The 461,373-nt window shown below is 40.6% G+C and carries 397 protein-coding genes, 35 tRNA genes, 1 other RNA gene, 1 pseudogene and 2 riboswitches (2 of these 436 only partly in view); of the genes and pseudogenes, 264 read left to right on the top strand and 170 right to left on the bottom strand.

Translation table 11 applies throughout. The annotated features are described in order from the left end of the window. The 20 genes from nusA to purF form a co-directional block, all read left to right on the top strand. Window positions 1-858, top strand: the 3' portion of a protein-coding gene (nusA, locus tag L3Q70_RS11250; RefSeq protein WP_062569822.1) for a transcription termination factor NusA. The gene continues 642 nt to the left of window position 1, outside the view; the window shows 858 of its 1,500 coding nt (coding positions 643-1,500); its start codon lies off the left edge, out of view; the stop codon is at window positions 856-858. Window positions 859-883: 25 nt separating this feature from the next. After that, entirely contained in the window at window positions 884-3,538 is a 2,655-nt protein-coding gene (gene infB / locus L3Q70_RS11245) for a translation initiation factor IF-2 (protein WP_062569823.1), read from the top strand. A 110-nt stretch (window positions 3,539-3,648) separates the two neighbouring features. Further along, a complete protein-coding gene (gene rbfA / locus L3Q70_RS11240; protein ID WP_054553174.1) occupies window positions 3,649-4,053 on the top strand; it encodes a 30S ribosome-binding factor RbfA in 405 nt (134 codons plus the stop codon). Beyond that, on the top strand, window positions 4,053-4,997 hold the full coding sequence (gene truB / locus L3Q70_RS11235; RefSeq protein WP_062569824.1) for a tRNA pseudouridine(55) synthase TruB: 945 nt from the start codon (window positions 4,053-4,055) through the stop codon (window positions 4,995-4,997). The genes rbfA and truB overlap by 1 nt, the downstream gene beginning before the upstream one ends. A 109-nt stretch (window positions 4,998-5,106) precedes the next feature. Continuing rightward, on the top strand, window positions 5,107-5,376 hold the full coding sequence (gene rpsO, locus L3Q70_RS11230; protein ID WP_054553172.1) for a 30S ribosomal protein S15: 270 nt from the start codon (window positions 5,107-5,109) through the stop codon (window positions 5,374-5,376). A gap of 240 nt (window positions 5,377-5,616) precedes the next feature. Then, a complete protein-coding gene (gene pnp / locus L3Q70_RS11225; protein WP_062569825.1) occupies window positions 5,617-7,749 on the top strand; it encodes a polyribonucleotide nucleotidyltransferase in 2,133 nt (710 codons plus the stop codon). A 128-nt stretch (window positions 7,750-7,877) separates the two neighbouring features. Beyond that, on the top strand, window positions 7,878-8,756 hold the full coding sequence (gene nlpI, locus L3Q70_RS11220; protein WP_062569826.1) for a lipoprotein NlpI: 879 nt from the start codon (window positions 7,878-7,880) through the stop codon (window positions 8,754-8,756). Further along, entirely contained in the window at window positions 8,740-9,942 is a 1,203-nt protein-coding gene (locus L3Q70_RS11215) for a hypothetical protein (RefSeq protein ID WP_237114282.1), read from the top strand. The genes nlpI and L3Q70_RS11215 overlap by 17 nt, the downstream gene beginning before the upstream one ends. Before the next feature lie 212 nt (window positions 9,943-10,154). Beyond that, window positions 10,155-12,947 (top strand): monovalent cation/H+ antiporter subunit A, encoded by a 2,793-nt coding sequence (locus L3Q70_RS11210; protein WP_062569828.1) that lies wholly within the window; start codon window positions 10,155-10,157, stop codon window positions 12,945-12,947. After that, a complete protein-coding gene (locus L3Q70_RS11205) occupies window positions 12,947-13,291 on the top strand; it encodes a Na+/H+ antiporter subunit C (RefSeq protein ID WP_062569829.1) in 345 nt (114 codons plus the stop codon). The genes L3Q70_RS11210 and L3Q70_RS11205 overlap by 1 nt, the downstream gene beginning before the upstream one ends. Beyond that, on the top strand, window positions 13,288-14,805 hold the full coding sequence (locus L3Q70_RS11200; protein ID WP_062569830.1) for a monovalent cation/H+ antiporter subunit D: 1,518 nt from the start codon (window positions 13,288-13,290) through the stop codon (window positions 14,803-14,805). Before L3Q70_RS11205 ends, L3Q70_RS11200 begins: the two co-directional genes overlap by 4 nt. Then, the gene (locus L3Q70_RS11195) at window positions 14,806-15,342 is read left to right on the top strand and encodes a Na+/H+ antiporter subunit E (protein WP_237114281.1); all 537 of its coding nucleotides are present in this window, start codon (window positions 14,806-14,808) and stop codon (window positions 15,340-15,342) included. It begins immediately after the preceding gene. Then, window positions 15,336-15,605 carry a K+/H+ antiporter subunit F gene (locus L3Q70_RS11190; RefSeq protein ID WP_062569832.1) on the top strand — a complete coding sequence of 90 codons (270 nt, stop codon included), beginning with the start codon at window positions 15,336-15,338 and terminating at the stop codon, window positions 15,603-15,605. The genes L3Q70_RS11195 and L3Q70_RS11190 overlap by 7 nt, the downstream gene beginning before the upstream one ends. 8 nt (window positions 15,606-15,613) lie before the next feature. Continuing rightward, a complete protein-coding gene (locus L3Q70_RS11185; protein ID WP_062569833.1) occupies window positions 15,614-15,946 on the top strand; it encodes a Na+/H+ antiporter subunit G in 333 nt (110 codons plus the stop codon). 103 nt (window positions 15,947-16,049) lie between these two features. Continuing rightward, a complete protein-coding gene (gene truA, locus L3Q70_RS11180; protein ID WP_062569834.1) occupies window positions 16,050-16,844 on the top strand; it encodes a tRNA pseudouridine(38-40) synthase TruA in 795 nt (264 codons plus the stop codon). Window positions 16,845-17,002: 158 nt separating this feature from the next. Then, complete coding sequence (accD, locus tag L3Q70_RS11175; RefSeq protein WP_062569835.1) at window positions 17,003-17,878, top strand: acetyl-CoA carboxylase, carboxyltransferase subunit beta; 876 nt, start codon at window positions 17,003-17,005, stop codon at window positions 17,876-17,878. Window positions 17,879-17,903: 25 nt separating this feature from the next. Then, window positions 17,904-19,169, top strand: coding sequence for a bifunctional tetrahydrofolate synthase/dihydrofolate synthase (gene folC, locus L3Q70_RS11170; protein WP_237114280.1), 1,266 nt, complete (start codon window positions 17,904-17,906; stop codon window positions 19,167-19,169). An 11-nt stretch (window positions 19,170-19,180) separates the two neighbouring features. Next, a complete protein-coding gene (locus tag L3Q70_RS11165) occupies window positions 19,181-19,810 on the top strand; it encodes an SPOR domain-containing protein (RefSeq protein ID WP_237114279.1) in 630 nt (209 codons plus the stop codon). Window positions 19,811-19,871: 61 nt separating this feature from the next. After that, window positions 19,872-20,366, top strand: a complete 495-nt coding sequence (locus L3Q70_RS11160; protein WP_036969851.1) for a CvpA family protein — start codon at window positions 19,872-19,874, stop codon at window positions 20,364-20,366. Between the two features lie 18 nt (window positions 20,367-20,384). Continuing rightward, window positions 20,385-21,911, top strand: a complete 1,527-nt coding sequence (gene purF / locus L3Q70_RS11155) for an amidophosphoribosyltransferase (RefSeq protein WP_062569838.1) — start codon at window positions 20,385-20,387, stop codon at window positions 21,909-21,911. Between the two features lie 73 nt (window positions 21,912-21,984). On the opposite strand, the gene L3Q70_RS11150 is transcribed toward purF, so the two are convergent. Continuing rightward, on the bottom strand, window positions 21,985-22,584 hold the full coding sequence (locus L3Q70_RS11150) for a Yip1 family protein (RefSeq protein ID WP_062569839.1): 600 nt from the start codon (window positions 22,582-22,584) through the stop codon (window positions 21,985-21,987). 229 nt (window positions 22,585-22,813) lie between these two features. Between L3Q70_RS11150 and miaE the strand changes: the two genes are divergently transcribed. Beyond that, the gene (gene miaE / locus L3Q70_RS11145; RefSeq protein WP_062570042.1) at window positions 22,814-23,572 is read left to right on the top strand and encodes a tRNA isopentenyl-2-thiomethyl-A-37 hydroxylase MiaE; all 759 of its coding nucleotides are present in this window, start codon (window positions 22,814-22,816) and stop codon (window positions 23,570-23,572) included. A gap of 245 nt (window positions 23,573-23,817) precedes the next feature. After that, window positions 23,818-24,942 (top strand): hypothetical protein, encoded by a 1,125-nt coding sequence (locus L3Q70_RS11140; RefSeq protein WP_237114278.1) that lies wholly within the window; start codon window positions 23,818-23,820, stop codon window positions 24,940-24,942. Window positions 24,943-25,006: 64 nt separating this feature from the next. Here L3Q70_RS11140 and L3Q70_RS11135 read toward each other — a convergent pair whose 3' ends face one another. The 3 genes from L3Q70_RS11135 to L3Q70_RS11125 all read right to left on the bottom strand — a co-directional run bounded on the left by L3Q70_RS11135 (window position 25,007) and on the right by L3Q70_RS11125 (window position 27,132). Then, window positions 25,007-25,765, bottom strand: coding sequence for a transporter substrate-binding domain-containing protein (locus L3Q70_RS11135; RefSeq protein ID WP_167346346.1), 759 nt, complete (start codon window positions 25,763-25,765; stop codon window positions 25,007-25,009). A 90-nt stretch (window positions 25,766-25,855) separates the two neighbouring features. Then, complete coding sequence (locus tag L3Q70_RS11130; RefSeq protein ID WP_237114277.1) at window positions 25,856-26,587, bottom strand: UDP-2,3-diacylglucosamine diphosphatase; 732 nt, start codon at window positions 26,585-26,587, stop codon at window positions 25,856-25,858. Between the two features lie 53 nt (window positions 26,588-26,640). Next, complete coding sequence (locus tag L3Q70_RS11125) at window positions 26,641-27,132, bottom strand: peptidylprolyl isomerase (RefSeq protein ID WP_062569843.1); 492 nt, start codon at window positions 27,130-27,132, stop codon at window positions 26,641-26,643. Between the two features lie 177 nt (window positions 27,133-27,309). Between L3Q70_RS11125 and cysS the strand changes: the two genes are divergently transcribed. Beyond that, window positions 27,310-28,689 (top strand): cysteine--tRNA ligase, encoded by a 1,380-nt coding sequence (gene cysS, locus L3Q70_RS11120; RefSeq protein ID WP_237114276.1) that lies wholly within the window; start codon window positions 27,310-27,312, stop codon window positions 28,687-28,689. A 137-nt stretch (window positions 28,690-28,826) separates the two neighbouring features. Next, window positions 28,827-29,711 (top strand): EamA family transporter, encoded by an 885-nt coding sequence (locus L3Q70_RS11115; protein ID WP_237114275.1) that lies wholly within the window; start codon window positions 28,827-28,829, stop codon window positions 29,709-29,711. Window positions 29,712-29,756: 45 nt separating this feature from the next. Here L3Q70_RS11115 and folD read toward each other — a convergent pair whose 3' ends face one another. Beyond that, window positions 29,757-30,611 (bottom strand): bifunctional methylenetetrahydrofolate dehydrogenase/methenyltetrahydrofolate cyclohydrolase FolD, encoded by an 855-nt coding sequence (gene folD, locus L3Q70_RS11110; protein WP_062569846.1) that lies wholly within the window; start codon window positions 30,609-30,611, stop codon window positions 29,757-29,759. A 327-nt stretch (window positions 30,612-30,938) separates the two neighbouring features. Between folD and L3Q70_RS11105 the strand changes: the two genes are divergently transcribed. The 13 genes from L3Q70_RS11105 to L3Q70_RS11045 all read left to right on the top strand — a co-directional run bounded on the left by L3Q70_RS11105 (window position 30,939) and on the right by L3Q70_RS11045 (window position 41,484). Then, window positions 30,939-31,015: transfer RNA gene (locus L3Q70_RS11105), tRNA-Pro, on the top strand. A gap of 50 nt (window positions 31,016-31,065) precedes the next feature. Beyond that, window positions 31,066-31,142 (top strand) — tRNA-Arg (locus L3Q70_RS11100). Window positions 31,143-31,165: 23 nt separating this feature from the next. Then, window positions 31,166-31,241, top strand: a tRNA-His gene (locus L3Q70_RS11095). Between the two features lie 16 nt (window positions 31,242-31,257). Further along, window positions 31,258-31,334: transfer RNA gene (locus tag L3Q70_RS11090), tRNA-Pro, on the top strand. A gap of 124 nt (window positions 31,335-31,458) precedes the next feature. Further along, window positions 31,459-31,535: transfer RNA gene (locus L3Q70_RS11085), tRNA-Pro, on the top strand. 440 nt (window positions 31,536-31,975) lie between these two features. Then, on the top strand, window positions 31,976-33,280 hold the full coding sequence (tig, locus tag L3Q70_RS11080; protein ID WP_062569848.1) for a trigger factor: 1,305 nt from the start codon (window positions 31,976-31,978) through the stop codon (window positions 33,278-33,280). Between the two features lie 274 nt (window positions 33,281-33,554). Further along, complete coding sequence (gene clpP, locus L3Q70_RS11075; protein WP_062569849.1) at window positions 33,555-34,172, top strand: ATP-dependent Clp endopeptidase proteolytic subunit ClpP; 618 nt, start codon at window positions 33,555-33,557, stop codon at window positions 34,170-34,172. A gap of 134 nt (window positions 34,173-34,306) precedes the next feature. After that, entirely contained in the window at window positions 34,307-35,590 is a 1,284-nt protein-coding gene (clpX, locus tag L3Q70_RS11070) for an ATP-dependent protease ATP-binding subunit ClpX (protein ID WP_062569850.1), read from the top strand. Between the two features lie 143 nt (window positions 35,591-35,733). Next, a complete protein-coding gene (lon, locus tag L3Q70_RS11065; protein ID WP_237114274.1) occupies window positions 35,734-38,094 on the top strand; it encodes an endopeptidase La in 2,361 nt (786 codons plus the stop codon). Between the two features lie 193 nt (window positions 38,095-38,287). Then, window positions 38,288-38,578, top strand: a complete 291-nt coding sequence (locus tag L3Q70_RS11060; protein WP_175580427.1) for an HU family DNA-binding protein — start codon at window positions 38,288-38,290, stop codon at window positions 38,576-38,578. Between the two features lie 200 nt (window positions 38,579-38,778). Continuing rightward, complete coding sequence (ppiD, locus tag L3Q70_RS11055) at window positions 38,779-40,680, top strand: peptidylprolyl isomerase (protein ID WP_062569852.1); 1,902 nt, start codon at window positions 38,779-38,781, stop codon at window positions 40,678-40,680. A 67-nt stretch (window positions 40,681-40,747) separates the two neighbouring features. After that, window positions 40,748-41,146, top strand: coding sequence for a GNAT family N-acetyltransferase (locus tag L3Q70_RS11050; protein WP_237114273.1), 399 nt, complete (start codon window positions 40,748-40,750; stop codon window positions 41,144-41,146). After that, entirely contained in the window at window positions 41,143-41,484 is a 342-nt protein-coding gene (locus L3Q70_RS11045) for a cupin domain-containing protein (protein ID WP_237114272.1), read from the top strand. The genes L3Q70_RS11050 and L3Q70_RS11045 overlap by 4 nt, the downstream gene beginning before the upstream one ends. A gap of 96 nt (window positions 41,485-41,580) precedes the next feature. Here L3Q70_RS11045 and L3Q70_RS11040 read toward each other — a convergent pair whose 3' ends face one another. Genes L3Q70_RS11040 through pspF form a run of 6 tightly spaced genes read right to left on the bottom strand, consistent with a single transcriptional unit; the run spans window position 41,581 to window position 47,947 of the window. Continuing rightward, entirely contained in the window at window positions 41,581-42,342 is a 762-nt protein-coding gene (locus L3Q70_RS11040; protein ID WP_062569855.1) for an ATP-binding cassette domain-containing protein, read from the bottom strand. Then, window positions 42,342-43,334 carry an oligopeptide/dipeptide ABC transporter ATP-binding protein gene (locus tag L3Q70_RS11035; RefSeq protein ID WP_193987566.1) on the bottom strand — a complete coding sequence of 331 codons (993 nt, stop codon included), beginning with the start codon at window positions 43,332-43,334 and terminating at the stop codon, window positions 42,342-42,344. The genes L3Q70_RS11040 and L3Q70_RS11035 overlap by 1 nt, the downstream gene beginning before the upstream one ends. A 2-nt stretch (window positions 43,335-43,336) precedes the next feature. Further along, on the bottom strand, window positions 43,337-44,230 hold the full coding sequence (locus L3Q70_RS11030) for an ABC transporter permease subunit (protein ID WP_062569857.1): 894 nt from the start codon (window positions 44,228-44,230) through the stop codon (window positions 43,337-43,339). After that, the gene (locus tag L3Q70_RS11025) at window positions 44,217-45,251 is read right to left on the bottom strand and encodes an ABC transporter permease (RefSeq protein WP_193987564.1); all 1,035 of its coding nucleotides are present in this window, start codon (window positions 45,249-45,251) and stop codon (window positions 44,217-44,219) included. The genes L3Q70_RS11030 and L3Q70_RS11025 overlap by 14 nt, the downstream gene beginning before the upstream one ends. Beyond that, window positions 45,251-46,828, bottom strand: coding sequence for an ABC transporter substrate-binding protein (locus tag L3Q70_RS11020; protein WP_228074486.1), 1,578 nt, complete (start codon window positions 46,826-46,828; stop codon window positions 45,251-45,253). The genes L3Q70_RS11025 and L3Q70_RS11020 overlap by 1 nt, the downstream gene beginning before the upstream one ends. Window positions 46,829-46,873: 45 nt before the next feature. Continuing rightward, window positions 46,874-47,947 (bottom strand): phage shock protein operon transcriptional activator, encoded by a 1,074-nt coding sequence (gene pspF, locus L3Q70_RS11015; RefSeq protein ID WP_237114271.1) that lies wholly within the window; start codon window positions 47,945-47,947, stop codon window positions 46,874-46,876. Between the two features lie 188 nt (window positions 47,948-48,135). Here pspF and pspA point away from each other — a divergent pair, with 188 nt between their 5' ends. The 10 genes from pspA to L3Q70_RS10965 all read left to right on the top strand — a co-directional run bounded on the left by pspA (window position 48,136) and on the right by L3Q70_RS10965 (window position 57,463). Then, window positions 48,136-48,798: a phage shock protein PspA gene (gene pspA, locus L3Q70_RS11010; protein ID WP_062569861.1), complete on the top strand. Its 663-nt coding sequence runs from the start codon at window positions 48,136-48,138 to the stop codon at window positions 48,796-48,798. 58 nt (window positions 48,799-48,856) lie between these two features. Continuing rightward, on the top strand, window positions 48,857-49,090 hold the full coding sequence (pspB, locus tag L3Q70_RS11005; protein WP_036969793.1) for an envelope stress response membrane protein PspB: 234 nt from the start codon (window positions 48,857-48,859) through the stop codon (window positions 49,088-49,090). Next, on the top strand, window positions 49,087-49,488 hold the full coding sequence (gene pspC / locus L3Q70_RS11000) for an envelope stress response membrane protein PspC (RefSeq protein WP_062569862.1): 402 nt from the start codon (window positions 49,087-49,089) through the stop codon (window positions 49,486-49,488). Before pspB ends, pspC begins: the two co-directional genes overlap by 4 nt. A gap of 62 nt (window positions 49,489-49,550) precedes the next feature. Next, a complete protein-coding gene (locus tag L3Q70_RS10995) occupies window positions 49,551-50,963 on the top strand; it encodes a YcjX family protein (RefSeq protein WP_237114270.1) in 1,413 nt (470 codons plus the stop codon). Then, entirely contained in the window at window positions 50,960-51,994 is a 1,035-nt protein-coding gene (locus L3Q70_RS10990) for a YcjF family protein (protein WP_062569864.1), read from the top strand. Before L3Q70_RS10995 ends, L3Q70_RS10990 begins: the two co-directional genes overlap by 4 nt. A gap of 134 nt (window positions 51,995-52,128) precedes the next feature. Then, window positions 52,129-53,310, top strand: a complete 1,182-nt coding sequence (gene megL / locus L3Q70_RS10985) for a methionine gamma-lyase (protein WP_062569865.1) — start codon at window positions 52,129-52,131, stop codon at window positions 53,308-53,310. 189 nt (window positions 53,311-53,499) lie between these two features. Beyond that, window positions 53,500-54,333 carry a phenylalanine 4-monooxygenase gene (phhA, locus tag L3Q70_RS10980; protein ID WP_267145290.1) on the top strand — a complete coding sequence of 278 codons (834 nt, stop codon included), beginning with the start codon at window positions 53,500-53,502 and terminating at the stop codon, window positions 54,331-54,333. Between the two features lie 9 nt (window positions 54,334-54,342). Next, window positions 54,343-54,687: a 4a-hydroxytetrahydrobiopterin dehydratase gene (locus L3Q70_RS10975; RefSeq protein ID WP_036969771.1), complete on the top strand. Its 345-nt coding sequence runs from the start codon at window positions 54,343-54,345 to the stop codon at window positions 54,685-54,687. 99 nt (window positions 54,688-54,786) lie between these two features. After that, entirely contained in the window at window positions 54,787-55,353 is a 567-nt protein-coding gene (locus L3Q70_RS10970; RefSeq protein WP_062569867.1) for a hypothetical protein, read from the top strand. 154 nt (window positions 55,354-55,507) lie between these two features. Further along, entirely contained in the window at window positions 55,508-57,463 is a 1,956-nt protein-coding gene (locus L3Q70_RS10965) for a methyl-accepting chemotaxis protein (RefSeq protein ID WP_237114268.1), read from the top strand. A gap of 82 nt (window positions 57,464-57,545) precedes the next feature. Here the strand turns inward: L3Q70_RS10965 and L3Q70_RS10960 are convergent, their stop codons facing one another. The 4 genes from L3Q70_RS10960 to map all read right to left on the bottom strand — a co-directional run bounded on the left by L3Q70_RS10960 (window position 57,546) and on the right by map (window position 64,407). Further along, a complete protein-coding gene (locus L3Q70_RS10960) occupies window positions 57,546-59,576 on the bottom strand; it encodes a BCCT family transporter (RefSeq protein ID WP_237114267.1) in 2,031 nt (676 codons plus the stop codon). Window positions 59,577-60,129: 553 nt separating this feature from the next. After that, window positions 60,130-60,957 (bottom strand): 2,3,4,5-tetrahydropyridine-2,6-dicarboxylate N-succinyltransferase, encoded by an 828-nt coding sequence (gene dapD / locus L3Q70_RS10955; RefSeq protein WP_062569870.1) that lies wholly within the window; start codon window positions 60,955-60,957, stop codon window positions 60,130-60,132. 9 nt (window positions 60,958-60,966) lie between these two features. Next, complete coding sequence (gene glnD, locus L3Q70_RS10950; protein ID WP_237114266.1) at window positions 60,967-63,585, bottom strand: [protein-PII] uridylyltransferase; 2,619 nt, start codon at window positions 63,583-63,585, stop codon at window positions 60,967-60,969. Between the two features lie 12 nt (window positions 63,586-63,597). Next, the gene (gene map / locus L3Q70_RS10945; protein WP_228074483.1) at window positions 63,598-64,407 is read right to left on the bottom strand and encodes a type I methionyl aminopeptidase; all 810 of its coding nucleotides are present in this window, start codon (window positions 64,405-64,407) and stop codon (window positions 63,598-63,600) included. 248 nt (window positions 64,408-64,655) lie between these two features. On the opposite strand from map, the gene rpsB reads away from it, so the two are divergent. The 14 genes from rpsB (at window position 64,656) to L3Q70_RS10875 (ending at window position 78,020) form a co-directional block, all read left to right on the top strand. Further along, window positions 64,656-65,384, top strand: a complete 729-nt coding sequence (gene rpsB / locus L3Q70_RS10940; protein WP_062569873.1) for a 30S ribosomal protein S2 — start codon at window positions 64,656-64,658, stop codon at window positions 65,382-65,384. 105 nt (window positions 65,385-65,489) lie between these two features. After that, window positions 65,490-66,341 (top strand): translation elongation factor Ts, encoded by an 852-nt coding sequence (tsf, locus tag L3Q70_RS10935; protein ID WP_062569874.1) that lies wholly within the window; start codon window positions 65,490-65,492, stop codon window positions 66,339-66,341. A gap of 152 nt (window positions 66,342-66,493) precedes the next feature. Then, the gene (gene pyrH, locus L3Q70_RS10930; RefSeq protein ID WP_062570043.1) at window positions 66,494-67,243 is read left to right on the top strand and encodes a UMP kinase; all 750 of its coding nucleotides are present in this window, start codon (window positions 66,494-66,496) and stop codon (window positions 67,241-67,243) included. Between the two features lie 17 nt (window positions 67,244-67,260). Further along, window positions 67,261-67,818 carry a ribosome recycling factor gene (gene frr, locus L3Q70_RS10925; RefSeq protein ID WP_062569875.1) on the top strand — a complete coding sequence of 186 codons (558 nt, stop codon included), beginning with the start codon at window positions 67,261-67,263 and terminating at the stop codon, window positions 67,816-67,818. A 105-nt stretch (window positions 67,819-67,923) separates the two neighbouring features. Continuing rightward, on the top strand, window positions 67,924-68,703 hold the full coding sequence (locus L3Q70_RS10920) for an isoprenyl transferase (protein ID WP_237114265.1): 780 nt from the start codon (window positions 67,924-67,926) through the stop codon (window positions 68,701-68,703). A 22-nt stretch (window positions 68,704-68,725) separates the two neighbouring features. Continuing rightward, a complete protein-coding gene (locus tag L3Q70_RS10915) occupies window positions 68,726-69,592 on the top strand; it encodes a phosphatidate cytidylyltransferase (protein ID WP_062569877.1) in 867 nt (288 codons plus the stop codon). Continuing rightward, entirely contained in the window at window positions 69,589-70,788 is a 1,200-nt protein-coding gene (ispC, locus tag L3Q70_RS10910; protein ID WP_062569878.1) for a 1-deoxy-D-xylulose-5-phosphate reductoisomerase, read from the top strand. The genes L3Q70_RS10915 and ispC overlap by 4 nt, the downstream gene beginning before the upstream one ends. 1 nt (window position 70,789) lies before the next feature. Then, window positions 70,790-72,142, top strand: a complete 1,353-nt coding sequence (gene rseP / locus L3Q70_RS10905; RefSeq protein WP_237114264.1) for a sigma E protease regulator RseP — start codon at window positions 70,790-70,792, stop codon at window positions 72,140-72,142. Between the two features lie 107 nt (window positions 72,143-72,249). Beyond that, window positions 72,250-74,721 carry an outer membrane protein assembly factor BamA gene (gene bamA / locus L3Q70_RS10900; protein ID WP_237114263.1) on the top strand — a complete coding sequence of 824 codons (2,472 nt, stop codon included), beginning with the start codon at window positions 72,250-72,252 and terminating at the stop codon, window positions 74,719-74,721. A gap of 11 nt (window positions 74,722-74,732) precedes the next feature. Then, window positions 74,733-75,251 (top strand): OmpH family outer membrane protein, encoded by a 519-nt coding sequence (locus tag L3Q70_RS10895; RefSeq protein ID WP_062569881.1) that lies wholly within the window; start codon window positions 74,733-74,735, stop codon window positions 75,249-75,251. A 9-nt stretch (window positions 75,252-75,260) separates the two neighbouring features. Continuing rightward, window positions 75,261-76,301 (top strand): UDP-3-O-(3-hydroxymyristoyl)glucosamine N-acyltransferase, encoded by a 1,041-nt coding sequence (lpxD, locus tag L3Q70_RS10890; protein WP_062569882.1) that lies wholly within the window; start codon window positions 75,261-75,263, stop codon window positions 76,299-76,301. Window positions 76,302-76,311: 10 nt separating this feature from the next. Further along, complete coding sequence (gene fabZ / locus L3Q70_RS10885; protein WP_062569883.1) at window positions 76,312-76,764, top strand: 3-hydroxyacyl-ACP dehydratase FabZ; 453 nt, start codon at window positions 76,312-76,314, stop codon at window positions 76,762-76,764. Between the two features lie 2 nt (window positions 76,765-76,766). Beyond that, a complete protein-coding gene (gene lpxA, locus L3Q70_RS10880; protein ID WP_062569884.1) occupies window positions 76,767-77,537 on the top strand; it encodes an acyl-ACP--UDP-N-acetylglucosamine O-acyltransferase in 771 nt (256 codons plus the stop codon). 111 nt (window positions 77,538-77,648) lie between these two features. Beyond that, window positions 77,649-78,020, top strand: coding sequence for a septal ring lytic transglycosylase RlpA family protein (locus L3Q70_RS10875; protein WP_237114262.1), 372 nt, complete (start codon window positions 77,649-77,651; stop codon window positions 78,018-78,020). On the opposite strand, the gene cydC is transcribed toward L3Q70_RS10875, so the two are convergent. The 5 genes from cydC to L3Q70_RS10850 are packed head-to-tail and all read right to left on the bottom strand — an operon-like array spanning window position 78,017 to window position 84,377. Next, window positions 78,017-79,756: a thiol reductant ABC exporter subunit CydC gene (gene cydC, locus L3Q70_RS10870; protein ID WP_237114261.1), complete on the bottom strand. Its 1,740-nt coding sequence runs from the start codon at window positions 79,754-79,756 to the stop codon at window positions 78,017-78,019. The two genes, L3Q70_RS10875 and cydC, sit on opposite strands and share 4 nt — an antisense overlap. Continuing rightward, entirely contained in the window at window positions 79,749-81,509 is a 1,761-nt protein-coding gene (cydD, locus tag L3Q70_RS10865; RefSeq protein WP_237114260.1) for a thiol reductant ABC exporter subunit CydD, read from the bottom strand. The genes cydC and cydD overlap by 8 nt, the downstream gene beginning before the upstream one ends. Continuing rightward, window positions 81,499-81,651 carry a cytochrome bd-I oxidase subunit CydX gene (cydX, locus tag L3Q70_RS10860; protein ID WP_036969707.1) on the bottom strand — a complete coding sequence of 51 codons (153 nt, stop codon included), beginning with the start codon at window positions 81,649-81,651 and terminating at the stop codon, window positions 81,499-81,501. Before cydX ends, cydD begins: the two co-directional genes overlap by 11 nt. A 12-nt stretch (window positions 81,652-81,663) precedes the next feature. Next, complete coding sequence (gene cydB / locus L3Q70_RS10855; protein WP_346657785.1) at window positions 81,664-82,803, bottom strand: cytochrome d ubiquinol oxidase subunit II; 1,140 nt, start codon at window positions 82,801-82,803, stop codon at window positions 81,664-81,666. Further along, window positions 82,800-84,377, bottom strand: coding sequence for a cytochrome ubiquinol oxidase subunit I (locus L3Q70_RS10850; protein ID WP_062569889.1), 1,578 nt, complete (start codon window positions 84,375-84,377; stop codon window positions 82,800-82,802). Before L3Q70_RS10850 ends, cydB begins: the two co-directional genes overlap by 4 nt. A gap of 422 nt (window positions 84,378-84,799) precedes the next feature. Here L3Q70_RS10850 and lpxB point away from each other — a divergent pair, with 422 nt between their 5' ends. From lpxB to L3Q70_RS10820, 6 genes are all read left to right on the top strand, one after another. Continuing rightward, a complete protein-coding gene (gene lpxB / locus L3Q70_RS10845; RefSeq protein ID WP_062569890.1) occupies window positions 84,800-85,957 on the top strand; it encodes a lipid-A-disaccharide synthase in 1,158 nt (385 codons plus the stop codon). Beyond that, window positions 85,947-86,552 (top strand): ribonuclease HII, encoded by a 606-nt coding sequence (rnhB, locus tag L3Q70_RS10840; protein WP_062569891.1) that lies wholly within the window; start codon window positions 85,947-85,949, stop codon window positions 86,550-86,552. The genes lpxB and rnhB overlap by 11 nt, the downstream gene beginning before the upstream one ends. Further along, window positions 86,552-90,043: a DNA polymerase III subunit alpha gene (gene dnaE / locus L3Q70_RS10835; protein ID WP_237114259.1), complete on the top strand. Its 3,492-nt coding sequence runs from the start codon at window positions 86,552-86,554 to the stop codon at window positions 90,041-90,043. The genes rnhB and dnaE overlap by 1 nt, the downstream gene beginning before the upstream one ends. A 16-nt stretch (window positions 90,044-90,059) precedes the next feature. Beyond that, a complete protein-coding gene (gene accA / locus L3Q70_RS10830) occupies window positions 90,060-91,016 on the top strand; it encodes an acetyl-CoA carboxylase carboxyl transferase subunit alpha (protein ID WP_054553102.1) in 957 nt (318 codons plus the stop codon). 91 nt (window positions 91,017-91,107) lie between these two features. Further along, window positions 91,108-92,415 carry a tRNA lysidine(34) synthetase TilS gene (tilS, locus tag L3Q70_RS10825; RefSeq protein ID WP_237114258.1) on the top strand — a complete coding sequence of 436 codons (1,308 nt, stop codon included), beginning with the start codon at window positions 91,108-91,110 and terminating at the stop codon, window positions 92,413-92,415. Further along, window positions 92,412-92,756 carry a hypothetical protein gene (locus L3Q70_RS10820; RefSeq protein WP_237114257.1) on the top strand — a complete coding sequence of 115 codons (345 nt, stop codon included), beginning with the start codon at window positions 92,412-92,414 and terminating at the stop codon, window positions 92,754-92,756. The genes tilS and L3Q70_RS10820 overlap by 4 nt, the downstream gene beginning before the upstream one ends. Before the next feature lie 26 nt (window positions 92,757-92,782). On the opposite strand, the gene L3Q70_RS10815 is transcribed toward L3Q70_RS10820, so the two are convergent. Next, window positions 92,783-93,679 carry a GGDEF domain-containing protein gene (locus L3Q70_RS10815; protein ID WP_237114256.1) on the bottom strand — a complete coding sequence of 299 codons (897 nt, stop codon included), beginning with the start codon at window positions 93,677-93,679 and terminating at the stop codon, window positions 92,783-92,785. 138 nt (window positions 93,680-93,817) lie between these two features. Between L3Q70_RS10815 and L3Q70_RS10810 the strand changes: the two genes are divergently transcribed. Then, complete coding sequence (locus L3Q70_RS10810; protein WP_193987553.1) at window positions 93,818-95,791, top strand: monovalent cation:proton antiporter family protein; 1,974 nt, start codon at window positions 93,818-93,820, stop codon at window positions 95,789-95,791. On the opposite strand, the gene L3Q70_RS10805 is transcribed toward L3Q70_RS10810, so the two are convergent. Continuing rightward, window positions 95,792-96,937, bottom strand: a complete 1,146-nt coding sequence (locus L3Q70_RS10805) for a patatin-like phospholipase family protein (RefSeq protein WP_237114255.1) — start codon at window positions 96,935-96,937, stop codon at window positions 95,792-95,794. 132 nt (window positions 96,938-97,069) lie between these two features. On the opposite strand from L3Q70_RS10805, the gene L3Q70_RS10800 reads away from it, so the two are divergent. The 6 genes from L3Q70_RS10800 (at window position 97,070) to L3Q70_RS10775 (ending at window position 103,640) form a co-directional block, all read left to right on the top strand. Then, a complete protein-coding gene (locus L3Q70_RS10800; RefSeq protein WP_062569898.1) occupies window positions 97,070-97,942 on the top strand; it encodes a DUF3014 domain-containing protein in 873 nt (290 codons plus the stop codon). 136 nt (window positions 97,943-98,078) lie between these two features. Then, window positions 98,079-98,175, top strand: an RNA gene (gene ffs, locus L3Q70_RS10795) — signal recognition particle sRNA small type. An 807-nt stretch (window positions 98,176-98,982) separates the two neighbouring features. Then, window positions 98,983-101,136, top strand: a complete 2,154-nt coding sequence (locus L3Q70_RS10790; RefSeq protein WP_237114254.1) for a TonB-dependent siderophore receptor — start codon at window positions 98,983-98,985, stop codon at window positions 101,134-101,136. Window positions 101,137-101,380: 244 nt separating this feature from the next. After that, window positions 101,381-102,226 (top strand): HDOD domain-containing protein, encoded by an 846-nt coding sequence (locus L3Q70_RS10785; RefSeq protein WP_237114253.1) that lies wholly within the window; start codon window positions 101,381-101,383, stop codon window positions 102,224-102,226. A 363-nt stretch (window positions 102,227-102,589) separates the two neighbouring features. After that, window positions 102,590-103,342 (top strand): hypothetical protein, encoded by a 753-nt coding sequence (locus tag L3Q70_RS10780; RefSeq protein ID WP_237114252.1) that lies wholly within the window; start codon window positions 102,590-102,592, stop codon window positions 103,340-103,342. Window positions 103,343-103,406: 64 nt separating this feature from the next. Next, window positions 103,407-103,640 (top strand): hypothetical protein, encoded by a 234-nt coding sequence (locus L3Q70_RS10775; protein ID WP_062569916.1) that lies wholly within the window; start codon window positions 103,407-103,409, stop codon window positions 103,638-103,640. Here L3Q70_RS10775 and L3Q70_RS10770 read toward each other — a convergent pair. Genes L3Q70_RS10770 through L3Q70_RS10760 form a run of 3 tightly spaced genes read right to left on the bottom strand, consistent with a single transcriptional unit; the run spans window position 103,637 to window position 107,622 of the window. Next, window positions 103,637-104,017: a diacylglycerol kinase gene (locus L3Q70_RS10770; protein WP_062569917.1), complete on the bottom strand. Its 381-nt coding sequence runs from the start codon at window positions 104,015-104,017 to the stop codon at window positions 103,637-103,639. The genes L3Q70_RS10775 and L3Q70_RS10770 overlap by 4 nt on opposite strands. A 20-nt stretch (window positions 104,018-104,037) precedes the next feature. Continuing rightward, window positions 104,038-105,663, bottom strand: coding sequence for a phosphoethanolamine--lipid A transferase (locus tag L3Q70_RS10765; RefSeq protein WP_346657784.1), 1,626 nt, complete (start codon window positions 105,661-105,663; stop codon window positions 104,038-104,040). 15 nt (window positions 105,664-105,678) lie between these two features. Beyond that, window positions 105,679-107,622 (bottom strand): LTA synthase family protein, encoded by a 1,944-nt coding sequence (locus L3Q70_RS10760; RefSeq protein ID WP_237114250.1) that lies wholly within the window; start codon window positions 107,620-107,622, stop codon window positions 105,679-105,681. Window positions 107,623-107,789: 167 nt separating this feature from the next. On the opposite strand from L3Q70_RS10760, the gene L3Q70_RS10755 reads away from it, so the two are divergent. From L3Q70_RS10755 to L3Q70_RS10740, 4 genes are all read left to right on the top strand, one after another. Continuing rightward, window positions 107,790-108,464 carry a response regulator transcription factor gene (locus L3Q70_RS10755; RefSeq protein WP_062569919.1) on the top strand — a complete coding sequence of 225 codons (675 nt, stop codon included), beginning with the start codon at window positions 107,790-107,792 and terminating at the stop codon, window positions 108,462-108,464. Continuing rightward, on the top strand, window positions 108,464-109,870 hold the full coding sequence (locus L3Q70_RS10750) for an ATP-binding protein (protein ID WP_237114249.1): 1,407 nt from the start codon (window positions 108,464-108,466) through the stop codon (window positions 109,868-109,870). The genes L3Q70_RS10755 and L3Q70_RS10750 overlap by 1 nt, the downstream gene beginning before the upstream one ends. A gap of 63 nt (window positions 109,871-109,933) precedes the next feature. Beyond that, on the top strand, window positions 109,934-110,122 hold the full coding sequence (locus L3Q70_RS10745) for a DUF3185 family protein (RefSeq protein ID WP_062569921.1): 189 nt from the start codon (window positions 109,934-109,936) through the stop codon (window positions 110,120-110,122). A gap of 64 nt (window positions 110,123-110,186) precedes the next feature. After that, complete coding sequence (locus L3Q70_RS10740; RefSeq protein ID WP_237114248.1) at window positions 110,187-112,361, top strand: exonuclease domain-containing protein; 2,175 nt, start codon at window positions 110,187-110,189, stop codon at window positions 112,359-112,361. Between the two features lie 40 nt (window positions 112,362-112,401). Here the strand turns inward: L3Q70_RS10740 and queC are convergent, their stop codons facing one another. Continuing rightward, complete coding sequence (gene queC / locus L3Q70_RS10735) at window positions 112,402-113,082, bottom strand: 7-cyano-7-deazaguanine synthase QueC (RefSeq protein ID WP_228074481.1); 681 nt, start codon at window positions 113,080-113,082, stop codon at window positions 112,402-112,404. Window positions 113,083-113,203: 121 nt separating this feature from the next. Here queC and queE point away from each other — a divergent pair, with 121 nt between their 5' ends. Further along, window positions 113,204-113,869: a 7-carboxy-7-deazaguanine synthase QueE gene (gene queE, locus L3Q70_RS10730; RefSeq protein WP_062569923.1), complete on the top strand. Its 666-nt coding sequence runs from the start codon at window positions 113,204-113,206 to the stop codon at window positions 113,867-113,869. A gap of 71 nt (window positions 113,870-113,940) precedes the next feature. On the opposite strand, the gene bcp is transcribed toward queE, so the two are convergent. Further along, window positions 113,941-114,420, bottom strand: a complete 480-nt coding sequence (bcp, locus tag L3Q70_RS10725) for a thioredoxin-dependent thiol peroxidase (RefSeq protein WP_062569924.1) — start codon at window positions 114,418-114,420, stop codon at window positions 113,941-113,943. A gap of 10 nt (window positions 114,421-114,430) precedes the next feature. Next, window positions 114,431-114,964: an ACT domain-containing protein gene (locus L3Q70_RS10720; protein ID WP_062569925.1), complete on the bottom strand. Its 534-nt coding sequence runs from the start codon at window positions 114,962-114,964 to the stop codon at window positions 114,431-114,433. Between the two features lie 371 nt (window positions 114,965-115,335). Here L3Q70_RS10720 and bamC point away from each other — a divergent pair, with 371 nt between their 5' ends. Together bamC and L3Q70_RS10710 are read left to right on the top strand one after the other, a co-directional pair. Next, window positions 115,336-116,397, top strand: a complete 1,062-nt coding sequence (bamC, locus tag L3Q70_RS10715; protein WP_237114247.1) for an outer membrane protein assembly factor BamC — start codon at window positions 115,336-115,338, stop codon at window positions 116,395-116,397. A gap of 71 nt (window positions 116,398-116,468) precedes the next feature. Beyond that, entirely contained in the window at window positions 116,469-117,836 is a 1,368-nt protein-coding gene (locus L3Q70_RS10710; RefSeq protein WP_193987545.1) for a YjiH family protein, read from the top strand. 35 nt (window positions 117,837-117,871) lie between these two features. Here L3Q70_RS10710 and L3Q70_RS10705 read toward each other — a convergent pair whose 3' ends face one another. Together L3Q70_RS10705 and L3Q70_RS10700 are read right to left on the bottom strand one after the other, a co-directional pair. After that, window positions 117,872-118,015 carry a DUF2897 family protein gene (locus tag L3Q70_RS10705; protein WP_237114246.1) on the bottom strand — a complete coding sequence of 48 codons (144 nt, stop codon included), beginning with the start codon at window positions 118,013-118,015 and terminating at the stop codon, window positions 117,872-117,874. Window positions 118,016-118,054: 39 nt separating this feature from the next. Beyond that, a complete protein-coding gene (locus L3Q70_RS10700; RefSeq protein WP_193987543.1) occupies window positions 118,055-118,591 on the bottom strand; it encodes an acyloxyacyl hydrolase in 537 nt (178 codons plus the stop codon). Between the two features lie 235 nt (window positions 118,592-118,826). Here L3Q70_RS10700 and L3Q70_RS10695 point away from each other — a divergent pair, with 235 nt between their 5' ends. Next, window positions 118,827-119,420 carry an ABC transporter substrate-binding protein gene (locus L3Q70_RS10695; RefSeq protein ID WP_193988973.1) on the top strand — a complete coding sequence of 198 codons (594 nt, stop codon included), beginning with the start codon at window positions 118,827-118,829 and terminating at the stop codon, window positions 119,418-119,420. Window positions 119,421-119,718: 298 nt separating this feature from the next. After that, on the top strand, window positions 119,719-121,056 hold the full coding sequence (locus tag L3Q70_RS10690) for an ankyrin repeat domain-containing protein (protein ID WP_237114245.1): 1,338 nt from the start codon (window positions 119,719-119,721) through the stop codon (window positions 121,054-121,056). Window positions 121,057-121,117: 61 nt separating this feature from the next. Here L3Q70_RS10690 and L3Q70_RS10685 read toward each other — a convergent pair whose 3' ends face one another. The 5 genes from L3Q70_RS10685 to L3Q70_RS10665 are packed head-to-tail and all read right to left on the bottom strand — an operon-like array spanning window position 121,118 to window position 124,653. After that, a complete protein-coding gene (locus tag L3Q70_RS10685; protein WP_062569931.1) occupies window positions 121,118-121,573 on the bottom strand; it encodes a DUF2069 domain-containing protein in 456 nt (151 codons plus the stop codon). Next, on the bottom strand, window positions 121,570-122,124 hold the full coding sequence (wrbA, locus tag L3Q70_RS10680; RefSeq protein WP_193987542.1) for an NAD(P)H:quinone oxidoreductase: 555 nt from the start codon (window positions 122,122-122,124) through the stop codon (window positions 121,570-121,572). The genes L3Q70_RS10685 and wrbA overlap by 4 nt, the downstream gene beginning before the upstream one ends. Next, window positions 122,124-122,471, bottom strand: coding sequence for an arsenate reductase (glutaredoxin) (gene arsC, locus L3Q70_RS10675; protein ID WP_062569933.1), 348 nt, complete (start codon window positions 122,469-122,471; stop codon window positions 122,124-122,126). The genes wrbA and arsC overlap by 1 nt, the downstream gene beginning before the upstream one ends. A gap of 54 nt (window positions 122,472-122,525) precedes the next feature. After that, a complete protein-coding gene (locus L3Q70_RS10670) occupies window positions 122,526-123,986 on the bottom strand; it encodes a M48 family metalloprotease (RefSeq protein WP_062569934.1) in 1,461 nt (486 codons plus the stop codon). Window position 123,987: 1 nt separating this feature from the next. After that, window positions 123,988-124,653 (bottom strand): hypothetical protein, encoded by a 666-nt coding sequence (locus tag L3Q70_RS10665; RefSeq protein ID WP_193987541.1) that lies wholly within the window; start codon window positions 124,651-124,653, stop codon window positions 123,988-123,990. Between the two features lie 366 nt (window positions 124,654-125,019). On the opposite strand from L3Q70_RS10665, the gene L3Q70_RS10660 reads away from it, so the two are divergent. Both L3Q70_RS10660 and L3Q70_RS10655 read left to right on the top strand, forming a co-directional pair. Beyond that, a complete protein-coding gene (locus tag L3Q70_RS10660) occupies window positions 125,020-126,090 on the top strand; it encodes an AI-2E family transporter (RefSeq protein ID WP_062569937.1) in 1,071 nt (356 codons plus the stop codon). A gap of 129 nt (window positions 126,091-126,219) precedes the next feature. Next, window positions 126,220-128,475, top strand: coding sequence for an aminotransferase class V-fold PLP-dependent enzyme (locus tag L3Q70_RS10655; protein ID WP_237114244.1), 2,256 nt, complete (start codon window positions 126,220-126,222; stop codon window positions 128,473-128,475). A 101-nt stretch (window positions 128,476-128,576) separates the two neighbouring features. Here L3Q70_RS10655 and L3Q70_RS10650 read toward each other — a convergent pair whose 3' ends face one another. Further along, entirely contained in the window at window positions 128,577-129,605 is a 1,029-nt protein-coding gene (locus L3Q70_RS10650) for a LacI family DNA-binding transcriptional regulator (RefSeq protein ID WP_062569939.1), read from the bottom strand. 352 nt (window positions 129,606-129,957) lie between these two features. On the opposite strand from L3Q70_RS10650, the gene pgi reads away from it, so the two are divergent. The 5 genes from pgi (at window position 129,958) to L3Q70_RS10625 (ending at window position 138,849) form a co-directional block, all read left to right on the top strand. Beyond that, window positions 129,958-131,604: a glucose-6-phosphate isomerase gene (pgi, locus tag L3Q70_RS10645; RefSeq protein ID WP_237114243.1), complete on the top strand. Its 1,647-nt coding sequence runs from the start codon at window positions 129,958-129,960 to the stop codon at window positions 131,602-131,604. Between the two features lie 263 nt (window positions 131,605-131,867). Next, the gene (gene zwf / locus L3Q70_RS10640) at window positions 131,868-133,340 is read left to right on the top strand and encodes a glucose-6-phosphate dehydrogenase (RefSeq protein WP_062569941.1); all 1,473 of its coding nucleotides are present in this window, start codon (window positions 131,868-131,870) and stop codon (window positions 133,338-133,340) included. A 5-nt stretch (window positions 133,341-133,345) separates the two neighbouring features. Then, window positions 133,346-134,056 (top strand): 6-phosphogluconolactonase, encoded by a 711-nt coding sequence (gene pgl / locus L3Q70_RS10635; RefSeq protein WP_062569942.1) that lies wholly within the window; start codon window positions 133,346-133,348, stop codon window positions 134,054-134,056. 607 nt (window positions 134,057-134,663) lie between these two features. Next, the gene (locus L3Q70_RS10630) at window positions 134,664-137,258 is read left to right on the top strand and encodes a TonB-dependent receptor (RefSeq protein WP_157066218.1); all 2,595 of its coding nucleotides are present in this window, start codon (window positions 134,664-134,666) and stop codon (window positions 137,256-137,258) included. A gap of 76 nt (window positions 137,259-137,334) precedes the next feature. Then, window positions 137,335-138,849 (top strand): tryptophan halogenase family protein, encoded by a 1,515-nt coding sequence (locus L3Q70_RS10625; RefSeq protein ID WP_346657783.1) that lies wholly within the window; start codon window positions 137,335-137,337, stop codon window positions 138,847-138,849. Between the two features lie 34 nt (window positions 138,850-138,883). On the opposite strand, the gene L3Q70_RS10620 is transcribed toward L3Q70_RS10625, so the two are convergent. Then, on the bottom strand, window positions 138,884-139,594 hold the full coding sequence (locus L3Q70_RS10620) for a DUF6445 family protein (protein WP_193987535.1): 711 nt from the start codon (window positions 139,592-139,594) through the stop codon (window positions 138,884-138,886). Window positions 139,595-139,840: 246 nt separating this feature from the next. Here L3Q70_RS10620 and L3Q70_RS10615 point away from each other — a divergent pair, with 246 nt between their 5' ends. Together L3Q70_RS10615 and L3Q70_RS10610 are read left to right on the top strand one after the other, a co-directional pair. After that, window positions 139,841-140,545 carry a SapC family protein gene (locus L3Q70_RS10615; RefSeq protein WP_062569945.1) on the top strand — a complete coding sequence of 235 codons (705 nt, stop codon included), beginning with the start codon at window positions 139,841-139,843 and terminating at the stop codon, window positions 140,543-140,545. A 124-nt stretch (window positions 140,546-140,669) separates the two neighbouring features. Then, window positions 140,670-141,704 (top strand): isoaspartyl peptidase/L-asparaginase, encoded by a 1,035-nt coding sequence (locus L3Q70_RS10610; RefSeq protein ID WP_237114242.1) that lies wholly within the window; start codon window positions 140,670-140,672, stop codon window positions 141,702-141,704. 56 nt (window positions 141,705-141,760) lie between these two features. On the opposite strand, the gene queF is transcribed toward L3Q70_RS10610, so the two are convergent. Beyond that, window positions 141,761-142,606, bottom strand: coding sequence for an NADPH-dependent 7-cyano-7-deazaguanine reductase QueF (queF, locus tag L3Q70_RS10605; RefSeq protein ID WP_237114241.1), 846 nt, complete (start codon window positions 142,604-142,606; stop codon window positions 141,761-141,763). A gap of 59 nt (window positions 142,607-142,665) precedes the next feature. On the opposite strand from queF, the gene syd reads away from it, so the two are divergent. Continuing rightward, the gene (syd, locus tag L3Q70_RS10600; protein WP_062569948.1) at window positions 142,666-143,205 is read left to right on the top strand and encodes a SecY-interacting protein; all 540 of its coding nucleotides are present in this window, start codon (window positions 142,666-142,668) and stop codon (window positions 143,203-143,205) included. A 61-nt stretch (window positions 143,206-143,266) separates the two neighbouring features. Here syd and L3Q70_RS10595 read toward each other — a convergent pair whose 3' ends face one another. From L3Q70_RS10595 to L3Q70_RS10585, 3 genes are all read right to left on the bottom strand, one after another. After that, window positions 143,267-144,040: a Zn-ribbon-containing protein gene (locus tag L3Q70_RS10595; protein ID WP_062569949.1), complete on the bottom strand. Its 774-nt coding sequence runs from the start codon at window positions 144,038-144,040 to the stop codon at window positions 143,267-143,269. Then, the gene (locus L3Q70_RS10590; RefSeq protein WP_062569950.1) at window positions 144,040-144,306 is read right to left on the bottom strand and encodes a hypothetical protein; all 267 of its coding nucleotides are present in this window, start codon (window positions 144,304-144,306) and stop codon (window positions 144,040-144,042) included. Before L3Q70_RS10590 ends, L3Q70_RS10595 begins: the two co-directional genes overlap by 1 nt. A 153-nt stretch (window positions 144,307-144,459) precedes the next feature. Continuing rightward, window positions 144,460-144,690 carry a DUF2789 domain-containing protein gene (locus tag L3Q70_RS10585; protein ID WP_062569951.1) on the bottom strand — a complete coding sequence of 77 codons (231 nt, stop codon included), beginning with the start codon at window positions 144,688-144,690 and terminating at the stop codon, window positions 144,460-144,462. 152 nt (window positions 144,691-144,842) lie between these two features. On the opposite strand from L3Q70_RS10585, the gene L3Q70_RS10580 reads away from it, so the two are divergent. Beyond that, window positions 144,843-145,484, top strand: a complete 642-nt coding sequence (locus L3Q70_RS10580) for a GNAT family N-acetyltransferase (protein ID WP_062569952.1) — start codon at window positions 144,843-144,845, stop codon at window positions 145,482-145,484. Window positions 145,485-146,140: 656 nt separating this feature from the next. Here the strand turns inward: L3Q70_RS10580 and L3Q70_RS10575 are convergent. After that, a complete protein-coding gene (locus L3Q70_RS10575; protein WP_237114240.1) occupies window positions 146,141-146,440 on the bottom strand; it encodes a DUF3301 domain-containing protein in 300 nt (99 codons plus the stop codon). Beyond that, window positions 146,441-147,469 carry a DUF3549 family protein gene (locus L3Q70_RS10570; protein ID WP_062569954.1) on the bottom strand — a complete coding sequence of 343 codons (1,029 nt, stop codon included), beginning with the start codon at window positions 147,467-147,469 and terminating at the stop codon, window positions 146,441-146,443. Between the two features lie 106 nt (window positions 147,470-147,575). On the opposite strand from L3Q70_RS10570, the gene L3Q70_RS10565 reads away from it, so the two are divergent. The 11 genes from L3Q70_RS10565 (at window position 147,576) to msrB (ending at window position 158,084) form a co-directional block, all read left to right on the top strand. Then, a complete protein-coding gene (locus L3Q70_RS10565) occupies window positions 147,576-147,890 on the top strand; it encodes a YqcC family protein (RefSeq protein ID WP_237114239.1) in 315 nt (104 codons plus the stop codon). Window position 147,891: 1 nt separating this feature from the next. Beyond that, window positions 147,892-148,665 (top strand): tRNA pseudouridine(65) synthase TruC, encoded by a 774-nt coding sequence (gene truC, locus L3Q70_RS10560; RefSeq protein WP_062569956.1) that lies wholly within the window; start codon window positions 147,892-147,894, stop codon window positions 148,663-148,665. Next, window positions 148,652-149,098, top strand: coding sequence for a flavodoxin (locus L3Q70_RS10555; RefSeq protein ID WP_237114238.1), 447 nt, complete (start codon window positions 148,652-148,654; stop codon window positions 149,096-149,098). The genes truC and L3Q70_RS10555 overlap by 14 nt, the downstream gene beginning before the upstream one ends. A gap of 128 nt (window positions 149,099-149,226) precedes the next feature. After that, window positions 149,227-149,958, top strand: coding sequence for an RNA methyltransferase (locus L3Q70_RS10550; protein ID WP_062569958.1), 732 nt, complete (start codon window positions 149,227-149,229; stop codon window positions 149,956-149,958). A gap of 60 nt (window positions 149,959-150,018) precedes the next feature. Beyond that, entirely contained in the window at window positions 150,019-153,420 is a 3,402-nt protein-coding gene (locus tag L3Q70_RS10545) for an AAA family ATPase (RefSeq protein WP_237114237.1), read from the top strand. A 36-nt stretch (window positions 153,421-153,456) separates the two neighbouring features. After that, the gene (zipA, locus tag L3Q70_RS10540; RefSeq protein WP_237114236.1) at window positions 153,457-154,197 is read left to right on the top strand and encodes a cell division protein ZipA; all 741 of its coding nucleotides are present in this window, start codon (window positions 153,457-153,459) and stop codon (window positions 154,195-154,197) included. A gap of 84 nt (window positions 154,198-154,281) precedes the next feature. Further along, on the top strand, window positions 154,282-156,303 hold the full coding sequence (gene ligA / locus L3Q70_RS10535; RefSeq protein ID WP_062569961.1) for an NAD-dependent DNA ligase LigA: 2,022 nt from the start codon (window positions 154,282-154,284) through the stop codon (window positions 156,301-156,303). Continuing rightward, window positions 156,296-156,640 (top strand): DUF3392 family protein, encoded by a 345-nt coding sequence (locus L3Q70_RS10530; RefSeq protein WP_062569962.1) that lies wholly within the window; start codon window positions 156,296-156,298, stop codon window positions 156,638-156,640. Before ligA ends, L3Q70_RS10530 begins: the two co-directional genes overlap by 8 nt. Further along, window positions 156,640-157,131: a DUF2919 domain-containing protein gene (locus L3Q70_RS10525; protein WP_062569963.1), complete on the top strand. Its 492-nt coding sequence runs from the start codon at window positions 156,640-156,642 to the stop codon at window positions 157,129-157,131. Before L3Q70_RS10530 ends, L3Q70_RS10525 begins: the two co-directional genes overlap by 1 nt. Before the next feature lies 1 nt (window position 157,132). Next, window positions 157,133-157,576 carry a hypothetical protein gene (locus L3Q70_RS10520; protein ID WP_237114235.1) on the top strand — a complete coding sequence of 148 codons (444 nt, stop codon included), beginning with the start codon at window positions 157,133-157,135 and terminating at the stop codon, window positions 157,574-157,576. Window positions 157,577-157,640: 64 nt separating this feature from the next. Continuing rightward, the gene (msrB, locus tag L3Q70_RS10515; RefSeq protein WP_062569965.1) at window positions 157,641-158,084 is read left to right on the top strand and encodes a peptide-methionine (R)-S-oxide reductase MsrB; all 444 of its coding nucleotides are present in this window, start codon (window positions 157,641-157,643) and stop codon (window positions 158,082-158,084) included. Here msrB and L3Q70_RS10510 read toward each other — a convergent pair. The 10 genes from L3Q70_RS10510 to L3Q70_RS10465 form a co-directional block, all read right to left on the bottom strand. After that, entirely contained in the window at window positions 158,081-159,952 is a 1,872-nt protein-coding gene (locus L3Q70_RS10510; RefSeq protein WP_167346347.1) for an ATP-binding protein, read from the bottom strand. The two genes, msrB and L3Q70_RS10510, sit on opposite strands and share 4 nt — an antisense overlap. A gap of 74 nt (window positions 159,953-160,026) precedes the next feature. Next, entirely contained in the window at window positions 160,027-161,391 is a 1,365-nt protein-coding gene (locus tag L3Q70_RS10505; RefSeq protein ID WP_193987521.1) for a sugar ABC transporter substrate-binding protein, read from the bottom strand. A gap of 23 nt (window positions 161,392-161,414) precedes the next feature. After that, on the bottom strand, window positions 161,415-163,049 hold the full coding sequence (locus L3Q70_RS10500) for a tetratricopeptide repeat-containing response regulator (RefSeq protein WP_062569968.1): 1,635 nt from the start codon (window positions 163,047-163,049) through the stop codon (window positions 161,415-161,417). Window positions 163,050-163,537: 488 nt separating this feature from the next. Beyond that, window positions 163,538-163,613: transfer RNA gene (locus tag L3Q70_RS10495), tRNA-Val, on the bottom strand. A 100-nt stretch (window positions 163,614-163,713) separates the two neighbouring features. Continuing rightward, window positions 163,714-163,789 (bottom strand) — tRNA-Val (locus tag L3Q70_RS10490). Between the two features lie 113 nt (window positions 163,790-163,902). After that, window positions 163,903-163,978, bottom strand: a tRNA-Val gene (locus L3Q70_RS10485). A 39-nt stretch (window positions 163,979-164,017) separates the two neighbouring features. Beyond that, a tRNA-Val gene (locus L3Q70_RS10480) sits at window positions 164,018-164,093 on the bottom strand. A 38-nt stretch (window positions 164,094-164,131) separates the two neighbouring features. Beyond that, window positions 164,132-164,207, bottom strand: a tRNA-Val gene (locus L3Q70_RS10475). Between the two features lie 67 nt (window positions 164,208-164,274). Continuing rightward, a tRNA-Val gene (locus L3Q70_RS10470) sits at window positions 164,275-164,350 on the bottom strand. 36 nt (window positions 164,351-164,386) lie between these two features. Next, window positions 164,387-164,462: transfer RNA gene (locus L3Q70_RS10465), tRNA-Val, on the bottom strand. 651 nt (window positions 164,463-165,113) lie between these two features. Here L3Q70_RS10465 and L3Q70_RS10460 point away from each other — a divergent pair. From L3Q70_RS10460 to L3Q70_RS10400, 13 genes are all read left to right on the top strand, one after another. Beyond that, window positions 165,114-165,189: transfer RNA gene (locus L3Q70_RS10460), tRNA-Ala, on the top strand. A gap of 39 nt (window positions 165,190-165,228) precedes the next feature. Then, a tRNA-Glu gene (locus L3Q70_RS10455) sits at window positions 165,229-165,304 on the top strand. A 129-nt stretch (window positions 165,305-165,433) separates the two neighbouring features. Next, window positions 165,434-165,509: transfer RNA gene (locus L3Q70_RS10450), tRNA-Glu, on the top strand. A 167-nt stretch (window positions 165,510-165,676) separates the two neighbouring features. After that, window positions 165,677-165,752 (top strand) — tRNA-Glu (locus L3Q70_RS10445). A 167-nt stretch (window positions 165,753-165,919) separates the two neighbouring features. Next, window positions 165,920-165,995 (top strand) — tRNA-Glu (locus tag L3Q70_RS10440). Between the two features lie 256 nt (window positions 165,996-166,251). Continuing rightward, window positions 166,252-166,327 (top strand) — tRNA-Glu (locus L3Q70_RS10435). A gap of 167 nt (window positions 166,328-166,494) precedes the next feature. Continuing rightward, window positions 166,495-166,570, top strand: a tRNA-Glu gene (locus tag L3Q70_RS10430). Between the two features lie 167 nt (window positions 166,571-166,737). Next, window positions 166,738-166,813: transfer RNA gene (locus L3Q70_RS10425), tRNA-Glu, on the top strand. Window positions 166,814-167,034: 221 nt separating this feature from the next. Then, complete coding sequence (locus tag L3Q70_RS10420; protein ID WP_062569970.1) at window positions 167,035-167,982, top strand: HlyD family efflux transporter periplasmic adaptor subunit; 948 nt, start codon at window positions 167,035-167,037, stop codon at window positions 167,980-167,982. Further along, window positions 167,979-168,905, top strand: coding sequence for an ABC transporter ATP-binding protein (locus L3Q70_RS10415; protein WP_193987520.1), 927 nt, complete (start codon window positions 167,979-167,981; stop codon window positions 168,903-168,905). The genes L3Q70_RS10420 and L3Q70_RS10415 overlap by 4 nt, the downstream gene beginning before the upstream one ends. 5 nt (window positions 168,906-168,910) lie before the next feature. After that, entirely contained in the window at window positions 168,911-170,056 is a 1,146-nt protein-coding gene (locus tag L3Q70_RS10410) for an ABC transporter permease (RefSeq protein WP_062570047.1), read from the top strand. A 67-nt stretch (window positions 170,057-170,123) separates the two neighbouring features. Further along, a complete protein-coding gene (locus L3Q70_RS10405) occupies window positions 170,124-171,287 on the top strand; it encodes an extracellular solute-binding protein (RefSeq protein WP_062569972.1) in 1,164 nt (387 codons plus the stop codon). Beyond that, window positions 171,284-173,515 (top strand): ATP-binding protein, encoded by a 2,232-nt coding sequence (locus tag L3Q70_RS10400; RefSeq protein ID WP_237114234.1) that lies wholly within the window; start codon window positions 171,284-171,286, stop codon window positions 173,513-173,515. Before L3Q70_RS10405 ends, L3Q70_RS10400 begins: the two co-directional genes overlap by 4 nt. A 21-nt stretch (window positions 173,516-173,536) precedes the next feature. Here L3Q70_RS10400 and gloA read toward each other — a convergent pair whose 3' ends face one another. After that, window positions 173,537-173,935 carry a lactoylglutathione lyase gene (gene gloA / locus L3Q70_RS10395; RefSeq protein WP_062569974.1) on the bottom strand — a complete coding sequence of 133 codons (399 nt, stop codon included), beginning with the start codon at window positions 173,933-173,935 and terminating at the stop codon, window positions 173,537-173,539. Window positions 173,936-174,173: 238 nt separating this feature from the next. Continuing rightward, window positions 174,174-176,081 (bottom strand): aminotransferase class V-fold PLP-dependent enzyme, encoded by a 1,908-nt coding sequence (locus tag L3Q70_RS10390; RefSeq protein ID WP_237114233.1) that lies wholly within the window; start codon window positions 176,079-176,081, stop codon window positions 174,174-174,176. Between the two features lie 404 nt (window positions 176,082-176,485). On the opposite strand from L3Q70_RS10390, the gene L3Q70_RS10385 reads away from it, so the two are divergent. Together L3Q70_RS10385 and L3Q70_RS10380 are read left to right on the top strand one after the other, a co-directional pair. Next, on the top strand, window positions 176,486-178,024 hold the full coding sequence (locus L3Q70_RS10385) for a serine carboxypeptidase (protein WP_237114232.1): 1,539 nt from the start codon (window positions 176,486-176,488) through the stop codon (window positions 178,022-178,024). Window positions 178,025-178,220: 196 nt separating this feature from the next. Then, window positions 178,221-178,445, top strand: a complete 225-nt coding sequence (locus L3Q70_RS10380; RefSeq protein WP_237114231.1) for a type II toxin-antitoxin system ParD family antitoxin — start codon at window positions 178,221-178,223, stop codon at window positions 178,443-178,445. A gap of 325 nt (window positions 178,446-178,770) precedes the next feature. On the opposite strand, the gene nth is transcribed toward L3Q70_RS10380, so the two are convergent. The 12 genes from nth to L3Q70_RS10320 all read right to left on the bottom strand — a co-directional run bounded on the left by nth (window position 178,771) and on the right by L3Q70_RS10320 (window position 188,146). Then, on the bottom strand, window positions 178,771-179,403 hold the full coding sequence (gene nth, locus L3Q70_RS10375) for an endonuclease III (protein ID WP_237114230.1): 633 nt from the start codon (window positions 179,401-179,403) through the stop codon (window positions 178,771-178,773). A 39-nt stretch (window positions 179,404-179,442) separates the two neighbouring features. Next, the gene (locus L3Q70_RS10370) at window positions 179,443-180,141 is read right to left on the bottom strand and encodes an electron transport complex subunit E (protein WP_237114229.1); all 699 of its coding nucleotides are present in this window, start codon (window positions 180,139-180,141) and stop codon (window positions 179,443-179,445) included. Beyond that, the gene (gene rsxG / locus L3Q70_RS10365; RefSeq protein ID WP_193987512.1) at window positions 180,138-180,776 is read right to left on the bottom strand and encodes an electron transport complex subunit RsxG; all 639 of its coding nucleotides are present in this window, start codon (window positions 180,774-180,776) and stop codon (window positions 180,138-180,140) included. Before rsxG ends, L3Q70_RS10370 begins: the two co-directional genes overlap by 4 nt. After that, the gene (gene rsxD / locus L3Q70_RS10360) at window positions 180,776-181,831 is read right to left on the bottom strand and encodes an electron transport complex subunit RsxD (RefSeq protein ID WP_193987511.1); all 1,056 of its coding nucleotides are present in this window, start codon (window positions 181,829-181,831) and stop codon (window positions 180,776-180,778) included. Before rsxD ends, rsxG begins: the two co-directional genes overlap by 1 nt. Further along, window positions 181,828-184,344 carry an electron transport complex subunit RsxC gene (rsxC, locus tag L3Q70_RS10355; RefSeq protein ID WP_193987510.1) on the bottom strand — a complete coding sequence of 839 codons (2,517 nt, stop codon included), beginning with the start codon at window positions 184,342-184,344 and terminating at the stop codon, window positions 181,828-181,830. Before rsxC ends, rsxD begins: the two co-directional genes overlap by 4 nt. A gap of 8 nt (window positions 184,345-184,352) precedes the next feature. After that, window positions 184,353-184,907, bottom strand: a complete 555-nt coding sequence (gene rsxB, locus L3Q70_RS10350; RefSeq protein WP_062569984.1) for an electron transport complex subunit RsxB — start codon at window positions 184,905-184,907, stop codon at window positions 184,353-184,355. A 1-nt stretch (window position 184,908) separates the two neighbouring features. Next, a complete protein-coding gene (rsxA, locus tag L3Q70_RS10345; protein WP_062569985.1) occupies window positions 184,909-185,490 on the bottom strand; it encodes an electron transport complex subunit RsxA in 582 nt (193 codons plus the stop codon). 166 nt (window positions 185,491-185,656) lie between these two features. Continuing rightward, the gene (locus tag L3Q70_RS10340; protein WP_237114228.1) at window positions 185,657-187,600 is read right to left on the bottom strand and encodes a GGDEF domain-containing protein; all 1,944 of its coding nucleotides are present in this window, start codon (window positions 187,598-187,600) and stop codon (window positions 185,657-185,659) included. Window positions 187,601-187,786: 186 nt separating this feature from the next. Further along, window positions 187,787-187,863 (bottom strand) — tRNA-Asn (locus L3Q70_RS10335). 19 nt (window positions 187,864-187,882) lie between these two features. Then, window positions 187,883-187,959, bottom strand: a tRNA-Asn gene (locus L3Q70_RS10330). 19 nt (window positions 187,960-187,978) lie between these two features. After that, window positions 187,979-188,055: transfer RNA gene (locus L3Q70_RS10325), tRNA-Asn, on the bottom strand. A gap of 14 nt (window positions 188,056-188,069) precedes the next feature. Further along, a tRNA-Asn gene (locus tag L3Q70_RS10320) sits at window positions 188,070-188,146 on the bottom strand. Between the two features lie 1,206 nt (window positions 188,147-189,352). Between L3Q70_RS10320 and L3Q70_RS10315 the strand changes: the two genes are divergently transcribed. The 4 genes from L3Q70_RS10315 to L3Q70_RS10300 are packed head-to-tail and all read left to right on the top strand — an operon-like array spanning window position 189,353 to window position 194,314. Beyond that, window positions 189,353-190,732 (top strand): MATE family efflux transporter, encoded by a 1,380-nt coding sequence (locus tag L3Q70_RS10315; RefSeq protein WP_193987508.1) that lies wholly within the window; start codon window positions 189,353-189,355, stop codon window positions 190,730-190,732. Further along, complete coding sequence (uvrB, locus tag L3Q70_RS10310; protein ID WP_062569988.1) at window positions 190,729-192,723, top strand: excinuclease ABC subunit UvrB; 1,995 nt, start codon at window positions 190,729-190,731, stop codon at window positions 192,721-192,723. Before L3Q70_RS10315 ends, uvrB begins: the two co-directional genes overlap by 4 nt. A gap of 5 nt (window positions 192,724-192,728) precedes the next feature. Then, entirely contained in the window at window positions 192,729-193,655 is a 927-nt protein-coding gene (locus tag L3Q70_RS10305; RefSeq protein WP_193987507.1) for a class I SAM-dependent methyltransferase, read from the top strand. Window positions 193,656-193,657: 2 nt separating this feature from the next. After that, complete coding sequence (locus L3Q70_RS10300) at window positions 193,658-194,314, top strand: tRNA (adenine(22)-N(1))-methyltransferase TrmK (RefSeq protein WP_062569990.1); 657 nt, start codon at window positions 193,658-193,660, stop codon at window positions 194,312-194,314. Here L3Q70_RS10300 and L3Q70_RS10295 read toward each other — a convergent pair whose 3' ends face one another. The 7 genes from L3Q70_RS10295 to dinG form a co-directional block, all read right to left on the bottom strand. After that, the gene (locus L3Q70_RS10295; RefSeq protein WP_062569991.1) at window positions 194,315-194,557 is read right to left on the bottom strand and encodes a hypothetical protein; all 243 of its coding nucleotides are present in this window, start codon (window positions 194,555-194,557) and stop codon (window positions 194,315-194,317) included. 174 nt (window positions 194,558-194,731) lie between these two features. Next, complete coding sequence (locus L3Q70_RS10290; protein WP_083515333.1) at window positions 194,732-194,890, bottom strand: YbaM family protein; 159 nt, start codon at window positions 194,888-194,890, stop codon at window positions 194,732-194,734. Next, complete coding sequence (locus L3Q70_RS10285; protein WP_062569992.1) at window positions 194,880-195,158, bottom strand: late competence development ComFB family protein; 279 nt, start codon at window positions 195,156-195,158, stop codon at window positions 194,880-194,882. The genes L3Q70_RS10290 and L3Q70_RS10285 overlap by 11 nt, the downstream gene beginning before the upstream one ends. Window positions 195,159-195,203: 45 nt before the next feature. Continuing rightward, window positions 195,204-196,097 (bottom strand): histone deacetylase, encoded by an 894-nt coding sequence (locus tag L3Q70_RS10280; protein ID WP_193988970.1) that lies wholly within the window; start codon window positions 196,095-196,097, stop codon window positions 195,204-195,206. Continuing rightward, on the bottom strand, window positions 196,094-196,702 hold the full coding sequence (locus tag L3Q70_RS10275; protein WP_193987505.1) for a primosomal replication protein: 609 nt from the start codon (window positions 196,700-196,702) through the stop codon (window positions 196,094-196,096). The genes L3Q70_RS10280 and L3Q70_RS10275 overlap by 4 nt, the downstream gene beginning before the upstream one ends. Then, on the bottom strand, window positions 196,703-197,479 hold the full coding sequence (locus L3Q70_RS10270; protein WP_062569995.1) for a TSUP family transporter: 777 nt from the start codon (window positions 197,477-197,479) through the stop codon (window positions 196,703-196,705). It abuts the gene before it with no gap. Further along, complete coding sequence (gene dinG, locus L3Q70_RS10265; RefSeq protein ID WP_062569996.1) at window positions 197,479-199,554, bottom strand: ATP-dependent DNA helicase DinG; 2,076 nt, start codon at window positions 199,552-199,554, stop codon at window positions 197,479-197,481. Before dinG ends, L3Q70_RS10270 begins: the two co-directional genes overlap by 1 nt. A 133-nt stretch (window positions 199,555-199,687) precedes the next feature. Between dinG and L3Q70_RS10260 the strand changes: the two genes are divergently transcribed. The 5 genes from L3Q70_RS10260 to L3Q70_RS10240 all read left to right on the top strand — a co-directional run bounded on the left by L3Q70_RS10260 (window position 199,688) and on the right by L3Q70_RS10240 (window position 211,844). Further along, window positions 199,688-202,036: a DNA polymerase II gene (locus L3Q70_RS10260; protein ID WP_193987504.1), complete on the top strand. Its 2,349-nt coding sequence runs from the start codon at window positions 199,688-199,690 to the stop codon at window positions 202,034-202,036. Window positions 202,037-202,281: 245 nt separating this feature from the next. After that, the gene (locus L3Q70_RS10255) at window positions 202,282-205,128 is read left to right on the top strand and encodes a TonB-dependent receptor (RefSeq protein WP_237114227.1); all 2,847 of its coding nucleotides are present in this window, start codon (window positions 202,282-202,284) and stop codon (window positions 205,126-205,128) included. Window positions 205,129-205,421: 293 nt separating this feature from the next. After that, window positions 205,422-209,627 carry a transporter substrate-binding domain-containing protein gene (locus tag L3Q70_RS10250; RefSeq protein WP_237114226.1) on the top strand — a complete coding sequence of 1,402 codons (4,206 nt, stop codon included), beginning with the start codon at window positions 205,422-205,424 and terminating at the stop codon, window positions 209,625-209,627. 102 nt (window positions 209,628-209,729) lie between these two features. Further along, window positions 209,730-210,035 (top strand): H-NS histone family protein, encoded by a 306-nt coding sequence (locus L3Q70_RS10245; protein WP_062570000.1) that lies wholly within the window; start codon window positions 209,730-209,732, stop codon window positions 210,033-210,035. A 63-nt stretch (window positions 210,036-210,098) separates the two neighbouring features. After that, entirely contained in the window at window positions 210,099-211,844 is a 1,746-nt protein-coding gene (locus tag L3Q70_RS10240; RefSeq protein ID WP_193987501.1) for a DEAD/DEAH box helicase, read from the top strand. Between the two features lie 40 nt (window positions 211,845-211,884). On the opposite strand, the gene L3Q70_RS10235 is transcribed toward L3Q70_RS10240, so the two are convergent. Continuing rightward, entirely contained in the window at window positions 211,885-212,214 is a 330-nt protein-coding gene (locus tag L3Q70_RS10235) for a ribonuclease E inhibitor RraB (protein ID WP_237114225.1), read from the bottom strand. Window positions 212,215-212,420: 206 nt separating this feature from the next. Between L3Q70_RS10235 and L3Q70_RS10230 the strand changes: the two genes are divergently transcribed. The 6 genes from L3Q70_RS10230 to L3Q70_RS10205 all read left to right on the top strand — a co-directional run bounded on the left by L3Q70_RS10230 (window position 212,421) and on the right by L3Q70_RS10205 (window position 223,574). Then, the gene (locus L3Q70_RS10230; RefSeq protein WP_237115263.1) at window positions 212,421-214,112 is read left to right on the top strand and encodes an autotransporter assembly complex family protein; all 1,692 of its coding nucleotides are present in this window, start codon (window positions 212,421-212,423) and stop codon (window positions 214,110-214,112) included. A gap of 1 nt (window position 214,113) precedes the next feature. Continuing rightward, complete coding sequence (locus L3Q70_RS10225; RefSeq protein ID WP_237114224.1) at window positions 214,114-217,815, top strand: translocation/assembly module TamB domain-containing protein; 3,702 nt, start codon at window positions 214,114-214,116, stop codon at window positions 217,813-217,815. Between the two features lie 88 nt (window positions 217,816-217,903). After that, window positions 217,904-218,776 (top strand): peptidylprolyl isomerase, encoded by an 873-nt coding sequence (locus tag L3Q70_RS10220; protein ID WP_237114223.1) that lies wholly within the window; start codon window positions 217,904-217,906, stop codon window positions 218,774-218,776. Window positions 218,777-218,889: 113 nt separating this feature from the next. Beyond that, on the top strand, window positions 218,890-222,780 hold the full coding sequence (gene hrpA / locus L3Q70_RS10215) for an ATP-dependent RNA helicase HrpA (RefSeq protein WP_237114222.1): 3,891 nt from the start codon (window positions 218,890-218,892) through the stop codon (window positions 222,778-222,780). Window positions 222,781-222,863: 83 nt separating this feature from the next. Further along, window positions 222,864-223,271, top strand: coding sequence for a response regulator (locus L3Q70_RS10210; protein WP_267145289.1), 408 nt, complete (start codon window positions 222,864-222,866; stop codon window positions 223,269-223,271). A gap of 12 nt (window positions 223,272-223,283) precedes the next feature. After that, complete coding sequence (locus L3Q70_RS10205) at window positions 223,284-223,574, top strand: PilZ domain-containing protein (RefSeq protein ID WP_193987498.1); 291 nt, start codon at window positions 223,284-223,286, stop codon at window positions 223,572-223,574. Window positions 223,575-223,577: 3 nt separating this feature from the next. Here the strand turns inward: L3Q70_RS10205 and L3Q70_RS10200 are convergent, their stop codons facing one another. Further along, the gene (locus tag L3Q70_RS10200; RefSeq protein WP_237114221.1) at window positions 223,578-224,768 is read right to left on the bottom strand and encodes a class I SAM-dependent methyltransferase; all 1,191 of its coding nucleotides are present in this window, start codon (window positions 224,766-224,768) and stop codon (window positions 223,578-223,580) included. A gap of 135 nt (window positions 224,769-224,903) precedes the next feature. Between L3Q70_RS10200 and L3Q70_RS10195 the strand changes: the two genes are divergently transcribed. After that, window positions 224,904-225,551 carry an HD domain-containing protein gene (locus L3Q70_RS10195; RefSeq protein WP_193987496.1) on the top strand — a complete coding sequence of 216 codons (648 nt, stop codon included), beginning with the start codon at window positions 224,904-224,906 and terminating at the stop codon, window positions 225,549-225,551. A 2-nt stretch (window positions 225,552-225,553) separates the two neighbouring features. After that, window positions 225,554-225,946, top strand: coding sequence for a VOC family protein (locus L3Q70_RS10190; RefSeq protein ID WP_237114220.1), 393 nt, complete (start codon window positions 225,554-225,556; stop codon window positions 225,944-225,946). A 17-nt stretch (window positions 225,947-225,963) separates the two neighbouring features. Here L3Q70_RS10190 and L3Q70_RS10185 read toward each other — a convergent pair whose 3' ends face one another. Both L3Q70_RS10185 and L3Q70_RS10180 read right to left on the bottom strand, forming a co-directional pair. Continuing rightward, window positions 225,964-226,953 carry a two-component system response regulator gene (locus tag L3Q70_RS10185; RefSeq protein WP_237114219.1) on the bottom strand — a complete coding sequence of 330 codons (990 nt, stop codon included), beginning with the start codon at window positions 226,951-226,953 and terminating at the stop codon, window positions 225,964-225,966. Continuing rightward, window positions 226,950-230,279 (bottom strand): PAS domain S-box protein, encoded by a 3,330-nt coding sequence (locus tag L3Q70_RS10180; protein ID WP_237114218.1) that lies wholly within the window; start codon window positions 230,277-230,279, stop codon window positions 226,950-226,952. The genes L3Q70_RS10185 and L3Q70_RS10180 overlap by 4 nt, the downstream gene beginning before the upstream one ends. 137 nt (window positions 230,280-230,416) lie before the next feature. On the opposite strand from L3Q70_RS10180, the gene L3Q70_RS10175 reads away from it, so the two are divergent. Next, window positions 230,417-231,487 (top strand): GGDEF domain-containing protein, encoded by a 1,071-nt coding sequence (locus L3Q70_RS10175; protein WP_237114217.1) that lies wholly within the window; start codon window positions 230,417-230,419, stop codon window positions 231,485-231,487. Here the strand turns inward: L3Q70_RS10175 and L3Q70_RS10170 are convergent. After that, a complete protein-coding gene (locus tag L3Q70_RS10170; protein WP_062570013.1) occupies window positions 231,484-232,464 on the bottom strand; it encodes an ion channel in 981 nt (326 codons plus the stop codon). The genes L3Q70_RS10175 and L3Q70_RS10170 overlap by 4 nt on opposite strands. A 103-nt stretch (window positions 232,465-232,567) precedes the next feature. Between L3Q70_RS10170 and L3Q70_RS10165 the strand changes: the two genes are divergently transcribed. Next, window positions 232,568-233,254 carry a SprT family zinc-dependent metalloprotease gene (locus L3Q70_RS10165; RefSeq protein ID WP_237115261.1) on the top strand — a complete coding sequence of 229 codons (687 nt, stop codon included), beginning with the start codon at window positions 232,568-232,570 and terminating at the stop codon, window positions 233,252-233,254. Between the two features lie 41 nt (window positions 233,255-233,295). Here the strand turns inward: L3Q70_RS10165 and L3Q70_RS10160 are convergent. Beyond that, a tRNA-Tyr gene (locus tag L3Q70_RS10160) sits at window positions 233,296-233,380 on the bottom strand. A gap of 48 nt (window positions 233,381-233,428) precedes the next feature. After that, a tRNA-Tyr gene (locus tag L3Q70_RS10155) sits at window positions 233,429-233,513 on the bottom strand. A gap of 112 nt (window positions 233,514-233,625) precedes the next feature. On the opposite strand from L3Q70_RS10155, the gene L3Q70_RS10150 reads away from it, so the two are divergent. The 4 genes from L3Q70_RS10150 (at window position 233,626) to L3Q70_RS10135 (ending at window position 236,128) form a co-directional block, all read left to right on the top strand. After that, complete coding sequence (locus L3Q70_RS10150; protein ID WP_237114216.1) at window positions 233,626-234,141, top strand: VC2046/SO_2500 family protein; 516 nt, start codon at window positions 233,626-233,628, stop codon at window positions 234,139-234,141. Window positions 234,142-234,302: 161 nt separating this feature from the next. Next, window positions 234,303-234,602 (top strand): DUF6172 family protein, encoded by a 300-nt coding sequence (locus tag L3Q70_RS10145; protein WP_062570016.1) that lies wholly within the window; start codon window positions 234,303-234,305, stop codon window positions 234,600-234,602. A gap of 66 nt (window positions 234,603-234,668) precedes the next feature. Then, window positions 234,669-235,310, top strand: coding sequence for an alpha/beta hydrolase (locus L3Q70_RS10140; RefSeq protein WP_237114215.1), 642 nt, complete (start codon window positions 234,669-234,671; stop codon window positions 235,308-235,310). Between the two features lie 2 nt (window positions 235,311-235,312). After that, entirely contained in the window at window positions 235,313-236,128 is an 816-nt protein-coding gene (locus L3Q70_RS10135; protein ID WP_237114214.1) for an alpha/beta hydrolase-fold protein, read from the top strand. An 11-nt stretch (window positions 236,129-236,139) separates the two neighbouring features. Here the strand turns inward: L3Q70_RS10135 and L3Q70_RS10130 are convergent, their stop codons facing one another. From L3Q70_RS10130 to L3Q70_RS10120, 3 genes are all read right to left on the bottom strand, one after another. Further along, on the bottom strand, window positions 236,140-236,619 hold the full coding sequence (locus tag L3Q70_RS10130; protein ID WP_237114213.1) for a YchJ family protein: 480 nt from the start codon (window positions 236,617-236,619) through the stop codon (window positions 236,140-236,142). Window positions 236,620-236,659: 40 nt separating this feature from the next. Continuing rightward, entirely contained in the window at window positions 236,660-237,097 is a 438-nt protein-coding gene (locus L3Q70_RS10125) for a SulA-like leucine-rich domain-containing protein (protein WP_062570020.1), read from the bottom strand. A 302-nt stretch (window positions 237,098-237,399) separates the two neighbouring features. After that, on the bottom strand, window positions 237,400-239,325 hold the full coding sequence (locus tag L3Q70_RS10120) for a S9 family peptidase (protein ID WP_062569389.1): 1,926 nt from the start codon (window positions 239,323-239,325) through the stop codon (window positions 237,400-237,402). Window positions 239,326-239,474: 149 nt separating this feature from the next. Between L3Q70_RS10120 and L3Q70_RS10115 the strand changes: the two genes are divergently transcribed. Both L3Q70_RS10115 and L3Q70_RS10110 read left to right on the top strand, forming a co-directional pair. Next, window positions 239,475-240,065 carry an ATP-binding cassette domain-containing protein gene (locus L3Q70_RS10115; protein ID WP_237114212.1) on the top strand — a complete coding sequence of 197 codons (591 nt, stop codon included), beginning with the start codon at window positions 239,475-239,477 and terminating at the stop codon, window positions 240,063-240,065. Beyond that, window positions 240,062-241,156 carry a DUF6136 family protein gene (locus L3Q70_RS10110; protein ID WP_267145281.1) on the top strand — a complete coding sequence of 365 codons (1,095 nt, stop codon included), beginning with the start codon at window positions 240,062-240,064 and terminating at the stop codon, window positions 241,154-241,156. Before L3Q70_RS10115 ends, L3Q70_RS10110 begins: the two co-directional genes overlap by 4 nt. On the opposite strand, the gene fadE is transcribed toward L3Q70_RS10110, so the two are convergent. Beyond that, complete coding sequence (gene fadE / locus L3Q70_RS10105; RefSeq protein ID WP_237114210.1) at window positions 241,153-243,609, bottom strand: acyl-CoA dehydrogenase FadE; 2,457 nt, start codon at window positions 243,607-243,609, stop codon at window positions 241,153-241,155. The genes L3Q70_RS10110 and fadE overlap by 4 nt on opposite strands. Before the next feature lie 310 nt (window positions 243,610-243,919). Between fadE and L3Q70_RS10100 the strand changes: the two genes are divergently transcribed. After that, window positions 243,920-244,684 carry a class II glutamine amidotransferase gene (locus L3Q70_RS10100; protein ID WP_130150165.1) on the top strand — a complete coding sequence of 255 codons (765 nt, stop codon included), beginning with the start codon at window positions 243,920-243,922 and terminating at the stop codon, window positions 244,682-244,684. A 98-nt stretch (window positions 244,685-244,782) separates the two neighbouring features. On the opposite strand, the gene L3Q70_RS10095 is transcribed toward L3Q70_RS10100, so the two are convergent. The 5 genes from L3Q70_RS10095 to cmoA form a co-directional block, all read right to left on the bottom strand. Further along, on the bottom strand, window positions 244,783-245,568 hold the full coding sequence (locus tag L3Q70_RS10095; RefSeq protein ID WP_237114209.1) for a DUF3108 domain-containing protein: 786 nt from the start codon (window positions 245,566-245,568) through the stop codon (window positions 244,783-244,785). Then, window positions 245,513-246,160 (bottom strand): phosphoribosylglycinamide formyltransferase, encoded by a 648-nt coding sequence (purN, locus tag L3Q70_RS10090; RefSeq protein WP_062569381.1) that lies wholly within the window; start codon window positions 246,158-246,160, stop codon window positions 245,513-245,515. Before purN ends, L3Q70_RS10095 begins: the two co-directional genes overlap by 56 nt. Then, a complete protein-coding gene (gene purM, locus L3Q70_RS10085; protein ID WP_054551593.1) occupies window positions 246,160-247,212 on the bottom strand; it encodes a phosphoribosylformylglycinamidine cyclo-ligase in 1,053 nt (350 codons plus the stop codon). The genes purN and purM overlap by 1 nt, the downstream gene beginning before the upstream one ends. Before the next feature lie 193 nt (window positions 247,213-247,405). After that, a complete protein-coding gene (gene cmoB / locus L3Q70_RS10080; RefSeq protein WP_237114208.1) occupies window positions 247,406-248,374 on the bottom strand; it encodes a tRNA 5-methoxyuridine(34)/uridine 5-oxyacetic acid(34) synthase CmoB in 969 nt (322 codons plus the stop codon). A 28-nt stretch (window positions 248,375-248,402) separates the two neighbouring features. Next, window positions 248,403-249,128 (bottom strand): carboxy-S-adenosyl-L-methionine synthase CmoA, encoded by a 726-nt coding sequence (gene cmoA / locus L3Q70_RS10075; protein ID WP_062569419.1) that lies wholly within the window; start codon window positions 249,126-249,128, stop codon window positions 248,403-248,405. Between the two features lie 118 nt (window positions 249,129-249,246). Here cmoA and L3Q70_RS10070 point away from each other — a divergent pair, with 118 nt between their 5' ends. Further along, a complete protein-coding gene (locus L3Q70_RS10070) occupies window positions 249,247-249,927 on the top strand; it encodes a DUF3334 family protein (protein WP_062569379.1) in 681 nt (226 codons plus the stop codon). 46 nt (window positions 249,928-249,973) lie between these two features. On the opposite strand, the gene L3Q70_RS10065 is transcribed toward L3Q70_RS10070, so the two are convergent. Next, window positions 249,974-250,447, bottom strand: coding sequence for a hypothetical protein (locus L3Q70_RS10065; protein WP_237114207.1), 474 nt, complete (start codon window positions 250,445-250,447; stop codon window positions 249,974-249,976). A gap of 169 nt (window positions 250,448-250,616) precedes the next feature. Between L3Q70_RS10065 and L3Q70_RS10060 the strand changes: the two genes are divergently transcribed. Next, window positions 250,617-251,627, top strand: a complete 1,011-nt coding sequence (locus tag L3Q70_RS10060) for a DUF5924 family protein (protein WP_062569376.1) — start codon at window positions 250,617-250,619, stop codon at window positions 251,625-251,627. A gap of 31 nt (window positions 251,628-251,658) precedes the next feature. Here the strand turns inward: L3Q70_RS10060 and L3Q70_RS10055 are convergent, their stop codons facing one another. Together L3Q70_RS10055 and L3Q70_RS10050 are read right to left on the bottom strand one after the other, a co-directional pair. Beyond that, window positions 251,659-252,153 (bottom strand): YgjP-like metallopeptidase domain-containing protein, encoded by a 495-nt coding sequence (locus tag L3Q70_RS10055; RefSeq protein ID WP_062569375.1) that lies wholly within the window; start codon window positions 252,151-252,153, stop codon window positions 251,659-251,661. A 13-nt stretch (window positions 252,154-252,166) separates the two neighbouring features. Next, the gene (locus tag L3Q70_RS10050; protein WP_062569374.1) at window positions 252,167-253,015 is read right to left on the bottom strand and encodes a DUF72 domain-containing protein; all 849 of its coding nucleotides are present in this window, start codon (window positions 253,013-253,015) and stop codon (window positions 252,167-252,169) included. A gap of 227 nt (window positions 253,016-253,242) precedes the next feature. On the opposite strand from L3Q70_RS10050, the gene aspS reads away from it, so the two are divergent. The 5 genes from aspS (at window position 253,243) to L3Q70_RS10025 (ending at window position 257,252) form a co-directional block, all read left to right on the top strand. After that, window positions 253,243-255,009, top strand: coding sequence for an aspartate--tRNA ligase (gene aspS / locus L3Q70_RS10045; protein ID WP_237114206.1), 1,767 nt, complete (start codon window positions 253,243-253,245; stop codon window positions 255,007-255,009). A 104-nt stretch (window positions 255,010-255,113) separates the two neighbouring features. Next, entirely contained in the window at window positions 255,114-255,320 is a 207-nt protein-coding gene (locus L3Q70_RS10040; RefSeq protein WP_237114205.1) for a hypothetical protein, read from the top strand. Next, complete coding sequence (locus L3Q70_RS10035; RefSeq protein WP_237115260.1) at window positions 255,320-255,907, top strand: pentapeptide repeat-containing protein; 588 nt, start codon at window positions 255,320-255,322, stop codon at window positions 255,905-255,907. The genes L3Q70_RS10040 and L3Q70_RS10035 overlap by 1 nt, the downstream gene beginning before the upstream one ends. A gap of 27 nt (window positions 255,908-255,934) precedes the next feature. Next, on the top strand, window positions 255,935-256,525 hold the full coding sequence (locus L3Q70_RS10030) for a GNAT family protein (protein ID WP_237114204.1): 591 nt from the start codon (window positions 255,935-255,937) through the stop codon (window positions 256,523-256,525). Between the two features lies 1 nt (window position 256,526). Beyond that, on the top strand, window positions 256,527-257,252 hold the full coding sequence (locus L3Q70_RS10025; RefSeq protein WP_193987475.1) for an alpha/beta hydrolase: 726 nt from the start codon (window positions 256,527-256,529) through the stop codon (window positions 257,250-257,252). Window positions 257,253-257,297: 45 nt separating this feature from the next. Here L3Q70_RS10025 and L3Q70_RS10020 read toward each other — a convergent pair whose 3' ends face one another. Beyond that, window positions 257,298-258,503, bottom strand: coding sequence for a bifunctional alpha/beta hydrolase/OsmC family protein (locus L3Q70_RS10020; protein ID WP_193987474.1), 1,206 nt, complete (start codon window positions 258,501-258,503; stop codon window positions 257,298-257,300). A 240-nt stretch (window positions 258,504-258,743) separates the two neighbouring features. On the opposite strand from L3Q70_RS10020, the gene L3Q70_RS10015 reads away from it, so the two are divergent. Further along, window positions 258,744-259,586, top strand: a complete 843-nt coding sequence (locus L3Q70_RS10015) for an isopenicillin N synthase family oxygenase (protein WP_193987473.1) — start codon at window positions 258,744-258,746, stop codon at window positions 259,584-259,586. A gap of 58 nt (window positions 259,587-259,644) precedes the next feature. Here L3Q70_RS10015 and L3Q70_RS10010 read toward each other — a convergent pair whose 3' ends face one another. The 6 genes from L3Q70_RS10010 to L3Q70_RS09985 form a co-directional block, all read right to left on the bottom strand. Beyond that, entirely contained in the window at window positions 259,645-261,705 is a 2,061-nt protein-coding gene (locus L3Q70_RS10010; RefSeq protein WP_237114203.1) for a TonB-dependent receptor, read from the bottom strand. Between the two features lie 43 nt (window positions 261,706-261,748). Then, window positions 261,749-262,897 (bottom strand): alpha-hydroxy acid oxidase, encoded by a 1,149-nt coding sequence (locus tag L3Q70_RS10005; protein WP_237114202.1) that lies wholly within the window; start codon window positions 262,895-262,897, stop codon window positions 261,749-261,751. 16 nt (window positions 262,898-262,913) lie between these two features. Then, window positions 262,914-266,210, bottom strand: coding sequence for an FG-GAP-like repeat-containing protein (locus L3Q70_RS10000; RefSeq protein ID WP_237114201.1), 3,297 nt, complete (start codon window positions 266,208-266,210; stop codon window positions 262,914-262,916). A 3-nt stretch (window positions 266,211-266,213) separates the two neighbouring features. After that, a complete protein-coding gene (locus L3Q70_RS09995) occupies window positions 266,214-266,675 on the bottom strand; it encodes a hypothetical protein (protein ID WP_237114200.1) in 462 nt (153 codons plus the stop codon). A gap of 12 nt (window positions 266,676-266,687) precedes the next feature. Then, window positions 266,688-267,347 carry a Rieske (2Fe-2S) protein gene (locus L3Q70_RS09990; protein WP_062569363.1) on the bottom strand — a complete coding sequence of 220 codons (660 nt, stop codon included), beginning with the start codon at window positions 267,345-267,347 and terminating at the stop codon, window positions 266,688-266,690. A gap of 85 nt (window positions 267,348-267,432) precedes the next feature. After that, the gene (locus L3Q70_RS09985; protein ID WP_228074304.1) at window positions 267,433-269,229 is read right to left on the bottom strand and encodes a PQQ-dependent dehydrogenase, methanol/ethanol family; all 1,797 of its coding nucleotides are present in this window, start codon (window positions 269,227-269,229) and stop codon (window positions 267,433-267,435) included. Between the two features lie 457 nt (window positions 269,230-269,686). Here L3Q70_RS09985 and L3Q70_RS09980 point away from each other — a divergent pair, with 457 nt between their 5' ends. Further along, entirely contained in the window at window positions 269,687-271,666 is a 1,980-nt protein-coding gene (locus tag L3Q70_RS09980; RefSeq protein ID WP_237115259.1) for a sigma-54-dependent Fis family transcriptional regulator, read from the top strand. 210 nt (window positions 271,667-271,876) lie between these two features. Then, window positions 271,877-273,079 carry a hypothetical protein gene (locus tag L3Q70_RS09975; protein WP_237114199.1) on the top strand — a complete coding sequence of 401 codons (1,203 nt, stop codon included), beginning with the start codon at window positions 271,877-271,879 and terminating at the stop codon, window positions 273,077-273,079. Window positions 273,080-273,158: 79 nt separating this feature from the next. Here L3Q70_RS09975 and aldA read toward each other — a convergent pair whose 3' ends face one another. Continuing rightward, a complete protein-coding gene (aldA, locus tag L3Q70_RS09970; protein ID WP_237114198.1) occupies window positions 273,159-274,598 on the bottom strand; it encodes an aldehyde dehydrogenase in 1,440 nt (479 codons plus the stop codon). Window positions 274,599-275,005: 407 nt separating this feature from the next. On the opposite strand from aldA, the gene L3Q70_RS09965 reads away from it, so the two are divergent. Next, on the top strand, window positions 275,006-276,409 hold the full coding sequence (locus L3Q70_RS09965; protein ID WP_237114197.1) for a DEAD/DEAH box helicase: 1,404 nt from the start codon (window positions 275,006-275,008) through the stop codon (window positions 276,407-276,409). Window positions 276,410-276,478: 69 nt separating this feature from the next. Here L3Q70_RS09965 and L3Q70_RS09960 read toward each other — a convergent pair whose 3' ends face one another. Then, window positions 276,479-277,135 carry a nitroreductase family protein gene (locus L3Q70_RS09960; RefSeq protein WP_237114196.1) on the bottom strand — a complete coding sequence of 219 codons (657 nt, stop codon included), beginning with the start codon at window positions 277,133-277,135 and terminating at the stop codon, window positions 276,479-276,481. A gap of 102 nt (window positions 277,136-277,237) precedes the next feature. Between L3Q70_RS09960 and L3Q70_RS09955 the strand changes: the two genes are divergently transcribed. Both L3Q70_RS09955 and ribB read left to right on the top strand, forming a co-directional pair. Continuing rightward, window positions 277,238-278,176 (top strand): LysR family transcriptional regulator, encoded by a 939-nt coding sequence (locus L3Q70_RS09955; RefSeq protein ID WP_237114195.1) that lies wholly within the window; start codon window positions 277,238-277,240, stop codon window positions 278,174-278,176. 47 nt (window positions 278,177-278,223) lie between these two features. Next, window positions 278,224-278,374: riboswitch (FMN riboswitch) on the top strand. 106 nt (window positions 278,375-278,480) lie between these two features. Next, on the top strand, window positions 278,481-279,134 hold the full coding sequence (gene ribB, locus L3Q70_RS09950) for a 3,4-dihydroxy-2-butanone-4-phosphate synthase (RefSeq protein ID WP_167346342.1): 654 nt from the start codon (window positions 278,481-278,483) through the stop codon (window positions 279,132-279,134). Between the two features lie 33 nt (window positions 279,135-279,167). Here the strand turns inward: ribB and L3Q70_RS09945 are convergent, their stop codons facing one another. From L3Q70_RS09945 to L3Q70_RS09935, 3 genes are all read right to left on the bottom strand, one after another. Continuing rightward, complete coding sequence (locus tag L3Q70_RS09945) at window positions 279,168-280,610, bottom strand: serine hydrolase domain-containing protein (protein WP_237114194.1); 1,443 nt, start codon at window positions 280,608-280,610, stop codon at window positions 279,168-279,170. A gap of 206 nt (window positions 280,611-280,816) precedes the next feature. Further along, complete coding sequence (locus L3Q70_RS09940; RefSeq protein ID WP_237114193.1) at window positions 280,817-283,969, bottom strand: efflux RND transporter permease subunit; 3,153 nt, start codon at window positions 283,967-283,969, stop codon at window positions 280,817-280,819. A gap of 4 nt (window positions 283,970-283,973) precedes the next feature. Beyond that, window positions 283,974-285,146, bottom strand: coding sequence for an efflux RND transporter periplasmic adaptor subunit (locus tag L3Q70_RS09935; RefSeq protein WP_062569354.1), 1,173 nt, complete (start codon window positions 285,144-285,146; stop codon window positions 283,974-283,976). 157 nt (window positions 285,147-285,303) lie between these two features. On the opposite strand from L3Q70_RS09935, the gene L3Q70_RS09930 reads away from it, so the two are divergent. Beyond that, entirely contained in the window at window positions 285,304-285,552 is a 249-nt protein-coding gene (locus tag L3Q70_RS09930) for a YkgJ family cysteine cluster protein (RefSeq protein ID WP_237115258.1), read from the top strand. An 88-nt stretch (window positions 285,553-285,640) separates the two neighbouring features. Continuing rightward, window positions 285,641-286,336, top strand: coding sequence for a CPBP family intramembrane glutamic endopeptidase (locus L3Q70_RS09925; protein WP_237114192.1), 696 nt, complete (start codon window positions 285,641-285,643; stop codon window positions 286,334-286,336). A 41-nt stretch (window positions 286,337-286,377) separates the two neighbouring features. Here L3Q70_RS09925 and L3Q70_RS09920 read toward each other — a convergent pair whose 3' ends face one another. The 6 genes from L3Q70_RS09920 to L3Q70_RS09895 form a co-directional block, all read right to left on the bottom strand. After that, window positions 286,378-288,216, bottom strand: a complete 1,839-nt coding sequence (locus tag L3Q70_RS09920) for a TonB-dependent receptor (protein ID WP_237114191.1) — start codon at window positions 288,214-288,216, stop codon at window positions 286,378-286,380. Between the two features lie 169 nt (window positions 288,217-288,385). Continuing rightward, window positions 288,386-288,751, bottom strand: a complete 366-nt coding sequence (locus L3Q70_RS09915) for a hypothetical protein (RefSeq protein ID WP_237114190.1) — start codon at window positions 288,749-288,751, stop codon at window positions 288,386-288,388. Window positions 288,752-288,821: 70 nt separating this feature from the next. Next, window positions 288,822-289,370 carry a DUF4136 domain-containing protein gene (locus L3Q70_RS09910; protein ID WP_130150137.1) on the bottom strand — a complete coding sequence of 183 codons (549 nt, stop codon included), beginning with the start codon at window positions 289,368-289,370 and terminating at the stop codon, window positions 288,822-288,824. Window positions 289,371-289,517: 147 nt separating this feature from the next. Next, window positions 289,518-292,304 carry an ATPase gene (locus tag L3Q70_RS09905; RefSeq protein ID WP_237114189.1) on the bottom strand — a complete coding sequence of 929 codons (2,787 nt, stop codon included), beginning with the start codon at window positions 292,302-292,304 and terminating at the stop codon, window positions 289,518-289,520. Beyond that, window positions 292,304-292,849 (bottom strand): hypothetical protein, encoded by a 546-nt coding sequence (locus L3Q70_RS09900; protein WP_062569347.1) that lies wholly within the window; start codon window positions 292,847-292,849, stop codon window positions 292,304-292,306. Before L3Q70_RS09900 ends, L3Q70_RS09905 begins: the two co-directional genes overlap by 1 nt. 2 nt (window positions 292,850-292,851) lie before the next feature. Then, a complete protein-coding gene (locus L3Q70_RS09895; protein ID WP_062569346.1) occupies window positions 292,852-294,126 on the bottom strand; it encodes a hypothetical protein in 1,275 nt (424 codons plus the stop codon). A 148-nt stretch (window positions 294,127-294,274) separates the two neighbouring features. Here L3Q70_RS09895 and nhaD point away from each other — a divergent pair, with 148 nt between their 5' ends. Together nhaD and lysC are read left to right on the top strand one after the other, a co-directional pair. After that, window positions 294,275-295,522 carry a sodium:proton antiporter NhaD gene (gene nhaD / locus L3Q70_RS09890; RefSeq protein ID WP_237114188.1) on the top strand — a complete coding sequence of 416 codons (1,248 nt, stop codon included), beginning with the start codon at window positions 294,275-294,277 and terminating at the stop codon, window positions 295,520-295,522. Window positions 295,523-295,607: 85 nt separating this feature from the next. Continuing rightward, window positions 295,608-295,780, top strand: a riboswitch (Lysine riboswitch). An 81-nt stretch (window positions 295,781-295,861) separates the two neighbouring features. After that, window positions 295,862-297,241: a lysine-sensitive aspartokinase 3 gene (gene lysC / locus L3Q70_RS09885; RefSeq protein ID WP_237114187.1), complete on the top strand. Its 1,380-nt coding sequence runs from the start codon at window positions 295,862-295,864 to the stop codon at window positions 297,239-297,241. On the opposite strand, the gene L3Q70_RS09880 is transcribed toward lysC, so the two are convergent. After that, on the bottom strand, window positions 297,218-297,958 hold the full coding sequence (locus L3Q70_RS09880; RefSeq protein WP_237114186.1) for a 4'-phosphopantetheinyl transferase superfamily protein: 741 nt from the start codon (window positions 297,956-297,958) through the stop codon (window positions 297,218-297,220). The two genes, lysC and L3Q70_RS09880, sit on opposite strands and share 24 nt — an antisense overlap. Before the next feature lie 148 nt (window positions 297,959-298,106). Here L3Q70_RS09880 and L3Q70_RS09875 point away from each other — a divergent pair, with 148 nt between their 5' ends. Further along, complete coding sequence (locus L3Q70_RS09875) at window positions 298,107-299,432, top strand: sodium-dependent transporter (protein ID WP_237114185.1); 1,326 nt, start codon at window positions 298,107-298,109, stop codon at window positions 299,430-299,432. A gap of 79 nt (window positions 299,433-299,511) precedes the next feature. Here the strand turns inward: L3Q70_RS09875 and L3Q70_RS09870 are convergent, their stop codons facing one another. Together L3Q70_RS09870 and L3Q70_RS09865 are read right to left on the bottom strand one after the other, a co-directional pair. Beyond that, window positions 299,512-300,495, bottom strand: a complete 984-nt coding sequence (locus L3Q70_RS09870) for a 2-hydroxyacid dehydrogenase (protein ID WP_237115257.1) — start codon at window positions 300,493-300,495, stop codon at window positions 299,512-299,514. After that, window positions 300,461-300,976 carry a redoxin domain-containing protein gene (locus tag L3Q70_RS09865; protein WP_193987456.1) on the bottom strand — a complete coding sequence of 172 codons (516 nt, stop codon included), beginning with the start codon at window positions 300,974-300,976 and terminating at the stop codon, window positions 300,461-300,463. Before L3Q70_RS09865 ends, L3Q70_RS09870 begins: the two co-directional genes overlap by 35 nt. Before the next feature lie 114 nt (window positions 300,977-301,090). On the opposite strand from L3Q70_RS09865, the gene L3Q70_RS09860 reads away from it, so the two are divergent. After that, on the top strand, window positions 301,091-301,972 hold the full coding sequence (locus L3Q70_RS09860; protein WP_193987455.1) for an NAD(P)-dependent oxidoreductase: 882 nt from the start codon (window positions 301,091-301,093) through the stop codon (window positions 301,970-301,972). Between the two features lie 45 nt (window positions 301,973-302,017). Here the strand turns inward: L3Q70_RS09860 and sbcB are convergent, their stop codons facing one another. Together sbcB and L3Q70_RS09850 are read right to left on the bottom strand one after the other, a co-directional pair. Next, window positions 302,018-303,469, bottom strand: a complete 1,452-nt coding sequence (gene sbcB, locus L3Q70_RS09855; protein ID WP_237114184.1) for an exodeoxyribonuclease I — start codon at window positions 303,467-303,469, stop codon at window positions 302,018-302,020. Window positions 303,470-303,900: 431 nt separating this feature from the next. Beyond that, window positions 303,901-304,317 carry a type II toxin-antitoxin system HicB family antitoxin gene (locus L3Q70_RS09850; RefSeq protein WP_237114183.1) on the bottom strand — a complete coding sequence of 139 codons (417 nt, stop codon included), beginning with the start codon at window positions 304,315-304,317 and terminating at the stop codon, window positions 303,901-303,903. A 595-nt stretch (window positions 304,318-304,912) separates the two neighbouring features. On the opposite strand from L3Q70_RS09850, the gene L3Q70_RS09840 reads away from it, so the two are divergent. The 8 genes from L3Q70_RS09840 to L3Q70_RS09805 all read left to right on the top strand — a co-directional run bounded on the left by L3Q70_RS09840 (window position 304,913) and on the right by L3Q70_RS09805 (window position 310,998). After that, complete coding sequence (locus L3Q70_RS09840) at window positions 304,913-305,494, top strand: hypothetical protein (RefSeq protein ID WP_237114182.1); 582 nt, start codon at window positions 304,913-304,915, stop codon at window positions 305,492-305,494. Window positions 305,495-305,613: 119 nt separating this feature from the next. After that, window positions 305,614-306,288 carry a hypothetical protein gene (locus L3Q70_RS09835; protein WP_237114181.1) on the top strand — a complete coding sequence of 225 codons (675 nt, stop codon included), beginning with the start codon at window positions 305,614-305,616 and terminating at the stop codon, window positions 306,286-306,288. Window positions 306,289-306,324: 36 nt separating this feature from the next. Further along, a complete protein-coding gene (locus L3Q70_RS09830) occupies window positions 306,325-306,498 on the top strand; it encodes a hypothetical protein (RefSeq protein WP_165381462.1) in 174 nt (57 codons plus the stop codon). Between the two features lie 406 nt (window positions 306,499-306,904). Further along, window positions 306,905-307,807 (top strand): potassium channel family protein, encoded by a 903-nt coding sequence (locus tag L3Q70_RS09825; protein WP_237114180.1) that lies wholly within the window; start codon window positions 306,905-306,907, stop codon window positions 307,805-307,807. Window positions 307,808-307,942: 135 nt separating this feature from the next. After that, a complete protein-coding gene (locus L3Q70_RS09820) occupies window positions 307,943-308,734 on the top strand; it encodes an MBL fold metallo-hydrolase (RefSeq protein WP_237114179.1) in 792 nt (263 codons plus the stop codon). A gap of 920 nt (window positions 308,735-309,654) precedes the next feature. Beyond that, on the top strand, window positions 309,655-309,837 hold the full coding sequence (locus tag L3Q70_RS09815) for a hypothetical protein (RefSeq protein ID WP_237114178.1): 183 nt from the start codon (window positions 309,655-309,657) through the stop codon (window positions 309,835-309,837). Window positions 309,838-309,912: 75 nt separating this feature from the next. Continuing rightward, on the top strand, window positions 309,913-310,485 hold the full coding sequence (locus L3Q70_RS09810; RefSeq protein WP_237114177.1) for a hypothetical protein: 573 nt from the start codon (window positions 309,913-309,915) through the stop codon (window positions 310,483-310,485). Between the two features lie 129 nt (window positions 310,486-310,614). Beyond that, on the top strand, window positions 310,615-310,998 hold the full coding sequence (locus L3Q70_RS09805; RefSeq protein ID WP_062569334.1) for a hypothetical protein: 384 nt from the start codon (window positions 310,615-310,617) through the stop codon (window positions 310,996-310,998). Window positions 310,999-311,006: 8 nt separating this feature from the next. Here the strand turns inward: L3Q70_RS09805 and L3Q70_RS09800 are convergent, their stop codons facing one another. Together L3Q70_RS09800 and L3Q70_RS09795 are read right to left on the bottom strand one after the other, a co-directional pair. Next, the gene (locus L3Q70_RS09800) at window positions 311,007-311,426 is read right to left on the bottom strand and encodes a hypothetical protein (protein ID WP_062569333.1); all 420 of its coding nucleotides are present in this window, start codon (window positions 311,424-311,426) and stop codon (window positions 311,007-311,009) included. 82 nt (window positions 311,427-311,508) lie between these two features. After that, window positions 311,509-312,450 carry a sodium-dependent bicarbonate transport family permease gene (locus L3Q70_RS09795; RefSeq protein WP_237114176.1) on the bottom strand — a complete coding sequence of 314 codons (942 nt, stop codon included), beginning with the start codon at window positions 312,448-312,450 and terminating at the stop codon, window positions 311,509-311,511. Between the two features lie 105 nt (window positions 312,451-312,555). Between L3Q70_RS09795 and L3Q70_RS09790 the strand changes: the two genes are divergently transcribed. Then, on the top strand, window positions 312,556-313,509 hold the full coding sequence (locus tag L3Q70_RS09790; RefSeq protein ID WP_062569331.1) for a LysR family transcriptional regulator: 954 nt from the start codon (window positions 312,556-312,558) through the stop codon (window positions 313,507-313,509). A 5-nt stretch (window positions 313,510-313,514) separates the two neighbouring features. Here the strand turns inward: L3Q70_RS09790 and L3Q70_RS09785 are convergent, their stop codons facing one another. The 3 genes from L3Q70_RS09785 to L3Q70_RS09775 all read right to left on the bottom strand — a co-directional run bounded on the left by L3Q70_RS09785 (window position 313,515) and on the right by L3Q70_RS09775 (window position 317,020). Continuing rightward, window positions 313,515-314,657: a GGDEF domain-containing protein gene (locus L3Q70_RS09785; protein ID WP_193987443.1), complete on the bottom strand. Its 1,143-nt coding sequence runs from the start codon at window positions 314,655-314,657 to the stop codon at window positions 313,515-313,517. Between the two features lie 81 nt (window positions 314,658-314,738). After that, window positions 314,739-315,632 (bottom strand): TIGR01777 family oxidoreductase, encoded by an 894-nt coding sequence (locus L3Q70_RS09780; RefSeq protein ID WP_193987442.1) that lies wholly within the window; start codon window positions 315,630-315,632, stop codon window positions 314,739-314,741. Between the two features lie 92 nt (window positions 315,633-315,724). Next, window positions 315,725-317,020: a diguanylate cyclase gene (locus L3Q70_RS09775; RefSeq protein ID WP_193987441.1), complete on the bottom strand. Its 1,296-nt coding sequence runs from the start codon at window positions 317,018-317,020 to the stop codon at window positions 315,725-315,727. A 240-nt stretch (window positions 317,021-317,260) separates the two neighbouring features. On the opposite strand from L3Q70_RS09775, the gene L3Q70_RS09770 reads away from it, so the two are divergent. From L3Q70_RS09770 to L3Q70_RS09760, 3 genes are all read left to right on the top strand, one after another. Beyond that, window positions 317,261-319,279, top strand: a complete 2,019-nt coding sequence (locus L3Q70_RS09770; protein WP_193987440.1) for an ATP-binding protein — start codon at window positions 317,261-317,263, stop codon at window positions 319,277-319,279. A gap of 99 nt (window positions 319,280-319,378) precedes the next feature. Next, the gene (gene umuD, locus L3Q70_RS09765; protein ID WP_062569325.1) at window positions 319,379-319,795 is read left to right on the top strand and encodes a translesion error-prone DNA polymerase V autoproteolytic subunit; all 417 of its coding nucleotides are present in this window, start codon (window positions 319,379-319,381) and stop codon (window positions 319,793-319,795) included. Next, entirely contained in the window at window positions 319,783-321,042 is a 1,260-nt protein-coding gene (locus tag L3Q70_RS09760) for a Y-family DNA polymerase (protein WP_193987439.1), read from the top strand. The genes umuD and L3Q70_RS09760 overlap by 13 nt, the downstream gene beginning before the upstream one ends. Window positions 321,043-321,077: 35 nt before the next feature. Here the strand turns inward: L3Q70_RS09760 and L3Q70_RS09755 are convergent, their stop codons facing one another. Next, window positions 321,078-321,485: a hypothetical protein gene (locus L3Q70_RS09755; RefSeq protein ID WP_193987438.1), complete on the bottom strand. Its 408-nt coding sequence runs from the start codon at window positions 321,483-321,485 to the stop codon at window positions 321,078-321,080. Between the two features lies 1 nt (window position 321,486). Then, a complete protein-coding gene (locus L3Q70_RS09750) occupies window positions 321,487-322,401 on the bottom strand; it encodes a zinc dependent phospholipase C family protein (protein ID WP_193987437.1) in 915 nt (304 codons plus the stop codon). 1,063 nt (window positions 322,402-323,464) lie between these two features. Between L3Q70_RS09750 and L3Q70_RS09745 the strand changes: the two genes are divergently transcribed. From L3Q70_RS09745 to L3Q70_RS09735, 3 genes are all read left to right on the top strand, one after another. Then, window positions 323,465-323,914, top strand: coding sequence for a hypothetical protein (locus L3Q70_RS09745; RefSeq protein WP_193987436.1), 450 nt, complete (start codon window positions 323,465-323,467; stop codon window positions 323,912-323,914). A 94-nt stretch (window positions 323,915-324,008) separates the two neighbouring features. Further along, the gene (locus L3Q70_RS09740; RefSeq protein WP_193987435.1) at window positions 324,009-324,371 is read left to right on the top strand and encodes a hypothetical protein; all 363 of its coding nucleotides are present in this window, start codon (window positions 324,009-324,011) and stop codon (window positions 324,369-324,371) included. A gap of 110 nt (window positions 324,372-324,481) precedes the next feature. After that, window positions 324,482-325,192: a polysaccharide deacetylase family protein gene (locus L3Q70_RS09735; RefSeq protein ID WP_193987434.1), complete on the top strand. Its 711-nt coding sequence runs from the start codon at window positions 324,482-324,484 to the stop codon at window positions 325,190-325,192. A gap of 398 nt (window positions 325,193-325,590) precedes the next feature. Here L3Q70_RS09735 and L3Q70_RS09730 read toward each other — a convergent pair. Continuing rightward, a tRNA-Pro gene (locus L3Q70_RS09730) sits at window positions 325,591-325,667 on the bottom strand. A gap of 162 nt (window positions 325,668-325,829) precedes the next feature. Further along, window positions 325,830-326,447 (bottom strand): arylesterase, encoded by a 618-nt coding sequence (locus tag L3Q70_RS09725; protein WP_193987433.1) that lies wholly within the window; start codon window positions 326,445-326,447, stop codon window positions 325,830-325,832. Between L3Q70_RS09725 and L3Q70_RS09720 the strand changes: the two genes are divergently transcribed. The 20 genes from L3Q70_RS09720 (at window position 326,448) to L3Q70_RS09625 (ending at window position 340,043) form a co-directional block, all read left to right on the top strand. Beyond that, window positions 326,448-327,167, top strand: coding sequence for an ABC transporter ATP-binding protein (locus L3Q70_RS09720; protein WP_193987432.1), 720 nt, complete (start codon window positions 326,448-326,450; stop codon window positions 327,165-327,167). Then, on the top strand, window positions 327,157-329,658 hold the full coding sequence (locus tag L3Q70_RS09715) for an FtsX-like permease family protein (RefSeq protein ID WP_193987431.1): 2,502 nt from the start codon (window positions 327,157-327,159) through the stop codon (window positions 329,656-329,658). Before L3Q70_RS09720 ends, L3Q70_RS09715 begins: the two co-directional genes overlap by 11 nt. A gap of 135 nt (window positions 329,659-329,793) precedes the next feature. Beyond that, the gene (gene ruvC / locus L3Q70_RS09710; RefSeq protein ID WP_062569308.1) at window positions 329,794-330,318 is read left to right on the top strand and encodes a crossover junction endodeoxyribonuclease RuvC; all 525 of its coding nucleotides are present in this window, start codon (window positions 329,794-329,796) and stop codon (window positions 330,316-330,318) included. A gap of 1 nt (window position 330,319) precedes the next feature. Next, entirely contained in the window at window positions 330,320-330,940 is a 621-nt protein-coding gene (gene ruvA, locus L3Q70_RS09705; protein WP_062569307.1) for a Holliday junction branch migration protein RuvA, read from the top strand. Between the two features lie 7 nt (window positions 330,941-330,947). Then, window positions 330,948-331,952, top strand: coding sequence for a Holliday junction branch migration DNA helicase RuvB (ruvB, locus tag L3Q70_RS09700; protein ID WP_062569306.1), 1,005 nt, complete (start codon window positions 330,948-330,950; stop codon window positions 331,950-331,952). An 895-nt stretch (window positions 331,953-332,847) separates the two neighbouring features. Continuing rightward, window positions 332,848-333,552, top strand: a complete 705-nt coding sequence (gene tolQ / locus L3Q70_RS09695; protein ID WP_062569305.1) for a protein TolQ — start codon at window positions 332,848-332,850, stop codon at window positions 333,550-333,552. After that, window positions 333,539-333,964, top strand: a complete 426-nt coding sequence (tolR, locus tag L3Q70_RS09690; RefSeq protein ID WP_062569304.1) for a protein TolR — start codon at window positions 333,539-333,541, stop codon at window positions 333,962-333,964. The genes tolQ and tolR overlap by 14 nt, the downstream gene beginning before the upstream one ends. A gap of 1 nt (window position 333,965) precedes the next feature. Next, window positions 333,966-334,904 carry a cell envelope integrity protein TolA gene (tolA, locus tag L3Q70_RS09685; RefSeq protein ID WP_062569303.1) on the top strand — a complete coding sequence of 313 codons (939 nt, stop codon included), beginning with the start codon at window positions 333,966-333,968 and terminating at the stop codon, window positions 334,902-334,904. Window positions 334,905-334,913: 9 nt separating this feature from the next. After that, window positions 334,914-336,272 carry a Tol-Pal system beta propeller repeat protein TolB gene (tolB, locus tag L3Q70_RS09680; RefSeq protein WP_062569302.1) on the top strand — a complete coding sequence of 453 codons (1,359 nt, stop codon included), beginning with the start codon at window positions 334,914-334,916 and terminating at the stop codon, window positions 336,270-336,272. A gap of 34 nt (window positions 336,273-336,306) precedes the next feature. Next, window positions 336,307-336,849 (top strand): peptidoglycan-associated lipoprotein Pal, encoded by a 543-nt coding sequence (gene pal / locus L3Q70_RS09675; protein WP_062569301.1) that lies wholly within the window; start codon window positions 336,307-336,309, stop codon window positions 336,847-336,849. 12 nt (window positions 336,850-336,861) lie between these two features. Then, window positions 336,862-337,611: a tol-pal system protein YbgF gene (gene ybgF, locus L3Q70_RS09670; protein ID WP_062569300.1), complete on the top strand. Its 750-nt coding sequence runs from the start codon at window positions 336,862-336,864 to the stop codon at window positions 337,609-337,611. Window positions 337,612-337,779: 168 nt separating this feature from the next. Continuing rightward, window positions 337,780-337,855: transfer RNA gene (locus L3Q70_RS09665), tRNA-Lys, on the top strand. A gap of 64 nt (window positions 337,856-337,919) precedes the next feature. Continuing rightward, window positions 337,920-337,995, top strand: a tRNA-Lys gene (locus L3Q70_RS09660). A 57-nt stretch (window positions 337,996-338,052) separates the two neighbouring features. Next, window positions 338,053-338,128, top strand: a tRNA-Lys gene (locus L3Q70_RS09655). Window positions 338,129-338,182: 54 nt separating this feature from the next. Then, window positions 338,183-338,258: transfer RNA gene (locus L3Q70_RS09650), tRNA-Lys, on the top strand. A gap of 54 nt (window positions 338,259-338,312) precedes the next feature. Further along, window positions 338,313-338,388: transfer RNA gene (locus tag L3Q70_RS09645), tRNA-Lys, on the top strand. Window positions 338,389-338,437: 49 nt separating this feature from the next. Then, a tRNA-Lys gene (locus L3Q70_RS09640) sits at window positions 338,438-338,513 on the top strand. Between the two features lie 48 nt (window positions 338,514-338,561). After that, a tRNA-Lys gene (locus L3Q70_RS09635) sits at window positions 338,562-338,637 on the top strand. 129 nt (window positions 338,638-338,766) lie between these two features. Continuing rightward, on the top strand, window positions 338,767-339,807 hold the full coding sequence (nadA, locus tag L3Q70_RS09630) for a quinolinate synthase NadA (RefSeq protein WP_193987430.1): 1,041 nt from the start codon (window positions 338,767-338,769) through the stop codon (window positions 339,805-339,807). 148 nt (window positions 339,808-339,955) lie between these two features. Next, a tRNA-Ser gene (locus tag L3Q70_RS09625) sits at window positions 339,956-340,043 on the top strand. A gap of 10 nt (window positions 340,044-340,053) precedes the next feature. On the opposite strand, the gene L3Q70_RS09620 is transcribed toward L3Q70_RS09625, so the two are convergent. After that, entirely contained in the window at window positions 340,054-340,578 is a 525-nt protein-coding gene (locus L3Q70_RS09620; protein WP_193987429.1) for a hypothetical protein, read from the bottom strand. Window positions 340,579-340,807: 229 nt separating this feature from the next. Here L3Q70_RS09620 and L3Q70_RS09615 point away from each other — a divergent pair, with 229 nt between their 5' ends. After that, the gene (locus tag L3Q70_RS09615; protein WP_237114175.1) at window positions 340,808-341,692 is read left to right on the top strand and encodes an AraC family transcriptional regulator; all 885 of its coding nucleotides are present in this window, start codon (window positions 340,808-340,810) and stop codon (window positions 341,690-341,692) included. A gap of 26 nt (window positions 341,693-341,718) precedes the next feature. Here L3Q70_RS09615 and L3Q70_RS09610 read toward each other — a convergent pair whose 3' ends face one another. Both L3Q70_RS09610 and L3Q70_RS09605 read right to left on the bottom strand, forming a co-directional pair. After that, the gene (locus L3Q70_RS09610; RefSeq protein ID WP_237114174.1) at window positions 341,719-342,117 is read right to left on the bottom strand and encodes a DUF2750 domain-containing protein; all 399 of its coding nucleotides are present in this window, start codon (window positions 342,115-342,117) and stop codon (window positions 341,719-341,721) included. 85 nt (window positions 342,118-342,202) lie between these two features. Continuing rightward, window positions 342,203-342,784, bottom strand: a complete 582-nt coding sequence (locus tag L3Q70_RS09605; RefSeq protein WP_193987427.1) for a TetR/AcrR family transcriptional regulator — start codon at window positions 342,782-342,784, stop codon at window positions 342,203-342,205. A gap of 121 nt (window positions 342,785-342,905) precedes the next feature. Here L3Q70_RS09605 and L3Q70_RS09600 point away from each other — a divergent pair, with 121 nt between their 5' ends. From L3Q70_RS09600 to L3Q70_RS09580, 5 genes are all read left to right on the top strand, one after another. Then, complete coding sequence (locus tag L3Q70_RS09600) at window positions 342,906-343,949, top strand: alkene reductase (RefSeq protein WP_193987426.1); 1,044 nt, start codon at window positions 342,906-342,908, stop codon at window positions 343,947-343,949. A gap of 121 nt (window positions 343,950-344,070) precedes the next feature. After that, complete coding sequence (gene recC, locus L3Q70_RS09595) at window positions 344,071-347,415, top strand: exodeoxyribonuclease V subunit gamma (RefSeq protein WP_193987425.1); 3,345 nt, start codon at window positions 344,071-344,073, stop codon at window positions 347,413-347,415. After that, complete coding sequence (gene recB / locus L3Q70_RS09590) at window positions 347,402-350,977, top strand: exodeoxyribonuclease V subunit beta (protein ID WP_193987424.1); 3,576 nt, start codon at window positions 347,402-347,404, stop codon at window positions 350,975-350,977. Before recC ends, recB begins: the two co-directional genes overlap by 14 nt. Beyond that, entirely contained in the window at window positions 350,974-353,058 is a 2,085-nt protein-coding gene (gene recD, locus L3Q70_RS09585) for an exodeoxyribonuclease V subunit alpha (protein ID WP_237114173.1), read from the top strand. The genes recB and recD overlap by 4 nt, the downstream gene beginning before the upstream one ends. Next, window positions 353,045-353,500 carry a GNAT family N-acetyltransferase gene (locus L3Q70_RS09580; protein WP_193987422.1) on the top strand — a complete coding sequence of 152 codons (456 nt, stop codon included), beginning with the start codon at window positions 353,045-353,047 and terminating at the stop codon, window positions 353,498-353,500. Before recD ends, L3Q70_RS09580 begins: the two co-directional genes overlap by 14 nt. Here the strand turns inward: L3Q70_RS09580 and L3Q70_RS09575 are convergent. Continuing rightward, window positions 353,497-354,126, bottom strand: a complete 630-nt coding sequence (locus tag L3Q70_RS09575) for a trimeric intracellular cation channel family protein (protein ID WP_062569289.1) — start codon at window positions 354,124-354,126, stop codon at window positions 353,497-353,499. The genes L3Q70_RS09580 and L3Q70_RS09575 overlap by 4 nt on opposite strands. A gap of 113 nt (window positions 354,127-354,239) precedes the next feature. Next, window positions 354,240-355,529 carry an amidohydrolase gene (locus L3Q70_RS09570; RefSeq protein WP_062569288.1) on the bottom strand — a complete coding sequence of 430 codons (1,290 nt, stop codon included), beginning with the start codon at window positions 355,527-355,529 and terminating at the stop codon, window positions 354,240-354,242. 50 nt (window positions 355,530-355,579) lie between these two features. Between L3Q70_RS09570 and L3Q70_RS09565 the strand changes: the two genes are divergently transcribed. From L3Q70_RS09565 to L3Q70_RS09540, 6 genes and pseudogenes are all read left to right on the top strand, one after another. Next, window positions 355,580-356,242 (top strand): Crp/Fnr family transcriptional regulator, encoded by a 663-nt coding sequence (locus L3Q70_RS09565; RefSeq protein WP_193987421.1) that lies wholly within the window; start codon window positions 355,580-355,582, stop codon window positions 356,240-356,242. Between the two features lie 54 nt (window positions 356,243-356,296). After that, complete coding sequence (locus tag L3Q70_RS09560) at window positions 356,297-356,701, top strand: hypothetical protein (protein ID WP_062569286.1); 405 nt, start codon at window positions 356,297-356,299, stop codon at window positions 356,699-356,701. 103 nt (window positions 356,702-356,804) lie between these two features. Then, the gene (locus tag L3Q70_RS09555) at window positions 356,805-357,308 is read left to right on the top strand and encodes an Mpo1-like protein (RefSeq protein ID WP_062569285.1); all 504 of its coding nucleotides are present in this window, start codon (window positions 356,805-356,807) and stop codon (window positions 357,306-357,308) included. A 21-nt stretch (window positions 357,309-357,329) separates the two neighbouring features. After that, on the top strand, window positions 357,330-358,118 hold the full coding sequence (locus tag L3Q70_RS09550) for an SDR family oxidoreductase (RefSeq protein ID WP_193987420.1): 789 nt from the start codon (window positions 357,330-357,332) through the stop codon (window positions 358,116-358,118). Between the two features lie 178 nt (window positions 358,119-358,296). Then, window positions 358,297-359,298: pseudogene (locus L3Q70_RS09545) on the top strand (branched-chain amino acid aminotransferase); the annotation flags it as partial. Window positions 359,299-359,454: 156 nt separating this feature from the next. Beyond that, window positions 359,455-361,608 (top strand): prolyl oligopeptidase family serine peptidase, encoded by a 2,154-nt coding sequence (locus L3Q70_RS09540; RefSeq protein WP_193987419.1) that lies wholly within the window; start codon window positions 359,455-359,457, stop codon window positions 361,606-361,608. A 259-nt stretch (window positions 361,609-361,867) separates the two neighbouring features. Here the strand turns inward: L3Q70_RS09540 and L3Q70_RS09535 are convergent, their stop codons facing one another. Further along, entirely contained in the window at window positions 361,868-363,163 is a 1,296-nt protein-coding gene (locus L3Q70_RS09535) for an anti-phage deoxyguanosine triphosphatase (RefSeq protein ID WP_193987418.1), read from the bottom strand. A 211-nt stretch (window positions 363,164-363,374) separates the two neighbouring features. Here L3Q70_RS09535 and L3Q70_RS09530 point away from each other — a divergent pair, with 211 nt between their 5' ends. The 4 genes from L3Q70_RS09530 (at window position 363,375) to L3Q70_RS09515 (ending at window position 366,020) form a co-directional block, all read left to right on the top strand. Beyond that, on the top strand, window positions 363,375-364,193 hold the full coding sequence (locus L3Q70_RS09530; RefSeq protein WP_062569280.1) for a glucosaminidase domain-containing protein: 819 nt from the start codon (window positions 363,375-363,377) through the stop codon (window positions 364,191-364,193). Continuing rightward, window positions 364,186-364,854, top strand: a complete 669-nt coding sequence (locus L3Q70_RS09525; RefSeq protein WP_193987417.1) for a DUF2987 domain-containing protein — start codon at window positions 364,186-364,188, stop codon at window positions 364,852-364,854. Before L3Q70_RS09530 ends, L3Q70_RS09525 begins: the two co-directional genes overlap by 8 nt. A gap of 184 nt (window positions 364,855-365,038) precedes the next feature. Continuing rightward, entirely contained in the window at window positions 365,039-365,398 is a 360-nt protein-coding gene (locus L3Q70_RS09520; protein WP_237114172.1) for a MerR family transcriptional regulator, read from the top strand. A 46-nt stretch (window positions 365,399-365,444) separates the two neighbouring features. Then, window positions 365,445-366,020 carry an NAD(P)H-dependent oxidoreductase gene (locus L3Q70_RS09515; RefSeq protein WP_193987416.1) on the top strand — a complete coding sequence of 192 codons (576 nt, stop codon included), beginning with the start codon at window positions 365,445-365,447 and terminating at the stop codon, window positions 366,018-366,020. A 69-nt stretch (window positions 366,021-366,089) separates the two neighbouring features. Here L3Q70_RS09515 and ttcA read toward each other — a convergent pair whose 3' ends face one another. From ttcA to ccoN, 11 genes are all read right to left on the bottom strand, one after another. Further along, entirely contained in the window at window positions 366,090-366,998 is a 909-nt protein-coding gene (gene ttcA, locus L3Q70_RS09510) for a tRNA 2-thiocytidine(32) synthetase TtcA (RefSeq protein WP_062569276.1), read from the bottom strand. A gap of 95 nt (window positions 366,999-367,093) precedes the next feature. Then, the gene (gene uspE / locus L3Q70_RS09505) at window positions 367,094-368,017 is read right to left on the bottom strand and encodes a universal stress protein UspE (RefSeq protein ID WP_062569275.1); all 924 of its coding nucleotides are present in this window, start codon (window positions 368,015-368,017) and stop codon (window positions 367,094-367,096) included. 101 nt (window positions 368,018-368,118) lie between these two features. Next, window positions 368,119-368,853, bottom strand: coding sequence for an FNR family transcription factor (locus tag L3Q70_RS09500; RefSeq protein WP_062569274.1), 735 nt, complete (start codon window positions 368,851-368,853; stop codon window positions 368,119-368,121). Between the two features lie 37 nt (window positions 368,854-368,890). Further along, window positions 368,891-369,562: a sulfite exporter TauE/SafE family protein gene (locus L3Q70_RS09495; RefSeq protein ID WP_062569273.1), complete on the bottom strand. Its 672-nt coding sequence runs from the start codon at window positions 369,560-369,562 to the stop codon at window positions 368,891-368,893. Continuing rightward, complete coding sequence (gene ccoS, locus L3Q70_RS09490; RefSeq protein ID WP_036967866.1) at window positions 369,555-369,722, bottom strand: cbb3-type cytochrome oxidase assembly protein CcoS; 168 nt, start codon at window positions 369,720-369,722, stop codon at window positions 369,555-369,557. The genes L3Q70_RS09495 and ccoS overlap by 8 nt, the downstream gene beginning before the upstream one ends. Continuing rightward, window positions 369,719-372,094, bottom strand: coding sequence for a heavy metal translocating P-type ATPase (locus L3Q70_RS09485; RefSeq protein ID WP_237114171.1), 2,376 nt, complete (start codon window positions 372,092-372,094; stop codon window positions 369,719-369,721). The genes ccoS and L3Q70_RS09485 overlap by 4 nt, the downstream gene beginning before the upstream one ends. A gap of 9 nt (window positions 372,095-372,103) precedes the next feature. After that, window positions 372,104-372,595: a FixH family protein gene (locus tag L3Q70_RS09480; protein WP_062569271.1), complete on the bottom strand. Its 492-nt coding sequence runs from the start codon at window positions 372,593-372,595 to the stop codon at window positions 372,104-372,106. Window positions 372,596-372,745: 150 nt separating this feature from the next. Next, complete coding sequence (gene ccoP, locus L3Q70_RS09475; protein WP_062569270.1) at window positions 372,746-373,711, bottom strand: cytochrome-c oxidase, cbb3-type subunit III; 966 nt, start codon at window positions 373,709-373,711, stop codon at window positions 372,746-372,748. Further along, window positions 373,708-373,893, bottom strand: a complete 186-nt coding sequence (locus tag L3Q70_RS09470; RefSeq protein ID WP_062569269.1) for a cbb3-type cytochrome c oxidase subunit 3 — start codon at window positions 373,891-373,893, stop codon at window positions 373,708-373,710. Before L3Q70_RS09470 ends, ccoP begins: the two co-directional genes overlap by 4 nt. 5 nt (window positions 373,894-373,898) lie before the next feature. Beyond that, a complete protein-coding gene (ccoO, locus tag L3Q70_RS09465; protein WP_062569268.1) occupies window positions 373,899-374,573 on the bottom strand; it encodes a cytochrome-c oxidase, cbb3-type subunit II in 675 nt (224 codons plus the stop codon). Window positions 374,574-374,585: 12 nt separating this feature from the next. Next, on the bottom strand, window positions 374,586-376,019 hold the full coding sequence (gene ccoN / locus L3Q70_RS09460) for a cytochrome-c oxidase, cbb3-type subunit I (protein ID WP_062569267.1): 1,434 nt from the start codon (window positions 376,017-376,019) through the stop codon (window positions 374,586-374,588). A gap of 345 nt (window positions 376,020-376,364) precedes the next feature. Here ccoN and L3Q70_RS09455 point away from each other — a divergent pair, with 345 nt between their 5' ends. The 3 genes from L3Q70_RS09455 to L3Q70_RS09445 all read left to right on the top strand — a co-directional run bounded on the left by L3Q70_RS09455 (window position 376,365) and on the right by L3Q70_RS09445 (window position 381,513). Next, on the top strand, window positions 376,365-376,775 hold the full coding sequence (locus tag L3Q70_RS09455) for a hypothetical protein (RefSeq protein ID WP_237114170.1): 411 nt from the start codon (window positions 376,365-376,367) through the stop codon (window positions 376,773-376,775). Window positions 376,776-377,334: 559 nt separating this feature from the next. Next, on the top strand, window positions 377,335-380,037 hold the full coding sequence (locus tag L3Q70_RS09450) for a TonB-dependent receptor (RefSeq protein WP_237114169.1): 2,703 nt from the start codon (window positions 377,335-377,337) through the stop codon (window positions 380,035-380,037). 108 nt (window positions 380,038-380,145) lie between these two features. Next, complete coding sequence (locus L3Q70_RS09445; RefSeq protein WP_193987411.1) at window positions 380,146-381,513, top strand: hypothetical protein; 1,368 nt, start codon at window positions 380,146-380,148, stop codon at window positions 381,511-381,513. Window positions 381,514-381,540: 27 nt separating this feature from the next. Here L3Q70_RS09445 and L3Q70_RS09440 read toward each other — a convergent pair whose 3' ends face one another. The 10 genes from L3Q70_RS09440 to L3Q70_RS09395 form a co-directional block, all read right to left on the bottom strand. Further along, window positions 381,541-381,798 (bottom strand): hypothetical protein, encoded by a 258-nt coding sequence (locus tag L3Q70_RS09440; RefSeq protein ID WP_062569263.1) that lies wholly within the window; start codon window positions 381,796-381,798, stop codon window positions 381,541-381,543. An 11-nt stretch (window positions 381,799-381,809) separates the two neighbouring features. Further along, the gene (locus L3Q70_RS09435) at window positions 381,810-382,643 is read right to left on the bottom strand and encodes a peptidoglycan binding protein CsiV (protein ID WP_237114168.1); all 834 of its coding nucleotides are present in this window, start codon (window positions 382,641-382,643) and stop codon (window positions 381,810-381,812) included. Next, complete coding sequence (gene mfd, locus L3Q70_RS09430) at window positions 382,643-386,116, bottom strand: transcription-repair coupling factor (protein WP_062569261.1); 3,474 nt, start codon at window positions 386,114-386,116, stop codon at window positions 382,643-382,645. The genes L3Q70_RS09435 and mfd overlap by 1 nt, the downstream gene beginning before the upstream one ends. 29 nt (window positions 386,117-386,145) lie before the next feature. Further along, window positions 386,146-387,039 (bottom strand): carbon-nitrogen hydrolase, encoded by an 894-nt coding sequence (locus L3Q70_RS09425; protein ID WP_237114167.1) that lies wholly within the window; start codon window positions 387,037-387,039, stop codon window positions 386,146-386,148. After that, the gene (locus L3Q70_RS09420; protein ID WP_237114166.1) at window positions 387,032-388,090 is read right to left on the bottom strand and encodes an agmatine deiminase family protein; all 1,059 of its coding nucleotides are present in this window, start codon (window positions 388,088-388,090) and stop codon (window positions 387,032-387,034) included. Before L3Q70_RS09420 ends, L3Q70_RS09425 begins: the two co-directional genes overlap by 8 nt. An 84-nt stretch (window positions 388,091-388,174) precedes the next feature. Continuing rightward, a complete protein-coding gene (locus L3Q70_RS09415; RefSeq protein WP_237114165.1) occupies window positions 388,175-388,768 on the bottom strand; it encodes a PilZ domain-containing protein in 594 nt (197 codons plus the stop codon). Window positions 388,769-388,872: 104 nt separating this feature from the next. Further along, window positions 388,873-392,046, bottom strand: a complete 3,174-nt coding sequence (locus tag L3Q70_RS09410) for a multidrug efflux RND transporter permease subunit (RefSeq protein ID WP_062569258.1) — start codon at window positions 392,044-392,046, stop codon at window positions 388,873-388,875. 14 nt (window positions 392,047-392,060) lie between these two features. Continuing rightward, the gene (locus L3Q70_RS09405; protein WP_237114164.1) at window positions 392,061-393,263 is read right to left on the bottom strand and encodes an efflux RND transporter periplasmic adaptor subunit; all 1,203 of its coding nucleotides are present in this window, start codon (window positions 393,261-393,263) and stop codon (window positions 392,061-392,063) included. A gap of 255 nt (window positions 393,264-393,518) precedes the next feature. Beyond that, a complete protein-coding gene (locus L3Q70_RS09400; RefSeq protein ID WP_237114163.1) occupies window positions 393,519-394,211 on the bottom strand; it encodes a haloacid dehalogenase type II in 693 nt (230 codons plus the stop codon). Window positions 394,212-394,281: 70 nt separating this feature from the next. After that, a complete protein-coding gene (locus tag L3Q70_RS09395) occupies window positions 394,282-394,935 on the bottom strand; it encodes a peroxiredoxin-like family protein (protein ID WP_237114162.1) in 654 nt (217 codons plus the stop codon). A 106-nt stretch (window positions 394,936-395,041) separates the two neighbouring features. Here L3Q70_RS09395 and L3Q70_RS09390 point away from each other — a divergent pair, with 106 nt between their 5' ends. The 4 genes from L3Q70_RS09390 to L3Q70_RS09375 all read left to right on the top strand — a co-directional run bounded on the left by L3Q70_RS09390 (window position 395,042) and on the right by L3Q70_RS09375 (window position 400,647). Then, window positions 395,042-395,917, top strand: coding sequence for a LysR family transcriptional regulator (locus tag L3Q70_RS09390; protein ID WP_193987402.1), 876 nt, complete (start codon window positions 395,042-395,044; stop codon window positions 395,915-395,917). An 82-nt stretch (window positions 395,918-395,999) separates the two neighbouring features. Continuing rightward, window positions 396,000-396,560, top strand: coding sequence for an RNA polymerase sigma factor (locus L3Q70_RS09385; protein ID WP_062569255.1), 561 nt, complete (start codon window positions 396,000-396,002; stop codon window positions 396,558-396,560). Then, window positions 396,557-397,627 (top strand): FecR domain-containing protein, encoded by a 1,071-nt coding sequence (locus tag L3Q70_RS09380; protein WP_237114161.1) that lies wholly within the window; start codon window positions 396,557-396,559, stop codon window positions 397,625-397,627. The genes L3Q70_RS09385 and L3Q70_RS09380 overlap by 4 nt, the downstream gene beginning before the upstream one ends. 8 nt (window positions 397,628-397,635) lie before the next feature. Next, on the top strand, window positions 397,636-400,647 hold the full coding sequence (locus L3Q70_RS09375) for a TonB-dependent receptor (protein ID WP_237114160.1): 3,012 nt from the start codon (window positions 397,636-397,638) through the stop codon (window positions 400,645-400,647). A gap of 60 nt (window positions 400,648-400,707) precedes the next feature. Here L3Q70_RS09375 and L3Q70_RS09370 read toward each other — a convergent pair whose 3' ends face one another. Then, window positions 400,708-401,106 (bottom strand): biopolymer transporter ExbD, encoded by a 399-nt coding sequence (locus L3Q70_RS09370; RefSeq protein WP_237114159.1) that lies wholly within the window; start codon window positions 401,104-401,106, stop codon window positions 400,708-400,710. Between the two features lie 289 nt (window positions 401,107-401,395). Between L3Q70_RS09370 and L3Q70_RS09365 the strand changes: the two genes are divergently transcribed. Next, on the top strand, window positions 401,396-402,373 hold the full coding sequence (locus tag L3Q70_RS09365; RefSeq protein WP_237114158.1) for a catalase family peroxidase: 978 nt from the start codon (window positions 401,396-401,398) through the stop codon (window positions 402,371-402,373). A gap of 282 nt (window positions 402,374-402,655) precedes the next feature. Here L3Q70_RS09365 and L3Q70_RS09360 read toward each other — a convergent pair whose 3' ends face one another. The 3 genes from L3Q70_RS09360 to L3Q70_RS09350 all read right to left on the bottom strand — a co-directional run bounded on the left by L3Q70_RS09360 (window position 402,656) and on the right by L3Q70_RS09350 (window position 405,070). Further along, window positions 402,656-403,477: an alpha/beta fold hydrolase gene (locus L3Q70_RS09360; protein ID WP_237114157.1), complete on the bottom strand. Its 822-nt coding sequence runs from the start codon at window positions 403,475-403,477 to the stop codon at window positions 402,656-402,658. 106 nt (window positions 403,478-403,583) lie between these two features. Continuing rightward, the gene (locus L3Q70_RS09355; RefSeq protein ID WP_193987398.1) at window positions 403,584-404,414 is read right to left on the bottom strand and encodes a hypothetical protein; all 831 of its coding nucleotides are present in this window, start codon (window positions 404,412-404,414) and stop codon (window positions 403,584-403,586) included. Window positions 404,415-404,560: 146 nt separating this feature from the next. Continuing rightward, the gene (locus L3Q70_RS09350; protein ID WP_193987397.1) at window positions 404,561-405,070 is read right to left on the bottom strand and encodes a hypothetical protein; all 510 of its coding nucleotides are present in this window, start codon (window positions 405,068-405,070) and stop codon (window positions 404,561-404,563) included. Window positions 405,071-405,313: 243 nt separating this feature from the next. Here L3Q70_RS09350 and L3Q70_RS09345 point away from each other — a divergent pair, with 243 nt between their 5' ends. Then, window positions 405,314-406,150, top strand: coding sequence for an integron integrase (locus L3Q70_RS09345; RefSeq protein ID WP_237114156.1), 837 nt, complete (start codon window positions 405,314-405,316; stop codon window positions 406,148-406,150). Window positions 406,151-406,480: 330 nt separating this feature from the next. Here L3Q70_RS09345 and L3Q70_RS09340 read toward each other — a convergent pair whose 3' ends face one another. From L3Q70_RS09340 to L3Q70_RS09315, 6 genes are all read right to left on the bottom strand, one after another. After that, window positions 406,481-406,924, bottom strand: coding sequence for a PA2169 family four-helix-bundle protein (locus L3Q70_RS09340; protein ID WP_062569411.1), 444 nt, complete (start codon window positions 406,922-406,924; stop codon window positions 406,481-406,483). Window positions 406,925-407,122: 198 nt separating this feature from the next. Beyond that, window positions 407,123-408,061, bottom strand: a complete 939-nt coding sequence (locus L3Q70_RS09335) for a LysR family transcriptional regulator (RefSeq protein ID WP_062569248.1) — start codon at window positions 408,059-408,061, stop codon at window positions 407,123-407,125. A gap of 16 nt (window positions 408,062-408,077) precedes the next feature. Continuing rightward, window positions 408,078-409,802, bottom strand: coding sequence for a bifunctional isocitrate dehydrogenase kinase/phosphatase (gene aceK, locus L3Q70_RS09330; RefSeq protein WP_237114155.1), 1,725 nt, complete (start codon window positions 409,800-409,802; stop codon window positions 408,078-408,080). A gap of 101 nt (window positions 409,803-409,903) precedes the next feature. Continuing rightward, on the bottom strand, window positions 409,904-410,377 hold the full coding sequence (locus L3Q70_RS09325) for a DUF4124 domain-containing protein (RefSeq protein ID WP_193987395.1): 474 nt from the start codon (window positions 410,375-410,377) through the stop codon (window positions 409,904-409,906). Window positions 410,378-410,441: 64 nt separating this feature from the next. Then, window positions 410,442-411,935 carry a DUF3413 domain-containing protein gene (locus L3Q70_RS09320; RefSeq protein WP_237114154.1) on the bottom strand — a complete coding sequence of 498 codons (1,494 nt, stop codon included), beginning with the start codon at window positions 411,933-411,935 and terminating at the stop codon, window positions 410,442-410,444. A gap of 5 nt (window positions 411,936-411,940) precedes the next feature. Then, entirely contained in the window at window positions 411,941-412,153 is a 213-nt protein-coding gene (locus tag L3Q70_RS09315; protein WP_054554702.1) for a DUF1414 domain-containing protein, read from the bottom strand. A 63-nt stretch (window positions 412,154-412,216) separates the two neighbouring features. Here L3Q70_RS09315 and yejK point away from each other — a divergent pair, with 63 nt between their 5' ends. The 4 genes from yejK (at window position 412,217) to L3Q70_RS09295 (ending at window position 415,418) form a co-directional block, all read left to right on the top strand. After that, window positions 412,217-413,233, top strand: coding sequence for a nucleoid-associated protein YejK (gene yejK / locus L3Q70_RS09310; protein WP_193988910.1), 1,017 nt, complete (start codon window positions 412,217-412,219; stop codon window positions 413,231-413,233). 202 nt (window positions 413,234-413,435) lie between these two features. After that, on the top strand, window positions 413,436-413,801 hold the full coding sequence (locus L3Q70_RS09305; RefSeq protein WP_237114153.1) for a cupin domain-containing protein: 366 nt from the start codon (window positions 413,436-413,438) through the stop codon (window positions 413,799-413,801). A gap of 211 nt (window positions 413,802-414,012) precedes the next feature. Further along, window positions 414,013-414,882, top strand: a complete 870-nt coding sequence (locus L3Q70_RS09300) for a PhzF family phenazine biosynthesis protein (protein ID WP_237114152.1) — start codon at window positions 414,013-414,015, stop codon at window positions 414,880-414,882. A gap of 224 nt (window positions 414,883-415,106) precedes the next feature. Beyond that, window positions 415,107-415,418 (top strand): EthD family reductase, encoded by a 312-nt coding sequence (locus L3Q70_RS09295; protein WP_062569241.1) that lies wholly within the window; start codon window positions 415,107-415,109, stop codon window positions 415,416-415,418. Between the two features lie 109 nt (window positions 415,419-415,527). Here the strand turns inward: L3Q70_RS09295 and rne are convergent, their stop codons facing one another. After that, on the bottom strand, window positions 415,528-418,674 hold the full coding sequence (rne, locus tag L3Q70_RS09290) for a ribonuclease E (RefSeq protein WP_237114151.1): 3,147 nt from the start codon (window positions 418,672-418,674) through the stop codon (window positions 415,528-415,530). Window positions 418,675-419,291: 617 nt separating this feature from the next. Between rne and rluC the strand changes: the two genes are divergently transcribed. Next, the gene (gene rluC, locus L3Q70_RS09285) at window positions 419,292-420,260 is read left to right on the top strand and encodes a 23S rRNA pseudouridine(955/2504/2580) synthase RluC (RefSeq protein WP_237114150.1); all 969 of its coding nucleotides are present in this window, start codon (window positions 419,292-419,294) and stop codon (window positions 420,258-420,260) included. Further along, a complete protein-coding gene (locus tag L3Q70_RS09280) occupies window positions 420,247-420,939 on the top strand; it encodes an HAD-IA family hydrolase (protein ID WP_237114149.1) in 693 nt (230 codons plus the stop codon). The genes rluC and L3Q70_RS09280 overlap by 14 nt, the downstream gene beginning before the upstream one ends. Here L3Q70_RS09280 and L3Q70_RS09275 read toward each other — a convergent pair. Next, window positions 420,887-421,483: a nucleoside triphosphate pyrophosphatase gene (locus L3Q70_RS09275; protein ID WP_062569237.1), complete on the bottom strand. Its 597-nt coding sequence runs from the start codon at window positions 421,481-421,483 to the stop codon at window positions 420,887-420,889. The two genes, L3Q70_RS09280 and L3Q70_RS09275, sit on opposite strands and share 53 nt — an antisense overlap. Before the next feature lie 141 nt (window positions 421,484-421,624). Between L3Q70_RS09275 and yceD the strand changes: the two genes are divergently transcribed. The 14 genes from yceD (at window position 421,625) to L3Q70_RS09205 (ending at window position 433,324) form a co-directional block, all read left to right on the top strand. Beyond that, window positions 421,625-422,149, top strand: a complete 525-nt coding sequence (gene yceD, locus L3Q70_RS09270) for a 23S rRNA accumulation protein YceD (RefSeq protein ID WP_062569236.1) — start codon at window positions 421,625-421,627, stop codon at window positions 422,147-422,149. A gap of 10 nt (window positions 422,150-422,159) precedes the next feature. Continuing rightward, complete coding sequence (rpmF, locus tag L3Q70_RS09265) at window positions 422,160-422,330, top strand: 50S ribosomal protein L32 (protein WP_062569235.1); 171 nt, start codon at window positions 422,160-422,162, stop codon at window positions 422,328-422,330. Between the two features lie 11 nt (window positions 422,331-422,341). Further along, the gene (gene plsX, locus L3Q70_RS09260; RefSeq protein ID WP_237114148.1) at window positions 422,342-423,370 is read left to right on the top strand and encodes a phosphate acyltransferase PlsX; all 1,029 of its coding nucleotides are present in this window, start codon (window positions 422,342-422,344) and stop codon (window positions 423,368-423,370) included. Between the two features lie 70 nt (window positions 423,371-423,440). Further along, window positions 423,441-424,367 carry an ACP S-malonyltransferase gene (gene fabD, locus L3Q70_RS09255; protein ID WP_193988904.1) on the top strand — a complete coding sequence of 309 codons (927 nt, stop codon included), beginning with the start codon at window positions 423,441-423,443 and terminating at the stop codon, window positions 424,365-424,367. 11 nt (window positions 424,368-424,378) lie between these two features. After that, window positions 424,379-425,125, top strand: a complete 747-nt coding sequence (fabG, locus tag L3Q70_RS09250; RefSeq protein ID WP_062569232.1) for a 3-oxoacyl-ACP reductase FabG — start codon at window positions 424,379-424,381, stop codon at window positions 425,123-425,125. Window positions 425,126-425,363: 238 nt separating this feature from the next. Next, window positions 425,364-425,600 carry an acyl carrier protein gene (gene acpP, locus L3Q70_RS09245; RefSeq protein ID WP_016707440.1) on the top strand — a complete coding sequence of 79 codons (237 nt, stop codon included), beginning with the start codon at window positions 425,364-425,366 and terminating at the stop codon, window positions 425,598-425,600. A 117-nt stretch (window positions 425,601-425,717) separates the two neighbouring features. After that, window positions 425,718-426,956 carry a beta-ketoacyl-ACP synthase II gene (fabF, locus tag L3Q70_RS09240; protein ID WP_054554715.1) on the top strand — a complete coding sequence of 413 codons (1,239 nt, stop codon included), beginning with the start codon at window positions 425,718-425,720 and terminating at the stop codon, window positions 426,954-426,956. A 57-nt stretch (window positions 426,957-427,013) separates the two neighbouring features. After that, window positions 427,014-427,826 carry an aminodeoxychorismate lyase gene (gene pabC, locus L3Q70_RS09235; protein ID WP_237114147.1) on the top strand — a complete coding sequence of 271 codons (813 nt, stop codon included), beginning with the start codon at window positions 427,014-427,016 and terminating at the stop codon, window positions 427,824-427,826. Then, entirely contained in the window at window positions 427,823-428,803 is a 981-nt protein-coding gene (mltG, locus tag L3Q70_RS09230; protein ID WP_237114146.1) for an endolytic transglycosylase MltG, read from the top strand. The genes pabC and mltG overlap by 4 nt, the downstream gene beginning before the upstream one ends. Window positions 428,804-428,818: 15 nt before the next feature. Next, window positions 428,819-429,445 carry a dTMP kinase gene (tmk, locus tag L3Q70_RS09225; protein WP_237114145.1) on the top strand — a complete coding sequence of 209 codons (627 nt, stop codon included), beginning with the start codon at window positions 428,819-428,821 and terminating at the stop codon, window positions 429,443-429,445. Window position 429,446: 1 nt separating this feature from the next. Next, on the top strand, window positions 429,447-430,340 hold the full coding sequence (locus L3Q70_RS09220) for a DNA polymerase III subunit (RefSeq protein ID WP_237114144.1): 894 nt from the start codon (window positions 429,447-429,449) through the stop codon (window positions 430,338-430,340). 8 nt (window positions 430,341-430,348) lie between these two features. Then, window positions 430,349-430,675 carry a PilZ domain-containing protein gene (locus L3Q70_RS09215; RefSeq protein ID WP_062569227.1) on the top strand — a complete coding sequence of 109 codons (327 nt, stop codon included), beginning with the start codon at window positions 430,349-430,351 and terminating at the stop codon, window positions 430,673-430,675. A gap of 13 nt (window positions 430,676-430,688) precedes the next feature. Next, complete coding sequence (locus tag L3Q70_RS09210) at window positions 430,689-431,468, top strand: YchF/TatD family DNA exonuclease (RefSeq protein ID WP_193988899.1); 780 nt, start codon at window positions 430,689-430,691, stop codon at window positions 431,466-431,468. Next, the gene (locus tag L3Q70_RS09205; protein ID WP_237115256.1) at window positions 431,468-433,324 is read left to right on the top strand and encodes an alkaline phosphatase D family protein; all 1,857 of its coding nucleotides are present in this window, start codon (window positions 431,468-431,470) and stop codon (window positions 433,322-433,324) included. The genes L3Q70_RS09210 and L3Q70_RS09205 overlap by 1 nt, the downstream gene beginning before the upstream one ends. Before the next feature lie 62 nt (window positions 433,325-433,386). Here the strand turns inward: L3Q70_RS09205 and L3Q70_RS09200 are convergent, their stop codons facing one another. The 4 genes from L3Q70_RS09200 to L3Q70_RS09185 all read right to left on the bottom strand — a co-directional run bounded on the left by L3Q70_RS09200 (window position 433,387) and on the right by L3Q70_RS09185 (window position 438,017). After that, on the bottom strand, window positions 433,387-434,697 hold the full coding sequence (locus L3Q70_RS09200) for an O-antigen ligase family protein (protein ID WP_193988898.1): 1,311 nt from the start codon (window positions 434,695-434,697) through the stop codon (window positions 433,387-433,389). Between the two features lie 64 nt (window positions 434,698-434,761). After that, entirely contained in the window at window positions 434,762-435,307 is a 546-nt protein-coding gene (locus L3Q70_RS09195) for a hypothetical protein (RefSeq protein ID WP_062569225.1), read from the bottom strand. A 21-nt stretch (window positions 435,308-435,328) separates the two neighbouring features. Further along, entirely contained in the window at window positions 435,329-437,335 is a 2,007-nt protein-coding gene (locus tag L3Q70_RS09190) for an EAL domain-containing protein (RefSeq protein ID WP_237114143.1), read from the bottom strand. Further along, complete coding sequence (locus L3Q70_RS09185) at window positions 437,319-438,017, bottom strand: transglutaminase-like cysteine peptidase (protein WP_193988895.1); 699 nt, start codon at window positions 438,015-438,017, stop codon at window positions 437,319-437,321. Before L3Q70_RS09185 ends, L3Q70_RS09190 begins: the two co-directional genes overlap by 17 nt. 259 nt (window positions 438,018-438,276) lie before the next feature. Here L3Q70_RS09185 and L3Q70_RS09180 point away from each other — a divergent pair, with 259 nt between their 5' ends. The 18 genes from L3Q70_RS09180 (at window position 438,277) to L3Q70_RS09095 (ending at window position 458,462) form a co-directional block, all read left to right on the top strand. Next, entirely contained in the window at window positions 438,277-438,996 is a 720-nt protein-coding gene (locus tag L3Q70_RS09180; RefSeq protein WP_346657782.1) for a sugar phosphate nucleotidyltransferase, read from the top strand. Window positions 438,997-439,078: 82 nt separating this feature from the next. Then, entirely contained in the window at window positions 439,079-440,422 is a 1,344-nt protein-coding gene (locus L3Q70_RS09175) for a UDP-glucose/GDP-mannose dehydrogenase family protein (protein WP_237114142.1), read from the top strand. A gap of 15 nt (window positions 440,423-440,437) precedes the next feature. Further along, window positions 440,438-441,265 (top strand): glycosyltransferase family 2 protein, encoded by an 828-nt coding sequence (locus tag L3Q70_RS09170; RefSeq protein WP_237114141.1) that lies wholly within the window; start codon window positions 440,438-440,440, stop codon window positions 441,263-441,265. A gap of 104 nt (window positions 441,266-441,369) precedes the next feature. Continuing rightward, the gene (locus tag L3Q70_RS09165; protein ID WP_228074465.1) at window positions 441,370-441,687 is read left to right on the top strand and encodes a DapH/DapD/GlmU-related protein; all 318 of its coding nucleotides are present in this window, start codon (window positions 441,370-441,372) and stop codon (window positions 441,685-441,687) included. Further along, entirely contained in the window at window positions 441,680-442,132 is a 453-nt protein-coding gene (locus tag L3Q70_RS09160) for a hypothetical protein (protein WP_062569218.1), read from the top strand. Before L3Q70_RS09165 ends, L3Q70_RS09160 begins: the two co-directional genes overlap by 8 nt. Continuing rightward, window positions 442,132-442,638: a glycosyltransferase gene (locus tag L3Q70_RS09155; protein WP_193988892.1), complete on the top strand. Its 507-nt coding sequence runs from the start codon at window positions 442,132-442,134 to the stop codon at window positions 442,636-442,638. Before L3Q70_RS09160 ends, L3Q70_RS09155 begins: the two co-directional genes overlap by 1 nt. A 94-nt stretch (window positions 442,639-442,732) precedes the next feature. Continuing rightward, on the top strand, window positions 442,733-443,806 hold the full coding sequence (locus L3Q70_RS09150) for a hypothetical protein (protein ID WP_157066197.1): 1,074 nt from the start codon (window positions 442,733-442,735) through the stop codon (window positions 443,804-443,806). Then, entirely contained in the window at window positions 443,799-444,971 is a 1,173-nt protein-coding gene (locus L3Q70_RS09145) for an O-antigen ligase family protein (RefSeq protein ID WP_237114140.1), read from the top strand. The genes L3Q70_RS09150 and L3Q70_RS09145 overlap by 8 nt, the downstream gene beginning before the upstream one ends. Further along, on the top strand, window positions 444,968-446,875 hold the full coding sequence (locus L3Q70_RS09140; RefSeq protein ID WP_062569214.1) for a sialate O-acetylesterase: 1,908 nt from the start codon (window positions 444,968-444,970) through the stop codon (window positions 446,873-446,875). Before L3Q70_RS09145 ends, L3Q70_RS09140 begins: the two co-directional genes overlap by 4 nt. An 11-nt stretch (window positions 446,876-446,886) precedes the next feature. Next, window positions 446,887-447,933 carry an acyltransferase gene (locus L3Q70_RS09135; protein WP_237114139.1) on the top strand — a complete coding sequence of 349 codons (1,047 nt, stop codon included), beginning with the start codon at window positions 446,887-446,889 and terminating at the stop codon, window positions 447,931-447,933. 456 nt (window positions 447,934-448,389) lie between these two features. Continuing rightward, complete coding sequence (locus L3Q70_RS09130) at window positions 448,390-450,618, top strand: choice-of-anchor A family protein (RefSeq protein ID WP_237114138.1); 2,229 nt, start codon at window positions 448,390-448,392, stop codon at window positions 450,616-450,618. 88 nt (window positions 450,619-450,706) lie between these two features. Then, window positions 450,707-451,105: a 3-phosphoshikimate 1-carboxyvinyltransferase gene (locus tag L3Q70_RS09125; RefSeq protein ID WP_237114137.1), complete on the top strand. Its 399-nt coding sequence runs from the start codon at window positions 450,707-450,709 to the stop codon at window positions 451,103-451,105. A 529-nt stretch (window positions 451,106-451,634) separates the two neighbouring features. Beyond that, the gene (locus tag L3Q70_RS09120) at window positions 451,635-453,038 is read left to right on the top strand and encodes an undecaprenyl-phosphate glucose phosphotransferase (RefSeq protein ID WP_062569210.1); all 1,404 of its coding nucleotides are present in this window, start codon (window positions 451,635-451,637) and stop codon (window positions 453,036-453,038) included. Beyond that, window positions 453,022-454,236, top strand: coding sequence for an outer membrane beta-barrel protein (locus L3Q70_RS09115; RefSeq protein WP_237114136.1), 1,215 nt, complete (start codon window positions 453,022-453,024; stop codon window positions 454,234-454,236). Before L3Q70_RS09120 ends, L3Q70_RS09115 begins: the two co-directional genes overlap by 17 nt. After that, a complete protein-coding gene (locus tag L3Q70_RS09110) occupies window positions 454,233-454,754 on the top strand; it encodes a polysaccharide biosynthesis/export family protein (protein WP_062569208.1) in 522 nt (173 codons plus the stop codon). The genes L3Q70_RS09115 and L3Q70_RS09110 overlap by 4 nt, the downstream gene beginning before the upstream one ends. Window positions 454,755-454,777: 23 nt before the next feature. Beyond that, window positions 454,778-456,985 carry a polysaccharide biosynthesis tyrosine autokinase gene (locus tag L3Q70_RS09105; protein ID WP_062569207.1) on the top strand — a complete coding sequence of 736 codons (2,208 nt, stop codon included), beginning with the start codon at window positions 454,778-454,780 and terminating at the stop codon, window positions 456,983-456,985. Between the two features lie 12 nt (window positions 456,986-456,997). Beyond that, a complete protein-coding gene (locus L3Q70_RS09100; RefSeq protein ID WP_062569206.1) occupies window positions 456,998-457,726 on the top strand; it encodes a CpsB/CapC family capsule biosynthesis tyrosine phosphatase in 729 nt (242 codons plus the stop codon). Then, window positions 457,719-458,462 (top strand): VpsP family polysaccharide biosynthesis protein, encoded by a 744-nt coding sequence (locus L3Q70_RS09095; RefSeq protein WP_237114135.1) that lies wholly within the window; start codon window positions 457,719-457,721, stop codon window positions 458,460-458,462. Before L3Q70_RS09100 ends, L3Q70_RS09095 begins: the two co-directional genes overlap by 8 nt. Window positions 458,463-458,496: 34 nt before the next feature. Here L3Q70_RS09095 and L3Q70_RS09090 read toward each other — a convergent pair whose 3' ends face one another. After that, window positions 458,497-459,312 (bottom strand): polysaccharide deacetylase family protein, encoded by an 816-nt coding sequence (locus L3Q70_RS09090; protein WP_193988883.1) that lies wholly within the window; start codon window positions 459,310-459,312, stop codon window positions 458,497-458,499. Between the two features lie 312 nt (window positions 459,313-459,624). After that, complete coding sequence (rsmF, locus tag L3Q70_RS09085) at window positions 459,625-461,064, bottom strand: 16S rRNA (cytosine(1407)-C(5))-methyltransferase RsmF (RefSeq protein WP_237114134.1); 1,440 nt, start codon at window positions 461,062-461,064, stop codon at window positions 459,625-459,627. 281 nt (window positions 461,065-461,345) lie between these two features. On the opposite strand from rsmF, the gene L3Q70_RS09080 reads away from it, so the two are divergent. Next, window positions 461,346-461,373 carry the 5' end (the start) of a GntR family transcriptional regulator gene (locus L3Q70_RS09080; RefSeq protein ID WP_054554723.1) on the top strand. 677 nt of this gene lie beyond the right edge of the window, so the window shows 28 of its 705 coding nt (coding positions 1-28); its start codon is at window positions 461,346-461,348; the stop codon falls past the right edge of the window.

Here is a 461,373-nt window from a genome sequence, read left to right as displayed (position 1 = left end):
CGCATTGAGGTGCCAGAGATTGGCGAAGAAATGATTGAATTACGTGCCGCAGCACGTGATCCAGGTTCGCGTGCAAAGATTGCAGTAAAATCTAACGACAAACGTATCGACCCTGTAGGTGCGTGTGTTGGTATGCGTGGCGCACGTGTTCAAGCTGTGTCAACTGAGCTTGGCGGTGAGCGTGTTGATATCGTTCTTTATGATGATAACCCTGCGCAATTTGTTATCAATGCAATGGCGCCAGCTGAAGTGGCATCTATCGTGATGGACGAAGATACACATTCAATGGATATCGCTGTAGAAGCCGATAACCTAGCACAAGCGATTGGTCGTAACGGTCAAAACGTGCGTCTTGCTAGTCAATTGACTGGTTGGGAATTAAACGTCATGACTGTTGATGACATGCGTGCGAAGAACGAAGCTGAATCAGACAAATTAATCAACTTATTCACTGAGTACCTAGACATCGATGATGAGTTTGCAACATTGCTTATCAACGAAGGTTTCTCAACACTTGAAGAAGTTGCTTATGTTCCTGCATCTGAATTCTTAGAAATTGACGGTTTAGATGAAGAAACAGTTGATATTTTACGTTCTCGTGCAAAAGACGCATTAACAACAAAAGCGCTTAAGACAGAAGAAAGCCTTGATGGTGCAGAGCCTGCAGAGGATTTACTAGCACTTGAAGGTCTAGAACGTCACCTTGCATTTGTTATGGCAAGTAAAGGTGTAATAACACTTGAAGACTTAGCTGAGCAAGGTATTGATGAGTTAGTGGATATCACTGACCTTTCAGAAGAAGAAGCTGGCAAGCTTATTATGGCTGCGCGTAACATTTGTTGGTTCGCAGACGAGTAATTTATTAACGGAGGTATTACACACTATGGCAGAAGTAAATGTTGAAAAACTAGCCGGAGATATTGGTACAACTGTTGATAAATTATTACAGCAGCTTGAACAAGCCGGTATCAAAAAACAAGCAGGTGATATGGTAACAGAAACTGAGAAGTCAACGTTACTTGATCACCTGAGTAAGCAGCATGGTGGCACGGGCTCGGAAGGCCCTGCTCGCATGACTTTGCAACGTAAAAGCAAGAGCACGTTAAGTGTAACTGGCTCTACAGGTAAAGCGAAGTCAGTCCAAGTAGAAGTACGTAAAACGCGTACCTACGTAAAGAAAAGCGCCGTTGAGCAACAGCAAGAAGAAGAGCGTTTAGCTGCAGAAGAAGCTGCCCGTAAGGCAGCAGAGCTTAAAGCCCAGCAAGAAGCTGAAGAGCTTAAAGCGAAACAAGAGGCAGAACGTAAAGCTAAAGAAGAAGCTGAGCGTAAAGCCAAAGAAGAGGCTAAACGCAAAGCTGAAGCTGAGCGTAAAGCGAAACAAAAGCAGATGACCCCAGAGCAAAGTGCTAAGTCTGAAAAAGATCGTGCCGAAGCTGAGCGTCTGCAAAAAGAAGCAGAAGAGGCCGCATTGAGAAAAGCTGAAGAAGAAGCGAAACGTCAAGCAGAAGAGGCAAGAAAGCTAGCTGAAGAAAATGAAGCTCGCTGGAAGAAAGAAGAAGAAGAGCGTAAGCAGCGTGAAGAAAACGCTGATCACCATCTTACGACTTCAACTTACGCGCGTGAAGCAGAAGATGAATCTGATGCACGTGAAGAGCAAAGTGCTCGTCGTAAGAAAAAGAAAAAAGGACCTCAAAAAGAGAAGGCTCCTTTACCTAAGGGTAAAAAAGGCAAATTAAAAGCACCAACTTCACTACAGCATGGTTTCCAAAAGCCAACTGCAGATGTTAAAAACGAAGTACGCATTAGTGAAACAATCACAGTTGCTGAACTTGCATCTCGTATGGCTGTTAAAGGTGCTGAAGTTGTTAAAACAATGATGAAGATGGGTGACATGGTTACCATCAACCAAGTGATTGACCAAGAAACAGCACAACTTGTTGCTGAAGAAATGGGCCACAAGGTTATTATCGTTAAAGAAAATGAATTAGAAGAGAAAGTACTCAACGACCGTAGTGAAGAAGGTACAGCTGTACCTCGTGCTCCAGTTGTAACCGTAATGGGTCACGTTGACCACGGTAAAACGTCAACACTTGACTACATTCGTTCAGCAAAAGTTGCATCTGGTGAGGCGGGCGGTATTACCCAGCATATTGGTGCATACCACGTTGAAACTAACGGTAACATGATTACCTTCTTAGATACGCCAGGTCACGCCGCGTTTACATCAATGCGTGCACGTGGTGCAAAAGCAACGGATATCGTAATCCTTGTTGTTGCTGCGGATGATGGTGTAATGCCACAAACTAAAGAAGCGGTTCAGCACGCCCGTGCTGCTGGCGTTCCTTTAATTATCGCAGTAAATAAGATGGATAAAGAAGGTATCGACCCAGATCGCGTTAAGAATGAGCTAGCTCAACTTGATGTAATCCCTGAAGAGTGGGGCGGTGATACGCAGTTTGTACATATCTCTGCAAAAACAGGTTTAGGTATTGATGACCTACTTGAAGCAGTCCTAATGCAAGCAGAGCTTCTTGAGCTTACTGCGCCTGCAGAAGGTATGGCGGCGGGCGTTGTAATCGAATCACGTCTTGATAAAGGTCGTGGTCCAGTTGCATCAGTTCTTGTACAATCAGGTACACTGAATCAAGGTGATATCGTACTGTGTGGTCTTGAATATGGCCGTGTACGTGCGATGAAAGATGAGAACGGTAAAGACATCAAGTCTGCGGGTCCATCTATCCCAGTTGAGATTTTAGGTCTCTCTGGTATCCCTGCTGCGGGTGACGAAGCAACAGTAGTTAAAGATGAGCGTAAAGCGCGTGAAGTCGCACTTTACCGTCAAGGTAAGTTCCGTGAAGTGAAGCTTGCTCGTCAACAAAAAGCGAAGCTTGAAAACATGTTTACGAACATGGCTGAAGGCGATGTATCTGAAGTTAATATCGTTCTTAAAGCTGACGTACAAGGTTCAATCGAAGCAATCGCTGATTCATTAACTAAGCTTTCTACTGATGAAGTTAAAGTGAAGATTGTTGGTTCAGGTGTAGGTGGTATCACTGAAACTGATGCAACGCTTGCAGCGGCGTCAAACGCAATCGTTGTTGGCTTTAACGTACGTGCTGATGCATCAGCTCGTAAAGTAATTGAGTCAGAAAACCTAGACTTACGTTACTACAGCGTAATCTACAGCCTGATTGAAGAAGTTAAACAAGCGATGTCAGGTATGCTTGCACCAGAATTCAAGCAAGAGATCATTGGTCTTGCTGAAGTTCGTGACGTGTTCAAGTCACCTAAGATTGGTGCAATCGCAGGTTGTATGGTTACTGAAGGTATCGTTAAGCGTAGCGCGCCTATCCGTGTACTTCGTGATAACGTGGTTATCTATGAAGGTGAACTTGAGTCACTGCGTCGCTTTAAAGACGACGTTGCTGAGGTTCGTAACGGTATGGAATGTGGTATCGGCGTTAAGAACTACAACGATGTTAAAGTTGGCGACCAAATCGAGGTATTCGAGACGGTTGAAGTACAACGTTCACTTTAATTTCGTTTAAGTTATTGCTTTAAATGGGGGCCTAGCCCCCATTTGTGTATTCGTAATTAAATTAACTTATTCTTTAACATCAATAAGTTATTATTTTAGAGTGAAATGAAATGAGAGAATTTTCTCGCACAGATCGTGTTGCTCAGCAAATTCAAAAAGAGATTGCTGTTATTCTTCAACGCGAAATCAAAGATCCTCGCCTAGGCATGGTGACAGTGTCTGCGGTTGAGGTATCTCGCGACTTATCTTACGCAAAAGTATTTATCACAGTGTTTAATACTGATGATGAAGATAAAGCCAAGCAAAGTGCTAAAATCTTAAATGAAGCAACGGGTTATATTCGTTCTTTATTAGGTAAACGCATTCGTGCGCGCATCATGCCTGAGTTACGGTTTGTAATCGATAACTCGCTTATGGAAGGTATGCGTATTTCAAACTTGGTTGATTCTGTTATTCGTGAAGACAATGCCAAGCATGTAGACGAAGATGACAGCGAAGAAGGCACTAAAGACTAATGGCTAGACGCACTAAAGGTCGTGCTATTGACGGCATTTTATTACTTAATAAGCCGCAAGGTATTTCATCAAACAAAGCGTTGCAGCAAGCAAAGGGAATTTACTTTGCTCAAAAAGCGGGCCATACCGGTGCGCTTGATCCGCTCGCGACGGGGATGCTGCCTATTTGTTTTGGTGAAGCGACTAAGTTTACCCAGTTTTTGCTAGATACCGATAAAACTTATGTCGTTCGTGCCAAGCTAGGTGAGCGAACTACAACGTCTGATTCAGATGGTGAAGTGGTTGAAACGCGTGAAGTCTCGGTAACACCTGAGCAATTAGCTGAGCAAATTGCCAGTTTCTTAGGTGAGTCGGATCAATATCCTTCGATGTACTCTGCGCTTAAATACCAAGGTCAGCCTTTGTATAAATATGCCCGCGAAGGCATTGAAGTGCCGCGAAAGTGTCGAAAAATTAATGTATTTAGTTTAACGCTTGATGAGTTCGATGAAGCGAATAACGAAGTACAAATGACGGCACATGTGTCTAAAGGCACTTATATTCGTACTATTGTTGACGACTTAGGTGAAAAGCTTGGCTGTGGTGCGCATGTGATCATGTTACATCGCAGTGCAGTTGGCCATTATCCAAGTGAGAAAATGGTCACTCTTGAACAACTTGAAGAAAAGTTACAACAAGCAAAAGCAGATGATGTTGCGCCTTCAAGCTACCTCGATGAACTCCTACTGCCAATGGATACTGCTTTGGTTGACCTACCTGTGATTGAAATTACACACGAGCAGGGCGTGGCATTTAGTCATGGTCAAACTGTAGTGATTGGTAAGCCTGTACCAGATGGTGCGGTAAAAGTAATGGCTGATGGGGTATTCATTGGTACCGGTGAGCGCCATAAAGATGGTCACTTAAAATCAAAGCGCGGTTTATCAAATCAACTGCCTGAGTAAAGATTACCTTGTAGTTATTAGCAAAGCTGGGTAGAATACGCCCGCTCAATCGTTTTGGCTGAATTAGTGATCGGCTAAAACACAATTTAAATTAATTTTTGGAGTTACTATGTCACTAAGCAATCAAGAAAAAGTTGAAATCATCGCTAAATTTGCACGCGCTGAAGGCGACACTGGTTCACCTGAAGTACAAGTTGCACTTCTTACTTTCGATATCAACAAGCTTCAAGGTCACTTTGCTAGCCACAAGCACGACTTCCACTCACGTCGTGGTCTTCTTCGCAAAGTAAGCCAACGCCGTAAACTGCTTGATTACCTTAAAGGTAAAGACATTGCACGTTACACTGCGTTAATCCAAGAGCTTGGCCTACGTCGCTAAGAACTAGATTACGAGAAAAGGGGCTATTTAGCCCCTTTTTTTGTGCGCGTATGAAAGGTATACTAGCGCACACCTAGGGAGTGGATGCTTCCTAGATATCAAAAACATCATTGCCAATTGTAGTACTTAATTGATTTTGCACAAGTTCAATTAAGTACTGTAATTGGTACTTTGATGGACTATTTTTACCAATTCGGAGCGCTGCTCTGAGTTGCTTTTACATTTAAAGGATATTTTTAAGTGCAAGCAATTATTAAAGAATTTCAACTAGGTCAACATACTGTGACTCTAGAAACAGGTGCTATAGCACGTCAAGCTGACGGCGCAGTACTAGCAAGCATTGGCGATACTTCAGTATTAGTTACTGTAGTTGGTAAGCGTGATGCACAACCAGGTCAAGACTTCTTCCCACTAACAGTTAACTACCAAGAGCGTATGTACGCTGCGGGTCGTATCCCTGGTGGTTTCCTTAAGCGTGAAGGTCGTCCTAACGATGGCGAAACGCTTATTGCTCGTCTAATCGACCGTCCAATCCGTCCTCTTTTCCCTGACGGTTTTGTAAACGAAGTACAAGTAATCGCGACAGTTGTTTCTGTTAACCCAGAAATCCAACCTGATATGGTTGCTATGATTGGTACGTCAGCAGCACTTGCTATCTCTGGTATTCCATTCAATGGTCCTATCGGTGCATCACGTGTTGGTTTTATCAACGGTGAATACGTACTTAACCCAACACTTGCTGAACTTGAAGAAAGCCAATTAGACCTAGTTGTTGCTGGTACTGATAACGCAGTACTTATGGTTGAATCAGAAGCTGAAACACTATCTGAAGACGTCATGCTAGGTGCGGTTGTTTATGGTCATGAGCAATCTCAAGCTATCATCAACGCAATCAACGAATTCAAAGCAGAAGCAGGTAAACCTGCTTGGGATTGGACAGCACCAGAGAAAAACATCACTCTTGCTGAGAAAATCTCTGCAATCGCTGCTGACAAAGTAGGTGAAGCATACCGCATCACTGACAAAGTAGCGCGTAAAGAAGCATTAGGTGTAGCGAAAGAAGAAGTAGTTGCTACATTAACTGCTAACCTTGCTGAAGGCGAAGAGCTAGATACGCAAGAAGTTGGCAAGCTATTCGGTTCTTTAGAGAAAGAAATCGTTCGTGGCCGTATCATCGCTGGTGAAAAACGTATCGATGGTCGTGAACCAGATATGGTTCGTGCACTAGACGTAATGACAGGTGTGTTACCGCGTACTCACGGTTCAGCAATCTTCACCCGTGGTGAGACACAAGCACTTGTGACTGCAACATTGGGTACAGAGCGTGATTCACAGTTAATCGACGATTTAACTGGTACTAACAAAAATCACTTCATGCTTCACTACAACTTTCCTCCGTTCTGCGTAGGTGAAACTGGTTTTGTAGGCTCACCTAAGCGTCGTGAAATTGGTCACGGTAACCTAGCTAAGCGTGGTATCTCAGCGGTACTACCTACGCTTACTGACTTCCCATACTCAATCCGTGTTGTTTCAGAAATCACTGAATCAAATGGTTCATCGTCTATGGCATCAGTATGTGGTACGTCATTAGCGCTTATGAATGCCGGTGTACCAATTAAAGCATCTGTTGCTGGTATTGCGATGGGTCTAGTTAAAGAAGGCGAAGATTTCGTTGTTCTTTCTGATATATTAGGTGATGAAGATCACTTAGGTGACATGGACTTTAAAGTAGCGGGTACTTCAAACGGTATCACAGCACTACAAATGGATATCAAAATTGAAGGTATCACTAAAGAAATCATGCAAATCGCGCTTAAACAAGCGAAAGCAGCACGTCTACACATATTAGGTGTTATGGACGAAGCGATTTCAGCTCCTTCTGAAGAGTTATCTCAGTTCGCACCACGCATCTACACAATGCAAATTCCTGCGAAGAAAATTGCTGAAGTTATTGGTAAGGGTGGCGCAACTATTCGTCAACTTACTGAAGAAACTGGCACGACGATTGAAATCGAAGATGACGGTACAATCAAAATCGCTGCAACTGACGGCATAAGCGCAAACGATGCTATCAAGCGTATCGAGCAATTAACTGCAGAGCTAGAAGTAGGGACCATCTACACAGGTAAAGTGGTACGTATTGTTGATTTTGGTGCGTTCGTTAATATCCTTCCGGGTAAAGACGGTCTAGTGCACATTTCACAAATCAGCACAGAGCGTGTTAACAACGTAACTGATCACCTAAGCGAAGGCCAAGAAGTACAAGTAAAAGTTCTTGAAGTTGATCGCCAAGGTCGTGTACGTTTAAGCATTAAAGAAGCGATGGAACCAGCTGCTGAAGAAAAAGCAGAAGAGCCAAAAGACGCTGAATAATGATTGATTGACCAGTAATTTACTGGATATCAGAAAAAGGGGCTGTTTAGCCCCTTTTTTTATGCTTTAATGAAACCTATTAGCTTCGACTTTGTCTACAGAGCATTCTTCAGGTATTAAGGATTTTAATGAATTTTAAACACTTAGCATTGACCGCCGTGGCTCTTTTTTCTTTAAGTGCATGTCAAACAACGTCACAACCTGAGTCTTTGCCTATTGTTAATGTGCCATTCACAGCGCCGTTGGCTTCTGATTTTCGCAATGAAATTACGATTGCACGCTATTCAGAGTTATTAAATAGAACGGATCTAAGCCCAGAGCAGCAAGCAAAACTATATTACGATCGCGGTGTGCTATTTGATAGCTTAGGGATGTCAACATTGGCACGAATAGACTTTAATCGTGCTATAAAGCTTAAACCAGATCTTGCTGAAGTCTATAATTTTTTAGGTATTCATCACACACTTATGCAGCAATACGAACAAGCGTATGAGTTTTTCGATTCAGCCTTAGAGTTAGATGAGCAGCATGAATATGCCTATTTAAACCGCGGTATTGCGCTTTATTATGGCGAACGTCCATTACTGGCTGCGGATGATTTACAACAGTTTCTAAATCGAGCGCCGAGTGATCCTTATCGTGTGCTTTGGTTGTATCTCGCTCAAGCAGAAGCAAATAAAGAGCAAGCGTTGCTTGATCTTAAAGCGAATGCACAAGGGGTTGATGAATCACAATGGGGTTATCAACTTCTAGCACTTTATTTGGGCGATATTAGCGAATTTGAGTTTTTATCTGGCATTATCGAAGGCGTAACGTCAGAACAAGAGTATGCTCATCGTTTATGTGAAGCCTACTTTTATTTAGCTAAATTACATCAAGCTGCTGGTGATAGCTACCTCGCTGCTGATTACTTTAGATTAGCCCTTTCTACAAATGTGCATGAGTTTGTTGAATATAAATACGCACGTTTAGAGCTTGAGTTAATGGCTGGTGAAGACGCGAGCTAATCAGTACCTGTTAGTAGGGTTATTACTGAGTTTGTCTGGACTCTCAAGCTCAGTATCCTACTTTTCACCGTCTTATCTTTATTATATTGGCAAAACACCTTCCCAAACTGCTGCTATTTACTATTTAGCACCTCATGTTGTTAATACGCAATTAGCTAGACTCAGTACTTCACAACTTCGTCATTTGGCTGAGCTTGATAATACCGATGCCAAATATCAGCTAGCTTTGCGTTTTTTACAGCAAGGTAATGTTTCTGCGGCGCAATTGTGGTGGCAAACCCAGTTTGACTTCTTTGACTTGCAACAGCAGCAAAACCTCGCTAAGCAATTAGTAATAAACGAGCAGTGGAATGCTCTGGAGTCATTATGGAAGACAAATCGATTACCCGATGGTGACGCTAAGCAAACATGGCTTTTACAACAAAGCATGCCTACTATTAAAATAACAAGCGAGTATGCCAATTTACATAATTTTGCCTTGTCGTTAGACGCTGTTACAACAAATCCAACATGCCATTTTAATGTGTTAATGATGGCGGATCATAAAAGTGGTATTGCTGCTTTACAATCTTTTAAAGGCCAATATCAGTCTAATCCAGAGCCTGCCATGAATAGCTTTTGTTTTAGCGATGTTGTTTATGTAGGCAACCAATATCGCTGCGAGGAAAATAATAACGCATTGCAATGTGACTGGAGAGAAGCAAAGAACCACACATGGCCAGCTGGTTTTGACTTTATTGTCATGATGTCGAAAGAGGGGAGTGCAAACGTACAAGGTGGTATTATGCATATTAATTCATCCCAATCATATGCAGTATTTCTACATGAGCTAATGCACTTTAATGGTTTTGAGGATGAATACCCATTGCCAGAACAAAAACAGCAATGGTTGTGCCAGCAAGAAGGGCTAGTGGCGCCTAATTTATTTATTGCAAGTAACAGTTTGCCGCCAAAAGGATGGCAGAAAAGTGTGGCTTGCAAAAACCAAATGGCTTATAAACCCAGTCTTCATTGGTCAATAATGCAATACCAAAAGGTGGGATTATCTGAACAATATCGCCAACTTTGGTTAAAACAAATTAACTCCCCCTTAACAAAGCTAGTAAGGTACACTGATTATTTTGCCTTTATTGGTGTAAAGCCTGTAATAACAACAGCTTTAAGCTCTAAAGAATTTTCTGACTAATCGCTTATTTATTGCTATTTTAATACGTAAAGTGGTTAAAAGTTGGCCGAATAGGTGTGTCTCCTATAGACAAAATAGCACCCAATCAGTATAACTATACGCATTGTAAGCTTTTTTTGAAGCCAACTTTTAACCATCCAAATGAACAGTACGCAACTAATTATAACTAGCAGCGGTATTGATATTCTTATGACACTAAAAGGCTCCTTATTATGACTTTGCTCTGGATACCCCTGTTATCCTTGATTGGCAGTGTTATTTCATCCTGCACTTCAAAACTAACACGTAATCAAAGCACTGCTTTGACCATGTTAGCGCCTTTGATTGCTCTTGGAATCGTATTTTCCTATACACCAGCCGTTTTTTCTGGTGAAACTATCCGCTATACAGCAGATTGGATCCCACTGTTGAATATGCAAGTCTCATTTCGACTTGACGGGTTAAGTTTATTATTCCTTTATATGATTTTGGGTATTGGTACTCTAGTCATTTTCTATGCACGCTATTACTTAAGTAATAACGACTCACTGCCCAAGTTATATTGTTACCTTATGCTATTTATGACGGCCATGGTTGGCATTGTGATGTCTAACAATGTCATTCAACTATGGCTATTTTGGGAATTAACAAGTATTAGCTCGTTTTTATTAATTAGTTATTGGTGGCATAAGTCAGAAGCACGAAAAGGTGCAAGAATGGCGCTAGCAATTACGGGGGCGGGCGGTCTTGCGTTATTAGCGGGTTTACTTTTAATTGGTGATATTGTTGGTAGCTATAACCTTGATGTCATTCTTGCTAGTAAAGCATTAATTCAATCACACGACTTATATGAAGTGGGTCTGGTACTTATATTATTAGGTGCATTTACTAAGTCTGCGCAGTTTCCTTTTCATTTCTGGCTACCTCATGCTATGGCTGCACCGACACCCGTTAGTGCATACTTACACTCAGCAACCATGGTTAAAGCCGGTATATTTTTACTTGCGCGATTCTATCCTGCACTATCAGGTACTGATACGTGGTTTATTTTAGTCGCGATGACAGGTTTATCGACTTTACTTGTTGGTGCTTACATTGCGTTATTTAAACATGACTTAAAGGGACTGCTTGCTTACTCTACTATCAGTCACTTAGGTCTAATCACATTGCTGTTAGGTTTAGATACCGAACTTGCAACTGTGGCAGCTATTTTCCACATTATTAATCACGCGATATTTAAAGCGTCATTGTTTATGGCGACGGGTATTATTGACCATGAAACTGGCACCCGTGATATGCGTAAGTTAAATGGTATGTGGCGTTTTATGCCATATACAGCAACTCTTGCTATGGTGGCCGCCGCTTCTATGGCAGGGGTGCCTCTGTTAAATGGTTTCTTATCAAAAGAAATGTTTTTTGCTGAAACCTTGCACCAGCAGGTACTGGGTTCTATGTCTTGGCTTATTCCTGTATTAGCGACTTTAGCGGGTGCCTTGTCTGTAGCGTACTCAGCACGCTTTATACATGATGTTTTCTTCAATGGTGACCCGATTGATTTACCAAAAGAGCCCCATGAACCGCCGCGCTACATGCGCGTACCTATCGAAATTTTAGTGGTATTGTGTTTATTGGTCGGTATGTTCCCTCACTTTGCCGTCAGTGATATTTTGGCCTCAGCATCCTACGCTGTGCTGGGGGATGCTGCACCCGATTATAAATTATCTGTTTGGCATGGATTTAACTTACCTCTATTAATGAGCTTTATTGCAACCTGCTGCGGAATACTGATTTATGTACAGCGTAAGTATTTGTTCCAGTTCCAAGCATCATTGCCAACAATCAGTGCGAAAAAAGGTTTTGAGGGGGGGTTATACCGTGTGATCAAGTGGTCACAAGAGAAGATAAATCATATCGAAAATGGCTCGTTGCAACGCTACGCTTTTGTCATGATTACGGTTGTTTTACTGTGCGCTGGATGGCCTTTGTTTGAAATGCGTCAACTTGCTGGTGCCAGTGAGCTAACGCCTATTGATTTTCATAATGCCATTGGTGCTGGTTTGTTGATTATTGGTGCATTAGCAACCGTATTTTGGCATCGTTCACGGATGATATCTTTAATCATGATTTCAATCGTAGGCCTGATGGTGTCCGTTGCCTTTACTCGCTTTTCTGCGCCAGATTTAGCACTGACACAGCTTACGGTTGAAGTAGTCACTGTGATGCTACTGATGCTAGCACTATTCTTCTTACCACAGCGTACTCCAAAAGAGTCAAGCTCATTACGTATTTTACGTGATCTGGGGATTTCGTCGGCTATAGGTGTGGTTGTGGCGAGTATTTGTTATGCGCTATTAACAAGACCACTTGAGTCAATTTCTGACTTCTTTGTTGCCAATGCTAAAACTGGCGGTGGTGGTACAAACGTGGTGAACGTTATTCTAGTCGACTTTAGGGGCTTTGATACCTTAGGTGAAATCACCGTTTTAGGTATAGCCGCGTTAGGTATTTATAAATTGCTTATCAATTTACCTTTATTTATGCCTGCAAGTGATAGTGAAGGGCGTCCGTGGGCGCGGGAGCGTTATCCAATTCTTCTTGCAAGTATTTCACAAAGCTTATTACCTTTGGCATTGTTAGTTTCTGCATATATCTTTTTACGAGGCCACAATTTACCAGGCGGTGGATTTATCGCAGGCTTAGTCACAGCCATTGCATTTATACTACAGTACATGGCGAATGGCTCTAATTGGATAGCAGAGCGGTTTGATGTGAATTACCGTAAGATTATCGCATCGGGCATTGCTATCGCTTTATTCACAGGTGTTGGAAGCTGGGCATTTGGTCGTCCATTCTTAACAACGTGGTTTGATTATTTTGATATACCGTTAGTTGGCAAAACAGAACTTGCCAGTGCTATCGTATTTGATTTAGGTGTGTATTTAACTGTTGTAGGTGCAACGCTGATGATTTTAGCTAGTTTAGGAAAACTAACGGCTAATACACCCAAGCAAGAGGTAAATATTTAATGGAAGTATTGTACGCATCATGCGTGGGCGTGCTGGTTGCATGCGGCATTTATTTAATTTTAAGAGCGCGAACCTTTCCGGTCGTGTTAGGTTTAACCATGCTGTCTTATGCGGTAAACCTATTCTTGTTTTCATCAGGGCGATTAACAATTAATAAAGCAGCGGTTTTGGGCAGTGCCAGTGAGTATGCAGATCCACTCCCTCAAGCTTTAGTGTTAACGGCTATTGTAATCGGTTTTGCAATGACCGCTTTTGTCGTTATTTTGTCAATTCGTGGTCGTGCCGATTTGGGTAATGATCATGTTGATGGACATTTAGTTAAGTCTTCAAAGGAGCGAAAATGATTCAGCATTTGGCTTCTTTACCTATCTTAATTCCCATGCTGACAGGCATTATTTTACTCATGCCTCCATGCGGTAAGAATCTTCATATTCGCCGTGTGATGTCGGTATTAATGTCGATTATAACCCTTGCCGTTAGTGCATTTTTACTACTTCATGTAAATAGTACGGCACCCATGGTATATGCCATCGGTGACTGGTCGGCTCCTTTTGGTATTGTATTGGTTGCAGATAGACTAGCGACTTTGCTGGTAGTGCTGACCAGCTTACTTGGTGCGGTTGTTGTGCTATATAGCTGCGCAGGTGATGATAAAAAAGGAAGCTTCTTTCATCCTCTTGTTCATTTCTTAATTTTAGGTGTGAACGGTGCATTTTTAACTGGGGATGTATTTAACCTATTCGTATTTTTTGAAGTGCTGCTAATCGCATCTTATTCATTATTGATGCATGGCGGGGACAAGCACAGCACCCGTGCAGCTCTACAGTATGTGATTCTTAACCTGATTGGCTCGAGTGTATTTCTTATTGCGCTTGGTGTTTTATATGGCGTAGTGGGTACCTTAAATATTGCTGATTTAGCCCAGAAAGTACCTCAGTTAACAGGTGATGATGTTTATTTAGCTAAAATAGGGGGGTTACTACTCATTGTAGTTTTCGCCCTTAAAGGAGCGTTGTTACCGCTACATTTGTGGTTGCCTAATACCTACGCAAGTGCCACCCCAGTTGTAGCCGCTTTATTTGCGATCATGACTAAGGTGGGTGTGTATGCCATGCTTCGTGTGTACACCGTCATCTTTGGTGATAACGCGGGTGAGCTTGCACACATGGCACAACCTTGGTTATGGGGGCTTGCATTAGCGACCATCATTCTGGGGTCGATAGGCGTTCTTGCAAGCCAAGATTTTAGAAAGCTCATTGCAAACTTAGTGATCGTATCAGTGGGTACATTGGTTGCGTTAGTCGCTATTCAGAATGTAGCGGCGACTGCGGCGTTACTTTACTACTTAGTTCATTCAACGATTGTTTGTGCTGTGCTCTTTTTACTGGCTGATTTGATTGCGCATCAGCGTGGAAAAGTGGCCGATCGCCTTGTTGCAGGGCGTGCTGTGGCACAACCTTTTTTATTAGGAATTAGCTTTGTAATTGCTGCCTTAACAGTAGTAGGCATGCCTCCACTGTCTGGTTTTGTAGGTAAAATTTGGATTCTAAAAAGTACCTTAGATAGTGAGAAGGGCATGGTGTTTTGGCCAATTTACTTACTTTCAAGTTTAGCCTTATTGGTTGCTATTTCTCGTGCTGGCACAAGCCTTTTTTGGGACCGAAAATTCAAAGAAAGTGAAGCTGTTGAAGGTATAAAGGCACACCCATTAAAAGTCACGGCGATGTTACTATTGTTAGTTTGCTCTCCTTTGATGGTTATTTTTGCCGGTCCAATTTCAGATTTTATGCTTGCGACATCTGAGCAATTGTTCGATATCAACACCAGTATTAATAATGTACTACAGGGAGGCCGCTAAATGCGTTTAGAAGCCCGTTTTCGTTGGCTACCCACTCCGTTTCGCAGTGTTTTACTCTTCGTCGTGTGGTTGTTGCTCAACAATAGTGTGTCGCCTGGGCATCTACTGCTTGCAGCCCTTTTTGCGATCACAATTCCATGGATCACCTTTCCATTTCGGGATCCACAGCCGTTAATTGTTCGACCTGGCCTTGCAATTAGGCATTTACTGTTAGTCTTGTACGATATTGTAACGGCTAACTTGCAGGTTGCCTTACTGATCCTTGGGCCAACTAAAAGGCTACGCCCTGGCTTTGTTAAGGTGCCACTTGATTTAAGTCATGATATGCCCATTACGATATTAGCAAGTACAGTATCTTTAACGCCGGGTACGGTCAGTGCTGAGGTGTATCCCATTCCAGAGTCGCTTGCAGAAGGTGAAGAAATTGAGCAACGTTATTTGCTAATTCATGTGCTGGATTTAGCAGATGAAGCTGAACTTATTAATAAGATTAAACAGCGTTACGAAGCCCCGCTTAAGGAGATTTTCCGATGTTAGATACGGTATTCCTCATTGTGTATGGGATGATTGCCATTTCACTTTTATTGAATTTATGGCGTCTTATTATTGGGCCTTCAGTGCCAGATCGCATTTTAGCGCTTGATACCATGTTTATAAATACCATTGCATTAATCATTCTTTACGGTATGAGCATGGATACAGATTTATATTTTGAAGCGGCTTTATTAATTGCGATGCTTGGCTTTGTGAGTACGGTAGCAGTATGTAAATACTTGCTACGCGGCGATATTATTGAATAAGGTAACAAATGATGAGTGAATGGGTTGTTTCAATCTTATTGTTAATTGGTGGTTGCTTTATTCTGATAGGCTCAATCGGTTTGGTTAAAATGCCTGATTTTTTTATGCGCCTGCATGGGCCCACCAAAGCGACGACACTGGGTATGGCTTCACTGTTAATAGCGGCGATGGTTTATTTTACTTTCACACACGATGGTGTAAGTGTAAAAGAAATTCTTATTTCTATCTTTTTGCTCATTACAGCACCTATCAGTGGTTACATGCTGATTAAATCGGCTATTCACCATAAATTGCGTGCAAAAGAGGGCACCAAAGGCCAAGACAACATCGAAGAAGATTAGTCTGTAGTATTTATCAATATGTGATCTGCGCTCTTGGCTTTTATTGCACGGGCAGATCGCATAGAATGCCCCGTCATTTAGCACACTAGGTAAATAGATCATTATGCGAGTAGCACTTGGAGTAGAATACAACGGCGCCCGTTACAGTGGTTGGCAACGTCAATCACACGTCAACAGCGTACAGCAAGAAGTAGAAACAGCGTTGTCGCGTATTTGTAATCATCCTGTTGAGATTGTTTGTGCGGGTCGCACGGACGCAGGCGTTCATGGTACAGGCCAAGTTGTGCACTTTGATACTCATGCTGAACGCGAAATGGTGGCGTTTACGATGGGAATGAATACCCTATTACCAAAAGATATTTCTATTCGTTTTGCTAAGCCTGTTTCTGAAGATTTTCACGCACGTTTTAGTGCGACAGCACGCCGTTATCGTTATGTAATCTATAATTATACCTATCGCGGTGCCATTATGAGTGAAGGCGTTACTCATTTTCATCACCCATTAGACGAAACTAAAATGCAACAAGCCTGTCAGTATTTAATAGGTGAACACGACTTTACATCGTTCAGAGCACTGCATTGCCAAGCAAATACAGCAAATCGTACTATTCACCATTTGTCGGTAAAACGCCAAGGTGATTATGTGATCATTGATATTAAAGCCAATGCGTTTTTACATCACATGGTACGTAATATTACTGGTTGCTTGATGGACATTGGTTTACATAAGCATGAACCTGTTTGGTTAAAAGAGTTACTTGATTTAAAAGAGAGAGCCAAAGCCAGTGCGACAGCTAAAGCTGCGGGTCTTTATCTAGTGGATGTGGATTACCCTGAGCAGTTTGAGATCCCTAAAACACCATTAGGGCCTTTGTTTTTACCTGATTCAGACAGTTAACACTTGGTAGTACACTACTAAGACCAGTTTTTTATATCGTCTGCGGGTAATTCATGTTTTAATTGAAAAAATCTGTCTGTTTATTGGTTGTCAGAAATACCAATCAGTATTTCCAATTAAGCAGACTGCGACACAGAACAGTATTAAGAGAGTTGCAAATGAGTTGGTTAGAAAAAATCTTACCTAAAACGACTAAATCGTCAGGCCGAAAAGAAATCCCAGAAGGGGTTTGGGCAAAGTGTACAGACTGTGATTCAATTTTATATAAAGCAGAATTAGAAAAGTCACTTAACGTATGTCCAAAATGTGATCACCATATGCGTTTAAGTGGCCGTAAACGTCTTGAAAACTTTTTAGATGACGCTGATCGTCAAGAAATTGGTGCAGAGCACGAACCAAAAGACGTATTAAAGTTTAAAGATTCTAAAAAATACTCTGACCGTATTACCCAAGCACAAAAAGCAAGCGGCGAAAAAGACGCACTTGTGGCAATGAAAGGTCGCCTAAAAGGTATTCCTGTTGCTGCTGTTGCTTTTGAGTTCTCGTTCATGGGTGGCTCTATGGCGTCAGTAGTCGGAGCTCGTTTTGTTGAAGCTGTAGATCAATGTTTAGAGCATAATATGCCACTTATTTGTTTTTCAGCATCAGGCGGTGCCCGTATGCAAGAAGCACTTATGTCATTGATGCAAATGGCAAAAACAAGTGCTGCACTGGCGAAAATGAGCGAAAAAGGCTTACCGTTTATCTCAGTATTAACCGACCCAACAATGGGTGGTGTATCTGCGTCACTGGCAATGCTTGGTGATGTAAACGTTGCTGAACCAAAAGCACTTATTGGCTTTGCCGGCCCTCGTGTAATCGAGCAAACAGTCCGTGAAACTCTGCCTGAAGGTTTCCAACGCAGTGAGTTTTTGCTAGAGCACGGTGCAATCGACATGATTGTTGACCGTCGTGAAATGCGTGACACCCTTGCGCGTATCTTAGCGAAATTTATGAACTTGCCTTCTACTGAACAAGAGCATAGAGTAGCGTAAATTTCAGCTTAACTGATTAATCGCTATGACAGAAATCCTTCCTAGCCAATCATCAAGCCTTGATGATTGGCTTTGTTATTTAGAAAGTGTTCACCCTGCCAATATCGAGATGGGTCTAGAGCGCGTTGCTCGCGTTGCAAACCAAATTGGCTTACTCGATACACCGAGCAAAATAATCTTAATTGCAGGTACCAATGGTAAAGGCACCACAGCGCGTTGCCTAGAAAGCCTATTACTAGCACAAGGTTTTAGTGTGGGTACATATGCTTCTCCACACCTAATTCGTTACAACGAACGCGTACGTATTAATGGCCAAGAGCTTGATGACCAATTCCATGTTGATGCTTTCGATATGCTGGAAAAGGGCCGTGGTGAGACGCCACTGACGTATTTTGAGTACGGTACGTTAGGTGCACTGGCAATTTTTAAACGACACGCTGTTGATTATGTATTGTTAGAAGTGGGTTTAGGTGGCCGCTATGATGCGACGAATATTGTCACACCACATGCGTGTGTGATCACAACTATCGATCTAGACCATAAAGAATACCTAGGTGATACACGCGAGCTTGTTGGCTACGATAAAGCAGGTATTTTCCGACCTCACATCCCCGCAATTGTGGGTGACTTAGAGATTCCGCATACAGTAACTGATTACGGTAATGAAATTGATGCTGATATGGTGTTATCTGGCCGTGATTTTAAATTCACTGAAGACAGTGAAGGTTTTAATTGGCAGTACAAAGGTAAAGATTGGCGCTTAGCTAAACCTGCGATCCCTTGTCAAAATGCTGCCACTGCGTTGACCTTATTGGCTAAACTTGACTTACTACCTAGTGAGCAACAAGTACGTGATTGTTTAGCTAATTTAACAGTTGAAGGACGTTTTCAGCAGCTAAATGAACAGCCACTTATTTTTACCGATGTGGCACATAACCCTGAATCGGCCCGTTATTTGGCGCGTAAATTAAGCGTGTATAAAGATCAAGGGTTTAAAATTCATGCATTAGTCGCTATGCTTGCAGATAAAGATAAAGTAGCAGCAATGTCAGCCGTGGCGGATGTTGTTCATGAGTGGTCGTTAGCCAGTTTAGATTGTTTTCGCGGCGATAAGGTTGAAAACCTTGCAAAGGCATTGGCTGAAACGACATCAACAGCGCCTAGTACGCAATATGACAGTGTTGAAACTGCGCTAGACACACTATTACCAAATGTAGACAATAACACCTTAGTAATTGTGTTTGGCTCATTTATAACCGTGGCTGCAGCAATCAGCTATTTTAAAAAATAGAGAGGAATTCGGTGAACGCAGGGTTTATTAATCGCTTAGTAGGGACCACCATAGTGGTTGTGGCGGCTATTGTCTTTATTCCAAATATTTTGGATGGAGAGAAAGTTCACTATACAGAAGGTTTTAAAGCAATTCCTGAACGCCCTGAGTTCACAACGATTGACTTACAAGATGAAATTGATAGTAAAGTTGCCTCTGCAGAGCAGCCTGCTGAAATACCTGTCGAAAGTGCACAAGCGAATGATGCTGAGCTTACAGCAGAGCAAACTGAGCAATTTGATGATGCACCTAAAATGGTTGAAGCATCAACTCAAGATTCTGTTGAAGTTGTTAAAGCAGCCAAGCCAGTAGTAAAAACATCGGAGCCTGCCCGTAAGCCAGAAGAAAACCTCACGCAAATGGCTTATGTAATCCAATTAGGTAGTTTCTCACATGCGCCTAATGTAAAGTCGTTACTTGAAAAGCTCAAAGCGAATGGCTTTAAAACCTTTACTCGTCCAATCAAAACCCCGAACGGAACACTGACAAAAGTCTTTGTAGGTCCTTCACTTAGCAAGAAAGAGTTAGAAAGTAAGCTTGTTGAGTTAAAGCAGTTAACCAAGTTAAACGGCAAAGTTACTCAGTTTGAAATTACAAAATGATCTGGCAATTCCTCCGCTTGTCTTATAGAATGCGCCCCAAATTAACGACTAGTTGGTTCTTATGATCTGGGTTGATTACGCCATACTTGGCATTATTGCACTATCCACTATCATCGGCTTAATACGTGGCTTCGTAAAAGAAGCAATGTCATTAGCTGTATGGGCTGGCGCATTTATCATCTCTAGTTTGTTTTACCAATATTTAGCTTCCTTCCTAACAAGTATTTCAGAACCCCTTTTAAGAAATGCAGCCGCAATAGCCATATTATTCTTTGCGACACTCCTGTTGGGTGGATTACTAAACTATATTTTAGGTGAGCTTGTACAACGTACTGGTTTATCTGGCACCGACCGTGTATTCGGCATAGTGTTTGGTGCTCTTCGTGGCGTGTTGGTCGTAAGCGCGTTACTCTTCTTTCTTGATGCTTTTACCGGTGCACCTAATACGCACTGGTGGGGTAACTCTATTTTGATTCCAGAATTTGGCTTTGTTGTTGAGTGGTTTTTTTCGTACCTCGAAAACAACTCGAGCTTTTTAAATTCGGTAAACCGTTAATCGGCGAGGATAAATTTAATGTGTGGTATCGTTGGCATAGTCGGAACTTCTCCTGTTAATCAGGCGCTGTATGATGGCTTAACTGTTTTGCAACACCGCGGTCAAGATGCAGCTGGCATCATTACCATTGAAAATAATACGTTTAGCTTACGTAAAGCCAACGGCCTTGTGAAAGATGTGTTTCATACCCGTCACATGAAACGCCTTCAAGGTACGATTGGTATTGGTCATGTTCGCTATCCGACAGCTGGATCTTCTAGCTCGTCGGAAGCGCAACCTTTCTATGTTAACTCACCGTTTGGTATTGCACTTGCGCACAATGGTAATTTAACAAACGCAGAAGCATTAAAAGAGCAATTATTTTCAGAAGCTCGCCGTCATGTTAATACAACATCTGACTCTGAAATATTACTTAATATCATGGCGCATGAGTTAAGTAAGTCTAATAAACTTAAACTCGATGCTGAAGATATATTTACAGCAGTAACACAAGTAAATAACAAAGTAACGGGTGGTTACGCAACAATAGCAATGATTATCGGCCACGGTATTGTTGCCTTTCGTGACCCGAACGGTATTCGTCCGCTTGTATTTGGTAAGCGTGAAACAGCGAACGGTACTGAGTACATGTTTGCATCAGAAAGCGTTGCATTAAAAACAGATGGCTTTGAGTTTGTCCGCGATGTAGCGCCAGGTGAAGCTATTTACGTAACTGAAGAAGGTCAGCTTTTCTCACAAGCGTGTGCAGAAAAAGCAACGTATTCGCCGTGTATTTTTGAGTTCGTTTATTTTGCGCGACCAGATTCAACCATTGATCGTATGTCTGTTTATGCAACGCGTGTAAACATGGGGACTAAGTTAGGTGAAAAGATAGCACGTGAATGGGCTGATAAAGACATCGACGTGGTTATTCCAATCCCTGAAACATCATGTGATGTGGCGCTTGAGATTGCATCAGCGCTTAACCTGCCATACCGTCAAGGTTTCGTTAAAAACCGCTACATTGGCCGTACCTTCATCATGCCAGGTCAAGAAATGCGTAAGAAGTCAGTTCGTCAAAAACTGAATGCCATTGACCGTGAGTTCAAGGGCAAAAACGTATTGCTTGTCGATGACTCAATTGTTCGTGGTACTACGTCAGCGCAAATCGTTGAGATGGCTCGTGAGTCGGGTGCAAAGAATGTTTATTTTGCATCAGCTGCACCAGAAATTCGTTTCCCGAATGTCTATGGAATTGACATGCCTTCGGCTGCTGAGTTAATTGCTCATGGTCGTGAAGTGGAAGATATTAATGCAAGCATTGGTGCTGATGGTCTCATTTTCCAGTCTCTTGATGATTTAATCTCAGCGGTGAGCCAAGAAAACCCTGAAATCACGCGTTTTGAAACCTCGGTATTCGATGGACAATATATAACGGGTGATATCGATCAAGAATATCTTAACCATATCGATCGTCTACGTAATGATTCTGCAAAATCAACGCGTGAAAACGCAATGTCTTCAGGTTTAGAATTACATAACCAAGAAGAAAACAGTGCAGACTAATTAGTTTTTAGACTAATACATGAAAAAGGAGCTAGATAGCTCCTTTTTTGCTTGTGGAAAGAAAGGAAATAATTTAGGTAAACATCGGGTGGACAATACCGTTTGTCCACAGAATTGCTGTCGCAGCAAGGATTATGACCAGTAGAATTAATCCGCAAGTGACCACTGAACTGGCATAAATAAAGCCTCGTTCTTCAGGAATGTGCATTAAAATTGGCACCCCAGTGTAGAGCAGGTAAACAGAGTAGGCGAGGGCTACAAGGCCTACACACACCACAAACCAAAGCTCTGGTAGAAACGCCGCAAATGAAGACATAAACACCGGCGTTGCTGTGTAAGCAGCAAGTTCTAGGGTTTGAGTAAAGGTAGGTTTTGCACCAAAGGTCACGGCCATCCAATGCGCCAAGTAAGCCAGTGCAAATACGCCAACTATAAGCGCAAAGTACATGGCTATCGCAATCAGAAGCGCGCTATCATGCGTTAAAAATACTGCCTCGCCAGAGCCAATGCTCCAACCTAGATGGACTGATGAATAATAGCCCATGATGGATGGAATACATGCAATGAGTAAGATGTGCGATAAGCTATAACGCAAGCTTTCATGGCGGTTATCAATTGTTTGCCATTCTTCGAGTGGGTGGGCGTATAAGCCCCATAAGTGGTTCAAAATCATAATTGTTGCCCCTGTAAATAGGAATATGAGCTGTTTTATTTTTGTACAGCTTTGATTAAGTTATGGTCCACTTATTAAATATTGTCAAGAACCTGAAATACTGGAAGTGACGGGCCATGTATAAGTCTTTAGTACATATAGAAATTAGTTTTGCACTGATATGGGTCATAGAATGGCGGTGTATTTATATGGTAAAATCTAACCACGTTTATTGATGAGAATTTATTTAGTGCCTTACTCTGCTTTACTCGCTCCTATCCATTCTTTTTTAAAGTGTGAAACGCCAGATGAGTGGATTGCTGCGGCAATCAAACAAGAAAACTTAGATGTGGTATTAATTGATCACCTTATTTGTGAATTGAAAGCTGCTCAGTCAGCGATGTTTTTAATTCGTAAGTATGCAGTTGATAAAGAAAGTGGTGATGCATTACTTGCATGGCTAAAACCTTTTGAAACACTTATTTATAAACGAGAAGGGGATTGGCGAGAGCTTGCAGATAAAAACAAGCTAACTAAATCAATGATTCCAAAATCGAACTCGCCTTACGGGCAAGATCTGATTGATAAAATGGTCATGCTTATAAAAGAAGAGCTGCATCACTTTTATCAAGTGCTTGAGATCATGGATGAGTATGGTATTGAATATAAAAGCATTACGCCATGTCGCTACGCAAAGGGTATGCTGCGCCATGTAAAAACCTATGAGCCAGATGCGCTAGTCGATAAACTCATTATCGGTGCTTACATCGAAGCCCGCTCGTGTGAACGGTTTGCTAAGCTCGCTCCTCATGTTGATAAGCGGTTAGGGGATTTTTATATTTCATTACTGCGCTCAGAAGCCCGTCATTACCAAGATTACTTGACCCTTGCACAGGAAATCAGTGAATTTGATATTACCGAGCGTGTTGATTTTTTTGGTCAAATTGAGGCTGAGCTGATTGCAACGCCTGATGACGATTTTAAGTTTCACAGTGGCGTGCCAGTTTAAAAAGCGATGTAATCCAACAGCAAGGAGCGATTATTAATAAGCTCTTTGCTATCATTTTACTTTCTTATTTTATAAACCCTACCCCCAGCTATTTTCAAGAGCCTTATTCTTTATAAAAAAATAAATATTGACAATGCTGTAAATCTAAAGTACCCATAAATGGTCCAAAGTATTGACGTATGTATTTTATAACCTTGATTAAAACAAAATGGATGACCCCTTGATATTGAGGGTAAGGAAATAAGATGAAATATAAGTTGATATTAATGTTGGCTGTAAGCGCTTTGTTTATTGCAAATGATGCTGCAGCAGCACTTACAGAAGCAAAAGCGTGTGATACATGTGACTATAGAGAGGCACTGCGTATTGCAAAATTATATTATGAGAGGCCTAACTGTGAAGTTAGGAATTTAAATGATGGTAAGCCAGAGTTTGGGGTAACGACCTATCTTTGTAATATAACTTCAAAAGAGGTTATTGTTGCTAATGCACTGCAGCGAGTGGCGTTTAAATTTATAATTACTACAGAGCAACAAACCCAGTATAGTAAAGCGGTAAAAGTCAAAGCAATAGATACTACACTCAATAGCGCTGAAGCCGCTGCACTTGATGACTTTTATGAGATAGATAGTGAATTTAGGCGGGCTGTGAATGAAGCCGGTACTGTTACAACTAACTCAACAGTGACTGTACATGCAGGAAACTGGGGGGATGATTCAACACGTTCCACGCTTGCTAGTTCTGATGAAAGTTGTGCCAATCACCCATCTTTTTATTTAACGAGCATTGATGCAAGTAGAAGTATTAAAAAAGAAATGCATGCTCAAATAGCCACTCGCCTTGGTAAAGGTAGCTGGAATGAGTTTATTACTGATACTCAAGTGAAAGTTTCGGGGATTCATATTGGTAAAAATAGTGCAGGGATTTCACTTTCATTAAGCCACGATAAAGTCGGTGTGTATGCAACGCGTTCTTATGGTAATTCAAGTAATAAATTAGTGTTTAAAGTGGGTTATCATGGTCAATCAATAACTAATGGGGCAAGAGATCTGAATCTTACTTTCACTCTAGATAGAGGGGCTTCACTCGTTGATGGCATTGAAATTGGCACTTTTATGAGTGGCATCAATGTTACTTTAACAGATACACTTGTTTCTAATTGTTTAATCGAAAATTTAGAAAGTATTGAAGGTGCAACAACGCAAATGAGTTCGCCTGGAGGTGGTGGAATTGGCGGGATTGTTACAGGCCCAGGAGGGGGGACGCTTATTAGAGGGGGTGGCTGTACTCGAGAAATAAATTATACAACCTGTTCGACCTCGGGTGGGGTGACAACTTGCACAAATAATTCCGTGAGCACTGGCTGTTAGGTTATTTTAGTATAGAGGCGTTATAGCCTCTATACTAAGCAAAATAAATGACTTACGAACTTGGCTAATTAAAATTTTTGCTAAGCAACGCTAAAACTTTGTCAGTTTGATTCGTGTCAAAATCATAACGTTTTAATATTTTTTCGGCGTCTCCATTTGCCACAATAGTTTGTAACCCTGTATATAAATCTTGCTGAAAATAGTCAGATTGAGGGTGATCTTTGGCCGTAATAACGTGTAACATTTGAGTTGATAGGAAAGGGGTGATGACCTTTATTTCCGAGTGTTTGAAATTTTGCAAGGTTTCGTTATTTTCTAACCAGTATAATGCGACTTCTTTTGTGCCGGCAACGAGGTCTACACGGCCATGTATTAAAAGGGTTAAGCTTTCTATTAGACTATGTGTTGTCGTAACCGCAAGTTGAGGGTGGTGTTCAAACTCCTCACTTATAACATAGTCTTCTCCTTTGCTGATTGTGTAAGGAGTCAGAGAGTATAAGGAACCTGAATAGGTAATCTCACTATCAGCACGTTTCAAAAGCACAATATCAGCTGTCGCAAGAGGTAGAGAATAGGTAAATATTTTCGCCCTTTTTAGGGTATAAAAAGCACCAATAACCGCGACACGTTTATGTCGCTGCGCAAGCTTTAATGCGCGAGCCCAATGAGTATACTCAATCTCTACATTTTTATTTTGACTTTTTAGTGCGCTAACAACGAGTTCATGAACCCAGCCCGGCTTTTCGTTGTTGTCGATAAGGAAAGGTGGGAATGGTTCTGTGACTAATCGCCAAGTTTGGCTATAAGGAGAAAAACTTAGCATTAAACAACAAAACAAACAGGTTAACCGAACAATCATGACACACGCTTTTTAGTAAAAACTCTATTCAAGCATAGTCAAAGTTTCTATTATTTAAAGTGGCGAGCTGATTAGCTCTTGATTAGCAGGTGTAACCCTTAGGTACGACCCTTGCTCATACCAATCACCGAGTACAGTGCGAGTCAATGTCTTATTATTTACCCTGTAGTGATGTACGTTGGGTCTGTGTGTATGACCGTGGATCATATTAGCAACCTGATGCTTTTCAAACATTGCTAATACCGCATCTTCAGTTACATCAAGGATTTCTAACGCTTTGCCAGCTTGGCTTTGTTTAGATTTTTCACGAGCGTTGCGGGCAATCTTTTTGCGATACCAAAGCGGCATAGCAAGCATTAGTTTAGGCCACCACCAACCACGACTTTTTTTGCGGAACTTTTGATATTCAACATCTTGGGTGCACATTTCATCGCCGTGCAAGATAACTGTTGGAGTGCCATATAAATCAATAACGACCTGCTCAGGCAATAAAGTCATACTCGCGCTTTTTGCATAGCCTTCTCGCATAATAAAATCGCGATTGCCATGAATAAAAAACACCTCTGTACCACTTTCACTTACTAGGCCTAAACGTGCGGCAACACTCTTTGAAAGATCAGTCTGATAGTCATCACCTACCCATACTTCAAAAAAGTCACCCAAAATGTACAGTGCATCAACATCATCATTAATAATCTTGTTATCAAGAAAATCAAAAAATGCTGTGGTGATGTCAGGGCGGTTTTCTGTTAAATGGAGATCGGCAATAAAATAGCTTTGTTTCATGGTTACTCGCAAAAAAGCGGGCAAAGGCCCGCTTAAAAAACTTAACGGTTAAATTAGCTAACCGTTACTTTTTCGATGATTACATCTTCAAGTGGTACGTCTTGGTGGAAACCAGCGCTGCCAGTTGCAACACCTTTGATTTTGTTTACCACGTCCATACCTTCAACAACTTCTGCAAACACGCAGTAGCCCCAGCCTTGTGATGTTTCACTGCTGAAGTTTAAGAAGTCATTGTCGTTAACGTTAATGAAGAACTGCGCAGTCGCTGAATGTGGATCCGGCGTACGTGCCATTGCCAATGTACCTACTTTATTCGCAAGGCCATTATTAGCTTCGTTTTCGATAGGGTTGTTTACTTCTTTTTGAACCATACCTGGCTCAAAACCACCGCCTTGTACCATAAAACCATCAATTACACGGTGAAAAATAGTACCGTTGTAAAAGCCAGAGTTTGCATACTCTAAAAAGTTTTTAACTGTGTTTGGTGCATCGCTTTCGTGCATCTTGATAGTGATGTCACCAAAGTTTGTGTGTAGTACAACCATGAGGTTTCCTATATCTGGTTTAATAATGGGTCTATTTTATAGTAGTTGACTTGGATTAACAAAGAGCTTGTTGAGATAGATTAACAAAGTGCTTATTCAATTGATAAAGCGCTAGAGCAGCGGCTTTGCAAGTGTTACCATAAAGAATCTCAAAACACCGTTAAGGACATTTTATAAATGGTACAAATTTACAACACACTTACGCGACAAAAAGAGCAGTTTAAACCCCTTGTTGATGGCAAAATCGACATGTACGTGTGTGGTATCACCATTTATGATTACTGTCACATCGGTCATGCCCGTACATTCGTCGGTTTTGACGTCATTGTTCGTTACCTTCGCCACATTGGTTATGACTTAAAATATGTCCGTAACATTACTGATGTTGACGATAAAATTATCAAGCGTGCTAATGAAAATGGCGAATCAATCAATGATTTAACCTTGCGTATGACCAAGGCGATGCATGAAGACTTTGATAGCTTAAATATGCTGCGTCCAGATGTTGAGCCAACAGTGACAAACCATATGGATGAAATCATCGCGATGGTTGAGCGTTTAATTACTAAAGGCCATGCGTATGTTGCAGCAGATGGCGACGTATTGTTTGATGTATCAACCTTTGAGCAATACGGTGCTTTATCGCAACAAGACCTAACCATGCTACAGGCTGGTTCTCGCGTTGAAGTTGCACAAGATAAGCAAGATCCACTTGATTTCGTACTTTGGAAAAAAGCCAAGCCTGGCGAGCCATCATGGTCATCACCATGGGGAGAAGGGCGTCCTGGTTGGCACATCGAATGTTCGGCAATGAGCTCTAAACACCTAGGTGAGCACTTTGATATTCACGGTGGTGGTTCAGATCTACAGTTCCCGCACCATGAAAACGAAATTGCTCAGTCATGCTGTGCAAATAACGGTAAATACGTGAATACGTGGATCCACACAGGTATGGTACAGGTTAATAAAGAGAAGATGTCTAAGTCATTAAACAACTTCTTTACCGTGCGTGATGTATTAAAAGAGTACGATGCTGAATCAGTTCGATACTTCTTAATTTCAGGTCATTACCGTAGCCAGCTTAACTATTCGCAAGAAAACCTTGAGCAAGCGCGCTCTTCTCTTGAGCGAATTTACACTGCACTGCGCGGCGTAACGCCAATTAAATGCGATTTAGCAGGCAATGAATATGTGGCTAAATTCAGAAAGGCGATGGATGATGACTTCAACACCCCAGAAGCGCTACCTGTGTTATTTGAGTTAGCAAAAGAGCTAAACCGTGTTAAAGACAGCGATGCAGAGCAAGCAGGTAAACTTGCTTATGTATTGCGCAGTGTTGCAGAGGTATTAGGTGTAGCACAACAAGACCCAGAAGCTTTTTTACAAGGTGGCCAAGCTGATGACGAAGTTGCACATATCGAAGCGTTAATCGCAAAACGTAATGAAGCCCGTGCTAGTAAAGATTGGGCGGCGGCTGATGAAGCCCGTGATGCATTGAATGCACTTGGTGTGGTACTGGAAGATTCTGCTGGCAAAACAACATGGCGTAAAGCATAAGTATCAATCTAAAATTGCACATCAAAAGGTTGCCAATGTCGGCAACCTTTTTTGTTTTAAAAATTTATTCTTAATATTGACCTCAACTAAAGTTGAGGTTTTACCTTGGCGTTACTTTGCTTTAACAAGGACTGACTTTGAATATCTTACTTGCCATGATCCCTGCCTTTTTATGGGGTACCACTTACGCAGTAACTAAATATGCCACACCAGATTGGCCACCATTGTTATTAGGCGCAGTGCGTGCATTACCTGCAGGGTTATTACTTTTATTGCTTAAACCTAGTTTACCGACCCGCTCTCAGTGGCCAAGTTTATTGACCTTAGGCGCTGTGAATATTGCGCTGTTTTTTGCGTTTATTTTTATTATGGCAGTGAATCTTCCTGCTGCCATTGCTGGGGTAGGGATGGTGTCTGTGCCTGTTGTGGCTTTGTTATATGCTTGGCTTACGAAAGGGCAGCGCCCTGCAAAAATTCAAGCATTCTGCGCTATGACGCTGGTGGTATTGGCGTGGTTGTTGTTTGACCCAGCACACGTAGCATTGAATGTATTGGGAGTGGCTGCTTTATTTGGGGCCTTACTTACTATTGTGATTGGTAGCACCTTAGTACAAAGTTTGTCGGTGCATATACATTGGTGGGTTGTACTTACCTGGCAGTTAATCATTGGCGGCACTATTTTATTATTGGCTGCGTTTATTGATGGCAGTTTACTTCACTCAGAGCAATACCAAGTGGTATTTGAGCCTATCTCAACGCTGCAATATTCTGCATTCTTTTGGTTAATCGTGCCCAATACCGCCATCGCCTATATACTGTATGTGTGGTTATTAGGGCGTATGACTGTTGCTGAGTTTTCATTCGGGACTATTGCAAACCCAATTGCGGGTATCGTATGTGCTGTTATTTTACTTAGCGAGCAATACCAAGATTGGCAATACTTGATTATGGCCATGATGATCGTATTTTCAGTACTGCCACAGATGTTGAAGGTTATTCGTTCTAGTAGACAAAAAGCATAAACAAAAAGGGCTGCCAATTGGCAGCCCTTTTACAAAACTTAGCGTTTAGCTGTGATATTTTTCACAAGCTTCAAGCGTATTTTCGATTAAGCTTGCCACAGTCATCGGGCCAACACCACCAGGTACAGGCGTGATAAAATGTGCTTTTTGTTCTGCTACATCGTATTCAACGTCACCAACAAGCTTACCCGAATCAAGACGATTAATGCCCACATCAATCACAATGGCACCTTCTTTAACCCAGTCACCCGGAATAAACTCAGGCTTTCCAACCGCAACAACTAATAAATCAGCGCGGCGAACATGCGTTTCTAAATCTTGAGTAAACTTGTGACACACCGTTGTTGTACAGCCTGCAAGTAAAAGTTCAAGTGACATAGGGCGACCAACAATGTTTGATGCGCCAACAACCACAGCATGCATGCCTTTGTAACGAACACCTGTAGAGTCGAGTAGGGTGATGATCCCCTTTGGCGTACAAGGACGAAGTGCAGGCATACGCTGCGCTAAGCGACCAATATTATACGGGTGGAAACCATCAACGTCTTTATGAGGAGTGATACGCTCAAGAATTTTTTCAGCATCAAGGCCTTGCGGTAAAGGTAATTGAACTAAAATACCGTCTACTTCTTTGTCTTCGTTTAGTTGATCTATTAATGCAAGTAAATCTTGTTCAGTGGTGTCGCCAGGTAAATCATAAGACTTAGATACAAAGCCGACTTCTTCACATGCTTTACGTTTAGAACCAACATACACTTGGCTTGCTGGATCTTGACCTACTAACACGACTGCGAGTCCTGGAGCACGTAATCCGTTCGCTACACGCTCTGCAACGCGTTCTGCTACATTGCTGCGTACTTGTTTAGCTATTGCCTTACCATCGATGATGTTTGCCGTCATGGGTGACCTTTCATTGGGGTTAGTTAACTTGATACTGATACATTTAAATATGATTATCCGATAAAGGGGTGTGGATAAATAAATCATATTTATTTTATGTTGCGTATTTTCGCAGAAAAGCATCATAGCGCCAAGATGCAATCTTATATAAAGCGCCGATTTATAAAAAAGAGTCCAAATTTTAGCTTATATTTGCAATATTTAACCATTATGAACTAAAAGTGACCGATTGAATTATTTTCTTAAAAAAATGTTTGACCTAACCCAGCCAAATCACTATTATGCACCCCGTTGTTAACGAGGTCACTCGCAAACAATAGTAAGCATCGGCGATTAGCGCAGTTTGGTAGCGCACTTGGTTTGGGTCCAAGGGGTCGCAGGTTCAAATCCTGCATCGCCGACCACTTCTTCTTTAAGAAGCGGTGCTTACAGGCAAACTTTTGAAGTTTTCGATGCGCCCGTAGCTCAGCTGGATAGAGCAACGCCCTTCTAAGGCGTTGGTCGAAGGTTCGAATCCTTCCGGGTGCGCCATTTGAAAATATGTAAATGCCGTGGTGATTGTAGCTCAGTTGGTAGAGCCCCGGATTGTGATTCCGGTTGTCGTGGGTTCGAGCCCCATCAGTCACCCCAATTTACTCAAAGATATCGGCGATTAGCGCAGTTTGGTAGCGCACTTGGTTTGGGTCCAAGGGGTCGCAGGTTCAAATCCTGCATCGCCGACCACTTTTAGAAAGTTAAAGGTCGAAGAACGATTGGTTTGGGTATATCCAATTCAGTCGAAGGTACAAATCCTGCATCGCCGACCACTTTAAATTGTGGTATTTATTTTCAAAACTTCTCTCAGTATCGGCGATTAGCGCAGTTTGGTAGCGCACTTGGTTTGGGTCCAAGGGGTCGCAGGTTCAAATCCTGCATCGCCGACCACTTTTAGAAAGTTCAAGGTCAAAGAACGATTGGTTTGGGTATATCCAATTCAGTCGAAGGTGTAAATTTTTCATCGCCGACCACTTTTAAGCTTTAATTCCTCACTAAAAGCTTCTTAAATTCATATTACATACCTTCAAACCAGCTTAATTCATCGTTGTTATTTTACTGCGTTCGTTTTTTACGCATTTGAACGCTGATTGCTGCTATATACGCCAAATAATTGCCCCCTAGACTCGACTATCATAAATATTAGGTTATAATGCCGCGTCTATTGTTTAACATAGTGCCCATAGAGGCAAAGCAGCAATGGTATCTCATGGTTACAATGCGCCGTTTTAAGTTGAAATTTTCAGCGTTAAAACTTGCTATCACTCATAGAGATCACCTTGTTTGTAAGGAAGGCGAACAGTCGCCAAAATTGAAGATTGAGGTAAATCATGCAAGTTTCTGTTGAGACGACTCAAGGCCTTGAGCGCCGTCTGACCATCACCGTTCCTGCAGAGAACGTTGAGACTGAAGTAAAAAAACGCTTACAACAACTGTCTAAAACCCAGCGTATCGATGGTTTCCGTCCTGGTAAAGTACCAGCGTCTATCATCAACAAGCGTTACGGTGCAGCAGTACGTCAAGAAGTTGCTGGCGAATTAATGCAACGCAACTACATTGAAGCAATCGTTTCAGAGAAAATTAACCCAGCAGGTGCACCTACTTTCGCGCCAAAAGCGTTAGAAGCTGGTAAAGATTTAGAATTCGATGCAACTTTCGAAGTTTACCCAGAAGTTGAAATCCAAGGTTTAGATAAAATCGCTGTTGAAAAACCAGCTGTTTCTGTCACTGATGAAGACTTAGCTAACATGCTAGAAACGTTACGTAAGCAACATGCTTCGTGGACTGAAGTTGACGCAGCTGCAGGTGAGAATGACCGTGTAACTATCGATTTCGTTGGTTCTATCGACGGTGAAGAGTTTGAAGGTGGTAAAGCTGAAGACTTCCCTCTAGAACTTGGTCAAGGTCGTATGATCCCAGGTTTTGAAGACAACATCGTTGGCAAAAAAGCGGGCGAAGAAGTTGTTGCTGAAGTAACTTTCCCTGAAGAGTACCACGCTGAAAACCTGAAAGGTAAAGCGGCTTCTTTCACAATTACTGTGAAAAAAGTTGAAACGCAAGAGCTTCCTGAGCTTAATGATGAGTTCGCAACTAAATTCGGTGTAGCTGAAGGCGGTGTTGACGCTCTTAAAGAAGAAGTTAAAAAGAACATGACGCGTGAGCTTGACCAAGCGGTTAAAGCTAACGTTAAAGATCAAGCAATCAAAGGTCTTTTAGAAAATAACGAAATCGAAGTGCCAAAAGCGCTAGTAGATCAAGAAATTGATGCTCTACGTCAGCAAGCTGCACAACGTTTCGGTGGTGACGCTAAAAACATGCCTGAGCTTCCAGCTGAGCTTTTCCACGAGCAAGCTATTACTCGCGTTAAAACTGGCCTATTATTAGGTGAAGTTATCAAGGCGAACGAGCTTAAAGTTGATGATGCTAAAGTTGAAGAGCTAATTGCAACGGTTGCATCTGCATATGAAGATCCAACTGAAGTTGTAGAATATTACAAAGCAAACGATCAGCTTATGCAACAAATGCGCAACGTTGCTATGGAAGAGCAAGCAGTTGAAGCAATTCTAGCTAAAGCAAACGTGACTGACGTTGAAAAAGCATTCGACGACATCATGAATCCACAGCAAGGTGCTTAATAAGTCATTGACTTAAGCTCTCGCTAGCGATTAAATGGCTCGTGTTACTCTGTATTTATACAGCGTACCCGGGCCATTTTAGTTTGTGGATATTAGTTTCACAAAAACCAACAATGCTGATGTTATTGCAGAACTTTGTTCGACGAGGATTGAATTTGTTCTGATAAGTTCCTATATAGTTTAAAAGATTAAATAGATAGCTTTATTAATATTAGTATAAATGTGCTTTCCTTATTGTAAGGATGAGTCGCAGCGGATAAGGAATTAAACAAGAATGAACAGCGGTATGATAGACCCTCTAAACGCATTAGTCCCTATGGTTGTTGAGCAAACAGCGAAAGGTGAGCGCTCATATGATATATACTCTCGTCTTTTAAAAGAGCGCATTATTTTCTTAACTGGCCAAGTTGAAGATAACATGGCAAACCTGATTCTTGCGCAAATGCTATTTTTAGAATCAGAAAACCCAGAAAAAGATATTTATCTTTACATTAATTCGCCTGGTGGTTCAGTGACTGCTGGTATGGCAATTTACGATACAATGAATTTTATCAAACCGGATGTAAGCACAATTTGTGTCGGTCAAGCGGCAAGCATGGGTGCATTTTTGCTATCAGGTGGTGCTAAAGGTAAGCGTTTCTGTTTACCAAATTCACGTGTCATGATCCACCAACCATTAGGTGGTTTCCAAGGTCAGGCATCTGATTTTGAAATCCATGCGCGTGAAATTCTGTCAATTAAAGATAAGCTAAACCGTTTAATGGCTGAGCATACGGGTCAACCGTTAGATGTTGTATCGCGCGATACTGACCGCGATAACTTCATGACTGCTAGTGAAGCAGTTGAATATGGCTTAGTCGACTCGGTATTCACGAATCGTGAAACTAAGTAACCTGAATAGCTAGTAATTACGTATTATTAGCTATCACCTTTACTATGCGAAAACTAAAAATCTTTGATATAGTTACACATAGTGAATTAGCAGCAGATAGATGCTGCTACCAACGTAATAAAAGAGGTAGCTGAATGTCTGACACTCCTACAGACGGCGACAAAAGTAATAAATTGTTATACTGCTCTTTTTGTGGCAAAAGCCAGCATGAAGTACGTAAGTTAATTGCCGGTCCTTCAGTATACATTTGTGATGAATGTGTTGAGCTGTGTAACGATATTATCAGGGAAGAAATCAAAGACATTGCGCCTAAGCACAACGCGTCTGATAAACTGCCTGTACCAAAAGAGATTCGTAATCACTTAGATGACTATGTAATTGGCCAAGATCACGCGAAGAAAGTGTTATCTGTTGCAGTTTACAATCATTACAAGCGTCTACGTAATCAAACTATCAACCCAGATATCGAATTGGGTAAAAGTAATATCTTGCTAATTGGTCCTACGGGCAGTGGTAAAACACTTCTAGCTGAGACAATGGCACGTTTACTTGATGTACCATTTACTATGGCTGATGCGACTACGCTAACTGAAGCCGGTTATGTAGGTGAAGACGTTGAAAATATCATTCAAAAGCTACTGCAAAAGTGTGATTACGACGTAGAAAAAGCACAACGTGGTATCGTTTATATTGATGAAATTGATAAAATTTCACGTAAATCAGATAACCCGTCAATCACCCGAGATGTGTCTGGTGAAGGTGTTCAACAAGCTTTACTTAAATTAATCGAAGGTACGGTTGCATCAGTACCACCACAAGGCGGTCGTAAGCATCCGCAGCAAGAGTTTTTACAAGTTGACACATCTAAGATCTTATTTATCTGTGGCGGTGCATTTGCAGGCTTAGATAAAGTGATTGAACAGCGTAGTCATAAGAACACAGGTATTGGTTTTGGTGCTGAGGTTAAAAACTCATCAGGAAGCCGCAGCTTAAGTGAGACATTTAAAGATGTTGAGCCAGAAGATCTTGTAAAATATGGTTTAATCCCAGAGTTTATTGGTCGTCTACCTGTTGTTGCAACATTGACTGAACTTGATGAAGCCGCGCTTATTCAAATCCTTAGCGAGCCTAAAAATGCGTTAACAAAACAGTTTTCAGCACTTTTCGCGATGGAAGATGTTGAGCTTGAGTTCCGCGAAGATGCTTTATCAGCGATTGCACATAAAGCAATGGAGCGTAAAACAGGTGCACGTGGCTTACGCTCGATAGTTGAAGGTGTGTTACTCGATACTATGTATGAGCTGCCATCAATGGATGAAGTAAGCAAAGTTGTTATCGATGAAACAGTGATAAAAGGTGAGTCTGATCCAATTTTGATTTACCAAAGTGGTAATCAAGATAAAGCAGCATCAGAGTAATCTCCTGATAGTTCAAATATTAAGCAGTTAAGCATTAAAAAGGAGCCAAAGGCTCCTTTTTTTATAAATTTGTTGAACTTTCCCTTACATATCCCCATATACTTGAGTAATCTTTAAAATAAATGAAGTGCGAAGAGAATATAATGACGCTTGAGAGAACAGATCGAGTCGAAATCCCCGTGTTGGCACTGCGCGATGTCGTGGTTTATCCACACATGGTGATCCCGCTTTTTGTTGGTCGTGAAAAATCAATAAAATGCCTAGAAGCGGCGATGGACAAGGACAAACAAATTTTCCTAGTGGCGCAAAAAGACGCCTCAGTTGATGATCCGCAGCAAGATGATATTTACCGTGTGGGTACTATTGCCACAGTACTTCAGTTATTAAAGCTACCTGATGGCACCGTTAAAGTGCTTGTCGAAGGAACACAACGCGCAAGTGTAGAGAAGTTTCTAGATAATGATGATTTCTTTGTTGCAGAAGCGCAGTTCATTGAATCAAGCCATATCGACGAGCAAGAACAAGATATCTTCATCCGCAGCGCAATTAGCCAGTTTGAAGGCTATGTAAAGCTAAATAAGAAAATTCCACCAGAAGTACTTACTTCTGTGTCAGGTATCGATGAAGCTGCACGTCTGGCTGATACTATGGCGTCACATATGCCACTTAAGGTACCTGAAAAGCAAAAAGTGCTTGAGATTGCCGATGTAACAGAGCGTCTTGAGTACTTAATGGCGTTGATGGAAGGCGAGATAGATTTATTGCAAGTTGAGAAGAAAATTCGTACCCGCGTGAAAAAGCAGATGGAAAAATCGCAGCGCGAGTATTACCTCAACGAGCAAATGAAAGCCATCCAAAAAGAACTCGGTGAGCTTGATGATGTACCGGATGAATTCGAAGCGCTGAAAAAGCGTATTGAAGAGTCGGGCATGCCAAAAGAAGCACAAGAAAAAGCGAACGCTGAGCTTGCTAAGTTAAAAATGATGTCGCCAATGTCGGCAGAAGCGACTGTTGTGCGCTCGTACATTGATACATTAATCAATGTGCCTTGGAAAAAACGCTCAAAAGTGAAAAAAGACTTAGCGGGTGCGCAAAAGATTCTAGATACCGACCATTACGGCTTAGATAAAGTGAAAGAACGCATTATTGAGTATCTTGCTGTGCAGCAACGTACCAATAAGTTAAAAGGCCCTATTTTATGTTTAGTAGGACCTCCAGGTGTGGGTAAAACCTCATTGGGTCAGTCAATCGCGCGTTCTACAGGCCGTAAATATGTGCGTATGGCATTAGGCGGCGTACGTGATGAAGCTGAAATCCGTGGTCACCGCCGTACTTACATTGGCTCTATGCCTGGCAAGTTAATCCAGAATATGACCAAAGTGGGTGTGAAGAATCCATTATTCTTATTAGATGAAATTGATAAGATGTCATCGGATATGCGCGGAGACCCTGCTTCAGCATTACTTGAGGTGCTCGATCCAGAGCAAAATAGCCATTTTGCTGATCATTACCTTGAAGTGGATTATGACTTATCAGATGTCATGTTTGTTGCCACCTCAAACAGCTTTAATATCCCAGGTCCATTACTGGATCGTATGGAAGTGATTCGTTTATCGGGTTATACCGAAGATGAAAAGCTGAATATCGCAAAACAACACTTAATTCCAAAACAAGTGAAGCGTAACGGTTTAAAAGAGTCTGAGGTTGAGATAGCAGACAGTGCGATTATTGGTATTATTCGTTATTACACACGCGAAGCGGGCGTTCGTAACTTAGAACGTGAAGTATCAAAACTATGCCGTAAAGCGGTTAAGAATATCTTGCTTGATAAAGGCACCAAAAAGGTACTTATCGACGATAACAACCTTGAAGAATTCTTAGGTGTACAACGCTTTGACTATGGTAAAGCAGAAGATGGTGACCGCATTGGCCAAGTAACGGGCCTTGCGTGGACTGAGGTAGGTGGTGATTTACTGACTATCGAATCTGCTGCCGTACCGGGTAAAGGCAAACTAACTTATACCGGTTCTTTGGGCGATGTAATGCAAGAGTCAATTCAGGCAGCGATGACGGTCGTTCGTAATCGTGCTGAGAAACTACGCATTAATAGCGACTTTTACGAAAAGCGTGATATTCATGTGCATGTACCTGAAGGCGCAACACCAAAAGATGGCCCAAGTGCGGGTATTGCCATGGTGACAGGCTTAGTATCGAGCTTAACTGGGAACCCTGTACGCTCTGATGTCGCCATGACTGGTGAAATTACACTTCGCGGTGAAGTATTACCAATTGGCGGCCTTAAAGAAAAGCTACTTGCAGCACATCGTGGTGGAATTAAAACTGTTATTATTCCAAAAATTAACGAACGTGACTTAAAAGAGATCCCTGATAACGTATTAGAGGGCCTTGAAATTCACCCAGTTACTTGGATTGATGACGTTTTAAAACTGGCTTTAAAGCACCCAGTTGAGAGTTTTTCTGTCGAAACTGAAAAAAACCAGTAAAAAACCGCAAAAAAGTGCATTTAGGGGCTTTTCAAATACCAAAGGTATGATAAGTTAAGCACTAGTTTTCAAGCCTAGGCCTTATGTGGCCTAGGGTTGAGAAAAATATAATAAACTGAGCATAAACTTAATTTGCTCATAAATTTTCAAAACAGTGATGTTAATTTAAAAACAATCGCTCTTGATAATAACAATGAAAGAGGATGATATTGTGAATAAATCTCAATTAATCGATCAAATCGCAGCTGATGCTGACATTTCTAAAGCGGCTGCTGGTCGTGCACTAGATTCATTCATCGAGGCTGTTTCAGGCGCTCTTAAAGATGGCGATTCAGTAGCGCTAGTTGGCTTTGGTACTTTCTCTGTACGTGAGCGCGCAGCACGTTCAGGCCGTAACCCGCAAACTGGTGAAACTATCCAGATTGCTGCAGCAAATATTCCTTCTTTCAAAGCAGGTAAAGCGCTGAAAGACGCAGTAAACTAATCAACACACGATTAGTTAGGTGAAAGATACTTAATTGCACTTAGATCAAATTAAGTATCTTAGCGCCAGTTACTTCAAGTGGAAAAGCGTATCTGGTAAGATACGCTTTTTTTACATGAGCAGGGTTGATACCAAGCCGCAATGATACTTCATTAAGCTAATTGGTATAATTTTTACCTGATCAGAATAGAGATAAATAAATGCTTGAGAAAATCAGAGAAGGTTCGCAGGGACCTGCAGCCAAAATTATTTTAGGCGCGGTGATTTTATCTTTTGCTTTAGCTGGGATTGGTGGTTATTTAGGACAAACCACAGAGCAGCCCGTTGCAGAAGTAAATGGAGTTAAAATTAGCCAAACCGAGTTCAGCCGTGCGTACCAAAACGAACGCAGCCGTTTAGAGCAACAATTTGGTGAATACTTCGCACAAATCGCTGCCGATCCAAATTACATGGCGCAAATTCGTCAAGGTGTCATCGACCGTTTAGTACAACAAGAATTGCAAACTCAACTAGCGGCAGAATTGGGTCTTCGCGTCAGTGATGAAAGTATTCGTAAAGCTATTTTAGAAATGCCTTACTTCCAAGTTGGCGGCCAATTTAGCAATGACCGTTACTTACAAGTTATTCGTCAAATGAACTTCCAACCAGACGCTTTTCGTGAGTATTTACGTGAAGATATGACACGCAGCCAATTGGTTGGTGCAGTGGCGGGCAGTGATTTTGTTTTAGAAAACGAATTAAATAATACTGTAGCGCTGCAACAACAAACACGTAGCATTGATTATGTGGTTGTTGATAAAGAGTCTTTGCAAGAGGGTATTGAAGTCACTGAGCAAGAGATTGCGGATTACTACGACTTAAACCAACCGCAGTTTTTGTCACCAGAGCAAGTATCGGTAAGCTATATTGACCTAAATGCAGCAAATCTTGAATTAGATTCAAGTGTCTCTGAAGATGACGTAAAAGCATACTATGACCAAAACAGCGCACAATACGTTGAGCCTGAAAAACGTCGTGTTTCGCATATCTTAATTGATAACAGTGAAGATGATGATGCCGCAAAAGCGAAAGCTGAAGAGCTATTAACACAGCTTAATAACGGTGCCGATTTTGCTGAATTAGCTGAATCATCATCTGATGATGTTGTTAGCGCTGAAATGGGCGGTGACTTAGATTGGATTGAACGCGACATGATGGACCCCGCGTTTGAAGACGCAACTTATGCTCTTGAAAATAAAGGTGACATATCAGGCGTTGTAGAATCAGAATTTGGTTATCACATCATTAAGCTTACTGACATCCAAACACAGCAAGTAAAACCGTATGCAGACGTAAAAGATGAACTTCGCGCTGAACTTGAACGCTCTAAGAAAGTTAATGCGTTTTATGAGAAGCAAACTCAAATGGGTGAACTTGCGTTTGAAATTTCAGATACTTTAACAGATGCTGCAGATGTAGCTGGCGTAGAAGTACAAAAAACGGAACTTGTTACACGTAATGCGTTACCTGAACCGCTAAACAACCCTCAAGTAGTTGCTGCCATTTTCTCACCTGAAGTGTTAGAAGATCGCATGAACTCAGAAGTGATTGAAGTCGGTGATGAGCATGCTATCGTTGTGCGTGTAAACGATCATAAAGCGGCTACAACTAAACCGCTAGAAGACGTTTCTGAGCAAATCAAAGCAACATTAGTAGCACAAAAAGCATCGGAACTTGCTAAAGAAAAAGCACGTACTCTGTATGCTGATATTGAAGCTGGAAAGAGCTTAAATGATGTAGCAACGGCTGAAGGACTAACTGTTCGTCAAGAAGCTGCGCTTGCTCGTCAAGCTTATACGGTGTCGCCTGCAATTGTTCAACAAGCATTTAAAATGGCACACCCTGAAGATAAGCCAGTTGTTGATGTTGTTGACCTAAGCAATGGTGATACAGCAATCGTTGCATTAAAAGCTGTTAATGAAGCACCTAAAGCTGAAATTAATGAGCAACAAAAGCAAAATATCACCATGGCTCAAGTGAATAAAAACTACATGGTATTTATTGCTGCACTTAAAGCGCAAGCTGATATTCAGGTACCAAAAGTGGTTCAAGCTGCTGAATAAGTAGCAAAACGACTTAAGTAAAAGGCGCCTCTGGCGCCTTTTTTGTTACCACAGAGAAGGAGTAATTATGCAATATAGTTTTATTGAGCAACTGCCGATTGCCGAAGAATACTGTGAAATGCGCCGCAAAGCGGGTTTGTCGGCTCGTTCACTCGCGGCGGCTAGAGCAGGTTTACCAAATTCTCTTTATGCTATTTGTATCCGCAAAGACCAAGAGCTGATTGGTATGGGGCGTGTAATTGGCGATGGTGGTTGTAATTTTGAAGTGGTTGATATTGCTGTGGCACCTGACTACCAAGGGCAAGGCTTAGGCAGAGTGATTATGAAACATGTTGACCGTTACATTGAATCGGCAGCCTTTGAGGGCAGCTATGTCACAATGGTGGCTGATAAACCAGGTTTTTACGAAAAGCTTGGCTACAAGTTTGTCGCGCCACAAAGCCAAGGGATGTATAAAAAGTTTTGAGTATCGTAGACAAACACAGCGCAGAGCATTACACATGGGGTAACAATTGCGACGGTTGGCATTTGGTAAAGTCTAATGCACTGAGTGTAATTCAAGAACATGTTCCTGTGGGTGGAGCTGAAGTAAAGCACTACCACAAGCATGCAGAGCAATTTTTCTTCGTGCTTAGTGGTTGTGCCACTATCGAGCTTGATGGGCAAATACACCAACTGACTGCGCAACAAGGTTTGCATGTAACTGCTGGCCGAGTTCATCAGCTAACTAATCAAGGTACTGAACCATTACATTTTATCGTTACATCAACACCATCAAGCCATGGTGACAGAATTGATGTGTAAAAGCCGAGGGGAAAGAGTAAGGTTAATTGAGTGATCAAATCACCCGCATAGGAGGCGTTTTAACGCCGAACCAAACTGATAGCTGACAGCTCACTATCAGCAATTCAACAGCTTCTGTGTTACTTTTGATTGTGGATCTTGGAAGATTGCCTCAGTTTGCCCGTACTCAACAATTTCACCATGATCGAGTACCACGAGTTGGTCGCTAATATGGCGGACTAAACTTAAATGATGCGTAATCAGTACATAGCTCAAGCCCGTATCTTTTTGTAAACGTAGTAATAAGTTTACCGTTTGTGCGCGTACAGATGGGTCTAGAGACGACAAAGCCTCATCGAGCACCACAACCTTAGGATCTAGAATTAAAGCGCGTGCAAGCGCTATGCGTTGCAACTGGCCACTACTAAACATGTGTGGGTAATAATGCTGATGATCTAATAGCAAGCCCACTTTTGCGAGAGTCTGCTTTATTTTTTCTTCACGTTCATCTTTGTTTAAATCAGTGTTGTACTGTAAGCAGTCATTGAGCATATCGCCAATAGTCAAACCAGGATTGAGTGAAGCTTCAGAGTCTTGGAATATCAATCTTATATGACGACAGTCGTTATCACGTAAGCCATCATTTTCAATAATATTACCGTCCAGTAAAATTTGCCCTTTGTCGGCATTGTCGGCTCCAGCAAGTAGCTTAGCAAGGGTGCTTTTGCCTGAACCTGTTTCACCAATAATCGCAATGGTTTCGCCTTGACTTAAGCAGAACGAAATATTTTTTAGTACTGAAAAGCGTTTACGTGAGAATAACCCTGCACGTAAATTAAAACTCTTTGATAACGCTTGAACTTTTAACAGAGGTTGCATTATTTCATCGCCTTAATGAGGGGGAAATGGCAAGCATAACTGTGGCTATGATGTTTAGTCAGCTTAGGTGTTACAACACATGCTTTTTGTGCTTGTGGACAACGTGGCCCCAAACGGCAACCTATAGGTAAGTGCTGCAAGGTCGGAATAGTGCCTTTTAATGCATAAAACGGCTCTTTGTGGGCAAGGCCTTGCTCATAATCAGGTAAGCTCTTCAAAAGTGCTTGAGTATACGGGTGGTGAGGCTGACTAAAAATACGATTAGTCGGGCCTGCTTCAACCATCTGTCCGCAATATAGAACGTGCATACCATGCGACCACTCGAAGATCTCTTCCAGTTCATGAGAGATCATTAGTATCGACATGTTTTTTAGCTGGTTTAAGCTCTTTAGTAACCTGAATACCTGTGCACGGGTGGTGCTTTCAAGTGCAGTTGTCGGCTCATCAGCGATAAGTAATTTAGGAGTACGGGCAATCGCCATCGCTATCATCACTTTTTGGCAGATCCCCTCAGAAAGTTCATGAGGGTAGCTGTCGAGCACCTTTTTATGATCTTTGATACCCACTTTGTGGATCAATGCTTTTACTCTGTCTCTACGTTGTCTATTACGCTTTAAAAAAAAGCCACTGGTCGCTTGTGCGGGCAGGGTTTCAGCTATTTGATCAAATATTTTGGCTGTAGGGTCAAGACAGCGGCTGGGGTCTTGGTAGATCATCGCAATATCTTGACCGACTAGCTTCCTGCGTTGTTCTGTCGACAAGCGCATTAAATCAACGCCGCGCCAATGCATTCTATCTGCTGTGATATGCCAGCGCTTATTTAAAACTCCAACAATCGCTTTTGCAATTAAGCTTTTTCCTGAGCCAGATTCACCGACAAGAGCATGAACTTCGCCTTCTTTTAATGTTAAGCTGACCTTATCAACTGCACGAATTACTGTGTCAGAAGTGCGTAACTCTATCGTGAGATTGCGAATATCGAGTAATTGCATAGTTATTCAGCCTTACGTTCTTTAAGCACTTGGCGCAGACCATCACCTACTAAATTGGTAGACAGGACCGCTAGAAATAATAATACGCCTGGCAGGCCAACAGTCCAAGGGGCAAGATAAATTAAACCTAGGTTTTCAGCTAAAATTGCTCCCCATTCTGTAGTCGGAGGTTGTGCACCTAGCTTTAAAAAACCTAGCGCTGAAATATCGAGTATTGCTGTCGACAAAGCCATGGTAAAAATAACCACGATATGTTCGTAAATATTTGGAAAAATACCGCGTGCTAAAATATGCCAATTAGATGCGCCGTCGAGTTTAAAAGCGGTAATGTAGTCTTTGCTTAGCTCTTCAACAATTAAATTCCTTACCGAATGAATAAATTGTGGTAATAAGGCTAAGATAATCGCCCAAACTGTATTCATTAAACCAGGGCCAAGAATTGCGATGATAATTATCGCCAGTAACAGTGATGGGATAGATAACGTGATATCGAGTAAGTGATTCAAAAAGCTTGAGCGAATACCATGACTAATACCAGCAAATGTACCGACTAATACACCTATAACAGTGGTAATTAGTGCAGCAACAACAGATAGGCCAAAGGTATAAGTTGCCCCGTTCATTAAACGTGACAATACATCTCGGCCTAAATCGTCAGTACCTAACAAAAACCTAACATCGCCAGCATCATGCCAAGAAGGAGGTAGTAATAAAGCATCGCTATGCTGCTGATTCACGCCGTAAGGCGCAAGGAGTGGAGCGGATGCAGCAAGTAATGCAAGTGCTATAAACAGCCACAAACCAACTAGTGCAGGGTGATTTGTTTTAAACTTTCGCCAAAACCGCGCTAGTGGCGATTTATTCGACTCTTCAGAGAATAAATTAAACTTTGCCATGTGCTTGGTTCCGCGATAATGGATCGAATAACGTATATGTTAGCTCGGCGACTATGGTAGCCAAAATAACAAACATAGACACAGCGAGTAAGCCACCTTGAATAGCTGGGTAGTCACGTTGATAAATACTGTCGATTAGCCAGCGACCAATACCTGGCCAAGAGAAAATAACTTCCGTTATCATTGCCAGCGTTATCAAGGTACTAAACTGTAGACCAATTTGCTTGATTACAGGCAGTAATGCATTACGTAGTGCATGGTGAATAATTAATTGCGCACGGTTTAAGCCTTTTGCACGGGCTGTTTTAATATAGCTTTGATCGAGCACTTTGAGCATTGAATCACGGGTAAAGCGAACCAATACTGTTGTTGGATACATGGCTAACACGATGGTTGGTAAGGTCAAGTGATGCAGCGCATCTAAAAATGCCATGCCATGATAAGGGAAATCATCGGCAATAATGTCAATGAGGATAAAGCCCGTAACGGGCTCTACTTCGTAGAGTAACCCCATTCGGCCTGACATTGGAAACCAGCCTAATTGTAGTGAAAACACCATAATTAGTAATAGAGCTAGCCAAAATACAGGCATAGAATAGCCAACTAAGGTTCCTGAGTTAATTAATTTATCGGGCCAACGTTTATAATAAGCCGCCGCTAATATTCCGCCAGGTACACCCACTAACACAGACACAATAAGTGCGTAGGTGCTTAGTTCAAGAGTAGCAGGAAACAAATCTATAATATGCGCAAAGACACTTTCTCCCGATGCAAAAGAGATGCCCCAGTCACCCTGCATAATCCGTTCTAAAAATGCAAAATATTGTATTACATAATTTTCGCTAAAATGAAACTTCGCTTCAAGTGCATTTGTTTGAGAAAAAGTACTATTAGTAACGCCACTCAAGTTGGTCAGTGCATCACCTGGGAATAAAAAGCTTAACGAAAAAGTGAAGACACTCAATGTTAACATCATGAATAATAATAGCGCTAAACGGCGAAGAATATAGTCCAGAATCATTACTCTTTCCTCGCGTTAGCCAGTGAGATGCCTCCAAAGGGGCTTAGGCTAATACCTTTAACGTCACTACTTGCCGCTTGAAAGCGCATTCCATGTGCAATCGGCAATATCGGCATTTCTTGAACAATTATTCGCTGTGCTTGGTTATAAAACTGTTTTCGTTTTTCTAAGTCAGTGGTATCAAGAGCCTGAGTAAGTAGTAAATCGAATTCAGGATTACACCAGTTAGCGGGGTTTTTACCACTAAAAGTGGCCGTACAGCTTAGTAACGGGCTCATAAAGTTATCAGGGTCAGGCGTATCGGCTGCCCATCCCAGTAGTACACTGTCGTGACGATGCTCACCAATACGTTGTAAAAAAGTGTTCCACTCGTATTCTACAATGCTGACATTAACGCCAATTTTACGTAAATCACTTTGCATTAATTCAGCCATTTTACGTGCATTTGGGTTGTAAATTCGGCTTACTGGCATGGCCCAAATATTCATATCAAAGCCATCTTTATAGCCCGCTTCGGCAAGTAAAGTTTTAGCAAGCTCAGGGTTAAACTCGGGCATCGCTTTTTGTGCTTCAAAGGCCCACGATGCTGGAGGCAATAATGATTGTGCTTTTATGCCGTTACCGTAATACACAGCTTGCATAATTTTGTCGACATCAATGGCGCTTGCGAGGGCTTGTCGAACACGCACATCATCAAACGGCGGACGTTCCGTATTGAAGGCCCAGTAACCAATGTTGAGGTTTTGCTCTTTTTGAACTTTGATATCTTCACGTTGTGACAAAATACTGAGTTGTGCACTACTTGGGTGCGCAGTCACATCGCATTCTTTAGTGAGCATTTTCGCAACCCTTGTTGTCCCATTTGGTGTAATGTCATACACCAATTGTTCAAGCACAACGGGATGTTTCCAATAATCAGGGTTACGATAGTAACGAATTAAGCGGTCACGACGGTATTCTTTATATACATAGGGACCTGTACCAACAGGGTATTGATCAAACAGGTTCTCTTGTTTGCGATCTTTGAGCTGCATAGCATATTCTTTCGATAGCACAACAGCAAAATCCGTGGCCAAATTTGCTAAAAAGCTACTTTCAGCGTTGTATAATTCAAACCGAACTTGGTAATCAGAAACGCGTACAATACGGCGAATTAATTGATCAATACCGACACTTTGAAAATATGGGTAGTTAGCATCACCAACAAAATGGTAAGGATTGTAAACATCGAATAGGCGACTGAAGGTAAAAATAACATCATCAGCATTAAAGTCTCGGGTCGGTGTAAAGTACCGAGTAGTATGAAATTTTACCCCTTTACGGAGCATAAATGTGATGGCTTTACCATCAGGACTTATTTTCCAATCAGTGGCAAGCTCTGCCTGAAACTCAGCAGAGACAGGGTCGATGCTGAGCAAGCGGTCGTATAGCTGATTAGCAATAATATCGATAGTCGAACCAGTGGTTGTCACTTGCGGATTAAACGACACGGGGTTAGCTTCAGCGCAATACACTAAGCCTTGGTTTTTTTGTTCTGTGGTTTTTTCTTCGCTATCTAGGCAGCCTACTAAGCACACCAAAGACAAAGCAAGTAACGGTTTAAACACCTGATTAGCCTCTAACTATTGCTGCTGATCTAATAAATTGTATTTTTTCAAATAGCCACGTAATTGATGATACGTCAATTCTAAGTGTTCTGCAGTTTTCTTTTGATTAAATTGACTATATTCCAGTGCCTTTTTTATCACATCAATTTCAAAGTCATTTGATAGCTGTTTTAAATTACAAGGAAATTGAATGTCGGGCTTATTGAGTGTCACAGCATCTTGATTTTGTGATGTGGCAATAGGCGCTGCTTCAACGTTTGTAACGGGGGCACTACTCACTGCTGCTTTGACACGTTGCTTGGGTCTAAATTTACTTGCAAATGGATCTAAAATAATCTGGTGAACGGGAATATGCTCATTGCCATGACGGTATAAGCTTCGTTCAACTACATTTTTTAATTCGCGAATGTTACCTGGCCATTCATAGGATTGCAGCGTTTCGATGGCGTTACGCGTAAAGCCACTGAATAATTCCCACTCGAGGTCGCGGGCCATATTTATTGCAAATTGCTCTGCAAGCAGCATGATATCCTCTTGGCGTTCGCGCAGTGGGGGCAGGGTAATAACATCAAAAGCAAGACGGTCGAGTAAATCGCTTCTGAATTCGCCTTGTTCAGCAAGGGTCGGCAAGTCTTCATTGGTTGCGCAAACTAGGCGAGTATCGACTTTAACAGTTTGCTTACCACCAACGCGTTCAAATTCGCCATATTCAATTACGCGCAGGAGTTTTTCTTGTACCATGGCTGAGGTATTGGCTAATTCATCAAGGAATAATGTGCCGCTATTGGCGCGTTCAAATCGGCCTTCATGACGTTTGCTGGCACCGGTGAATGCGCCGCTTTCATGACCAAACAGTTCACTTTCAAGCAGGTTTTCATTCAGTGCTGCACAATTAAGCTTTATATAGTTTTGTTCCCAACGTTTAGATAAGAAATGTAAACGCGCAGCAATCAGTTCTTTACCTGTACCGCGCTCACCAATAATAAGTACAGGCTTATCAAGACTTGCCAATTGTGAAACTTGATCAAGTACGCTTAAAAAGCTGTCAGATTGGCCGAGTAAATTATCCTGTTGGCGAAATTGGCTCATATTCCCTAACTCTTAGTCATTTTTACTAAGATCTAGTGTATTTCATTATTTGTGAGAACTAAAGGAATTTATAAATTTAGTTTAACTGTTTGAATGTATTGAGTTATTCTACATCTATAAAAGTTGGCAAGCATATTGATACTAGAGATACCAACTGATTAAGTTAAAACACCAAAGAGGTAAATGTTATGGGAATTTTTTCACGTTTTGCAGACATCGTTAATTCTAATATCAATGCCATCTTAGATAAAGCAGAAGATCCAGAAAAAATGGTTCGCCTGATCATCCAAGAGATGGAAGATACATTAGTAGAAGTTCGCTCTACTTCAGCAAAAACACTTGCTGAGAAAAAGGAGCTAGTACGTCGCGTTGAAACTTTGAAAGTTCAAGTTGCAGACTGGCAAGAAAAAGCTGAATTAGCGCTCAGTAAAGACCGTGATGATTTAGCACGTGCAGCACTGATTGAAAAGCAAAAATCAGCAGATGCAGTGGCAGCAGTTGAAACAGAGCTTGAGCATGTAGAGTCTCACATCGAAAAACTACAGCAAGAAGTAAGTACGTTACAAGAGAAGCTAGCAGATGCGAAAGCGCGTCAAAAAGCAATCATCTTACGTCAACGTTCTGCTGAGTCACGTCTTGAAGTGAAAAAAGCACTCGACAGCTCAAAAGTTGAAGATGCTTTAAACCGCTTTGAGCGTTACGAAAACAAGATCGATGGTCTAGAATCACAAATAGAGTCTTATGATCTTGGTAAAAAATCATTATCAGACGAAATTGCTGGCCTTCAGCAAGACGAAAAGATTGATGATGAGCTAGCTGAGCTTAAGAAAAAATTAGCAGATAAAAAATAATAAAATGGGGGCGTGTCCCCCAATGCTTAAACACATAACGGATTGACAGGAGAGAATTATGTTCGATGCAGAAGTTTTGATGGCACCCATTATTGTATTTATGGTGGTTGTTGCCCCACTTTGGCTTATTTTACATTACCGTAGTAAAAAACAAGTGAGCCAAGGTTTAAGTGAACACGAACATCGCCAGCTGTTAGAGCTTGCACAAAAAGCAGATAAAATGGCCGAGCGTGTTGAAACATTAGAAGCCTTACTTGATCAAGAGGCTCCACAGTGGAGACGTAAAGTATGAGTACTAAACGCGAATTATTCAGAGACGCAGAGCGTGGTAAAATAGCCGGCGTGTGCGCGGGTATCAGCGACTACTTTAACATGGAGCTTTGGCTGGTACGTATTTTAGTTGTGACGGCAGTATTATTATCTGGCGGTCCATTTATTGTGGTTGCTTACATTGCTGCGTGGTTTATTTTAGATAAAAAACCAGCCGAAAAAACAGTTAAAAACGCAGATAGCATTCACCAGGACCCGCTTGAAGTAAAATTTAAGGTATGGCAAAAAGGGGAGCCACCTCGCCGTGCATTACAAGACTTAAAAGATCGTCTTGCTCGAGTTGATGGTCGTTTACAAGAGATGGAACGCTATGTCACATCAACAGAGTTTACGGTTAGCCGTGAAATCAACAAACTTTAAAGGATATAAACGCACCTTGTTTGCATCGTGAAATCAAGTGCAAATGAGGTGCCAGACATTGTATGAGCCAATCATTTGCAAAGAACACCTTCAATTCGTTAAAAAATAAAGCACAAAAAGCGCTTCATCGTAGTTTAGATCAACACGTGAAGTTAGCCGTCACAGGGTTAAGTGGCAGCGGCAAAACTGCATTTATTACCGCCTTGGTTAAACATTTAACCAGCCAAGCTGACGATAAAAACTTACCCTTTTTTGATGTGATGCGCGAAAAGCGCCATATCGCTACAAAAATAGTGCCACAGCAAGCACTGACAATTCCGACATTTGAGTACACGAATGCATTATCGGCGTTGTTACCTGTTGAAGGTGAGCCATCATGGCCTGCATCCACAGAGCGTATAAATACCTTACGTTTGGCAATTAAATACCAAAGTAACTCAGGGCTGCGTGGTCATTTTGCACCGCAATCAACACTCTATTTAGACATTATTGATTACCCCGGTGAGTGGTTACTTGATTTGCCAATGCTGGAGCAATCATTTGCTGATTGGTGTGAGTCACAATACTCTCTCTTGCAGCAAACAGCCCGTAACGAGAAGGCTAAGCCATTTTTAACCGCCCTTGCTGAACTTGATTTATCAGCCAATGTTGATGAAAGCAAGCTGGCTGATATCGCAGCGCTTTATCAAAAGCTATTGGTTGGCCTTAAAAAAGACACCAAACTTGCCATGTTGCAACCTGGTCGCATGCTGATGCCCGGTGAGCTAAAAGGAGCGCCGTTACTGCAGTTTTTCCCAGTTGCGAATGTACCTGACGACATAACCGAAGGGTCAAACTTAGCGCATCTTAAAAAGCGCTATAAAGCCTATATAAAAGAGGTTGTAAAACCTTTTTACGAGCAGCATTTCCGTCATTTTGACCGACAAATTGTGCTGGTGGATGTGCTCAGCGCATTGAATGAAGGCAGCGAAACGCTGCATGAGCAAAGCCGCGTTATTAACCAGTTGCTGGCGCATTTTAATTATGGTGAAGCCAGCTTCTTTAAACGTTTGTTTAAACCAAACATCGATAAGTTACTGTTTGCAGCGAATAAGTCGGACCATATTAGCGCTCAATATCATAAAGATTTAGCACTATTGCTCGATTCAATCGTGCATGACCAAACGAATCATTTGAAGTTCGAAGGCGTGCAAATTGAAACCATGGCTATGTCATCTATCTGCGCTACAGAGCCGCGCCAAGTAGCAGAAAAAGACCAGCAGTTAGCCTGTATTTATGGCAAGCCTTTAGGCGAGCAAGAATGGCTGACGTATTTACCACCACAGCCACCATCACGCCTTCTCAACAAACAAGAGTGGCCAAAACAGGGATTTGAGTTCTTATCGTTCTCGCCACTTCCATGCCCTGATAAACGGTTAAGGCATATTCGTTTAGATCATGTCATGCAGTACCTGATAGGAGACAAACTAACATGAGCGAGCATACAAAAGAGATGAACTTTCAGGCAGGTCGCCGTATTTCAAGCTCTGCGAGCAATGAAGAGCCTAAAAATGAGCTAACCATTGCGAAAGTAATAGAGAATGCTGAGTTCGTCGAAGATGCCGAAGTATTGCAAGACGACATTGAGTTAGAACCCGTGTATAAAAAGTCGAAATGGCAAACCCTAAAAGGGGTATTTGTTGTTAGCTTTTTAGTTTTAGTGTTACTTGAGTTTGCAATGTCGCTGTTTGTGACGTTTCAGCAATCAATTATTCTTGGTTCGGTGTATTTAACGGCTGTTCTCAGTGGTGTGCTATTAATTGCCCGTGTTATCTGGCGTGAGTACCGCATGCTGAGAAGCCTGAAGCGCAACCAATTACACCGCAGCGAGGCCGACCGCTTACTTAATAGCGAGCAAGTAGGTGAAGCACTGCCGTGGCTTGAAAAGCTTAATAAACATCAAGCGTTAACAGGCTTTGAAAACTTCAAGCAGCAAATTGCGAGTCATCATACCGATAAAGAAATCATGACCTTATACGCCGATAGTTTATTGGTGAGCCAAGATCAGCAAGCAAAAAAACTGATTAACCGTTTTGCGACTGAGTCAGCTTTGTTAGTTGCCCTCAGTCCACTGGCTCTAGTGGATATGATGGCCGTGTTATGGCGTGGAACTAAGCTCATTGAGCAAATTGGCCGTATTTACGGTATTGGTTTTGGTTACGCAAGCCGTATTAAATTGTATCGCTTATTGGTGAAGCAAGTGTTGTTTGTTGGCAGTGCAGAGTTGGTATCTGATCTAGCTGCCACGGCACTAAGTGCTGAATTGCTGGGGAAATTGTCGGGCCGTGCAGCACAAGGGTTAAGTGCAGGTATTTTTACTGCGCGCATAGGCTATAAAGCGATGGAACTAAGCCGTCCGTTACCTCGCTTGGAACATAAACGCAGCTTGCTAAAAGAAACCGCCAATAGTATTGCCCGTAAAATTGCTTCACGCACCAGTGATAAAGAGACCGAAAACACAAAATGACAACTTTTGTGTACAGTTAATAAAAATGGCTGAGTGATATTTAGCCATCTGAGCATCCGGCATGCTTGTGCATTGTGGGTATCTACGTTTTATTTATGAGTATGAAGTACTGATAATAAAAACGAGAACACACAATGACTAAGCATCACTTACATACACAATGTATTCATGGTCCAGAAAAACCAAATGACCCACATGGCGCACTCAGTGCGCCGCTTTACCAAACCTCTACCTTCGCATTTGCTAATGCCGCTCAAGGTGCAGCCCGATTTGCTGGCGAAGAGCAGGGCTTTATTTATACCCGTTTAGGTAATCCGACAACGCAAGAGCTTGAGCAAAAAGTAGCTCAGTTAGAAAACTGTGAAGCAGCGGCTGCAACAGCGACAGGTATGGGAGCCGTCTCTGCGTCTGTACTTAGCTTTTTACAACAAGGTGACCATCTAGTGGCATCTAGCGCGCTATACGGTTGTACCTTTGCATTTTTTGCTCACATGTTGCCGCGCTTTGGGATCGAAGTCACTTTTGTTGATATGACTAACGAAGCTGAACTACGTGGCGCGGTTAAAGCAAATTCAAAAATGATTTTTGCAGAAACACCAATCAATCCGACCATGGCAGTGCTTGATTTAAGTTTAATTGCCGACGTTGCCAAGCAGCATCAACTGATAAGCGTTATCGACAATACCTTCTTAACACCTTTGCTACAGCAACCTACTTCGTTTGGCATTGATATTGTGGTGCACAGTGCAACTAAATATCTTAATGGCCACGGTGATGTGGTGGCAGGGCTTGTGTGTGGTACAGAGGAACATATCAACCTGATAAAAATGACGGTATTAAAAGATATTGGTGCAACGATTAGCCCTCATGATGCATGGTTAATTAATCGCGGTTTAAAAACTCTCGCTGTACGAATGGAGCGCCACTGCGCGAGCGCCCAAGTCGTCGCTGAATATTTAGAGCAACACCCGTTAGTGAGCCAAGTATATTACCCAGGGCTTAAATCACACCCGGGTCATAAATTTATTGGCTCACAGATGAAAGCGCCCGGTGGTGTAATTGCCTTTGAAATAAAGGGCAGTCTAGAAGATGGTGAAACATTTATAAATAATACGCAACTTTGCACCCTTGCGGTCAGTTTAGGGGATGCTGAAACCCTCATTCAACACCCTGCATCAATGACCCATTCGCCTTATACACCTGAAGAAAGAGCAGCCGCAGGTATTAGTGATGGCCTAATTCGCTTATCAGTTGGTTTAGAAGATGTTAACGATGTAATTAACGATCTTAAAACTGCATTTACATTCATTGGTTAGTGTGTAATTTAAAGTTTACAGAAATTTGGCTCTAAACCCCTTTGTTTTCTGGTTATGTAAACTTATTGATTTTTTGTTGTATTTTTAAGTTTACATATGGGTTGTTTTTGAAAGTCTCGAAAACAACCCTAGCTATTAAACTTTTGCTTACTTTTAAATAGTATCAACCAACAAGTTAATGAAACTCTGATCGATGCTGATCACGATTTAACGAAGAAGGTTATTATGGCTAAAGCAAGTAATTACACCTCCAAGCAACCTGATGAAAATGGGGTTATCCATTGGAGCGAAGAAGAAAATAAAATATGGTCTGAGCTCGTTGCTCGCCAACTCGCTTGCATCGAAGGTAAAGCCTGTGATGAATATTTAGCAGGTCTCAAGAAAATCAATTTACCAACAGATCGTATTCCACAACTTAGCGAACTCAACGAAGTGCTACTCGAAACTACGGGCTGGCAAGTTGCGCCTGTTCCGGCACTGATTGATTTTGATGAGTTCTTTCGTTTATTAGCAAACAAGCAGTTCCCAGTTGCGACGTTTATTCGTAGTCGTGAAGAGTTTGAATACTTACAAGAGCCAGATATCTTCCATGAGATTTTTGGTCACTGCGCCATGCTAACTAACCCTGCATTTGCTGAGTTTACTCACAAATACGGCCAGTTAGGCTATGCCGCTGAAAAGAAAGATCGTGTTTATTTAGCGCGTCTTTACTGGTTTACTGTTGAGTTTGGTTTGATGCAAACTGAGCAAGGCCTGCGTATCTATGGTGGCGGTATTTTATCGAGCCCTGGCGAAACACAGTATGTATATTCAGATAAGCCAGAAATCAATGCAATGGATGTATTAGATGTGCTTCGTACACCTTATCGTATTGATATAATGCAACCTGTGTACTACACCATAAGCTCAATCAATGACTTATTCGATATTTCACAAATGGATATCATGTCGCTGGTGAGTAAAGCAAAAGAATTAGGGCTACATGAGCCAAAGTTTCCACCTAAAGAAAAATTAGCAAGTTAAGGATTTACAATGTCTTCATTAAGCACACAAAAGTGTGAAGCGTGTCGTGCGGATGCGCCGAAAGTATCTGATGCTGAATTAGCAGAATTGATTAAAATGATTCCTGATTGGGTTCCTGAAGTGCGCGACGGCATTATGCAATTAGAGCGTGTTTACAAGTTTAAAAACTTCAAGCAAGCACTTGAGTTCACAAATAAAGTGGGTGATATGGCCGAAGAGGAAGGTCACCACCCAGGTCTTTTAACCGAGTGGGGTAAAGTAACCGTTACTTGGTGGAGTCATTCAATTAAAGGCTTACACAAAAACGATTTTATTTGTGCTGCTAAAACAGATGACGTATTTGCTGCATTATAAAAAGTATCTCTAAAACTTTTAAAGGCGTAATCGCAAGATTACGCCTTTTTGCTTTTGCAAAGGGGAAAAAGTAACATGATGAGAGTTTTAAGGAATACGATGAAAAATAAAAATTTATTAATTTCTACTCTGTTTATTTTTTTACCGCTTATCGATAGTTTGTTTGTTCCTCAAGTGTTTGGTATTCAATGGCATAGCCCCAAAATGATGTATCAGATAGGGGTTTATCTGATGTTTATAAAATTACTTATGGTGATAGTGGGTATTTTTATCCTTCTTAAACATGAAAGATTACTCTATCAAGATACAAAACCTATTCGTTTGATTCGGCTGTTATCTTTTATCTTCGCAGGGTTGCAAGTGGTGATAATGGCATCTGTTTGTTTTTGGTATTTAGTGGCAGGCACTCAGGCAAAGCATTTTAAGCAGCAACAACATATTAATGTTTTTACCGCAGATTATGGTGTTTTTGCTGATGTTTACCATCACTTTACTTATCTTTGTTATGACAAACAGGGTTTTTATCATCAAGAACCAATAGCTTCTTTACAATGGCTAGGGGAATTTAGTTTTACTGTGAATCAAGATGAATTAATTATTCATCATGAAGATAGCTTGGGTGAGCACAGCAAACATATTTCACTGCAAGGTTTTAATTGCTCTTAATACAATTAACACCTTTGCTCTTATCAGATATTTCGTAAATTAATCTTTTTTCGTATTAAACATTTCATTTACATACATTGTTTCTATACTTTGTTTAAGCATCCTATCAAGGACTCTTAATGCAGTGGACGCAACGTTAAACAGAGAGAACGTTATGTTTACTAAGTTAAAGTTAAATACCCAGCTGTACCTAGCCTTTGGTGCAATGGTCCTTCTTCTTGGTGTTGTTAGTGTTGTTGCACTTATCGCACTTAATTCTGGATACGAAAATTTTGTAGATTATCGTGCAAATGCACGTGATAGTAATATTTCAGGTCGAATCCAATCAAATGTTTTAAGTCTTCGCTTAAGTGCTCTTAAGTACTTAAAGGATCAGAACCAAGCGAGTATTAATGAATTTACTAATCGCTATCAATTACTAAATGATCTCATCCAATCTGGAAAGCGGCAGTTTAATGATGCAAACAAAGTTAAAGCGATCACAACCATAGAGCAAGAGGCGTTAACTTATAAATCAGCCTTTGAAAAAATTGTTAACCTCATTAATAAGCGAAATGAAATCGTATCCAACATGCTTGATGCCAATGGTAAATATATGCGAGAGGGGATCAGTGAAATAATTCAATTAAGTATGCAAAAAAATGATGTTTCAGCTTTGTTTTACAGCTCACAAGTACAAGAGTCACTTTTATTAGGTCGTTTATATGCCGCTAAGTTTCTTGTCAATAACACGCAAGAAGAACTTAATAGGGCGAAACAAGAGTTTACAGTTTTATTGGACAAACTAGAGAGTTTGGCAAAAACAGTGAATGGCAATAAAGAGCAAACGTTACTCGCAGATATAAAACTCAGAAACAATGAATACATTGAAGGCTTAGTGCTCGTTAACGAAGCAATTAGCGAACGTAATAAAGTGATATCAGGTACCTTAGATAAAATAGGCCCTGCAATTGCCGAGCAAATAGAGCAAATAAAATTAGCAAGTCAAAATCGTCAAGATGAAATCGGTCCGATGCTACAAGCTAGCAGCAAAAATGCGATTAATACGATTTTAGTGTTTTCGCTAATTATTATTGCTGTAGGGATTTTCTTAAGTATTTTTATATCTCGGCTCATAAAAGCACCTATTGGTGGCGAGCCAAGCGAAATAGCTCGTATTGTTCAATCAATAGCACAAGGAGATTTAACCTATCGTTTTAGTCAGCAGGGTAATGAAACGGGTATCTATTTAGCGATGCGGGACATGGTGGCTAAACTTAATGAAATGGTCACTCAAATCAGTGACTCAACGACTCAAGTTTCGCAAACTTCGCAAGAGTTAACTACCATCACAACAAATTCTAAGACAGGTGCTGAACACCAATCAGACCAACTGATGCAAACAGCCACAGCAATGCATGAAATGTCTGCAACAATCAATGAAATAACCCAAAGTGCGCAATTAGCGGCAGAGGCAGCTACAAAAGCAGATAACGAGGTTTTAACAGGCACACAAGTGGTCTCGCAAACGCATGCTGCGATGGGAGAACTTGTAGAAACCATGCTTCATGTTAGTAAAACTATTGCTAATTTAGAGGCTGAGACAGAGTCTGTTGGCTCAATACTGGATGTGATCAGAGGGATAGCGGATCAAACTAATCTACTTGCTTTGAATGCAGCAATTGAAGCTGCAAGAGCAGGAGAGCAAGGGCGCGGGTTCGCAGTTGTTGCTGATGAGGTTAGATCATTAGCTAGTCGTACTCAACAGAGCACCGAAGAAATACAAGTAATGATTTCAAACTTACAAAATGAAGCGAAGAAATCAGTAGACTCAATGAAAGAAAATATGGTCAGTGTTGAGCAAACAGCAGAAAAAACAGAGCAAACAGGCAGCGTGCTTGAACAAATATCGCAATCAGTAGGGACCATTAAAGATATGAATGTACAAATAGCGAGTGCTTCTGAAGAGCAAAATGTTGTCAGTCAGCAAATTAGTGAAAGTGTGCAGCATGTGAATGAGAAAGCTCATGAAACAATGGATGGAGCAGAGCAAGCTGCTGCTATTGCTGATGGGCTGGCGCAAACAGCGCTGGAACTTGATCAGATTGTGAAGCAATTTAAAGTTGCTTAAAAGCACTTATTCAAGCCAGCTATTGCTGGCTTGAATAATGCCACATCGATTAAATCACAGAGATACAAGCTAGCTTTACTTGTTAATCTTTACGTGTGTCTAACATATCATCATGTTTTTCTAAATCCCAAGGAAGATCGCCTGGACTGTTATCTAAAAAGTGTAAATAGTTTTCAAATTGGTCGAGAATATCTTTCACAACATCATTTTCTTCAAAGCCATAAATATCGTATGACAACCCACCGCGACGTAAAAACACTTCCGCACGATAATACAGTTGCGATTCACTATCTGCAGCGGCGGGCTCGGCATATGCGAAGCCCGGTTTAACATGTTCGGTAAGCCTAATATCATATACAAAGTCGACATGGTGATGGCGTGTTACTGTTAGATATGCTCGGCCAATATCACTGTCAATATCAACAGTGGCTTGCCAATTACGGTTAATTAGCTCGCTTTGCACTTCTTTCATAGCAGTTACAACAATCTCGTTTATAAATGCATGCACCTCTTGCTTATTAGGGTAATCAATCATTGCTTTTAAGCGATGTTTCCACAGAGAAAGGTCTAAATTTTTATTAATGAGCGTATGAGCTTGTAAACTCATATCTCGGTGGCCCTCAATACGAAGAGCACGCCATAGCCCCGCACAGGCTAGTAGCATAATAATAGCAAAGGGCAGGGCAGTGGCTATGGTCATTGTTTGAAGTGCTTTAAGGCCACCTGCTAAAAGTAATACCGCAGCAACAGCACCTTCGAGTACAGCCCAAAAAACTCGCTGCCAAGCAGGGGTATGAATACTGCCGCCTGATGCTAATGAATCAATAACTAATGAACCCGAATCAGATGACGTCACGAAGAACGTGATAATCAAAATAACAGTTAAGAAAGAGGCAAATGATGAAAGCGGTAACGCATTGAATAATTGAAATAAAGCAACAGCGTGATTTGCTTCAACATCAGTAATAAGTGAATTTAACCCTTCGTTCATTATCAAGTTTAATGCTGTGTCACCAAAAATGGAAAACCATAAAAAAGTAAATAAACTAGGCACTAACATGACACCCACAACAAATTGCCTGATTGTTCTACCACGGCTTATTTTTGCTATAAACATGCCAACAAAAGGGGCCCAAGCGATAGTCCAGCCAAAGATAAATAGTGTCCAATTTCCTATCCAGTCACTGCGGGTATATGCTTGTAAGTTAAAGGTTCTTTCTACAATTCCACTTAAGTAGCTACCTGTATTTTGTAAAAATGATTCTAAGATATGGATACTTGAACCAACAAAAAATACAAACAACATTAACGTTATAGCGATAGCCATATTGAGTATAGATAGGCGTTTTACTCCCTTATCTAACCCCGCTACTACCGATAAAGTTGCAGCACCGGTTATGACGGCTATGGTGACAATTTGCACTGTAGTACTAATGGGAATACCTTCCCACAAATAATGTAAGCCAGCATTAATTTGCGTAACAGATAAGCCTAATGTGGTTGCAATCCCGAACAAGGTTCCCAAAATTGCAAATATATCGACGCAATGACCAATAGGGCCATGGATCTTATCACCAATTAGCGGGTATAAGGCTGAGCGAATGGATAATGGTAGACCATGGCGAAATGCAAAGTAGGCAAGAACAAGACCGACGACGCCATAAATTGCCCAAATGTGAAAGCCCCAGTGAAAAAATGCGATTTGCATCGCTTGCTTTGCTGCATCAATAGTTTCTGCTGCGCCACTAGGCGGTGAGGAATAGTGAAGCACAGGCTCTGCAACACCGAAGTAAAGAAGTGCCACACCATAGCCTGCCGAGAAGAGCATAGCAAACCACTCTAAAGAGCTATATTCGGGTTCTGCGTGAGCGGGGCCTAACTTTATATTACCCCAGCTAGAGGCTGCTATGGACACTATAAATACTAAGAATACCGCAACAGATAACATATAAAACCAGCCGAAGGTTTCTGTTATCCAAGATAGCGTTACTGAAAATGCTTTACCTGCTTGTTCAGGATCACTGATTGTACCAAGCACAAGTAAAAAGATAATAGAGACTGCCGGTAAAAATACGGGTAGTAAAATAGTTGAGCGTAAGGTTTTTCTTGCCATAAATAAATCCTTTATTTTAAAGCTAACTTTAAGCGTACTTACCAACTACCTTATTGGATCAAACCATTAATAGCTAGTTATAAAGGATTGTTTTTAAATATATTGATTGCTTTTCCAATATTAAGGGGGAGTTAATAAAGATGTACTAAGCGCATCAAAAATAAGTGCATTAACGTTAACTGGTAGACTCTAATTTAGGAGTACACAACTCGTACTAGATAGTATAAATAAAGTAGCTCCTAATTTACTATTTTAAGCCTTCTTTTAAGGGGAGAATTTAAAGTTTACCTTGCACCTCAACTTCTTAACCTGTTTGTAATTGTTCGGCACCTCGGATAATAACTATATCGCCAGCACTAAAAATCACTTCAGTGAGGTAAACAGTGGGTCAGAAGTAACGCCAAATAATAGCAAAGCAGATACACGATGAAACATATATGTGAAATAAGGTGTCACAATTTAAGCAAATTAAGCAAAAACTTAAATAGACGAGTATAAAAAAGCGCCAACCATTATGGCTAGCGCTGTTATGAAAACCTGCTATTGCAAGCAGTTACTCGTCAATTGAACGAAGGAGGGCATTAATACCCACTTTTTCGCGAGTTTGTTGATCTACTTTTTTTACGATGATGGCAGCGTAAAGGCTGTGTGAACCATCTTTTGAAGGCAATGAGCCTGGCACAACAACTGCACCGGCAGGTACGCGACCGTAATGGATCTCACCTGTTTCACGGTCATAAATGCGCGTACTTTGGCTGATATATACACCCATTGAGATAACGGCGCCTTCTTCAACAACAACACCTTCAACAATCTCAGAGCGTGCGCCAATAAAGCAGTTGTCTTCGATAATCGTAGGGTTTGCTTGCAGTGGTTCAAGTACGCCACCTATGCCTACACCACCAGATAAGTGTACGTTTTTACCAATTTGAGCACACGAGCCAACGGTTGCCCATGTATCAACCATGGTGCCTTCATCAACGTAAGCGCCGATGTTAACATAAGATGGCATGAGTACCACGTTTTTGCCTACGAAACTCCCTTTACGAGCAACCGCATTTGGCACAACACGCATGCCACCTTGTTGGAATTGCTCTGGTGTGTAGTCGCTAAATTTAAGTGGTACTTTGTCGTAGAATTGATTAACACCATCGTTCATTGGCTGGTTATCACGAATACGAAAAGACAATAGCACCGCTTTTTTCAACCATTGATGTACAACCCACTCACCACTGATTTTTTCAGCAACACGCGCAGCGCCGCTATCAAGTAGTTCAAGTGCGTCGACAATAGCTTGTTTCACGTCGCTTGATACCGTGCTTGGGCTGATGCTATCGCGGTTGTCCCAAGCGTTTTCGATCATGGTTTTTAAATCTGACATAAGGTCCTCTTATTCGGTTTCTGCGTTGAGTTTTTTACGCAATGCTTGATGAATTTTTGCTTGTTCTTCGTCTGTTAATGCTTGGTATTCGTTATTTGATACCACGAAGAAATCTTCTGCACGTTCACCGACAGTGGTGATCCGTGCGGCATGAATATGTAATAAGTGTGCTTGAAACACTTCGGCAATTTTCGTGAGTAACCCAGGAATATCCACTGCCTGAATTTCGATTAAACTGCGATCTTTTCGGGCATGCGGTCTAAGCACAATTTTGGGTTTAATATTAAAGTCTTTAAAACGCTGTGAGCGGTTCTTTTTAAAACGAATTTTCTTTTTAGGATCACTAATTGCGGCATCAAGTGCGCGTTTAATACCTTGCGCACGATTACTGGCAATTGGGTCGCCATTCACTTCCAGAATAACAAAACTAAATAGCACATAACCGTCTTTTGTCGTGAGGACTTGTGCATGTTGAATTTGTGCTTTTTTAGAGCCGATGACACTGACTAAACGAGCGAACAGCCCGCCTGAGTATGGACTATAAGCAAATACTTGCGTTCCCCCATGCATGGCGGTATCAGACACCATCACACTGGGCTGGCTTAAGTCCTCACAATTGAGTAAATGTTCGGTGTGCCATGAAATTTGTTGTTCACTAAAGGCAGTAAAGTAATTGGCTTTAAAGCGACTCCAAATTAAATCAATTTGGTCTTCGTTACAGCCGTGATTCAATAGACGTTGTTTAGCTTGTTGTTTTTTATCACGAATCTGATCACGTTGATCCATCGGGTTTTCTAGCCCTAGACGAAGTGCGCGCTGGGTGTGTAAATAAAGCTCTCGTAGTAGTGTGTTCTTCCAATCATTCCACAAGTTATCATTGGTGGCACGGATATCAGCCAGTGTTAAGCAATATAAGTAATCGAGCTGACGCTCAGTTTTTACTTTGCTGGCAAAGTCTTTAATGACATCAGGGTCGTTAATGTCTTTGCGTTGCGCTGTGACCGACATCAGTAAATGATTAGCAACAAGCCACGAAATGAGTTTTCCATCGGATGCTGGAAAGCGGTGAAGCTTGGCAAAAGCAAGGGCGTCTACAGAGCCAAGCTCTGAGTGATCGCCACCACGACCTTTGGCAATATCATGGAAAATACCTGCTAAATAAAGTAACTCAGGCTTATCCATGCGCGTGACTATTTCACTACAGAGCGGAAACTCGCTGACTTTTGACTTATCAAAATATTTGTAAATATTGTTGATTAATTTATGCGTGTGCTCATCCACGGTGTAAGCGTGAAAGAGGTCAAACTGCATTTGTCCAAAAATATTTCGCCATTGCGGTAAATAGGCTGCAATCATGCCGTGCTTATGCATAAGCGTGAATGCACGACCCATGCCGTTTGGATGCTTTACAAGTCGTAAAAATGCTTCGCGGCAGGCGGCGTAATCTTGTAAATCACCGAGTAAACGGCGTCGTACTTGGCGCATTGTACGAATGGTACTTGGGTAAATATGGGTGATTTCAGGGTTATCAGCTATGTGCTCGAACAACACAAATAGCTGATCACGGCGGAAAAACACAGAGGGGTTTTTTACCCGAATTTGATGACCAATACGCTCAAAGTTACGGTCGAGCTCAACGACAGGTAACTCTCCGGCACCCGGTAAAATGCTTTGCTCAAAGTATGAAAGCAACATTTGATTAAGCTCTCGTACGCGGCTCATAATTCGGAATAAGCGTTTCATCATACGCTCGACAGAGGCTTTACCATCACTACCAAAGCCAAGTATTTCAGCGGCGTTAGGTTGATGATCGAACAATAAGCGATTTTCGGAACGTCCTGCAGCTATATGCAATGCAAATCGAATATTCCACAAGTTCTCTAAGCATTCAGAGAGCTCTTGATATTCCTCGTGAGTCAGATAGCCGTGATTGATAAGCTCTTGTAATGTCTCCGCTCTAAAGTGTTTTTTAGCCACCCATATAATAGTTTGTAAATCACGTAAACCACCAGGGTTTTCTTTAATATTAGGCTCAAGGTTATAGGCTGTGCCATGGCACTTTTTATGACGTAAATTCTGTTCTTGTACTTTTGCCAAAAAGAATTCATCAGAGCGCCAAATGGGCGTATCGATTAAATGCCTTTTGAGTTTTTCAAACTCAATATGATTACCGAAAATGAGTCGGCTCTCGAGTAAGCTGGTGGCAAATGTCACGTCTTCGCGCTTTTGTTCTAATGCTTGTTCTATGGTGCGAACGCTGTGACCAATTTCTAAGTTGAGATCCCAAAGCATAGTGACGAACTGACCAATCTTTTCACACACCGCATCACTTGGTTGCTCACTAACTAGCAACATAAAGTCGATGTCGGAGTAGGGGTGTAATTCGCCACGGCCATAACCACCTACCGCGATAAGGGCTAAATCACTTTCGTGTGCAAGGTCGTAATCATGGAACAGTTTAATCAATAAGCGATCGATAAACTCAGCGCGGGCATTGATTAAGTTGCTGACGGGTTGTTTAGAAAATTCGTTCTGAAGCCATTTGTAAAAATAACTTGAACAGTCGCGATAGTCGCTAAGTTGCTCAGCTTGGCTAAGCAACTTCTTTACTTTATTGGGTAATGCCACAGGGGCTGGCTCCTAGTGTTCGATGATCCTGTCAATAGTATCATCTGATCGGAGCGTTAAAATTTCAACACCATTTTCAGTCACTAACAGCGTATGTTCCCACTGCGCAGACAATGAACGGTCTTTTGTTACTACGGTCCAGTCATCTTTAAGCAACTTACATTGGCGTTTACCCGCATTAACCATAGGTTCGATTGTTAAGCACATGCCCGCTTTTAATACTTCACCAGTACCTGCTTTGCCGTAGTGCATAACTTGTGGCTCTTCGTGGAACTCTGCACCAATACCGTGACCACAGTATTCACGTACAATCGAATAGCTAAAGCTTTCAGCGTATTTTTGAATCGCAGCACCAATGTCACCTAAGCGAACGCCAGGTTTCACCATTTTAATGGCAAGATACAGGCTCTCTTGTGTTACTTCAGCAAGGCGCTTACCTTGGATATTTGGTGTACCAACATGGAACATTTTAGATGTATCGCCATGGTAACCGTCTTTGATTACAGTTACATCAATATTGACGCTGTCACCTTCTTTAAGTGGTTTGTCATTTGGGATACCGTGACAAATTACATGGTTCACTGAGGTGCAAATTGATTTTGGGAAACCGTGATAGTTAAGCGGTGCTGGAATAGCATCTTGAACGTTAACAATATAATCGTGACAAATTGTATTTAGTTCATCTGTGGTTACACCTGGCACCACATGCGGTTCAATCATTTCAAGTACCTCGGCGGCTAAGCGCCCGGCAACACGCATTTTTTCGATTTCTTCAGGGGTCTTGATCACAGCACTCATTGAGGCTCCAAAGTTGTTTTTCAGGTCATTTTCCAGTGCACAAATTTTGCACTGAATGTTGAGTTTTCAATTTTAATATGGTATAAAGCGCGCCGTCTTTTTACAAATAAATTCTTAACTGATTTTTTGTATTTAAGGCAAACACAATTTTATTTTAACACACACACGTATCGTCACATACACTTGGGTGCACATAAGTTACAAATTAACTTAGGTGTTGGTGCTATGGGATATGTGGAGGCCTAACCCTAAACTATTAGAGGAATTTACAAATGGCAAACGTTTCAATGCGCGATATGCTTCAAGCTGGTGTTCACTTTGGTCACCAAGCACGTTACTGGAATCCTAAGATGAAGCCTTTCATCTTCGGCGCTCGTAACCGTGTTCATATCATCAACCTAGAGCAAACTGTACCAATGTTCAACGAAGCACTTAAGTTCTTATCGAACGCAGCTTCTAACAAAGGTAAAGTACTTTTCGTTGGTACTAAGCGCGCAGCAAGCGAAGCAGTTAAAGAAGCAGCTCTTCAAAGCGAGCAGTTCTACGTAAACCACCGTTGGTTAGGTGGTATGTTGACTAACTGGAAAACAGTTCGTCAATCAATCAAGCGTCTTAAAGATCTTGAAGCGCAAAGCCAAGACGGTACTTTCGAGAAGTTAACTAAGAAAGAAGCGTTAATGCTAACTCGTGAAATGGAAAAGCTTGAAAAGAGCCTTGGTGGTATCAAAGACATGGGTGGTCTTCCTGACGCACTTTTCGTTATCGATGCAGACCACGAGCACATCGCTATCCGTGAAGCTAACAACCTAGGTATTCCAGTTGTTGCTATCGTTGATACTAACTCTAACCCAGACGGCGTTGATTACGTTGTTCCTGGTAACGATGATGCGATCCGTGCTATCCAACTTTACACTGGCGCTGTATCAGCTGCGATCACTGAAGGTCGTGAGAACAACATCGTTGCTCAAGCTGAGAAAGACGATTTCGTAGAAGCTGAGTAATTAGCTGTCATCAAGTCTTCATCTTAATTAAGGTGAAGACTTGTTATTCTTGTTAAGCGGCCCATACCGCTTCCCTAATAACAGAATTCAATTGAGGATATTCTAATGGCTGTAACTGCTGCCCTAGTTAAAGAATTACGCGAGCGTACTGGCGCTGGCATGATGGATTGTAAAAAAGCGTTAACTGAAACGAACGGTGACATCGAGTTAGCGATCGAAAACATGCGTAAGAGCGGTGCTGCAAAGGCTGCTAAAAAAGCAGGTAACATCGCTGCTGAAGGTACAATCTTAATCAAAGAAGGTAACGGTTTCGCTGCGCTTCTTGAAGTTAACTGTCAAACTGACTTCGTTGCTAAAGACGGTAACTTCCTTGGTTTCGCTAACCAAGTTCTTGACGCTGCTGCAGAATCTAAAGCAGACATCGATGCGCTTAAAGCACAGTTCGAAGAAACGCGTGTTGCACTAGTTGCTAAAATTGGTGAAAACATCAATGTTCGTCGCGTTGAGTACATCGATGGTGACAAACTTTCTTCATACCGTCACGGCGACCGTATCGGTGTTGTTGTAGTTGGTGAAGCTGACGAAGAAACACTTAAGCAAGTTGCTATGCACGTAGCTGCGTCTAAGCCTGAGTTCGTTAACCCAGAAGACGTACCAGCAGACGTTGTTGAGAAAGAAAAAGCAGTTCAAATCGATATCGCGATGAACGAAGGCAAGCCTGCTGAAATCGCTGAGAAGATGGTTGTTGGCCGTATGAAGAAATTCACTGGTGAGATCTCGCTTACTGGTCAAGCTTTCATCATGGAGCCTAAGAAGACTGTTGGCGAAATTCTTAAAGAGAAAGGCGCAACTGTTTCTAACTTCATCCGTTTAGAAGTTGGTGAAGGTATCGAGCGTAAAGAAGAAGATTTCGCTGCTGAAGTAGCTGCACAAATTGCTGCTGCAAAAGGCGAGTAATTTTCTGCTTGAGTGATGTGGGCGAAATTAGATGAAATTAATCTGCTATTAGCTTTTGCGTCACTGATGAAAATTCTTTAAAATAACCGCGTTTTATGTGTAACCATAGCGCGGTTATTTTTTATCTCATTACTAAGGCTGGCCCAAATATTATGACTATCAATCGTAAACCTATTTTTAGACGTGTTCTTCTTAAACTTAGCGGTGAAGCATTAATGGGAGACGAAGGCTTCGGCATCGACCCGAAAGTACTTGACCGTATGGCTCAAGAAATTAAAGAACTTGTAGAGCTCGACGTAGAAGTAGGTTTGGTTATCGGTGGCGGTAACTTCTTACGTGGTGGTTCATTAGCAGAAGCTGGCATGAACCGCGTAGTGGGTGACCACATGGGAATGCTAGCAACAGTAATGAATGGCTTGGCAATGCGCGATGCACTACACCGCGCATTTGTAAATTGCCGCTTAATGTCAGCTATCCCACTAAATGGCGTGTGTGATGCTTATAACTGGGCTGAAGCAATCAGCTTATTAAAATCTGGCCGTGTAGTGATTTTCTCAGCGGGTACGGGTAATCCGTTCTTTACTACAGATTCTGCCGCGTGTTTACGTGGTATCGAAATTGAAGCTGACACAGTTATCAAAGCGACAAAAGTGGACGGTGTTTATTCTGATGACCCAGTTAAAAATCCAGAAGCTACACTATATCGCCACTTGAGCTACAATGAAATCATTGAAAAAGAATTAAAGGTTATGGACTTAGCTGCATTCACACTTGCACGAGATCATAAAATGCCTTTAAGCGTATTTAATATGAACAAATCTGGCGCGCTGAAACGTGTTATTATGGGTGAAGATGAAGGAACACTTATTTCTTCACAAGCCTCAGATGAAATAAATAAATAGATTATTAGGATTGAACCGTGATTAACGATATCAAAAAAGATGCGTCAGAGCGCATGCAAAAAAGTGTTGCGGCACTAGGCAGCCAATTATCTAAAATTCGCACAGGCCGTGCTCACCCTGCGTTACTTGATGGTATTCAAGTATCTTACTATGGTGCTGATACGCCGTTAAACCAAGTTGCAAACGTCACAATTGAAGACTCGCGTACACTGGCTATTAGCGTGTTTGACAAGTCATTAGCACAAGCTGTAGAAAAAGCGATCATGGCTTCAGACTTAGGTTTAAACCCTATGTCTGCAGGTACGGTTATTCGTGTTCCACTTCCTCCACTTACTGAAGAGCGTCGTAAAGACCTTATTAAAATTGTACGTGGTGAAGTTGAAAGTGGTCGTGTTGCGGTACGTAACATCCGTCGTGATGCGAATGGCGACATTAAGAGCTTATTGAAAGATAAAGACATTTCGGAAGATGAAGCACGTCAAGCTGAAGATGAAATTCAAAAGCTTACTGATAAGTTCATTAAAGAAATGGATACACAATTAACAGCGAAAGAAGCTGAATTGATGGAAATCTAATACGTCCTGTTTATCTTTCAGGCATTCATCCTGAATAGGTAATTGGCATAACTAAATTTATTAGTTTTGAAACGCCGTCTAGGGTATACTAGACGGCGTTTTTTTATGGAATACTCGATATTTATGGTTCTTAACGCTGATAAAATTTCCCAGCAAAGTTTGCCTAAGCATGTCGCTATAATCATGGATGGTAACGGTCGATGGGCGCAAGCTAAAAATCGCCCACGTGTTTACGGGCACAAAAAGGGCGTTGATGCGGTGCGTCAATCAGTGCAATTTTGTACTCGCTTAGGTATTCAGTCATTAACACTATTTGCGTTTAGTAGTGAAAATTGGCGCCGCCCAGAGGACGAAGTAAATACACTTATGGAGTTGTTTTTATTCGTACTGGGCAAAGAAGTAAAAAAACTTCATAAAAATAATGTAAAACTAAATATCATTGGTGATTTATCACGTTTTTCTGAAGGTTTACGACACAAAGTAGATGCTGCGCACGAACTTACTCGCAACAACACTGGGTTAGAATTAAATGTCGCGGCTAATTATGGTGGTCGTTGGGATATTACCAATGCCGCAACACAGCTTGCTAAGAAAGTCGCTGCGGGTGAGTTAGACGCAGATGAAATCACTGAGCAGCATATGAACGACCACATGAGTATGGCAGGACAGGTGGAACTTGATTTGATGATCCGTACCGGTGGTGATTTACGCATTAGTAACTTTCTTTTGTGGCAAGCTGCTTATGCTGAGCTTTACTTTACAGATACGCTTTGGCCAGATTTTAATGAAGCTGCTTTTGCTGACGCTATCGCATGTTACGTTGCCAGAGAGCGACGATTTGGTTGTACCGGTGAACAAATAAAACAATTACTCGCCGAAACCTAATTACTAGTTGAAGGTACACACATTGCTTAAACAACGAATTTTAACCTCACTTGTACTTGCGCCACTTGCACTTGTATTGGTTTTTTATACCCCACTTACTTTATTTAGTTATATCGCTGCCGGTATTGTTTTACTCGGTGCGTGGGAATGGTCTGCTTTTATGGGCCTATGCGATAAATTCAAACGGCTAGGCTTTGTCGCTGCGACCGCTGTCATTCTTGCTCTTCTAAATTGGCACTGGCCGATAGAGTCGCTTTGGCAAAATGGTAAGCTGGTGGGCGATGCTAATTATTTGTTTACCTTGTCGTTCGCGTGGTGGATTGTTGCCACTTATTTAGTATGGCGCTACCCCGCCATGGCGAAAGCTTGGAATGAAGGCCTTGTGATGCGAGCGATAGCAGGCTTTCTAACCCTCGTGCCATTATGGTTGGCGTTAAATACCTTAAGAAGTGCGGGCTATAACGAATCGACTCACTTTGGTTCAATGCTGATTTTAGTGGTTTTAGGTATTGTTTGGAGTGCAGACATCGGCGCTTATTTCACAGGTAAGAACTTAGGTAAACGTAAATTAATGCCTAAAGTCAGCCCTAATAAAACCATTGAAGGGTTACTTGGTGGGGTCGTCGCATCGGTTATCTTCGTGTTGGCTTTTTGTCACTTTAGCGACGTTGATATGGCTGTTTGGCCTGTTTATGCCATTATGACTGCATTTATAGCACTGTTTTCTGCGGTGGGTGACTTACTTGAAAGTATGTTTAAACGTGAAGCGGGTTTAAAAGACAGCGGTTCATGTTTACCAGGTCATGGCGGTATCTTAGACCGTATTGACAGTCTCACTGCAGCAGCACCTATTTTCGTGCTTTGTTATGCATGGACATTAAGTTTATGAGCAAGACTGAACAACTGGTAGTGCTTGGTGCAACGGGGTCAATCGGCCTAAGTACGTTAGATGTTGTCGCTCGAAATACGGATCGCTTCGCTATTTTTGCGTTAACCGCAGGGCAGAACGCTGAAAAAATGGCTGAACTTTGTTTAGCGCATCAACCGAAATTTGCTGTTATGGCTAATAGTGCGGCAGCAAAGGCGTTATCAAGCTTACTTGCAAATACACCCTGTACGACCGAAGTGCTTGCAGGCGTAGAAGCAATGAGCGAGCTTGCGGCTCACCCCGACGTTAATACAGTGATGTCGGCTATTGTGGGAGCAGCAGGCTTACTACCCACCTTGAGTGCCGTTGAAGCCGGTAAGAAAGTACTGCTTGCTAATAAAGAATCGTTGGTGATGTCAGGTCAGTTGTTTATTGACAAAGTAAAGCAACATGGCGCAACACTACTGCCAATTGATAGCGAACATAATGCTATTTTTCAATGCATGCCTGCATCATTACAGAACACATCAGGGTTACTTGGTGATAACGGCGTGAGCAAAATCTTGTTAACAGGCTCTGGTGGGCCATTTTTAACCCGTGATTTAGCCACATTATCATCTGTTACAGTCGCTGAGGCGGTGGCTCACCCTAACTGGTCTATGGGACAAAAGATTTCTGTTGATTCAGCGACCATGATGAACAAAGGCCTCGAATTCATTGAAGCGAAATGGTTATTTAACTGTCACGCCAGTGATATTGAAGTGGTCATTCATCCGCAAAGTATTATTCACTCAATGGTACAGTATCAAGATGGCTCTGTGCTTGCGCAAATGGGAAATCCAGATATGCGCACACCTATCGCACATGCACTTGCTTTTCCAGATCGTGTTGATGCAGGTGTGAAGCCCCTCGACTTTTCAGAGCTAGCTGATTTTACGTTTACTAAACCTGATTATGCACGTTATCCAAATTTAAAATTAGCAATCGACGCCAGTGAAATGGGGCAAGGTGCAACAACGACAGTCAACGCTGCCAATGAAGTCGCTGTTGCGGCATTTTTAAATGGGCAAATTGGCTTTACAGATATTTTCCGTGTTAATGCGCAGACATTAGAGTCAACCTTGAATGTTAATGTACAAACACTTGAAGAAATATTAGCGTGCGATAAAGCTGCACGTATTAAAGCGCTTGAACTTGTTAAAAAGGGCATGAATTAAGATGTTTGATTTTTTCTGGAATTTAGGCTCATTCATTCTTGCACTGGGAATTTTAGTGACCGTGCATGAATATGGTCATTTTTGGGTGGCGCGTAAAGCCGGTGTACAGGTTTTACGCTTTTCAATTGGCTTTGGCAAACCACTTATAAAATGGTACGACAAGCATAAAACAGAATACGTCATTGCTGCTATCCCATTGGGTGGCTATGTTAAAATGCTGGATGAACGAGTTGACGAAGTCCCTCCGGAGCAGCGCCATCTATCATTTAATGCCAAGTCTGTAAAAGCCCGTATTGCCATTGTTGCAGCGGGTCCCATGGCGAACTTCTTATTTGCTATTTTTGCCCTTGCGGTAATGTATATGGTGGGCGTCCAGTCATTAAAACCTGTCGTTGGTGAGGTCACGCAAGGTAGCCGTGCAGAGTCAGCAAATATCGAAGCAAACCAACAAATTATCAAAATAGGTGAAGATGATATTAGCACTTGGCAAGATGCTACTTTCTCATTAATGAGTCGTTTAGGTGAGCAAAGTGTTGTGGTGACATTACGCGACCAAAATTACCAAAAGCATGTTCGTACATTGAACCTAGATGGGTGGAAGTTAGATCAACAAGATGTGCCTCCGCTAACGTCGATTGGTATTGTTCCATTTAGACCTCAAGCGACATTAACGGTCGCGCAAATCAATAAAGGTTCTGCAGCTGAGCGGGCTGGTCTTCAGGTAAATGATACAATCGCAGCAGTAAATGGCGAAAATATCAGCGATTGGACCCAGTTAGTCTCTATAATTCAACAATCACCTAACAAATCCTTACAATTTAGTGTAAAAAGACAAGGTAGCATTGAGTCACTTACTGTCACACCCGATGGCCGTGATAACGATGCTGGCGTGTTGCAAGGGTTTTTAGGAGTTGCACCAAAGGTCGAGCCTTGGCCAGAAAACTACATTGAAACTAGACATTATGGCCCTGTCGATAGTATTGTGCTGGGCATAAAAGAAACATGGCGTTTAATAACCTTAAGTTTTGATATGATTGGCAACCTCATTACGGGTCAAGTGTCAGTTAAAAACTTAAGTGGGCCCGTAGGCATTGCAGTGGGGGCGGGGACTAGCGTAAGCTATGGCTTGGTTGCATTTTTAAGCTTTTTAGCATTAATCAGTGTTAACCTTGGCGTATTTAACTTATTGCCGTTGCCAGTGCTTGATGGTGGGCACTTAATGTATTACATAATTGAACTTTTTCGTAAGAAGCCTGTCTCTGAAAAGACACAAGAGTTTGGTTTTAAATTGGGCGCCTTACTGCTCATATTTTTAACATGTTTCGCTTTGTTCAATGATGTATCACGTTTATAACAAGTAAGCGGAAAATTCCAATTTGAACACGATTGTAAAACACTGCAAAAAGTTAAATTTACAAGGTGTTGAGCGGTAATACAGTTGTAAAGGATAAAGATAACAAAATGGCTATAAAAAAACATTTGGCAGTTTCAAGTTTATTAGGTGCAAGCTTTGCAGCCCTAGGCCAAAACTCCTTTATTGTAGAAGATTTAAAAGTTGAAGGTTTACAACGTGTTGCATTAGGTGCTGCACTGACGCATATTCCGATCAACGTGGGCGATAATATTGATGAGTACACAATTTCAAGAACCATAAAGTCACTCTATCGTTCAGGTCACTTTGATAATATTAAAGCGTTGCGTGACGGCAATAATGTTATTTTCCGTGTCACTGAGCGCCCAACAATCAGTTTGATTGAATTCGACGGCAATAAAGATATTAAAGATGAGCAGCTAAACGAATCACTTGATCAACAAGATATTCGTACCGGTGAGCCTCTTGATAAAACCGTCCTTGATAATATTGAAAAAGGGCTTGTTGAGTTCTTCCATAGTATTGGTAAATACAATGCTAAAGTTGAAGTAAGCATCACCAAGCTACCTCGTAACCGTGTAAAGTTATTATTTAAGTTTGATGAAGGTGACGCTGCGTCAATTCGTCAAATAAACCTTGTTGGTAATGAACTTTTCTCAGATGAAGAGCTGCTCAAATTGGCTGAATCTCAACAAGATTTGCCATGGTGGAAGTTCATGTCAAGTGACCGCTATCAGAAACAAACGATTGAAGGCGATCTTGAAAAAATCCGCAGTTACTATCTAGACCGTGGTTACTTACGCTTTAGTATTGATTCCACACAAGTGTCTGTGAGCCCTGAGCGAGATTCAGTATATGTGACTGCAAACATGACTGAGGGTGTTAAATACACTGTAAAAGGGTTTGACTTTATCGGTGACTTACTTGGCCGCGAAGAGCTTATTAAAAGTGTTATTCCACTTAAAGCGGGTGAATTGTATAACGGTTCTGTGGTTACCTCATCAGAAGAGTTTATTAAGAGCTACCTAGCCCGATTTGGCTATGCGAATGCTGAAGTACGCACGATTCCTGAAATCGATGATGAAAATAAAGAAGTGCAGTTAACGCTGTCGGTAGACCCTGGCAAGCGTGTATATGTGCGTCGTATTATCGTTGGCGGTAACCAAAATACTTCAGACGAAGTTGTTCGTCGTGAAATGACCCAGCTTGAAGGTGCGTGGCTTTCTAATCAAAACCTTGAACGCTCTAAATTGCAAATCCAACGTTTGCCGTATATGGAAAGCGTTGACTTCAATGTTGTTCCTGTCCCTGGTGTTGATGACCAAGTAGACGTTGATTTTACCGTGAAAGAACAGTCAGCAGGTAGCTTTAATGCAGGTCTTGCCTATGGTTCTTACTTAGGTCTGCAATTTAACATTGGTGTCAGTGAGTCGAACTTCTTAGGTACTGGTAACCAAATTGGTTTTAATATCAATACGTCACGCGGTTCAGAGCGTATTAGCTTATCGTATACTGACCCGTACTTCACCCCAGATGGTGTTTCGCAGGGCAGTAGCATTTTCTATAGTAACTATGATGCAAGTAAATTTAGCCTCATCGACTATAAATCGAAAAGCTATGGTATCGGTACCAATATTGGTTTCCCAATTGATGCTGTAAACCGTATAAATTTCGGTATCCGTTGGATTGAAGAAGAGTTATCGGATATCGCAGAATACGAGCAAACACGCGTAATGCGAGAAACCTTCTTAGACCCTGAAAACCCAGATGCTGGCTTTAACTTTACTAAATACGAGTTGAGCACAGGTTGGTCGCGAGTGACAGTAAACCGTGGTTTATTCCCATCAGCGGGTTCGCGTCAATCACTTAATCTAACGGCAACAACACCGAACTCAGATTTAACTTACTTTAAGTTAAATTATGACTCACGTTTTTACTGGCCGATTAGCAATGACCATCGTTGGGTATTCTCAACACGTGCAGCGCTTGCTTATGGTAATGGTTACGGTTCAACCAATGGGTTTGATCAAACATTACCGTTCCAAGAGTACTTCCGTATTACTGAGATGGAATTACGTGGTTTTGATAGAAATACCATTTTACCACGTGCTGTATCACGTACACCGCAAACAATCCCAGGTACGCCACAAGACGATGGTACAACAACCGGCAGTATTGGTGGGGCGTCAGAATTTGACGTATTAAGATTGCAAGGCCGAATTGGTGGTAACGCTAAAGCGGTTGCAGGTATGGAGCTGATTGTACCAACTCCATTCTTGGATGAAGAAAACACGAGTTCTGTACGTACAAGCTTCTTCGTAGATGCTGCGAACGTATGGGACACAGAGTTTAACGTTGACCGTTACCAAAACTTAGCCCCTGATCAACGCGCAAAACTAGAGGATTATTCAGATCCGATGCGCTTTAGGGTATCAACCGGTCTTTCACTACAATGGATCTCTCCAATGGGTCCGATGCTGATCAGTTTTGCGTATCCATTGCAAAAAGAAGAAGATGACGATACGAAGACCATCAGCTTTAATATTAGTAATACATTCTAAAGGAGTTTTTTGTGAAAAAATCAATTAAATCAACAGCGTTTGCACTACTTGCTACTTTATCAATGGGTCTGTCTACCAGTGCATTTGCACATAAAGTCGCTATTGTTGACATGCAAGAAATCTATAAACAAATCCCTCAAATGGCAAAAGTAGAGCAAACACTTGAAGCTGAGTTTGCTGAACGCCGTCAAGAGCTTGAAAAATTGCAGGGTGATATCCGTTTTGAAGCTGAAAAGTTCAAGCGTGAAGCAACAACAATGAGTGACAAACAAAAAGAAGAATTACGTACTAAGATTCAAGGTATGCAACAACAGCTGGCTGAAAAGGGTCGTCCGTTAGAGCAAGAAATCAAAATGCGTCAAAACCAAGAGTTAGCAAAAGTTCAAAAGCTAATTCTCGATGCGATTGAAGAAGTGGCTAAAGCTGGTAAGTACGACGAAGTAAAAGTTAAAGAAACAACAATCTACGTTAACCCGAAAACAGTGTCTGACTTATCAGATAAAGTTGTTGAAAAAGTAAGTAAGCAATAGAAATTACATATGCAAAACTACACGCTTTCGCAGATTGCGGATCTTTTGGGTGCTGAGCTACACGGCGATGGCACTCAAGAGATTAAAAAAATATCAACACTTGCAAATGCCCAATCTGGGCATATTGCATTTTTGGCGAACAAAAAATATCGTTCTCAGTTAGAGAGCACCAATGCCAGTGCGGTGATTTTATCACCGGCAGACGCCGACTATTTTAGTGGCAATAAGCTCATTATTGCTAATCCTTATGTATGCTACGCCAAGCTTGCCCAGTTAATGGATACAACACCCCGCAGCGCATCAGTAGGGATACACCCTAGTGCAGTCATCCATGATTCAGCATCAATTGGAGATAATGTCTCGATCGCTGCCAATGTGGTGATAGAAGCTAATGCGGTCATTGCAAACGATGTGCAGATTGGTCCAGGTTGCTTTATTGGTGAGCAGGTAAAAATAGGCCAAGGAACAAAGCTTTGGGCTAATGTCAGTATTTACCATGAAGTTGAAATTGGCAGTGACTGTCTGTTTCAAGCAAATACAGTCGTAGGAAGCGATGGGTTTGGTTACGCCAATGAGCGTGGTGAATGGATTAAAATACCGCAATTAGGGCGTGTAATTATTGGTGATAAAGTTGAAGTCGGTGCCTCAACAACGATTGATCGTGGCGCACTCGATGACACACTTATCCATAGTAACGTAATTATCGATAATCAATGTCAAATAGCGCATAATGTCGAGATCGGTTCGGGAACAGCTGTTGCTGGTTGCACTGTTTTTGCTGGCAGTGTTGTTGTTGGTAAACATTGTCAAATTGGCGGCATGGTTGCAATTAATGGTCACATCAGTGTCTGTGATGGTGCTATAATCACGGGCATGAGTATGGTGACAAAAGCAATCACTGAACCTGGGATTTACTCATCAGGTTTGCCTCATCAAAACAACAAAGAATGGCGTCGTAGTATTGCCCATATCCGAAACCTTGGTGATATGAAAGACCGCTTAAAAGCACTTGAGTCACTGACTAAGTCACTCAATATTGAAGACAAATAAGGATGCTATTTTGGCAAATGAATTAAATAGTCTTGATATTCAAGATATCTTGAATTTACTTCCGCATCGTTATCCGATGTTACTTGTTGACCGTGTTTTAGATTACACGCCAGGCAAGTCGTTACATGCTATTAAAAATGTAACAGTGAATGAACCTATTTTTACAGGCCACTTTCCAAATCAACCAATTTTTCCAGGTGTGTTGATATTAGAAGCAATGGCTCAAGCAACTGGCTTATTAGGTTTTAAAACAGTTGAAAATCGTAGCGATAATGAGCTTTACTTATTTGCTGCCATTGACAATGCACGATTTAAGCAACCAGTATTACCTGGCGATACGATGCATTTGCATGTAGAGTTTGTTAAAGAGCGCCGCAATATATGGAAGTTTGCAGCAGAAGCAAAAGTTGACGGCAAAGTTGTGTGTACTGCCGAAATCATGTGTGCGAGAAGAGAGTTTTAATAGTGATCCATCCTACGGCAATAATCGAACCAGGTGCGAAGCTTGGAAAAAATGTCTCAGTTGGCCCTTATAGCTATATTGGCAACGATGTAACGATTGGTGATAACTGTATCATTGAGTCTCATGTGGTTGTCAAAGGCCCATCGACAATTGGTTCTGGTAACCATATTTTTCAGTTTGCATCGGTTGGTGAAGCTTGCCAAGACAAAAAATACGCGAATGAGCCAACTACCTTGATTATGGGTGACAACAATGTCATTCGTGAATGTGCAACAATTCACCGTGGCACGATTCAAGATCAAGGTGTGACTAAAATTGGTAGTAACAACTTGTTTATGGCTTACACGCACGTTGCTCATGATGCAGTCGTGGGTGATAACGTGATTTTTGCTAACAACGCCTCTGTTGCTGGTCATGTACACGTCGGTGACTGGGTGATCCTTGCGGGTAACTCGGGTGTTCACCAGTTTTGTAAGATTGGTGCACATGCTTTTGTTGGTATGTACTCAGGCGTTAATAAAGACGTACCGCCGTTTGTTACAACCATTGGTACGCCAGCAGGCCCAGTCGCAATCAATACTGAAGGTATGAAACGTCGTGGCTTTGAAAGTGATGAAGTAATGGCGACTCGACGCGCTTACAAAACACTTTATCGTAAGAGCTTAGGTGTTGAGGAAGCAATTGCTGAGCTGAGCGAAGACGCAGCGAAATACCCAGCTGTTCAGCTGATGATCGACTTTGTGAAAAGCTCTGAGCGCGGAATTATTCGCTAATCATAAGCGAACTCCTACATAAGCCACCGTAAGGTGGCTTTGTTGTTTTTATAGTTCAGGTTTTGCTAAGTCAGTGCTTGCTATCTTCACAGCAAAAAAGGATCTAGTAATATGAACAAACTCATCGTCTTTGCATTGTTAAGCTTAATTTTAAGTGGCTGCAGTAGCTCGCCTACAATAAACTCAAGTGCCGAGGTACACAGAGGTAAAGCCAGCTTTTATGCGGACAAATACCATGGTCGTACAACGGCCAGCGGTACAGTGTTTAATCAACAAGCATTGAGTGCAGCTCACCTAGATCTCGCTTTTGGTACCCGCGTAAAAGTGACGAATATCGCAAATAATAAAAGTGTGATTGTTAGCATTAACGACCGTGGTCCGTTTGTTCACGGTCGAATTATTGATTTGTCTAAAAAGGCATTTTCACAAATAGCTTCTTTGCAGCAAGGCGTTATTGACGTTACCGTTGAGCAACTTGATTAAAAACGAGTGATGAGCTCGACATAATCTGGCTGATTCTCAACCAGCTCAGCATGGCTTGCCATTGCTCTTATTTGCCCCTGTTCTAACCAAATGACTTTATCAACACGATTCAACATAACAGGATCATGACTGATTGTTAGCACGGTTTTTTCAGCCCAGACCTTTTCGAGTGTATTAAGTAAACTGTGCTTAGTGTGATTATCTAAGCTTTCCGTTGGTTCATCAAGAACCACAAAATGACCTTGTCTTAATAATGCTTGCGCAATAGCAATACGACGTGACTGACCATGGGAGAGTTTTCTTCCTGCGGTGCCTAAACGGGTATTGAGGCCGTTTTTTAAGTTATTCAGCCATGAGCCAAGTTCTGCCTGTTTGCAAGCTTGTAATAGCATTTCATCCGTTGCATCCGGTGCCGCATAGCGTAGGTTTTCCCTTAGTGTGCCATCAAAAATATGATGCTGTTGGGCGACAATCGTGAGCTGCATAAAGCGTTCGTTAGCGTCTAGGCTACTAAGTTCAATACTGTGTTCTGCCGCTAACAGTTTTAATGAGCCAGACTGTAAAGGCCAAAGTCCGGTGAGTAAATTTACTAATGTTGTTTTACCGCTGCCACTTGCACCAACCAGTGCTACTTTGTTGCCAGCTGCAATGGATAGATTAATATCCCTCAAAGCGTAATTATGCGCCCCAGAGTATTGATAACTCACATTAGTTAATTCTAAGCCGAGCGCGTGTTGATTATTTACTTGGTCGTGCTTTTTGTAAGGCGCTGGTGTTTGTTTGTCCGCTAGCGAAAATAGCCGCTCTGCTGCACTTAAAGCGACAGGGAGCTCGATAAAAGCTGCGGGCAGGGTAAGTACAGTTTCAAAACTAGCCAAGACGAATAGTGCGAGCATTGCCAATTCAACATTTTTCGTAGCGCCCGTTGCAACCAAAGGAATAATCACAAAAACGCTTGCAAGCATGGTTAATTGTATAACAAAAATGCTTAAACCATTGCTGTTCGCGATGGCTTTATGGCGAGTATAAAGTTGCGAATTATATTGCTGACTAAGTGTATCGCAGCGTGTTAACTGAGCATCATGCGCTTGATAAATTGCAAGTTCACGGTTTCCTTTTAACGTATCGGCAAGCTCAGCTCTTAGCTCAGCTGAAAGTCTGGTCTCGGTATCTGCTTGTTTGTGTAGTTTATGACTTAATAAGACTGGTAGCAGTACACCAATTATCATCAACGATATAAAACAAATCAAAGCTACCTTCGCGTTGTATGCGCTCATAAATGCCATGACAATTGGAATAGTGAATAAGGCTATTATGATGGGAAGTAAGATATTTAAGTAAAATTTATCAAGGGCATCCACATCATTTTGCAAACGATTCACAAGGTCGGCACTGCGACTCATTGCCAAATCAACGTTGTTGAGTCGGCTCAGTGTTGCAAACATTTTTACACGAACTTCGCTTAACAATAAAAATGTAGCATTGTGAGTGATCATTCGTTCGCCGTACCGTGATGCAGTTCTTACAATGGCTAAAAAGCGAATAACTCCTGCAGGTGTAAAATAATTCATATGTACACCTGCAATGCCAGCGGCTGCCATTGCGGCTAAAAACCAGCCAGATATTGCAAGCAAGCCAACATTAGCAAGCACAGTCAAGCTTGCTAAAAAAGCGCCCAGTAGCAACATGCCAGCATGAGGTTTGCACAGTTTTAATAAGCGAATGAAGTTATACATGCGCTTCACCTCGACTCACAAGTTTAGCAAACAGACCCGCTTGTTCAGTGAGTTGCTGATAATGACCCGACTCGATAATTTTACCTTGCTGCATAACGTAAATATTGTCCGCGTGTTTTACCGTATTAAGCCTATGAGCAATAACCAGCACTAAATGATCGTTTGCATAATATCGGATTGCTTGATTGATTAGCTGCTCTGTTTGGCTGTCTAAGTGTGCTGTTGGCTCATCAAGCATTAGAATTGGTGCATTCTTTAAAAATGCACGAGCAAGAGCAATACGCTGCTTTTGGCCGCCAGAGAGGCCTTCCCCTTGTTCACCCAGCATAGTATCAAAGCCATTTGGTAAGGCGTTAATAAACTCAAGTGCGCCTGCTTTTCGAGTGGCCGCAATAAGTTCATCATGGCTTGCATCTGGTTTGGCAAGGCGTAGATTGTCGGCAACACTTCGATAAAATAGTGTGGCTTGTTGTGGGATCCACGCAAGTTGCGCCTGCCAATTATGTAGTGCGATATCACTGAGTGCTTGTCCGTTAATATTGATGGCACTGTTAGCTTGATGGTGAAAACCTAAAAGGCAATCAAAGAGGGTACTTTTACCTGAGCCACTCTCTCCAACAAATGCAATTAACCCTTTATTCGGCAGACTTAAACTAATGTCGGTGACCCCTTCGTTTGTGTCAGGGTAATGATAAGTGAGTCTATGCACATGTATGTCTTTTAGCGGTGTTGATAATTGTGATGAACCCGTATGCTCATGTGCTTCGCTGTGATTAATTATATCAACCATATCAGCAGCGGCGCTGATCCCTTCTAACTTTGCATGATAGTGAGTGCCCATTTGTCGAAGTGGTAAGTAAAACTCAGGGGCCAGTAGTAACACCACAAATCCAGTGGCAAAATCGAGGGTACCAAAAAACAGTCTAAAGCCGATAATTACTGCAACAAGCGCAACACTAATGGTAGCTAAAAACTCCAAGGCGAAAGAGGATAAAAAGGCGACTTTCAACACCCCCATGGTTGCACCACGGTAGTCATCAGAAATCTGGCTAATATTATTTAGCTCGCGTTTGGTCGCATTAAACAGCTTAAGCTGAGTCAGTCCTTGCAAACGATCAAAAAAGTAATTGCCAAGTACCGCGAGCTGTTGCCAGCGTTCTTGGTTGAGTTGCTCCGCTTTGTGACCAACTAAAATCATAAAAAATGGAATAAGCGGGGCAGTTAATAGGAAAATAAGCCCTGCTTTGTAATCGGTTGGAAAAATAACCACTAAAATAGCGAGTGGAATAAGTGCGCTGTACGCCACGCTTGGAATGTAGTTTGCGTAATATTGATGAAGTGTTTCAACACCATTATGTAAGGTATTAAGTGTTGCGCCGTACCCTTTGTGTTCACTGTAAGCAGGGCCTAATTTAGTTAACTTCGCAAGTAATGTATTGCGCATCACCGTTTTTATTTTTAATGCGGCAAGGCTACTCACTCGCTCACTCAATGCAACTAATAGGGCGCGAAGCACAATAAGGCTTGCAAGGGGCCATAGTAAAGGAGTGACAGTTTGCAAACTTGCTTCTTCAAACATAACTTGATGAACTGCGTTTGCCAGTAAATAGCAAGAGGCAATCATTAACAGGGCATTGAGTGTGCCCAGACTAATGCTTAGTTTCAGAAGCCCTGAAGCGGACTGGCTATACTGCTTTAAGAACGCGCGCAGCGTTTGCTGCTGCGCGCGATTTGGTCGGGGTTTAGTTGTCATCGTTGTTTTTGAGTCTCGCGTACAGCTCTAGCTCATCATCAGCGATGGAATCTTTATGTTGGTGAAATTCGTACCACATGACGTTGATAACCCCAAGTGTACAGGCTAATAGAACACCTAATATCCAGGCGAAATACCACATAATTAAACCTCCTTAATAGCTACCGTGCGTGTTGTTTTCAATTTCACTAATCGTTACTTTGCGCCACATCTTCACATAACACCAGGTGGTGTAAATAAGAATGAGTGGTACAAAAATGACTGCAGCAACAAACATCACATTTAATGTCATATGGCTCGAAACCGCATCCCACATCGTTAAACTAATATTAGGGTTATTGCTCGATGGCATCACAAACGGGAACATTGACATACCTGCTGTAAGAATAACCCCTGCAAGCATTAGACTTGAGGACACAAGTGCTAGTGCAGGCTTGTGTAATTTTGAAAACACCAGCGCCAGAATAGCCATTACAAATGCAAGAGCAGGGAACAACATGGTTAGTGGCATTTTGCTGTAATTATCAAGCCATGCTCCAGGCGCTTGAGTTACGGTTTTTGCAAGTGGGTTTGCATAACCTTGTGTATCACCCATGCTAACAATTCGATAGCCTTCAATTTGTGATATCCACACACCAGCAATAGCGAATAACACAATAAATGCCATGAGTGCGTATCGTCCATACTGTGCTGAGCGTTTTGCAACCTCAGCATCTGTTCGAAGTTGTAACCACATACCAGCATGTCCAACTAACATCAATACACTGATCAAGCCTGCAACAATCGCAAAAGGATTGAGTAAGGCAAAGAATGAGCCTTGATAGCTTACACGCAATAGCTCATCAATATGGTAAGGCACACCTAGTAATAAGTTACCAAATGCGACCCCAAAAACGAGCGCAGGAATAAAGCTGCCAGCAAAAAGCCCCCAATCCCAATTGTTACGCCAACGGGTTGACTCAATTTTAGAGCGGTAATCGAAACCTAGCGGTCTAAAAAAGAGTGCGAATAACACCAGCATCATGGCAAAGTAAAAGCCTGAGAAGGCCGCAGCATAGACCATTGGCCATGCTGCAAATAGTGCGCCGCCAGCGGTGATAAACCACACTTGGTTACCATCCCAGTGAGCACCAATGGTGTTAATAACTGTTCTGCGTTCTACATCTGTTTTACCTACTAGGCGAAGCAAAATTGCTACACCCATATCCATGCCGTCGGTCACGGCAAAACCAATCAGTAATACACCGATTAGTAGCCACCAGATAAATTTAAGTGTTTCGTAATCAAAAATCATGACTGAGCTCCTTGGCTATCTACTTTAGCAAGTTCATGATGATATTTACCTGTATGAAGCGAGCTTGGGCCTTGCTTAATAAAGCGCAGCATTAACCAGCCTTCTACCGCAGCAAGCCCAGTATAAAATACGATAAAGCCTGTGATACTAATTAAAAGATCATTAACGGTCAGTGACGATGTTGCTAAAAAGGTTGGTAAAATTTCTGATATAGCCCAAGGTTGACGGCCGTATTCAGCGACAATCCAACCAAACTCAATGGCAATCCAAGGAAGTGGAATACTCCATACCGCAGCCCATAGTAACCAGCGTTTTTGTTCAATCACACGGTGTGCATTGTAATAAAATGCCAGAACAAATACCCCAAGCATAAGTACACCGCAGCCCACCATGATTCTAAATGACCAAAACATTGGGCCTACTTTAGGGAAGGAGTCTTTAACTGCTTTTTGAATATGTTCTTCTGTAGCATCAACGACATTTGGCGTATAACGCTTCAGAAGTAAACCGTAGCCTAAATCATCTTTTAGCGTGTCAAACTTGGCAATATTTTCAGCTGTATCATTACCGCTACGAAGCTTTTCAAGGTATTCATAGGCAAGCATACCATTGCGAATACGTACTTCATGTTGTTCTTCAAGCTCTTTGATACCGGTTACTTGCTCATCTATTGAGCGTGTTGCAATAATACCCATAACATAAGGGATTTTAACCGCAGCATGCGTGACTTGTTCTTCCGAGTCAGGAATACCGACTAAGGTGAATGCCGCAGGCGCTTCTTCGGTATGCCACTCAGCTTCAATGGTGGCGAGTTTTACCTTTTGAACTTCACCCACTTCATAGCCAGATTCATCCCCAAGTAAAATAACACACAAAATAGAGGCAAGACCAAAACCGGAAGCCACCGAGAATGAGCGCTTAGCAAAAGCGAGGTCACGACCTTTTAAGATGTACCAGCTACTAATGCCTAATACAAACATCGAGGCAGCAACATAACCTGCAGATACCGTATGAATAAATTTAACCTGTGCAACAGGGTTGAACACAAGCTCAGCAAAGCTGGTCATTTCCATACGCATGGTTTGATAGTTAAATTCTGCGCCCACAGGGTTTTGCATCCAACCGTTAGCAATTAAAATCCACAGTGCAGATAGGTTTGTTCCCAGTGCCATTAAAAAGGTTGCAGCAAGGTGCTGGCGCTTTGTTAGTCGTTCCCAGCCTAAAAAGAACATACCTACGAACGTCGATTCGAGGAAAAAGGCCATCAGACCTTCAATGGCAAGAGGTGCGCCGAAAATATCGCCCACATAGTGAGAGTAATAAGACCAATTGGTACCAAACTCAAACTCCATGGTTAGACCTGTAGCCACACCAATAGCAAAGTTTATACCAAACAACTTACCCCAAAACTTAGTCATATCACGATAAATTTCGCGACCAGTCATCACATAAACGGACTCCATGATCACTAAAATCCACGTCATACCTAAGGTAAGAGGAACAAATAGGAAGTGAAATAGGGCAGTGATTGCAAATTGCAATCGCGATAGATCCACAAACGTTTCATCTATCATTGGTTAGCTCCTTGTAAACGGTGCGGTAGACACGACAAATTTAAATTATCAAAGTTTCAGTATTTATTGAAACTTCGTAAATAGTAACCTTGTATTCATTTTAGTCAATAGTTAAATAAGAAAATAAGGTGAAATCACTGCTCACCATTTCTACAGGTTAGAGATAAAGCTCTAAAGTTTCAAATGATTAATTACTTTAAAGAATAAGATATTCAGTTATTACTTAATGGGTAGCGATTACTTCATTTGAGGTATCAGCCTTTAGTATGCTGAACTTTGAAGTGATGTAGAGTGACCTAAATGATTAACCTTTGAGCGTTATTTCAATTTCTAGTATTTATTCAGCGCGTGACATTTATCCTGTTGCTAAAACACGGTAAACTAATTTTTATATGTGCCTTTGAGTTGCGAATTATCAACGAATGAAAGAACAAAAAACGCCGTTACGTATTGCCTTGGTGGCAGGGGAGTTATCGGGTGATATTTTAGGTGAAGGGCTGGTAAAAGCACTTAAAGTCCGTTTTCCAGATGCCATATTTGAAGGCATTGCAGGCCCACGTATGCAAGCGGCTGGCTGCAAAACACTATTTGATATGGATGAATTATCGGTTATGGGGCTCGTCGAAGTTTTAGGCCGCTTACCGCGTTTACTTAAAATTCGTAAACAGCTTGTACAGCATTTTATCGAGAACCCGCCTGATGTATTTATTGGTATTGATGCACCAGACTTTAACTTGCGTGTTGAAAAACCTTTAAAAGAGGCAGGTATTAAAACGGTTCAATATGTTAGTCCGTCGGTGTGGGCATGGCGTGAAAAACGTATTCACAAAATTAGTGCTGCAACTAACTTAGTGTTAGCACTGTTACCGTTCGAAAAAGCATTTTATGATAAGCATAATGTCCCTTGTACATTTGTTGGGCATACGCTTGCAGATGATATTGCGCTTGAACATGACCAAAATGATGCACGCCATCAGTTAGGTTTAGCTCAAATGGATAAGGTGCTTGCGTTATTACCAGGCAGTCGTGGCTCAGAGGTTGGCCTGTTAAGCGAAACTTATATTCAAACTGCTGCAAAGCTACAAGCTGCGAACCCTGAGCTGAAAATTGTGGTGCCGTTAGTTAATGAAAAACGAAAAGCTCAATTTTGCGATGTGTTGGAAAAAACAGCACCCACGTTAAAGTTAAAGTTACTAGACGGTAAATCAAACCTCGCTATGCAAGCGGCGGATGCTATTTTGCTGGCATCAGGTACGGCAACACTTGAAGGCATGCTTTACAAAAAGCCCATGGTTGTTGGATATAAAATAAAGCCAATGAGTTATTGGATTTTCAAAACATTATTCACTTTCAATATTAAATATTTTTCATTGCCAAATTTATTGGCAGATGAAGAACTGGTACCTGAATATTTGCAAACAGAGTGTAATGTTGAGAACTTAGTTGCTGCATTAACCCCCATGTTAAATTCCGATAATGCAAAACTCAAAGCACGCTTTTTAGCTATTCACAAAGAAATTAGATTAAATGCCAATGAACAAGCTGCGGCTGCAGTTGCGGAGTTACTAGATGCAGATTGAACGACCCAATGTTAACTTTATTGCGGGTGTCGACGAAGTTGGCCGTGGTCCATTAGTCGGTGATGTAGTCACAGCCGCGGTTATTTTAGACCCTGCAAAACCTATTGCAGGCTTAACCGACTCAAAAAAGCTTTCCGATAAAAAGCGTCAATTGCTTGCAACCGAAATAAAAGAAAAAGCACTTTGCTATGCTATTGGCCGTTGTAGCCCAAGTGAAATTGACGAATTAAATATTTTACATGCCACTATGCTGGCAATGAGTCGTGCTGTTGAAGGCTTGAGTGTAAAGCCTGAGTTTGTATTTATTGATGGTAATCGTGTGCCAACTCAATTAACGGTCCCCGCTCAAGCTGTTGTAAAAGGTGATAGTTTAGTGGCTGAAATTTCAGCCGCGTCCATTTTGGCTAAAGTTGCCCGCGATGATGAAATGATCGAGCTTGATAAACGTTATCCAGATTATGGTTTTGCAGGCCATAAGGGGTACCCGACGAAAGCACATTTTGCGGCACTTGAACAATATGGTGCAATTGCAGAGCATCGTAAAAGCTTTAAACCTGTGCAGCGCATTTTGGCGTTAAAAGGAGAGCAACGCTAATGCCAACGCCGCAATTTGTCCACTTACGTGTTCACTCCGACTTCTCAATGGTGGATGGTCTTGCTAAAACTAAACCAATAGTTGCAAAGGCTGAAGAGTTACAAATGCCTGCGCTGGCAATCACCGATCAAATGAACTTATGTGGTTTGGTGCGTTTTTATGGTGCTGCCCATGGCGCGGGTATTAAACCTATTGTTGGCGCTGATTTTTGGCTAAGAAGCCCTGAGTTTGAAGATGAACCATGTCGTATAACCATATTAGCGAAAGATAATGATGGCTATAAAAATCTCACATTATTGATTTCTAAGGCGTATCAACGCGGGCATTTATTTCATCGCCCAGTTATTGATCGTGAATGGTTAGTTGAACTAAAAGACGGCTTGATTATTCTCTCTGGCGCGAAAGACGGCGATTTAGGTAAAGCACTGCTTAAAGGTAATGCAGGGCTTATTGAGTCAGTAGTAAGCTTTTATAAACAGCATTTCAGCGATCATTACTACCTTGAATTAATTCGAACAGAGCGCCCATTAGAAGAAGATTATTTACACCTAGCCGTAGAGCTTGCCGCACAAGAGCAGTTACCTGTGGTGGCAACGAACGAAGTGGTGTTTTTAAAACCAGAAAACTTTGAAGCTCACGAAATTCGCGTAGCAATTCATGATGGTTACACGCTTGAAGATAAGCGCAGACCTAAACGCTTTTCAGATCAGCAATATCTAAAAACAGCGGAGCAAATGGCTGAGCTATTTAGTGATATTCCTGAAGCGTTGGAAAACACTGTGGAAATTGCCAAACGCTGTAATGTAACCGTGCAGCTAGGAACTTACTTCTTACCAGATTACCCAACCGGTTCGCTGAAAATTGAAGACTTCTTGGTTAAGGTCTCTGAAGATGGTCTTGAAGAGCGTTTACAGTTTTTATTCCCAGATGAGCAAGAGCGAAAAGAAAAACGTGGCGAGTATGACGAGCGTCTGAAAATAGAGCTCGACGTAATCAACCAAATGGGTTTCCCTGGTTACTTCTTGATCGTAATGGAGTTCATTCAATGGAGTAAAGATAACAATATTCCGGTAGGTCCTGGGCGTGGTTCAGGTGCCGGCTCATTGGTGGCTTACGCGCTGAAAATTACCGACCTTGATCCGCTCGAATTTGACTTACTATTCGAACGTTTCTTGAACCCTGAACGTATTTCAATGCCCGATTTCGACGTTGATTTCTGTATGGATAGGCGCGATGAGGTAATAGATCACGTAGCGGCGCTTTATGGTCGTGACGCGGTATCTCAGATTATTACCTTTGGTACCATGGCTGCAAAAGCGGTTATCCGTGACGTAGGCCGTGTACTTGGTCACCCTTACGGCTTTGTTGATCGTATTTCGAAATTAGTACCGGGCGATCCGGGTATGACCTTGGCTAAAGCCTTTGATGTTGAGCCGCGGTTACAAGAAGCCTACGACGGTGATGAGGAAGTAAAAGAACTTATTGATATGTGTCGCATCCTTGAAGGGTGTACACGTAATGCCGGTAAGCACGCTGGTGGTGTTGTAATATCACCAACAACGATTACTGATTTTGCCGCCCTTTATTGTGATGATGAGGGTAAATTCCCAGTCACTCAATTTGATAAAAATGACGTTGAGACGGCGGGTTTAGTTAAGTTTGACTTCTTAGGTCTAAGAACACTTACTATCTTGCAGTGGGCGCTTGATATGACCAACGAGCGTCTCGCCCGTGAGGGTAAAGAGCCAGTTGATATCAACGCCATTCCACTTGATGATAAGCCAAGTATTGAGTTACTGCTACGCGCCGAAACGACCGCGGTATTCCAGTTAGAATCTCGTGGTATGAAAGATCTTATTCGTCGTCTAAAGCCCGACTGCTTCGAAGATATGATCGCACTGGTAGCACTATTCCGCCCAGGTCCATTGCAATCAGGCATGGTAGATAACTTTATCGACCGTAAGCATGGTCGAGAAGAGTTATCTTATCCAGATGTGCAGTGGCAACACGATAGCTTGATACCGATTCTAGAACCGACCTACGGTATCATTCTTTATCAAGAGCAGGTAATGCAGATTGCTCAGGTACTGGCTGGCTATACACTAGGTGGCGCTGACATGCTGCGTCGTGCGATGGGTAAGAAAAAGCCAGAGGAGATGGCAAAGCAACGTTCAACCTTCGAAGAAGGAGCTGTTAATAACGGAGTTGACGGCGAACTTGCAATGAAAATCTTCGACTTGGTAGAGAAGTTCGCAGGTTACGGTTTCAACAAATCTCACTCTGCTGCATATGCTTTAGTGTCGTATCAAACGCTGTGGATGAAAACTCATTACCCAGCAGAGTTTATGGCTGCGGTAATGTCGGCGGATATGGATAACACCGATAAAATCGTTACCTTGGTTGATGAATGTGAAAACATGAAACTAACCTTGTTACCGCCTGATGTGAATGCGGGTGAGTACAAGTTTACGGTTAACCGACAAGGTGAGATTGTATACGGTATTGGCGCCATTAAAGGAGTAGGTGAAGCGCCTGTTGAAGCCATTTTAGAAGCGCGAAGTGAAGGTGGGGCTTTCAAAGACTTATTTGATTTTTGTGCGCGAGTAGATTTAAAACGCTTAAATAAACGCGTGGTTGAAAAACTTATTTATGCCGGTGCACTTGACCAATTAGGACCAGATAAAACCCAGCCAGGTCGTGCGACTTTATTAGCCAGCTTAAAAGATGCCATGCGAGCGGCGGATCAGCATCATAAGGCTGAGTCACTAGGGCAGGCCGATTTATTTGGGTTATTAGCCACAGAGCCTGATGAAGTTGAACAAGCATTTATAAAAGCAACAGGTTTAACTGATAACGAATGGCTTGATGGCGAAAAAGAAACATTGGGACTTTATTTAACTGGTCATCCTATAAATCAGTATAGAAAAGAGCTAAGACACTACACATCGGGCCGTCTGGTTGACTTACAACCAACAAACCGCGATGTGCAGTCAACGGCTGCTGGCCTTGTTATTAATGCACGAACCCTTATTAATAAAAAAGGAAATCGGTGGGGTCTTGTAACTTTAGATGACAAGAGTGCCCGTATTGATGTACGCTTATTCCCAGAACAGTTTGAAATGTACCAAGATATGCTACAAGTTAATAATATCTTGGTGATATCTGGACAGGTCAGCTTTGATAACTTCTCCGGTGGCATTACAATGACCGCTAGAGACATATGCACCATTGCTCAAGCGCGAGAAAAACGTATTAAAGCGATTAAAATGACGTTGAATATGGTGCAAATCGAGGCGAACTTCTTCGATAATTTACAAAAAGTACTGGAACCTTATAAGTTTGGTACTTGTCCTATAAAAGTATTCTATCAACGTCCGGATGCGTTGGCTGAGATTACCTTAGGAACCGAATGGTGTGTTACGCCTAGTGATGACTTAATTCATAAGTTATCACTGATGGCGGCGCAAGATGTAGAACTAGAATTTAATTAATTAGGTAGTTTAGAGCATGAGCCTCAATTATCTTGATTTTGAGCTTCCAATCGCAGAATTAGAAGCAAAAATTGAAGAATTACAAAATGTAAGCCGCGCTGGCGAATTAGACCTTGGATTAGAAGAGGAAGTCAGTCGATTAAAAGAGAAAAGCGCTGAAATGAAAGAGAAAATTTTCTCTGAATTAGGTGCTTGGCAGGTTTCTCAGTTAGCCCGTCATCCGTTGCGTCCTTATACTCGTGATTACATCGAGCGCATTTTCACGGAATTTGACGAACTAGCAGGCGACCGTACTTTTGCTAACGACCCTGCTATTTTAGGTGGTGTTGCACGCTTTGAAGGTCAACCAGTTATGGTTATTGGCCAGCAAAAAGGGCGTGACACGGCTGAAAAAATCAAACGCAACTTTGGTATGCCAAAGCCTGAAGGTTACCGTAAAGCATTGCGCTTAATGGAAATGGCTGAGCGTTTCAAAATGCCAATCATGACTTTTATCGACACCCCTGGTGCGTACCCAGGAGTTGGTGCTGAAGAGCGTGGTCAAAGTGAAGCGATTGCACGTAACCTAAAAGTAATGGCGGCGTTAAAAGTACCAACCATCTGTACCGTAATCGGTGAAGGTGGTTCAGGTGGCGCATTAGCCATTGGTGTGGGCGACCGTGTAAACATGCTGCAATACAGTACTTACTCTGTAATTTCACCAGAAGGTTGTGCATCAATCCTTTGGAAAAGCGCAGATAAAGCACCATTAGCTGCAGAAGCAATGGGCGTAACTGCTGCACGTGTTAAAGAGCTTGATTTAATCAACAACGTTATTGATGAGCCACTAGGTGGCGCACACCGTAATTACGATGCGATGGCACGTAACCTTAAAAACCAACTTAAGCGTGACCTTGCTGACCTACAAGGCCTTTCACTTGATGAAATGCTTGATCAGCGTTACAAACGTTTAATGTCGTTTGGTTATTGCTAAACACAGCTTATAATCGAAAAAGCCGCTTTTTGCGGCTTTTTTTGTTTTATAATGCCTGTAACTACTAAGCTTGTATATTGATTGGTTTTTAATGCAAACATCAGATTTATATCATCATTTTTTAGCTCAATTACAGCCTTTACTGAATAATCAGCAAAGGCGCTTTAGTGTGGCTTTATCAGGTGGTGTTGATTCGGTTGTGTTATTACATTTAATGACGACTGTGCGAAAACAGTATCCTGAACTTGAAATCGAAGCGGTGTATGTCAATCATGGTTTGAGTCAACATGCTGGTGAGTGGCAAAGGTTTTGCCAATCGCTATGTGAAGAGCTTGATGTAGCATTTAAAGCAGTGCACGTTGAAATTGTTGAGCGTTCGCGCACCTCACTTGAAGCACAAGCCCGAGAGGCAAGATACCAAGCACTTGATGAAAACTGTTTAGCAGGCAGTGTGTTACTGCTTGGTCAGCATTTAAATGATCAGCTTGAAACCTTTTTGTTGCGACTCAAACGTGGCTCAGGCTTGCAAGGCTTGGCATCAATGCAACAGCAGCGATTACTCGCGTCAGAACGGGTATGTTTTAGACCACTCATTAATATTACTCGTGAGCAAATTGAACAGTTTGCCGATGAATTTGCCATTACTCATATCACCGATGATTCAAATAGCGATGAGCGTTTTGATCGTAACTTTTTACGTCATCAAGTGATGCCGTTATTAACGATGCGCTTTCAAGGCTTTGAAAAAAGTGCAGCGCGTAGTATTCGGTTGCTACAGAAGCAACAGTCGCTACTCGATGAATACACTCAAAGTGACTTAGAACAGTGTCAAAATCTGCGCGGGGGCTTAAGTTGTGAGTCTGTTGCAAAGTTTAGTGAAGCTCGTCAAGCCAACCTTGTGCGTGCGTGGCTTAATCAATTTACTCACCAATTGCCTTCTGAAAATCAGCTACATCAAATTATTGAACAAGGCTTAACAGCAAAAGCCGATGCGCAGTTAAAAATTTGTTTGCAAAGCGGCGATGTTCGTCGACATCAGCAGCATTGGTACTTTGTGAAGGAGCAGGCAATACCTGAGGCGATGGAAATTGCTTTGCAGAGTATTGAACTGACAGATGGCCGAAAGCTAACAGTGAAATTGGGCAAGGGTATTAGAAAACCAAAGCCGAATGAGCAAGTAAGGGTTGAATTTAATAAGCCACAAGCGCAAATAAAGCCTTTGCATAAACCAGGTTCAAATACCTTAAAGCATTGGTTTAAAGATGCCAAAGTAGCTCCTTGGTTACGTGCGCAAGTGCCGCTTATTTACTATAACGATGAGCTAGTGCAGGTGGTTGGCTATTTTGTTAGTGCCCAGCACAGTGCTGATGATGGAATTTTTTGGGAGATAGATGTATGAGTGAACAACCACATGCTGGTTTATCACTAGTTAACAAGGCACCGCTTGGATTTGTGTTGTCGGTGTTAGTTGCAGTAATTGCGAGTTTTGTTTTCACACAGTTGACTTTAAATACGCTCTTTTATGCGCTAGTGGGCGGAGTCGTGTGCTCGTTATTGCTATTGGCTTATTGGTCAGGTAAAGGCGGTATTTTCTTTATTTTAGGCGTGCTTACACCACTGGCGTTAGTAGTGATATCGCCCCTTACTACGATGGCTGCATTACTTTATTTATTGAGTGGTTTCTTCTCTGGCTTTTGGTTGCTATTACTAGGCTATAAGCTGATGGTTAAAAAAGCCTAACGGGGGATGTTAGGCTTTCTTTTTAATTAGTAGGCTCTGGCACAATTTCTGCCTGCTGCTTTAGCCTTATAAAGACCTTTGTCAGCACGGGCAAATACTTCGTTTTCGCAATCTTGGTTATTAGCAAGTGTAAAACCTATGCTAGATGTAACCTTGTATTGTGCCATTAAATCAGACTGAGCAACTAAGTGCATAATGCGATCGGCAATGACTTTGTTGGTTGTAAACTTAGGGTCATCGATAAGCAAAGCAAACTCATCACCACCAAAACGAAAGATTGAATCAGTGCCGCGTACACTTTTGCCCAGCACCTTAGAAAACTCTTGCAGTACATCATCGCCAATTTTGTGACCAAAATTATCGTTAACTTGTTTGAAGTTATCTAAATCCAGCAACATCAAGCTAAATGGGCGGTGCTGCCTGCGACAGCGCTCAAGCCTTTGTGCCAAGCTGTCATTAAATTGACTGCGATTATTGAGACCGGTTAAGGCATCTTTAGTTGCAAGTCGTAATACACGGTTATACATAACCGCATTACGTAATGGGTAAATAAGTGCGCCGTGCAGCTGTTGTAGTTTGCTTTTTATAGCTTGTCCCATAGGAAACTTACTAAAGTATATTAGCTGGCCAAGGCGCTCATTTTCGATATCTAAATCAAATGAATAAGGCGTCTGACTGGTATCGCTTTCTGCACTTTGGCAAACACCAAGGGAAGACTGAAATTGCAAACCTGATAAATTGATTAACTGTTTAGCATGCTCAGCAAAAATTGTAAGAATTTCCTCAATTGATAACGTTGTCTGTAATTTCGCTACAAGGCTATGCGCATTGTTTAATTCATTATTTCGGTAATATTCTGCCGAAAATGGCATGAATTCGCCACGTGCAGACACTCGCTGCGTCAAAATATGGACATTTTCCACGATAATTCTCCCCCCGGAGTGTTTAGATACTGTGAGTAAGCGAGATTTGTGCCATTTTTTTAAACTGGCTGAAAAACAAATGGTTGCTATATTTAAAGAAAGATATAGCTGGTCATCAAGTTGAAAGGAGTTTATTGCTTGCAAAATGTACTGATTCAAGTGTTCGGCTTGCTTGTTGCTGCCGTTGTGTTCGTTTGGTTCTTCAAACGAATTGGTTTACCTCCTATTCTTGCCTACTTGGCAACGGGCGTGTTGGCGGGCAGTCACGGTATTGGCTGGATGGCACAAAGTCATGAAATGCACTTTGTCGCAGAACTCGGTATTGTATTTTTGCTCTTTAGCCTTGGGCTTGAGTTTTCGATTCCACGCTTGATGGCAATGCGCAATATCGTATTTGGGCTGGGATCATTGCAAGTCGTTGTCACTAGCGTTGTCTTTATCATTATTTTGCTATTGCTTGAGCATAGCCTGTTAAACAGCTTTACGATTGCAACACTTATGGCGCTATCTTCTACAGCCGTTGTGGTTAAGCTGTTAAAGGAGTCTGGTGAGCTGAATCAACGGCGCGGTCAGCTGGCTGTGGGTGTATTACTGTTTCAAGATATTGCCGTTGTGCCGTTGTTAATTGTTTACCCGCTTTTAGCGCAAAGTGGCTCAGATGCCATTGCCGGCGCACTGGCTTTTGCATTAACTAAAGGGGCATTTGTATGCGCTTTATTGTGGGCAATTGGGAAATGGATCTTACCTAAGGTATTCAGTGAGATAGCACTGGTTCGTACCGATGAGTTATTTGTTTTAACAACCTTATTGGTCGCGCTATTTGCAGCAGGCCTTACGTATTTATTTGGCCTTTCTATGGCACTGGGTGCATTTTTAGCAGGGATGATGCTAGGCGAGAGCCAGTATCGTCATCAATTAGAAGCTGATATTAGACCGTTTCGCGATATTTTAATGGGGCTATTTTTTGTTACGGTCGGCATGCAGCTTGATGTGTTATATGTGCTAAATAGTTGGTATTGGATTTTAGCCGTATTAGTTGGGCTGCTCTTTTTTAAAATTGCCGTATTAGCAATTTCAGCGCAAGTGATTGGTGAGCGTAAACAAGATGCCGTGGCCGCTGGTATTATGCTATGGCAAATGGGGGAGTTTGGTTTTGTATTAATCGCACTGGCATCGCAGCATTTGCTGATCAGCACAGAGCAAGCATCATTTCTTATTGCCGTGGGCGTCTTATCAATGGCACTCACTCCTTATTTGATAGAGAAAACTCCCGTACTTTTAAAGCGCTTTGGTTTACTTTCCCATGCAGGTCAGTACTGGCAACAGCCTGCAACAAGTAGTCCCCTTTATCATAATCATGTGGTGATTTGTGGTTTTTCGCGTGTAGGGCAAACTGTTGCTCGCTTTCTTAAGCCTGAGGCCATTGAGTACGTGGCTATTGAAAGTAACCCTATTTTATTGCAAGAAGCAAAAGCTGCGGGTGAACCGATTATTTTTGGTCATGTAAAACAAAAAGATATTTTAAAATCAGCAGGGGTAGAGCGAGCACGGCTTGTTATTATTACATTCGCAGACTTTGAACAAACGCAAGTCGTTGTTGATGCTATAAAACAAATAGCGCCCAAAGTAAAAATTTTAGTCCGAATGCGAGATGATTCTGAGCTGGAAACACTCAAAGAGTTAGGCGTTACAGAAGTTGTGCCAGAGACCCTAGAAGCGAGTTTAATGCTAGTCTCGCATGTGCTTTATATGTCTGGTGTACCCATGACACGAATTATTCGCAGAGTGAGTAAAGAGCGCCGTAACCGCTATCAATTTTTAAATGGCTTTTTTACAGGGGATAAGCTTGATAGCGAAGAAACCAGTTCTGATCGATTAGAATATTTACATGTTATTGCATTGCCTGAATATGCGTTTGCTGTGAATCAAAAAATCAGTGAGCTAAAGCTTGAACAGCGCCGAGTATCGGTTAGAGCGCTGCGCCGACAAGACAGGGAAATAGAAGCCCCATCATCGCAAACAGTATTAATGGCTGGCGATATTCTTGTTTTACAAGGTAAACCGCGTCGAGTAGAGCGTGTAGAGCATTACTTACTCGACGGAACAGAGTAATCAGTCAAGCTCTAGGAATTTACGAATTTCGGGTAGTTTATTGAGCCCGTCTTGGTAACCTATTTCAATCAGCTTTTGGGTATAGCGTTTTTCGAACAGTAAGTAACTGGTTAAACTCGATTGTGAGCGTTTTTTTATACCTATCATACGCAGTAGCACTTTAATCGCGATTGGCATATCGTCATAAAATTGTGCTGCAATCATATTAAAATTTTGTGAGGGGTTAATTATACAGGTATCAATCTGTTTAAGTTCTTGATGTTTGTCACGCGCAGGTAACAAGCCAAGTGTTCTGTTTATGCGTTCTAATCGCTCTAAATCAGATTGCAGCGTGTCGGTAAAAACACTATCAAGCAGGTGACCTGCAATATTTGAAAGCCCAGGGTAATGGGGTTGATACCCAGGTGGATGCATTTCTTTAGGTTCATCAACACCAATAATAAAGATTTTTTCAGCGCCTAAATGCACAGAAGGGCTCAATGGTGACAACTGATGTATAGACCCATCGCCAAAATAATGGTTATGTACATTAACACTTGGAAACACCATGGGAATAGCACTTGATGCCATTAAATGTTCTACATTAATACGCGCTGCTTGACCTTCGCGTTTCGCCCGTTGCCATGGTTTTTGCGTAAGCGATTGAAAAAAAGCCACAGAATCACCGGTTGTGTAACTTGACGCAGTAATAGACACAGCATCTAGGTAGTTTTTATGTAGGTTACGTTCTATGCGTGATAAATCTAAAATCTCGTTGAGGAGTTTTCTCAGCGGTTTATTATTTAGCAAGCTTGCTGGTGGGTGATTAATGTGTTCAGACTGGAAGCTCGTTAAAATATTGCGTGTTAGATGTAAAAACACGCTTAAAAAATCACTTTTGTACACTTGAGAGGTGGAAAAGTTTTTCCAGACCCATTCGAGCTTTTTACTCGCCAAATGGGCGCACGACGCATAACATGCAAGTGCGGCGGAATTAATTGCCCCCGCTGATGTCCCATTAATAATAGTAAAAGGTAATGGGGCAGTGCGAGGCATACTTTGTGTTATTGCTTTCAACACGCCGACTTGATAAGCGGCACGCGCGCCACCACCTGTTAATAATAAGGCGATTTTAGAGTGCTGTGTTTTTTTTAACTTACTGCTCATAGTTGCATTTAAATTGTTGTGCGTCTTTACTTTATTTATCAACTGTAAGTCTTTAAGCTAGAAGAAGCAAAGTTTACCTAATTGCTCACGTTATTTTGTCGAGTTTTATGTCTGTTTTTTAAAGGAGTCTGTATGTCAGAGCATTCGTCAGAGACCGAAGTACAAAAGCGTCCAGTTAATAACAACCTTATTTTTGGTGTTGTTATTTTAATTATTGTTGCCTGTGTTGCAGCGTATATTTTACTCCAACCAGACGATAAGCCGACGCAAACCGTAGAGGATATTGTAACTGAAGAAGTACCTATGGCGGAGTTTCAAGAGCCCGAACCAGAGCCTGAACCCGAACCAGTTGCAGAGCCAGAACCAGAGCCCGTTGTTGTTGAGCAGCCTGTAGCACGTGAAGAAGAGCCAGTGCCAGAGGTAGAACCATTACCTACATTAAACGAAAGCGATGAGGTGGTTGTTGCTCGCATGGACGAAGTGTTGAGCGATCAGGTTATGAGTTTAATGGTGACCGATGATCTTATTCGTCGCGGTGTCGTGTATGTAGATAACATTGCAAAAGGCAAAGTAGCAGCTAGCCATGCACCTGTTGAACGTCCAAAAGAGTCATTTAAAGTTATTGAAGGTGATATTTTAACGATTGATCCGAACAGTTACGAGCGTTACACCCCTTATGTGAAACTATTTACTAGTTTAAGTGCTGCTCAGGCTATTCGCATTTATGATGAATATAAACCACTGATAAACGAAGCATACGCTGAGATTGGCTACGAAGGCGATGCCTTTAATCAAACTCTTGAAGAAGCGATTGACGTTTTACTTGATACACCAGAACCAAAAGGTGACATGCCATTAGTGCGCAACTCAGTGACTTATCAATATGCTTATTCAGAGTGGGAAAACCTCCCACAAGCACAAAAGCAGCTTTTACGTATGGGTCCTGAGAATATGAAAAAGGTAAAAGCGGCATTACGTAACATAAAAGCTGAACTAGAAAAGTAAGCTTTTAAACCATTAAATACAGTGCGATTGTACAGCAAGTATGCAATCGCACTTTCTTTTTCGAATACCCCTTGAATAACAGGCCAAAACTAGAGATAATCCCTCCCGCGCCAAACAAGGCCCTCAATGGTAGTCTTATTGGTCCTCTCGCAACACTAGCAGGTGAACCTGGTCAGGCCCGGAAGGGAGCAGCCACAGCGTGTGACGTGTGTGCCGAGATGTGGCTGGTAAGACTGCCACCCAAATTCTTTTTGGGTTGTCGTTTGAAGTATAAGTTGGCATTTCTTCCAAAAGACAAATCAACCTATTTCCACTCAAAGCTAAACACTCTCTTATAAACCTTCCATAAATCTGTAAGCTAAGAATAGATCTACTTGTTTAATCAGCTTTTTATGTGCATGAAAATGCCAAGCTTACTCTGTGTTAATTACTGCGGTGCAGTATCAATAAGAAAAAGTTTCTTGGGTGATTAAAATGACGATATCATTAAAATTTTAAACGGCACTTTTCAAAGCATATGGCGAGAAAAATATTCCGAACTATGTAACTCACCCAAGGTATGGCAGTGCTCCATTGGTTTCCAAAGATGAAGTGCCAGCATGCACAATAGACAGTGCACACTGCACTAGATGTGTTGAATGCAGAAAAAAAGATCAAGGCACTCGCCTTATGCACAAACGATATCAAGAACTTATCGTTTTAAAGGAGCGAACGAATCCACAGAGTAAAGAACTCAAGCAAATAGCAATAAAGCTTTATAAATTGGGGTATATACGAAATCCAAATAAGCTGAATATTGACATCGGAATCTAACGAGTTAAGTCACTAATTTGTCGTCTAGACCTAAGAGGTATGGAATTGAAAGTGGTGAGTTACCGCTAAACTCAATATTTTCAAATTAATAGAATTAGCTTTTTAAATTAGCATTAGGGTGAATAGTTATTATTTAGTGTGAATTGTACTATATTAACATTAAATGTAATGCAAATAGGAATTGTTCGTGATAGCATCTTTGTGCTATTTCAATAACAAGGGTTATTATGAATTTTTCTCTACTTCCTACAGCCACAGCGGTGAGCTTAGCGCTTCTGTCAAACAGTGCTTTTGCAGCAGAACAAACTAATAAAAAAGACACAGACCCCATAGAAAAAATTACTGTAAATGGTAAGTACATCGTTAACGAAAATATCGATACAGCGACAGGCCTTGGTTTATCTATTCGTGAGACTCCACAGTCTGTAACGGTCTTTACTGCTGAGCGTATTCGAGATCAAGATTTAGACACGATTATTGACGCAGTTGATAATACGGTTGGTTTGTCATCTTCAAAAATGGATAACGTTCGTAACACCATGCAATCACGCGGGTTTAATGTGTCTAACTATCAAATTGATGGTGTGCCTTTATCGTGGAGTTTGGCAGGGGATTCTGGTGAAACGTCAGCGGATGTTGCGATTTATGAACGAGTAGAGTTTGTACGAGGCGCCACGGGTTTATTAACAGGGGCGGGCGACCCATCTGCATCAATTAATCTTGTTCGCAAACGCGCGCGTAATACCGACTTAACTGGTTATGTTGATGCTTCAATAGGAAGTTGGAATAAAAAAGAGTTAACCCTTGATATCGCGAATGGCTTAAATGATAGCGGTACAGTGCGCGGTCGGGTGGTTACAAAAGTGGTTGATAGTGAATCATATATCGACTTATACGAAGAGAATAAAAATATCTTCTACGGTGTATTAGAGACTGACCTAACACCTGATACTACACTGCGTGTAGGAGCGAGTTACCAGAACAGTGATCCGCATGGTCCTGTGTGGGGCGCTTTACCTGCATACTATACAGACGGCACAGCAGCTGAGTGGGATGATTCTAAAACCACGGCCCTTGACTGGACTCGTTGGGAAACAACGCACAAAAACTATTTTGCAACCGTTGAGCATTTATTTTCGAATGGTTGGCAGTTAACAGCAAATTATAATCACTCAAAATATGATAAAGAAAGCCGCTTATTTTATGTTTCTGGTGCATTAGATAAAGACACAGGGGCAGGCTTAACAGGGCAACGTTATTTTGCGTTTGGCTCAACAGAGCAAGACAGTGTCGATGTGCAGCTTAAAGGTCAATACACTTTGTTTGAACAGAGTCATGACTTTGTGGTGGGTGCGCTTTACTCTAAGCAAACTGGTGAAACAAGTACTCGCGATCCCGATCCTATCATTGGTGGTAGCGCATGGGATGCGGTTCCTATTGATAACTTTTTTGATTTCCAAGGGGATGATATTACAGAACCTAATTGGACTGAAGAAGTGACACTACAAGATGATAACGACACAGTACAAAAAGGCTTTTACGCAGCTACCCGATTTTCGTTAACTGATGCGTTTAAAGTGATTGCTGGTGGGCGTGTTTCGTCATGGGAGCGAGAGCGTTACTATTATGGCGATCAACAAGATTACGGCGATTCAGGTGTTTTTGTGCCTTACTTTGGCGCACTCTTTGATTTAAATGATCAGCACCGCATGTATGCCAGCTACACAGAAATTTTTCGTCCGCAAAATAGCTTAGATGCGAACGGGGAGTATTTAGATCCTGTTGATGGTAAAGCAAGTGAAATTGGCTTAAAGAGTGCTTATTTTGATGAGCGTTTGCAAACATCTTTGGCTATTTTTGATATTCAACAAGACAATTTAGCCACAGAAGACCCCAACTTTGTGCCAACAGCTGAACAAATGTCAGCATATTATGGCGCTGAAGGAACACAAAGTCGCGGCTTTGAGTTTGAAGTGATGGGGGAGCCTGTGGATGGTTGGAATATCTCTGCCGGCTACTCACAGTTTAAAGCTGAGGATGCCGATAACAACAAGGTAAATACAGATTCACCACGTAAGCAATTTAAGTTATTTACGACCTACCAATTTGTAAAACAATTACCAGCGCTTACAGTTGGTGGTGGTCTTAACTGGCAAAGCAAGTCATATGCGCAAGGCACAACACGTAATGTAGAGCAAGATGCTTATACAATTGTAAACTTGATGGCACGTTATAATATTAATGAATCAATGGATTTACAGTTAAATGTTAATAATCTATTCGATAAGAAATACTATAACTACATGACAGCAGGCTACTATGACCTTTACCGCTATGGTGCGCCACGTAATGCATCACTGAGCTTTAGCTATAACTTTTAATTGATTGCTCGGGATAGGCTCATATCGAGTTGCAACTAAAGGTGCATTTGCACCTTTAGTTTTATGATTATCAGGGCTTCTTCGTTATTCTAGCTTTAAACAGCGACGAGCTGTTTCATTTTATGACAACTCATTTCCTTCTTTAATATTATTGATCTTAAATAATACCCTTTTAAATAAACTGGCTTACTCTGTTGCCAAATTAAGTAACGAGCTACTCGCTTGTTTGAGGGATTTTAGATAAATGATTACGTTAGATGAGCAGCGTTTAACATCGTTAAAACGTGGTTTTCATATACCACCTAAGCCTGAACTGCTCGATGAAATTGCAAGTGAAATGGAATTAGACGATGCTTGCTTAGATAGAATTGCCAGCATGATCTCTAAAGATATTAGCCTCTCTGCTTTATTATTAAAAACCATCAACAGCCCTTTTTTTGGCTTACAAAGAACGATCAGTGATATAAAACAAGCGGCTATGTTTTTGGGTTTAGAGCAACTAAATCGCTTAGTTACATTCGCATTACTTAAGAACAACTTTGTTGGTGATGCCTGCATCAGTTTAGAGCGATTCTGGGATGAGTCTGTTGAAGTGGCAAACGCTTGTGTTTGGCTTGGGCACAGTTACAAGTCGCTGATGCCAGTTGATGAGCTTTACTCGTTAGGTCTTTTCCACAATGTTGGCATTGCAGCAATGGCCCTAAAATACCGTGACTATATTGACGTATTACAACACGCAAATCATGCAAAAGAGCAAGTAATAACCGAACTTGAACAAGCTCGTTATCAGTGCGACCATGCTGTTATAGGTTATTTTATTGCCACATCGTGGCACTTACCTAAGCCGTTATGTAATGTTATTTTGAACCATCATAATAGTCATTTTTTACAGCTAAGTGATAATGACCACCAGCGAATGGCCTTTGCTATTTTAAAATGTGCAGAAAGCATGATTGACTATGCCAGACACAGGCAACATTCAAGCGAGTGGCTAAAAATTAAAGAGCAGTGCTTTATCGAGTTAGGAGTTATTGAGCAGGAATACGCCGATCTTCTAGAAGATTACCTCGACAATTCAATGGCGAGTTAAAGTTAATAAAAACCTTCGATAAGCAAGCGGGTGGTGTTAATTCACTGCTCGCTTTTATCTAAGTTCACGAGCTCCGGTAAGTGCTCATTAGTACGTAGGTTTTATCTTGAAACCGTGAGTAAATTGAACCTTAAAATAGATATAAAAGCAGTTTGATAAACTGTAGTCGCGTTATTTATATGAAACTAATGACGTGTGGTTCAACGCAAATTATGAAGCAAGTACATAACCATCTCTAATAGAAAATAGCGTGTTTATATCGATCTTTAGAGCTCAATTTTTACAAAAATTTAAATAGGTAAAGATATGCGCATTACACATACATTTGTTACGCTTCACTCAGTCTATTAAATAGGTATTAAAGTGAAAGTAATTAAATATTTACTGGTATTGTTTTTTAGCAGTATTTTCTCGATTTCAGCTTTTGCCGCAACAAAGCACATAAATATCGTCAAACCTGTGGTTGCGGCGTTTAAGGCAGGTGATAAAGCCGCCATTGCTGGGCGAGTGCATTACCCGTTAAAGCGTAAAGCGCCGCTGCAAGCAATTGAAAACGAGCAAATGTTTATAGAAAACTTTGAGCAAATTTTTGATAAAGAATTTATTGAACAAATAGCTAGCTCAAACATTCGCTATGACTGGGAAATGATGGGCTGGCGCGGCATTATGTTTGATTCAGGCAAATTGTGGTTAGACTTTGATGGCTCTATTTGGGCTGTGCCTTATGAATCAGAGGCAGAAAAAACACGACGCGAAGCGCTGATTGATGAGCAAAAACAAGCGTTACACAAAAGCCTTCGTGAATTTAGAAAACCGATACTAACGTGGCAAACAAAAAAGCATTTAATTCGTATCGATGAACTGGCTGATAATCAGTACCGTTATGCAGCATGGGAAATTGATCAATCTATGCAAGATGAGCCAAGCCTTGTGATCACAGGGGGCACATTAAGTTTTGATGGCAGTGGGGGTAATCATTTTTATACCTTTACTAATAACGGTTATCGTTATGTATGTCATGTAATAGTGCTGGGTACTGAACAGTCACCACCAGGGCTTTTAGAGGTATTTAAAAATAACGTACAGATATTATCTGAGCCTGTTTTAAGTTTGTAAGGTGTTTTTCTTATTTTGAACTACACTTACTTTTTCAAAGGAGTCTCTTTTAAAGGAGTAAGTTATGGGCACAAAATTTTGGGTATTAAGAGCCACTAAAGTTTTTACGCTGGTGGCTATTTTATTATTTATGGTAGAAATCTTGAAAGGCCATGAGCCATCAAGCGCATTGGCTTTTGCGTTACTTTGGTCTTTTATTGTTACAGCAATTTTTATCGCAACCCGTTTATACCATTCATCAAAAGGGCGCCATTGTTCACTGTGTAACGACACCCCAGATGATAAAAAAGCAAGTTAGCTTAGGTTGTTAACAAATACGCCGCCCCATACCAATGTACAAATCGTTAGAGCAATCAGTACGGCTGCTGAGCCTAAGTCTTTAGCTAGGCCTGAGAGTGGATGAATTTCAAGGCCTATACGGTCTATTGTGGCTTCAATTGCTGTATTGACGACTTCAGCAAATATCACAAATAGCACAGAGACAAGCAGCATAACTTTCTCATAAAGACTAATTTGCCACACAAAAACCACGGCTATGGAAAGGGCCAACAGTATCAGCTCTTGCTTAAAAGCAGACTCATGTTTTGCTAACCACGAAAATGCACGTTGGGAATTTTTAAATGCTAGGCGAATACGTTTAATGCCGATGGGCTTGTTAGTGCTATCAAATTGCATAGTATAAAGTCTCTTTTACGTTAGCTTTGTGTTGAGCAAGTATTAAAGATATCTTGCTCTGGGTGGTATTCAGTGCTTTGTACATGGGTTAAGCCAAGTAGGGTGTCAAATATATTATCGTGAGAAAAAGCCTGATTACGCTGTTGTTCGATACATTGATTAAAACCGGTATCGGCCAGTTTGTTACTCCAAAACAGCATAGGCACTTGGGTTTGCTCTTTAGGCGCTAATGCGTATGGGAAGCCATGTAAGTACAAGCCTTTTTCACCTAATGATTCACCATGATCAGAGACATACAGCAGAGCTTTGTCATCCGCCTGACTGTTTTGCAGTAAATTAATAAGTTTACTCAGCACTAAGTCGGTATAAGCAATGGTATTGTCATAGGTGTTTGTCAGTTGCTCACTGCTACAATTTTGGATATCGCTCCGTGGGCAGTCAGGCAAAAACTTACTGTCTTTTTCTGGATAGCGGCGATAGTAGGTTGGCCCATGTGAACCAATCATATGTAGCACCACTAGTTGGTGTTTCGCATGACTCTTGGCAAGTTTGGCAGTTAACTCTGCAACCAGTACTTCATCAAAACAATAACGTCCGTCACAAAGTGGGTTTGTCTTTGTTGGTTCTATTGTCTGGGAGTTTACTCGCACGCAAACCCCTTTACAGCTGCTATTATTATCAATCCACGTTACTTCGACACCACTTCGTTGAATAATATCTAGAGCATTTTCTTGGCTTTGCGCTATGCGCGAATCATAGTGATTGCGGTCCAAGCGCGAAAACATGCAAGGCACAGAAATGGCAGTCGCCGTGCCACATGAACTGACATCACTGAAATATTTAACGCCAAGCTTAGGGGTATATTGATTAGTCGGCTTGTTGTAACCTTGCAGCGAAAAGTTTGCTGCACGCGCTGTTTCACCTACCACCATAATTGTCAGTGAACTTTGTTGTTGTGCTATTAAGTGCGGTGTTTTATCTAATACTTTAAATGGTAAAGGAGGATAAAAATAATTATCGCGTAGGTACTTATAGCCCGCAGTGTAAAATGCAAAAGGGGTAATATAGCTGGTTAGTTGACGATTATTACGTCCTACGGAGGCGTAATCTTTATAAAATGGGACGGCAATAACAGCTACAGCAATAAACGCTGTAACGTTAAGAAACGCAAAGCTTTTAAGGCGAACACGAAAGTTTCCGACAATATTAAAACGAGAAAATACGTAAGCAGGCAGTACACCAAGCACACTAATGAAGGCGACAACCTGTACATTGAGGTATGAAAATGCCTCCCCTGAATTTGTCTCTAAGATATTTTGCAGCATGCTTTTATCAAAGATAACACCGTAATTTAAGGTTGCATAAAACAACAATGATGAAACCACGATGCTTGTTAAAAGCACGGGTTTTACAAAGGTGATTAACGATAACCAACTTAATACCATTGCCGTCATTGCTAATAAGAAAAACGGTACGCTTGCTATAAATAACCAATCGACATGTTCAGGTTTGCTGGCTGCTTCAAGCATGTTAAATAAAAACAGGCCATTAAATGCAATAACCAAGTACAACGACACCAGCCAGACAAATTGGCTGTAGCTAACGTGCCATTTTTTAGCAAAGAGTTGTTTAATTTGCATGCTCATAATCATTCCTCATCGCTACGATTTATTTGGTAAGCGATACAACTGTTCGGTATACGCTAAATTGCTAAATAAGACGTGCGCCAAGGCTTTTTTGGCAAGTTCAAGGTTGCTGCCAGCTTTATCAACGGCAACTTGGGTTTTACTTGCAGGGTCATAGCGCCAATAACTCACTTTTTGATTTGGCATGAGTATTACGGCTTCACCATTTTCTACGTAAGCAAAGTTGTCGTAGTACTGCATCATGGCGCGCTCAACGGGGTAGTGTTTCGTTAAATCATAACCAAGCATCGGGGTTGCTTGCTCAACACCTAATAACGACAACAAAGTAACTGGTAAATCAATTTGGCTGACTAAGCGAGTATCGCGCTTTGCATTTATATCGCTATTTAGGATCACAGCAGGGATGTGGAAAGATTTAAGCGGCACGGGTTCAGAGCCAAACACGCGCACATCATGATCTGCAACCACTAAAAAAACGGTGTCTTGCCAGTAATCTTGCATTTTTGCCTTGGCGATGAATTTACCGAGTGCGTAGTCAGCATATTTAATTGCTAGATCGCGTTTGACGTTTTCTGGGTCGTGGTCTTTAGGTAGTGTTACTTTACCTTCTGGAATATCGAATGGGTCGTGGTTACTTGACGTAAACACCAAGCTGAAAAAAGGTTTGCCTGATTTATTTAACTCGCTCAGCTCGTTATCAGCTTGATTGAACAAGTCTTCGTCGCTTACTCCCCACGACGAAATAAACTCAGGGTTTTGCATGTCATTAATATCTACAATATCGCTAAAGCCATTCCCTAAGAAAAAGCTTTTCATATTATCGAAATGACTTTCACCGCCGTAAATAAACTGGGTGGTATAGCCTGTACGGGCTAATACATCAGCCAGCGAGAAAAAGTTACGCTGAGATTTAGAAAGTTTGACCACCGAGCGAGAAGGAGACGGGGGAAACCCAGTTGTAACCGCTTCAATACCTCGAACAGAGCGCGTGCCCGTTGCGTATAAGTTATCAAAGCTCCAGCCTTGTTGATAAAGCTTATCAAGCTCAGGAGTCACACCAATGCCACCCAGTTCACCAACAAAGCGAGCACCTAAGCTTTCTTCTAAAATAATCACTAAATTCTTTTGTTTGCCTGTGTTAAAAGGTGTGTTGTTGGCTAGAGTAGGAATACGCTCAGTTAAAAACTGCGGCTTGTAGGCTGCTTGCTTTACTGTTTGTAAAATCTCATTACGTGGCATGGTGCCGTATAAACTACTGGCATTTTTTTCATTGCCCATATTTTTAATAGCAAACGCAACACTGTAAGTTGAATTTAGGGCCAAGGAGTTAACCAGTGAGTCACTTGAAAAGTACACTAACGCAGGGTTTAAAGGGCGGTGGCTTACAGTGCCCCTTGCGCTAATTAAGCAAACGAATAAGGTGGTAACGAGTATCACCACTTGGCTAACCATTTTAACGTTTTGCTGTTTGCTAAATGCTGCATTGATATAGCGATATGCAATTACACAACTAAGCGTTGCAATAATTAAGGTGCTTATTATGGCAAGTAGGTGGCCATGTATTAACATAGAAAAGACTTCTTGAGGGTAATCAAGATATTCAACAAATAAGCGATTTGGTCGCACATCGTACTGAGTAATAAACGCGGGGGTCGAAGCCTCAACAACCACGATTAAAGTCACAACTACGCTGCTATAAAGAGTAAACGCACGGCGAAATAAATCAGTCTTACTGTGTAAAAATACATGAGCGAGTAACACTAAAACAGCCAAGGCTGACAAGTAGCCTAAGCTGCTCAAGTCGACTCTTAAGCCGCCAAATAAAACCGCAAGGCTGTCGCCATCAGCTAACCTTTGTTGTTGCCATACTAGCAAGCCCACTCTCGACAATATAAAAACTGACATAATGAGTAGCGTAAAACGAAATAGTGGCTTTAGAACGGATGTGATTGCTTGCATAGTTGTACTTATTTAATTGAAAAGTACCGCAATACTAGGAAGCAAAGCTTAAGAAATACTTATGGAAAACTTAATGTTTACTGGGTTAGCTAAAATTCAGTAAACCTTAAGTAAATCTTAAGTTTTACAGCGTAAGCTGCGCTTAGAATGTTTTATAAGAGAGAGCTATGAAGCTATTACTCATTGAAGATTCGGCGTCTTTGCGACGCAGTTTACGAATAGGTCTTGAAAACTTAGGTTTTACCATTGATGAAACAGGAGATGGTGCCGAAGGGCTCAGTATGGCTATGTCAGGAGAGTATGAATTGATTGTTCTTGACTTAATGCTGCCTAGTATTGATGGCATTACTTTATTGCAAACCATCAGAGCAAAGCAGCTTGATGTGCGAGTACTTATTTTATCGGCTAAACAAGAGCCAGAAGATAGAGTTAAAGGGCTGCTTACAGGCGCTGATGATTACTTAACAAAGCCTTTTTCGTTTGATGAATTACATGCACGGTTATTAAACTTAACGCGTCGTGGGCATTTGAAAGCAAAAAGTGATGTGATTTATATAAATAGTTTGGCGCTTAACTTGCAGCTTAAATTATTACAAGTGGGCGATACCGTCATCGACTTAACACCTAACGAGTATAAAATAGTCGAGTGCTTGTTTAGTAATCAAAATAAAGTCATCACTGCAGAAAAACTGAGTAGTTATATTGCAGGTCAATACGATTTAGTATCAAAGAATTCAATCGAAGCACATTTATCATCTGCCCGTAAAAAAGTAAGAGCGGCTGGTGGAGAACTTCCCATTCAAACTAAACGTGGTTTTGGTTACATAGTACAAGGTAAGTGATGAAATCAATTCGAAGTAAGCTGGTTGTCACTTTATCAATTGCTATTACTGGGCTTGTTTTAAGTATTTTATTAGCCACCGATATTGCTGTTGATAGTTGGATTGATAACGAATTCAATCGCGGCCTGCAGTCAAAAGCAGGGATGTTAATGACCTTGGTACATGAAGATGAGCAAGGACTGGCGTTTAACTTCTCAAGTGAATTTATGCCAGAGTTTGATGGTAAAGTTGAACCTGAATATTTTCAAATCTGGACAGAAGCAGGCGTATTTACACGCTCTAAAAGCCTTAATTTATTTAAAGTAAAGACCCTTACATTGCAGAGTTTAGACGTTGGTGAATCGAAGATTATTGCTGCTAAACTGCCCGATGGCCGTGACGGTAGAATCATTTATACTCGCTTTTTTCCTCAGGCTGAATCGCATGTAAGAGCCGGTAACTACGAAAGCAATAAGTCTGCTGTGCAAATGCCTCTTACCCTAGCGTACGCAGCTTCATCAGAGGAAGTGGATTTTATTCTTTGGCTCATTGATATTATTTTTGTTGTCACGACCGTCACCGTCATTGTATTTATTCGACTTTTTGTCCGTAAGTCAGTTGATTCATCGCTTGCGCCATTAAATCAACTCAATAAAGATATTAGCCTACTCAGCATTGCCGATAAAAGTGCTCAAATTGTAATTAAAGAGCCTGTAAAAGAGTTGCAGCCTATTGTTGAGAGTCTTAATGCGTTCATACAAGAAAACAGGCAGCTTTATTTTCGTGAGAAACGGTTAACGTCAGATATTGCCCATGAACTTAAAACACCCATAGCAGAGTTAATTAATATGGCAGAAGTGGCCATTCGTTTTCCCAAAGAACAACAACTCAATGAAGACTTTAAGCCGGAAGTGCTAAACATTGGCCAGCGTCTAAAAAGCATTGTTTCTAACTTGTTGCTACTGCATAAATACAGTGATCAGGTTTTGCCAAAAAATGAGGCGTGTGATTTAAATCAGGTGACTATGCGAGTGTTGGAAAACGGTGATAAATCAAGACTCGAATTTGAACTCGATAAAACCCTGCCGGCTCTAGTCAGTAATATATTTGCCCTTGAGTCTATTATTACCAACTTGGTGAATAATGCTAAGCAATATAGCCCTGAAGGCACGCATGTGTTGATTAAAACTAAAAGAAAAGGGCGTTTAATCATTTTAACTGTTAGAAATACGCTTGCAACGGCTTTAAGTAAAGAAGAAATGAGCCAGTTATTTCACCCTCTTTGGCAAAAAGACACCGCGCGAACGTCAAATGATAACTTTGGACTGGGGTTATCGATAGCAAATGCATTAACGAAAGCTATTGATGCAGAACTATTGGTTGAGCAAAGTGAGCAAACAATTACCTTTAGTTTGATATTAAAGTGAAATTTTGCAGCCTTCGTGTTTATGTGCAACACTGATTATGAACAACAATAAGGAATAAAAACTATGGGTAAAATAATTGGCATTGCACTTATCGTCATTGGTGTTGCACTTGCTGTGTGGGGATATAACGTATATGACTCTGCCAGTGCGCAAGTAAGTCGTACGCTAAGTGGTGATACACCGATTGAAGCGTGGTTAGGTATGGTAGGTGGTGCAATCTGTGCGGTTGTAGGCATATTAAAAGTTAAGTAATCAAACATTGAAATTAGCAAGCTAATACCTGATACTGTATGTATATACAGTTTTGGTGTTAGCTATGCAGAAACAATTACCAGCAAAATACTATTTAAGTCACTTTTTTGAACTTGCAGAGTTTATCCAAACTCAGTGTACATGCCTGTTAACGGCTAAGCAGCAGTTATTTCTATCAAGGTTAATTCAACTTGATGAGCAAAGCTTGTGTACCTTATTGCGCATTTACTCGCGTAAGCCTAGGCTTGTAGCAATATCTTCACTTAATTATGAAGAGATCCCCAATCTCCATGGTGCTATTTTTAAGCTTAAGCAACAAGCGCTGGTGGCACACCCCACAGGTGAAGATTTAGATTTAGTACTTGAACATTTAACTAAGCCGGAGTTGGTGACCCTTTTAGCGAATGATGAGCTAATGTCATCTACTGTTGTTTTTAAAAAGTCAGCAAGCAAAGGGGCATTAATTCAACTATGCAAAGATCACATCGATCGTACGAGTAACCAGTTAGAAACGCTTTTTAGTCAATTTGTGGTGAATAGCCGAAGCCAGTATTACGAGTACTTTGAGTTTTTATATAGTGGTCGCTTGAGTGGTGGTGATATAAACCACCAAAATCGCTTTGTGATGCGTGATTTAGGAATAGCCAAAGTACGTGGTGATGTCAGCGGAGCGCTGTCGCGCTTTCAAACCTTGGCTGAAGCACAAACACATTATCAATTAAACCAATTGCGCATGCAGTTTAAGCAAAGCGAGTCAGCAGCGCAGTATCAAAACTTAGCAAAGGCACTTTTAGCCATTAGCTGTGAGGATGAATTAGCCCAGAGTATCAAAAACAAATTACTTATTCGCTTATATAAGCAGCTGAAGGAGCATGACTTAGCGTTTGCATGTGAGTTACTCGAACACTGTGAAGGCAGCAGTGAAGCGCAAGAGCTAGCAATTCGCCAGCGCTATAAAGAGGGGGATAAAGAGTGGGTTGAGCAAAAGCTTGAGCAAATAATTCACGATCCACTTGATGATGGCATTTTGTATTTTGCTGAGGATTTCTTACAACGCAAATACAATAAACAACAACGCTCGCGTCTAACGCAAATGCTTGTTGATACAGAGCATCAATTAAACATTGATGACATTTATCGTGGTGACGTAGAGCAAGGAGTGAGCGAGCATTACCAGCAACAGGAATGCACTGTCTTTTTTAGTGAAAATAACCTTTGGTTGAGCTTATTTACACTGACATTTTGGCAAGAGCTTTTTATTGATACGCCACACCCACCATGCAACGAATTTGATATTTATCCCAAAGTTCTGCTTGCTGATAACTTTTACGACTCACAGCAAAAACAAATAGAACAAAAGTTAGCATTTTTAACATCAAGTGATGCTTGGTTTAAGCATGTGTGTAAAGCGGCAGGGCAGTTTTACGATACACCGACAGGTTTATTTCAATGGCACAGTGATATTTTAGAACCGTTAAAGTTGCTTATAAAATACAGCGAGTTACAAAGTTTAAAGTCACATGTTTTGCAAATGACAAAAACATTTAAGCAGCTAAAAGATGGTTACCCAGATTTAATGGTGCTCAAAGAGGGCGAGCTCACCTTTGAAGAAGTAAAAGCCCCAGGCGACAAACTCAGACGCAACCAACTTGTCAGTATTGATGTGTTAAAACAGCATGGCTTTACTGTGAATATTGTTGCGGTAAATTGGTTTAATGATCCGAATCGCATTTACAGCGTGGTTGATATAGAAACCACAGGTGGCTTACAAGGTAATAACAAAATTACGGAAATAGCCGTTGTGCAAGTGCAAGCCGGCGAGGTGATAAATCAATGGGCAAGCTTAATTAACCCTGAGCGCAGCATTCCACCGTTTATTACTAAACTTACCGGTATCAATGCTGCCATGGTTCGTGATGCCCCACGCTTTGAGGAGATAGCTGCTACACTGCGCTCACTATTAAAAGGCAGTGTGTTTGTTGCTCACAATGTGAATTTTGACTATGGCTTTATTCGTAAAGAATACGCTGCACTTGGGCAAGGCTTTAAAATGCCCAAGCTATGTACTGTTGTTGAATCACGAAGAGCATTTCCAAAGCTCAAGTCTTATTCGCTCGGTAACTTAGCGGCTCATTTTGAACTGAATTTAACTAACCACCATAGAGCATTAGCTGATGCAACTGCCACAGCCGAGCTGTTAAATTTGATTCAACAAACACAATCAAAAAAGGCGAGTTAAACTCGCCTTTTAAACTTAATCTTTCCCATCCAAAATAAGGTTATTCGTATTCGATAGGGTCGGTAACGTTATTTAATGCAAAAGCTTCTAAACGCTCTTGGCAGGCACCACATTTGCCACAAGCTTTGTCACGGCCGTTATAACATGTCCACGTTTGGCTATAATCAAGACCCATTTTTAAACCGTCTGTCAAAATATCGATTTTGGTATTATTTAAATACGGGCTGAAAATTTCCACAGCGTCATAGTTGGCAATACGGCAAACATCATCCATTTTTTGTACGAACTCTGGACGACAGTCAGGGTAAATTGCATGGTCACCTGAATGCGCGCCGTAATAGACTTTGCTTGCTTTTAAAGACACCGCATAACCCACTGCAAGTGAAAGTAAGATCATATTACGGTTAGGCACAATTGTGCTCTTCATGCTTTCTTCTTCGTAGTGACCTTCTGGTACTTCGATATCATCAGTTAAAGATGAGCCACCAATTAACTGGTTAATAGCTGAAATATCAACAATCTTGTGAGAAACACCTAAATTTTCACACACTTGAGCAGCTACTTTAAGCTCTTTAACATGACGCTGGCCGTAGTCGAACGACAGGGCATATACTTCATGGCCTTGTTGCAGGGCTTTATTTAATACGGTAAATGAGTCCATACCGCCGGAATAAATCACAACTACTTTTTGCGTCATATCTGTTTTGCTCTTACTTTTGATAGAGGTTTACTTCAGGGCGCGATATACTACACGGCTCGGGCCTAAATAACAATTTTTGCGCGTGTTTTTGGTTTTTTGATGGTATATATTTTATACCGTTGCGTCGTAAGTGAGATGTCTTTTGTACAAAATTAACGAAGTGTTTGAAACAATTCAAGGTGAAGCAAGTTTTACAGGCACACCTTCAATCTTTTTACGTTTACAAGGCTGCCCAGTGGGTTGTGCTTGGTGTGATACAAAGCAAACATGGGATGTTGATAATGTATATAAAGTGTCCTTAGATGACACGGTTGAGAAAAAAGCCGACTCAGATCATTGGGCAGAAGCAACGGCTGAGCAAGTTTTCGCATTATTTAAAGAGCGTGGTTATAACGCAAAACATGTGGTGATCACAGGTGGTGAGCCTTGCATGTACGACTTAAACCCAGTGTGTGAATTATTACACGCAAATGGCTATTCGACTCAAATTGAAACCAGCGGTACATTTGAAGTGCTAGCACCCGAGCAAACATGGGTTACTGTATCACCAAAAATTAATATGCGCGGCGGTTACACAGTACTGCGCAGCGCCATGCAACGTGCAGACGAAATTAAACACCCAGTTGCGATGCAAAAGCACGTTGAAGAACTTGAAGACTTATTCTTGAAAACAGGTGTGAACCCACGTTTAGTGTACCTGCAACCAATTAGCCAAAAAACCTCAGCGACCAAACTGGCTATTGAGACCTGTATCGCTAAAAACTGGCGCCTGTCAGTGCAAGTGCACAAGTATTTGGGAATTAGTTAGTTTATTACTCTGTAGAACAAAAAAGCGTTGCCCATTGGCAACGCTTTTATATTTCATACTCAGTTCAATTATTAGTTCTGAGCTAAATAATCAAGCACGACTTGATGATGGTCTTTAGTTTTAAACTTATCAAATACGTGTTTGATTTTACCGTCTTGGCCTACAAGGAAGCTAATTCGGTGAATACCCTCATACTCTTTACCCATAAACTTCTTGTAACCCCAAATACCAAATGCATCAGCAATTGCGTGATCTTCGTCGGCTAATAAATCAAAGTTAAGCTCTTTTTTGGTTTCAAAGTTCTTTAAACGTTTAATAGGGTCGGGGCTAATACCAACAACACGTGTATTGAATTTAGCAAGCTCAGCTTTTTCATCACGTAAGTTTTCAGCTTGTACTGTACATCCTGGGGTTGATGCTTTTGGGTAAAAGTAAACAAGCACTTGCTGCTCTTTTAATAGCTCAGCGAGTACGACTGTTTCATCGTTTTGGTTTTGTAAACTAAAAGCTGGGGCTGTATCACCTGCTTGAAGAGGATTAATTTTGTTCATGCTTAGCTCCTTAGCGAATGCGTCTGAAAATATAGTCTACGTTCAAACTACGAGAAAGATCTTCAAAACTAACTTTAAATTTATCAATATCAACTTCTACTGGAATATTAAACTCTAGCTCACAACGCATTTTCACATCTTCATCTTCATCAAATGTATCTGATTTTAATGAGCAAATACTGATATTGTTATCAGCAAAAAAGCGTGTCACTTTACTGAGTGTTCCTGGTGTGTCGATACCTGTGTATTCGAGTGTATAACCTGCACAAAACTCGCTTGCTACATGGCTTGCTGTGCGCTTCATCATGGTTAATAAGCCTAGCTCCATCCCTTTAGTTGGCAGTGTATGTTCAATTCGGCTAATGGCCGACATGTCACCAGCTAATAACATGATGAAGGTAAATTCGTTGCCTAAAATAGCAATTCGACTGTCGATTATATTGCAATGACAATCACTCACTAATTGAGTTAGTTCGCTAACGATACCGGGTCTATCTTCACCGATCGCAGTGAGCACTATCTGATGATTCGTAAAAGCAGTCATGGAATTTTAAGTACCTAGTAATTAATAAATACCAACGGATATAAGCCAGAATAAGCTTTGATCTCACGTGAGTTTAATACCGCACGGCGGCGAAGTTTAACATAATTAACCTAATAGAGGATAGCGGTGATTAATTAAGCCATTAATAAAGTGCGCTCTTTCTTGTTTTTAGGGGCATCTGAAAGTACCATAGTTAAAATTTTGCAAGGCGATAAGCAAACATAGTGGTTACGCGCTAACCCATATTATTAGGGTTTTTTGCATAAAAACAAAAAATGTAAAGTCAAAAGTGATTTTACAGTGAACCAAATCGGCATTACCCACTCATACATTTGTTAAAAAAATTAAGGGTTTGCTAAGGAGAAATATCTGTGCAGTATTGGATCTCAAAGGCGCTTGCAGTAAGCGTAATGGTTAGTTTAACAGGGTGCGGTGTTTTTACCGACGAGGCACATCATAAACGTAATTATCGTGCTAACGAACCGGTTAAAGCGCCTGAAGGACTTGCGCAGCCAGCTCAAGATCTGACTTATAAAATGGATGTTGCTCAATATGACAACGATCCTGAAGCAAAAAATTATCGTCCACCCGCACAAGTTATCACTATTGCTCAAGGTAGCTGGGTAGAAGAAGGTGATAAAGATGCTCGCGTATACTTTGACAAAAACGACGGCATTGTTGATTTAGACGAGTTTATTTGGGACTCAATTAACGCTGTATTACATGAAGAAAATGCCAGCGCAACAAAGGAAGATAAGTTGCTTGGCAAGATAGAAACGGGTTGGTATAGCATCATAAAACCAGAAGATGTTTGGTTTTGGGAAGACGAAGCGGATGTTTCACAGCAGCGATTCTTGTTTACAATTGAAGAAAAGTCTCACCAGCGCACAGCATCATTAAGCAGCAAATTGATTGATTTTAAAAGTGATTCGCAAGAACTGACACCACTTTTAAAGCAACAGCTTGAAGTGCGAGCACTTAATCAAGTGATTGCTGAGTTTGATTACCGTTACCGCCAGCTTGAAGTCGAAATGCGTAAGCAACAAGGTATTATTTCTCTTGAGATGGGTTTTGATAACAAAGGCAATGCTGCATTAGTGACTGAACAAGATTACTTTGTGGTGTTCGACCGTTTTTCTGGCTTCTTAGAGCGTTTATCTTTCACTATAGTTGAAATTGACCAAGAAAGAGGTTTGATTACGGCTGATTATAAGAAGCCTGAGTCAAGCGTTTGGGATTCAATTTGGGGTGAAGAATTAGCAGAGCTACCAATCGAGGATGGCCAATACCAAATACTTGTAAGCCGCACAAATGAAGGTGGTACGAGTTTGACATGGATGGACTCTGAAGGGACTACATTAGAGCCAGGTACAATGAATGACCTACAACAAGCACTAGAAAATGCGCTGCGCCAGCGCGGTATCAATATTTAATAATTATAAAAGTTAAAACCACCACAGAAAGAGCCTTACCGCTCTTTTTGTGGTTTTTACAGGTTGAAAATATGTCTAACTTAAACACTGCAAATCGCAGTAACTTGCGAACTTTGTTTACCTTTTTCGTTCCTTCACTTATCGGTGTCTTTTTGTTTATGACGCCAGTGCCTATAGGTGAAGCAATGACTATTCCTATTGCTGTAATGGCAAAGGGAGTTCAGCAATGGATAGCACCATTCGCATTAGGTTTAATAACCACCATTGTATGTATAACGGGTGTGCTTTCTTTAACTATTAAACTATTTCAGCCTAAAGTGCTTTTAAAGGTGTTTGTAATCAAGCATTTGTTTGATGTGAGTTGGCTGTGGCTCAGTGTGCGTCTATTCGGAATGGTGTTCATTCTACTGACCTATACCCAGTATGGGCCCGAAATGATTACTTCTAAAAATACAGGGGCTTTAGTTTTAAATGATCTACTTCCTGTGTTGTTTTCTGTGTTCATATTGGCAGGATTGTTACTTCCTTTGTTATTAAATTTTGGTCTGTTAGAGCTTGTCGGCACGTTATTGACGAAAGTGATGCGACCATTATTTGGCGTGCCAGGACGCAGTGCGGTTAATTGTGTAGCATCTTGGCTAGGCGATGGTAGCGTGGGGATTTTGATGACCGCACGCCAATATGAAGATAAACATTACACCCAACGTGAAGCGGCGATTATCGGCACCACCTTTTCTGCCGTATCAATCACTTTTTGTTTAGTTGTTATTGGTCAAGTTAAATTAGAGCATTTATTTGCCCCGTTCTATTTGACTGTGTGTTTAGCAGGTTTTGTTGCTGCACTTATCGTGCCTCGCTTGCCGCCTTTGCGTTTTAAGAAAGATTTATATGTTGATGGTACTCAACCTGATGAGCACGCAGAAGCAGTGCCAGAAGGAAAAACACTGATAACTCACTCGCTTGATGTTGCACTCGCAAAGGCTAGAACTGCGCCAGGTTTCGTTGGTACTTTAAAAGAGGGGATTCATAATGCCCTTGACATGGTCTTTGCTGTGTTACCTGTGGTGATGGCAGTAGGTACATTTGCGCTTATTATTGCGGAATATACGCCAATTTTTGAGTATATGGGTAAACCATTTGTGCCATTTTTAGAGTTATTGCAAGTGCCAGAGGCAGAAGCCGCTGCACAGACTATCATGGTGGGGTTTGCTGATATGTTTATTCCGTCTATTTTAGCCGCGGGTAGTATTGAAAGTGATGTAACGCGTTTCATTATTGCGGCAATGAGTGTGACACAATTAATCTATATGTCTGAAGTAGGTGCCTTACTACTAGGTAGCAAAATTCCTGTGAATATCGTTGAGCTGTTCTTAATATTTATTTTAAGAACCTTAGTGACACTGCCTGTTATCGTTTTAATGGCTCATTGGTTAGTCTGATTGAGTCTTTAGGTATTATTATAAAGCCCTGATAGTTAATCAGGGCTTTTTTGATCTGAATCATCATCGTTTTGTGGTTTTTTAAAGTCCATTTTTGCAGCGCGTCTTAGTAACGCTAGATTACCAATTACGACGCCGAAAACCGCAACAACAATTGCAATTTTTTGCCATGTTTCCATACTCAAACTCAACTAGTCAATTTTGATCAATATTAGCACTTAAAAGCGTCGAGCATAAGATAGAGATATAAAATCAAGGCCAGGGTTCGGGCTTTTGAATCCTGCATTAGAATAATGTAAGTACCTTAATGCTAAACTAGTATCATTACCTAAGTCTGCGACGAGTCCTAATCTATCTTCAAATTGATAGTGAGTGCTAACGTTCTTACCTGCAAAATGGGTGTCATCTAATATAGAGACGCCAATCCCGAACTCCACTGAAACAGGAATATTTTTAACACTAAAAATAGGATATTGAATAACAGGAGACATGGCTAAAACAAGGTTGGTTTGATGATTGTTTTCTTTGCCATACTGCCAAATATTAAAGCTCGATTCGAAGTAGAGGCGTGCATGTTGAAAAGGAAGTTTCTCTTGGGGAATATGATATTGATAGGCGAGTTTAACCCCTTTAACATCCCCTTCACCTTGAATATAGTCAATGGCATAACCATGACTTGAACTTGCAAAAGCAGGCGTTGTTAAAGTAGCGGCAATAGCAAATGTTAGCGCTTTTAAAATGTGTGTAGTTTTCATATAGGGACTTCTCATAGTTACTATGAGCAAGTAGATAAGGGTGACTATGGGCCCTTTTCAATGTGCAAAAATACACAGTACTTGTGCATTTGCTTAATTTTTTCAGCAATTAACTGAAAACTAAAATAAAAATCTATTGGTGCGATTTTGGCATTAAAACGTTGTCGGATTGTTTCTTTTTATTTGGGGCTAATATCGGTATATTGGCTCAAATTTTCAACGGTAAATGCATATGATGACTAAATTAATGAACGCCTTTTTACTTGTTACCGCGCTATTTGCTTCAAACGTATTTGCTAGCCAACTGAATTCTCCAAAACAATTGTTAGAGTCAGTGACAGCAGATTTATTTGTAGACATTGCAAGTGTAAATGCTAAAGGTGATGCAAGCTCACAAGCCATGGCTGACATTGTTGAGAAACGTTTATTACCGCATATGGATATTAAGTTTGTCTCATATAAGTTACTAGGAAAGCACATTAAAGGCTTACGCCGTGAACAAGCGGTTAGCTTTATTTCAGCGGTTGAGCACTACTTAACAATTACTTATGCTGGCGCGTTAATGAAATATACAGGCCAAAAAGTTATCTTTGATCAAGCCCAATTAGTAGATGGTGACTACGCGACCGTTAAAACACAAATTGTGGATGAAAATGCGCCAACAATAGACCTTCATTTTAAGCTACGCCAAGGTAAAAATAAGCAATGGAAGGTGTACGATATCGTTGCTGAAGGGATTTCTTTACTGAGTGCTAAGCAAAAAGAGGTTTTGCAACGTATTAGCCAAGTTGGCATTGACGAAGTTACTCAAGAATTAGCCAGTAAATAGGCTTAGACCTAGACTTACATTCAAGGCATATGTTAGTAAGTCTAGGTTTATTTAGTCTCCAACCAAGCAGTCAGTATATCCATGTGCTGCTGCTTTTCTATTTTCTTTAAAAATCACTGACTTTACGCTAGCACCTGTTAACCTCTGTGGTAGAATTAAGACACTTTTCTTCTTACCTTAGTATCATTAGATACTGTTTTTATTGGTCGTGATATTAAGCGCAGTGTCAGTTAAATTTTGGCATAATTTGCAGCTTAATAAGACATCTAATAATGTGCAGCGGAGTTGTGTTTTTTTAATGGAAAATGTACTGATTTGGCCAAAGGAATACCCGTTACTGATCAAAGGATTAGTTGAACAAAATGGGGCCTATATTTTAGATGCTTTAGAAGCTTGGCCTGCATGCCATTCTACCAATGAAGACGATGGTGTATGCACCACTGTATTACCTCCTATTTATTATCTCTCTTGGCTTACACCTCTTGAGCCATTTGAGGAGTGTTATTTTCAGCATATTTCTGAGTTTGATGAAGCTGCGCAGCATTATATTAATGCGATGAAGTCGCACTTTTATGAAAACGATTACACCCCTGAAACGCTTGTATTGATGCTTTGCCAACGTTTAGAACAGTATGCGAGTGCATTTGCGCAATCTGCGGTTAAAACCCCAATTACACTCATTCGCCAATTATTTAACCGTCGCTATTTTACTGTTATTGAACATGTTTTAAGTCAAGGTGCGAAAATGTCCGCGGACGATGTATTAGTTCTGTGGACGGAAGTTGATTTCAGAGAGCGTTTCAGTGGTTTTATACCTGATTCAGTCACTGATCTTGAACAGTTAACAGAGCTTGCCGCAGAAAAAGTCGCCCTAGGTGAAGATTATTTCACGTTATTAAAATTAGTCTCGCCAGATGTCGATTCAGCTTCGCTTCTTGAACAAGCATTGTTAGCTCACTTAAGCCATGAGAATGCTAAGCAAACAATGGCGAAACGCTTTATTGAGCAAGGAGCAACGGGCACTTTAGCAGATGACAACGGCAAAACAGCATTTATGTGGGCTACAGAGAAGGGTTATGTCAATGTTGTTGAGACTTTGCTGGAGCATCAAGATAAAACGATTCAGGATATAAAAGGTAATACAGCATTACACTATGCCGTGTTTGCTGAAAATGAACCATTATTGGTCTTACTCCTCAAACAAGGCTTTGATTATCGCGTACGCAATAACGATGGTTTAAGCTGTTATCGTCTCGCGGTGAGTATAAAAGCAGATAGTCTTGTAAAATGTCTTGAGCGTGAATTTGGCATTAAAGAACTATCACCTGAGGGGCAATTTGATCGTGTTAAGAAAGTGCACTTACTCCACGCAATTGTTACCTTGTTGCTGCCAATGCAGTTATTCTTCTTTTTTGACGACAGTATTGCAATAAAAAGTGAATTAACACTGAGCTTTACTTTGGTGGCTATTTTGTGTTTCTTTTTTGCAACTAGTTTAAAGCGTTGTGCGCTTTATCCACATTTACGTCACCCTTGGGGCTTATTCTTACTGAGGTTATTCTCATTGTTTAGCTTGATTGCTCAAGTGGGCTTAGCCAGTATCGTTGCGTTAGCAACTTTATCCGAACTGGTTTAAATAAAAACGGCAACTTATAGTTGCCGTTTTTATTTGTAACTGTGTTAAACACATAGTGTGATTATTTGTCGTGCTCGTGGGCTGCTTTTTCCTCAGCAAGCTCTTCTTTGAGTTTACGTATTTTTAACCCTAACTCCTGCCCACGATGGCGTGCATAATATGTGCAACCAATAAACATGAGGCTAGCAAAAGTTAACTCTAACAGCACCCAAATGAGCTGATCTTGGGCGACCCACAGTAGTGTAAAGCCATGAATAAAATAGAACATGACAATAAAATTAGCCCACGCATATGTGTAGGGTTTGTCTTGAATAATCCCTTTTAATGGTAGGAGTAATGGCACTATATAAACAACAAATATAAAGGCATTACTATGGCCTTCCCTAGGAGCAATTAGAAATAACCAAATAGGCATTAAAATTAATAAGCCAATGTAACCTGTTAATGCAAATCGCTGAAAACGTTTTGTAATCGGTTTTTTGGCAATAGGGGGGTTTACTTCTGAGTTTGTGCTCATTGTAGTTTACTCGCAATCTGCGCCAAACGTTTTCCAACACTGTGGCAAATTTTCATTTCATCTTTACTGAGAACATTACTATTGTTAGTGCCAGCAACATGTGTTGCACCGTATGGGGTTCCGCCTGTCTCTGTGCTCAGTAATTCGGGCACATCATATGGAACGCCTAGTAACATCATGCCATGGTGTAATAAAGGTAATGATAAGTTAAGTAAGGTTGCTTCGTTACCACCATGCATACTGCTTGATGACGAAAAAACGCAGGCTGGTTTATCGATCAGTTGTCCTTTTAGCCACAGATCACTGGTGGTTTCCCAGAAGCTTTTCGCTTGCGATGCCATCATACCAAAACGGGTAGGGGTGCCAAAGGCGAGACCATCACAATGAATAAGGTCGTCTTTGCTTATGACAATATCGTGAGCTTGGCGTTTAACAAAGGTGCGCAGTAAGGCTGTTACACCTTGCTGTTCAATTGACTCTGCAATTTCGTGGGCCATGGCTTCTACAGAGCCATGACTTGAGTGGTATAACACAACAATGTTAAGTGACATTAAAGTACGCTTAATACGTTTTCAGGTGGACGACCAAGCGCAGCTTTATTATTGTGCTCTACAATAGGACGCTCGATTAATTTAGGGTTTGCCGCCATCGCCGCAATTAGCTTGCCTTCGTCTTGTTCGTTTTTAAGCTCAAGCTCTTTGTAGATGTCTTCTTTTGTGCGCATTAATTCACGTGCAGAGGTGAAACCAAGTTGCGTTACTAACGTGGCAATCTGTTGCTCATCAAGAGGTGTTTTTAAATACTCAACCACATTAGGTTGGACGTTATTACTTTCTAAAAGGGCAAGCGTTTCACGTGATTTTGAACAACGCGGATTATGATAAATAGTCACAGACATGGAGTGTTCTCTAATTTAATAATTTAGCTTATTTTAGGGTAAGCAAGGCGAGACTTAAAGTCTCGCTAGCTCTTTTTGTAGTTGACGATATTGTGTAAGCAATGCTTTTAAACGTTGCTGCTTCACTAGCTCTTCTGGCTCGACGAAATTTAATGCTTTTTGAATTTCGTCAGCAGCTTTTAAGTAGGCACCATATTGCGCCAAAACATCAGCATGTGCTTCATGATACGCCGCTAAGTTTTTTTGCTTTTTATAAACGTTAGCAATCAATTCTTTACCTAAATTATGGTCAGGCTTAGCAAGTAAAAAAGTCTTTAAAACTTGCTCCGCAACATCGTATTGCTCAGCCTCAATAGCCGCATTTGCATAGTTGAGGGTTATAACTTGATTATTTGGTCTATCAATATTTAATTTTGCTAAATAGTCTACGGCTTCATCAGCTTTGCCTTGCGCAATAAGCAGATCAGTGTGGGTATCGATATAAAATAAGTTTTTAGGATCTTTTTTGCGTAATGGCTCAAGTACACTGGCAGCTTCGTCGAGTTTTTTCTGATCTAATAAGCTAATCCCTAAACCATATTTTAGAGCAGTATCGCCATACGCGGTGTTTTCACGCATTAATTTTCGAAAGAGGTCCTCAGCAGCTTCAGACTTTTGATAATAGCGAGCAATAACACGACTTTTTGCTAAATTGAATTCTAAGCTATCTGAGAAATGCTTTTTAGGGTATTGCTCAGCTCTTAAGCGTACATCAGAGACACGGCTTTCGGGTAATGGGTGAGTAAGCAAAAAAGCAGGGGGCTTGTATTTGTAACGGATTTGCGCAGCTAGTTTAGTTAAAAACTCGCTTGATTGGCGTGGATCAAAGCCGGCATTGTTAAGGGTCTGCATGCCAATGCGGTCAGCTTCTTGCTCTGCAGCACGACTGTGAGTGAGTTGGCTAAATGCGGCTTGTGTTTGGTTTGCCGAAATAATCGCAATACCTGCATCAGGTGAGACAACCGTTGCCAGAATACCAGCAATCATACCTGCAATTGTTAAAGCGCTATTGTCTTGTTGTTGTTGGAGTCGACGCGCTAAATGACGTTGTGTTACGTGCGCTATCTCATGGCCCAACACTGACGCAAATTGGCTTTCGTTATCAGCTTGCGCAATAAGTCCAGTGTGAACACCAACATGGCCACCATAGAATGCAAATGCATTAATCTCAGAGTTATTAATCCAGAAAAAAGAAAACGGAAAACGTACATCGTTGGCATTTGCAACTAAGCGACGACCTAAAGTTGTGAGATACTCGTCAAGTACAGGATCATTAACAACAGGTGATGATCCTCGAATTTGCATCATCATTACTTCACCAATTGCTTGCTCTTTTTCAATCGGAAGTGCTTGCAGTGCCGAGGTGCCTAAATCGGGAAGTTTAAAATTTGTTTGTGCCTTTAACGGCTCACTGTGCAAAACCACGAGTGTGAGTAACGCACTGCACAGTGTTATAAAGGCTGATTTAAATCGCATTTTATTCCTTTTTGATCTGCTCACCAAGCATGATTTTAGCAAGGTCTATTTCGTCGCTACATGCACGGCTATCTTTTTCACATAATTGATAGAAATCTTTTATTGTGACTCCACCTAGCTTAACAACGTTCAACTCTCGTTGTAAAAAAGTTATGATTTTATGCACAACCTTATGCGCGTGAAGAATAAGGGCTTTGTCGGCTTTATCGCCACGCTCAAAATAAAAGGCAATAAATTTGTGTAGCTGATTTATGCGAATAAGGTTTTTCATTGTGATCGGGTCCCATACCTTAAACTCCATAAAGCGGTTACCTTTGACATATTGATCAACAAGTGAATCTTTGGCATATGGCGAAGCCCATAACTCAAAACCACGCTCAGTAAAGCTTTGATGTAACGCTATTCTAGGTTTGTTTTCGCAAACAATTTCACCTAAATTGGTTACGTGCCCATCAAGTGTATCAAGATTCCAATTGCTTGTATCAATAAGGCGCTTCACTGCATTATCAAAACCATGGTTTAAAATCCCCTCAGATTCACTCACAGAGGATGCAACCATGTGATAAAACGGAGGTAGCTCCCCCCAGTTAATCTGCTTTTTATACCAATTTATTTCTTTAAGAGTTGGATTAGCAGGTAATTGCGCTTTATTATGCGTGCCAGGCATTAGGTTTCCTTTACTACCAGTTATTAAATAAGGATAAACTATTGTTTTGCGTGTTTTAAGAAAAAAATGAATTTAGATTCATTCTATTGATCTGATTTTGGTATATGCATAGGGCTTATACCAATTGTTCATAGTTATTACGGGATAGTCTCGTTATGTTGAGATGTGATTTGAGGCCGTTTAAGTGCCCGCAACAATTTGTTCAGTTTAAATTAGGACTAAAAAAGGCACAATTAGCGAAACAAACAGTCATTTTTGCATTTGATGTTGCCCATTCAAATCATGATATGCTGCGTTTTTTAGATAAACATCATTATCAATATAGACTTGACCTAAATTTAGGCGAATTAACAGTGGAGCCTGTTTGTGTTTGAATACGTTAAAGCTTGGTACGAAAATAAGTTTTCTGATCCTCACTCAGTGACGCTGTTATTACTTTTAATAGCAACAGTTGCACTGTTTTATTTCTTTGGTTCATTAATTGTTCCTGTACTCGTAGCATTGGTGATTGCATATTTGCTTGATTGGCCTGTTGTGCATTTAGAAAAGTTCGGCTTAAAACGTTTTACGGCCACTGTGCTGGTGATGCTGGTGTTTAGTGGTTTAATGTTGATGATCATTATTGGTATGGGCCCTGTTTTATGGCAGCAAACAAGTAATTTAGTGCAAGAAGCCCCGTACATGGTCGAGCAAGGAAAGGCCTTCTTAATGCATTTACCTGATGACTACCCCAATTTGATTACAACAGATCAAGTTAAGTCTATTGTCAGTAGTGTAGAGACCAAGGTGATTGAATTTGGCCAAGTTGTTTTATCTGCCTCGCTTACTTCTTTAAAAGATGTGGCGGCATGGTTGATCTATCTTATTTTAGTACCACTGCTAGTTTTCTTTATGCTTAAAGATAAACAAGATCTTATCAAAAGTGCTGAGCGTTTAATCCCTAAGCAACGTCGTTTAATCCTGCAAGTATGGCAAGAGATGAATCAGCAGATTATGAATTATATTCGTGGAAAAGTGTTCGAAATTCTAATTGTAGGTACGGCCTCCTTTATTGCTTTTGCTGTGCTTGATTTACGCTACGCGGCATTACTCAGTGTATTAGTTGGTCTATCGGTGCTTATTCCGTTTGTGGGCGCTGCATTGGTAACCATTCCTGTGGCGGCTGTGGCCTTGTTTCAATTTGGATTAGAGACCCAATTTTGGACCATATTGATAATCTACGGCATTATTCAAGCGCTCGATGGCAATGTGCTGGTCCCTTTATTGTTCTCTGAAGCCGTTGACTTAAACCCTGTGTTTATCATTGTTGCAGTGCTGTTCTTTGGTGGGCTTTGGGGGTTTTGGGGAGTATTCTTTGCTATTCCTTTAGCATCACTTGTTAAAGCTCTGATAAATGCTTGGTCGAGCAAGCAAGAGAATTTGATCGAAAGCCAATAGCTCAGCCAATTCTTTAGCATTAAAAAGTATAGAAAACGCACTTTACTGCTTAATTGATTATTACTCTTATACACGGTAAAAATGTAAAATACGTTATAAGATATATCTTTTAGTAATATGGTGCGTTTAATGGCTAACTTTTTTTTCTCCGATGATATAAATCAGCAAATCTATTTAGATGCAAATGCAACGACACCTGTACTTCCTGAAATTGCTGATGTTGTCTCTCATACAATGCAAGTTTGCTTTGGAAATCCGTCAAGTTCTCACATTACTGGTATTCAAGCTAAGCATTTGTTGGAACAGACTCGCCGTAAAGCCCGTGATGTAATTGGGGCGACTGATGGCGACATTTTGTTTACTTCAGGTGCAACAGAAGGTATTCAGACGGCTGTCGTATCGACTTTAATTGCCGCAAAACATCATAAAATAGATAACCCTGTATTGCTCTATGGTGCAACAGAGCATAAAGCAGTTCCTAATACGCTTAAGCACTGGAATACAGTGCTAGATATCAATGCTGAAGTTCTTGCTATCCCCGTTGATAAAAATGGCATTTTAGATCATGAGTTTATTGCTAGTCATGCCTCGCGCGCGTTAATGATTTGCACTATGGCAGTGAATAATGAAACCGGTGTGTTCCAAGACCTAACAGCAATTGAAAAAGTGATCCGCAGTAAAAATACGGATGTTGCTTGGATGGTAGATTGTGTACAAGCACTAGGAAAAACGGATTTATCACTCAGTAAAACGACAATTGATTACGCACCATTCTCAGGTCACAAGCTATATGCACCAAAAGGGATAGGTGTTTTGTATATTCGCAAGGGCAGTGCATATACGCCATTTATTGCTGGAGGTGGCCAAGAAAGTGGCATGCGCTCAGGCACAGAAAACTTACCAGGTATTGCAGGATTAAATAAACTTTTTTCATTGTTGTTAGATAAAGAAGACGATGTTTTTAAACCTATTGAGCTGCTAGATGCTTATCGTAAGCAGTTACATGCAGCATTAGTGGATACTTTTGGTGACATTACATTTAACCATCGCTTTTCATGCTCAGTACCCACAACACTAAACTTTGCAGTTAATGAGTTAACAAGCAAAGAGGTGATGGATTTATTTGATGCTGCGGGTATTCGTGTCAGTGGTGGGTCTGCATGTAGCTCGGGAGCGAATCGTAGTTTTGTTCTTGATGCTATGGGTGCATCTGATTGGCAAAGTGAGAATGCCATTCGTATGTCGTTTGGTCCAGCAGCAAGCCAGCAAGAAATTGATTATGCATGCGAGAAAATTCGTTCATTAAAACCGATTCTTGAAGCAAACTGTTTAGTTGTTTCAGACAGTACAACACCCCAACATGAGGTGTGTGCGATTGGTCTAACTCAATTAAGACATCAAGCTGCGTGCTGCTGGTTATATGTTGATAGTAACAAGCATGCGGTGATTATCGATCCTATTATTGAACTTATTCCGCGTTTAGCAAAAATGGTTGCGACACAAGGATTAACAGTTCTCGCTATTTTAGACACCCATCAACATCAAGAACGACTTTCTGCACGATGTTTATTAAGTAAAGAATTGGCTGAACACTGTATTGCTGGTGAAGTCGATGAACTAGGCTGGCCGATTAAGGCGGAACAGATTGAACTAACCGATATGTGTTTGAGCAAAGTTGCAACACCAGGGCACAGCCAAGACAGTGTTAGTTATTTGCTCAAAGATAACAAAACTAAGGCCATTAGTTATTGTTTTTGTGGAGACTTAATTTTACCCGGTGGGTTAGGTAATACTTCACTTGAAGGTGGTGATGCCGCTCAGATGGCTCAGTCATTAAAGTATATTGCAAATACCATAGATGATAAAACAGTGATTTGCTCTGGCCATGATTATCAGCAGTGCTTTGCAATGGATTGGCATGCACAGCAGGCGACAAATCCGCTATTAAGCCGGTTGCTCAATGAGCAGATTTCTGACGCCGAGTTTATTGAACTAAAGCAACAAAACGATCAGCAAAAACAAGCTGTAAATCATAGCTTGTGCGGCTATGTAGATACATTAGAAAGCCCGCCCACGAAGCAGTTAACATCAACAGAAGCAAAAGCAATGCTTTGCCAAAAGGACACCTATCTAATCGATACGCGCGAGCCTTATGAGCATAGTGTGGTTGATATCGCAGAGCAGTTTAAGATTGATGATTCTCACGTTATTAATATTCCACTTAGCCGCATGGCTAATGAGATTATGCAGGGGCATCTAAATAAATGTAATTGTTATATCTTAATATGTCGTAGTGGGAATCGCTCAAAACAAGCTGCTAAGAACCTATCTCAGTTAGGTTTTGAGAATGTCTATAACCTTGATGGTGGGTTAGCTTTATTGTAGCGAACAATACCAACTTCCAATAATACTTAATCATTTAATTAAGCAAGTTGGTATAAGAAAGCCGCATGTTAATGCGGCTTTTTCGTAACAGTATTGAATCGTTAGGTTTTTGGCCCTGAACTTTCACGAACAACTAATGACGGGGTAAATGTCGTGATGATCTCTTTGTCTTGGTTCCGTGCTCCTCGTGTCTTTCTAAATAATAGGCGAGCAGCGTGCTGAGATATAACATCATTGGCTTGATGAGCTGTTGTCAGCTTTGGCCATGTTTGACGCGAGAAAGGCGAGTCTTCGAATCCTGTAATAGACAATTGCTCAGGGATTTCAATTCCCATTAAACGTGAAGCAAATAAAGCACCAGCTGCCATTTCATCGTTTCCGCCTAAAAGAGCCGTTATTTGTAGCGGGTTATCGGTTCCCAAGAGTGCTTTCGCACCTTCAACACCTGACTCGAACGAATATTGGCCTTCGTAGATTAACTCATCATTTAGGGCAATATTGTGATCTTTTAATGCTGCTTGATACCCTTCTAAACGTTCAGTTGTTGATTTATGCTCTTTGTCACCACATAAAAAGCCAATATGAGTATGGCCTAGTGATAATAGGTGAGAGGTAATTTCGTAAGCGGCCTCGTAGTCATTAACAAAGATGCAGGTATCTTGCTCTTCATCAGTAGGACGGCCAGATAACACACGAACATAATGAATCCCCATTTCATCGAGCATATCAATAATACTACTTTGTTCAGATAAAGGAGGGGTCAAGACTAAACCAGCCAAGCGAGAACGCTTAATCATGGTTTTAAAATCATCTTCCATGTTGCTGTCTAGGTAATTACATGGATGGATAACCAGCTCGTAGCCTTCTTCCTTGCAGCGTGATAAAACACCATTTTGCATATCGATAACATAATATGCATTAGGGTTGTCATAGACTAAGCCTACAGTGAAAGAAGATGTTCCGGCAAGGTTACGAGCTGCTAAGTTCGGTTGGTAGTTAAGCGTATTAACAGCGTCCATGACGATATCGTAGGTTTTTTTTCTAACCGATGGCTCTTTATTTATGACTCGCGACACGGTTTTCATGGAAACCCCCGCAAGCTTAGCTACATCATTTATTGTTACTTTCATACTGTTACTTTATAGTTAGTTTAAATTGTATTATAATAATACTGAAAGATGGTTAGCCCATGCACTTTAATTCTTAATAAATACATTAATATTTAATATAAGTTGTTTAGTGTATCGAATGTTCAAACAAATTAGCAGTAAAATAATTGAGATAATTTTTATGATACCGGTGTCAAAAGAGAAAAATTGCGCTATTATCTCGACTATAAAATGTAAAAGTAGGACATTGACAGCGTTGTCATTTTAACTTAGTGTTAACCAACTTCGTGTTTTTAATTGCTGTCTTTATTCATTTTAATTAAAAAGATAGTTACATATCAAATTGTTGCAAGTTTTTTAGGGGATTTCATTTATGAGCAACCGTTCGCAGTTAGCTAGTTGGCAAGCATTGAGTGACAGTGCAAAAAAGATGAAACAAATTCATCTTAAAGATTTATTCGCCAATGACAGCTCGCGCTTCGAGCAGTTTTCCGCTCAAATCCCAGGCGTTTTATTTGATTATTCAAAGCAACATATAGATAAAACAGTATTTGAGCAGCTAATTGCACTAGCGAATGAATGTGATATCAGCTCATGGCGTGAAAAAATGTTCATCGGTGAAAAAATTAATATCACCGAAGATCGCGCCGTACTTCACACTGCACTTCGTAACCGCGCTAATTCGCCCGTTATGGTTGATGGCGACAATGTAACGAATGACGTGAACAACGAACTTGCTAAAATGAAGCAGTTCGTTAATAAGGTTCGCAGTGGCGAGTGGTTAGGTTATACCGGTAAGGCCGTAAAAGATGTTGTGGCGATTGGTGTTGGTGGCTCAAACTTAGGCCCACAAATGGCCACTGAGGCACTTGCAGCCTATGCCGATGACACATTGAAAGTGCATTATGTTTCAAATGTTGATGGCGTACAGATTGCCTCTGTATTAAAAGAGTTAAATGCTGAAACAACGCTTTTTGTTATTTCATCAAAAACATTTACAACATCTGAAACCATGACCAATGCAAAGTCAGCGGTTGAATGGTTTTTACAATCGGCGCAAGCACAAGAGCACATTGCCAAACATTTTGTAGCTGTGAGCACTAATTTAGAAAAAACAGCTGCGTTTGGAATTGCAGATGAAAACGTATTCACAATGTGGGATTGGGTCGGTGGTCGCTTTTCGCTATGGAGTGCGATAGGATTACCAATCGCATTGTATTTAGGCTTCGAAGCGTTTGAAGAGATCCTTGAAGGTGCGTTTGAAGTTGATGAACATTTCAAGACGGCTAAATTTGAACAAAACGTACCGCTATTAATGGCGCTATTAAGTGTCTGGAATACAAGCTTTTTAGGTCATACATCGCAAGCAATATTGCCGTACGACCAAGCATTGCATATGTTACCTGCTTACTTACAGCAAGGTGAAATGGAAAGCAACGGTAAACATGTAAACTTTGCTGGCGAAACAGTGCCTTATACGACAGTACCTATTATTTGGGGTATGACTGGTATAAATGGTCAGCACGCATTTTATCAATGCTTGCACCAAGGCAATGTAATTGTGCCCGCTGATTTTATTGCGTCTATTGAGCCGCAAGTGAATGTTGGCAAGCATCATGATATTTTATTATCAAACTTTTTTGCTCAAACAGAAGCCATGATGGCAGGCGTTGATGCAGAGCAAGTAACGGCTGATTTAACCGCGAAAGGTAAATCGGAAGCCGAAATTGCAGAATTACTGAATCATAAGATTCACCAAGGCAACCGCCCAACCACGTCAATGCTACTGGACAAAGTGGATGCAAAAACAGTGGGTCGTTTAATTGCACTTTATGAGCACAAGATTTTCTGCCAAGGGATTATCTTAGAGATTTGCTCATTCGACCAATGGGGTGTTGAACTAGGTAAAGGACTTGCCTCTAAAATTGAAGCTGAACTATTTGATGACGCAGTGAGTCACCCACACGATAGCTCAACCAATGGACTGATCGCTTACTATAAAGCACATCGTAAGCAGTAAAAGATTCGCAGCATTAGCTGTAAACCAAATACCTTTGAACGGGTAGCGCTGGAGTTCTTAGGGCCTGTATTTTTGTGAGAGGATTTACAGAGCCCCTAAGACTCATTTACTTCAGCCAAAATAAGAACAATGAGTAAGCTACTTACATAAATTCAATAGGCTTTGTTAAGTGTTTTTAAACATCGCCAATCATCCAAACAACAATTCGCATTGCCACACTGCATGAAGTGAAGACATGGCATTGCCAATGTAGAGAGTGATATATGCTAAATCCATTTGATATCGTAATTTTTGGGGGCGGTGGCGATCTTGCGTTACGCAAATTACTACCTGCAATGTATCGCGCTTATCAAGAAGGCAACCTGCCTCAAGGTTCTCGCATTCTCCCTACGGTACGTGACCAAAGTAAGCGAGAAGAGTACATCGAAACAGCAGATAAAGCGTTGCAAGAGTTTCTTGGCAAGGGTGAATATAACGCCAAAGACTGGAAAGCGTTTTCTGCTTACTTAGTGCCTGTTGTGACTAATGTTACAGAAGCGGATGCTGATTGGGATAAGTTAAAAGACATTTTAGATGAGCATGAAGCGGACAAGTCTCGTGTATTTTACCTGTCATTACCGCCAGCAGTGTACGGTAGTTGTTGTGAGATTTTATCATCGAAAGGCCTGATCACAGACACATCGCGTGTGGTTGTTGAAAAGCCGATTGGTTACTGTGGAAAATCCGCAGAAGAAATTAATGCAAAAATTGCCGAGTATTTTACTGAGGAACAGATTTTCCGAATCGACCATTACCTTGGTAAAGAGACGGTACAAAACTTAATGGCACTGCGTTTTTCAAACTCATTGTTTGAAAATCTTTGGGATGCTAAGTCGATTGATAATATCCAAATCAGTCTATCAGAGACAGTGGGCCTTGAAAGCCGTGCTGGCTTCTACGATAAAGCGGGTGCACTTCGTGATATGGTGCAAAACCACTTATTACAGCTGCTTTGTCTTGTTGCAATGGAGTCGCCAAACAAATTAACAGCCAATAGTATTCGCACAGAAAAACTAAAAGTGCTTGAATCACTGCGTCCGCTTGTGGCGGAAGATGTTGATGCAAATATTGTTCGAGGCCAATATGTACCTGGTAATTTAGATGGCAAAATCGTGCCAGGCTACTTAGAAGAATTAAACGAAGGCGCAAGTAAAACAGAAACATTTGTTGCTATTCGTGCGCACATTGATAACTGGCGTTGGGCAGGTGTTCCTTTCTATCTTCGTACTGGTAAGCGTATGAAAAAGCGTTGTGCTGAAATTGTTGTTGAGTATAAAAAAGTTTCTCACAATGTATACAGCGATAACGTTGGCAATATTGAGCCAAACCGCTTAGTGATCCGCCTGCAACCAGAAGAAACAATTCAATTAACGCTTATGTCAAAGCGTCTTGATAATTTAGAAATGCAGTTAGAGCCTGTGACAATGAATATTGAGTTGTCTCAAGCATACAGTAATGGTTTCCATTCTGATGCATACAAACGTTTAATGCTTGATGCGGCTGCTAATAACCCTTCACTATTTATCCACCGCGATGAAGTTCGCCAAGCTTGGAAGTGGATTGATCCAATTATCGAACGTTGGCAAGAAAAAGGCGCTCCCTCGTTATACCGTGCAGGTAGCTGGGGTCCCGAAGATGCTGATGAATTACTAGATGAAAATAACCATGTATGGTTTAACACTGGCGATAAGGCGTAAATACGATGGCAACAATTGTTGAAAAATTCTTTGCGACTAAAGATGAGTTAACAGCTGAGCTTTCTTCAAGTTTAGAGCAAAGTTTAGTATCAGGCATTAAACAAGATGGCCGTGCAGTATTAATGGTATCTGGTGGTTCGTCACCGGCACCTGCGTATGAACACTTATCTAACCTTGAGCTTGATTGGGCAAATATTGATGTTGCTATGGTAGATGAGCGTTGGGTTGATGCGTCACATGAAAAAAGTAATGAAGCATTTATTAAAAGCACGTTATTACAAAACCAAGGCGCAGCAGCTAACTTCATTACGATGAAAAATAGCGCAGCGACTGCAAAAAAGGGCGTTGCTGAATGTGAAGCAGCATACCAATCTTTAAAGCGTCCTTTTGATGTAACAATTTTAGGTATGGGGCCAGATGGTCATACTGCTTCTCTTTTCCCACATGCTGAAGGTTTAGAGCATGGTTTAGCTACAAATGATTTAGTTTGCGCTATTAATGCTATTGAAAGTGATGTTACAGGTAAGATAACTGAGCGTATGACATTAACACTTGCTGCCATTGCTGATTCTAAAGTGGTCAAGTTATTAATCAGTGGCGAAGAAAAGCTTGAAGTGTATAAACAAGCAAAGCAGGGCGGGGCTGTTGCAGACATGCCTTTACGCGCTGTTTTGAATCACCCAACAATTAATATTGAAGTTTATTGGGCTCCATAATTACTTGTTTTAAAAACATTAAACGAAAGCGAGCTTGAGGCTCGCTTTTTTATTTAAATAAGGAACAAAAAGCATTAGACATTAAATAATATGCTCGTTATAATTTAAAAATGACAACGCTGTCATTAGTATTGATTTTTATTCTCAATCCCCTTGACGCTTTCTGCCCTGAAAAAGTTAAATAAAATTTATCAATGTTGGCGTGGTTATAAAAATACACCTTAATTCAAAACTAATTGATTGTTAGTTAAGCCTTTTTTTATAACTTTTGGTTGTGGCTAATAATTAACCTCTGGAAAGTAAAGCTTACAAAAATTGCTTAAAATAGGTGCTTTGTACCTAAAAACTCTCAACTATGCTTTTCATATACTTTAAATCTCATGTTATATTTGCGCCGTTTAAATGTAACAATTCTTAAATGCTCAATATTAAATTTCATTAATTTCAATATCTTAATTATTTTGTTGTAAATTTTTTGCACAAAACAGCCAAAAAGATGTAGCACAAATGTAATTTAGAGTGTATGGTTTGTTACTAGATGACAGCGTTGTCATCATCACTGGGCAGAAGTGATATAAAACCAACAAAATGATTCAAGGGGAATCCTGTGTTAGCTAAAAATTTTAAGAAGAGCTTATTAGCAGTTAATATCGGTCTTGTAATGAGTGCCGGATTCACTGGTGCTGCCTATGCAGCAGATGAAACAAAAGTTCAAGAGGACGTTGAAGTTATTGAAGTTCGCGGTATTCGCCGTTCACTTGAAGCGTCAATGAATACTAAACGCTTTGCTGACAGCGTTGTCGATGCTGTTTCTGCAGAAGATGTAGGTAAGTTTCCTGATGGTGACGTAGGTGAAGCGCTTGGCCGTATTTCGGGCGTTGCAGTTAACCGTCAGTTTGGTCAAGGCCAGCAAGTATCGATCCGTGGTGCATCTAGCCAACTTACACGTACTCTTTTAAACGGTCAAACAGTGGCATCAACTGGTTGGTACGACCAACAGTCTATCGACCGTAGCTTTAACTACACTCTATTACCACCTGAGCTTGTAGGTGAAATCCAGGTTTATAAATCGTCACAAGCTGACATCGTTGAAGGTGGTGTAGGTGGTACTGTTATTGTTAATACACGCAAACCACTAGACCTTGATGCTGGTACGACTTTCTTAAGTGCTAAAGCAGATTACGGTACGATTTCTGAAGAAACTGACCCGCAAATTTCAGGTTTATTTAGCTGGAAAAATGACGAAGAAACATTTGGTGTTCTAGGTTCAGTTTCATGGGCAGAAACGAACTATCAACGTAATGGTATTGAGTCACTAATTGGTTGGGGTGACATTGTTCCTACCACTTTCCAACAAGAGCGTGAGCGTACGGCATTAAATGCTACATTCCAGTATCGTCCAACTGAAAATCTAGAATTAGGCTTGAATATCATGAGCCTAGAGTTAGATGCAAACAACGCAAATACCTCAAACTTCGTGATGTTCCCTGACGATAAAGATGCAGCATGTGAGCAAACGAATGCATCAGGAACGTGTACTTTCTACCGTCGTACTGGCGAAGGTGCAAATCCAGGTTGGGTACAAACATGGGCGCGTATTGCGAGCATGACATCAGATACAGCTGATTTTAGCCTTAAATATGAAGGTGAAAACTTCACATTAAAAGGTCGTTTCGGTACTACTGAATCAGAAGGTGGTACAGACTTAACAGCGAACTACGGTAACTTCATTGGTTTACCCTCTGATTATGCGGGTACGTATGATGCAACTGGCGAAGTAATTAAAATTGATATCAATAATAAATACTTTGAACCATCAGATTTTACAGGTCCACTTTCTCCAGCTGGTTGGTCACTTAAGAAACAGCCTAATACAGATGAAGAAACATACGCACAGTTAGATCTTACCTTCCCAGTAGATTTTGGTGCGATTACAGCTATTAAAACAGGTTTCCGCTGGGCTGATCACGAAGTTAAACAAGAAACTTACTCAACGACACTAACTGATGTATTACCTACGGGTGATGGTGAAACATACTTCTCAGGTACTATGTCTTCAGGTGCAGGTTTTACTCTACCTGAGCCAGACTTTGATAGAATGATTACAGATGCTCGTGCCGCAATTGTAAGCTTTGATAACGACTCAGATGTGTATCGTTCAGGCTATGGTACAATTGAAGAAGAAAACTTTGCTGTGTATGCAATGGCAGAATTCTCTGCAGAATCTATTCGTGGTAACTTTGGCTTACGCTATATTTCTACAGATGCTGAATCTGACTACTATGGCTTTGCCAACGGTACTTATGAAAGCACATTAAGCACAGATAAAGCGAGCTACAACGATATTTTACCAAGCATTAACATTGCTTTTGATATCGCTGAAGATGTGATTCTACGTACTTCTGCAGCACAGGTTATTGCACGTCCTAACTATACCGATATGTTCTCTGCGTCTTCATTTGCAGGTTATTCAGATGGCACAGCAGGTAACGAAGTATTAACAAAAGGTAATGTGGGTCTTAACCCATTCAAAGCAACTCAGGCCGATTTAGGCATCGAGTGGTACTTTGATGGTGATGGCATGGTAAGTGCGACGTACTTCTTTAAAGACATCACTTCATTTGTTACATCTAGTCAAATCTTAAACCAACAGATTGGTGTATTTGACCCTGATACGCAAGGTGATAACTGGACTCTTTCAACTAAGTTGAATGCAACAGGCGGTCAAATTGAAGGTATCGAGCTACAAATTCAAGATGGTTTTGACAGTGGTTTTGGTTACTCAGTTAACTATACGTTTGTAGATGCACCGTCTGAGGCTGAAAATTACCCAGATCAAATTCCTCTATTCTCTGATTCATCTGAGCATACAGTAAACTTAGTGGGTTACTATGAAACAGATACTTACTCAGCGCGTTTAGCTTATAACTGGCGTTCAGAGTACATGATTCGTGAGCTTCCTGGTTTCTATGGTAACCGTGAGCACCAATCATACGGTACATTAGATTTCAGCGCGAACTACAGTGTAACTGAGAATATTGATGTAACATTTGAAGCTGTTAACTTAACTGAAGAAGACAGCATTCAAATTGGTGTTGCACCAAGCGATGCTGAAGTGGTTCCAGAGCTTCGTAATGGCTACCCAGCATGGAGCTTTGAAGGTGAAGCACGCTACAAGCTAGGTGTTACGCTTCGTTTCTAATTTTAATTAGATAACGAATCTATTAAAGCCCAGTTTGTACTGGGCTTTTTTGTGAGTAAATGAAAGCGAGTTAATAATGATAAAGAAAATCGCAATTGTTGGTGGCGGAACCGCAGGCTGGTTAGCTGCTAACCATTTAGGACAGTCTCTGCAAGGAAGTAACATTGAGATTACTTTAATAGAATCACCGACTATTCCTACAATCGGTGTTGGCGAAGGTACAGTGCCTTCAATGCGTAACTCATTACAAAAGTTTGGTATTAGCGAAAGCGATTTTATTAATGAATGTGATGTGACATTTAAGCAATCAATTAAGTTTGTTAATTGGTTGGATAAAACAAAACATGGCAGTAATTTTTATCATCATTTGTTTGATCATCCTCATATTTTCGGTGAGCAACTAACAGATGCTTGGCTTGCTGCAAATGAGTCGTCTGACTATGCTTCGTTTGTTTCAAAGCAGCACTTATGTTGTGAAAAAAAATTAGCACCCAAGACGATTACTACCCCAGAATTTATGGGTGTTAATGGCTATGCTTATCATTTTGACGCCAAAAAATTTGCTGCATTTTTAAGTCGTCATGCAGAGCAATCTTTTTCTGTAAAACATCATTTTGCAGATATAAAAGATGTTGTAGTAGATGATGCAGACTACATAACACACTTAGTTGATGAACATGATGTGGCAATGGCATTTGACTTTGTTATTGATTGCACCGGTTTTTCTGCAGCAATTCTTGGCAACAAGCTGGGAGTTGAGTTTTTAGATAAGTCAGCGTGCTTACTAACAGACACTGCGATCACTCTACAAGTTCCTACCTCGCCAGATGATGAAATTCCTCCCTATACAATTGCAACCGCGCACCAAGCAGGCTGGATTTGGGATATTGCCCTCACACAGCGAAGAGGTGTTGGTTTTGTGTATTCATCTAAATATATGACTGAACAACAAGCGTTAGACAAATTACACAAATATTTAGGTGAAAAGTTTAACCATCTAACTCCCAGAAAAATCCCCATGAAAGTAGGGCGAAGGGAAAAAATGTGGCATAAAAACTGTGTCGCCATTGGTCTATCGCAAGGATTTGTAGAACCACTCGAAGCCACTGCAATTTTAATCGCTGACTTTTCTGCAAACCTACTAGCAAAGCGTTTTCCTCGCTGTAAAGCGGATATTGCATTAGTGATTGATGACTACAATCGCCATGTTAATTACGTGTGGGAGCAGACGTTTGACTTTATAAAAATGCATTACTGTATTTCAGACAGAACTGATTCTGAGTTCTGGATTGATAACCGTAAAGATGAGCAACTATCTCCGCAATTGAAAAATAACTTAGCGCGTTGGCAAAGATTTGCGCCAAATAGAGAAGACTTTGCAAGTAAGTTTGATTTGTTCGACCTTGAGAATTACTTGTATGTATTGTTTGGCATGCGTTACCTTCCTGCATCAGACACACTAAATACTGTGCGCGGTTTTGAGCAATTAACATCGTTAAAGCAACAGCGAGTTAATCAGTTGTTAGGTGAGCTTCCAACACACAGAGCGCTGCTCGAGAAAATTAAAAAGTTTGGAATGCAAAAACAGTAAACAGCAAATAAGTGGCTTTTAATTAACAAGCCACTTATTCAATTCTAAAAAACGATGAAATAGAGAGTCGACTATTTTTAATATCTTGGCTATATGGTAGGTTGTTTTTTAAGGCCGCACTATGAAGCAGGTTGCTTTTATAAAGTACCACACGGTTTGGTTTTGCCTCTATATCAATAACCTTTTCAAATAGCTCCGTACTTTCATCTAAATAGCCTTGATGTGTACTTTCATGTTGTTGTACGTTTTTGATTATATCGTGGACGATATTTTGATTTTCAGCGGTAATTTTAATTGTATTTGTTGGTTTGTATTTATAAATACCTGTACCACCCCATTCTTTACTTGATAAATAATGTACAGCAGCATAGGTTTTATCATCTGTTGAATCAATATGTGGCATGCGCTGCATGACATGTAATTCATTAGCAGATTGCGTTACAACCGAGAGCTTACATTTATGCAAATAGAGATTGTTATTTCCAGAATCTATAACGCCTTCCGTTATTAAGCTTTGCAGTAGTTGTTCAAACACTCGGTAATAAGGGGCTGGCATTTCGTCGCGTTTACCAGGGTACAAGGTGCCATCTGTGCCGATAGGTTGAAAGTATGCGACGTTTGATGCGAAATGATAAACACCTTGAAGATGGCTTAAAAAATCATCAATAATAATGATGTTTTCATCAATACTTTCAATATTGATTACCTGCACTTTATAGTTTTTATTTAATTGATAACTTTCCATTTAAATGCTCAGTAAATTCCTCATCATTAATGAATATACTAACAAAAATAATTAGTTAGAGGCGAGGGGATTTTGCCTTAATTTACCGCTTTTCTAGGCTGTTTTTTAACCGTTGTTGAGTAATTATTTGTGTTAAAAAATAATGTACAATCTGCCACAAAATTTTCACTTCCTTTTTGTGTCTAAAACCGATAGGCTTTGGGCACTAACAGCAAAACATATATAAAATTATAATGGAGCAGTATCATGGCGGAGCAACAAGTACAGCCTTTACATAACGAAAAACATGCCAACACTAAAATTCAAAACGGCATCCATGTCGAGTTCATGAAATCTCAGCATTTAGTTCCTGTGGTTGCCCACGAATTTGCACGTATCGCAAATGAATTTCCAATGGCTTTTGTTAAAAACAATGAATCAGGTCAATTCCAAGCTGTTGCGATCTTTGGTCTAGAGCCAGGCGAAAACTTATTTATCGAAGATGACAAGTGGACAGCCGCTTTCGCACCTATGGCGATGACACGTTATCCTCTTGGTCTAGTAAAACACCCTGAGGGTGACCAATTTGGTATCGTTATTGACGAAGCAAGCCCACTTGTAAGTGAAGAAACGGGTAATGCACTTTTCGAAAATGGTGAAGAGACTGAATACCTTAAACGTCGTAAAGAAGCACTTGTTTCTTTCATCGAGTTTTCTCAAGTAACAGACGCATTCACTAAGTTCTTAGCTGATAAAGAGCTTTTAGTTGCGCAAACATTAACTGTAGATATCAAAGGTGAGAAAAAAGACATCAGTGGTATTTACCTTGTAGATGAGAAAAAGCTAAACGCATTAAGCGATGAAGAGTTCCTTGAGCTTCGTAAGCGTGGCTATTTAGCGCCTATCTACTCATTCTTAACGTCTACTCATCAAGTAGCACGTCTGGCACGTTTAAAAGCTGCTAAAGCATAATTTTAAACTGCGAAGGAAAGCGCCATTTGGCGCTTTTTTTATTTCTTTCATCGGGTAATACTTGAAAATTACCGACGAATTATTCACATTGGGCTTATCACCAAAATAAATATAAGTGCCCATTATGTTAAAAACATTACTCACCTCAGCCATTGCGCTTAGCGCATTGTCACTCAGTGTTCCAACTTACAGCGCAGAGCAGCCGTTTGCTATTGCCATTCATGGTGGTGCTGGCACCATAGAAAAAAGCCGCTTTACAGCAGAACAAGAAAAAGCCTATCGGGCAAAATTAAAAGAGGCAGTAGAAACTGGCTATGCAGTGCTAGAGAAGGGCGGTGAGAGCTTAGATGCAATTACAGCAGCTATCAATGTACTTGAAAACTCGCCATTTTTTAATGCTGGTCGTGGTGCTGTGTATACCTATGATGGCGCGCATGAATTAGATGCTTCGATAATGGATGGCCGTAATCGACAAGCTGGCGCAGTTGCAGGCATTAAACACATTGAAAACCCAATCAACCTTGCTCGTTTAGTGATGGAAAAGTCAGTGCACGTGATGCTGAGCGGTCAAGGGGCTGAAGACTTTGCAAAAACGCAAGGTGTTCCTTTGGTTGAAAATAATCTGTTTGATACAGAAAGTCGCTATGAAGCACTTTTAAAAGCTAAAGAAAAACTAGATAAGCAACAAGTAACCAGTAAAGATTATCAAGCAGCACATCAAGCCTTGCCAGTAAATTATAAAATGGGCACCGTCGGTGCCGTTGCGCTTGATAAAAACGGCAATATCGCCGCAGGCACTTCAACCGGTGGCATGACGGCGAAACGCTTTGGCCGCGTTGGTGATGCACCAGTAATTGGTGCAGGTACCTTTGCTGAAAACGAGTCATGTGCAGTATCGGCGACAGGGCATGGTGAGTACTTTATTCGTTACAATGTGGCTGCTGACATTTGCGCGCGTGTAAAATACCAAGGTAAAACGATAGTTGAAGCGGGTAACGAGGTGATCCACGATGTTTTAATGCCTGTTGGCGGTACAGGTGGCGTGATTATCATTGATGCTAAAGGCAATATCAGCTTACCGTTTAATACTGCGGGTATGTATCGTGCAAGCAAATCAAATACATCACCAACGTATGTGGGTATTTTTAAAGACGAATAATTAATCTTCAGACAATAAAAAACCGAGTTCAACTCGGTTTTTTATTGTCACCAAAGTTATTGGCGATTAATTTTCACCTGGAAGGGTGTTTCATCTTGATTCGTTGAGCGATAAGGGTTGATGTCTAAACCACCTCGGCGTGTATAGCGGGCATACACTTCAAGCTCTTCAAGGTTTAATTGCTGCATTAAATCACAGTAAATACGCTCTACACACTGCTCATGGAACTCGTTATGAGTACGAAACGAAATCAAATATTTTAATAAGGCTTCATGGCAGATTGCTTGACCTTTGTAGCGAATAATCACGCTTGCCCAATCTGGCTGTGAGGTAATTAAACAGTTCGATTTTAGCAAATGGCTGTGTAGTGTTTCTGAGATAACGTCATCGCCACTGTGACGAAGCGAGCTTGCGTCGATATCATAACTGGTGATTTCGATATCAAGATCATCAATACACTCGCCTGGTAACGCCGTAAATGGCAAGCAGTTATAATCGTCAGCTTTATATAAAGTGACGACGACAGGCGCATTCACGGCGGCAGATAAATCGCTAGTAAGAGCTTGCTGTACGTCTTCAATAGCTGCAAAGCGTGTCTGGTTAAAACTATTCAGATACAGCTTGAATGATTTTGACTCAATGATGTGACTGCTTTGACAAGGAAACACAAATGTCGCTACAGCAACCATTGGTTTACCCTTATTATTGAGCCACGATAACTCATAGCCAGTCCACATATCTTGCCCTTTGAATGGTAAGTTATTTTCGCTAACACCTAACGCGTCACGATTAAGTTTACGGGCAATAGGAAACAATAAGTTAGGTGTGTAGGTGTCTATATACTCAGTTGATTTACCAAGCACACTGTCTTTTAATTCGGGAGAGTTGCTGTAATCTGTCATCTTTACACTTTTGTGGTTACAATGGCGACATTATACCCAAAGCTAATGAGTTTCGCAGTATGTCCGTTTCTTTAAAACTAGAAAAACTACACCAAGCATTTAGTGAAAAATGCCTAGAGCGCACGGGAAGGTTACCTGTTATTGAGCATGATGAAGCATGGCCTAGCCCGTGTGAGCAAGGTGATGTTGATGAGCAAGGCCTTATTCAATGGCGAGCAGCACCGCAACAGCCCAAGGGATCTTTAAATGATTTAGCAAATGCTTTAGCGCTTAATTTTCCTGAAGAGCTGAGTGTGTTATTTGGCCACCTGTATGCAGGAAACTTGCTAGTTCGCATCGACGATCATCATATTGAGTTGCTGCAAGCATGGAATGAAGACGATTTTAGCCGTTTGCAGCAGAATATTACTGGCCATGTACTCATGAAACGTAAGTTAAAGCAGCCAGAAACGGTGTTTATGGGTCTTACAGAGCAAGATGACTTACTTATTACTGTACTGGTTGAAAGCGGGGAGGTTTGCTTAGAGTATGTGGGTAAAAAGCCACATCATGTACTAGCAAACAGCATCAGTGAGTTTTTAGATAAAGTAACGGTGTAAACTTAATAAGTAAAAAGGGGCGATTGCCCCTTTCATGTATCTGGTTATTGCCTTTATTAAGTTATTGAAAGTCCCAAGAGATATTCGAAACAATGCCACAAGGCTCGCAACGAAAATCAAATAAGCCAAACCATGGTTCGGGCAGCCTCCAATCTCCATTACAGCTAGGGCAACGACGTTCAAGCTCTGATTCTTTATCGACGCCGCCAACGCGATACAAATAGTAATAAACTGGCTTCTTTGTTAGATAGCTAATACGCTTAGTGATATCTCGCCCACGGCGGTATAAATCACTGTTGATACTGGTTAGTTCCTCAAGAGCAGGAAACTCACAACGGGTTGCACCATTGATCTGAATTTGATCGCATGCTTGCCAGTCTTCTTGCCATTTTATCAGTGTTTTGTAATCACCATTGGCAATCGCAGGAATACGAAATAACGGCACAGGTAAAAAGTCATCACCACAATAAACAGGACTACAGGTATGCACGTAGGTGGTGTATAAAATATAGCACGACGGATCATCACACATATCTGCGCCATTTGAGTGAATGTCTTGGCCAATCACTTTAACTTTTGGAGCAAGTAAGCCCGCAGTGTGCAATTGCTCAATACTGTGTTTTACAAATGGGCTGTTATTAAGAGGATGCATTGCATCTTCGGTTGGGCACATCACGCGGGTGATAAAAAATCCATCTTTTAGAACAGTAGGAAATTCATCACCAATAATCTGGCCGTTAAAACGAAGCGCATTGACTAAGCGGTTTATTGCCTGCTCGGCAAGCTCTAAGGTGGTATCTTGGTAGCAATCAAAAGTCAGATCGACAACAAACATTATTTTTTCTCAAGCAGTGCTAATAACCTATCTAATTTTGCTTCAATACGATCCAATTGACTTTCTTTTGGTGTACTTAGTTTCTCATTTGATGGGTTATTAATGAAATTTTTTATTGAATCCGGATTGTTTTTATATTGGCTTACAGCTGCAATGATCACTGGCATCGGCATAGGTTCTGCTAGCTTACTTTTTGTTAGGGCAACTGTTGGGGTTTTACCTTCATCAAGAAGGGTTTTAATTGCATCAAATACAACGGCATTCATTTTTGTATAAACTCTTTAATAAAGACTAAAAAGCACCGTAGCATATGGGCCACAGTGCGCGTGTATGGTAGCAATAATAGAGGTGGAGTGAAATTAATTTCCTTATTTACACGCTAAAACTAGGTATATTAGTGTGTAAATAAGGAGCGAAAGCTACTGGCGTAACCTTGCGTCTAATTCGTCAATCACCTCGCTCCATGCACCATCTTCAGCTAATGACTCGGCTAGAAAATGTTGCTGTGCTTCATCCCAAAACGGAGCTTCCTGTAACAAAGTTGTATCTGACAATTGATGTGAGGCTATAAAAGCGTCTATTTCGCTCTCTTTACATGGTAAACCAAGTTGTGCAAAGAGGGTTGAAATATCATGTTTTGTCGTATCCATAGTTCTGCTCCTTGTGTATGGTGATAATTTATTACTGCTTAAAATTAATAATGGAGAATGTCAGTTTAACTTACGCTGAATTTGTTTTTAGCTTTGCTTAGGTATATATATAGTCTAGTGGTAAAAATAATAAAGCCAAATAAAGGATGAGTATGACAACGATAGCCGAACACGACACATTCAGTGTGCAATACCTCAGTGCTGAAGATATCAGTATAGCTGCAAGTCTTATTTACCAAGCTTATTATGATGACCCTGTGCTAAAGAATGTACTTGGATACCAACCAGATAACCCCACTAAATACGAAAGTAAGCTCAGAGCCCTTGTGCGTGAAGAACTAGCCAGCTTTTGGCAAGAAAAGCAGCCGTTAATTGGATTGTACTCTCAAAAAAGATTGAAAGCCGTTGCGTGTGTTTTTGACTCAAACAGTGAACTTCAAGCCGAACGTTACTGGCACTGGCGCTTGAAATTAATGCTTAGTGCAGGGTATTTGCAAACCAATCAATTGATTGAAAAAGAGCGCACAATACGAGAAGCATTATCGCAAAAAGCACCTTATTTATTTTTAGCCTTTATTGCCGTGGACCCGCACTTTCAGGGGCAGGGCCTTGGGCGATATTTACTAAGAGGGCTTGATGATTTATTACAAAGCAGTCCTAATACATCGGGTCTTGCTGTATTTGTGACACGCCCAGAACAGCGCGAGTTTTTTACCTCAGAGAGCTTTGAAGTATTTAAGTCACTAAGCTTTAATCAGGTTAATGGTGACCTTATGTTTAAGAGCGCAAAATAACCAACGGACGTTTTGGAAATTGCAATGTGAGATTTATCTCACATTGCTGTAAGTATTATCAGAATAAACACTCAAATTTTGTACCCAATTTTACTTATCTTAATGTTTTTAAAAGAATTCTCTTTTCTTACTTTAATATGAACGCAAAAAAATTGCTTTTTGTACCTATCCTGATTTCCTTATTCCTCTAAACTTAATCATGTCAAGACGACACAGGTTCAATGAGTGAACTGATGCCAAGGATTAGGACGCTGGCAATTTAGCAAAGAGGCTTAGCAGGAAGCAAAAGGACAATTTAAAAGGGAAGCAAGGACGAATAAGGAAACTGCTAGGATGCAGTACAATCGCGGAGCGGTTGAAAAGGATTGAACAAAGGATTATTTAGCAGGAAGCTAAAGGAGCGTTTGGAAAACGAAGTGGATAGCCATTGATGGCAAGAGGACGGCACTGGGATGTGTTAAATGCGACATGATGTTGCATGGTGGGTGTATCTGGATGTATACCCGTTCAGGGGATAGAAAAAAACGGCAGCTTCGGCAAGAGTAGGGACACTTTATCATGGAAGTAGCAAGATTGGGGCGTGGCTAGTAGCTACGCCTTAGTTCTTTCTGGGCTTTGCATTTTTCGCAATCAAAATTACTGCGTTTAGACGCAGCTTAAATTTTGTGCGGTGGTATCACTACACTCTTAAGCAATTCATTTTCCATGATCAAAACGCCTTGATACACGCTTTGCCCATCACTTGAAAACTCAAAAATAAACTCACTTTTAATACCCGGTTTACCACTTTTTAAAATGCCAAATCGGCGTTTATTGCAAGCAACACTCATCAATTGCACATTTAACTGCTCAATTTGTCTTTGTGCATGAAGGTTAGCTGCTTCGGCTACTTTTCTGTTTAACCAAAAAAAGTAGATTATGCTGCCAATGATGATGAGTGTCCACAAGCCTGCCATTTACGAAAATAACCTTCCAATTGCTCGAGCGAGTGTTTCGCTGCGATTTTCCTGTCTTAATAAACCTAGTAAGTGAGGGCGAATACTCGGAATTGCAACTAAATCGGTGAAAATACTCACAAACAGTTGTTCAATTTCAGTGTGGTGTGCACAGCAATCCATAAATACATGTAAGCGTTCAGGGTCTTCTAATGTGCTAAAGCAACGCCCTGCAATTGTTAATAGTACATCTGACTGGGTGTTCATATCAGAGCGCAATACAGCATCAACAAGTTGCGCTGTTAAACCTTGCGCTGGTGTTTTTGATAAACTTCTAAGAGCTGCCACAAGGGCGATGTCGTCTTTATGCTCTATGGCGTTTAACCCATAGGCTAACAATTGCTCTGCAAATACGGGTTCGATTGCAACATGTTCAAGCATAGCACTGAGCGGCTGTAATACTTCGACAGGTAATTGCCCCCAAGCGGCTTGTAGGTTCGCTAAGTTGTTGTCGTTATCTAAACGCATCGCAAAATCAGCAATGCCCTGTACTGCAACACTTTGCCAATTATCAAACCCCAGTTTGCCTGAAAAATAAAGCTGAGCATATTCGTAGTACTGTGAAGCACTTTGTTTAAGTAAACACTTAACCTGTGCATTAAATGCCGCTAGCTTGTTGGCGTTTGGCGTAAATACATACGGATTGTTATCAAGTTTGCCTTCGGCATTTTCACCGGTAATTTCTGTACCAAGTGCTTCAATTACCATATTTGCGAAATGGTCGCGGCTTGCGCTTACTAGGCGGCTTTGCTCATCGAGTGGGAATTTTAAAAACCATACATAAGGTTCTTTAGACGCTTTTACATCCCAAAATTGAATAGCAAGCCAAGCATGACCAGCAAGCGGGTATGGGTAAGGGATTTTTGTCTCTTCAATGGCGAGAAATTGTTTTTTGTCTAATTTCGTGATGTGTCTGCCAATATCGAAGGCACGCCAAGTGGTACCTGCTGCATCCAGAAGTTGCCCTAAAGTGGCGATCTGCTCAGTCATAAAATCTCAATTACCGTAATTAATCTATATCAGGGGCGAATTATACGCCATACCATGGCGCCTTGGAACAGGGTATACTAAGCACAAAGGTATTAAGAGTTTTACAATGCATCAACAGACTTTGGCGCTGCTGCGCGAATTAGAATCAACATTACAACGCCATTCACTTTGGCAAACAACACCAATTGACCCAAGCGCACTCAATTCTAGAGTACCGTTTTGTCATGACACTATGGCTTTTGAGCAATGGCTGCAATTTGTTTTTCTTGAAAAAATGCATGCCTTAATTACACATGCTCAGCCTTTACCTCGTAATTTTGCAATTGCGCCTATGGCTGAAATGATGCTGGCACAACACAGCGGTGGTAATGATGTGATTAGCGTTTTACAAAAACTCGATCAACTTTTGAGTGATGACTAAGATGCAAGAGATTGATAAGCCACAATTTGATGAGTTAACGATTCTGTACCGCGATGAAAATTACATTGCGATTGATAAACCGTCAGGTTTATTGGTTCACCGTTCGTTTTTAGACAAACACGAAACTCAATTTGCGATGCAAATGCTGCGTGACCAAATTGGTCAACACGTATTTCCTGTACATCGGTTAGATAGACCAACGTCAGGTGTGTTACTGTTTGCGTTAAGTTCAGAAGCAGCCCGTGACATGAATCAGTTATTTATTGATGGGCAAATTGAAAAACGTTATTTAGCGTTAGTAAGGGGCTTTTTAAACGAATCAATCTTCTTAGATAAACCTTTAAAAGAAGAGCTTGATAAAATTGCCGATAAGTTTGCAGATCAAGATAAAGCGCCGCAAGAAGCACAAACGCAATTTCATTGCCTGCACCAAGCAAGCTTGCCTATTCCAATTGGTAAGTACCCAACAGTTCGTTACTCGCTGGTGGAGTGTTTTCCAAAAACTGGCCGCAAACATCAAATTCGTCGTCATTTAAAACATTTATCATTGCCAATTATTGGCGATGTAAATCATGGTGATAATCAGCATAATCAATTTTTTAGAGAACATTTTCAGCTTCGTCGTTTAATGTTATTTGCCTCTGAATTAAAGTTTGTGCACCCTTATAGCAAGCAACCAATAACAATTAAAGCGCCATTAGGCGATGCAATGTTAACGATTTGCCAGCAACTTGGCTGGCCAACAGAAGAAAAGGATTATTATGGCAACCATTAGTATTTTTGTCGGCAGTGTTTACGGCGGTGCCGAGCGCTTAAGCGAACAAGTTATTGAAATCATTGAAAAGTCAGAGCATCAAGCGCAATTAGTTGAAAATGGCACGGTTGATGACATGCTGGCAGCGTCACATATTTTAGTGATCACATCAACGACGGGTCAGGGTGATATTCCTGGTAACTTAGTCGCTTTATACAGCCAACTGAATGAGCAATTCCCACTGTTAACAGGCAAGCAATACGGCATTATTGCTATGGGTGACCGTAGCTATGGCGATACGTTTTGTGGCGCAGGTCGCAGTTTTGATGAGCTGTTTCGTGATTTACAGGCAAAACCTGTTGGTCATCGTTTAGAAATTGATGCATGTGAAGATTTTGAACCTTGGCCTGTTACTGAGCCATGGTTAAATGAGTGGCTGACAAAAATTAGTTAGTGCCTCTTATTAGCGAGTGTCTCTTATAAGTGCTGATTGAATGAGCAATTGGCACTTTCCCCTTGGTTTTTCGAGTACAGAATCTGCGACCTTGGTGATATACTAGCGCATCATTTTATGAGGCTGTTATGATTTCAAAAAACCAACTGAAACTAATTCGTGCATTAGGTCAAAAGAAATACCGTAAGCAATATAACCAGTACCTTGTTCAAGGCGAAAAAAATGTACTTGAATTACTAAACAGTGGTTTAAGTATTGCTCATATTTTTGCGACTCCTGCATTTATAACAGCGCACCAATCTGCGCTTGCAGCCCATCAAGTCATTGAAGCAGACGAAGACAGCCTAACTAAAGCCAGTACGCTCGTTAGTAACAACGCAGCAATTGCTGTTGTAGATATGCCAAGTCAGCAAGCATTACCTACATCGGGGCTTATTCTAGCCCTTGATGGCGTGTCGGATCCGGGTAATTTGGGCACGATTATTCGTGTTGCTGATTGGTATGGTATTAAGCATATTGTTACCAGCACAGACAGTGCGGATGCTTATAACCCGAAAACTATCAGCGCAACCATGGGTTCATTTGCTCGTGTGAGTGTCTCTCAAACTGACTTAACTAATTACTTACCTAGCTTAAACCTTCCTGTGTATGGTGCATTTTTAGAAGGTGAAAACATTCACAAAACCGCTCTCAAGCAAGATGCCGTATTACTAATGGGCAGTGAATCGCATGGTATACGTACTGATTGCGAAAGCTTAGTTACTGATAAAATCACTATTCCGGCTTATGGCCAAGCAGAATCGCTTAATGTAGCGATGGCAACGGGTATAATTTTAGATAATTTTAAGCGCCACGCTTAACCTTTTACCCTAAAATGGGTTAAATTGAAGAATAACAATAAAAATCGGTAAAACAATTAGATGCGTTTAAGCACCATAAAATTAGCGGGTTTCAAATCGTTTGTTGAACCCACTAAAATCCCATTCCCTGATCAGATGACATGTGTTGTCGGCCCGAACGGCTGTGGCAAATCAAATGTCATTGATGCAGTGCGTTGGGTGCTAGGTGAAAGCTCAGCTAAAAACTTACGTGGCGATGCCATGACCGATGTTATTTTTAACGGCTCAACTAATCGAAAACCTATTTCACAAGCCTCTGTTGAGTTAGTGTTTGATAACACCAGTGGCCATTTACCGAATACCTTTGCTGATCGAAACCAAGTGGCGATTAAGCGCTTAGTGACCCGAGATGGTCAGTCAATTTATTTTCTAAATGGCAGTAAATGCCGTAAGCGTGATATTACCGATATCTTTTTAGGCACAGGTCTTGGCCCGCGCAGCTATGCAATTATTGAGCAGGGCATGATCTCGCGTTTAATTGAGAGTAAACCGGCGGATTTACGTGTTTTTTTAGAAGAAGCCGCGGGGGTTTCGAAATACAAAGAGCGTCGTCGTGAAACACAAACCCGCATTAAAAGCACCCGCGAAAACCTTGAGCGTTTGCTTGATGTAAGGCAAGAGTTGCAAACACAGCTCGATAAGCTTGCAGTGCAATCAGTCGATGCAAAAAAATACCGAGAATTAAAAGCCACTGAGCGCACCTTAAAAGGGCAAATTGCGGTTTTAAAGTGGCAGAAGTTACACCAACAACAAATCGATAAAGCTGAGCAAATCAACAAACTTAAAGAGCAAATTCAGTTCTTTAGAGAAGCGCATTCTGGCCATGATGATGTTTTAGCAAGCCTTGAAAATCAGGTGCAACTTGAGCAGCAAAAACTGCAAGACGCTCAGCAGGCTCAGCATCAGACTCATACTGAGTTAACCCGCAAAGAGCAGCAACAGATCAGTTTAAAGCAGCAACAGCAAACACTTAGCCAAAACCTTATCAAACAGCAACAATTGCAGTTACAAAATAAAGAGCTGCAAGAAGAGCAACACGCTTCTGCCGCCATTTTACAAGAGCAGCTACAAGAAGCGATTGAGCAAAGTTTGTTGTACGCTGAGCAAGTTACAGAGGTTGAAGAACAAGTCGCTTTTAGGCAGCAACAAACACAAAGTGCTAATGAGCAATATCAAAGCACCTTACAGAAAAACCAAGCTCATAGCAGTGATATTACTATCGCCAAGAGTCAACAGGCTCACTTTGCGCAGACTGTTGCGCAACTTGAATCTCAACAAGCACAACTCACTGCTGAAATTAGTGAGCTTGAAGCCACCCCAGTTGCAGCGCAAATTGCTGAGCAACAACAGCAAATTCAAACACTGACGAAGGAGCTTGCGCAGCAACAAAGTGCGCTAAATAAGCTCACTCAAAATCTAGAACACGCGGATAAAGAGCAACAGCACTTAGAGCAGGATTTAAAGCGGGTTCAACAGCACAGTAATGAAAATAGAGCCAGCATTGCGGCACTTAATTCTTTGTTATCAGAGCAAACCAACAGCGAGAGTGTCTCTTTATTAGCACAGTTAAAAGTGGCTTCTGGCTTTGAGCCGCTAGTTGAGCAAGCCCTACTTGGCCTTGAGCACTTAAAGGTTAGTCAGCATAAAGAGCCTAACAGTGTTTGGCCTGTAACTAATAGTGCTGAGTTACCAAAAGAGTCATTAGCAAATTACATCGAATCGGGTGCTTTCCCTGATTTATTAGCACGGTTTGCATTTCAGTCCCGTTTTGATGACGCTATTTTATCGGATCCATATTGGCTGGCAGTGATTGATGAACAAGGCTGTATGCATGGTCGTAACTTTCATACTGATGCCAATAAAGACGCTGACAATTCTTTGCTTTTAAAGCATGCTCAGCTCAGTGATGCACAGCAGTTAGATGAAGAGCTCAACGAGCAATTAGAAACTAAGCAGCAATTGCTAAATGAGCATTTGGAACGTAAGAAAACACTTATCGCCGACAAAGAGCAATACAGAGAACGAATTCACCAAGCGGCTCAGCAGATTGCATCGGCCAGTACTCGACGAGATATGTTGCTAGAGCAGCAAACGCAGTGGCAAAACCAGCTTGTTAAGTTACAACAGCGTCAAACGTTACTGGCTGAGCAAAAGCAAAATGCCGACGAACAGCAACAAACTCAGCAGTGTTTACTTGAACAATTGTTAGAGCAGCAATTAGAACTTGAAACTGAGTTAGAGCAAGCAAAACACCAACAAGCTGAGGCAAATAACAACTATCGCCAAGTGGCTTCTCTGTTAGAGCAATATAAAACGCAGGCACATCAAGCAAATTTGGCCGAACAAAAAGCTCGCAGTGAGTGTCAACTGAGTGAAACTAAATTACAACACGCTAATGCAGCGCAAAATGCTGCCAGTGAAGCCGTATTAGAACTCAACGAGCAGCTAGAAGAGTTAGTGATACCGCTTGAAGAGGTAGCAGAACAAATTATGCTATTGCTTGAAAAGCATCAACAAAGTGACGTTGAGCTGAAAAACTTGCAAGCGGCATTGAGTCAAGCTAAAAAGGAGCTTGCTGATAAGCAAACAGCGCTGAAATCATCGCAATCTGAGTTGGTGACGTTACAAGAGCAGCTGCAAGCATTGGCACTGGATGAACAAAGTTTAATCGTTAAAGCGCAGGCGGCTTTAGAGCCACTTGAAGAACTGCAACAAAATTTAAAAACAGTACTTGAAGAACTGCCTGACAATGCCAATTTAAATAGCATGCAAACTTTGCTTACAAAAACCACGCAAGCGTTAAATGAGCTTGGCGCGGTGAACTTAGCGGCAATTGATGAGTTTGAGCAGGCTAAACAGCGCAGCGATTATTTAAATCAGCAACTTGATGATTTAACGCAAGCATTAAATACCCTTGAAGGGGCGATTCAAAAAATCGACCGAGAAACAAAAAATCGTTTCAAGGCGACCTTTGAACAAGTAAATACAGACTTTGGGGAGTTGTTCCCGAAAGTGTTTGGTGGCGGTAGTGCTTACCTTGAATTGACCAGTGATGATCTACTTGAAAGTGGGGTAAGCATCATGGCAAGGCCTCCAGGCAAGAAAAATTCGACAATTCACCTGCTTAGTGGTGGAGAAAAAGCGCTGACCGCATTATCATTGGTGTTTTCAATATTCAGGCTCAATCCAGCTCCATTCTGTATGCTAGATGAAGTGGATGCGCCATTGGATGATGCGAACGTGGGTCGTTTTTGCCGTTTGGTAGAAGAGATGTCACAATCGGTGCAATTTATTTATATCAGTCATAATAAGATTGCCATGGAAATGGCAGGTAGATTGACGGGTGTAACTATGGCTGAACCCGGTGTTTCGCGGATGGTTGCTGTAGATATTGAACAAGCAGTGCAAATGGCACATGCATAAATTTAGTTAGGCAGATCAAATAATAAAGGTGAGGGGATGGCCGAAGAATTAAGATGGGCTTTAATCGTAATCAGTGTGTTTGTGATTGGTGGTTTATTAATACACGGACTTTGGTCTGTACGGAAAAAAGACAATCCAGAGGTTACGCAACAAGATCGGGTAGAACCTAACGAAACGACGCAAAGTGTAGCGGATAAACCTGAGCCTGTTGTGCAAGAACGCGATGAACCTGAATTTGGTGATTTAAGCTTTAGTGCTGAGACTGAGTCACGCGAACTTGAGCCTGAAATGGAGCAGCAACCAGTCGTAGAAGAGCAGCCATTAGAGGCTGAATCCGTTACTGATGAGCCGCAGCAAGAAGTGCAACCAACAGACTTTATTATTGTTCACTTGCAAATGCCTGAAGGTTTATCGATGGAAGGCAGCCAATTGCTACCTGCTGTTAATATGCTTGGCTTCAAATATTCAGAAGAAGGCTTCTTTAATCGTCACTTAGACCCTGCGGGTACGGGGCCTGTGTTGTTCCGATTAGTGAATATGTATAACCCTGGTACATTCGATATTGATAATATGGAACAATTTAGTACCGCAGGGGTAAGTTTATTTATGACCTTACCTTGTGAAGGGGACGGCTTGAGTGCCTTTAATATGTTACACAGTGCGGCAAAGAAACTTGCCGATGAATTTGGTGCAACTATTTTAAATAGCAACCGTGAAGAAATGACGGTTGACAGTGTGAGGGAATATGTTGAGAAAGTAAGAAGCTTTTCAGCATAATAGTCGTTGCACATTTATTGTATTTTAGGCCACTTGGCGATGACTCGTTTAAGTGGCTTTTTTATGTAGATTTTTGAGGTTTTCATGTCCAGCCCTATCTTTGAGCAAATTACTCAATTACGTGCCCAGTTAGAAGAGCATAACCATAATTACTATGTGCTGGATGCACCCAGTATTCCTGATGCAGAATACGACCGTTTGATGCGAGAGCTAAGTGCGCTTGAGCAAGCGAATCCAGAATTTCAAAGTCCTGATTCACCTACTCAGAAGGTGGGTGGTACAGCACTTGATAAATTTGAGCAAGTAACGCACCGAGTACCTATGTTGTCACTTGATAACGCGTTTTCTGAAGAAGAATTTGCAGCCTTTAATCGCCGAATTAAAGAACGTGTTATGAATCATAATGAGCTGACATTTTGTTGTGAGCCAAAACTTGATGGTTTAGCCGTATCAATTATTTATCGCAATGGCGTGCTTGTCCAAGCAGCCACTCGCGGCGATGGCATGGTCGGTGAAAATATTACCCAGAACGTAAAAACGATTCGAAACGTGCCGCTTAAGTTACGTGGTGATGATATTCCTGCAGAGCTTGAGGTTCGCGGTGAAGTATTTATGGATACCGCTGGGTTTATAAAGCTTAATACTGAAGCTCAAAAGCGTGGTGAAAAAGTATTTGTTAACCCACGTAATGCTGCGGCAGGAAGCTTACGCCAACTAGATTCTAAAGTAACAGCAAAACGCCCATTAATGTTCTATGCCTACAGCACAGGTTTGGTTGCTGATGGTCAGTTACCGGAAGATCATTACCAACAACTTGCTAAGTTGACGGATTGGGGCTTACCACTTTGCCCTGAAACAAAGCTGGTTGAAGGTCAACAGGCCGCGCTCGACTATTATCAAGATATTTTAGTTCGTCGCGAACACTTAAAATACGAAATTGACGGCGTGGTGATCAAAGTAAACGATAAAAAACTACAAGAGCGTTTAGGCTTTGTTGCACGTGCACCACGCTGGGCAATTGCGTTTAAATTTCCTGCCCAAGAAGAAGTAACTAAACTGCTCGATGTTGAGTTTCAAGTAGGCCGTACCGGTGCAATTACCCCAGTTGCTCGTTTGGAGCCCGTTTTTGTCGGCGGCGTCACTGTGTCTAACGCAACCTTACATAACGGTGACGAAATTGCCCGATTGGGCGTTAAAATTGGCGACACCGTGATTATTCGCCGTGCAGGTGATGTTATTCCACAAATAACGCAGGTTGTACTTGAGCGCCGCCCTGACGATGCCAAAGAGATTGAATTTCCAGCTACTTGCCCAATTTGTGATTCGCATGTGGAGCGCATTGAAGGCGAAGCGGTAGCTCGCTGTACGGGGGGTTTAGTTTGCCAAGCGCAGCGTAAGCAAGCAATTAAGCATTTTGCGTCACGTAAAGCGCTTGATGTCGATGGCTTAGGTGACAAAATTGTTGACCAGTTAGTTGACCGTGAACTGATTAAAACGCCTGCTGATTTATTTATCCTTAAGCAGGGTCATTTTGAATCACTTGAGCGTATGGGACCTAAGTCTGCTAAGAATTTAGTCAACGCATTGCAAGACGCTAAGCAAACAACGTTAGCCAAGTTTCTATATTCATTAGGTATTCGCGAAGTGGGTGAGGCGACAGCACAAAACTTAGCAAACCACTTTTTAACCCTAGAAAAAATAACTCAAGCAAGCGTTGATGCATTGACTGAAGTCAGTGATGTTGGTGAGATTGTTGCCAAACATGTACGTGGTTTCTTCAGTGAAGAGCATAACATGGACGTTGTTAATGCGCTTATAGAGCAGGGCATTCATTGGCCTGCACTGAGCGCCCCAAGTGAAGATGCGCAGCCATTAGCAGGGTTGACTTATGTACTAACAGGTACGCTAAGTGAACTTAACCGTAATGACGCAAAAGCGCGTTTACAGGCATTAGGTGCAAAAGTATCGGGAAGTGTTTCAGCAAAAACAGATGCGTTAATTGCTGGTGAGAAAGCCGGTTCTAAACTGACTAAAGCACAAGATTTAGGAATTGATATTTTAACTGAAGCCGACTTAATCGCATTACTAGGTGAACACAATGGATAGCTTTTTACAGGCAATGTCGTCGCTTGCATTAACTCTAGGTCATTGGTTGCAGCCTCACTTATATAATATTTCGTTATTGTTAGTGGTTTGTTTTTTATCTCTCTATGCGGACGATATCATTAAAATAACAAAGCGTTTTGTGGCACGTCGTCACTTCATTATACGTATTCTGTGTTTTGTGTTAGTCACTGGGTTCGGTATGGGGTTATTGGTTGTATTTATTACCCCTTACTTGAGCAAGCTGCTTATGCTGTTGGGTGTAAAATGGTTGGCTTTGACACTCACAGCTGCCTTTTTAGTATTGGGTATTATCGCTGATAGGAAGAATCAACTGTAATGCGTTATGGGCCTGAATATTGGGATAAATACGGAGCATATAGAACGCCTATAGCTTTTCATTTATCTCTATTAGTACTTTTACGCAGTTACTTTATTTGGCTTATGGCGGCGCTGAGTCGCCGCCCTGATTTAGATATTATGTCGTTATTTTTTAACAGTAAGTCTGATTTCTTTTTTTCTATCGGTATTGCCGCCATTGCTTTATTACCTGCTGTTATATTTTGTTTAAGACGACCACAAGACAACCCTGATAGCGCAAAGCGACTGGCGAGCATATGGCGTTTTATGCGTTGGCCATTAATTTTATGTGCAATCATTGATTTAGGCTGGCTTACATATCAAGCAGCGCATAGTCATTATCAATTTTCATTGTTTCTAGCGTGTCAAATGGTAATTGTATTATGGGTGTTGTTGTACTTACTGAAAAGTCGTTACCTCAGCGTATTTTTTAATGATTGGCCTGATCCAATTATTAAAAAAGGAGAATAAAATGCTTCGTGTTAATAAGCTATTAGCTAAAATTTCAGTGGCAATTGCGCTCGTTTTACTGCTTTTATGGCTTGTCACACCACTGTGGCATAGTGCTGTTTTTTCATCGTTTGTTATTTTTTGGTGTGTGATTACAAGCTCTGCTTTGTACCGAGTTACTCCTTTATTTAAAAACAGAAACCCAGTTGAAGAGTTAATTAAGCGAGATGTTAATCAGCTTGCTTTAATAAGCCTAGCAGGGTTATTTGATTTTAAACGTAAAGCCGAATTTGTGTTAATAGGGCAAATCAAAACAATCAGTGTCGGTGAGGGCAGTATTGTTATCGAAGACATTAATTCACAACGGTTGCATGCGGTACTGAGTGTCTCTAAAGCTGAGATAATTTCACACCTTCATATCATTTTATCAGCGCGTGAACGGCAGAAAATTACAATAACATCTTAAGGCTTGCCGAGCCTTAGCTTTTTGATGTAGTGTCTTGGCATACTTTAAATATTGAGGAGGCCTTATGTTAACTTGGCAAGATATTTTAGCGTTCGCACAAACTGGTAATCCCACTCCGCCGCGCAGAGTCGAAAAGAGCTCCTCTGAGTGGCAGTCACAGTTAGATGAGCATACTTTTTATGTTACGCGTTTAAAAGGAACAGAGCGCCCACATAGCTCCGATTCATGTACTTTATTCGAACCAGGCAAATACGCTTGTGTATGCTGTGGTAATTTGCTGTTTGACGCAGATGAAAAGTTTGACAGTGGCACTGGTTGGCCTTCATTTACGCAACCAAGCAGCATAGAAAGTATTGCCTATATTGCGGATAACAGCCACGCAATGCAACGTATTGAAGCGATTTGTAATGTGTGCGATGCGCATTTAGGTCATGTTTTTCCTGATGGCCCAGCACCGAGCGGTCTGCGTTATTGTATGAATGCTGTTGCCATGAAAAAATGCGACTAATCCAAGTACTGTGCAATAATAAAAATAAGGTGCTCTCGGTATATTGGTTTACTGATTATATAGTCAGTTAGAATATTCGATTGTGCCTTTTCATCTTTTAACGAGGATGCAGTTACTGCGATAATTGGAATGTGTTTAAAACGGTCGTCACTTCGAATTAACTGACATGCTTCAAGTCCACCCATTACCGGCATTTTTAAATCCATGATTATCAAGTCCGGTTGCTGTTGTTCTATTTTTTTAAGCGCGTCTTCTCCATTTATCGCGGTATCGATAGTAAAACTCCAACGTGATAAAAATGACTCTAAATAATCTCTGTTGTAGGGGATATCGTCGACAATTAAAATACGCGCAGGATTAAAGTGGTAGCTGGAGAGAGCAGGGTAGTTGCGATGCTCTACCTCAGCCATTGATTCTGCAAGCTCAATATTAGGAATTGATACAATAAATTCACTGCCTTTATCTTTTTCGCTTAGCACCGATAAATCGCCACCCATTAGTTTAATAAAACGCAGTGAAATTGCTAATCCAAGGCCTGTTCCGCCGAACTCTGAACTGCGCTGCCCCTGCACTTGTTCAAAGTCATTAAAGATTAAATCTTGCTGATCTTTAGGAATACCTTTACCCGTGTCTTTAACATGAATAGCAATATCTATATGACTTTCATCATCATGAGGCTTAAAATCGAAATACACATCTACACGCCCTTGTGAGGTAAACTTTATTGCATTACTGATTAAGTTTGTCAGTACTTGGCGTACTTTATTGCTATCAAGTAATACCGGTGTTTTGAAGCCCGGGTGAGCTGTCACTTTGAAGTCGAGATCTTTTTGGGCACTTAATTGCAAAAACATCATGTTTAATTCATGACAGATAGTCGGGATCTCGACGCGATCTATATCAAGTTGCATTTTTCCAGCATCAATTTTTGACAAATCAAGAATATCATTAAGTACATTGAGTAATGAACTACCTGAAATTGATATTGCTTCTAGGTAGCGACGTTTATTTTTGTCTGTTTCGCTATCTTGCAGTAACTGGCTAAACCCAAGCACCGCGTTGAGTGGTGTTCTTAACTCATGTGACATGTTTGCTAAAAAGCGACTTTTGGCTTGATTAGATTGTTCAGCTTGCTCCTTCGCATCAATATACTCTTGTGTGCGCTTAGCTATGGTTTCTTCTAATTGACTATGTTGTTCATGCATGCTGTTGATTTGCTGTCTTACCGCTGCTCGCATCATCTTAAAGCCACTTGCGAGGGTACCAATTTCATCTTGGCTTTTAATATTGATAGGGCAGTTTAAATCACCTGTGGTTACAGCATGAGAAAACTCTACAAGTTGTTCTACAGGTTGTAAGATAATTCGCCTGATGATGATATAGGCAATGATCATTGCGGCGAGTAGGTAAATTGCAAATAAAGAGATTGCGTTACTAATGATTGATTTTGTTTTTAGAGCCAAGTCTTTGTCTGAAAAAGTCACAATAACGTAACCTATATTTTCACCTTGATGGTTATCAATGGGGACTGCGACGGCATATTGTTGATCTAAAGACGCAATGGTATTTTGATTTGGATTAAGTTGCTTAAGTATTATTTGGTTTGTTTCTAGCGTATCAATTTTAGATGTGTCAGGATGCGCTGCAATAAAGTTATTCTGATCAATAAAATATATAGTTTCTAGGTCATCGAATGTATTGTTTTTTAAGATGTTCTTTAACGTGATCCCCTGAATTTTTAAAACCCAACTGCCAATGGTGTTATCGGTTGTTAAATTGTCGATTTCTGACAGCATAGGTGAAACGATCGCATCGGCTTTCTCACTCATGTTTAGTAACGTCTGTTCTTTTAATTCAACTACATGCATAGAAGTGCTCACCCCCAAAATTAGGGTGATGGTAAAACCTATAATCATCAAAATTTTATGAGCAATACTGACCCTCATTGTTGAACCGCTCTATTTGACGTTAACTGCTTCATATCGACGTTAATTTTAGTATGGGTGGTTTTTATTGATTCTTTAATATCTGCACCATAAAAGATTTGACTAAATGTATATGAAATGACTTTTCCGATAACCGGAAATTCAACTATGCCTGCTTGTAAGCGATCTGGTGTGGCGTGATCAAATACCCATAGCATAGCGTTATTAAAGCCAGGTTTATTGACAAGAGTGAACAGTTTTTCTTGCCATACTTTTTTTCGCGGAGGTGAGCCGCCAGTACTTAATAATGAAGCGGTTTGTTCACTTGTCGCCCATTGAATGAATAACCACGCAGCTGTTTTATTATTTGAATGAGCATTAATTGTAAACGCCCAAGCCCAAGGAGAGGTTTCTCGTGCAACAGGGCCAGCTGGTAATGGGGCCGCTTCCCATTTATTCCAAATATCGGATTCTTCCGCTGTATCAATTTCATTATAGAAATGTGAGGCTAAAAAAGCGGATGCGAGCTTTCCTTGCTTAAACTGGTTTCGCAACTCATAAAAATGTAAAAGCCGGCTATTGTCTGGTGTGCCATAGCCAGTTACTAAATTGCGATACATCTTTAAGGCATCTTCTGTTTCAGGGCTATCAAACTCAGATTCCCCATGTTCATTAATAACCTGTGCACCGTAAGCGCGCATAATGGGTAAAATAGTCCATGTGTTTAACCCTGCACCAGGCAAGGTGCGAGAGGCAAATGCGTGCATGCCCTTTAATTGCGGGTCAGTATCAATAGCGCGTTGTAATGCTACTTTTGTTTTTAATAGTTCTGCATACGTATCGGGGACTTTAAGATTGAAACGCGTAAATAAGTCTTTTCGATAAAAATAGATTGGCGCAGAAAAATCAAAAGGAAGTGAATACAATGCGCCATTAATGCGACAGAGCGCAAGACTTCGTTCACTAATATCCTCTAATTGATACCAACTTTTATCGGTAATGAGTGGATTTTCTAAATAAGGTGCTAAGGGCTCAATCCAGCCATTACTTTGTGCTTCACCTAAAAAAGTAATTCCCATTGGGTGAACATCATATAAACCAAGTCCTTCACTTAAATCTTGGTGGCGTCTAATACGCATTTGAGATTGTTCAAGTGGGTGAAAGCCGACAGAAATACCAGTTAGCTTCTCGAATAGAGGAATATATGGCTTTAAAGCCATAAAAGCAGGCTGCTCATCAGCTAATATATTTATATGGCTACCAGCTTCACTTTGCCAATTGATCTTTGCTTGTTGCCAGTGTTGCAGCTCTGATGAGGCACTCGTATTAATACCGCCCAGTAAAATGATTAAAAAAAGAAAGTGTTTTAAATACGTTTTCAAAAGAAGCCCCAGTAAATCAGTTTTTAATCAGTAAGCTGTAGGTTCATTTTTGCTGCACGGGCTTTTATTTTTTCAAAACGCGCGGCTTGCTCATCTTCAAGCGTGTGCTTACTCAACAAGCGGTAGCATTTTTTGGCAAGTACAAGGTTGAAGGATTGACCTTGTCCATTGTTATCAAATAAACACTGTAATAGATTTAGCGCAATGCTGGCATTTTTAGGCATGACTCTAAAAGCTTGTGTAAATGCTTCGAGTGCAACATTGAGCTGACCTTTATTAAAATGCGAAACAGCGTGATTGTTTAACTCTTTTGGACCCATTTTGATGTCGCGACGCTCTGTTTGTTGCTGTTGAATATAGCGTACATAAACAGGATCGCTGACAGATGGGTGTCGCTCGCAATGAGTAATTATTTGATTAAAAAGCATTTGCGCTTTGTTATGAAAGCCAAGTTCGTGAAAAGCTTTTGCTTTATCAAGTGCTCCGTCGACAGAGCGAATTTGCGTATCACTTTCATCAAGCTGTTCAATTAGTGCTTTTGCTTTTTGATGTTCATCTTTTAAGTAGTGTAATCGTGCATTTAAAACATCAATTTGAGTTTGGTTATTACTGTTCGGAAACTGCTGTTTTAAATCATTTAAATATTGATTAGTTTGCCTTGAGATACGATTAACTTGATCGCTTTGATCTGTGGTAAGCGCAAAGTCGATGCCTGCGCGTGCGGCATTTAAATAAATATCAGGGTGATCATGAATAGAGTGTTTTGCGTAATTGGCAATGTCTTTTTGTGTTAGGTAATTTTTCTCATAATCATGATTAAGTAAGGAAACGTGACTGAGTGCTTTTTGGCGAGAAATATTACGGGGAGCAATATTAACAGCCTGACTGAAGAAAGCTTGAGCCTCGTCAAATTGGTTTAGTTTAACCTCTAAGCGACCAAGCAAATCAAGTGCGACTAAGCGAGTTTCATTGCGTTGTAACATCGTTTTGAGCATACGCTGAGCGAGAATATGTTCGTTATTCGCGATAAGCGCTTCAACTAAGCCAACTTTAGCCCATGTAAATTTTTGAATATTGAGTACTGACTTGAAGAAAGCTTTTGCATCTTCATTACGCTTTAAGCGGAGTAGGGCATTACCCTTTAACCGTAACAGAATAGCACTATAAGTATTACTCTTATTTTGTAATAGCTCGTCTATGTGCTTAATTGCTTTAGAGTCGTTATCGTCATCAATTAGTTGATACACACGCTGTAAATGGTATTTACGCATGAGTACTTTTTCGATACGGTTTTTGAGTTCATAAATTGTGTATGGTTTAACAAGAAAGTCATCGGGCTGTAGTTCTAATACACTATGAACTAATGAGCCGCTTGTCTCTGCTGAGATAAAAATAAACCCAGTTGAACTTTTAATATAACGTTTTACTTTTAGCTCTTCATAGAGCTGATAACCATCTTGGTGTTTGCTTAAATTAAATGAGCAAACAATTAGATCAAATTGTTCAACTTGGCATTGCTCCTTGGCAGCTATTGCGTGTTCAGCAAAGCGAAGTTGACGAAAACCTAACCCTTCAAGAGATTGTTTCATATAGCTTTGAGCTAGCGGCTGTTCTTCCACTATTAATATTTTAGCTTTCGAAAAAATCTTTGTAGGCATTCGACTTGCGACCGAGTGATATTAAAGGTGACTATAATAAACAGTCTAGCTGCTGACAAGGCAATTTGCAGGTTTAGTATAATTCGGACTGATAATTCATGCTAAATAATGGCTTAATTGAGTATTTAAATTTCAGGTATTGAAAAGCTGTTAAATATTTATATGTGTTAGGTCGTACTGGACTTTAACTATCGAGCCTGTGTTTTGTAAAAAATGGCGATGCTTTTTTAATTTAGAAACAAAACAAGGAAGTATTAAATGAAGTGTTATATGTGGTGGGTCGTACTGGACTTGAACTATCGAGCCTGTGTTTTGTAAAGAGTGGCGATGCTTTTGAAGCTAGAGATAAAAATGAAGTCTTTAAAGAAAGTATTTATATGTGGTGGGTCTTACTGGACTTAAACCATCGAGCCTGTGCTTTGTAAAGAGTGGCGATGCTTTTTTAATTTAGAAACAAAACAAGAAAGTATTAAATGAAGTGTTATATGTGGTGGGTCGTACTGGACTTGAACCAGTGACCCTCGCCTTGTAAGGGCGATGCTCTCCCAACTGAGCTAACGACCCACATATAAATTTTTGAAGATTAAATGGTTGGTCTTACTGAACTTAACCACCGAGCCTTTTCGTTGTAAAGAGTTGCGATGCTCTTTTCTTTAAAAAGTAATGGTGGGTCGTACTGGACTTGAACCAGTGACCCTCGCCTTGTAAGGGCGATGCTCTCCCAACTGAGCTAACGACCCATATAATCTTTTTCTTCGCATTCCATTATTTGATAATGGTGGGGTTTACTGAACTTAACCACCGAGCCTTTCCGTTGTAAAGAGTTGCGATGCTCTTTTCTTCAAAAAGTAAATGGTGGGTCGTACTGGACTTGAACCAGTGACCCTCGCCTTGTAAGGGCGATGCTCTCCCAACTGAGCTAACGACCCGCGAAGATTAATCTAAATGAGAACACCACTAAGTATTAATGGTGGGTCGTACTGGACTTGAACCAGTGACCCTCGCCTTGTAAGGGCGATGCTCTCCCAACTGAGCTAACGACCCATTTAGATTTTTTGTAATATGAAACACCATTTTTAAAATGGTGGGTCGTACTGGACTTGAACCAGTGACCCTCGCCTTGTAAGGGCGATGCTCTCCCAACTGAGCTAACGACCCATATTACATACAGCATATTTTCTTAATGAAAGGACCACCTAAACTTTCTTTGTAAAGTGAAAGTAAATGGTGGGTCGTACTGGACTTGAACCAGTGACCCTCGCCTTGTAAGGGCGATGCTCTCCCAACTGAGCTAACGACCCATTAAGAATTTAGATATGAACACCATTAGGGAATAATGGTGGGTCGTACTGGACTTGAACCAGTGACCCTCGCCTTGTAAGGGCGATGCTCTCCCAACTGAGCTAACGACCCATATCTAAAACAACTCATTGCTGCGTTGTTGTGGGGCGCTATTATAGATAGAGTTGTAAATGTGTCAACACTTGAATGAGTAAAAATGTGTTAGGTGCAGCTTTTATAAACAATCACATGGGCTTTGTGTGTGTTTTGATGAACAATTGCACAGTTTTAGTTATTTATTAGATGATAAGTAAGCTATAAAAGGCTCAATTTTATATTTCACTTTTTATATATATGAAAAGATCGCTCGGTTATAGCTAGTTTGCCCAAATTACAAATAAATAGTGAGGGCTCGGAAACCAGATAATCTAGGCTGCATTAAAAGTGTTAAGCAGCCCAGTAGGGGAGAGTGCTATTTTAACGGCTATATTTTCTTAATCTTATTTTGCATATAAATGTATACCTTTTATAACTGCGTACACTGACGAGTAAGAGCATCGACAATGCAAACTTACGCATTGATCATGAAAAGGTATCGATATTTGTCAAAGTGTTTAAAATATCTTCTCGATGGACTGTTATTTAGTCAGCTTGTTGAAATTTAAATCATTTAAATAAACATCGATAAAAAACTGTTGACTTTATTTGGGGGGCTGCATAGAATGCGCCCCGCACTCAGCGATACACAGCCAAGGTTAATTGGTAGTGTGTATTATGCAAGTCGGGGCTATAGCTCAGCTGGGAGAGCGCTTCGCTGGCAGCGAAGAGGTCTGCGGTTCGATCCCGCATAGCTCCACCAGATTTGCATAGTGTTTGTCCTAGGGTTGCAGTTTTCTGCGTCCCCATCGTCTAGAGGCCTAGGACACCGCCCTTTCACGGCGGTAACAGGGGTTCGAATCCCCTTGGGGACGCCACTTACTCTAAGTAAGTGAGCAATTGCCAGTAAATAAATATGTTAGTCTCGAGTACTTGCATGTTATTTTAGTAACCTTAACTCCGATATGAGTCAAACTATCATTTAATGTCCTAGTGACACATTATGTGTCCCCATCGTCTAGAGGCCTAGGACACCGCCCTTTCACGGCGGTAACAGGGGTTCGAATCCCCTTGGGGACGCCACTTATTTAAGTAGTTTATGTGTAGTGGGCGGTGACACCGCGCAATCTACGCACGACGTTATCAAGAGTACGAATCTCTTGGGGACGCCACTTATTTTAAGTGCTGTGTTATTAAAAGCTCGTCTGAATCGAGTTTAACTATTCAGTTGTCCTAGTGACACATTTTGTGTCCCCATCGTCTAGAGGCCTAGGACACCGCCCTTTCACGGCGGTAACAGGGGTTCGAATCCCCTTGGGGACGCCACTTACTTTAAGTGCTGTGTTATTAGAAGCTCGTCTGAATCGAGCCTAACTATTCAGTTGTCCTAGTGACACAGAAACTTTCTGTTTAAGCTAAGGCCATTCGCCTCGCAGGCTCGGTCTCCTCTTACGCAGAAATAGCAAATCAGTGATTTGCAAACCAATTTCTGCGTCCCCATCGTCTAGAGGCCTAGGACACCGCCCTTTCACGGCGGTAACAGGGGTTCGAATCCCCTTGGGGACGCCACTTATTTAAGTAGTTTATGTGTAGTGGGGCGGTGATACCGCGCAATCTATGCACGACGTTATCAAGAGTACGAATCTCTTGGGGACGCCACTCACTAAAGTGTTGTGTTATTAAAAGCTCGTCTGAATCGAGTCTAACTATTCAGTTGTCCTAGTGACACAGAAACTTTCTGTTTAAGCTAAGGCCATTCGCCTCGCAGGCTCGGTCTCATCTTACGCAGAAATAGCAAATCAGTGATTTGCAAACCAATTTCTGCGTCCCCATCGTCTAGAGGCCTAGGACACCGCCCTTTCACGGCGGTAACAGGGGTTCGAATCCCCTTGGGGACGCCACTTACTTTAAGTGCTGTGTTATTAAAAGCTCGTCTGAATCGAGTCTAACTATTCAGTTGTCCTAGTGACACAGAAACTTTCTGTTTAAGCTAAGGCCATTCGCCTCGCAGGCTCGGTCTCATCTTACGCAGAAATAGCAAATCAGTGATTTGCAAACCAATTTCTGCGTCCCCATCGTCTAGAGGCCTAGGACACCGCCCTTTCACGGCGGTAACAGGGGTTCGAATCCCCTTGGGGACGCCACTTACTTTAAGTGCTGTGTTATTAGAAGCTCGTCTGAATCGAGCCTAACTATTCAGTTGTCCTAGTGACACAGAAACTTTCTGTTTAAGCTAAGGCCATCCGCCTCGCAGGCTCGGTCTCCTCTTACGCAGAAATAGCAAATCAGTGATTTGCAAACCAATTTCTGCGTCCCCATCGTCTAGAGGCCTAGGACACCGCCCTTTCACGGCGGTAACAGGGGTTCGAATCCCCTTGGGGACGCCACTTACATTAAGTAAGTTAACGTTTTATCAAGATTATCTTTTGTAATCTCATTTCAAGTAGAAAAAAATCTTTTTCAAATAAATACTCCTTATTCTCCATATATCCTTTCGATATAGACCCAATATATTTCTAAAACTTTAATTCCTATTGATCACTTTTACTGATCATTTTAATACTTTATAGTATTTAGCAACTCATCAGCTAACCATAAGGAAATTAAAATGTTAGCTAAACGTGTTGTACTCATACTAATTTCTTTAGTCATTACTGCTTGCTCAGACTCAAATGAGGGAGTAGCGCTAGGAACGCTTGAGCGTGAGCGTGTGATCCATCCTGCAACGACTAACGAAATACTGATCGATCTACCCGTTTCAGCAGGTCAGTTGGTTGAAAAAGGGCAAGTGATTGCAAAGTTCGATGCCGAACTTCAGCAAGCGATTGTTGCCAAAGCGCAAGCACAACTAGCTCAAGCCTCAGCATTTCTAGAAAAAACCTTGAATGGTGCTCGCCCCGAAGAAGTTGCTGGTGCATCAGCCAAAGTAGCAGCAGCCAATGCTGCATATACGCAAAGTGAAGCTAATTTTCGCCGTGCAAAAACCTTAGTTAAAGATAAACTCGCAAGCCAAGAAACCTTAGACAGTGCAATCGCTGCACGAGATGAGACTTTTGCTAATTTAGAATCAGCAAAGCAGAACTTAAATGAGCTAACAAACGGCTCGCGTGTTGAAGATATTAATAGTGCAAAAGCGCAAGTTCAGGCGGCAGAAGCAGAACTAAAAGTACAGCAAAAATACCTCTCAGATCTGACAGTTAAAGCGATGCGTGCTGGCAGAGTCGATAATTTGCCTTGGCACGTAGGTGAGCGAGTTACTAAAGGCAGCCCAGTCGTTATTATTCAAGCGAACAGCGCACCTTACGCACGCGTGTATATCCCAGAGCCATATCGTGCCAAGCTCAATCAGGGCATGACACTTACGGTTCGTGTCGATGGCATAGATAAAGATATTCAGGGTGAACTGACCTGGATTGCCACAGAGCCGGCGTTCACGCCTTTTTATGCTCTTAATCAGGAAGAGCGTGCACGATTAATGTATCTTGCAGAGGTAACACTACCCGCAAGTGAAAGTAACTTGCCGACAGGCGTACCTGCTCAAGTGATTATGCCATGACTGAATCGGTGATCCAGGCCAAAGGTTTGGTAAAACAATTTGGCGATTTAAAAGCGATTGATAACCTTGATCTAGACATTGAGCAAGGGCAAATTTATGGCTTTTTGGGCCCTAATGGCTGTGGTAAAACGACCGCAATCCGTATGCTTACGGGGCTATTGAAGCCAACCTCTGGTGATATCAATGTGCTTGGCTTGAGTCTGCCAAAAGATGCTGAAAAGCTCAGGACACAACTTGGTTATATGACGCAAAAGTTTTCACTTTATAGCGACTTGACCGTACTTGAAAACCTAAAGTTCATGGCGGCGCTTTACCCGTTTAAAAAGCAGCAAAAACAACAAAGAATTGACGAATTACTCCATACCTATGGCCTTGATCAAAGAGTAGATCAAATGGCCGGAAGTATGAGTGGGGGACAACGGCAGCGCTTAGCATTGGCTGCGGCAGTGATTAATAAACCGAAAATTTTATTTCTTGATGAACCAACATCGGCAGTCGATCCACAAAATCGCCGTGACTTTTGGGAAACACTGTTTGATTTAAGTAATGCCGGTACCACGATATTAGTCACTACTCATTACATGGATGAAGCTGAGCGCTGTCATCGTTTAGCCATTTTAGAATCAGGTATTAAACGCGCGGATGGCTCGCCAAAGCAATTAATGACAGACATGCACGCTCATGTGGTAGAAATAGCAGGGGCGCAAACCAGAGAATTAAAAAAACAGCTCGCAACAATCGACCATGTTATTTCAGCCACTCAGTTAGGTGCACAATTGCGAGTATTAGTGAAAAAAGATATTCAAGATCCCGTTGAGTTCATAAAACAGCAATCATTTTGTCAGGATACATGGCAAGTAAATCGTGTTCGCCCAAGCCTAGAAGACGTGTTTGTCACCTGCACAGGGCAGGGCAGACAATGAATATTATGACTTCATTAAGCCGTATAAAAGCAATTGTAAGCAAAGAATTATTACAATTACGCCGCGATCGAATGACATTTGCGATGGTGGTGATGATCCCTCTTATCCAGCTGATTCTATTTGGCTATGCTATTAACACTAACGTTAAAGATATCCCTGTTGCAGTGGTCGATCATAGCCAAACTGCCCTAAGTCGCATATTAGTACAAACAGTATCTGCAACAAATGTGGTTAAAGTGACGGATTATTACAACAGTATTGAGCAAGCACAAACAGCAATCGCCAGTGCGAAAGTGCGTGCTGTGATGTTTATACCCCATGATGTGGCAAACCGACTTGCTCAGCACCCAACCGTTGGTTTTGGATTGCCTGATGGCAGTAATGAGTCGTTAGTAAGGCCAATTGCGCATTGGTTAGTTGATGGCTCAGATACAATGGTAGCGTCGAGCATAAAATCGCTGCGCAATATGCCGCTTGCAGAGCTGCTCGATAAGCCTGCAAATAGAACTTACCCAACCTTTGAGACAACCTTATTTTATAACCCAGAGCAACGCTCTGCGGTGAATATTGTGCCAGGTTTAGCTGCTGTCATTTTAACCATGACTATGATTATGTTCACCTCTGCTGCAATTGTTAAAGAGCAAGAACGAGGTAATATGGAGCTCTTAATCACCTTACCTTTAAGCTCACTGGAATTGATGATTGGTAAAGTGGTTCCTTATATCTTCATTGGTTTTATTCAGTTATTTATTATTTTAGGCATGGGTAAGCTCTTGTTTCATATTCCTTTTGGAGGTGGTTTAGTCGCATTGGTTGTCGCAACCTTTGCTTTTATATGTGCCAGTTTAGTGCTTGGCTTAGTACTTTCGACCATCGCTAAAAACCAGCTTCAAGCCATGCAAATGACAATTTTCATTCTGTTACCCTCGATTTTATTGTCGGGCTTTGTATTTCCCTATGAAGGCATGCCAAAGGTGGCGCAGTGGCTTGCTGAGAGCTTACCTGCAACTCACTATTTAAGGTTAATCAGAGGAATAGTGTTAAGAGATGTCAATTTAATGAGTATGAGCAGCGATTTACTTTGGCTAACTGCTTTTACGTTTTTTGGTTTAGCGGTTGCCGCTTTCCGGTTTAAGAAAACCCTTGATTAAACTAGGCAATTTTGAACAATTGTGCTTAACTAAAGATAATTTTATCTTTTGTTAAGTAGATTTCAGCGTGCAGCAAATAGTTTGGGGATTGTTATTTTTTGCAGTATTTAATAGTCATGCAAAAACCATTAATCTAGCCCATACAATGAAGCATGAAAACTTCAGTCAGTTGTTCGGTAAGCTTGCAGAGCAAAGTGGTTTAACAATTCACTCGGTTTTTGTTGATCAAAAAGCGTTAAAAGTGCGCTTGGTGCAAAATGCACATACTTCTAATATGACTGATGTTATTATTGTACCCGCAGATCACCTAGGGCTTAGTGAGTATGCTAACTTTAGTGAGATCCCAGCTTCTTTAATCGCCCAGACAACAGATAAACGAACTTTAGACACAGCAAGGGTGTCAGGAAAGCTAATCGGCATTCCTATAATACAAGGTAACCACCTGCTACTTTTTTATAACTCTAAATTTATAAAATCCCCTGTTACCGATTGGCAAGATATTGAAAAATTGAAACCTACATTACCAAGCCACGTAAAATTAATAACGTGGAGCTTCATGGAAATGTATTGGTTTATTCCATTTTTAAGTGCTTTTGAAGGTAATTTGATAGCTGACGGCCAAGCTCAACTTAACACACCTTCTATGCATGATGCGCTACGTTTTGTTTGGGGTTTAAATGCGCGAGACATTGTTGATAGTCAGTGTGACTATGCGTGTTCTCATCAAGCATTTCAGCAACAAAAAGCCGCGTTTATTGTTAACGGAGCATGGGCACTCAACACTTATCAGCAAGCACTTGGTGAAAATCTGTCAGTGCAACCTTTGCCTTCTCTCAATGGGCGAGTGATGCAACCTTACTATTCAACCTTTGTTCTTGCCTTTCCAAACGATAGCCTTAATGGCCCAAATAAAGATAATTTACGTAAGTTTGCCAAGTTGGCTCAAGAAGCATCTTTTCAGCGCTTAATCTGGCAGGAAATTAGTGATATACCTGTAAATATAGAGGTGTTAGAGCATCTTAAAAACGAACAAGGGACTGTATTTGGCACGCTAGTTGATGCTTTAAAAGAAACAAAGCCTATGCCCTCAACGGCAACCATGATAATTGTTTGGGAGGTGCTTAATAAAGGTTTTTCACGTTTTGGCAGCGGAGCGTTAACAGCTGAACAAACGGGGCAATTTATGCAAGGCCTTGCTGAACGTTCAATTGCAAATGATGGGGTGCAATGAAAAACCCTCGTTTTAGTCGGGCACTGTTTTTTAGTGTGTTACTACTTGTTATCACCCCATTACTCATACTTGCTGCTTTGATGATAGGGCGTTTCTATTTAAATTCAATCGAGCAAGCAAACACCAGTTTGCAATGGCAAGCAAGAAATAACGCAGCAAGTTTAGAGCAATTATTTTTTAAACTTGAAAAGAATAGCCAAGTACTTAGCAATACAAAGGCAATTGCGGAATTACCTGACAAAGTAGTTTATTCACAGTTTGCACTCATGCAGTTACAGGAGTTTGTTAATACTAACCCGCAAATAAGTGCTGCGATTGTGATAGATAATCAAGGCTTTATAGTCGAAGGTTACCCAATAACATCGCTAACACTTAATTATTCACTGACCAAACAAATTTTAGAAAACAGCCAAATTCTAGATAATCAAAACACGATTCAAGTTTTGGATAACATACATCTTAATGAACTTTTTACTCAACAAGACACAAAGCATAGTGCCTTGTTAGCGATTACTTCAACACTGTTAAATGAGCAAGATTCACTCAGTGAGCCAATTAAAAAAACAGGTGTCTTAGTATCATTTATTCCTTTGTCAGAGGCCGTTAAGTGGCTTGCAAAACATAATGAACAACCTATTTATCAAACGGGTAAGCAAGTTCAGTTGAAGGTAAAAGAGCAAGTCTTATATAGCTTAGGAAATGCTTTAGATAAAGCTCAATTGTCATCAGAAGCGACTATTAATCGTGTGATATTTGACAATGCCTTGAGCCCTTTACTTTTTAAGATAAATGAAACAGAGTCAGCCTATACAACCGCGGTCAAACAAACCGCTGTGATGGCAGCAGGGTTGATAATTACGCTGTTTATAATCTCATTTCTGCTAGTTCGTTGGTTAACTCTGCGACTGCATAATCCATTAAATCGCATTGCAGCAATAAGTCGGGAGTTTGCATTAGGGAATTACAAACAAGTTCAAAATAATTTTCACTATCAAGAGTTTAAAGATATTGCAGATTCCCTCAATAGTATGGCCGAAACTATTGATATACAAATTACGTCATTGCAGTTAGAGAAAATTAGGGCAGAGCACTCAGAGCAAGTTAAAAGTCAGTTTTTGGCAAACATGAGCCATGAAATTAGAACGCCAATGAATGGGATTGTAGGGTTTTTGCAGTTACTAAATAAAAGTGAGTTAAACCAAGATCAAACTGACTTTGTTAGGCAAATTAATAATTGCAGTGATGTTTTACTAACCGTTATTAATGACATTCTAGATTTCTCGAAAATTGAAGCCAATAAAATTGAGCTTGAGCACCGCCAATGTGATTTAGTCGCTCTGTGCAATGATCTTATTTTATTGTTTAAACCGAGTTGTGATGCTAAAGGGATCGTATGCCGGCTTGATGTCGATAAACTTGAAACTTTAACCGTTGAGTGTGATGAGATACGTGTTAAACAAGTGCTGATCAACTTACTCTCCAATGCAGTAAAATTCACAAAGCAAGGAGAAATCACTTTATCACTTAATGTGGTTCACCAAAGCAATGAAAAAACAAGGGTTGAATTTGCTGTAAAAGACACCGGCATAGGTATTGCTGAAGATAAAATTAACGCGTTATTTAACCCCTTTGTTCAAGCTCAGAGCAATATAACCAGAGAATATGGCGGCACTGGCCTTGGGCTGGCCATAAGTAAAGGTTTAATCGATTTAATGGAAGGGAAAATAAACATTAATAGTGAGCTTGGTAAGGGCACTATTTTTACAATTCAAGTCGATTTTGAAACAGTTTTAGAAGACCTTAATATACAGCAAGTTGAGCAAAAGGCTGATAGGTCAAGGAACGATTTTTCTGTGGTAGAACAGCCACTCCTAATTGCAGAAGATAACCCTATTAACCAAATTGTGATTACAAAATATTTAGCACAATTAGGGCTTAAATATGAACTTGCGGATAACGGACAAGTAGCGTGCGATAAAGCATCAAATAAAGAGTACGCTTTAATCCTAATGGATATTCAAATGCCTGTAATGGATGGTTTAACAGCCAGCAAGATTTTGCTAAATAAAAAGGGTTTTAATACACCTATTATTGCTGTCAGCGCGAACGCAATGAAAGAGGATATAAATAAAAGCATTGCGATGGGGATCAGTGACCATATTGCTAAACCAATTAACTTTGAGGAATTGGAGCTAGCATTAGCAAAATGGCTATTTCAGCAAAATTAACAGCAGAAATAGCCATTACAATTAGAATGCGTTATTGTCTTTTTTCTGAATAAGCTCAATTGCATAGCCATCAGGGTCTTTAACAAAAGCAATTTCAGTTGTGCCGCCTTTTACAGGGCCTGGCTCACGGCTAACATTACCGCCAGCAGCTTTAATGTCGTCGCATGCTTTATAAATGTCATCAAACTCGATAGCAATATGGCCATATGCATTACCTAGATCATAGCTGTCAGTATCCCAGTTATAAGTAAGCTCAAGCACAGTTGCATCTTTTTCGTCACCATAACCGACAAAAGCAAGGGTGTAGCGGTACTCTTCATTGTCTGCACGGCGCAGTTCTTTCATACCTAATACCTGCGTATAAAATTCAATTGATTTGTCTAAATCAGCAACGCGAAGCATTGTGTGTAATAAGCGCATTTTAAGCATCCTCTTTCTTGTCTTTAAATTCGCACAATTCTAATAACGCAGTAAGGCTGCGTATTAAAACTCTTAAAAATGGATTATAAGTTATTTTGATTGCTTACACAGTAGCATTGAGATAAAGCGTAGAGTCCACGCTGTTAAATTAATAACGATGCTTTTGCTATGGCTAGGGGAAATGTTATGCAGCAATAAATAGGGGAGCTGCATAACACTGGGGTATTGAAGTATAAGCTTAGGTCTTCACTTTACCTTTAAGCACATAAATTTCGCCATCAAAGCTCCCTTGAATTGTCAGACCTTGTCCCGCTAACTCTTTAAGGTATTCGATATGTTCATTAGTGATATGCTGCCCTGGTACTAAAAGTGGGATACCGGGAGGGTAAGGCGTCACTAATCCGGCACAAATGCGGTTGTTACTTTTACTAATAGGCACAGATTCGCGTTCGCCATAAAACGCATCACTTGGAATACAGGCCAAGTCTATAGCAGGCAGATTCTCTGGTAAGCGAGCGCGTCTCATTGAGGTGGCGAGTTTTACTTTACCGCTATCGAGTTTCTTCAGCGCGTTGTAAAGACGAATGATCTTTGAGCGTGTACCGCCAAGAGTCAGTAAAACTAAGATAGTGCTGTGCGTGTACTTTTCTATTTCAAGGCCTATTTCATCTAACAGGAATTTATGAATATCTTTTAGTGAATAAGGTAACTCACTAATATCAATGAGAATTTTCAGTGGGTCATGACCCATGTTATCGCCACTAAAATGTGGGAATATATCCATGAAATCTTGCTTATCGAGCACTTTTATATGTTTTAGTGAAGCCATTTGCTGCTTAAATTCTGCAACGTGATTCAGCAGGGCATTCAGTAATTTATAACCTTCCATCTCTAATTGTTTTTGGCATACATCCAGCGAGGCAATGAGTTGATATTTTGGAGAGGTGCTGGCGTAAATACTGTAGATCTCACGGAAAAAATCGGCATCGAAATCAGGGTCGTTAACATGAATATAAGACGCCTGAGAGAACGCAGAAACCACTTTATGTGCCGAATGGGTAACATAATCTGCACCCGCATTAATAGCCGAGTAGTGGCGTAAACTTGGATGGAAAAGCGAGTAAGCAAACCACGCTTCGTCGATAAACACTTTAATACCGTGCTGATGAGCAAATTCAACCACTTGTTTTAAATCGCTAAGTAGGCCATCGTAGGTACAGCCAGTTAAAACCAATAATTTAGCATCGGTGTTTTGTTCAATCGCTTGTTTGATGTCGGCCAATGAAGGGGGCGCGAAAATACCATATTTAGGATTTAAAATACTCGACAAATAGATAGGTAAACTAGCCGATTGCAAAATGCCATAGTGTACTGATTTATGGCAGTTTCGGTCGATAATCACCTTATCGCCTTTACGCAGCAAAGTTTGCAAAATAATCTTATTTGAAGTGGATGAGCCGTTAGTAACAAAGTACGTATGTTTTACTTCAAAAGTCGCCGCTGCTGATTCTTGAGAGCGGCCTATTGTATTGGTGCTGTCTGATAATGAACCGAGCGAATCCACAGAAACTGATAGGTCGCCAACAAATACATTACGACCATAAAACTGATAAAAGTCTTTAATATACGGAGAGTTTCTAAAGCTAGCGCCGCCACTGTGACCAGGAGTGTGCCATGAATCGTTCGATTCACCGACATAACGACGGTAAGCGGTCCAAAATGGAGTTTCTGAACGGTCATCAAAGTCATTGATCATATAGCCCAAGATTGCTTCAGGGTCTGAAATGACCTCGTCTTTAAAAAAGAAAGATTCAATTTCTTCTGACTCGTTGACTATCTCCAAGCCTTTCGTATCGTCACCGATAACATAGACAGGCAGCTCAAGGCGTATGCCTTTTAATTGCTCGATAAAGCGACTATAGGTGCGCTCGCCATTGTTCAGTACATCCCAACTAAGTACTACAGCTTGAATATCGCCATCTTCCTCTACACATTTCAACGCTTGCTTGAGCTCAGTGCATTCAATAATGTCGATATCTACATCATTACGCTCAAAATTAGGGATTGTTTTTGCTAGGTTCGTTGAAAGCTCTTGCAAGGTGGCAGGATCTTGCTCAATTAACAAGATACGAAGTAAAGGTAACATAGCAACTCTCATAAAAATTTCACATTACTCAACAGCATAACGAAAGGATTGGAGCTTGTGAAATTAATACTTTGATATTTTTTGTTCCGATACAGATTGTGCTTTTTTGCTAGGGCAATGTTTTACAAAGTGACCCTTTAAAAAGCGTTATAAGAATCTACAACTATACTTATAGGCTTTTTCTACGTGTTAGTCGCAGACAGTTGAAATTACATGTTCTTGCTGTAAAAGTAATTGCTTAAGTAAAAGATTAATAAAGCACTGAGTGAATAAAGGGCATTTACTCTGCTAAATAGTAGGATGACTTCCTACTCGAAAAAATGCTCATGTAAAGAGTGAGTGTAAAAGCCACTCAAGCCATGTACAGATAAAAATAAAGATAAGCCTGCGAAGGAGAATAAAACATGGCGAATTTTGCCAATTTTAAAACCGTAGTCATCTCTATATTGTTTGCGTTTTGTACAAACGCGGTTATTGCAGATGAAATATCAAAATTAAACAACAATCAGAAGTCGACACCCAAAGCGACTGAATTCGTTACCCAGCATAAAGGCACCTTTAATGGTACAAAGCTGAAATACAAAGCTGTAGCCGGTGAAACTTATTTATTAAACAAAAACGAAGAGCCTACTGCAGCTATCTTTTCATTTGATTACATTGCCGCAGACGACAACAAGAACAGACCGATTACATTTATTTGGAATGGTGGCCCAGGCTCATCGTCTAATTGGTTACATATGGGCGCATATGGACCTAAACGAGTCGTGGTACCAAGTGATGCAACGGATCCTCGGTTGGCTCCTTACGAATTAAAAGATGCGTCAGAGACGATACTTGATGTGACTGATATGGTGTTTGTGGACCCTGTTGGTACAGGTTACTCGCGCGCATTAGGTGACACTGAAAGCAAAGCTTTTTGGGGCTTAAATCAAGATGCAGCCTCTATTGCTGATTTCATTGCCCAGTGGTTAACAAAAGAAAACCGCTGGAATGCGCCAATATTTTTATTGGGAGAGAGCTATGGTACAACTCGAGCAGCAGCGGTTTCTAAAGTACTGATGGATAAACACCTGATTAATGTAAATGGCATTATTTTTGTGTCACAAGCTTTAGACTATCAAGGTTCAAGCCCTTATGTAGACGACAACATCATATCTTACATCACGTACATACCCACACTTGCTGCAACTGCTTGGTATCATAAAAAAGTAGACACATCCGGAGATTTTGAAGCTTTTATTGATGCGAGCCGACAATTTGCTGTTGATGAATTATTACCAGCCTTATTTAAGGGGAATGCGCTTAGTACCACTGACAGAACGCGAATAGTTGACGGTCTTCACCGTTATACAGGGTTAAGCAAACAATATATTGAGCAGGTTGATTTACGCATTAACGCCTTTAGATTCGCTAAAGAGTTATTGCGTGATGAGGGAGTCGCCATCGGCTTTCTTGATGGACGTTATAAGCTTGATGAACGAGACGATTTAACCGCGGCTCCTAAGCAAGATGCGTCAAAAGTGATAGGGCCAGCATATAAAGCGGCACTGATGAAATACATGCGCACAGATTTAAACATACAGTGGAAAAGAAAATACTTAAACCCAGGCGATCCTGAGTTATCAGATAACTGGCGCTGGCGTACTGCTCCTGATGGACAAGGATGGGAGCCAAGATACGTCAACACAGCGCCAGATTTATCTTATGTGCTTCGCAGCAATCCACAAATGAAAGTGATGGTTGCCTCAGGGTATTACGATATTGTCACGCCATTTTTTGATGCAGAATACACCTTGAACAGACACGGTATATACGCTGATAAAATTGACTATCACTATTATCACGGCGGTCACATGATGTATGTTCACGAACCAGCAAGAGTATCGCTGTTAAATGATACGCGAGAGTTTATTAAAAAGCAGGTGAGCCAAAACCCACGATAATGGCTAGGCACATTGTGCCAAGTCTTGTGTTTGGCACAATGTGCAAAATGAGCTTATGGAGTGATCGAAAAGGTTAAGAATGTTACACATATAGCGCCTAAAAACGATTAACCATTGGTGCTCACCGACCATATTTGTTGTCAATGTTTGCCAATATCTGCCATAATTAATGACTGTAAATATATAGGAATTAACTATGGCAACTTTAAATATCTCTATTCCAGATGAAATGCGCTCATGGATTGATGCCCAAGTTGAGTCAGGTCGATTCTCAAATGCAAGTGATTATATCCGCGATTTGATCCGCCATAATCAGAGTGAAAAAGATGCTATTAAAATGGCATTAGTAGAGGGTGAACTAAGTGGTGAGAGTAAGTTAACGGTTTTAGATATTATATCCAAATCTAAAAACAAAACTTAAAGCGAATGGCTAAATATACTCTATCTAATAAAGCTCAGCATGACTTGGAGCGTATTTTTCAGTACACCGAAATTGAATTTGGTGTTTCTCAAGCAGAAAACTATTTGCTCGGAATTCATGAAACGCTAATGGCTTTGTCTACTGAGCCGAGCCTTGCTCAAGATGTTAGCGATATCAACCCCGGATATTCTCGGTATATATTTCGAAAGCACTACATCTTTTTTAAAAAAAGAGCCAACGATATTTTCATTGTGAGAATTCTGCATCATCAAATGAAGGTTCAACTACACCTAACTAGCTAATGCAGGTCCGCAATAATACTTAATTATTCCATTTTCTCTTTAAACTCACACAAGTCTTCAATAATACAGCTGCCACATTTAGGTTTACGAGCAGTACACACATAGCGACCATGAAGAATTAACCAGTGGTGCACATCGACTTTAAATTCTTTAGGTACCACTTTTTCTAGCTTTTGTTCTACAGCAACTACATCTTTACCCATGGCGAATTTTGTGCGATTTGATACGCGAAAAATATGAGTGTCGACTGCAATTGTCGGCCAGCCAAAGGCCGTATTTAATACGACATTCGCTGTTTTTCTACCCACACCAGGGAGGGCTTCAAGGGCTTCACGGTTTTCGGGCACTTCTGAGTTATGCTTATTAACCAGAATCTCACACATTTTATAAACGTTGTTGGCTTTTGAGTTAAATAAACCAATCGTTTTAATGTAGTCACGTAGGGCTTCAAGGCCTAAATCTAAAATCGCTTGTGGCGTATTAGCAACAGGAAACAGTTTGCGTGTAGCTTTATTAACACCTACATCCGTTGCTTGTGCTGATAAGGTTACAGCAACCAATAACTCAAATGGGCTTGAGTATTCAAGCTCTGTTTCTGGGTGCGGATTTTGCTCACGAAGACGAGATAAGATCTCATAACGTTTTTCTTTATTCATGGTGAGTGTAAAGCACGCAGTGACGGTGCGTGCTCTCCTTTAGGTTAAACTCGTTACCCGGGCACGAGGGCCTTTTTCTACTTCTGGAGTAACTACTTGCTTTGATTTTATTTGGTTATCAATCACATTCTTTGCAGCAATTAACAAACCAAGACCTAAAAAGGCACCTGGGGGTAAAATTGCCAATAAAAATTGATTGTCGAAACTAAACACTTCAATACGCAGTGCTTGTGCCCATGGGCCGAGCAACAAATCAGCACCATCAAAAAGGGTGCCTTGGCCAATTAACTCTCTTATAGCGCCCAGCACAACAAGTACTAGCATAAAGCCTAAGCCCATCATTAAGCCGTCAAAGGCTGAAAGGGGGACTGTATTTTTTGACGCAAATGCTTCAGCGCGACCTATAATTGCGCAGTTGGTCACAATAAGTGGAATAAAAATACCAAGAGATTGATAAAGCCCAAATGTATAGGCATTCATCATCAGCTGCACTATCGTTACAAAGCCTGCGATGATCATCACAAAAACAGGAATACGGATATCTTTAGGCACCCAGTTGCGCACAATCGATACAGTTACATTAGAACCAACAAGTACTAATAAAGTCGCTAAACCAAGACCTAAAGCATTTGTTATTGTAGAAGTCACTGCTAGCAGAGGGCACAAGCCTAATAACTGCACAAGGGCGGGGTTATTAGTCCACATCCCATCTTTAAATAAGGTTTTTACTTGGCTCATTCCTGACCTCCTTGGCAAGCATTAGCTGCTGCAAATAGGTTATCAAATTCAGCTTGTGCAAATAGCACTGCTTCTTTTACTGAGCCGACTACAGCGCGTGGCGTAATCGTTGCTCCGGTGAATTGATCAAACTGGCCGCCATCTTTTTTAACAGCCCAACGATTGTCATCTTCACCTAATACAGTCTGACCTTTGAATAAGGTGATCCAGTCAGATTTTTTTACTTCGACCTTGTCGCCAAGCCCAGGTGTTTCTTCGTGTTTTGTTACACGAACTCCAGCAATTTCACCATTAGCAAAAACGGCTGTTAGCAAGTTAATATCGCCACTATAACCGCTTGGCGTAACATGGCGCATTACAAGAGCGTATGGTTTATCGCTTTTATAAGCTCGATAAATAATTTGTTCGGGTCTGGGCCCTAAACGTTCATCTGTAATAATGACACAATCTTTATACAGCTGATTATCGTAATGGTGAGCGTCAAGCACTTGCTGTAGTTGCTCGGCGAGCTGCTTCTTTTCTTGGTCACTTATACGCTGGGCCGTTAGGTTATGAGTGAGCGCTACAGCTCCTGTAGTAAGTAGTGCAAAAGCGGTTAAGATACCACCGTTTTTAGTCATTGAGGAAAGGATCATTATTTCACTCCATGGCCGTAAGTGCGTGGTTGTGTGTAGTAGTCAATTAATGGTACTGCCATGTTTAGCAGAAGCACACTAAAAGCGACAGCATCAGGGTAACCACCAAATGTGCGAATTAAGTAAACAAGTAGACCAATTAAGGCACCATAAATTAAGCGGCCTTTATTTGTGGTTGATGCTGACACAGGATCGGTCGCGATGAAAAACGCCCCTAGCATTGTGGCACCACTGAATAAGTGAAATACCACGCCAGGCTCTGTCCCAGGTGATGCTATGTAGCCAATAGCACTACATATAGCTAAAGCACCGAGAAAGCTTACAGGAATATGCCAATTAATGATTTTAGCTTTTAATAAATAAAGACCACCGATTAAAAAGCCTAGGTTAACCCAGCCCCAACCAAGACCAAACCAGTCATTAAAAAGGGGTTTGCTCATGCTCTCAGCCACCGTTAGGTGATGGGCTACATCTGTTTTAACGGTATCAAGCGGCGTTGCCATCGTTATGCCATCAATGGATACACGAAGTTGATCTACGCTAAATCCAGCGCTAGTAAAACCATTGAAAATAACAGACAGCTGTTGTGAAAAGCTAATAGGCGATGCAAGTAAATCACTTACAGGTAACCAACTGGTCATTTGCACCGGAAACGATACAAGTAGTAATACATAAGCGGCCATTGCTGGGTTAAATAGGTTGAAACCAAGTCCACCATAAAGCTGTTTTACAATAACAATTGCAAACAAACAGCCAATTACGATAATCCACCAAGGTGCTAAAGGCGGAATGCTCAATGCTAGCAATACTGCAGTTAGCCATGCACTGCCGTCGCTAAGAGTTGGCCACACCTTTCGCTTACGTAGCAATAAAACTGCCGCTTCACATACACTAACCGTGATTAAAGCGAGTGCAAGCTGGATTAAAACCGCGGTGCCAAAAAAGTAAACTTGCGCGATTAAGCCAGGAATACACGCAGCAATCACGGTGATCATTAAACGGCTTAATGATTTATGACTATGATTATGCGGCGAACTCGCCATGGTTAGTTTCATGACTTATCGTTTCCTTCTTGTTGTAACTTTTTTGCTTTTGCACGAGCGATAGCACGAGCAACAGCGGCTTTCTTTTTATCTTCTTTTGATTCAGGTGCGTTTGATACTTGCTCTACATCCGAGTCTGCTGGTTTTATTTCAGTATCAACAGAATTGGCTGAAATATCACTTTGCGTTTGCTCTGTAGCGGCTTTTTTTGCTTTAGCACGAGCGATAGCAGCAGCGACAGCGGCTTTTTTCTTATCTTCGCTAGATTCATTTGTATCAGGTTGAGGTTTTGAATCAACCTCAACGTGTGAATCATCACTCTGCGCTTGCCCTTTAGCGGCTTTCTTTGCTTTAGCACGAGCAATGGCTGCAGCGACAGCGGCTTTTTTATCATCGACTGGTGCGCTATCTTCTTCAGCATCGTCTTGATTTTCAGCAGCTTGCGCCGCTTTTTTCGCTTTAGCACGAGCAATGGCTGCAGCAACAGCCGCTTTTTTGTCATCAACTGGTGCGCTATCTTCTTCAGCATCATCTTGATTTTCAGCAGCTTGCGCGGCTTTTTTCGCTTTAGCACGGGCAATGGCTGCAGCGACAGCCGCTTTTTTGTCATCGACAGGTGCACTATCTTCTTCAGCGTCACCTTTATTTTCAGCAGCTTGCGCGGCTTTTTTTGCTTTGGCACGGGCAATGGCGGCAGCGACAGCCGCTTTTTTATCATCTTTAGGTGCAGCGTCTGCTGCCTCTACGTGATCTTCAGCAGCTTGTGCGGCTTTTTTCGCTTTGGCACGAGCAATGGCGGCAGCGACAGCAGACTTTTTATCATCTTTATCACGGTTTTCTTCACCTTGCTCTAAAGCTTTTTGCTCTTTGTATTTACGTGCTTGTTCTTTGCGTGCTGCACGCTCTTTAGCGACCTCTGAATTATCAGGTTCAAGCTCCGCATCTGGGCTTTGCTTTTTCGCTTTGGCGCGAGCTATAGCCGCTGCCACAGCTGATTTACTCTCTTTAGCATCAGATTTGCTCTTCACACGTGCAAGCGCATCGGCCACTTTTTGTTTTTCGCCATCTGATTTTGCAGCGGGTTTACGTTTGTGACGGTTTTGGCGCTCTTCTTGCTCACGCTCTAAACGTTCTTTACGTGCTTCAAAACGCTCTTTGGCACGTTCAGCCTTAATTTGCTCAGCTTGTTGCTCTTTAATTTCAGCCTTAGCAACACGGTAATATTGGACCAATGGAATTTCGCTTGGGCATACATAAGCACAGGCACCACATTCAATACAGTCGAACAAGTTGTGCTCATTTAGCTTGTCGTACTCTTTTGACTTAGCAAACCATTGTAATTGCTGCGGTAATAAAGAGGCAGGGCATGCGTCTGCGCAGGCACTACAGCGAATACAGGCTTTTTCGTCGCCAGGTTCAGCCAACTCTTGATGATCAGGTGCTAAAATACAGTTGGTGGTTTTTACTATGCCAATACGCACGGTTGGTAAAGTAAAGCCCATCATCGGGCCACCCATGACAACACGTTGTTGTGGAACTGGAGAGAAACCTTGGCAATCCAATAAGTGCTTAATTTCAGTGCCCAGTAAAGCCCACACATTACCTGGTTTATGGATTGTATTACCCGTGACTGTGACAACTCGCTCAATCAATGGTTTGCCTTCAAACACCGCTTGATTAATAGCAAAGAGAGTACCGACATTTTGTACCAGCATACCAATATCTGCTGGAATACTGCCATTTGGCACTTCTTTACCTGTCAGTAACTTTATTAGTTGCTTTTCGCCACCTGACGGATAAACCGTTGGCACTGTTTGCACTATAATATTGTGATTGTGCTGAGCTGCCTTTTTCATAGCAGCAATGGCTTCTGGCTTATTATCTTCAATGCCAATAATTGTTAGCTTAGGGCTTAATAATTGCTGCATTAGCTCAATACCCGCAACAATACCATCCGCATGCTCTCGCATTAACATATCATCGGCCGTGATATAAGGCTCACATTCAACGGCATTAACAATTAAAAAATTGATGTCTTTGCGGCTGTCCGCTTTTACATAGGTTGGAAAGCCAGCTCCGCCCATACCAGCGATACCACTTTGATGAATAATATCGACGAGTTCATCATGAGAGAGAGCGGCAGCATCACTAATGGGTTTCAGTTCACACCAATTATCCAGCCCATCAGGTTCAATAACGACGCTGAGTTCAGGCAAAGCTGAGGGATGCGCTGATGGCATAGGGGATATTTCACAAATGATACCTGAGGTAGGCGCATGCACTGGTACAGACCAGTTACCACTTGGTTTTGTTAATGCTTGGCCTTTAAGGACCTGCTGGCCTTTTTCGACAATCAGTTTGCCGTTTGCGCCAATATGCTGTTTTAGTGATACGACCAACTTTTGAGGAAGCGGCAAACGTTGGATTGACTGAGTTGTTGATACGTGTTTTTGACCAGGTGGATGAATCCCACCAGGAAATGGCCACACTTTACCTTGTTTAATTTGTTCGATTAACGTTTCCATTTGTGCTCCTAATCTACTTGAGTCACAGGAATTGCGTTTAATTGCCATTTCCATGTTTGCTTTGTTTCTTTAATTGGCAGCATATCTATACAATCTACAGGGCAAGGTTCTACACATAAATCACAGCCAGTACACTCATCAATAAGCACGGTATGCATTTGACGAGTTGCACCCACAATGGCGTCGACAGGGCAGGCTTGAATACACTTGGTACAGCCAATACACTCATCTTCACGAATATAGGCAACCGTTTTAATAGGGTCTGCTTGTTCGCCACCTGCAAGGGGCTTGGCTTCAACCCCCATTAAATCGGCAAGTTTCTTTACTGTGGCTTCGCCGCCTGGCGGACATTTATTTATTTCATCCCCGTTGGCAATTGCTTCAGCATAAGGGCGACAACCAGGGTAACCACATTGGCCACACTGGGTTTGCGGTAAAATAGTATCTATTTGATCGACAATAGGATTGCTTTCAACACGAAAACGTATCGCGGCAAAGCCTAAAATTAAACCAAAGACGAGCGCTAATGAACCAAGCGCTATTAAGGCATAAAACAAGGTCATATTAAAACTTCACTAATCCTGTAAAACCCATAAACGCCATTGACATAAGGCCTGCTGTTATCATTGCGATTGATGCGCCTTTAAATGGAGTAGGGACGTCAGCTGCCGCTAAACGTTCACGCAGTGCGGCAAAAAGAATTAACACCATAGAGAAACCAACTGCTGCGCCAAAACCATATACCGCAGATTGCAAGAATGAGTGATCTTCTTTGATGTTGAGTAATGCAACCCCTAGTACAGCGCAGTTAGTGGTGATTAAAGGTAGAAATATACCTAGCAGGCGATACAAGGTTGGGCTTGTTTTTCGTACGACCATTTCAGTAAATTGCACCACTACAGCGATGACCAAAATAAAGCTCATAGTACGTAAAAATTCAATATCAAGAGGAATCAAAATATATTGATTCACTAAATAGCTTGTTACAGAGGCAAGAGTAAGCACAAAGGTTGTCGCCAAGGACATACCAATTGCGGTATCCAATTTACCCGATACACCCATAAACGGGCATAAACCTAAAAATTGAACTAATACAAAGTTGTTGACTAGCACGGTGCCAATCAATAACAGGACATACTCTGTCATGCGTGCCTCACAAGAATAAAAACCCCTCCATTATCCTTTTTTCTTGGGGTCGACACAACACATGAGAGACGAATAGCTAAAATAAGCAGGGGAGTTGGGTATGAAAGTGTTAGATTGATGTTAAAGACCTGATAAATAGTAGGTTTATTAGGCCTTTTAAGATGAGTTAGATGTCTTTTGGCTTCTCGATATAGTAGCCTTGAACGCCATCTAAACACAGTGTTTCGATAATATGTTTCTCTTCTTGGCTTTCTACACCTTCAGCAAACACACTCACCCCAATGCGGTGTGCGAGGTCAACCATTAAGCGCATGAAATATTGATTATTTTTATCTTCTTCTAAGCCTCGCGTGTAGCTTGCATCCATTTTAATAAAGTCAGGTTTGAGGTCCCTAAAGAATTTAAATGAGGTTAAACCCACACCAAAGCGTTCTACCGTTATACGTGCACCGACACGATGAACCATATCAATAAAGCGTTTACTTGCTTTGATATTTTGCTGTAAGCCGAACTCACTGACCTCAAAAATAAGTTTTGATGCGATATTACTGTCTTTTAACAGCCGACGTTCTAACCAGATCACAAATTGATCATTATGTGCGCTTGATGCTGTAACATTTATACCAAAGAATTTTTGTGAAAAGTTGCGAGTTTTCACTTTTTCTAAGGTGGTGTCGATGATTAACCGATCAATCTCCATTGCCATATCAAGCTTTTCTGCCATAGCAAGGAAAGAAGCGGTCGGGAGCATCTGATTTTCAGCTGTTTTAAAACGCACTTGAATCTCTGCATAGGCTTTCACGCTTTTGCCGATCGGCATAATATTTTGCATCACCAAATGAACGCGTTTCGATTCTATAACTTCGTTAATAACTTTTCGCCAGTTTTGATTTCCAAATCCTGCGCTCACGTTATTAACTAGGTCTGTTTCTCGTTGCACATGCCATGCATTTGTTTGTTTAGATTGAGCCATGCTCATCGCATTATCAACAATTGATAATAGCTCACCAAGCGGTTTACCTTTCTCATAACCGACAATGCCGGTATTGGCGACAGAGCTAAGTTCTTGGTTTTGTTGGTATTGAGTAAACCGAGACTGTAGGTTATCACCAAAACGCTCTGCTTCTTTAAGTGGTGTATTAGGTAACACAACGGCAAAGTCAGAGCTATTTAAACGAAACACTTGGCTGTTAGTGTAAGTGCCGCTTATATGCTTAATAATATCGGCAACCCCCTTAACGTACTCATCTCCTTTTTGATAACCACGAGATTGGTTTATTGCCTGTAGTTCACTACACCTGATCATGGCTAGAGAGCCAAATGTACTCTTTTCAGCATTTTCAATGTGTCTTTCATAGTATTCAACGAACATATTTCGGTTGCCTAAATTTGTTACTACATCTTTATAGGCTTCTTTTTTGATACTCATCGCATTTCTTTGAATATCGTCATGTTTCGTTTGTAAAAAGTGCGAAAGACGATTGAAAGAGGGGATTAAATCTTTACTGAGCTTTTTCAATCGCGATGTGTCCATTGCGTTTTCAAGGTCGCCGTCAACTTGGTTTTGATTAATGTAGATATCAATAATATCGGCAATAGTGGTGCTTATCTTCCGGTTGAGGCGCTGGAACATGCTTTTCATATAGAAGATAGGGAGTATTGCAATTAAACCCGAAAATAAAATAATGATAAATAAGGACTGTTGCAGTAATTCAGCAAGGTGGTTTACATTTATAGTAAATTCAACTTTGATATCTGAGGTCGGGTTTACAGCAAATTGTGGACGAATAGAATTAAATGTGCTGTTTACAATACCGGCAAACAATGGCAAAGGCTCTGAGTTTCTCACTGCAAATACTTCATTACCATCTGTGTCTCGTAAAACGAATTTTGAGAAGGTTGCGCCATCTGTTAGAGCGCGTTTAATTTTTTCAGGAGCTAGTTCTTCAGCAGTTAAACTATTTATATATGTATTTACTGTAAGTTGTGCTTTTTTTTGGGCATCACTTACTGCGTTGTCAAAGCTTAAGGCAATAAAAGAGCCGCCCAGCAGTGTAAAAAGCAGCCAAGAGATCAATTGTACAAATATAAGTTTTTTAAAACCAGCCATGTTTTCTTATCTTTTAAGAGCCTAAAGGAAGGAATCAATTCCCTGATTGATTTCTTTAAGTACAGTTTATTCTAATTTTATAAGAAATAAAGAGTTAAGCAAAGATAGAGTAGAATATAAGTATTGGAAAGTCTAATACATTTGTTGAGTAAGAATAGGGGAGATAAAGACACTTTTTGAAAAAATTGGCTCCCCCTCCCCGACTCGAACGGGGGACCTGCGGATTAACAGTCCGTCGCTCTAACCAACTGAGCTAAGGGGGAACAATCTTATTGATAAACTTGGCTCCCCCTCCCCGACTCGAACGGGGGACCTGCGGATTAACAGTCCGTCGCTCTAACCAACTGAGCTAAGGGGGAACAATCATATTCATAAACTTGGCTCCCCCTCCCCGACTCGAACGGGGGACCTGCGGATTAACAGTCCGTCGCTCTAACCAACTGAGCTAAGGGGGAAACGTTTATAAACTTGGCTCCCCCTCCCCGACTCGAACGGGGGACCTGCGGATTAACAGTCCGTCGCTCTAACCAACTGAGCTAAGGGGGAAGCGTCATGCCTTTCAACGGGGCGAAATATTAATGACAGCTTTGCAAAGTGTCAACATAAAAACTTCATAAATTCAAAAAAGAAGGCTATTCGATGTTTTTATGTTCGATCTGAGCAAAATCTAACTGAAAATGGCAGCGTATTTACTATGAAATACCTGTATTCGTCTTTCTAAGTTGAATTTTTTGCTTGAATTTTATAGCTAAGTTGATGTTTCAAAATTGCGAAAAGTATTCGTTGTATAGATTTTCATCTTCTAAGAGAGAAAACCATCATTTATCTAAGATTTTATAACCATGCGACAAATTCAATCTAATCGATGCCTTTATCAGGCTAGAGTGTGCACGTTAGGGAGGTATTTTTCCTGTGGTTAGGGAGTATGATTTAAAAAGGGTCGGCTTTCATGTAGCGAAACGCGAACCAAAAGCGTATCAGTGTGTATTTTTTTATTTTAATAATCATGATGTTGCATCAGGTTTGTAATATAGGTGAATATTCCACAGGGCTATTTATCAAGCTAGGTAGGTGAGCTAATTATGGCTTTTGTCAATTTTTAGACCTTAAGCGTTAAACACTAAACTTGTCTTGTTTTGTCATTTAACTCTGTTAGCCTCCTTTAAAAGCCTTGATAAATGCGGCTTCCAGAGAGTTATCCACGGTTTCTGTGGATAACTCTGTTTATTAAACTTTAAGAACAGCTATAGTGCTAGGTTTTTAGGGCGCTACAGCAATTTCAAGTACTAAAATGATTTTTTTTATACCCTTAAAAATCAAATAGTTATTCTTTTAAACTGAAGTAAGGCTGAATTGGTAGGTAATTTTTTTATAGGCTATTAAATAGTCTATTTTGCTGTGTAAAAAAACAGCGTTTACTGCCTTTTAAATGTAATAGAGCTATTAATAGTGTTTTTATATTGTTTTTTAATGGGGTTGATGGTTAATTTTGCACCAAAGCGTTAAAAGTTGCACTTTAATAACCTTGGAGTGACATCCTGAAATAATCTTACTGTAATAGTCTTTGCTAATACTAAGCACATATCTGTTTCAAATAGCAATCCAGCAAAAGGTGCTTCTTTATAAACGTTGCAAGCGTCTAGCTTTACATTTTATAGCAATGGCAGTGAAGCTTTCTTTGAATAAAGCATGGCTTGCAAGAGCAGGATGCTTTAAACTTACAGGTTCAGTAAAAGAGGCTAAAGTATTCCCATGAGCGTGACTTCGCAAAGCAAATCTAAACCTGATCTTTTAAACTCGCCAATCTTACCCACGTTAAAAAAAATGACCATTCCAATGATTTTTGGCATGATTACGCTGATGATGTTCAATCTTGTTGATACTTTCTTTATCAGCTTACTCGGCACAGAACCACTTGCGGCCGTTAGTTTTACCTTCCCTGTAACATTTACTGTGATTAGCTTAGCGATTGGTTTGGGCATAGGTACTTCAGCCGTAATAGCTAAAGCCTTAGGTAGTGACAAGCTTGATGAGGCACGCTTCGATGCGAGTATTGCTTTATTGATCTCTGTCGTGATGGTGTTTTTTTTATCGGTGCTTGGCTACCTACTCATTACGCCTACTTTCAAACTACTCGGGGCAGGGCAGCAAGTATTGCCATTGATACATGACTACATGAGCGTGTGGTTTTTGGGCAGTGTCTTTTTGATCACCCCCATGGTTGGAAACTCTGTTTTACGTGCAAGTGGCGATACAAAAACACCGAGTATCGTTATGGGGGGCGCTGGCTTAATCAATGCTATTTTAGATCCTATACTCATTTTTGGTTTCGGCCCCGTTCCCGCTCTTGGTATTCAAGGTGCAGCCATTGCAAGTGTCATTGCATGGTCCGTAGCTGTGGTGATTATTCTCTATATTTTAGCGGTTAAAAATGGCTTATTAAGTTTGCACGCCGGTCAACAAACTGTCATAGGTGCAGTGCGCAAAATTCTGAAAATTGGTTTACCCGCAGCAGGCGCAAATATGTTAACACCAATTGCTATGGCGGTGATGACAGCCCTTGTTGCTAAACATGGCCCAGAGGCTGTTGCAGCCTTTGGTGTCGGCAGTCGTATAGAATCAATAGCAAGCCTTGTTGTATTGGCGCTGTCGATGACATTGCCTCCCTTTGTCAGCCAGAACTTTGGTGCAAGAAAATTTGAACGTGTAAAAGAAGCTTATACCACAACGTTAAAGTTTGTGATGATTTGGCAGTTTGCTATTTATTTATTACTTATTGTGGCATCGGGGGTTATTGCTGATGTATTTGGTAAAGAGCAAGCTGTTATTGATGTTATTAAGCTCTTTATTTACATTCTCCCTTTAAGTTATGGCTTGCAAGGGGTCATTATTTTATCTAATTCATCGTTTAATGCGTTACATAAACCCATGAATGCGTTAATTTTAAGTGTTGTACGTTTATTTATTTTCTATGTTCCTTTTGCCTATGTAGGGAACCTTATGGCAGGGCTAACTGGGTTATTTATTGGTGCCGCTGCTGGTAATTTATTTACAGCTGTTGTTGCTTACAAATGGTTTATAAAGGATGTGGATCTTTTAAGTGCTGCATCGGTGAAGGAGTGTCATTCATGAGCGATCATTTTCAACTTGTCTCACAGTTTCAGCCCAGTGGCGATCAGCCAACTGCAATAGCTCAGTTAAAGGATGGGTTAGAAGCCGGCCTTGCACACCAGACCTTGTTAGGAGCAACGGGAACAGGCAAAACCTTTACTATGGCTAATATTATCCATGATTTAAATCGTCCCACGATAATCATGGCACATAATAAAACATTAGCAGCTCAACTTTATGGCGAAATGAAAGAGTTTTTTCCACATAATGCGGTTGAGTATTTTGTTTCCTATTATGATTATTACCAACCCGAAGCCTATGTGGTAGCCAGTGACACATTCATTGAAAAAGATGCGTCTATTAATGAGCATATTGAACAAATGCGTTTGAGTGCGACGAAAGCACTATTAGAACGTCGAGATACCATTATCGTTGCTTCAGTATCAGCTATTTACGGCTTAGGTGATCCCGACTCGTACATGAAAATGATGTTGTTACTAAAAGTGGGTGAGAGTGTTGACCAGCGAGATATGCTGCGCCGCTTAGCTGAGCTGCAATATACACGCAATGATATAGAGTTTAGCCGTGGCACATACCGCGTACGTGGTGAAGTGATTGATATTTTCCCAGCTGAATCTGACACTTATGCAGTACGTGTTGAAATGTTTGATGACGAAATTGAACGTTTGAGTATTTTTGATCCCCTCACAGGGGCTGTAGAAAAGCATATTGTTCGCGCGACAATTTATCCCAAAACACACTATGTAACACCTCGCGAAAAAATTCTGGATGCCATTGATAAAATTAAAGATGAGCTTAAAGACCGTCGTTCTCAATTGCTTAGTGCTAATAAACTGGTTGAGGAGCAGCGGATAGCCCAACGTACACAATACGACATCGAAATGATGACTGAACTAGGCTATTGCTCTGGCATCGAAAACTACAGTCGTTATTTATCAGGCCGCACACCTGGCGATCCACCGCCAACATTATTAGATTATTTACCCGATGATGCATTAATGATCATTGATGAATCTCACGTTACTGTATCGCAAATCGGTGCGATGTATAAAGGTGATAGAAGCCGCAAAGAAAATCTCGTTGAATATGGCTTTCGTTTACCTTCGGCATTAGATAATCGCCCATTACGGTTTGAAGAGTTTGAGGCTATTGCGCCGCAAACAATCTATGTATCAGCGACGCCAGGTAATTTTGAATTAGAGCGCTCAGCTGGAGAAGTCGCAGAGCAGGTGATTCGTCCTACAGGGCTTATAGACCCTGAAATTGAAGTGCGACCTGTAAGTACTCAGGTTGATGATTTATTGTCGGAAATCTACAAGCGTGTAGAGGTTAATGAGCGGGTATTGGTGACTACGTTAACGAAACGTATGGCCGAGGATTTAACCGACTATCTAAATGATCATGATGTAAAAGTTCGCTACTTACACTCAGATATCGACACCGTCGAACGGGTTGAAATCATTCGTGATTTACGTGCTGGTGTGTTTGATGTGTTGGTAGGCATTAACTTATTGCGAGAAGGTCTCGATATGCCAGAAGTATCCTTGGTAGCGATACTTGATGCAGATAAAGAGGGCTTTTTGCGATCTACACGTTCATTGATCCAAACCATAGGCCGTGCAGCACGCCACTTAAACGGTAAAGCAATTTTATATGGTGACCGTATTACAAATTCTATGCGTCAAGCCATTGATGAAACAGACCGTCGTCGTGAAAAACAGCAGGCTTACAACCTTGAACATGGTATTGAGCCACAAGCTCTGGTTAAAAGTATCACCGATATTATGGATGTGGGTGAAGAAGCAACGCCAAAAGACAATCTTAAATTAGTACGAAAAGAGTCAAAACAGGTATTAAGCGCGAAACAAATAGCTGATCAGATTAAAAACCTTGAAGCAAAAATGCATGCTTATGCAAGTGACCTTGAATTTGAAAAGGCAGCGTCTGTGCGTGATGAAATACATGAATTACAACAACAATTAATTAACTAAGTGCAATGACAAATAAATTTTCAGCCATTTTAACTGCGTTAGCAGATGCGCCGCTTGCGGCAAATGAGTTATGCCGTATTTTTCATGGCCGTGGCCACTCAGTGACTGAGCTTAGCCATATTAATCTTGATTTTTATCCACCGGCACTGTTTTTAGTTTCTTATCAAGAAATCGAAAATGATGAACTAACGCAATTAACAGATACAATTTGGCAATGGACACAAGAACATGTTCCTGAGCTTATAAATACGCTGGTTTATCAACAACGCAGTGGAATTAATACGCGCAACACATTGATTTACGGTGAGTTACCTCAAGAACATGTCGTAACTGAAAACAGTATTAAGTTTAAAGTTGATTTATTAAGTAGACAAAATACCGGTATTTTTCCGGATATGCGTCGTGGTCGTGAGTTTGTGCAAGCCAATAGTAATAACGCAAAGGTGCTTAATCTGTTTTCATACACCTGTGGTTTTTCTGTTGCTGCAATGCAGGGTGGTGCAGATCAAGTTATTAATATGGACATGAATAAAGGTGTGCTGCGAACAGGCAAGCAAAACCATCAACTCAATGGCTTTACTCATGGGGTGAGTTTTTACCCCCATGATATTTTAAAATCGTTCGGTAAGCTGAAAAAGTCAGCACCGTATGAATTGATCATTGTTGATCCACCTAGCTTCCAAAAAGGGAGCTTTATATTGACCAAGGACTATCAAAAAATCCTGCGTCGGCTACCTGAGCTGCTAAACGAAAACACTCAACTTTTATTGTGCGCTAATAGCCCAGAGCTGTCAGAGCAGGCGTTTAAAGACTTAATTACTGAACATACCCAAGGTGCAATTAGTTTTGTTGAGCGTCTGGCGCCTACTGAGGGGTTTGTTGAAGTGGATAGTGATAGAAGTTTAAAAGCACTCGTTTATAAATCGGCATAAGAATGGCTCTGAGTAAACGTTTATCTGCTATTGCTTCGATGGTCACAATTGAGTATGACGAAATTTGGGACTGTTGTTGCGACCACGGTTTTTTAGGCATTGAATTACTAAAGCAAAATAAGGCACCGAAGATTCACTTTGTGGATATTGTGCCAGAGCTAATGCAGTCATTGCGTAATGTGCTTGAACGCTTTTCGACAGATAAGCAGCGCACAGCTTGGCAGGTCCATTGTCAAGATGTGGCTAGGATTGAACTGAGCCCTAATAAGCGTCACTTGGTCATAATTGCAGGGGTTGGGGGAGATTTACTCGTGCAGTTTTTATCGCAAATAGTATTGCGTAATCCCCATTGTCAAATTGATTTTGCTGTTTGTCCTGTACATCACAGCTATAAAGTGCGAAGCCATATGCAAACATTAAATATGGGCTTAGTCGATGAACAAATTATTTGTGAAAACAAGCGCTTTTATGAGGTTATTGCTGTTAGCACACTGTCATCAGAGCCGCTTTCACGGACAGGTACAAATATGTGGCAATTGAGTCGTAAAGAGCACAAAGCATATCTACAGCAATTACGTGCTCACTACGGCCGTATGCTGAATCAAGATGCTGAGTATTATCAAGGTGTGCTTGATGAATATAAAGCGCTAGATTGTTAATTACAGCTTATTAATTTCTTGTTTTACGTTATAGCTTGAATCGGTCACAATCGCTTCAAGTGTTTGTACCCGTTGCTTTAATTCAAGTAATTCAGCGGTAACAGCCGCCACTTGTTCATTTGCTTCTTTGCTGTCTTTTAAGGTACGAGATTTAAACTCTAGGTGTTTTTTATACATATCGTAGATAACACCTGAACTGACGGAAATGAGTACAATTAATACCACCATGGTTGTACCTGACATAATTTATCCTCCTTTTATATTTGTACTTTATTCAATAGAGTATAGCTTGCATTATAAAAAGCAAAGGGGTTTGTGTTACAAGGTATTTCCTTTGTCGTGCTATAACGGTGGAGATGATAACAAAAATGGGGAGGTTAATACGGTTAAAGCCGCACAATAAATAAACTGCTTAGGTTAATCAGATGCTTGCATTAACTTTTTTTCAAAATCAGATTTTACAATTTCAAGAGCTGCGAGTACATCTTCTGCTGGCACATCGTTTTGTTCTAATAGCATGATTAAATCGACAGCAAGCTTAATATGATTTGGCGCAGCCTCCAATTCACGACTCATTATTGAGTTCCTTCTTCTTTGAAACTTGAGTGATGGCAACATCGATAGCGGTTTGTACTTGTTGCTCCATTAGCATTCGCTCTGATTGCGGCAGATAAAACTCCATATCTACATCGTAACGAATATAACGCGCAGGTAACTGATTAAGGACTGTACAGCACAAGTCAGCCATGATGTCTTCATTATACACTGATTCAAGATTGCGTTTTGCAATATCATCTACAACGAGCTTTTCAAAATAATTGTGAATATCATCGTGTAACTTCATACATATCGACCCTGATTAATTAGTATTTTTAGTGTATACCAAGCTTTAAAATAAATCGACAGCGGCTTTAAAAAGCTGCTTATGTACATTAACTAAACGTTCGGTGTTACGTTGATAGCCGCCACCTAATGCTGCAAAAATAGGAATGTTATGTGCCTTGGCTTGGCTTAAAACAAAATGGTCGCGTTGATAAACACCCGATAAACTTACCGAAAAATGGCCTAATTCGTCATCACTAAAAATATCTGCACCTGCGTTGTATAAGATAATATCCGGTTGATGCAGTCTAGTTGTAAGCTCAAAGGCTTGTTGCACGGCTTTTAGGTAGTCACTATCTTTCGTTCCATGCTCAAGAGAAAAGTCGTAATTAGAGCATTGCTTTATGCGAGGAAAATTTTGTTCGCAATGAATAGAGCAACTAATAATCTGCTCGTGTTGATTAATAATCTCGGCAGTGCCGTCACCTTGATGTACATCACAATCAAAAATAACTACGGTGTCGGCTTGTTCAGTTTGTATAAGGTGTGCGGCGGCAATCGCTAAGTCATTAAAAATGCAAAAACCACTGCCATGATCACTAAATGCATGGTGATAACCGCCACTTAAGTTAAATGCTGCACCATGCTTTAAAGCATATTCAGCGCCTTGAATTGCTGCTCCCACTGAATATAAGCTACGCTCAACAAGTGATTCAGACCAAGGAAAGCCCATTTTTTTAATGGCTTTAGGTGCAAGCGTACCTGCGAGAAATGCATCTATGTAATGCTGGTCGTGGCACAGGGCTAAGTGTTCTTTATTTGCTTGCTTGGGTGTTATAAAAAAATCGTCATCAATAAAATGACTTAGCTGCTCTTTTAACAATTGGTATTTTTGAATCGGAAAGCGGTGTCGCTCTGGTAAATCAAGTGCAGAGTAGCTAGGGTGGTAGTAGTACATTATTTGAGTTGCTGTTTTTCGACTTGCTGTATTTTATCTTCAGTGGCCGAAATGGCTTTTCGGCACCGGCCAAGCCTTGCATGAAGAGCTAATATTTCTTTGTTTATTTCACTCGCTTGGGTAGTATTAGCAGCATCGAGTTTTAATTTTCTTTCTTCAATCATTAACACCAATCTGCGCTCGAACTCATGATTTTGTTTCAATTCATCATACAGCTCATGCGATGATTGCATAATCTTTTTAACTGCTTGTTTAAAAATATGCTGTTTTGGTTTTGCTTTATAAGTGAATTTATTCTCTTTTGCCCACACAGGCGTTGATTTTATGACATTAAATACTGCCTGCACCTGTTGAGTTATGCGTTCTAGTGCATATTGATAGGCATGACGATGTTCAGCGGGTGGTAAAGTGGCAAGCTCTTCTTCTATCTCGATGACATAATCGGCGAGTTTCATGCTCTTTGTTGAAAAGACCCCTTTATCAAACAAACTTGGTTGCGCTTGCATATAACGGTTTTTAGAAAAAAAGTGACCGTTATCAAATTGTTCAGCTTGATGCTTAAGCCTAGCAATTTGTTCATGTAGTTTGTTTAAAGCAGGTGAGTTCATTTATAGGTAGGCCTCATAAATTAACTTTAAAGCTAAAATAATTACCACAGTATTAAAAACAGGGCGAATCATTTTACTGCCGAATTTTATTGCAGAATGAGCGCCAATCCACGCACCCAACATAAGAAAAAAGCCCATCGTGATACCAAGCAAAAAGTTAACATGGCCCAGTGCGACAAAGGTGATCAACGAGATAAAATTTGAAACAAAGTTCATTGATCGAGCAAGACCGCAGTTTAGCAGCAAGCTCATTTTATAAAGTAAGCTGTTTGACGCGGTCCAAAAAGTCCCCGTGCCTGGCCCTGCTAGGCCATCAAAAAAGCCCAGCCCCAAGCCTTGTATCCATTGTTTAAGTTTTGTTTTTGCATCGAGTTTAGGCAGTTCATTATGCTCGGTTGTGCTTAAACTACCAAATAGGCTGTAGCATGCGACTAAAATAATAACGATAGGGAGCAATTTGTTTAAAAAGTCGATACTTAGGTAATCAACGATTAAGGTACCTAACAGCGCACCAATGGCTGTGGCCATAATGGAAGCGGCCCAAAACCTAGGGTTAAATAGCTTTTTGCGAAAGTAAGTGACACTTGCAGTGAGTGAGCCAAAACTAGCAGCTAACTTATTGGTACCTAGGGTTAGATGGGGAGGAAGGCCTGCGGTCAAAAGTGCAGGTACTGTCAGCATACCGCCACCGCCTGCAATTGCATCAATAAAGCCTGCGGCTAAGGCAACAGCGCAAAGTAGTGCCCATGTGGTTGGATCTAAAGCTAATTCAAACATTAATAATCAATTTGTCTTTTAAAGGGTGGCAAGGTATCAAGCATGGCTTTGCCATACCGCTTGGTCACTAAACGGCGATCAAGTATTGTAATGCGACCTTGATCATTTTCTTTGCGCAGCAGTCTACCACAGCTTTGTACTAATTTCTTCGCTGCATCAGGAACGGTGATCGATAAAAAAGGATTGCCTCCTTTACTTTGTACAAATTCCGCTTGGGCTTCTTCAATTGGTGACGTGGGCACTGCAAATGGGATTTTTGTGATTACTAAGTTTTCAAGGTACTTGCCGGGCAGATCAAGCCCCTCTGAGAGACTTTGTGTGCCAAATAAATAACTAGCGCGACCTAGATCAACATTTGCTTTGTGTTTTTTGAGTAAGGCTTCACGTGACATCTCGCCTTGTACGAGCACATCAATACCTTTACTGCGTAGCACCTTTACAACGTGATCCATCTGCCAATATGAAGCAAACAGGACTAAGTTGGCTCTTTTATCATCTAGGAATTTGGGTAATTGCTCAGCGAGATGATCACTAAACGATTTATCTGTGGGTTCAATATGGCTGCTTGGAATATGCAACGTCGCTTGTTTTGGGTAGTCAAATGGTGAAGGCACTTTGATGTATTTTACGCCTTCTTCTTTTGCAAGCCCGCATTCGTAAGCAAAATGATCAAATGAACCAAGCGCCGTTAATGTGGCTGAACAGAGCACTGCACCTGCACATTGGTTCCATAATTTATCTTTTAGGTAATAACCGACTTCAATAGGACAATCGCTGAGTAAATGATCATGATGGTTCTTATACTCTAGGCGTTTTATCCACCGTGCATGGGGAATACCTTCGCCTTTTGTGGCATAACTAAACCATAATTTGTTCAGTAACTCTAAGCGATTAATATACTGACCGCTTTCAGCTAAGATAGGATCGGCTACGTAAGGTTTTATATCGCCATCACTGACATCTTGTACCAAGGTGTCATGCATTTTGTTAAGCGCGCGTAGAGCATCTAAAGTGGCATCGCTGATATCTTTTGCTTTCGCATGTAAAGAGGCTGGGATTTCACCGTGCTCAAAACGATAGGTATCGTCACTGTTGTAGTTAAAATCTGCATTATCAAGAATATCACGCACCACTTTTAAATTCTTTGCCGCATCATTGATGCTGTCACTGAGCTTGAAGTTTTGTCCTATGGCTTTTTGACCTACCAATACATTCGCCATTTTTCCAGCGAATTTAACCAGCTTATCAAGCCAATCTATAGTGCCTTTAATCGTTGCTGCAGCAGATGAAAAATCTCGGGTGATGTGGGCTAAGTGATGCGCTTCATCAATCACATAAATAGTGTCATCAGGCTCAGGGAGAATCTTACCGCCGCCAAGGTCTAAATCAGCGAGCAATAAAGAATGGTTAATGACGAGTACGTCCATTTGCATAAGACGCTGACGTGCCATGTGAAAAGGGCATAATTGATGAGCACGCATCTGCCGTTGGCATGAGTGCTTATCACAAGCAATTAAGTTCCACACTTTATCAGGAATTGTATCAGCCCAGCTATCGCGGTCGCCTTGCCATTGTTTTTTAGAGTAAGCATTATAGAGTTGTTTTAAACACTTGGTTTCCATATCAGATAATGGAGATGACAGTGTCGGCATAAACTCCATTTGTGTCTGGCTATCACCATTGACTGCAGCACTAAGCTTTTGTGCGCAAATATAGCGTTGCCGACCTTTAACCAAGTCAAACTTTATATCCAGCCCTGAGTGTTCCTTAAAAAATGGCAGTTCTTTATTAATGAGCTGTTCTTGAAGGGCGACTGTCGCGGTTGAAATAACCAGCTTTTTCTTTTTTGCCATTGCCAGAGGGATGGCTCCCAAGCAATAGGCAAGTGATTTACCTGTGCCAGTACCCGCTTCTATAACGCAGATACGTTGCGATTTATGGTATTCGCCAGCCAAGGTTTTAGCGATTTCTGCTACTAAATAATTTTGACTGCTACGAGGACGATAATCAGTTAGGTTATCAGCAACATGCTTATGAATTTGCCTAATTGTTTTTTTTAAAGAGTCAGAAAGCATGTCCAGATAACCTAAAGTATGTATATAATTACAGTAATGAATTTTAGAGATTTAACGCGGTAACTACAAGCAACTTGTGGTTAATTTTGTCGCTCAGCGTTTGCTTTACTCTTTTTGGCTAAAAGGTTTTTACATGCAGCTTGCTTCTGGCTTTATTCTTTCTACGCAATGTTTTGATAATGCCAACGGTATATCTATCGTAGTGTGGATCTTGTCAGAGCAAGGGCCTGTTAAACTGATTAGTTCGCCGCAAAAGGCGGTATTTTTTGTTCGAGAGCAGGACCTGAATACGGTCACTCGCCTTTTTAATGAGTACCAAATTCACTGTGAAATTAAACATATATCATTAAAAACATTTCAACAACACCCTGTCGTTGCCTGTCATTTTTCGTCCTTAAAACACTATTATAAAGCAGCAAAACAACTTAAAGCTCACTTTGTGAATGTGTATGAAGACGATATCAGGCCGGTAGACCGCTTTTTGATGGAGCGTTTTATAAAAGGTGCGGTGTGGGCAAAGGGGCGAGTCGTTCAATCTTCACCTTTTCGTGTTTTAACAGATGTTCAGTTTAAACAAAATAATGATTTCACCCCCCACTTTAATAGTCTCTCATTAGATATTGAGTGCAGTGGGGACGGTGTCTTATTTTCTGTGGGCTTAGTGGGGGACAAGGTCGATACTGTTTTAATGATAGGTGAGCCGCTTGATACATCAGAGCTTGATTTTAATATTCAATGGTGTGTTGATGAAATAGATTTGCTCACTAAATTATGTGAGAAAATTCAAGTAATTGACCCTGATGTTATTATTGGTTGGAATGTCATAGAGTTTGATTTCAGTGTGCTGTATGAGCGTGCTGAGGCACTAGGTGTTGAACTTCCCCTAGGGCGTAATAATGAAAAAATGCAGTTAAGGGTCGGCAATTTCACGCGTGTCACAGTCCCAGGCAGAGTTGTTATTGATGGTATTGATACGCTCAAAAATGCCACGTATCACTATGATAGTTTTAGCTTAGCTAATGTCGCCAGTATTGAGCTTGGTGAAGAAAAGCTGATTAGTACGGATAACCGGTTAGATGAGATTGTTCGTCAATTTAACGAGGATAAACTTTCTCTTGCAGCGTACAACCGACAAGATTGTATTTTAGTACAGCGTATTTTCAAAAAATTAAAGTTACTCGAATTTGCTGCCGTTCGCAGTCAAATGACCGGTCTTGAACTTGAAAGGATGGGCGGCTCTGTCGCTGCCTTTACCAACCTTTATCTTCCTTTATTACACCGTAGTGGCTATGTGGCACCGAATTTGGGTGATCATGGCTTAAGCTTTGACAGCCCCGGTGGCTATGTTATGAACTCTGAACCAGGGTTATATAAAAATATTGTGGTGCTCGATTATAAAAGTCTTTACCCGTCAATAATGCGTACTTTTTGCATCGACCCTTTAGGTCTAGTCGAGGGGCTAAAGGAACCAGAACTAGCGATTGAAGGGTTTAATCAAGCCCTGTTTTCAAGAACTAAGCACCATTTACCTAAATTAATTCGCCAATTAGCCACAACCCGACAAGTTGCTAAAGATAACAATCAACCGATGCTTTCGCAGGCCATTAAAATCATTATGAATAGTTTATATGGCGTATTAGGCTCTAAAGGTTGCCGATTTTACGATCCGCGTTTATCAAGTTCGATTACCTTACGCGGGCATGAGATCATGCAGACAACAAAGCGATGGATTGAGCAGTGGGGTTACCAAGTTATTTATGGTGATACAGATTCGACATTTGTTAAGTTAGATGATGAACTAAGCCCTGCAAATTGTCATGAAATAGGTATTGAACTTGCTACGAAAATTAATGCGCGATGGCACGCAGAGCTTGAAAAAAATTATAATATAACCAGCTACTTAGAAATTGAATATGAAACTCACTATAGCCCATTTTTTATGCCAACAATACGTGGTAAAGCAACGGGCTCAAAAAAGCGCTATGTAGGTAAGATAGATAAAAATGGCGCCACACACCTAGTGTTCAAAGGAATGGAGACAGTGCGCAGTGATTGGACAGAGTTAGCTCATAAATTTCAAGTTGAGTTGTTTGAAATATTATTTAGCGACTCATACAGTCAAGAATTAATCATACAAACATTTGATAAGTATGTGAAAAAGCTCTATAACGGCGAATTCGATGCGCTGCTTATTTATCGTAAACGTTTAGGTCAACACTTAACTGATTACCAAAAAAATATCCCTCCTCATGTTAAAGCTGCAAAGCAATACCTAGCTGACAACCCTCACCGTGAAATTAAGCGCGGACAAACTATTGAATATGTGTACACCGCACAGGGAGCTGAATTTTATATCGGCACCCATCAATATGATTATTCCATTTATGTAAATAAGCAATTGTTGCCAATAGCTGAAATGATTGTTGGTAATTTAGTTGCAAAATTTGCGTCAATTGAAGATAGGCAAATACAGCTTCTCTAGTTCTTTTTGATGAATCTCTAGCTGCAAACTCCTCTATTTTAGTGGCTTGTATTGGTTGTTTGTTTTTTGGGCGAAAAGGTGGGGTTGCTACAGCTTAAATTTATTTTTATTAAATAAATGTAAATAAAGTGCTGGAAATTTATTTTCATTTGTTTATTATTCTCCGGCCAAACCTATTTTTGGTAACAAAAAATAAACATAATTATACTAATTATAACCACTATTGGTGGTCCAGGGAGAATCAAATGTTAAATAATCAAGTTTCAAAAGCGGTGCGCCTTGCGCTTGCTTTTGGCGTTGCTTCTACTTCGACAGGTTTTTCTATGGCTGCAAATGCAGCCGATGACGGTGTTGAAAAAGTTGAGCGCATCCAAGTAACAGGTTCACGTATCAAACGTACAGATCTTGAAACGGTTAGTCCTGTTACTGTAATGACTGCTGAAGAGATTAAGTTGAGCGGTTTCTCTCGTGTTGAGGATGTATTAAACCAATTACCACAAATTGAAGCTGCGCAAAGTTCATTTCTTGCGAATGGCGCAACGGGTACCGCGACCGTTGACCTTCGTGGCCTAGGCTCAAACAGAACATTGGTATTGATCAATGGCCGCCGTATGCAGGCTGGTAGTATTACATCTCAGGTTCCAGATATTAACCAAATTCCAGCATCATTAGTTAAGCGTGTTGACGTACTCACAGGTGGTGCGGCGGCAGTTTATGGTGCTGATGCTGTTGCGGGTGTTGTTAACTTTGTGATGAACGATGAGTTTGATGGTATTTCATTCAATATGGGAGCATCAGGCTATCAACATAATAATGATAATGGGTATATTCAAGGCCTGATGGATGATCAAGGCTATGATTATGAAACGGGCAATACGGGGATCGATGGTAAGTCATATAGCTTAGATTTAACGGTAGGTAGTGGCTTTGACTCTGGTAAAGGCCATGCAGTTGGTTACGTAACTTACAACCGTCAAACAGAGTTGTTGCAGGGCAGCCGCGACTATTCGTCATGTGCTTTAAATGGTGCGGGTAACGTGTGTGGTGGTTCAGCAAATACACCAAACCCACACTTTGATATCTTCCCTGTTGTTGATGGCGAAGTAGACTATAAACAAGAATTTTGGGGCTATCTAAACCCAAATGGTCAGGGTTTTATTGAAGACGATGGTTATCGTTATAACTATGCGCCGGTGAATCACTTCTTACGCCCAAATGAGCGCTTTACATTAGGTAGCTTCATTGATTATGAAATCAATGAGCACTTTAGACCATACCTAGAGTTCTCATTTATGCACAATAGAACAGCTGGTCAAATCGCTGAGTCAGGTACGTTCTTCAACGAAGAGTTTTTAATGGATTATAACAACCCATTATTGTCGGACTTACAAAAACAGCAGTTGCAAGAGCTTTTTGGTCAAACAGGAAGTGACCAATTTGTTGCTTACATCGGTAAACGTAATGTTGAAGGTGGCCCGCGTGCAGATAACCTAGAGCATACTTCATATCGTATCCTAACGGGTATGGAAGGTGAGATTAATGATAACTGGACATATGATGTTAGCTATAACTACTCTGCAACAACATCGAGCTCAGTGTATAAAAATGATTTATTAGCACCAAAAATTGGTCCACGTGTTGGCGCTGTTGGTACATCATGTGAAGAAGCAGATGGTTGTCTTTACTATAATGTATTTGAACTAGATGGCGTAACACCTGAGCAAGCAGCGCAACTGGCAGGTGTTGGTACGCAAACTGGTTTAGTGACACAAACAATTTATAGTGGTTATGTATCAGGTGAGCTTGACTTGACTCTGCCAAGTGCATCTTTACCTATTGCAGCTGTATTTGGTGTGGAACGCCGTGAGCAAGAATATGAGCGTACATCAGATACGGTTTATGAAGAAGGTCAGTTATTAGGTCAAGGTGGTCCATCACCAAGCTTATATGGCTCGATTGATGTAAATGAAGTGTACGGTGAGCTACAAATCCCAGTGCTAGATGAGTTCAATATTTCAACGGCTGCACGTTGGTCTGATTACTCAACAACAGGTTCAGATACAACTTACTCAATTGGTGGTGATTATACACTAGCCGATGCGTATAAGTTCCGTGCAAGCTTTGCAAAAGCGGTTCGTGCTCCTAATGTTGGTGAGCTATTCTCAGCACAAAGCATCAGCCTTTGGAGTGGTAGTGACGGTTGTGCAAGTGACAGCCCTGCATATGATTCAACGCAGTGTGCTAACACGGGTGTAACTGGTTCACAGTATGGTGCCGTTACTGCATCACCTGCGGGTCAATACAATCAATTTGCTGGTGGTAATCCAAATCTAAAACCGGAAGAAGCTGAAACCATTACGATTGGTTTAGTTGCAAACCCATTTGATAACTTCAACTTCTCTGTTGACTATTTCCAAATTGAAATGGAAAAGGTAGTGGGTGTTGTGGGTGCTGAGCGCATCTTAAATAACTGTGCTACAACCGGTGATGCTTTCTTCTGTGATAATATTCAACGAAGTGCATCAGGTAGCCTATGGTTAGGCCAAGATGGTTATGTTGTAAACTTAAGTGACAACATTGGTGGTCGTACGTGGGAAGGTGTTGATTTAACAGCTGCTTATACAATGGAGCTTAACGAAGCAACATTGAAATTTGATATTAATGGTTACTACAGCATCAAAAAAGAAGTGGAGCCAATCTTAGGTGATGAGTCACTGGCTTATGATTGTTCTGGTAATGTAAGTACGGACTGTTTTGCATCACCAAAATGGCGTCACACTGCGAATGTAAATTATATTGCAGATGATTGGCGAGTAGGCCTTAAATGGCGTTACTACGGCGGCGTAGATTACGAAGGTGATGCAGATACATCACTAATTGAAAATGGTGGTATTGATTCTTACAATTTCATCGACCTTTCAGGTAATTACTCTGTAAATGAGCACGTAACGCTGACAGGTGGTATTAATAACATCTTTGATAAAGAGCCACCTATGGTTGGTAACACTATTTCGTCAAACGCGAATACAGTAGCCGGCTACTATGACACTTTAGGTCGTTTTGTACATATGAGTGTTAACCTTAAGTTCTAATGAACTGTTAATATTTTTCCCTACTAAGGCCAAGACATTATGTTTTGGCCTTTTTCTTTGTTGCATTAATTGTTTGTTTCGAGCTATTTGACAGGTCTACTTGTGTAACTGCTTGGTTAAATCAATTTTTATACAACATCTAGCCAGTTTTGCGTAAAGTTATTGTTACCGTATTGCTTTTTGGCCTCATCGTTAAATGCAAGAAGTTAATACACAATAGGTCGTTTTATTGTAGGGGATAACTTATTCTCTTATACTTTAATATGTTGAGTGTTGACTCAGAAGGTTTTTTGTTGAAAAGCTATAAATTAACTATATCACTAGCGCTTTTATTTTTTTGTACTTTTTTTACGCAAGCCACACAAGAGGATAAACCAAAGCTCAAAGCGGGTATCGTCAATTACAACTTCTTCCCTTACCACACGCGTACAGAGGAGGGGCAATTCTCAGGAGTCATCGTTGGTTACAGTGATGAAATTGCTCGCCTAACCGATTCAAAGCTAGAGTATCAAGTGTTCGATAGTTTAGATCTTCTCCTCGATGCTCTACAAGCTGGGGAAATAGACTTTACGGTTGGTTTAAATAAAACTGCACAGCGTAAGAAGCATTTCTTATTTTCAGCTCCGTTTATGGAAGCACCTCAGGGTATTGTAGCCAACCAATCTATTGCCAATGATGCGTTAAAAAACTTGGCAAGCTTACGCTGGGTTTGTATAACGGGAAGCTCTCATTGTGAATATTTGGCACAAAATGGTGCGTTATTTATCAATCGTTTTATAAAACCCGAGGATGCCTTTGATAAAGTATCAGACGGTACTTTTGATGCTTTTTTAGGTGATTACTCGGTGCTCTCCCATTATTTAAAAAAGCGCCCACAAAAGAACTTAAAAATAGTCAGCCCAATTTGGCTTGCCAGTGAAACACTACATGTCATGTTTAACCAGCAGAAGGTCGTATTGAGAAACCAAGTTAATTCTTTACTTGCTTCTATCTCACCGACAACCAAACAGCTCTGGGAAAACTCGGCAAGTGAAGAATATTTAGCATCAAAAGCCTATAGCCAGTTTAAGCGAGACTTTAATCGAATAGGGGGGGATGAAGAAACAAACCTATTACTGACATTTTCGTTTGTAGATGATTTATTTCCAGTCAATTCGACGAATAATAATGGTGAGGCAACGGGTTATCTAAACGATACTATGATGTTACTGGCGCAGCGAAGTGGTATTCAATTTAAATATATTCCTGCAGCCAATAGTGATGAATTGGCAAAGTTGTTTCTTGCTAATAAAATTGATCTTATTCCGACCATGACACCTGATAAGCTTGATCATGGTACTCTAATTGCGCTTCCTTCACATTATAGTTTCGAGATGATCTTGATTTCTAAACAAAGAAACAATGGTTCTCGCATTGGTTATCTTGATGTATTTGCAGATCCTAAACAGAAATTAATCACAAATAAACCTATCGAAACTGTCTCGTTTAACTCAGTCAAAACACTTTTCTATGCCCTAAGAAACGATACCATTGATGGGGTGATGTTACCGCAAAGTATAGCGGCCTATCAGCTTAACCAATTTTATATTGGTGAGTTTTATATAAACCCCCGATATCAATACACACAGCCTATTTATTTTTTAATCAATCAAAATCTGCCTGATTTTGCTACATTGCTTGATAGCTTATTTAAAACATTAACAAGTAATGACTTCACTCATATTGTAAATCGGCATGGGATTTTTAGTATTGAGAGAGGTTATGACAGGCAAACGGTTAATACGACAGCTATTTTGGTTTTAATATTGATTTTTGTCTCTATTGTGTACTTTATTGGTTGGCGCTACACCATCAATCGCGAAATAGCCAAGCGACAAAAAGCAGAGCAAGTCGCGTTGGAGAAGTTAAATTTCACCCAAAAGTTAATTGATGATTTACCTACAATGGTGGTGATACAAGATAAAGATCAAAAACGCCTAATGTGGAATAAGGCTTACCGCGAGAACTTTGCGCATTTATGGGATGAGCAAAAGCAATTCTTGCGCGATGATTTACCTGTTGTTAAAGACTTGATTGCACAAAACAAATATAGTTTAGACTCAGGAAAAGCCATCAATCAGCAAATTAAATATACCAACCGACAAGGAAAGCAACTTGATTTGCTGTATACAAAGAAACCTTATTTCGGAACTGATGAGCAATTAGCTGGAATTTTGACAGTGATAACGGATGTAACACAGCACCACAATTTACAACGAGAGACACAATCTGTGCAGCGTTTGTTGCAAACGATAACAGATACGATTCCAGGTGGTGTATTTCAGTATGAGTATTATGATAATGGAGAGGGCTGCTATACCTATATAAGTAAAGGCGCACAAAGTTTACTCGGGGTTACCTCCCGTACAGTCAATCAGCGTGGTATGACTGGTTGTATTTCACCGTATATTGATGATGTTGATCGTATCAAAATAGCCAAAGCATTTAAGTCAGCCAGTAAGTTAAATAAAATAATCGACATAGAATTTCGGGTAAATAATTTAGGTCAACAAATCTGGTGTCGTTATATTGCCAACGCTGAGAGTATGACTACTTCGACAAATGAAGGGATTCGTTGGAATGGAATTTTACTCGATATTAGCTTATTAAAAAGACAGCAAGCCGATTTAAGTAAAGCAAATCAATTAGCGCATCAGGCTGAGCTCGCAAAAAGCCGCTTTATAGCCACAATGAGTCATGAATTACGTACGCCAATATCAGGGGTTAATGGCTTTATTGAACTACTAAAGTCATCTACTTTAACAGATGAACAATTCTATTTATTAGAGCACATCGATAGCTCTATTTCTAAGCTACTAAGCTTAGTGAATGATATCTTGTATTTTGCTAACACTAATTCAGGCAACATCGAATTAAATTATCAAGATGTAGATCTTGAGTCGCACCTGTGTCGTGTTTTTCGTGCTCATGAATACTTAGCAAAAGAAAAAGGTTTAGACTTTACGCTTTCTTGGCGAACAGCGGCGTATACATCTGCACAAATTGATGTAACTCACTTGATGCAAGTGCTTTCAAATGTTCTTAATAATGCGGTTAAATTTACTGAATCAGGTAGCATTAATTGTGACGTATTGTTCGATAAACATAAATTAAAAATTGAGGTGTCGGATACGGGCACAGGAATGACTGCACAGCAACTTGCAGATATTTATACCCCTTTCGAGCAAGCTGATGGCTCCACACAAAGGCGTTATGGCGGGGCAGGGCTTGGACTTACATTGGCTAAACAATTAATTGAAGCAATGAAAGGGGAAATTACGATTTCCAGCACCTTCTCGAAAGGGACAAATGTTTATATTTCGGTTCCATTAACGAATGTATTCAAAGATAAAAGCCCATTACCATCTCTATATTGGTCAGTATATAGTAATAACCGTCAATTACTTGATAACTTATCGACTATGGGCATTAACTATAATCAATTATCTTGCCCGATAGATAAAAATACATTCACCAATATAGAGAGAATTCTCATTGATGAACAATATATGCAGCAGTTATGGGGGGATGATTGGCAGCAGGCTATACCTCACTCAAGTAATCGTTATATTATTGTCGCTATATCTGGTGAGGGAAAACCACACCTAAAATGCTGTTGTCATACCTTAGGGGTTAACCCCATATACCCAGATCTATTACGTGAACTGTTCAATAATGTTCATGCCAACACTCAATTTATTTCCTCAAAAGGCACGGATAGTTTGCATGGCAAGATTCTGATAGCTGAGGATAATAAAACTAATCAATTACTATTAGAAAAACAGTGCCAGAAGTTAGGTATTAAAGCTGTGATGGTTGAAGATGGTATTGCAGCATTAAATACTCTGCGTAATGGTCATTTTGATTTGTTATTGACCGATTGTCATATGCCACACCTAGATGGCTTTAAACTAACTCAGCAGCTTCGTGGCATGCCTGAGTTTAAATCCTTACCAATTATAGGGTTTACTGCTGATGACTCCCAAGAGTGTCTTGATAAAGCAATGAAAGTAGGGATGAATTGTGTGTTATTTAAGCCATACAAACTTAACGAGTTATATAACAGGCTAGTAGAGTTTATTGATCTACAAAAAGACAAAAACCAGGTACAAGAAACGAATATAGAGTCATCGTTAACAGGAATAAAAAGCAAACAGCATTGGTTAAATGTTTTTGGAAATGAGGCAGATGCAAAAATGTTGGCAGATGTCTTTGTAAATAGCCTGCATATTGATTTAAGTACGTTAAACGAACAACTCGAAAATAGTGAATATAGTAAGATTTCTTCAACTATTCATAAGCTTAAAGGAGCTATCGTGATGCTTCAGTATCCAGCACTCTCTGAGCTTATAGTGAATACAGAGCAAGAATTTAGCAAAAACCAAGACCCAGAAATTGTTCGAATGCTTATTGTACAGTTGAATGATATCGTGGATAAAATAAAAGGTTGGTCTGAATAAAATAAATAAAGTTAGGGTATATAATAGATTATTTTATATTTTCCTCATATACTGGTTGAGGTTCTATATGTAACTTAACTTTTATAATAAAGAGAGCTTTCAATGAAAGAAATTCGATCTTTTGTAAAAACTGCATCTTTAAGTGAGCTAGAAAAAGCAAAGCAACTTATTGATACAGCTATCGAGAAAAATACTCAACAGCAAGAAGCTAAAAAAGAAGTACTCGATCTTTTAAAAGAAAAAGGACTTACATTAGAAGATCTACAAGATGTGGTAGGCACTGATAAGCGCACAAAAGTAAAACCTAAATACCGCATTGAGTATAATGGTGAAATCGTTGAGTGGACTGGCCGTGGTAAACGACCTAAAGCATTCCAAGGCGTTGATTTAACTAAACACCTAGCATAATTTCACTTTAAAGATTGAAAAGGGAAGCGTATGCTTCCCTTTTTTGTCGCCCATCATACTAGTATGAAATACACACTAAGACCTTATCAGCAAGAAGCCGTAGATAGAACCGTTGCGCACTTTCGAAAGACAAATGATGCCGCGTTGATTGTGTTGCCCACAGGAGCGGGTAAAAGCTTAGTCATTGCGGAACTTGCAAGAATAGCTAGGCAAAAAATTTTAGTGCTCGCCCATGTTAAAGAGCTGGTGGAGCAAAATGCACAAAAATATGCCAGCTTTGGTTTTAAGGCGAGTATCTTCTCGGCAGGTTTAAAGCAAAAATCACTGAGTGAACAAGTGACCTTTGCCAGCGTCCAGTCACTTGCTAGAAATACCGCACAGCTTGACGAAGCCTACTCATTGCTAATTATTGATGAGTGCCACCGTGTAAGTGGCGATGATAAAAGCCAATATGGACAGGTGATCAGTGCCCTGAAAAAGCAAAACTCACAACTCAAAGTGTTAGGGTTGACTGCGACACCATTTAGAATGGGTATGGGCTGGGTTTATCATCATCATTACCATGGATTTGTTCGAGGGGAGCAATCAGCACCATTCAAAAAGTGTATTTTTGAATTACCACTACGCTACATGATTAAACATGGCTATTTAACACCTCCTCATGAAATTGATGCTGCAATTAGTCATTATGACTTTGCTTCATTACCCAGTGACTCTTTTGGTCGCTACAGTGTTGAAAACATGAATGCACTGCTTAAGGACAGTACCCGGGCAACCAAAGCCATTATTAAACAAGTGATTGATTACAGCGAAAATCGCCATGGAGTGATGATTTTTGCAGCCACTGTTATGCATGCAAAAGAAATTGTTGGCTATTTACCTGCTGAGCAAACTGCGTTGATTACAGGGGAGACTGATAACAACGAACGCGACCAAATTATTACTCTATTTAAACAAAAACAGTTAAAGTTTTTGGTCAATGTTTCGGTGTTAACAACAGGGTTTGATGCTCCTCATGTCGACTATATTGCTATTTTACGTCCTACAGAATCAGTGAGTCTATACCAGCAAATAGTGGGTCGTGGACTGCGTTTAAGTGAAGGGAAAAAAGATTGCTTAGTCATTGACTATGCAGGGAATGGTTTTGATCTCTTTTACCCAGAAGTAGGCAGTAAAAAGGGGCAAAGTGATAATGAACCAGTACAGGTACTGTGTCCTGGTTGCGGTTTTGCTAATATTTTTTGGGGCAAAACAGACGATAGCGGTAAAGTGATTGAACATTTTGGGCGACGCTGCCAAGGATTACTTGACGATGGAGACACACAAGAACAATGTGATTATCGCTTTCGCTTCAAAGAGTGTGAGCAATGTGGTGAGCAAAATGATATTGCTGCTAGACAATGTCAGTCATGTGGCGCAATGATGGCTGACCCTGATGATAAACTACGAGAAGCCCTTAATTTAAAAGATGCCTTAGTGCTTCGTTGTAGCGGGTTGTCAGCGAAGGCATTACCTAATGGACTTTTAAAAATAAGTTACTTTGATGAAGATGGCGCCAGTTGCGATGAGATTTTTAATCTAGCGAATGATACGGGGCGATTTATTTTTAATAAACAGTTTCAGCGACATAAAGAGGGAGCAGCTAGCAAAAAGTGGCAAACTGCTGAACAAGTTGAATCAGCACAGCATTTATTAGTTGCCCCCGATTTTGTTATAGCGCGTAAAAATAAGAAGTATGGTTGGAAGGTAGCTGAGAAATTGTTTGATTATGAAGGCAGCTTCAGAAAAGCAAATCAATTGTCACATTAGGGCTTTGCGCGATATTGCATCGCGCAACAAACTAAATTAATTAATCTTCAGCCATCAAGCCCCAACCATCACCATAGCCATTATGACCGTTGGCAATGCTTTCAAGGTATTGTTCTGTCTGAGATAGTAAGGTGTGATCTGGCACCATTTTAACGCGTGTAATCACTTCCCATACGCCAGTATCAGGGCATTTATTGAGTTCTGTACTCGGTGCTAACTCGTCACTTTTAATGGCTGTTGCAAACTTTTCTGCATCTGGCTTTTGCTCAAACAAAATATAAAAGTCGACTTCTTGTAAACAGTTTAAATCGACACCGGCAGCCGCAATTTCAGCTAATAATTGACCATTTTCATCGTCTGGGAAATGCATTTAATCGCTCATTCATTTTAAATCTAGTTATTGTCCGCTATTGTAGCGAAAATAATAGCGTTACGTGTACTAATTTTACTATTTCCATTATGTCAGTCATTATCTCACTGTGTTAAAATTAGTTTGTACTCATTTTCGCTTCAGGCATTTCAAAAAGGTAAGGATATTTTTTGTTCTCTCGGCATTTCTTTTTTGTCTTTTTACTTTTGTGCACCTCTTTTAGCCATCCAGCTTTTAGTGCAGCAACAATCATAAAAGAATATAAAATTCAGGGACTCAGTGGTGAACTTGAAAAAAACGTTGAACTTTACGTTAACCAGTTAATCGATGAAAAAGCGTCAAAAGCACTTAAACGCCATGCAAAAAGTCAAGTTGAAACAAGCCTAAAAGCACTCGGCTACTATAAACCCGTTATTAAAATTAATTTCGACCAAGAAAAGCAGCTTATTGTTGTTGATGTGGAGCGAGGACCTGTCACTCGTATTGCGAACATAAATATAACCATTACCGGTGCGGGAAAAAGCGACCCCGAATTTATGGCGGCAGTTAACGGCATTAAACTAAAACAAGGTGATTTTCTAAATCATGCTAACTACGAAGCGGCTAGAAAGCGAATTGAAGGCCAGCTTCTTGAACTTGGTTACTTTGATACTAAGTGGCACCAACGCACATTAGCTGTGTCTTTGAAAAAAAACAGTGCCGATATCACGTTTAACATAGACACCGGTCCTCGTTATCAGTTTGGAGAAATTATTATTGGCAATGAAACACCCGCTGAAAAATATATTCGCTCACTTGCGAGCTTTAACAGTGGTCAGCCTTATAAAGCAACGGAGGTTTCAGATTATAATCTAGCGTTGTCAAGCACGCCTTATTTTTCCAGTGTCAGGGTTTATGCCGATATTGCAAACCGTAAAGAACAACGTGTTCCCGTAAAAGTAGATGTCCTTCATAAACCAGCAAATAGTTATGAAGTTGGTGGTGGCTATAGCACTGACCTTGGCCCAAAAGTGCGCTTTAAATGGACAAAGCCTTGGATCACAAGTGATGGTCACTATTTAGAAAGTAATCTGAATGTGTCACAAAGACAACAAGATATATCGCTCGGTTACACCGTGCCAGTTGATGATCCCAATGATGACTTATGGCGCTTTTCTGTGGGTTATAAGTTAGAAGATGAGCTGACAAACGATGTTTACAGTAAAATTTTAACAGGCCAAATACAACGGCAATGGTTAACCGACGATGATTGGGTACGCACCGCCTTTATTCGACGTGATCGTGAAACTTATCGTATCGGTGATGAAGAGCAAAGCTCAAAAATGTTGATGCCTGGCATAAGTTACGCAAAAAAAGAGACTGAAGGTGGCACAACTCCTTATGAAGGCTACCAATGGTTGATCTCTGCCGAGTTTGGCTTAAAGGATATGTTCTCGACCACCAATATTATACGTTTACAATTGCAAAATGCATGGTTAACGACAGTGGCTGATCGCCATTTATTTTTCTTGCGTGCTAATTTAGGGGCCATGTTAGTGGATGATATAGACAATGTGCCTTTTTCACTTCGGTTTTATGCTGGTGGTGATCAAAGTGTGCGTGGCTTTGCGTATCAGTCGATTTCACCTGAGGATGAAAATGGGCGCTTGATTGGTGGTAAATATTTAATGTCAGGGACCATGGAGTATAACTATCAGTTTGCTAAAAACTGGCGCGCAGCTTTGTTTGTTGACAGCGGTACAGCAACCAATGATTTTAGTGATCGAGTCGAGGTCGGTGCTGGTTTTGGTTTGCGTTATTTAACGCCTGTTGGACCAATTCGTATAGACCATGCTTGGGGAGTAACAAAAGAGAGTAAAAGTACGCGTTTAAGTATTACCATAGGACCTGAAATTTAATATGAAGTTTAAAAAAATAATCTCAGTACTCACGGTAACACTTTTAAGCATTGGCGTTTTACTTTTTTGTTTGTTATTCACCGCACCTGGTAATCACTTTATTGCATACTCAGCTAATAAGTTGGTGGATGGCTTAGAGATTAAGTTACCTTCAGGCCGTTTTTTATATAATGATCCGTTTGATGTGCGTTATGAAAATCAAGCTATCAAGCTCTATGCTAAACAGCTCAAAGTTGATCTTTTTTGGTGGGGGTGCGATGGCATCTGCCTTGATAATATTAGTGCACTGAACATTGATGTAAATGTTAAAAGCAAACAAGCAGTAGCGGGGCAACAACCACAATCTGCTCAAGAGCAATTACAAGAAGATGCTTCACTCGTCGCAGAGCAAATCACATTACCGCTGAAAGTAACCGTTAAGCGTATTGCAATTAACCAATTAACTTTAGCGCACCCAAGTGCTGATGTGACTATTGAAAAGCTAAACCTTTCTGCTGTTGCCGAGCTATCTGATATTCTCGTTGATGCGCTGAAAATTAATACTGTTACAGTGCAACTTCATGAAGTCAAAGAGCAGCCCAAAAGCCAACCATTAACGGTACTGCCTGCATTACCCACTCTGGACTTAACTTTACCCCTCGATATACAACTTAATACTTTAAATATCAGTAAAGTAGCGGTGACACCGGTCGCAGCCGAAAGTGCTGAAGTCATTAACAATATCGCCCTCTCAGCGACTGCAAAAGGTCATGAAGTGAGAGTTGAAAAGCTTGACGCACAATACAATGATTGGCAGTTAAATACTGATTTATTTGCTGAACTCAATGCGGATAACTCAGTGCAAGGCCATGTTGCTCTCACTCACCCTAATCATCAGTTAACGCTTGAGCTAACAGGGTCGTTAGCTGATTTAAATATGACGTTGCTAACACAAGGACAGTACCCTTTAAAAGTGGATGCGCAAGTCAATCTACAAAAAGATAACTTTCCATTTAGTTTAACCGGCCGTGTTGATACGTGGTCGCTTGATGCAGGCGCTGAACAACTCAATATTTCAAAGCTAGATTTACATGGGCAAGGGCATGCAAACGACTATAAAGTTAAAGTTGATTTAATTAGCCAACTTGGCGCATATCCTCAGGTGTCAGTTAGTAGCCAATTGCAAGGAAGTTTAACAAAGGCAAACCTCGATCAGCTAAAGTTAAATGCTAATGAAAGCCAAGCAATTATTCACGCATCGGTTGATTGGTCAAAAGGTGTAAATACTGAATTTAACGGCAAACTTGAACACTTAAAAGCACAGTATTTAACTGATGCTATGAGTAGTGATTTATCAGGTGGTTTCAAAGGATCATTTGGTTTAACTGGTACTGACTGGCAGTTGGCAGTCGAGAATACCACAATTAATGGTACCGTAAACGATGTACCTGTAAGTCTAGAATCAGACTTTAAACTTGATAGCAGCCTGCATGCAAGTTTTGAAAAACTGCAATTAAAAAGTGGCCGTAATGAGCTTGCTCTATCAGGCCAAGTTGATGACAGCTGGCGTGTTGATGGCAAGCTACGCTTAGATGCCGCCGACCAAGAAATTTTACCTATGCAGGGCAAAGGGAATGCAGACTTAGTTATTCGTGGCGAGCGTTTAGCCCCTGTGGTTGATCTAAATTTAGCTCTTAATACCTTGAGCTATCAAGATCTTCAAATTGATGGATTAACACTTAAAGGTCAGTTCGACTATGCTGCCGACTGGCAAACAGATATATCGCTTGTTCTGGATTCTGCAACCATGGCAGAGCATAATATTAATCAGGCTGAGTTAAATATAGCAGGTGACAAGGTTGATCATCACCTGCGGCTGCTTTTAGATGCGGACCAAGGAAAAGCATCTCTGGATATTAATGGGCAACTTAAAAAAGACAAATGGCAAGGTAGTTTAAGTAATATTTTAATTACCGATAATCATATACGTTTAACCACAGATAAAGCGATTAAAGCACACGTTGATATAAATACGCTCGACTTTAATATTGCTGATCATTGTTGGCAAAGTGCAAGCTCAAAGCTTTGTGTTAATACACTTCAGCAGACTAAGCAGTTTGGTCAGCTAAATGCGCAGTTAGCTGCGTTATCACTCCCAGAGTTTAACCGATTTATACCTGAAAATATTAAGGTCAACGGTTCAGCAAACGGCGAATTTGTGGCTAATTGGGCTGATGGTGCGCTTAAAACAATGCGTGCCAATATTAGCACCAGCGAACTTGTAGCTACACTGATAGATGATGCAAATGTGTATAAACTGCCTATTGAAGAGCTTAACTTGTCGGCGATGAGTGATGCCAGTATTGGCAAATTAGAGGCAACACTTGATTCTTCTGTACTTGGTAAAGTGACGTCACACATTAATATCGACGATATACAAGCTAATCAAAATTTATCCGGCGAGCTAGAAATTGACAAGATCTTGCTGACAAATATTCAGCCATTTATTGGTTCGCTTGAGCAACTAAGCGGAGAAATTAGAGGCAAGCTGAACGTTGCAGGCACATTGAAAGAACCCTTGCTAAATGGTGAGTTAAATGTCGAGCGAGTGAACTTAGATGGTGCGACTTTACCTGTTTCACTGCAAGATTCGCACGTTAACATTGCATTTAATAATCAAAGCGCAGAGATCACAGGCAAGCTGAAAGACGCAGAGGGTGGTTCACTCAATTTGTCGGGTGATATTGATTGGCAAGCTGAGTTGCCGGATGTGAATGTGAAGCTGGAGGGGAGGGAGTTTTTCGTTCGTGCGCAGCAAGATGTCACATTTAAGGTCTCGCCAGACATTACGATGTCATTAAAAAATCGTGCATTTAATTTAGAGGGGCAGGTTGTCGTGCCATGGGGCAGAATTGAAATAGAAGAGCTTCCCGAAGGTGCTGTGCAAGTGAGTGATGATGAAGTCATTGTAGATATAGAGCAGCAACAAAAGGAAAAAGCCCCGTTTGATTACGCTATTAATTTGAAGCTTTTAGTGGAGAATGATGTACGTATCGATTCATTTGGCCTCAAATCAAAAGTAGCAGGCGATATCAATATTAGTATGGATCAAACCACTCCTATGATTGCAACGGGTGAGTTAAATCTAATCGAAGGTACTTATCGTGCATTTGGTCAAGATTTACAAATTCGTACAGGGCAGGTTGGCTTCAGTGGTTCGATTGATAAACCTTATCTCAATATTAAAGCAATTAGAAATCCAGAAAACACCTCAAATGGGGTTATTGCGGGGATCACTTTAACGGGGAATGTTGAGCAGCCCTCCTTGAAAGTTTATTCAGAACCTGCCATGGACCAAGCACAAGCACTGGCGTACCTATTGAATGGTCAACCGTTAGATGAAGGCGACAGCTCAACGGATGCGATGCTTACACAACTTTTACTAGCCCAAGGGGTTAACCGTAGTGAAGGGGTTGTTTCTAAAATAGGTGAAAGCTTTGGTTTATCTGACGTCAGCTTGAGTTCAAAGGGGAGTGGCGATGATACGAAAGTAGAAATTTCAGGTTACCTGACTCCAGGTATACAAGTTAAATACAGTGTGGGAATTTTTGATTCGTTAAGTGAAGTGGCTGTGCGTTACCAACTGTTGTCACAACTGTACATTGAAGTAACCAGTGGGCTCTATCAAAATGTTGATATTCTCTATAAGTTTGATTGGGACTAATATCAGTTAGAATTTCCGTACACTTTTACTTGCGTAATAAAGCAGAAGTTAATAGGCTGAGTTGTCAACAACTTAAAAGATAATAACAATGAAACTAACTCTATTAACGGTGTGTTTTAGCACACTTTTACCTGTCTCTTTACACGCTGCTGAGCAAGTTGAAAAGCGCTCGGCAGCGGATATTATTAAAACGGCTGATAAGTCACAGTGGCGAACAGTATCAGCAAACAACATTCTTAAACTCACCTTACCAACTGGGGCGGCGTATATAGAGTTAAACGAAATGCTCGCCCCAAAGCACGCAGAAAATATGAAACTGCTCGCCAGAGAAGGTTTTTATAAAGGCTTGAATGTCTACCGCTTTGTTGAAGGTTTTGTCGCGCAAGGGGGAGATTCAAGCGAAACAAAAACACCCAAAACAGCAAAAACAGCTCTTCCCGCAGAATTTTATCACCAAACAAAAAAAACGTTATCCATTACTCAGCTTCAAGACCCTGACGGCTATGCCACAAAAACAGGCTTTTTAAATGGTTTTGCCGTTGCTCAGAATGAAGCGCAAACACAAACTTGGCAGACTCATTGTCCTGGTATTTTTGCGATGGCACGCGATAATGATATCAATAGCGGCGGAACCGAATTTTATGTAACGATAGGTAACGCGCAGCGTTATTTAGACCGAAACACAACGGTGTTTGGTCGTGTTCTGGAAGGGATGGAGCATTTTAACTTGTTGAGTCGAACGCCCACAAAAGGTGAAGTATTTAATCCGATCACTGACATGCAAGTGTTAGCTGATATTAGTGAGGAAGATACAAGCCAGTTTAGAGTAATGAGAACTGACTCATCGTCATTTGTGGAATTGATTGAAGCGCGTAAAAACCGGATGGGCGAATGGTTTGTGCAAAGTGCAAATTACATTGATGTATGTGCCATGCCTATTCCTACAGAGCGAGTTAAATAACCCGCTATGCAAATTCTTTTGAGTGCGTTTAATTCTCGCGCACTCAAGTAGTTTGGCTATAAATTGTTTGTTACAATACGCAGTCTACAAGTAGATAAATATAAGGGTATCGGGTGGTTAACCTAGGTCCGCTGTTCGGCGAATTAAAAACATGCTTACGCAAAGATCAATTCATCCTCAAAAAACGCCTGCATGGCATCAAAAAAATCAACGATGAAACAAAGCAAGCGAACATAGCGCAAAAAATCGCAGAAGATATTGCCCGTTCGCAACAATTGCGTGTTCAGCGGTTAGCAGCCATACCAACAGTAACTTACCCTGAACAGCTGCCTGTTAGCCAAAAGAAAGAGGATATTAAACAGGCGATTGCCAATAACCAAGTGGTGATCATTGCAGGTGAAACCGGCTCAGGTAAAACGACACAAATACCGAAAATGTGCTTAGAGCTAGGCCGTGGGGTTGAGGGTTATATTGGCCATACACAGCCGCGGCGTTTGGCAGCTCGTAGCGTTGCTAACCGTATCGCAGAAGAGATGCAATGCGAGCTTGGTCAGCAAGTCGGTTTTAAAATTCGTTTTAGTGATCAGGTTTCAGACAACAGTTATATCAAGTTGATGACCGATGGTATTTTATTGGCTGAAATCCAACAAGATCGTTATTTAAACCAATATGACACGATTATTATTGATGAGGCGCACGAGCGTAGCCTTAATATTGATTTTATTTTGGGTTATTTAAAGAACTTATTACCAAAACGCCCCGACCTCAAAGTCATTATTACCTCTGCCACTATCGATCCGGAACGATTCTCGAAACATTTTGATGACGCGCCGATAATTGAAGTATCGGGACGTACTTTCCCTGTGGAAGTGCGTTATCGCCCAACCACAGATATTAATAAAGATGAGATGGAAGCCGATGGCGACCAGTTGCAAGGTATTTTTGATGCCGTTGATGAGCTGTGTGAAGAAGGCCCCGGTGATATCCTAATTTTTATGAATGGTGAGCGTGAAATTCGCGATACAGCTGATGCGTTATCAAAGCGTAACTTAAAGGGCACCGACGTATTACCTTTATATTCGCGGCTCTCGAACGCCGAGCAAAACCGTATATTTGCTCCTCACTCTCGCCGCCACATTATTTTAGCGACAAATGTGGCCGAAACATCACTGACTGTACCTGGTATTCGTTATGTTATTGACCCAGGTACTGCACGAATTAGCCGTTACAGCTACCGTACTAAAGTACAACGCTTACCAATAGAGGCAATCTCACAAGCCAGTGCCAACCAGCGTAAGGGCCGTTGTGGTCGTATTGAAGCGGGCATTTGTATTCGCTTATACAGCGAAGATGATTTTAATTCACGACCAGAATTCACTGACCCAGAAATTTTACGTACTAATCTAGCCTCGGTTATTTTGCAAATGCTTGGTCTTGGCCTCGGGGACATGCAGCAGTTTCCGTTTGTACAAGCGCCAGACAGTCGTAACATCAATGATGGTTTAACCTTACTCGAAGAACTTGAAGCAGTTAAACCCGCTAAGCGCCATAAACAAACAGAATTAACTAAATCAGGACGTAGTTTAACTCGGTTACCTGTTGACCCCCGTTTAGCAAAAATGGTGCTTACAGCGGATGGGCTTGGCGCTCTTCGCGAAGTAATTATTATTGTTGCGGCACTGTCAATCCAAGACCCACGTGAGCGACCGCAAGAAAAGCGTGGCGCAGCCGATGAAAAACATGGCCGTTTTGATGATCCTGACTCAGACTTTATTGCATTTTTAAATCTGTGGAATTACCTTGAAGAGCAGCAAAGTGAGTTAAGCAATAGTCAATTCAGAAAGCTGTGCCAAAAAGACTTTTTAGCTTATATGCGTATTCGTGAGTGGCAAGATATTGTTTATCAGCTTTCTACTGTGTGTAATGAAATGGGCATGAAAGCCACGACGAACGTAGCTGACAGCGATCGTATTCATCAGTCGCTATTAAGCGGTATGCTAAGTCATATTGGCTTTAAAGACGAAAAACAAGTGTACAAAGGTGCACGTAATAGTCAGTTCCATATTTTTCCAGGTTCAGCGTTATTTAAAAAGAGTCCTAAGTGGATTATGGCTGCAGAGCTGGTGGAAACAAGTAAGCTCTACGCCCGTATCAATGCCCGTATCGACCTGAAATGGGTTGAGGGCTTTGCGCAGCATTTAGTCAAGCGCAGCTACAGTGAGCCACATTGGGAGAAAAAACCAGGGGCTGTTATCGCCTTTGAGCAGCAAACATTATATGGTCTGCTCATTGTTAATAAACGCCGCTGCGTATACAGCAACATTGATCCTAAAGTCAGCAGAGAGCTGTTTATTCGCAGCGCTTTAGTTGAACAAGAACTCGGTCAAAATGAAGGCTTTTTACAGTACAACCAAGAGCTTATTGACGATATTCAGGTACTAGAGAATAAGTCTCGCCGTCGCGATATTCTCGTTGATGAGCAAACCCTGTATGAGTTTTACGACAAAAAGATTCCTGCGGATGTAAATAATCGTGCAGCGTTTAATAAATGGTGGAAGGGACAAAAGCAAAAAGATAAACGCTTTTTGCATATGTCACGTGATGAGCTAATGCAGCATGGCGCTGATCATGTCACCGAGTTTGATTACCCTGATACATGGCAACAAGATAATTTATTATTGCCGCTGACTTATCATTTTGATCCAGGGCAAGCGGTTGATGGTGTAGCGGTTCAAATTCCTGTTGCGTTACTTAATCAAGTTCAAGAAATCGGCTTTGATTGGCATATCCCTGCGTTTAGACATGAACTTATTTGCGCATTAATTAAGTCATTGCCAAAAACACTACGCCGTAATTTTGTACCAGCCCCAAACTACGCCGATGCTGTACTTGCGGCAATTGAGCCAATGCAGGGCAATTTACTGGATGCCATAAGTACGCGTTTATTGCGTATGACAGGGGTGCGCGTTGACCCTGATGCTTGGGACTTAACAACGCTCGCGCCACATTTACGTTTACAGTTTGAAGTACGTGATGAACACGATAAGTTACTTGCTCGTGGGCTAAATTTAGAAAAGCTGAAAGCGCAGCTTCAAGGTAAAGTAACCGATACCTTATCGAAAGTAGCTGATAAAGGCATAGAGAAGACGGACTTAACACAGTGGAGCTTTGGTGAATTACCTTCTTCCTATGTTAAAAAGCAAGGTCAATATGAAATCAAGGCGTTTCCTGCTTTGGTTGATAAAAAAGACTCCGCAGCCGTTGAGTTGTTCGATAACGAACAAAAAGCACAACAAGCCCATCAACAAGGCTTGCGTCGTTTAGTGCTTTTAAATGTGCCATCTCCGATTAAATACTTACAACAAAACCTACCAAATAAGTCGAAACTTGGTTTGTACTTTAATCCGTTTGGTAAGGTCAATGATTTAATTGATGACTGTATTGCGGCCGCTGTTGATAGCTTACTAATTAAGTACGGCAATATTCGTACTGAGCAGGCGTTTGAACAAGCCAAGGAGAAAATTCGTGGTGAGCTTGGCGACACGGTTGTAGAAATTGCCACGCAGGTTGAACAAGTGTTAAGTATTGCTCATGGACTTAATAAGCGCATGAAAGGGCGTGTTGATTTAACCATGATCACAGCGCATGGTGATATTAAAGCACAGCTACAAAGCCTCGTTTTCAAGGGATTCGTTAGTCAACATGGCGCAGCTAAAATGACGGACTTAATTCGATATTTGAAAGCAATAGAGCGACGTTTAGAGAAATTGCCCGTTGATCCTAATCGTGATCGTTTGTGTGTTCTTGAGCTTGAAAAAGTGGCTGAGCAATATCAAAAACTCGCTAATAAAATTCCAAAGGGGATGCCAATACCACAAGAGATTGTAACGCTTTTTTGGATGCAACAAGAATTACGCGTTTCTTTATTTGCACAAACATTAGGGACGCCTTATCCTGTATCTGCAAAGCGAGTTTTAAACGCAATTAAAGAATCTGAGTTATAATTCATTATAGGCGTGTACGTGCAATAAAGTTTGCTTTATTGCACGTATAAACCACAGACATTAACTAAGGAGGTCATGTGGGCATTGAAAAGGAAAAACCGATTGCTGTTCCCGAGCGCTCACAAAGAAAGCAACAGCTTGAAATTTTAGTTGTGGATGATGAGTATTTTAATTTCGAAATGCTCAAAGCATCACTGGGCCTCGAGTTTTCTTTAAGCTATGCAAACTCAGGCACGACCTGTTTATCATCTGCTATTGCTGATCCGCCCGATGCAATTCTATTAGATGTCTGTATGCCAGGGCTGGATGGCTATGATACATGTCGGCTATTAAAAAACACACCAGAAACGGAGCAAATTCCAGTGGTTATGGTGTCAGGTTTAGAGTCAGAGCTTGAGCAAAAAGCAGGCTTTGAGGCTGGTTGCGACGCTTATGTGGTAAAACCTTTCTCTGTGAAAACACTCATTGAGAAAATAAAAACAGTGGTTTAGGAAGGATTATTTATGTTTCATGATGAAAAACGCGATTTTAGACGTATGCAAATCCACACACCCGCAAAACTCATCCCTTTAGAAAGTGGGAGTGAAATAGAGGCAACATGTACAGATTTAAGTGCCACAGGACTTGCAGTCAACCTTGATGACGTAGTGGAAGTAGGTAGCATGTTCCGCGTACTTATTGCTTCAACGAGCACGTCAATCACATCATTTGATGCAACAGCCAAAGTTATTAGAGCAACCAAGGAGCCAGATGGCTCCTTGAGTGCAGGGCTTGAAATTATCAGTTTTAACTAGTGCCTAGTAAACTTTACATATCAAGCCTTTTAGATAAAAACCTTCTGGGTAGCTGCCAGCAATAGGGTGGTCAGCTGCTTGGTTTAATCGCTCCATGATGAGCAGCTCTTTTCCTGCATCGAGGGCTGCATCAGCCACGACTTTTTGAAATAAATTCTGTTCCATTAAACCAGAGCATGAGAAAGTGAGTAATGTTCCACCTGGTTTTAGAATTTGCATCGCAATCATATTGATATCTTTATAACCACGACATGCACCGGTTAGCTGTGCTTTATTATCGGCGAATTTAGGTGGATCCATTACAATGGTATCAAATAGTTTACCTTGATCACGGTATTGGCGTAGTAACTTAAATACATCTTGCTTAACAAAGTCGACCTTATTTAGATCAAGGTTGTTATGCTCTACATTACGCTTAGCTGTATCAAGTGCAGGTTGTGATACATCAACATTGGTCACATGTTTACAGCCGCCTCGTAAGGCATAGAGCGAAAATGTGCCTGTGTAGCTAAAGCAGTTGAGAACGGTTTTATCTTTAGAAAAGCGTTCAAGGGCTGCACGGCTATCACGTTGATCTAGGTAAAAGCCTGTTTTATGACCTTCTAAAATATCTACTTCAAGCTTTAGTCCATTCTCTTCGATGAGCACAGGCTCAGTCGGGGGGTTACCCCAAAGCACGCCTTTTATTGGATCTAACCCTTCTTTAGTGCGCACGTCTACATCAGAACGCTCGTAGATATCAGAACCTGGAAAAATAGCCATTAACGCTGCTACAATCTCGCCTTTATGACGCTCAGCACCTGCACTCAGTAATTGGCATACTAGTACGTTATCAAATTTGTCGATGGTGATACCAGGTAGATAATCAGACTCAGCAGCACATAAACGAAAGCCTGTTAGGCCACCTTCGCTGATCACTTGCTGGCGTGCATCATAAGCACGGCGAAGACGTTTTTCGAAGAAGGCTTGGTCTATAACTTCGTGTTGGTCAAAGCTCCACACACGTGCGCGTATTTGTGATTGTGGGCTATATGCCGCTATTGCGAGAAATTTACCGTCATTATCATAAATAGTAACCGTATCGCCTAGCCCTGGTTTACCTTTTACTTTTTTAATGGCTTTAGAGAACACCCAAGGGTGCTTTCTTTTTAATGATTTTTCTCGTCCAGCTTGTAGGTAAATAGCAGATGACATAGGGATTCTCGCGTCAAATAAAAGGGGGCATAGTTTAATGAAGCACCGGCAAACATACAATGAATGTTTTGAACAAATCCAGTAACCACGGTAAAGTAAGCATAATTTCAATCAGTTAATGGTAACAGCCGCTTTATGCAGCCAAAAATAGACTTTGCAGAACTGGAAACTCAATGTCGAGATTTTATTCTATCTTTACTCCATGCCGATGTGGCACACGATATTAGCCATATTGAGCGAGTGGTGCGAGTTGCAAAACAGTTATGCATTGCTGAAAAGGCCTGTATGGAGGTTGTTCTACCGGCTGCATGGTTACATGATTGTGTAGCGGTGGCAAAAAATCACCCTGATCGCTCAAAAGCATCGACCATGGCGGCGGATAAAGCGTTAAGCTTTCTCAGCTCGATAAATTACCCAGAGCAATATTTCAATGCGATTCACCATGCTATAGCGGCACATAGTTTTAGCGCAAATATTGCTGTTCAAAGTGTTGAGGCACAAATAGTACAAGATGCAGATCGAATGGACGCACTCGGTGCTATTGGCGTTAGCCGCTGTATGAAAGTGGGCGGTTCTATTGGTCGCTATCTTTACCATAAAGATGATCCATTTTGTTTAAATCGCGAGCCAGACGATAGCAAATATACCCTAGATCACTTTTTTATAAAGCTATTACACATCAGTGAGAGCATGAATACCCCCTCAGCAAAAGATGAAGCGAATAGACGTACAGAGTATATGCAGGCCTTTTTAGAGCAGCTTAAATCAGAGATTGGAGAATGACAATGGCAGTTCCTTTGCTAAACGGGGTGGATCATTGCCACCTAAATGTTGATGATTTGGCGCAAGCGGTGACATGGTATCGAGATGTGTTGGGTTTTTCTGTGGTACCAGAGCTTGCGTTTTGGGATGAGGGAAAAGGCCCATTAACGCTTGAAGATCAAGCAAAAACAATTCGTCTCGCGTTATTTGAAGCATCAGGAAACAGTAAAGGCATTGCTTTTAGTGTAAACGCGGCGCAATTTCTAGCATGGCTTTCGCATCTATCAAAGTTCGATATTAAAACGGTGATCGCTGATCATGATGTGACTTATTCTATGTACTTTAAAGACTGTGCTGGCAACAGCCATGAAATCACCTCTCATGATTACAAGGGGATTAAAAAAGGTCTTGAATAAGACCTTTAAACCGCTTTTTAGCGAGAATAAGTATTTTTAATCTCGATGATAGAATCAATTTGACCAATGAATAAATCGATGAGCTGTGGATCAAAGTGTTTGCCTGATTCAGCTTCTAGTAGCCCTATCGCCTTTTCAACTGGCCAAGCGTCTTTATAAGGGCGCACAGAGGTAAGTGCATCAAATACATCAGCAATACTCACTATTCGACCTTCAATACTGATCTCTTCGCCTTTTAAACCATACGGATAACCTGTTCCGTCCCATTTTTCGTGGTGCTCAAGAGCAAGCTTGTGCGCGAGTTGTAACAGGGGAGAGGGTGAGTCTTCAAGTATTTTTGCACCAATGATCGCATGTTGTTTCATATGCTCAAACTCTGTGCCATCTAAACGACCTGGCTTTAACAGTATCGAATCAGGGATACCAATTTTCCCTACATCATGCATGGGAGCTGCTTGCCTTAACTGCTCTGCTTGGTATTCGCTCATGCCATATGCTAATGCGAGGACTTTACTATAACGACTCATACGAGCAATGTGCTCACCCGTGTCGGTATCTTTATATTCGGCAGCACGACCCAGACGATTAATAAGATCAATATGCGCTAATTGAAGTTGTTCAGCTTGAATAAGTGATAAGTGTGTTTTAACGCGTGCACGCACAATTGCAGGGCTAATTGGCTTGGTGATGTAATCAACTGCACCTAACGCAAACCCTTCAGACTCATCTTGCTCGTGTGCAAGTGCAGTCACAAAAATAACAGGAATATGTGCAGTGTGTTGATTAGACTTTAAAACCTTACATACATCAAAACCATTCATATCAGGCATCATGATATCGAGTAAAATAAGTTTGGGTGGTTCATTTTCAATGAGTTGTAAGGCTAATTCACCCGATTTAGCAAATGACAACCTGTAATCATTGCCAAGAACTTCACGCATCACTTTTAAATTTGCAGGTTCATCGTCCACGACGAGAATTCTTTCACGTTCGGAAATGTGGCTCATGATAACTCCTTATGTTCAGTGATACTCTGTTTTAAATTCGCTAATACAGTGTTGGCTGCATCAAAGTCGAAATTATCGAAGTGTTTGCAAATGTCAGCAACGGTTTCTTTATACCTGTGCGGTGCAAGAGCGTACACTTGACTAAGTAGCTCATCATCTATTTCAGCATGCTGTGCTTGCGTTTGTAATGTATCAATTAAAGGTAAAAAATCATCGATAGCTACTTCATCATCTAATTGATTATCAGTGTTATCATCCTTCGTTTGTTCAACCATTGCCAACAGGGTATGCCATTCTGTTTCGCATGCAGCTAATTGTGATTGAGCTTGGCTATGATCTATTGTTTTTTCTACTTGAGACAGTAAATATACTAGATTCGTTAATGTTAAGTTCCCGGCAACACCTTTTAAAGTGTGCAAAATCATTTGCCGCTCTTTTTTATCCAGTGTGGCTTCTTTTAAACGTAGAACACTGTTTTTATGGTTAGCAAGGAATGCACTTATTTCAGTATTGAGTTTTTCCTTGCTGCCCCACATTTGAATGCCTTTCGCGTAATTAATATGTTGTTTTTCTAGTTGTGTACATTGATTTGAAATTGCCTTGATCTCAAGGCCAAGCACCTTGGCTATTTCGTGATTTACTTGTTGAATATCGACAGGTTTATTTGCAAAACCGTTCATGCCTGCTTGTTTAGCCGTTAGCTTATCTTGCTGTAAAACGCTGGCTGTGAGGGCGATTATCGGTGTCTTTTTATGCTGTTTTTGTTGTTCAATGTCGCGAATTCTTTTAGTGGCAGTGATGCCGTCACATTCAGGCATATGAATATCCATTAAAATGACATCAAAATCCTGCTGCAAAAATAGCTCAATAGCTGCTAAACCATCACTGGCAGTGGTGACGGTATGTCCTGACTGAGAGAGCAAAATATTAAGTAACTCAACATTTTGTTCTATATCATCAACCACCAGTATACGTAGTGGCGGTAGCGTAAACGGGTTGTTACTCAGGTTATCTACTTTATCAATGTCACCTTCGCTCAGTGCAAGGGTAAAGAAGAAACAACTTCCTTTTCCTTCAGTGCTGACAGCACTAATCGTTCCGCCCATAAGCTCGACGAGCTGCTTACTGATTGTTGTGCCAAGGCCTGTCCCACCAAAACGACGGGTCATAGTGCCATCTGCTTGTTCAAATGGCTGAAATATTGCCTTTAGTCGGCTTTTTGCGATGCCGATACCGGTATCTTGAACCTCAAAAAACAGGTGATCATTTTGAGTTTTACTAACACTAATAGTAACAGAACCTGATTCTGTAAATTTGATAGCATTGCCTATAAGGTTATTTAAAACTTGGCGTAAACGAGCTTCATCACCTATGTAGACCGGCGCAATATTATCCGCAATTCTTAAATCAAGTAGCAGGTTTTTCCTTTTTGCCTCAAGCCAAAAGGTTGAAACTATATTGTCGAGTAGGGCTTGCAGATTGAAATGTTCGTAGTGTATGTCAAGTTTGCCTTTTTCTAGCTTGGCTGAATCGAGTACATCATTGAGTAAATGTAACAACGAACGTGCTGAGCTATTTACGGTCACAATATGTTTTTGCTGCTCTTTATTAAGTGGGCTGTCCATTAATATATCGCTAAAACCGATAATTGCGTTCATCGGTGTGCGGATCTCATGGCTCATATTTGCCATGAAAGATTGCTTGGCTTGGGCAGCGGCTTCTGCTTCATGTTTCGCTTGCATAAGGGATTCTTCATACTCATGGCGATCTGTAATGTCTACCAGTACACCATCAATCCACTTTTCATCAGCATCGGCGGTTTCGTTGATAGAGCCTTGATCTAGAACCCACACTGTTTTACCACTGCGGTGACGAATACGATATTCAACAGCGTATTGATTATTCTTAGCAATAGCCTCGGCCATTACTTCTGAAATATGAGCTTCGTCGTCTTTATTGATGATGTCTGAAAAAGTGATGGCTTGAGATACAAACTCTTGGTGGCTATAACCTGTTAAGTCCATAACTCTTGGACTTATAAACAACATACTCCAATGATCGTCTAATAAACAGCGAAAAACAGCGCCAGGTGTGTTATTCATTAATGTGCGATATTGCTGTTCTTTTTCCTCTAAACTCTTTTGTAGCGCGCGCTGCTCTGTTAAGTCGGTTATGAAGCCTACGAATAATGTTTCTGCATCAGGTTGCTTAGCTTCGCCAAGGCCCAAGCGAATTGGAAATTGGTGGCCATCTTTATGTTTTGCGCATACCTCTCGATTTACGCCGATAACTTTTTTCAATTCATGATTTGCGCTGTTAGATAAAAAGCCATCATGTTGATTGGCAATGTCGTCATTCATGAGCATTTTAACATTTTTGCCTAGTACCTCTTCTTGGTTCCAACCGAAAATGCTCTCTGCCGACTTATTAAAGCTCAAGATAGTGCCTTTAATATCGATGGTGACAATACCATCTATAGCGGTACTCAATATGGCATCTAAGCGAGACTCCTCTGCTGATTTTTCAGCTAACAGCATACGATAACGGATCATACCGTTAATAATTCCGACGATAGCGGTGAGTAACACGGTTGCAAATGAAACACTCACGGCAATGAAAATCAGATGCGAGTTATCTTGGTTTTCAGAAAGGAAGGGCGAGGTTGCGACAAACCGTGTGGCAGCCATTCCCATATAATGCATTCCCGCAACGGCTAAGCCTAAAATGATGGCGCAGATGACACGGTTTTGTAATTGACTGAGACGCTTAACATGATCTCTTAAATGAAAACGAGCATACAAACCAATAAAAGAGAGTAGCACAGCAACAACGATAGAGGCAGCAAACCATAGTGGATCGTAACGAAGCAAAGGGCTTAATTCCATTGCTGCCATACCAGTGTAATGCATCGTGCCGATGCCAGCACCTAACAGTACAGAACTTATCAGTAGCTTTACGGTATGAGGAATATGACTGGCAGCTTTGTTACGTAAAAAAGACATACCCGTGTAACAGGCTAAAAAGGCAGGTACAAATGAGAAGAAGGTGAGCCCAGGGGAGTAGCTTATTTTAGTACACAGCGAAAAAGCCAGCATACCAATGAAATGCATACTCCAGATACCACCCGAGAGTATTAATGCGCTGGTTGCATTACTTAGCTTTTTATAGGAGTCAAAGCGGGTTCTGTCTGCTAGATCAATTAAGTGAAGTGAAAAATAAGCGGCAAATATAGCCGTTGCGATTGAGAGGATGACTAAACTCGGGTCATACACACCACTAATAATTAAGTTTGGATTTTGGTCAGTAATAAAAAATTTCGCTAGCATAATAACTCAATATCGCTGCATATCATTATAGTCTAATACAAATCTACATGAATTTAGAGAAAAACCTACTATGTGAGTACGTAGGTTTGATTTCATTAGCTATATTTAATTAACAGTTGTGTAGTTATAGGTCCTTTATGCGTAGAACTGAGCAGACATTAGTAGAACAAATGCACATAAACGATGTTGAAATTCAGCATCGAATGAGCCTTCTTGGCCTCACCTCGCAGAGCCTAAAGTCTTTGAGTAATTATAAAGCGGTGATTGAGTCATCAATTGAGAATATGGTTAATGAGTTTTACCAAAAACAAACCGAAGTCGACGAAATATCTTTACTGATTGGTGATGCGGATACACTGACTAGGCTAAGAGATGCACAGCGACAATACATTATTGATTTATTTTGTGGACGCTATGAGCACGAGTATGTAAATAACCGACTGCGTATTGGTATGGTGCATAAACGGATTGGTGTTGAACCTAAGCTATACCTTTCGGCAGTGTGTACGCTCAAAGAAATAATTTTTGAGGTTTTGCGAACAACAATAATTGATCAAGCTGAGCTTAGTCTAACATTGCAAACAGTTGATAAATTGATTTACTTTGATACCACGCTGGTTTTCGATACTTACATTGATAGCCTTGTCGGTGAAATAGAAAATGCAAAACGTCGTACCGAGGTTTATGCTAAAGGGCTAGAAGAAAAGGTGGCACAGCGCACACAAGAGCTTGAAAAATTAGCGAAATTAGATCCTTTAACCAATTTATATAATCGTAGAGTAATGCAAGAGCTGTTACAGCGAGACCTCTCAAGAGCCAGACGACATAAACTACCTTTAACCATTGTGTATTTTGATTTAGATAACTTTAAAGCAGTAAATGATACTCAAGGCCATCTAAAAGGGGACGAAGTGCTGAAATATATAGGACAATATCTTCATGAAAATATTAGGGAAATCGATATTCCATGCCGCTATGGCGGAGATGAGTTTTGTATGATTTTACCTGACTGTGAAATACAAAATGCAATTACCATTTGCGATAAGCTAATAGCATCATTCGAAGCCCGTTATCCAGAACTTCATTTAAGTTTTGGTTTGGTTGCTGCCCCTCTCGATAGCACGGTTGATGCCGAGGAGCTAATTAATCGTGCAGACAAAAAAATGTATGAAGCAAAAAAACATCAAGGCTCGTTTATCGTTCACTAGCGCGTCATACGTTTTACAAATACCACCACAAACAATGCAAGAGAAAAGCTACCACAAAATGCTTCAATAGCCGCTATAAGTCTTGAAAGGCCAATAGGCGTGATGTCTCCATAGCCTAAGGTGGTAAAGGTAACGACACTAAAATAAATACTATTTAAAAGTGCTGATAAATTTTGTGAAAAGGAGTTATCAAAGTTTAGTTGCAAAACAGTATTGTCATAGCTCACGCCAAATAAAAAATAACAAATAGCACAACAGATTATCAGTGATAAGCTAAAGCGAATCACATTTTCAGGTTTTTCCCCATACCCACATAACATATCAATAAAGCTGGAGGTAATTTGCTTTGTAGAACCTTTGGGGTACTGTGCATGTCTCATGCGAAGTTCTTTATAAGTAAAGTTACCTGCGAGTTCAAAAAGGCCCTGATGTTCCGATGCTTTACGAAGATTTCGATAAATCTCTTCGGATTGTTCAAATAGATCATGTGCTTGACTATGTTGTTTATTTTTTCGCGCTTTAATTGCTTGCGATTCTTGTAATAACTTTTCTCCCAAATCAATATTATCGATGCGGCTATCGTTGAGTTTAACGCCAAGCAAGTTTGTGTCCTTCAAATCACAGTAATGCAGGCTCGCATTATGTAAATTTGCTTTCATGAGTGAGGCATTGGCAATTCTATTATTGAATAAATGTGCACCAGATAGGTTTGCTCGGTAAAAATTGCAGTAGGAGAGATCATAACCTTCTTCATCATCTTGCTTAATTAAGTTAAGCCCAGATAAGTTAGCTCTTTGTAATTGTAAGCCTTGTAATAACCCACCTTTTTTAGCGTAACGCTCCAATTTCTGCGTTAGTTCAAGCCCAGACTTATCAAATTTATTGTCGTGCCAAAAACAAAAGCCAGATCCCATATCAGTTTCTTGGCACTTTTTTCCTGTGGGAGAGGTATAACTACAACAGGGTTTATCAGGCATAAGAATGAAAACTTATTTGTTAGTCATATTTATAGATTAGCAGGTATTTTACAGGGTAAAATGTAATACCAAGATTTTATGCATTGAATTGGTTTATTTTTTGTTGGATTACACATTAAAACGCAGTAAACGTAGGAAAACAGTAGCGATTAAAGTAGCTCAGCAGCAGCTAACAGTCTACGCGCCGCACTTTGTACCACTAGGTGATATAGAGTCCTGGCTCGTATCTAAAAAAGACTGGGTACAAGCACAAATTGCTAAGCAAGCGTCACAAGCACAAATGCGGCAGTTGCCATTGGAAACGGGCGTAATAAACTTATTTAATCAACCGTTAGCAATTAAACTTAATAAAGGCAAAAGTAGTCACTGGCAACAAAATGAACGCTCAAGTGAGTTGAGCTTATCAGTGTCATCACGTGTAAAGAATACAGAGAGTAAATATTTGTCATTACTGGAAGACTTTTTACATCACAAGCTAGAGAGCTACCTTGAAATGCGTATTCACGACTACTGCTTAAAAATGCAGGAGGCCTTGCCAGAGCAGTTAAAAGTGCAACATTATAAACGTCGCTGGGGGAGCTGTAATCAACGTCGAGAGTTAACTTTCAACCTACACTTAGCCTGTGCGCCAACGTGGGTAATCGACTATGTAATTGTTCATGAACTTGCGCATTTAAAATATATGAATCACAGTTCTGTATTTTGGCAGCGTGTGAGTCGCTTTTACCCTGATTATAAAAAAGCAAGTCAGTGGTTAAAAGTAAACGGTAGTCAGTTACGATGGCAATGAGATAATAAAAAATAGATATAAAGAGAAGTCGTTTAGAAAAGTGGTGGAGGGAGCTGGATTCGAACCAGCGAAGGCTGAGCCGTCAGATTTACAGTCTGATCCCTTTGGCCGCTCGGGAACCCCTCCACACTAATTGTTATTGCATTTGGCCCCACTTAACTGAGCGTAGAAAAGTGGTGGAGGGAGCTGGATTCGAACCAGCGAAGGCTGAGCCGTCAGATTTACAGTCTGATCCCTTTGGCCGCTCGGGAACCCCTCCAATGCAACGGCGCTGATAATAGCAAACTGATTATTTAAGTAAAGAAAAAAACTAAAGAAAAATGGATTAATGCCGATAACTGGTTAATCTTGAAACTATTCGGCTAAAGTCTATGCAAATTGATGGTTTGTTACTCAATGAGAGTCAACTTGATAATCGTCTTAATAAAAGTGTTCATGAGCAACGCAGTGGAGAATTTGCTTTACTATTGGCAATGCTCTCTCATGATGTGCTCGACTTTAGTCAGTTTCATCTCCCAAAATCAGAGTTAGCTAACACCCAAATATCCGAGCAAGCGCTACGTAATGAATTAGGAGCGGGACCAAAGCAAGCATTAGCACCAGAGCAATTTGATATGCTAATTGGCGAGCAAAATGCTTTCCGTCTTCTAAGTGGTGGGCTTACAGATATACGTTTACGTCAATGTTTAAACCCAGAACCACTGACAATTCGTGATGATAAATGCCATGTGCCGTTAAATGTCATTGATAATTGCGAACCTGCGGTTAGAAAGCGTCATTACACTAATAATAGTGTTACAGAGCGACCACAAATGGATGCAGCGGCTTTTTATGATGGCTTAAAAGACGAATCAATTCATCAGCCTTTGTACTTAGCGACAGCTTAAACAATTAATTCAATTGTCATAACTTTCTTGTACGCTACAATAGGTAATATAGATAAATTTAAGCGTATTATTAAAAACTACAGCTAATTTTAAATGTGCTTGTTATAATGCGACCTAGTGGCTTTATGCCATGACTATTGAATCAAGTTATTAGGACCATAATGAAAAAAACATTCACGCTTAACCATGAGAAAATCAAATATCCTCGTATGGTTGATGCAGCCAAACACGAAGTAAAAAAATACTTAAAACGTGAACGCAACAAAACACTTCCTGAAGGGGCTGATTATTGGGCGTTTGACTGTAAGTTTGGCGAATCTGCAGAAGATGCTCAGGTTGTGCATGTGGCAGAGATCAACAAATGCATTAGCGATATTGAAGCCAAAGGACTTATGACGTTTTATGTTGAAATCTTAGCGCGTCCTGCACAGCGACAATTACAAGAGTTTGACGAAGAGTAAACGTCAAACGAGCGAATCTAAGAGTGGGCCTTATGGCCCATTTTTATTGCCTAGCTATGGATTAGTATGCGCTGTTTTTTATTACTGCTCGTTATTTGCGGATGCCAAGTCCAAGCAAATACGATTTATGATGAGCTTCCTAGTAGCTTCAATAGCAATGAGCATTATGTTTTTTATTCTCATGGTTACATCGTCGAAGGTGAGCACATTCGTCCACGCCATCCAAAATATGGCACTTATGATTTTCCTGCAATTAAAAAAGCACTAGCAGATCCAGCCTATAACTTAATTGCATACCACCGAAAAAAAGGCACGGCCCCATTTTTATTTGCTAAAAAGCTAGCTGCTGATGTCGACATCTTATTAAATGCAGGTGTTCCTGAGTCGCATATTAGTCTAGTTGGTTTTTCACGGGGTGGGGCATTATCGATACTGGCAGCCAATGAACTTAAACGCACAAATATCAACTTAATTATATTAGCAGGGTGTGCCAGTTTAATTAAAAAGCATCCATCAGTTAGGGCATACGGTAAGGTTTACTCAATCTTTGAACGTTCAGATCAGGTTGGCTCTTGCCAATTTTTAATTGATAGGAGTGAAGCCACTAAGTTCGAAGAAATAAGCATTAATACAGGACTCTCTCATGGCGCATTTTATAAGCCAAAAGATGAGTGGGTGTTACCCGTTAAGAAATGGCTAAAGGATTAACGATGCCTAATATACTTTTTATTTTGATGTTCTGTATTTTTGGGACAAGCTTTACCACTTGGGCTGAACCCTATACTTTGCCGCGCACTAATACAGTTTTGCTAAAAGATAAACATACAGAAAACGAATACCCCATTACTATCAAACTGCCTCGTAGCTATCAAAAGCAAAACCAGAAACGTTACCCAGTGGTTTATCTGTTAGATGCCAATTACAATTTACCCATAGCCTCTGGTGCCAGCCGCTTTATGATGAATTCAGGCTCTATTGAAGAGGTAATTCTTGTTGCTGTTGGTTATCAAAAGGGCATATCTGGGCTCGATAGCCGAATTCATGATTACACACCGTTTGTTGATAAGACGTGGAAACGTGCTACAGGGGGCGCAAAGCAACATTTAAATTACTTAAAACAGACTGTTATCCCTTATATTAACGCACATTATCGAACTGGCACGCAAAAGACGCTTGTCGGTAATTCGTTAGGGGGCCTGTTTGCTGCTTATACCTTATTTACCGAGCCGACGCTTTTTTCAAGCTATATACTGGGCAGCCCATCAGTGTGGTTTAAAGAAAACTCAATATTAGCTATGGCTGTAAAACCAGCTACCAACACTACAAAAGTTTACATCGCAGTGGGTGAGCTTGAAGAGAGTGAAGGTGAAAAAATGGTTTCTGGTACTAAACAATTAGTAGATAAAATTAATAAGCAAAGTGGCGAACACGTGATGACAAATTTATTTGTTATTCCACATGCCCACCACGCAACGGCTTTCCCTACAACGGCCAGTCAAGGTTTAGATTGGCTATATAAAAAGTGATTAGCCATGATTTAAATTGCGTGACATTTTTTATATTTTTTGCCGCTACCGCAAGGGCATTCATCATTACGGCCAATTTTAATATCTGCAACGGGCGTTATATCACCATCTAGGTAACGCCATAGTCCATTTTCTATAATAAAACGCGATTTCTCGTGTAACTCACAATACAAGTTTTGGTAAAAGTAATTTGCTTTAAATTCTACAAAACCTTCTTGCTCGTTATATTCAGTATCTAAAACGCTTAGTTTGGTAAAACGACAGCTATTAGCAAAATCTTTGATTTCGCGAACCGAGTTAGCGGCTTGTTGGCTTTGTGCATAGGTACTAAATACATATTTTGCATCTTTTAGCGCGTAAGCACTAAAACGAGAACGCATAAGTTGCTGTGGAGTATCAGCTTGGCTTGCGCCTGTATGAAATGGCTGGCAGCAAAGCTCGTAAGTCAATTCGCTGCCACAAGGACAAAGGGAGTGTGTGAGTGATGTCATAACAACTTACCTAAAACTATAAATTGTTATTTTAACAAGCCTATTGTGGCTGGGGTACTAAATTGTTTAATTGGGCGCTTTTTGTAAAACAATAAAACTTAGCAGATGCCTGCTCAAGGTTTAAATTCATAGCATCTAGTTGGTGGTTGTTTACAATATCTGTCCATGTGATCACAGCAGCAAAGTTACCGTTATGTAATGCTGAGCTAAGTACGTACTCAAGGTTAACTAAATGCTTTTGTCTGATCACAAGTAGTTTGCTGGTATCAATCGAACATGAATCTAATAATGCTTTGCTAGGAACATGATCAGGGGCAATTAATAGTGTCCATGCATTTTGGCTATTGTAATGATGCAATACTTTTAATAGCTCAAAGGTTGCTGATATTTCGTCTTCAATTTGAATTAAATTAACAGACGCTTTGTCGTTATCTTGTTGGTAGCTTTTAACTGTTCTTAATGTAATTGGCTGTAACATAACTTTCACTCACTGGTTGTTTATACAGTATGTGTATACAGTAGTTTATACAGTGTTTTTGCGCAAGTACTTTTTTGCTATTTTTTAACCAATAGTTCAGTTTTATTTTAATTAAAAATATTTAGTTGTTATTAAACAGTTGGTTATGGTTTTGTTTTGAAGGTTGAAAAAGGTGAGAAATTTACCACTAAAGCTATACAGTGTTTTGCACAGTACTGTATGAACTACTAAATTTTGCTTATATACAGGTATTTTGCATAAAAAAGCCGGTATAAAACCGGCCTTTAATCTTTACTATTTTACTACTTATCTAAGTAGGTATTTAAAAACTCAAGGTATGCGTTTGAGGCCTTTATGCGGTTTTCCTTTTTAGTAAAACCATGGCCTTCATCATCAAATAACACATAGTCGACAGGCACACCATTTGCCTTTACAGCGGCAACAAGTTCATCGCTTTCAACTTGTAAAACCCGTGGGTCGTTAGCACCTTGGATCACCATTAATGGTTTAGTGATGTTTTTAGCGTGAAAGAGTGGCGAAATTGCACGGTGACGTTCGCCGTCTGTAGCTGGATCGCCCATTTCATCATACAGCGCCTTTTTAAAACTTTCCCACCATGGTGGAATCGAGTTTAAGGTTCTAACCCAGTTTGTCACACCAAAGATATTGATGCCTACTTTGAATTCTTCAGGTTCGAAGGCAAGTGCTGCAGCGGTCATAAAGCCACCGTAACTCCCTCCCATGATGCCAATTTTGTCTGCATCAACCCAATCTAGGCTTTGCAGGTGCTTTTTACCATAAACGATATCTTGTAAATCGTCAGTGCCATGTTTTTTGTCATCTAAATGGAAGAAGGTTTTACCGTAACCTGAACTGCCACGGTTATTGACTGCAAAAATGGCATAACCATGATTGACTAGATGCTGCTGCATCGCACTATAACCTGTGCGGCTTTGTCCGCCAGGACCGCCATGCACCCAAACTAAAGCTGGTACTTTGTTGTTGCTGTTTGCTTGCTTAGGCTTGTATAAAACCCCTGGGATTTCTAAACCATCAAAGCTTTTAAAGCGCACAATTGTGCTTTCAACTAAGTCACTTTGATCAATTGCATCACTTAGTGTGTTAGTTAACTGTTTAGCTTTCGACTCACCGAGTTGCCACACAAATAAGTTGCTTGGTGAGGTATCTGAATTCAAGTAAAACGCCATGGTTTTTTCATCAGCAGAGAAGTTTACACCTCGTAAATTACCAGCAGGCAGCGATGGCATAGCAATGCCTTTACCTGTGGTGGTATCGATTATCGACACCTTAGTGCTTGCGTCCGCATTAACACCACTTACTTGATAACGGCCAGATTTAGAGAAATAAATAAAGCTCACATCCCATTCATCTTTGAGGGCAGGGCTATGCTCGCCAGTGGTTAAATCATAGCGCCAAATTTCTGCAAACTCACCTTTGGCATCGGTTGAGTAATACAGTGATTTACTGTCCCTTGAGAAGGTTTCAGGACCGAACTTGGCATCGTCGTCATGATGAGTGATGAGTTCAGGTTTAAGCGTTTTTTTGCGAGTATCAAGAATGAATACATCGCTGTCTTTGTTAGAATTGTTTTTCGATAAAGCAATAAAACGGCCATCAGGGCTGATTGCACCGACATCAAGCCCCATAGTATTTTGATAAACAGGGGTCACTTCATAGCTGCTAGTATCAACGCGGTACAGATCCATAAATTTAGCGTCGCGTTGGTTGCTGGTTATAAAGAAGTGTTTACCATCTTCAGTAAAGCCAGCAAATCCTGCACGGGTTTCTTCACCAGGGGTGAGGTCTTTAACTGTGCCATCGGTTTCGCGAACATAGATGTGATAACGCTCGTTACCCCCTGAGTCTTTAGTAAATAGCACGCGCTCATCGTTAGGGAAATAAGCGACTGCATAAGTACTGTCTTCAAAATCTGTTAAACGGGTTTTCTTGGCGGTTTTAATATCGACTTCGTACAAGCTATAAATACCGCTTTCGTCGCTGCTTATTAGTACTTTGTCGCCCTTCGGCGAAAAGCTACTGCCCATAATTGAGGTTGTATCAAAAAAGGTCTCAGCATCATATTGCTTAACTGTTTGCACTTGCTGTTGGTTATTAGTACTGGTTGTTGATTGGTTTGATTGTGAACATCCTGCTAATGCAAGGCTGAGCGCACAAGCAATGGCTGCTAATTGGAAACTCGGTTTCATTGTAATTATTCCTTTTTATTTTTCCGCAATAGAGTCTTACTTGTTCAATTTATAAACGCAAGCCTTCGAGCGTCGATATTTGTTACAAATCGTGTAACTAAATGTGGACACTAGTGTGTTAGTATTTTTCCAGAATTAAAGGAATAATCATGATAGAAATTAAAGACCTCAATAAGCGTTTCGCTTCGGCTCAAGTTTTTAAAAATTATAATAAGCAGTTCAACGGCAAAAAAACTTGTTTACAAGCAGCTAATGGCAAGGGCAAAACAACATTACTGATGATCATTGCAGGCCTCGAAAGTTCACAATCAGGGTATGTTTTATTCAATAGTGAAACAATAGAATCTGTTCAAAATTATGTTTCGATTGCCAGTGACCGTATTGCGCTGCCCGATTTTTTAACCGCGCGACAAATTATTGAACTTAGTTGCAAGGCGTTAAAGAAAGAAATGCCAGAGCAACTTATTACTGGATTTAGGTTGGATGAGCATCTGAACACCCGTTTCAGGGCTTTGTCGAGTGGTAATCAAAAGAAGTGCCAGCTTATTATTGCTTTTTTAAAGCAAGCCCCATTTTTGTTGTTAGATGAACCGAGTGCAGCATTAGACCAAGAAAGCATTCGATTTTTACTGACTTTACTTGATGACTACCTCAATGATAAACCTAATGGGCAGATCATCATAACAAGCCATGAACCGGAGGTATTTTTACAGCACGGTTTTGAGTGTTCATCATTATGATTGACTACTTTGCCAGATACATCTCATTTCTCTCTTTTCGATATCTAGCATATACGACTACCCTTAAAAGTATGCTGTCTCAGCTAAAGAGTTTTAGCTTGCTGTTCGCACTCGTACTAGGTCCTGCATTTCTTGGTTTGGTTTTACTGTTGTTTTTAGGGCTTGGAAAAATAGTTGATAGCTATGCAGCTCCCGCTTACGGTGCAAAATTAGCAGTGGTTTATCTTTTACTTGAATCGGTGATGTTATGGGCCATGGCCCCAGCTATTAAAAATGCGCAAAATAGGGCATTTCAGCGCAGTTTATTTAAATCTTCTTGGCGAGTGTGCGTTGACTGCAAATTACTATTTTTAAGTAATGCTTGGCTTATTGCGAGTTTATTAATAGCAATGGATCTATCGCTAAAGCAATGGCTACAAGTGCCTCATTTTCTTTTGTTCATGTTGTTGCAATGGTTTTGTGGGGTATTTGTTCTTTATAGGCCACTTGCGCTCTTTTATAGCTTCTTAATAAGTTTTGTATTGGTACTACTGCCTGTTAGTTTAACTTCGCTGCAATACTTTTTGGGGTTTGTAGCTATTTTCTGCTGTTCGACTTTAATTCCCCCTGTGAGAATAAGTCATAAGTTAAAAATACACTCGCTTGCCTTATTTTGGCTTAGTTACTTTTTACAGAACAGCTGGAGCTTAATATGGCGTGGCTCAGTATTGCTAGTATGCTTGCTCGCTTTATTACAGCTAATTGCAGTTCGTAGTGACTTTAGTGACTTGATACAAGCTGTGGCTTTTTCAGTATGCGTGTTGCTAACGAGCTCGCTGCAGTTCGATTGCTTGGCCGTTTTTAATAAATACCGGTTATTTTTTCAAAGTGCCAACCTAGGCAAGCAGTTTTACATAAGCCAGTTTTTACCCAGCCTTATATTTTTTGCTGTGGCTCTAGTGGTACTTATAAGCATGCTTGGCACTAACTTGAGTTACATCCCCATTGGGGCAGTATGGTGTGTATTACAGCAATATTTAGCGCAAAAAAAACCAGCGCATTATGCGCTGGTTTGGTTCGTTATAACAATTGGAATAATGTTTATTGCTTAAGCGGCATCCGCTTTTTTATTGCCTTCACCACGAGCAACTTTACCAGCAACTAAGTCAGCAGGGTCAAAGTCGTCAACGTTAATAACGTCAAGACGGGCTTTTTCAACTGCGGCTAGTTTGTCGGCTTCTGCTTGGCTTAAAATGCCTGCTTCTAAGCCCATTTGCGCTACTTTATCAAGTTGGAAGAAAGGCAGTTTTACGCCTTTTTCACGGCATACCTTATTAAACAGCGGTTCAACTTCGAGTACGTCTTTGAGCGTTTGCTCTTGACGACCAACAAGGTTAAGCGGCTCGTTTTTAAGGTAAATGTAGTTAGCTAAACGGTTACGAGTTTCGCTTGGTACTTGTAGTAAGTGAGCAAGTTTGTGCTCAAGCTTATCAGTAGGTTTACGAACAGGACGACCGAATGGGAATAACATGATTTTTAGCATTGCACGAAGTGGTGCAGATGGCATGTTATTGATTAAGTCAGCAAGTGCACGTTGGCAGTGGTAAAGGTGATCTTGGCAGCTCCATTGAACAAGCGCAAAATCTTCTTTTTTACGGCCTTCATCGTTGTAACGTTTAAGTGTTGCAGATACAAGATATAAGTAGCTTAGTAAGTCACCTAAACGTGCAGAGATACGCTCTTTACGCTTCAATGAACCACCAAATACCGCCATGCTAATATCTGACATTAATGCTAATGATGCACTGAAACGTGATGCAATACGGTAGAATTCCGCTGTTTCGTCTTTGTATGGCGTGCTTGTGAAGCGAGCATTAGTAAAGGCTAACCACTTAGTACGAACTAGGTTCGAAATTGTAAAGCCAATGTGGCCCATTAACGCTTTATCGAATACTGACAGTGCTTCTTCACGGTCTTCAATCGCACAAGCACCTAGCTCAGTTAACACGAATGGATGACAGCGAATCGCACCTTGACCATAGATGATCATATTACGCGTTAAGATGTTTGCACCTTCTACGGTAATTGCAATTGGCGCACCTTGGTAACCACGGCCTAGGTAGTTGTTTGGACCAAGCATAATGCCTTTACCACCGTGAACATCCATGCCGTGAATCGTTGCTTCACGCATTTGCTCAGTTAAGTGATATTTGATAATCGCAGATACAACCGATGGTTTTTCACCAAGGTCAACAGCACCTGTAGACATGCTAACTGCAGCATCAGAGCTGTATGCGTAACCTGCAAGTTTTGCTAATGACTCTTCAACGCCTTCCATTTGACCAATAGGTAAACGGAATTGACGACGAATACGGCTGTAAGAGCCTGTTGCAAGCGCAATTGTTTTAATGCCACCTGTTGAGTTAGACGGCAATGTGATTGCACGACCAACAGATAAACATTCAACAAGCATACGCCAGCCTTGACCTGCCATTTTCGGGCCACCAATGATGTAATCAAGTGGCACGAAAATATCTTTACCACGAGTAGGACCATTCTGGAATGGAACATTTAGCGGGAAGTGGCGACGGCCAATTTCTACTCCTGGAGTATCTGTTGGGATAAGTGCACAAGTAATACCTGGTTCTTTGTCTTCACCGAGTAAACCATCTGGATCTTGTAGTTTAAATGCAAGGCCAAGTACAGTGGCAACAGGGGCAAGAGTGATGTAACGCTTGTTCCACGTTAGGCTAATACCGACAACCTCTTCACCGTTCCATTGACCTTTACATACAACACCGTAATCAGGAATTGCACTTGCGTCAGAACCTGCTTCTGGTGATGTTAAAGCAAAGCATGGAATTTCGTGACCACTTGCAAGGCGTGGTAAGTAATGATCTTTTTGCTCTTTAGTACCATAGTGCTGAAGTAGCTCACCTGGGCCTAACGAGTTAGGTACACCTACGATAGAAGATAGTAACGTTGATTTACTGGTTAGCTTTTGCAGTACACATGATTGTGCATAAGCAGAAAACTCTAAACCGCCGTATTCTTTTTTGATGATCATGGCAAAGAATTTGTTATCTTTTAGGTATTGCCAAACATCTTGCGGTAAATCAGTTAGTTCGTGCGTTGCGTGCCAATCATCTAGCATGCTACATACTTCTTCAACTGGACCATCAATAAACGCTTGCTCTTCGATAGTCAGTTTCGGGGCAGGGTACTGATGTAATTTGTTCCAGTCAGGACGGCCACAAAATAGATCCGCTTCCCACCATGTAGTACCAGCATCAATAGCTGATTTTTCAGTATCCGACATAGTCGGTGTTACTTTTTTAAACGCAGCAAAGATTGGTTTAATGATGTATTGTTGACGAATGCTAGTCACAGAAAGTGGCACAGCAATAAGTAAGAATAGTAGCCAACTAATTGCGCCAAACGCGCCAGCAAATGTGCCAACAAGTAAAGTCGCAATGGCAATACCTAAACAGGTATTCCAGCTTGATCTGTGGTAACTCGCAACGCTAAGCAGCACGAGTAAACCTAGTAAAAATATGAGAGTCATTGATTATTCCTTAATAGAGGTCAGACCACCTCTTTTAGAGTAGCGCTAGAACAAGCAATTATCAAGAGGGGAACAAGGATAAAACAGTAATTACTGCTGTGTTTGTTTGAACAAGTTGTACATTAGATCAAAGTAAGCTGATTTAAGGAGTTATTTTTGAAATTACCATCATATATTTAATAGTTTACCCATCGAGTTTATAAAAAATTAGGGAGCTAGTTGCTAACAGTGCCACTATGTTTAACAATAGCTGCGAGCAACGCTGCATTGCGATGCAATTCTTTCATTATGTATATAGGTATAGAGTTTTATGTGTGAGTTGCTTGGCATGTCGGCCAATGTACCAACGGATATTTGTTTCAGTTTTTCAGGGTTATTAGAACGCGGTGGCAATACTGGCCCACATAAAGATGGTTGGGGTATTACTTTTTATGAAGGAAAAGGCTGTCGTACGTTTAAAGATCCAGAGCCAAGTTGCCAGTCTGAGATTGCCAAGCTTGTTAAAGCTTACCCGATAAAGAGTATTTCGGTGATAAGCCATATTCGTCAGGGCAATCGTGGTCGTGTGTGTCTTGAAAATACCCACCCATTTACTCGTGAGCTATGGGGACGTGAAATTACGTATGCTCATAATGGTCAACTTTCTAATTATCATGATTTAAAACCTGAGCATTATAGACCTGTTGGAAATACCGACAGTGAATTAGCATTTTGCTGGTTACTTGATAAAGTGCGAGAAAAATACCCTAAACGTCCTTCAAATATGGCATCCGTGTTTCGCTATGTAGCTAAACTTGCGCATACTTTACGTGAAAAGGGCGTGTTTAATATGTTGCTCACTGACGGTGTGTATGTGTTGGCATATTGCACTAATAATCTGCATTGGATCACTCGTCGTGCGCCATTTGGTAAAGCGACATTAATTGATGCTGATATGGTGGTTGATTTTCAAAAAGAAACCACACCGAATGATGTGGTTACTGTCATTGCGACAAGGCCGCTCACCAACGACGAACGCTGGCAAAAAATGGAGCCAGGTGAGTTCGCGTTATTTAAAATGGGCGAATTAATCTAAGTAGCAGCGGGTTCACCCCGCGACTTTTAAAAGATAAATTTACCCAAACGCAGACACCTTCTCGTGATGTAAACGCTTTTCGCGATGTAAAATCGCGACTACTTATCATTAGCTACGGTAACAGGTGTAGTGACAGTGAATGAGTTAAGTTGTACTTCAAACTGTTCGACACCTTTTTCACCTTTCCACATACGAACTAGCATGTAGTCCATTTCTGGGGCAAACCAAGCAAGGGCTTGACGTTTATTGTTGTCGTATAAGCGTTTTACTTTAATTGCATCTATATTACCGATTGGCAATGAAATCATTTCTGTGCCAATGACTTCAAAGTCATAACTACGCAGGTTGCCTTTTTTATCTACTAAAGGATAAGAAAGCTGCGTTTTACCTTGCTTTAATTCTTCGCGAACCTGTACTTGATACGATAACGAGTCTTGGAAATCGTCTGACCAATCGAATTTCAGCGGGTATTTACTTTGGTTACTGTTGACCTGCTTGTGAACAGGATCGAATTTGAGCGTGTATTCTTTATCTGGCCCTGTTCCTGTTCGCTCCATAGCGTAGCTAAGAGGTGATATTTTATGATCTTGGTAACTAAATTCGGAGGTTTCTTTTCGGGAGTCAGAAAAAATCATCCATTCAATTTCACTATGATAGGTAAGTACATAGTTGCCATCGTTGATTTTTTTTAGCTCACGTACCGCTTTACCATGGGTTTCACCTTTACGAAGTACATCGTATTTGGCTTGGTATTGAGTGAGGTCGCCAGCTAGAACACTGGTAGGAAGTAATAAAGTGCCCACACATGCGAGTAGGGCACTTCGTTTTTTATTCTGGGTAATGTGCGCCGTGTGCAGGAAGTTTCTTTTTGTCAAAAACTGCATAATCTGCTTCCATCTTGAGTCGTTGTTCACTGAACCACTTGACCACCAAAGGATAGATTATATGTTCTTGTTGATGAACACGTTGCGCAAGTGTGTCTGCGGTATCGTTTTCGAGTACCGGTACTTTGGCCTGAAGCACAACGGGACCACCGTCTAGCTCTTCAGTTACAAAGTGAACACTTACGCCGTGAACCTCATCTTTTGCATCTATTGCTCTTTGATGGGTATTCAGCCCTTGGTACTTAGGCAACAAAGAAGGATGAATGTTCAACATTTTTCCTTTAAATTTTTGCACTAAGCTAGGTGTTAGAATACGCATAAAACCAGCTAATACAACCAGATTTGGTTCAAAACTGTCAATAATGTCCATTAACTCAGCATCATAGGCCTCACGCGAGTCAAAATCTTTATGGCTAAGTACACGTGTTTGTATACCTGCATTTTTAGCTCGCTCAAGGCCATAAGCGTCGGCTTTATTACTAATTACAGCGGCGATGTCGGCCTTGATTTCACCGCGCGCACAAGCGTCGATGATGGCTTGAAGGTTTGAACCGCTACCAGAAATTAATACAACAAGACGACAAGGGGTCATTAGTCACGACCACCTAAAATTTCTACTTGCTCTTCGCCTGCTTTCGCATCTTGGATCTCACCGATATGCCATGCATTTTCGCCAAGATCTTTAAGAATTGTTAAGCTTTGCTCAAGTTTGTCGGCAGGAACAACTAAAACCATACCTACACCGCAGTTGAATGTACGGTACATTTCGTGAGTTGTGATGTTGCCGTTTTCTTGTAACCAGTTGAAAACAACAGGCCATTCCCAGCTGTCGCCTTTGATTACTGCTTTTGCAGACTCAGGAAGTACGCGCGGGATGTTTTCCCAGAAACCACCACCCGTGATGTGCGATAACGCGTGAACGTCAACCTGCTTGAATAACTCAAGTAGTTGTTTAACGTAAATGCGAGTTGGCTCTAAAAGGTGATCGCCAAGTGTTTTGCCTTCAAGCTCTGCGCTTGTGTCTGCACCAGATACTTCAAGTACTTTACGAATTAATGAGAAGCCGTTTGAATGAGGACCACTTGATGCAAGTGCGATTAATTGGTCGCCTGCAGCCACTTTCGTACCGTCGATAATTTTTGATTTTTCTACAACACCCGTACAGAAACCAGCCATGTCGTAATCTTCGCCGTCGTACATACCTGGCATTTCAGCAGTTTCACCGCCGATTAATGCGCAGCCAGAAAGCTCACAGCCTTTACCAATGCCAGTTACAACATCAGCCGCAGTATCTACGTCTAATTTACCAGTTGCATAGTAGTCAAGGAAAAATAGTGGCTCAGCACCTTGTACGATAAGGTCGTTTACACACATAGCAACAAGGTCAATACCCACTGTGTCGTGCTTTTTAAGATCAATAGCTAAACGTAGTTTTGTACCAACGCCGTCTGTGCCAGCAACCAGTACAGGCTCTTTATAGCCAGTTGGTAGTTCGCAAAGTGCGCCAAAACCACCGATACCGCCCATTACTTCAGGACGTCTGGTTTTTTTAACTACGCCTTTAATACGCTCAACAAGTGCATTACCGGCATCGATATCTACGCCCGCGTCTTTATAGCTAAGAGACTGTTTTTGTTCGCTCACAGGTTTTCCTCAAAAAAGTTGCATGTGGGTTGCTTAGAAACGCGCGTATTTTACAACAATTGCACTGGCGCGGCTAGTTGAAAAATCACTTTAACCGACTTGACAAGGACAGTTGTCCGCTAAAAAAGGAATTAGCTACTGGGTTTTAGGCTCTTGGTTTGTTCAGAGCCTAAAACCGAGAGCCAAATTTGGCTTAAGCTTTCGCGGTTAAAATAGCGCGAAGAGGGGCAGGGTAACCTTCGATGGTTTTGCTGGTGTCATTTGGATCTAAAAAGTCGATGAGTGATTCGTTTTCCATCCACTCGGTTTTACGTTGTTCTTCAAGCGTTGTGATTGCGCAGTCTTTAACTTGTACATCTTTAAAGCCAACACGCTCCATCCATAGTTTTAATGCCGCGGTGCTTGGAATAAACCACACATTACGCATTTTGGCATAACGGTCGGTTGGCACTAAGACTCTATGCTCATCACCTTCAACAACCAAGGTTTCAAGTACCAGCTCACCACCTGGGCGAAGCTGCGCTTTTAACTGCGCTAAAAAGTCGATAGGTGAGCGGCGGTGATATAAAACACCCATCGAAAACACGGTATCGAATGCTTTTAGTTCAGGCAGAGCCTCTACACCTAGCGGCAGTAAATGCACGTTTTCATCTTGGTGATAGTGTTTAATTGCTTGGAATTGGCATAAGAATAAATCGGATGGATCAATACCCACCACAAAATTTGCGCCTTCACCGCGCATGCGCCATAAGTGGTAACCCGAGCCACAACCAATATCAAGCACAGTGCGGCCTTTTAACGGTTCGATATGCGGCAGTAAACGATCCCATTTCCAATCACTGCGCCACTCAGTATCAATCTCAATACCGTGTAAGCTAAATGGCCCTTTACGCCATGGCATCATGCGCTTTAATAAATGCGTTAACTGTTTTTGCTGACCTTCAGATAGCTCGTCACCGGTGCCAATTTGTACTTTATTCTGAAGGTTTACATGGTTGGTGCTTACTTCAGGTAAGTTTTTCAGCACTTTTTGCCATTTAGGTAAATCGCCGTGGCTGGCTTCTAGTTCCCAGTGCTTTAATTGACCTGGCAAAGTTTCGAGCCAGTGACTAAGCGGGCTTTGTGCAATCGCAGCGTAAAATTGGTTAAACCATTGAGACATGAAATACTCTTTTATATCGTTGTGATGATTACTTGATTGCAATCATCGAGCAGAAGTTAAAACATTGATACCACACTTGCGTTTGGCTAAAACCAATTTCACTTAATCGGTTTAAGTGGGTAGATAAATGATCAGGGCGCATGACGTTTTCGATAGCCGTACGCTTTTGGCTGATCTCAAGCTCCGAGTAGCCGTTATGACGCTTAAAATCATGGTGTAAATCAATGAGCAAATTATCGCATTGCTCATCTTCACCTTTAATTTTTTCGCTAAGCAGCAAAACGCCGCCAGGTTTTAAATTTGCGTAAATCTTTTCAAGCACCGCGTGGCGTTTTTCAGGCGGTATAAACTGTAGAGTAAAGTTCATCGCTACCACAGAGGCATTCTCGATTACTAAATCGTTTATATCACCCAGCGTGACTGTGACCGGCACGTCAGAGCGAAAACCTTGTAAATGTAATTTACAGCGTTCAACCATCGCTTGTGAGTTATCGACCGCAATGATGTTACAGTTATCGGTGCGAATATTACGGCGCATACTTAACGTTACTGCACCAAGTGAACAGCCTAAGTCGTATAGGTTTGAATTGCTTTGCGCGTACTCGCCAGCCAGCTTACCCATGGTGCTTACTATGGTGGCATAGCCTGGCACCGAGCGCTGGATCATATCAGGGAAAACTTCTACTACATGTTGGTCAAAGCTAAAGTCTTTAACCGCTTGCTCAGTGGCATAAATACTGTCTTTTTGCGTCACGTGAACAGTCTCTTTAAAAAATAATACCGCTATTTTAGCATTTTTAACTGGATAGTCAGTGATAAATTCAGTAGCTTGGCTAGAATTATCAATAACAAGTACAAAAAAGAGAAGTTTAATGACTAAAAGCAAAGTGATCAGTACCGAAGATATCTTATCAACTCTGTGTCATTCAGTAACCGGCGTATTGTCATCAGCAAGTGGTAACAATATTAGTTATTCTGCGATGGTGCAAAAAATTACCCGTACCTGTATGCGCCCAGATATTGGCTGTTTTGTATTGTTCGATGGTGGCTTTACAGGCCTAGTTGTTACTAATTTCACAGCGCAAGCAGCTATGGAAATCTACCATGACTATATGCGTAATATGGGGATGCCAGAAGATGAAATTGCGCAAAGCCATTTATCAGATGATGTTGCTAATGTATTAGGTGAGCTGATGAACCAAATTGTGGGCGACTTTACCTCTAAGGTAAGAGAGCAGCTGCATACATCAATCACTCAAAACCAACCTAAAATGATGGCGATTAACAAGCAGGTGCAAATCTCCGTTGATACCACCATGGATAGACCACAAGCTCGCCGTGTAACATTCACCACAGCGAAGCAAAATATTTTCTATCTAGAACTAGCGATGGATAAAACAGAATTCATCAAACTACATGACTTTGATATTTCAGAAGCCGTTGACCCTGACGACATCATCGAAAACGAAGCCAAACAAAAAGCTGAAAAGCAAAAAGCATCATCACAAGTTGATGACGCAGATGATGATTTTATGGCAGAGTTAGGGCTGTAACTCAACGACTTTAGCTTTCAGCTGTCAGGTAAAATAGAGGCGCGGTCTAGACCGCGCTTTTTTGTGTTTTAGAGCAATTGATAACATCTTTGTCTGGGATCCCAATTAACGTAATAGTCTCATCGTCTATTTTTTTGATTTTTGATTTAACTGTCACTGAAGGCCCTCGAGTAAAGCTTTTCACAGACTCTGGTGAAAATAAATTTAGATCATCTTTGATTAGTTTTGTTTTATGGGTATGAGAATCAAAGCTGATCATGATATCACCCTCAAAATCCATTTTTTCTGAGGATTCTACAGAAATAATAGAGGCCAAATTAGGGTTTTGTTTGAAGTAAATTTTAAAAAAGCTTCTTGCGTATGAGTTTAAATCTTCGATTGAAGTGGTTATGTGGCTATCAACTTCTAGTATTGCATCGTCTGGTAATACTGATTTCATTTTGCAATTCCATTCACCATTAAAAAAACTATAATCTTCAAATGCATTTGCAGTTATACACTTAGAGAGTAATAAAAGCATTATCAAGATCCTATATAACATTCCATTTGTTCCTTTTTGAAAATAATACTTAATGCTTGTTAGCTTCATCTAAATGTCTAACTGCATTGAACTAAAAGCTCGTTTTTAAAGCCTACATTCATCCAATTTATGCTTTAATCACATACTCTTAAACGGATTTTATGATTGCATGAATTACTTAAAAGACTTTATAACAAAATTTGTCATAGCAATGCAAAAGCGCCCAGGTCTGATGGCAGTGTTGGCTTTTTGCAGTGGGGTTGCAAGCTTTATATTCGTTGAGCGAAAAGAGTCATTCTCGCAAGTTATTTCTATACTTTTACTTGTAAGCTGGGTTTGGTTAATTCTAGATAACTGGTTACGGGATAAAGTTGAACAGCAATTTGGTTTGGCTGTGTCTCCCAATTTTATGCGTTTTGCATTACAGGTTGTGCAGCAAGAGAGTTTGTTTTTTGCACTACCGTTTTTTTTAGCGGTGACAACGTGGGATCACCCTCAGGCTGCATTCACTGGTTTAATTGCACTGTGCGCATTTATCTCTGTTGTCGATCCGCTTTATTATAAAAAACTCGCTAAACACAGTGTGTTATTTACTGTTTTTCATAACTTTTCGTTATTTGTTGTAATCTCAGTTACTTTACCTATTTTATTCCAACTTACCACCAGCCAGAGCTTTGAAATTGCGCTCATTACAGCTGTCATCTTTACCATACCAAGCTTAGGTAACTTAATGCCTAATGCAAAATGGTGGCGTTTTCCATTACTTGTCTTGCTATTAGGAGCGCTCAGTGCAGGTTTGTGGCAGTTACGTAGCTTTGTGCCGCCCGCGGCACTGCGCTTAACCGATATGAGCATGTCGTATCAGCTTGACGAACAAGCCCGTAAGCCAATAGAGCCGATTCAAAAATTAACCGAGCATGCTTTACATCAAAAAGGTCTATATAGCTTTAGCGCTGTTAAAGCCCCGCGAGGCTTGAATGAAAAAATTTACCATGTATGGGTGCATAATCGTAAAGAAGTTGAGCGTATTCCATTAGAAATATCGGGTGGACGAGAAAAGGGTTATAGGGCATGGAGTCATAAAACGAATTTCCCAGCAGATTCATCTGGCAAATGGATAGTTAAGGTGGTTACAGAATCAGGGCAACTAATTGGTCAAATAAGGTTTGAAGTTGAATAAAGTGCTGCCGATTTTACTTAAGCTTAACACTCTAGTAAGGATTTTTTCCTTCACCTACTAATACGCTGAATATTCTTAAATCCAGTTCTAGTTGATGGTATTGCGGCTCCATGTGGCAACAAAGTTGATAAAACGCTTTGTTGTGGTCTTTTTCTTTAAAATGAGCCAGTTCATGTACGACGAGTGCCTTGAGAAGTGGCTCAGGTGCGCGAAGTAAATCGCTATTAATTGCTAGGTCGTGTTTACGGGTTTTACCTTGCATACGAAAAGTATGGGTACCTAACGCATTAGTGACCATATCGCCTTGTTTTTTGAACGCGGCACGGCTAAAAGGTAGGGCGTTTTTAAGATAACGCTTTTTTAGCTCAGTGGCGTAACTGTATAAGGCTGTGTCGCTGGTAATACTATGTGCATCAGGGTATTTGCCCTTGAGGTAGTTTGCAGCTTTGTTGCCATTAAATAGTTGTAACACTTGCTCAATAATATGGGGTGGGTAACCTTGAAAATAACGGCTGTAATCTTTCATATGCACTCTGAGATTAAAATAAACTGCTTTGGCTTGCTTCGCGTTCACCTATAAAAGGCGCAAGCACGGGGTGATTGTAACCTAAATCTTGGCAAAACTGTCTTGCTAAAAGTGGCGACTGGCGATTATCTGCGGTATGAAAAAATACATAAGGTGATTTACCTTCTTCGAGCCACTGGTTTATTTTTTTTAGCCAAGGTTGGTAATAGGATTTGTATTCGTGCTCTAAGCTTGCAATAACAAAACGCACCAGTGGGTTATTGTTTGTAGCGATTGCATGCACAGGTAAATGAGGCTTTTTCTTTTGCGCATCAATGAGTGCATCGGTATCGGCGGGTACAGCAAATAAAGCGCGAGTATCCATGCTTATGCGGTCTATATTATTTTCAATTAATAGCTGATTTAAACGAATTTCAGCATCTCCTTTTTGGAAAAAGGCAGGGTGACGAACTTCTACGCCGTAATTAAGCTGTTTTGGTAACAGGGCAATAAAGTTAGTCAGTAGTGGCAGGGCATTCGGGCCAAAAGCACTGGGTAACTGCAACATAATTTGCCCTGTTTTGGCAAAAATTGGCTCAAATAAGCTTAACCATGCGTTCAACTCACTATTTACATTAGTCAGTTGTAATTCGTGACTAAATCGCCGATGAAACTTAAAAGTAAATTTAAAGTCTTCGGGTACTGCATCATGCCAGCGTAACAATGACTCGTGACTTGGGTCAGCATAAAAACTGGTATTACCCTCGACTGAATTAAAGCATTGCGCATACTCACTGAGCATGTCGGCGCTTTTACAGTGACTAGAGAGTAAGTTTCCTTTCCATGCGGTGCTAGACCACTGCGGACAACCTAAGTACAGCATTAAATCAACCAATAAATTTAAATTCGGGCTAGTGTACCAAAAGAAGTGTTTACTCAGAAGTCGGGACGTATATTTAGCCCCTGACAGGCACTGCTGGCACTCGCATTTTACGATGGTTTGGGTATAATACTCTGCCTTAAATGATTACTTTGTATAGTGGCTTTTGCTCTCAAAATAGCGAACTCTTAAGAGCAGGCGGCTATAAGTCTTTAACTGACAGGAATACTATGCGCTCTATATATTGCGGACAGCTAAATAAATCTCACGTAGATCAAGAAGTTGAACTATGTGGTTGGATCAACAAACGCCGTGACCTTGGTGGCCTTATTTTCGTCGATTTACGTGACAGAGAAGGTTTAGTACAAGTTGTTTTTGATCCTGAAGTAGAAGGATTAATGGATACTGCGAATAAACTACGTCAAGAGTTTTGTGTGCAGTTAAAAGGTGTTGTTCGCGCACGCCCTGATAGCCAAGTAAATAAAGACATGGCAACAGGTGAAGTTGAAATTTTAGGCACAAGCTTAACTATCATCAACCGCTCAGAGCCATTACCACTTGATTTTAATCAGCAAAACTCTGAAGAGCGCCGTTTAAAATACCGTTACCTAGATTTACGTCGTCTTGAAATGAGCGACCGTATTAAACTTCGTGCAAAAGCGAGCAGCTTTGTGCGTCGTTTCTTAGATGACAACGGTTTCTTAGACATTGAAACACCGGTACTGACAAAAGCAACACCGGAAGGTGCGCGTGACTACTTAGTACCTAGCCGTGTTCACAAAGGTAGCTTCTACGCTTTACCTCAGTCGCCACAATTATTTAAACAATTATTAATGATGTCGGGCTTCGATCGTTACTATCAAATTGTTAAATGTTTCCGTGATGAAGACTTACGTGCTGACCGTCAGCCAGAATTCACGCAAATCGATTTAGAGACGTCATTCATGAGCTCTGACGAAGTGCGTGCAATGACTGAGAAAATGATCCGCGAAATGTGGCAGTCATTATTAGACGTTGATTTAGGCGACTTCCCAGTTATGCCTTACAGCGAAGCAATGCGTTTATATGGTTCTGATAAACCGGACCTACGTAACCCAATGCAACTTGTAGACGTTGCTGATTTAGTAAAAGACGTTGAGTTCAAAGTATTCTCTGGTCCTGCTAATGACGAGAAAGGCCGTGTTGCTGTATTAACTGTACCAGGCGGTGCTGAGCTTTCTCGTAAACAAATCGACGACTACACTAAATTCATCGGAATCTATGGCGCGAAAGGCCTAGCATGGATGAAAGTTAACGATCGTGCTGCGGGCGTTGAAGGCGTGCAATCACCAATCGCTAAGTTCTTAAACGAAGAGGTGATTAACCAGTTACTTGAGCGTACGAACGCACAATCTGGCGATATCATTTTATTCGGTGCTGACAAGCGTAATGTTGTAAACGAAGCAATGGGTGCACTACGTCTTAAGATTGGTGTTGATTTAGGCATCACTGATCTAGGTAGCTGGAAACCTTTATGGGTTGTTGATTTCCCAATGTTCGAAGAAGACGAAGGTACATTGCATGCGGTTCACCACCCATTCACTGCACCAAAAGGTATTTCTGCCCAAGAGCTTGAAGCAAACCCAGCAGGTGCATTATCAGATGCATATGACATGGTCTTAAACGGCTACGAAGTTGGTGGTGGTTCGGTACGTATTCACAATGCAGATATGCAAGAAACAGCATTCAGAATCTTAGGTATCGAAGCGCAAGAGCAACAAGACAAGTTTGGTTTCTTATTGGACGCACTTAAATACGGTACACCACCGCACGCAGGTCTTGCGTTTGGTCTTGACCGTTTAGTTATGCTGTTATGCGGTACTGATAACATTCGTGACGTTATTGCCTTCCCTAAAACAACTCAAGCATCATGTTTATTAACAGATGCACCAAGCAAAACAAATGCAGATGCATTAACTGAGCTTGCCATTGAAGTTGTAGCGAAAGACGCTGAATAATTCATAATAAACTGAATTATAAGGTTTAATGAAAACCCTAAGGTGTATGCCTTAGGGTTTTTTTGTGCTTAAATGTTTATAAATATGTTCTTCAAGGAGTGGGCATGAGTGTAAGTGGAAGCTTCATCGGTTTTTTCATTTTGATTTTAATCCCGTTTTTTGCCGTTATTAGCTATTACTTAGGTAAACGTAAAACGACAACACCTGTAATCGTCGCTATAATCGGTGGGCTTTTAGCTTATATGTCGTTATTTGGCCTAATTTTTATTGCTGTACTGGTGCTTAAAAAAGATATTGAGATGAGCGCGTGATCAAAAGTCATTCACTTTATTTTGAACACACCTTTGAGGTTAATTTAGCGGGCCAAACGTTTTCACATTGTGAGTTTGAGCAATGTGAATTTATTGACTGTGACTTTAGCAGTAGCCAGTTTGAAAATTGCCGATTTATAGAGTGTGAGTTCAAAAACTGCAATTTAGCTGCGCTTGGTCTTAGATACACCTCACTCGAAGAGGTCAGCTTTAAAGAGTGTAAATTAACCAGTGTGCGCTTTACTGATGTTGATTGGCCGCTACTTGCCAGCCGTGCTCCAGTGAGTTTTATTAGTTGTGAACTTAGCTACAGCAGCTTTTTTGAACTGAGTTTAAAGGCTTTAAAAATGCGCAGCTGTTTTGCCAAAGATGTTGATTTTAGACATGCAGATTTAACATCTGCTGATTTTACTGATACGGATTTTCGTGACAGCTTGTTTCAACAAACTAATCTCAGCAAAGCTAATTTTATAGGTGCTAGTCACTTTGCCATTGATATAACTGCTAACAATATCAGTAAAGCCAAATTTGAACGTTATGCCGCTTTGGACTTGCTCGCTGGGCTCGATATAGAGCTGGTGGATTAAGCTTTATTACTAAGAGGGTTAAGTAAGATGATGAATTTAAGTCCTATCACCTTGGAAGGGCAATTTGTTAAATTAGTGCCGTTAACAAGTGAGCATCGCGATGCTTTGGTAAGCGCTGCTACGGATGGAAAGCTTTGGGAGCTTTGGTTTACCTCGGTGCCCAATGAAGAACGTGTTGACGATTACTTAAGTATGGCGTTTGAACAACAGTCACTTGGTCGCGCATTACCATTTGCTGCCATCGATAAACACACAGGCACCGTGATAGGCTCAACCCGTTTTTGCAATATTGATAGTAAAAACCGACGCTTAGAAATTGGCTATACTTGGTATGCCAAGCGTTTTCAGCGTACTGGGGTTAATACTGAATGTAAAAAACTGCTGCTGACTTATGCATTTGAAACACTTAGTGTGATTGCCGTTGAGTTTCGTACCCACTGGCATAATCAGGCTTCGCGCAATGCCATTGCTCGCTTGGGAGCGAAACAAGATGGGGTTCTACGTAATCACCAAATTATGGCCGATGGGTGCGTTCGTGATACCGTGGTGTTTTCAATTATTGATGGTGAGTGGCCTATGGTTAAACGCAGCTTAGAATTCAAATTAGCGCAGTTATAGTATGTTAGATATTAAAAAGGCGGCGCTAATGCTCGCTTTAACTCTTAGCGGGCAAACAGCGTTTGCTAATCAAACACAGACGCTGTTCGATACAGAGCGAGCGCGCCATATTCCAGTGACTATCACAGCAGCCGATAGCACATGCACGGTAAAGAAAAAGTGCCCAGTGGCGTTTATTGGTGCAGGGTATGGTATGGCACATACAGACTATCAATTTGCCCAGCAAGTTTTTCATCAGCATGGTTATTTAACGGTTGAAGTTGCACATGAATTAAAAGGCGACCCGAGTTTAAACCCTGAGCCGCCATACATGACCACACGCATGGAAAACTGGCACCGTGGTGTACAAACCCTTGAATTTTTAGCCACAGAACTTGCAAAGCGATATCCTGCGTATGACTTTAATCAGCTTACTTTATTTGGTCACTCAAATGGGGGGGATATTGCAGCATTATATGGCGCTATTTATCCTGCGAAGGTTTCTAAGCTTATCACCCTTGATCATCGACGTATGCTGATACCCCGAAACAAACATATTGCTGTGCTTACGCTACGTGGTAGCGATTACCCAGCGGATGATAGGGTGTTATTAACGGGTGAGGAGCTAGCTGTGTATCCTGTAACGCAAACTGTAATTCCTAATTCTCGCCATAACGACATGTATGATGGCGGGCCGAAATGGTTAGTTGAAGCGATGACAAAGCAACTGACGCTTTTCTTAGAATAAACAGTTAGGTAGAGTTAGCGCGTTATTTTCTAACGCGCTAATAGGTTATTTATTTACGAGCTCGCTAATCACCAATGGATTGTTATGAAGTGTTTTATGCACGGGGCACTTATCTGCTATTTCGAGCAAACGTTGTCGCTGTTCATCCGTAAGATCACCTACTAGCGTAATTTTACGCGTGATTGCTTCTAGCTTATTGTTGTGTTCACAATCATCGCAATCTTGGTGATAGTCACGTGTATGATTAAGCTCAACTTTAATATGCTCTAACGGTAAGTTTTTGCGGCTAGCGTACATTCTAAGAGTCATTGATGTGCAAGCGCCAAGGCCTGCAAGTAAGTGGTGGTAAGGGTCGGGCCCTAAGTTACTACCCCCTACCTTTAATGGTTCATCAGCAAGCCAAGTATGATCTTTTGTACTGACATATTGGGTAAAAACGTGATCTTTTTCTTCAACAAGTACACTGCCATTTAATAATTGAGCCGTGTAACTTTCTTTTTCATAATCAATATAACGCGTTGCCCATGATGCGATTACCCCTGCAGCATAATCAGCATCCACTTTGTTGCTGAGTAGATGGTCGGCGTTATCTAAACTTATAAAGCTTTTAGGATGTTTCGCTGAGGCGTAAATTTTTTCTGCCTCGCTAATATCAACGGTTGTATCGATAGGGGAGTGCATCACTAATAAAGCACGTTTTAATTTACTGATATGGCTTCGATCATACTGTGCTATGTCATCCAAAAATTGCTTTTTAATGGTAAATTCACGACCTGCCAAGTTTACTTTTGCTTTTCCTTGGTTGTTAATTTCATCTATTTGGGCTGCAAAGTTATGACTTACATGCTGAGCATCCGATGGCGCACCAATAGTCACAATGGCCTGTACTTCATTAATTTTATCAGCGGCTGCAAGCACTGCAGCACCTCCCAAGCTATGGCCAATGAGTAACTGTGGTGCTTTAAAGTTTTCACGTAAATGCTCTGCTGCGGCGATCAAGTCTTGGATGTTGGAGGAGAAATTGCTGTTAGCAAAATCACCATCGCTATTACCTAAACCGGTAAAGTCAAAACGTAACACGGCAATTCCTTGTTGAACTAGTGCGCGGCTTATTCTGGTTGCAGCTGCTATATCTTTTCCACATGTAAAGCAGTGAGCAAATAGAGCGTAAAACTTTACATCGTTTGCAGGGTACTCAAGTTGTCCTGCAAGTGTTAGCTCACCGCTATGAAATGTTATTTTTTTGCGCATGATATAAACCCTACCTTTATTTAATATTTAAGAATAGACCCGTTGAACTTGTTTTTACTTTTGAACTTTTCCAAAATTTTTGCAGTGGTTGATCTGTATCAAAACTAAGGCGTTAACAAAACAGGAGCGGACATAAGTCCTTATGTTTTTACCTGTGTTTCTCTATCCTCGCGAAGCGCTATAATGAAGAAATGCTAAGCTTAGCACAGACTTCTAGAACCTTATTCACTGGAAAAGACAATGCAACATTTACCTACCGTTGATTATAAAGCGAGCGATGCGGCCGCTCAATTTGTTGAGTCACTAAGAAACACAGGTTTCGGTGTATTAAAAAATCACCCAATCCCTCAGTCATTAGTTGAGTCTATTTACAAAAATTGGCAAGAATTCTTTAATTCTGAGCAAAAGCATGAGTTTTTATTTTCAAAAGAAACACAAGATGGTTATTTCCCACCATCAGTGTCAGAAGTTGCAAAAGGCTTTACCGTTAAAGATATTAAAGAGTATTACCACGTTTATCCAAAAGGCCGTGTTCCAGCACAGTTAGAAGAAGAAATCCGTGAGTACTACCGTTTAGCGAATGAGTTTGCAGCGACATTATTAAGCTGGGTTCAAGCTGAAGCACCAGAAGATGTGCGCGCTAAGTTCTCTATCGACCTTAAAGATATGATTGCTAACTCTGAGCAAACACTTCTGCGTATTCTTCACTACCCACCAATGACAGGTGATGAAGAGCCAGGCGCAATTCGTGCTGCTGCACACGGTGACATCAACTTATTAACTGTTTTACCTGCGGCGAATGAGCCAGGTTTACAAGTCCAAAAAACAGATGGCGGTTGGTTAGACGTACCATGTGATTTTGGTAACCTGATCATCAATATTGGTGACATGTTACAAGAAGCGTCAGGTGGCTACTTCCCATCGACGATTCATCGCGTGATCAACCCTACGGGTAAAGGGTCTACGAAATCACGTATTTCGTTACCATTGTTCTTACACCCGCGCCCTGATGTTGTTCTCTCTGAGCGCTACACAGCCGACAGCTACTTACAAGAGCGTTTACGTGAGTTAGGCGTAAAGTAATTGTTTAAATTTAAAAAGGTGGATTAAATAATCCACCTTTTTATTAAATGAGACCCTTTTAGAATTTTGCGCTCAGACCAAAATATAGATTACGTTCAGGTGCTGGCTCAAAGTAACCGCGTTGGCTCACATCTCTATTAGCATTTGCGTTAATACGTACATTTGCAAAATAATCTTTTGAGAATAAGTTACGTATCCCCGCTTTTATAGATACAGAAGGCGATAGCGAGTAGGAAGCGCGTGTGTTAAATAGCCAATTTTGTTTTATTTGTGTGTCGTTACTATTTTCGGCATAAAACCGACCGGTATAACTCGACTCAAATTCAATTCGCCATTTATTAAACTGCCAGTTAATTTGACTGACCCACTGTTGCCTTGGTAAGCCAGGCATACGATTTCCGTTTACATTATCACCGCTTAGTGGAGTGAAGTTATCGAATTGATAGCGAGCCAATGTCAGCGCATTTCGCCACTGCCATTGTTCATTGAGTTGCCACTCTAAAGCTAACTCGAGGCCTTTTCGGTCAGTTTTTCCTGCGTTTTCGAAAAACCTGAGGCCGTCAATTTCGTAGGGAATTATTTCATCGGTCACTTTAGTTGCAAACAAAGTGATGTCGTATTGAATGTCACTCAACTCGCCTCGAACACCTAACTCACGGCTTACAGAATCTTGAGGTTTTAAAAATGGGTTAAAGCCTGCACCTTGTGGGTTGGCAAACTCTGTAAAGGTTGGTGATTCATAAGAGGTGGCTAAATTAGCATACCATTGATGCCTTAGACCCAGTCGATAGCTAAGCCCTAAATTGCCATTCCACTCATGATATTTACGTTGACCTGAACCAACACCACTTTGCGCTAAGTGAGCATTAATTGACATTTTTAAATCATCATAGCGTACCCCAGTGGTTAAAATTACGGCGTCGTTAAGGTGCCAATCTACAATACTAAAGGCACTCATTGACCTTGCTTCTTGCAGTTCATCAACCGTTTGCCCTGTTATTTCAGCGTTAGGGGAGACGCCAAAGCGTTGCCGGTCATCCTCTTGCTTACGTATTTCAATACCCGATGTGTGGCGAATCGGTCGTTTATTTGCTCGTAAGTCTTGGGTTATTTCAAAACTACTTCCATAAAACCAGCGATCGTAGGCAATTAAACTACTGCCAGGAAATGGCAGTTGTTGTTCAAAATCGCGATGGGTTGCAAATAGATTAACCATCCACTGGGTATTATCGAACGAACTATCTCGTAAAGTTAAACCTAGGGTTTGTTGCTCGACCTGCTGTCCACTGTCTAATCGTTTGGCCATGAAAGTGGCTTGACGTCGATTTTCATTAACTTGGGTTCTTGTTAGCCCACCAGGGTCTTCGGATGTTGGCATATCCATGAGTGATGTCATTACGGTGAGTGTTTTACTGTCATTAATATTCCAAATAAACTTACCGCGTAAAGTGGTTTTTTCAACCTGACTTTGCTCTCGATAGCCATTAAAGTTGAGGTGGCTTGCACTGATATAGGCACTGCCAGTGTTGTTGCTGGTTCCTGCTTGTGCGTTTAACTTATATAAGTCATCACTACCGACATCAAGGTTTAGAGTGACACCTTTGAATGTTTCGCCATTTTTTGTACTGATATTAATTGCACCACCTGCGCCGTTACCGTATTGGACGGTTGCTGCGCCGCGAGTCACATGTAATTGGTCTATACCGTTCAATTCAATATCATCTACTTGAGTTTGCCCATCGGGTAAAGTGTAGGGGATATTATCTACGTGTAATTGCATTCCTCTTACACCGAACGGGGCGCGAGAACCAAAGCCACGAATAGAAATACGTAGATTTTGCGCAAAATTATAGCGGTTTTGAAAGTACACGCCAGGCACAAATTGCAGAGCTTCATCCAACTGCAAAGCTTCTTGAAGTTGAAATTCACGTTGCCCATCAACGAGTGTGACAGCTGCGGGAGTGTTGTAAAGCTCCCTTGGTAATCGAGACGCGGTGACATCAATAATTTCCAATGGCAGGGTGTGTGATTGATTAGCTGCAAAAGCGTCGACGGGTATTGACCAAGCGCACATCATCGCTGATAAATACAAAGATGTTTTTTTATAATTAAGGGCCATGATTGACCTCCTTTGAGTAAATCTTGTTGTATTTAGGGTTTGATTAGCGTCGAAATTTAACGTGATGTCGTTGTAATTGACTGATGCTGGTACAGCCCATGAGTTTCATATCTCGCTCAATTTCACTTTGCATCAAACCAAGTACTCGCTCAACGCCTGGTTGGCCTGCAGCCGCAAGTGCATAAAGATACATTCGACCAATCCCAACCGCTTTCGCGCCGATCGACAACGCTTTTAGTACGTGTGAGCCCCGTTGCACACCGCTGTCAAATAACACATCAATGTCATCGCCAACCGCATCTACAATCTCAGCCAGTTGATCAAACGAGCTGCGTGAGCCGTCTAATTGCCGCCCGCCATGATTTGATACCACAATACCCGTGCAGCCTATTTCAACAGCGCGCTTAGCATCTTCGACGCTGATAATACCTTTAAGGCAAAATTGACCATTCCAATACTTGACCATATCTGCAACATCTTGCCAGTTCATTGAAGGGTCTAGCATATTGGTAAAGTAGTCACCGATTGAAGAGCTATTTCCTTTCATATCTATGTGCTCTTGTAGTTGCGGGAGCGAAAACTTTTCATGCAGTAAATAGTTTATGGCCCAGTTCGGCTTACGAATAAACTCCCACATACCAGACATAGTTAATCTGAAAGGAATTGAAAACCCTGTGCGTAAATCCCGCTCTCTATTTCCACCTGTAATTGAGTCAACAGTCAACATCATGACTTCAACACCACAGGCTTTTGCACGGTCCATCATTGCTTTGTTTAAATCGCGATTTTTATGAAAATAAAACTGATAAACTTGAGGAATATCAAAATTTTTTGCTATTTTCTCCATTGATACGGTGCCTAGGGATGACACGCCAAATAGGGTGCCAAATTTTTCGGCAGCACCCGCTACAGCATGTTCGCCTTGGTGATGATATAAGCGTTGCAATGCTGTTGGAGAACAATAAATAGGTAGTTTAAGTTTTTGCCCCATAACTTCGGTGCTAAGGTCAACGTGCTGAACGCCTCTGAGTACATTGGGCACTAAATCACATTGATTAAATGCTTCAGTGTTGCGTCGCATGGTTACTTCATCATCGGCACCCCCCGCAATATAGTTATAAATAGGGCTAGGTAGGCGTTGTTTAGCTAGTTTTTCAAAATCATGATAGTTAACACATTGGTTTAAATTCATATTTATCAATTCCTTTTTATTTTCGATACTTTTTAAGGTTAGCTGTTAAGTCGGTAGTGATATAAATAAATTGATTGGCAGGTACATTGGTAAAAGTACTTACTGTGTTTGTTTTATCAGGCCATACAATTTTGATCGTGTCAGCTTGTGAGGCCTGTCCTAAACCAAAGTGCAGGGTGGAAGGGGTGCCACTTAGAAAGCTTCCGCCTGCTTGAACTTCCTGTAATTGAGTTGTTTCGCCAACAGTAACGTACACTTTAGCGCCTAGTGCACGCGTATTTTTTGTTGTATCGCGCAAGCTAATAGAAAGGTAACTGTCTTTACTTTCATCATTATGTCGATTTTTATAGAGCAAAGGAGCCTGTTGATGATTACTAATTACAATATCGATATCGCCATCCCGATCATAGTCGACACACGCAACGCCTCGGCCAGAGAGTTGATCGCTAATGCCCCAAAGTTTACTTTGTTCTGTAAAGGTGCCATCTTGATTTGAAATGAATAAGCGGCTGTGTGTTTTTTCAAACTCAGCCATAGCGAGTTTTAGTTTTTGATAAGCGCGAGGGTTAGCAAAGCGTTTGCTTAACTGTTTGGGCAGATCAAAACCATTAACATGAAATAGGTCTAGCCAGCCATCGTTGTTAAAATCGGCAAAGCATGCTCCCCAAGCCCATAACCCTTTGTCTACACCCGCTTGTTCAGTGATATCTATAAACTGATTATTTTGGTTACTGTATAGACGATTACCTATCACTCCCCAGCTACCTTCAGGGTGACCATTTGGATCCCAAATACTGCTTACAAACCAGTCTAATGAGCCATTGTTATCAAAATCAGCTATGGCTGCGCCCATTCCATTTTGATCATGAATCGTGTGTTCATGCGTCACTTTTTCAAACCGCCCATTTTGCAAGTTTTTATAGACTTGGCTGGTTTCAAAGTCCGCAGTAAATAATAAATCTAGCCAACCGTCATTATTAAAATCCGAAAAATTAGAGGTAAAAGTAAAGTCGGTGCTTCCTATCAAATCAAGCAAACCAGCTGTCTCATCTTGCGCATGAAATGTCAGCGTATTTGCTTGGCTTGTGTTTTCCCATAAGTGATTAGGAAGCTGTCCACCAAGGCCTGGCCCACGCCAATGGTTGGTTAGCATATCGATATCCCCATCTTTATCATAGTCGGCAAAAGCGAAAGACCAGCTAGTAAGCTGGGTATTCAAACCAATATCATGACTCACTATAAAGCTTTGTTGCTGCTCATTAAGATAGAGAGTAGGGCTTTGATGGTGGGGGTGTTTGTTCACTTGACTGTTAACGGAAGGTAGGTGAGGATGAAGTAAGTTTGAGGTGAAAATATCTAAATCACCATCGCCATCAATGTCCACCATCGCTGCACCATTGGATAGCTCCTTTTGGGTAATACCCCAAGAGCGACTAATATCTGAAAAATGCCCATTACGCTGATTTTGATATAGTTTATCAGGGGCGCCGTCACCTGTAGGGAAAAAGATGTCAGGCCAGCAGTCACCATCTATGTCACCCATAGCAACGCCGCCACTAAAAAGTAGCCGTTGCGCTGATGATAGGGTGTAGTTTTGCCAAGTTATATGGTGTTGATGACTTATGCCAACATCCAGTGATACTTCATCAAAACGTTTTGCAGCATTCGTGTTTTGAGGTGCGATTGAAGCACGGGACTTACAGCCAAATTCCATATCACTTAATAATAACGCCGGCTTAATATTCGCTTTGTCGAATGACATTTGCGGCAAATTACTTTCTGTGTGAGATATTCTGCTTATTGGCTTAGGCGGCGCTGTAAAGCGTTTAAAGCGTGCGTTTAAACGGTGTATATCTGGTGCTTTATCCGTTTCCGTGGGCACCCATTGAGACATACACTCTCGACTATTGATGCAAGGGTCGGTGAGGCTATTTAAAAAGGCAATTAAATCAGATAGCTGAGCATCAGATAAGGTAATGCCTGATGCCAGTAAGCTGACTCCTTTTTGTTGCTCATTTTGTAATTGCTCTAGTACACGTTGAGAATTGAGTTTGCTATTTGGTAACAAGCTCGCGACATAACTTAGTTGTGGGTTGTCAGCAAAGCTGTAATCAAAGTTCTGCAACGACTTGGCAGGATCAAGGTGGTGCTTAATAATCGACTCTAAATTTATAAACGCACCAGAGTGAGTGTAGGGTGCTGTTGCTGCAACATTTAACAGAGATGGCGTTCTAAATTTATAGCGATCGTCGTCTTTTTGTGTAACTCCTCGTCGACCGTAGTCTTCCCCATTAGGCTGTTTGCCGCGACCTACCTGTACCGCAGCAATATTGTGAAATTTCTCGTCAGAAAAAATAGGGGGCGTGTGACATTCTATACAGCCAGCACCACCTTGTTTAGCTGACTTCAAGAATAACTGTGCCCCCCGTTTTTGGCTGGGAGTCATTGCATCACTCTCTCCGTTAAGGTAATTAAACCACGGAGTGTTAATTAATAGTTGGGTTGATTGGTAGTAAGAAATTGCGGTTGCAATATTCGCAAAGGTAAAAAGCTGCTCTGGTGCGGCATGTAAATCATTAAAGGCATTGCGAAATAGCTTAAGCCATTGTTGGTTTTTATCGTGTTGCTGTAAGCGTTTTGTTAGTTTGTGTCGGGTGTCTTCATTGGTGCTGGCAGCTGCGAATGTATAGCCTCGCATTTCATCACTTGAAACAACAGGAAAACGAGCTTGTGTTGCGAGTAAGTTTTTTCCTGCTAACTGATCTCCTTGCCATAAATTACTGTCAGGGGTGCGGTGAGGTAGAGGGGTATCCGCTATGCGAATATCATTTTCAAGTACAAAAATACGGCCATCATAAAACATGGCTTCTTTGTACAAAGAAGCATTAATAATTGTTTGTGAATGCCGTGCTACATTCGGAGCACCATCTGCTTTTGGATCTGCTGAGCGTTGCCAGTCATGCCAGCGGCCAGGGCCAATTATATCCTCATCATAGGGGGCTTCACCTATGGGTAGGCTAAGGCTGTCACCGCCAGCTAGATATGGGTGGTGACAGCTTGCACAGGCTACATCTTGATTGCCACTTAACGCTTTGCTAAAAAATAACTCCATTCCTAGTGTAAACATGGGTGTATTCAAACGAGGAGCGGTTACATCAACTGTTAACTTATAGCTCTCATTTAGGGTGTTTAGCAGTTGCTTAAGTGATTTTTCTTCTTCATTTTCTTTGTTACTTGCCGCTGAGTAATTAAACAAACAGGCTGCTGCTAAAGCGCTTAGAGTGAAAGCAAGGTAATAATGTGTGTCTTTCATTGCTTACTCGCTTTGCATCACAAGATCAGTACAGCTATTACTACTAAAAAGTGCATTGTTAGCAAGGCGTATTTTTAGGCTTTTAGGTGTTGCTTGTATGTGATTTATTTTAACTTCGCCTTGATAAATGCTTTTTGTTTCACCTACTTCTACGCCGATATTTCTACAGTTAGGACTGTAATAAGCGCTATAGTGGGGTGTTTGCAACTGTTTGTTTTCAAATACTGTTATTACGCCTGTGCCACATTCAGCCATGGCATAAATATCGTCACCTTCAGAATAAACAAGCGTGCGCTCTTTTTGTTGATCCCTTATCCAATGGATATGTTTATCTGGTGTAAGAATATAAAAGCCTTCTTGGCAGCTCACACCGGTTATAGGTTTAGCCGCACCAAGCACTTTCATCGGTATTAAAATAATGATAATTAGGGTTGTTAAATTGAGTAAATTTTTTTGAATATTCATGACGCTTCTCCATTATTTGGGTCTTTTGCCAAAACCAATCCAGCTATTAAATGTATTGGTTAGGATAATTTCATCGGCTTCAATTTTTAGCCCAATTGCAGGTAATCCTCGTGTAGCAGGACCTGACACAACCACGCCGCTATCTTTAGGATTAAAAACAGATTGGTGACAAGGGCACATGTAGTTTTTTTCATCAGCCATCCACCCGGTGACAGGGCAACCGGCATGTGTGCAAATTGCTGAATAAGCGATAACACCTTGGTCTGAAAGTTTTTTTGTTGCTGCTGAGAGTAATTCACTGGGTAACTTTTGAAGCAGTATTTGGTTGTAGCGAGAGCCATCTTTAACCACATTATTTTCAACATCGAAAGGAACAACCAGCAGAGGTTTGTCTAATTCTTTTAAATCCGACAGCTTAATAATCTGCCCACGTTTTGATTTTTGAAAGTAAGTGAGTCGATCTCCTGCTTGGGGAGGACGTCTTTCAGGTTTAGTGGTTGCATTTACCCCAGTGCTTAAAGGCAGATTAACTATTGGGATGGCGATAGCGAGATATTTTACAAAATCACGACGAAAATAATTGTCGGGGTGGTTTTGAGCTAAATCGTCATCGTTAGTTTTCTGTGTGCATGGCAAATCGATGATTTTCTTTGAAGATGCATTTTGTGTCATGAGGTACCTTTATTTTATAAAATTAGCGCCTTAGCTAGTAATACGTGAAAGCGAAAAGCATGCGGCTTTTCGCTTAGTTGGTAAATTAATTGGGTAAAGCGAATACCCAAATCACGCCACCTTCAGGTACATCAGCAATCCACTCGCCTGATTTATCTTTCTCTGCCAGCACGCTGTTTGTCCAATGTGCATCCACACCGTAACCTGCGGTAATGGCAATGTATTGCTTCCCATCGACTTCATAGCTCACTGGTGGGGCAATAGCTGTCGAGTTAAGAGGGAACTCCCACAGCACATCGCCAGTTTGTGAATCAAACGCGCGTAAAATACGATCGTTCGTGCCTGCATTAAATACAATGCCACCAGCAGTGGATAGTACAGAGCCCCAATTCATGGTTTTGCCAAAGTCATGTTGCCAAACTTTTTTACGTGTATTGATATTCCACGCTTGTAGTTGACCAACTCCTTTTTTAGGATTGTCTAGGTAAACATCTAGATCGGGTATGTCGATACCAGCCCAGAACTGTCCTGAAGCAGGTTCAACATCATCTTGAAATTTACCAATAAAAGAATTACAAAGATTGTTGTTGGCAGGAACGTAGATGATGCCTGTTTCGGGGTTATAGGCTTCATATGGCCAGTTTTTCCCGCCCCATAGACTTGGGCAATAATCAACGCGTTTGCCTGTTACAGGCACATGTTTGTAATCATAAGTAGGACGTCCAGTTTCTTTATCTAATGATTTAAATGCGTTATTTTTTACAAACGGTTGTCCTTCGACATAGCTAATTTTCCCCTTATTGCTACGTTCTAGCCAATATAAATAACCATTACGCTGGGGAGAGACTAAGCCTTTAACCGTCTTATTACCTTTTTTGAAATTAACGAGCATAGGCGCATTCATCGCTGCCCAATCCCATGAGTCATTGTGATGATATTGGAAATGACCAACAATTTTGCCACTGTCAGGGTTCATAGCAATGGAGGAGGCAACGTATAAATTGTCCCCTGGGCGTTGATCACCTAACCAAGGTGAACCGTTACCTACTCCCCAATAAAGTACGTCCGCTTCTGGATCATAGTTACCTGGCATCCACATGCTGCCACCACCATACTTCCATGCATCTGGGCGTTTACCTTCTTTTTTCCACGTTTCGTGTCCTGCCTCTCCAGGGCCTGGTACACTGTATGTGCGCCATGCTTGTTTACATGTTTTAGCGTCCATAGCTTCCAAAAAACCACGGACACCATATTCACCGCCAGAGGGACCCACAAGAATCTTGCCCTTTACAGGTGTGGGTGCAGAGGTGATATACGCACCTGTGCTCCAGTCGCCGATTTGTGCTTGGCATACTCGCTCACCGGTTTTTGCATCAAGGGCATTTAACGTGCCATCAAGTCCTGCTACGTAAACCTTATCATCCCACAGAGCGATGCCGCGGCTAGTATTGTGCATAACAGATAAGTCATAAGGGTTGTCGTGCGTATAGCGCCAAAAAACTTGCCCTGTTTTAGCGTCTAACGCAATTACATGATTGTAAGGCGTAGAAACAAACATAACGCCATTGTTTACTTGGGCAGGGGCTTCGTGACCAGAATCTAAGTTTGTTGAGTACGTCCATACTGGCTTTAAAGACTTAACATTCTTTTTGTTTATTTGCGTCAGCTTGCTATACATCCATCCTTCATAATTGCCTTTGGGTAGTAGCCAGTCTTTTGGGTCTGCTTCATTCAGCCTTTTTTGCGTAACTGGTTTATAGTTTTTAATTTCTTTTGTGAGCTTAGTTAAACTGGCCGCTGATGCGTGTGTGTTGATCAACATCCCAGTGAATATTAAACAGCAATTTAGGTAAGTCAGATTCAAATTTGTCATTTTTTTCATTGTAACCTCTGAAGGTGTTTTAGTTTGAATGACCTTAGTACCAAATTATATGCCAACAGTTTTTAGTAATTTTAACGTTGATAACCAATTGATATTTAATCGATATTTTTATTTTGGTTGTTCTTGAGTGTATGTTTCCGTATGAAAAGAGAAACAGGTGTCGCAACATGCATGCAACAATGAGACACCTAAATAAAGAAAAATTTATAACCTGAAGAGAGGATGCTAAGAGTTTGACACTTGTCTCAAAAATAAATCAATGTGAGCGGCTTTTTAACCGAGAGACATGTTTTTGTATTGCAAAATTATCATGAATCAAAATTAAAATAGGGTAAAAGGCGTATTGTTAGATTAAATTTCTGTGATAGTTTTAGAAACAAAGACTGAGGCTTTTATAGTTCCAGCCTAATGCTGCTACTTAAATTGCCCGACAACAATAGAACGGAGTAGCAAGGTGATGAAACACACTCCACACCCTATGGACGTTAGTAGTGCTCAGTCGTTTATGTCCACAGAATTTCAACTACGTAACATTCAACCATCTAAATATATCGCGCGATCATGGAAGCGAAGTTTGCTCAATTATGGCTTAGATCCCTATGCGTCTAATGAAGTTGAGGTACTTTCTTCCAGCGAAATGCGATCGCAACTCCAGCTTAGAGAGACCTTTTTAAATACGGGGAAATGCGGCCTTGTTGGTTTAGCTAATCGTATTGCTGATGCCGGCTACTCTGCAATTTTAACTGATGCCACAGGCTTAACCTTAGCAACGAGTTTATCTACTCAAGAGGAAAGTTTGAGTAAGCAATCAGGCCTACTTATTGGTGCAAGGTGGGCTGAAAACCAAGTAGGTACAAATGGTATTGGCACATGTCTTATTGAAAAAGCCCCTTTGATCATTCATAAGGCTGAACATTTTTATGCAAGTCATAAAGAGTTAAGTTGCTCCGTTACACCTATTTTTGATCCCATGGGAGACTTGCTGGGTTGCTTAAACGCGTCGTGTATTGGCGCTGACCCAAATAAGCACCATCAGCTTATGACACTCAAAATGGTGATGTTATATGGGCGCATGATTGAAAATAGCTATTTGCATACAAGCTATAAAAACCAACTCATATTAAGTATAAAGTCGGCTGAAAGTTTTTTTGATATCACCCAAGAGCAACTCATCGCGATTAATGAGAAAGGTACAATTATTGGTGCAAATCACGCGGCATTTTTTTGTTTTATGTCTCATTTTCAATCGCATCAATCGTTGCTAGGTATTAATGTTGAGCAATTTATTGGTTTGTCTCTTGATAGTTTACTAAGTAAAACAAATGGAGGAAATAATGCGGTTAATGTGCAACTTCCATTGCTGTCAGAAAACGTCGAAATAACCTTAAAGGTGCCAAAAAGTAAGGCATTGCCATTGGTACAAGCAGAGCCAAAAGTGCAGAGTAAGACATTCACTAAACATCCGCCGATTAATGAATTGAATGGTGAAGATGCCTCTATGCAGCAGCTTGTTCGTAGGGCACTTTTGGTCGCTGATAAAGACATACCTATTATGATTACCGGTGAGACAGGAACAGGCAAAGAGGCTTTTGCGCGCGCCATTCATGAATCGAGTCCCCGTGCTGATAAACCATTTGTGGCGCTTAACTGTGCCGCGATACCTGAAACACTAATAGAGAGTGAGTTGTTTGGTTATCTCGGCGGTAGCTTTACGGGGGCACACAAAAAAGGTATGAAAGGTAAGCTTGAGCAGGCAAATGGCGGCACACTTTTCTTAGATGAAATAGGTGATATGCCGGTACAACTTCAAACTCGGCTATTACGAGTTTTAGCTGAGCGCGAAACTATGCCTCTTGGGGGGATTGAGCCTATCGCATTAGATTTACAAGTGATTTCTGCAACACACCAAGATCTAAAAACACTTATTGAATTAAAAGAGTTTAGAGAGGATTTTTATTATCGTCTTAACGGTATGGTTTTAAAGTTACCAGCACTTCGAGAACGGTCTGATAAATCCTTTATTATTGATAACATACTCGAACGAGAATGCGTGGCGGTGCATGGTTTGAGCATAGCCGATGATGCTAAAAGAGCACTTGAATCTTATTATTGGCCTGGCAATATAAGACAACTGATTAGCGTAATTAAGTATGCGGTAGCTGTGTGTGAAGGAGCTGAAATAACCATTAATTGCTTTCCAGATGATTTAATCGAACACTTTTCTTCACTTACAGATCATAAAACGGTGGGCTCTTTTAAAAAGGAAAAAGCCTTGGCTAAATTTACTGCCTGCCATGAAGAGCAATTACTAATTGAAACGCTTAAAAAACATCGTTGGAATATAACGTCTGTTTCTGAAGAGCTTAATGTGTGCCGTTCTACAGTGTATAGGAAAATGGAAAAGTATAAGATTGTTCAGCCTAATAATGCTTGCTAAGAGTGAGTTTTGTTTGCTGTCGATGTATGTAGCAAAATGTGACAATTGACCTGCGACATTAGTTTGATTTTAAGGAATTAAACTGAATACGCTTCAATGTATTTAATACAAAAAATACTTTTAAATCAATTTGTTGTTTGTTTTCATTTCAATGGCATAGTCTTTGCCATCCCTTATGTTCGAAGTACACTTCATAAGGGAAACATAATAATGAAATTAAATAAAATAGCAGTAGCAACGTCATTGAGTTTAGCCTGTTTTAGCGCTATGAGTGCGGAAAGTTGGCTAGACAGAATTGAATTATCTGGTGGCATTATGCAAAGTTGGCAAACTGGAATGGAGGTTGAGGGGGCAGCAGCAGATCCAGGCAATGCTAAAACTGACTCAGGGTTTCATCGTTTACGATTTGGCCTCAATATTAATGCACAAGTCACGGATCAACTTTCTATTTTTGCAGAGCTTGCTGAAGAGCCAAATGATTGGAATGATGGCAGCGCGAGTATCAGTCAAGATTTAGCGTGGATCCAATACCAGATTAATCAAGATGTAGGTGTGAGGCTTGGTAATGTTGTTTCGACCACACAAAACTTTTTGCGTTATTCCGATGGCGCATCAGTCCAAACTAATCCGTTTGTGGGAAATAGTCTTGTTGATATGATCACTGCCGAAGAAGGTATCTGGTTTTATGGTGTACATGCATTAAATAATGGCAGTACAGTAACTTGGGATGGAACTATTTCAGTACCTGATTTTTTTGCAGATTTTTCAGATAATCGGGGGTACAACCTTGGCTTACGTGGTACTTATAATTTAACTAATGGCTTATCGTTTGGCGCAGGTGTTTTTTCTACCAATCATGAAATAAGTGCGGTTACAGGCAAATCTGCGGGGTCGTTAATTGCGGTTGGCGACGGTGATAATTATCAGTTTGCCAGCACAGCGCCTAATGCACGAGCTACACATCCTCTCATTGTCCCTGGGGTAGATGCGTTTATATGGCAAGCTGACATTCAATACATGACTGACTCTATTTTACTGCATGCTTTGTATGGTCGAGCCGAGGACGATGTTAGTTGGGCTAATGGGCAGGGTAGTTTTCAGACTAGTTACATTGAGCAAGAGTCAGAAATGCAATTTTGGTCTATTGAGGGTCGATATACTTTTAACAAGCATTTTTATCTAGCCGCTCGCTATGCTGAGTCTGACAACGAAAGTGGCAATATCAACAATAATAATACCGCGACTCGACTCCAAGTTGGAGGAGGCTGGTGGATGAATGATTCCACCTTATTCAAATTAGAGTATGTTAGACAGGAAGAAGAACAATTTTCAGGGGGAGGAACGGCGTTATTTGGGGTTGGCGACGGTACAGAATGGGATGGTGTTATTGTCGAAGCATCAGTTAGCTTTTAAGCTTAAGTGAATGGCTTAAATGATTCAGTATTAGCCGCAACATGTGTTGCGGCTTTATTTTTTGATAAATTAACTTAGATTAGTTCTGCATATACACGACGTGTGTTTGCGTAAATTCATACAAACCGTGTTTGCCATCAGCGCCACCAATTCCTGATTTTCTGGTGCCTGCATGGAAGCCTTGAATAGCTTCAAAGTTTTCTCTATTTATATAGGTTTCACCATAATTAAGTAATTCTATGGCACGCATAGCTTGGTTAAGGCTTTGAGTATAGACAGAAGAAGTGAGTCCGTATTCTAGTGAGTTTGCAAGTTCAATGGCTTCTTCTAAACTGCTAACGATTTGAATGGGCAGTACAGGACCAAAAATCTCTTTGCGCATAATTTCCATATCGGCATGGCAGTTAACCAACACAGTGGGTTGGTAATGGTAGCCACTGTCGGTGTCGGCTACCTTTGCGCCAGTTGCCACTTTTGCACCCTCTGCAATAGCTTGTTCAACCATACTGGCTACTTTATTTAAGCAAGATTTATTAACCAGCGGGCCCATTTCGATATCAGGGTCTAGTTGTGGGTCGCCATAACGTGTTGATGCCATTGCATCGGATATTTTTCTAATAAACTCATCAGCAACCTTCGCGTGTACATAAACAAGCTCGGCGCAATTACATACTTGTCCTGTGTTAGTTATACGTGATGCTTTGATGGCACTTACAGCAAGATCTATATTGGCATCATCAAGCACAATTGCGGGGGCTTTCCCCCCAAGCTCTAAGTTTACTTTAGTGATATTTTTTGCTGCGGCAGACATAATAACAGAGCCCGTTTCTACACTCCCTGTAAAGCTAATCATGTTTATATCTTCGCTAGAGGAAAGAGCTTGGCCAACATTTCGCCCTGATCCGCATACCACATTAAACACACCTTGAGGTAAACCAACTTCATCGAGGAGCTGGGTGAATTCAAAGCAGTTATTGGGGGTTTCTTCACTCGGTTTGATGACAATGGTATTCCCAGTAATTAAAGCGGGTGCCATCTTCCTTACAATGAGAAAAAAGGGGAAATTCCAAGGTAAGATACCGGCAACAACACCTAGCGGCTTTCTGAATAGAAAAATATTTTCTCCTTTTCTATCACTGGTAATTATCTCGCCTTCGATATGTCTAGCCCAACTAGCCATATAATCGAGGTAGTCGGCAGTGAAGTTGACTTCTACCCTCGCTAGGCTCAATACTTTACCCTGTTCTTGGGTTATCACAAGCGCGAGCCGATCAATGTTTTGCCGTATTTTTTCAGCAATTTTATGAAGGTATTGCGCACGCTCAATTGCGGGTCTACTTGCCCACGCTGGTTGTGCTTGTTTTGCTGCATGGATGGCTTGTTCTACTTCAACCTTGTCTGCGCTGGGAACTTTAGATAATACGTCTCCGTTAGCAGGGTTCATTACTTCAATATAGTTGGCTGAATGCTGCACAAACTGGCCATTGATATAATTTTGATATACTGGAATATTAGACATAGGTGATTCTCTTAAATTAGATAAAAAAGCTTCTGACACATGGATTTAGCTAAAACGGTTGTGTCGTGCAAAGGGCATTCAGCAATCTGCGCACCATGTTTAATTATTTTGTGTTAGTAACTTCAACTATATGATTTTTAGAGTTTTTTATGATAGCCTAGTGAGGACTTCACCGATTCACAAAGATACACCTTGCAGCAGGTGTAGCACTGCACATGTAGCATTTGTTTCACATTACCTTTGGAAAAATACACAAGGAGTGCAGCCCTAAATTTGTGCCTCAGATGCTAAAGCTACTTTCGTGCCCAAATTCCCTTTAATAAAATAATTCCATGCATTATTGACTATCCTAGGTATAATGCGCGCACTTCGGCAATTCAGCTGATTTTTTGAATTTGAGAGACACTATGAGTTTTGATGGCTTAGGATTATCACAGTCTTTAGTTGATGCGGTTTTAGAAAAAGGTTATGAAACACCTACGCCTATTCAAACACAGGCAATTCCTGCAATTATTGCTGGCCGTGATGTTATGGCGGCAGCGCAAACAGGAACGGGTAAAACAGCAGGTTTTACATTGCCACTCATTGAGTTATTAACAAAGGGTAAAAAAGCAGGTGCAAACCGTGCGCGTGCACTTGTTCTGGCTCCAACACGAGAGCTTGCTTTACAAGTGAGCGAAAACGTCGAGCAGTACGCTAAGCATTCAAATGTAAGCTCATTTGTTGTTTACGGCGGTGTTAAAATTAATCCGCAAATGATGCGTTTACGCAAAGGCGTTGATATTCTTGTCGCCACACCAGGTCGCTTGTTGGATTTACATAACCAAAATGCGATTAAATTTGATGATTTAGAAGTGCTTATCCTCGACGAAGCAGACCGTATGCTCGATATGGGGTTTATTCATGATATTAAGCGCATCATTGCTAAATTACCTGTAGAGCGTCAAAACCTGATGTTTTCTGCGACCTTCTCAGATGAAATCCGTGCGCTGGCAAAGGGTTTAATTAACGATCCGGTAGAAATTTCAGTTGCAGCAAAAAATACCACTGCAAAAACAGTGACGCAATCAGTTTATGCTGTTGATAAATCAAGAAAAACAGCTTTGCTAAGCCACTTAATTCGCGCCAATGATTGGCAACAGGTGTTGGTGTTTAGTCGTACGAAACACGGCGCTAATCGTTTGGTTAAGCAACTTGAGCGCGATGATATCAGTGGTGCAGCTATACATGGTAATAAGTCGCAAGGGGCGCGTGTTAAAGCACTTGAAGGTTTCAAAAGTGGTGATGTAAGAGTATTAGTTGCCACTGATATCGTGGCACGAGGCTTAGATATTGTTGAGCTACCTCATGTAGTTAACTACGACTTACCAAATGTATATGAAGATTATGTTCATCGTATTGGTCGAACGGGTAGAGCTGGCGCGTCGGGACATGCAATTTCATTTGTAACCGCTGATGATGCAGATGACCTTTATGGTATTGAACGTTTTATTGGGCAATTAATTCCGCGTGCTACAGAGTCGGGTTTTGAGCCAACTAAGCCTGTTGCAGAAAGACCACTTGATACACGACCAATAAAGCCTAAAAAACCAAAGAAACCAAAAAAGCCGAAAAGCCCAGATCAAGAGCAAACACAAAAGCCAAAACCTAAAACGGCAAAGCGGCCACAGCAAAATAAAGGGCAACAAGGCACAAATAAACCAGCAGGTGGAAAGTCATCTGCGGCTAAAACTCAAAGTAAAAAACCTTTTAACAAGCGAACACGCGTGTCAGGCACTGCACATTCTCGTAAAAAGTCGACTGGCGAATAATATGACGATGAACCTTGAAGTGAACTTCAACTCACTTCAAGGTATTAATTCAAGCTATTAAAAGGGTTATTAAATTACTTTAATCACTGCATTTTTATCTAATCGTGATTTTGGTAATGCCGCGTTGTAATCTTGTTCAGGTTCATGGTAGCCGATAGCAAGGGCTACTTCACAAACATACCCGTCTAACTCATCAGCGAATAACTCACTCAATAGCTCTTTATCAACACCTTCCATCGGCGTTGAATCAATACCTAAACGGGCCACAGTGTGCATAGTATTACCCAAAGCAATGTAAGTTTGTGACTTTGTCCACGCAGCATTATTACCTTGTTCATCGGTGTTTAAATCGACAAAGGCATACGCCCCAAAGGCTTGCTCTTTATTGTCTGCTTTAGTACGGCCGTTAGCGATATCAGCATCAATGACTTTTTCATAATCTTCACGTTTATAGCTTGGATTATAGGCAAATAAAATGGTGTGTGATGCCGCTTTAGCATGCACCTGATTAAATTGAAACTTATTAGCAAAACTATCGCGAAGGCGTTGCTTTGCTTGCTCAGACTCAATGACAACAAATTTCCAAGGTTGAGAATTTATTGATGAAGGCGATAAACGTAACGCTTCTAAAATAATGTTTAAATCTTCTTGGCTAACGTGTTTTGATGCATCGTAGCGTTTACTTGTATAACGGCGTTGTAAGTCAGAAATAATAGGGTGTGTCATGTAATTGCTCCCGCATGTATAACATTAGGTGCAGTGTACGCTTTGCATACTTTACGATAAAGCGCATAATCAAATAAACATTATCAAAAAATTTTAGTTAATATGCAGGTTGAAGATCTCAAATTAGTCCTCAAGGTGGCGGAGTTTCGTAGTATAACCCAAGCTTCGGCTAAGTTAGATATGCGCGCTGCGACGGCGAGTGCTGCAATAAAGCGAGTAGAGGCAGCCCTTGGCGCAGAGCTTTTTGTTCGTACCACTCGTCACTTAAGATTATCAGCCGCGGGAGAGCGTTTTTTACCGCAATGCCAACAAGCATTGGCGACACTTGAGCAGGCAACACTTGCGCTAAAAGGCGAGCATGATGAAATAGAAGGAGAACTAAGGGTTGCACTTTCTTCTGATTTGGGACGCAATATTATTATCCCTTGGTTAGATGAGCTTTTGGATGAGTATCCCAAACTCAGCATGCGACCGCACATCAGTGATAGTAATGTCGATTTTTATCGTGACTCCGTTGATTTTGCGCTTAGGTATGGCTCACCATCAGACTCAAATCTATATGGGTTTAAAATATGTAATGTGCCAAGGCTGTTATGTGCAACACCAGAGTATATTGCTGAATATGGCGCGCCGATACATCCCGATCAATTAAATCAGCATCAAGGCCTATTTTATCAACTGCAAGATATCATCAATAATGTCTGGGAATTTACCAACGGAACCGAGCGTTTTAAGGTGAAAATGCAAGGCCGCCGTGCGTCTAATGATGGTGACCTAGTAAGGCGTTGGTGCGTGGCCGGTAAAGGCCTTGCTGTGAAATCATGCATAGATATCAGTGATGATTTATTAACAGGGCGGGTCGTACCTGTTATGCAAAATTACCCGCACCTTTGTGCAGAGCTTTGGTTAATTTGCCCAAGCAGGCAGTCAATCACACCTGCTGTTCGTTTAGTGAGAGATATATGTCGAGAAAAAACGAAGGCGATTCTCAATCAACTGATTGAAAAAGGCATTTTAGATAAGCAGGTACTCGATAACTAATTATTTTAAGTATAGAATAACTGGGCTTATTCGTCTTTATGATTAAGCAACATTCTCAGGGCGGGGTGAAATTCCCCACCGGCGGTATACTTAACGATGTTAAGTGAGCCCGCGAGCGCTTTAACCTTTGGTTGAAGGTCAGCAGATCTGGTGAGAGGCCAGAGCCGACGGTGATAGTCCGGATGAAAGAGAATATAGTTAATCTATAAAACAGTAATTGGCTGCCCTCGGGTGGTCTTTTTTGCTGTGCCTTTCAATGTCCTGAATCTTTTCATATTTAATTTAATAGGTATTAAAAATGATGATTCAGTCTTCTTTACTAAGCCAGTTCGGCGAACCACTTGAACGCGTTGAACGTGCTATTGCTGCATTGCAGCAAGGTGAGGGCGTGCTTGTGGTAGATGACGAAAACCGTGAAAATGAAGGTGATTTTGTGTATTCAGCACAGCACCTAACAACCGAGCAAATGGCTATGATGATCCGTGAGGGCAGCGGTATTGTGTGTCTTTGCATGGGCGATGAGCGTGTTAAACAGCTCGACTTACCGCAAATGGTTGAGCATAACACCAGTCAGAACAAAACCGCGTATACTGTCACTATTGAAGCCAAAACGGGCGTGACAACAGGCGTGTCAGCGGCTGATCGTGTCACCACAATTAAAGCAGCCACAGCAGAAAAAGCAAAACCAGAAGATTTATCTCGTCCAGGCCATGTGTTTGGTTTACGTGCGCAAACAGGCGGGGTGCTTGTTCGTAGAGGTCATACCGAGGCGTCAGTCGATTTAATGCAGCTAGCGGGTTTAGCGCCTTTTGGAGTTATTTGTGAGTTAACAAACCCAGATGGCTCAATGGCTCGCTTACCAGAGGTAAGCACGTTTGCCATTGAGCATGCTATGCCTGTCGTCTCGATTGAAGACTTGGTAGCCTATATCGAGCTTAATCAAAAACAGGCGTGCTAAAATTAAAAGAAGCCACTTACGGTGGCTTCGTCTCTATTGAAGTTGATTAATAGCGTTTTTTGCACTTTCACTTTCAGGATCTAACTCAAGGGCTCTTTTATAACTGATGAGCGCTTTTTGCTTTTCCCCAACAGCTAAATAGGCTTCACCTAGGCTGTCATGGGTATTGGCAGAGTCGGGATAATGCTGACTATTGAGTTCAAATACTGCAACCGCTGCATTTAATTTATTCATTTGCATTAATTCATAGCCAAAGTAATTAATCGTTCGCTCACGAGGCGTTTTATGATGAGTGACGAGCTCTGCATATTTTTCTTTTAGTGCAGCAATACCGCCATCCTTAAGTGCTTTGTATAGTATGCTATCAGCATGCTCAGTAGCCGCTTCATAAGGCTTTTCGTAATAAATATTGAGAAGCCCATTAGTCATGGGGGTTAATGGTGCACCACCTGTGTTATTTAAAATAACGATTAGGAGTTTATCTTCAATAACTCGGCTAATAAACGCACTAAAGCCATTAATACCACCGCCATGCTGTATTTGAGTCAACGCTTTACCATATTGATCTTTATCTAACTTTTTAACCTCCCAGCCGAGTGCATAATCTCGTTGGTTAGATACTTGGTACATTTGCTTTTTATATTCAGCATTCAACAGTTGGTTAGAGTAAAGAGCTTGATCCCATTTTACTAAATCACGTGCGGTTGAGTACATTGCACCTGCAGCATAAGGAATGGACATATCTAGATAGTCAGTGTTGCTATAACCTGCTAAGTCATTAGCATAACCCGATGCACGATATTTTATAATTTTACTGTGTGAATCGTAGCCTGTATTAGCCATATTGAGTGGTGTTAGAATATTTTCCTGCAAGACATCTTGGTAGCGTTTTCCTGTTATTTTTTCGATGACTGCCCCTAAAATAAAATAGCCTGAGTTGCTATAGCGAAATTGGGTGCCAGGCTCAAACACTAAATCATCACTACATAACAGACGGATAAACTGATCGACACTATATGGGTTTCTGCTGTATTTTTCGCCAAAGTCTTTTGTTTGTGTGTAATTACCAAGACCTGATGTATGGTTAAGTATTTGACGGATAGTTATTTTCTTAGCGGAATCTTGCCTATAATCGGGTAGGTAGGTTGCTAATGGTTCGTCAAGCTTGAGTTTGCCTTGTTGAGCTAGTTGTAGAATTAGCATCGCTGTGAATTGTTTTGTAATTGAGCCAATCCTAAACTTACTGTTTTTGCTATGTTTTATATCCCATTCGAAGTTGGCATAACCATAACTTTTTTCAAAAAGTATTTTGCCTTCTTTAGCAACTAAGACGTTACCATTAAACTGTTTATAATTATGAAACTCTTGAATAAAGTCAGCCATTTGCTGTGCTTTTTCTTTACTAAAAGCAAGGTTTGCAAAGAGTAATGCAGATACCAGCATTAATGGCTTTAAATAGTTCTCTAATGTTTTCATTTTTTTCCCTTGTTGTGATTATTGTTCTATTTTATTTTTTAGGTTTAACTCCTTGTTTTTCATCTATTGAAAGTGTTTTTTACTATACGATTGATTAACTTTTATACCGTACCTGAGTTTTGGTGTTATGTCGCATTTATTTCTCTTTATATGACAAAACGCTTGGCAAGAAACTTACCAAGCGTTTTAGGTTGGGATGAGAAAGGTTAGTGACTGCTTGTATGTAACTCAGCTTCAGGTGCAGCCTTTTTACCTTTTAACTTGCTAATTAAGCGCTTAAAGTCTTCCAGCGCCACGTACTGACATGGAATTAAGATAAGTGTGATCACCGTGGCGAACAACACACCAAAAGCGAGTGAAACCGCCATAGGGATGACAATTTTCGCTTGTAAGCTTGTTTCCATTATAATCGGTAAGACACCGATAAATGTGGTAATTGAAGTAAGTAGTATTGCTCTAAAACGACGAGCACCTGCTTGCATGACAGCTTCTTTTATCGCAACTCCTTCGGCGCGCGCTTTATTAACAAAATCAACCATAACCAGCGAGTCATTCACCACCACACCAGCAACAGCGATGATACCGAATACCGATAGGCTACTCATGGTCATGCCTAAAATCATGTGACCGAACATGGCACCTATCACACCAAAAGGGATCACCGACATAATAATGAACGGCTGTGAATATGAACGCAGTGGAATGGCTAACAATGCAAAGATAATCAGCATTGATAAAGCAAAATCACGTATTTGCTCTGCAACGCTGTCCATTTCTTCTTGAATGCGACCGGCTACGTTACTTTCAACTCCAGGGTAGCTTTTCAGTAGGCTAGGTAAGTATTCATCGCGGATTTCTTTCGCAATGGCAAATGGTTCTGCTTGGTCTGTGTTAACTGCGGCCCAAACGTTTACAGTACGTTTGGCGTTTTCACGACGAATACGGTTTACACCATCAACAATATTTACTTTTGCGACTTCTGCAAGAGGAACTTCTACACCGGTTGGTGTAATGATCCGTGCATCTGTGATGTCACTTACCGCGTTACGAGATTCACGAGGGTAGCGGATCATCACTTTAATCTCTTCACCGTCACGTAAAATACGTTGTGCTTCAAGACCGTAGTAGCTAAAGCTGACTTGTGATGCAACGTCTGATAATGTTAAACCAAGACTGTAAGCAAGCGGTTTAAGCTCAAGTTGTACTTCATCGGTTGCTGATTGCAGTGAGTCATTAACATCACCCACACCTTGCATACCATTAAGCTTTTCTTTTAGTTTAGCGGCCACTTTTTTTAACTTGTTGATATCTTTACCTTCTAAGCGGAAGCTAACATCGCCATCATCACGACCGCCATTCATGATACTGTCTTCAATGTTTAATGTTTTCACGCCAGGCAGAGGCGGCATTTGCTCACGCCACATTGCACTTAATTGGAAGGTATCAATAGGGCGTAAGTCCGGTTCAACTAAAATAGCCATAATGCGTGCACTTGTACGACCGCGCAAACTAACTGATAAGTCGCGGATCATCGCTTGACCATATTGCTCTTCAAGTTGCTTATCGACATCTAAAATTAGTTTTTCAATCGTTTGAGCTGTCTCAAGAGTTGCTTGTTCAGAAGATGACAAGTTCATTTCTATGGAAATTCGTGGAAAATCATGTGGGATCTTAGGGTTCGCCACAAATTTTACTAATCCACCTGCAAACATACCGCCGCTGACAATCAATACACATATAAAGCCTACGATCACGGTATAACGGTAGTGTATGCAGTGACCAATAAATGGTGTGTAGTAATTATCAATAAAACTTTTTAAGCCATTATCCATACCTAAACGTAATCGATGTAACGGATTTTTAGGATTCGCTGGTTTATTTTTCATTGCTGCTAAGTGAGCAGGTAAAATCAGTTTTGACTCAATCAAAGAGAAGATTAAGCAAAGGATAATCACACCACCAATGGCTTTAGAGAAGGCAGACCCTGGGCCTGATGCGAGTGTTTGTGGTAAGAAGGCTGCAATTGTGGTTAGCACACCAAAGGTGGCAGGAATGGCAACGCGTTTAACGCCACGTACTACGTTATCAAGGCTGTGGCCGTGTTTTTCAATTTCAGCACTGGCCGATTCACCGACTACAATGGCATCATCAACCACAATTCCCAGCACCAGTATGAATGCAAATAAAGAGGCTAAGTTGATGGTGATATCTAAAAAGCCCAAAGGCATCATTAAAAATGCACCAAGGAATGAAACAGGCAGACCCATCATGACCCAAAATGCTAAGCGTAATGGTAAGAATAGGGCAAGTACTACCATAACTAAAATACCACCCCAAACCATGTTGTCGATCATCATGTTAAGACGACCTTCAAGGTAGTAAGTTAAATCAACAATAGGCGATAGTTTTACACCAGCAGGTAATTGTGGGGCTTTATCTGCAAGGTATTTTTTAAGAACAGCGGCAACTTTGGTTATATCTTGATCTTTGGAAGCATTTATTTCGAATGCTAGTGAGTTTTTGCCATTGTACTTAGAATATTGTAAGCCTTCTTCAAAGCCATCATTAATCGTTGCCACGTCGCCTAGTAATACTTGCGCGCCATCTGGTAGGTGTAATAAAGGCAGGTTTTCGAACTCTTTACCACGATACGCTTGGTTTTCAACTCGCATCGAAATATAACCATTTTCAGAGCGAATTTGACCTGCGGACATATTCGCTGAAAAACTACGCACTGCGGTTGCGATATCACGGAAAGTTAAACCATATTCGCGTAGTTTATCAGGGGTAATTTCAATGCCAATTTCGTAGTTTAAACCACTATAAAAGTTGACTAAGTTGATTTGCGGTAAAGCTTGTAGCTCGTCTTTTATATCATTGCCTAGCTCTTTGAGTTGGTAGTTGCTCATATCGCCATACAGCGCAAGGATCATAACCTCTTGCTCAAACTTGTCGCGGCGAACAATTGGGCGTTCCATCTCGGCAGGGAAGGTGTTTATTGAATCCACCTGCATCTTGATTTCATCAAGCACTTCTTGCGGGTCGTATTTTTCTTCTATTTCGACCCATGCTTGTGAAAAGCCACGATTTGAATAAGTGATTAAACGCTTTATGCCTTCGAGCCCTTCTAAAGACTCCTCGACCTTAATGGTAATACCTTCTTCAACCTCTTGTGGCGCAGCACCTGGGTAAATTGCTTGAATGCTGATCCAATTACTTTCGAATTGTGGAAACATTTGTTTTCGAACTGACATCGCAGTAAGCAAGCCGCCCACTAAGATGAAAATCATCAGCAGGTTTGCCGCAACAGGGTTACGAGCAAACCACGCTATCAGGCCTTTTTCTCTGTGTGTGGTCATGGCCTTATTCCTCTTTAAGTGCTAATTGTGTTGTCGGTACACTCAATTCAGCGTTATCGAGTTTTACAGCCATGCCTTCTGTGGGGTACTCAAGTGCAGAGGTAATTAACTTTTCACCATTAGCCAAGCCATTATCGGCGATCACCATGCCATTTTGCTCACGCACGATATTCAGCGTTTTGAATGTCAGTGTTTCGCCATCTTGTAGTACAGCGACTTTTTTATCTTTAACTAAGTGGTGCGGTACGACAATCGCGTTATCGAGGGCACGGCCTTCAATCGTCGCATTAATATAAGAGCCAAAGCGTAAAGGTTGCTTTTGCTCATAAGGCGTTGCGACTTGAGCAACTAAGTAGTTCATACGGCTACGTTGGTCAACAACACCTTCGCTGCGAACAATAGTTGCTTGCCATGTTGTTTGTTTACCTGCAAATTCAGCACTGATTGACACATTTGCACCAATGCCTTGGTTGTTTAGATATTGCAAGTCTTTATCAGCAACTGGAAGACGAACCTCTGCTATAGAGGTTGAGCTTAAGCTACCAAAGCTACTGCCAGGGTTTACCACACTGCCTAAGCTAATTAATCGCTCGTCGATAATGGCATCATAAGGTGCTTTAATGTAAGTGCGCTCTAAATTACGTTTTGCACGTTTTACACTCGCTTGTGCAGCGCGGTAGCTTGCTAATTTTTCAGCAAGCTGAGGTTTGCGTAAATATAACTTTGACGGAATAACTTGGTTTGAGTCACCTTTGATGCGATCCCATTCAGCTTGCGCTACAGATACCTGCGCACGTTCAATTTCAAGGGCCGAACTTGCTTGAGCAAGGCCGGCTTCTGCTTCGATTAGTGCTGCTTCGTAATCATTTGGATCAATACGTGCTAGAATGTCGCCTTGCTTAACAAATCCACCTTGTACAAATTGCTCAGACAGTGACACAACTTGGCCACTGACTTGTGCGACTAACTCCGTGTGGTTTTTTGGCTTCACGATTCCATGTGATTTTACATCGAGCGTAATAGCATCAAAGTTCAATGGTTTTATTGATACAAGCGGACGGTTGTCTTGTTCTGGTTTTTCGACCGGCGCTTGCTTCATCGAAGCAAACGCAAAAGCCATTCCTAGGCCACCGACTAATACGGCGATAGGAAGAATGATTTGTTTTTTACTAGCCACGGGATAGTCCCTCACGGTTGACGGTAATTAAAATAAACTTGATAGGCTAAGCATACGCAATAAAGTGTTTACAAGGCGTTTGAAGATGTAACAAAGCATTGCACATATTACAAAGACGCTACAAAGGTTCTATAAGGGGTACTCAATGACAGATAAAATGACATGTAGATTAGGCTGTGGCGCCTGTTGTATTGCACCCAGTATTAGCTCACCGATCCCAGGAATGCCTAACGGGAAAGCAGCGGGAGAGCGCTGTATTCAGCTTGATGATAACAACCTATGTAAATTATTTGGTGATGCCTCAAGGCCAAAGGTGTGTAGCGACTTTTCTGCCACCATTGATGTGTGTGGCACGACTAACGAACAAGCATTGTATTTAATTACTGAACTTGAGCAGATGACTTAGTTTTGCTTAAAATTTTATAAAATCGCTGTCTAATTAAAAAGTTGTGCTTTAATAGATAACAATTCTATTTGCATGAAAGAACCTCTAGATGCCAGCGTCAGAAATTATATTATTAGTTATCTTTCTTCTATTCCCCGTTATAGATTTAGTATTAGAAAAATATAAATCGAATAATAAAAAGTTTGAATATTGTAAAACATCAGCAGTACTGTGGTGCCTGACAGGGTTGGTAATTTTCTTTTATTATCAAGGTGAACTATCAGTAACCCATCCATTTATCTTGCCGAACACTCTATGGAAGACTGTATTTGCTGGCACTCTTATTCTTTTATTTATTATCTATATGATTTATGTGATGTACACAATTGTGCAAAGTGAAAAGATAAGGAACGACATTGCAACTTCTTTAGAGCATAGCGGCGACTCTCTTAATGATTTAATGCCGGAGTCTCGTTCAGAGCTTTTTATGTTCACCTTTATTGTTTCAGTGACAGCGGGCGTATGTGAAGAACTTATTTTCCGTTGGTATTTACTAAGCGTTATTGAATTACACAGCAATTGGGTTATAGCAGTTATTGGTAGCAGCATGGTTTTTGGATTATGGCATTTTTACCTAGGCTGGAAGCATGTAATTAAAACTGCATTAATAGGTTTAGTGCTTTGTGGTTTATATCTTTATTTTGAAAGTATTTTCTTCGTTATTTTGATTCATATATTGATGGATGTGTATTCAGGGCTAGTTGCTTACTTTGCAAGGAGAGAGTTGCCGAGGAATGCTGATTAAACAACAATGCCAGTCAAATTGACTGGCATTGTTGTTTTTGGTTACCAAGTATAGGTAGCACTAAGAGTATATTGCTCGCCGCGCCCTGGGGTACCTGGGACTTCTTCAAATGATTCATCCCAAATGTTGTCAGCAGCAAAAGTAACAAATACATTTTCAAACTGAGCAGGAGTAAACTTTAGCGTTAATTGAGTAAAGAAGGCTTCATCGTCAGAGTTACGTAAGCGGTTACTATGTTGCTTACGCCATTCGTTATCGATACGCAGCTCAAGTACATCCATAGGCTGCCATACAGCGCCAAGTGTTACACGGTGGTCAGGGTAGTTAAGTGCATAAAAGCTGGCATCAATATCAGCCGTGCCATAGTCTTCGGACTTTTCTAAATAGGTGTAGCTGGCAATTAGCTCTGTGTTTTCAAACGATTTATTCGCCAAAAACTCAACGCCTAAGGTGTCTATATCAACTGGGTTTGCAAAACGGGCTGAGGTTGCATCAAAGCGATATGTCCAATCGGTAAGGTTTTTATCTTTACGATAGAAGATAGCTGAATCTAAACGCCAAGATGACTGTTCAATCAATAAACCTAGCTCAAGGTTATCGGTCGTTTCGCGCTCAAGATTGTAGTTACTTCTAAATAATCCGCCCGTTTCACTGCCACCAATTGCGGTGTAACCAGGTACTTGTGTTGCTTCGGCGTATGATGCGTACCAAGTATGTTCACTGCCATTTTGATTAACCACTTTAAGGCTGGCATCGGCAATAAAAGAGGTATCTGAGCTATCACGGTTAGTATCATCAAATGCAGCACCAACACGAACAGTAAGCTCTTTGTTAGATGCAAGGGCAGTCTTGTACTCAGGCAAGATACTTAGTTTCGTGTAATTACGTGAGGTAAAGTTGTTTTCAAGAGATGTTGATTCAATTGAATCAGCAATAAACTGTCCTGAGTAGTTAACTGCAAAGCTGTTATTGAGTGAATGACGACCCGACAAACCCAATGATTTAACCGTAGTTTCATGAAATGCTTCAAACATAGCTGGGTTTTCACGAGACAACACGTAATGGTCGTTATGTTTACGATAATAACCTGTTACTTCAAAACTATTGTTCTCACCATACATTTGTTTATGGTTTAGCACCAATAGATTGGTTTCAAGATCTTCGGTTTCGTTAAAATTAAATGGCGTGTAAAGGTTCGGCCAACCAAAAAATTTCTCTTGGCGTCCGAACATTAAATCAGTTTGTGATGAGTCACTGGCAAGTTGAATGCGCGCTGAGGCACGCTCAAAGTCGTGATCGCCGTTATCAATTGAGCCATCACTTTGTGAGTTTGAATACTCACCTTCAAACCCTAACCGCCAATCGGGCATAGTTTCAAGCTTTTGGCTGTGGGCAGCATGAATGCTTAATAAGTTAAAGTCATTTGTGCCAGTGCCAAGTGAAACACTCCCAGTGCTTGTAATAGGGCGCCAGCCAAATGAAACTGTACCAACAGAGCTGTTCATGCCATACAGTGCGTTATCAGCAGCTGTTAAAATGGCAGGGCCGGTAAGCATTTGTGGCGCAACAGGAATTTCAGCGAAGTAGTGACCAGATTGTGGATCGAATAAGGTACTACTGCCAACTCGAAAGCCGGTATTTTCAAAAATACCACCACGGATGGTTACATCGGCTTGTGCTTCAGCCATATTGCGCGATTGCAAATCTACACGGGGGTCATATTCTAAATTTGATACAGGCGCATCAAAGGTGCCGACAGGCTCCTTATTTGCGGTTGCTGAGACTTCAACGGTGATTTGTTCAATATTGTTTGCGTCTTCTGCTAGCACTGAGCAAGTGACGAATAAAGCGGGAAGTGTAAGCTGTACTGCGCGTACCATCTAAAACTCTCTTGAATGTATTTGATTTACCTAGGGCAGTGAACACTATAGGCGCTCACTGCAAAATTGCGGCTATTGTATCTGAATCACTCAGTTATACCACTCCAACCAGATTTCAATAGGTAATAAAAAAACCGCTAAGGCGCGGTTGTGTAATTTAGAGCAGTGTTTATTGTTTAACCGCGTCATATTTACCAAAGAAAGTGATGATGAGTGCAATAAAAATGCCTATAAAACCAATGACTGAAAAAGCTAGGCTATATTCAGTTTTAATATTAAAAATATTAAGCAAGCTCGTTATTAACAATAAAGATATACCAACGATTTTTAAAATCGTCTGTGTTTTATTTAAGCAAAACCATGCGTGACAAGAGGGACATTGATTTTCAATAAAGAGGTTGTTTTTGTTAACCTTTTTTATATCTTTAGTCGCTATTTTAGTTTTACAGTTTGGGCAAGTTAATTTCATTTTATTCCTTTTTGGGTCTTTTTCTCTAAGACCTCTAATTCCATTTAGAGTTACTTTCAGCATCATAGCAAACTTTAATCATCACAAACAAAAAAGCTCACAATTTGCGAGCTTTTAAACGATGTGTGTTAACACTCTACTGCTGCGGTTTAGGTGGGAAGTTACTTAGAATATTAGCAACTGTCTCTTTAATTATCTCAGTGCGTTTTTCAGGTGTTTGGTTCTTTTGCAAACGACCTTCTTTTGCACCACGCCAAACTAGTTGGTTAGAAGCGCGGTCTACCACGTCTAAAATCAGAGTGCCTACTTCATACTCGCGAGTAGTTGTTTGCGTGTTGTAACCCATGCCCCAGTAGTTCCAGCGTGCGCCGTAACCGACATTAAAGGTATCAACGTCGATTTTTTTATCAACCGATGCATGGTAGTTAATAAGTACATCTGCTTGTGCCATATCAACAAGTTTCATACCGTTTTTTTCAAGCTCAGCATTAACGGCTTCACGTACACGCTTTTCCATTAACGGGCTAATTTGGTAGTTTGCAACATTCTTAGTTAGGCTCGCGTTAGGAACCCAAGAGAAAGTTTGATAGTTGCTAAAGTCTGCTGATTTGTCGTAATCCCAATCAGGGGTTTTGGCGCAAGCCGCTAAAAGTAATACAGCCGTGGCGATTAATAAGTTTTTCATACTGTTTGCTCCTTGGCAAAATTTCCACTACTTATTTGATAACATAACACAAAAATAATTCAACTGAATGATTATTTATTTACTATGGCACATTTCAAAAAAAGTACTGTAATTGATTGTAAATGCTGTCATCCATGACATGTTGTATTAAGTACTGTGTTCTACTTCGATCCAGTCTTTTTCGTCTACCCAGTTTTGCGCGCCATCTTTTACTGTACGAATAGGTACAATGTAGTCGCAACTTACTTGTGGTTTAACAGAAGCAAAAATCGGCACAAAACCAAAGCTCAGAGCCGTTTCGATAATTGCTTTTTGGTTTTGTGGGTCGATATCTGCCGCTTCATCAATATAAATAGGAATACGATACAGGTTTTGTTCTTGATCACTTAATAGATAGCGAATGAATAGCATGCCGCATAATAGTTTAATAGTGATACGTGTACCGTTAGAACCTGCTGAATCGATTTTTTCGAAGTGCTCAGTGTCACCCGCACGATTCACCACTTCAAAACGAATATCGAATAAGTCGGTCAGTGTTAAACCGGCTTTTTCTGAAGCAAGCTTAATTAAATGATCTTTTGCTTCGTTTACCGCAGATTCGCTATAAGGCTCTTGGCTTAATAAATCGAGGGTATCGCCTTGCTCAAACTGATTTGAGGTACTGATAATGGTATCAATGCTATCAACCAACATCTTGCGCGGAATAACATTAATTTTGAACGCTTGAAGGTTAGAGATTCGGTGTTGGCTAATCCCTTTGTTAAAGCTATTCATTTCGCGGCGTAGGCGGTCTAAGTCTTCGCGCAAGCCTTTAATGGTGGCGGCGACTTCGGTTAACGCAACACGACCTTGACGCTCAACGGCATCACGCTCGTTATCAATGTTATGAAACGCGCTAATAAGCTTTTCGTATTTAGTAAACTCATCGTTTTCGTTATCAAATTTAGTAATACCCGCATTGTAAATATGCATGTAGGTGTTACGTACGTTGATATCAAAGTTACGTAGCTCTTGGCAGTCTTTGTTAAAGTGATGGATGAGATCGCTTAAGTTATCAAAATCAATACTGATTTCAATCATGTATGGAGTCACTTTGCCAGCGTAAAAATCAAGCGTGTGATCGATACGCTCAGATTTAACTTGGCGTAGGCGGTCAGCTTGGCGCGCAAGCAAATCTTTTTTCGACTTGATAATTGAACGACGGTCGCTGATTGAGCCACTGTTCTTTTGAATGTCTTGCAGGTAGTCGTCAACTTGTTCGCGCTCTGCATTTAATTGCTCTTTTAGCAAAGTTTGCGCATCGACTGATTGCTGCATCACTTCAAATTGTTCAAAGCGTTTTAAGGCTTCTTCAGAGGCCATTAGTTCATCATATAAGGCATCTTTTTCTTTTTGCTTTTCGGCGACATTAGCAGCCACTTCGTGCTGTTGTTTAAACTCTTTTAGTGAGTTTTCAAGGGCGGCGAGTTGCGCGGTTAGTTGCTCTTTATTTTCACCTGTTTGCATTTGCACAGGACTTAGCTTTTTAAGTTTAATGCTTGCGCCAGGAAGAGTCAGTACACCGCCTTTCACATTTGCCGATAACTGCTCTAAAAATTCACCAAAGGCATCTTCGTCTGTGATCTCAACATCACCATTGCTGGTGGTGGCAAATGATAAGATATCAGGGTTTAGAATACGCGAAATCTCTTCAACTTCTTTCAAAGATAAATCTTCACGCATACGGGTGAATAAATTGAACTCGAGGTTCTTCAGCTGTAGTTTTAAGCTCTTAATTTGCTTTTGTGTTTCGCTAATACGGTAATCTAGCGTGTGCAAGCTTTGACCTTGGGCACTGCTCAATGAATGCGATAGCGATTCATAATCTTGCTTAAGCTGCGTAAGGCTTACTTTTAAAGTGGCCTTGTTAACTAGTTCAAATTCAGATTTAAGCGCTCGATAGTCTAAAAACCACTGTTCAATTTGAGTTTGTTTACGTTCAATATCACGGGATTGCTGAATATACAGCTGCTGCTTTTGGTCAAACTCATGCTTTTCGTGCTCGATATCTTCAAGGGCTATATTCAGCTCAGTGAGTTGCTCTTGTTGATAGGTTTCAAAGTCAATCAGTGCTTGGTCAATTTTTGGCGCATAGGCTGCAAGTTTGCCTTTTAAAACCGTTTGGTTTTCAAGCATAGATTCAAGGGCGGCGATTGGCTCTTGCATTGACTCAAGGGCTTTTAATTCACGTTTAGCGCGATTCACTTTATCGAATGAACGTCGCCACACTTCATAAAAATCAACCCGTGAGTTTGACATATGACGTTCAAAAACACGTAGCATAAAGCGCTTAACATCACTGGCACCTAATTTATGCAAGTTAAGGATACGGCGGAAAATCTCTTTGTAAATCGCTGAGTCTTGTACGTTATTAAGTGGGATCATCTTTAAATTGATATCGCCATCAAACGGGGTTGCGCCACCAGTGAGTAGGGCGTTTAGCTCTTGCGCTTTTAATTCAATTGGATTGAAACCTTGCTCTTTTAAGTGATTAAAAAGCTTGGTGAATTTTACAATGGTTTTGCCTTGGGTGTAGTGCTCAAGGTCTAATTTACCTTGATAGCAAAAAAATTGATGCGCGTAGCCGGCAATTTTACCAAGGCCAGCAACACCAATCACTACAGGGCCATTAGGTAAATCGGCTTCGAGTAAAATATAGGATTGATCTGACGAAAAGTAGAACTTACGGGTTTCATCTAAATCGTGGCCATCCCATTCTGTTAGGCGTAAATCATTAATCAGTGGAAATTGCAGGGCATTAATCACCGAGCTTTTACCAGTATTATTGGGTGCACAAATTGAGCTGCTTTTATCCAGAGGGATCACGCATTTTGCATAGCCAGCGGTATTTAAAAGCGCAAGTTTGCTGAGTCCGTAAAGGCTTTGGCTTTGCATTATTCGTCCTCTCCTAGGTAGGTTTCTTCGTTTACTTCCATTAATGCATCGATATAACGATAAATAGGTGCTTGCAACATAAAGCCGTTTTCTACTTCGCGAGCAAGGCCTAAACGCACCATGCGAAGGTACACGTCTTTACGTAAATCTGAGCCTGAGAAGATTTCTAATTGATCAAACAAGTGTTTGTTGATTTGCACTAAGGTTTGCATTAGTTCAAGGTCGTTTACCTCGTCAAACAAGGCACGCATTGGATCTTTACCGGTATTGGCATAGTGCTCAATCAAGATGTAGATAGTCAGTGCGATGGCACGCGAAATTTTCCCCATGTTTGGGGTGCTTTCGTCGCTGCCAAAATAGTAAAAGCCACGGCTATCATGTTGTAGGTCATGGCCAAGGGCATTAAATAACGCACGGTAAGCGTCAATGTGTTGATCAAGCTCTTGCCACATCAGCGTGTCTTGTTCGCTAATGTGGTAGCCTGATGTGAGCTTTTTATTAATAGCTTGCAGATGTGTTAAATCATCTAAATTAATATCTGTCATGGTTATTGCTCTGTTGCTTTTTTATCGTCAGCAATCGATGAGTTAAATGGGTAAAGAGAGAAGTGTTGCTGGGCAATTTTTATTTTTACTTTCTCTTGGCTTTGGCTGATTTCAAGGTCGCCATCGCTAATTAATTTTTGATACAAGAACAGCATTTCGTCTGCTTCTAAATCTGGGTAGCTTTCATCTAAGAAATTAAGCAGCGGCTGAGCTTTTTTGCTGGCTTTTTTGAAGCGTTTTTTAAATTGTGTTTTAACGTCGTTGTAATCAGGGATATGCGGGCTTTGATAGGCAGGCACGTCATCATGTTCAGGAAGCTGATATTCATCGTGTTCAAAGTCAACTAAGCCTGCCATATAGGCCACGATATGACGTTGTTGCCCAAGTGAAAAACGCTGTGCGTCTGAGACAAAGTTAGGCTGTACTGCACTTAACATGTTATCGACGCCATTTTTACGCACTAAACCAAGCACTTTGGCCGCTTGGCGAGTAATTAGGTTGTTGCGTCGTAACTCTTCACGCAGTGGCATCAACATATCGGCGCTTTTGCGTAAACTTTCACGGCCAACTAAATGCATTTCTAAAATACGGGTACGTAATTGCTCAAGCATCCGTTTGTCTTGATATGACTTACCAAGACGGTCAATTTGCTCGATTTGCGCGCTAATTTGCGCTTCGATGGTGTTAAAGCACGCGTGGAAGTCACCACGAATATCAACCATTTCAAGCATAGGTTCAATGTATTCATCAAACGCTTCGATTACTGCTTGATAGCGTTTTTGCAAAGATTGCACGGCGTTGTCAGCTTTCGCTTGCTCAACAATGTTTAAAATCGCATTTTCATTATGGGCAAACAACTTCATTATTTTGCGTACCCGATCATCCATAATCCGGCTGAAACGGCGAAGCTCGTCGTAGTCTTCTATTTCACCCGCTTTGGCAAGGCGGTTGCCTAGGCGCGCTAAGTCATCAACTAATACGCTGATTTCTTGGGCAAGACCCAAATGTTCTTCTTGCAATAAAAAGGTCGCAAAATCAGCGATAGCACGGTTGATTTCTAATTGTGACGACTTCGCAAGAGGAATAATGATATCTTGATTTAATAAACGATTTGTTTCTTTATAAATACGTTCATTTGACCAGCTTGGCTGTTTTTGTTTTATCGCATTTTGTACGTCTTTTAAGCTGAAATCAGCCATCTTAAAACGTTTAAATAATAGTTCTAACACCCCCCAATGCTCTGTAAGGGTATTTAATAACTTTTTAGCTGGGATCATATGGCTCCAGTAAATCAAAATTTTGGTGTTAGCGTTTAGTAGTAATTTATCTAATTGAGAATAGTTTTATGACTTAGATACTGCTAGAATCCGCGCCGAAACACTCGAATTACAATTTTTACATTATTATAAAGGTTGTTCAAACACCATGGTAACCCCACTTATCCTAACCCTGATAGCGGCGGCATTTTTGCTTATCGTTATAGAGGATATTATCCATGTAAACAAGGCCAAAACGACGCTTTTTTTTGGCACTTTATGCTGGATTATCTTGTTTATCTCTCCAATTCATGGGCAAACCCCAGAAACTATCCAACATCAACTTGATCATAATATTTTAGAAATAGCGACGTTGTGGTTATTTCTTATGGCTGCAATGACCTTTGTCGCTTATTTAAACTCGAAAGGGTTTATTCAAAATATTGTGCATAAAATTATGCCAAATCAAATCAGTGAACGGAAGCTGATGTTTTTGATTGGTGGTTTTGCGTTTTTATTTTCATCGATTTCAGACAACATAACCGCGACTTTAATCTCGCTTGCGGTGGTGATGTCACTGAAATTAGACCCTAAAAAATTAATAAAATATGCCACCTTAATTGTATTTAGTGTGAACTCGGGTGGGGTATCGCTTATTACAGGTGATGTAACGACCTTAATGATATTCCTCGATGAAAAAGTCACTATTGGTAACTTGTTATTACTTATTGTGCCTTCGCTTGCAAGCGTCGCATTACTGGCTGTGATGTTATCAGCAGGAATGTCAGGTAATGTGGTATTTGAAAAGCAAATGGCTCGTCGTATTGAAAAAACCGACATTACCATTGCGGTTATCTTTTTCTCGACCATTATTGCCACCTTAACTTTGAGCGTTCTTTATAGTGTGCCACCGTTATTAACCTTTTTATTTGGTTTATCGCTGATGTTTTTGGTTGCGCAATTCTTGATGCGCAAAAAAGACGTAAACAAAAAAATCATCGATTATATTCGTGAGATTGAATACGACACACTGTTGTTCTTCGTTGGGGTATTACTGTTAGTTGGTGCACTGAAAGAAGTGGGTGTGTTATCTCAATTTACACATTTATATGAGCTTATGGCTCCTGAGTATGCGAATTACTTAATGGGCTTGTTGTCGGCTGCGGTTGATAACGTGCCACTAACAGCTGCATTACTCAAAGCCGACATTGTTATGAGCCCTCAGCAATGGCTGTCATTTACTTATGCAACAGGGGTTGGTGGTTCAATGCTTATTATTGGGTCTGCCGCGGGTATTATTGCGATGAGTAAAGTCAAAGCATTAACGTTTATGAGTTATTTAAAAATGTCGCTGTATTTATTAATAGCCTATACAGCGGGTTATTATGGCTCACACCTAGCGGGAAGTTTTATTTAACACTTGACAGCTAGACGTCTAAACGATAACTTTCAAAGCCTGCTTTTAACAGCAGGCTTTGTTATTTTAACCAAGTGTTAACTTAACATTCAGAAGAGGTGCGATACTTAGGTAGTTAATGTGAGGTGACGAACGCCAATGACCATTAATGAGGGAAGTACTCGCCGAGAAAAATAGCTGGACGTCACGGTTATTTTTCGGTTTATGGGGCTGAATCCTCAAAACTGTCACCAAATTAGGTGGAGAGCTTCTGGCATGGACTACTCTTTATTTTCAAAGCACCCCCTTGCCGAGTTCTTCTTGAATTACTGTGGATAGTTTTCCACAAAAGGAGACGACATGAATACCCAATTAGCCGCCAACACAAAATCAGATTACGTTGTTGCAAAATTTGGTGGCACCAGTGTAGCTAATTTTGATGCTATGAGCCGCTGTGCAGAAATTGTATGCGCGGATAATCAAGTACGTATTGTTGCTGTTAGTGCCAGTGCGGGCGTTACTAACCATTTAGTTGCATTGTGTAAACGTGATTTGAGCGCGGCTGAGCGCGATGAACACATCACGGGTGTTATTGCTATTCAAGAGAGTATTTTAGCTGAGCTATCGCTTGATGCCGATTTAGCTCATGGCTTTAATGAGACTTTAAGAGCATTTCAGGTGCTTGCTACTGAAGGGGTTAAATCAGCGGCAGAGCAAGACGAGCTGCTAAGTTTTGGTGAGCGCTTATCATCGTATTTATTTACGCAAGTGTTGCGTGGCCAGGGTTTAGATGCGGTGCGATTTGATGTGCGTAAAGTATTAAAAACAGATAGCCAATTCGCTAAAGCCACTCCAAACATTGCTGCAACAGCTGCTGCTGCAAAAAAACATTTAGTGCCATTGTTAGCTGAGCAAGTTGTAGTAACACAAGGGTTTATTGGCAGTGATGAATATAACCAAACAACGACTTTAGGCCGTGGCGGCTCAGATTACAGTGCGGCATTACTGGCTGAAGCAATCAACGCAAAGAGTGTGCATATTTGGACGGATGTGGTGGGTATTTTCAGTACTGATCCGCGTTTATGTGTAAAAGCTACACCTATTGCAAGGCTTAGCTTTGATGAAGCCGCTGAAATGGCTACCTTTGGGGCAAAAGTGCTGCATCCAGCTACTATTTTACCGGCAAGCCGCAGCCATATTAGTGTGTTTGTTGGTTCGAGCCGTGAGCCACAATTAGGCGGCACATGGATTGAAAAAGAAAAGTCAGAGCAGCCAGGTATCCGAGCAGTCACGCAGCGTAAAAACCAAATTCTTTTAACGGTTAAAAGCCCAGAAATGCTTCTTGCGAGTGGTTTCTTAGCGCGTGTATTTACTATCTTAAGTGAATTTAATATTTCGGTTGATTTGGTTACTACCTCAGAGATCAGTGTTGCAATCACGTTAGATAACGCACCGAATGCATCACGTCCTGAGCTGGATCAAGCTTGTTTAGATAAGCTTTCTGAGTTTTGTCATGTGTCGGTTGAGAATAACTTAACGCTGGTGGCTCTAATTGGCTCTGAGATTCAACTGCGACAACAAGAGACCAACTTAATGCAAGTATTGAGTGATTTTAATATTCGTTTAATTTGTCATGGTGCAAGTAAACATAACCTGTGCTTTTTGGTGGAGCAGAGCGAGTCTGACCTTGTTGTTCAAGCTATTCATAGTCGATTATTAGAAAGCCAAGTCGCGGCATAGGTCGTTAAAGTTAATAAAAGAGCACTGCCAGTCAGTGCTTTTTTGTGCCACCACGCTTATGTCAAAATCATTCAGTGTGTTACTTGAGACCGTGAGGTTATGTTTTTCGATTTCAGTAAACACATTCGGGCTCAAAAGTTTAGCGATAGGTTGCGATGTTGCTTTGGCAAGCGCTTCTTTTAGTGTCCAAATTCTAAAAAAACATCCAGCTTGCTCATTTATATCGCTAAAGCCACTTATTAAATTAACTTCATTGCGATCGTAAAAATGTTTGGCGAGCTTCACAAAAGGGCGTGTTTTCGAACAGTGTTCGATATCAAAACCAAATTGATCTTGCTCGGGGTTAAGCGCTGCACCAATAAAACCACGGGAATGTGATAAGCAAGCCCAAATTGGTTCACTTAAAGGCGAGTGAAGCTTCAATTTGTTGTCTACGTCATCAAATTGGCTCGAAATTGCGCAAAGTGGTGTGTTTTTAAGTAAAGGATTGCTGCGTTTTAATAAATACTTAAGCACTAAGCGCGTGGCAATATACTCTTGCTTAGCGGCTGGCATTTTGCGCTTTGTAAGTACACTAAGCTCGAATTCACTGAGTAACCTTTCAATGGGCAGGGAGCTGATATTGATACGTGAAGCATCCATAAGTACAACTTGTTTATCAGTTGAACTTAGCCCTGAATCAATTTTTAAGGTGTTAGAAAAATAGTGACTGCTCATGGTTTGTGGCTTTTACGAAACCCTACAATTAGATTTGTTTATTTTTACAGCAAATGCTCTTGTATGGGCACGAACAAACGCAAATTGTTTACGCAGTTGACTGTAATTATGGTTTAATGAGGAAAAATAATAACAGAAATGTAGATGTATGGCACAAGTTCGTGATGGCTTCCAAAGTCGTATTGGTTTTGTACTTGCCGCTTCTGGTGCGGCAGTAGGTTTAGGTAATATTTGGGGGTTCCCAACGCAGGCGGCAAACCATGGCGGCGGTGCATTTTTACTTGTTTATTTTATCGTTATTTTCTTATTAGCACTTCCTGCTTTGTATACTGAGTTGTATTTAGGCCACCAAGCGCAGGCAAACCCAGTTAAAGCGCTATCAAGTGCATGGCAAGACACCGCAGCCAAAGTTGGAGCTGCAGCTGGTTATATAGGCTTGTTTGGCGCTGTTGTGATGCTGAGCTTTTATTCAATCGTTGCAGGTTGGATGCTCGCGTACGCACTCGAGCCAATTGCCAACTTTTTTGGTCTGACTGAGTTAAGTCACTTTTTACACAGTGATTCAATGGCACGCAACTTTGTGTTTACGCCATTGATGCTTATTCTAACCGCAAGCATTATTTTAAAAGGGGTTAAATCAGGTATCGAAACTTGGTCACGCCGCTTAATGCCATTATTGCTAGTGTTATTAGTGGCGTTAATTGGCTACATAGGCACTCTTGACGGTGCAATGGATGGTTTTGCTGCTTATTTAGTGCCTGACTTTAGCCAAATTCTTGATGCGAACCTAATTATTGCTGCAATGGGGCAGGCGTTCTTTTCATTGTCGCTAGGCGTCGGCTGTATGATGGTATACGGCTCATATTTAAAGCCTGATGCGAACTTACCAAAACTAACAGGCACCGTTGCATTACTTGATACGGGTGTGGCATTTTTAGCGGGTTTATTGATTATTCCGGCTATTTTTGTTGCCCAGCATAACGGCGTAGAAGTGTTTAGCGGTGGTAAGTTGGTAGGCGAAGGACAGTTGATTTTTGCTATTTTACCTGAGCTATTTAGCACCATGGGACAAGTAGGCTTAGTGGTTGGTTTATTATTTTTTGTGTTGATGTCGATTGCATCGGTGACTTCAACCATTTCATCAACCGAAATTCCAGTCGCATTTTTAGTTGAAAACCATAGTATTGAGCGTAAACAAGCAACCTTATTTGTTACCTTAGTGGTGTTTATTGCTTCATCGCTGATCATCCTTAACTTTGATTGGTTATTTGGCTTAGTGATTATGGTACTAACGCAGTACCAATTACCCTTGATGGGACTATTTTATTTTATTACCGTTGGCTGGTTATGGCAGCGTGGTAATAAATTGCATCAAGTATCGAGTGGCCCACATTATTGGTTTGCTCAGTACATTCGCTTTGTGTGCCCGTTATTGATGACGGCGGTATTTGTGAACGTGGCATTGTTGAAATAAAGTATCGAGTTGCAAGTTAGTAAGTAAAAAGGCGTGGGGTTGAAACCTCACGCCTTTTTTAATTTAAGGTGCATTTGCCTTATATAACTTCGTTAGTTAATGGTAAACCTTGGCTAAGTTCGTTGGCGTTTTGTAGCGTAGTGCAAGCAATTTCGCTAAGCGCTTCTTGAGTGAAAAAACCTTGGTGCCCAGTAACAAGCACGTTTGGAAAACTAACCAAGCGAGAAAAAATGTCATCCTGCATGATTTCTTCGCGATGATCTTTAAAGAAAAGCTCTGACTCTTGCTCGTAAACATCAAGTCCTAGGTGACCGAGTTTTTTGGACTTAAGTGCTTGAATACATGCTTGTGTATCGAGCAGTGCACCTCGCGAGGTATTAATCAGCATGACACCGTCTTTCATTTTTTCAAATGCTTTGGCATCAATTAAGTGATGAGTATGTTCGTTTAGTGGGCAATGCAAGGAGATGACATCACTTTGCCTGAGCAGTGTGTCTAAGTCGCAAAGTGTGTAATCGCCTTTTTTAGCGACAGGATCGCACACTAACACTTTTGCACCGAAACCATTTAAAATATTCACTAATGCTAGGCCGATTTTACCGCAACCTATAATACCAATGGTTTTTTGAAACAGGTTAAAACCCAACAGGCCATTTAAGTCAAAATTTCCTTCGCGTACTCGGTTAAAGGCTTTATGGGTTTTTCGGTTGAGTGTTAGCATGAGTGCAACACAATGCTCAGCAACGGCCTCAGGGCTATAAGCTGGCACCCGACAAACCTTGATGTTGTGCTCTTTGGCGGCTGCTAAATCAACATTATTAAAACCCGCACAACGTAATAGTATGGCTCTAATACCTAAAGTGGCCATATTGGCTATGACATCCTTATCGACAGTGTCGTTTACAAATACGCACACTGCATCAAAACCATGGCATAAAGGTGTTGTGGTACTGTTGAGAGATTGCTCAAAATAACTGAGCGAAACCGACTCAGCGTATTCAGTTAGATTCCTTTCAAAAAACGGTTGTTCATACTTTTGCGCACTGAATAAGGCCAGTTTCATCATTTAAATTACTCTCTATCACCATTTTGAGGGCTTCAGGTTTAGTGCGCGGGGCATATCGCGCAACAAGTTGCCCCTCTGAGTTTATAAGAAATTTGGTGAAATTCCATTTAATTGCGCGGTTTTGCGCAATTCCGCGGGTATGGCATTTTAAATAATTAAATAACGGATGCGCCTCAGGCCCATTGACTAATACTTTATTAAAAATAGGAAAGCTAACATCAAAATGCTGTTGGTAGAAAGTCTGTAGCTCCTGCCCATCTAACGGCTCGTTATGACCAAACTGATTACAGGCGAAAGCAAGCACTGTAAATCCGCGCTCTTGATACTCATTATAGAGTTTTTCAAGGCTGGCCATTTGCATTGAAAAGTTACATTTACTGGCGGTATTTACGATAAGTGCTGTTCTTCCTTTTAACGATTCAAGGCTGAAATTTTCACCGGATGTAAGCTGGGCATTGAAACGATATATACTATCCATGTTTTACCTGTGTGTTTTTAAACGGTTTAAATGAACTTTTTTTCATTCGCTTTTTAGTTATTCGATTGAGATAATGAAATTGTTACTAATTTATCACTCAAATAGGTCAGTTTTATGTCAATGAAAGTCGCCTTCATCGGATTAGGTGTAATGGGTTACCCTATGGCAGGTCACCTTGCCAACGCAGGTCACAACGTGACCGTTTACAACCGCACTACAGTAAAAGCGCAAAAGTGGGCTTCAGAGTATCAAGGGCAATATGCTCAAACGCCTAGTGAAGCTGCAAAAGGCGCTGAAATTGTATTTATGTGTGTGGGTAATGATGATGACCTACGGTCAGTTGTTTATGGCGACAAGGGTGTGCTTGCGGGCATGGAGTCTGGGAGCTATTTAGTTGACCATACAACGACTTCGGCCGAGGTAGCCCGCGAAGTGGCGACTCAAGCGAAACTACAAGGTGTTGCATTTTTAGATGCGCCAGTTTCTGGCGGCCAAGCGGGAGCAGAGAATGGTGTATTAACTGTGATGGTCGGTGGCGACGAGACTGATTTTAATGTTGTTCAGCCTGTTATGGCTGCCTTTAGCCGCTTTAGCCAATTATTAGGCGAAGTAGGCTCTGGCCAGCTTTGTAAAATGGTTAATCAAATTTGCATTGCAGGTGTGGTACAAGGTTTAGCGGAAGGTTTGCACTTTGCTAAACAAGCAGGTCTTGATGGTGAAAAAGTGATCGAAACTATTTCAAAAGGTGCTGCAGGCTCATGGCAGATGGAAAACCGCTACAAAACTATGTGGGCGGGTGAGTACGAATTTGGGTTTGCTGTTGATTGGATGCGTAAAGATTTAGGCATTGCGCTTGATGAGGCAAAGGCAAACGGCGCAACCTTGCCGATGACAGCCACGGTTGATCAATACTATGCTGATGTACAAGCGTTAGGTGGTGGCCGCTACGACACCTCAAGCTTGTTGGCACGTATTGAAGCGTTACATAAAAAGTAACGTGATATTATTTATAAAAAACGCGACATTATGTCGCGTTTTTTATTACATACTTTGTGCGTAATTGTACAACGCTTTTAAAATATGCAGGTTTTTTTCGTTATCATCATTTTCATGAGCAAGGTTTTCAAGGGTGATCATAAAATCTTGCGCACTAATTGATGGGCTATCTTCACCGTGCATGAGCTTGTTTTGACAGTATTGACGCCATCTAGCCAGCTCATCTTGGCTAAGAGTTTGTGGCCAGTTTCGAGCACGGTATCTAAATAGCAAGGTGGTAAACTTTTTGTCATCGAAATCAAGCTGCATCGAGGCTAGTTGCTCAGGGCTTGCATCACGAATAATGGCAAACTTGGCTTTATCTGCATTGCTTGTAAAGCCATCATAAAGTTGGTAGTCAGGGTTTTGGTTTTCACTAAAATCACGCTGCTCATTAAAGACTTCGGTTACTTTGTCGCGAAGTTCAGTATTCGCTTTTAAGATAGCCAAGTTTTGTAGGCACTTTTCACGGTCAATGCCTAAACGCGCTGCGTTTTCAGGTAACAAGGTTTTTGCTGGCGCAAGAATAGGGCACTTATTTAGGTGTACGAGCTTTAAGCCCACCGGTGCTTCGTCTTCACCAAGGTCACTGTGTTTGGTATAAAGCCGAGTGCGTAACTCATCGACCGACAAATCTAATAACACCTGTGGATCGTCAGTTAAGTTAAAGCAAATAATGGAGTTTTTGTTCACCGGATGAAAGCTCATAGGTGCAATCCAGCTAGTGCAACCTTGGCTTGCAGGGATGCGTGATGAGGTATGCACAAGTGGTGTCATGTTAAATACATCGACTAAATCAGCCAGCGCTTTTTTAGAACGTAAGCTGAAGAAAAACTGATAAAGCTTAGGCTGTTTTTCTTTTATAAGTTTCGCAAGCGCAATCGTTGCTGTTACATCACTCAATGCATCGTGAGCTGCGGCATGTTCTATGCCATTGGCTACCGTTAGATGTTCAAGTTTAAAACTAGGCGTGCCGTCTTCTTTAAGCGGCCATTCAATACCTTCAGGGCGCAGTGCGTAACATGCACGTACTAAATCAATAATATCCCAGCGGCTGTTATTATTTTTGTACTCACGCTCGTATGGGTCATAAAAGTTACGGTATAGACTATAACGTGTTACTTCATCATCAAAGCGAATACTGTTATAACCCGCTACACAGGTATTAGGTTGGCTAAACTCGGTATGAATTTTTGCCATAAACTCAGCTTCAGGCAGCCCTTTTTGCATTGCAATTTGTGGCGTGATACCTGTGATCAAACAGGCTTCTGGATGCGGTAAGTAATCTGCCGCGGGTCTGCAATATTCAATTAACGGTTCACCAATAATATTTAAATCTAGATCAGTGCGGATACCTGCAAACTGACTTGGGCGATCTTTTTGCGGGCTAGCCCCAAAAGTCTCGTAGTCGTGCCAGTAGATTGTTGGTTGGTTTTCGTAGTATTGCTGGTTCGCCATGTAGTCTCTTAACCCTTTAATTACGCGCTTTTTGTCTTTTTTGTATTGCTTGTTTTTTCTTCATGTTTCTTGCAATGGTTACATAGTGTGTAAAGTATCGTGTATAAATTTTTTGCAAATTGTGTATAAAAAATTAAATGCAGTTAAGCGATACCAAACGTTGAAATATGCTAGGCAAGAATCAAGAGCCGTGAGTATTATCGCACAGAGATAGCCTAAGTGTAAGGATATCAACCAAAGGAACAAATACTTGGTAATACCGTTTTAGAACAATGGGTAAGTAATCATCATTTGTAGAAAAACACTAAAGTTTAACTATAAACAACACACACCTTTATTTCAGAACTGGCTAAGTAAAAAGAAGGCGCTCTGTTTAGCGCTTAGATTAACTTTTAATATTAGTTTGAAGCCATAAGTTAAGCGTCCTTAACTTATGGTGCAGAAATATTTTGTATTTCGTGCATAGCCGCTAACTGTAAAAAGTTTGAGCGGCTCTTATAGTGTGGATGTGCTTTTACTAAATCATCAATTTGTTTAGTAAGTAGATTAGGCAGTGTGACATTAATTTTACCAGCCTTGCCTAAGTAAGGTTCAAGGTCAATATCAACCAATGCCCACACCCAGCCTGCAAACTCAGGATTTTTGATGTGATCATCAATGTTACTGGCTTGTGGTGGTAAAATACCGTCTCCGGCTAGAAGCTCTAAATGAGTGTCGAGCGCTTCTTTGGCATTTAGTAATGCTTGCTCAAAAGAGTCACCCGCACTATAACAGCCTTGAACGTCTGGAAACACTACGCCAAATGCTTCTGTACTTGTGCCTTTCTCAATTGCGACTGGATATAACATCGCTATTCTCCTAATGTTACGTTTATCTACAGTGATAAGGAAATAGGATTAAAGCCCTGCATCTTTTAGTATTTTTGCTACTAACCCTTTGCCTAACTCTTTCTTAGGGTGAGGTACGGTGAGCAGGTTGCTATAGTTGGATGTCTAAAGTGATGATGACTACCTTTCACTCTAACTTCCTGCCAAACCGCTTGTTCTAGCTGTTTGATTAAATCTTTGCTATTCACAGTAGCTCGCTATACGTTTGCAACGTAGGCGTAGGGTTACTGTAACCTTAGCTGACGATAGTATCAATTTTTATAACACCAATAACCCTGTTTGTTTTTCTTAGATGTATTAAACCAATTAACTTTTAGTGCTGTTCATGAGGTAATTTTTGGGTTGGGTTTAGGGAGTGCTTAAATGGCAGCGTAGATTTATTATCCAACCTAAATTACTTGATTGTATTCTTGTACCCTAAATGGCACTGCTACTATTGGTAAATTGTTAGGACGGACTGATATTATAGAGTTACTTAGAGATATCGGTGACGAACTCCAAAGTGGTGACTTCCCAATTCATGAAGAATTATCAAATATGATACCAGGATAATAAAATGAATAGCTTTGATAAAGTTTATGCTGTAAGTGTTAACGTAGGCGAATACTTACTATTACAAGAAACAATGCTTGAGCAATCAATGCAGCTTACTAACAATGATATATATACCTTTAACGGTGAAGCTAAAGACAGCGGTTGGCGCCCAGTCGATGTTGATTGGTTAGTAGTTGAGGGTGAGACGCCAACTAACAAACCAGATATTGCTGGCTGGGGAGCAATGGCTTTTGCAATACCTGCCTCTCTTAAAGATGAGTTTGAAACTACACTCAAAGAATGCTGTGAGTTTTTACCTTTAAACCTCAATGGTGAGAAATGGTTTGCTTTAAATATTTTAGGTCAACAAGATGCGATAAATGAAGAGCACACCGAGTACAATATGAAAAATGGGCGCATAAACCGAGTAAGACGCTTTAAAAAGCTAACCTTAGGTAAAGATAAAATTATACAAGGTGGTTTATTCAAAGTGAAAGGAGCAGGTATATATACTTTTTGTACTGATCAAGAAGGTAGTTTGTACGACTTGGTTAAACGCAATAACCTCGAAGGACTAAAGTTTACTGAAGTTGATGCGTTCTAGATGCCTTATTACAGCGATTCAAACTTGTCCTGTTAATCTAAAAATGTTCAAAAATAAACCTCAAGCTTTTTAAAAATTAAGCCGATAAAGGGGAGTGCTCAATTTTAAACGGACTTTTTATGAAAATTAACACCAATTCACCTCCTATACAATTAGAAAGAAAAGTAACTCTTTTTGAAAATATTAATGGCGAAAAACAAGAAGCGCTTTCCTCAGAAGTAAAACAAAATAGCTTAGATGGCAAAGAGATAAGTCTGCAAGATCCTAAAGTTAAAGATGAAAAAGAAACTAAGCCTTTTGACTCATCGTTGAATAAGAGCAGTGCATATGAAGAAATCTTTAAATTAAAAGAGTTAGACTTTTCTAATATGAGTATAAAAGAGCTTTATAACATCGTTAAAAATGTAAATGAGGTAGAAAAAAAATATGCAAGAACATATGGTGATGACGAACCTGTTAGACTTGGTAAATCAGGAAACCCCATAATATCTAGTCATACAGAGGATATGAATAATTTAGAGGCTAAGCTAAGCATACTTTCCTATGGTAAAGGAAACGTAGATCCAGATAAAAAAATTAATGTTATGGAGTATCTTTCTAGTAGTTCAGAGAAGTTAGACAGTTTTACGAAGGAATTTCCTGACAACCCGAATTATCAAGTTAGAGCCTCTTTTATGAAAGAAATTATTAATACATTTGATAAATTTATATCAGATGATTCTTTTGATTTGTATCAAGAAAAAGCGACTTTGTTGTTAGCTGATAAAATTGAAGAAGTAGATATTTTCGTTTAAAAAAAGCACATGTTGAAAATATTGAAGTGGATAATTATGTTTTCACAATTAGAGCTTAGATTAATAAAAAGCACACTTAAAGATAGAGTTGAAAAAGAAACAGTGGAGCTTAAACAGCTTGATGAAGATAGTGATGAATATATGGAAAAGGCTAATGACTTAATGGTGCTTGATACATTAATTTCTAAAATTGAAAAATCGCAAAATTAAAGTGAATAAGTCTTAACTTGATCTGTCAGGTTTGATTGTTAGAACACAATCAAATCTGACAGTTGCACTTGTGCTATTTTAGGACGTTCGGCTTTAACTCTTTTTTGCCCTTAAAAAGAGTTAGCCTAATTGCTCAAACGGTCTTCTTTGAACAAATAGTGGACATTGAAAATTTTCTTTTGATACAGTTTTTATATTTAAAATTTACAACTTTCCCCTATATTCAGGAAAATGAGCAATTTGCGCATTCTTGTCATAAGACCACTTTACCAATTTAAATTATTTTGTTAACTAGCAAAAGGTTAGCTAATTTGATAAAAACGTAGTAATCAGAAAAGTGAGCAGTTACGTGGCAGAAATATGCGCGATTTGCGCACTATTAAATTGTTAAGTTACCAAGGATAGTATGAGTTTAAATTCTATTTCGGTTAAAAAATTAGTTTTAGCATATTTTTCATGCATAATATTTTTCGCTGTTGTCTATTTTTATTGCTCACCTACAGCGTTGCAACACTTCAACCAAGAGTTATCGCCAATAAACGCTCTATATTTTAGTATTGTTACAATAACAACCCTTGGCTATGGAGATATTCTTCCAACTTCTGAACCCATGCAATTAGTTATCTCGGTTCAAGCATTACTAGGGATTGTTATTCTAGGTATGCTTATTAACGCGGCTTGGTCAAACTATGCTGAAAAAGTTGAAAAGAAGACAGAAACTGCATTAAAACATCAAGCTCAATTAGAAAATGACCGAAAGCTAAAAGCCTATTCTAATGCTATTTCATGGGTATTTAACAACATGAGACATTCGTTTTTTGAAGTTACAACTCCTGTTGTAGATAGGGAAGGAGCATCATTGGAATTGAATCAAGATTTCAAGGAAAAAGATCTCGTCGGTATGTTTGATATCTCATTAAAATATAAGAATGGTTTTACCACTTCGATTGAAGCATTTTACAATAACGAAGATGAGCTTGTAAGCGAGCTCAAATTTATATTAGCAAACTTTGATTTGGACCATCATCAAAGCTTGCAAAAATCGATAGTAGACTATATCGGTTTTTATTTCTCAGACCAGTCTAGAGGTGCGCTATTGTTACATAGTGCCAACTGCCCAAATGGCAAAGACATAGAAACAATAAGGCAGTGCTTAGAAAACCATGGAGATGGTGACCAATTCAAGGAAGGGTTTAGTAGTACTATTTTGAATCCAATACTCATCTTTTCACTAACGGTTAAAACAAAGTATAAACATCTGACGAGCATTAGTGATGAACTGCAAAATATAAGTTTAAAGGTAACTTAACAAACGCTTCAACCAAGGACGCAAAACAGCAGGCTTGCGCTCCTTCGTCGCTAATTTTAGCCTGCTATTTTGCGCCGGTTAAGCGAGGCGTTAAATGACAATGTACTATTTAGTATCGCTTAACTAGGATGAGCTATGACAAAATTTAAATGCATACAATTAATTTCATTGCTATTTTTCAGTTCTACTGTCTTTTCTAGCAATATCCATGTAGAGAAAGTATCTGATCAAGTTCATATTTTGAGTGGAAAGGAGTACGGAACTAATATTGGATTAATAACTACAGAGAATGGCTTGACCTTAATCGATCCCATGCCAGGGGGTGGGCATTTACTAGAGTTAGATAACATAGTTAAGTCAATTTCCAATAAGTCCATAATTTATATCTTGAATACTCACACACATTCAGATCATACGGGTGGTAATGAGTTTTTCATAGAGCAAGGCGCAAAGCTTGTCGAGAGTATTACTACTTCAGATGATCTTGTTCATATTAAAGTGAAGTCACACTCATCGAATGACAATATTTATTACCACAAAATTAGCAATACTATCTTTGTTGGTGATGTTTTCGATACCAGTTGGCACCCAACATTTTATGCAGGTGGATTTCAAGGTTTTAATGATGCGATTGATGCAATTATGAAGCTAGGTGACGAAGAGTCTCTCATAGTGCCCGGCCATGGCGCACCAGCAAGAAAGTTGTCTTTACTAGAATTCAGAAAAAATACTTCAGAATGGATAATGAGAGTCCGAGAGCTACACCAAAAAGGGTGGGATGAAGACCGAATAATGAATGATGCTCAAGCTAAGAGTATTGTGGAAAAATTCAATTTAGGCGGTAGGTCACCATTCCTTCCCCAAGAAGCATTCAAAAGATTTGTAGAAAGAACAATTTCGGTGATAGAAAAAGAGAAAGGCATGTAATAAGGGGTTTAAGGCGGATTCGTAACAGTTGGTTCGATTCCGCTTTGCTTCACAAATTTAGCCCACTTTTACTCTCCGCTTAATGCGTTACCAATGTCTAGCCATTGTACAGATCCGTCTGTCGATTCTAACTCATAAATGTCCAAAAACGTGTTAGAACGAACTTCCGCTGATCGCTCACAACCGCCTGTCAGATGAAATTTAAACCTATTCATTAAAACTGTAAGAACAGATATGAGCTACTATAATTAAAGCTTGAGGCGCTAGCTCCTAACTAGCGATTTTCTTACTATTACTGCGACCACCCCAAAACGCCCTAAACAATCTCATTAACCCAAGCGTTGAAACGGCAATCCCCACAATCACAAACTCAAAGTACTAAGGCGCACCTTTATAGCCCATTGCTTGCCAACCTTTTTGCATATACGGTTGCATCTGGTATGAAGTGACAGATGAATAAACTTAAAAAGAATAATGATTTCATCCATAAAGGTTTTGTCGCGGCGGACTTCCCCTGAACAACTAGACATCTAGGACTCTTGTTAATTTATTTTCATTAAGCAAAATCACAAGGAAGTTGATTATGCATCACCAATCCAATTTTATATCACCTTGCTCTTTTTAGACTTGGCCGCAAAACAAAAGCTAAGTTCGACTATATTCACACTACACCTACCTTAATTGTCAGAATTATGGCGCTGAGCTCTAAGGGCTAATAGATAAAAGGCTGACCTTCGGTTAAAAGGGTAGGTGGAGTGAGTGTTTTTTGTTCTCAATAAGCTTGTAAAATAACCAGCAGGTTGTTTTTTATGCTTATATAGGTAGCTGAGCGAATAGTTTTTATTCAAAACTATGTAATGGCTCAAAATTTGCTTGTAAATCGCATCTTTATTTATACCTAAATATGAAGGAACAAAAAAATGACTTTATCTACTTTATTACTATCTACTTTATCTTCAACTGCTTTACCTGCACAGTCTTTTGATACAACTAAACTTCAAGGTACTGGTGGGATCGTAATAATTAGAAAGAAAAAGCAAGAATACCAATTAAATGGTACAGGTGGTATTGTTATCATTAGAAAAAATAAGAAAGAAAATTAAAATAAATAAACCAGCAATTTGCTGGTTTTTTTCTTCATTTCATTTTACCCTTTGAATTCGTTTAGAGGGTGAAAAATGCTTGAATCTATTCAAAATTTGTACAATAACTTGTTAGTTGCAACCGAGGATCATCGAGTTATTTCGCTCCAAGCTATTATAGCGACTATGTATGTTTTAGCACTGGCCTCTTCATTGTATCGAGCACTTAAAAATAGAGAACACTTTAGTGACTTTTTATCAATAGCATCTGTAGTTGTAAAATATGCACTAACTTCACTTTTGATGGAGTACGTTCTAATTTTTATAGCAGAAAATAAAAGTATAGGAAATACGCAACATATTTACCTCGTAGCATCTTTAATTAATGTGCTTAGTATTTATTTTTTGTATTACTTGCATACAAAATTCAGTTACAAGTTTGGAAACTTGTTCTTTTGTGTCATTAAGCTAACAACTCTTCTATCCTTTGCTCATCTTATTTTATGGTTTAAATTGGTTGTTTTAAATATACAAGAAGAGCATGCCTATGTTCACTACATTTACAGCTTTATCGTCTTATATGTAAGTATCGCACTTGCAATTGTGATGCTTTTTCCTCGCTTGCTTAAAACTAAGCTAAAGGTTTTAGTAAGTCCGAGCTGGCCCTGATAGATAAATATGTATAAATGATAACTTTGTTATATATCAGCTTTCTACTTTCATTTATAATGCTTTTTACTGATATGTTGAAAGCTAACTTTGGGTGTATAGTAACATTCAGTTTACCGAGGGACCGTAATGCTTGAACTTATATACATAGCCATTGCCGTTTTAGCCATCATGCTGGTTGCCAGTATTTGGTTAATTTCGCGTAAGGGCATTTTTGAAGATCAGATAAGAACAAAGTCTGTTGAAGCTGTTTGGTGTACCATTCAAGCTGAGAATGAAACAGACCTAAACCGTGCTATTAAACTTTTTAATAAAGCTGAGCAACTCAAAGGCGAAATTGCGGGGCTGATTGGTCAGTCGCCAGACTTAGAGCAATTGTCATTGGCGGATAGCTGCTGCAATTTGGCAGATAAAGAGCTGAAAGATATGTCGTTAGGCGAGTTACAGCGATATTATGATCAGCAAAATAACATCGCTAATATCTATAACGAGTTATACAAAGGTAGAAATTAAAAGCCAGATTATTTGATCTGGCTTTGTATTTTGATTTCGTTTTCTATTTGCTTAACTTGAATTTTTGCTAATTGGTTAAGCGCTTCTTGTGTTTGATTATCACCTTTTATCAATCCTGCTGTTGATAACTTTTTAATGCTTTTAATAATGCCATTATTAACCGCTTGTAATAAATCACCATCCAGCGTCATCGTATTTTGGTTATGACCATTTAATACAAAATCAAAACTTGTGTCTGTCATTTTACATGCGGTATCAATGACTTCGTAGGGTGGAGTTGCACTGTCAATGCAGTGATCGCAAAACCCAGATTTTAATGATAAGTAGTGTTCCAATTCAGTATTATTTTTCACTTCACATAGCTTACATAAGCGTTGAAAAATCTCGCTTATGCGCTGCTGCTCAGTGTTGAGTTTATAATTGAACATGGCAGCTCCTTGCTTGTTTTTGCCTATCTTAAACGACTTTTAACTAAATCGCATTGATAAAGCGATGATTGAACTTACTTTTTTACGAAACAAACAATGCTATTTGATGATATAACCCTATTCCTACTAGTACATTAAACGGAAACGTAACCCCTAAAGAACTAAGCATTGCTAAGCCGATATCAGCATCTGGAATCGCTGCTTTTATTGCTGCCGGCGCTGCTATGTAAGAAGCACTCGCAACTAGGCTACCTAATATAACAATGGATCCTAGCTCGAGCTGCAAAGCGGTGCCGACAAAAACACCTATTGCACCTAGTAGGTTAGGGGTTATGATAGCGAATAGCGCTAATCGCCATTGATGCCAAGGGATTGGGCGTAAAGTTTGCGCTGCCATTAAACCCATTTCAAGTAAGAATAGCGCCAGTACTACTTTGAAGCTGTTAGTTAATAAGCTTGTAACTTGGCTTCCTTCTTGGGTGCCGTACATCATACCAATGATCACGCCGCCGACGAGCAATATCACGCTTTTGTTGGTGAGAGTTTCATGCCATAGGGCTTTAAGTGATAAGTTTTGCCCAGAGCCATTACCTAAGCGGCGATAAAGTAATAAACCAACGATGATGGCAGGTAACTCAAGCATCACTAAATAGAGTGTTACTTCTGCACCTACATTTAACGAATTAGACTCGGCATAGGCCAATGCAACAGCGAATGTACCGGCACTTACTGAGCCGTAATGCGCAGCAATACTTGCGCTATTTGCGATTGATAAATTAAGTGCATATTTTAAAAAAGGAAAAAGCAGTAACGGAATACAAGCGCCAAGTAGTAATACAGAGCCCATTTCAGGTAGCAATTGCCAATGTAAATTGCCATGTAATACCATTCCACCTTTTAGGCCTATAGTCAGCATGAGTAATAAACTCAATGTTTCGTAGGTTGCTTGGGGAATTTTTAAATCCGACCTTAATAAGCCAGCGATGACACCTAAAACAAAAAACATTACAACAATATCAGGCACTTTGTTCTCCTCTTAGTTAAAGCGCCGCTATTCTAGATAAAAATTAATATAGAAAATAATTAAATAGTTGATATCATCATATAGGTGATTATCTATAGGTGGTGTATGGATCTAAGGCATATCTCTTTTCGTTTATTAGAAGTGTTTATGTGTGTTGTTAAAACACGCTCGATTAGTGAAACGGCAAGGCAATTATACTTAACGCAACCTACGGTATCGCAGCAAATAAAACGCTTACAAGAAACAGTCAATGAGCCATTAATTGTTGTTAACCAACAGCGTATACATGTGACAGAAGCGGGCTTTGCACTTTTTCAGACATGCCAGCAAGTGTTTGGGCACTTTGATGATTACCGAGACTACTTAGCCGAGCTCAGAGGGGGGGAGCGTGGTCAATGCAAGATTGCCATCGTGAATACTGCGCAATATATTCTACCTAAGCTATTGGGCCCTTATAGTAATTTACATCCGCACGTTGAATTACCGCTTGAAATTGGTAATCGTGCTGAGGTGTTAGCTCGTTTTGAAAGAGGGGAAGATGATATTTATGTTTTCAGTCATCCGCCTTCGTTGGAGCACGCAAAAGCTGCGCGTTTTTTACAAAATCCACTGGTCTTTATTGCGCCAAAAAACCATCACCTTGCTTTGCAAAAAAATGTAAATCTAAAAGCGTTAGTAACGGAGCGTTTTTTATTACGAGAACCAGGCTCTGCTACGCGTATGTTATTTGAAAGTGAACTACAAAGTAGGGGCTTTGTATTAAGTAACACTGTGCAGATGGCAAGCAATGAAGCTATTCGTGTATCGGTTGGCTCGGGGATGGGCTTGGGGGTTGTTTCTCGGCATGTTTTACCTGCGCATGACACTTCGTTTTGCATCCTTAATGTGGCCGATGTTCAGATTGCAAGTCATTGGTATTTTGTTGTTAGAACTGACCGGCATTTATCGCACGCTGCAAGGAGCTTTTTAAAGTTTGCTGAGTTAAATCTAGAGCAATGCTTAGATAAAGCCTGGATAACAAATGAATTAAGTACGCTTAACGACAGCCTTGGTTATTAATAAAGCTAAAAGGCCATCATGACTACTTGGTTGCGGCCATTACTTTTGGCTTTATAAAGCCCTTTGTCTGCTTGGGCGAGTAATTCGTTAATGTTATTGCTGCCAGATTTATGTGTAATTATGCCAACGCTAATCGATAGCTTTATTTCGTGCTGCTGATGTATAAACGTTTCACTATTAATCGCTACACGTATTCGCTCAGACAATGTTTGGCCTTTTTGTAAACTGGTGTTGGTGAGCAGTACGGCAAATTCTTCGCCTCCAATTCGTGCGATAAGATCGCCTTCCCTAAGTTGCGATTTAATTTTATTGGCGACCCACTTTAATGCTTCATCACCAGTATCATGACCATATTGATCGTTCACTTTTTTAAAAAAGTCGATATCGATCATCAGTGCACAGAGTTCGGTTAAGTTATTGTTGGCTTGTTCTAAATAGTTATTGCTAATAGTTAAAAACGCGCGTCTGTTTAGTAAGCCTGTTAGTGGGTCTCTATTGGCCAAGTCACTTAAAATTTGCTCAGACTCTAAAAACATTAATAAGGGCCAAATCATCGCCGTTAGTGTGGTTATCACAATGTGACTCAGTAAGATGATGGCGAGTATTTGTGAGAAATCGAAAGTAAATATATTAAGCCCATCTATCACTAATAGCCCTAGCTGTAAGAGCATAATGCAAGCATGCAATACAAAACATAGCTGTAACAGGACCAAGTGAATAATGTGCTCGACATTGAGTTTTCTTAGTGCATAAGCCGCATAACTAAAACATGCAGCAATCACTGCTGTTGTTATAAGTTGATTAACTGAGTTGCTATACAAAGGTAATAATACGATTGCACTAGAGCCCAATAAATAAGCGCATAACTTTAACTTTTGTTTTTCGGATTGCGTATACGCATGTATACCCAAAATAGCTGCTAACGGAGCTGAAATTATAAGTAAGTCTGCTATGTAATGGGTGATAAATGGCAGGTCTATAAAGAGCCTTAAAGAGGCTGTAATTTGCGCTAACACAAAAATTAGGCATGAGCTCCCCCAGTACAAATAGCTAGACTGCTTTCTTAAAAAATACAAAGACAGTAAAAAAGCACCAATTATCAGGTTCAATAAAATTGAGATACTAATAATGGTGGGTAGGTGCACCATATATAATCCTAAACTCACACATCTGTGTTCACATATTAATTATTATGTATTAATAGTGTTATGGCAATACGCATTTAGTTCTTACAATTTTAGACTTTCCAGTGCTGGTTTAAGGGTTGGGTAATGAAAACGGTAATTATGTGCGAGCACTTTTTTGGGCAGTACGAATTGCCCATGTAGTAGTAGGTCTGACATTTCACCCATCATCAGCTTTAATACCCAACTAGGCATTCTAAGCATCGCTGGTCGCGACAGTACACTGCCTAAGGTCTGGCTAAACACATTATTACTTACAGGGTCGGGAGCGGTTGCGTTAACAGGGCCATGAATGTCTTCGTGTGTGAGTATAAATAAAATAAGTTGGATCATGTCATCAATGTGTATCCACGACATACCTTGCTGCCCATGACCGAGTGGCCCACCTAAGCCAAACTTGAATGCGGGTAGCATTTTTGACAAGGCACCGCCTTGTTTAGCAAGCACGATGCCGGTTCTTAACAGGCATACTCGTGTTTTTTCTGATTCTGCTTTTGTAGCTGCATGCTCCCAATCACGGCACAGCACATGACTAAACTCAGGGTAGATATCATTAAATTCTTCATCAATATGATTATCATTTTGACGGCCGTAAAAACCAATAGCACTACCAGATATAAAAGTATGAGGAGGTGACTCACAGCGATTAATAGCTTTGCTAATTTGCTGTGTTAGATTGACTCGACTCTCAAAAAGTGTGCGCTTTTGTGATTCACTCCAGCGTTTATTTACAATAGGCTCACCCGCTAAATTTATCACCGCATCGATGTCTTCAAAGTCGACTTCATCGAGTGTCTGTACAGCATGTACTTGATGTGTAAGCAGCACATTTGCTTGAATTGGATTACGACTAAGTACAGTTACTTTATGATGATTAAGTAAAAAAGGGCACAAGTGTTTACCAATTAATCCCGTTCCACCGGTTAACAAAATATGCATAGCGATACCCTTTTTATAAATATGCGTGTATGTTTTTTATACATAGCACGTCTGCTTTTTGCAAATTTATACGTAAAAAGACATATTTACGTTCAGTTTTCATCGTTAGATTGGTAGAAAAAATAGGTTTTATTAGCTGTTGTTTTCGCTTTGTACATTGCTGTGTCAGCATTTTTTATTAATTGTAGTGCATCACAACTATGATCTGGAGCGATTGATACCCCAATACTTAAAGAAACTTCAATACGCTGATTTGCGACTTCAAATGGTAATTTAAATTGCGCAATTAAATGAGCGATCATCGCTTCAACATAGGATGTCTTGGCTGTGTTATGCATAATAACGATAAATTCATCTCCGCCGTAGCGGTATATATCATCGTCTGCACGGGTTGATGAACTGATCCGCTTTGCCGTTTCTTTTAAAATATCATCACCCACTGCATGACCGTAATGATCGTTTAATTCTTTAAACTTATTTATATCAATAAAAATAACAGCGACCTTACTATCTTCAGTACACAAATTGATAGCATCAATGAGTTGTGACTCTAGTTCTGTACGATTAAGTAGCCCTGTTAAATGATCGTGATTAGCTTGGAAGGTGAGCTTTGTCGTTTTTTTATGAATGATCTGGCTCATTCGGTAAAACCGTTTAAGTAAGTAGCTAATTTCATCATGGGCAGTGTAATGTGTAGTATCTGGTTTCTCTCCTCGCTCGAGCTTCTCAGTATTGGTAATTAATAGGTTAAGCGGTTTAAATAACTTATTTCTGATATACACAGCACACAAAACGGAAAGCAAAATAAATAGCGGGATCTGGATAGAAACAATAGAGGTGATTACTTTTCTGTTATGCCTAAACTCTTTTCGTTCGATATCGAGGCGCTGTCTTTCGTCATCTTGAAAAGTGCTTATTTTTTCACTTAGTTGATCCATTATTATTTTTCCCTGGTCACTTCGAACGACGGACATTGCTTTTTTGATTGAGGCATCGGTATTTTGTTGCGCAAGCTCTATTGTTAGTGCAAGTTCAGCAAATTTTTGCTCAACAAGTAAGCGAATGTCACTTAGTTGCTGTTGTTGTTTTTTATTATCAACAGTGAGGCTATTAAGTTCAGATAGTCGAAATTGGCTTTCTTTTATTCCAGAATAATAGGGGGCAAGATAACTTGCATCATGGGTGAGTAAATAGCCACGCTGGCCTGTTTCAGCACTAATTACATCATTATAAAGTAGCTCTGACTCATCAATAATTAAGTGGGTACGAGTAACAGCGTCAAGTTTTGAGCGGCCTTCTTGATCGAGATAAAACACGATGGAAGTATTTAGTAATAACACTAAAAACAGTGATGAGAGTAACAGAGTTAGCTTTAATTTTAGTGACATCAATAAGCCATAATAAAATGAAATGAGCTTTGTTAATGATAAAGTATTGATGATGTTAGAGAATAACGCCAATAAAAGTTTAGCTGAAGGATAAAAAGGCACCTAGGTGATGAACAAAAACAGATTTAGTGACTTTTAATTATAAAAACTAAGTATTTTTGATTGATTTGATGTGTGTTTTTCTATTTATTGGTATGCTGTTATCAAAATAAATCCAGAATTATTACCTAGGGAGTTAGGTTGAACTTTTTACGTCGATTTCATGATATTGTTTCTGATCAGACTCTTTGTTTTGAAGATAAAGTTCAGCACATCTTACGGTTTGGTTTAGATGTTTTTGCCCTCGATTTTGCTATTGTGAGTGAAGTCCGTGAACAGGTTTATACTGTATTGCATGTGGTGTCTCCCAATAATGAAATTGCCGTAGGTACTCAATTTGATTTAGAAAATACATACTGCTTACATACACTTAAGGCTAATAAAGCGTTATCATTTTATCATGCGTCAAAAACACATATCGCAGCACACCCTTGTTATATTAATTTTCAATTAGAGTCTTATATTGGTGCGCCTATTTATGTGGGAAATCAGGTTGTGGGTACGGTTAATTTTTCTGCTCCCCAGCCATCAGCACCTTTTACAAATGAAGCGCATGACTATGTTGAACTTTTTGCTCAATGGCTGGGTAGTGAATTTGCGCGAAATAATAATGCTCAAAAGCTTATCAAAAAGAATTACATGCTGGCTCAAGTTGAAGATGTTGCCAAAATCGGCTCTTGGGAATTTGATTTAACAACCAATCGTATTTATTGGAGTAAACAAACACGCATAATTCATGAAGTAGCAGAAGATTATACGCCCAACATAGAGACAGCGATTAATTTTTATAAGCAAGGTGAAAGCCGACGCGCGATTGAAAAAGCCGTGTCAGATGCGATAGAGCATGGCATTGATTGGCAAAACGAAGTTGAGCTTGTAACAGCGAAAGGTAAAACGATTTGGGTATCGACCTTTGGTGAGGCTGAGTTTAATAATGGGCAATGTATTCGCCTAATTGGTACATTCCAAGATATCACCAAAGAAGTGCTACTACGCGAAGAGCTAAAACAGCAAAAGGCCGACGCTGAACGCATATTAAAAGACCGCAGTATCCTGCTTGCAAAAATAAGTCATGAATTGAGAACCCCCCTTAATGGTATTACAGGGATGCTGACAACCTTACTCTATGAAAAGTCAGAACAAAAGCGTGAAGAAAAGTTAAAAGTAGCATTGCGCAGTGCTGATATTTTATTGAATATTATTAATGAAGTACTGGATTTCACAAAAATAAATCATGGCGAGTTACAGTTAGAGCCAAGTCACTTCTTACTGAAAACCATTTTTATTGATTTAGTGTCGTTATATACCCCGTTGTTTGAACAAAAACAGCTTCGGTTTGATACAGACATTAATATTGATGATGAATGCTGGACATTTTGCGACAACACGCGAATAACTCAAATAGTTTCAAATCTATTGAGTAATGCACTTAAGTTTACCGATGACGGTCATATTAGCATTAAAGCTACCACAACCTCAGAGCAAGATACTGTTGTACTTCACTTACAAGTAAGTGATACAGGGGTTGGTATGACAGAAACCTTTATGAAATCACTGTTTTCACCGTTCACGCAGGAAGTAAATAAAGAGCGTAAAAAAGGGGGCACAGGACTCGGGCTTGCTATTATAAAAGAGTTAATTGATTACATGGGTGGCACAATTAATGTGTCAAGTGAATATCAAAAAGGGAGCTGTTTTGATATTCAATTACCTTTGCAAAAAGGCACGCCACAAAATCAAAGTAACCATAGTGGCAGTGATGTTGATTTATCGTCATTAGCTTTATCGATACTGGTTGTTGATGATAACCAAATCAACCGTTTCGTGCTTTCGGCCTTTCTAGAAAAAATGGGTTTATCCGCTGATTTTGCCTGTGACGGCGTCGATGCAATTAATAAATGTAAGCAAAAACACTATAACTTAATTTTTATGGACTGTGTTATGCCATTGCTGGATGGCCTTGAAGCAACGCGCCAATTAAGAGAACTTGCTATATGTCCTACGGATAAAACCTATATTGTAGCCTTAACGGCAAATACCTCTGCTGATGATAAAGCAGCATGTAAACAAGCGGGTATGGACATGTTTATTTCTAAACCCGTTAAAAACATATTCATTGAACAGGCAATACTTGATGCTAAAGAAAAGTTTGATTTATAAGTAAGTTACGGAATCTTGCTTTTAGGCTTATAAAATTCCACTTTCCTAATTATTTTATCTAACCTATACTGTGTTTATGTACAGTATTTGTGGTTATGTATGTTTGTTATTCCTATCTATATTGAAGCAGGTATTACGGGTTTTGAATCGCCTGCGGCAGAGTACAAAGAACTTGGCTTGTCGCTTGATGAGCTGCTTATTAAGCATCCCCATGCAACCTTTATAGGTTTAGCATCAGGTCACTCAATGGTAGATGCAAAAATCTTTGATAAAGACTTATTAATTGTTGATAGAAGCGTGGCTATCCAAAATGGCGACATTATTGTTGCCACTTACAATGGCAGCTTTGTGTGCAAAATTATTGATACCAATAAACGGCAATTATTATCAGCCTCAGACTTATATAAGCCCGTATCAATTTATGAAGACGACCAGTTTAAAGTTGAGGGAGTTGTAACTGCTTGCATACGAACATTTAAGAATAACAAAAGCGTAAACTCCTTATGTATGCGCTAGTTGATGCCGCCGCTTTTTACGCAAGCGCAGAGAAAGTGTTTGATCCCTCCATTCGCTATAAACCGGTTGTTGTCCTAACGAACAACGATGGCTGTATTTGCGCCGTTTGCCCAATCGCTAGAAAGCTAAATATTCCAAACTTTGCACCTTATTTTAAAGTGAAAAACTTTTTAGCTAAAAATAATGTAGTGGTGCGTTCCTCAAACTATGAATTATATGCCGATCTAAGTGAGCGTATGATGACTGTGATAAGCCGGTTTAGCGATACGCACCATGTTTATTCGATAGACGAGTCATTTTTAAAGTTTACAGGGTTTAGCAGCCTGATTACTGATTGGCATGCTTATGGTCAGCAAATAAGGCGCACAGTATGGCGAGAAACAAGCTTGCCTGTTGGGGTCGGGTTTGGCACAACGCCAACATTAGCTAAAGCTGCAAATTATGCGGCTAAAAAACTACCTGGTTTTAAAGGTGTGGCTGTTATTAATGACGAGATTTCACGTAAACACATACTCAGCCAAATGGATGTAAGGCATGTATGGGGAGTCGGCTCTCGTTTAGCAAAAAAATTTAAACTGATGGGAATAGAAACAGCACAGCAACTTGCAGATCAAAGCCCTAAAAAAATGCGTAGGTTATTTAGTGTTGTTGTTGAGCGAACGGTGAGTGAATTAAATGGTGTGGCTTGTTTAAATTGGGATGAAGTGAAGCAAGGTAAAAAAGAGGTGTTTTCTACACGTAGTTTTGGTGAGCGAGTTACAGATATCAACACATTAAGAGCCGCATTAAGTGCACACGCAGCAATTGTTGGTCGAAAACTAAGAAGGCAGGGCTCTATAACAAAGCGTATTGTGGTATTTGCTGCCAGCTCACCACATGATAATGAGTATTATAAAAAGTCTATAATATTTGATTTTCCTACTGCTACAGCAGATACACTCGAAATCACAAAAGCAGCCTCATTAATATTAGAAAAAATATACAAAGAGAATGTGCATTTTTATCGCTGTGGAGTCGGGGCAATTGAGTTGGAATGCTCAGCAAATAAGCAGCTAGACTTATTTACTGAAAAGCAGTCTAAGCAAGCACTCATGGACTGTGTTGACTCAATTAATAGTCGATACGGAACAGGTGCTTTACAATCAGGCAGTGAGTGTTTAACGCAGAAATGGAATATGCGCCGCGCATTTTTATCACCGCATTACACAACTAGGTGGTCTGATATTCCGATAATTAATTGTGGTTAAAACATTAAAGGAATATCAAATCAGCATTTGGAAAATTAATGACTCGCGCACAGTTGACTAAAAGTAACTGTCGCTTCACAAGTAAGAGGCGTACTCGACTGCCAATGTTGTATGTCTGATTTGGCTGTGCAACCGACATCTTCGATAAGTAGCCGCTTATCTTGACAGAGCAGTAAAGCGGCATTTTGTTCTTGAATAACAACTTTTAACTGATAATTTTTAAATGGCGTAAGCCTGCTTTTATCGCCTCTGATCGCCGTTAATAGTAATTTTTGTGGGTCAGTATATGGCTCTGAGCTAAACTTTAGTGTTCCATCCACTGCGGCAGAAATATCTTTTAATTGCGATGCAAGATCTGCCATTTCTTCAGGGTTGTAAGTATTTGCTGAACTCGCGCAACCTGCAGATAAAGCAATTGCTGTGATGAGAGTTATATATCGCATTTTAAATATTCCACGCTGTTAAGTGTCCGTGTTCATCTTTACCCGTATCCAAATTCCAGTTGCAAAGTTGAGTGCATTCTTCATCATTAAAAATATCGTTAGCGATGATGGATATAAAGTATTTAATATTTTTAACGGCTAAATCAAACACGTCATTATAGTGCATTGGACCGTTAGGGGTTGTGAGTTCTTCTATAAAGCTACTGTCAACTTCATTAGCTTTAGGGTAAAGAAGGCCATTGTCAGCGGCAACATGCCTAGCCCAAGGAAACAATCTGTATCCTTCCTCTGCGTTATTTACTACTAATTGAAAGCCACTATGCCATGCATCAAAGTTGGGCTCTGCTACTTGGGCATATTCAGTGTGTGTACTAGTTAATATGTACTGCCAAAGTTTCTTTATATCATCATCAAGACAATTCTTTTGATTGGTGCATGAGCCAATATTTAACTCAACGCGGTCGGCAAGGCCAATTTCGCCTAGATTTAATCGCGACCAAATAAACGAATCTTGATTCATCTCACATTGTCTGTGTTCGGCCTGATTATGCTCGTACGGTCCTACTTTAAGTTCGACCACAGGGTGTATCGTTATATCTGCAGCAACATGCGACATGTAGCCACACAGCCATGCAAAGCATTTTTCTTTCGCCCGTCCCTCAAGGTTTTTACAATACTTTATAGCTTCCTTAATAACATCACCTGTGTTTTGATAATGCATTAAATCAGCCCACTTGTTTTGTGCTGCATTACCTAAGGCAAGATAAGGATAATCAGGAGACACGCAACCAAGCTCAATATACTTTTGATTTGTACTTAAAATTAACTTGGCTTGATTTGGAATGCTCATCCTTGAAAGAGCATTGTTATCAGTTGCTAAATTAGCCGCCGTAATATGTGCGAATGCACCAGGCATGAGTAAATCCTTCTACTTAATTATTATATTTACAACTTATAGGAGTATAATAATTAGTCAAGTTGTGAAGAGGGATTGTTTTATAATTTGGTGATTTTATAGGTGAAGTGCAAAGTCGCCTGTATTCTTGGTTGTCTTCTATTAACTGAACTTGAGGTGTAACTCGTTCTGCCAAAAACAAGTTAATTTAAATGCTCTAAAGGTCTGCTTTGAGGAAATGGCGAATATTTTCTTTTGATATAGTTTTTATATTCAGAATTTACAACTTTCCCCTATATTCAGAAAAATGAGCAATTTGCGCATGACCACTTTACCAATTTTAAAATACCTTGTTAACTAGCAAAAGGTTAGCAAATTTGGTAAAAACGTAGCAATAAGAAAAGTGAGCAGTTGTGTGGTAGAAATATGCGCGATTTGCGCACTATTAAATTGTTATGTGCTTAGCTGTGAAAATGGAGTTTTGAAAGCTAATAAAAATAAAGGTTATTAGTCTAATCGCTCTTATATGTTTACTAGCTATGTTCACGTTTGCGGCATATAGAATGGAAACATGCGGTTATGATTGTGGACTATTTTCTGTTTCATCTGGCACAGCAACCGTCTTTTATTACCTAGCATCTCTATGGTTAGGCCTGCTTGCTCTAATCGTGTTATTAGCATCAACTTTTTATTCTATATTTAAAACTCGCTTTAAGGGGTAAAGACAGTTGGAACAAGGCAGTTTTGTAATCGCACATAACAAACAAATTATGGCACTCGCTGTCGCTCGCTGGGACGTAAACATGTGCGCGGCTTCGCCATTTTTGCACACATGTCTGCGCCCCATATTTGGAAGTTATGTTCACAGGTGAAATCAGTTGAAATGCCCTAAATGCAATTCCGATGTTATTCCTAGAGAAGAGCGAGTTGCACCTCAATATACAAAAAGGCTTTGCCCTGTTTGTGGTTACGAGTTTTTCTTTCGGTTTAATAAATGGCAACTGATGTTGGTCTACTCTGTAGTCGCTTTAATGCTAATTGGTTTTTTCTTTAGTTAAGTTTAAAACATTTATCATATTGAAATATGACTAAACAAACACTTACTTTAAAAGTTAAAAGTGAACATAACAAAGTTGTAAACTCGGACAAAAAAACAGTTGGCTTTGTTCGTGGCTCACAAAATTTTAGCCAACTGTTTTTAGTCGGTTACAACGGCGTTAGGTGTTTCATGAGTATTGTCGTTATCTATGGATTTGAGGGGATATTCACAGGAAAAGCAGAACACGATTATTTTTTTCCTGAAATTGGCCAAAAGCATCGCTGTATGTTGTTCCTACTGCAAGATGATAACGAATTAGACTTCGAAGCGGCTTCGCTAGAAACAGTTAGATTTGGCTTCGAAGAGCCATCCAATTTAAGAGGGAATCCTCTTAAATTAGAAGTGTTGAATACTGATTCATTCAAAGGTTTTGCTGGCTTTTATCACGAAGCAATAGAATCAGGAAGTTCACTTGTGGTGTATCCAAACACCTAACAAGCGCATGAATGGATGTCTAAAGCTTGGCTGACGCTCGTTTCTCGCTAATTTTGGCCAAGCATTATCTGCATTTTATGGGGCGTTAAATGCTATGAAATATCTCATTCTAATCTTATTGGCCAGCTCAAGTTTATGCTGGGCAAAGCGTCCAGGGTCGGAACGTGTATTCCCTGTAGAGTATGAGGGAGTTAAGTATGAGGCTGTGCCTTGGGCTCTTGAAAATGGAACAACGCAGAATGGTGGTTTTGTTCGGGCGGTTGAGGTGGAAAGCGGTGAGGTAATTTGGGCCAAGCAGATCTACAAGACTAAATATAAAAGAGGTTTGGAAAGAGATGTTCAAGATGTCTTTATTGTTAAGTTAGAAGTGGAGTCTACTACAGGTATTATCAAAATAGAAAATGAGGTCGGTATGCAATACAGAGTAAAGTTATCTAATGGTAGCGAAGTCAAGTAAATTGAAGGCATTTAACAAGTATAGTCTTGCAATATTTTTTCCATTTCGCCTTCGGCTACATTCCAAAAATACGCTAGCTATAGGCGTTATGTAAATAAGGATAAAAACCATTGAAAAAAGTATACCTGCCGATATTGATTCTTTCTGTAGTAATCATCTTTGGAGCCTGGAATATAAGTAAATCAAGAACTTTTCAGGTGTTTGGAGAGATAGTCGCAAAGGTCGAAACCAATGAAAAGGTTATTGCATTAACATTTGATGATGGTCCTTGGGGGGCGAAATATACCACTCAAGTGTTGAATATCCTTGAAGAACATGATGTGAAGGGTACGTTCTTCCTCAATGGCTTGGGAATTCAACAAAACAAGCAGTCGGCTATAGATTTGGTTAACGCAGGTCATCAGATAGGCAATCATTCGTACAGCCATAAAAGAATGATGTTAATGGGGCTTGATGAAGTGAGGGAAGAAATCGACTCCACCACAGCTTTAATCCGCCAGGTTGGATTTAAGGGTGAGATATACTTTAGGCCTCCATATGGTAAAAAGCTTTTTGTTCTGCCTTATTATTTGAAGTCGGAAGGAGTAAAAACAATCACATGGAACGTTGAGCCTGAAATCTATTCTGAAATTGTGGGAAGTTCTGCGTCTATCGCAGAGTATGTTGTTAAATCTTCTACTCCAGGTTCAATTATTCTTTTACACGTTTTGGGATCTAAAAACAAAGAATCGCGAGACGCTATAGGGCCAATAATTAAGGGGCTGAGAGCAAAGGGCTACAAATTTGTTACGGTCTCACAGTTGTTAGGGAAAAATGCATAACAAACGCAAGCAGCCGACTCGCTTCGCTCCTGGCTGTTGCAGGCGTTACCGAATTGTCGAAAAACGCACTGAAGTGGTCGTCTGCTCCTCGCTCAAACTTATCTGTTGGGCAAAATTCCAACCTCATTGTTAAAAGCATAAGGTTGTATATGACCTGCCACAATCCATTGCCTGTCTCTTGCAAATTATTTATCCGAGAAGCTTTTATGAAATTCTATTGTGAGGAAGGTAGGAAAGGTGCCATTAGCTATCTTCCTATATATCCCCAAATCAACACCTAATCGAAAAATAAATTTAGTTAAGTATGATGCGATAAATGTGCGATATAAATAAAGGAATGTATATTTAAGGTGCAATAAAGTAAATAGATTTCAATTTACTGAATAGAGTGTAGAAAATGGTCGGCATAGCAGGATTTGAACCTGCGACCCCTGACACCCCATGACAGTGCGCTACCAAGCTGCGCTATATGCCGACGTTGCGAGCTATAGTACGGCTTTTTTTATAAAAATCAATACACCTTAGGTTTGTTTGCCTGTTTATTGTTCATTATTGCACGATTGCACGATTGCACGATTGCACGATTGCACGATTGCACGATTGCACGAGGTTTATTATGAGGGGCATTGGCTAGAGGTTAATCTAGCCATTGGTTGATCTCTTTATACATTATATCGCGTATAAGGGGTTGGGCTTCAGCGTTAGGGTGCAGGTTGTCATTTTGCATGAGCTCAGGGCGAGCAGCTATTTCAAGCATGAAAAATGGTAACAACTCAGAGTTTGTTTCATCTGCGATGGTTTCAAAGCTGCCAGTAAATAGTTTGGTATAACGTGGCCCATAATTGGGTGGAATATGCACTTCCATAATGGCTGTATTAGCCCCCGCTTGTTGGCTTTTGCTGACTAAATCGCGTAAGTTAGCTTGTAAGCGCTTGATTGGAAAGCCACGTAGTCCGTCATTTCCGCCAAGTTCAATAAGTACATGGGTGGGTTCGAACTCGTCAAGTAGGGCATCGAGTCGTCTAAGAGCGCCACCTGTGGTTTCACCGCTAATACTGGCGTTAACAAGATACACAAATTGATCTTTTTCATCGTATTTATCTTGTAACAATTTAACCCAGCCTTGCTCTTGTTTAAGGCCATATGCGGCGCTTAAACTGTCACCTAAAATTAAAATTGTGTTGTCAGCTGCTGCCGTAAGTGGTTTGATTACTAACAGTAAAACGAATATAAAACGTAGGATTGGATACATCATATGTCAGCGCTTTCTCAATTAAACATTATTCAAGTTAAAGGACTTTCTAAAACGGTCACCACAGTTGAAGGCGACCTAACCATCCTCAATGACATCAGCTTTAATGTCAAGTCAGGTAACTCAGTCGCAGTGGTGGGTACTTCAGGTTCGGGTAAGTCAACATTACTCAGCTTACTTGCAGGGCTTGATCAGTCAACGCAGGGGAGTATCCACCTTGATGGCTTAGCGCTGCATGAATTAGATGAAGAAGCCCGTGCGGCATTACGGGCAGAAAAAGTGGGCTTTGTATTTCAGTCATTCATGTTAGTACAAAGCTTAACTGCGCTTGAAAATGTTATGCTACCCGCTGAGCTTGCGGGTAGTTCAAATGCAAAAGAGCAAGCGCTTGCACTACTTGAAAAAGTGGGGCTGAGTCATCGAGTGGGGCATTACCCATCACAATTATCTGGTGGTGAGCAACAACGTGTAGCTATTGCGCGTGCGTTTATAGGAACGCCTAAAATTTTGTTTGCTGATGAGCCATCAGCCAATCTTGATAGTAAAAATGGTAAGTTAATCGAATCACTTTTATTTGAGTTAAATAAAGAACATGGAACAACGTTAATTCTGGTCACACATGATGAGCAGTTAGCTGAAAAGTGCCAACAAATTTTACACATTGAAGCGGGAAAACTGGTAACAGTAAAAGAGTCAGAGGGAGTGCAAGCGAATGTGGGCTAAACTAGCACTTAAACTGTTTTCACGTGAATTTAAGCGCGGTGAATTAACGGTCATTAGTGCAGCTATTGCCTTAGCCGTACTGACCGTTTTAACGCTGTCTATGGTTACCGACCGAATAGGACAGAGTATTGCACAAAAAAGCAGTGCTTTTATCGCGGCAGATCGCGTCCTTGCCAGTAATCATGAATTACCTGTTGAGTTTTTAGAGAAAGCGCAAGCAGAAAACCTACGCACCGCGAAAATCACTTATTTTGATACCATGCTGTTTGCCAATGATGAAATGCAATTAGGCTCAGTTAAGGCTGTATCAAACACCTATCCCCTTAAAGGGCAACTCAAAGTAAAAACTAGCTTGTTAGGAGAGGCATTTATTACCGATAAAGTACCAAACCGTGGTGAGGTTTGGCTTAGTGAGTCGGTATTTTATGCATTGAACATACAGGTTGGTGACAAGGTCGAGTTAGGTGCGGCTACTTTTGTGGCAAGTCATGTAGTAGCTGAAGAGCCAGATGCGCCATTTAATGTCTTTTCTAGTAGTCAGCGTATTTTAATTAATCAGCAAGATATTGCCAGCACTCAAGTTATTCAACCTGGGAGTCGTGTTTTTTATCGCCAGCTTTATGCCGGTGATGAAGAGAGCATAAACACGTTCTATGCTTGGTTAAAGCCCCAAATGAAAGAAAACCAGCAATGGTATGGTGTTAAAGATAGACAATCGCCCATTGCGAATAGCCTAAATCGTGCTGAGAGCTTTTTATTATTAGCTGGTTTACTAGGAATTATATTAGCGGCGGTGGCTATTGCTGTATCTGCAAAACGCTATTGCGAGCGTCAATATGACCCTGTTGCGATGATGAAAACGTTGGGGGGCAGTCGTGCCACAATCCGTAAAATTTACTTGCTGCATTTGAGCTTAGTCTGCTTTATGTCTGTGGTTGTTGGGCTGGTTGTTGGTTTTGCGCTGCAAAGTATTGCTAGTGATTATTTAGCACAGTCGATGGGCACAGCACTACCTGCTTCAAGTATGAAACCTTGGTTGATTGCTATTGGTACAGGGGTTATTTGCGCGGTAATGTTCTCAATTAAGCCCTTGCTAGATTTGTTTGATATTCCGCCACTTCGCGTACTACGCCGTAATTTGGGAGATCGTTTACTTGTCAGCAAGGTTCACTTGGCAATGTCGGCACTAACTGTGTTTTTATTAATGTGGCTATTTAGTAATAATATTAAGATCACAGCTATCTTATTTATCTCGACAACGGTACTGATTGCGCTTTTATTTGGTTTATCCAAACTCATTTTTGGTGGTGGTCGTAAACTAGGACTAAGCCCTGGTAATAGTTGGTCGCTTGCGATTGCTTCAATTCAAAAACGTGCTAATGCTAATGCAGTACAGCTGATAAGTTTTGCCCTTGCTATTAAGTTATTGTTGTTTTTAATTGTGCTTAAAAATGACATGATTTCAGATTGGCAGTCGCAGCTTCCAGTCGATGCGCCAAACTCGTTTTTAGTGAATATTACAGAGCAAGAGCTTGAACCCATTACCTCTTTTTTAGCAGAGCGCGACATGCCCACCTCTGATTTTTACCCGATAGTACGAGGCCGTGTTAATGCAGTGAACGGTGAGCTAGTTGCGCGTGAAGTATCACAGCAAGATAACGAGAAAAAAGATGAAGAGGCACGCTCAGGTATCGGCCGTGAATTAAACCTTACTTGGCGAGAAGACTTACCTGCTCAAAATGAGTTAATAGAGGGTCAGTGGTTTACACAAAACTCAGTGGCAGAGGCCTCGGTTGAGGAGTCTATGCTTGAACGCCTTGATGTAAAACTAGGTGATACATTAACGTTTTTGATTGGTGCGCAATCGTTCGATGCAAAAATTACCAGTGTACGTAAAGTTAACTGGACCACATTAAAACCAAACTTCTTTATTATTTTAAGCCCAGATGTACTTGAGAGCTTCCCAGCAACGTATATTTCGTCGGTGAGTGTTAAAGAACATCAAAAGCGGGAATTTAATGAGCTGATGCGCCAATATCCAACGGTTAATGTGATTGATGTTGAAAGCTTTATTAAACAGATCCGTTCAACCATAGAGCAGGTATCTCTTGCGATTGGTTTTGTATTGTCTATTGTAGTGGTGTGTGGTGCTTTAGTACTTATATCTCAGGTGCAAGCGAGCTTGGGCGAACGGATGCAAGAGATTGTTATATTAAGAACTCTCGGTGCAAAAGGGCGGCTTATTAAAAATGCCACCTTGTATGAGTTTTTATTATTAGGCTTAACCGCGGGTGGGGTAGCTGCCATTGTGAGTGATATTGCTTTATTAATAGTACAACAGCAAATGTTTGACCTTGCCGGTAAATTACACCCTCATATTTGGTTAATTGGCCCTATTGTTGGTGGTGTCTTTGTAGCTAGTTTAGGCTATTTGATGATAGCGCGAACAATGCGTAAAAATACACAAGGGTTACTGCGTGCACTAGGGTGATATAAAGCTCAATAATGTTTATAAAATGCCCGTGTATACGGGCTTTTTTATGTTTTGCAATTGGTTACTGGTAATTTATACAGTGCTCTGGCATTATTAAGGCTATTGAATAAAGAAAAAAAATGGGTCAGTTAGTTGGCAATTATTTTAGGAATTGATCCTGGTTCACGTTTAACAGGTTATGGCGTAATAGCACACCAAGGCGCTAAATTTACTTATTTAGGGAGTGGTTGTATTAAGCTAGCTGAGCATGATTTTCCTGTGCGATTAAAAATGATTTACCAAGGGATCAGTCAGTTAGTTGAGCAATTTTCGCCCGATAGTTTTGCTATCGAAAAAGTATTTATGGCTCACAATCCAGATTCAGCTCTTAAATTAGGTCAAGCTCGTGGTGCGGCGATTGTTGGTGCATCTATGGCTGAACTTCCGGTATTTGAATATTCGGCACGACAAATAAAGCAAGCGGTGGTAGGCAATGGCGGTGCCGACAAATCACAAGTACAGCACATGGTTAAAAATATTTTAAAATTACCAGGCACACCACAAGCCGATGCGGCTGATGCATTGGCTATTGCTATTTGTCATGCTCACTCAGAACAAAATTTAATAAAACTTGCGGGCAGTGCGAGCAAGACCGTAAGAGGACGATTAAGGAAGTAATATGATAGGCCGATTGAATGGTTTGCTAGTTGAAAAGCAACCGCCTGAAATTTTAATTGAAGTAAGCGGCGTAGGTTACGAAGTACAAATGCCGATGACCTGCTTTTATGACCTCCCTGCGGTTGGTGAGCAAGCTATTATATACACTCACTTTGTGGTGCGTGAAGATGCGCAGTTGTTATTTGGTTTCAATAACAAAACAGAGCGTGCGTTATTTCGAGAGCTTCTAAAAGCCAATGGTGTGGGTCCAAAGCTTGGCCTTGCTATTTTGTCGGGTATGTCTGCACAGCAGTTTGTGACATGTGTAAATAACGAAGATGCAACAACGCTTGTTAAACTCCCTGGTGTGGGTAAAAAAACAGCAGAGCGTTTAGTACTTGAAATGAAAGATAGGCTAAAAGATTGGGGTAATGACTTATTCACGCCATTTAGCGATAATGCCATTATTGAGCCTGCAAGTAATGATACGCTTGTAGCCAACAACGCAGCAGATGATGCTGTGTCAGCACTTATTGCCCTTGGTTATAAACTGCCGCAAGCGCAAAAAGCAGTAAAAGCGGTAAATAAACCAGATATGACGACTGAGGTTCTTATAAAAGAAGCTCTAAAATCGATGTTGTGAGTAAACCATGATTGAAGCAGATCGCTTAATAGATGCCAGTGAGCAAAGTAATGAAGACAGTGTTGATCGAGCTATACGACCAAAACTATTAAACGATTACACAGGTCAGCCACATGTTAAGCAACAAATGGAAATTTTTATCGAAGCTGCTCGTCATCGTGGTGAAGCGCTCGATCATTTGTTGATTTTTGGTCCGCCAGGTCTTGGTAAAACCACACTTGCAAATATTGTTGCCAACGAATTGAACGTTAATATTAAAACGACATCTGGTCCTGTGCTTGAAAAAGCAGGTGATTTAGCTGCGTTGTTAACGAACCTTGAAGAAGGTGACGTACTCTTTATTGACGAAATACATCGTCTAAGCCCACAAGTCGAAGAAATCCTTTATCCTGCGATGGAAGATTATCAACTCGATATTATGATTGGGGAAGGCCCTGCCGCGCGTTCAATCAAACTCGACTTGCCGCCATTTACTTTAATTGGCGCAACAACACGCGCAGGCTCTTTAACATCACCACTTAGAGACCGTTTCGGTATTGTGCAGCGTTTAGAGTTTTATTCAGTTGAAGATTTATCAAAAATTGTAGCGCGTTCAGCACACTTTTTAGATTTAACCATGTGCGATGAAGGCGCAGCAGAAATCGCTAAACGTTCACGTGGTACACCACGTATTGCTAATAGGTTGTTACGTCGTGTACGTGATTACACTCAAGTGAAATCTGACGGCAAGGTTAACGCCAATGTGGCAGAACAAGCGCTTGATATGATTGATGTAGATAAAAGCGGGTTTGATTACATGGACCGTAAATACTTGCTTGCTATCATCGAAAAATTTATGGGTGGCCCAGTTGGGCTTGATAATTTAGCGGCGGCCATTGGCGAAGAAAAAGAAACCATAGAAGATGTGATTGAGCCCTTTCTAATTCAGCAAGGTTTTATACAACGTACTCCCCGTGGAAGGTTAGTGTCCGATATAGCCTACCTTCATTTTGGACTGACCCCAGACAAATAAAAACTCAGCCTCGCATATGCGGGGTTTTTTAATCTTGAAACAAATCTAAAAAGGAGCAGTGAATCTTAGCCCTCTATATTGCTAACGCAAATTATTTTAGATGCAGAATCTAACAAGCATCATACCTTCCTGCTATTTAATTCACATACAGTTAAGCTAATTTTCGGTAATGTCTTTTCGTTTTGTGTAGGCAAAAAAAAGCCCGCATAACGATGCGGGCAAACAACAAGTTGAAGGAAGTAATTCAGGGAACTACAGCCAGCTTAAAAAGGTTTTATCCAAGTTAAGCTAACTAGGCAATACGAAATAATCATATTGCAAAAAACGGAGCTTAATGAAAGAAGCTTTCAAAGGTTGTTAGCTCGGTATGTGGGTATAATACGTAACTGTGAGTTTTTCTTCAAACTAGAAAAATTTTATTTTCAGATAAAAAAAACTAATAGCAGCGTTATTTTCTATTGTTTTCTTTTTGTTCGCTTATTCGTTGTTAGTTTTATAAGTCTATGAATAAAAAGATTTTTATAATTAATGCTCATTTTGTTCAGGATTAGTTTAAGTATTCTGTGCTAGGTTGGTGAATAGTGTTTTGGGTGTTTATGCGCATAATGTGAATAAACGCCGTATTTTACCAAGTTTAGTTATATTTTTAAGCACCGTGTAGATGCATTTTAGTTTTAAAAGGGAAGTCCTGCTTTTGGAGTCGTGAACAAAATGGTTAAAAAATAACTAAAGCATTTGCTTTTCACCGTTATTTGTAGCTATTTCACAGCAAGGGCGTTGTCAGTTCATAACTGACTAGATACACTAGATGTAACTTTTGACCATTATGATGGTCAACTAACACAAGTGTAATAAGTATAACAAATTATATAGAAATCTATTTTAGGAGTTTAACGTGGGATCAGGGCTTAATTTTTTAGATCTTATTCTAGAAGCCAGTGTACTTGTCCAATTAGTTATGTTGGCATTAGTCGGTATGTCGGTCATGTCATGGGCAATTATTTTTCAACGTAAAAAAGCGATTTCTGATGCACAAAATGGTGCTAAGCGTTTTGAGCAAAAATTTTGGTCTGGCGTTGACTTAAGTAAACTATATAACGAAGTTTCAGCAAGACCTGGCGGCACAACTGGTGTTGAATCATTATTTGTTGCTGGCTTCAAAGAATTTGCACGCCATAAAAAAACAACATTCCAAAGTGCTGGCATCGTTATGGAAGGTACGCATCGTTCTATGCGCGTCGCCTTATCTCGTGAAATAGAAAAATTAGAATCAAGCTTATCGTTTTTAGCAACGGTAGGTTCTATTAGTCCATACATAGGTCTGTTTGGTACTGTGTGGGGTATTATGAATGCATTTATTGCATTAGGCGAAGTTAAGCAAGCTACATTACAAATGGTTGCACCTGGTATCGCAGAAGCACTGATTGCAACGGCAATGGGTTTATTTGCGGCAATCCCAGCGGTTATCGCTTACAACCGTTTTGCAAATAAAGTTGAAAAGCTTGAGGGTAATTACATTAACTTCATGGAAGAATTTGCCAATATTTTACACCGCCAAGCAGCTGCGCAAATAGAGGCTAAAGCGAATGTATCAGCGTAAAAAACGTCGCCCAGTAGGTGAGATAAACGTAGTACCTTACATTGACGTGATGTTAGTACTGCTTATTATATTCATGGCAACTGCGCCGCTTATTACTCATGGCGTAAAAGTTGATTTGCCGAAAATGGAAGAGTCTGATCTTGTTGATACAAAAGATACGCCGCCTATTATTGCGTCAATTGACGCTGAAGGTAAGTATTATGTAAGTATCGGCACAGATCCAGAAGCTCCTATGGAAGCGTTGGACGTTGCAGCGGTAATTAAATTACAACTGCAAAAAAATCCAGATACGCCAGTGATGATCAAAGGTTCGGGCAAAGTTTCTTATCAAGAAGTACTGCTGCTTATGGACTTTTTGAAAAACGCCGGTGTGCCGTCAGTGGGTTTAATGACTGAATCGTTTGAGGGTTAGTATGCGTGCATCAGTAATTAAATCGCTTCTTTTGCACCTTGCTATTATCGTTTTTTTAGTTGCGTCAGCTAATTTCCACATGCCTGCACCTAAGGTGATGGAAGTGACACTGAACACTGCTTTGCCTGAACCAGAAAAAGCAGTATCGGCGGTGACTGTTGATCAACAAAAGGTTGAACAAAAGATTGCCGAGCTTAAAAAGCAAGAAGAAGCCAAAAAGCAAGCGGAAGCAAAACGACTTCGCGACCTTGAGCGTCGTGCTAATGATGCTCGAAAACAACGAGAGGCTGAAGACCGTCGTCTTAAAAAGCTAGAACAGCAACGCCGTGCTAAAGAAAAAGAAAAAGCAGAGGCAGAAGCACAAGCTAAAAAAGCGCGCGAAATTCAAGAAAAAGAGCGAGCGAAAGCTAAGCAAGCTGAAAAGCAAAAGCAAGAAGCGGAAGCCGCAGCAAAAGCAGCTGCAGATAAGCGTAAAGCTGAAGAAGAAGCGCTGAAAAAAGCGGAAGAAGAGCGTAAGCGTAAAGCGGCAGAAGCAGAAGCTGAGCGCAAACGTAAAGAAGCTGAAGCCGAGCGTAAACGTCAGCAAGCGCTGCAAGAGCAAATGCTTCAAGAGCAGTTAGCAGCAGAGCAAGCTGCACGAAATAAAATTCGTCAGCAACAAGTTGTTAGTGAAGTTGATAAATACAAAGCGTTAATTATGGCGCGTATTCAGCAAACTTTACTTATCGATGAAAAGATGAAGAATAAGCAATGTCGCGTTAATATTCGACTTGGCTTTAATGGGCTTGTAACACAAGTTACGTCTCTTGGTGGCGATAAGTTGGTATGTGAGGCCGCGTTACGTGCTGTACGCATGGCTGATACATTACCAGTTTCACCAGATAAAGATGTGTTTGAGCAACTGAAAAATATTAACTTAACAATTAAGCCTGAATTCTAAAGGAATGATATGTTTAACCAGATAAAAACTGTATGTTTTATTGTATTACTGGGCTTTCATGGCATTGCCAGTGCTGCACTTGAAATAGTGATTACTGAAGGTATTGACGGCGCGCGTCCAATTGCAGTCGTACCATTCAAATATCAAGGTGTAGGTCCTATCCCTGAAAAATTAAGCGCTGTTATTTCTGCGGATTTAATGCGCAGCGGTAAATTTAAACCTATTGATGTATCAACCATGCCACAGTTACCAGGTAAAGATGCCGATGTAGATTATGGCGCATGGGTAAATAAAGGCGTTGAAGCCGTACTGGTTGGTCAAGTAGAGCAGCAACCGGGTGGACGTTACTTAGTAAAGTATGAATTAATTGATGTAATTCGCGGCCAAATTACTGGCGGCCAAACAAAAATGATGGCTAACGGCAAGTTAATGCAAAGCCAAGATCATGTTTTAGATGCCCGTGAGAGTGTTATTTCTGAAAGTGGTTTTCGCCGTTATGCACATCGTATCAGTGATGTCGTTTATGAAGCACTTACAGGCGAAAAAGGGGCGTTTTTAACTAAAATTGCCTATGTTATCGTTCGTGAAGATGATGCAAAACCATATCAATTAGTTGTTGCAGACTACGACGGTTTTAATGAACAAGTATTACTACGCTCAAAAGAACCATTAATGTCGCCAGCATGGTCGCCAGATGGAACTAAGCTTGCTTATGTAACATTTGAAAACCGCCAAAGCCAAATTTATATTCAAGACTTATACTCAGGTAAGCGTGAGTTAATTACAAGCCACCAAGGTATTAACGGTGCACCTCAGTTTTCGCCTGATGGTAAACAGCTATTATTAGTGCTTTCTAAAGACCGCACAGGTGCCACAGAAGTCTATTTACTTGACTTAGCAACTCGCCAAGAAAGACGTTTAACAAACCATCGTAGTATAGATACTGAGCCATCTTGGTTCCCAAATGGACAAGATATTGTCTTTACGTCTGAAAGGGGTGGTAATGCTCAGATTTATAAGTTAAATTTAAAAACAGGCAGGGCTAAACGAATGACGTTTGATGGTGATATGAATTTAGCAGGTTCGATTTCACCTGACGGAAAAGAACTGGTGATGGTAAATCGTACTAATGGACAATACCATCTTGCTAAGAAAGAGCTAGCGACAGGTGCGTTCCAGGTACTAACAAGAACACGTCTGGATGAATCACCGAGTATCGCACCAAACGGCTCGATGATTATCTATAGTACGCTACATAACAATAAGCAGGTTCTGGCTTTAGTCTCTATGGATGGTCGCTTTAAGGCACGTTTACCTGTGCTTGACGGACAAGTGAAGGCACCAGCTTGGTCGCCTTACTTACAGTAATTTTACTGGTTTACTCAATATAGGAATCAATTCAATGCAACTTAATAAAACACTAAAAGGCCTGCTAATTGCTGTGCCAGTGATGACATTAGCAGCGTGTAGCTCTTCTTCTGATCTTGACGAAGGTGCTGCAAACCAATCTAACCAAGGTGCGGTTGAGCAAACAACCAACAATGATACAGTTGAAGTTGCAACGCTTACTCCTGAGCAACAAGCTGAAGAAGCACTTCGTGAGAAGTATGAAGCTTTACGTCAAGAGCAAATCATTTACTTTGGTTTTGATAACGCAAAAATCCAAAGCAAATACGCTGAGCTTTTACAAGCACACGCTGAATTCTTAGTACAAAATCCTTCTGTTAAAGTATTAATCGAAGGTCACGCGGATGAGCGTGGTACACCAGAATACAATATTGCTCTAGGTGAGCACCGTGGCCAAGCAGTTGAAAAATACCTACAAAGCCTAGGTGTATCTGCTAGCCAAATGTCAGTAGTGAGCTACGGTGAAGAGAAGCCTATGGTTAAATCTCGCACTGAAGAAGCGTTCGCTAAGAACCGTCGTGCAGTATTAGTTTACTAAGAAAGAGACATTATGAAGCCGAAAATTATTTTGGCAGCAATGATCTTAAGCGGGAGCACTCAGTTATGGGCTGCTCCCGCTCCTGTTTCAGAAGCTGCAAGCTCGCAATCGAGTATCGAGAAACGTTTATCTGCATTAGAGAATATGATGAAGTCTCGCAATTTATTACAAGCTGAACTTCAACAACAGCTTAATATTTTGCAAGACGAAGTAAGTCAGGTACGTGGTATTACAGAAGAGCAAAGCTATAAGCTCGAGAAAGTTTTACAGCGTCAGCGTGAGTTGTATCAAGAAATTGAAAACCGTGTCAGTCAGGCTTACTCTCAACCGGCCGTGACTCAAGCTCCATCTACTGATGTTAATGCTTCTCAAGCAATCAGTTCAGATTTATCTGAAAACGAAGCTTATGAGCGTGCTGTAGCGCTAATAATGAAAGATAAGCGTTATGAACAAGCGATCCCTGAATTTCAAAACTTCTTAACGACGTACCCTAATTCAGTCTACGCTTCAAACGCACACTACTGGTTAGGTCAGCTTTTAACTATTCAAAATAATCCGACAGGTGCAACTGAGCACTTTAAAGTGGTTGTAAATGAATACCCAAATTCTAACAAGCGTCCTGATGCCATGTTAAAATTAGGAAATCTGTTAGCGGATCAAGGTTTAGCTGAACAAGCACTAAAAACCTTTAATGATTTAATTAACCAGTACCCAAGTACGACTGCTGCAAAATTAGCCACAGAACGTTTGTCGCAAATGTAGATTTGACCTGATTAGACTGCTTTTTGATATAAGCGGTCTAAAATTAGGCAACTAGACATAAAAACTTAAAAAAAGAGATATTTTCTGTTGCACTCAGCATTTAAATAAGTATTATAAGCGCCCGCAGCAGGCGATTGGTAACAACAGTCAAAGTGCGGCAAAAAGAGCGGGTCATTAGCTCAGTTGGTAGAGCAGTGGACTTTTAATCCATTGGTCGATGGTTCAAGTCCATCATGACCCACCATTCTTTTTTGAATGGTAATCTTTAATCGGCGGATTTACGTATTGCTTTTATAAAGCAGCAGAGCGGGTCATTAGCTCAGTTGGTAGAGCAGTGGACTTTTAATCCATTGGTCGATGGTTCAAGTCCATCATGACCCACCATTCTTTTGAATGGCTATATCGGCGGATTCACGTATTGCTTTTATAAAGCAGTAGAGCGGGTCATTAGCTCAGTTGGTAGAGCAGTGGACTTTTAATCCATTGGTCGATGGTTCAAGTCCATCATGACCCACCATTCTTTTTGAATGGCTATATCGGCGGATTTACGCAGCTTAACAAGCATCAGAGCGGGTCATTAGCTCAGTTGGTAGAGCAGTGGACTTTTAATCCATTGGTCGATGGTTCAAGTCCATCATGACCCACCATTCTTTTTGAATGGCTATATCGGCGGATTTACGCAGCTTAACAAGCATCAGAGCGGGTCATTAGCTCAGTTGGTAGAGCAGTGGACTTTTAATCCATTGGTCGATGGTTCAAGTCCATCATGACCCACCATTCTTTTGAATGGCTATATCGGCGGATTTACGCATCTTAATATCAGAGCGGGTCATTAGCTCAGTTGGTAGAGCAGTGGACTTTTAATCCATTGGTCGATGGTTCAAGTCCATCATGACCCACCATTATTTGAATGGTTATATCGGCGGATTTACGCATCTTAATATCAGAGCGGGTCATTAGCTCAGTTGGTAGAGCAGTGGACTTTTAATCCATTGGTCGATGGTTCAAGTCCATCATGACCCACCATTCTTTATTTATCTTTTCTATCTAAGTTATCCTTTATTTATCTTAACAGCTTACAGCAATACTGTTCTTTAGCGTAAGATTCTCGTATAATTCGCGCCATGAATGCACTGTGGACTAAGTGGTCGAGAAATGAGTCTAGCCGAACAAATTATGCCTGAAGATTATATCTTCCCTCCAAAGCCTGCGCCGTTATCAAAAGACGAGCAAGCTGAGTATAAGGCACGTATCAAACAATTATTAAAAGATAAGAACGCCGTTCTTGTTGCCCATTATTACACTGATCCTGAAATTCAAGCGCTTGCTGAAGAAACCGGTGGTTGTGTTGCTGATTCACTAGAGATGGCACGTTTTGGTGCAAAGCATGATGCTGATGTAATCGTGGTGGCAGGTGTTCGTTTCATGGGTGAAACAGCTAAAATCCTAACGCCTAATAAAACAGTTGTAATGCCTACATTGGCAGCAACCTGTTCGTTAGACGTAGGCTGCCCAATTGAAGAGTTTTCAGCGTTTTGTGATCAGCACCCCGATCGCAAAGTTGTTGTATACGCGAATACCTCAACAGCTGTTAAAGCGCGTGCAGATTGGATTGTTACCTCATCATGTGCTCTTGAAATTGTTGAGCATTTAGATGAGCAAGGTGAAAAGATCATTTGGGGCCCTGATAAACACCTAGGTTCTTACATTCAAAAGAACACAGGTGCCGATATGATTATGTGGAATGGCGCTTGTATCGTTCATGATGAGTTTAAAACCAAAGCGCTTAAGGATATGAAAGCCTTACACCCAGATGCGGCTGTATTGGTTCACCCAGAGTCTCCTGCGGAGATTGTAGCTTTAGCTGATGCAGTTGGTTCAACAAGTCAGCTTATTAAAGCTGCGCAAACTATGGACAATAAAAAGTTCATCGTAGCGACTGACCGTGGCATCTTCTATAAAATGCAGCAGTTATGCCCAGAGAAAGAATTCTTTGAAGCACCTACAGCAGGTGAAGGCGCAACATGTAAAAGCTGTGCACATTGCCCGTGGATGGCAATGAATGGTTTAAAAGCAATTGAAGAAGCACTAACAGACCCAGAGGGTAAAGAAGTATTTGTTGATATGGATTTACGCGAAGGCGCATTAAAGTCGCTTAACCGTATGTTGGACTTCTCTGCATCATTACAACGTTAATAACACGTGTAGTGAATATGAAAGGCAAGGTATTTACCTTGCCTTTTTTGTTTAATTACTAATCGCTTAACCACAGTATTTTAAAAACCCCTTGCGTATGTAGGGTTGTTTTCATACTATAACGCCGCGCTAAACTCAAAGCGCCTTAGGTGACGTGTCCGAGTGGCTGAAGGAGCACGCCTGGAAAGTGTGTATACGGCAACGTATCGAGAGTTCGAATCTCTCCGTCACCGCCATTTCTTAAATTTACCCAACCATAGCAAAGTGCTTTTCGAGATTACATTTAGCACGCATGGCAATATTGCTACTGACTTTTCTAGCAAGTTCTATCACTAATAATTCAAGTTGTTCACGGCTATAACCAAGTAATACACAGCGCTTAAGTTGCTCGTTTACTAAACTGCTGGCATCCTCTAGCGCAAATAGTGCGCCTAAAGAAGCAAGCTCAAATACGGTGTTGTTTTGTTGCTCGATGGCAAAAGGTAGCTGACCAAATGTGAGTGCGGTTTTTAGTTGCTGCTCTGTGCGCTTGATAAGTAACGTATTTGAACCTTGAATATCATCAAGCGACTTTAAAATCTCTAGCGCCATCAGTGATTTTGGCACCCCAGAATACACACTAACATGCGGTAAAATGTCACATAACGCTTGCATTGATACACCATCATTCAATGCGTGCTGACATGCTCGTTTTAACAAAGGCTTGTCATGAACGGTGACCAAAGCAGCGATCGCGACAAACACAAATAAATCCGTGTTGTTTAGGCTCATAATTTCTCTTTTTATTTTAGATATTGAATGTATTGAGGGTTTGTAGCAGTGGTTGATTGCAAAGACTAAGCAATCGAAAATGTGAAAATATATTATGGTCGATAACAGATGTTTATGCTTGCTATAAATGATTTAATTTTTGCCTAAAATAACGAACCATCATCATAAATACTCCTAAGCTTAAATTACGGTGATACACTTAAATGAGTAATTAAAAGAGGTAGGCTAGATGCGTCAGGCATTAATTGAAGCAGTAAAAGCGATTGCAATTGAAGATGGTAATTTTGAAACAACGATTCCTGAGTTACTCGTTTACAGACGTAGTGAAGTGTCGTTACCCATGGCCTGCGTATATCAATTAGGTTTGGGCATTAGTTTACAAGGCTCAAAACGTGTTGTGCTTAGCGAGCACAGTTATGATTATACGGATGGCCAATCATTGGTGACATCGGTTGATGTGCCTGTTACATCACACATTACGCGTGCCAGTAAAGAGCAGCCATTTTATGGCTTGTACCTACGCTTAGATGCCCATGAAATAAGTCACATTGTTGCTGAAGTGGAGTTCGCAGGGCAAGACAAGTTCCCTAAACACCAAGCCATGTCGGTGGTTGATACTGATAACGGTTTGCTTGATGCTTTGCTGAGACTTATCAAACTCGACAATGAGCCATTGCTAAAAGCTAATTTAGCGCCACTGATTAAAAAAGAGATCATATTGCGCTTGTTAAATAGCCCGCATAGCCCTTATTTAAGGCAAATTGTGATGTCTGGTTCAGCTCATCAAAAAATTGCCAAGACCCTATGTTGGTTGAAAGAAAACTTCAGTAGTCAATTTTCGATTGACGAGTTAGCACGAAATGCACACATGAGTCCTTCAACATTTAGGCTGCACTTTCGAGATGTTGTTAAAATGAGCCCGTTACAGTATGTAAAAAACTTACGACTGCAGGCGGCAAGGCAAATTATGCTCAATGAACGCATTGATGTAGGCTCTGCGGCGCTTAAAGTTGGATACGAAAGCGCATCGCAATTTAGTCGCGAGTACACACGCTTTTTTGGCAAACCACCCATAAAAGATATTTCAGCATTACGTCTACAGCAAACGGCATAAATAAGGGAGCTTAAAGCTCCCATAATTTAAAATCGTCTTTTCGGCATTCTCAGTTGTGAGTCAAACTCATCGGGGAATAAAATTGTGCCGTCATCTTCATCAGTTGGAAACACGGCAATGAGTAAGTCATCTTGTTCAAGGCCTGGTGTCCAGCGGCTTAACCAATCTTTTATTGGTATGGCTTTTGGCGTGCAATCTTGCCATTCGCCCGTAGCCCAGCTTTGTGCAAATTCACGGCTAGGCCATACAGGTACACAGTCGTCGTCTTCATTGGAGAGCATGACGCAGCCATGTTCATCATTGAGGATCCACACTTGTTTGAACTCTTGAACCGTTTCAAACATATAAGCGAGTCGTTTCTTAGCGCCTAAAGCGAGAATAGTATCAAACTCAGTTTCAACACGTTTAGCAGTTGCATTATTCATGACAGGCTCACTCTTTTAGTTATACACAGCTACACCTTAATCATAAGGTGATAAATAAATATGACAAGTAAAGTTATTGGGTAAATTAATTTATTAATGCAACGAATAGATCATCAGCAAGTTGCTGCAGAGCCTTAGAATCTTGATTTGTTAGCGCATAGGTACGAATACCGTATATGCCCATCACTAAAAAGCGCGCTAGTTGCTGCGGTGTTTTAGTCGTTGTAAATTCGTTATTATCCAGCGCCTTTTGCAGTTGCTCGGCGAGAGTATTTTCGTAAGCGTTTAAGTTACCACGCAGTACACTGCAAATTTGTGGATCGTTGCCTTCGACTTCAGAAATACTCTTGGTAAGCAAACACACTTTAGCAACTTCACCTTCAATACATTCATCAACAATCACAGTTAAGTAATGTTTCAGGGTCAATAAAATAGGTTGTTGGTCATTAAAAAGCGCTGTAAACTGCTGGTTTCTATCTTTTTGATATTGCTCTGTCGCAGCTAGAAATAGACCTTTTTTATTGCCATAAGCCGCGTAAATAGAACCCGGATGAAGGTGAGTCACTTCCTTTAACTTTTGCATACTTGTCTTGGCATAACCATGTTGCATAAAAGCATGCATGGCTTGGCGTAGGACAAATTCAGTATCAAATTCAGCAGTTCTCATTTGGGTTCCTCGGTGCTTATTGATGAAGTTTACGTAATCTTGAACGATTATTCAAAATAAACCTTGAAGTATGTTTGTTTCGCCCTTATCTTGAATGTATGTTCAAGATAAGGATAAAACCATGACAACCGATTTACTTTCTCCATTTAAACTAAATGACAGCATTGAGCTTAAAAACCGCGTACTAATGGCACCACTGACACGTTGTATGAGTGACGATAATCTCGTTCCAACCCAAGCGATGGTTGATTATTATGCTCGCCGTGCTGATGCGGGTTTAATTATTAGTGAAGCAACCATTATCCGCCCAGATGCACAGGGCTACCCAAATACGCCAGGCCTATTTACCAGCGAACAAATTCAGGGCTGGAAAAAAGTCACCGATGCGGTGCACGCGAAAGGCGGCAAGATGTTTGCTCAGCTTTGGCATGTAGGCCGTGTTGCTCATCCACACTTTTTTGGTGGGGATGTACTGGCACCCTCAGCAATCGGTGTTGAAGGGACTGTTCCTCGTATGCGCGAACTTACTTATGTTACGCCAAAGGCTGCAACCATTGAAGATATCCAAGGTTTAATTACTGATTACGCAAAAGCGGCCGAAAACGCTATTGAAGCAGGTTTTGATGGGGTGGAGATTCATGGTGCAAATGGTTACTTGATTGATCAATTTTTACATTTTGCTGCCAACCAACGTGAAGACCAATACGGTCAAACACCAGAAAACATGTCACGTTTTGCTCTTGAAGTCGTCGATGCTGTCATTGCTGCAATTGGTGCAGATAAAACAGCGTTACGCTTATCACCTGGTGCATACTTTAATATGGATGAAGACAACCGCGATAAAGCTGTGTTCGATTATTTATTAGCGGCTCTTGAAAGTCGCCATCTAGCTTATCTTCATGGCGGTATTTTTGACGACAGCATGCGTTTTGCAAGCTTAGAAGACAAAACGACGTCTGAATACTTACGTAGTGCGTACAAAGGCACCTTAGTGGGAGTGGGTAGTTACACGTTTGAATCAGCAAAAGAGTCAATTGAGAATGATCAATTTGATTTAATTGCGATTGGTCGCCCATTCATTGCGAACCCAGATTACATTAGTAAAGTTAAAAATGGTGAAGCGTTAACACCATACAGCGACGAAATGCTGGCAGAACTAATTTAATTTCATAGGCAGCTTAAATTGTCACCTAAGTATTCGCTTAGGTGACGCTTATACCTATCCCATCTAATTAAAATATCTTACACTGTGTCAATTAGTTAGTTTCAGGCAAGGACAGTGTAAAGTGCTGAATATAATTCAATCAAATCGCATGGAAGCACTGCAAGCGCGGTTTCACGCGCTGCTTAAAGTTAATCCGTTAACAAGTCCCTTTAAAAAAGAAATTGTGCTTGTGCAGTCACCGGGTATGTCGCAGTGGCTAAAAATAGGTTTAAGTGAACACTTAGGGATTGCCGCTCAGGTCGATTTTCCGCTGCCTTCGAGTTTTATTTGGCAGCTTTACCAACAATTATTGCCTGATGTACCCAGTGAATCTCCGTATAACAAAGCTAACCTTGCTTGGAAGCTGTTTGCGATTTTACCAAACTGCATTGATGAGCCGCTGTATTTACCACTCAAAACCTATTTAGATGGTGACAGTGAAGGGCAAAAAACGTTTGCCTTGTGCGAGAAAATTGCCGACGTTTATGACCAATACTTAATGTATCGCCCCAATTGGATTGCCACTTGGGAGCAGGGCATCGATGAGCTTGATGATGTTGATGTAGGCATTGCGCCATGGCAACCAGATCTTTGGCGCAAGCTGGTGGCGCACAGTAAAGAGCTTGGGCAAAGCCAATATCACCGCGCTAATATGCAAGACAAACTCCTTGCAGCCCTTGAAAAAATGGACGCAAGCCTGTTACCTGAGCGTATTAGTTTATTTGGTATTTCTGCAATTGCGAGTAGCCAGCTTGAAGTGTTTCAGGCCATTGCGAAAAAAACGCAGGTATTTTTGTTTTTCTTTAACCCCAGTGAACATTACTGGGGCGACACACTCGATGAAAAAACAGCAGCCAAAATTACCGCTAAATATGCCAAACGCCCACAGTTACAAGCACTTGAAGACAGTGCGAAAAACCCTGATCACGAGTACTTTTTTATCGGTAACCCGTTACTCTCATCGTGGGGTAAATTAGGCCGAGACTATTTTGAGCAGTTACTACAACTCGATGCGCAGTGGCTAGACGGATTCGATAACGAGTTTGATCAAAGCTTGCTATCGCAAATTCAGTCTGAAATTTACCAATTAGCTTTTAAGGGTGAATCACTAACGCCTGATAAAGAATGGTTTATCAGTGATGAGGGCAAACTGCCAATTAAGGCCGATGATACCAGCATTGTGCTGAGCGATTGCCACACGCCACTTCGTGAAGTAGAACGACTACACGATTACTTGCTTAATTTATTTAATGAAAATAAAGAGTTAACACCGAAAGATATTATTGTAATGATGCCAGATGTTGGCACATACAGTCCGTATATTGAGGCGGTGTTTGGTGGTGCAGAGGGGCGACGCTTTATTCCTTATGCGTTAGCCGATTTAGCCATAGAGCAAGAAAAACCCGTGTTGAGCTCGTTTGCCAGTTTGGCCGATTTACCTTATTCACGCTTTGGTGTGTCTGACATTCTTGATTTACTGCAAGTTACGCAAATTGCCGAAAAATTTAACCTCGAACCCCATGAGTATGAGCAAATTGGCTTTTGGCTTGAACGCGTTGGCGTTAAATGGGGCTTAGATGCCGCCCACAAAGATAGTTTTGGCTTACCCGCAATAGATTTAAATACTTGGCAACATGGCCTAAACCGCTTGTTATTAGGTGTTGCACAACGTGATGAACAACTGCCTTTCTCGGGTATTTACAGTGCCGATGAAGTTGAAGGCATGGCACTAAATACTTTAAATAAACTTATTGAATTTATTGATGTACTGGCCCGTTTTAAAGCTAAGCTGCAAACTGATGCACCGCTTAACGAAAAGGCAGAAACTCTAAAAGAATTATTAAGCGCTGTGTACAGCGAGGAAGGCGAACAAAGCTGGGATTTATTAGTGTTGCAAAAAGTGCTCGATACACTAATTAAGCATTATGATAATGGCGATTACCAACAAAACGTTTCGCAGCGCATTATTAGTTACCTAGTTAAACAAGGTATACAAGAAAAAGGCGTAGGGCAGCGCTTTTTAGTGGGGCAAGTTAACTTTTGTACCTTGATGCCAATGCGTGCGGTGCCATTTAAAGTGGTGTGCATGCTAGGTTTAAATGATGCGGATTACCCGCGTACAGTTCAGCCAATTGGCTTTGACTTAGTCCCTTACTCAAAACGCCAAAAAGGCGACCGTTCTCGCAAACTTGATGACCGTTACCTGTTTTTAGAAGCGATTTTAAGTGCCCGTGAGAATCTATACATCAGTTATATCGGTCGCTCTTGCTTTGATAACCAACCAAGAATGCCCTCAACCTTAGTGAGTGAGCTGCTGGAATACATAACCCGTAGTTTTGAGTTTGCTGACCAAGAAACTCACTTAAAGCTACCAGAGGCGCTGATTAATTATCAGCATTTACAACCATTTAACCCAGCTTATTATCTGACCACTAACAAAGAAGGTAATAAAAGCCAAACTGGTGGCGAACAAAAAGAAAATAAACTGTTAGTCACACAATTACACAGCTATAACCCAGTGTGGATGCCAACTCAAGCTGTTAACCCTGAGCCTCAGCAAGCGCTTAATGTTCAGCCAGAAAGTAGCGTTGAGTTAACTCAGTTTATTCGCAGTATTTGCCAGCCGCACGAGAGCTTTTATCAGCAAAGCTTGGGTTTACGCTTACCGCAATTTAACGATATTGCTAAAGATGAAGAGCCGTTTAGCTTAGACGCGTTACGTCGCTACTTTTATCTAGACGAAATTCTCGAAGCCAGTATTCAAGAAATGCCCCTAAACCAAGCGCAAATTATGCAGCGTGGTGAATTGCCACAAGCCCATGTTGGCGACCTTGTATTTGAAAGTATGCAGCACCGAGTCGATGCGCTTGCAGGGCAAGTGAAAGCGCATATTCAAGGTGATGAAGCATTACCCGTTGAAGTAAATATTAAAATAGCCAACACCACTTTAGAAGGTTGGTTAAATCATATTTATGGTCAAAAACAGGTGTTTTATCGCACTGCCAGTATTAAAGCAAAAGATGTTATTCGCGGCTTTGTGCATCATTTAGCAGCGCAAATAATGGGGCAACCTGTTGAAACCCTCATTCTTGGTTTAGACAAGCAAATTAGTTTTTCACCTATGTCAGAAGATGATGCTCGTAAGTATTTAAACGATTGGTTTTCGCTTTATGAAACGCTTTTAACTCGCCCAGTGGCGTTTTTTCCGGTCAGTGGTTACGAGTACATAAAAACAGATAAAGATATGGTCAAAGCAAACAATAAATTCGCGCCGCAATACATAGGCATGGGTGAGGGTGAAAATCCGTATATTCGTTTAACCATAAAGAGCCTTAAAGACTGTGAAGAAGAGTTTATAAAATGGAGCGAGCTGCTGTTATCGCCACTCGTTGAATTAGCACAGGAGGCCGATCATGCAAACGCTTAATCCAATGAGTATGGCGCTATGTGGGCAGAGCCTTATTGAAGCCAGTGCCGGTACGGGTAAAACCTACACCATCACAGGTTTGTATTTACGGTATTTGTTGGGTTTACAAAAAGCGACTGATGAAGATGAACAATTAAATACGCCGCTTAGTGTTGAGCAAATACTGGTGGTGACCTTCACCGAGGCCGCAACGCAAGAAATTAAAGACCGTGTGCGGGCGCGTATAATCAATGCCAGAGATGCACTGCTTGGTAAAAAGCCCGATGATGAGCTGATTGAGCAAGTAATTGACGAGGTAACTGACAAACACGCCGCATTTGATTTGCTAGACGCTGCGGCAAAGTCGATGGATGAAGCCGCCATATTCACCATTCATGGCTTTTGTCAGCGAATGCTTAAACAACATGCTTTTGAATCAGGTGTGGCGTTTAACTTAGAGTTTATTTTAGATGAGCGTGAGCTTATTCAAGAAACCCTTAATGACTTTTGGCGTGCCTTTGTCTACCCACAATCAAAAGAGCGCACCCAAGCAATTACCGATATTTTCCCAGTGCCTGCATCACTGTATTCACAGGTAGTGAGTTTACTCAACAAGCAAGGGGCAACAATCACCCCTGAGTACGACCTTGACGATATATGGCAAGCGCGCGACAACTTTGTGGCAAAAGTACCGGCATTTAAAAAGGCATGCCTTGAGAGTGAGTTTATTAATGCTGTAAAAGCATCTGATTTAAGTGGCTCAAAAACCCCAGGTCGAAAAAACAGCCTTGCAGCGCTTGAAGAATACCTTAACAATGACGAGCTGTTCTTTGTATTTGGTACCAATAAATACTCCTTTGAAGTGTGGAGTACAGAGAATTTAAGCGACCCTGCAAATTACAAGAAAAACGGCAATTTGCTTAGTCATGAAATGGTGGCTCAGTTTGGTGAAATGGCCAAACTCAGTAGCCTTATCAATAACGGATTGAATATTGCGATAGTGCAATACGCTGCTAAATGGGTGGCAAATGCATTAGTTAAGCGCAAGCAAGAGCAAGGCGTGATCACCCCTGATGATTTATTAAGTAACCTGCATCAGGCGCTTTTAAGCGAGCAAGGGCAAGCATTAAGTGAAAAAATTGCCGCCTTGTTTCCGGTTGCCATGATTGACGAATTCCAAGATACCGATCCAATTCAATACGGCATTTTTAGCCGCATTTATGGCATTAAAAACACCACCCTTGCCATGATAGGTGACCCAAAACAGGCTATTTATGGTTTCCGTGGTGCAGATATTTTTACTTATATTGGCGCAAAAGAAGCTGTTGCGAAAGATAAACAATACACCCTAGATACCAACTACCGCTCAAGTGAAGGGGTTGTTGATAGCGTAAACCGCTTATTTGCTAAAAATGACAATAGCTTTATTTATAACGACGCAATCCCATTTCAAAAGGTCAATGCTAAGGGAAAACAGCAAGACAAAGCGTTTTTAATAAACGGTGAAATGCCCAGTGCGTTTGAGTTTTCGGTTTTTGTTGATGAATACGCCGAAGCGAACAATAAGCCAACCAGCAAAGGGGTGGCTCAACAAGCATTGGCTTTGCAGTATACGAAAAAAATCACTGATCTACTCAAGCAAGCTGATGCCGGCTATGCGACTATCGCAGGAAAACCACTCACCGCTGCCGATATCTGTGTGTTAGTGCGTGACCGAAACGAAGCACAGTTGATGAAAACCGCACTGGCAGAAGCCGCCATTGCCAGCGTGTATTTGTCGCGTGATAGTGTGTTTAACCAAGAGCTTAGTCATCATTTACTTAACTTTTTAACGGCATTGCATGGTCAGTATGATGAGTCATTATTGCGCGGTGTACTTGCTGGGCCATTGTTTTGCTTAAGCTACAACCGCATTTATCAGCTTCACGAAAATGAAAGCGCATGGCAAGAGCATTTAAACTTTTTTGCTCAGCTAGCCCATATTTGGCATAAACAGGGCGCTATGGCGATGCTCGAGCGTTTATTGAGTCATAATCAACTTGCAGCGCGTTGGCAAGGCTTAGGCTACAACGTTGAGCGCTGGCTCACCGATTTCCGCCATTTAGGGGAAATCTTACAGCAAAAGCAAATTGAGCTTGAGGGAACCCATAGATTGCTGCGTTGGTTTGCGCAAAAAGTCAGTCAACAAGATGGCGAAGCAGTGCAAGTACGCCTAGAAAGCGATGCTAATTTAGTGAAAATTGTCACCATGCACGCATCAAAAGGCTTAGAGTACCCGATAGTATTCATGCCGTTTGCCTGTGGTTATCGCGAAAGCAAAGAAGCCCTTTATCATAAAGACGGTAAGCTGATTTATGACCTTGCTAAAAGTGACGATGCAATGCAAAAAGCCGAGCAAGAGCGCTTGGCTGAAGATTTACGCTTGCTCTATGTGGCATTGACTCGTGCTGTGCATTTTTGTTCAGTGGGGATGTACAACATTGCACTAGGTCGCAGCGCTCGCCCAGGTATTCAAAGTACCAGCATTGGCCACGTATTATTCGCAGGGTTAGAGATTAAATCGGGCGATGAATGGCGCGCATTGTTACAACAATTTTGTGAAGGCTCTGCGCACATGCACTATGAGGCGTTTAGCCAAGCAGATGAGCTAGAAAAGTTAACATTTGCTGGTGCAGCCAATGAGCAAGAATATCAAGTTAATACTGTTAAAGCAGACATTCAGCGTGATTGGCGCTCAACCAGCTTTAGTAGCTTAACACTGAAAAAGCATACTGATCATATCGAGCTTGGTCGCAGTGATGAAGACCACGAAAAAGATGAGTTTTTAGCCCAAAATGCCAATGCTTTAACACCTTACAGCTTCCCTAAAGGGGCAAAGCCGGGTAGTTGTTTGCATGAAATTTTTGAGCAATTAGACTTTACCGACCCTTACGCGTTAAAGCGTCCAGCCAGTGAACAAGAAGACCATGCACTTGATAAAGTGATCAAAACGTTATTCGAAAAATACCATATTGATGATAGCTGGCAGGAAATGAGCGAGCAGTGGATCCTTGCTGCACTGAATTGCCCATTAAACGATAAAGGACTTAGTTTATCAGTACTTGAGCCTGATACCTGTTTGGTCGAAATGGAATTTAACTTACCGCTGTTATCGCTCTCAAGCGATAGGCTAAACCAAGTGTTGGTAAAACATTTTAACTTACCCGGGCAGCTTGATTTTAGTGAGGTGCAAGGCTTACTAAAAGGCTTTATCGATTTAATATTTTGCTGGCAGGGTAAGTATTATATTCTTGATTATAAATCGAACTTTTTAGGCAATAGTGCGGCTGACTACCAACATGAGCAACTAGAGCAAGCCATGACCAGTCATCAGTATCATTTGCAGTATTTGATATACACCGTGGCATTGCACCGTTTATTAAAACAACGTATTCAAGACTACGATAGCGATACGCATTTAGGCGGTGTTTACTACACCTTCTTACGTGGTATGAGCGAAGGGCAAGGGGTGTATTTTAATCAGCTAACAAAACAGCAAATAACTGAGCTTGATAGCTTATTCGCACAAGGAGCCATGCTATGAGTCAACTGACATTCGGCTTTGATGACCATGAGCCAAACGGGCCAATGAATAAGCAGCCAGAACAACCAGCACAACATGCAGAGAGTAACTCAGCGTTGCCCGCCACAGAACTTAAAACGCAGCCTTTACTGAGTTATTTGCTTGAGGCAAAACGTATTCGCTTAGTTGATGTGAAACTTGCCGAGCTACTTACTGGAACAGAAACAGTAGCCGGTTCGCAATCGTTGATAGAGAATAACGATGCAGCGAACAGTGAAGTATTTTACCTGATTTTATTACTTGCGGCTGCGCAGCAAAGTCAGCACAGTTGTTTAGAGCTCGTGAATATAAACTGGCAAAACCCGTTTGAAATTAAAGAGCAAAGTTTAGCTGATGCCAGCATTGCATCCCCCGAGGTTTTAACCCCGTTTGCGACAGAATTTGGCCTTACTGAGGCCGTTAATAAATTAATGAATGCTGATTGCGTAGGGGATGATAAGCCACTGCTGTTGTTTGCGAATAAACTCTACTTTGCCCGATTGGCTGAATACGAAACCACACTGGCATCACGTTTACATCATTTAGCAACGAAAGAGCTGACCCTTGATGAAGGTGAATTAACGGCATTACTTGAGGTGTATTTTCCTCACAGTGAACATACAACAAACCCAAGCTATGCTATTAAAACATTAAACTGGCAAAAAGTAGCCTGTGCGATTGCCGCAACAAAAGGCTTTAGTGTGATAACCGGCGGCCCAGGTACCGGTAAAACCACCACAGTAACTAAACTACTAGCCATTTTACAATCTTTGTATGCCAGTGCGCCGCTAACAATTAAGCTGGTTGCACCGACAGGTAAAGCGGCAGCTCGTTTAACTGAGTCCATTTTAGGGGCAAAGCAAAAGCTTAATATGATCCCTGATAATATCGTGCCACTTATTCCAGACAGTGCACAAACGATTCACCGTTTATTGGGCGTCATTCCGCATACTAATAAGTTTCGCCATAACAAGCGTAACCCACTGCATTTAGATGTATTGATCATTGATGAGGCATCGATGGTAGATTTGTCGCTTATGGCAAAACTAATCGAGGCATTACCGAGCCATGCAAGGCTTATTTTACTGGGTGATAAAGACCAATTAGCTTCGGTTGATACGGGCAGTATTCTCAGCGACCTATGCCAAGGGCTAGAGCTTGGCAAAATGCCTGATTACAGCAGTGAAAGAGCAGCGCAGCTTAATCGCGTTTGTTTTAATAATCAGAGCTTTATACCCGCGGCGAGCAGTCATTTTGTACTTAACGATTGTATTGCGTTTTTACAGCAAAGTTATCGTTTTGATGGCAGCAGCGGCATTGGTCAATTAGCACAAGCTGTAAATACCAATAACAGTGGCTTACTGGGCTTCGTTGAGCAAACGATTAATCAAGGTGGCTTTAAAGACCTTAAACTTAATTACAGCGTGATCAGTAAACCTATTGAGCGATTTGTGCAACAAGCGGCTCTGCAATACCACGATTATTTGCAGCTTATCCAGCAAGGGGCAAGTGTTGCCAGTGTGCATAAAGCATTTGCGTATTATCAGTTACTGGCTGCCGTTAGAGAGGGAGATTATGGTGTAAATAGCCTTAATCAGCGTATTGAAAAAGCACTGGCTCAACAAGGTTTAATTTCGCCATATCAAAGGCATTATGTGGGTATGCCAATTATGATCAACCAAAACGACTACCAGTTAAAACTGTTTAATGGCGACATAGGTATTTTAATGCACGATGAGCAAGGTCAGTTAAAAGCCATGTTTGTTGATGAACAAGAAAATATTCGCGCCTTTTCGCCCGCACGTTTACCTGCTCACGATAAAGTGTATGCCATGACAATTCATAAGTCGCAAGGCTCAGAATTTGCTTACACAGCGATGATTTTACCGCCAATAAAACAGGCTAATCAGGGCATTAACAGGCAATTGGTTTACACGGGGATCACCCGCGCGAAAACCACATTTGAGCTGGTGGCCGATAAAAATGTATTGCTAATGGCAATGAATAAATCTGTTACTCGTGCATCGGGTTTATACGATAGGTTAAAACATGAAGCTAGTTAAAGTAACGAGTAACCAACTCAACGAGTTAATGGGTTGGTTTAACACAGAGGCAGAACTGCGTATTTGGTCAGGGCCATTTTTTAATTACCCATTTGATACGCAAAGCTTTAAAAAAGATTTAAACCTAGATGAGTTGAATTCATTCGCGTTGATTAATGACGAAGGCCAGATGTTAGGGTTTGGTCAATACTATTTACGTGAAGGTCGTTGCCATTTAGGGCGGCTAGTTATCGCGCCAAGCGAGCGTGGTAAAGGTTTTGCAAAGCTGTTGATAAATCTATTAGGAGAGCAGGGCAAACAGCAATTGAACTGCGATAGCTTGTCGTTGTTTGTATACACCCACAATATCCTCGCTAAAACGGCCTATGAGAAACTGGGGTTTATTCAAACTCAGTACCCAGCTGACATGCCCCTCGATGGCTGTATTTATATGACCTGCTAAGAGCGTTTAAAGCTGCTTTTACGAAATAGATTAGGTTGCCAGCCAAAATGAAGAGCGCCTAATCTTAAAAAAACGGTGACAACTAAACCACCAACAATACACCAGATATAGTCCACCTCTAAAGTAAATAATGCAGCATAAGTAAGCCCGCCAGATAGGCAAGCGGTTGAATAAAGCTCTTCGCCCATTACCAGTGGAACTTCTCGACAGATTACATCGCGCATCAATCCACCAAAAATACCTGTTGTCATACCCATGGTGATGGCAACAACCATATCAGCCCCTTCAATAAGTGCTTTTTCAATACCGATAATATTGAAAATTGCCATTCCTACAGCATCCATTAATAGCATGGTGGTGTTACTTAAATCGGGGAGGTGACGAATTGATAAGATAGACGCGAATATGGCTATGTAAGTTGCGTATAAATAATCTGGTTGGGCTATCCAAAATACCGGTTTGTTAAGCAATATGTCTCGAAGTGTCCCACCACCTATGGCTGTTACCGTGGCAACCACCACTACACCAAAACCACCGACACTTTTTTCATGACCTAGCAAGGTGCCAGAAATAGCAAAAAATGCCACCCCAATAATGCTTAAAAAGTGAAAGTATTCTGATGTCATGCGGCCTCCTTACCTGTTAGTAAGTTAACCCTAGCAAAATGAACTTTATTGGCGCTGAACAGATAAGAAAGTAGGGCGGGTAATGACCTTACCCGCCAGTGTGGAATTATTGATTATTTAAGGTAATCAACCACTAATTGGGTCATCGCATTTACACCAAGCTGTAATGCTTTCTCGTCTGCAAAAAAGTGTGGTGAATGGTTACTAGGCGCTGTAACTGCATCTTGACCTTTTGGTGTGACACCTAAGAAAAAGAACATGCCTGGTGTTTCTAAAGCGTAGTAACTAAAGTCTTCGGCACCTGTGATAAGTGGCGTTGTGATCAGGTTCTCTTTGCCAACCACACCAGCAAGTGTTGGCGCCATTTTCTTAGTTAATTCAATATCGTTCACGGTTACTGGGTAACCATGGTCAATGTGAACATGCGCTTGTGCGCCACCTGATTCAGCCACCATCTCGGCGGTTTTAGCTAAACGTTTTTTAATGTCAGCGCGCATTTCTTGGTCAAAGGTACGAATAGTGCCCACCATTTCAACTTGATCTGGGATGATGTTGTTACGTACACCGCCATTAATAGCACCAAATGAAACTACCGAAGGCGCTTTGGTTACATCAACTTGGCGCGAAGCAATGGTTTGTGTTGCCATAATAATTTGTGATGACGCCACAATTGGATCAACCCCATTCCAAGGGCGTGAACCGTGGGTTTGACGACCTTTTACTGTGATTGTAAATTTGTCGGCGCTGGCCATCAACGGTCCTTCACGAAAACCAATTTGTCCGGTATTTAGCGAGCTGGTTACGTGTAAACCAAATACGGCTTCTGGCTTTTCTTTAAATAAGCCCTCTTTAAGCATAAGCTCCGCACCGCCTTCTTCACCATCTGGTGCACCTTCTTCAGCTGGTTGGAAGATAAACAGAATATCTCCCGCGAGCTCTTCTTTTATTTTGACTAAAGACTCAGCGGCCGCCATTAAAATAGCCACATGGTTATCATGACCACAGGCATGCATTACGCCAACGGTATTGCCTTTGTACTCTGTTGTTTGAGTTGACGCGAAGGGTAAGTCTACTTGCTCTTTAACAGGTAGTGCATCCATATCAGCGCGCAGCGCAATAAGCGGACCTTTTTTGCCCCCTTTAAGTTTGGCAACCACACCGGTATGAGCCACACCTGTTTGCACTTCAAGGCCTAAAGAACGTAAATGCTTCGCTACGTATTTGGCTGTTTCAAACTCACGGTTACTCAGCTCTGGATATTGGTGTAAATGACGGCGCCATTTAATGACTTTTTCACTGACGCTTTTATTTGCAGATTTAAGCTCAGTATTAATATCACTAGCTAATGCAGGGGTCGAAATCGCACTGAGTAGTAGGCTGGTCGAAAGTAATTTGTTTAACATCCCGTATCCTTTTATTATTAATTTATTAAACCAATGTAAAGTATAAAGCTTTGAATGAACAGGAACAGGCGCTAATAAATCAAGATAATTGGTTTGGGCAGCGCACACAGAACTTTAAAGATAGCCTACTTAAAAATGCTAAATTAATCACCTTAAATGCAGGTGATGCATTGTTTTTGCGTGGCGATGAAAATACCGGTCTGTATTGTGTTATTGATGGCGTGCTTAGAGTTTCTGGGGTTAATAGTCAAGGCAAAGAAGCGGTGCTCAGTTTTGTAACCAGTGCGATGTGGTTTGGTGAAGTTGCTTTGTTTGATGGGGGTAAACGCACCCACGATGTGTATGCACAAACTGCGGTACGGCTTTTACACGTACCTGAGCGGGCATTAACTCAGCTATTACAAGAGCATCCTGCCTATTGGCATGATTTTGGGCTGCTGCTTACCAATAAAGTGCGAAACCTGTTTGACTCATTAGAAGATCACGCACTCCTTACAGCAAAGCAAAAGGTGAGTAAGCGGTTATGCATGCTTTATCAGTCGTCAAGCCAAAACCCTTTGCCGCTTACCCAGCAACAACTTGCCGATATGACCTATTTAACACGGCAAACTATTAATCAAATATTACAAACCCTGCAAACTGACTCAATTATTAATCTTAAATATCAATCGATTGAAATAATTAATATAGATAAATTGCAATCACAGTGCTGATTTGGAACTAAAATTGCTACAAAGCAGCAATCAAGCTTAAACGGAAGACAGCGTGTGGCAATTACATTTCATAATCAGTACAACCCTTATCATTATTCTGGCACTAAAAATAGTGAGACGTCGCTTACTCCATCACAAGCAAAACCCATGGCTCAATCTTCTTCAGATGCACAACAGTTGTTAAGAAAACATACAGAGCCAAGCTCATTTTTAGACACAGCAAAGGAAGCGCTTGTTTATCAGCGTTTAGGCGTGGACAAAGAGAAAATTGATGAAATTAAAGCGCAAATAGAAAAGCTTGCTGAACAAATGCAACAACAAGGCGCGGATATGAAAGCCCTGCAAGAAAAAATGGAAGAGTTACAATCTATGCTAGAAGAGGAGTATCAAAAAGGACGCGACCGCATGGACATGCAACCAGACGCTGAAAAGGGCAGGGTTATCGATGCACTGGTTTGATGTGTAAGTTAATGCCGGTTCGTCAAATGTCGGCTAGTTGACATTCTTGGTAGTAAATTTTCTGCTAATCTGAACTTTGAACACAGTTTTGGCAGGAAAAATAATGAAAACATTAAAACAACAATTAACAAATTACGCCCTCTATCACCGCTCTAAACGCAACATTTATACTCACTTTATTGGTATCCCATTAATTGTGTTTGCGATTATTTGTTTATTGCAACGTGTCACGCTTATCTCAGAGCCTGTTGTTATCCCCTTGGCAACTGTGGTGATTGCGCTCACTTGTCTTTATTATTTAATGCTCAGCTTATCTATGGGGTTAATTATGGCTGTATGCTTAAGTGTGTTAAGTATTGCCGCTAAGCCTGTGGTATCGCTTTCGACCGAATTATGGCTAGCTGTGAGTATTGGTAGTTTCGTTGTTGGTTGGGTATTTCAGTTTATTGGTCATTATTTTGAAGGTAAAAAGCCAGCTTTTGTTGACGATTTAATTGGTTTGGTAATAGGGCCTTTATTTGTATTAGCAGAGTTCTTGATTATGCTTGGTTTTTATAAAGATATTGCTGATCATATCGAACAACATGCAGGGCCTAACAAAGCATAACAACAATAATAAGGAACACACATGCAATTAAATGGTAAAAAAGTTTGGGTCACAGGGGCATCTTCTGGAATTGGTGAGGCACTTTGTGAGCAACTGGCGGCAAAGGGGGCAACGCTAATACTGTCTGCCCGTAATGAGGAAAAACTCAACGCTCTTAATGCAAGGCTCGGCGGCAATCATCATGTGGTCGCCCTTGATTTGGCAAAGCCCGAAGCCCTACTTGAAGATATGCCAGCGGTGATTGAACGACTGGGCCGAATTGATGTACTTATCAATAACGGTGGGGTGTCGCAGCGTAGCTTATTTTTAGAAAACGAATTTACGGTTTATCGCCAACTGATGGAAGTGAATTACTTTGGTTTAATTGCTTTAACCAAGGCCGTAGTACCACAGATGGTGAAGCAAGGTATGGGTATGGTGGTCTCAATTAGCAGTGTGGCAGGTAAAGTCGGTTCAAAGTTCAGAACAGGTTATTCGGGCTCTAAATATGCGGTTGTGGGTTTTATGGATTGCTTAAGAGCAGAACTAGCCGACAAAAATGTGAATTGCCTGACAATTTGCCCAGGTTCAATCAAAACAGCTATTGCACATAATTCGTTAGATGGCCAAGGTAAACCGCAAAATAAGCCAGAGCAATCAATCGAGAATGGCATGGATGTCGCAAAAGCCGCTGCAAAAATGATCAAAGCCATTGAAGCCGAGAAAGATGAGGTTGTGATTGGCGAGGGAATAAGTGGTTTAGCACCGACCATTAAGCGTTTTTTTCCAAGCTTTTTTAATCGCCTCACAGCAAAAATGAATTATCGATAATTTATAGTCATAAGTTAGTGAATGATTCTTAGTAAACAATGCGCAGCTTAGATTGCGCATTTTTTGTACCAAACGGTCGAATTTTTAACACTTTAATCGATAAAAGGCACTAGTTTGCTATGGTTAAACGGGGATGGATTAGCTTACAATGAGGTAAAAGTAGTCCAAACAAGAGAGAACAACAATGGCCGCATTTGGTACTGTATTTATGCCACAAATGATCCAAGCACGTTTTGCTGATAACTCATGGAGTGAAAGCGCGCTGGTCCCATCTGATAAAATCGAATTACATGCGGGTGCTCACGTATTACATTACTCAAGCACCTGTTTTGAAGGATTAAAAGCATTTCGTCATGAAGATGGCACGGTCTATATCTTTCGTATGGATGCTAACATCGCGCGTATGAAACAAAGCTCTAAGTTACTAAACTTACCTGACTTTGACGAAAGCATGCTTGAGCAAATGATTAAAGACATTGTAAAAGAGTATGCAGACGAAACGCCGACCCCTCCGGGGTCTATGTATATTCGCCCTACGCACATTGGGACAGAAGCCGCAATTGGTAAAGCGGCTGCGCCGTCAATGAGTTCCTTGCTTTATGTATTACTTTCGCCAGTGGGTGACTACTTTGCTGGTGGCGCAACGGCACTCCGTGTATTACTTGAAGAAGATGGCATGCGCTGTGCGCCACATATGGGTATGGTGAAAAGTGGTGGTAACTACGCAAGTGCATTAGGTCCAATCTTACAGGCTCGCTCTGAGCACCAAGCAGACCAAATTTTATTCTGCCCAGGTGGCGATGTACAAGAAACCGGTGCTGCAAACTTCATTCTAATTGATGGGGATGAAATCATCACAAAAGCACTTGATAGCACATTCTTACACGGTGTAACGCGTAATAGTATTTTAACGATTGCTAAAGATTTAGGTATGACAGTATCTGAGCGTAATTTTACTGTGTCTGAGTTGCTTGAAAGAGCCGCTAAACCAGGCACTGAAGCTGCATTATCGGGTACCGCTGCGGTATTGACGTCGGTTGGCACGCTTATTCATAATGACCAAGAGTTTAAAGTGGGTTCGGGCGAACCTGGCGAAAAAGTCGCAAAATTACGCCAAGCATTGAATGATATTCAATGGGGTAAATCAGCGGATAAACACGGCTGGTTAACAAAAGTATAATTGCGCAGTAAATATGGAAAGCCACGTAAATTGCGTGGCTTTTTTGTTTTTACATTGGTTTACAGCTCTACCCGTGTTTAGGCGCAAATTACTAGACATTAATGGGTATTAACTTTATTTTCATTTTGTTAATAATGACTAACAAGTAAACCTATTATGATCAAGAAAACGCTTGCATGTGCGATTGTTGTTGCACTGGCGGGGTGTGGTGAATCAACCCCAAAAAATACAGAACAAACTGTAAAAACTGCAGAGGTAAAAGCTGCTGTGAATTATCCAGAAACTAAAAAAGGCACTGTTGTCGATGAGTACTTCGGTGAAAAAGTGGCCGATCCGTATCGTTGGTTAGAAGACGATATGAGCGACGAAACAGCACAATGGGTCAAAGCTGAAAATGACGTCACGTTTTCTTATTTAAAAAATATTCCTTATCGTGATGAGCTTAAAACCACGCTTGAAAAGCTGATGAACTATGAAAAAGTCACAGCACCATTTGAAGAGGGTGAGTATACCTACTTTTATAAAAACGATGGTCTGCAAAATCAATATGTGGTGTATCGCAAAAAAGGCGACTCAGAAGCTGAGGTGTTCTTAGACCCAAATACTTTTAGTAGCGACGGCACAACCTCAATGTCGGGCTTAACCTTCACAGAAGACGGTACGTTAGCAGCTTATCAAATCTCTGAAGGCGGCAGTGACTGGCGTAAAATTATCATTATTGATACAGCGACAAAACAGCCAATTGAAGAAGCGTTAGTCGATGTGAAATTTAGTGGTATTGCTTGGCTTGGTAACGAAGGTTTCTATTATTCGAGCTACGATAAGCCAAAAGGAAGTGAGCTGTCTGCCAAAACAGATCAACATAAAGTTTATTATCACAAATTAGGTACAGCACAAGCTGATGACCAATTAATTTATGGTGGAACTGAAGCACAAAAGCACCGTTATATTGGCGCAGAGGTAACCCGTGATAATCGTTATTTAATTATCGCTGCAAGTACTTCAACATCAGGTAATAAACTGTTTATAAAAGATTTAACTAAGTCTGATAGCGAATTAGTGACGATTTTGGATAACACAGAATCAGATACTTCTATTATTGATAATGACGGCTCGAAACTCTATTTAGTGACTAACTTAAACGCACCAAATATGCGTGTAGTGACTGTTGATGCCGCTGATCCACGCCCTGAAAATTGGCAAGATTTAATCCCAGAAACTGACAATGTGCTTAGTATTTCAAAAGGCGGTGACTACTTCTTTGCTAAGTATATGGTTGATGCGATTTCGCAAGTAAAACAATACGATAAATCAGGTAAACTGGTGCGCGATATCAGCTTACCAGGTGTGGGCACTGCATACGGCTTTAGCGGTAAGCACGATGCACAAACATTGTATTACTCATTCACAAATTACACCACGCCAGGTAATACCTATTCGTTTGATGTTGAATCAGGCAAGTCTGATGTGTATCGCAAGTCGGGCGCTAAATTTAATAGCGAAGACTATATTTCTGAACAAGTATTCTATACATCAAAAGATGGCACTAAAGTGCCGATGATTATCTCATACAAAAAAGGCACCGAGCTTAACGGTAAAAACCCAACTATTTTATATGGTTATGGTGGCTTTAACGTAAGCCTAACACCAAGCTACAGTCCTACGGTTGCGGCATGGCTTGAGCACGGTGGTGTGTATGCGGTAGCGAATATTCGTGGTGGTGGTGAATACGGTAAAGCGTGGCATGTGAATGGTACACAACTTAAGAAGCAAAATGTATTTGATGACTTTATTGCTGCTGCAGAGTACTTAAACGAAAAGCAATACAGCTCACCTGATTACTTAGCGGTACGTGGTGGTTCTAACGGTGGCTTATTAGTCGGTGCGGTTATGACTCAGCGTCCTGAGCTATTTAAAGTTGCGCTTCCTGCCGTGGGCGTATTAGATATGCTGCGTTACCACACCTTTACAGCCGGTGCTGGTTGGGCCTACGACTATGGCACGAGTGAGCAAAGTAAGGAAATGTTTGATTACTTAAAAGGCTACTCGCCTGTTCACAATGTTAAAGCGGGTGTAAGTTATCCTGCGACTTTAGTGACAACAGGGGATCATGATGACCGTGTTGTGCCTGCGCATTCATTTAAGTTTGCTGCTGAGTTACAAGAAAAAGGTGCAAAACAAAACCCGTACCTGATTCGTATAGAGACAAATGCAGGGCATGGAGCGGGTACTCCTACTAGTAAGGTTATTGATATGTACGCTGATATTTATGGTTTCACACTTTATAATATGGGCGTAAAGAGTCTTTAGTAAAAAGATAACGAGGCTAAATACAACGCCGAGCAATTGCTCGGCGTTGTTGTTTTCAGGCAGCTTTAATACTAACGTCGCGCTCTTTATGTAATGGATCGGGAAGAGTGTCAGCGCCGTAGCTCATTGGGGAGTGAGCTAATACGGCACTAAGTATCGTTGAAGCTTTATTGCAATCCATGTTCATTTAATGCGTGAAAAATTTGTCATTCAGTTCTAATTACTCAAGGTTAGACCAACTTCTAAACACACACAATGATTAACTAACAGGAAGAAATAATCGCTGATAGGTTTTATATGCGTACTCGTCACTCATTCCCGATAAATAATCGCAAATAATGCGCATTGAGTTTTCTTGTTTGTCATGGGCACTCAACCACATTTCTTGGGTTGTTTCGGGCAGTAGACGCATAGGATCACTGGCAAACGCACTGAATAGCTCAATCAATAAATTTTGTCCTTTAAATTCAACTTGCTGCATTTTGGGTTCACGAATTAAACGCTTAAACACAAAATGCTTTAAAACATTAAGAATGGCTGCGAATTCATCAGGTAAGCTGACCGTGTACTGCAATATTTCAGACTCAAAATCAGCGTTTTGAACCACCAACTGAGCATTAATAATAAAGGTGTTAACCAACTCTCCAATGGCGTCTTTTCGCTCGTACTCATATTCTGAAAATAGCCGTTTGGTTATCGAGTTTAAATGCCCATTTAACCAAGGTGAATTAAGAGCGTCTAATTGTTGTTGAGCGTGGTTGAGCCAATCTGACAGGGTAAGCACTTCTGTTGCTATGGCATCTTCGAGATCATGCACGGCATAGGCAATGTCATCAGCCAACTCCATGATTGCAGCGTCGAGTGATTTATAATGTGTTCTAGCTCTAAATTCATCGGCTTGGTAATGACTAGACAAAAGCTTTTTATCATCGCCTGAAAGCGGAGCGATTATCCAGCTAAATACATCTTGATCATCTTTGTATAAGCCTTTAGCAGGGCGCCAATGATCCGCTTTTATAAAGCTTCTTTTTCCACTTAAAGGCGGAATGGTATGCCATAAATCATCAATAAACGCTGGGTATTTGATAAATCCGAGTAAAGTGCGGCGTGTTAAGTTCATACCGTAACCATTACTATATGGTTCCAGTTTTGAGACAATCCGTAATGTTTGCGCATTGCCTTCAAATCCACCATTTTCACGCATCATGTAGTTAAGTGCTATTTCCCCACCATGTCCAAAAGGGGGATGGCCTATATCATGAGCTAAACATAGAGTTTCAAGTAAACTTGCACTGGGAAAATGTTTAAAATTAGCGTGTTGCGTTTTTAAATGTCTAAGTAGGCCACTGCCAATTTGCGCAACTTCTAGAGAGTGTGTCAGGCGAGTTCGGTAAAAATCATTAAGGCCAATGCCCATTATTTGCGTTTTTGCTTGTAAACGCCTAAATGCGGCTGCGTGTATAATACGTGATCTGTCTACTTGCCACGCAGAACGGTTATCATTTGGGCGATATTTTTGTTGATCAATGATACGGGCTTGCCAATATTGGCACATAAAATAACCTTATAATTACTCGCTCAGATGCCTTTTAGTATACGCAAGCACTTGAAAAATGCGAGCTAATTACTTGAAGCTCGACATAAAATGTAAGGCTATTAAATAACCTTTTTAGTGAAATTCGCCAAAAAAAATACCCTTTGATATAATTCGCTTTTATATGTGTGTGACGTTGCCACACAGAGTTGTTGTTTACTTGAGAGAATACATGTTTAAATACCTTTTTCGAGGCTTACTTACTGCTTTCTTTACTTGGGCATTACTTTATCCATTTATAAATACAGACCATGTTGTTGAAGGCGTAGAACAATCAGACAGCACAAAAAAAGGAACACAACGTGTACAAAAAAAAGAGAAACCTTTACATAATGTAAAGCTGCCTGACTTTTCGAGCTTTACAGATGTAAAAGAAAAAAAGCATGCTTTTTTTGATTTTATTCGTCCGCACATTGAAGCTGAAAATAAAAAGATTTTACAGCAACGTGCAACGTTAGAAATTGCCCGCATGATGCTTGAGTTTAATGAGCCTTTATCTAACAAGCAGAAACAAGATATTAAAAAAATCTTAGCCAGCTACAAGTTACCTAGCTCACTGGATGTTTTATCACTTACGCAAGCATTACGGCGTGTTGATATCATACCCAAAGAACTTGCACTTATGCAGGCTGCAAATGAGTCAGCTTGGGGAACATCTCGCTTTGCAAGAATTGGCTTAAACTTTTTTGGCCAGTGGTGCTACAAAAAGGGCTGTGGCATGGTTCCTCGACGCCGTGCAAATGAAGCCGCACACGAAGTTACTGCATTTAAGTCTGTGCGTGCAGCAGTCAGTTCTTATTTTAAAAATATTAATACCCACGCAGCGTATTCAGATTTGCGCTCAATTCGCGAAGACTTACGACGTCAGCAAAAACCTATTGAAGCGACGAAGCTAACACACGGGTTGATGTCATACTCTGAGCGTGGTGAAGCGTACATAGAAGAATTAAACACAATGATTAATCAAAACAGAGCATACTTTGATGAATAAAACGGTTTCATGGTTGAAAGTAATTGGTGCTGTTGCGGCTTTGAGCTTTTCAAGTTTTAAGGTCGCGGCGAGTGAGTTTGTTGTAGCCTACGATGGTTTTTATGACCGCTTAAAAGTGGTTAATAAAGGTGAGTTTCAATATGCACAAGTGAATTTCTATTTAACTGATATTGCGACTAACGAAGTATGTACCATTAAATCAGGAAAAATCATTACAGAACAACAAGAGTTTGATCTAACTTATACTGATCAAGCGCAGCTTTTACTGCCTTTCGATAAACAGTTAGATACTGACAAAGCTGTGATTGTGGTACAGCCTATGAATCCTAAACATGATTGTCAGCTTAAGTTACAGATTGAGGCAACACAACTGGATGAGTTCGCATTAACAAAAGCGAATCTATTTGCTCTTGACCAAGAATTTGATGAACTACTCTCCGACCTTTCAGGGGTTTTTGTGAGCAAACTAATGTGGTTCCTATTACCTGAACAAAAAGGCGTTGTGTTGAAGTTTGATAGCACAGATGCAATGTCAGCAGCAGGAGTTAGCTGTAAAGAAAATCGCTGTTTTATTAATGTTACTGACGACTGGGAGGAGGATGAAACTCGTCTTAGTAATAATGGAGCGTTATTAAGTGCAACTCCTTGGATTGCGAAATAATATTTGGCAGTGCACATTTGCCAGCATAGGTAACTTTTCAAAAAAAGGATCTTAACAGGTCCTTTTTTATTGATTTTGAATTACTCTTTAAGTATTTAATATGACAGATGTTGATAGCTAACACGCTCACATAAATACAATAAAGCGTGTTATATAAATTGATTTGATGAATAAGGAAGTTCGAATGTATATCAATGAGGCGTCAAAACTGACAGGGGCAACACAAAGAGCGATAAGACTTTATGAATCAGTTGGGCTACTGACTGTTTCTCGCCGAGGCAAGTATCGAGTTTATAGCCAAGAGAATATTCATCTAATCAAATTAATAAAAGAGGCTCAAACTCTAGGTGTTGCCTTGTCAGATATGGTTGCTTTAAAGGGAGAAAATGAGGATTTTGATTGGCAGGCAGTCAGCTATTACCTCATTCAAAAGCAAGCTCTAGTCGAAGAAAATATAAAGCAGCTTGAACTCCAAAGACAGCGTATTAAAAATTATCGAATTTCAATTGATAAGTGTATTCAAGAACTTGACTCTCACCCTTAGGTGAGAGTTTACACTGTATCCTTACTGTAAATGGATATGTAAGTGTATGAAAAGAATATTAGTAATTAATGCGAACCCAAAATCAATGAGCTTGTGTAAATCTTTAGCAGAGCAGTATGCCGCTGTTGCGATAAAAAAACACGATGTGAAACAAGTTCATATTGGTGACTTGAATTTCGCAATAAATTTAGCAGAAGGCTACGATGAAGTGATTGAGTTAGAGCCTTGTTTAGCCGATCTGCAAAAGAAAATCCTTTGGGCCGAACATATTGTGATAGTTAGCCCTGTTTGGTGGGGAACAATGCCTGCTAAGTTTAAAGGGGCGATTGATAGAGTTTTTTTACCAGGGTTTTCGTTTAAATATGTTGAGGGTAAATCTATACCGCAAAAGTTATTAAAAGGGCGTACATCCGAGTTGCTAGTAACGTTAGATACCCCTGTCTTTTGGTATAAATACATTCAAGGCAATGTTATCTATAAGAACTTTAAACATTGTATTTTAGACTTTTCAGGGATTAAAAATAAAGCCATCACATACTTTGGGCCCGTTATAAACTCTAGTAGTGATAAAAGAAAAGCGTGGCTTAACAAAGCAGCTCAATTAGGAGCGAAAGTTACTTAGACTATTTGTGTTCTAAAATTAAAAAGGAGAGCAAATGACTCTCCTTTTTAGCATATTGAATAGAGCTGGTTAGCTTAAATTAATTGTTACTACGTTATTTTCCTGCTCTTGTTCAAGCGCAGGTTGTTTCGGGATATCAGGCTTATCTAGAGCGATATCACCGCCATCAATTACGTCACCACCGGTTTGAAGGTCTTTAAAGTTAAATAAGGCATTGTCAGCTAAGTGTGACGGTACAACGTTTTGCATTGCTGTAAAAATACTTTCAATGCGGCCTGGGTGTTGTTTATTCCACTCAGCAAGCATTGCTTTAGTGTGCTTACGCTGTAAATTTTCTTGTGAACCACACAGGTTACAAGGAATGATAGGAAACGCCATACGGTCTGCATATTTTTCAATATCAGTTTCTTTACAATAAGCAAGTGGGCGAATAACCATGTGCTCGCCATTATCACTCATTAATTTAGCAGGCATGCTCTTTAATTTACCGCCATAGAACATGTTTAAGAAAAGCGTTTCAATCATGTCATCACGATGATGACCTAAGGCTATTTTGGTTGCCCCCATTTCTTTTGCTGTGCGATATAAAATACCACGACGAAGGCGCGAGCAAAGCGAGCAGGTTGTTTTACCTTCAGGAATAATATCGGTGACAATACTGTAGGTGTCTTCTTCTACTATTTTGTATTCAATACCAAGCTTGTCTAGGTATTCGGGTAACACATGCTCAGGAAAACCTGGTTGCTTCTGATCAAGATTGACTGCAAATAAGTCAAACTTAATTGGCGCAACGCGTTGCAAATGTTGCAGAGTATCCAATAGGGTGTAGCTGTCTTTACCACCTGATAAACACACCATGATACGATCGCCTTCTTCGATCATATTAAAGTCCATCACGGCTTGGCCGGTTAATCGACGTAAGCGTTTTTGTAACTTATTAAAGTTATATTGCGCTTTAGCTTCTACTGAGTGAGACACTACGCCCCCTTAAAAATACATGGGTAAAATAAAGGGGCGTATTATATTGGAAGCGCGGAGAAACAACAATTGTTAGTTACCCTTTGCACGGTTAATTATTTTGCAAGGGGACTGATGTAGCCATCAGGTTTCAATGCTAATACATCGCAATCAAGACTATCAATTACATGCTCGGCTGTGTTACCAACCAGTGCGGCGCTCAAACCTGTGCGTCCTACCGTACCAATAACCACTAATTCGCTGTTGAGCTTAGCGGCAACATCAGGAATAACATCTTCAGGTAAACCTTCTTCAATATGACAGTGTTCTTCACTAATTGAAAAGCTCTTTGCAAGCGCTAAGGTTGATTCGAAATGATGTTTTTTTACTGATTCGTTATAAACGCCTGGGTTGAACTCGGGGATTTCAATCGCAATGTTTACCGGCGTTGCTGGGTAAGCATTAACAAGATTAAGCTGCGCATTTGCGAGTTCACAAATAAAGCGGGCGTCATTGATGATACGTTTATTTAGCTCTAGATGTTGTTCATTTTCAGTTACGGCATTAACGGCAGCTAAAATATTGCCCTGAGCCGGCCACTCTTTTTCTTTAACGAGTAATACAGGGGCAGGGCACTTACGAATAAGGTGCCAATCAGTGGGAGTGAAAATAACCGATTTTAGAGTGTCATGCTGATGTGTGCCTTTGACGACAAGATCAAATCCATCATTAATAACAGTATTAATAATCGCTTCGTAAGGGCGATTATGCCAAACAACACACGACTCTATGCTAAGTTCAGGGTAGAGTGCAATTTGCTCATCTAACCAGACTTGCCTATCTTTGATAACAGCTTCGCGCATGGCTTCTCGCTCATCACTGGAAAGCATAGTGGTCATTTCATAAGAAAAATCATAGATACTGAGGAATGCGGTGATGGTGGCGCCAGATTTTTTCGCCAAATCAATTGAACGGCTTAAGCCATGTTGGTGTTCTTTAGTTGGGTCTATAACTGCTAGGATTCGTTTAATTGCGTCCATGTGCTGCTCCTTAACTGTTCCGCAAAAAGTATAGGTTGAGTGTAACCTATATTCAGAACAGTTAAAGGGGCAAGCCAGATAAAGTTGCGCTAAATCAAACTCTATTTACATTTGATAGCAGCAGTTGTCGCCAGCGCTTGTTGATCTAAAATCGTAATAAACTTACCTTCAACCTTGATAAGCCCCGCTTTTTGGAAGCGACTTAGTAGACGACTAATCGTTTCAACGGTTAAACCCAGATAGTTGCCGATTTCTCCGCGTGTCATGGTTAAACGAAACTCTTTGCGTGAAAAGCCGCGTTCGCCAAAACGCTCAGCGAGATTAAAAATAAAGCTGGCTAAACGTTCTTCAGCAGATTTTTTATTGAGTAGTAGCAGCATTTCTTGGTCATAGTTAATTTCGTTACTCATCAAACGCATAATTTGCTGACGTAGCTTAGGGAGCTTACCTGCTAACTCGTCAAGGGTATCAAATGGAATTTCACATACCATAGAGGTTTCAAGTGCTTGTGAGAAGCTTTGATGTGCCATTTTATTTATAGCATCAAAGCCAACAAGATCGCCCGCTAAGTGGAAACCCGTTATTTGTTCATCACCCTGCTCAGAGAGTGTATAAGATTTGAATGACCCTGAGCGTACTGCATAGATTGCATTAAGGCTTGCTCCAGACTCGAAAAGGTAATCGCCTTTGTGGAGTGGCTTTTTACGTTCAATAATTTCATCAAGTCGATCCATTTCCTGACCATTGAGTGAAAATGGCAAACATAGCTGACTGATACTGCAATTGTTGCAGCTAATCGTACATAAGCTTTTTGACTTGTTTTGAGAAAAGTCCATACATCCAATCCATTCAAATAAGTTAACAACACGAATACTAATGAACGAGTTTATCGGTTGCTATAATTAATAAGTATATACCGTACCATATTATTACACTTCCTAGAATAACCCTAGTCCAAACATGGTTTAAAAAAGTGTTTATTTTATGGCTAACAAGCCCAACACTGACCATTGCAGGGAAGGTACCTAGTGCAAAAAAGAGCATAACACCGGCGCCATGTGCTGCTGATGGGCTTGTTAATGCCCATGTTAACGCCGAATAAACCAAGCCACAAGGAAGCCAGCCCCATAATGCACCATATAATAATGCTTTTGGTAGGGAGTTAACCGGCAAAAGGTGGCGATTAAGTTTGACTAAATGCTGCCATATTAGAGTTTTTCCAAGTTTCTCAAGCCATTGTAAAGTGGCAGCTAAACGCATAATGTAAATTCCAACGAGTAGCATGAATAGGCCGCTGAGGAAGGATAATACAATGGCTAACTGAGAATTTTGTGCGGCAAATTTGCTACTGATCCCAGCGACTAGTGCGCCAGCAAGCATATAACTTAGCGCTCTGCCAAGATTGTAAGCAACAGAATAACTGACAGCTTGTTGTTTTTTTGCAGCAAGCTGTAAACTGCTTGCTATACCACCGCACATAGCAAGACAATGCCCACTCCCGAGCAAACCCATAACAAAGGCGCTGATAAATAGGGGGTCAATCATTACTTTTATTATGTTGCTCTTTGTCGTCTTCAAATAAGATGCTGTGGCCTTGCTTATTTAAATCAGAAAATTGTTCGCTTTTTACAGCCCAAAAGAAAACGCCAATTGCAATAATTACAAATAATATAGCAATAGGGATTAGCATATAGATAATACTCATAGTTTTAATAACCTTAATGAGTTAGTAATAACCAGAATGGAGCTTGCAGACATACCAATTACAGCCATCCAAGGTGCAACGAGGCCAAGAGCAGCCAGTGGTAAAATCGAACCATTATAAATGAGTGACAACGCCAAGTTTTGCTTCACAATTCGACGCGTTTTTTTCGATACAGTGAGCAAGTGTTCAATTGCATTTAAGTCACTGTTGAGTAATACCACATCTGCACTATTTTTGGAAATATCAGCCCCTGTTTCCATGGCAATAGATAAATGCGCGCTGGCAAATACAGGGCTGTCATTGACACCATCACCCACCATAGCAACAATGGCACCTTTACCTGCAAGTGCTTCAACATGAGTTTGTTTATCACGAGGGCTACATGCTGCATGCACGGTATCTAGATTTAGCTGCTTTGCGAGTCGCTCACCACTGTTTGACGCATCGCCCGTTAACATATGGCATTTGAGCTGCTGTGAATGAAGTTTAGTAATCAATTTTTCTGCGTTATCACGTAAGCTGTCAGCCAAATAAAAACGAGCAATAACTTGTTTGTTGATATATAACGTTGCTTGTGCATCCGCTTTGTCAGTATCAAACCAACCACTTTTACCTATCGCAAGATGTTGATCATTAAGCTCAGCTGTAATGCCTTTACCAGGCTCGATGGTAACATTTTCGATTTGATTCACAGTGTCGTTATAACCAGCGAATGCATTGGCAATCGGGTGCTCAGAGAAGCTCTCAAGTTGAGCGGCTAAGCGTAATACATCTGCTTCACTATAACTACTGTTTACCATTTCAACTCGCTCTATGGTAAACCGACCTTGCGTTAAGGTGCCTGTTTTATCAAAGGCGATATCTGTTAATTGTGGTAGCGTTTCTAACACATGGGCTTGTTTAATTAAGATACCGCGTTTAGTGAGACTGGCAACCGCACAAGTTAGCGCAGTTGGAATCGCTAAACTTAGCGCACAAGGGCAGGTTGCGACAAGCACAGAAATAGTAATCCAAAAGGCATGTTCAGGGTCTATTTGATACCAACCAATTGCTGTTATTGAGGCAAACAGTAATAAACAAGCAACAAACCACTGTGCCACTTTATCAGTGATTTCAACTAATCTTGGGCGCTTGGTTAGTGCTGTGTGTTGCAGTCTAATAATTTGATTAAGCAGTGTGTTTTGACCAATTTTGTTAATTTCAATACTGATTACACCATCATGGTTAATGGTGCCAGCGAAAACTTGATGGCTTACAAATTTATTAACAGGTTGATGCTCGCCTGTCATCATGGCTTCATCAACAGTTGTTTTACCTTTGATTACGACACCATCGGCAGGGATGGTTTCACCGGCTTTAATCAAAACAATATCACCTAGTTTTAGCTTTTTAGCGGCAATAATCGATTCTTGATTGTTTTTATCGATAATACGGGCGGTAAGAGGCAGTAATTTTTGTAGATTAGCAGTGAACTCACTGGCTTTTAAACGGGCTCTAAATTCTAAATATTTACCTAATAATAATAAGAAGGTAAACATACAGATAGATTCAAAATAAACTTCGCCAACAGACATTAAAGTGGCATAACAGCTTGCCCCGTAAGCACCAAAAATAGCTAAAGATACGGGTAAGTCCATGTTCAACTGTTTGGCTTTTAACCCATTAATGGCATTGGTTAAAAATGGTAGGGCACTGTATAGGATAACGGGTGATGCAAGTACTAAGCTTATCCATCGAAAGTATTGTTCAAAGTCTTCTTCCATGCCCGAGAACATGCCAAAATACATGGCAAAAGCGAACATCATAACCTGCATGGTCATTAGGCCCGCCACACCTAAACGGCGGATGTACGCTTTTGCGGCTTGTTGTTTTTGACTGGCTTCCAAGTCAGCCTGAAACGGATATGCTTTATAGCCGATTTCGTGTAACGAGGTGATAATTTGGCTAAGTGGGGTAACCGATTTATCCCACTGGATCATGGCACGATTAGTCGATGTATTTACATCCACGCGCTTAATTGCTTTTAAATTAAGTAACTGTTTTTCAATTAACCAAGCACATGCCGCACAGGTTATACCTTCAACGGTGAGAAGCACTTCAGATAAGTCGTTGGCGGCTGAAATAAATTCGTCTTGAATATCCTCGTTATCATAGCTTTTAATTAATTCAAGCTGTTCAGGAACAAGTTGTTCTACCTTGCCAGAGCGCACCGTTCTGAATTTATAGTAATCGGTCATGCCTTGGGCGACGATATTCTCAGCAACCGTTTGGCAGCCAATACAACACATAGGTTGTGCCTTACCGTCTATTTCGACAGTCGCATTAAAGCCTTTTGGCACACTTTCAAGACAATGAAAGCAATTATCAGACATGAGAGTTTACTACTTATATTCAGGGCTAATCGAAATTGTTTTTTCAGTTGGTAGAATAATATCTTCTTTTAGTTTCCAACTACCATCAATAGGTTCAATAAACACTGTGTAAGCACCATTTACATGCGCATCTAATAGGGCGGTGAAATCGCCATGGGCGTTTTTCATCAGGCTAACATCAAAATCGTTTGCTTTAATGGTGCGGTGGTAAAATGACATTTTTAAAGAATGTACATTACTCGCATCACCTTTAGTGAAAACAAACGTGACTTTGTCGTCGGTCACATTTAAGTCACCATGCAAATAGAGCGCCTTTGCTTTGTTAAATTTACTGAGTTCAAGGTTGATAGCTTTGCCTTTTTTATAATAGTCATCGACAACCATGTCGGGCCCGTTGCCAATAGCCATGTAAATAAGACCAGCACAACCAATGATAGCGGCAAGTGGAAAAGAGATTAAAAACCAAGGCCAAAAATTTTTATACCAAGGAGTGGGGTTCATAGTACTTACTACCTTTAAAAACGTTGTACGCATTTTATCGGATCTAAAAGCAAAAGACTAAAAAAAAGCCTCCAGATGGAGGCTTTTTTGATCTTAATTAATCTATTGAATTAAAAGATTAATTGAATATACATTTTATTAACCGCGTGGTTATTTTTCTTGTGACAAGCTGTAAACGTACGCTGTTAACAGGTGTACTTTATCTTCACCTAAAATGTCTTTCCATGCTGGCATAACACCTGCACGGCCATTGATAAGTGTTTCTTCAACGGCACGTTTAGAACCACCATATAACCAGATGTTATCTGTGAGGTTAGGTGCACCAAATGGTAAGTTATGAGCTACTGAACCTTTACCGTCAGCACCGTGACACGCAGCACACATTGCAAACTTAGCTGCACCTGCTTCAGCGTCTTTTTGGTTAACAGTACGGCCAGATAGGCTTAGTACGTGAGCTGTCATTTCTTTAATGCCTTGCTCACCTAATGCATCACCCCAAGGTGGCATCGCAGCAACACGACCATGAAGAAGTGTTTCTTTGATTTTATCTGGTGTGCCGCCATACAACCAATCGTTATCCGTTAGGTTAGGGAAGCCTTGACCACCACGTGCATCTGAACCATGACATTGAGCACAGTTTTGAGAGAATAAACGTTGACCAATTTCAAGCGCTTTTTCATCTTTAACCAGAGTCTCAATATCTTGTTTAGCAAATGCTTCAAAGATAGGGCCGAAACGCTCATCAGCTGCGATAAACTCTTGGTCTAATTGAACGTTTTCACCATTAGCTAATGCTTGCTCAGTTGCCTTTTTAGACTCTTCTAAAGAGGTGATACCTTGGTTAGAACTTGTCCACTTACCTAAACCTTCCCAGTTACCTAAACCTGGGTAAGCTGCAAGGTAGTATACAGACCAAATAAATGTCGCGAAGAACATGTAAGTCCACCACTTTGGTAGTGGATTGTTTAGCTCTTCAATGCCATCAAACTCGTGACCACAGCTCTCACCTTCTTTAACACCTGTGTAGTTTTTTAAGTTCCACAGAAGTAGGCCGAAGATGATAGCAAGACACGCAAGGGTTAAAACGATAACCCATATACTCCAAAAGCTAGTCATTTCTCAGACTCCTTTTCCTCGTTAGAGATTGTGTTGTTGTGTTTTTTTTCATCTTCAAATATGGCATTGGCAGCGTCATCAAAACGACTTTTGCTACGCTTGCTGTATGCCCAAACAACAATCACAATAAACAGTACTAAAATTACCAGAGTCAAAATGCCTCTGTATGTTCCGTAATCCATAATAATTACTTCAAGTGTGTGCCAAGCTGTTGCAAGTAAGCGATTAGAGCTTGCATTTCAGTTGCGCCTTCACCATTGTTCATGGCTTCAATTTTCGCAATGTCAGCTTGTAGCTCTTCGTCGCTTCCATAACCTTTACCGTCGTAACGGCTACTCGCTTTGTCGATCCCGAAACTATCACGGAATATTTGAAGCTTTTTAAGAGTATGGGTCGTATCGACTCTGTTTTCGTCTAACCAAGGAAACGCTGGCATATTTGACTCTGGAACCACAGCACGTGGGTCCATTAAGTGAGCATGATGCCAATCGTCTGAATAACGTTCACCAACACGAGCTAGGTCCGGACCAGTACGCTTAGAACCCCATTGGAATGGGTGATCCCATACTGATTCACCAGCTACAGAGTAGTGACCGTAACGCTCAACTTCGTCACGGAATGGACGAATCATTTGTGAGTGACAGTTGTAACAACCCTCACGTACATAAATATCGCGACCTTCCATTTCTAAAGCTGTAAGAGGGCGTAGGCCATCAACAGGTTTAGTTGTATCGTCTTGGAACATTAGTGGAGTAATTTCAACAAGTGCACCAAAGCTGATTGCGAAGACAGTCAAGATAGCCATTAGGCCAACATTTTTTTCGACTATTTCGTGTTTGTTTTGTGAATTATTATTGCTCATCGTTCTACTCCGTTATGCCAATTGTGCGTCAGCGTCTAATTGCAGCGAGTCTTTTTTCGCAGCAACAGTACGATAAACGTTGTAAGCCATAATTAGCATACCTGTTACGATGAATACACCGCCTAGGAAACGCATGATATAGAACGGGTATGAAGCTTCTAAAGACTGTACGAAGCTGTACATTAACGTACCGTCTGAGTTTACTGCACGCCACATTAGACCTTGCATAACACCTGAGATCCACATTGCTACTATGTATAGAACAACACCCACAGTGTGTAACCAGAAGTGCGTGTTAACTAATTTAACACTGTACATACGGCCTTGTGAGAATAGTGCAGGGATTAGGTGATAGATAGCACCGATAGAAATCATTGCAACCCAACCTAGTGCACCTGAGTGTACGTGACCTACAGTCCAGTCAGTGTAGTGAGAAAGCGCGTTAACTGACTTGATAGCCATCATCGGGCCTTCAAACGTAGACATACCGTAGAAAGAGAGAGAAACAACTAAGAAACGTAATACTGGGTCAGTACGTAGCTTATGCCAAGCACCTGATAACGTCATGATACCGTTGATCATACCACCCCAAGATGGAACGAATAGGATCACTGACATAACCATACCTAAGCTTTGTGTCCAGTCAGGTAGTGCCGTGTAATGAAGGTGGTGAGGACCAGCCCAAATATATAAAGAGATAAGTGCCCAGAAGTGAACGACCGATAGGCGGTATGAATAAACAGGGCGGCCTGCTTGTTTTGGTACGAAGTAGTACATCATACCTAGGAAACCTGCAGTTAATAAGAAACCAACAGCGTTATGACCGTACCACCACTGAACCATCGCATCTACAGCACCTGCGTAGATAGAGTAAGATTTAGTGAGTGAAACTGGAATTGCCATGCTGTTTACAATGTGTAATACAGCGACAGTAATAATGAAACCAGCGTAGAACCAGTTCGCAACATAAATGTGCGACACTTTGCGTTTGATTAACGTACCAAAGAATACAACCGCATAGGTAACCCAAACAACCGCGATAAGAATATCGATTGGCCATTCTAGTTCTGCGTATTCTTTTGAGCTTGTGATACCTAGAGGTAAGGTAATCGCTGCTAGTACGATAACAAGTTGCCATCCCCAGAAGGTAAAGGCTGCTAGTTTATCTGAGAAAAGTCGCGTTTGACACGTACGTTGTACGACGTAATAAGACGTCGCAAAAAGTGCACTCGTACCAAATGCGAAAATTACTGCGTTCGTATGTAACGGACGTAGTCGAGAGTATGTTAACCATGGTGTATCAAAGTTAAGTGCTGGCCAAGCTAATTGGGCAGCAATCAGAACCCCAACACTCATGCCAACGATGCCCCAAATCACTGTCATAATAGCGAATTGGCGTACAACCTTATAGTTGTACTCAGTTTGTGATGCTACTGTTTGGCTCATTTTCTGGCTTCCGCTGCAATTAATGCGTTTAGAAATGAATTACCCACCTACTGTAAAATAAGCGGGCCCTACTATTACTTCACAAGCGTGTTACCTAAAGCTAGCCAAAGACGTTAACTTCAGAAAACAAACTCGAGAAACCCTTATTTTTGCGATGGAAATGATAAAATTTTTGACCTTAAAAAGATAGGTCAATTGCATAAAATTATGACATCAATCAAATTTTAACGTTTTGTTGGTTATTTTTTGTCAGCCATTGTGTTTTTTTAAGTCATTCAATTTAACATAGTTGTTTTTTATAGCGCGGCTGACTAGTATCCGTTTTATTTTTACAGGCAAATAAAAATGAAAAACATCCCACTTCTTCTAACCTTGTGCCTTTTAGTCACTGCTTGTGATAGGGAAAGTATAGAAGAGCCAAGTGTATCTGCAACCTGTAAAAATAATGACCATTGCTTATTTGCTAATAAAACTGAAGTTTGGCTTTCAGCACCCAACATTACTCCTGAAACCCCATTTACAATTAATTTAAAGCTTCCTGATGGGGCAAGCATCAGTTCAGCGAAACTTGAAGGGGTGACTATGTATATGGGTTACATACCTTTGCAATTTAAAAAGGGCACCAATTACTGGCATGCAGATACCATGGTTGGTTTATGCTCAGAAAAAGTAATGACTTGGAAAATGACTGTATCTTATATAGGTACGGATGATCAAACACACAGTCTATTTTATTACTTTGACTCTCGTTATTAATAAGAACTCCTTTAAAAGCAAGTGCTTAGAAGTTTATTTCCACTATCTATAGCCGCACTTAAAAGTTTCATCAGTTTTTTCAACAAAAAACGTTAAAAGTTGGAACTTATTACAATATTCATCCCCTAATAATGCATTAGTAAGCTAACTTTATCTATTTAGTTAGTTTTTGTGAATAACTATGGTTAGCAGATTTATTGACCTATTACGGTTTTTATAATGATGTGTGATCAACTTGTAAAAATTTCATAGATAGGAATATTTGCTGAGCAATTACATTTGATTACAAAGTGAATACAATTAGTTTCATTGGTATTTTTTTTGTGTCTCACCTTTTTTATCTACATGTAATACAAGTGTTTTTTATTATTAACATTGACACATCGTGAAACTTTATTACCTGTAAAGGGTACTGAAAATTTAGGTTGTATTTTATTTGATCTATCATTCAGTTTTCATTCAGTTAAACCCGCCTAAGTTGCCTCCCGCTGACTCGTGATTCTAATAATAACGAGCGCTACCTAACTAAAGGTAAATTTCCAACAAGTAGGGTTTTCACATGAAAAAATCAATTCTTGGTTTAGCTGTTGTTTCAGCTATCCCAATGTTCTCAAGCATGCAAGCTTTAGCTGCTGATGACGCAGCTGAGTCAATCGAAAAGATTCAAGTTACTGGTTCACGCATCAAGCGTTCTGATATGGAAAACGCTAGCCCAGTAACAATTATTGGCGCTGATGACATCAAAGCTATGGGTGCAACAAGCATCGATAGCGTATTACAAAAAATGACTGCCACTGGCGGCGCGATGACTAACCCTGGTATCAATAATGGTTCAGGCGGTAACGCACGTATCGATTTACGTGGTTTAGGTTCAAGTCGTACATTAGTACTTGTAAACGGTCGTCGTATGATCGCTTCTGGTACAGGCGCAGCATCGACTGTTGATTTAAATACTATCCCAGTTTCAATGATCCGTTCTGTTGAAGTACTTAAAGATGGCGCATCAGCTGTATACGGTACTGACGCAGTAGCAGGTGTTGTAAATATTATCCTTAAAGATGATTTCGAAGGCCTAGACATGAACGCAAATACTGCGATCACTGGCGAAGGCGATGCTACAGAAAACTCAATTGACTTCACTGTAGGTACATCTTTTGACAAAGGTAATATCGTAATCGGTATGCAGTACACTGACCGTGGTAAAGCTTCTCAAGCAGACCGCGACTTCTCTGAGTGTCCTCTGGCTGAAGGTAGCAATGGCCTATACTGTACTGGTTCTTCATACAATGAAGGCGGTCACATTTGGAATGGTAATGGCGAGAAAGGCCTAACTGTTAACGCTAAAGGTGAAGATACGCCAGTATCTCTTATCAACGACAGCGGTGTAACAGGTCGTGGTGGTGATTATCACCGCTATGGCAATGCTGATGCATACAACTACTCACCAGCTAGCTACCTTTACACGCCAATGGAGCGTTTAAACCTTACTGGTATCGCGACATACGAATTATCTGACGATACGTCGTTATTCACTGAATTCACATACACTAAGCGTTGGTCAGAGCAACAAATGGCTCCACAACCAGTATGGTTCGATTTCGAATACACTGAAAACATGGGTAACGCACTTCTTAGCCAAAGCTATGATGAGCGTGTTGACCTTGATGGTGACGGCTACCTAGATAAAAATGCTGATGGCAGCTACGTGACTCAAGAAAGAAACTACCAATATGGTGATAAGATTTCTTACGGTCGTCGTATGTCTGACACAGGTGCTCGTTACTTCGAACAATCTGTTGATACTGTACGTGCTGTTGTTGGTGCACAAGGTTTCATCGGTGATTACTCTTGGGACGTTTCAGCTAACTTCGGTCGTAACGACTCAGTAGATAAGCTAAGCAACCTTCACAACATGGGTGCTATCCAAGACCAAATTCTTGAAGGTACTTTCAACCCATTAGACCAATCTGCATGGGTATCTGATGACTTCCGTAAGAATGTTTACACAGAAGTAAACAACGGTGGTAGCCAGTTATTTATTCTAGCTGCATCTGTTTCAGGCGAAATGTTTGAAATGCCAGCTGGTTACGCTGCATTCGCTGCAGGTATTGAGCGTCGTCAAGAGAAAGCATGGTACACACCAGATTCTCTAACAGCACAAGGTTTGGCAAATGATCCTCCAGTTGAACCAACAGCAGGTGGCTTTGACGTAAATGAAGCATATGTTGAGTTTGCATTACCACTATTAGCTGATGCACCATTTGCACAAAATGTTGAACTAAGCGCTGCTATCCGTGCGTTTGACTACAGCACATTTGGTTCTGACGAAACGTGGAAACTAGGTTTAACATGGAAAGCAAACGATGAATTAATGCTACGTAGCGTTGTTTCAACAGCATTCCGTGCGCCGACTGTTGATGAGCTTTACTCAGGTAATTCACCATCATTTGAACAAATTAACTTCCCTGGTGCTCAACAGCAAGCTGAAGTAACTGTTGGTGGTAACTCACTACTTACTCCAGAAGAAGCTGACACGCTAACTGCTGGTATCGTATATGACCCAGAGTGGCTAGACGGTTTCAGCATGACACTTGATTACTACAAGATTGAAATCGAGAATGCGATTGCATCTGTGAATGAGCAATATATTGTTGATCAATGTTTAGCTACTTCTAGCAACGCAAATACGACACTTTGCCAATCTGCTAACATCAGCATGGACAGCACTGGCCGTGTTAAATTCAATAACCAATTACAAAACATTGGTTCTGAAGAAACATCTGGTTTTGACCTTAACTTAACATACAGCTTCGAAGCTGCAGGCCTTAACTGGAGAGCAACGCTTGATACAACATACCTAGACGAGTACGTTGTAACGGTTCTTGATGACACTGTTGATTACGCTGGTCTTATCACTTCTGGCCTAGGTGGTTATGCTGACCTTAAGTCTAACTTTACATTATCAGCACGCGGCGAAAGCTGGGATGCAACGTATAAAGCACGTTACATTGCTGGTATGGATAGCTACTCTTGTCAAGCAGATCCATCAAGCTGTTTAGCACCTACAACACCATCTGTTGTTTATCATGACATCAGCGGTTCATACTTACTATCTGACCGTGTGACGTTATCTGCAGGTGTTAACAACTTGTTTGATAAAGAGCCACCTTACTACTCAGGTAACAATGACTCAAACACTGACCCGTACACATACGATGTACTAGGTCGTCGTTTCCACGCTGGTATTAACGTTAAGTTCTAATCTAGCTTGAAATGAATACTAAGGCCCAGTTTTTACTGGGCCTTTTTTATTGTCTGAAAGTCTATCAACGCGTAAACTATAGAGGTATTTTTAACAAACGAGGTAATATTGCTTAAACAAGACGAAAACTTATCTTTTATTATTGAGCCTGAGCTTAACCCACGTTCAGAGCAGCGTCTCGACCTGTATTTCTCTATTCCCAATGAAATGAGTGTGAACCCGCAAACACTCAGTGAAGAATCCTATTTTAATAACCATTTTAAATCGCACTTAGCTTATAACGCTAATAACATTCACTTACCTTTAGTACGCAGTCGCTTTGTTAGTAAAAATAAAGGTGAACAACAAGATTATCGGCAAAACTTAAACCTCTATTGCTACCAAGTAAGGCTTGCACTGAATGCCGATGTTAAAGATACCTTGCAATATAAAGATGCAGAATTATTTTACCCCGCAGCACAAGAGCTTTGTGAACAAACGCAAGGTCTTCTGAAAAAGTTAAGACGCTACACCCCAGATGATGAAAAGCTGTTACCATTTTATAAGAATGCAGATAATTATTTAAGTTGGCACGTAGAACAGTCATTTTTGAAGTTACTAGACGAGGGGCCACGTAGCAGTGACTATGCAAAAGAGCGGGGCGATCTACTGCAATTTTGTAAAGCGGAAAATAACTACAGAGAAGAGCAAGAATATAACTCACAATCCACTTTAGAAGATGCCAATCGCATCACGAACAAGATGCGTTTACTGCAGCGCTTAATTGAGCATGGCGTCATTTTAAGCCGACATACGCGTTACTTGAATAGTTACCTAAAGCGTATGGTTAAAGGCACAGTCACAGCAGTTATCATGGCTTTTGTGATGCTTGTTGTGCTTAATGCGCGTTCTAACTTTACTGAAGTGACGGCCACTCTGATTTTGATATTAGGAGTTATTTATGGCCTACGTGAGATATTTAAAGAAGATATCACGCGGGTTATTTGGCGTGCTATTGTTAGAGGGCGTCCAAAGTGGCGTTTTCAGTTTAGAAATAGTATTACAAAGGATAAAATAGCCAGTCAATATATTTGGCTTGAGTATACCTCTTTCAAACGTATTCCTTTGAAGGTAAGGAAAATCTTTTCAAAACGTCGCCACCAAAATAAGCAGGCTGCACAGTGGTTACATTTTGCCAGTGAAACGCAAGTTAATGCGAAAAAGTTCTTACCTGGTTATGATAGCTTGCAGCAAACAATTAACTTTAGTTTAGCGCCGTTTGCTCGTTACTTAAAACGGGGTGAAGGTAAGCTTTATCATTTAGAAAGCAATAAAATATCAAAACAGTCGGTTGAGCGGCGATATCAATTAAATTTAGTGCTTGTGTTCAGTGAAAGTGGGCAAGAAACCTTGTATCAACGCTATAAAATTACGTTAAACCGCAGCAAAATAGTGAATATAGAACAAATTTACAGCCAAGCTGAAGAAAAGGAGTAGGGTAGCTTGAGCCGCCCTACGAGGAAGTTATTTAGCGCCCAAACCTGTTTTGCTGTATAGCGAAACTTTGTCAGAAACGAGCGTTATTTCGATATTTTTATCTTTATTACCCCAAATGCAGTTCGTGTGTAGGGTTTTCTCCTCACATGAATCAGCAGAGCCTAAAATGGCTTCTACTTCTGTTTTATCCATCCCGATTTTGATCTTTTCGTAATTTTCTAAACTTACTTTTGAACAGCCGGCTAATGCAAGTGCTGTTGCAGCAATTACCATATATTTTTTCATAGTCATTTCCATTAATGGTTGTAGCGTCGTATTTGTACAATCATCCCCATTCTAGGATGATCGAAATAGTGTATTTCATTACTAATCACACGTTTAAATTGTGAAAAGCGAGCTTTCTCGTAGTCACCAGTCTCTAAACGTTTGCTAATATCAAAGTCGGCATTAATGAAAAGGTAATGGCGTACATATATTTTCATTAAGCCATCTAACTCCCACTTGGGAGCACTTTGTATTGTGTCAGGTATATATTGCTGTGTAGGCGAGACCAAGCTTATAAAATCGGTATCAATATTTGTAGTCGTTGATTGTTCAGATTGTAAATGCTCCCCAGCAAATAGGCGTATACTGGGCGCTCTTGATTGGATCATTTCAGGGAAACGCCAACCGGTATGCAAAATAGGGGTTAAGCCTTTTCTATCCAGCTGGTTTTTTTGTTCAGTGAATTGTAAATCTGATGAAGCGATAAGATATATTTCATCAGTATCTTCACGAGACTTAACTGAAGGTGTAACAGGTAATTGCGTATAGCTAGATAAAAAGTCCACACTATCATCACACACATTAGAGTGCGGTGAGTTGCTGACTAGACTGTCTGTAAAAGAGTTTGATTTAAAACGAGTGTCACCTTCTATACAGGCTTGCCTTGCTTGTTCTTCAAGGGCTGGCGTGAGCAAGTCCAGTTTGTTCTTTGCATTGATTTCATCGTGTTTTAAACTGAAATCTTCTTGTAAGTAAGGGGCAGGGCGCTGTTTATAAATAAGAACTTCAATTTCGAACCAGCGAGTTGCAAAGGCTGAGCTCGTAAATAAGCAGCAAAGCAAAATAAAACTATTTCTAAACAACATTAATGGCTAACCTTTTTTTCGAAATCTGCAATCATTGCAGTGACCATTTTTAAGCGTTCACGAGGATTTGCCTCGCTAATAGCAAAGCGCAGTTTGTTTGCGCCATCCATTTTATACACCTGCGGTGCACTTTGTATCAAACCTATAATGAAGCTAGGGTTAACCTTTGTATGCTGGCTAAACTCAAAATAGCCGCCTTTCGGGTTTGCTTCAATCTTCTTAATACCAATATGACTTGCTTGTAGTTTTAATTGCTGCAGACTGAATAAGTTTTTCGTCGCGTCAGGCAGCAGACCAAAACGGTCAATCAGCTCGACTTGTAACTCGTCCATATCATTGAGGTTAGCACAGCTTGCAATGCGTTTATAGATACCTAAACGTGCATTTACATCATGAATATAATCATCGGGTAATAACGCTGGTAGCTTTAAGTCAACCTCAGTTTGCTGGCCGAGCAAGTTTTCAAGGGTTGGCTCTTTGCCTTCTTTGAGCGAGTTGACCGCCTGTTCAAGCATCTCCATATACAAACTAAAACCAATGGTTTGCATTTGACCTGATTGATCATCACCGAGCAGTTCACCAGCACCACGAATTTCTAAATCATGCGTTGCGAGCGCAAAACCTGCACCTAGATCTTCCAGTGATTCAATTGCTTCTAGGCGCTTAACGGCATCTTTAGTTAACGATTTGGGGTTGCCAGTCAGTAGGTAGGCATACGCTTGGTGGTGGCTACGGCCAACACGACCACGCAATTGGTGAAGCTGTGCCAGACCGAGCTTGTCTGCTCTATCCATAATAATAGTGTTGGCAGTGGGTACATCGATACCGGTTTCGATAATGGTGGTACACACAATCACGTTATATTTTTGGTGATAAAAATCACTCATAATTTGCTCAAGCTCGCGCTCTCGCATTTGACCATGTGCCGTTGTTACGCTGGCTTCAGGTACCCATTCAGTGATTTCTTCCGCAACTCGGTCGATCGTTTCAACATTATTATGTAAGAAATACACCTGACCACCACGTTTAATCTCACGCAGAATTGCTTCGCGGATAAGTTCAGCATCTCTTTGTCTAACAAAGGTTTTAACGGCTAAACGTTTCGCAGGCGGTGTGGCAATAATGGATAAGTCACGCATGCCACTCATTGCCATGTTTAATGTACGTGGGATAGGGGTTGCAGTGAGCGTTAAAATATCGACATCGGCACGTAATGCTTTAATTTTTTCTTTTTGGCGCACACCAAAGCGATGTTCTTCATCAACAATCAATAATCCCAAGTCTTTAAATTGAATATCTTGTTGAATAAGCTTGTGCGTACCAATTACGATATCTAATTTACCCTCGGCCATTCTATCTAGGGTATCTTTCTGCTCTTTGGTTGAGTTAAAACGTGATAAAACACCCACCTCAATGGGTAAATCGGCAAAACGGTCTTTAAAGTTTTCATAGTGTTGTTGAGCAAGCAGTGTGGTTGGGACAAGTACAGCGACTTGCTTATTATCATTTACTGCAACAAAGGCTGCGCGCATTGCCACTTCTGTTTTACCAAAGCCAACGTCACCACACACTAAACGGTCCATTGCTTGTTTACTTTGCATATCACCCAGCACAGACTCTATGGCGTTGCGTTGATCGTCAGTTTCTTCAAATGGGAAGCTATCGCTAAACTGACGATATGCACTGCCATCAAGCTTAAATTTATTGCCGGGCTTTGCTTGTCGTTTAGCGTAAATATCTAATAGCTCAGCAGCCACATCACGGACTTTCTCGGCGGCACGTTTCTTGGCTTTTTCCCACGCATCGGAGCCTAATTTATGGAGCGGGGCAGAGGCTTCTTCGCCACCTGAATAGCGGCTCAGCATATGTAACGCAGAAACGGGCACGTATAGTTTTGCCTCGTTGGCGTAGATGATCGTAACAAACTCGGTGATCACACCCGCAGCATCGATAGTTTCAAGGCCTTGATAGCGGCCGACACCATGGTCAAGGTGAACAATTGGTTGGCCTTCACGTAATTCAGCAAGGTTACGAATAAGCGCATCTTGGCTGGCTTCGTATTTGTGTTTACGGCGTCGTCGCTGCGAAACCTTGATGCCTAATAATTCTTGCTCTGTAATGATGGTTAAACGCGGTTTACCGTCTAACACCACACTTTGCTCAAGTGGTGAAACGATAAGGCCAACATCACTGGTACTATTGGTAAAATCGCTAAACGATTCAAATTCTTTAAGCTTTAAACCACTTGGTTTTAATAAGGTGAGTAATGATTCGCGGCGGCCATCCGATTCAACAGAGAGCAGCACGCGGCCTTTTTGTTTTTTCTCGCTGGCAACATAGTCAATTAAACCTTGATACGGTTCATGTAACTTATGATCAATACGCACATTCGGCAGTTCTTTACTGGCAAGGTTTGTATGCCCTGCTTTGGTGCCTAACTTTGCTTGCGATAAACGAATACGTGCGTATTTAGCAAATTCACCAAATAGTTCATTAACGCTTTGATAGAGCTTTACAGGTTCAAGTAAAGGCCTGAGCGGATCAACACGGCGGTTTTCATAGCGTACATTCACATCATGCCAAAATTGATCAGCTGCATGTTCTATATCGCCAAAATGCATAAACGTCGTATTGCTTGGTAAGTAATCGAAAATAGTTGCCAGTCCATCAAAAAACAGTGGCATGTAATATTCGATACCCGCAGGCCAGGTTCCTTTGGTAACCTGCATATAAATTGAGTCTTGCTCAGAGCTTGCGCCAAAATGTTCACGATAATTAATACGAAAACGCTCAATGTCAGCATCGTTGGTTGGGAATTCGTGAGCTGGCAGTAACTCAATTTTGTCGACCTTTTCATCTGAACGTTGGCTTTCAACATCAAATAAACGAATGCTGTCGAGCTCATCATCAAAAAAGTCTAAACGAAATGGGTGCGGGCTACCCATAGGGTATAGGTCAACGATAGAGCCGCGAATCGCGTATTCACCATGCTCCATCACTTGTTGTACATGTAAATAGCCCGCTTGTTCTAAGTTTTCACGCAGTGTATGAGTATCTAGGGTATCGCCCACTTTAAAGTTAAGGGTTGAACCATAAATAAACGAAGCAGGGGCTGTACGCAGCATTAAGGTTGACACTGGCACGATTAATACACTTTGTTGTTCTTTTTTTAAGGTATTTAACGTGGCTAAGCGCGCCGAAATAATATCTTGATGCGGCGAAAAATGATCATAAGGCAGTGTTTCCCAGTCAGGGAAGACCATGACTGGGTTTTCAGGCAACAGAAATTCGAGTTCAGTTTCAAGGCGTAGGGCACTTGGCGTATCAGGGGTGACAATCACAACCAACTCGTTGTGTTGTTTTACACCTTCTGCGATGGCGATGCTAAGACCGCTACCGGTAAGTTGCCCCCATTGAATTTTATCTTTTTCAGATTTTACCCAAGGCAATGCTGCCCATTGCGCAAACGCCATTTACTACTCCTTTAAACTGTTTTTACTGCTTAGTCTCGATAAATCTTGGTTAAGTCCTGATAGTGATCGATACGACGATCACGAAGGTATGGCCAAATTCGACGTATGTTTTCACTACGTGCTTGGTCTAATTCAACAACGAGTAATTGCTCATCGCTGTTGTTCGCTTCAGCTAAAATTTCACCTTGAGGACCCGCAATAAACGAGTTACCCCAGAACTGAATACCTTCACTTTGAGTGCTTGGATCACTTTCGTGGCCAACACGGTTACAGCTGATCACCGGTACGCCATTGGCAACTGCATGAGCGCGTTGTGAAATAACCCAGGCGTCTTTTTGACGTGTTTGCTCGTCTTTTTCATCACGCGGGTCCCAACCAATGGCTGTAGGGTAAATTAAAATTTCAGCACCGGCCATGGCGATTAAGCGTGCAGCCTCTGGGAACCACTGATCCCAACACACTAATACGCCTAGTTTACCAACAGAGGTTTGAATAGGCTCGAAACCTAAATCACCCGGTGTGAAGTAAAACTTCTCGTAAAAACCTGGGTCATCAGGAATATGCATTTTACGGTATTTACCGGCAATGCTGCCGTCAGTTTCAAGTACCACAGCAGTATTGTGATAAAGACCTGTAGCACGCTTTTCGAATAATGATGACACGATCACCACATTGAGTTCTTTGGCAAGTGCACCTAAGATGTCTGTGCTTGGGCCCGGAATGGTTTCTGCTAAATCAAAAACATCTACATCTTCGGTTTGGCAAAAATATAAACTGCGGTGTAGCTCTTGTAGAACAATAAGCTTAGCGCCTTGGCTTGCTGCATCACGAATACCAGCAATTGATTTTGCCATATTGTCTTGAGCATTATCGGTGTTTGATTGCTGAACAAGAGCAACCTTTAAATGCGTTGGTTTAGTCATTGTTTGTTCCTGCTAAAAAGCCGCGCGGTAATTGCATTGTAATACAGTGTAAGCTGCCAAATTGGTGAATAATTGGCACACAATTAATACCCACCACAGTGTGATCTGGGTATGCTTTGGCAACCTGACCAAGCGCCAGTTGATCGTTTTCGTCACCATAAATTGGCACTAAAACGGTTTTATTGATAATTAAATAATTAGCATATGTGGCAGGGAGTCTGTCACCATCTTCATTGAACACTGCTTTTGGCCAAGGTAAGGCAATCAGCGTGTAGTTTTCACCTTCTGCTGTTTTAAATGATTGCAGTTGTTTTTCCATTGCATCAAGGGCAGCAAAGTGCTCATCATTTTTATCGTCGCACTGAACATAAACAAGGGTGTTGTTTGGTGCAAAACGTACCAGCGTATCAATATGGCTGTCGGTATCATCACCTGCAAGATAGCCGTGATCAACCCAAAGGAAAGACGTAGCACCCAGTTGCTCAATCAGCGTCTTTTCTATATCCGCTTTTGTAAGTTCTGGGTTACGATTTGGGTTTAATAAACATTCGCTGGTTGTGAGTAGCACGCCGTATTCATTAATTTCAACGCCGCCGCCTTCAAGAACCAGCTCACTTTGCTGATAAGCATTTTTAGGATTAGCGATTTGCTTTACAAGCACTTGATTAATTTGGTTATCGAGATCACTTGCAAATTTATTGCCCCAGCCATTAAAAATAAAATCCATCACTTTTAATTGCGTTGCGTCATCAATATTCGCGCAGGTCAATGGGCCATGGTCACGTGCCCAGGTATCGTTACACGGTGTCACCACAAAGTGAATGCGATTAGCATCAACCTCTGTATTTGCAAGTAAAGCTGCAATATGTGTTTTTAGGGCATTATCATGGGCCACGATAACAACATCTTGTTGTTGGCTAATTGCTTGGCAAAGCGCTACATACACAGGCTCAACAGCTGTTAAATTTGCTGCCCAATCCGTGTCTTGATGAGGCCAAGTGAGCATTACGGCATCTTGCTCAGCCCATTCAGGTAAAAGTCTAAATTTCATGAAGGTAATAAACAAACTAAGGTGGGGCTAGTTTAGCATTTTAGCCATAGATGTCAGCTTTTTGTGCGCGATTAAGCGCGATTTTTAATTGTCTTGCTGATTGTTTTCTTGCTGACGTTTTTTTAGTTGACGTGTTTGTGCGTGTAAGGCAGCCCTTACGACTAAATCTTGGTCTGCATCACGAATGGCAGTAAACAATAAGGTATATTGATATTTATCATCATCGCATTTTTCAATGGCCACTAATTCGGTATAGCAATAAATAGCCGATGCTTCGTGTTGTAAGAATAACTTAGTGCGAAATGTTTGCCCTAATTCATATACATCAGTTGAGGTCAATTTTACGCCACCGCCGCCATAACTATCGCAATAGTTTGCGTTATCGTCAGGCTGCTCTGAAGCTAAGATATGACTCATGATTAAATCGATTTTACGAGACTGCGCCTGTAAAAACGCTGCCAATTCCTGTGCAACATCACCTAGATTACGCAGTGGTCGTAAGCTTGTTTGTTCAAGTTCGTTTACTTCGTTGGCAAGTTTAAATAGAGCAGGGATATCCGCTTCGAGTTCAGCATTGGTTTTTGGCACAGCACTTGATTCAACCGCATATAAATTGACACGGTTGCTCTCGTTGATTTGAAAAAACTGTTCAAATTCGGCTAATTTTTGATTATTCATGCTGTACTCCACACATCTTTCCTTAATACTAGCGTTGGAAGCTGTAAATTGCTAGTAATCCAATAATCAAAAAAAGGGCAAACTCATTGTTTGCCCTTCATTTTTTACAGATTACCCTCTTGGGTTTTGACATGTTCTTGTTGATGATGTTCTGCTATCTCATCAGCAAGTTCTTGTCTTGAGCGTTTTTCAGTTAACTTACGCGCCGTTAACCAATAAAAGAATAAAGGCACAAAGAATACCGCAAGGAATGTGGCGGCCATCATTCCGCCCATAACACCCGTACCAACACTGTGACGTGCCCCCGCGCCTGCACCAGTGCTCAGTACTAAAGGCACTACGCCTAAAATGAAAGCAAGCGAAGTCATAATGATTGGTCTAAAACGTAAACGAGCAGCCTCAAGTGCAGCAGTACTTGCGCTCCAGCCTTGTTGATGTTTCATCAAGGCGTATTCAACGATAAGAATCGCGTTTTTACTGGCAAGACCAAGTAGTGTTACCAGACCAATTTGGAAGTACACATCGTTTGTCATGCCAACAACCCAAACTGCTATAAGCGCACCAAAGGTACCAAATGGCAGGGCAAGCATAACTGAAAATGGTAATGACCAACGTTCATATAGCGCTGCTAAAATCAAAAATACCATGATCACAGCAAGGCCTAAGGCAATTCCTGTGGTACCAGAACTGCGTTTTTCTTGGAATGCAGAGCCTGTCCATTCGTAGGTCATATTAGGGGGTAACACGGCTTGTGCAATTCGTTCAACTTCAGCAATGGCTTGGCCTGAGCTGTAACCTGGCGCTGCATTACCCATCAGTTTAACAGCTGGTAAGTTGTTGTAGCGGTTAAGATTTTCTGGGCCACGGCTATACTCAATGGTGGTGAATGCTGAAAGCGGTACCATAGTACCTTGGTTGTTTTTAACATAGATACGGCCAATGTCATCAGGCTTCATTCTAAATTCGGGTTCAGCAGACATTAGCACTTGCCATGCTCGACCAAATTTATTGAAGTCGTTAACGTAATAAGTCCCTAAGTTACCCGCAAGGGCATTAAATGCAGCATCTATCTCAACACCCATGGCACGCGCTTGTTCACGATCAATATCCACTTTTAATTGTGGGGCATCTGGTCGCCAGAGTGTTTGCAGACCACTGATGATAGGGCTCTTTTGCGCTTCGGCTGTCATTAACTGCATGGCTTGCTGTAGCTTATCAGGGTCACTATCACCTTTGTTTTGAATGTAAAACTCAAAACCACCAGTGTTACCTAAACCAAAGATAGCAGGTGGATTAAAGGCAAGTACGAGTGCTTCTTTAATACCCGCCGTTTTCATGAATAGCTCTTGCACAAGTGCTTTGGTATCAACTTCGCGTTCATCCCAATGCTTTTGGGTCACGAATAAGGTCGCAGCACTATTTTTGTAGCCACCACCAATAAAGTCAAAACCGGTAAACGCCACCACGTTCTCGTTAGCAGGGTTTGACTGCACTGCTTTTACAACTTGTTGCGTTACTTGTTCGGTGCGCTCAAGTGATGAACCGTCAGGTAAGAAAATCGCAGAGATGTAATAACCTTGGTCTTCATCAGGCACTAATGAACCAGGCGTATTTTGCCAAAGGCCTATAGTTGCAACAATCATCCCAGTCATAAGAATTAAACCGAGTAAACCGCGTCGAATCATAAAGCCAACGGCACCTACATATCGCCCTGTGATTTTTGTAAAAGTAGCATTAAACCATAAGAAGAAGCGGGCTGTTTGCTTATGCTCTTGCTTCAAAATAAGCACACAAAGAGCAGGCGTCATTGTTAAGGCGACCACACCCGATAAACTTACAGCAATCGAAATGGTAATAGCGAACTGGCGGAATAATTCACCAGTTAAGCCACCTAAAAATGCGATAGGCACAAACACTGAACACAGTACTAGAACAATCGCCACAACAGGGCCGCTAACTTCACCCATGGCCTTAACTGCGGCGTCTCGTGCACCTAGCCCTTCTTCGTGCATGATACGCTCAACGTTTTCAAGCACCACGATAGCATCATCAACAACAATACCAATCGAAAGCACCATGCCGAATAAGGTTAACGAGTTAATTGAGTAACCCAGCATGTACATACCCGCAAACGTGCCCAGTAGTGATACGGGGACTGCGAGAGTTGGAATAAGTGTTGCGCGCCAGTTTTGTAAGAATAAATACACCACTAAGAATACCAATACCATGGCTTCAAGCAGTGTTTTTACTACTTCACGAATCGATACTTCAACAAAGCGGGTCGTGTCATATGAGGTTAAATGAGCAAGCCCGATAGGGAACTGACTTTTCATTTCTTCAATAACACTGTTTACTTCTTCAGCAACATCTAGGGCATTGGCGCCTGGTTGTAAGAAGATACCTAATAGTACCGCTTCTTTACCGTTTATTGTGCCTTTAAAGTTATAGTCTTTTGAACCCAGCTCAATGCGTGCTACGTCTTTTAATCTTAAGCTACTGCCATCAAGATTTGAGCGAATAATAATATTTTCAAATTGCTCAGGCTCTGACAAACGGCCTTGTGCGGTCACACTGTAAACCAGTTCTTGAGGAGATTTAGACGTTGGTGTCGCACCAATTTTACCGGCAGCATATTGTGAGTTTTGCACACGAATGGCGGCTGAGATTTCTTCAACAGTGACACCGAGCTGGCTCATAACATCTGGACGTAACCAAATACGCATGGCGTAATCTTTGGCACCAAATATTTGCACACTCGTAGTGCCTGGAATACGTTTAATACGATCCAGCACATTCATAGTGACATAGTTTGATGTCCATAAACTTGAGCGAGAACCATCTGGTGAATAAAAGGCGTGTACCTGTAAAAAGCTAGAAGAGCCTTTTTGTACCACCACACCTTGGCGGCGTGTTTCTTCTGGTAAGCGCGCTTCAACCTGCTTAACACGGTTATTAACATTGACTGCGGCCTGATCGACATCAGTGCCAATTTCAAATGTTACTTCAATTGTGGTCGAACCCGAGCTAGTTGATGTAGACGACATATACATCATGCCCTCAACACCAGTTATTGCATTTTCGATCGGCGCTGCCACTGTTTGTTCGAGTACCTCGGCAGATGCACCTGGATAGGAAGCTGTCACTTGCACTACAGGAGGCGCTATTTCAGGGTACTGAGCAATAGGTAAACTGCGCATCGCAGCAAGGCCCGCAAGCACAATAACAATCGATATAACAAACGCGAAAATCGGTCTGTCTATAAAATAACGAGAAAACATAAGACTCCCTGTGCTTATTCTGCGTGGCTTGAGTTAGCGGCTGGTTTGCCAACATTGACTGGCATACCTGGGAAGAAAATACGCGCCATGCCATCAACAATCACTTGGTCGCCTTCTTTTAAACCACTGCGAATTAACCAAAAGTTTTGGAATTGTTCATTGTTTGGTTTTTTTATCCATTCACCCACTTCAACAGGCGCAGGTAGTGCTACATCCATACCTTGTTCATTTTTACTCACAACATAAACAAACTTGCCTGTGCCGTTATCGAGTACGGCGCGCTGTGGTACGATGATGGCATTTTTGCGTACCGCGCCAGTTAGCTCAATTCGTACAAATTGGCCAGGTCGTAACTGAAAATCAGGATTTGGGATCACAGCTTGAAACTCGCTGGTGCCGGTGTTCGGATTGATACGCACATCAGAGAAGTTCACTTCGCCAGTTTTAGCGTACAAAGAACCATCTTGAAGTTTTATTTGCGTTCTCCAGTGGCCTTGCTCTGGTAACGTTAGTGAGCCATTTTTAACATCTTGACGCATTTGTAGTTGTTCGCGTTCTGACAAACCAAACCGAATACGTATAGGGTCAAACTGGGTCATTTGCGTGAGTAAAACGTCAGGGCCTGAAACAAACGTACCTTCAGAAACAAATTCACGTCCCATTACACCCGCAACAGGGGCTTTTACTTGGGCATATTCAAGATTTAATTGTGCTTCTTTTAGCGCAACCTTGGCCGCTGCGAGGTTTGTTTTGGCAATATCATTAGCTGAGCTCGCGTTATCATAATCGCGTTGTGAAACTGACTTCTCTGCACGAAGTTTTCCTAAACGTTTAACGTCTCGTTCAGTTTGTACCAGCGATGCCTTGGCACCATCAAGAGCCGCCTGGGCACGATCAACAGCTAGCTGGTATGGTTCAAGATCAATAGTAAATAGTGATTGACCTTGTTCGACACGCTGACCTTCTTCAAAATTACGTGATTCTAGAATACCCGCTACACGCGCTCGAACTTCAACTTCTTTAGAGCCAGATAGGGTTGCTGGTAATTCAATCGTGAATGGTGCATCTTCTGTTTTTATGGTCATTGTAGCAACAGCAGCAGGATGCATTTGCTCTTGTGGTTTAGGGGCCTCGGAACAGCCTTGCAATACAAGTGGTGCAGCGATCAAAAATAGTAAAGATAATGATAATTTGGCAGGTGCGAAAGACAGACGCATGTTTACTCCACAGTCCAATTGTTAAGTATAGTAAGCATAGTCGATAGCCCACAAGTCATGAAAAGGCGAACCATGCTAGGATTAAGCGCAATCAGTGTATACCTAAAACTTTTAAAGGTACACCATTTAGTTTACTTTTTGGTTTGTTTTTTAGACTAAATAATGAATGCTCTGTACATAAAAATTACTGAGTTTTGTGCGAAGTGAACAATAAAAAGTATGAAGACTACCGTTTGTAGTCTTCTGAGGGTTTAATTAACGATTAAGTAGTAAAGCGAGCTCTTTTATATCATTAACAATGTAGTCAGGTTTTGTCGCTAGTGGATACAGCGCTTTACCGGGTCTTGCAACAAAGGCTGTTTGCATACCTGCGGCCTTTGCACCGGCAACATCCCAACCGTGAGCGGCTACCATCAGTGCCTCATCTGGTGCTACATTAAGTTGTTTAAGTAGCCACTGATATGAGCGAAGATCGGGCTTATATACCTTGATATCTTCAACACTGTATCGGTCACTAAAAAATTTCGTCAAATCAGCGTGTTTAAATTGCGCTGCTACCCCTTTATTTGATGAATTAGTAAAGCTTACTAACTTAAAGCCTTTATCATTAAGTTGAGCAAGTCCGTGCTTTACATCTGGGTGTGCTGGAAGAGATAAAAGCGGTGGTACAATCGCTTGTTTTGCCTGCTCTTTAGTAATATTAATTTGATGGTTACTTGCCACCATCATCAATGCTGCGACACCAATTTCACCAAAATCATGGTAGTCATTCGTCACGGTGCTAACTAATGAGTGATGTAACATGGTCGAAAACCAAAGAGGCAATAGTTGTGTTTGTCCGTTAAGTGCTTCCCCGACAGAGTCCCTCATTTGTTCAAGGTCAAGCAAGGTTTCGTTAACATCAAATACAATTACTTTTGGGGTTTCAAGATGTTGACTATTTGCCATAGCTTCACTCCCAATTAAGGTGCTAAATATTAATATACAAGCACCTAATAATTTAGTTGATAGACTGACATTACGCATCCTGCAACCCTTTTGCCGCATTTAATACCTCACTTGGCTCTGCACGTAGCGTATAGTCTTCTTTAGCAAATACATATTGAACAGTACGGTCTTTATCAATAACGTAGGTTGCAGGAAGAGGAAGCTCGTAACTGTTATCCCCATTTGCACTAGGAATATCCAAGCCCAGCTCTTGGTAGACTGGAATTAAGCGTTCATCTAATGTGAACACTAATCCACATGCTTTTGCTAGTGTATTTTCAACATCTGATAAGACCGTAAAGGCTAATTCATTCTGTTGTTCAGTGGATAACGAGTGATCAGGTAACTGTGGTGAAACTGCTACTAGTTGAACATGGTGTTTAGCAAACTCGTCCTTAAGTGCATTTAGCGCACGTAATTCTAAGTTACAGTATGGGCACCAACCGCCACGGTAAAAGCTAAGCACCAGAGGTCCTTTGTCTAATAACTGCGAGAGTGTCACGGTTTCACCATGACTATTTGGCAAGCTAAAGTTAGGAAATACTGCGCCTACTGGTAATGCATGTTGATTTAACTGCTCAGCGATCAGTTTGTCGGTGGTAATGTCCATTAAGTTTAAGATATCGCTTGGGACATTTGCTTTTTTCTGTACTTCGAATGCGTCAATTTGGCTTTTTAAAGACATAGTGTGGCTCCAGACCATTAGGGTAAAAAATGCAGTATAGTGTTTTATTTTTTTATATATACTAGGCAAAAGTGAAAGCTAAATTCGAAAATATTGAACTGAAAATATGTATAGCCTATCCGATTTAGAAACATTTATAGCGATTGTTGAGAACCAAGGGGTCGTGGCGGCTGCAAAAGCACAAGGTTTATCGCCAGCAACAGTGAGCCACCGTTTAAGTAAGCTTGAAAAGGCACTTTCAACCGTGCTTATTTTTCGGGATAGCCGACGGATTAGGTTATCACCAGCAGGAGACGTCTTTTACCAACGCGCAAGCGCAATTTTGGAAGCGTTGTATGATGCTGAGCATCAAATAGGTGCAAGAGGGTCGGCAATATCAGGGTTATTACGTGTCACCATGCCGCCATGGGTCTTTTCTAAATTTGTTATGCCTGAGCTTAATCAGTTTGAGCAACAATACCCTGATTTAAAACTGGATTTTATGATTACAGATCATTTTGTGAATGTAGTGGATGACGCACAAGATGTGGCGATTAGGGTAGGACAGTTAGTTGACTCTAATTTATTATCTCGAAAACTTGCTGTTAACTCGCGTATTCTATGTGCTGCACCAAGCTACATTGAAAAATATGGTATGCCAAAGTCAGTGGCTGATTTGGTTGATCATTACTGGGTGTGTTTACCGTGGCAACGCCAACTTAAGCTCATCGAGAATAATCAAGTCACTCATCACAATGCGCGTACTCGATTTACTATTTCAAACTCAGATAACATGACTCAAGCAGCGATTGCAGGGCATGGTATCACCATCAAATCACACATCGCTATTCAGGATGAACTCAGCAAAGGAGAGTTAATTGAAATATTACCCAATTGCTTAGCTGATGCAGATGCGCCAGTCTGGTTTTTAAAACCTCAAAACAGTTTAGTCACTCGAAAAACAGAGATATTTTATAATTTCATGAAAAGTTTATTTACTTAGAGAACAGAAAATTAACAAATTGTCTTGTAATTAAAATGAAATCTCGTACCCTTAGTTCTAAAATAACAAGTGCGAGTTACGGATGACGGAACAGACAGGAATTATTACCGCATTTACTGATATATCAAGCAAACTCAGACGATTTGTTGCACGTATTGTCAGCCCTGATGACGTTGAAGATATAATTCAAGAAACGTTTATTAAAAGTTACGAGGCTGATCTTAAGCAAAATATTGAATATACCCACAGTTATATGCTTAAAACTGCTAAGCACTTAGCATTAAATCACGTTGCGAAATGGGATAATAAATACAAAGAGTCCCTTGATGAGCATCAACAAGTCACCAATCAGATGCGCTCAATGGCACTTGAAGATGAAGTCACCTCAAAAGAGCGGTTTTTATTTTTTTGTCGCGTGACTAACGAATTGAGCCCTCAAGTTAAAAAGTGTTTTATTTTAAAAAAGGTCTATGGTCTAAGCCAAAAGGAAATCGCAATTAAAATGAAGTTGAGCGAAAGTACAGTTGAAAAGCACATCGCCAAAGGGCTCTTGCATGCATTGCATGCTATGAAAGCACATGACACTCAGCAACTAAATCAATTAAATACCACTGATGTAACCGCCAAAGAGGTGAATAAATGAGTAATGTTCATCCTTTTTCGTCGAAAGATATGATTCAAGCTCAGGCGAGTCGTTGGGTAAGCGCAATTGACAGAGGCTTATCTGATAAAGAGGTGCATGAGTTACAGCAATGGGCAAAACAAAGCAGTGCCCATCAAGATGCGTTATTTGAACTCGCTCAACTTTGGGATGAAATGAGTGTGCTCAATGAGCTAAGTAGCCTTTTTCCTGAAAAAACTCAACATAAACAACCTGTGGTTTTTGGCTTGGCAACCGCGGCAAGTTTTCTAGTTGTGATGTTACTGGGTTGTGTTTTACTGATTTACTCAAGTTATTGGCAATCAGCTGAAGACGACCATGCGAAATTTACAAAGATTTATCGAACCAAAGTCGGTGAGCAGGCAACCTATGTCTTGCCAGACAGCACGATTGTTCAGCTTAACACCAATACAAAGTTAGAAGTGGTGTACACGGGCGACCGTCGTCAACTTATATTGAATCGAGGCGAGGGGCGTTTCAATGTTGCCAAGGATGCGAGCAGACCTTTTACAGTCATTGCCGGGGATAAGTCTTTTACAGCCCTTGGCACCGTGTTTAATGTTCAACGCAATACCTCATCAGATCTTGAGTTGGTAGTCACAGAGGGCAAAGTAATGATAGCTGAGCCACACACGCTTGTTGATGCAAATGACTTTGAGCATTTAAAAGATGCTTCAAACGAGAGTCTGTCGATAAAAAAACTCCATGCGAACGTGGTTGTCTCGGGTGAAAAAGCGCTTATAAAACACAGTAAAACCGAGCCTGTTAAACAACTGTCGATGGATGATGTACAACGAGATTTAGCATGGCAGCATGGTATGATTATTTTTAATGGTGAGCCTTTAGGTGAAGCGCTACAAGAGGTTAGTCGCTACACAGCTACCCGTTTTGAATTGACTGATCCTGATTTAACTTCTTTAAAAGTTGCGGGCGTTTTCAAGGCTGGCGATATAAAAGGATTACTTGAGTCGTTGCACGCTAATTTAGCGGTTAAACATCAACGCTTAGGCGAGCATCGTGTTAGTTTAAGTTTTGAAAGTAAAAGCTAATTTCCCTCATGAAAAAAAATGATTTTCACGTTGTTAATGTTAATCACAAAAAATCAAATAAAAAAAAGTTAAATTTACATAGTGGATTTTTCTTTCTGAACTGTTTGATTAAGTTGCGCAGTAAACAATTGCATTTATTTCCAGCGTCGATGGCTGTCTACGGCTTATGTATGGGGCAACTAGCCATTGCTGCTGAAAAGCAAATGCTGCAATTTGATATTAAAGCGCAACGAGCAGATTTAGCCTTGATTGAATTCGCTAAGCAAACAGACCAAACGGTTATTTTCTCTTTTGAGCTTGCTAAGCAATATCAAGCACAGTCGGTGTTTGGTTTTTATACCAAGCTAGATGCACTTGAGACCATGCTTCAAGGTACAAAGCTCGATGCGGTTGTTGATCAAACTGGTTTACTGAGTATAAAACTCAAACAAATCAATAGGAAAGATAACAACATGAAAAACCTTTCAGGGGTCAGTGCTGCAGTCGTGCCGTTACTACTTGCAAGCAATAATCAGGCATTTGCAGCAGAACAAGCTGCAGAAGAAAATATCGAGAAAATCGCTGTTGTTGGTAGTCGTGTAGCAGGGCGCTCAGTTGAGGATTTACCGGTACCCGTTGATATTTTAAGTGCGGAGGCACTTGAAAATACAGGACAAACAGAAGTGGGCCGTATGCTTCAAGCTATCGCCCCTTCTTTTAACTTTTCCAGCTCGTCTATCAGTGATGGTACTGATGCGCTGCGTCCGGCAACACTACGTGGTTTAGGGCCCGACCAAACCTTAGTGCTTATCAATGGTAAGCGTCGTCACCAAGCGAGTATCATCCACATTAATACGTCAGTAGGTCGTGGTACGGCCGGTACTGACATGAATGCTATTCCTGCGGCATCAATTAAGCGCATTGAAGTTTTACGTGATGGTGCGGCCGCACAATATGGTTCAGATGCGATTGCCGGTGTTATCAATATCGTGTTAAAAGATGCTGAAGAAGGCGGTAAAGCAGCCATTAATTATGGCGAATACTCAGAGGGTGATGGCGAAACCGTTAATATTGATTTTAACAAAGGTTTTGCCCTAGGTGATGATGGTTATTTAAATACCACAATTAACTACCGTGATCGCGCCCCAACGAACCGTGCTGGCCTTCATGGCTCATGTCAATTTTATGGTTGTACGGAGCTTGATGACGGCACTTTACTTGCTGCTGACCCACGCGAACTCACAGCACCGCGTGACACATTTAGAATTGGTGATGCTGATTCTCAGCAATTTGCGCTAACCGTTAATACTGGTTATGAACTTGCTGGTGGTGAGCTGTATGGTTTTATCACTTATTCAAACCGTGAAAATGAATCAGCGGCATTTTTCCGCCACAACGCCAATGCGACTGGTAACCCTGTATTGCAAGACGGTGATGCAACAATTCCAATGGGTTTCTTGCCGAAAATTAATACTGTTATTGATGACGTGTCTTATAACGTAGGTTTTAAAAAGTCGTTCGATAATGACTCAAGCATTGACTTATCTTATACCTATGGTGAAAACAGCATCGATTACACCACAAGTGACACAATTAATGGTTCGTACGCAAACTTACTTCGTTATGAGCAAGGTTTATCAGCAGATGAAATTCGTGCCACCATCCCGCGTTCAGCGTTTGCATATGGCCTAGAATTATCTCTACAAACACTTAATCTCGATTACACAAAAGATTACGATAATTTTTCATTAGCATTGGGTGCTGAAATCCGCACAGATGAATTCCGCATCTTAGAGGGCAGTGAATATGCTTATCGTGATTACGACACCGTTGATGGTGTAAGCATTTATTCAGGCCTCAGCGGCGGTGTAGGTAGTGAAGATGCAGCCAGTGGTACACAAGGCTTTGGTGGTTCTGATCCTGCGTCATCTGTGGATGAATCACGTGATGTGATCTCATTTTATGCGGATGCTGAAACTTACGTGATTGATGATGTTATTATCTCAGGCGCGCTTCGTTACGATAACTACAAAGGCTTTGGCGACACTGTTAACTTTAAGCTAGCGGCTAATTGGTCGATTACTGAAGACGTCTCTTTACGCGGTGCATTGAGTACAGGTTTTAGAGCACCGTCTATGCAACAGCTTTACTTTAATAACATAAGTACACAGTTTGTTGTTGGCGATGATGGCAGCTTAGTGGCTGAACAAGTGGGTACTTTTAGAAACGACAGTACACTCGCGCAATCTATTGGTATTCCTAAGTTAAAAGAAGAAAAATCGCAAAACCGTAGTTTAGGTATTGTGTATAACGTGACTGACAATATCAACGTAACCATTGACTACTATTCGATTGATATTGATGACCGTATCGTTATTTCTAACCGTTTAGGCAAAGGTTTATCAGACACACTTGATGCTGCACTTGTCAGCTCTGGTGCAGGGGCTGGTCAGTTTTTCTTAAATGGTGCGGACACAGAAACAGAAGGTGTTGATTTAGTTGCTACATGGAACACTGAAGGCCTTGGCGGTACGCTCGATTTCACTTTTGCTGCTAACTTCACCAAAACAGATGTGGTTGATTTATTTACGCCATCAGGCAGTGGTCTTGAAACGATTCCTGTTGAAGATGTGTTTTCTGCTCAAGAAACGTCAATCATCGAAGAGTGGCAGCCAGAAGATCGCATTAACTTAAGTGCACTTTACCGACTTGAAGACTGGACAGTAAACTTATCACTGAATCGCTATGGTGAGTACACTGTGGAAGACGGTGGACGTCAAACATACGGTGCTGAAATCTTAACGGATGTGAAAGTGAGTTACTTCTTTGATGAAAACTTATCGTTTAACATTGGTGCTAATAACCTATTTGATGTTTATCCAGATAAGAACACCATTGGTAATTCGCGCTCGGGTACGATAGTTGATGCAAACGGCAACACAATAGTGTCAAGCCCTGGTGTATTCACTTACTCTCGTCGCTCAGCACCATTTGGTTTTAACGGTGCATACTACTACGTAGGTGCAGAGTACAAGTTCTAAACTCTCTTTAGATTCCTTTATTATTATAAACTTGCAAAGGGCCGTTAGGCCCTTTTTTAGTTATAAAGACGTGCCTATAGAGATTGGTACATCTTGATATTGTTTTATTTTATCAAGCAAGGTGACCAAGGTTTTGTGACTACTTTGCTCACTTGCTGTTACTTGCACATTTGTCATTTCAAATTGTGCGGAAAATAACGCGAGGTTAGCGATTATCTGCTCTGGTGTTATAAGCCGGTTTGCAAAGTAAATACTATCATTTTCAGTGATAGTAAATTGCGCTTGTTTTTTCGGGTTATCAAGAGTTGGTTTTGCCAAAGGGCGATTAACTTCAATAGCGCGCTCTTTAACAAACGAGGTTGTTACGATAAAAAATATAAGCAAGATAAACACAATATCGAGCATGGGGGTCATATCTACATCAGCGTTTGCAGTGGTTTTTTTATGTTGTTTCACCATAATTAGGTCCTTGTTGTTTTTGGCCAAGACACAAAATTTATGATTAATTGCACTAGCCACAGTCGTGTTATGAACACGGATTATTTTTAAATTGCTGGGCGCCACAGCAGTTTTCGGATCCTAAATTTAAAGTTAGCAGCTTTTAAAAATACGGTAGTTAAATAATTATTCTAAGTTTATTAAATGTTTGTAGCGTTTTTGTTGGTGGAGTTTTTTTTATTCACTTTAATGAAATCATAATAAGCTTTGTTAGGTCATCTCGATGTAACTAAGTTAAAAGGATGGATAAATGCTAAAAATTAAGTCTTTGGTTTGTGCTGTATGTCTTGTTTTACCCACAGCAAGTTTTGCTGAGCAATCAGTAAATGGGCAAGATTTCATAAATTTATTTGAGAAGCTCTCGGGTAAGCAGCCCGGTATCAGAAAAGGTCACGCCAAAGGTGTGTGCGCTGTCGGCACATTTACACCTAATCAAGCCGCAAAACAGTATTCAATCAGCCCTTTATTTGATGCGCCGTCTAAAGCCAATATCCGTTTTTCTATGGGCGGTGGAAACCCTCACGCTGATGAAACATCACGTTCACCACGTGGTATGGGGGGGCAGTTTGTGTTAGAAAATGGCGATGTGCACAATATTGCAGGGCTTACCACGCCTGTTTTTGCAGGTAACAGCCCTGAAGCATTTTTTGGTTTGCTAAGCACTTTATTACCTGACGAAAAAACGGGTCAAATCGATTTTGCAAAAGTGAAAGCATACAGGCAACAACACCCGAGTACCTTAGGTCAGTTTAATTGGCTACAAAGCCATAATCCGCCTGCATCGTATGTGTCTTCGCGTTATTTTGGTGTGCATACCTTTTACATGGTTGATGAAAAGGGTGCTAAGCATGCCTTTAGATGGACTATGGTGCCAGAAGAGCCAGAACAAGTGCTAACAGAAGAGCAAATGAAAACATTACCCAAGTCATTTCTGGCAAAGCGACTTGAAGAGGATTTAGCGAAAGGCAAAGTTCATTATCGTTTTCAAGCAGAGTTAGCTGAGCCGGGTGATGCATTAACGGATCCTTCAGTTCGTTGGCCCGCTGATCGCACAACAATTAATTTAGGAAAGCTTACGATAGAATCTACGGGCGAATCAGGTTGCGACCTCACAAATTATGACCCAAACCTATTGTCTAAAGGCTTTATGCCAAGTGATGACAAAGTACTTAAGCTACGCTCAACAGCCTATGCTATTTCATTTGCTAAGCGTTTAACGGGGCAATAAATAAAACTAAATCGTTTGGAGTTAACACATTAAAGTAAATACATTTTAATTCTATCTGTCAGGTTTGATTAAAAGGAATTAATCAAACCTGACAGGCGTATATGAGCGAGAAGCAGGCTGTCGGATAAACTCGTTTTTGGACATTCATGAGTTAGAGCTGAAGGATGGCTCTGTGCCAAAAGCGGACGGTGGTAACGCTTTGCTAATGGGTTGCCGCAGCGCAGCTTAGGCAATCCCGTGGGGGCCACGCTTTTTGTGGCCGGAACGAAATTAAGCAATTTGTTATACGCCATTAACTAAACCTAATAATGCACTGATAGAGCTTAAAAGGAGAATCTTGTTGTCATGTGGTACGTTATGACCAGTTTGATTAGTAACCATATGGATAGAATTTGCATTATTACGGATCAGTGACTGGTGCAAATCCCTCCAGATCTTTTTACCTTCAGCACTATGCCCTATCCACCAATCACTTTCATTTAATTTTGATGAGGTAACTATTACCACAGGAATTCTGTTGGCAATATCGTCGTCAGCAATCATTTTCTGAAGATAAATCCCTTGCAGAAGATTCCATTCAGGCTGGTTATTATTCATGCCGTTTAATTTAGTTGTATCGCGTTTCGACCAAGCTGCGTCGATTTTATTTAATTCACTATCAAATAGCTCGTGGCTTGGATCGAGCAAGATTAACCCTGTTACCTGCTCGGGATAAGTGGCAGCAAAAGTTCTTACATGCAAGCCACCAAAGGAGTGACCAATTAAAATCAGATTTTCTTTGGCGTTAATCGCTGTAAGCAGTTTTTCAAGTCGTTGATTTGAAGCCGCTAAACTAACGTCTTTGGCAGCCTGTGATTCACCATTTCCAGCACGAGAATATATCACTGTTCTGATGTGTAATTTTGAAAGGTCAGCTAATAATGGTTGCCAGTAAGCTAAACCCATTCCGATACCTGATTCAATCACCAACGTTTTGTTTCCAGCGCCAATATCGATATATTCCATTTGAATACCATCAATAACTAAGACTCTTGGTTCATGAGGTTGCGCAATGGCTGGATTGGCAATTAATAAAAATAACACTAATGTGAATCGAAGAATCAAGCGCAACTCCTGTGCGTATAACGCCCAATTAACGGGCAAAAAATTCTTTGCTAAAATGTTGAGGGACGAAACAGCAAACTGTTTTTTGTCCCTGTTTAATTTCTTGTTATATGCGGGCTAAATGTGCAAAAACATTAAATTCAATAGAACCAGTTGTACTAATAATTGGATTATAATATTCAACGAGTATAGTAATCATATAAGGATCAATATTATCTAAGATATTATTATTTCCTGACTTCAGTACTTGATAAAGTTTTACGTTATCAAAGCCTAAACCATCTACAATCTCTTTTTCTGTCGCAAGAGGAAATGAGTATGTGTCCCCATGATTAAGAACTAAATTCATACTTTCATTAAAAGGTGAAAATCTATTGGATAAAATTTCTTTCCCTTTATAAATAAGAGAAATATTTGTGATAGTAATACTTAATTGATCAACTGAAAATTTAGCATTTATATAATCAGCTTCATTAAGCCATCCACCTTTATATATGTCGTCTAATTTAATAGATACTTTATTTTGTTTTTGTAACTTTTGAAATTCAATATTTTTAATCTGATGGTCTAGTTCTTTTTTAGCTAGATCCACTCCCATGTAATTCGATAAGTTTTCTTCATACAGACTTTGATATTTATCTTTTGATATATCTCCTGACCTATATGCATGACAAAGATTAAAAGCTATTTCCTTATATTTATCTAAAGGAATATTTTCCTCTCTAAGACGGACTACATCACTAGATGCACCAACTGAAATTTTAATCTCTTCTTCCTTGTATTTTCCCTCAATATTTCCATTCGTGCTTTTAGCATAGAATTCAGGTGGTGGAGAGATACAACTACTTTCTTCTTTGTCTAAGACAGTTAATTGAGGTTCTAAAGAATTAGTGCAACCGCCAATAAGTATTAATATTAAAAACCAAAAACTCTTCATTCTGTTCATATATCCTTTATCTAAATTAACTAATAGCTACACAGTAACATGAGCATATAACGCCTCAAACACCGGCATGGTGAAGTTGGCGGCTTTTTTGGAACAAAAAAGGTGACAGCTTTACCATGTCCGCGTGCTTTGACTTGTTAACTGCCGAACTCCTTAACCCATTCTTGATGCTGCTCAATAAAGTTTTGCCAATAGTATTTTTCACCAGATATTTCCAGTAATTTTCTCTCAATGACAGCAAGCTCCTTAGAGTCAGTTATAGTATTTTCATCTGGGTCTATCCGCGTGAAATCCTGTTTACTGATGCCATTTAGATAGGAAAGAACTTCAAGGAAAGAAGACAACGAGGTAGATACTAACTCCGCGCTCCACTCACCCATACCATGCATTGCCGTATAAACAGGCAACAATGGTTCGCTTGTATCTACGAAGAAGGGATCTCCGACTTCGGTATCGGTTCCGATAACAACCCAGCTCTTCTGCCAATCACCTTCGTTTGGCCCACTTAGATCACTGCCATCTGGATGCACACTGTAACCTAGCTGAAGGTCATTGATGTTAGCTTCATCCGCGATGCTAAACCCACTGGAGCCAAAGAATACCTCCTTTAGGTTTTTAGATTTTATTGCTTCTATAATTTCGTGCACCGAAATCTCCTAAAGCAGTTAACAATTTTATAGTGCGCACATCGCGCATCTTCCTGCCGATGTTACGCGCATGTATTAATAAATCTATTTTTAACAAATAACGTAATGCAATGCCAACTATAATATTTTTATTGACACTAAAGGTATTCAGAAAAAGAAAATACGCTCATCGCTCATTTTCTTGAATATAGGAGTACAACAACTGGACTGTATATTTATACAGTTATTTTTGTTGGTGATGACATGAAAACGCGCTCTCCATTTTTAAATTATATCGCTGATTATATGTTGGTACGTCAGTACTCATTACGTACCGTGGATACATACCTAAAATGGATTGCATCTTATATCCATTTTCATGATAAGCGCCACCCTGCCTCAATGGGAGACAACGAAGTCGAATACTACCTAGAGCATTTAGCATCAAAACAAAACGTTGCACCACGAACGCAAGCCACAGCACTCAATTCATTGTCGTTTCTATACAAGCACATAGTAAAAAATGAGCTGTCGTTAAATTTAAATTTTGCCCGCAGTAAAAAACAAGCAAAACTACCTGTAGTTATGACACCAGAAGAAGTTAAGCTGCTTATGACTCATTTAAATAAGCGTTATTACCTTATTGCAGGCCTTATGTACGGAAGTGGTTTAAGAGTAATGGAAGCAGTACAATTAAGAGTGAAAGATATTGATTTTGATTATAAATGTATTCAAATATGGAATGGCAAAGGTAATAAACACCGTATAGTAACGCTAGCCACCGAGCTAATACCTATGCTGAGAAATCAAATTCTGCACGTTGATGACTACCTAAAACTTGATTTAAATAATCCAGAATATGCTGGCGTATGGATGCCTTATGCTTTAACAAAAAAATATCCTTCGGCTGCTAAGTCGCTTGCATGGCAGTATTTATTTCCCTCTCATATATTAAGTAAAGATCCCCAAAGTGGCGCCGATATTCGCACCGTTCAAGCACAATTGGGCCATTCTGATGTCAAAACCACACAGATTTACACCCATGTTTTACAACAAGGAGCAAACGGTGTTGTAAGCCCATTAAGCAAAATTTTTAGCTAATATTATGAGGCGAAAAAATGAGTTAGCGGAACATTCGTTTTGTAGAATAGAGCCAATAGCATTAAACGACTTGGACCATCTCTTGATTGCTCAAAACAATCATTGAAGAATTTACCCTAACTTGTTTCGGGGCATAAACGAGTCATGCTAAATGGTCCGTTATTGGAACTTAGTTGAATTTCGGGAAATAGTGAACTAGAGATGGTGAATTAGTTCTTAGTTGTCTTTCAGATGATACCCAAATCTAATCGTTAAAATTTCAGATAAAATACAAACCAATATCTAAATAGATAAAAGCCCAGGTGAGCTGGGCTTTGATTAGTTAGCAAGTTAGTGTTTTTTAAGCTTACTCATTTCAGCGTGACAGCTTTGAATAGTTAGCAGTGTTTTTGATAACGCTGCTTCACAGTCGTGTGGCTGAGGCTTGTCGAGTGCGTGCTTTATTTCAGCAAGTGTTTTGTCTTCAACTTCTTCAAGCTCATCAACGTAGGTTTTATCTTTATCAGCGCCAAGTTTAGTAATTAACGCGGTATAGGCTTTACGTGCTTCTACAGCAAATGCAGAGCCATTTTCGCGTTCACCGGTTTCATTGATGGCGTAAGGTTGTAAGCGCTCTATGCTTACTTTACGAGCATCTATCATGCGTTGAAATAGTGCAATTATGGCTGGATCTTCAACCTTTTCCTGTGCTTTTTCATAAAAATCGATACCACTGTTCATAACTTGAATGATATCTGCAATATGATGAACGTCATGTCCTTGATGTGTTTGCATAATGACCTCTTTAAAATTTAAATTTAATAACTTAAAAACAATGCACATAAATTAGAGCAAGACACGTTCCATAGTCGTTAATTATTTATAAGCCTTTTATTTTCAAAGGCTTGCAAAATTATAAAGAGATAAGAAAGGGGCTGATGTGTCCTCGAGAGAGCAAACATCAGCAATAATTACAAATTAATAGGTAAAATGTTACTTAAGCTCATCTGCTACTTCAGCCACTTTTTGACGTAACCATATATGACTGGCATCACGGTGTAATAAAGGGCTCCAGATCATATCGAGCTCAAATGGAGGAATAGGGAAGGGTGGCTCAAGAATCGTTAAACCAGGGTCATCTAGGTATATATTGGCAGCTTTTGAAGGCAGAGTTGCAACCAGGTTTTGTTCTTTTGCTAAGTGAATGGCTACATGATAATTACGTGTGAAGGTTGCAATATTCCGGTGCTTACCAAAATGAGCAAGTGCTTCATCTACCCAGCCAAGCTTTTGTACATCTTTAGGATCCATACCCACGCCAACACCAAATCCTGTTTTACTTACCCAGATATGGCGGGCTTTTAAATAGCTATCAAGGCTAAAGTCTTCAATAATAGGATTATCGGCTTTTACTAAGCAACAAAAGCTATCTTTCCAAATCTGCTTATAATGAAATGATTGTGGTAAGTTTTCAAAGCGATTTATAGCCATATCAACTTTACCGTTTTCAACATCATGAAAGGTCACATCGCTTGGTGTTAAGATATCTAATGTTGTATCCGGTGCTTCTTCGTGTAATTTACTCAGTAAGCGTGGTGCGAGGGTGCTTGCAGCGTAGTCACTGGCCATGATACGAAAGACTCGCTTACTTTGCGATGCTTCAAATTCGCGGTTAGGGGCAAGCGTTTCTTCTAACGTCATTAAAATGCCGCGGATCACAGGTTGCAGTTCTTTAGCACGTTCAGTTGGAACCATACCTTCACTGGTGCGAACTAAGATAGGATCGTTAAATAAATTGCGAAGACGCTTGAGGCCGTTACTCATTGCTGGCTGAGTTATACTCAGCTGGTTGGCTGCTTTTGTTACATTACACTCCCTAAGCAGCGTATCGAGGTAAACAAGTAAGTTTAAATCTATTTTACTTATATTCATTGCATGTCCTTAGTGTTTACCAATAATGGATAAACCGTTGTCCGGCAGGGTACGGGTAAATATGACTCACCTTGCCTTGTTTTATATTCTTTTGCGCTTGTTGCCAAAACTCTGGGTCTTCAAGCTCTGGATGAGTACTCAGCAAGTATTGCTTATATACAGGGTTTGCCGTGACAAAGGTGCATAATTGTTCAGGGAAAACATCTTGTGGCGCAACTGAGTAGCTTTGCTCATTCGTTAGATAATCATCATATGATTTTGCTTTTGGCAATGCTCTAAAGTTCATATCAGTTAAATACTGAACTTCATCGTAATCGTAAAAAATAACGCGATTGTGTTTACTCACCCCAAAGTTTTTTAAGAGCATGTCACCTGGAAAAATGTTGACGGCAATCATTTCTTTTAGAGCTTGGCCGTACTCTTCAATGGCTTCAAACGCTTGTTGCTCAGTGGCATTCTCAAGGTACATATTAAGGGGCGTCATTCGCCTTTCAATATATAAATGTTTGATAATCAGCCACTCGCCCTCAATAATCATCGAAGAGCCAATTGTTTTATGTAACTCTTCAAGTAATTTACTATCAAAGCGAGCAAGAGGAAATACGACGTTCGAATACTCTATTGTATCTGCCATTCGACCAACGCGGTCATGGCTTTTAACGAGTTGGTAGCGTTTCAATACGGTATCACGGCCAAACGGTTTGCTTTCGCCAAAGGTGTCTTTAATCACTTTGAATACGTAACCAAACGAGGGGAGGGTGAATACCATCATCACCATCCCCGGTGTACCTGGGGCTATAACGAGGTTGTCTTTAGAATGGTTTAAGTGACTTAAAAATTCACGATAGAATTCTGTCTTGCCTTGTTTGTGAAAGCCAATAGCATTGTATAGCTCCGCTAAGGTCTTATTTGGCATAAGTTGGTTTAGAAAGCGAACGAGTGCCGATGGCGCATGGGTTTCAACCATGAAATAAGCACGTGCGAAGCCAAAAATAACTCGCATTTGTGATGACTTGGTCAGTAGCGCATCTAGATACAAGCCTTTGTCTTCATGGTGTAAAACAGCAATAATGAAAGGCTGCACACCACTTTGTGACACCACACGACCAACAATGTAGGCAGCTTTATTACGGTAAAAAGGTGCTTGCAGGATATCAAAACGCATTTGCCACGCTTGATGATGTGTATCGGGTGCTTGTTTATAAAAGGCCTTTACCAATAGGCGGATGTCGCGTTCTAAATCCACAAATGGCGCTTTAAAATCAAATTGGGTGATGATTTTGCGAATAGTCGGTCTTAAGCCATCAACAACAGGAAAATAGCTTCTATACTCAGCCTCAACAGGAAGCGCAGGTGCATCAGCGAGTGTTGCTTCGACGAAAATAAAATCATTGTTAAAGTAGCGACGATGAAATAGTCGACAAAAAACGGAGTTATAAAATGTTTCGGCAAGCTCTGCTTGTGGGTGGAAACTTAAAAAATGTTGATAGATTTGCTTGGTTTCTAACCAGCATGTTTGATCAAGCTCGATGATTTGCTGCTCGTTTAACGATTTTAGTTTTGTAATTGTTTCGTTTACCCGATCATCGTAATGGCTGATCCTGAGTTTGCTAATTTCATTAATCTTTTGCCAATTTTGCTGAGCAAAGGCATAGGGGGCTTTAGCTGTTATTGCTTGAAAAAGTTTATAGTGATTGCGAAAGCCAGATAAAATTAGCTCTGCAATATGTTGTGGTTGCATATAAACCCCTTCTTAAAAACTCAATACACTTACATTAGAGCTTTAACTCTAATGTGTTAAGAATATGTTATTTAATCATGAAACCCAATAGTTAAACATAACTAATTATATCGCTTTAACTTTTTTTCTAATCCAGCGAGTTTTTTAGTTAGCACGTCAACATCTTGTTTGTATTGCTTATTAATTGATTTTAGCTGTTGCTTGATGTCTTTTTCGATTCGCTTTTTGTCTTGATCAGATAATATTCTGTTAAGACGTTGCTCTTGCTGAAATTGGGCGCGATCACGCTCACGGTCTAAAATGGCAAGCTTGTGTTTATTACTGCGTATTTCAGCCTCAAGGTTACGAACAATTTGCTGGCGCTCTAATTCGTTTAACTGCTTAACAAAGTCTTTCGGTGCTTCAATATTAGGGTCAGTTACATTGATGGTGTGTTTAGTTGCGCGGCTACCGCAAGGTTGTTGGCTAAAAATAGTGCCTTTATCTGTTGTACACTTATAGTATTGGGCTGCAAACTGTTTTGTAGGGTAGATAAAAAACAGAAAACTAAATAAAAAAAGGATTACGGCTTTCATGACATCCATGTCCTCTAAATTAATAGTGTTGAGTAACTATAATTAAGCCGTCATTTTTAGCATATTAAGGGGTAAAGCGTTTTAGTTTTTTTATGCTCTGTACTAAAAATGGAATGTCGAGTCCTTGCTCAATAGCAAAACCCTGTGCGGCCGATATATTTTTAAAGTTGCCATCTGAATCTATTAGTGTGATCCGATCCTTTTTAAATGCAATAAAGACATTTTGAGAATAGTTTACACCTGTGTCGTCATGGCGTTTATACAAGTTACTACCCAGCATTGTTTGTTTAGCTAAGCTTTGGCAGCCAAGATATTGCCCAATACTTGTTGCGATAATATCACTTGGCTGAATAAGTCCGTCAGTTTGGACAACTTTTTTATCTGAGCTATAAAGTCTTGAGGTTGTTACTATACCGTTGTTTTGCTGTGCTAGGCTAAATGCAAAAATGGTGGTTGCATCTTCACGAACGTTGGTTGTGTTCGACGCATTAATAAGTCTAACGGCGGCATCTGACTGAGTAATATTCACATAATCAAATTGATTAAAGCCTTCTACATGCAATGAACGTTTTTCATTAACCCATAGCGGCAATTGCTGATTAGTAATAATAGGGGCTTTATAAAAAGCAGGTAAGCCGTATAACAAACTAAATAGTGTGTCTTCTGTTTCAATAGGTTGAAGAAATAAGTCCGTTTTGCGTAAAGTCGGCTCACCGGCTACAAACTGCTCTAATGCTTGATTATCTGAAAAGACTAAAATATCTACTTTAGCGGCAGTTTCTACACTACATTGTTCAATAGGCGAAGGTGGTAAATAGCCAACGTTATGAGGGTCGAGCCTTACATCGTGCGCTTCTTTATAGCTTTCTATATCGAGTAAGTCGTTTTTAGCTAATAAGCTTTTGGCTGTTGTTGGGTATGACAGCGGGAGTACATTATCTTGTTTGGTAATATCAAACTTTAAGTTAGCATCAGCCCAGATATGAATACTATGGCTGAGTGCAAAACACACTAAAATAGTGCTAGTTGCATAACGTGCGAATTTGTATTGCTTTAAACGAGCAAGATGATGCCAAGTATAATTACTCACAAGTAACTGAAACGCGAGAATAAGCAGCACAATACCGCCTGCAAGTAAGGTTGTAAGTGCAGGAGAGCTGGTTAAACGATGCCATAACAATGAGACAATTTCAGGTAATGCAGACGAGTTTAAGTGATACCCTAAATTAAAATAGACATAGGCATCAAGCGTTAAAAGTGATGCCCCAACGGTGGCTATCAGAGCGGCCATACCGCGTATGTGTCGCGGGTATGGAAAGACTAAACTTAATGGAAATATCGTTAAAACAAAGGCAATAAAAGTAATAAAGCTTGTATGACTTAACCAGGTTACCAACATATACACAACCCCCATAAAGGTGGTCGGTGCGGTGTCTGCAAATAAATAACTCAGACTAATAAATAACACTAAGCCGATATTTGCGAAGGTAAACCAGTGCCCCCAGCTTAAAAGCTGACTTACTTTTGATGAGAATTGACTTTGTTGCGATAAATTCATAAATATTATTTAACCGACTGTGCTAATGCTTTTGCAAAGTTGTCGGCAACAGCTTGTCTTTTCTCTGACGGGACATGCTCTTTTAAAATATGCGTGATAGAATTTCCTAAACACATAAGACTTAAATCAACAGGCGCTTTATGCTCTGTCAGTACATCAATCAGCTGATCAACGATTTGTTCTACTTGGTCATTGGAATATTTTGATATGATAGGCATCAGTTGGTTCGATAAAAAGAGTTATATTCCCGTATTTTAACACCAGAGGCGTGAAAAACAAAGATGACAATAGATGTTAAAAAATTAGTCGTTCATTATGTAGACAAAAAGGACGACGATACAGAAATTCATTTACGCAATGATGAGATGGTTGTTAACGACAAAGTTGCTGTATTTATTGAACAGTTACACCATGCATACAATGGAAAACCGGGGAAAGGTTATTGCGCGTTTAGCGGCGATAAAAACAGTGTGGTTGCATCAGCGATGCAAAGCTACCGCAATGATGAGCTCGGCTTTTGGCATATGACCGAGCAAGCAACTAACGTATTAAAAGAAGAGCTCAATAAGTATGCCTTTAATGAAACAGGTTATTTAGTTTTTTGTCATTATCAGTATGTGGCAAGTGACTTTCTGTTGATTGCTATGATCAACATCAAAGAGCATTACTCAATTACGTCTGAGCTTGATTTAGCATCGTCGCGTCACTTAGATATTTCTCGTATGCAATTGGCTGCACGTGTTGACTTAACCGCATGGGATACGCAACCAGAGGATAATCGTTACATTTCTTTCATTAAAGGTCGTGCGGGTCGCAAAGTCGCAGATTTCTTTTTAGACTTTTTAGGCTGTGAAGAGGGAATTGATCCTAAGCAACAAAGTCAAGTGATGCTAAATGCCGTAGAAGATTATTTATCAGAACAGCAATACGATAAGTCAGAAAAAGACGAGCTACGCAAACAAGTTTTTGATTATTGTAATGACTGCGTAACGACAGGGGAAGATGCCAATGTTAAAGAGCTGTCGGCTACATTATCAAAAAGTGACGATAGTCCATTTGAGAGCTTTTGCCAGGAGCAGAGCTACGACTTAGAAGAGTCGTTCCCTGTAGATAAAAAGACCGTGACTAGCATGGTGAAATTTTCAGGTATGGGTGGTGGCGTCAGTGTCAGCTTTGAGCGTAAACATTTAGGTGAACGTGTAACGTACAACGAAGCAACTGATACGCTAGTGATAAAAGGCATTCCGCCTAATCTGAAAGACCAGTTGCAGCGCTTTATGGAGCAAGAAAAGGGATGAGCGAGCTTTAAGTTATTAGCTTAAAAGCGAGCTAAGAATGGCGGGTTTGAGCGCTTTATCGATCTTGCACATTTAAGAAGCTGAAACTACAAGCTTTATTTAATGCACTAGCACAGCTATTCAGTGGTGTGAGCTTATGGTTGGCGTGGACGAATTTACTACCATGCCAACGAACCGTTTGAATAATTATTAAAGGGATACTATGACTTATAAGGCAATAAATTTTAAAGATAAATTTTCTAAATTTAGTGATCATTGGTCGCCACGTGTCATAGCTGAAATGAACGACTATCAGTTTAAACTCGTAAAAGTTGAAGGAGAGTTTGTTTGGCATGATCACCCTGATACTGACGAAGTATTTATTGTCATTGAAGGTGAGTTAGACATTGAGTTCAGAGATGGTTCGGTAAGCCTAACATCGGGAGAACTGTTTGTCATTCCAAAGGGTGTTGAGCATAAACCTAGAGCTATAACGGAATGCAAAATAATGCTTGTTGAGCCGAAAGGCGTTGTAAATACCGGTGATACAGGTGGTGAACTAACGGCTGTTAATGATATTTGGGTGTAGTTAACAAACTTGTTGATGTCAGATTCAAATGAGCAATAATTGGACCTCCCGATAGGTAGTATTGTATTTGATTATTAGACATTTTTTATTTACATACTTTATCAAAAACAGTCACTATGGATACTAAACTACAAGGAGCTAACATCACATTACGTTAGCATGAAGTAAGTACCGTGGCGATACTAACTCATTTTATTAAGAGAACCAGCTAATGGTAGTAACTGCATTTTTAGTTAACTCGTTTACTGCACAGGAGAGCGGTGGGAATCCTGCTGGTGTTGTTCTAAATGCCGATGCGCTTTCTGATAATAAGAAATTAGCAATAGCTCAGGAAATCGGCTTTTCAGAAACGGCGTTTGTTTCACGCGATCCTGAAGCTGATTTTGCGGTATCATTTTTTACCACCACTACTGAAGTCGATTTTTGTGGTCATGCAACACTCGCTGTGTTTTCAACTTTGTTTCGACATGGCCTTGTTAAAGCAGGCAGCTATACACAGAGAACCAAAGCAGGTTTACTTGGCGTTAGCATTGATGAAAGTGGCCTAGTTACCATGGAGCAAGCCTTACCGCAGTTTTTAGGCACGTTCAGATACGATGAAATAGCAAAACTAATCGGGCTTGATGTTAGTGTATTATCATCAACCAAGATGCCTATTGAGGTTATATCAACAGGCCTGGCAGATATAATTGTGCCTGTACCTTATGGAACACTCGATAAGATAAGTTGCGATGATTCTTTAATTGCTGATTTTAGTAAAATACATAATGTGGTAGGCATTCACGCCTTTGAGCTTGAAAACACGCAAAGCACTATAACCGCAAGTTGCCGCAATTTTGCGCCTTTATTTGGTATTTCGGAGGAATCTGCAACAGGTAGTGCGAGTGGGGCGCTTGCCTGTTATTTAACAAAGCATGTTTTTAGAAATTCGAATAATCACTTTGTATTTGAGCAAGGGCGAGCAATGGGCTGTTCTTCATTAATTACTGCGTCAGTTGAATCTAATAATAGGCAAATTAAGAAGGTTATTGTTGGTGGTACAGCTAATGAAATAGGCACAAGGCGTATATCTGTGAGCTAATTCTTTCACAAGGCCTTCAATTTAACACAGTATTTGTATTGCCTTTATGTTTCTTCGTTAATTTACTACTGCTCTGTGGTCAGCGTTATCAACTAACTTAGTTTTTAAATCCCATCTTAAAAGACCATTGTAACTTTTCCTAACATACAGTAGGTTTATGTACCTTATTTAGGTTTTGTGTGTGTTCGACTCTAGGGTTAACTTTACAACTAAAGGTGAAAACAATGATAAAAGTAAGTGTTATGTATCCTAATAGTGACAAGGCATTCTTTGACATAAATTATTATGTAAATACTCATTTTCCACTCGTCTCAGGATTATTGGGGGATGCGCTGATTGGAGTCAGTGTTGATTCTGGTTTATCGGGCGGGACTATTAATGAAAAACCTGCCTTTATCGCGATTGGACATTTGATGTTTGATTCTTTAAAAGCATTTGAGGATTCGTTTAGCCCTCATGCAGAGGAGATCCTTGCAGATTTACCGAATTTTACAAACGTACAACCACAAGTTCAGATCAATAAGGTTGAAATTTAAGTTAGACCGTTACTACGCTTATTAAGTGCGTTGATATTTATGTAACTCAGTAAAAATAAAAAAGCCGCGTTATGTTGATAACGCGGCTTCATTTGTTTGCTGAGCTTAATTAGTCTACTAGCATTGTTTTCGCCATTTCAGCACTCGCTTTTCCTGCAGGCTTGATTGAACCAGCACGCAGGCCACTGTCTGGAATAGTAACACGTTTATCATGTGCCATTGCCGCTGGAGTAGGCTCTGGCTCACTATCTGCAACTGGTGCAGGTTTAGCCATTACAGCGCTTGCTGAACCTTTCACTAAAATTGTTTTCTCATTTTTAGCAGGCTGTTCAGCTTGTGCTGACTCTTCCGTTTTTACTGGTTCTTCAGCTTTCACTGGTTCTTCAGCTTGTACTGGCTCTTCAGCTTGTACTGGTTCTTCAGCTTGTACTGGTTCTGCAGCTTGAACTGGTTCTTCAGCTTGTACTGGTTCTTCAGCTTGTACTGGCTCTTCAGCTTGTACTGGCTCTTCAGCTTGTACTGGCTCTTCAGCTTTTACTGGTTCTTCAGTTTTCACTGGCTCTTCAGCTTGTACTGGCTCTTCAGCTTTTACTGGTTCTTCAGTTTTCACTGGTTCTTCAGCTTTTACTGGCTCTTCAGCTTTCACTGGTTCTTCAGTTTTAACTGGTTCTTCAGTTTTCGCTGGCTTTTCAGCTTTCACTGACTCTTCAGCTTTCACTGGCTCTTCAGCTTTTACTGGTTCTTCAGTTTGAGCTTGCTTTGCCTTTAGTTCAGCTTCGTATTCAGCAGCAGCTTGATCTGCAACTGGGATGAATGCTGGTGCATCAGTTTTCTCATCACTCGATTTTTCATCGTGCTCTGGGCGACGACGACGTTGACCAGCGGCACGAAGGTGACGCGGCGAACGACGAGAGCGAGTACGTGGTTGGGCTTGCTCTTCTTCAGTTGATGTTTCAACCACTGATTCAGCTTGCTCAGCTTGTTTAGGCTCAGTGTCAGCTTTTACAGGTTCTGTAGGTGCTTGCTTTTCAGCAACAGGTTGTTCTGCCTGTTCAGTCTCAACAGCTACAGCTTCTTTTACAGGCTTAGCTGGTTTCTCAGCTTTAGCTGCTTGCTCAACTGTTTCAGTCGTAGTGTGTACTGTATTTGCTTCATCTGCGCTTTCGTCTGTTACGCGAACTTTTTTGCGTAAGTTACGACGTTGACGACGAACCTTAGGCTTTGTCTCTTTTGGTTGCTCAGATGGCTTTTCTTGGGCAGTGTCTTTTGTCGTTTGTTCTACATCGTCATTACGTTTTTCATTACGTTTTCTGTTGTTAGAATTACGACGACGCTTGTTGCGATTCTCGTTGCCTTCTTTTTGCTCAGGCTTATTCGAAGTGTTTGTGCTTTCTTCTTTAGCTTGCGCATCATCAGGACGTTTATTACGAGAATTGCGACGACGTTGATTGTTACTACGACGACGGTTGTCGTTGTTGCGACGATTATTGCTACGTCTTTGCGCTGCTTTTTTCTCTTCTTGCTCTTTTTCTGCTTCATCTTCGGCATTGCTGAATAACGACTTGAAGAACTTACCAATCGCAGCAAATAAACCACCTTCAGGTTTCTTAACTACAGGAGCCGGTTGCTCAGCTTTTGGTGCCGCTTGAGGAGCTGGTGTTGTAGGCATAACCACACCTTTCAACACAGGCTCTTCACGAACAGGTGCAGAAGGTGACTTAGCCATCTCGAATGATTCTGGTTCAGGCGCAACGACTTGTTCGTAGCTTACGGTTTCAATCGTTTCATCTTTACGTAAGCGAACCACTTCATAATGAGGTGTTTCTAAATGCTGATTTGGAATAATTACGACATCAACATTATGGCGCTTTTCAATACGGTGAACGCTACGGCGCTTTTCATTTAACAAATAAGCGGCAACAGCAACAGGTACTTGCGCATTCACTTGCGATGTGTTGTCTTTAATCGCTTCTTCTTCAAGTAAACGAAGAATTGAAAGGGCAATAGACTCATTTGAGCGAATAGTACCTTGGCCGCTACAACGAGGACAAGGACCTTGGCTTGCTTCACCTAATGATGGACGTAAGCGTTGACGTGACATTTCAAGTAGACCAAAGCGAGAGATCTTACCAATTTGTACGCGAGCACGGTCTGGACGCGCCGCATCTTTTAAACGGTTTTCAACTTCACGTTGGTGACGAGGTGGAGTCATATCGATGAAATCAATAACAATAAGACCACCTAAATCACGTAAACGTAATTGACGGGCAATCTCGTCAGCCGCTTCTAAGTTTGTATTAAGCGCAGTTTCTTCGATATCGCCGCCTTTTGTGGCTTTTGATGAGTTGATATCGATAGATGTTAATGCTTCTGTTGGGTCAATAACAATTGAGCCACCTGACGGTAAGCGAACTTCGCGTTGGAAGGCTGATTCAATTTGGCTTTCGATTTGGTAATGCGTGAATAAAGGCACATCACCTTGATACAGTTTCACACGGCTCATGAAGTCAGGGCGGAAGCGTTCAATGTGCGCTTTTGCTTCTTCAAATACGCGTGCTTTATCAATTAAAATCTCACCAATATCACGACGTAGATAGTCACGAATAGCGCGGAAAATAACGTTGCTTTCTTGGTGGATTAAAAATGGAGCAGGGCCGCTATCGGCAGCTTGCTGAATTGCTTCCCAATGAACTAACAGTGCTTTTAAATCGTACTCAAGTTCTTCAAATGATTTACCCACACCGGCTGTACGAACAATTAAGCCCATGCCTTTCGGTAATTCTAAACGGCTTAGTGCTTCTTTTAATTCAGTACGCTCGTCACCCTCGATACGGCGTGAAATACCACCAGCACGCGGGTTGTTTGGCATCAGTACCAAGTAGCTACCAGCAACGCTGATAAAGGTTGTTAACGCAGCACCTTTTTGGCCACGTTCTTCTTTATCAACTTGGACGATAACTTCCTGACCTTCTTTAATTACGTCACGAATATTCGGACGACCTTGGAAAGTATAACCTTGCGGGAAGTAAGTACGTGCGATCTCTTTTAATGGTAGAAAACCATGTCTTTCAGCGCCATAATCAACGAAGGCTGCTTCAAGAGATGGTTCGATACGGGTGATTTTACCCTTGTAAATGTTGGCTTTTTTTTGTTCGTGACCTGGGCTTTCGATATCTAAATCATATAGGCGCTGGCCATCAACCAGTGCAACACGCATTTCTTCTTGCTGCGTCGCATTGATTAGCATACGTTTCATATTGTTACTCTACTAATTCTGTCGCTGACATGACGATTTATCTCGTCTGTTCAGTAGCTTTTGACGGTTATTTTTGTGCAATCTCACGACTGGTTAAGGTCAAAAACCTTTATTGTATGCATACATTGAGCGTGTCTATGGTGTGGCTGACAATAACATGCTGTCACGTTATTAAATTCTTTTCGGTGCCAAAACTGCCGTTCTTATCTACGGCTCTTTATTACGAGTTCTGTCCAGAAGTCGACCATGTTCAAATTGTAATTCAATGTCTTGCTACAACTGTAAATTCTGAACGACGTTTTTACGTCGTCACTATCAGACAATTTATCTGTTCAATTGCTTTTTTAATCATTAATCAACATTCGTGCTCAAATTATGCAGGCAATATATTACGCGCATCGCCGATAATTGAACGCTCGTGTTGGCTGGGTGGTTATAAAAGCTTTGGAAAACTTAGCGCGGATCTGTATGATCGGCAACCCAGAATATGCATCACGAATGTATTAATGTGATAAAAAGCACCGTTGTTAATTGCAAACTTACGTTGCGTTAGTGATTATCCCACTATTACAACCGCGTTAGCAACTAAATTATTTACTTAAATCAGTGATTAGGCAATGTCAGAAAAAACCGGCTTACAAGTATCATTCGTTACCATCAGTGAAGACCATTTGGGTCAACGCATTGATAACTTTCTTATAACTCACCTAAAAGGTGTGCCTAAAAGTGCAGTGTATAAAATTCTTCGTAAAGGCGAAGTGCGAGTAAATAAAAAACGTATAAAACCAGTTTATAAGTTACAACTTAATGATGTTGTCAGAATCCCGCCAATTAAAGTGGCTGAAAAAGAAGAATTTGTACCTAAAAAGCTCGACAAAGTTAAACAGCTTGAAGACGCTATTTTATTTGAAGATAAGTATTTGATGGTGATTAATAAGCCTTCAGGTATGGCCGTGCATGGCGGTAGTGGCCTAAGTTATGGCTTAATTGAGGCACTGCGTGTACTTCGCCCTGAAGAGCGTAGCTTAGAACTTGTTCATCGCTTGGACCGTGACACTTCAGGCTGTTTGTTGATTTCTAAAAGGCGTTCAGTGTTGACTGATTTACACAGGCAGCTACGTGAAAAAACCATGGAAAAGAACTATTGGGCATTAGTGGATGGTCAGTGGGATGCAAAAACCAAAAATGTCACCGAGGGTCTTCGTAAAAACACGTTGAAGTCTGGTGAGCGCGTTGTGCGTGTTGATAACACGGAAGGTAAACCATCGCATACTCGTTTTCGTGTGCTTGAGCGTTACGCAGAGTGTTCATTAGTGCAAGCGTCTCCAGTTACGGGTCGTACTCACCAAATTCGTGTGCATACACAATGTAAGGGGCATCCTATTGCCTGTGATGATAAATACGGTGTCGCAGAGTTTGATCAATACGTGAATAAGCTGACTGGTTTAAATCGTTTGTTTTTACATGCCCATGATTTACGCTTTATGCATCCTAAAAACGAAACAACCATGCATGTTGAAGCGCCATTAGACAAAGCGTTAAGTAACTGTATTAAAAAACTACGTGCTGATAATGAACAAATTTAAGCTGGTTATTTTTGATTGGGATGGCACAGTAATGGACTCTGTGCCGAAAATTGTTACGTGTTTGCAAAATACTGCCAAACAGCTGGGTATCGATATACCAACAGAGCAGCAAGCAAAAGATGTGATTGGCTTATCGCTAGTCAAAGCGACTGAAGCACTTTTCCCTGCCCATTTACACTTAAATGATGAACTAGTCGCAGGCTATAAAGCGCAGTACCGTGAGCTAGATCTCACACCTACACCGTTATTCGCTGATGTAGAAACGGTATTAAATCAGCTAAGCGACGCAGGTATGCAATTGGCAGTGGCTACCGGTAAAGGGCGTGAAGGTATCGATAGGTTACTTAAAGAATCAGGCCTTGGTAAGTACTTTGTTAATATAAAGTGCTCTGATGATGCTAAGTCGAAGCCATCACCAGATATGCTTGAGCAAATTTTACGCGAGCAAGACATAGCTAAGCACGACGCTGTGATGATTGGTGACAGTCAATTGGATATGGCAATGGCTAATGCTGCGGGTATTGCCTGTATTGGTGTCAGTTTCTGTGCACATAGTAAGGCGCAGTTAGAGCAACATACGCCGTTATGTGTTGTTGATTCATACCAACAATTGCTACACGTTTTAACTACGCCTCCTGAAGCATCAGCACATCAACATCAAATTCAGCCAGTAGTTTAGTTAGAGTGATCAGTGGCAGACCTATCAGTGTATTTGGGTCATCGCCACTGAGCTTTTCAAATAAGCAAATACCTAACCCTTCGCTTTTAAAGCTGCCTGCGCAGTTATAAGGCTGCTCAGCATCGCAATAAGCATTTATTTGCGCAAGTGTCAGTGTTTTGAATGTCACCTCAAAAGGCACCACAGTGGTAATCGCTTTATTGCTTTTGATATCAAAAACACTCAAACCCGTTAAGAATGTCACCGTATGACCACTGAATGAGGATAACTGTGCAACTGCATTGTCTTTAGTGTGGGGCTTTCCTAAAATCGCATTGTCAAATACTGCAACCTGATCAGAGCCTATTACTAAACCTTCATCAAAATGCTGTGTTGCTACACGGGCTTTTTGTTCGCTTAAACGCTTTACCAGTTGCTCAGGTGTTTCACCCGCGATAGGGGATTCATCAATTTCTGGAGAGAAACTTTGAAAAGGTAAGTTGAACTTAGTTAATAATTGCTGTCTAAATGGTGAGCTTGACGCTAATATAAGTGTTGGTTTCATAAAAAATTCTGGATGAAAATTGTATTTTGCCAAGGATAAGTCACAATGAACCCGAAAACAAAGCGGAAGATCGTTAAAAACCGACTAAAAATGGTTTTTTACTTTGACTAACTTACTAACTATCTATATGATGCAGCCCCTATGCAAAAGGTGAAAATTCCCATCACTCTTCATCCCAGCAAAGCAGCACAACATCGTTTATCTTATGACGGTATTGTTCCGCTTGAAAAACTTTCTCGTTTAGAGCAAGTTGTGCAGGAAGAAGCAGGTGAAATAGCGGTAAAGATTCATTGCAAAATTGATGATCAAGGTTTAGTAGTGATAAGTGGTAATTTATCAGTACACGTAACCGTAACTTGTCAACGATGCAATGGTGATTTAGGGTTGGATTTGGATCAAGACTTTGTGTATTCGCCAGTCGGTTTGGATGCAGAGTCAGATCATCTTCCTGCAGGTTACGATGAAGTAGAACTGGACGAAAACGGTGAAATCAACGTGTTTGAGTTAATCGAAGACGAATTGATTTTAGCTATTCCAATAGTGCCTACACACAACGAAGCCTCGTGCAGTTATTCATCAGAGCCTTCAAGCTTTGGTAAATTAGCAGCAGAAGATGACAAACCAAATCCATTTGATATTTTGAAACAACTTAAGAAAGATTCTTAGGAGAAGACTAATGGCTGTACAAAAAAGCAAAAAGTCTCGTGCAAGACGCGGCATGCGCCGTTCACACGATGCGATCAATGGTCCAACTTTAACTGTAGATCAAGTTTCTGGTGAGACTCATCGTCGTCACCACGTAACTGCTGACGGTTACTACAAAGGCGTTAAAGTAATTTCTAACTAAGAGATTGCTATATGCTGACCAATCTAACCATAGCGTTAGATATGATGGGGGGCGATTATGGCCCCCGTTCATCTATCCCCGCTGCCGTGAACGCGGTAAATGCTAATACCAACTTAAGACTCATCTTATGTGGTAATCAGCAAGTTATTCTAAAAGAACTCGAAGCACTCGATTCGTTATCTCATCCTCGTTTAATTATTCGCCATTGTAGCGAAGTTGTCACAAATGCGTGTGAGCCTGCTTCAGCGGTTCGTTCTAAAAAAGATTCATCAATGCGAGTTGCCCTCGATTTAGTTAAATCGGGTGAAGCGCAGGCCTGTGTAAGCTCCGGTAATACGGGCGCGTTGTTTTTTATGGCGCATTATGTATTGAAAATGCTACCAGGCGTAAAGCGTCCTGCCCTTATTTCTGCTGTTCCAACTGAACGGAAAACACCTGTTTACTTACTTGATTTAGGGGCGAATGTGCATTGCGATGCGCAAACGCTTTATCAATTTGGCATTATGGGTTCTGTGGTAGCAGGGCAAGCTCTTGGTTGCGAAAACCCAAGAGTCAGTTTATTGAATATTGGCTCTGAAGACATCAAAGGGCATGAAGGAATAAAACAAGCTGCACAGTTAATGCAGCAGTGTAAATATCTCAACTATACAGGGTATAGTGAAGGTAGTGATATTTTCAGTGGCAAAGCCGATGTAATTGTGTGCGAAGGATTTGTAGGTAATGTGGCACTTAAAACCTGTGAAGGTATTGCCAAGCTTATTATGCATAAACTCACCAAAGCCTTACACAAGCATTTCTTATACAAAAGTTTGGCTTTTTTACTGCGTCCAGTAATAAAAAAGCTCTACAAACGGGTGAACCCCGACCAGTATAACGGCGCAAGTCTGATAGGATTGCGCGGTATTGTTGTTAAAAGCCATGGTAATGCCTCTGCGAAGGCGTTTCATGCTGCTATTGATGAAGCCGCGCGGGAAGTCGAACGCCAACTCCCTGAAAAAATCGCTGCGATTTTTGAGCAAACACATCCAACAACAAAGTAGTGCAGCATAGTTAAAACTTGTTATGCTGCCTGCTAGAGAATATTTTTTTGTTTAATTATAAGAGCTAAGTATGGCACATAAAATTGCACTCGTATTCCCAGGTCAAGGCTCACAAACTGTGGGTATGTTATCTGAACTATTAGCTGATTCACAAATTGCTAAAGCAACATTTGCTGAAGCATCTGAGGCTCTTGGCTATGATCTCGCTGCGCTTGTACTAAATGGTCCAGAAGAAGAATTAAATCAAACCCATCGTACACAACCGGCACTTTTAACTGCCAGTGTTGCTATTTACCGTCAATGGTTAGATGCAAACCCTGATGCTGAGGTTGTTATGGCTGGTCACAGCTTAGGCGAGTATTCAGCGCTAGTGTGTGCTGGCGTCGTAAGCTTAAGCGAAGCCGTTAAACTCGTTGAAAATCGTGGTTTATACATGCAAGAAGCAGTACCTGCGGGTGTTGGTTCTATGGCTGCAATCATCGGTTTAGGTGATGATGAAATTAAAGCAGCGTGTGAAGCATCAGCCAATGGTGAAGTTGTTTCACCAGTCAACTACAACTCACCCGGTCAGGTTGTTATTGCAGGTCATAAAGCCGCGGTTGAACGTGCATCAGAAGCATGTAAAGAAGCAGGTGCTAAACGCGCTTTACCACTGGCAGTAAGCGTGCCTTCTCACTGTGAACTAATGAAACCAGCCGCTGAAAAATTAGCTGCTGATTTAGCTGCTTTAACATTTAATACACCTAAGTGTGATGTAATCAACAACGTTGATGTGAAAGCAGAGCAGTCAAGTGAAGCAATTAAAGATGCATTAGTACGTCAACTTTACAGCCCAGTACGCTGGACTGAGACAGTACAAGCATTGGTTGCACAAGGTATTACACAAAGTTATGAGTTTGGCCCAGGTAAAGTATTAACGGGCCTTGCGAAACGAATTGATAAAGCAATGGTATGCGCTGCGGTTAATACGCAGGCTACGATTGATGAAGCGAAATAAGTAGGAATAGAATGACAAATTTATTTTCTCTTGAGGGCAAAGTTGTCCTAATCACTGGTGCAAGCCGTGGTATTGGTAAAGCGATTGCAGAGACGTTAGTTGCACAAGGTGCAAAAGTAGCGGGTACTGCAACAAGCGAATCAGGTGCTGCTAAAATCAGCGAATACCTAGGCGACAATGGTAAAGGTTATGCACTTAACGTAACAGATCCTGAGTCAATTGAGGCAACACTTGCTGCTATAAAGGCTGATTTAGGTGATATCGATGTATTAGTTAACAATGCCGGTATCACTCGTGATAACTTATTAATGCGTATGAAAGACGGTGAGTGGGATGACATCATCGATACTAATCTAAGCTCAATTTTCCGTTTATCTAAGGCTGTTTTACGTCCTATGATGAAAAAGAAAAATGGCCGTATCATTAATATCGGTTCTGTTGTGGGCACGATGGGTAATGCGGGTCAAGCTAACTATGCTGCAGCCAAAGCTGGCGTAATTGGTTTTACTAAGTCATTAGCGCGAGAAGTGGCATCACGTGGCATTACAGTAAACGTTGTTGCACCGGGTTTTATTCAAACCGATATGACCGACGAGCTGACTGAAGAGCAAAAAGCAGCTACGCTTGCAAATGTACCTGCAGGTCGCCTTGGTCAACCTGACGAAATCGCAGCAGCTGTGTGTTATTTAGCATCCGATGCAGCGGCGTATGTATCAGGTGAAACATTGCATGTAAATGGTGCGATGTATATGGTTTAATGAATGTTAGCTTAAAAAAGCTAACGAAAGTTTATCGAAAAATATTGAATTTTTTGTGATCTTGCTTTAAACATACTTGAATTCGCTGTGAAAATAAGCGATAAATGAACAAATACCAATCAAGAGGTTTGACCAGATAAGTTATTATCAGCAAATCCTTGAATCACAGAATTATGCGGCGTAAACTACGCCGCAATCTGAAAATAACGCATTGGCGTTTTTAATAAAGGAAAGAAGAATGAGCGACATCCAAGAACGCGTAAAGAAAATTATCATTGAGCAACTAGGTGTTAAAGAAGAAGAAGTAAAACATGAAGCTTCTTTCGTAGATGACTTAGGTGCTGATTCACTTGATACTGTAGAACTAGTAATGGCTCTTGAAGAAGAGTTCGACACTGAGATCCCAGACGAAGAAGCTGAAAAGATCACTACAGTTCAAGCTGCAATCGATTACGTTACAGCTCACGCTGAGTAATTTTACGCATTTTGATTTTAAGGGCAGCATTACGCTGCCCTTAGTCTATCTGAAGAATGATACTAATAAATTTGGTATACACCCCACCTAAAATAATTTCCTTATTGGAGGCAACCCGTGGCTAAACGTCGAGTCGTCGTAACTGGCTTAGGAATGTTGACACCGCTAGGTAATGATGTTGAATCTACTTGGCAAGGTTTGTTAAACGGTAAAAGTGGTATTCAAACTATCACGCATTTCGATACCTCAAGTTTCGGCACCAAATTCGCAGGTTTGCTGAATGACTTTGATGCATCAGCTTACATGTCACCGAAAGATGCAAAGAAAATGGATTTGTTTATCCAATATGGCATTGCAGCGGGTGTACAAGCACTACAAGATTCAGGTCTAGAGATCACTGAAGAAAACGCCACGCGTGTTGGTGTAGCAGTTGGGTCTGGCATCGGTGGTTTAACTTTAATTGAAGAAAACCACATTAAACTATTAAACAGCGGTCCGCGTAAGCTTTCCCCGTTTTACGTGCCTTCGACCATTATCAATATGATCTCTGGTCATTTATCGATTATGCACGGTTTACGTGGTCCTAATATTTCAATCGTTACAGCCTGTACCACAGGCCTACATAACATTGGTCATGCTGCGCGTATGATTGCATACGGCGATGCAGATGCAATGGTAGCCGGTGGTGCTGAAAAAGCGTCTACACCAATTGGTATGGGTGGCTTTAATGCTGCACGTGCATTATCAACTCGTAACGACGATCCACAAGCAGCATCACGCCCTTGGGATAAAGACCGTGACGGTTTTGTACTTGCTGATGGTGCAGGTGTAATCGTACTGGAAGAGTATGAGCATGCAAAAGCACGTGGCGCGAAAATCTATGCTGAACTGGTCGGTTTTGGTATGAGTGGTGATGCCTATCACATGACGTCTCCACCGGAAGACGGTGCAGGCGCAGCCCTTGCGATGGAAAATGCTCTAAATGATGCACAAGTTAATGCAGACCAAGTGGGTTACATTAATGCTCATGGTACATCGACTAATGCAGGCGATAAAGCCGAAACTTCAGCCGTTAAAACTATTTTTGGTGATGCGGCGAAAGATGTGATGGTAAGTTCATCTAAATCAATGATGGGTCACTTGTTAGGTGCGGCGGGCTCGGTAGAGTCGATCATTACTATCTTGTCACTGGTTGATCAAAAAGTAAGCCCTACAATCAACCTTGATAACCCTGATGAAGGCTGTGATTTAGATTATGTACCGCACACTGCACGTGACGCTAAATTGGATTACGCACTATGTAATTCATTTGGTTTTGGCGGTACTAATGGCTCGTTGCTGTTTAAAAAGGTATAATTCTTTTTAACAACGGACTAAAAAGAAGAGCCCAGTTGTTTAACTGGGCTTTTTTGTATGAGCAAATTAAAACAAACAATAAAAATAACCAATTCAGACTCCACAATAAGCACCCAAGATCGTGGCTTAAATTATGGTGATGGCTTTTTTACAACAGCTTCTATTGTTGATGCTTGTATTGAGCATTGGGACTTACATAAAGCGCGTTTAGTTGAATGCGCTGAGCGATTATTTTTCCCTGAATTAGATTTAAACGAAATAGAGCGAGTAGTTAACAAAGCAATTTGCGATACACAAACTGGGATATTAAAAGTTGTCATCACCCGTGGCGCAGGTGGACGGGGTTATGGTTTACCTGACGAGCCAACTGTCCAAGTGCTGATCAGCGTATTACCTCAGGTTTCACATTATAAAAATTGGCAAGAGCAGGGTGTAAGCCTAGCAATCAGTGACGTCAGGCTTTCACATCAACCTTTACTTGCTGGACTAAAAACCTTGAATCGCTTAGAGCAGGTGCTTATCAAACATCACATGCACTCCATCGAGTGTGATGACGTTATAGTGCTTGATTATGATGACAATGTGATTGAGTGCTCTGTAGCAAATCTATTTGCGATTAAAGACGGTCAAATCGTTTCCCCCAAGTTAGACTGCTGTGGCATCACAGGGGTTTATCTACGCGCTTTATGTGATAAGTTAGCCATTAAGTTTAAAGCAATCCAAGTTGATGAGTTTTTAGCGATGGATGCAGTGTTTATGTGTAACAGTTTAATGGGCGTGGTTCCTGTAGCAAACATTGCTGATACACAATTTGATATTACGCGCAGTAAAGCATTATTAAAGGCGCAATTTGCCAAGGAGAGTCAGTGATTAAAGTCATTGTTAGCGTGCTATTATTAGCATTGCTATGTTGTGGTATTGGTTATCAACAACTTCAATCAGCATTGAAAATGCCGTTAAAAGTTGAAAACAATACTTTATTCAAAGTAGAGCGTGGCACTGGCTTTAATCAGCTTTGCCAAGCATGGCAAACAAATCACTGGGTTGATAGCTGCTTTAAGTTTCAGGTACTCGCTAAATTAGATCCTACGCTTACTGATTTAAAAGCGGGTCTTTACGAGCTTAACTCTCGCTCAGTGGTCGATAATATTCGCCTTATAAATCGGGGAGCAGAAGTTAGCTTTTCTTTTACAATTATTGAAGGTCAGCCACTTCGTGACGTCGTTGCCAATATTCAAAAGCAAGCGTATTTAACCCAAGATTTAGATACAGAAAATTTAGCGACGCAGATAAGTAGCACACAAGAAAATTTAGAAGGCTGGTTATTCCCAGATACTTATCACTATCATAGTGAAGATAACGCAAGCAGTATTCTTAAACGTGCATACAGTAAAATGCAGCAAGAATTAGATGCTGCGTGGCAAAATCGAGCGCAAGATTTAGTATTAAATTCGCCCTATGAAGCGTTGATCCTAGCTTCTATTATTGAAAAAGAAACAGGCCTTGCAAGCGAGCGACCTATGATTTCAGCGGTGTTTACTAATCGCTTGAAAAGCAATATGCGACTGCAAACTGATCCAACTGTAATTTATGGTATTGGTGCTGATTTCGACGGGGATATTAAGCGTAAAGATTTAACCACTTACACGCCGTATAATACATACAAAATTAAAGGACTACCGCCAACTCCGATTGCAATGCCATCTCGAGCTGCTTTGCTTGCAGCGGTTAACCCGCCTGAGTCTGAGTATATATATTTTGTATCGAAAGGGGATGGTAGCCATCAATTTTCGAAGACATTACAAGAGCATAACCGTGCTGTGCATCAGTACCAGTTGAACAAATAACCAGAATAGAGTCATATGACAGCGAAATTTATAGTGATTGAAGGCCTAGAAGGTGCTGGAAAATCAACGGCAATAGCCGTATGCCAAGCTTATTTAGAGAACAAACAAGTCGATTTTATGAATGTGCGTGAGCCTGGTGGCACACCAATGGCTGAAGAACTTCGCAATATTGTTAAGCAAGACCACACAGAACAAGTAACGGGTGAAACTGAGTTATTGATTATGTACGCTGCACGTTCTCAGTTAGTTGCAAATGTGATTAATCCAGCCCTTGAGAAAGGCACTTGGGTTTTGGGGGATCGCCATGATCTTTCATCACAAGCCTATCAAGGTGGTGGTCGCGGTATTGAGCAGGCTAAGTTATCATTTCTAGCTGATATGGTATTAAAAGGGTTAAAACCAGATTTAACCCTTTATTTAGATATTGACCCTGCTATTGGTCTTGCTCGTGCCAAAGGCCGTGGTGAGCTTGATCGTATCGAGCAAGAGGCGCTAGGCTTTTTTGAGCGTACTCGTGAACGTTACCTTGAAATTGCTAAAACTGATAGTAGTATCAAAACAGTGGATGCCAACCAAACAATGCCCGAGGTGCATGCGGCAATAATCACGGTGCTAGACAACTTTTTTGCAGGTTTAAATTAATATGCCTTTGCCATGGCTTGAAGGTCTGTACCAGCAATTAGCTCAAAGCTTTTCGCAGCAGCGTTTTCATCATGCACAGCTGTTTAATGGTGATAAAGGGGTTGGCAAACACCATTTAGTCGATTCACTCGCTGATGGTTTATTATGTGCTTCACCTGTGCAATTAAGAGCGTGTGGTCATTGTAAAAGTTGTCAGCTTAATCAAGCAGGAACGCATCCAGATAAGCGAATTGTGAGAGTTGATGGACAAACAATTGGTGTTGATGAAATTCGCGATATTACTCATTTTATCAATCATTCCGCGGCACAAAATGGCAACAAAGTAGTTGTTCTTGAACAATGTCATAAAATGACCACCGCGGCAGCAAATGCCTTATTAAAAACACTTGAAGAGCCAAGTTTGAACCGTTATTTACTTTTAACCTGTGAGCAAACTGCTTTATTGCCCGCGACTATTCTAAGTCGCTGTGCAGTGCAGGAAGTCAAAGTAGATAGTTCAATTACGACACAATGGTTAGCCTCTTTGAGTATTCCTAATTACTCTTGGTTAGCATTATTTGCTAGTCAACCGCTTTTAGTGGAACAGTGGTATAAAGAGCATCAGTTAGAGTCTGTTGACTTACTTTATAAATTTGCAACTGAGATAAAAGACAGCCATAATTTCAGCACGTTAGTCGATATATTAAATAAAGAGCATAGTCTTGTTAATGTATTTGCTCTGTTTTTAACTGAACACCTTAAAACGCAATTAGTATTAGGTATGGACTTTTTTAGCTATCAAAAAGCACAAACTGCACTTTCTGAGTTTCTTTATAATAGTTCTCATGTGCTTGGCTTAAATATGTCACTTGCCATTTCACAATTAGCGTTGACTTTACGTGAGAGCCAAAAATAGGACATAGTGTGCAAGAATTACTAGTAGATATTGAAGACTTAGACGAGCTATATCGCTGTTACATGCCTTACTTAAAAAACGGTGGTTTATTTGTTCGCACGAATATGCGTTTTGAAATGGGGCATTCGTTAGCATTGAAAGTCACATTGCCTGATGCCCTTGAAGATGATGTAATTACAGGTAAGGTAACATGGATTACACCTCAAGGGGCTCAGAGCTCTAATCCTCCCGGAATTGGTGTAAGTTTTATTGATGATAAAACCAATTTGAATGCTAAAATCGAAAAACTACTGGGGACTATGTTAAACTCAGGCAATCCGACCTATACCATGTAATAAAAGTTGTACCATGATTGTAGATTCACATTGTCATTTAGACCGCCTTGATTTCGATAAACTCGACCTAAACTTAGACCAAGTATTAGATAGTGCTCGCGCTAAGAAAGTTGAACACTTTTTATGTGTAAGTGTAACTTTAGACCAGTTTCCAAGTATGCTGGATAAAATTAAGAACTATCCTGATGTTTCTGCATCATGTGGTGTTCATCCCCTTGATCAAAAAGATGCGCTTGATAAGCAAAAACTGATCAATCTTGCCAGTCATGAAAAAGTTGTTGCGATTGGGGAAACAGGGCTTGATTATTATTACTCAAAAGATACTCATCTTGTTCAACAAGAAAGTTTTGTTGGCCACATTGAGGTTGCAAATGAGCTTAATAAACCACTTATTATTCATACCCGAGATGCTCGAGAAGACACCATCAATTTAATGCGAGCACACAACGCAGAAAAATGCAGTGGCGTATTACACTGCTTTACAGAAAATTGGGATATGGCCAAAAAAGCCATTGATATGGGCTTTTATATTTCAATTTCGGGTATTGTAACCTTTAAAAATGCTGTTGAGTTAAAAGACGTTGTTAAGCAAATTCCGCTTGACCGTTTATTAATAGAAACAGATTCTCCTTATTTGGCGCCAGTCCCATATCGTGGTAAAACAAATCAACCTGCTTACGTTGAAGATGTTGCTTATTATATTGCACAGCTGAAAGGTCTTAGTTTTAACGAGTTAGCCGAAGCAACAACCAACAACTTTTATTCGTTGTTTAAGCAAGCTAAGAGGGCTTGATAGTGAGCGGTGTATCGAATTTACCTCAGTTAATAATGGGGCCAATGGTACGCCGAGCAGATGCAGGGCGAGTGTGCTTTCAGTTTGTTACCACCACGCCTTGCCAATACCGAATTGAGTTTACAGCTGTTGAAACTTTTTCTAACTTTGAGTCTATCCAACTTGGGCAAAATATCTATTTAAACTTCATCAATGTAATGCCTGCCAGTGGCGAATTTGCGGTAGACTCACTGATTTATTACTCGTTACATGATAAAGAAAAAAGCCTTGATTTGTCAGCATATTGCTATGAACGTGCGGAATCTCCTGCATTTGTGATCCCTAATAGGCTCGATAGAATTCTTCATGGTTCGTGCCGTAACCCTCATCACCCCGCAAAAGACAGTCTCGTTGCCGCAGATAATTGGCAAAGTGAACAGCGTGATTCACTTAATGCGGGTGCTGACCTATTACTTTTATCTGGCGATCAAATATACGCGGATGATGTTGCAGGGCCCATGCTACTCGCGATTGAGAAAGTGATTAGCTTATTTGGTGTATTTGAAGAGCCAAAGCTTGATTTAGCGCTACCTGAAGGTTTTGAGCAGCAACTTTACAAACGTCATTTATACTTGCCTAAAGTGCCTTGGCAGAAACGCAGTAAATTTGGTGTTGGTTATTGGCTTAAAAAGGATGAACCACATTTTTCAAGTTTAAAAGCCGAAAACCACTTAATTCATTTTCAAGAATTTATAGCACTTTATTTACTGAACTTCAGCGCGGTTACTTGGCAATTAATTAACTTTGAATCAATCGAATGTCCTGCATTGCCCCCTAAATGCGCTAATTTATTTAAACTTGAGAAGCAAGCACTTGTTGGGTTCGCAGAGGGTCTTAGCCAAGTGGAAAGGCTGTTGGCTAATGTGTCTACATTAATGATGTTCGATGATCATGATGTTACGGATGATTGGAACTTAACAGCAGGGTGGGAGCAAGCCATTTATCAGCACCCAGCCAGTAGGCGTATTGTAAATAATGGCTTAATTAGTTACTGGTTAATGCAAGGGATTGGTAATGATGCCGGTGACAAAACATTTGATCTTTTATCTGCATTTAAGCGCAGCTTTTCAACTAATCAATGGAATTTTAAGGGGTTCGATAAGCACATTTTAGATTTTAATCATTGGCACTATGAACTAAATACCATACCCAAAGTGGTGGTACTGGATACCCGAACTCACCGTTGGCGCAATGAGCAAAACTTTAATGAACCTTCAGGATTACTTGATTGGGAGAGGCTTACTGAATTAGAAGAAAGCTTATTATCTCATGATAAAGTGATTATTGTTTCCCCAGCCCCTGTGTTTGGTGTTAAATCAATTGAAGCAATCCAAGCGATTTTTAATTTTTGTGGTCAGCCTTTACTTGTCGATGTAGAAAATTGGATGGCCCATGAGGGCTCTGCCAAAAAGTTGTTGGATACATTCCGTCGTGAAGATACGCCAAAAGAAACCTTGATTCTTTCTGGTGATGTACATTACTCCTTTTGTTTTTCCGTGCAAAAGCGCTTTGGTAAACATAAAAACCGTATTTGGCAGCTAACTGCAAGTGGCATTAAAAATGAATTTCCTCGAAAGCTTATCAATGTGTTAGATAAACTAGATTCAATTCTCTATGCGCCGAAAAGCCCACTTAACTTCTTTACTAAACGCTGGCAAATGGAAGTTGATAAGCACAAAACGAAAGGAGAAGGGCAGAAGTACTTGGTTAGTGATGCGGCGATCAGTTTAATTGAGCTCGACAGTGGTTTATTAAAACGCTACGAGCTCATTCATGCTGATAATCGCATCACAGAGTTTGATTTAGAAGAGCAGTAATTTGAGTGAGCGAGTTCTATCGACTCAGCAAATTTATCGAATTGATATCGATTATAACCTTTCTACTTTTTTCTTTCTCGCTTCGGTGCAGGCAATTGATTAGTTAATATAGCTAAACATAAAATAACTATAAACATGATTGAGTTTGCACCAGCTTGCAGTGAGTAGTCGACTGATGAATGTAGCATCATTGCGACAATAGCTGTAGCGCAGCCAAAAGCAACACCTTGATACAATGCTGTTTTGCGAGTTCGCATTGTATTGATGCATAACCACAAGCAATACAAAACAAGACCTCCTAACAATAACGTTGTAGGTATGCCTAGCTCAACTGCAAACTGTACGTAATCGTTATGGGCGTTGTCGTAGTATCCAGAGTAAGGCTGAGATTGGTATGCAGGGAACGCCGTATAGAATGTACCACCACCAGAGCCAAGCAATGGTTTATCTAAAATAAGTGGCACTGAATCGCGAACTACTTCATCACGTGTTTCAGATTGTAAGCTGGTTTCACTTATGCGTTGCTTGACTTTTTCGACATCAAAGATTGCCCCAACTACAATTAAATCAATTATAAAAAAACTAATGATAAGTGGCTTAAATGCTTTGGGCTTTTGCTTATAAGTAAATAATGCTAATAAGCTAACTATGATAAGCGCAATAAAAAATGCCGAATTACCCATACGGCTTCGAGTCAAAATCAGCGCCACAATAATGATAATTAAAGATATACGCAAGATTATTTTAGAGCTTAGTAGTATTTCAGCCAGCGCACGTAATCTTTGTTTAAAAGAGAGCTTATAGCTGTTTTTTGTACGGTTTAATTCACTAATCAATAGACCAATTCCTAGGCATAAACACAGAGCTAAATAATTAGCTAAAAAATTAGAATAAGTAAACGTGCCGATGGCGCGATCTGTGTGTTTATAACCAAAGAAGGGGCTTGCTATGTTTGGTGATAAATTTAAGTAGGTAGCATATAAAGCCTGAAAAACACCTGCGAAAATGACAATGTAAATTAACTTTTTAATCCTTTCTGCGCTATTGCAATAAATAAATATTAACCAGCTTAACATAAGCAAAAATGTGCTTTTTAATAACATTTGTTTAGTTTGAAATGGATCAATACTAATACTTAACAGCTGAAGCAAGCATACTAAAATGACCACACTTAAGCTTAAAAGTATAGGCCAACCATAACGGGGAGGTAATAGCATTTGGTCACTATTTAAAGCACTGTTAGCAAGGTGTGTAACAAAATTAAAGCAGATTAAAATGCCAATAGCTAAAACTGCCCATGGCCGGTAACTACCTAAGGGTAGAGGAAGTAAAAATAGGATTAGACAAATGAAGAAGAAAATAAAACGATTCAAAATATACTCGAACAAAGTAAAAACGCAGCCGATTGGCTGCGTTTGCATATACTAATAGTACAGATTAATTAGCGACTTCAGAAATACCAGCGTCCCCACCTGTACCACCTGCACCAGGAGGTGTAGGCAGAGTCGGTAAGCTAACTACCGGTGCAGCAGTCGTGCCAGCACCAGGGCCTGCTGCTGTTGCTTCTGAAGCGACAGTTGGATCAATACCTGCAGTGATTGCAGAGAGTGTGATTGCATCACTATCAAAACCTGCATCTGAAAGTGCCGCTAAGAAGTCAGGAACCAACGGGCTATCAGCACCAAAGTTTGCAACAACGGCCGCAACCATTGCATCCATATCTGCAGAACCACACGCACCATTGAGTAGCTCTTCGTCTAATTTAACTTCTTCTTTGTTCTTACAAATCTGTCTAACCGCTTCAACTAAATCTTCACGTAATTGCTCTGCAGACGTATCTGTTGTTGCGTTATTAAGAATGTCAATAATGTTATTTACGCTCACTTCTTGAACTACAGCATCATTGTCCGTTTGTGCGTAGGTTGGAAGAGCTGTAATAGCAGTTGCGCTAGCGACTAAGCCAGCTAGAATTAATTTTTTCATTTCTCGTCCCTTGGTTGAGTACTAATTGCAAAATTTTAGCGCATCGGCGCAAAAAGTAAACTCTTTATTCACGCCATTAGTATTAGATTTAATAATTTTTGATGGAGGCAGTATCAAATTACCTTGTACACCATCGCATCCTAAGTTCTCAAGTATTTCTAAAGTATCAGCTTTTTCAACTAAACAGGCTAAAACTTTAATACCAAAACCGTGGCAAATATTATTAACGGTTTGGATATAAAACTGGCTTTGTGGGTTAGTAATTAAATCTTGAATATAGCTACCATCGATTTTAACATATTCTATATCAAGACCTTGTAAATACTTGAATGAGGTCAAACTTGTGCCAAAGTGCTCAATACATACCCCAATACCCAGCTCTTTAATAGCATCTATATGTAAAGATGCTACATGTACATTATAAAGTAAGCTTATTTCGTGAAGCTCAAATAGCAAATTAGTTTTAATAACCGGCTTAGTTTCGGAGAATAAAGTTAACCACTCTATAAAGCTTGTTGAATACAACGAAGCCTTACTGATATTTAATGCAAAGACTTCATCTGGGTATCGTTCTTTAATATTGACAAAGTTCAGTATAATTTTTTTATCGAGTTCTTCAGTTAGATTTAACTTTTCAGCCATAGCAAATAAGTGCGCATTATTTACCTTTTCGCCTTCGTGAATGAAATGTGCAAAAACTTCAAAATAACATAGAGAATTAGTCTTGTTGGCTTGTTTTACTGGTTGAATAGAAAAGCTAACGTCACCTGTAGTTATGATAGTCTTGATCAGTGTTCGCCACTGATTAACGCTAAATAATGACTTTTTATCACTGCAAGTTAAATTATTATCTTCGCCTGTTGTACAACCAGTATCAAGTAAAGAAAGTACTTCACGAATGCTTGCGCCTTTATTAATTGCAACGAGAGACAAGTTAGCATAACCGTTGATATGCAGGCTGTTTTCTTTTTGGCTTAAGTTATCATTAAGGTCTAAACGCACCTTATTAAGAAATACAGAATCGTATGGGGCTAATAGTATGAAAGTACTGCCGTTCAGTCTAAATATTGATGAATTTGGTAGTTCGCTGGCAGACTGCTTGAGCAATTCAGCAGCGTCAATGACGTGTTGGTCGCCGTCATGATAGCTTACTACTTGGTTTATGTTATTCAATGAAGGAAGGGTGAGCATCATTGCCGTTATGGGCGAATCATCCGAGATATTATTTACTACAGAATGAAAGTAATTCTCAAATGACTTGCGGTTACCGAGTCCTGTTATTGAGTCGATGTATACTTCTTCTGTGAGTGTTTGAGTTTGTTTCGTCAATGAATCAAAGGTACTCTGTAAATTTTTAACCATATTGTTAATGGCTTGAGTGACGGTGCGTAACTCACGTGCGACGGGTATCTCTTCATTAAGAGTAAAACGTTTTCGAGTGACTAACTTAGCTTGATTTTCAACTGCTTTTAAAGGCTTGAATACAGCCCGTAAAATTAAAAATGCAACAGCTAAGGATGCAGCAAGTAGTAGGAATGAGCTATATAGGCTACGCAGCATGTGTTGCCATAACGTCAAGTATGATTGGCCAGTATGGCTAGAAACCTCGAGTGTACCTGCAATTACCCAACCACTATTTATTTCAGATTGCATTGTCGGCGCATTTAATTCAAAGAGATTAATGAACCAGTTAGGTACCGACTCAACGCGTTTCGGGTTTTGTAACTGAAATACAACATTATTCTGCACATCAGTAAATTTTATTTCGCTGTAATAGCCAGAATCAAAAATAGCAGTCGCCATAGTTTCTGCAATCATTAGGTTATCATCTTCTAAATAAGGTGATATGGAAAGCCCCAAACTGGTCGCTGTATCTTGCGCATGGCTGGCCATTTGTGTTTGCAGATAATGACGGGTCGTATCTACGTCAGTAAAAACACGTACAAAAAAAGAAATAACTGAAATTAAAATGATCAAGCTATATACTTGGGTTTTTAAGCTCAATCCATCTTTAAAGATTCGAGACATAACTACTAGTTCCTTTATTGTTACTATTGGAAGGTGCAAGCTCACCTTGTTCAATTCTTTCTAGCATGGTATTCCAAGCTGAAACGCCAGTACTATTCTTAACCTTGTTTCCTAAGCCCTTGGATTTGGCCAACCATAGGCCTTGACCGTTAAAACTGTATATCGGTTTTAAGTCGTTACGTTTGTTTGCCGGTACTAATTTTGTATCAAAGTTGTCGAGTACGAGTGGAATTTGGTTAAGTTCTTCGAAGTATATAAGCACCATGTGTGGTTGATTAACTGTACGCTGGCGCACGTACATCAGTCTTATTTTTTCTTCTGGGACGCCGAGTGCTATTAATGTGAAGTATTTAGCAATAACATAGTCTTCGCAATCGCCCATGCCTACACCTAGGCTTTCGAGAGGTGTCGCCCAATAATCTTTTTTCTGCCAAAGCTCTTCATCTGTTTTGTAATTTATATGTTTGTTAAAAAAGTCATTTACTAAATGAATTTTTTGCCATTCGCTTTTATTCGTAGAGTCATCGATAAAATTTAGCCATGTTTTTATTCTGTGATGGCCAGTATCTCCATATAACTGTTTGGCACGGGCAATTATATCGCTGTTACGCAAATGCAATAGCATGTCTTGTGCACAAACAAAAAAAGACACGAATATAATTATGCAAAATCCTATACGCACAATGCCATCTCGAATAAATAAACAGAGGGATTATATTCTTATTAAAAATTAAATGATAGGTTATAAAAAAAGCAAAAGTACGAATGTTAACCTTTTGGTAACAAAAAACAATCTAAAAGGCTTCTTTTTTATATTGAGCCGTTGCACCTGTTGTGTATAATAACGGTCCATATGGATAGTAGCGCTTCAAAGCTCAGCTGAGCCTCATAAGTTCATCAGCGGCTGGCTATGTGGTAAGAAGTAATTAAAAGGATTTCAAGTGAAAGTTTTAAAAGCCGTCTTGCCTCTCGCTGGATTGCGAGCACGAATGTTGTCTGCAACAAAATCAACGCCTAAAGAAGTGCTAGCACTAGTTGACAGACCTCTCATCCAACATATTGTAAACGAAGCTGTTCAAGCCGATATTAAAGAAATTGTACTCCTCTCACACGCTTCAAAAAATAGCATAGAAAATATTTCTGGTATTGAATTTGAAGCCAAGCTAGAGGCGCGCTTAAAGCGTACTGTGCTTGAGAAGGTCCGTTTAATTACCTCTAAAGGGGTGAGTATTATTTCCATACGTCAACCGGAACGATTAGGACTTTGGCATGCAATACTTGAAACTCATGCGATTATTGGCCATAACCCATTCGCTATTTTATTACCCGATGTGATTGTTGGTGAATATAAGCCAAACCTTGAGGTCAATAATTATGGTGAAGTGGACTTTGACGATAAAACAATCAAAGCAGCTGAAAATGCAACTATCACTAACATACTGGAAAAGCCAATCTACGGCGATATCCCTAGTAAAAAAGGTCGATACGCTGTATCACCCGCCATTTGGAATCTATTAGAAACTACTCCTAGAGATCTGGGAGATGAAATTCAATCAACAGAAGGGTTGTTGCAATTACGTCATGTTGAAAGAATTGAAGCATATTATTTAACAGGTAAGTCACATCACTGTGATTCACAATTTTGGTTACATGCTTGCTAACGTAGAGTATGCAATCCGGCCTTATTAGGCGAAGAGTTTATAGAATGTGTATAAGAGCTCATCACATCACAAGAGGGATAAAATGAAAGTAACTTTTTACGGAGTTGGGTATGTTGGCTTGGTTCAAGCCGCAGTTTTTGCTGACGCTGGTCATGATGTGTGTTGTGTGGATATTGATGAAACACGCATAGAAAATCTCAAGAACGGCATAATTCCAATATACGAACCTGGGTTGACGCCTTTAGTCCAAAAGAACTTCGAAGAAGGCCGTTTAACTTTCACTACCGATCCTAAATTTGGGGTTGAGTTTGGTGACTTACAGTTTATTGCTGTTGGAACTCCTCCTGACGAAGATGGTTCTGCAGATTTAAAGTACGTACTAAAAGTAGCGGAGACAATCGCTACTTATATGGAACAGCCCAAAATCATTATTGATAAATCGACGGTCCCTGTCGGCACAGCTGATAAAGTAAAAGAGACTGTACAGTCGATACTTGATCATCGTGAAAGCAATTTAACTTTTTCAGTAGTATCAAATCCTGAATTCTTAAAAGAAGGTGCTGCTGTCAATGACTGTAAGCGCCCAGACCGTATTATTATTGGTACAGACTGCGCTGATACAGAAGAACAGATGCGTGAACTTTATGCACCATTTAATCGAAATCACGAAAAAATTATCGTCATGGATATTAAAAGTGCTGAACTTACTAAATATGCAGCTAACTGTATGCTTGCTACCAAAATTAGCTTTATGAATGAAATGGCAAATATCGCTGAGCGTGTAGGTGCTGATATTGAGCACGTGCGCCATGGTATCGGCTCAGACCCTCGTATTGGTTATCAGTTTATTTATCCTGGCTGTGGTTATGGAGGTTCTTGCTTCCCAAAAGATGTTCAGGCATTGGTGCGAACTACTGACAGCTTAGGCTATGACTCACAAATTTTAAAAGCTGTTGAAGCCGTTAATTATGCGCAAAAGCATAAATTATTCGAATACATTACGAAGCATTTCGGTTTATTAAATAATCCTGATGCTATAAAAGGTAAGGTGTTTGCTTTGTGGGGCTTGAGCTTTAAACCAAACACGGATGACATGCGAGAAGCACCAAGTCGAGTACTTATGGAGCAATTATGGGCTGCCGGTGCAAAAGTGCAAGCATATGACCCTGAAGCGATGGAAGAAACGCAGCGCATATATGGCGCACGAAATGATTTAAGCTTTATGGGAACCAAAGAATCAGCATTAAATAATGCAGATGCTCTCGTTATTTGTACTGAGTGGCAAAATTTTAAAGCACCTGATTTTTCGTTAATAAAGTCATTACTAACAACTCCAGTTATCTTCGACGGACGTAATTTGTTCGAACCTAAGAGGCTAAAAAATAAAGGCTTTAGTTATTATTCTATTGGTCGAAATATTTTATAGTATAAGGGTCTTAAAATGCTGACAGTTATAATACCTGCATATAATGAAGAAAAATGTATTGAAAGGACGTTATCCGAATTAACGAATTTTTCGAGTTTGGAGGTTGAGGTAATTGTCTTGCCAAATGGCTGTATTGATAATACAGCCGAATTCGTTAGAGCAAAATTTCCTTCATTTAAAGTGGTCGAGCTTGATACTGGCTCAAAAATCTTAGCTATAAATAAGGGGCTTGAAATTGCTCAGTTTGAACATGTGCTTGTTCAAGATGCTGACGTGATTATCAGCACAGAAAGTATCAGAAGTATTTTAAAATTTATTGAGAGTGAACAGTATTTGTTTGCCTCACCGACCACTAAAATAGTTCAAGATGGCAGTTTCTTAACTAATTTGTACTACAGTTTTTTGAAACTTACTCCTGCTTACCGAGTTGGAATGGTTAATTCCGGTGCATACCTTATTTCTCCACAGGCACGCGATATTTTAGGAAAGTTTCCACAAGTTATTGCTGATGATGGCTATGTTAAAGGTACCTTAGGTTCAGCTAATTTAACTACGATTCCTTCTTGTTATTCAGTCGTAATGAGTCCAAGAACAATTTGGTCTCTTATTAAAATAAAAACGAGAAGTAAATTAGGCAATATGGAACTAAAGAAGAAGTTTACTTCGCCTACTACAGGCGGTAATAGCTTTTCTTCTTTGTTTAAAATAGCTATCAAAGAGAAAGCGTTATTTCAGTTTTTGATTTATGCGACGGTCATTTCAATAGCGACATTTCGTGCTAAGTTGCAAATTAAAAAATTAAAGACAATTAAATGGGAAAGGGACGAGAGCACAAGAATATGAAAAGATTCATACACGTCTATGTACGACATTTTATACTATCTATTATTACGCTCTGGTATATCCATTTTTATAAAATGAATATACATAAAAGCGTTAGAATTTCATTGAAAGCAAAGCTAGATAAGACAAACCCGAAAGGTGTTCATATAGGAGCGGGGACTTATATTGCATTTGGGTCGGTAATTCTAACTCATGATATGTGCCGAGACATACATAAAGACGTGAGAATAGGTGAAAATTGTTTCATTGGTGGTAACTCAATCATCATGCCAGGCGTTACTTTGGGCGATTCATGTATTGTTGCGGCAGGCGCTGTTGTGACAAAGGATGTAAGTTCAGGGACAATTGTCGCAGGAAATCCTGCTGTTGCCATTCGTACAAATATTAAAACAAAAGCTTTAGGGATATTAATTAATGAGTAAGAAGCTCATAGCAATTGCATCAACGGGTGGTCATTATGTGCAATTGAGTAGAATAATGAAACAAGCTAACTTTAACTCTAATGACATTTTATTTGTGCGCACGAAAGTTAACGCGCACGATACACCTTCTTTTGAGAATGAAAGCTTAATTGAGGATGTGTCAAGAGACACATTAATCCGATCTCCCATAATTGCGTTTCAAATGTTAAAACTCGTCTTAAAGCATAAACCTAAGTGGATAATAACCACTGGCGCGATGCCTGGGTTAATTTCTATTGTAATTGGCCGACTATTACTAAGAAAAACCATGTGGGTTGATAGTATTGCTAATACAAAACAATTATCCGCCTCGGGAAGAATAGCAAAGAAATTTGCTCATAAAACATTAACCCAATGGCCAGATTTAGCTGGTGATAATGTTGAATATAAAGGTCGAGTTATATAATGAAAGTGCTTGTAACTGTGGGTGCGCAATTACCATTTAAACGATTGGTAGAGGCCATTAACGATATAAATAAATCACTAAACTTGGATGTTTTTGCTCAAGTTGGTGAAGACTCGAATGCTTATGATGGTATTCAAGTGGTTGATTTTTTGAGCTCTAATGAGTACAAAGCGAAACTTGATTGGTGTGATATTGTTATTGCTCACGCTGGTATGGGAACCATCATTCAATGTTTAGAGTTGAATAAAAAGCTTATAGTTGTACCGAGGTTGGCTAAATTTGGTGAGCACAGAAATGATCATCAGCTCGATACTATCGCAAGATTTGAACCGTTAACCTCATCAATAAGCTTAATGAGGGTGTGCCGTGATGTAGAAGACTTGCAACAGACCTTAGAGGAAATCGAGAAGCTAAGCGAGAAAAATGATTTCTTCACGACTGAAAAAGAGAAAGATACTGAGAACCTAGGTGTATATATTAAAAAAATGATAGATGATGAAGTATAAATTATCTTTGTTAATTGACTCGCTGTTATCGTCGGGTGCTAATTTTTTAATCACGTTTCTTTTACTTAAGTATGAGGGAAATGAGTCAGTAGTCATGTTTGGTGTTGCTATGACTCTGTCATTAATTTTCTTATCTTTTCAAAGAACAATCGTGCTCATTCCTTTTAATTTAAAAGAAGATAAGTGCAGTAAAGTCAGGATAATAGAGTTTCTAAGTTGTTCATTTTTCCTCTTAGTGCTATTTTTAGTGTTAATTTTCATTAGTACCTATTTTGTTTTTCCATATCAAGAGCAGTGGTTGTTAGCGCCTGTTTTATTCGCCTTTTTGTTTATACATGAATCATTTAGATATCTACTTATGGTGAGTAAGCTGTACTTTTTGCCTGCGTTGGTATCTGTTGTTTTAGTATCTACTTTTGCAGCTTCTTTATTATTTGATGGTTTATCTATAAAGCTCTTGATAAACACTTATTTATGTTTATTTGCGCTAGAGTTAATAGTAATCGCTCTTTTTATTACTTTTAAAAAAGCTAATACCGATGAGCATGAGTTAGACATTTTTTTTTGGTTTCGTGATACAAGAAATTTACTAAATCGAAATGTTCAATCCATTTCTCAATTACTACTCGTACATTCTCCATTTCTATTAGTATCGGCTTTGTATCCAGCAACAGTTTCTTCTGTTCTATTTATAGCTCGATCAGTATTTCAGCCAGTACAAATATTGATCAAATCAGTTGAGGCAATTGATCAAAGAAAACTCGCTAGTATAAAAGATAATGCACACACATTTGTAAAGAGTTTGTTCAAAAAGTATATGCTTATTTCTTTAGCCGCCTCTTTAATTTGTTTATTAATAGCTGTTTATCTATTTCCTGTGGTGTATGGCGAGCAAGCTGTTCCTAAGCTAGGTGATTTATTGTTCTGGGCAGGTATTTTAGTTTGTTTATCATGCTCAAGAAGTGTTGAAATGCTGCTCGTGAAGAAAAATATGTACAAAAAAATGAACTCACTATACCTGTTATCAGGTTTGGGTGTCTTATCTCTTTTACTATTGAATTTGTTTCTTCATTTACAAGTTTCACCATCACTTCATATTTTTATGGGGTGGTTGTTTTTGGCGATTACTTATTATTTGATTGTTATGAAAGGAGTCGATAATGAATAGGGTAAGACTCTTTAACTTATTTCTTTTTTCAATGTTTATTATCTTTTCTTTATTTGTTTTTAGAATACGCGAATACGGAAGTGATAGTGTCGATTTTCAAATCGTTTTAAGACTAATGGCATGGGGAGGAGGTATTTTAATCGCATTTATATATTTTTATAAATTCGGTTTTAGGGTGTCTAACAATCATGAGTTGTTATTTGTTGCTTTTATTCTCTTAGCTATTTTGATGCTCCCTTTTTCAATGCTTCCTTTTCGTAGCTTTGTTGTAGTACTTTCATATGCAGCTTTTTATTTTTATTTTAAGTATGTAAAAAGTAGGTTTGGAGATGACTTTTTACTTTATTCAATTTCCCTGTCATTTTTTATAGTTATTTGTTTTTCTTACTTTTATTATTTGGCTTTGCCCGATTTGGGGAGACACATCTATTGGTTGAATGATGTTTTATTTGTAAGCCCTCGAATGAGTGGCGTTTTCTCTACCTCGAATGCAATGGGGGGATTCTGTGCCGTATATTGCCTGTTCTTGTTACATGCGTTTAATAAGAAAATTATCTCAAAATCTTTCTTTATTATTGCATTTGGGTTGTCTTTGATAGCGTTACTATTGAGTGATAGTAAGACTGCTTTTATATCATTTGTTTTTTCTTCTTTATTTTTATACAGAAGAAATAAGTTTATTCTGTTTGCAATTCTATCAGGTGCAATTTTAACCTCATTATTAATAATATACGCTACATTTGACTTTTATGGCTTCCTTGAACATGTATCTCGCCACGGTGATCCTGAAGAAGTTCTCACTTTCACGGGCAGAACATATATCTGGCCTGCTGTCTTTGATATGGCGCTTGAGCGGCCTTTTACCGGCTATGGTATAGGTGTGACGTCTTTGGCTTTGCCAACGTTAGAAGATATTATAGGTTATACACCCGCTCACGCTCATAACTTAATCTTACAAGCTTTTTTCAGTCTTGGGCTTGGTGGCATGTTATGTATAACTGCAATTCTTGGCTATAATCTGGTTGTAAAATGCAAAAATAGATTGGGTAACTCGATGGCGGTTTATATTGTTATTACCTCTTTATTTGAGGCCTCGTTTTTATCCGGTGTAGCTGGCTATTCTATTATTCCTGTAATCTATATGGTTTTAAGTAAAGAAAAATGAGACGTTATTTAATTTTATTTTTACTTCTTTTTAGCTCATCTAATAGCCTGAGCGCTATTGATGATTATAATTTAGTCTTAGCATCAGGTCAGTCATTAAGTATAGGGCACACTGATCAAGACTTGAATCCGATAATTTTTCCTAATGAAGTTAATCCTAACAACGTCTTTCTGTTTAATGGTGTTAGGACCACTGCACCTCGATATTATCAAAGGTTAGTAGAAAATGACGTAAGATTTTTGGAACCTTTGAAAGATGTGACTAGACAAACACATGCATACTCAATGTTCAAAATGTTGGAATATTTATATGCTCTTGAGAACAAACCTTTCCCTAAGTTTGTTTATGCTCCACATGGTCGTGGAGGGCAAAAGATAAGTAAACTTGAATATGGCACAGAACCATTTGAAAATGGACTTACGATGCTAAGGGCTGCAGAGCGGTTGGCTGCGCAAAGTGGCGAAAGTTTTAATGTCCCTTTTATTACTTGGATACATGGTGAATCTAACGCAAATTCTAATTTACAGGACTATAAGCAAAAGCTTAGTAAGCTCTATAACGCTTATAAAAATAAAATACAAACTACCACTTCTAAAACCCGTAATCCAATATTATTCATGGACCAAACCGGCGTTAGTTATGGGCATGATATTGCTATCTCATTATGGGAGTTTGCGAATGACCATGAAGCTGCCTCTTTAGTCATGCCAAAGTACTTTCTAAATAGAAATTACTTTAATAGGCCTGATGAAAGAACTCACTTAAATACAAAGGGGTATATTTTACAAGGCGAGTATTTTGCGAAAGCTATCTTTTCTACATTTGAATCTAATAAGAAATGGAAACCACTGCAACCAGAGTCTTTAGAAATAGCAAATAATAAAGCTTTTGTGAAATTACATGTTCCAGAAGGAAGTTTGACTATTGATACTCAAACTTTACCTGAAGCACCTGGTTACGGTCTAAAGTATATATCGCCAAATAACATAGAATACATTCCGCAAGTTTCCATACAAGGTGATACGTTAATACTCGAGTTTAATACTACACTCGAGGTGGGGGGGGAAATAGACAGTGGCTTTACCCTAGATGACAGGTATAACACTGCAAATCAGAAAACCCCTGTGACTAATATCAGAGATACGTCGACGTTAATTTCTTCTGTTGATCAGCAACCACTGCATAATTGGCTAGTGCAATTTTCGATAGAGATTACCCCTCAAACTCCCGGCATGTCTTCTTCTGTAAATCCAAGTGGCAACAGTATATGGCATGATGGCGATATCGTCGCTGATATGTCAGAACCCTACTCTATTATCGGCGGAAGCTATAATAACAGGGATTTGAACTATGCTTTATATCGTGTCAGTTTTGATGCTGAAATTGAATCGGGTACGCCAATTTTTTATATCGGAGATTCAAGCATTCCAATTACAAAAGAGGGGGAAAACTCTTTTGTAGCAATCGTTTGTGAACCTACAGAAGATATGGTTTCTGTGGTAAGCACACAAACTATGTTTACCGGAGCGATGCAATCCATTTCTTTAAAACCGATATTATCCGAAACTAACTTTGACCAATATGACGTTGAAGAGCTCGGTGATAATATTTGGCCTAATAATGTGACCGTTGAGAATTATGAAGCAGATGATTTTGTAGTCACTGGAGACTATTTTATCAAAACGAAGTTACAGTACCCGATATATTTACTTGAATATGAAGTCCAAGTGAATGAGGGGTCAGCATATATCAATATTGGCGATTTTCATAAGAGCATCAATGATACGGGAGTATTTTATAGTAGGGTACCTATTTGTAAGCCTGAGTTTGGCCGTTTAAGATTTTCTTCAGGTAAATCAGGCTTTTCAGGGAAAATTAGTAATATTGAAATTGAACCAATTTAAAAGGTCATAGTTTGTTTTATAACTCAATTAATAATTTCCGTGCGATAGCCATTATGTTTATCGTTTTCGGTCATTCTTTCGATGTTTCTGGTGTCGCTTTAGATAGTCTTTGGGAAGTTTTTTTAAGAAACCTGCTATCTGGTGGTACCATTCTTTTTGTTTTCATTTCAGGCTTTCTTTTTGAAGTTGTATTTTTGAGAAAGTTTACTTTTTCTAAGTTTTATTTCTCCAGAGCTTCAAAGCTGATATGGCCATATTTATTATTGTCAATCATACCAATCTGTTTATATATCTATGTAGCTAACCCAATTTCAGATGGCTATTTTCTGCCTAAATCTGAAGGTGCAATATCACAGTTTATGGTACCTTTTCTAAAATATGAAGTAACAGGTCGCTTTATGACCGCTTATTGGTATATTCCTTTTGCGTTACTGTTATTTTTACTCTCGCCATTAGTCGTTCATATACTAAAAAAAGGTTTTACGTTTAAGCTGTCACTGATTCTGATTCTTTCATGCGTGTCAATTTTGATTCATAGACCTGTCGATAATATGAATCACTTGCATTCTGTTGTGTTTTTTTTCCCTGTTTACCTCACCGGTGCTGTGGTATCTCAATGTAGAGAATCCTTGTTAAAGGCATTTCAGGGTAATCGGTTTTGGCTATTATTTTTATTATCGATCAGTTTCACGCTGATCCAGACCTATTTAGGTGATGTGGGAAGCTACCATAAGCCATTTTTTGAGTTCAGAGGCATCGACTTGATGTTTCTACAAAAGCTACTCCTTGCTTTCTTTTTCTTCTTGCTATTAGAAAAGTATTCAAAAAGTAATTTGTTTTTTGACACTCTAGCGAGTACAAGTTTTGCAGTGTTTTTTATACATCCTTATCTAATCTTTATATTTAGAAACTTAAAATTACCGACCCCAGATACGGCGTTATTTCAGTGGCTCTACTTCATTGCTTTATCTATTATGTTTGTGTTACTTAGTATGCTTCTTGCCTTATTCGCGAAAAAATTACTCAATGATAAGAGTAAATACCTCATTGGTTATTGAAAATACAGTTTCATTAGCTTGAAACTGATTCTAAAAACTACCTGGTAAGTATTATCTGAAATAACAAAGAAAAGCTTTAAAACCTGTTGGTGATTGAATTGCTAACAGGTTTTTTAGATGAAAATATGTCTTGTGATTGTTACCTAACAGATAGGTTTACTAAGATCTGCTAAAATTTGGACTATCCCCTTCTTTACATCGTTAACATTTAATTAACTTATAAATAGTGTTTTAGGGTGGGTTTTAAAGGTCTTTTATCCTGCTTTATTACTTAAGTTACTGATTTTTGCGTTTTGTACTTTTTTATGGAACATTAAAATGGTACTTTTGTAGTGTCTTTTGTTTATTTGCATTTAATTTGTATATATAATGTGCTGCAATTAATTAAAGGACATGACTACAAACTGAACACACAGTTTTTGCTGCTATTGACGCACTTTCATTACGAGGGAAATAATGACTAACTCATTACTAAAATTAACAAAGCTAAGCGCAGTGATTGCTATTAGTTTAGCTAGCTCAACAACTTTGGCCGCAGACTTAGGTGTTGCCAATAATTTTTCTGCGTTTGTTTTTGAAGATTTTAAATCTAATTCAGGTCGTGCTGAGGGCGCAATTGCAGCCGGTGAGATAAGTCTGAAAGGATACAGTGTTGGTTATACAAGACCCTACAATGCCGGCGAATATTATTTAATTAGTGAATCTACTATCGCTTTCAAGTCAGGTCGTCAATATGTGGGCAGTATGATCGCCAGCGGTGCTACTGATGTCAACTGGAGTGTTCGGTGGGGCATGCAATGGGGCTCTAAAATCCTATCGAATCAAAGTGAATCTGCTATGCCTTTCAACTTTGATGAGCAAGAACAGTACTATAAAGATTTAAGTGCTGGATTAAGTGAGCTTTCAACAACGGGTACTGTAAAGAGTATGTGGGGCGGCCTTTACTTAGAAGGTGATGGGGACTCTGATAGACAAGTATTCAACTTAGACGCACGGGAGTTTGCTAAGGCACATACCTTCGCTGTGTCAGGGATCCCGCATGGCGCAACAGTCGTTTTTAACATAACCGGCGATGATAATATTGTTGTAAAAGGTAAAAGCTTTGCGAGTTTACATAACCATGCAACTAAAACAGTATTCAACTTTGCGAATGCCAAAAAACTTGATATCAAAGGGAATCGTTGGCAAGGCGTTGTTTTAGCTCCGTTTGCTGATATTAGAGGTGTTCATGGTGTTGCTAAGATGCCAATTATTGGCCAGAGTTTTTATGGTTCAATGACATTGTTAGGCGGTGAATTCAGCGGTGACTTACCTGAAATCGGTGCGCCAGTTTGTAATGATATTGATGTTACTGATAAATGGAGTTGGACTGGCAGTGAGTTTATGCCGGAGTTTGACCAAGTTATTTCAACTCCGATAGCTGTAAATCTAAATGATGATAATGGCGATGGTATAATTGACGAAAAAGATGTGACAGATATCTTGGCTGTAACTTTTAATATTGCTAATTATCGTGCGCAGGGCATTGTTCGAGCGTTTAGCGGTATCGATGGTCAAGAGTTGTGGAAAACTGAAAACTTTGATGGATCTTTTAATTATAAAACAATTAAAGCGAGTTCAACTTACTCTATCGCTGCCGCAGATGTTAATAACGATGGTTTGGTTGAAGTTATAGTAAGAGATTCTACTGATCACAGTTATAAGATTTATAGTAATACTGGCGACTTGATTAAGGCTATTCCTAAAGGGTTTGCATTTGGAAATTCCGCTATATCTGATCTTAATGGTGATGGTTCCGCTGAATTCATTATTGGCAATAACATTGTGAATCTTGATGATGATTCAATCGTTAAGCTTAAAAAGCCTGTGGATTATAATAAGGGCGACTTCGTAATGATTGATTCAATTGCTTTTGATGCAGATCTTGATGGCCAGCAGGAAGTCTTAGTAAATGGTGTTTTATATACTATGGACGGACAAATTCTTTGGAACAAAAATACACAACAAGGCTTTGCTGCAATTGGTAATTTTGATAATGATGCATACCCTGAGATTGTGCTAACTGACTTAGATGGAAGTATTAAGCTTCTAGAACAGGATGGCTCAGTAATTTGGGAGTATCAATCAGATGATTCAGGCGGTGGTGTTCCTTCAATTGGTGATGTTGATGGCGATGGTGAACCAGATATTGTTGTCTCAGGCGGTAAATTAATTAAAGTACTGAATAAAGAGGGCGTTTTAATTAACTCCTTTGCAATTAACGATCCCTCTAGTAAACGCGCTGGTGTCATAACATATGACTTTAATGGCGATGGAAAAGATGAAATCATTAATATAGATGAAACGGGGTTAAATATATTTAGCGCATCAGAAAATAGATTAGTTTATACGTCTAAGCAGTCCTCAGGGACAATTTGGGAGTACCCAATTGTTGTTGATTTAGATGGTGATGGCTCTGGAGAAATTATCTCTGTTTCCAATACATTGCTTTTGCCAAGCGGTGCCACGGGTACTAATGGTATTTCTGTCAAAACGTCAAAAAGCTGTAAATGGTCGCCAGCTACACGTATTTGGAATCAGCATTCCTTTTCTGGTTCGAATATAAACCAAAATGGCTCGTTGCCTTTACAACAAGAAAACAGCTGGGAACAAACAAATACCTTCCGTTCTGGTAATTTGAATTAATTCATTCTAAATGAGCCAATTAACTTTTTTAATTGGCTCATTTTGTTAGAATTGCGCTCGTTTTAAAACGGATTTAAAAAGGTTTATTTTGGCTGATTTACACGATGACCCTGCAATTAGAAGTTTGTTGGAAAGAATGCCAGAGGGTATTCAAAATACATTTACCGATGAACAGTTAGTACATTTGAAAATTGCAATCGGCGCAAGACAATGGGGGAATCACGCAGTTGACCTTAGAGGGGTTGTTAAATTATTTAAATACCGTTATTACTACGTGCTTTTGGCTGGACGAAATAGGCGACAATTAACTCCTCAAGAACAAAAAGTTGCTAAGTTTGGGCAAGCGGTAATTTTAAGCATGGCAGTCTCATTTGTCCTATTAACTATATTGCTAATTTTATATTTGGCTAAATCTGCATTGGGAATTGATATATTTTCTAACTTTTCCTTTGGCCTGTGGGACTGGTTTAACTCCCTGTTAAATTAGAATAGCTAAAGTGGCTGAGAGGGTTAGGTTTTACCGGTCCTTTTTAATTGGTAATTTGATATGGTTTCGCTCATATTAAGTAATGCAATCTCACTACAGTCACATTAACTTAATATGAGTAATATTCATGTTTACTGCTTAAATATGTTTATTTTTTGTAAATGGTCTAGCTTCTTGCAATTTATTTTTTTTAAATTAACCCCAATTTTTCAATTTTATTTTGATTATAATTTGCACAGTCTTGTGTTTTTTTACCTTTTTGGGAAATCGATTATCAATAAACTGCTCCTATCCCTTTGTTTATTCAAATAATAAAGAAATATGAATCTGCCCTGAATAGTTTAATTTAATAATGTTGTGTTTATTTTTGTTTATCTTGCGTTCATTTTTATAAATGTTTCTTTTTTATACTTCAATTTAATGCAATTTTTGTTTGGCACTTTATACTTATTTTTTGGTTGATCTGTTCCTGTTGTCACTATATTATTGCAGCTGATTTTTTAGTTACTTGCCGTTCAAGGAAGATATAGTGAACAGAAGCAGAACATTTAAACCATCTAGTTCTTCAGATGCAAATTTTTATCGCTTATTTGACTTGTTAACACTTTTTATTGCATTTCAAATAGCAAATAGTATTTATACTATTCACTTTACCTCAGCTTATCTTGCAGCTGCATTATCTATCACAATTACCTATATGTATTGTGCAGAAATATTATCTACATACCGATCGTGGCGTGCAGGTAAATTCAGAAGCATGGTTTTATGCTCTTGGGTTTCTTTAGTCGTTGCGTTTTCAACGATGTTTTGTATTTCATTTGTTTTTAAATTCACAGAAGTATTGTCTCGTTTAGGGTTAACCATTTGGTTTTTTGTGAGCTTGCTGCTTTTATTTAGCTGGCGTTTGGCTGTTCATTTATACAAACGTAATCGACGTCGATTAGGCTTGAATCTTCGTAATGTTGCAATTGTTGGTGCAACTGAAGGGGCAGCGTATTTACATAAAGAAATTGAAAATAATAGCGAGTTAGGCTTCAAGTTTATGGGTTTCTTTGATGACCGTAAACCTGAACGTTTGTTTGAAAAAGCCGCCAATTATGACGTGGAAGGCAACATTCAAACCGCAATTGATCGGGCTCGGGATGGTGAAATAGACATATTATACATTGCATTACCACTAAAAGCTGAAAAGCGTATTGCTGATATTTTATTACAGCTTGGCAATACGACGGTTGATGTGCATGTTATTCCTGATTTTCTACTTTCTAACTTGATTCACGCTAGGATAGAACATGTTGGTAATTTAGATACATTAAGCGTGTTTGAATCACCTTTAATAGGTGCGCAGGAGTTTATTAAGCGTACTGAAGATATTATTGTTTCTTCATTAATTCTGTTATTAATTTCCCCTTTACTGTTAGTGATCGCTGCTGCAGTTAAGCTTACTTCCCCTGGAAATATAATCTTCAAACAAGATCGATATGGTTTAGATGGTCGAAAAATTAAAGTGTGGAAGTTTAGGTCTATGACAGTCACCGAAAATAGTGACGTAGTTACACAAGCGACAAAAAATGATGCGCGTATTACTAAGCTTGGTGGCTTCTTGAGAAGAACTAGCCTTGATGAGTTACCTCAATTCATCAATGTATTAAGAGGTGAAATGTCAATAGTCGGCCCAAGACCTCATGCTGTAGCTCATAACGAAGAATACAGATCTAAGGTCGATTTCTACATGATTAGACACAAAGCAAAACCTGGTATCACCGGTTGGGCTCAAATTAATGGCTGGCGCGGTGAAACAGATACACTTGATAAGATGGCTAAACGAGTTGAATACGACTTACATTACATTAAGCACTGGTCCTTGTGGCTTGATGTGAAAATAATTTTTATGACAATTTTTAAGGGATTTAAAAGTGAAAATGCGTACTAATACAATTTTATTTTTACCTATTGCACTGGGTTTATCTGCACCTGCGATCGCAGTTGAATTAAAGCCAGGCAGTTTTATGACTGAGGATGGAGCAGAGCTCACGCCTACGCTCCAATTAGGTGTTAGTAGCAACGACAACTTTTTTATGACACCATCAGATACCCAGTCTCGTCTAATATGGGAAATAGCACCTAGTTTAAATGCATTGATTGAAGACGGTCCAGACAATTATGAATTTGATATTGCTACACGTTCTGCACTTCATAATAAAGATTCTACTGATAACTTTACGCAAATAAATCTAGGCGCTGGTTTGCATAAAGAATTTACCAGTAAACACCGTGTAGATATTAAAGGTGATGCTGATTGGCTGTCAGAAGCACGTGGTGCAGGTTTGACAGAAGGTCAGGGTAATACTATTGATGACTTAATTACATACCAACAACAGAATTTCTCTGCTAGGTATGAATATGGTGCCCTAAGCTCTAAGGCGCAGGTCGCTTTTATGGCTGGCTACTATAATAAAAATTATCAAAATTTTTCTGAGATATCTCGTTTCCGTGATTACGACAAACCTATGCTAGGTATTACTGGTTATTATAATACACATGCCGGTAGCCGTGCCTTTGTAGAGATAAAGCAGGAAAACTATCGCTACGATGTTATTGATTCTAATGGTATTTCTCGTGATTCAGATGATGTTAAAGTATTGTTGGGTATGGAATGGGAAGCGACAGCCATTACAACGGGATCGTTTAAAGTCGGTTATCAGAATAAAGATTTCGAGTCGAATCTTCGGGATAATTTCAGCGGTTTAAGCTGGGAAGCTGCGGTTGTTTGGAAACCACTTTCTTATACGTCATTACAATTGGTAACTAGCCGTGCAGCAAAGGATCCTTTGGTTCAAGGCGATTTTATTCGTGAGAGTGTATATGGTGCTACATGGCAACATGATTGGAGTGAATCTTTAAGCTCAGTAGTCAGCGCAAATTATGTGGATCAAGAGTACGTGGGCAATTTTAATCGCAAAGATAAAGTTAAAAACGCACGTCTTGGGTTGAACTATCTAGCAAACAACTTTGGTATGGTATCGGGTTATGTTGATTTCATAGACCGTAACTCAAACCAAGCTAACATCGAATTTGATCGTGTAATCGTGGGCCTTAATTTTACTTTTGCGTTAAAGGGTAATGAATGAAGGTCAAAATTTTAATAGCTTTAACCTTGCTCCTAAGTGTTTATAGTTTTGCTGATGATTCAAAAAACTATATCTTAGGGGCTGGTGATAAAATAGAAATTAAAGTATTTGGCCAGCCAGATTTAGATGTAACCTCACTGCTAGGTAATAGCGGTGAGATTAATTACCCTTTTTTAGGTAAGGTCAAGCTTGTCGGATTAAATATTTCGCAAGTTGAGCAAACGATTAGCGAGGGTTTACAGCCTGATTATTTGGTTAACCCTAACGTATATGCTCAAGTCGTGGAATACCGTCCTTTTTATATCCACGGTGAAGTTAAGGAGCCTGGTGCGTATCCGTATCAACCTGCAATGACAGTAAACCAAGCAATTGCATTAGCTGGCGGATTAACTGAGCGAGCCTCTGTTGACAAAATTTTTATTTTTAAAGAGAAAACCAAAGCGCAGCAACAAAAAGGTAACTTAAATAGCCAAATTGCTGCTGGTGACACTATAAAAATAGAACAGCGCTTGTTTTAGGCAGTTAAAGGCAGTAATTAAAAATGAATTCACTATCAGAAAAGCCTAATAGCAATGAAGAACTCATTGATTTAGGCGCTTACCTTAATGTTATCAAACAGAATAAATGGAAAATCTTAGGTTTTTCGGTTGTTGTAACTTTATTTACCATGATGGTTACTCTAACCTTGGTACCTAAGTATATAGCTTCTGCAACCTTACTGATTGAGTCAGAACAAACAAAAGCTGTTAGCTTTGATGAAGTTTATGGCTTAGATTCAACGAAAAAAGAATATTATCAAACTCAGTTTGAAGTAATAAAGTCGGATAGTATAGCCCGAGAGGTCATCACAAAGCTAAATTTGGCAGAGCATCCGGACTTTATTAATAAACCTTCATTCAGTGATGAGTTAAAAAGTATGGCGAAGCAACTTTTGCCATTTCTTAACAAGTCTGAACGTTCAGTGCTCACCGAGCAGGAGATTGCTGAGTTAAAAATGCTGGATTTACTTGCTACGTTTAGAGCTAACCTGAGCGTATCACCTATTCGCAAGACCCAACTTGTAAAAGTTAGTTTTGAATCGAGCGATCCTAAACTTGCTGCCTTAGTCGCTAATACCGTAGGTGAGGTTTATATTGAAAGCCAAATGCGCGCTAAAATGGGCATCACCCAACAGGCTTCAAGTTGGTTGAATACCCGCTTATCAGAGCTACGAGTTCAACTTGACAGCTCTGAAGTTCGCTTACAAAACTACCGAGAAGAGCAAAAACTTGTCGACATTGAAGGTATTGCGGGGCTTATAACTCAAGAGTTAGAGCAAACGTCTAAGCAGCTTGTTGACGCTCGCGCTACAAAAAACAATTTGGAAAGTATAAACCGTGTTATCAATGAATATGGCAATGATAACATTGAGTTACTGGGAAGTATGCCTGAAATTACTTCGCACCGTGTAGTACAAGATGTTAAACGTGAAGTGGTGTTAGCTGAGCGAAAGGTGAGCGAATTAGCTGAGGTATATGGCCCTAAACATCCTAAAATGATTTCAGCTAAAGCTGAGTTAGCGACAGTAAAAACGAACCTTAATAAGCAAATTAAAGGTTTGATTACTGGTATTGAGAAAGAGTTGAATAGGATTGCGCGTACTGTCAGTGCTCTTGAAGGAGATTTAGCAAAAATCCGTGCTGAGTATCAAGATGTAACGCGTAAAGAGACGCAATATAACCAGTTAAAGCGTGAAGTTGAAACAAACCGTAATATTTTTAATACCTTTTTATCTCGCTCTAAAGAGACTGAAGTAACCAGCGACTTTAGTTCAGCAGCAGCTCGTTTTACAGACCGTGCATATGCACCAAGAAATCCAAGTAAACCAAATAAAAAGTTAATTATTATTTTAGCCTTTGTTGCAAGCTTAGGTTTTGCAATGGTGATGACATTCGTTTTTGACGCGCTAAACGATACTGTTAAAAATAAAAATGATGTTGAAAATAAACTAGCGCAGCGAATGTTAGGTTTGCTACCTCATGTTGCAATTCCTAAAAAGAGTTTCTTTCCGATCCATGCTTACTTAGATGATACGTATCGTCGCTTTGCTGAATCGGTACGAACTTTCCGTACTAGTCTATTATTAACTCATCTTGACCGCGCACATCAGGTTATTGCTGTTACATCGACTTCGCCAGGAGAAGGTAAAACCACTACTTCTGCTAATTTAGCCATGTCGTTAGCGCAAATGGGGAAGGTGTTGTTAATTGATGCTGATTTACGTAAGCCAACTCTAGCAAAACGATTTGATATACCAGTGTTTCACCCTGGTTTGAGTAATTTAATTATTGGCACAGATCAATTAACTGATTGTGTACATGAGGATTCGCAATCTGGTGTAACTATAATGCCCAGTGGTCAGATACCCTCTAACCCACTTGAGCTCCTCTCGAGCAGCCGCTTTTCTGATTTGCTTAGTGAATTAAAAGGTAAGTATGATCATATTATTGTTGATACGCCACCGACTCAAGCGGTTAGTGATGCACTAGTAATAGCACAAAGTGTTGACTCGGTTGTATATGTTGTTAAATCAGATATAACACGTATTAAACCTATCACCGCAGGGCTTGAGCGTCTATTTGAAGTAAAAGCTCATGTTGCGGGTGTTTTACTAAACCAAGTGGATATGAGTAAGTCTAAAGATGAACACAGTCAAGGGTATTATGATTATTACGATTACTCACAGCAACCTGAAAAACCTCAAGCGTAACTAAGTTAGTTTATGTTTGATATTCATAGTCATATTTTGCCAAGTATTGATGACGGCGCTAAAGATCTAGATGAATCTTTAGCGCTTCTTAAAATGGCTGAAGATGATGGTATAACCCATATGGTTGCTACACCACATATACATATAGGTAGATTTAATAACCGAAGCTCTCATATTTACGAGAGCTTGGTTAACTTGCGTCTACATGCAAAAAATGCTGGTATTGGTGTAAAGTTAGCTGCCGCAGCAGAAGTGCGTCTCGATGTAGAACTTATGGCATTGGTTATGTCTAATCAGTTACCTTTTATTGGGGAAATAGCTAATAAAAATGTACTGTTATTAGAGTTACCACATTCGCATATGCCACAAGGTTACGATAAATTTATCCAATGGCTTGATAAACAAAATATTCGGGTAATTATTCCGCATCCGGAGCGTAACCGAGATATTCAGTCTAATCTATATTATATTCAGCACTTAAAACAATTAGGCTGTGATTTTCAGTTAACAGCATCAAGTATCCAAGGTGAGTGGGGGGAAAACGCAAAAGCCATATCATTGCAAATGCTTAACGATGGCCTAGTTAGTTATATTGCCTCTGATACTCATTCCGTTAAACGTCGTCCTCCCGTTCTTAGCCAGGCTAAAAAAACTGTCTCGCAATTAATCGGTGTAGAACAAGCTAACTCAATCTTCATTACTAATCCGCAACGATTAACAGAATGCTTATTTAATGACTAAATTTAACATAGGTAAAACTGTAACTAGCTCTATTTTAGCCGTCTTAGTGCTTTTTATTACTTATTCAAGCCTACAAAGTATGCGTGCGAATGCGTGGTATTTTAATGCGCTAAATATTGTGCAGGCCACTGCTCTTGATTCTTCTAACACATCGTTGCTCAGCGCAGAAAATGCAATGACGCTGGCAACTGATTTGGACCCTGAACATCCGCATTACTGGCATTTTTTGGCTCATATTAAAATGTTAGGTTTATCAAAAATGAATATATCATCGAATGAGCAAATTAAGCAGGTTGAAGATACATACCAACAAGTTGAACAAGCACTATTAAAATCGGTTGAGCTAAGGAGCACTTGGGCGCAAACTTGGGTTGCCTTAGCTCAGGTTGTCAGCTTTCAAGAAGGGCCTTCTGAGCGAGTATATGGCTATCTCCAAGAAGCGAAAAAAATGGGGCCTTATGAATTTAATACTCATCTAGGTATTATTCAAATCGCTTTAATGCACTGGACTAATCTACCGCCTACCTATAAAGCACTATATGTAAATGAGCTTAAGCTAGCTTCTAAACATGGTTATAAATTTAATAGTATTTTAAATATGTCAGAGCGAATGGAGCGCTTAGGTATAGTGTGTTTATCACTTCAATTTGGCAATGAATTTAGCCGTGTTAGACAAACACCGGCTTATAAACGCAGCTGCAAAAATTTTAATACTAATACGATGTTAAAGAACTAAAAAGCTACTCACTTTGTTTTAAAGCACGTTAGATTCACTGTAGGTCTTTTCTATGTTGCTTGATATAGCTAGACACTTCACTAACAGTTGCTAACCAGTAGCCAGTTTCTGGTTTTTGTAAGTAATTAATCAGCTCTTCTAATGCGTTTATATCGGTAGAGTATTGGCCACGTTCGCCTATTTCATGCCCAGCCAGAATGATCCAGCTATTATTCGTTCGATGTTGTTCTATCATGGCCTTAATCTCTGCAAATGTGAGTCCATCGATCCGTAGACTTGTTAACTGTGAAAAGTCAGTAAAGTTGGGGTTGTTTGCTGTTTCATCTAACCAAGTTCGGCCTGTGTCAAAATGTTTGGCTATTAATGGAACATAACTTTTAGTGTTAGCCCCTCGGCCTACAAAAGTATTGCCACAAGGGTATGCAAATGCCTTTGCATCAACACCTAACGTGCGCTTTATATACTGTTGGCTGTCTATGATATCTTTTTCAATATCCTTAAGTGAAGCTTGTTCTAAGGATAAACCTTGTTGACGCAACCATTCAAAATTCCCAGTACATAAATGCTTATTAGTGTGGTTGGCTATTTCGTGACCGTCTTTTACAACTTTTTGCCACTTACTTACTCGTTCCTCAACATTAAAGGGGGAAACATAAAAGGTGGCTTTAACTTTGTATTTATTTAATAACGACAACCCATTATCGACTTGACTATGTCTTGCATCGTCAAAGGTAATACTTATTGCGTTACTGGCGTTATCTGGGTAGGAAAAGCCTTGGTATGAGGTATTCTGAGCGCTTGTGTTTAAACTAATAAATGCCGTAATTAAAAAGCGTGATGATTTTAACATGTTCAATCCCTTTTCATCTATTTTCTGTAATAGAATCAAAAAGCAATGAATAGTGCAATGCGACTTTTGCATAAAAAACGCCCAGAACGAATCCGCATTGTTCTGGGCTTAGGGGGTGGCTCTTGCGAGCCTGCGCTAACTATAAAAAAACACCTTCTAAATTCAGTAGGGAGAAGTAGAAAGTACTTTTAAGTGTAGTTAAATAGTGGGAAATTGCACGATAAATGTACAATTTTTATATTGGTTTTAAATCAACTTGTTACACCATTTTACCTATTAAAGGTATGTGTTTGTTCAGGGTTTATACGCAACTTATACCCAAGTTATTAACTGGGAATTTTGTACTAAATCACGTGGTAGTGAGTTCTTGATTTTATTCTTTTGCCACTTACCGAGGCCTACCGGACAGCCACATAACATTAACACTACTTCACCATTATCTTGAGTTGGTTTTTCGAGCCGAATATCTTTACCGTTAAAGTAATCGTTTGCTTGGCAAGCAGACATCTCAAAGGTATTTTTTTCGCAATCTTGACCAAAGACGGTGGCGAATTCATGTGCTAAGCGAACTCCGCCTTTATGGATCACACCAAGTTGAATGCCTAAACGTGAGTATTTAATTTTATCTTGCAGTTCATCAAAGCCATCAGGAAACAACCAAAGCTCTTTATCACGCTGCATTAAGGTGCCTTTGAGTGATTTTAGACCGAACTGTTTTTTAATTGTTTGCATAAACGCTTGGCTTTGCTTTTTATCAAACTCAGCAAACGGAAATGCGCCTTTTTTAACTTTTTGATGTGGGTTGTCAATTGAGGCTATTTTTTTAAATTTAGCGATGAAGAAACCTTCACTGTCGTAAGTTTGTGGCCAAACATGCAAATAACCTTCGCTGGTTGTCGCTTTATCAGCGCCATCAAACAGGTTATCGAGCGATTGAACTTCGACGCAAGCAGGGAACTCTGCTAATAGATACTCGCACACTTGTTGGTTTTCAAGTGGTGTTAAAGTACAGGTCGAATAAACTAATGTGCCGCCAGGTTTTAGGGCATAAAAGGCACTTTTGATAAGGGCTTTTTGTACAGCAGCAATATCTATATTAGACTCAATTGACCAATTCTTTAGGGCGTCTGCATCTTTACGAACCGTGCCTTCACCTGAACACGGGGCGTCTAGCAAAATACTGTCGAAGCACTCATACATGTAATCCCCAAAGATCACACCGTCAAAATGTGATAATGCACAATTACCTACACCCATACGCTTGAGTGTTGCTGCCAAGACTTTTAAGCGAGATGATGACAACTCATTGGCAACTAACACGCCAGTATTATCCATCATGGCGGCGATTTGTGATGTTTTTGAACCCGGTGCCGATGCCATATCAAGTACCGCATCGCTTTGCTTAACTTCGGCTCGAAGAGCAACCGGCGGTAGCATTGAACTGGCTTCTTGCACATACATAGCACCACTTAAGTGTAAATCGGTATTACCGATTGCAAGGGCTTCTTCTTCCTCACTTGGACGTGTTAACCAGAACCCTTCCTTGCACCATGGGATTGCTGTTAACTCCCATCCTTTGTTGGCGCATTGACGCTGAAATTCTGAGACTGACATTTTTAATGTATTTACGCGAACAGATCGTCTAAGTGGGCGGCGACAGGCTGCAATAAAGTCGTCTAATGATAAATGTTCAGGAAGGTAGCTTTTTACATCATCAATAAATGAGTCTGGAATATATGTATTAGCGTCCACTAAATGGCTCTCACGTCACGTAATAATAGGCTGATCATACCATTTATAGCGCTGTCAGGGGATATTTTTAGCTTTTTCAGAGTGAGATTAAAGTGTCGACATATTACCGATATAAATGTCTTTTATAGTCATTATTTTTGATAAATATCATTTTATGTCGACATTTTGCTGGTTTTTTAGTCTATTTTTCCGATCTCAAGGTTGACACATTCAATCATAGGGCGCATAGTGAACTTACAAATTGTCGACAATCTTAATTTAGTACTTAAATAGACCTATTTATGACAGAGCAAAAAGCCAACGATAACT

The organism is Pseudoalteromonas sp. CF6-2 (genome assembly GCF_021729425.1).
Classification (GTDB): domain Bacteria; phylum Pseudomonadota; class Gammaproteobacteria; order Enterobacterales; family Alteromonadaceae; genus Pseudoalteromonas; species Pseudoalteromonas arabiensis.
The sequence above is the reverse complement of the archived record's forward strand: the minus strand, read 5'-3'. Positions and strand labels throughout refer to the sequence as shown.

Excerpts from the sequence above, each read along its gene's own strand:
- L3Q70_RS10960 (WP_237114267.1), bottom strand. The coding sequence starts at position 59,576 with ATGGCAAGAAAAACCTTACGCTCAACTATTTTACTACCCGTATTTTTA.
- L3Q70_RS09365 (WP_237114158.1), top strand. The coding sequence starts at position 401,396 with ATGCTAAAAATTAAGTCTTTGGTTTGTGCTGTATGTCTTGTTTTACCC.
- L3Q70_RS10020 (WP_193987474.1), bottom strand. The coding sequence starts at position 258,503 with ATGCGCAAAAAAATAACATTTCATAGCGGTGAGCTAACACTTGCAGGA.
- pal (WP_062569301.1), top strand. The coding sequence starts at position 336,307 with ATGCAACTTAATAAAACACTAAAAGGCCTGCTAATTGCTGTGCCAGTG.
- pabC (WP_237114147.1), top strand. The coding sequence starts at position 427,014 with ATGAGCAAATTAAAACAAACAATAAAAATAACCAATTCAGACTCCACA.
- L3Q70_RS09850 (WP_237114183.1), bottom strand. The coding sequence starts at position 304,317 with ATGTTATATCCAGTCGCAATTGAGAAAGGCACAAGTACAGAAGCATTT.
- L3Q70_RS09420 (WP_237114166.1), bottom strand. The coding sequence starts at position 388,090 with ATGAAATTTAGACTTTTACCTGAATGGGCTGAGCAAGATGCCGTAATG.
- bamA (WP_237114263.1), top strand. The coding sequence starts at position 72,250 with ATGGCTATAAAAAAACATTTGGCAGTTTCAAGTTTATTAGGTGCAAGC.
- L3Q70_RS09790 (WP_062569331.1), top strand. The coding sequence starts at position 312,556 with ATGGATCTAAGGCATATCTCTTTTCGTTTATTAGAAGTGTTTATGTGT.
- L3Q70_RS09810 (WP_237114177.1), top strand. The coding sequence starts at position 309,913 with ATGCTTGAATCTATTCAAAATTTGTACAATAACTTGTTAGTTGCAACC.
- L3Q70_RS10545 (WP_237114237.1), top strand. The coding sequence starts at position 150,019 with ATGCGTTTAAGCACCATAAAATTAGCGGGTTTCAAATCGTTTGTTGAA.
- L3Q70_RS10790 (WP_237114254.1), top strand. The coding sequence starts at position 98,983 with ATGAATTTTTCTCTACTTCCTACAGCCACAGCGGTGAGCTTAGCGCTT.
- rsxB (WP_062569984.1), bottom strand. The coding sequence starts at position 184,907 with ATGACCTTGTTTTATGCCTTAATAGCGCTTGGTTCATTAGCGCTCGTC.
- L3Q70_RS09750 (WP_193987437.1), bottom strand. The coding sequence starts at position 322,401 with ATGCCTGGTGCATTCGCACATATTACGGCGGCTAATTTAGCAACTGAT.
- L3Q70_RS10300 (WP_062569990.1), top strand. The coding sequence starts at position 193,658 with ATGGCTCTGAGTAAACGTTTATCTGCTATTGCTTCGATGGTCACAATT.
- ppiD (WP_062569852.1), top strand. The coding sequence starts at position 38,779 with ATGCTTGAGAAAATCAGAGAAGGTTCGCAGGGACCTGCAGCCAAAATT.
- L3Q70_RS09800 (WP_062569333.1), bottom strand. The coding sequence starts at position 311,426 with ATGTTCAATTATAAACTCAACACTGAGCAGCAGCGCATAAGCGAGATT.
- L3Q70_RS09780 (WP_193987442.1), bottom strand. The coding sequence starts at position 315,632 with ATGCATATTTTGTTAACCGGTGGAACGGGATTAATTGGTAAACACTTG.
- L3Q70_RS09145 (WP_237114140.1), top strand. The coding sequence starts at position 443,799 with ATGAATAGGGTAAGACTCTTTAACTTATTTCTTTTTTCAATGTTTATT.
- tmk (WP_237114145.1), top strand. The coding sequence starts at position 428,819 with ATGACAGCGAAATTTATAGTGATTGAAGGCCTAGAAGGTGCTGGAAAA.
- pyrH (WP_062570043.1), top strand. The coding sequence starts at position 66,494 with ATGACTATCAATCGTAAACCTATTTTTAGACGTGTTCTTCTTAAACTT.
- infB (WP_062569823.1), top strand. The coding sequence starts at position 884 with ATGGCAGAAGTAAATGTTGAAAAACTAGCCGGAGATATTGGTACAACT.
- L3Q70_RS11035 (WP_193987566.1), bottom strand. The coding sequence starts at position 43,334 with ATGCAATTACTCGATATTCGCAATCTCACGATAGAGTTACGCACTTCT.
- ccoS (WP_036967866.1), bottom strand. The coding sequence starts at position 369,722 with ATGAGTATTATCTATATGCTAATCCCTATTGCTATATTATTTGTAATT.
- L3Q70_RS10820 (WP_237114257.1), top strand. The coding sequence starts at position 92,412 with ATGAGTGAACAACCACATGCTGGTTTATCACTAGTTAACAAGGCACCG.
- L3Q70_RS09900 (WP_062569347.1), bottom strand. The coding sequence starts at position 292,849 with ATGACAGATATTAATTTAGATGATTTAACACATCTGCAAGCTATTAAT.
- L3Q70_RS11150 (WP_062569839.1), bottom strand. The coding sequence starts at position 22,584 with ATGATTTTGAACCACTTATGGGGCTTATACGCCCACCCACTCGAAGAA.
- L3Q70_RS09500 (WP_062569274.1), bottom strand. The coding sequence starts at position 368,853 with ATGGACTTTTCTCAAAACAAGTCAAAAAGCTTATGTACGATTAGCTGC.
- L3Q70_RS11200 (WP_062569830.1), top strand. The coding sequence starts at position 13,288 with ATGATTCAGCATTTGGCTTCTTTACCTATCTTAATTCCCATGCTGACA.
- L3Q70_RS10110 (WP_267145281.1), top strand. The coding sequence starts at position 240,062 with ATGATTGACTACTTTGCCAGATACATCTCATTTCTCTCTTTTCGATAT.
- L3Q70_RS10015 (WP_193987473.1), top strand. The coding sequence starts at position 258,744 with ATGCAACATTTACCTACCGTTGATTATAAAGCGAGCGATGCGGCCGCT.
- gloA (WP_062569974.1), bottom strand. The coding sequence starts at position 173,935 with ATGCGCTTATTACACACAATGCTTCGCGTTGCTGATTTAGACAAATCA.
- L3Q70_RS10290 (WP_083515333.1), bottom strand. The coding sequence starts at position 194,890 with ATGAGTCGTGAATTGGAGGCTGCGCCAAATCATATTAAGCTTGCTGTC.
- nhaD (WP_237114188.1), top strand. The coding sequence starts at position 294,275 with ATGGTAACCCCACTTATCCTAACCCTGATAGCGGCGGCATTTTTGCTT.
- pspF (WP_237114271.1), bottom strand. The coding sequence starts at position 47,947 with ATGAGCCAATTTCGCCAACAGGATAATTTACTCGGCCAATCTGACAGC.
- L3Q70_RS10100 (WP_130150165.1), top strand. The coding sequence starts at position 243,920 with ATGTGTGAGTTGCTTGGCATGTCGGCCAATGTACCAACGGATATTTGT.
- yceD (WP_062569236.1), top strand. The coding sequence starts at position 421,625 with ATGCAAAAGGTGAAAATTCCCATCACTCTTCATCCCAGCAAAGCAGCA.
- L3Q70_RS09425 (WP_237114167.1), bottom strand. The coding sequence starts at position 387,039 with ATGACTAAACCAACGCATTTAAAGGTTGCTCTTGTTCAGCAATCAAAC.
- cysS (WP_237114276.1), top strand. The coding sequence starts at position 27,310 with ATGGTACAAATTTACAACACACTTACGCGACAAAAAGAGCAGTTTAAA.
- plsX (WP_237114148.1), top strand. The coding sequence starts at position 422,342 with ATGCTGACCAATCTAACCATAGCGTTAGATATGATGGGGGGCGATTAT.
- L3Q70_RS09305 (WP_237114153.1), top strand. The coding sequence starts at position 413,436 with ATGACTTATAAGGCAATAAATTTTAAAGATAAATTTTCTAAATTTAGT.
- L3Q70_RS11125 (WP_062569843.1), bottom strand. The coding sequence starts at position 27,132 with ATGGTTGTACTACACACAAACTTTGGTGACATCACTATCAAGATGCAC.
- L3Q70_RS10390 (WP_237114233.1), bottom strand. The coding sequence starts at position 176,081 with ATGTTACCTTTACTTCGTATCTTGTTAATTGAGCAAGATCCTGCCACC.
- ccoN (WP_062569267.1), bottom strand. The coding sequence starts at position 376,019 with ATGAGCCAAACAGTAGCATCACAAACTGAGTACAACTATAAGGTTGTA.
- pgi (WP_237114243.1), top strand. The coding sequence starts at position 129,958 with ATGAGCAACCGTTCGCAGTTAGCTAGTTGGCAAGCATTGAGTGACAGT.
- L3Q70_RS10805 (WP_237114255.1), bottom strand. The coding sequence starts at position 96,937 with ATGAGCAGTAAGTTAAAAAAAACACAGCACTCTAAAATCGCCTTATTA.
- rseP (WP_237114264.1), top strand. The coding sequence starts at position 70,790 with ATGTTTGATTTTTTCTGGAATTTAGGCTCATTCATTCTTGCACTGGGA.
- fabG (WP_062569232.1), top strand. The coding sequence starts at position 424,379 with ATGACAAATTTATTTTCTCTTGAGGGCAAAGTTGTCCTAATCACTGGT.
- L3Q70_RS09570 (WP_062569288.1), bottom strand. The coding sequence starts at position 355,529 with ATGTTAAACAAATTACTTTCGACCAGCCTACTACTCAGTGCGATTTCG.
- L3Q70_RS10685 (WP_062569931.1), bottom strand. The coding sequence starts at position 121,573 with ATGAGCACAAACTCAGAAGTAAACCCCCCTATTGCCAAAAAACCGATT.
- L3Q70_RS10340 (WP_237114228.1), bottom strand. The coding sequence starts at position 187,600 with ATGGCTGGTTTTAAAAAACTTATATTTGTACAATTGATCTCTTGGCTG.
- L3Q70_RS10700 (WP_193987543.1), bottom strand. The coding sequence starts at position 118,591 with ATGAAAACTACACACATTTTAAAAGCGCTAACATTTGCTATTGCCGCT.
- L3Q70_RS09380 (WP_237114161.1), top strand. The coding sequence starts at position 396,557 with ATGAGTAATGTTCATCCTTTTTCGTCGAAAGATATGATTCAAGCTCAG.
- L3Q70_RS09905 (WP_237114189.1), bottom strand. The coding sequence starts at position 292,304 with ATGCAAAGCCAAAGCCTTTACGGACTCAGCAAACTTGCGCTTTTAAAT.
- ccoO (WP_062569268.1), bottom strand. The coding sequence starts at position 374,573 with ATGAGCAATAATAATTCACAAAACAAACACGAAATAGTCGAAAAAAAT.
- L3Q70_RS10595 (WP_062569949.1), bottom strand. The coding sequence starts at position 144,040 with ATGTTTGTTGTCGATCTGACTTTTGATTGCTACCAAGATACCACCTTA.
- L3Q70_RS09830 (WP_165381462.1), top strand. The coding sequence starts at position 306,325 with ATGTTTTCACAATTAGAGCTTAGATTAATAAAAAGCACACTTAAAGAT.
- umuD (WP_062569325.1), top strand. The coding sequence starts at position 319,379 with ATGTTTGTTATTCCTATCTATATTGAAGCAGGTATTACGGGTTTTGAA.
- L3Q70_RS09090 (WP_193988883.1), bottom strand. The coding sequence starts at position 459,312 with ATGTTAAAATCATCACGCTTTTTAATTACGGCATTTATTAGTTTAAAC.
- L3Q70_RS09835 (WP_237114181.1), top strand. The coding sequence starts at position 305,614 with ATGAAAATTAACACCAATTCACCTCCTATACAATTAGAAAGAAAAGTA.
- rpsO (WP_054553172.1), top strand. The coding sequence starts at position 5,107 with ATGTCACTAAGCAATCAAGAAAAAGTTGAAATCATCGCTAAATTTGCA.
- ispC (WP_062569878.1), top strand. The coding sequence starts at position 69,589 with ATGAGCAAGACTGAACAACTGGTAGTGCTTGGTGCAACGGGGTCAATC.
- L3Q70_RS10065 (WP_237114207.1), bottom strand. The coding sequence starts at position 250,447 with ATGCTTTTATTACTCTCTAAGTGTATAACTGCAAATGCATTTGAAGAT.
- cydC (WP_237114261.1), bottom strand. The coding sequence starts at position 79,756 with ATGTATAACTTCATTCGCTTATTAAAACTGTGCAAACCTCATGCTGGC.
- lon (WP_237114274.1), top strand. The coding sequence starts at position 35,734 with ATGACGCTTGAGAGAACAGATCGAGTCGAAATCCCCGTGTTGGCACTG.
- L3Q70_RS10055 (WP_062569375.1), bottom strand. The coding sequence starts at position 252,153 with ATGAAAGATTACAGCCGTTATTTTCAAGGTTACCCACCCCATATTATT.
- L3Q70_RS10180 (WP_237114218.1), bottom strand. The coding sequence starts at position 230,279 with ATGCTAGCGAAATTTTTTATTACTGACCAAAATCCAAACTTAATTATT.
- L3Q70_RS09985 (WP_228074304.1), bottom strand. The coding sequence starts at position 269,229 with ATGAAAAAAATGACAAATTTGAATCTGACTTACCTAAATTGCTGTTTA.
- L3Q70_RS09110 (WP_062569208.1), top strand. The coding sequence starts at position 454,233 with ATGAAGGTCAAAATTTTAATAGCTTTAACCTTGCTCCTAAGTGTTTAT.
- L3Q70_RS09480 (WP_062569271.1), bottom strand. The coding sequence starts at position 372,595 with ATGAACCCCACTCCTTGGTATAAAAATTTTTGGCCTTGGTTTTTAATC.
- L3Q70_RS10740 (WP_237114248.1), top strand. The coding sequence starts at position 110,187 with ATGCAGAAACAATTACCAGCAAAATACTATTTAAGTCACTTTTTTGAA.
- L3Q70_RS11130 (WP_237114277.1), bottom strand. The coding sequence starts at position 26,587 with ATGAAACAAAGCTATTTTATTGCCGATCTCCATTTAACAGAAAACCGC.
- L3Q70_RS11185 (WP_062569833.1), top strand. The coding sequence starts at position 15,614 with ATGATGAGTGAATGGGTTGTTTCAATCTTATTGTTAATTGGTGGTTGC.
- L3Q70_RS09550 (WP_193987420.1), top strand. The coding sequence starts at position 357,330 with ATGCAATTAAATGGTAAAAAAGTTTGGGTCACAGGGGCATCTTCTGGA.
- tsf (WP_062569874.1), top strand. The coding sequence starts at position 65,490 with ATGGCTGTAACTGCTGCCCTAGTTAAAGAATTACGCGAGCGTACTGGC.
- L3Q70_RS10235 (WP_237114225.1), bottom strand. The coding sequence starts at position 212,214 with ATGCATTTCCCAGACGATGAAAATGGTCAATTATTAGCTGAAATTGCG.
- L3Q70_RS10975 (WP_036969771.1), top strand. The coding sequence starts at position 54,343 with ATGTCTTCATTAAGCACACAAAAGTGTGAAGCGTGTCGTGCGGATGCG.
- L3Q70_RS10410 (WP_062570047.1), top strand. The coding sequence starts at position 168,911 with ATGACTTCATTAAGCCGTATAAAAGCAATTGTAAGCAAAGAATTATTA.
- L3Q70_RS09130 (WP_237114138.1), top strand. The coding sequence starts at position 448,390 with ATGACTAACTCATTACTAAAATTAACAAAGCTAAGCGCAGTGATTGCT.
- L3Q70_RS10115 (WP_237114212.1), top strand. The coding sequence starts at position 239,475 with ATGATAGAAATTAAAGACCTCAATAAGCGTTTCGCTTCGGCTCAAGTT.
- L3Q70_RS09875 (WP_237114185.1), top strand. The coding sequence starts at position 298,107 with ATGGCACAAGTTCGTGATGGCTTCCAAAGTCGTATTGGTTTTGTACTT.
- L3Q70_RS09515 (WP_193987416.1), top strand. The coding sequence starts at position 365,445 with ATGAAAAGAATATTAGTAATTAATGCGAACCCAAAATCAATGAGCTTG.
- L3Q70_RS11060 (WP_175580427.1), top strand. The coding sequence starts at position 38,288 with ATGAAAGAGGATGATATTGTGAATAAATCTCAATTAATCGATCAAATC.
- L3Q70_RS10125 (WP_062570020.1), bottom strand. The coding sequence starts at position 237,097 with ATGTTACAGCCAATTACATTAAGAACAGTTAAAAGCTACCAACAAGAT.
- L3Q70_RS09400 (WP_237114163.1), bottom strand. The coding sequence starts at position 394,211 with ATGGCAAATAGTCAACATCTTGAAACCCCAAAAGTAATTGTATTTGAT.
- L3Q70_RS10550 (WP_062569958.1), top strand. The coding sequence starts at position 149,227 with ATGATTTCAAAAAACCAACTGAAACTAATTCGTGCATTAGGTCAAAAG.
- L3Q70_RS10170 (WP_062570013.1), bottom strand. The coding sequence starts at position 232,464 with ATGCCTGATAAACCCTGTTGTAGTTATACCTCTCCCACAGGAAAAAAG.
- L3Q70_RS09100 (WP_062569206.1), top strand. The coding sequence starts at position 456,998 with ATGTTTGATATTCATAGTCATATTTTGCCAAGTATTGATGACGGCGCT.
- L3Q70_RS09340 (WP_062569411.1), bottom strand. The coding sequence starts at position 406,924 with ATGCAAACACATCAAGGACATGACGTTCATCATATTGCAGATATCATT.
- cydX (WP_036969707.1), bottom strand. The coding sequence starts at position 81,651 with ATGTGGTATTTCGCCTGGATATTAGGTGTTCTATTAGCCTGTACACTT.
- L3Q70_RS09335 (WP_062569248.1), bottom strand. The coding sequence starts at position 408,061 with ATGAATATAAGTAAAATAGATTTAAACTTACTTGTTTACCTCGATACG.
- L3Q70_RS10040 (WP_237114205.1), top strand. The coding sequence starts at position 255,114 with ATGAGTGTAAGTGGAAGCTTCATCGGTTTTTTCATTTTGATTTTAATC.
- ybgF (WP_062569300.1), top strand. The coding sequence starts at position 336,862 with ATGAAGCCGAAAATTATTTTGGCAGCAATGATCTTAAGCGGGAGCACT.
- L3Q70_RS09840 (WP_237114182.1), top strand. The coding sequence starts at position 304,913 with ATGAATAGCTTTGATAAAGTTTATGCTGTAAGTGTTAACGTAGGCGAA.
- aspS (WP_237114206.1), top strand. The coding sequence starts at position 253,243 with ATGCGCTCTATATATTGCGGACAGCTAAATAAATCTCACGTAGATCAA.
- L3Q70_RS09435 (WP_237114168.1), bottom strand. The coding sequence starts at position 382,643 with ATGTTGTTTAGAAATAGTTTTATTTTGCTTTGCTGCTTATTTACGAGC.
- L3Q70_RS09325 (WP_193987395.1), bottom strand. The coding sequence starts at position 410,377 with ATGAAAGCCGTAATCCTTTTTTTATTTAGTTTTCTGTTTTTTATCTAC.
- L3Q70_RS09485 (WP_237114171.1), bottom strand. The coding sequence starts at position 372,094 with ATGTCTGATAATTGCTTTCATTGTCTTGAAAGTGTGCCAAAAGGCTTT.
- cydD (WP_237114260.1), bottom strand. The coding sequence starts at position 81,509 with ATGACAACTAAACCCCGACCAAATCGCGCGCAGCAGCAAACGCTGCGC.
- L3Q70_RS09600 (WP_193987426.1), top strand. The coding sequence starts at position 342,906 with ATGACAACCGATTTACTTTCTCCATTTAAACTAAATGACAGCATTGAG.
- L3Q70_RS09980 (WP_237115259.1), top strand. The coding sequence starts at position 269,687 with ATGAAACACACTCCACACCCTATGGACGTTAGTAGTGCTCAGTCGTTT.
- tolA (WP_062569303.1), top strand. The coding sequence starts at position 333,966 with ATGCGTGCATCAGTAATTAAATCGCTTCTTTTGCACCTTGCTATTATC.
- wrbA (WP_193987542.1), bottom strand. The coding sequence starts at position 122,124 with ATGTCACTTAACATTGTTGTGTTATACCACTCAAGTCATGGCTCTGTA.
- L3Q70_RS10695 (WP_193988973.1), top strand. The coding sequence starts at position 118,827 with ATGACTAAATTAATGAACGCCTTTTTACTTGTTACCGCGCTATTTGCT.
- L3Q70_RS10990 (WP_062569864.1), top strand. The coding sequence starts at position 50,960 with ATGAGCGAGCATACAAAAGAGATGAACTTTCAGGCAGGTCGCCGTATT.
- queF (WP_237114241.1), bottom strand. The coding sequence starts at position 142,606 with ATGACAGATTACAGCAACTCTCCCGAATTAAAAGACAGTGTGCTTGGT.
- L3Q70_RS09535 (WP_193987418.1), bottom strand. The coding sequence starts at position 363,163 with ATGTGCCAATATTGGCAAGCCCGTATCATTGATCAACAAAAATATCGC.
- L3Q70_RS09725 (WP_193987433.1), bottom strand. The coding sequence starts at position 326,447 with ATGATGTATCCAATCCTACGTTTTATATTCGTTTTACTGTTAGTAATC.
- L3Q70_RS10135 (WP_237114214.1), top strand. The coding sequence starts at position 235,313 with ATGCCTAATATACTTTTTATTTTGATGTTCTGTATTTTTGGGACAAGC.
- L3Q70_RS09745 (WP_193987436.1), top strand. The coding sequence starts at position 323,465 with ATGACTAAACAAACACTTACTTTAAAAGTTAAAAGTGAACATAACAAA.
- rsxA (WP_062569985.1), bottom strand. The coding sequence starts at position 185,490 with ATGACAGAGTATGTCCTGTTATTGATTGGCACCGTGCTAGTCAACAAC.
- L3Q70_RS11030 (WP_062569857.1), bottom strand. The coding sequence starts at position 44,230 with ATGGCAAAGTTTAATTTATTCTCTGAAGAGTCGAATAAATCGCCACTA.
- L3Q70_RS10415 (WP_193987520.1), top strand. The coding sequence starts at position 167,979 with ATGACTGAATCGGTGATCCAGGCCAAAGGTTTGGTAAAACAATTTGGC.
- L3Q70_RS09280 (WP_237114149.1), top strand. The coding sequence starts at position 420,247 with ATGAACAAATTTAAGCTGGTTATTTTTGATTGGGATGGCACAGTAATG.
- L3Q70_RS09525 (WP_193987417.1), top strand. The coding sequence starts at position 364,186 with ATGAATAAAACGGTTTCATGGTTGAAAGTAATTGGTGCTGTTGCGGCT.
- rbfA (WP_054553174.1), top strand. The coding sequence starts at position 3,649 with ATGAGAGAATTTTCTCGCACAGATCGTGTTGCTCAGCAAATTCAAAAA.
- L3Q70_RS11205 (WP_062569829.1), top strand. The coding sequence starts at position 12,947 with ATGGAAGTATTGTACGCATCATGCGTGGGCGTGCTGGTTGCATGCGGC.
- L3Q70_RS09440 (WP_062569263.1), bottom strand. The coding sequence starts at position 381,798 with ATGAAAAAATATATGGTAATTGCTGCAACAGCACTTGCATTAGCCGGC.
- L3Q70_RS10000 (WP_237114201.1), bottom strand. The coding sequence starts at position 266,210 with ATGAAAGACACACATTATTACCTTGCTTTCACTCTAAGCGCTTTAGCA.
- dnaE (WP_237114259.1), top strand. The coding sequence starts at position 86,552 with ATGCCAACGCCGCAATTTGTCCACTTACGTGTTCACTCCGACTTCTCA.
- L3Q70_RS10785 (WP_237114253.1), top strand. The coding sequence starts at position 101,381 with ATGATTACGTTAGATGAGCAGCGTTTAACATCGTTAAAACGTGGTTTT.
- L3Q70_RS09140 (WP_062569214.1), top strand. The coding sequence starts at position 444,968 with ATGAGACGTTATTTAATTTTATTTTTACTTCTTTTTAGCTCATCTAAT.
- rsxG (WP_193987512.1), bottom strand. The coding sequence starts at position 180,776 with ATGATCCTTTCCTCAATGACTAAAAACGGTGGTATCTTAACCGCTTTT.
- L3Q70_RS10095 (WP_237114209.1), bottom strand. The coding sequence starts at position 245,568 with ATGCAGTTTTTGACAAAAAGAAACTTCCTGCACACGGCGCACATTACC.
- uspE (WP_062569275.1), bottom strand. The coding sequence starts at position 368,017 with ATGGACGCAATTAAACGAATCCTAGCAGTTATAGACCCAACTAAAGAA.
- L3Q70_RS09860 (WP_193987455.1), top strand. The coding sequence starts at position 301,091 with ATGTCAATGAAAGTCGCCTTCATCGGATTAGGTGTAATGGGTTACCCT.
- arsC (WP_062569933.1), bottom strand. The coding sequence starts at position 122,471 with ATGTCTGTGACTATTTATCATAATCCGCGTTGTTCAAAATCACGTGAA.
- L3Q70_RS09395 (WP_237114162.1), bottom strand. The coding sequence starts at position 394,935 with ATGTCTTTAAAAAGCCAAATTGACGCATTCGAAGTACAGAAAAAAGCA.
- folC (WP_237114280.1), top strand. The coding sequence starts at position 17,904 with ATGACAGAAATCCTTCCTAGCCAATCATCAAGCCTTGATGATTGGCTT.
- ruvB (WP_062569306.1), top strand. The coding sequence starts at position 330,948 with ATGATTGAAGCAGATCGCTTAATAGATGCCAGTGAGCAAAGTAATGAA.
- nlpI (WP_062569826.1), top strand. The coding sequence starts at position 7,878 with ATGAATTTTAAACACTTAGCATTGACCGCCGTGGCTCTTTTTTCTTTA.
- L3Q70_RS09095 (WP_237114135.1), top strand. The coding sequence starts at position 457,719 with ATGACTAAATTTAACATAGGTAAAACTGTAACTAGCTCTATTTTAGCC.
- cydB (WP_346657785.1), bottom strand. The coding sequence starts at position 82,803 with ATGATTTTTGATTACGAAACACTTAAATTTATCTGGTGGCTACTAATC.
- L3Q70_RS10705 (WP_237114246.1), bottom strand. The coding sequence starts at position 118,015 with ATGGAAACATGGCAAAAAATTGCAATTGTTGTTGCGGTTTTCGGCGTC.
- L3Q70_RS10800 (WP_062569898.1), top strand. The coding sequence starts at position 97,070 with ATGTCAGAGCATTCGTCAGAGACCGAAGTACAAAAGCGTCCAGTTAAT.
- L3Q70_RS09870 (WP_237115257.1), bottom strand. The coding sequence starts at position 300,495 with ATGAAACTGGCCTTATTCAGTGCGCAAAAGTATGAACAACCGTTTTTT.
- L3Q70_RS10145 (WP_062570016.1), top strand. The coding sequence starts at position 234,303 with ATGAAAAAAACATTCACGCTTAACCATGAGAAAATCAAATATCCTCGT.
- folD (WP_062569846.1), bottom strand. The coding sequence starts at position 30,611 with ATGACGGCAAACATCATCGATGGTAAGGCAATAGCTAAACAAGTACGC.
- truA (WP_062569834.1), top strand. The coding sequence starts at position 16,050 with ATGCGAGTAGCACTTGGAGTAGAATACAACGGCGCCCGTTACAGTGGT.
- tilS (WP_237114258.1), top strand. The coding sequence starts at position 91,108 with ATGCAAACATCAGATTTATATCATCATTTTTTAGCTCAATTACAGCCT.
- L3Q70_RS09105 (WP_062569207.1), top strand. The coding sequence starts at position 454,778 with ATGAATTCACTATCAGAAAAGCCTAATAGCAATGAAGAACTCATTGAT.
- recD (WP_237114173.1), top strand. The coding sequence starts at position 350,974 with ATGAGTCAACTGACATTCGGCTTTGATGACCATGAGCCAAACGGGCCA.
- clpX (WP_062569850.1), top strand. The coding sequence starts at position 34,307 with ATGTCTGACACTCCTACAGACGGCGACAAAAGTAATAAATTGTTATAC.
- L3Q70_RS09355 (WP_193987398.1), bottom strand. The coding sequence starts at position 404,414 with ATGAAGAGTTTTTGGTTTTTAATATTAATACTTATTGGCGGTTGCACT.
- L3Q70_RS09755 (WP_193987438.1), bottom strand. The coding sequence starts at position 321,485 with ATGCGATATATAACTCTCATCACAGCAATTGCTTTATCTGCAGGTTGC.
- L3Q70_RS10500 (WP_062569968.1), bottom strand. The coding sequence starts at position 163,049 with ATGCCTACAAAGATTTTTTCGAAAGCTAAAATATTAATAGTGGAAGAA.
- fadE (WP_237114210.1), bottom strand. The coding sequence starts at position 243,609 with ATGACTCTCATATTTTTACTAGGTTTACTCGTGCTGCTTAGCGTTGCG.
- L3Q70_RS10755 (WP_062569919.1), top strand. The coding sequence starts at position 107,790 with ATGAAGCTATTACTCATTGAAGATTCGGCGTCTTTGCGACGCAGTTTA.
- L3Q70_RS09385 (WP_062569255.1), top strand. The coding sequence starts at position 396,000 with ATGACGGAACAGACAGGAATTATTACCGCATTTACTGATATATCAAGC.
- L3Q70_RS11025 (WP_193987564.1), bottom strand. The coding sequence starts at position 45,251 with ATGATTCTGGACTATATTCTTCGCCGTTTAGCGCTATTATTATTCATG.
- L3Q70_RS10030 (WP_237114204.1), top strand. The coding sequence starts at position 255,935 with ATGATGAATTTAAGTCCTATCACCTTGGAAGGGCAATTTGTTAAATTA.
- purN (WP_062569381.1), bottom strand. The coding sequence starts at position 246,160 with ATGACCCCTTGTCGTCTTGTTGTATTAATTTCTGGTAGCGGTTCAAAC.
- L3Q70_RS10260 (WP_193987504.1), top strand. The coding sequence starts at position 199,688 with ATGCAGCTTGCTTCTGGCTTTATTCTTTCTACGCAATGTTTTGATAAT.
- L3Q70_RS10370 (WP_237114229.1), bottom strand. The coding sequence starts at position 180,141 with ATGAGCCAAGTAAAAACCTTATTTAAAGATGGGATGTGGACTAATAAC.
- rpmF (WP_062569235.1), top strand. The coding sequence starts at position 422,160 with ATGGCTGTACAAAAAAGCAAAAAGTCTCGTGCAAGACGCGGCATGCGC.
- L3Q70_RS09975 (WP_237114199.1), top strand. The coding sequence starts at position 271,877 with ATGAAATTAAATAAAATAGCAGTAGCAACGTCATTGAGTTTAGCCTGT.
- L3Q70_RS10245 (WP_062570000.1), top strand. The coding sequence starts at position 209,730 with ATGAAAGAAATTCGATCTTTTGTAAAAACTGCATCTTTAAGTGAGCTA.
- L3Q70_RS09880 (WP_237114186.1), bottom strand. The coding sequence starts at position 297,958 with ATGAGCAGTCACTATTTTTCTAACACCTTAAAAATTGATTCAGGGCTA.
- L3Q70_RS09455 (WP_237114170.1), top strand. The coding sequence starts at position 376,365 with ATGAAAAACATCCCACTTCTTCTAACCTTGTGCCTTTTAGTCACTGCT.
- L3Q70_RS11195 (WP_237114281.1), top strand. The coding sequence starts at position 14,806 with ATGCGTTTAGAAGCCCGTTTTCGTTGGCTACCCACTCCGTTTCGCAGT.
- L3Q70_RS10305 (WP_193987507.1), top strand. The coding sequence starts at position 192,729 with ATGACAAATAAATTTTCAGCCATTTTAACTGCGTTAGCAGATGCGCCG.
- rluC (WP_237114150.1), top strand. The coding sequence starts at position 419,292 with ATGTCAGAAAAAACCGGCTTACAAGTATCATTCGTTACCATCAGTGAA.
- msrB (WP_062569965.1), top strand. The coding sequence starts at position 157,641 with ATGTTAACTTGGCAAGATATTTTAGCGTTCGCACAAACTGGTAATCCC.
- clpP (WP_062569849.1), top strand. The coding sequence starts at position 33,555 with ATGAACAGCGGTATGATAGACCCTCTAAACGCATTAGTCCCTATGGTT.
- L3Q70_RS10400 (WP_237114234.1), top strand. The coding sequence starts at position 171,284 with ATGAAAAACCCTCGTTTTAGTCGGGCACTGTTTTTTAGTGTGTTACTA.
- L3Q70_RS09910 (WP_130150137.1), bottom strand. The coding sequence starts at position 289,370 with ATGAAAAACTTATTAATCGCCACGGCTGTATTACTTTTAGCGGCTTGC.
- L3Q70_RS09555 (WP_062569285.1), top strand. The coding sequence starts at position 356,805 with ATGAAAACATTAAAACAACAATTAACAAATTACGCCCTCTATCACCGC.
- L3Q70_RS09815 (WP_237114178.1), top strand. The coding sequence starts at position 309,655 with ATGACTTTATCTACTTTATTACTATCTACTTTATCTTCAACTGCTTTA.
- L3Q70_RS09175 (WP_237114142.1), top strand. The coding sequence starts at position 439,079 with ATGAAAGTAACTTTTTACGGAGTTGGGTATGTTGGCTTGGTTCAAGCC.
- cmoB (WP_237114208.1), bottom strand. The coding sequence starts at position 248,374 with ATGTCTCAATGGTTTAACCAATTTTACGCTGCGATTGCACAAAGCCCG.
- L3Q70_RS10275 (WP_193987505.1), bottom strand. The coding sequence starts at position 196,702 with ATGAACTCACCTGCTTTAAACAAACTACATGAACAAATTGCTAGGCTT.
- syd (WP_062569948.1), top strand. The coding sequence starts at position 142,666 with ATGTCCGTTTCTTTAAAACTAGAAAAACTACACCAAGCATTTAGTGAA.
- L3Q70_RS09990 (WP_062569363.1), bottom strand. The coding sequence starts at position 267,347 with ATGACACAAAATGCATCTTCAAAGAAAATCATCGATTTGCCATGCACA.
- L3Q70_RS09315 (WP_054554702.1), bottom strand. The coding sequence starts at position 412,153 with ATGCCTATCATATCAAAATATTCCAATGACCAAGTAGAACAAATCGTT.
- L3Q70_RS09220 (WP_237114144.1), top strand. The coding sequence starts at position 429,447 with ATGCCTTTGCCATGGCTTGAAGGTCTGTACCAGCAATTAGCTCAAAGC.
- yejK (WP_193988910.1), top strand. The coding sequence starts at position 412,217 with ATGACAATAGATGTTAAAAAATTAGTCGTTCATTATGTAGACAAAAAG.
- L3Q70_RS10615 (WP_062569945.1), top strand. The coding sequence starts at position 139,841 with ATGGCGGAGCAACAAGTACAGCCTTTACATAACGAAAAACATGCCAAC.
- L3Q70_RS09930 (WP_237115258.1), top strand. The coding sequence starts at position 285,304 with ATGACATGTAGATTAGGCTGTGGCGCCTGTTGTATTGCACCCAGTATT.
- L3Q70_RS10665 (WP_193987541.1), bottom strand. The coding sequence starts at position 124,653 with ATGCCTGGCACGCATAATAAAGCGCAATTACCTGCTAATCCAACTCTT.
- L3Q70_RS10050 (WP_062569374.1), bottom strand. The coding sequence starts at position 253,015 with ATGCTGTACTTAGGTTGTCCGCAGTGGTCTAGCACCGCATGGAAAGGA.
- L3Q70_RS10530 (WP_062569962.1), top strand. The coding sequence starts at position 156,296 with ATGGATAGCTTTTTACAGGCAATGTCGTCGCTTGCATTAACTCTAGGT.
- L3Q70_RS10010 (WP_237114203.1), bottom strand. The coding sequence starts at position 261,705 with ATGGCCCTTAATTATAAAAAAACATCTTTGTATTTATCAGCGATGATG.
- L3Q70_RS10525 (WP_062569963.1), top strand. The coding sequence starts at position 156,640 with ATGCGTTATGGGCCTGAATATTGGGATAAATACGGAGCATATAGAACG.
- L3Q70_RS10670 (WP_062569934.1), bottom strand. The coding sequence starts at position 123,986 with ATGCGATTTAAATCAGCCTTTATAACACTGTGCAGTGCGTTACTCACA.
- L3Q70_RS10555 (WP_237114238.1), top strand. The coding sequence starts at position 148,652 with ATGGCAACCATTAGTATTTTTGTCGGCAGTGTTTACGGCGGTGCCGAG.
- L3Q70_RS10315 (WP_193987508.1), top strand. The coding sequence starts at position 189,353 with ATGAGCGTGACTTCGCAAAGCAAATCTAAACCTGATCTTTTAAACTCG.
- L3Q70_RS09150 (WP_157066197.1), top strand. The coding sequence starts at position 442,733 with ATGTTTGGTGTTGCTATGACTCTGTCATTAATTTTCTTATCTTTTCAA.
- aceK (WP_237114155.1), bottom strand. The coding sequence starts at position 409,802 with ATGCAACCACAACATATTGCAGAGCTAATTTTATCTGGCTTTCGCAAT.
- uvrB (WP_062569988.1), top strand. The coding sequence starts at position 190,729 with ATGAGCGATCATTTTCAACTTGTCTCACAGTTTCAGCCCAGTGGCGAT.
- ruvA (WP_062569307.1), top strand. The coding sequence starts at position 330,320 with ATGATAGGCCGATTGAATGGTTTGCTAGTTGAAAAGCAACCGCCTGAA.
- L3Q70_RS09295 (WP_062569241.1), top strand. The coding sequence starts at position 415,107 with ATGATAAAAGTAAGTGTTATGTATCCTAATAGTGACAAGGCATTCTTT.
- L3Q70_RS09775 (WP_193987441.1), bottom strand. The coding sequence starts at position 317,020 with ATGTCACTAAAATTAAAGCTAACTCTGTTACTCTCATCACTGTTTTTA.
- purF (WP_062569838.1), top strand. The coding sequence starts at position 20,385 with ATGTGTGGTATCGTTGGCATAGTCGGAACTTCTCCTGTTAATCAGGCG.
- L3Q70_RS10580 (WP_062569952.1), top strand. The coding sequence starts at position 144,843 with ATGACAACGATAGCCGAACACGACACATTCAGTGTGCAATACCTCAGT.
- L3Q70_RS09405 (WP_237114164.1), bottom strand. The coding sequence starts at position 393,263 with ATGCGTCTGTCTTTCGCACCTGCCAAATTATCATTATCTTTACTATTT.
- L3Q70_RS10510 (WP_167346347.1), bottom strand. The coding sequence starts at position 159,952 with ATGCATGTAGTTGAATTAAAAGAACAGACGTTACTAAACATGAGTGAG.
- L3Q70_RS10850 (WP_062569889.1), bottom strand. The coding sequence starts at position 84,377 with ATGATAGATGAAACGTTTGTGGATCTATCGCGATTGCAATTTGCAATC.
- L3Q70_RS10220 (WP_237114223.1), top strand. The coding sequence starts at position 217,904 with ATGAAACTAACTCTATTAACGGTGTGTTTTAGCACACTTTTACCTGTC.
- nth (WP_237114230.1), bottom strand. The coding sequence starts at position 179,403 with ATGAATAAAGAAAAACGTTATGAGATCTTATCTCGTCTTCGTGAGCAA.
- L3Q70_RS10590 (WP_062569950.1), bottom strand. The coding sequence starts at position 144,306 with ATGAATGCCGTTGTATTTGATGCAATTAAAACCCTTCTTGATGAAGGT.
- L3Q70_RS10575 (WP_237114240.1), bottom strand. The coding sequence starts at position 146,440 with ATGGCAGGCTTGTGGACACTCATCATCATTGGCAGCATAATCTACTTT.
- L3Q70_RS09995 (WP_237114200.1), bottom strand. The coding sequence starts at position 266,675 with ATGAATATTCAAAAAAATTTACTCAATTTAACAACCCTAATTATCATT.
- L3Q70_RS10255 (WP_237114227.1), top strand. The coding sequence starts at position 202,282 with ATGTTAAATAATCAAGTTTCAAAAGCGGTGCGCCTTGCGCTTGCTTTT.
- accD (WP_062569835.1), top strand. The coding sequence starts at position 17,003 with ATGAGTTGGTTAGAAAAAATCTTACCTAAAACGACTAAATCGTCAGGC.
- recB (WP_193987424.1), top strand. The coding sequence starts at position 347,402 with ATGCAAACGCTTAATCCAATGAGTATGGCGCTATGTGGGCAGAGCCTT.
- truB (WP_062569824.1), top strand. The coding sequence starts at position 4,053 with ATGGCTAGACGCACTAAAGGTCGTGCTATTGACGGCATTTTATTACTT.
- L3Q70_RS09170 (WP_237114141.1), top strand. The coding sequence starts at position 440,438 with ATGCTGACAGTTATAATACCTGCATATAATGAAGAAAAATGTATTGAA.
- L3Q70_RS11140 (WP_237114278.1), top strand. The coding sequence starts at position 23,818 with ATGAAATATAAGTTGATATTAATGTTGGCTGTAAGCGCTTTGTTTATT.
- L3Q70_RS10270 (WP_062569995.1), bottom strand. The coding sequence starts at position 197,479 with ATGTTTGAATTAGCTTTAGATCCAACCACATGGGCACTACTTTGCGCT.
- L3Q70_RS10175 (WP_237114217.1), top strand. The coding sequence starts at position 230,417 with ATGCGTAGAACTGAGCAGACATTAGTAGAACAAATGCACATAAACGAT.
- aldA (WP_237114198.1), bottom strand. The coding sequence starts at position 274,598 with ATGTCTAATATTCCAGTATATCAAAATTATATCAATGGCCAGTTTGTG.
- L3Q70_RS10625 (WP_346657783.1), top strand. The coding sequence starts at position 137,335 with ATGATAAAGAAAATCGCAATTGTTGGTGGCGGAACCGCAGGCTGGTTA.
- L3Q70_RS11160 (WP_036969851.1), top strand. The coding sequence starts at position 19,872 with ATGATCTGGGTTGATTACGCCATACTTGGCATTATTGCACTATCCACT.
- rnhB (WP_062569891.1), top strand. The coding sequence starts at position 85,947 with ATGCAGATTGAACGACCCAATGTTAACTTTATTGCGGGTGTCGACGAA.
- L3Q70_RS10570 (WP_062569954.1), bottom strand. The coding sequence starts at position 147,469 with ATGACTGAGCAGATCGCCACTTTAGGGCAACTTCTGGATGCAGCAGGT.
- L3Q70_RS09195 (WP_062569225.1), bottom strand. The coding sequence starts at position 435,307 with ATGAAAAAATTAATTCTAGCTGGCTTAGTCGCTAGCGCAACTGCTATT.
- L3Q70_RS09495 (WP_062569273.1), bottom strand. The coding sequence starts at position 369,562 with ATGATTGACCCCCTATTTATCAGCGCCTTTGTTATGGGTTTGCTCGGG.
- L3Q70_RS09300 (WP_237114152.1), top strand. The coding sequence starts at position 414,013 with ATGGTAGTAACTGCATTTTTAGTTAACTCGTTTACTGCACAGGAGAGC.
- L3Q70_RS09940 (WP_237114193.1), bottom strand. The coding sequence starts at position 283,969 with ATGACCACACACAGAGAAAAAGGCCTGATAGCGTGGTTTGCTCGTAAC.
- nadA (WP_193987430.1), top strand. The coding sequence starts at position 338,767 with ATGAGTCTAGCCGAACAAATTATGCCTGAAGATTATATCTTCCCTCCA.
- fabD (WP_193988904.1), top strand. The coding sequence starts at position 423,441 with ATGGCACATAAAATTGCACTCGTATTCCCAGGTCAAGGCTCACAAACT.
- L3Q70_RS09615 (WP_237114175.1), top strand. The coding sequence starts at position 340,808 with ATGCGTCAGGCATTAATTGAAGCAGTAAAAGCGATTGCAATTGAAGAT.
- L3Q70_RS10200 (WP_237114221.1), bottom strand. The coding sequence starts at position 224,768 with ATGTCATCTGCTATTTACCTACAAGCTGGACGAGAAAAATCATTAAAA.
- lysC (WP_237114187.1), top strand. The coding sequence starts at position 295,862 with ATGAATACCCAATTAGCCGCCAACACAAAATCAGATTACGTTGTTGCA.
- L3Q70_RS09160 (WP_062569218.1), top strand. The coding sequence starts at position 441,680 with ATGAGTAAGAAGCTCATAGCAATTGCATCAACGGGTGGTCATTATGTG.
- L3Q70_RS10970 (WP_062569867.1), top strand. The coding sequence starts at position 54,787 with ATGAAAAATAAAAATTTATTAATTTCTACTCTGTTTATTTTTTTACCG.
- L3Q70_RS11135 (WP_167346346.1), bottom strand. The coding sequence starts at position 25,765 with ATGCTAAGTTTTTCTCCTTATAGCCAAACTTGGCGATTAGTCACAGAA.
- L3Q70_RS11040 (WP_062569855.1), bottom strand. The coding sequence starts at position 42,342 with ATGCAACCTCTGTTAAAAGTTCAAGCGTTATCAAAGAGTTTTAATTTA.
- L3Q70_RS09945 (WP_237114194.1), bottom strand. The coding sequence starts at position 280,610 with ATGAAAACATTAGAGAACTATTTAAAGCCATTAATGCTGGTATCTGCA.
- L3Q70_RS09275 (WP_062569237.1), bottom strand. The coding sequence starts at position 421,483 with ATGAAACCAACACTTATATTAGCGTCAAGCTCACCATTTAGACAGCAA.
- L3Q70_RS10710 (WP_193987545.1), top strand. The coding sequence starts at position 116,469 with ATGTCTAACTTAAACACTGCAAATCGCAGTAACTTGCGAACTTTGTTT.
- L3Q70_RS09955 (WP_237114195.1), top strand. The coding sequence starts at position 277,238 with ATGCAGGTTGAAGATCTCAAATTAGTCCTCAAGGTGGCGGAGTTTCGT.
- L3Q70_RS09895 (WP_062569346.1), bottom strand. The coding sequence starts at position 294,126 with ATGATCCCAGCTAAAAAGTTATTAAATACCCTTACAGAGCATTGGGGG.
- L3Q70_RS09785 (WP_193987443.1), bottom strand. The coding sequence starts at position 314,657 with ATGGTGCACCTACCCACCATTATTAGTATCTCAATTTTATTGAACCTG.
- truC (WP_062569956.1), top strand. The coding sequence starts at position 147,892 with ATGCAAGAGATTGATAAGCCACAATTTGATGAGTTAACGATTCTGTAC.
- L3Q70_RS09720 (WP_193987432.1), top strand. The coding sequence starts at position 326,448 with ATGTCAGCGCTTTCTCAATTAAACATTATTCAAGTTAAAGGACTTTCT.
- accA (WP_054553102.1), top strand. The coding sequence starts at position 90,060 with ATGAGCCTCAATTATCTTGATTTTGAGCTTCCAATCGCAGAATTAGAA.
- L3Q70_RS09825 (WP_237114180.1), top strand. The coding sequence starts at position 306,905 with ATGAGTTTAAATTCTATTTCGGTTAAAAAATTAGTTTTAGCATATTTT.
- pspA (WP_062569861.1), top strand. The coding sequence starts at position 48,136 with ATGGGAATTTTTTCACGTTTTGCAGACATCGTTAATTCTAATATCAAT.
- L3Q70_RS10060 (WP_062569376.1), top strand. The coding sequence starts at position 250,617 with ATGAATTACTTAAAAGACTTTATAACAAAATTTGTCATAGCAATGCAA.
- L3Q70_RS10760 (WP_237114250.1), bottom strand. The coding sequence starts at position 107,622 with ATGCAAGCAATCACATCCGTTCTAAAGCCACTATTTCGTTTTACGCTA.
- rsxD (WP_193987511.1), bottom strand. The coding sequence starts at position 181,831 with ATGAAACTAACCATGGCGAGTTCGCCGCATAATCATAGTCATAAATCA.
- L3Q70_RS09865 (WP_193987456.1), bottom strand. The coding sequence starts at position 300,976 with ATGGATAGTATATATCGTTTCAATGCCCAGCTTACATCCGGTGAAAAT.
- L3Q70_RS09410 (WP_062569258.1), bottom strand. The coding sequence starts at position 392,046 with ATGTTTTCTCGTTATTTTATAGACAGACCGATTTTCGCGTTTGTTATA.
- L3Q70_RS09390 (WP_193987402.1), top strand. The coding sequence starts at position 395,042 with ATGTATAGCCTATCCGATTTAGAAACATTTATAGCGATTGTTGAGAAC.
- L3Q70_RS10225 (WP_237114224.1), top strand. The coding sequence starts at position 214,114 with ATGAAGTTTAAAAAAATAATCTCAGTACTCACGGTAACACTTTTAAGC.
- L3Q70_RS10770 (WP_062569917.1), bottom strand. The coding sequence starts at position 104,017 with ATGCAATTTGATAGCACTAACAAGCCCATCGGCATTAAACGTATTCGC.
- L3Q70_RS10285 (WP_062569992.1), bottom strand. The coding sequence starts at position 195,158 with ATGAAGTTACACGATGATATTCACAATTATTTTGAAAAGCTCGTTGTA.
- tig (WP_062569848.1), top strand. The coding sequence starts at position 31,976 with ATGCAAGTTTCTGTTGAGACGACTCAAGGCCTTGAGCGCCGTCTGACC.
- L3Q70_RS09715 (WP_193987431.1), top strand. The coding sequence starts at position 327,157 with ATGTGGGCTAAACTAGCACTTAAACTGTTTTCACGTGAATTTAAGCGC.
- L3Q70_RS09965 (WP_237114197.1), top strand. The coding sequence starts at position 275,006 with ATGAGTTTTGATGGCTTAGGATTATCACAGTCTTTAGTTGATGCGGTT.
- L3Q70_RS09580 (WP_193987422.1), top strand. The coding sequence starts at position 353,045 with ATGAAGCTAGTTAAAGTAACGAGTAACCAACTCAACGAGTTAATGGGT.
- L3Q70_RS09415 (WP_237114165.1), bottom strand. The coding sequence starts at position 388,768 with ATGAATAATCAAAAATTAGCCGAATTTGAACAGTTTTTTCAAATCAAC.
- L3Q70_RS10965 (WP_237114268.1), top strand. The coding sequence starts at position 55,508 with ATGTTTACTAAGTTAAAGTTAAATACCCAGCTGTACCTAGCCTTTGGT.
- megL (WP_062569865.1), top strand. The coding sequence starts at position 52,129 with ATGACTAAGCATCACTTACATACACAATGTATTCATGGTCCAGAAAAA.
- L3Q70_RS10195 (WP_193987496.1), top strand. The coding sequence starts at position 224,904 with ATGCAGCCAAAAATAGACTTTGCAGAACTGGAAACTCAATGTCGAGAT.
- L3Q70_RS10750 (WP_237114249.1), top strand. The coding sequence starts at position 108,464 with ATGAAATCAATTCGAAGTAAGCTGGTTGTCACTTTATCAATTGCTATT.
- L3Q70_RS11190 (WP_062569832.1), top strand. The coding sequence starts at position 15,336 with ATGTTAGATACGGTATTCCTCATTGTGTATGGGATGATTGCCATTTCA.
- L3Q70_RS09210 (WP_193988899.1), top strand. The coding sequence starts at position 430,689 with ATGATTGTAGATTCACATTGTCATTTAGACCGCCTTGATTTCGATAAA.
- dapD (WP_062569870.1), bottom strand. The coding sequence starts at position 60,957 with ATGTCAGATTTAAAAACCATGATCGAAAACGCTTGGGACAACCGCGAT.
- L3Q70_RS09540 (WP_193987419.1), top strand. The coding sequence starts at position 359,455 with ATGATCAAGAAAACGCTTGCATGTGCGATTGTTGTTGCACTGGCGGGG.
- L3Q70_RS09960 (WP_237114196.1), bottom strand. The coding sequence starts at position 277,135 with ATGACACACCCTATTATTTCTGACTTACAACGCCGTTATACAAGTAAA.
- mfd (WP_062569261.1), bottom strand. The coding sequence starts at position 386,116 with ATGGCGTTTGCGCAATGGGCAGCATTGCCTTGGGTAAAATCTGAAAAA.
- L3Q70_RS09520 (WP_237114172.1), top strand. The coding sequence starts at position 365,039 with ATGTATATCAATGAGGCGTCAAAACTGACAGGGGCAACACAAAGAGCG.
- L3Q70_RS11050 (WP_237114273.1), top strand. The coding sequence starts at position 40,748 with ATGCAATATAGTTTTATTGAGCAACTGCCGATTGCCGAAGAATACTGT.
- zipA (WP_237114236.1), top strand. The coding sequence starts at position 153,457 with ATGGCCGAAGAATTAAGATGGGCTTTAATCGTAATCAGTGTGTTTGTG.
- tolR (WP_062569304.1), top strand. The coding sequence starts at position 333,539 with ATGTATCAGCGTAAAAAACGTCGCCCAGTAGGTGAGATAAACGTAGTA.
- L3Q70_RS10565 (WP_237114239.1), top strand. The coding sequence starts at position 147,576 with ATGCATCAACAGACTTTGGCGCTGCTGCGCGAATTAGAATCAACATTA.
- bcp (WP_062569924.1), bottom strand. The coding sequence starts at position 114,420 with ATGAACAAAATTAATCCTCTTCAAGCAGGTGATACAGCCCCAGCTTTT.
- lpxD (WP_062569882.1), top strand. The coding sequence starts at position 75,261 with ATGCAAAACTACACGCTTTCGCAGATTGCGGATCTTTTGGGTGCTGAG.
- ccoP (WP_062569270.1), bottom strand. The coding sequence starts at position 373,711 with ATGACTAGCTTTTGGAGTATATGGGTTATCGTTTTAACCCTTGCGTGT.
- L3Q70_RS09760 (WP_193987439.1), top strand. The coding sequence starts at position 319,783 with ATGTATGCGCTAGTTGATGCCGCCGCTTTTTACGCAAGCGCAGAGAAA.
- rpsB (WP_062569873.1), top strand. The coding sequence starts at position 64,656 with ATGGCAAACGTTTCAATGCGCGATATGCTTCAAGCTGGTGTTCACTTT.
- L3Q70_RS09575 (WP_062569289.1), bottom strand. The coding sequence starts at position 354,126 with ATGACATCAGAATACTTTCACTTTTTAAGCATTATTGGGGTGGCATTT.
- L3Q70_RS09605 (WP_193987427.1), bottom strand. The coding sequence starts at position 342,784 with ATGAGAACTGCTGAATTTGATACTGAATTTGTCCTACGCCAAGCCATG.
- L3Q70_RS09320 (WP_237114154.1), bottom strand. The coding sequence starts at position 411,935 with ATGAATTTATCGCAACAAAGTCAATTCTCATCAAAAGTAAGTCAGCTT.
- lpxB (WP_062569890.1), top strand. The coding sequence starts at position 84,800 with ATGAAAGAACAAAAAACGCCGTTACGTATTGCCTTGGTGGCAGGGGAG.
- L3Q70_RS09610 (WP_237114174.1), bottom strand. The coding sequence starts at position 342,117 with ATGAATAATGCAACTGCTAAACGTGTTGAAACTGAGTTTGATACTATT.
- L3Q70_RS10775 (WP_062569916.1), top strand. The coding sequence starts at position 103,407 with ATGGGCACAAAATTTTGGGTATTAAGAGCCACTAAAGTTTTTACGCTG.
- L3Q70_RS09920 (WP_237114191.1), bottom strand. The coding sequence starts at position 288,216 with ATGGTACGCGCAGTACAGCTTACACTTCCCGCTTTATTCGTCACTTGC.
- L3Q70_RS10120 (WP_062569389.1), bottom strand. The coding sequence starts at position 239,325 with ATGAAACCGAGTTTCCAATTAGCAGCCATTGCTTGTGCGCTCAGCCTT.
- L3Q70_RS09450 (WP_237114169.1), top strand. The coding sequence starts at position 377,335 with ATGAAAAAATCAATTCTTGGTTTAGCTGTTGTTTCAGCTATCCCAATG.
- pgl (WP_062569942.1), top strand. The coding sequence starts at position 133,346 with ATGGCAACAATTGTTGAAAAATTCTTTGCGACTAAAGATGAGTTAACA.
- L3Q70_RS10875 (WP_237114262.1), top strand. The coding sequence starts at position 77,649 with ATGAACAAACTCATCGTCTTTGCATTGTTAAGCTTAATTTTAAGTGGC.
- L3Q70_RS09805 (WP_062569334.1), top strand. The coding sequence starts at position 310,615 with ATGCTTGAACTTATATACATAGCCATTGCCGTTTTAGCCATCATGCTG.
- L3Q70_RS10585 (WP_062569951.1), bottom strand. The coding sequence starts at position 144,690 with ATGGATACGACAAAACATGATATTTCAACCCTCTTTGCACAACTTGGT.
- L3Q70_RS10190 (WP_237114220.1), top strand. The coding sequence starts at position 225,554 with ATGGCAGTTCCTTTGCTAAACGGGGTGGATCATTGCCACCTAAATGTT.
- L3Q70_RS09915 (WP_237114190.1), bottom strand. The coding sequence starts at position 288,751 with ATGATGCTGAAAGTAACTCTAAATGGAATTAGAGGTCTTAGAGAAAAA.
- L3Q70_RS10380 (WP_237114231.1), top strand. The coding sequence starts at position 178,221 with ATGGCAACTTTAAATATCTCTATTCCAGATGAAATGCGCTCATGGATT.
- rsxC (WP_193987510.1), bottom strand. The coding sequence starts at position 184,344 with ATGGAAACGTTAATCGAACAAATTAAACAAGGTAAAGTGTGGCCATTT.
- L3Q70_RS09190 (WP_237114143.1), bottom strand. The coding sequence starts at position 437,335 with ATGTCTCGAATCTTTAAAGATGGATTGAGCTTAAAAACCCAAGTATAT.
- L3Q70_RS10620 (WP_193987535.1), bottom strand. The coding sequence starts at position 139,594 with ATGGAAAGTTATCAATTAAATAAAAACTATAAAGTGCAGGTAATCAAT.
- L3Q70_RS09345 (WP_237114156.1), top strand. The coding sequence starts at position 405,314 with ATGAAAACGCGCTCTCCATTTTTAAATTATATCGCTGATTATATGTTG.
- L3Q70_RS09820 (WP_237114179.1), top strand. The coding sequence starts at position 307,943 with ATGACAAAATTTAAATGCATACAATTAATTTCATTGCTATTTTTCAGT.
- acpP (WP_016707440.1), top strand. The coding sequence starts at position 425,364 with ATGAGCGACATCCAAGAACGCGTAAAGAAAATTATCATTGAGCAACTA.
- L3Q70_RS10610 (WP_237114242.1), top strand. The coding sequence starts at position 140,670 with ATGTTAAAAACATTACTCACCTCAGCCATTGCGCTTAGCGCATTGTCA.
- L3Q70_RS10130 (WP_237114213.1), bottom strand. The coding sequence starts at position 236,619 with ATGACATCACTCACACACTCCCTTTGTCCTTGTGGCAGCGAATTGACT.
- sbcB (WP_237114184.1), bottom strand. The coding sequence starts at position 303,469 with ATGGCGAACCAGCAATACTACGAAAACCAACCAACAATCTACTGGCAC.
- L3Q70_RS10720 (WP_062569925.1), bottom strand. The coding sequence starts at position 114,964 with ATGACTGCTTTTACGAATCATCAGATAGTGCTCACTGCGATCGGTGAA.
- L3Q70_RS10025 (WP_193987475.1), top strand. The coding sequence starts at position 256,527 with ATGTTAGATATTAAAAAGGCGGCGCTAATGCTCGCTTTAACTCTTAGC.
- ligA (WP_062569961.1), top strand. The coding sequence starts at position 154,282 with ATGTCCAGCCCTATCTTTGAGCAAATTACTCAATTACGTGCCCAGTTA.
- L3Q70_RS10765 (WP_346657784.1), bottom strand. The coding sequence starts at position 105,663 with ATGAGCATGCAAATTAAACAACTCTTTGCTAAAAAATGGCACGTTAGC.
- L3Q70_RS10690 (WP_237114245.1), top strand. The coding sequence starts at position 119,719 with ATGGAAAATGTACTGATTTGGCCAAAGGAATACCCGTTACTGATCAAA.
- L3Q70_RS10205 (WP_193987498.1), top strand. The coding sequence starts at position 223,284 with ATGTTTCATGATGAAAAACGCGATTTTAGACGTATGCAAATCCACACA.
- L3Q70_RS10005 (WP_237114202.1), bottom strand. The coding sequence starts at position 262,897 with ATGAATTTAAACCAATGTGTTAACTATCATGATTTTGAAAAACTAGCT.
- L3Q70_RS10995 (WP_237114270.1), top strand. The coding sequence starts at position 49,551 with ATGAGCCAATCATTTGCAAAGAACACCTTCAATTCGTTAAAAAATAAA.
- L3Q70_RS09925 (WP_237114192.1), top strand. The coding sequence starts at position 285,641 with ATGCCAGCGTCAGAAATTATATTATTAGTTATCTTTCTTCTATTCCCC.
- L3Q70_RS10655 (WP_237114244.1), top strand. The coding sequence starts at position 126,220 with ATGGCTAACTTTTTTTTCTCCGATGATATAAATCAGCAAATCTATTTA.
- rne (WP_237114151.1), bottom strand. The coding sequence starts at position 418,674 with ATGAAACGTATGCTAATCAATGCGACGCAGCAAGAAGAAATGCGTGTT.
- L3Q70_RS10140 (WP_237114215.1), top strand. The coding sequence starts at position 234,669 with ATGCGCTGTTTTTTATTACTGCTCGTTATTTGCGGATGCCAAGTCCAA.
- L3Q70_RS09620 (WP_193987429.1), bottom strand. The coding sequence starts at position 340,578 with ATGAGCCTAAACAACACGGATTTATTTGTGTTTGTCGCGATCGCTGCT.
- L3Q70_RS09155 (WP_193988892.1), top strand. The coding sequence starts at position 442,132 with ATGAAAGTGCTTGTAACTGTGGGTGCGCAATTACCATTTAAACGATTG.
- L3Q70_RS10385 (WP_237114232.1), top strand. The coding sequence starts at position 176,486 with ATGGCGAATTTTGCCAATTTTAAAACCGTAGTCATCTCTATATTGTTT.
- zwf (WP_062569941.1), top strand. The coding sequence starts at position 131,868 with ATGCTAAATCCATTTGATATCGTAATTTTTGGGGGCGGTGGCGATCTT.
- L3Q70_RS09740 (WP_193987435.1), top strand. The coding sequence starts at position 324,009 with ATGAAATATCTCATTCTAATCTTATTGGCCAGCTCAAGTTTATGCTGG.
- tolB (WP_062569302.1), top strand. The coding sequence starts at position 334,914 with ATGTTTAACCAGATAAAAACTGTATGTTTTATTGTATTACTGGGCTTT.
- L3Q70_RS10295 (WP_062569991.1), bottom strand. The coding sequence starts at position 194,557 with ATGTCAGGTACAACCATGGTGGTATTAATTGTACTCATTTCCGTCAGT.
- pspC (WP_062569862.1), top strand. The coding sequence starts at position 49,087 with ATGAGTACTAAACGCGAATTATTCAGAGACGCAGAGCGTGGTAAAATA.
- L3Q70_RS10520 (WP_237114235.1), top strand. The coding sequence starts at position 157,133 with ATGCTTCGTGTTAATAAGCTATTAGCTAAAATTTCAGTGGCAATTGCG.
- pspB (WP_036969793.1), top strand. The coding sequence starts at position 48,857 with ATGTTCGATGCAGAAGTTTTGATGGCACCCATTATTGTATTTATGGTG.
- L3Q70_RS10150 (WP_237114216.1), top strand. The coding sequence starts at position 233,626 with ATGCAAATTGATGGTTTGTTACTCAATGAGAGTCAACTTGATAATCGT.
- L3Q70_RS11210 (WP_062569828.1), top strand. The coding sequence starts at position 10,155 with ATGACTTTGCTCTGGATACCCCTGTTATCCTTGATTGGCAGTGTTATT.
- L3Q70_RS10920 (WP_237114265.1), top strand. The coding sequence starts at position 67,924 with ATGGAATACTCGATATTTATGGTTCTTAACGCTGATAAAATTTCCCAG.
- L3Q70_RS09370 (WP_237114159.1), bottom strand. The coding sequence starts at position 401,106 with ATGGTGAAACAACATAAAAAAACCACTGCAAACGCTGATGTAGATATG.
- L3Q70_RS10070 (WP_062569379.1), top strand. The coding sequence starts at position 249,247 with ATGACTAAAAGCAAAGTGATCAGTACCGAAGATATCTTATCAACTCTG.
- L3Q70_RS10745 (WP_062569921.1), top strand. The coding sequence starts at position 109,934 with ATGGGTAAAATAATTGGCATTGCACTTATCGTCATTGGTGTTGCACTT.
- L3Q70_RS10185 (WP_237114219.1), bottom strand. The coding sequence starts at position 226,953 with ATGAGCCACATTTCCGAACGTGAAAGAATTCTCGTCGTGGACGATGAA.
- L3Q70_RS10650 (WP_062569939.1), bottom strand. The coding sequence starts at position 129,605 with ATGAAAGTAACAATAAATGATGTAGCTAAGCTTGCGGGGGTTTCCATG.
- L3Q70_RS09530 (WP_062569280.1), top strand. The coding sequence starts at position 363,375 with ATGTTTAAATACCTTTTTCGAGGCTTACTTACTGCTTTCTTTACTTGG.
- L3Q70_RS09470 (WP_062569269.1), bottom strand. The coding sequence starts at position 373,893 with ATGGATTACGGAACATACAGAGGCATTTTGACTCTGGTAATTTTAGTA.
- L3Q70_RS10420 (WP_062569970.1), top strand. The coding sequence starts at position 167,035 with ATGTTAGCTAAACGTGTTGTACTCATACTAATTTCTTTAGTCATTACT.
- dinG (WP_062569996.1), bottom strand. The coding sequence starts at position 199,554 with ATGCTTTCTGACTCTTTAAAAAAAACAATTAGGCAAATTCATAAGCAT.
- L3Q70_RS09375 (WP_237114160.1), top strand. The coding sequence starts at position 397,636 with ATGAAAAAAAATGATTTTCACGTTGTTAATGTTAATCACAAAAAATCA.
- L3Q70_RS10240 (WP_193987501.1), top strand. The coding sequence starts at position 210,099 with ATGAAATACACACTAAGACCTTATCAGCAAGAAGCCGTAGATAGAACC.